This window comes from Stenotrophomonas sp. 364, assembly GCF_009832905.1.
In the GTDB taxonomy this organism is placed as follows: domain Bacteria; phylum Pseudomonadota; class Gammaproteobacteria; order Xanthomonadales; family Xanthomonadaceae; genus Stenotrophomonas; species Stenotrophomonas maltophilia_AP.
In genome coordinates, this window is sequence record NZ_CP047135.1 from 1113551 (window position 1) to 1563730 (window position 450180).

Here is a 450180-nt window from a genome sequence, read left to right on the forward strand (position 1 = left end):
AAGCCGGGCGCGGAACTGGCGCTGGGCAAGGCCCGCGAGCTGCTGGCGGGGGTCGCGGACTGGACCGCCGAGGGCGTGTCGGTGGCGCTGCACGAGGTGGCCACGGCGCTCGAGATCGGCATGGGCAAGGTGGCCCAGCCGCTGCGCGTGGCCATCACCGGCACCCAGGTGAGCCCGGACATTTCGCAGACGGTGTTCCTGGCCGGGCGTGAAGAGGCCTTGAAACGCATCGACGTCGCACTCACTAAAGTACCGACGGCCTGACCACAGGAGACCGCGCATGCCTGCCAAAACCGCTTGTACCGCCCCGCACCACCACGTCCACGACGCATCCGACTTCGTGAAGGTGGTGGAGCGCGTGTGCTCGGAACGCGGGCTGCGCCTGACCCCGATCCGCGCCAACGTGCTGCGCCTCATCGCCGAGGCCGGCAAGCCGGTCAAGGCTTACGAACTGCTGGAGTGGGTGCGCAGCGGCAAGGGCGTCGGTGCCGACGCCCCGCCCACGGTGTACCGCGCGCTGGATTTCCTGATGGCCAACGGTTTCGTGCACAAGCTCGAATCGGTCAATGCATTCGTGGCCTGCCACCATCCCAGCAGCGCGCAGCATTCGGTGCCGTTCCTGATATGCAACAGCTGCCACAGTGCGGTGGAACTGGAAGACAAGGACATCGTGAGCCAGCTGGAAAAGCGCGCCAAAGAGCTGGGCTTCCAGCCCCAGGCGCAGACCCTGGAAGTGCATGGCCTCTGCGCGCGGTGTGCCGGGTAAACACCGGGGTAGGTACCGACCGTTGGTCGGTACGCAACGCTCCCCGCAAAGAAACGCCGCGCACTGCGCGGCTTTTTTTTGCCCGATGTCCCGGATCGACCCTGCCCCCGGTAGAGCCACGCCATGCGTGGCTGCCCCTGTGCGTCAGGTGGCCCTGCTGCGGACCTTCGCGATCTCACGCCTCTTCTGGGCATCCGGGGCTGCGTAGCTTGCATCGAGACGGCGTTTGAGGCTTTTCAGGACGACCCGGCGGGCGGATACCAGCGCGGGATCGGCCACGACCAGTGCATCGAGCCACGCCAGCGATGCGGCCACGGGCGCGCCGCGGAGGGCGTAAAGCGCGACCGCCTTCAGATGTGCGATGGAGGTTGCACCCCATGCCTTCACGGCCGTTTCGTACAGCGCATGCTGGAGCGTCGCATCGATCGGCACACTGTCCTCGAACGACAGCTGCATGTTCAACGCACCCAGCGCACTCCACGGCGCTGCGTCCGCGTTGCTCGTGTGCCAGTCGGCACGCTCGCAGTAGGCAAGCAGTTCAGTGATGGCGTCGCGCGTGCGTACTGCTTCAAGCATCCCGATGGCGAAGCTGGCCATCGCCGGATCCGCCAACAGGGGGCGCAGTCCGGCAACGCCGTCGCGCGCGTATGCCGCACAGGCGGTCGCCCATCGACCGAACGGCACCACGCGACGGCCATCCGGCAGCAGACCGTCGTCCAGCCACCCGTGCAGCACGCTCAAGCGCTCGATCTCCGCCGCACCCTCGGTGCCGTGGACCCGGGCGAAGGCAATCAAGTGCTCCACCTCCAGCGCACCGCCGTAAGCGGCTGGCGCGCTGCCCTTGGCCGCCTTCTGCGCCAGTACGTTGAACTTCACCGGCGCTCGGCCGCGGCGGTGTCGCTGCCGTCTGCCGCCGTATCCACCTTCACCACCACCGACATGCCCGGGCGCAGCCGCTTGGCCAGCGGCTGGTCCGGGTCGATGGAGATGCGGATGGGAAGGCGCTGCACCACCTTGGTGAAGTTGCCGCTGGCGTTGTCCGGGCGCAGCACGCTGAACTCCGAGCCCGTCGCAGGGGCGATCTGCTCGATGTGCCCGTGCAGCTTTTCACCGTCGAAGGCGTCCACCTTGAACGAGGCGGGCTGGCCGATGCGCATCTTCCAGGTCTGTCCTTCCTTGAAGTTGGCCACCACCCACAGCGTGTCCGGCACCAGGAACAGCAGCTGCGAGCCGGCCGTGACGTATTGGCCCAGTCGCACCGAGGCTTCGCTGATCTGGCCGTCGCGCGGGGCGTGGATGATGGTGTTGGCCAGGTCGATCCGGGTCAGTTCCAGCTGTGCCTGCGCGGTTTCCACGCGGGCCTCCAGACTCTTGCGTGCCACCTGGGTGGAGGTCAGTGTTTCCTCGGCGATGCGGATCTGCGCCTGCGACTGCAGCACGGCCGCCTGCGCCGATTGCGCTCCAGTGCGCAGCTTGTCGCGGTCGCTGAGCGCCACCAGCTGCTGCGCGGCGAGTGCTTCATAGCGCTTGAGCTCGGTGCGCGACCGCGCCAGTTCCGATTGGCCGGCGACAAGGTTGGCCTGTGCCGCACCGATCTGCGCACGGTTCTGCGCCTGTGCCTGGTCGGAGTTGGCCAGCGCAGCCTTGGCACTGTCCAGGTCGGCCTGGGCCTGGGCCACCTTTTCTTTGTAGATGCGGTCGTCGATGCGGACCAGCGGATCGCCCTGTTTGACGTGCTGGAAGTCCTTGACCAGCACCTCGGTGACATAGCCATTGACCTGCGGCGCCAGCACGGTGATCTGGCCGCGCACGTAGGCGTTGTCGGTGCTCACCCGGGTGCTGTCGAACGGCCACAGCGACCATGCGCGCAGGATCAGCGCGATGCCCAGCAGCGCAATCACAATCATGATCACCACGCTGCGGGTGCTGGGCTTGAGGTACTTGGGCGCGCTCGGCGGCGGCACCGTGCCTGCTGCGGCCGCGCTGCCGGCGGGCGCGGCATCGGTCGGCGGCGCCGGGTTGACGTTCTCGGGTGCGCTGTCGTCGCGGGGCGGGGGTGTGGGCATGGGGGGACTCATCGGGGCGGTGCGGGCAGCGGCGCCGCGACTGGAGGGGAGGGGTGGCGTTTGCGCCACTGCTTGAGGACGGCGGTACGCACCGACAGCAGCAGCAACCAGCCCAGGAAGCCCAGCGCGACCATGCCGCTGAGCCGGAACACATCATTGAAGGCGCGCACGTTGGCTTCGCGGCGGGCGGTCAACGCCAGCTGCGCCATGCCCTGCGCGCTGCGCTGCACCGGGTCGGTGATCACCCCGGCATAGAGCTGCTGTTGTTGTTTCAGGCGCTGCGCGACCACGCCATCGGCCGGGTCGAGCTGGCTGACCAGTGCCGTGGAATACAGCTGCTCGCGGTGCAGCTGGTAGGTGCCCAGCACCGCCGAACCGGCCAGCCCACCCAGGGTCTGGGTGATCGACAGGGTGACCAGGAAGGTGATCATGTGGTCCACGCCCTGCTTCAATGCCTGGGTGATGCCGAGCATGATCAACGGCCCCATGAACATGCCGGCGCCGACCGACGCCAGGAACTGGCTGGCGAAGAAATCGTGCGGGCGGTCCAGGCTGGTGCGGCCCTGGTCGAGCAGGGCGGCGCTGCCCAGAAGCAGAATGGCCATCAGCAGCTGGGCGATGATGCGCTTGGGGCCGAAGGTGAGCGATGCCGCTGCGATGCCGGTGATCACGCCGGCCAGGATCACCCCGAACAGCGGGCGCATCTGGTCCGGCCCCATGCCCAGCTGGCGCATCAACCCGACCACGCCATACGACTGTTCGGTGGTGAGGAAGCGGATCAGGAACGCGCCGACGATGAAGTGCAGCACCGGCAGGCTGGCCAGCCACCGCGTCTGCAGCAGCGGGTTGCGCCGGTAGTGTTCGAGAATGAAGCCGGCGGTGGCCAGCGTGATGGAAGCCACCAGCGCCCAGCCCAGCCACGGCGTATCCAGCCACCAGCGCACGTAGCCCTGGGCCAGCACCACCACCAGCAGGCCCACTGCCGGGGCGAGCAGGGCGAAGGTGAGGAAGTCCAACGGCTCGAACGCCTTGATCTGCACGCCCGGCGGCAGCTTCAGCACCACCACCGCCGCGAACGCGCACAGGGCCAGGCCGGCCTCGAACAGGTACAGAGTGTGCCACTGGCCGGTGTCCACCAGCCCCGGCGACACCAGCCAGGCGATCGGCACGGCCAGCTGCGAGATGCCCACCCCGATCACCAGCAGGTTGCCGGTGTATTTGCGCGGCAGCGACTGCAGCATGTACAGCGTGCCCAGGGTGCTGCAGGCGGCGCCGGCGAAGCCGCTGGCCGCGCGGGTCAGCACGGTGGTTTCATAGCTGCCCACGAACAGATGCAGCACCGCCAGCGCGGCATACAGGCCCAGGCCGATTTCGGCGAACAGGCGGATGCCGTACTGCTGGCGGAACTTGAAGGCGAGGAGGTTGGCGGTGACATTGACCATCGCATAGGCGGCCACCAGCCAGCTGCCCTGCGCCGGGGTCAGGCCGAGCTGGCCCTGCATGAAGGGCAGGTTGGCGGTGACCAGCGCATTGCCCAGGCCGCCGGTGATGCCCACCAGCAGCGCTACGGCGGCATAGGCCACGCGCCGGTGCCAGGGATGCCACGGCATCGACGCCGAGCCGGGCAGGGTCGGCTTCTCGTGGTCTTCCCAGTCCGGGATCGGTTTGAGGTACTGCGCCATCAGCCCTCCGCGTCGACGGGTCCCTGCAGTCCGGTACGCAGCAACTGCAGGGCGCGCGCCACCAGCCTGGCCCGCTCTTCGCGGGATTTGCCACGCAGCGCGGCTCCCAGCATGCCTGAGATCAGTGAAATGTCTGTCACCTGCAGGTCGGCACGGCACAGGCCGGCGGCGATCGCGCGCTGGATCGGCGCTTCCAGCAAGCCCCAGATGGTGTGCCGGGCGGCCTTGATGGCCGGGTCATCGGGGTCCACCGCGCGCCAGTAGTCCGACAGCGCAGGCGACTGCACGATGCGCGCGGCCATGCCTTCGAGCACTTCGAACAACGCATCATCGCGCTCGCCCAGGCTCTGCACCTGGCGGTTGATGCGGGCAACCGTCCGCTGCAGCAGTGCCTCCACCAGTGCGGTGCGGTCGGGGAAATTGCGGTACAGGGTGGCGCGGCCGACCTGCGCGCGTTCGACCACCAGGTCGAGCGGGGCAGTGACGCCATGCTGCCCGAACACCGCATCGGCGGCATCCAGGATGAGGGCGCGGCGGGCAGCCGCATCGGCACGTTGGGAGGTCATGGGACATTTTCGGACGGAAATGTCCGCAACGGAAGGGGCCGCCGCAACGGAAGTGGGACAGCGTGTGGAAAGGTCTGCGCCGCGTGAAGCCGCCGGTGCAGGCGAACGTGCACGCGATGGCGGTATCAGGTCACAGCACGACCGGGCGGTACTGCAGGATCCGGTCGGCGATCTCCGTCGCGGACAGGTCGTCGTGGAAGATGTAGTTCACCGCATTCGGATCGAGCACGGTCTCGACCAGCTGCTGGATGTCGGCATCGGTGTCCTGTTCGGTGCCCGGGGCGGCCTGGATGCGCGCGATGAGGGCAACCAGCGCGTCGCGGTGCAGGCGTGAAGCGGCAGGGAAGGCGTTGGTCATCGGTTCAATGGCATCAGCGGGAGGCGGGGGCACCGTGGCAACCATAGCGTGCTTCGCGGATCGGCAGGTTGACCACCGCGGCGATGGCGGCCAGCGCGATGTCGGCGTACCACATCCACAGGTAGTTGCCGGAATGGGCCAGAGCCACGCCACCCAGCCAGGCGCCGAAGAAGCCGCCGAGCTGGTGCGAGAGCAGGGTCAGGCCGAACAGGGTGCCCAGGTAGCGTGGCCCGAACAGCTTGCCGACCAGGCCGGCGGTGGGCGGGACGGTGGCCAGCCAGGTGAAGCCGAGCGCGGCGGAAAACACGTAGAAGGTGGTCGGGGTGGGCGGGGCGACCAGGTACACGCCGATCATCACCGCGCGGCTGGCGTACATCCAGAACAGCAGGTACTTCATGCGGTAGCGCTGGCCGAGCGCGCCGACGATGAGGCTGCCGGCGATGTTGAACAGGCCGATCAGCGCGATGGAGGCGGAGGCGACGGTGGGCGACAGTCCGCACAGGGCGATTTCGCCGGGCAGGTGGGTGACCAGGAAGGCGATGTGCAGGCCGCAGGTGAAGAAGCCCAGGTGCAGGCACCAGTAGCTGCGGTCGCGCACGGCCAGGCGCAGTTGTGCGCGCAGGCCGCCGTCGTCATCGATGCCGGCGCCGGCGGCATGGTCGCCGGGACGGCGGCGCAGGGGCCAGGCCAGGGGCAGGGAGAGCAGGGTGATGGCGGCCATGGTGAACATGGCGCGGGCCCAGCCGGCGCTGCTGATGATCCACTGTACGAGCGGGGCGAACACGAACTGGCCCAGTGAGCCGCCCGCGTTGATGAGGCCGGCGGCGAAGGAGCGTTTTTCAGCGGGCAGGCGGTGCGCGGTGGCGCCGATCAGTACCGAGAAGCTGCCGGCGCCGGCACCGGCGGCCATGAGCAGGCCGAGGCTGAAGCTGAGGCCGAGCGGGCTGGTGAGGTAGGGGGCCAGCAGGAGGCCGATGGCGAGCAGGACGCAGCCGAACAGGAGTACGGGGAGCGCGCCACGCTGGTCGGCCACGGCGCCGAACACGGGTTGTACGGCGCCCCAGACGAACTGGCCGATGGCGAGGGCGAAGCTTATTTCAACAATGCTGACGCCGGTGCTGCGGTGGATGGGGTCGAGGTAGAGGCCGCTGGTCTGGCGCACGCCCATGGTGACCATGAGGATGGCGGAGGCGGCGACGAGCAGGCCCCAGTGAATGGTCGGTGCGCGCGGGGCGGCGGTCGGGGCGGTCATGCGGGGGTTCCCTCCGTCAGGGCATGGTCGAGCTGGTCGAGGAGGGTGTTGAGCTGCGCGGTGGGGCGCGTGCCGAAGGTGTTTTCGATGTGCGTCTGGGCACGCTGCCAGAGCGGGCGGGCGCGGCGCAGGATGGCTTTGCCGGTGGGGGTGATGGCGATGAGGCGTTGGCGTGCGTCGTGGCCGCGGTATTCCTGGAGCCAGCCGGCGAGGAGGAGGGGTTTGAGGTTGCGGGTGAGGGTGGTGCGGTCCATGCCGAGGGCGTCGGCGAGGTCGCCAAGCTGTCGGGGGGTGGGGGCGCGGCGCAGGATGGAGTAGGCGTTGAGGCTGAGTCCGGCGGGCGCGAGGTGGCTGTCGTAGATCTGCGAGAGCTGGCGCGAGGCGCGGCGCAGGCGAAAGCAGGTGCACGGGCTGGCGGTGGTGGGGTCCATTAGGGCGCGCCGGGTAGTCTGGCTGGATCATACGTGCATATGCACGTAAAAGGTCAAGTGGCAGGGCCAGGGCAGGAGCCGAAGCCGAAGCCGAAGCGGTTTGCTGGGGGCCTGTGGTTGGCGTGAATGGGTGGCGGGTACGCGGTTCCAGGACACGCCGTGAACCCATCCATGGGGGCTCGTGGGCGCCATCCATGGCGCCCAACGGTCCTGGAACCGCGTACCCGCCACCCATCTCACAGAACGCGCGCGTGCTGGCAAACAGCTGGGTATCGCGGCCTTTGTTTGCTGCGACGCTCGCATTGGTTATCGGAGCGGCCGTTGCTCTAGTAGTTGCTCTCGCTGTTGATCTTGTTGTTGTTGATCTTGTTGTTGTTGCAGTTGATGTTGCCGTTGGTTTTTCCACGGGCACCAACCAACTGTCGAGGGTGGGGGTCTGTGGGTTCACGGGACCCTGAGCGCCATGGATGGCGCGACGGAGCTTACAGGGGTGAGGGCGCATTGCTTGCGAGGCACTGTCTCGCATGCGTCCGAACGCACAGCCGCCAGCGGCTGGGCCGGGCCGCGGAGCGGGACTTGCAGCGTGTCCCGTGAACCCACACACCCCCGCCCAGCTTGGTAGTAAACGGAAATGGCGCTGTTGGCTTGGAGAAAAAAAGGGGGCCTTTCGGCCCCCTCAGGGTGATCAAACGACCCCAGTCGCAAAGCGTGTTTTAGAAGAAGGCGCGGATGCCGAAGGCGACGCCGCGGCCCGGCAGGGGGGAGTAGTCGCGCAGCAGCGAGGTGTGCGGGCGTACTTCCTGGTTGGTCAGGTTGCTGCCGTCCAGGAAGACCTCGTAACTGTTGCTGTCGTTGCGGTCCCAGCGGTAGGCCAGGTGTGCGTCCACCAGCGTGTAGCCCTTGCTCGGATCCTCGTTCTGCGCCACATCCTTCTGGCTGCTGTAGCGCACCGCGCCCACCGATGCCCGCCAGCCGTCACGCGACCAACGCAGGTCCGCGCCCACGCGGCCCGGGGCGATCCGCGGCAGGTAACCGGTGTTGGCCAGGGCCACGCTGTAATTGTGGTTGTGGTCGCCGTGCGGCACGGCGATGTCCACGTTGCGGCTGCCACTGCCGTCCAGCTCCGCCTTCACATAGTCGCCGAACACCCGCAGATCCCAGTCGCCTGCGTTGCCCTCGAACAGATGGAACAGGGCTTCGGCCTCGGCTCCCTTGAAGGTTGCGTCCTGCTGGGTCCATAGGCGGACCGGCAGCGATTCGACCACGCCGGTGTCGGCCAGGTAGATGAAGTCCTTGAACTTGGTCTGGTAGATCGAGGCGGAGAAGTCGACGCGGTCGCTGTGGGTGTGGATGCCCAGCTCGACGCGCTGGCCGCGTTCGGTTTTCAGGTTTGCATCACCGATTTCCAGCGAGCGGGTGGCGATGTGCGCGCCGGCCGCGTAGAGCTCTTCGTTGGTCGGGGCGCGCTCGGAGCTGTCGATGCCGAAGCGCAGATCCACGGCGTCGTTGAGGGTCCAGATGCCGGCCGCGGAGAGATTGGTGGCGTCGAACTTGCGGGCGCGGTAATCACCGGTCGGGTCCAGCTTGACCTGGTCATGGCGACCGCCGAGTTCGAGCTTGAACGGACCGAACTGCTTCTCCTGCAGCACGAACAGGCCGATGTTCTTCGTCCCGGTATCGGGCACGAAGGCTTCCTCGCCCTTGGCACCGAAGTCGCTGTTGCCGAACTGCAGGCCGAAGGCGCCGTCCCAGCCGCCGATCTGTTCCTGCACGGCTTCCAGGCGACCTTCGATGCCACGGTTGGTGAAGCGCGTGGCCGGCGTGCCGGCTTCCAGTTCGGTGTGCTCGTAGTCGGTGTAGGCCGTACGCAGGTTGATGTTCTTCAGGAACGAGGTCGGCTGGTAAATGCCGCCCTTGGCTTCGAAGCGGTTCTGCACCATGTCGATGCGGACGTCGTGCTCGTCGCCTTCTTCTTCGTCGCCATGGTCGTGATCGTGGTCATGATCATGGTCGTCGTCGGCGTGCACGTGCGCGCCGTTGGGAATGCCGTAGTTGGTGCGGTAGGTGCTGGCGGACACGCCGAAGTAGCCGTCATCGCCCAGCCAGGTGGCGCCGACGCCGCCGGCGCGGGTGCGGATCGAACTGTTGTCCAGGCGGCCGCGGCGCGGTTCGTCTGTGTCGCCTTCGGCGTGGTCGTGGCCGCTGTGGTCTTCCAGGCCATCGATCACCGCGTAGCCGGGAATGCGGTAGTCATCGCCGTTGCGGACCAGGCCGTCGACATGCAGCACGACGTTGCCGCTGACACCGTCCAGGCGGAACATGCCGCTGCGTTCGTCGTTCACCGAATTGCCGCGCAGTTCGGCGCGACCACTCAGCGGACGATCCGGCAGTTCGCGGGCGATGCGGCCGTCGACCACATTGACCGCGCCGCCGATAGCGCCGCTGCCGAACAGCAGCGTGGCCGGGCCCTTCAGCACTTCGATCTGGTCGGCCAGGAACGGCTCGATGCTGGTGGCATGGTCGGCGCTGACCGTGGAGGCATCCATGTTGCCCATGCCATTGGACAGCACCGCCACGCGCGGGCCTTCCTGGCCGCGGATGATCGGGCGGCCTACGCCGGGGCCGAAGAAGGTGCTCTGCACGCCGGGCAGCTTGGCCACGGTGTCGCCGAGGGTGCCGGCCTTCTGCTCGTCCAGGCGCTCACCGGCCAGTACGTCCACCGGGCGGGCCAGCGATTCAGCATCGCCCTGCAGCGGCGAGGCGGTGACCTTCACGGTGGACAGCTCGGTCAGGTGGCCGTCGCGGTGGCTGTCGGGGGCGTCCGCCGCCAGTGCCAGCGACGGCAGCAACGCGGCGGCAAGTGCCAGGGACAGGGCGTGGGGTGTGAGCAGGAGGGAGCTGGAGCGCATAGGGCAAGGGCCTTCGGTCAATTGTTACAATATATCAATGGTGGGGCGCGCGAATCCCGTCAATGGGACGGGGTAGGGCAAGTCAGGGGGAGGCAAGGGTGCGCGTCAGGATTGATGTTATATTATTCCATAACGCTTCGCCGACCCTGCTGGAAGTCATGCCCCTGTTCGCTCGTGTTCGCCATCTGCTGGATCGTTTCGGTGCCACCGGCTCGTTGCTGTGCGCCGTGCATTGCGCTGTGTTGCCGGTGCTGCTGGCGGCTGCGCCGTCGTTGGGGCTGTCGGTCTGGATGGGCGACGGCGTGGAGCTGGCACTGGTGAGCTTTGTCACCCTGCTGGGCCTGTTCAGCCTGGTCTGGGGCTGGCGCCGGCACGGCGCGCTGCGCGCGCTGGCCTTTCTGATCCCGGGCCTGACCGCGCTGTGGGCGGGGTTGCTGTACGACCCGCTGCACCATTCAGCCGTGCCGCATGCGGTGGTGATGACCCTGGGTGGCGTGCTGGTGGGCGTTGCGCACCTGGTCAACCTGCGGCTGAACCACGGCCACGTCCACGACGCCAGCTGTGCTCATTGAGAGCGCGCATGGTAGGCTTCCAGATCGTGCGCGGGGGCGCCTGAGAGGGCGGCCCCGCCGAACCCGTGTCAGTGCGGGGTAATCAGAATCAGGTTTCAGACTAAGGAGTTGACGACATGGGTAAGGGTGACCGCAAGACCGCCAAGGGCAAGCGTTTCAACGCCAGCTACGGCAATTCGCGCTCGCACGTGGTGAGCAAGGTGGCCGTGGGTGCAGCTGCGCCGGTCGCCAAGAAGACCGTTGCCAAGGCACCGGCGAAGAAGGCCGTTGCCAAGAAGGCTGTCGCCAAGACCGGTTGATCCCGCCTGGCGGGTCGAAGAAAACGCGGCGCTTGCGCCGCGTTTTTTTTATGCGTCAACCAAACACCTCGCCTCACGCGCGGTGTCCGGATCAGCGCAGTGCCGGCAACAACCGCTCGGGATCCCCATCGTTGGGCGCCGCTGGAACGCCCAGCAGGCGCGCCAGCAGCGGGTACACGTCGACGTTGTCGAAGCCTTCGATGGTCTGGCCCTGCTTGAACGACGGGCCGCGGGCGATGAACACCGCGCGCATCGACGGCAGGGCGTTGTCGTACCCATGCGAACCGCGGGTGCCGGGCGCGCGCGCGGCCACGCTGGCGCGGCTGAGCGCGTTCCAGCCCTCGTGCATCTGGCACACGATCGGGGGAATGCGCGGGTTGGAGCCGTAGTGCCAGCGCGCCGGCAGCGTCTGCCGGGTCCAGCAGTCGTACTGCGCGTGTGCACCCAACAGCACCTTTTCGGCCTCACGGCGCTTGCCCGGCAAGGGCGCAAACCCCACCGACTGCCCCATCGAGACATCGGTGGCAATGGTCGGGTCGACCATGTCTTCAATCGCGATGGTCTGGCCGTCGGGCACGGTGGCCATGCCATGGTCGGACACCACGATCACGTTGGTGCTGGCGTCCAGCCCGCGCGATTGCAGGCCGTCCAGCAGCCGGCCGATGGCAGCGTCGACCTCGCCGATCGCAGCGGCATACTCGGGCGAATCGGGGCCATGGTCGTGGCCGGCGTGGTCGACCTGTTCCATGTACAACGTGACCAACCGCGGCGCATCGGCGTCGGTCTGGCCGACCCAGCCCAGCACCTGGTCCACCCGGGCGGGCAACGGCACGCTCGCATCGTAGGTGCGCCACTGGCTCGGGCGTACGCCCTGGATGGCGGCTTCGCTGCCGGGCCAGGACAACGTGGCGGTGCGCACCCCGGCATTCTCCGCGCCCACCCAGATCGGCTCGCCGCCCCACCAGCGGGCATCGGTCACTGCCTCGCGCTTGCTCAGACGGAAACTGCCCAGCGCGTCCTCGTGCATGCTGTTGTGGATGATGCCGTGGTGGTCCGGACGCAGCCCGGTGACCAGGGTGTAGTGGTTGGGGAAGGTCAGTGACGGATACGACGGGGTCATCCAGCGCGCACGCACGCCCCCGTCGACAAGGCGCGACAGGTTGGGGGTGATGCCGCGGTCGAGCATGTCCGCACGCAGGCCGTCGATGGACACCAGCAGCAGCTTCGGCGCGGCGGGCGTGGCGACCGGCGCGCTGCCGGCCGTCGGGGAGTCGGAAGGAACGCTGGCACAGCTGGTCAACGCGAGGGTGGCGGCAAGCGCCAACGAAAGGCGGACGGAAGTCATCCGGTCATGATAGTCCGGCGGGGTGACGCGGCGAAGACAGCCGATGGCACGGTCAGGGCGCGTGCGCGGTGTGCGCCGCGTGCGGGATCAGGCGAACAGCGCGCCGGTATGCGCTTCCAGTTGCAGCAGTGCGGCCTTGGTCGGCAGCCCGCCGCCGAAGCCGGTGAGTGCGCCGCTGCTGCCGATCACCCGGTGGCAGGGCAGTACGATCGGCAGCGGGTTACGGCCGTTGGCGGCACCGACCGCGCGGCTGGCGGTCGGGTGGCCGATGTGGCGGGCCAGTTCCACGTAGCTCCAGGTCTGGCCAAACGGAATGTCGGCCAGCGCCTTCCACACGCGCAGCTGGAATTCGGTGCCCTGCGGTGCCAACGGCAATTCGAAACGCTGGCGGTCACCGTGCAGGTATTGCAGCAATTGGGTGCGCGCATCGCGCAGCGCATCGGCGTCGTGCTGCCAGTGCGCGCGGCCCTTCGCGTCGTAGCGGTTGTTCTCGAACAGGATGTGGTGGATGCCCAGGCTGTCACCGGCCACGGTCAGGGCCCCGATCGGGCTGTCGAAAGTGTCGTACAAGAGGGTCATGGGCTCACTCCAGAGGTGGGGCGGACAGGTGCCACAGATGCAGCACGGCATAGGCGCGCCACGGTCGCCAGGCCTGCGAGCGCGCTTCGGTGGCGCGTTCGGTCAGGCGTATCCCGTCGCCCAGAACCTGCTGCAGGACCAGGTCACCGGCGGGGAAGGCATCGGGAAGCGCCAGTGCGCGCAATGCCATGTAATGCGCGGTCCACGGCCCGATCCCGGGCAAGGCCACGCAGCGTTCAACGAAGCTCTCCAAGCGTTGGCCGGCGCTGAAATCCAGGCGGCCTTCGGCCACGGCGAGGGCCACGGCGCGCACGGTGGCGGCGCGCGTTTTCGGCAGCCCGATGCTCTCCAACGGCGCCTCGGCCAGCGCCTGCGGGGTCGGGAACTGGCGGTCCAGGCCGGCGGGCATGCCGTCCAGCTCTTGCCCGAACCGATCCACCACGCGGCGCGCCAGAGTCGTGGCCGCGGCCACGCTGACCTGCTGGCCGAGCACCGCGCGCACCGCCACTTCGAACCCATCCCAGCCACCGGGCACGCGCAGCCCCGGCCGCAGGGCGATGCCGCGCGCAAGCAGCGGGTCCTGCGCCAGGGTGGTGTGCACGATGCGCAGGTCGGCATCGAGATCGAAGATGCGGCGCACCCGGCGCACGATCCCGGGGATGGCGCGCGGGTCGACCTGGCCCAGTTGCAGGCGCAGTTCGGACCGCCTGGGGTCGGCGGTGACCCGCAGCATGCTGGGCCGCTCGGGCGGTCCGATGACGCGCTGGTAGCTGTCCGCGTCGATGCATTCGATGCCGGGAATCGAGCGTCGGCGCAGGAAGCCGAGCATCGCGTCGAAATCCAGCGGCGGCCGATAGCCCAGGCGCAGGGTCAGCGCGCCCTCATCGAGGGCCCCGCGCTGGCGGCGGATGGCGGTGGGCGGCATGCCACAGCCGTCCACGAACGCGGCGTTGAAGCGGCGCAGGCTGTTGTAACCGGCGGCCATCGCCACGTCGGTCACCGGCAGCGCGGTCTCGGTCAGCAACTGCTTGGCCAGCAGCAGGCGGCGGGTGGCATGGATCTGCGCCGGCGCCGCGCCCAGGCGCGCCACGAACAGGCGCTGCAGTTGTCGCGCGCTCAGGCCCAGCCGGGTGGCCAGCGCCGGTACTGCGGCGTCCTGCAGGTAGCCATCGTGGATCAGCGCCAACGCGCGCTGCAGTGTTTCGTTGCTGAGCGCGTCCTGGGCCTCCGGCGCCAGTTCCGGGCGGCAGCGCAGGCACGGGCGGAAGCCGGCAGCCGCAGCCGCGGCGGCAGTGGGGTAGTAGTCCACGTTACGCGGCTTCGGCGGGGGCGCCGGGCACACCGGCCGGCAGTAGATGCCGGTGCTGCGCACGGCGGTGAAGAACACCCCGTCAAAGCGCGCATCGCGGGCGAGGCGGGCGCTTTCGCAGGCGGCGTAGTCCAAGGGCAGGGCGGTGTCCATGGGGGCCAGTCTATGCTCGGCGGCCGCGCCCGGCTCGCCATTTTCGGACAGCAATGCGCACGCCGGCCGCTCTGGTTCAGGGCAGGTTCCCGCGCCGACGGTCGCGCGCACTAGACTGTGCGTTCACGCGCCGCTGCGCGCGCTCCTTCGTACGGATACCGGGTCGTTCATGTTGCTCAAGTCGTGGTGGTTGCCCCTGTTGTGCCTGGGTCTGGCCGGTTGCAGCCAGCTGGAGAATCCCGGCAACGTCACCGCCGCCGACAAGGCGGTGCGCGCGCAGACCGCCGATGGCGACCACATGGTGTCGTTCAATGCCGCCGATGCGCCCGCACCGGCACCGTTGCCACCCAAGCGCGGCGACCAGGGCTGGGGCGAGGCGGCGCTGGAGAACGGCAAGGCGTGGGTAAGCTGCGACACCGATTACGCCGGCGAAGGCGGCGATGGCCTGGCGCTGGAGAGCCTGGATCGCGCCAGCATCGACGCCGCGCTGGCACCGTGCGTGGAGCGCGGGCTGGTGCGGGTGCGCTACGTGGGCAAGATCAACCCCGGCTTCTCCGAGCTGGTGGCGCGGTTGGCGATGGTGGCCGACGCGCAACGCATCTCCAAGCGCGTGCTGGACCTGGATTCCAGCGGCGGCCAGGTGGAAGCGGCGATCGTGGCCGGCGACCGCATCGGCGAATCCAACTGGACCATCTGGATCCGCGAAGGCTCGGTCTGCCACAGCGCCTGCGTGTTCGTGCTGGCCGCCGGCGACAACCGCCTGGTGGCCGGCAAGGTTGGCATCCATCGGATGATGCGGATCAGTTCCAAGGCCACCTCGCGCGCCGAACTCAACCGCGAGCTCCATGAGGTCTACGACAACGTCAAGGATTACCTGCAGCGCAACGGCGTGGCGGTGGGCGTGGCCGACCTGATGATGACCGTGCCCAACCGCAGCCTGCGCCTGCTGACCAGCGACGAGCTGCGCCAGTTCGGGCTCGATGGCACCAACGCGGTGCAGGACGACCTGGAGCGGATCAAGCAGATGCGCAAGTGCGGCGATGATTTCGTGCGGCGCAAGGACGCGTTCCTGATCGCCTTCGACCAGACCTGCAAGCGCGAAGGCGCCGAATTGGAAACCGTCAACAGCTGCGGGCAGACGCTCAAGCAGCGCTACGGATTCCCCGATGCCACCTGCCCGGACGAGAGCCCGCTGTCGGAAATCGACGTGTCCACGTTGCTGCCGTCCAGCGTTGCACCCGGCCAGGACGCGCCGGCCGAGCGTACCGCCAGCGACGTCGGCCAGCCCTCGCCGGAAACCGCCGAGCGCAACTGACGAACCACTCACGGGGTTCCCGTAGACTGGCCTGGATTCTTCCAGCCAACGGTGTCCTGATGCGTGTTCCGCTGCTGCTGTCATCCTTCCTGCTTGCTGCTGTTGCCCAGGCCCAGACCCCGCCGCCGGCCACGCCCGCGCCGGCCCCTGCGCGCCCGGCACCCGCTGCCGCACCCGCTGCACGCCCGGCGCTGACCCCGGCGCAGCAGGCGCAGGTGCACAAGCAGGATGCGGAAATGAGTGCGGCCGCATTGCAGGTGGCGCAGCTGGTGGACACCAACCGTGCCGCCGAGGCATGGAAAGGGGCCTCGGCCGTGGCGAAGAAATCGGTCACCGAACAGGCCTTCGTCAGCCAGCTCAACGCCGACCGCAAGCGCCTCGGTGCGTTGGCGGCGCGCGGCCAGCCGGTGGTGACCCGGGTCAAGTACGCCGCCGGTGCAACCGTGCCCGAAGGGCTGTACATCAACGTCAGCTTCCCCACCCGGTTTGCCAACAGCGCCCAGCCGGTACGCGAGCTGGTGTCGTTCCGGCTGGACGAAGACCGGGTCTGGCGCCTGGCCGGTTACAGCGTGCGCGCCGCTACCCCCTGATCGACCCCGTCATTTCCTGAGGAGTGCAGCGTGAGTATCGAGATCCAGATGCTGGTGTGGTCGATGGTGCTGGGCATCGTGCACCTGTTTGCCGCCTCCACTGCCGTCACCCGCGAGCGCGGGCTGCAGTGGAATGCGTCGGCCCGCGATGGGCAGAATCCGCCGGTGCGGCCGCTCACCGGTCGCCTGCAGCGTGCGCAGTCCAATTTCATGGAGACCTTCCCGTTCTTCGCGGCGGCGATCCTGGCGGTGGTGCTGACCCAGCGCCAGGACGGGCTGACCGCGCTCGCCGCGCAGCTGTATTTCTGGGCACGGGTGGTGTATCTGCCGCTGTACGCTGCCGGTGTGCCGTACGTGCGCAGCCTGGTGTGGCTGGCCTCGCTGGTGGGCATCGTGCTGTTGCTGTGGGCGCTGCTGTAACGGGCCAGTGAACGGCGGCTGCGGCCGCTGATCCAGATCAAGGCGGGGCGCGCGCGATCGGCGCTAAGCTGGCATGGACCCGTTACCGCAGGATCGGACATGTCGGACCAACCCACCCAGAAGCAGTGCATGCCGGAGCAGCCGGTGGACGTGGTGGTGGTGGGCGCCGGCCCGGCCGGGCTGTGTTTCGCCCGCGCGCTGGGCGGCAGCGGGCTGCAGGTGGCGCTGGTGGAACAGCAGCCGCGCGCGGCACTGGCGGAGGCCGCCTTTGATGGCCGCGAGATTGCGCTGACCCATGCTTCGCGGCAGATCCTGGAGACGCTGGGCATCTGGCAGCTGCTGGACCCGGCCGAGATCTCCCCGTTGCGCGACGCCAAGGTGATGGACGGCCGCTCGCCGTTCGCCCTGACCTTTGCCGCCACCCAGCGCGATACGCAGGATCTGGGCTGGCTGGTACCCAACCATCTGATCCGCCGTGCCGCCTGGGCCAGCGTGCAGGACCAGCCGGGCCTGCAGATACTGGATGAAGCGCGCGTGGCCGGCATCGTGCCGGGGGCGGGGCGCAGCGTGGTCACCCTGGCCGATGGACGCCGCCTGACCGCGCGCCTGGTGGTGGCCGCCGACAGCCGCTTCTCCAGTACCCGGCGCATGCTTGGGATCGGGGCGCGCATGCGCGACTTCGGCAAGTCGATGCTGGTCTGCCGGATGCAGATCGAGGTGCCGCACCAGCACACCGCGTGGGAGTGGTTCGGGTACGGTCGCACGATGGCGCTGCTGCCGCTCAATGGCGACCAGGCCTCGGCGGTGATCACCCTGCCGCCGCGCCAGATCGAGGCCTTGATGGCGCAGGACCCGGCCCGCTTCGGGCACAGCATCAGTGGCTTGTTCGAGCAGCGGCTGGGGGCGATGGTGCCTAGCGCGGCCCCGGTGGCCTATCCGCTGGTGGGGGTGTATGCCCATGCGTTCGTGGGCGATCGCTGCGCGTTGATCGGCGATGCGGCCGTGGGCATGCACCCGGTCACCGCGCATGGGTTCAACCTGGGCCTGGCCGGCGCACACCGGCTGGCCAACGTGCTCAACCAGGCGGCGGCGCGCGGCGGCGATATCGGCGCCGCGGCCGGGCTGGCGAGCTTTGAACGCGGCCACCGGCTGGCGTCCCGCCCACTGTACGAAGCCACCAATGCCATTGCCGCGCTCTACACCGATGACCGGCTGCCAGCGCGGGTGCTGCGCAGGGCGGGGTTGCGGCTGGCGCAGGGGGTCACCCCGTTCCGCCAGCTGATCGCCGCCCACCTGACCCAGCGCGAGGCACGGGTCTGAGGCGGCTCAGGGGGCGTCGCTGTCGGCCAGTACGTTGATCGTGGTGTCGCCGAACTGCACCACCTGGCCGCCGCGGATCTTGCAGGCCTTGCGCAGTTCGACCTCGCCATCGACCAGAACCCGGCCGTCGCCGATCACGGTCTTGGCCTCGCCGCCGCTGGTGACCAGGTCGGCCAGCTTGAGCAGCTGCTTGAGCTCGACGTAGTCGCGGTCCAGTTCAAATTCGAGGGTCTGCATGGAGCGGGTATCCTGGGAAAGGGCGCGGCCATGTGGCCGGGCCGGGAAAGGGCGCGTATTGTGCGCCAGCGGGCGGCAGAACGGCATGCAGATGGGAAGCTGTACACGTTGTTCAGGTGCGATGCGGTATCATCGCCCCCTGAGTGAGTGAATTCTCCTCCGACCGAGCAGCGCCAGGGCACGCGATAAGAAAGGGCGCCCAAAGCGCGGACCATCCCCTTTTTTATCTCACTGCCTCCTCAACGGCAGTGCTTTGGAGTTCCCCATGTCCCAAGAATCCTCCGCGCCGCTGCTGTTCGCAGACCTCGGCCTGTCCGACGCTGTGATGCAGGCCGTCGCCACCGTCGGCTACGAAACCCCGTCGCCCATCCAGGCTGCCACCATCCCGGCGATGCTGGAAGGCCGCGACGTGCTCGGCCAGGCCCAGACCGGTACCGGCAAGACCGCCGCCTTCGCACTGCCGGTGCTGTCCAACCTCGATTTCAACCAGACCAAGCCGCAGGTGCTGGTGCTGGCGCCGACCCGCGAACTGGCCATCCAGGTCGCCGAGGCGTTCCAGACCTATTCCTCGGGCATCCCCGGCTTCCGCGTGCTGCCAGTGTACGGCGGCCAGCCGTATGGCCAGCAGCTCCAGGCCCTGCGCCGTGGCGTGCACGTCATCGTCGGTACCCCGGGCCGTGTGATCGATCACCTCGAGCGCGGCACCCTGGACCTGTCCGAGCTGAAGACGCTGGTGCTGGACGAAGCCGATGAAATGCTGCGCATGGGCTTCATCGACGACGTCGAAGCGGTGCTGAAGAAGCTGCCGGAGACCCGCCAGGTCGCCCTGTTCTCGGCCACCATGCCTTCGCAGATCCGCCGCATCGCGCAGACCTACCTGAAGAACCCGGCCGAAGTCACCATCGTCAGCAAGACGACGACCTCGGCCAACATCCGCCAGCGTTACTGGTGGGTGAGCGGCATGCACAAGCTGGACGCGCTGACCCGCATCCTGGAAGTGGAACCCTTCGACGCGATGATCATCTTCTCGCGTACCAAGGCCGCCACTGAAGAGCTGGCCGAGAAGCTGCAGGCACGTGGCCTGGCCGCGGCCGCCATCAACGGCGACATGCAGCAGGCCCAGCGCGAGCGCACCATCGGCATGCTGAAGGAAGGCAAGCTGGACATCCTGGTCGCTACCGACGTGGCCGCCCGTGGCCTGGACGTGGAGCGCATCAGCCACGTGCTGAACTACGACATCCCGTACGACACCGAAAGCTACGTGCACCGTATTGGCCGTACCGGCCGTGCCGGCCGCACCGGCGACGCGATCCTGTTCGCCACCCCGCGTGAAAAGGGCATGCTGCGTGCCATCGAGCGCGCCACCCGCCAGCCCATCGAAGAGATGCAGCTGCCGAGCGTGGACGCCGTCAACGACACCCGCATCAGCAAGTTCATGAGCCGCATCAGCGATGCGCTCGATGCCGGCGGAACCGAGTTCTACCGCGACCTGCTGCAGCGCCTGGAAGGCGAGAAGAATGTACCGGCCATCGAGATCGCCGCCGCGCTGGCCAAGCTGCTGCAGGGCGATTCGCCGTTCCTGCTGACCCCGCCGGTGCGTGGTGCCCATCAGGAGCGTGCTCCGCACCAGCGCAACGAGCGCAGCAACGACCGTGGCGAGCGTCCGGCCCGTTTCGAGCCGCGCTTCGAACGTGGTCCGCGTCGTGAAGACGACCGTGGCCCGCGTCCGCCGCGTGCCGAGGGCGACTTCGGCAGCAACGACGCTGGCTTCGAACGCGCCCCGCGCCGTGACATCGCCCCGCGCGGTGCCGCCGAGCCGGGTATGGAAACCTTCCGCATCGAAGTGGGCCACGTGCACGGCGTAAAGCCGGGCAACATCGTCGGCGCGATCGCCAACGAAGCCGGTCTGGAAAGCCGCTTCATCGGCCGCATCGACATCCACGACGACTTCTCGGTGCTGGACCTGCCGGCCGAAATGCCGCAGGACCTGCTGACCCACCTCAAGAAGGTGTGGGTGTCGGGCCAGCAGCTTCAGATGCGCAAGGTCGAGCCGGGTGAAGACCTGACCCCGTCGCCGCGTCCGGCGTTCAAGCCGAAGTTCGGTGGCAAGCCGCGCGGTCCGGGCGGTCCGGGTGGCCATCGTGGCGGTCCGGGCGGTCCGGGTGGCAACGATCGCCCGCCGCGCCGTGACGGCTTCAAGCCGCGCGGTCCGCGCAACGGCTGATCGCCCACGCGATCCAGACAACGCCAGCCTTCGGGCTGGCGTTGTCGTTTCCGGGGTGTGGAAAGGCCACCGCGCGGCTGTCGGCGGGTTTCGCACGGTCACAACATCTGCCGAACTAGCCTGCAGGTTGATGGATTTGGTACACCACCCGCTTCACGGCTCCGGGGGGATCGGCGATGCTGGCAGCTGGCAGGGATGTTGGTGCGACAGCGGTACCGTATCTCACGCGGGGCTTGACCCTGCGCTTTGTCCTGCTGACCGGCATGGCCATCGGCCTGGTGGGTATTTCCGCGCTGATCCAGGAACTGCAGGCCGCGTCCACCGCGTGGATCGTCGGCCAGAGCCACTGGTCGCGCAGCCAGCAGCAGGCCAGCTTCGCGCTCAGCCGCTACATCACCCATGGCCGGCCGGGGGATCTGGCCGAGGCGCGCCAGGCGCTGACCGTGCCGTTGGGCGACCTGGACGCGCGGCGCGCGCTGGAGCAGGACGACGCCGACCTGGCCCGGGCCCGGCGCGGGTTCCTGGCCGGCGGCAATGCACCCGGTGATATCAACCGCCTGATCCTGTCGTTCCGTTACCTGGGCCACCTGGGCTACTTCAAGGATGCGGTGCGGCTGTGGCGGCAGACCGACGCGCCGCTGCTGCAGCTGGCCGGTCTGGTCGGCGCGGCGCAGGCCCTGCATGCCCGCCGCGACATTGAACCGGTGACCCAGGCGCTGCTGCTGGATCAGGTGCAGGCACTGGACCGTCACCTGCAGGCGCGGGCCAAGGCATTTTCGATGTCGCTGCAACGTACGGCCTCCATCGTGCGCATCACCACCTTGCTGGTGGGCGGATTGTCGGTGCTGTTGATCACCGTCGTCGCCGTGATGCTGTCGCGACGCGTGCGGCGCGATCTTCTGGAGCAGGAAAGCCGCTTCCGTGCGGCGTTCTACCAGGCCACGGTGGGCATGCTCAAGTTCGACCATACCGGCGGCATTCTGGAGGTCAACCAGGCCATGGCCGACATCCTGGGGTACGCGCGCAATGCGCTGCTCGGGCTGTCCCTGCAGGACCTGGTCGCCGAAGGAGAACTGGTGCTCGACGACGCGGGCCGCATCGACTGGGGCCGCCAGCTGCGCCCGGCCGAACTGCGCTTCCGGCGCGCCGACGGCGGGCTGATGTGGGGGCGCTGGAGCGGCACGCTGGTACGCACGGCCAGCCGCGAGGTGTCGGTGTTCGCCATCGTGGAAGACGTGTCGCAGAACCATGCGCTGGCCCGCGAGGTGGAGCACCACGCCAGCCACGATCCGCTGACCGGGCTGATCAACCGGCGCGAGATCGAACGCCTGCTGGAGCAGGCCCTGCTCGACGTGCGCAACCACGGCGGCGTGCACAGCCTGTGCTACATCGACCTGGATTACTTCAAGCTGGTCAACGACGGGCTGGGCCACGCGGCAGGCGACCAGTTGCTGCGCAACTTCGCCGACTATTTGGTGGGCGCGTTGCGCGAGGGTGACTGGGTAGGGCGGCTGGGCGGCGACGAGTTCGCGCTGTTCCTGGCCAATGCGGCCCAGGACGAGGCCAAGCAGGTGCTGCAGCGGATCGTGCGTTCGCTGGGGCAGGCCAACTTCCAGCATGGCGACGGCAGCCTGCGGGTGAGCTGCAGCATCGGCGTGGTGGAGGTGACCCGCGAGGCGGTCGATGTGAACTGGCTGATGAGTGCGGCCGACAGCGCCTGCTATGCCGCCAAGGAAGCCGGACGCAACCGCGTGCACTGCTACAACGAAAGCCGCATGGCGCTGGACGAGCGCCGGCAGGAAGCCGAACGCCTGGCGCGGGTGACCAGTGCCATCGCCGAGAACCGCATGCTGTTGTATGCGCAGCGCATCGAGCGCGTGGGCGATCCGGGCTTCCTGCATTACGAGGTGCTGGTCCGCATGCGCAACCCCGATGGCGTGCTGCAGGGCCCCGGTGAATTCATGCCTGCCGTGGAGCGCTACGGCATGGGCATGGCACTGGACCGGCATGTGCTGGGGCTGCTGTTCCGCCACCTGCAGGTGTGCCCGGCGCACGTGCAGCGGTTGGGCTTGTGCAACGTCAACGTGTCGGCGCAGTCGATTGCCGAGCCGAGTTTCCTGGCCTTCGTCTGCGACCTGCTGGAGCGCAACCGCGGGCTGGCGCGCAAGCTGTGCTTCGAGGTCACCGAGACCGCGGCGATCAGCAGCCTGGCCCAGGCGCGCAGCTTCATCGAAGCGGTCAAGGCGCGGGGCTGCCAGGTGGCGCTGGACGACTTCGGTTCGGGGCTGTCCTCGTTCGGCTACCTGCGCCAGCTGCCGGCGGACATGCTCAAGATCGACGGCGTGTTCGTGCGCGACATGGACATCGATCCGGTCAGCCGCGCGGCGGTGCGCGCGATCACCGAAATCGGCCGCGAGCTGCACATGACCGTGATTGCCGAATGGGTGGAATCGACCGAGGTGGCCGAACAGCTGCAGGTGCTCGGGGTGGATGGGCTGCAGGGGTATGCGATCGAGCGCCCGATGGCGCTGGAGCGGATGACCCAGCCGGCGCTGTGGCCGGGGCGCAGTGCGCTGCCCTCGGAAGGCCGGCCGAGCCTGCCATGAGACCCGTGGCCCGCCGGGCCCATGGCGACGCGCCGCGTGAAAGCGCCGGGTTCGGGCGATAATCCCGGCCAGGGGCGACACGCGACCTGCGTGGCGGCATCGAGGGTGGGGCAGGGTGTGAGGGGATGGCGCGGCAGGTGGATGGAATGGGGCGCAGTGCAGCTGCTGCTGGCCCTGCTGTTGCTGCCCGCCTGGGCGGCCGCCGACACCGTGCTCGCCGCCACCAGCCGGGTAGGCACCGACGTGCTGCTGCTGGGCGCAGCTACCGCCGAACGTACGCCCCAGCGCGCCTGCACTGCCGAAGTGCTGGCCCGCCACCAGCAGGTGCTGCACGTGCCCGCGCCTGCGGGCGGCTGGTCCGGCGAGCCGCAGGCGGTGGACGTGTTCGGGGTCCTGGCCGGCGAGGTACGGATCAGCCACGGTGACCGCCAGATCTGCGGCAGCATGCATGACGCGCGCACCCGCGATTCCCGCTTCCGGGCCGGGGTGGGCATGGTGGTGGTCCCTGCGGCCGGCGACCACGAACCGATCGTGGTGTCCTGGGCCGCGCCGATCAAGCCGCGCTGGATTCCCACCGTGCAGCTGGGCGCGCCCAGCCCGGTGCAGCAGGACGACACCGCCCGGCTGCTGGTGCGCGCGGCCTGTGTGGCGGTGGCCATCGCCCTGGCGCTGTCGGCGCTGATGGGCTATGTGACCACCAAGGACCGATCGTTCCTGATCTACGTGGCCATCTGCCTGCTGCTGGTGCTGTGGCAGGCCGTGCTGGGCGGGCTGAGCGGGTACCCCGAGCCGTGGTTGCCGGTCGAGAACCGCGCGTCGTGGTGGCTGGTGTCATTGTCCGCGTTCACCGAAGCGGTGCTGCTGCCGGTGCTGTGGCGGCTGTCCGGCGGCGACCGTCGCTGGCCACGTTCGCGGCCGGCCCAGCACGTGCTGCTGTGGGGCTTGTTCGCGCTGGGCCTGGGCGTGCCCTGGATGCACTTTGCGATGTTGCCGGGCGTGGCCGCCGGGCTGGAAGGGCTGTTTGTGCTGGGCTGCGTCGCCTGCCTGGCGGCCGGCAGCTGGGGCCTCCTGCACCGCGACCGCGACCGCTACGCGCTGGCCGGGCTGAGCGCGCTGGCGCCCTGGTGGATCATGATCATGGCCGATGCGCTGCGCGCGCAGTGGCTGGTGGCCTACCGGATCGAGTCCCTGCAACTGGCGACCACCTGGTTCCTGATGATGTCTGCCTACGCGCTCAATCTGCGCCTGGGCCGGCTGCGGCAGCAGCGCGACGAACTGCGTCAGCTGGCCGACACCGATGCCCTGACCGGCCTGCCGAACCGGCGCGCCGGCCTGCGCAGGCTGGCCCAGTACCTGGAACGTGCGGTCCAGGACGAACAACCGCTGGCGATCGGGTTCCTGGACATCGACCTGTTCAAGGACATCAACGACCAGTTCGGGCATGCCGTGGGCGACCAGGTGCTGGTGGCCGTGGCCCGCCAGCTGCGTGACTCGGTGCGCAACCACGATGATGTGATCCGCATGGGCGGTGAAGAGTTCCTGGTGCTGCTGCCGGGCGCCAACCGCGCCAGCGCCTTCGCCCGCCTGGAAAGCGTGCGCCAGCAGGTGCAGGCGGTGACCCGGGTGCTGGCCATCCCGGGGCTGGAGGTGTCGGGCAGCATCGGCCTGGCCGTGCTGCGCGGGGACGGCGACGACCTGGCCGCGCTGCTGCGCCGCGCCGACCACGCGATGTACTGCGCCAAGCGGGCCGGCCGCAACCAGGTATTCGACGCTGACCAGGCCGTTCCGGCCGACGAGGCACTGCGTGTGTGAACACCCGGCGCCCTGCGCGGGCCGGGTTTGCCGGATAATGGGCCGATGACAATCCGACTCAACAAACACATCGCCGAAACCGGCTTCTGTTCCCGGCGCGAAGCCGACCGCCTGATCGGCGAACGCCGCGTCACCGTCAACGGCCACCCGGCCGGCACCGGCGCGGTGGTTGGCGAGGGTGACGTGGTGCTGGTCGACGGCCAGCCGCTGCGTGCCCGTGAAGCCAAGAAGGCCGGTGGCCGCAAACACGTCTACATCGCGCTGAACAAGCCGGTCGGCATCACCTGCACCACCGAAAGCACGGTCAAGGGCAACATCGTCGAGTTCGTCGGCCACGAGCAGCGGATCTTCCCGATCGGCCGCCTGGACAAGGATTCCGAAGGCCTGATCCTGCTGACCAGCAACGGCAACATCGTCAACCAGATCCTGCGCGCCGAGAACGGGCACCAGAAGGAATACATGGTGGCGGTCAACAAGCCGGTCACCGACGAGTTCCTGCGCGGCATGGCCCGCGGCGTCCGCATCCACGATGAAACCACGCTGCCGTGCCGCACCAGCAAGCTGGCCAAGTTCGGCTTCCGGATCACCCTGCAGCAGGGCCTGAACCGGCAGATCCGCCTGATGGCCGCCGCGTTCGGCTTCCGCGTCACCCAGCTGCGCCGCGTGCGCATCGACAACATCAAGCTGGGCGCGCTCAAGCCGGGCCAGTGGCGCAACCTGACCGACGCCGAGCTCAAGGGCCTGCTGCCCAAACAGCTGGAATGGTAAGGGCGCGTCACGCGGTGAGCCTGCCGTCCGGCTAGACTGCGCAGGCACAACGAGCCTGCCTGCCGCCGATGATCAAGCCGTCCCTGCCGGACAACGAAGAGCAGCGCCTGCAGGCGCTGCAGCGCTACCAGATCCTGGATACCGCCAAGGAGCGATCCTTCGAGGATCTGGTGACCATTGCCACGGCATTGTGCGGCACCCGCATGGGAGCGGTGACCCTGGTCGACCGCGACCGCCAGTGGTTCAAGGCGCGCCAGGCGCTGGACGCCACCGAAACCTCGCGCGACATCTCCTTCTGCGGGCACGCCATCCTGCAGCCCGACCAGGTCATGGTGGTGGAAGACGCGCGCCAGGACCCGCGGTTCTTCGACAACCCGGTGGTGGTCGACGACCCTCATATCCGCTTCTATGCCGGCGCGCCGCTGCTCAGTTTCGATGGCCTGCCGCTGGGCACGCTGTGCGTGTTCGACGCCAACCCCGGGCACCTGCGGCCCGACCAGGCCCAGGCGCTGGCAGCGTTGTCGCGGCAGGTGTCGCTGGTGATGGAGCTGCGCCGCTACGCGTTTGAGATCCAGCAGCACATGCGCGACCGCGCCTGGTACGAACAGCGCCTGTCCGAATACAACGCCCTGCTTGAACAGCAGAACGCCGATCTGGCCGAGCAGAGCCGCACCGATCCACTGACCGGGCTGCCCAACCGGCGGGCGATGAGCCTGGCGCTTGAAGCCGCGGTCATCGATGCCGACGGGCAACCACGGCAGACCGCCGTGGCCCTGCTGGACATCGACCATTTCAAGAACGTCAACGACCTGTACGGCCACGCCACCGGCGACCATGTGCTGGCCGAGCTGTCGCGCCTGCTGCGCGCGCATTTCGCCGGGCAGGGGCTGGCGGCACGGTACGGCGGCGAAGAGTTCGTGGTGCTGATGCCTGACACCACGCTGGGCACTGCCGAGCTGCAGTGCGACTTCCTGCGCATGGCCGTGGCCGACCTGCCGCTGGGCATTCCGTTGACGATCAGCATCGGGGTGGCCGCCCATCGTCATGGCGACGCGGTGGAACAGACCCTGGCGCGGGCCGACGCGGCGCTGTACCGGGCCAAGCATGAAGGCCGCAACCGGGTGGTGCGCGCGGACTGAGCCGCGTCGCACCCCCTGCGAATGCGCTGCCGCAGACTGCCGGGCCTTCCACGCCGAGCCTTGCGCATGCTGCAGACCCTTGCCATTGCCAACTACCGCTCACTGCACCATCTGGTGGTGCCGATGGAGCGCCTGAACCTGGTCACCGGCGACAACGGCAGCGGCAAGTCCAGCCTTTACCGCGCGCTGCGGCTGTTGGCCGAAACCGCGCACGGCGGCGTCGCAGCTGCCCTGGCCGGCGAGGGCGGCCTGGGCTCGGCGCTATGGGCCGGCCCCGAGCAGATCGACCGGCGCATGCGCCAGGGCGAGATTCCGGTGCAGGGCACGGCGCGCACGCAGCCGGTGTCGCTGCGGCTGGGCTTCGCCGCCGAGACGTTCGGGTATGCCATCGACCTGGGGCTGCCCGTGCCCAGCCAGTCGATGTTCGATCTGGAGCCGCAGATCAAGTCCGAGTGCATCTGGGCCGGGCCGTTCCTGCGCAGCAGCACGCTGCTGGTGGAGCGCCGTGGCGCGCGCGTGCGGCGCCGCAGCGGGCAGGGCTGGGAAGGCCTGGACGAATCGCTGTCGGCCTTCGACAGCGTGTTCACCCAGCTGGCCGATCCCCAGCGCATGCCCGAAGTGATGCAGTTGCGCGAGTACATCCGGCGGTGGCGCTTCCACGACCATTTCCGCACCGACAGTGGCGCGCCGGCACGGCAGCCCACGCTGGCGATCCGCACCCCGGTGCTCAGCCACGATGGCCACGACCTGGCGGCGGCCTGGCAGACGATCCTGGAAATCGGCGATGCGCCTGCGCTGGTCCGCGCGGTGGACGATGCCTTTCCGGGCGCACAGGTGCACATCGACGCACACGAGGGACGCCTGGCGCTGAAGTTCTCGCAACCGGGCCTGCTGCGGCCACTGGCGGCGACGGAACTGTCCGATGGCACGCTGCGCTACCTGCTGCTGGTCGCCGCGCTGCATACACCGCGACCGCCGCCGCTGATGGTGCTCAACGAACCAGAAACCAGCCTGCACCCGGACCTGTTGCCTGCGCTGGCGCGGCTGATCATCGCGACCAGTGCACGCAGCCAGCTGTGGGTGGTGTCGCACGCCAGCCGGCTGATCGCGGCGCTGCAGGCGGCACCGGCCTGTCACACCATCGGGCTGCACAAGCCGTTCAGCCGAACCGAGGTGATGGGGCAGGGGTTACTGGACGCACCTGCCTGGCACTGGCCGTCGCGCTAGGTGCCCACCGTCGATCGGTACGGCGCGGCGTTCAATCGGCGACGTTGTGCGCCTCGGAGGTGCCCAGGATCTCCGGGTGCTGCACCGGCTTGCGCCGGTTCAACAACGGGTGCAGGAACACCGCGCCGACGATGATGGCCACGCCGACGTAGAACACCGGGGTCAGTTCACGCTGCTCGCTGAGCAGCACCATCGCCAGCAGGATCGCGTACACCGGTTCCAGGTTGGTCACCAACTGCGAGGTGTAGGCACTGATATGGCGCAGCGCGACCAGGGCCAGCGCAAACGGCAGCAGGGTGCAGACCCCGGCCAGCACCAGCAGCAGCACGCCGTCGTGCAGGCTGGGCACGACCCACAAGGGGCCGGCCAGCGGCGGCAGCAGGAACGGCAGCAGCGGTGCCAGCACGGTCAGGGTGACGGTACCTGCACCCAGTTCCAGCGCCGTCACCGTGAGCGGGTCGGCATGGCTCACCAGGCGCTTGTTGAGCGACCCGAACACCGCCACCAGCAGCGCCGACAGCGCCCCGATCAGCACCCCCAGGCGCATGCCATGCGGCACGCCACCCACCACCAGCGCCACGCCCGGCAACACCGCGATGCCGAAGGCCAGTTCGCGCAGCTGGAACGGTCGCTTGGCCACCCACGGTTCAATCACCGCGGTGAACACCGGGGCCAGCGCGATACAGGTGGCGGCTACCGACGCATTGGCCAGTTTGACCGCGCCATAGAAGGTAAGCCAGTGCAGCGCGACCAGCGCGCCGACGCCGCAGTAACCGGCAAACAGCGCCGGCGACAACTGGCGCAGGCCGCGCCAGACCCGCGGCAGCACCGCCAGCATCGCCACCACCAGCAGCATGCGCCACCACACCAGGGGCAGTGCGGGCAGGGTGATCAGCTTGCCGAGGATGGCGGTAATGCCCCACAGCAGCACACAGAAATGGATTTGCAGCAGCGCGCGGCGGGTATCGGTCATCGGCATCGCGATATTGTGCGGCAAGCGGCGGTCGACCGCGACAACGCCGCCGCGCCTGTCATGGCATCCTGCGCACATGCAGCCCCGTCCCCACTCGCCGCGTCCATCCGCCGCCCCTGCCGTGCCCTCCGCCCAGGCGCGCGCCTGGGCCGGCCTGACCGCCATCATCGCCGTCGCCGCGATCACGCTGCAATACGCGGTGCTGCTGGCCTCGGAGGGGGACACTGGCGGCACCGGGCAGGTGCTGCTGCGGCTGCTGGGCTACTTCACCATCCTCAGCAACATCGGCGTGGCCGCCGTCTGTCTGGCGCGCCTGCGGGGACGCACCGGCGGCATGGCCGCCCCTGCACCCAGCGCCGCGGTTGCGGTGTATATCGGCATCACCGGCCTGGTCTACGTGCTGGTGCTGCGCACGCTGTGGCACCCGCAGGGTCTGCACTGGTGGGCCGACACCGGCCTGCACTACGTGGTGCCCGTGCTGTACCTGCTGGGCTGGCTGGCCGGCCCGCACGGGCAGCTGCGCTGGCGCCAGCTGGGCGGCGTGCTGCTGTTCCCGGCGCTGTACCTGGGCTGGGCACTGCTGGTGGGGCGATGGAGCGGGCAATACCCGTATCCGTTCCTTGACCTGGCGGCGCTGGGCGGCATGGGCGTGGCACGCAACGCGGCTGTGGTGGGACTGGCCTTCGTGGCACTGGCCGCGCTGCTGTGGCGGATCGACATGCGGATGGGCGGGCGATCGCGCACCGTGGGGTAGGCATCGACCGTTGGTCGATACGATTTTGACGCAGGCCGCGACGGCAGCCGACCAACGGTCGGCTCTACGTGGGCAAGCCAAGGCAGCCGGGCAGAGCCCGGCTCTACGTGGCGCCTACGCGCGCCAACTGGTCGCGCAACGCCATCGCTGCGCCGGGGTTGCGCTGCTTGGCCGCACCAATGAACAGCAGGTACACCTCGCGTGGGCCCGACGTCGGTGCTTCGGCAGCCACATGCGGCAGGTCCGGATTGTCTTCGCCACGGGCCCAGCGCATCGCACGTAGGCACCATTGTTCGAGTGCGCGCTCGGGGTAGCCGGCGCGCAGGTTGGCGCGGGCGTGCATCAGCCGTGCGTAGACGAAGTCCGCGGTGGGGTCGGCAAAGCTGGGGTAGTCGTTGGACCCGCTGAAGACCAGCGCGACGTTGTGCGCCCGTGCCACCGCCACCAGTTCCGCGCTCCAGGCGGCCGGGTTGCGCACCTCCAGCGCGTGCTGCAACGCACGCCCGTCGGCCTTGCGCGGTAGTTGATCCAGGAACCGGTCGAACTCCTGCGCGCCGGCCGGGTGGGTGTCGCCGAACTGCCACACCAGCGGTCCCAGGCGATCGCCGAGTGCGACGATGCCATCGATGAAGGCGTCCGCACGCGCGCCCACCGTGGTCAGGTCGTGGGTCTGGGTGATGGTGCGCGGGGCCTTGGCCGAGAAGCGGAACCCGGGCGGGGTCTGCTCGCGCCACTGCGCGTAGACGGCTGGCTTCTGCGCGCGGTAGAACGTGCTGTTGATTTCGATGCAGCCCAGCGCCGCGCTGGCGTGGGACAGCTCTTCGCGCTGCGGCAGCCCGGCCGGATAGAAGGTTCCGCCACGCCACCCCGGGAATACCCAGCCGCCGATGCCGGTACGGATGCGTCCTGCTGTGGTCATGCGCCGTCCGCGTGGGCGCGCCACGGGTCGTAACTGCCGAACCACCACAGGTAGCCTTCCAGGTCGCGGCACGCGTAGCCGCGGCCGCCGTAGCCCTGGTCGGCGATGTCCATCACCACCTGCGCGCCGGCAGCCACGGCGCGCGCGTAGTGCGCATCCGGATCGGCCACGATCACGCATGCGCTCTGGGTCTGGCGGCCGTCCACCTCGTCCGGGTGCACGCTGTAGCGGCCCCATTCGCTGGCGTTGTCGACCGAGCCGAGCATGATCATGCCGTGGCCGTAGACCAGCTGCGCATGGTGAACGACCTCGCCGTCGGCATACACCGCCTGCGGCTCGAAGCCGAACGCGCGCTGCAGCCACGCAATGGCCGCATGCGCATCGCGGTAGCGCAGGCAGGGGATGACGGTGGATACGGTATCGGCAGGCGCGGTCATACAGGGCTCCGGGGCGGTCCGCCTTCTGGCACAGGCGAGCCTGAGCGCCCGCGCGTTACCATCGTGCGAAACCCGGCGCAGGCGCGCCTGCGCGCCTCAACGCCCCCGCGACACGCAACTGGAGACACTGCTTGAACACATCCTGGATCGGAGGCGTCGTGCTGCTGGCATGCGCACCTTTGGCATCGGCGGCGGTGCCGGCCGAACTGCAGCGGCTGGACGCCACGGTGGAGCGTGCGCGCAGCACATTCGACGTCCCCGGCATCGCGGTGGCGGTGGTCAAGGACGGCCAGGTGGTGTTCGAACGCGGCTACGGCGTGCGCGAGCTGGGCAAGCCGGCGCCGGTACAGGCCGATACCCTGTTCGCCATCGCCTCCAACACCAAGGCCTTCACCGCCACGGCGCTGAACCTGCTGGCCGAGCAGGGCAAGCTGAAGATGGACGACCGGGTGATCGACCACCTGCCCGGGTTCCGCATGTCCGACGCCTACGTCACCGGCGAGATGCGCATCCGCGACCTGCTCTCGCACCGCAGCGGCCTCAGCCTGGGCGCCGGCGACCTGCTGTTCTGGCCGACCACGACGTACAGCAACCAGGAGGTGGTCGCGCGGCTGGCCAAGGTGCCGCTGAAGGCCGGTTTCCGTGACCGCTACGCGTACGACAACATCCTGTATGCGGTGGCCCAGCAGGTGATCGAGCAGGTGTCCGGGCAGTCCTACGCCGACTTCCTGCAGCAGCACATTTTCACCCCGGTTGGCATGGCCGGCACCCGCTACAACGCCGACCACCTGCAGCCGGGCGACAACGCCGCCGTTGGCCATGCCAAGTACGACTTCAAGGCGCTGCGCACGGTGGCGCCGCTGACCTGGTCCAACAACGCCGGTGCGGGCGGCATTTATTCCAGCGTTCATGACATGGCGCGCTGGATGAACGTGCAGCTGGCCCACGGCACGCTGGAGAACGGCACCGCGTTGTTCAGCGCCAAGAGCCAGCAGGGCATGTGGCAGATGATCACCCCCCAGGTGGTGCCCGAGCCGAGCGTGCCGCAGCTGGCGGCCGCGCGCCCGAACTTCGCCGGCTATGGCGAAGGCTGGAGCCTGAGCGACTACCGCGGCCAGAAGCTGGTCTGGCATACCGGCGGCTGGCCGGGCATGGTGTCGCGCGTAACGCTGGTGCCCGAACAGAAGCTGGGCATCGTGGTGCTGACCAACCAGGAAGTGGGCGCGGCCTTCAACGCGATCACCATGGATGTGCTGGACGCCTACCTGAAAGCGCCGCAGACCGATTGGGTGGCGGCCTATGCCGCCGCGGTGGCCAAGGCGCAGGACAAGGCCGATGAGGGCTGGGCCAACCACCAGGCCGCACGCGACGCAAAGTCCACGCCGTCGCTGCCGCTGGGGCAGTATGTGGGCGGTTATCGCGACGCGTGGTACGGCGACGTCTTCGTCGAGCAGAGCGCCGGCAAACTGCGGCTGCGCTTCGGCAAGACCGCGCAGCTGGTGGGCAAACTGGAGCACTGGCAGCACGACACCTTCATCGTGCGCTGGGACGACCGCTCGCTCAACGCCGATGCCTTCGTCACCTTCAGCCTGGACCCGGATGGCAAGGTCCGCGATGTGCGCATGCAGGCCATTTCGTCGTTGACCGATTTCAGCTTCGATTTCCAGGATCTGCTGCTGGTGCCGATCAAGGCCGACGCCAAGGGCTGAACCGCACGCGCGGCGTGAGCCGCAGGTAAAGGCATGCAGCAGGCCGCGGTGGGATAATCGCGGCCTGCTTTGCTTCGGGGTAAGGGAATGTTCCGCTGGTTCGAGTCGCTGATTCCGGTTTTTCCGCCCAACGACGGGCGCATGCCACCGCGCAAGGTCGTGCCGTTCTACATCCACTACCTGCGCCCGGTGTGGCCGGTGCTGCTGGCCACGCTGATCGCCGGGCTGCTGCTGGCGCTGGTGGAAGTGGCGATGTTCGACTTCCTCGGCCGCATCGTGGACATGGTGGCCGAACAGCCCGGTGCGGGCTTCTTCCAGCGCCATGCCAATGACCTGCTGTGGATGGTGGTCATCACCGTGCTGCTGCGCCCGGTGCTGGTGGGGCTGCACAACCTGCTGGTCAACCAGGCCATCGTGCCGGGGCTGAGCAACCGCTCGCGCTGGCTGATGCACAACTACGTGGTGCGGCAAAGCCTGAGCTTCTTCCAGAACGATTTCGCCGGCAGCATGGCCAACCGGGTGATGCAGACCGGGACCTCGCTGCGCGAATCGGCCGTGCAGATGGTCGATTCGCTCTGGTACATCGTGGTCTACACCGGCACCGCGCTGTACCTGTTCGCGCAGGCCGACTGGCGGTTGATGATTCCGCTGGTGCTGTGGATGGCCGCCTACGTGGTGATCATGTGGTACTTCGTGCCACGTGCGAAGGAACGTGCCTGGATCGCCTCCGAAGCGCGCTCCAAGGCGATGGGCCGGATCGTGGACGGCTACACCAACATTCCCACGTTGAAGCTGTTCGCCCACGGCGGGCGCGAGCAGGCCTATGTGGCCGAGGCGATCGACGAGCTGGCGGCCAAGCACCGCCGGCAGACCCGGGTGACCACCGGCATGGACCTGACCATCGCCATCGTCAACGGCTTCCTGATCGCCGGCACCTGCGGCCTGGCGCTGTGGCTGTGGAACGGCGGGCACATCAGCGTGGGCGCCATCACCCTGGCCACGGGGCTGGTGATCCGCATCCACAACATGTCCGGCTGGATCATGTGGACCATCAACGGGATCTTCGAGGACATCGGCACGGTGCAGGACGGCATCACCACCATTTCCCAGCCGTTGACCGTGCAGGATCGCGAGGATGCGACCGCGCTGCAGGTGACGCAGGGCGGGGTGCATTTCGACCACATCCACTTCCACTACGGCAAGACCGGCGGGGTGATCGCCGGGCTCAACCTGGACGTGAAGCCGGGCGAGAAGATCGGCCTGGTCGGGCCGTCGGGTGCGGGCAAGTCCACGTTGGTGAACGTGCTGCTGCGTCTGTACGACCTGGAAAGCGGGCAGATCCGCATCGACGGCCAGGACATCGCCAGCGTCACCCAGGAAAGCCTGCGCCGGCAGATCGGCGTGGTGACCCAGGACACCTCGCTGCTGCATCGCTCGATCCGCGACAACCTGCTGTACGGCCGCCCCGACGCCACCGACGCGCAGTTGCGCGCGGCCGTGGCCAAGGCGCGCGCGGAAGCCTTCATCGACACCCTGCGTGATGGCGAAGGCCGCCAAGGCTACGATGCGCACGTGGGCGAGCGCGGGGTGAAGTTGTCGGGCGGCCAGCGCCAGCGCATCGCCATTGCGCGGGTGCTGCTCAAGGACGCACCGATCCTGGTGCTGGACGAAGCGACCTCGGCGCTGGACTCGGAAGTGGAAGCGGCCATCCAGGACAATCTGGACGAGCTGATGGCCGGCAAGACGGTGATTGCCATCGCGCACCGGCTGTCCACCATCGCGCGCATGGATCGGCTGGTGGTGATGGACCAGGGGCGGATCGTGGAAACCGGCACCCATGCCGAGCTGATCGCTGCCGGCGGGTTGTACGCCCGGTTGTGGGCGCGGCAGACCGGCGGCTTCGTCGCCGCCGACGCGTGACCGATGCCGACGGTGCCGGTCGGCTGCCTTTGCGCGTAGCGCCGGGTTCAACCCGGCTGCTCCTGCTGTTGCGTGGCGCAGGCAGCCGGGTAGAACCCGGCTCTACGCAACACCACAAAAAACGGCCCGGTTCGCACCGGGCCGTTTGCCTGTCCGACGAGGAACCCGGCAGTGCTTACTCGATCGGCTGATCCAGCATCAGCTGGCGCGCGAAGCGCACCGGCGGAGCGCCGTAGGACAGCATCTGGTCGTGGTAGGCCTTCAGGTTGAACTTCGCGCCCTGCTTGTCCTGCACGGCCTTGCGGGTGTCGAAGTGTTCCTGCGCACCGACGAAGTAGGTCGGCAGCTGGGCAGAGGTCAGCTGCGCGCGCACCCACTTGCCCGACGCTTCGCTTTCCTGCTGGAAGGCGTCGTGGGTCATCAGGTGCATCGCCTGCTCACGCGTCCAGTTGTCCACGTGCACGCCCTGGTCCAGGATCGCGTTGGAAATGGTGCGCAGGTAGAACTTCAGCTGCACCAGGTGGAACAGCGGATCGTTGTCCAGGTAGCCCTGCTCCTGCATCATCCGCTCGGTGTACACCGCCCAGCCTTCGGCGAACAGGCCCGAACGCAGCACCGCGCGCAGCGTCGACGGGAACTTGCCCGAATGCCAGCCTTCCAGGTAATGGCCCGGCGTGCCTTCATGGATGCTCAGCAGGTGGATCATGCGGCTGTTGTATTCGCGCAGGAACGAGTCGACCTGCTTGTCGGTCCAGTCGTCGGGGATCGGCGAGACCGCGTAGAAGGTCTTCAGGTTCTTGTCCAGCGGGCCCGGCGAATCGCAGTAGGCCACGGCCACGCCGCGCTGGAATTCGGGCATCAGGATAATGTCCACCGGCGAATCGGGCAGGGTCATCAGGTCATGCTTGCGCACGAACTCGGTGGACTGCGCCAGCGCGGCCTTGGCATCGTCGACCACCTTGTCGCGGGCCGGCTTGTCGGCGTAGGCCAGCTCCAGCGCCGCTTCGATCGCCGCCTGCTGCTGTTCGTCGCTCGGGTTGGCCGGCAGTGCCGGGGCACCGGGCTTGTCCTTGAGCACGGTCTGCGCGATACCGTACATGTCCTGGCGCACGCGCTTGAGTTCGGCGCGTGCACGCTCGCCGATTTCGGCGCGCGACAGCGAGGAGTTCAAGGCAAACTTCAGCTTCTGGTCGTACAGCTCCGCACCGATGCGGAAGTCGCCCTTGGCGTTGGGCACCAGGGTCTTGTCCAGCCAGGTCTGCTGCTCTTCGACGGCCTTTTTCAGGCCATCGATGGCGGCCTGCAGGCGCTTGCCGTCTTCGGCCGGCAGCTCGCCGATATGCGGGGTGATGAAGGTATCGACGATGCTCAGGATGCCGCGGTTCTGCTTGGCCACGGTCTCGGCATGGATCTTCGGCACGCGGGCCGGGTCCAGGTTCTCGCGGGCCTGGGCGAAGATCTGCGGCAGCTTCTCCATGCGCGCGGTGGCCGACTTCAGGCGCTCGGGCAGCGGTGCGAACTCGCGTGCCATCAGGCCGTAGATCGCGCTGCCGGCAACGCCGTTGTAGATCTGCGGATCCCACTTGGACGACTGCAGCACCTCGGCGCTCCAGATTTCCGACTGCAGCTGGTTGCGCAGGATCGCCGCGTCCACCTGGTTCTCGCGCGAGAGCTTGCTGACGTCGATGCGGTCCAGGTCGGCGACAAGGCCCTTGTAGGCCGTCAACATCTTCTGCTGGCCGGCGGCGCTGAGGTCGTCGATCTCCGCATCGTAGCGGTGGTCGCCGATCTGGGTGGCGCTGATCGGCGACAGCTGCATCCAGGTATCCAGCGCGCGCTTGGACAGGTCGGCGAAGGCGGCGTCCACGGCGGCATCGCCGGCGGGGGCAGCGGCGGCCGGCGTGCCGGAGGCGGCGGTCGGGGCGTCGGCCTGCTGGCAGCCGCCGAGGGCGGCGATCAGGGCGAGGGCGAGAAGATGCTGGCGCATCGGCGATCCTGTGCTGTGGTCAATCGCCGAGCATAGGCCCCCGCGCCCGGCCGCGCCCGTGCCATTGGATTACCATGGCCCTTTCCCAGCCGGAGGGTGCGCCATGCAGTACGAAGGGAGCTGCCATTGCGGGCAGATCGCGTTCGTGGTCGAGGCGGCCGAGCCGATCACCGATGCCCTGGACTGCAACTGTTCGCTGTGCCGTCGCCGTGGTGGCCTGCTCTGGTTCGGTCCGCGCGAGGCGCTGCGGCTGACGACCGATCCGGCCGACGTGGCCACCTACCAGTTCAACCAGCACCACCTGGAACACCACCATTGCCGCACCTGTGGCATCGCCCCGTTCAGCGAGGGCGTGGACCCCCGCAGTGGCAGCAGGATGGTGGCGGTCAACGTGCGGTGCCTGCCCGGGGTGGACCTGGACGGGCTCACGATCAATCGCTACGACGGAGCAGGCAAATAAATGAAAGGGACGCTGTGGCACCGCAAGGGTGCGTGGGCAGGGATGCTGGTGCTTGGGCTGGCCGGGTGTGCGGCCCGGAATCACGGCGAAGCGGCAGACGCTGCGGGCAGCGCCGGTGCACTGGCCTCGCCGGAAGGCGCCATGTTGGCCTACGAGCACGATCTGGACATCACCTTGGACGCCGCCGGCATCGCACCGCGCGTGAAGCAGATCGCCGAGGCGTGCCAGTCCGCGCGCTTCGGTGACTGCGCGGTGCTGCAGGTGGGCCAGCAGGGCGGCGAATACCCCAGCGGGTCGGTCAAGGTACGGATCGCGCCCAAGGGCGTTGAGCCGCTGATCGGCTTGGCCGGGCAGGGCGGTGAGGTGGCCTCGCGCAACACCCACGCCGAAGACCTCGCCCAGCAGGTGGCCGATACCGCGCTGACCAAGGCGCGCCTGCAGAAGGAACACGAGCGGCTGCTGGCCTACCAGGACAGCAAGGACATCAAGCTGGCCGACCTGCTCACCATCACCCAGCGCCTGTCGGAAATCGAGGCCGGGGTGGAGCAGGCCAACAAGGACGCGGCGCAGCAGCACCGCCGCATCGACACCCAGTTGGTGACGATGCAGTTCCATACGCCGTCGGGGCAGCGCAGCCGCAGCGAGATCGGCCAAGCGCTGAGCGAGTCCGGCGCCGTGCTGACTACCAGCGTGGCCTTCCTCATCCGTGCGCTGTCGGCACTGCTGCCGTGGGCGGTGGTGGCCTGGGTGTTCGCCTGGATCGGCAGCATGCTGTGGCGCCGCCGCAAGCGCCGCCTGGCCGCACGGGCCGGCTGACGCGGCAAGGCGCGGTGCCGGTCAAGGCCGGCACCGCGCAGCCATCAGCCTTCGTCGTGCTCGTATTCCACGAACACGTCCAGCTCCAGCGCCAGTTCCTGCACGGCATCACGCACGCGCTGCGCGCCCAGTGCATTGCCGACCTCCACTTCCAGCTCATGGATGCCTGGACCGATATCGTCGGACAGGCCGGCGGAGCTGGAATCGTCGTCATCCATGTGGGGCATGAGGTCGTCGGTTTCCTCGACATGCTCGATGCCTTCGATGCTCTGCAGCAGGTCGGTGATGGCACGCGCGTCGTCTTCGCTGCCGGTGATTCTGAGTCGCAACAGGGCCATGGACCGTGCCTTGTGGGAAAGGAACTCCAGCCTAGCCAGCGCGTGGACAAGGCCGAGTGAGGACGGCCTGAACCTTTCGTTGCGTGCTCAGGGGCGGCCCAGCAGCTCGTCGGGCAGCGCCGGGATCGGCGTGCGCTCATCCAGCGCTTCGCGTTTGAGCCAGTCCATGAACGCCACGGCGGTAGGGCTGAGCGGACGGTGCTCGGCGTGCACCACGTAATAGGCATAGCGCGCCTTCAGTGCCGGGCCGGGCAGGCGTACCAGTTCATAGCGTTGCAGATACGGCTGGGCGATGTGCTTGCGTGCCAGCACCGCGCCGATGCCATATACCGCCGCGCGCATCGCGTCGGTGCTGTCGCTGAAGGAATGCACCGACGGCAGTTCCAGACCGCGCACCCCGGCGGCGCGGAACCAGTCGCGCCAGCCCTGCGGTGACATGTCGCTGATCAGGGGCAACGCCGCGATCTGCGCCGGTTCGCGCAGGGCCGCCACGCCGGCCAGCGCGGGCGACGCGACAGGGCACAGCGCGTCGTCCATCAGGTGATGTGCGCGCAGGCCAGGCCATTGGCCCAGCCCATAGCGGATGCCCAGTTCCGGTCCGGCCTCGTCGAAACGCACCAGCTCGGTACTGGTCTGCAGTTCGATGCGCACCTGCGGGTACTGGGCGGTGAAGCGGGCCAACCGGGGCACCAGCCAGCAGTACGACAGCGAACGGATGGTGGTCACCCGCAGCGGCACGATGTCGGCCTGGGGGTGCAGGTTGCCGGCCACCGCGTTGAGATCGCTCAATGCCGCCGCCGCGGCGTCGGCCAGCTGGCGCCCCTCGGCGGTCAACCGCACCCCACGCGCGTGGCGCTGGAACAGCACCGTGCCCAGCAGCACTTCCAGCTTGCGCACATGGTGGCTGACCGCACTGGCGGTGAGGTGCAGCTCCTCGGCGGCATGGGCGAAATTCTGGTGGCGCGCGGCAACCGCGAACACCCCCAGCGCGGGCAGCAGGGCGGGGCGCAGGATCATGGATGAGACCCAAATGAAATTTGTGGCTTGCCCGGATACTACGCGCTTGTGGGCCCTTGCCGGTAGGCGGATGCTGTGTCCCTGTCCCTTGGAGCCGCCCCCATGTTGCCGTCCGCGACCGCCATTCAGCCACGCATCTGCCTGTTGTCCGGGGGGCGGCCATGAGCGGCGCACCGCTGGCCAGTGCGGTGGTCGAACGCGACTGGCGCACCCCGCTTGAACTCACCGTGCTGGGCGCGATCTGGGGCTGCTCGTTCCTGTTCATGCGCGTGGCGGTGCCCAGCTTCGGTCCGTACGCGCTGGTGGAAGTACGCCTGCTGCTGGGCGCGTTGGTGCTGCTGCCGTTCCTGTGGCAGGCCCGCGCGCAGTTCCCGGCGCGGCGCTGGCTGTGGCTGGCGCCCATCGGCGTGATCAACTCCGCGATCCCGTTCGTGCTGTTCGCCTGGGCCGCGCAACGTGCCCCGGCGGCGATCGGTGCGATCTGCAACGCCATGACCGTGCTGTTCGCCGCGCTGATTGCCTTCCTGTTCTTCGGCGAGAAGATCGGCATGCGCCGCGCCAGCGCGCTGCTGGTCGGCTTCGCTGGCGTGGTGGTGCTGGCCACCGCCAAGGTGTCGGGGCTGAGCATCGGCGCGGCGGTCATCGCCGGCGCATTGGCCGCGCTGCTGTACGGTCTGGGGGTGAACCTGGTGAAGCGGCACATGACCGGCTTGCCGCCCGCCGCCTCGGCCGGTGCCACGCTCGGGTGCGCCGCCATCGCGCTGCTGCCGATGGCGCTTACCCACTGGCCCACCGGCCCGATCCCGACCGTGTCCTGGGCCTGCGCCATTGCCCTGGGCGTGGTCTGCACCGGCCTGGCGTTCCTGATGTTCTACCGCCTCATCGCCCGCATCGGCCCGGCCCGCGCCTCCACCGTCACCTACCTGGTCCCGATGTTCGGCGCGCTGTTTGCGTGGTTGTTCCTGGGGGAAGCGGTGACCTGCGCGATGGTGGTCGCCGGTGCGTTGATCCTGGGCAGCGTCGCAGCGTCTCAGAAGCGGTAGGTTGTGCGGTGGCGGCCAGGAGCAGCCGACCAACGGTCGGCTCTACCAACGCCTCTTACCCAACCGCACGCGCAATCTGTCCAGAGACAGTCCGGTATCCCTGCGCAGGGCTACCGGACTGCCTCAAGCGCAGAAGAACAAGACGCCGTAGCGTCTGTTGTCTCACCCTTACCGCACCGGCACCGCGATGTTGCACAGGTCGATGTGCCCCGCCGGGCGCTTGTAGAAATCATCGACCCGGTTGCGCCGTGCCTCCACCACATCGGCGAACGTCTTCGACTCGGTGCGCAGCACCTCCAGCTTCGGACGCTGCGCCGCCGGCACGTCGCTGGCGCGCTGGATCGACTGGATCGCCGTGCGCTGCGCGGCGTCGGCATAGAAGCCCATCGGCGCCGGACCACGCGGCAGCGCACTCAGCAGCTCCATGCCCTGCAGCACCCGCCCCACTACCGTGATGTTGCGGTCCAGCTGCCGCGGCGACTGCCCCGTCACCACGTACAGCTCCGCCCCGATGCTGCTGTCTTCCTCGTTGCTGCGGCCGGCACCCAGCGTGCCGTAGCAGTGCGCCAGCCAGGTCTTCCCGTCCTGCCGGTCCTGGCCCACCGGGAAACCATCGACGAAGCCGGTCTGGTCGGCCCAGCCGTCCCGGTCGGGCAGCACGCTCACCTTCAACCCCTTACTGTCGCGCTGGAACTCGGCCGGGAGCTTGCGCTTGGCACTGCCCAGCGGCTTGGCCTTGGCCGCATCGTCGGCATCGGCGTCGCCGAACTGCACCACGAAATTGTCCTGGGCCCGGTAGATGCTCTCGCCATCCCAGAAATGTTCGTGCGCCAGCGTCTGGATGTTGGCCACGTGCTGGGGCGCGAACGCCGGGGCGAGCTCGATCGTGACGCGCCCGGCCGGCAGGTTCATGTACAGCACGTTGGCCGGGTCCGGCGTGCGCCAATCGCTGGCCGGGGAGGCGTCCAGGATCTGCTGCGGGCTGCGGTAGGGCGTGGCCGCGCTGGCCACTGCGGGCAGCAGGCAGGCGAGGGCGAGGGCGGTCAGGGCAACGCGGCGATGCTGTGGCATGGGATCCCCGGAACATGAACGAGGTCCTGATTCTGCGCGAGAGTGCGCGCCTGCGCCACGGTGGCGTGCTGGCCCGATCGATGCGTGTGCGGCACGATGGTCATCCTCCCCATGGAAGCACGCGATGGTGATGTCGCACCTAGAAGCGCCCGAAGCCGCACTGCGCGTGATGATCGACCCGATCCTGAAGGGGGGCGTCGATGAAGGTGTGGACCGCGTGTGCTGGCTGCAGGCGTTGCCGCCACGGGGTCTGTTCGATCTTGATGAGCGTCGACGCAGTTGGTGGGCCCCCAACGATGATGGACTGCTCGCTTGCCTGCAGGCTTGTCCGGATGCCCCGGTTGAAGTACAGGCAGTGGCACTGTTCCTGGCGGGCTCCGATGGCAATGGTCACACGCGCGAGGCTGCGCTCCGGAAGATGCGTTCGGTGCCCGGCCACCTGACCCTGTCCTGTGCCTTGCTCCGCTGCAATGACTGGGTGGTCGAGGTGCGTGTCGTGGCACAGGAGGTGGTGATGACTCTCCTCGGGAAGTGCTCGGTGCAGCACGTGCTGGCGGCCTGGCCGATTGCAGTCCGCTTGCGGGATGCGCAGCGCGTGCAGCGGGACTGGCTTGAGGGAACCCTGTTCGCCTGGCTGTCATCGCCCTCTGCTCAGGTCGTACTGGAAGGGCTCTTGGGCCATACCGATGCACGAACCCGGCTGGCGGCCTACGCCATCGCTCTGCAGATCCATCCGGACCAGGCGGAACTGCGCGCACACGCGCTGCTGGACAGTGATCCACATGTCTCGCATCTGGCGCTTGACCATCTTCTGGAACACGGCGAGCCCGCACAGGTCGAAGCGCAATGCGTCCTCGCATTGTCCGCCCCCTCGAGCAGGGTACGTGGCGCGGCACTGCGTGCGCTGGTCCAACGCGAAGCGCCTGGCCTCGACGTGTACATCGACGCTGCTGCGTTCGACCGTTCGCGCAGCGTGCGCAGGTTGGCGGCGTGGTTGCTTCAACAGCGTCAGGCTACCCCTGCAATCCAATTGTGGCGCGACGAGCTCAAGCACCGTACACGCGGGCGCTGGCGCGAGGCATTGGAGGCTCTTGGCGATCATGCCGAGGCTGGCGATGTGCATGGATTGCGCACCCTGCTGCCCCAAGTATCGGCGCGTCATCAACGCAACTGTCTGCGCGGCTGGCTACGGGCCGAGGGTGGCGCCAGTCTGGCGTTCTTGCGTGTGGCGCTGGAAGCGCCAGGACGGACCGTGAACCAGCTGTTGGCGGGCGCGACAGCACTGTGGGCCACCGAACTGGATCCGGCGCGGCTCCTGGCGTTCTGTCACGACGGTCCGTCGCCCGTGGCGCAGTCTGGCCTGCTCGGACAGTTGCCGATGCTGCCCTTGTGGCAGCACCTCGATCTGCTGCTGGACGCAGTACCGCAGCGCCCCGATGAGCGTGCCTGGCACCTGCAACTGGTGGAAAACTGGCTTCGGGTGAGTCGGCGCTACTCGCCGTTGGGGGTCGCCCGTCGGCAGGCGTTGGTCAGCCGCCTTGAAGAGGGCAGGCACGCCCTGGCGGATCCGGCCGCTGCGCAGGTGCTCGCTGCAATACGACAGGCTTGAAGCCCGCTCGCTGTTACCTGACGAAGGCAGCGCCGAACTCCCGGAGCAACAGCGAGGTGGGCGAGAGCAGACAGGAGAGGGAATCCGCTTTCCAGAGAGGCGAGCCGGTTGGCGGGGCTTTTGGGCAGGCAGCCGGCCGACGGGCTCCCAACCGGCACGGTGACTAAGGGCACATTCGCTATACCGGACTTCACACTAGTGTTGACTCCACGCTAGTTGGAGAACGCGATGAGCGACTACGACGCCCACCTGAAGAAGTTCCAGAAAGAGCTCAGCGCCGGCACGGTCTCGCTGGCCCTGCTGGCGGTGCTGGCCAAGGCCGGCGAGCCGCTGTACGGCTACCTGATCGCCAAGGAGCTGGAGCGGGTCGGCGAAGGCGTGCTGAGCGGCAAGCAGAGCGCGCTGTACCCGGTGCTGCGCAACCTGGAAGGGGCCGGGTTGCTGGAAAGCCATGTTGAACCGTCGATGGCCGGTCCGCCGCGACGCTACTACCGCATCAATGACACGGGCCGTGAGGTGCTCCGGCAATGGATCGCCGCGTGGCGCGCTACCCGTGATTCCGTCGATTCCGTCCTGAAAGGGGTAAGTGAATGAACATCGCGTCCGTGGCCGGTCGGGCCTTGCCGACCACCATTCCCGAGTACCTGGCGCAGCTGCGCGCCGCCCTGCACGACGCCGATCCGGCGATGGTGCAGGACGCGCTGTACGACGCCGAGGAGTACCTGCGCTCCGAACTGGCGGCCCAGCCCGGCCGCAGCGAGGCCGAGGTGATCGCCGACGTCGCCAGCAGCTACGGCGCGCCGGAAGAAGTGGCCGATATCTACCGCGAAACCGAAATCACGGTGAACCGCGCGCTGCGTACGCCCAGCGCGGGGGCAGCGCCGCTGCGCCGGCCCGTGGTGGCCGCTGGCACGGCGGGTGGGGCGGCCGCGGCAAGCATCGGCACCCCGCCGCCGGCCACGCCAAAGCCGCGTTCGGCGCTGGTCCGGTTCTTCGGCGTGGCGCTGGAAGCCCGCACCTACGGGGCGCTGTTCTACATGCTGCTGTCGCTGGCCACCGGCACGTTCTTCTTCACCTGGGTGGTAACCGGGCTGTCGCTGTCGCTGGGGTTGATGGTGCTGATCATCGGTATCCCGATCACCGTGCTGTTCTTCGGGTCGGTCCGCGGTCTGTCGCTGCTGGAAGGGCGGCTGGTGGAAGCGCTGCTGGGCGAACGCATGCCGCGCCGGCCGACCTATTCCGACCGCAGCCGCAGCTGGCTGCAGCGGGTGGGCGACATGTTCACCGATGGCCGCACCTGGCTGACGCTGCTGTATTTCGTGCTGATGCTGCCGCTGGGCGTTGTGTACTTCACTATCGCGGTGACCCTGCTCTCGATCTCGCTGACCTTCATCTGGGCGCCGGTGGCGGCCTTGTTCACCGGCGAGATCCCGGGCATCTACATCGAAGGCGAGCAGATGCTGTCGATGTGGGCCACGCCGCTGCTGGCGGTGGCCGGGGTGCTGCTGCTGTTCGCCACCCTGCACCTGGCACGCGGCATCGGCCACCTGCACGGGATGATGGCCAAGCACCTGCTGGTGCGGCTGTAGATCCCGACCGCAGCCCGGTGAACGAAACCCGGTAGTGCCGGCCGCTGGCCGGCTCCAGGCAATGCAGGATGTACGAGGAGCCGGCCAGCGGCCGGCACTACCGGATGCGATGCGGCTGCGCCGCACGCATGGCAAGGCGGTCTTAGCCCGCCTTGCGCCGCAACGGTGTGACGTTGCTGGTGATCTTGGCGGCCTTCTTCGGCTTGGCCGTCGCGGTGTACGCATGGGCCGCAAAGAAATCACGCACCTTCGGGTACACCGTTTCGCGCCAGCGGCGGCCGCTGAAGATGCCGTAATGACCGGCGCCTTCCACGATGAAATGCTCGCGGTGTTCGGCCGGAATGCCACTGCACAACGCCTGCGCCGCTTCGGTCTGGCCGAGCCCGGCGATGTCGTCCAGCTCGCCCTCGATGCTGAGCAGGGCGGTCCCGGTGATCGCCGCCGGGTTCACGTGCTCGCCGTTGACGTACCACTCGCCACGCGGCAGCAGGAACTGCTGGAACACCACCTCGATGGTGTCCAGGTAGTACTTGGCCGGCATGTCCAGCACCGCGTTGTACTCGTCGTAGAAACGACGGTGCGCGTCGGCGTCTTCCATGTCGCCCTTGACCAGGTCGGCGTAGAAATCCCAGTGCGAACTGAAGTGCCGGCTCGGGTTCATCGACAGGAACCCGGCATGTTGCAGGAAGCCCGGGTACACGCGGCGACCGGCGCCGGGGTAGGTGCCCGGCACGGTATGGATGACGTTGTTCTCGAACCACGACAACGGGTTCTGCGTGGCCAGGTTGTTCACCGCGGTGGGGCTGCAGCGCGCATCGATCGGGCCACCCATCATCACCAGCGTGCGCGGCGTCGGTTCGCCACGGCTGGCCATCAGCGACACCGCCGCCAGCACCGGCACGGTCGGCTGGCACACGCTCACCACGTGCAGCTTGTCAGCGCCCAGGTGGCGGATGAACTCCTGCACGTAGGCGATGTAATCGTCCAGGCCGAACTCGCCTTCGCTGCCCGGCACCATGCGCGCGTCCACCCAGTCGGTGACATACACGCGGTGGTCGCGCAGCAGGGTGCGCACGGTGTCGCGCAGCAGCGTGGCGTGGTGGCCCGACAGCGGCGCCACCACCAGCACGAACGGCTGGTTGAGCATGGTGTGCAGCTGGTCGGCCTCGTTGCTGTGGCGCTTGAAGCGCAGCAGCTTGCAGAACGGCTTGCTGACTTCCTCGTGCACCACGATCGGCACGCGCTCGCCATCGACCTCGATTTCGTTGATGCCCCACTCGGGCTTCTCGTAATCCTTGCCGATGCGATGGAACAGCTCGTTGACCGCCGCCAGGCGATCGGCACCGGGCATCTGCGACCACCAGTGTCCCTGGTTGGCGAAGAATTTGGCATTGGCCTGGGCCTGGTGAACCCACGGGGCGAGCATGTTGCGGGTCAACTCATGCAGTTGATAAAGCATGGCGTCCGAATATGTATGGTCTTATGTTGCCGCGCAGCATAGCCTACCGGCAGGATCGGCGCGTTAATACGGGGTCTGTCTCAGTTGTTATCGAGATTCAGCGCCCGGCGCGTTCCAGCGCGGCGGCGTGTCCGGCCAAGGCCGGGGACAGCCAGCAGTGCGAGCCCAGGGCGGTGAAGCCCGCGTTCTTCAGGCCACTGCGGTACCAGCGCGCCGGACGCGCCTGGAAGCCTTCATGGTCGCCGTCGAACTCGTCCTCGGCACTGAACGCCTCCAGGAACGCCACACCGCCGGTGAGTTCGGCGAAGCCCTCCAGTGCCGGGTGCAGCTCGCGGCTGGGTACGTAGTGCATGACGTCCGAACACACCAGCAGGTCGACCGGCGCGCACGGGCGCAACCAGGCGAAGTCGCCCACCTTGGCCATGTGCAGGTTGCGGCTGCGGCCGTAGCGCTGGATGGCGTACGCGCTGCTGTCAAAGCCCAGGTACTGCACGCGCGGGCGCAGCTTGAGCAGCGGCGCGCGCCAGGCGCCTTCGCCGCAGCCGATGTCGAGCACGCTGCGGATGGGGCGTTCCAGGTAGTACTCGGCGCTGGCCACGGCCAGGGCCACCTTGCGCGCCAGGCGCGCGGCGCCACCGGCCTGGTCGGCCTGGTACCAGCGCTTGAAGTAGTCGGCGTCGTAGGTCTTGTCCATGGCGATCATGCGAAGTCGTGAAAACGGCGCCTATCGTACGGCGTCGCGCGACGGCCTGCGTGGCGGTGGTGTGGCGATTGGTCGCGCCAGCCACCCATGGGGCGGCTCCTCCCGGGCATGCGAGAATGCCCGACAACCTACGCCAGCCGCTGGAGCGAGCGCATGCAGAGCTATTACTGGGTCAAGACCTTCCATCTGCTGTTCGTGGTGGCCTGGATGGCGGCGGTGTTCTACCTGCCGCGGATCCTGGTGAACCTGAGCGAGACCGCCGGCCAGCTGCCGGTGACCGAGCGGCTGCAGCTGATGGGCCTGCGGTTGTACAAGTTCGGCCACATGATGTTCGGCTTCGCGCTGATCCTGGGGCTGGTGCTGTGGCTGGGTTACAAGGTGATCCCCGATTTCCCGACCATGGTGGCCCCGGGCGCGGCCGGCTGGCTGCACGCCAAGCTGGGCCTGGTGGTGCTGCTGCTGGTGTACTACTCCTGGACCGGCCGCTTGTTGAAGGGCAACGTGCGCGGCACGCCGCTGCCGTCCTCGCGCGCGCTGCGCTGGTTCAACGAACTGCCGCTGGTGCTGTTCATCGGCGTGGTGTGGCTGGTGCTGGCCAAGCCGTTCTGAGGGGCGCGATGGGGCGCTGACCGCACTGCTACGGCAGCCGACCAACGGTCGGCTCTACCGGGCTGTGCAACGGTAGTGCCGGTCGCTGGCCGGCTCTCGACCATGTCCGATGATCCCGGCAGCCGGAAGCCGCAAGAGACCGCCGCAACGGCAGCCGACCAACGGTCGGCTCTACCGGGCCGTGCGACGGTAGTGCCGGTCGCTAGCCGGCTCTCGACCATGTCCGGTGATCCCGGCAGCCGGCAGCCGCAAGAGACCGCCGCAACGGCAGCCGACCAACGGTCGGCTCTACCGCGCATGAAAAAAGCCGGGCGCTTTCGCGTCCGGCTTTTTTGGTTGCATCGCAACGGCAATCCGCTTAGATGGTCTCGTAGGTGCCGTAGCTGCGCAGGCGCTCGTAGCGGCGGGCGAGCAGGTCGTCCACCGACAGCTTCTGCAGTTCGTCCAGCTCGTTGAGCAGGACGGCCTTCAGGCGCTTGCCCATCTGGTTCGGATTGCGGTGGGCGCCGCCGGTCGGCTCGCGCACCATCTTGTCGATCAGGCCCAGGCTCTTCAGGCGCGGGGCGGTCATGCCCAGCTGCTCGGCCGCTTCCTTGGCCTTGCCGGCGTCCTTCCACAGGATCGAGGCGCAGCCTTCGGGGGTGATGGTCGAGTACACGCTGTACTCCAGCATCACGGTGCGGTCGCCCACGCCCAGCGCCAGCGCGCCGCCGGAACCGCCTTCGCCGATCACAGTGCAGATCACCGGCACCTTCAGTTCGGCCATTTCCATCAGGTTGCGCGCGATCGCCTCGGACTGGCCGCGCGATTCGGCGTCGATGCCCGGCCAGGCGCCCGCGGTGTCGATCAGGGTCAGCACCGGCAGGCCGAAGCGTTCGGCCATCTTCATCAGGCGCAGCGCCTTGCGGTAGCCCTCCGGCTTGGGCATGCCGAAGTTGCGCTTGATCTTTTCCTTGGTGTCGCGGCCTTTCTGGTGGCCGATCAGCATCACCGAGCGGCCACCGATGCGGGCCAGGCCGCCCATGATGGCCTTGTCGTCGGCAAAGGCGCGGTCGCCGGCCAGTTCCTGGAACTCATCGCAGAAGATGCGGATGTAGTCGGCGGTGTACGGGCGCGAGGGATGGCGGGCCAGCTGCAGGATCTGCCACGAGGTCAGGTTGCGGAAGATCTGCGCGGTGCGCACCCGCAGCTTGTCCTGCAGGGCATGCACCTCGGCCTCGACATTGACCGCAGGCCCGGCGCTGGCGCTGCGCAGGTCCTGGATCTTCGCCTCCAGATCAGCGATGGGTTGCTCGAAGTCGAGGTAGTTCGGATTCATCGGAAACCGTCGTGAAGAAAAGAGGGAAAGTGTAGCCGAATGCGCCGAAAAGCCCCGTACGCCGTCGTCTGGAAACCGACGGTAACGCAGCGGGGCAGGGGGCGCCAGTCAGGTCAGGGGACAACCAGGGCGGCGCTGCCCATCAGGCTGCCGCGGGTCTGCACGAAGGTGTTGTAGGCCTCGTTGGCCTCCACCGGCAGGCCCGCGCCCAGCGCGGCGGTGGCGGCGGTGAAGGCCATCTGCGCCTGGAAGGCCTCCTGCTGCAGCTGCAGCTGGGCGTCGGCGGTGGTGGCCTTGAGGTAGCGCGCATACAGCTCGCGCAGGGGGGCGGCATGCCGTTCGAAGGCCGGGTCCAGCGCGGGCAGGGCGGTGGGTGCGGGCTCCAGCGTGTAGGTTGGCGCCTGGTAACCGGCCGGCTGCTGGCGCCGGTAGGCGCCCGGTTCGCCGCCGCTGGCCTCGACGTAGGCGATGAAGTCCGGGGCAGTGAAGATCTTGGTGTTGATCCGGCCGCCGGTCTCGTCCACGTGGGCCACGGTCTGCTCGTCGGGGAACGGCTCGCGCACGCCGAAGGTCCAGGCGTGGTCGATGAACAGCGCGTGGGTGGTGCTGTACGGGCCGTCGAAGCCGACCCCACCCAGCTCGATGTGGTGGTCCACGCGGCCGAAATTGCCGAGCTTGTCTTCGCCGGTGACGTAGATCTCGCTGGCAATCACGTACTCGCCCAGCGTCGGGTTGATCAGGCCGCCTTTGCCGCGCGCGTAGACGATGAACCGCACCTCGCCCAGGGCCGGGGTCTGCAGGTGGTGCTCACCGGGCTTGAGCTTGACCGGCCGCGAGGCGTGCGCGGCGATCGGCAGTTCGTTGCCGTCGATGCGCAGGGTCAGCGGGGTGTCGCCCGGGTTGTCGATCTCGAAGGTCTGGGACGGGCTGGTGCAGCCGCTGAGGGCAAGGGCGGCAAGCAGCAGCCCGGCAAAACGTGTGATCAAAACCGGTTACCTGTTGTGGAGCGGAAGAACGGTGGAACGTGGAGCGGTGACGCCGATCAGTTCGCCCAGGGCGGGCTGTAGCGGACCTTCACGGTGCGCACGGCGGGATCGGCGCGCAATGCGTCGACCAGCTGGCTGTCCACCCGCACGGCGATGTCGCCGCCGACGTCGAGCATGCCGGCCACCGGGCCCTGTTCGGACCCCAGCAGCAGGTCCATGCGCAGCGGCGTGCGGCCCGGGCGGTGGCGGTCGAGCAGGGCGTTCACGCGGTCCCACACATTGCCGTCCTGGCGCAGGTCCAGGCGCAGCGACAGGCGGGTGGCGTAGTTGGCGCACACCTCTTCGTAATCCCAGCACTGGCGGATGCGCAGCGCGTAGCCGCCGTTGAACTCATCCTCGCGCAGGCCGCCCTTGACGATCAGGATGCGATCCTTGGTCATCAGGTGGCCGAACTCGGCCAGGCCGTCGGTGAAGGCGCTGCACTCCACGCGGCCCTTGCTGTCTTCCAGCTGCATGAACACCTGGCTTTCGCCCTTGCGCCGCACGCCGACCACCTGGCCGGCCAGGATCACCGGGGTTTCCTGGCGCCAGGCGCGCTTCTCGCCGTCCTTACTGGGACGGGCCGGGGGGATCAGGCGCTCGAGCATGCCCAGGTCGGTGCCGACCAGTTCCTTGACGTCATCGGCATACGGATCGAACGGATGCCCGCTCAGGTAGAAGCCCAGCGTGTCGCGCTCGCCGTCGAGCAGCTGGCCCAGCGCCCATTCCTTGGCTTCGGGCAGGTCCAGTTGCTGCGCGGTGGCCTGCGGGCTGGGGGCGCCGAACAGCGAGTTCTGCCCGGACGCCTTCTCGCGGGTGATCTGGTCGGTGGCCTTGAGCACTTCGGGCAACTGCAGCATCAACGAGGCGCGGTTCTTGCCCAGGCCATCCATCGCGCCGCAGTTGATCATCGCTTCCAGCGTCCGCCGGTTGAGCTTGCCCGACTCGGCGCGCATGCAGAAATCCAGCAGCGATTCGTAACGGCCGCCGCGTGCGCGCTCTTCCACGATCGCTTCGCAAGCGCCCTGGCCGACGCCCTTGATCGCGCCCAGGCCGTACACGATGGTGTCGGCACTGGAGGCTTCGAACATGTAGGCCGATTCGTTCACGCGCGGCGGCAGCACGGTCAGGCCGAGGTTGCGCACTTCGGCCAGGAAGCCCACCACCTTGTCGGTGTTGTCCATGTCCGAGGAGAGCGTGGCCGCCATGAACTCGGCCGGGTAGTGGCGCTTGAGCCAGGCGGTCTGGTAGCTGACCAGCGCGTAGGCGGCGGCGTGCGACTTGTTGAAGCCGTAGCCGGCGAACTTTTCCATCAGGTCGAAGATGGCGTCGGCCTTGGCCTCGCTCACCCCGTCCTTGGCCGCGCCTTCGCGGAAGATCTCGCGGTGCTTGGCCATTTCGGCCGGCACCTTCTTGCCCATCGCGCGGCGCAGCAGGTCGGCGCCGCCGAGCGAGTAACCGCCCACGATCTGCGCCATCTGCATCACCTGCTCCTGGTACACCATGATGCCGTAGGTGTCTTTCAGGATCGCTTCGGTGCGCGGATCGGGGTAGATGATTTCTTCCTGCCCGTGCTTACGCGCGTTGAAAGAGGGAATCAGGTCCATCGGGCCGGGGCGGTACAGCGACACCAGTGCGATGAGGTCTTCGAAGCGGTCGGGGCGCGCGTCCTTCAGCAGGCGGCGCATGCCCGAGGATTCGAACTGGAACACCGCGCCGGTGTTGCCGTTGGCGAAGATGTCCTTGTAGGTGGCCACGTCGTCCAGCGGCAGCGCGGTGATGTCCACCGGCGGAATACCAGCGCGTTCGTGGCGCTTGTTGATCGCCTTGACCGCCCAGTCGATGATCGTCAGCGTGCGCAGGCCGAGGAAGTCGAACTTCACCAGGCCGATTTCTTCGACGTCGTTCTTGTCGAACTGGGTGACCGGGTTGCGGCCGCGGCCGCCTTCGTCGTGTTCGGCGAACAGCGGGCAGAACTCGGCCAGCGGCTCGGGCGCGATCACCACGCCACCGGCGTGCTTGCCGGCGTTGCGGGTGAGGTCTTCGAGCTGGCGGGCCAGGTCGATCAGGTCGCGGACGTCGTCTTCGTTCTGGTAGCGCTGGATGAGCTCCGGCGACGCCATTTCCGAATCCTTGCCTTCGCCCATGGCGTCCTTGAGCGAGATGCCCAGGATGTTGGGGATCAGCTTGGACACGCCGTCGACCAGGCCATACGGGAAGCCGAGCACGCGCCCGGAGTCACGCACCACCGCCTTGGCGGCCATGGTGCCGTAGGTGATGATCTGGCTGACGCGTTCGCGGCCGTACTTGCGCGCCACGTAGTCGATGACTTCGTCGCGGCGGTCCATGCAGAAGTCGATGTCGAAGTCGGGCATCGACACGCGTTCGGGGTTGAGGAACCGCTCGAACAGCAGGTTGTACGGGATCGGGTCGAGGTCGGTGATCTGCAGCGCCCAGGCCACCAGCGAGCCGGCACCGGAACCACGGCCGGGGCCGATCGGGATGCCCTGGTTCTTCCCCCACTGGATGAAGTCGGCCACGATCAGGAAGTAGCCGGGGAAGCCCATCTTGATGATGGTGGCCAGCTCGAATTCCAGGCGCTCGAAGTAGTCGGCGCGGGTCTTGCCTTCGGCCAGCGGGTTCTTTTCCAGGCGCGCTTCCAGGCCCTTGCGCGATTCGCTGCAGATCCAGCTGTCGAGCGTTTCGTCTTCGGGCACCGGGTAGTTGGGCAGGAAGTAGGTGCCCAGGCGCATTTCGATGTTGCAGCGTTCGGCCAGCGCGAGGGTGTTGTCGATCGCGTCGGGAATATCGGCGAACAGCGCGCACATGTCGTCGGCCGACTTGAGGTACTGCTGGTCGCTGTAGTCGCGCGGGCGCTTGGGGTCGTCGAGCACGCGCCCGGAGGAGATGCACACGCGCGCTTCGTGGGCGGCGAAATCCTCCGGCTGCAGGAAGCGCACGTCGTTGCTGGCGACCACGGGCAGGCCACGCTGGCCCGCGGCGAGCAGGGCGAACTGGTTGAAGGCTTCTTCGCCGTCGCGCCCGGTGCGGGTGAGTTCCAGGTGCAGGCCATCGCCGAACACGCGCTGCCAGTCGGCGAGCTGCTGCTCGGCCAGGTCATGGCGGCCTTCGCCGGCGAGGCGGCCGGCCAGGCTGTCGCGGCCGGCCAGGGCAAACAGGTTGTGGCAGCCGGCCTTGAGCCAGTCCGGATGCACGGCGACGCCGCCTTCGGGGCGGTGGCCTTCCATCCAGGCGCGGGTGAGCAGGCGTGAGAGGCTGAGGTAGCCGTCACGATCGCGGCACAGCAAGGTCATGCGCCACGGGGTCATGCCCTCTTCGGCGATCATGATGTCTGCGCCGGCGATGGGCTTGATGCCCACGGTTTCGGCGGCCTTGTAGAACTTGACCAGGGCGAACAGGTTGTTCAGGTCGGTCACTGCCAGGGCAGGCAGCTTGAGTTCCACCGCGCGGCTGAGCAGGTTGGCCTGCTTGGCTTTCTTCGGGTCAGCCTGATCCGGCTTCGCCGGGACACGGATGGTCGAATCCGCCAGCGAAAATTCGGTGTGGACGTGGAGATGTACGAAACGGGAAGTGGACATGCCGGGCCAATGTAATGCCCGGTCAGGGTAGCGGCGCGGGCCTGACCGAACAAGGCTTGACAGGGGTGTAACAGGGGGCGGGGTGGGTTGTGGGGTTCAGGTTGGTTTTTGTTTTTTCGAAGCTGAGGTCAAGTTCAAGTTCAAGTTCAACGCAACGGCAACGGCAACGGCTAGAAGCCCGGTGTGCGGGTGCCGAAGGGCCGGGGCGGGGGAGGCAGGGTCGCGGGACACGCCGCAAGTCCCGCTCCGCGGCCCGGCCCAGCCGCTGGCGGCTGTGCGTTCGGGCGCATGCGAGGCAGTGCCTCGCAAGCAATGCGCCCTCACCCGTGTAGGCTCGTTCGCGCCATCCATGGCGCTCTACGGTCCCGCAACCCTACCTCCCCCACCCCCGATAGTGCAGCCGTGCTCATGGGAGAGCGGAGCAGGGGCAAGGCCAAGGCCAAGGCAAGAGCTAGGGCGTTTAGGTGGTCGATTGGGGAGGGGGCGGGCCGAGCAACGCTCGGCACCTACGACCAAGCCCCAATACCCACAATCCCCAATTTCCGAATTACCGAATTACCGAATTACCGAATCCGACGCCGACGCCGACGCCGAAGCCCCAATGCCTGGATTCACAGAGATCGTCCCCGAAACCAAAAAAGCCGCTGTTACTCGAGGCTACCGGTGGTCTGTCGAGGGGCGGTACGGTTGGGTTGGCGGGACCCTCCACCGCATGGATGCGGTGGCGGAGCCTACACGGACGTACTTGCGGCGTGTCCCGCCAGCCCAACCGTACCGCCCCAACAGTGAGCCACCGGGCCCCCGGCTGTGGCAGTTGCAGTTGCAGTTGCATTTGAAGTGGCTCCGGCTCCCGCCTCGGCCATGCGCAGCATAAAAAAAACCTACACCACCTCAAAACAAGCGCGAACCGGCGCAAAACTCCGCCGATGCTGCGGGCACGGCCCGTGACTGCGCAGTGCCGCCAGATGGGCCGGCGTCCCGTAGCCCTTGTGCTGATCGAACCCGTATTCCGGGTGCTCCTCGTGCAGCGCCAGCATGAACCGATCGCGCGTCACCTTGGCCAGAATCGACGCCGCCATGATTGCCCGGTCCAGCGCGTCCCCGCCCACCAGCGCCTGCGCCGGACAGGGCAGCCCCTTCGGCACCACGTTGCCGTCGATCCGCGCGAACTGCGCCACGTGCGACACCCCCTCCACCGCGCGCCGCATCCCCAGCATCGTCGCCTGGTAGATATTCAGCGCATCGATCTCGCCCACCTCCACCATCACCACGTGGAAGGCCAGCGCACGGTCCTGGATCTTGTCGAACAGCTGGTCACGACGCAGTGCCGTCAACTGCTTGGAATCGTCCAGCCCGTTCAACCGCGGCCGGTCCGGGCAGAACACCACCGCCGCCACCGCCACCGGCCCGGCCAACGGACCGCGACCGGCCTCGTCCACCCCGGCCACGTAACGCGGTGCCACCGTGGCCAGCGCCGCCCCGTCGAACAGCGCCATCGACGCGGCTGCTGCGTGCCGCCGGCTCATGCCGTCGCCTTGCGCGCCAGCAGCTCGGCCACCGCATCGGCCGCACGCGCCGACGCATCCTGGCGCAGTTGCAGGTGCAGCTGCTGGTAGGTGTCCTGCAGGTCGATCCCGCGCTGCGGATGATCGAACCACTGCAGGATGGCTGCGGCCAGTTTGTCCGGCACGCAGTCGTGCTGGATCAACTCCGGTGCCAGGTCCTTGCCCGCCAGAATGTTCGGCAGTGCGAACCGGTCCACCTTGATCAGCCCCAGCGCCTTCACGATCCGGTAGGTCAGCTCGGCCACCCGGTAGCCCACCACCATCGGCCGCTTCACCAGCATCGTTTCCAATGTCGCCGTGCCCGATGCCAACACCACCACGTCGGCGGCGATCATCGCGTTGCGTGCGTCACCATCGAGCAGGTGCGAGTACGCCATCGGCAACGCCGAGCGCGACAACTGCTCGCTGATCAACTGGCGGCAGGCCGGGTTGGCGGCCGGCACCACCACGTGCAGGCCCGGAATGCGTTCGGAGACCTGCCAGGCGGCTTCGAAGAAGACTTCGCCCAGCTTGCCGATCTCGCCCAGGCGGCTGCCCGGCAGCACGGCCAGCACCTTCGCATTCGATGGCAGGCCCAGCGCCATGCGCGCCTGGTCGCGGTCGCTGTGCAGCGGAATATCGTCGGCCATCGGGTGGCCCACGAAGCGTGCATCGATACCGTGCCTGGCGTAGATCGGCGGTTCCATCGGGAACAGGCACAGCACCAGGTCGGCGCTGGCCCCGATCTTCTCGGCGCGCTTCTCGCGCCAGGCCCACACCGACGGGCTCACGTAGTGCACCGTGGTGATGCCGCGTTCCTTCAGCCAGCGCTCCACGCCGAGGTTGAAGTCGGGCGCGTCGATGCCGATGAACACGTCCGGCTGCCACTCCAGTGCGCGGCGACGGAACTCGCCGCGCAGTTTCAGCAGCCGGGGCAGGTGGCGCAGGATTTCGGTCAGCCCCATCACGGCCAGTTCGCTGGCGTCGAACCAGGTCTGGCAGCCGGCGCTGCGCATCGCGTCACCGCCGATACCGGCGAACTCGGCCTGCGGAAAGCGCGCCTTCAGTTCGCGCACCAGACCGGCACCGAGCAGGTCGCCGGAGGCCTCGCCGGCCACCAGCGCGATCCGCACCGGCCGGTTCGACGTGATCGACGTGATCGACGCGGCCGCGTTGTCCAGCGCGCCGATCACCGCCGCCAGTTCAATGACCTGGGCGGTGGTGCCCGCTGGAGTGTGCCCGCCAGAGGCCGTCATCGCAGCAGCGGCCTCTCGGCGTGCTCGATGAAGTCCAGCAGGTCCTTGACGTCGGCGCTGTGCGCGGCCTGTTCGGCCAGCTGCACCTTGGCCTCGGCCAACGGCAGGCCGGCCACGTACAGGGTGCGGTAGGCGCGTTTGATGCTGGCGATGCGCTCGGCGTCGAAACCACGACGCTTGAGCCCTTCGCTGTTGATGCCGCGCGGGCGGCCCAGCGAGTCGCTGCCCACCATGGTGAACGGCGGCACGTCGCCATTGGTCAGCGCGCCCATGCCCAGGAAGGCATGCGCACCGATCCGGCAGAACTGGTGCGCGCCGGCGAAGCCGCTGATGATCACGTAGTCGCCCACGCTCACGTGGCCGGCCAGCGTGGTGTTGTTGGAAAACACGCAGTGGCTGCCGACGTGGCAGTCGTGGGCCACGTGGGTGTAGGCCAGCATCCAGTTGTCGTCGCCGACGGTGGTGATGCCACCGCCGCCTTCGGTGCCGCGGTTGATGGTGACGAACTCGCGGATGACGTTGCCGTCGCCGATCACCAGTTCGGTGCGTTCGGCGCGGTACTTCTTGTCCTGCGGTTCGCCGCCGATCGCGGCGTGGCCGATGAAGCGGTTGTTGCGGCCGATGCGGGTCGGGCCGTGGATCGAGCAGTGCGGACCGATCACGGTGCCGGCGCCGATCTCGACATCGGCACCGATCAGAGTGAAGGCGCCGACCTGCACGTCGTCGGCCAGGCGCGCGCCTTCCTCGATCACTGCCGTGGGATGGATCCGTGGTGCGTTGTCAGTCATTCCTGCCTCCGTGGTGGCTCAGCCCTTGGCGCCGGCGCACATGACTTCCGCGCTGGCCACGACTTCGCCGTTGACCCGGGCTTCGCCGTAGTACCAGCCCATGTTGCGGATCAGGCGCTTCATCTGCACATGCAGCATGAGCACGTCGCCGGGGACCACCTGCTTGTTGAAACGGGCGTTTTCGACCTTGACCATGTAGAACAGCTTGGACTGTGCGTCACGCCCCAGCGTCAGCTGGGTCATGACGCCGCCGGCCTGGGCCAGCGCTTCGATGATCAGCACGCCGGGCATGATCGGGCGACCCGGGAAGTGGCCCTGGAAGTACGGTTCGTTGTAGCTGACGTTCTTCTGGCACACGATCTGCTTGGTCTCGACGTCGAGTTCGACGACCCTGTCCACCAGCAGGAACGGGTAGCGGTGGGGGATCAGCTCCTGGATCTGGGTGATGTCGATCGGAAGCTGCAGCGTGTCGTTCATTCTTTCTCCTTGCCAGCAGCGAGGACCCGGCGTGCGAGCGCATCGAGCTGCTTGAAGCGCGCGGCGTTCTTGCGCCACGTGCGGTTGTCGGTCAATGGGGTGCCGGAGGAGTACTCACCCGGCTCGTGGATGGAGTTGCGCACCACCGACTTGCCGGTGATGACGACCTTGTCGCAGATTTCGAGGTGGCCGACCACGCCCACATGCCCGCCAAGCAGGCAGTAGCGGCCGATCTTGGCGCTGCCGGCAATGCCGGTGCAGCCGGCGATGGCCGAGTGGGCGCCGATCTGGACGTTGTGGGCGATCTGCACCAGGTTGTCCAGGCGCACGTCATCGTCGAGGATGGTGTCTTCCAGGGCGCCGCGGTCGACGCAGGTGTTGGCGCCGATTTCGCAGTCGTCTCCGATGCGCACGCCGCCCAGCTGCGGCACCTTGATCCACTTGCCGGCGTCCATGGCCAGGCCGAAGCCGTCGGCACCGAGGACGGCACCGGGATGGATGCGCACGCGCTTGCCGAGCTTGACGCGGGTGACCAGGGTGACGCGGGCGATCAGTTCGCAGCCGCTGTCCAGGGTGCAGTTCTCACCGATGATGCTGCCGGTGCCGATGATGCAGTTCTCGCCGACGACGCTGCCGGCGCCGATGCTGACGAACGGGCCGATGTGGGCGCTGGCGGCAACCTGGGCGCTGGGGTCGATGACAGCGCTGGGATGGATGCCGGCCGGTCGCGCGGGGGCGATGTCGAACAGCGCACCGATCTTGGCGAAGGTGGTGTACGGGTCTTTGGCGATCAGGGCGCTGCCGGGGGCGGCCTCGGCGTCCTCGGCGCGCAGCACCACGATGCCCGCCTGGCTGTCGGCCAGCTGGGCCCGGTAGCGCGGGTTGGCAAGGAAGGTGAGCTGGCCGGGGCCGGCATGGGCAAGCGTGGCCACGCCATGGATGGCGGTGCTGCCGTCGCCATGGACCTGCAGGCCGAACTGCTCGGCGAGTTGCTGGGCGGTGTAGGTAGGAGTATTCACGGCGGAAGTTTACCGTGTGGCGCAGGTTCGGTCATGGGGGCGGGGGCTTGCCTACCGGCGGACTATCGGCCTTTGCCCAGTGGCGGGTCGCAAGCGCGACGGTAGTGCCGGCCGCTGGCCGGCTCCGCGCGGTGGTTGAAGGGCCGCGCCGACCAACGGTCGGAAGCTACCGGCGTGCCGGATCGGGTTTCCGTGGAGCCGGCCAGCGGCCGGCACTACCCACGGCGTGGCCGATTCCCCAATGAACGAAAATGCCGACAATGCGCGGCATCGCGCGGTACGCCTGATGTCGCCCCGTTTTGTTGAAAGAGGTGAGCCGGTGGACGCTGGATCTAGAAACTGCACAGGATAGTTGTCCGCTTCGGCGGCATTATCCGCGCGTGGTGCTGCGTGAGATTTAATGGGGGATTTCGAGGGGTGTGTCTTCGTAGGCTGCATTCCACTTCGGGTGAGGATATGGCCGATTGGATAGATTTTCCTAATCAGCCGAGACTCTCAGTGTCTCCGAAACAAGTGGCGCGTCACTTTGTTGGCTTCTGCGCGTTGCTAGGATCGTAACTGCGAGTTAAGTGCTCGCTTTCAATGGAGTGATATATTGATGAAGTCATGCATTCTGGGGTTGTCGCTCTTCTTTGGAGTTGGCAGTGTATCTGCAGGTGATCAATTCGCACCCGGCCCACTTCCCGGTGCTGTCGTGCAGCGCGACGCCACATTGGCCGTTCCGCCGGGCGTTGAGCTTCGACACATATTCAGGGTCTATCGTCAAAGAACCAATACCCGTGTCACGATGCATTATTGGCCGGAAAGATGGGAGGACATTGGTTACGCGGTGGAGGGGACTATTGGATTCGTATCTGCAGTGCCATTCGAAAACAGTGTGCTTATTCGAAGCTGCTTTGGTCCGAGTGAATGGAATTACTTCACTTCCTCCGACCCTAAGTGCGAAGCAGAGAATGGCGGTGTATGGGGCCCCGGGGACTGGGATATAGGGTATATCTCTACGGTTCATTTGCCCGGCACTACACCCATGTACCGATGCGTCTTCCAGTGGCGGGGAAAATGGCGGCACTTTGATAGCCTTGATCTGAACTGTGAAGGCGTTGAAGGCGTCAGGAATGATGGCCCCCTCGGATACATTTTCTTGTGAGTTAGCCGCCGCCCGGTATCGCGCTGGGCGGTAGTGTTTTTCGTTGTGATCCCGAGATACTTGTTCCCTGGAGCCAGCGGTCGCGTGACCTTTTGAGGGGCGGCGGCGAGTGCTGTGCCGTGCGTAACATCTATCTTGTAGTTTCAGCTCGGGTGGTGTCTCCCGCGGTTGATGCCTACACAGGGAGTGAAGGGTTCTCGATGCGAGAGTGCGGCGGCTGAACTCTAACTTTCCCTTCGCTCAGTCAGGTCGAGAGCGGCGGGCGTTGCCAATCGTATTTTTCATCCACACGAAAGCGCCGGGCGAAGCCCGGCGTTTTCGTGGTTCTTCTGGTGGGCAGCCGGCTTCTGATGAAAGGGCTGAAGTCGTGGGGGGTGAGTGATTCACGGTCAGCGGCCTGCTTCGCAGGGAACTCGAATCCATGTTGAGCTACGTGCTGAACGAGGATCGGGACGGCGTATCAATCAACGCGCCAAGCCGGCTAGCGGTCGGGCCCAACCGATGGCAGGGTCCGACTTACGGGAAACGAAAACGCCGGGCAAAGCCCGGCGTCGCGTAGCGCATCTGGTGGAAAGGCCCCCTTCTGTTAAGGGGGCCGCGCCAACGGTGCGGGGGCTAGGAAGCATTGTGGGCTCCAAGGTTTGCTACGCAAACCTTGGGCAATTCAGCTTCGTCGGTCAGAACTGACCGCCGAACGTAAACTGCAGGCGCTCGATCTCGTCGCCGTCTTCCTTCTTCAGCGGGAACGCATAGCTGATCGAGATCGGGCCGACCGGGGCGCGCCACAGCAGGGCCACACCGGTGGACACGCGCAGTTCGTTGGCCTTGAAGTTCTTGCTGCCGTCGTACACGTTGCCGAAGTCCACGAAGGCCGAGATACGGGCCGACGGGCTATCGAACAGACGCGGGAAGTAGGCTTCGACCGAGCCAACGGTCTTCACCGAACCACCCAGCGGCTGGCCGTTGTAGTAGCTGTTGTTCGCCTCCGAGCGCGGACCGAGCGTGTTGTCCTCGAAGCCGCGCACCGAGTTGGTACCGCCGGCGTAGAAGTTCTCGTAGAACGGCAGGCCGGTGGCGGTGACGGTCTTCACGTAATCGGCCGAGGCGGAGTTGCAGTCCACCGTCTGGGTCGGATTCGGGTTGGCCGCCGTCGGTGCGGTGTAGCAGAGGTCGCGCGTGATGTCCTTGCCATAGCTGTCGCCGTAGCCGATTTCGGCACGGGTGTTGATGACCAGCGAGGGGAGGATCGGCCAGTACTTGGAGAACTGGTAGTTCAGCTTGTAGTACTCGATCGTCGAGCCCGGCAGGGTCGTTTCCAGGCCGATGCGCTGATAGGTACCGCGGGTCGGCATGAAGTAATCGTTGCGGGTATCGCGCGCCCAGCCCAGTTCGGTGCGCCAGGAGTGGAACGTCTTGGTGCCGATGGCATTGATGTAGTCGATGATCGACTGCGGCGTCGAGCCCTGGTAGGTGTTGATCTGGTTGCTGTCGATACCGACCATCAGCGAGACCGTGTCGTTCTCGGTGATCGGCACGCCGAACACCATCTGCGCCGAACGGTTGGTGCTGTTGTACTGGGCGGTGTTGAAGTCGGAGTAATCCAGTTCGCGCCAGGACAGGTTGTAGCCCAGCGACACGCCGTCATCGGTGAAGTACGGGTTGGTGTAGCTGAAGCCGTAACGCTGCAGGTAGCTGCTGCGCGAGGCTTCGACGGACACGCGGTTGCCGCCGCCGAGGAAGTTGTTCTGCGACAGCTGCACCGAGGTGGTCATGCCGTAGGACTGCGAATAGCCCAGGCCGAACACGAAGCTGCCCGACGTGGTTTCCTTGACGTTGTAGACCACGTCGACCTGGTCGTTGCTGCCGGTGACCGGCGGGGTCTCGACGTCGACCGATTCGAAGTAGCCCAGGCGCTGCAGGCGGATCTTGGAGCGATCGATCGCGGCCTGCGAGTACCAGCTGTTCTCGAACTGGCGCATTTCACGACGCAGCACTTCATCGGAGGTGCGGGTGTTGCCCTTGAAGGTGATGCGACGCACCTGCACGCGCGGGCCCGGCACGACCTGCATGTTGATCGCCACGGTACGGTCGGCGCGGTTGCTGGTCGGGATCGGGTTCACCTTGGCGAAGGCGTAACCGATGTTGGACAGCGAGTTGGTGATCGCGTCCGAGCTGAACTCCAGCAGCGCACGCGAGAACGTGTCGCCGGACTTCTGGATCACCATGCGCTCGACATCTTCCTGCGGCAGGATGGTGTCGCCGGTGACCTTGATCTCGGAGATCTTGTACTGCTCACCTTCGGTCACGCCGGCGGTGATGAACATGTCGCGCTTGTCGGGGCTGATCGAGACCTGGGTGGAATCGATGCTGAAGTCCACGTAGCCGCGGTCCAGGTACCAGGAATTGAGTTTTTCCAGGTCGCCGGACAGTTTTTCCTTGGAGTACTGGTCGTCGCGGCGGTACCACGAGGCCCAGTTGTGCTCCTTGGATTCCCAGGTTTCCAGGATGTCCTCGGACGCGAACTTCTCGGTGCCCACCAGGTTGACGTGCTGGATCTTGGCGGCCTTGCCTTCCTTGATCGCGATGGTGATGTCCACGCGGTTGCGGTCCAGCGGGCTCACCGTGGGGGTGATGTCCACGTTGTATTTGCCGCGGTCGTTGTACTGGCGGCGAAGTTCCTGGGTCACGCGGTCCAGGCTCAGGCGGTCGAAGGTGCCGCCCTCGGTCAGGCCGATGTCGCTCAGGCCCTTGAGCAGCTGGTCGCTCTTGATGTCCTTGTTGCCGGTGACGGTCAACTTGTTGATCGCCGGGCGCTCCTTGACCGTGACCACCAGGATGTCGCCCTGGCGATCCAGCTGCACGTCTTCGAAGAAGCCGGTCTTGTACAGCGCACGGATGCTCTCGCCGACCTTGTTGTCGGTCAGGGTTTCGCCACGTTCCACCGGCAGGTAGGTGAACACGGTACCGGAGGTGATGCGCTGCAGACCATCGACACGGATGTCGCTGACGGTGAAGGGCTCGGCTGCCTGGGCCAGGGCGGGCGCGCCGAAACCGGCGGCGAGTGCAAGGGCAAGCAGGCGGCGATTGGGGAGTCGCGTCATGTCACGTCCGGTTGGAGTCGAATGCAATGTTGCGGGATGCCGGCGCATAAGACGACGACAAAAGGGAAAAAGTTCATCGCGCGGCCAGGCCGAGGATGTCGTTGTAGAACGCCAACCCCATCAGCCCGGCCAGCAGCGCCAGCCCGACGTACTGGCCGGCAGCCATGGCGCGCTCGCTCAGCGGGCTGCCCTTGACCAACTCAATAAGGTAATACAGCAGGTGCCCGCCGTCCAAGATGGGGATGGGCAACAGGTTGATGATGCACAGGCTCAGCGACAGCAGGGCCAGGAAGAACAGGAACCAGTCCAGCCCCCGCTGGGCCGACACATTGGCCACGCGGGCAATGGTGACCGGGCCGGAGATGTTCTGCAGCGAGGCGCTGCCGGTGACGATCCGGCGCATCATGCCCAGCGAATCACCGGCCATGCGGGCGGTTTCACGCAGGGCCACCGGCAGGGCCGCAAGCGGCCCGTACTTGAGTTCGGCGTCGTAGGCCGGGGCGCTGGACTGGGCAAAGCCGATCCCGATCTGCCAGGTGGGCTGGCCACGGCCGTCCTTGCCCTGGCGCGGGGTGATTTCCAGGGCCAGGCGCTCGCCCCCGCGCAGCACTTCGATCATGCCCGGGCCGCCGCGCTTGCCCAGGGTGTGGATTTCGGTGAACACCTGGTCGATGGCGTCGATGCGCTGGCCGTCCACGGCCACGATCAGGTCGCCCGGCAGCAGTACGCCTTGGGCGGCCGAGTCGGGCACGACTTTTTCGACCAGTGCCGGCTGCAGCCAGAACTGCCAGGTCAGCCCGGCCAGCACCGGCACCCGGCGCTCGTCGAAGCCTTGCGGCAGCTGCGACAGCGGCAGCACCCGGGTCTGTACCCGGTCCTGCGCGTCGAGCACTTCCAGGCGCGCGTCGTGGCGGTCCATGGCGGCGGTGGTCAGCGCCATGCTGGCCTGGCCGGCGGTGACCACGCTGCGCGCGTCCACGCTGATCAGCCGGTCGCCCGACTGCAGCCCGGCGGCCTGGGCCATGCCACTGGTGCGGCCGATGGTGGGGGAGTAATCCTGCTTGCCGAGTACGAACATCGCCCACAGCAGGGCGATGCAGAGCAGCAGGTTGGCGGCCGGGCCGGCGGCGACGATCGCGATGCGCTGCCACACGCTCTTGTGGTTGAAGGCCTGGTCACGCTCGTGCGGGTGCACCTCGACTTCGCGCTCGTCGAGCATCTTCACGTAGCCGCCGAGCGGGATGGCCGCGATGGCGAACTCGGTACCGGCGCGGTTGCGCCGCATCCACAGCGGGCGGCCGAAGCCGACCGAGAACCGCAGCACCTTCACCCCACAGCGGCGCGCCACCCAGTAGTGGCCGAATTCATGGAACGTCACCAGCACGCCGAGGCTGACGATCATCCACCAGACAGATCCGATGAATTCACCCATGGTGGACAGCACTGGAGAGAGGTGGGAAGGGCATTCAGGCGTGGTCGATGGCGGCTTGGGTGATCAGGCGGGCGCGCTGGTCGGCAGCCAGCAGGACCGCCAGTGTATCGGCGGACTCGACCGACAATGTTGACAGAGCGTTAGCCACCAGCGCCGGAATGGCAAGGAAAGCGACTTTTCCCTGAAGAAATGCTGAAACAGCCACTTCATTGGCGGCATTCAGGATGGCCGGTGCGGTACCACCGGCCGCCATGGCCTGCCAGGCCAGGCCCAGGCAGGGAAAGGCGTCGTTGTCGGGCGCCTCGAAATCCAGACGTCCCTGGGTCAGCAGGTCCAGCCCGCCGACCCCGGATTCGATCCGCTGCGGCCAGCCCAGGCCCACCGCCAGGGTGGTGCGCATGTCCGGCAGGCCCATCTGGGCCAGAGTGGAGCCGTCGACGAATTCGACCAGCGAATGCACCAGGCTCTGCGGATGCACCAGCACCTCGATGCGCTCGCCCGGGATGCCGAACAGGTGGTGGGCCTCGATGACTTCCAGGCCCTTGTTCATCAACGTCGCCGAATCGACCGAGATCTTCGGTCCCATCGACCATTTCGGGTGCGCCACGGCCTGCGCCGGGGTGACCTGGCCCAGCTCGGCGCGGCTGCGCCCACGGAACGGGCCGCCCGAGGCGGTCAGCAGGATCCGGCGGACGCCGGCGCCTTCCAGGCTGGCATCGCGCGAGCGCAGGCACTGGAAGATCGCGCTGTGTTCGCTGTCGATCGGAATGATCTCGGCCCCGGCGGCGGCGGCCTGGCGCATCAGCAGCTCGCCGGCCAGCACCAGCGATTCCTTGTTGGCCAGCAGGATGCGCTTGCCCGCCGCAGCGGCGGCCAGGGTCGAGGACAGCCCGGCGGCGCCCACGATGGCAGCGACCAGGGTGTCGCATTCGGCACTGGCGGCGAGCTGGTCCAGCGCAGCGGCGCCGGCGTGCGCCTGGGTAGGCAGCCCGGCATCGCGCAGACCGTCACGCAGCGCGGCGAACAGGGTGTCGTCGGCGATCACGGCATGATCGGGCCGATGCTGCACGCACAGTGCCACCAGCGCCTCCACCTGGCGCCCGGCCGCCAGCACGCTGGCGCGGTAGCGGTCGGGGTGACGTGCAATCACGTCCAGCGCCGATGCGCCGATCGAGCCGGTGGCGCCGAACACGGCGACCCGGCGGGGAGCGGTAACGCTGACCATGTTCAGAATCCGAAGATTTCCTTGCCCAGTGCGAACACGGGCAGGGCGGCGAGCACGCCGTCGATGCGATCCAGCACGCCACCGTGGCCGGGAATGATGTGGCCCGAGTCCTTGGCGCCGGCGTGGCGCTTGATCAGGCTCTCGTACAGGTCGCCCAGTACCGAGGCGAACACGGTCACCACGGCGGTGATGACCAGGCCCAGAACGTGGGCAGTGTCGATGCCGGCCATGTAGCCAAAGCCCAGCGCGACCGCCAGCCCGGCCACCATGCCGCCACCCAGGCCTTCCCAGGTCTTGTTGGGGCTGATCCGGGGGGCCAGCTTGGTGCGGCCGAAGGTGCGGCCGGCGAAGTAGGCGCCCGAATCGGCCGCCCAGACCACGGCCAGTGCCGTCAGCAGCCACAGGTGGCCGTTGTCGCCGCTGGCATGGATCAGCACCAGCGAGGCCCACGCCGGCACGATGGCCAGGGTGCCGGCCAGCAGCTTCAGCGCACGCGCGGGGCTGCTCGGGCTGGCCCCGAAGGTGAAGAAGCGCAGCCACAGCAGCGCCATCAGCCACCAGCCGATGCCGACCAGTGCGGCAATCTGGTACAGCACCAGCGAGCCGTCGCCGGCCCACACCATCAACACCATCAGCAGCAGGTTCAGCACCAGCAGCACGGTGCGGGCGAGGGTGTCGTCCACGTCGGCCAGCTTCAGCCATTCCCACAGGCCGATCAGGAACACGGCGGCGGCGGCGGCGGCCAGCCATTGGGTGGGCAGCAGCAGGATCGCCGCGATGGCGACCGGCGCCATGATCAGCGCGGCGATGACTCGGGTCTTGGTCATGGGGTGGACGTCTCGGTGGCCAGGGCGGCGATCTGGGCGCTGGTCAGGCCGAAGCGGCGTTCACGGGCGGCATAGGCGTCGAGCGCCTGCTGCAGGACGGCGGCGTCGAACTCGGGCCACAGCACGTCGGTGAACCACAATTCGGTATACGCCAGCTGCCACAGCAGGAAATTGCTGATGCGGGTGTCGCCGCCGGTACGGATGAACAGGTCCGGCGGTGGCAGGTCGGCCAGGGCGACCCGGCTGGACAGCATCGCTTCGTCGATCTGTTCGGGCAGCAGGCGCCCGGCGGCCACCTCTGCGGCCAGCTCGCGCGCGGCGCGGGCGATGTCCTGGCGACCACCATAGCTGGCGGCGATGTTCAGGGTCATGGCGCGGTTGTCGGCGGTGCGCTGTTCGGCCAGCTGCATGCGGCTGACCAGCCCGGCGCCGAAGCGTTCGCGTTCGCCGATGAAGCGCACGCGCACGCCACGCCGATGCAGCTCGTCCACTTCACGGTCGAGCGCATTGAGGAACAGCTTCATCAGCGCGTCGACCTCGTCGGTTGGCCGGCCCCAGTTCTCACTGGAGAAGGCAAACAGGGTCAACGCGGCGATGCCGCGTTCCAGGCAGAAATCGATGGTGCGGTTGACCGCGCGCGCGCCGGCCCGATGGCCGATCAGGCGCGGGCGGCGCCGCTTCTGGGCCCACCGCCCGTTGCCATCCATGATGATGGCAACGTGGCGGGGGATGGCCGCAGGGGTGCTGGAGGTCGGGGCCTGGGACATGGGGCTCAGACCGCCATCAGTTCCTTTTCTTTTTCGGCCACGACACTATCGACGTCCTTGATCGACTTGTCGGTCAGCTTCTGGATGTCGTCTTCGCCGCGCTTCTTGTCGTCTTCGCTGATCGCCTTGTCCTTGATCAGGCTGGCGATGGCCTTGTTGGCGTCCTGGCGGATGTTGCGGATGGCGATCTTGGCGCCTTCGCCTTCCTTCTGCACCTGCTTGCCCAGCTCGCGGCGACGTTCTTCGGTCGGCGGCGGCAGGTTGAGGCGGATCACGGTGCCGGCCACGTTGGGGGTCAGGCCGAGGTCGGAGGCGTAGATGGCCTTCTCGACGTCCTTGATCATGCCCTTGTCGAACAGGGTGATGACCAGGGAATGGCCTTCGGACACGCTGATCGAGGCGACCTGGTTCAGCGGGGTGTCGGTGCCGTAAGCCTTGACCGTGATGCGGTCCAGCAGCGCCGGCGAGGCGCGGCCGGTGCGGATGGAGGTCAGGGTGTGCTTCAGAGCATCGATGCTCTTGGCCATGCGCGTCTGCGCGTCCTGCTTGATATCGTTGAGCATCGCCCGAATCCTGGATGTAACTGGTAATCGGACGATTATAGGCGAATATGGGGGTGGCCCGCCTTATCGGGGCCGGCCGTTGGCCGGCACCCTCAGCTCAGCGTGCCCGGCGGGGTCGGCCGCAGGCCGACAGCCGGGATGACTGCGTCGTTCAGGCAGCCTGGTCGCGACCGCGTACCAGGGTGCCGATGTTGTCGCCGTGCAGGATCTTCAGCAGTTCGCCCGGCTGGCCCATGTCGAACACGCGCAGCGGCAGGTCGCTGTCGCGTGCCAGGGCGAAGGCGGCGGTGTCCATTACTTCCAGGCCGCGGCGGATCACTTCGTCGTAGGTCAGGCTGTCGAAGCGGACCGCGTCGCTGTACTTGTTGGGGTCCTTGTCGTACACGCCGTCGACCTTGGTGGCCTTCAGCAGCAGGTCCGCGCCGATCTCGATGGCGCGCAGGGCAGCGCCCGAATCGGTGGTGAAGAACGGGCTGCCGACGCCGGCGGCGAAGATCACCAGGCGGCCCTTTTCCAGATGACGGATGGCGCGGCGGCGGATGTAATCCTCGCACACGTCGTTGATCTTGATGGCACTCATCACGCGGGCCTTGGCGCCGAGCTTCTCCAGCGCATCCTGCATGGCCAGCGCGTTGATCACGGTGGCCAGCATGCCCATCTGGTCGCCGGTGACGCGGTCCATGCCGCCGGCCGCCAGGCCGGCGCCGCGGAAGATGTTGCCGCCGCCGATGACCAGCGCCACTTCCGCGCCGGCCTGCTGGGCTTCGATGACTTCACGGGCCAGGCGGTTGATGACCTTGGGGTCGATGCCGTAGTCCTCGTCTCCCATCAGCGCCTCCCCGGAAACTTTCAGCAGGATGCGGCGATAGGCAAGACTGGACATGGTGACCTCTGGATGCGTGGAAAACGCGGGAATTCTACTGGAAGCCGGGTCTGCCCGTGCGTTTATTTTGCTGCGCTGCGGCGCAGGCCCCGGGCCCTTCCCCGCTGGGAAGGGGCATCCGGTTCACGCCGGTGCCGTCCCGGGGGAGCGTGCGATGACGCGGTTGCGGCCCAGGTTCTTGGAGCGGTAAAGCACGTCGTCGGCCGCCTTCAGCAGGTCCTGAACATCGGCGAAACGCTCGTAGCCGCCCTGCGTGGCGACCCCGGCCGAGAAGGTCACGAACAGGGGGCCGTCGGGCACCTCGGCCATCGGCGTATTGACGATGTTGGCCAGGACCCGGCGCACCACCTCCAGGGCAACCAGCTCGGTGGTGTTGGGCAGCAACGCGATGAACTCCTCCCCGCCGAAGCGGGCCACGGTATCGCTGTTGCGCAGCTGCTCCTGCAGCTTGCCGGCGAACACGCGCAGCACCTGGTCACCCATCAGGTGGCCGTGGGCGTCGTTGATCTTCTTGAAGTCATCCAGGTCGATGAATGCCACCGACAGCGGCCAGCCGTGGCGGGTGGCGCGCAGGAATTCCTGTTCCAGCACGGCCTCCAGCTGGCGCCGATTGAGCACGCCGGTCAGTGCGTCGCGGTGGGCCTGTTCGGCCAGCCGGTTGGCGCGTGCTTCGAACTCGTCGGCGCGCTGCCGGGCCTGGGCGGCGTCCTGCATTTCGCGCAGGTTGCGCAGGGTCGCCAGCTCCTGGGCGTGGTCGATCAGCTGCTGCACGCGCGACGGCGACAGCAGCGGCGTCTCGAACAGGGCGCTGATATCGGGCAGGGCGTCACTGATGCGGGCCAGCACCTGATCGAACTGGGCGCTGTCCAGCTGCAGTCTTTCGTGGACCAGGTGCAGGGCGTGCTCGCGCGCGGCGTCGGCGTCGGCGCTGAGCCAGATATCGGCCACGGCACCGGACAGGGCCACGCAGGTCTGGAAATTGTCTTCGGCCGTGGCGGGCGATTCGCTGCGGGCGATGCTGTCCACCAGGTAGCGTGGCAGGTCCCACTGCTCGGCCATCAAGGCGCCGACGTCGGCATGGGTGCACTGCAGGTGTTCGTGCTCAAGCGCGACCAGCGCGTCGTTGTCGACGGCCTGGCGCAGCAGGGGCAGGTAGGTGTCCGGCTGGGCCTGGGCCAGCACCAGGATGCCCAGGTCCTGCAGCAGGCCGGCCAGCATCAGTTCTTCGGCCTTGCGCAGGCCGCGGGCCTGGCCCAGCAGGCTGGCCGCCAGGGCGCTGAGAATGCTGCGCCGCCACGCACGTTCGCGCAGGTCCTGGCCGTCGCCGGGTGCGGTGAGGCCCTGGGTGACGGTGAAGCCGAGCGCGAGGCTGACGGTGGCATTCAAGCCCAGCATGGTCAGCGCCTGGCCGAGGTTTTCGATGCGGCGGCGGCTGGCATACAGCGGCGAGTTGGCGATGCGCAGCATGCGCGCGCTGAGCGCCATATCGATGGCGATGATGTCGGCGGCGGTGGTGATGTCCGCTTCCGGATCCTGGGCCAGCTCGATGATGCGCAGGGCAATACCGGGCGGCGAGGGCAGGTTGCGGCAGAGCGCCAGGGCGGCTGTCAGCTCGGGAGGCATGGCATGGCTATTGGTGTGTTGAGGCAAGAATACATGGAGTGCGTCACAGATTTGGGCGTTGATACTTGCGTTGGCGGATCGATTGGGCGTCGGCACTGCGTTTGCCGATGCGCCACGTGCTGCAGAACCAACGGGCAGATCGCGGCGGGCGGGTCATCGCGCCCTTGGTAACACATTCCCCGGCGCAGGGGGAGGGGCGCTACCATGCGCGCTTCCCTTGCATGGATGACGCACGACATGGCCGTAAAGACGTTGCAGGAGTTTTTGTCCACCACCCAGGAGAAGGATGTCAGCGCGGATGCATTCGAGCTGGAAAGTCCGCACATGCTGGAAGTCCGGGTGGACGGGATGGTCTGGGCGAAGGCCGGTTCGATGGTGGCGCGCAAGGGCGGGGTGAAGTTCACCCGGCAGGGGCTGCTGGAGCAGGGGCTGGGTACGCTGCTGAAGAAGATGGTGAGCGGCGAGGGGCTGCAGTTGATGAAGGTGGAGGGTCAGGGGCGGGTGTACCTGGCGGACGCGGGCAAGCAGGTGACGTTGCTGCGGCTGGCGGGGGAGTCGATTTTCGTGAACGGCAACGATGTGCTGGCGTTCGAGACGGGGATCGCTTCGAAGATCACGATGATGAAGAAGGTGGCGGGGATGCTGTCGGGCGGTCTGTTCAACATTCAGTTGAGCGGGCACGGGATCGTGGCGATGACGTCGCACTACGAGCCGATGACGCTGCCGGTGAACGCGCAGACGGGTCCGGTCTTCACCGATCCGAACGCGACGGTGGCCTGGTCGGGGTCGCTGGTGCCGGAGATCGTGGCGGACATTTCGCTGGGTACGCTGGTGGGCCGGGGCTCGGGCGAGAGTCTGCAGATGCGCTTTGCCGGCGAGGGCTGGGTGGTGGTGCAGCCGTACGAGGAGGTTTCGTTCCAGGCGAAGGGGTGAGGGTGGTTTGATGCGCTGGCGCGCGGCCTTTTACGGCAACGGCGTGAGCAACTGCAACTGCAACTGCAAAGTCAAAGTCAACGTCAACTGCAGCGCCGCGGTGCTGGCGGCTGGGTCGGTGCGGGTGGGTTGGCGGGACACGCCGTGAATCCATCCCTGGAGGCTCGTGGGCGCCATCCATGGCGCCCAACGGTCCCGCCAACCCACCCGCACCAACCCCCGACAGAGTGCGGGTGCGGTTGGGAGGGCAGTAGCCGGTGGCCAGTGGGCTATCGGTTTGCTATGGGGTGGTGGCTGGTTAATGGCCGGCAGTTGGCCGGCCGGCGGGTGGGTGGGGATATTGGGTGGTGGATTCACTGAGATATGGGGGTAGAGCCGACCGTTGGTCGGCTGCTCCAAACCACCCAATACCCACTCCAATTCACAACCCATCTCCCCATCCAAACAACCCAAACAAGCCAACCGCACCAACCAACCAAGTCCCAATCAACAGCAAAAACACAGCCCCGCTGTTACCCATCCATCCGTTAGCGAAACAACGTCGGGGCTGGCGGGCTTACCCCCTGCCGGGACCGTTGGGCGCCATGGATGGCGCCCACGAGCCCCCATGGATGGGTTTACGGCGTGTCCCGGCAGGGGGTAAGCCTGCCAGCCAGCACGTAAACGCAAACAGCAAGGAAACCAGCTTTACGCTCTGCGCTTCACGCTTCGAAAAAACAAACACCCACAAAAAAACCCGACCGAAGCCGGGTTTTTTCGTAGAAGCAGATCAATCCGCCATCACCGAAGCGACAGCGTGATGGATCAGGCCAGACCGGCCTGCTTCATCACTTCGGCGGCGTAGTCTTCCACCACCTTCTCGATGCCTTCGCCAACGGCCAGACGCTTGAAGCCCACCACGTCCGCGCCGGCAGCCTTCAGCACCTGCTCGACCGACTGGTTGGTGTCCAGCACGTAAGGCTGGCCGTACAGCGTCACTTCGTTCACGATCTTGGCGATCTTGCCGCTGATGATCTTTTCCAGGATGTCGGCCGGCTTGGCCTTGTCCTTGTCGGTCATCTTGGCCAGCTCGATTTCCTTCTCCTTCGCAACGAACTCGGCCGGCACATCGGCCGCCTTGTTGTGCGGCGGGTTCATCGCAGCCACGTGCATGGCCAGACCACGGGCCAGCTCGGCGTCGCCGCCGGCCAGCTCAACCAGCACGCCGATGCGGCCGCCGTGCACGTAGGCAGCGACGTTGTTGGTCGATTCCAGACGCACGATGCGACGCACGTCGACCTTCTCGCCAACCTTGGCAATCACCGCGGCGCGGGCTTCTTCGATCGTCTCGCCGGTCGGCAGCTTGGCCGCCTTCAGCGCGTCGATGTCGGCAGCACCCGAGCTCAGCGCGGTGGCGCCGACAGCCTTGGTGAAGTCCAGGAAGTTGCTGTCCTTGGCGACGAAGTCGGTTTCCGAGTTGACTTCCACCAGCACGGCCTTGTTGCCGTCCTGTGCAGCCACGATGATGCCTTCGGCAGCCACGCGGTCAGCCTTCTTGTCGGCCTTGGCCAGGCCGGACTTGCGCAGCCATTCGGCCGAGGCGTCGATGTTGCCGCCGTTTTCGACGAGTGCCTTCTTGCACTCCATCATGCCGGCGCCAGTGCGCTCGCGCAGTTCCTTGACCAGGGAAGCAGTGATTTCCACGGGATTTCCTCACGAAAGAAAGGGGTTGGGCCGGCATGGTGGCCGGCCCGTGTGACAGTGTCCTGTCGTCGCGCCATCGGCAGCGGACAGGAACGGTGGGCGCGTAACGCCCACCGTGGGCCTGGATCAGGCCTGGGCTTCGCCAGCAGCCGGCGCGTCGGCGGCCGGAGCGGCAGCCTTCTTGGCCGGAGCGCGGCGGGCCGGCTTGGCTTCTTCGCCAGCAGCGGCTTCGCTGAACTCTTCTTCACGGACGGTGGCGGCGTGCGGCGCGGCAGCCTTGCCTTCCAGCACGGCGTCGGCGGCGGCACGGGCGTACAGCTGCACGGCACGGATGGCGTCGTCGTTGCCCGGGATCGCGTAGTCGACCAGTTCCGGGTTGTAGTTGGTATCCACCACGGCGATCACCGGGATGCCGAGCTTCTTGGCTTCCTTGATGGCGATGTCTTCGTGGCCGATATCGATGACGAAGATCGCGTCCGGCAGACGGTTCATGTCCTTGATGCCGCCCAGCGAGGCTTCCAGCTTGTCGCGCTCGCGACGCAGGCCCAGCACTTCGTGCTTGACCAGCTTGTCGAAGCTGCCGTCGGTTTCGCCGGCTTCCAGTTCCTTCAGGCGGGCAACCGACTGCTTCACGGTACGGAAGTTGGTCAGGGTGCCGCCCAGCCAACGCTGGTTCATGAAGGGCATGCCGCAACGCTCGGCTTCTTCACGGATCGACTCGCGGGCGCTGCGCTTGGTGCCCAGGAACAGGATGGTGCCGCGCTTCTGCGCAACGCTGGAAATGAAGTTCATCGCGTCATTGAAGAGCGGAACGGTCTTTTCCAGGTTGATGATGTGGATCTTGCCGCGGGCGCCGAAGATGTACTGGCCCATCTTGGGGTTCCAGTAACGGGTCTGGTGGCCGAAGTGGACGCCGGCTTCCAGCATCTGACGCATGGTGACCTGAGGCATTGCAGTAACTCCTGATAGGGAACCGGCCGCCACGGGTGATAGAGGGCGGTCCGCCGCGAGGCGGATGGTTCCGGGGTTTGGCTTCCCTGTCGCTTCCGTGACCGAACTCCTTGCGGAGCACCCCGGCACGGATATGGGCGGCAGGTGTGAATTCACCGGTGACGTCCGGTGTTGACGTATTCCCGCGCCAGGGCAGCAGGGATCCGGTCGATTATAGCTCGGTGCCGGGGGCAGGCGCAATCACGGCGGGAAGCAGGGCCTCGGCCGCATCGTTGAGCCGGGCCCGGAACCGGCCGCCGGCGTAACCATCCGGTCGCGGTGGGAGTTCCCAGCGGCGGGCACTGCGCGGGAGCACATAGCCGGCCAGGCCGTCGATCAGCGGTTGACGCCGCCCCTGGGCATCCACGAACACCAGGTCGGCCAGGCCGGCATGGCCGTCGCCGTCATTATAGAGGTGCAGGCGTGGGGCCGACGGGCTGCCCTCGGTGCCGACCTGCAACCGCGGCACCGGCGGCACCGGCCGGTCCGGCTCCACGAACACCGGCAGCGAGTAACGTGCATCGCCGACGCCCGTGTCCGGGCTGATGACCAGTCGGTAGCCCTGCTGGACGGCGGCGGGCACGGCGCCGAGGCGGACCACGCGGACCCGCTGGCGCTGGCCCGGCGCGATCTCCAGCCGGGCAGGGCTTACCGCCAGGTCCGTAGCGGGCACCAGCTGTTCCTGGTCGCTCGCCTGTTCCCAGCGGTACAGCCGGGCCTGGCCGGACCAGGGCGCACCGTCCGGGTTGGTCAGCCACAGCTCGGCGTGGGCCGGACCGGCCGGGACCGACACGCGCACCGGGCGGATCTCCAGGGCGTGGACGGACCACGCCGCCAGCACGCCGAGCGCGAGTGCCGCGGGCCGTCGCATCAGTACGTGACCGTGACCAGGGCCGGCTGCCCGGGGCGTGCTGCCTCGATGGTCGGGCTGAGGGCGGTCACCTGGGCCGGCACCGGCTGGCGGCCGTCGCTGCGCTGCTATGCGGGTCGGCAGGCGGGTTCGCCGGGCGTGCCGGGGCGGCTGCAGTCGGCGACGATCCGCACCCCGATCCGCAGCCCGGCGCTGCCGCCGGTGGCGGGGCGGGCAGTGGCGGACGATGCGGCGGCACACAGGGCCAGCAGGCCGGCCAAAGCGAAGGAGGGCGATCGCGGGGGCATCGAACATCGCACGACGGGGGATGCGACCGTTAACGGCCGTGATTGCAGCCGCTTGAATAGATGTGTCGACTAGTTCAATAAGTGATAGTGACGGTGATCACGTCGTTGTAGCTGCCCTGGGCCGGAATCGCGCCACTGGTCGGCGGAGCCCGTCCGTACACCGTGAGCGTCTGCGCCGCGCCGTTGCCGGTGCCGGACTGGGTGTCGGTGTTGAGGGTGTTGCCCCAGCGCTGCGAGCGGGCCGGGTCGCGGTACAGCTCGTAGGGAATGTAGTAGACGCTGCTGTCCGGCGCGGTAAAGCGCATGCGCCGGGTGGTGCCCTGCGCGCTCTGCCCGTTGTCCAGGCCGATGCTGTAGGCGGTGCGGTTGATGCAGGTCAGGCCGATGGTGGAGGTGCGGTCCAGGTTGGCGGTGATCGCCCCGGCATTGCTGCCGAAATCCATGTCGGTGGTGACGTAGGTGCTGCACTGGGGCAGCACGTTGGCGCTGACGGTGAACGGGAAGGCGCTGTCGGCGGTCTTGTAGCCACTGACGCCACTGGCCGTGGTGCACAGCGCCGGCGGCTGCGCGGTGCCGATGATGCTCTCGTTGTAGGCGTATTCCAGGCTGACGTTGGCGGCGGTGAAGCTGCTGGCGAAGCTGCCGGCCGACAACACCTGCGCGGCCGGCACCTGCCCGTACACGGTGATGGTCTGGGCGCCGCTGCCGCCGGTAAGCAGGGGCACGCCGTAGCTGAGCGTGACCACCGCCGCGGGCGGCGTCCCGCCGGGCACCGCGCCCCATACGGTGGTGCGCCCCGCATTGGTGTACAGCTGGAAGGCCATCGGGTCGGCGCTGGCGTTGGTCATGCTGCGGGTCGGCAGCAGGGTGCTGCCGGTACTGCCGGTGCCGATCTTCAGGCAGGCGCGCACGCTGGCGCTGCCGAGGACGCTCAGTGCGGCGGTGGTGCAGGTGATGGTGAAGCTGGTCATGGCGTTGGTCGCGGTGGCGGCACCGTTGGTGATGGTGCCGAATGCCAGTGCGGTCGGCGCGGTGGCGGTGCAGGTGGTATCGGCGCGGGCCGGGGCGACAAGGCAGGCCAGTGCCAGTACCAGCGGCAGGGCGATCAACCGCACGGTGTTCATCGCGCCGGTACCGGCAGGCAGCGCAGCGGGCCGATCCGCGTGGTGCCGGGCGAGGTGGGGGCCACGGCCGGGGCCAGCCGCACGCTGCAGCGGCCGTCCGGCAGCTGCACCTGCAGGTCGGCCGGCAACGCCACGTCTTCCAGGTAGGTTTCGCCGTCGTAGCCCACGGTGGCGGTACGCCCGCCGGGCAGCAGCACGGTGCTGCCCACCGGCAGCGGCAGGCCGGCGGCATCCTGCAGCACCACGCTCCAGGCCAGGGTGCGGCGCAGGCCGAAGTCCACGCCCAGCCCGGCGCTCTGGCGCGGGGTGACCCAGGCGTCCACGCGGTCGGCGCGCATGTCCGCGGGCAGGTCCAGGGTGTCGATCGAGAGCCGGTTGCGCTGCCAGGACAGCAGCGAGGTCACCAGCAGCAGGCCGTTGCGGTCGGTGCTGCCGATCAGACGGTTTTCCAGCCGCACCGGGATGCCGGGATGGCCGTCGGTGGAGACCAGCGCGAATGCATCGGTCACCTCGCGCGCGGCGAACAGGTGCCCGCCCATCCACACCAGGCTGCCGCTGGCGTTGGCATAGCCGTAATCGAAATCGCCCTGCCGCGAATAGCCCAGCGCGTAGCGGCCTACCCGGTTGAGCCAGCCCAGTTCGGCCAGCCCGCCTGCGCCATCGTCGCCACCGCGTGCCTGCACGCGCCAGCCAACCCCGCCCTGGCTGCCATCGCCCGGCACCGGTTGGGACAGATCGGCCACGTAGGTCATGCGCTCGCCGTTGCGCTGCGCCGACACGCTGCTCTGTCGGTTGCGGCCGAGCGCGGCCGACACCGACAGGTAGGCGCTGCGGTCGTCGCTGTCGGACAAATTCTGGTTGAACGACAGGTAGGCCGACCAGCGCTCGCCGAAGCTGCGTGACCAGAACAGGCTGGCGTAACGGTTGTCATCGCCGTCGGGATAGCGCAGCCGCAGGTAGCTGGCGCTGAGCGAGCCGGCGCGCTCCAGGTTGATGCCGACGGTGGCCTGTTCGCTGATGTCCGGCGGCAACGCGTTCTGCAGCGCGCCCAGGTCGCGGTAGTCGCCATGGGTGCGCCGGGTGAGCAGGTTGAGGTTGAGGCGGCGGTTGTTCCAGCTGTATCCCAGCGAGTACTGGCCGCCCTGCAGGCCATCCATGCGGCTGTGCGCGTAGGCGGCGTTGAGTACGCCGGCGCCGCCCAGCAGCCACCAGCCACCGGCACCGCCATTGAACACTCCGCCGCCGCCTTCCAGATGCGCCTCGGCGGTGAAGCTGTCGCTGGCACCGTGGCGCCAGGTCGCGCTGCCGATCACCGGCGATTCGTAGCCGAACGAGCGTATGCCGTAGTCGCGGCGCATCCGCCCCACACCCGCCGACCAGTCCGACAACCCCTTGGCCAGCAGCTGCTGGGCGCCGTAGAACGCGAAGTCCAGTGTCTGCATGCGGCCGAACGCGTCGGTGATGACCACCTGGGCGTTACCGGTGCCGCTGATGCCCGGTTGCGCGGCCAGCTGGAACGGGCCGACCGGGACCTCGCCGTTGTACTGGCGCAGGCCGTCCACATACAGCTCCACATTGGAGGGCACCACCGCCTCGCCGAGGAAGGTCGGGGTGGGAGTCAGCACGCGATAGGGTTGCAGGCCGTAGTTGCGTCCGACCTGTACGCCGCCCATGCGCACCGGTCGGCTCCAGTCGACGAAGCCGCTGTAGAAGTCGCCGACGGTCAGGGTGACGGCCGTATCGGGGAAATCCAGTCGCCATGCGGTATCCAGGCGCACGCTTTCCCCCCGCCACTGGCGGTCCTCCGGATCCTGGTAGGTGCGCAGCAGCGCGCTGGATTCGAACACGCCGCGCCCGAGCCCGAACAGGCGCAGTTCGGTGGTCAGGGCGAGGTTGCCGCCGCCTTCGGTGTGGCTGCCGTACACGTCGTAGTTGAGCAGCGCGCCGGGGGATGCCGCGGCCGCCGGTGCGGTATCGGCCGGGCGCTCCAGCCGCGTGGTCGGTAGCGACAGCTGCTCCAGCGGCACGTCGAGCGACAGCGTCTGCAGCCCCGCGTCGTAGCGCACCACCACGCCGCTGAGCAGGTCCAGCGCCACCGGTTCCTCGCCCCGGGCCGAAAAACCCAGTTGGCGCAGTGTCGCGGGCGAGGCCATCAACCGGCCCTGCAGTTCGGTGAAGGGCAGCAACCCGCGCGGGGCCTGGTTGAGGGTCACCTCCAGATACAGCGTCTGCGCAGCGGTGAGCGGCGTGGGCGGCGGCAGCAGGGCCTCGCCGGACACGCCAATGTCCGCGTCGGCCGCGTTCGCCGCGCACGGTGCCAGCGTCGCGGTGAGCAGCATCCGCATGCAGGCCTCAGCGAGCCGCAGGCGCGACGGGCAGCGGCGTCTGGGCCGACTCGCCATTGATCTTCGCCGAGAACGTGGCGCCTGCCAGGCGGGCCGCCGGAACATCCAGCGGCCAGTGCATGGTTTGTCCGCCAAGCACATAGCCGAGCAGGCCGGGGTGCACGATCTGCGGGCGATCCGCACTGCCCAGGCCGACATCGGCCAGTTGCGCGTAGCTGTTGCCGCTGTTGTGCACCTCAAGCGCCGGGCGCCCGTCATCCAGCCGCAGCAGACGGGCCTGCAGCGCGTGCTTGAGCGGGGCGTCGCCGGCGGGCTGGATGAACACCGGCATCGAATAGCGCAGCACGAACTGCATGCCGGTGCCCTGCGGCACCGCGCTGGGCAGTTCGTCCACCACCACCCGGTAAGCGCGTTGCGCGGCGGGCGGGGCAGGGTCGCTGCGCACCACCCGGATCAGCTGTTGCTGGCCGGCGGCCAGCGATTGCATGGGTGGGCTGACCTGCAGTTCCGTGGTGGGCAGAAGCTGGTCCTGGCCGCTGTCCTGGCGCCACTCGAACACCCGCACCTGCACCTGGACCGGTGCGGTGCCGCTGTTGGTGAGCCACAGCGCGTCGGCGTTCTGGCGCGGCGTGAGCTGCAATGACGTAGGGGCGACCTGCAGGCTTGCGGCGGTGGCGCTCCCCATCAGCAGCCACCACCAGCCAAGGGCCGCGTACCCGAACCGCCACGGGCATCGCCCTGCGGAAATCGGCATGGCGCGGACCCTCAGTAGGTGATGGTGGCGGTGATGGTGTCCTGGTAGTTGCCCGCAGCGGCGTTGTTGACGCTGGGGTTGGCGATCTGCCCATAGACGTTCAGCGTCTGCGCCAGGCCGGTGCCGATGCCGATGCCGGCGGCCGTGTTGGTGCCGGTGGTGGCGCCCCACACGTTGGTGTGCGCGGCATCGCGGTAGAGCTGGTAGCCCACGAAATTGTTGGCGGTCACGCTGGCGTCGGTGTTCTTCATGCGCCGGGTGGTCACGTCATTGGCGGTGCCGGCGTTGGCGCCTGCATTCAGGGCAACCGTGTACGGGGTCAGGGCCGAGCACTGGGCGGTGATGGTGCCCTGTGCGTTGGACGGGGCGGTGGCGGTGGACAGGGCCGAGCCAAAGTCCACGTCGGTGGCCGCTGCGGCGGTGATCGTGCACGCCTTGGTGATGATGATCTTGACGTTGAAGGTGGTGGTATCGGCCGCCAGGGCGGGCGCGGCGAGGCTGGCAACGGCCAGGCTGAGTACGGTAGTGCGGAGAAATCGCATGGGCATGCTCCTTGGACAACGGTCCTTGCTGAACAACACGATGCTGCCGGACTGCTACTGCTTCCTGTCCCGGTTATAGGTTCTATCTTGTTTCCGGACCGTGCAGATATGGCCCAATCAATGGCCGTTTTCGGCACAAGGTCGCGTTCTGCGATATGCATCACGCTTGTTCAGTTACCTGACCAGGGGTGGCCCAATCCCGGCTGTCCAGCGTTCCACCCGATCCCGTTCAGATTGGTCCCGGATCGGCGATAATGGGCGCCATGAGCGTGAATCTGAAAACCCCCGAGGAAATCGAACTGATGCGCATCGCCGGCCGCCTGGCCAGCGAGGTGCTCGACATCGTCACCCCGTATGTAAAGCCCGGCGTGACGACCGAAGAGCTGGACCGCATCTGCCACGACCACATCATCAACGTGCAGAAGGCCACGCCGGCCAACGTCGGCTACCGTGGCTTCCCCAAGACGGTCTGCACGTCGGTCAACAACGTGATCTGCCACGGCATTCCGAGCGAAGCCAAGGTCCTCAAGGACGGCGACATCGTCAACATCGACGTCACCGTGATCAAGGACGGCTGGCACGGCGACACCAGCCGCATGTACTACGCCGGTACGCCGTCGACGATGGCCAAGCGCCTGGTGGACACCACCTACCAGGCCATGTGGGCCGGTATCCGTGCGGTGAAGCCGGGCGCCACCCTGGGCGACATCGGCCATGCCATCCAGACCTTGGCCGAAGGCGAGCGCTTCAGTGTCGTGCGCGAGTACTGCGGCCACGGTATCGGCAAGGTCTACCACGATGAGCCGCAGGTGGTGCATTACGGCCGTCCGGGCCAGGGCCTGGTGCTGCAGCCGGGCATGACCTTCACCATCGAACCGATGATCAACGAGGGCACCCGCTACAACAAGGTGCTGCCCGATGGCTGGACCGTGGTGACCAAGGACCGCAAGTTGTCGGCACAGTGGGAGCACATGATCGCGGTCACCGAGACCGGCGTGGACGTGCTGACCCTCTCGCCCGGCGAATCGCAGGTCTGAGCATGTTGCCGGCGAGCCCGATGCTGGACGCGCCGGCAGCGTCCGTCACCGACCTGGACTGGTCGGCGCTGGCGCGGCAATCGCTGCAGCAGACCGACGCTCGGCTGTACCGCCGCTTCGACCAGGGCGACAACATCGAGCGCCTGCTGGCGTTGCGCGCGCGTGCGGCCGACCACCTGATTCGGCTGGCGTGGCAGCGTTGCCTGCCTGCCGGCAGTGGCCTGGCGCTGTTTGCCGTGGGCGGGTACGGACGCGGTGAACTGTTCCCGCGCTCGGATATCGACCTGCTGGTGTTCGGCGAACCCGCCCACCAGCGCCAGCACGAATCCAGCCTGGCGCGCCTGTTTGCGCTGCTCTGGGATTGCGGGCTGCCGGTCAGCCACGCGGTGCGCTCGGCCGCCGAGTGCATCGATGCCAGCGCCGACCAGACCGTGATGACCGCGCTGATCGAGTCGCGGCCGCTGCTGGCCGATGAGGCGGCACGCCTCGCGCTGAAGGCCGCGGTCAACACCGACGGACTGTGGCCGCCGCGCGAATTCTTCCTGGCCAAGCGCGAGGAACTGCTGGCCCGCCACCAGCGCTTCGGCGACACCGCCGACAATCTGGAACCGGACATCAAGGACGGCCCGGGCGGGCTGCGTGACCTCAATACGCTGGGCTGGATGGCCCTGCGCGCGTTCGGCGTGCGCGACCTGGAAGCGCTGGTAGGGCTGGGCCACCTGGGCGCCGACGAAGCGGCCGCGCTGAAGCGCGAACGCTGCGCGCTGGCGCGGCTGCGCTTCGGCCTGCACCTGGTGGCCAACCGGCCCGAAGAACGCCTGCGCTTCGATTACCAGAAAACCCTGGCCACCGGCCTGGGCTTCGAGGACGACCTCGAAAGCCTGGCGGTTGAAAAAATGATGCAGGGCTTCTACCGCAGCGCCAGCGTGGTGCGGCGGATCAGCGACCGACTGCTGCAGCGCTTCGAGGAACAGTTCGACGGCGAAGCGGTGCCCGAGCCGGTCAGCGTGGGCTTCTCGCTGCGCCGCGGCTACCTGGCCGCCAACGATGCACGCTGGCCGCAGGGCGACATCGAACAGGTGTTCGCGCTGTTTTCCAGCTGGGCCTACAACCCCGACGTGCGCGGCCTGCATTCGCTGACCGCGCGTGCGTTGGCCGAAGCGCTGCCGGAGCTGCCGGCCTACACCGATGCCAGCGTCGCGGCCCGCGAGCAGTTCATGGCGCTGCTGCGCAGCCCGCGCGCGGTCGACACGCTGGCACGCATGGCACGCCTCGGCGTGCTGGGCCAGTGGGTACCGGCCTTCGCGCAGGTGTCCGGGCGGATGCAGTTCGACCTGTTCCATGTGTACACCGTGGACCAGCATACGCTGATGGTGCTGCGGAACATCGGCCTGTTCGCCAGCAGCCGCGCCGACGACCGCTTCTCGATCGCCCACGAAGTGTGGCCGCGCCTGCGCAAGCCCGAGCTGCTGCTGCTGGCCGGACTGTTCCATGACATTGCCAAGGGGCGCGGTGGCGACCACTCCGAACTGGGCGCGGTGGATGCGCGCGCGTTCTGCCAGGCGCATGCGCTGAGCAGTTCGGACACCGAGCTGGTGGCGTGGCTGGTGGAACAGCACCTGCGCATGTCGGTGACCGCGCAGAAGCAGGACATCTCCGACCCGGAGGTGATCCACCGCTTCGCCACGCTGGTGGGCAGCCGCGACCGCTTGGACTACCTGTACCTGCTGACCTGCGCTGATATCGCCGGCACCAGCCCCAAGCTGTGGAATGCGTGGAAGGACCGGCTGCTGGCGGACCTGTATTTCGCCGCACGGCGCGCGCTGCGCGACGGCCTGGAAAATCAGATGCCGGCCGCCGAGCGGGTTGCCGAAGCGCGTGATTCGGTGCGTGCGCTGGTGCGCGAGCGCGGCTACGACGACGCCACCATCGATCGCCAGTTCGCGGTGATGCCTGACGAAAGTTTCATCCGCCTGCGCCCGGAGCAGCTGGCCTGGCAGGCCGCCGCGCTGGTGCCGGTGAAGCCTGGCCAGACCCTGGTCAAGGTGCGCCGGATCACCCCGGACGACCACGCGCTGGAAGTGTTCGTGCAGTCGCCCGACCGGGATGGCCTGTTCGCCGCGATCGTGATGACGCTGGACCGCAAGGGCTACGGCATTCACCGTGCGCGCGTGCTGGATGGCCCGGTCGATACCATCTTCGATACCTTCGAAGTCACCCCGGCCGACAGCTTCGCCGACGGTGACGCGCCGCGCCTGGAGGCGGCGCTGCGCGATGCGCTGGCCGGTGACCTGACCCGCCTGCGACCCTCGCGCCGGGTGATTCCGCGCCAGTTGCGGCATTTCCGTTTTGCGCCGCGCATCGAGTTCCGCGACGGCAGCGATGGCAGCCCCGGCACCCGTTTCAGCCTGATCGCGCCCGACCGCCCCGGCCTGCTGGCCGACGTGGCGTTCGTACTGCGCAACCAGCGACTGCGCGTGCACGACGCGCGCATCGCCACCTTCGGCGAGCGCGCCGAAGACATGTTCGTGATCAGCGATGAGCACGACCACCCCCTTACCGAATCTGCCAGGCAGCAGCTGCACGACGCGATGCTCGCGTGCCTGGACCCCGATCGCAACGCCGGAGACCCCCACTGATGGCCACCAAGCCCGCCAAGAAGACTGCCGCCAAGACCGCGGCAGCCAAGAAGACTGCTGCCGCACCGGCCGCTGTGAAGAAGCCCGTTGCCGCCGCCAAGGTGCCGGCGGTGAAGAAGGCCGCTGCGAAGAAGACCCCGGCCAGCAAGGCCGCCACCCCGGCCGAGAGTGCGGCCAAGCGCAGCGCCAGCCGCGACGCCACCATTGCCCGCAAGTCGCTGCGCAAGCCGGCCACGCCGGGCGTGGAAGAGCTGAAGTTCGGCATCGAGAGCGCCTTCGAGCGCCGTGCCACGCTCACCCTGCATGAGCTGGAAGGCTCGACCAAGCCGCTGGTCGGGCGCGTCATCGACGGCCTGGAAACCGGTGAGTTCCGCGTTGCCGAGCCCGATGGCCACGGCGGCTGGAAGGTCAACGAGTGGCTGAAGAAGGCGGTGCTGCTGTACTTCCGCGTCAACGACATGGCCGTGGTCGATGCGCGTCCCGCACCGTTCTGGGACAAGGTGGAATCGCGCTTCGCCGGTTTCGACGAGGCCAAGTTCCGCCGCGCCGGCGTGCGCGTGGTGCCGGGTGCGATTGCCCGTCGCGGCACGTATTTCGGCAAGGACGTGGTGCTGATGCCAAGCTTCACCAACATCGGCGCCTACGTCGGCGAGGGCACCATGGTGGACACCTGGGCCACGGTGGGTTCGTGCGCGCAGATCGGCAAGCATTGCCACCTGTCCGGCGGCGCCGGCATTGGCGGCGTGCTCGAGCCGCTGCAGGCCAGCCCGACCATCATCGAAGACCATTGCTTCATCGGCGCCCGTTCGGAAGTGGTGGAAGGCTTCGTGGTCGGCCATCACAGCGTGATCGGCATGGGCGTGTTCCTGGGCCAGAGCACCCGCGTGTACAACCGCGCCACCGGCGAGATCAGCTACGGTTCGGTACCGCCGTACAGCGTGGTGGTGTCCGGCCAGCTGCCGTCCAAGGACGGCTCGCACTCGCTGTACTGCGCGGTGATCGTCAAGCAGGTGGACGCCAAGACCCGCAGCAAGACCAGCGTCAACGACCTGCTGCGCGGCCTGGCCGACTGAGTCCTGCCATGACCACCACCGTGTATGGGTTGAAGAACTGCGACACCTGCAAGAAGGCCACCAAGTGGCTGGACCGTTTCGCGGTGCCGTATGCGTTTGTCGACTACCGCGAAGCGAAGCCGACACCGGAAACGCTGGTCGACTGGGCCGGGCAGGCCGGCGGCTTCGCTGCCCTGGTCAACAAATCGTCGACCACCTGGCGGCAGCTGCCGGACAACCGCAAGGCGGCCGCGTCCGATGCCGAGTGGAAGCTGCTGTTGCGCGAGCACCCGCAGCTGATCAAGCGCCCGGTGGTGGTCACCGCCGATGGCGTCATGACCCAGGGGTTCACTGACAACGGCTTCAAGCAGCGGTTCGGGGTCGGCGCGTGAGCGATGTGCTTGCGCTGACCTGCGACCTGATCGCACGGAGGTCGGTCACCCCCGACGACGCCGGATGCCAGCGGTTGCTCGCTGCGCGGCTGGCGGCTGGCGGCTTCCACTGCGAACACCTGCGCCTGGGCGAGGTCGACAATCTGTGGGCCACGCACGGGCAGGGCGCGCCGGTGCTGGTGCTGCTCGGGCATACCGACGTGGTGCCCACCGGGCCGGTCGAGGCCTGGACGAATGATCCGTTCGATCCGCAGATTCGTGACGGCGTGCTGTACGGGCGCGGCGCGGCCGACATGAAAGGCAGCGTGGCCGCGTTCGTGGTCGCCGCCGAGCAGTTCGTGGCCGCCCATCCGGAGCATCCGGGCACGCTGGCCGTGCTGCTGACCAGCGACGAGGAAGGCGACGCCATCGACGGTGTGCGTCGCGTGGCCGACATCTTCCGCGAACGCGGCCAGGCTATCGACTGGTGCATCACCGGCGAGCCGTCCTCCACTGCGGTGCTGGGCGACCTGCTGCGCGTGGGTCGCCGCGGCAGCCTGTCAGCGACGCTGACGGTGAAGGGCGTGCAGGGTCATGTGGCCTATCCGGACAAGGCGCGCAATCCGATCCATCTGGCCGCTGCGGCACTGGCGGAACTCACCGCACGGCACTGGGACGATGGCTTCGAGAGCTTCCCGCCGACCAGCCTGCAGGTCTCCAACATCCACGCCGGCACCGGTGCCAACAACGTGATTCCGGGCGAGCTGCAGGTGCTGTTCAACCTGCGCTACAACCCGCACTGGAACGCGCCGATGCTGGAACAGGCCATTGGCGCGCTGCTGGATGCGCATGGCCTGGACTACGCGCTGAAATGGCACCGCAGCGGCGAGCCGTTCTACACCCCCGAAGGCACCCTGCGACGTGTGGCGCGTGAGGTGCTGGGCGCGTTCGCCGGCGCACCGCCGGAAGAAAGCACCGGCGGCGGCACCTCCGACGCGCGCTTCATCGCGCCGCTGGGCGCGCAGTGCATCGAAGTGGGGCCGGTCAATGCCAGCATCCACCAGGTGGACGAGAACGTGCGGGTGGCCGATCTGGAACAGCTGCCGGCGCTGTACCAGCGGCTGATCGAGCGCTTGCTGGCCTGAGGCCGGCGGGTGGAATCCACCGTCGGACGATGGCGGTCATGCCGGCCGGGGCGGCCGCGGGCAGGAACCGACCGTGGGTCGGTTCGTCCTAGGCCACGATCAAGCCGAACGCGGCCAGCGCTGCGGCGGCCTGCCGTTGCGAAATCACCGCCTTCTTGAACAGCTTGGCGTCCATCACGTTGAGTCCGCTGATGTCGGTACCGCGCAGGTCGGCGCCCTCGAACCGGGTCAGCCGGGTCTGTGCGTTGCGCAGGCTGCCGCCGGTGAACACCGCATCGCGGAAGTCACAGCCGGACAGTTCCGCATCCGAAAAATCCATGCCCTGCAGGTCGGCCTTGCGGAACGAAAGCCCGCGCAGGTCGGCACTGACCAGCAGGCAATCGCGGAACTCCAGCGCCCAGCCGGTTACTTCCTGCAGGTGTGCGCCGGTGAGCTTGCAGTCGTGGAACTGCACCGAGGACAGCGTGGCGCGACGCCAGTGACTGTTGTTGAGATCGCAATGCGAGAAGCGCGCATCGCTGAGCAGCGCGGAACTGAAATCGCACTGCCCGCCGCGGCATTTCAGCCACTGGCTTTCCTCCAGCGACGCGGCCAGCCAGTTCGCACCGGCGACCGAGCACTGGTTGAACTGGAAGCCGTCCATGTCCAGGCGCGAAAAGTCGCCGTGGTCGAAGATGCAGCCTTCGAAGACGGCCGCACGCGGATGCGCGGCAATGATCGTCTGCATGCGCGCGCGGGTGATGGTGTCGTCGCGGAAAAGGGCGGTGGTCATGCGGGCATTCTGGGTGATGGGCGGCGCAGGCGGCAGTCTTGAAGGCAGCGGCGGAGTGTGTACAGACCTTCCAGCGCGGAATACGCGGTAGAGCCGACCGTTGGTCGGCTGCCGTTGATGCCGGCACGTGCAGCCGACCAACGGTCGGCTCTACCGGTCTGGGCGGGCAGCCGACCAACGGTCGGCTCTACCGGGTCGGGGTCAGTCGAAGGTCCAGAACGGCGCTTTGATCCGCTCGCGCCAGTACGATTCGCCGGCCAGGTAGAACTGCTGGGCCTCGGCTTTGGCGAACCAGCCGGCGGCGGCGTCCAGGTCGCGGGTCACGCCCGCGCGGCCGCGGCCGAGCAGCAGCCCGCTGAAGTACTGCCCGTAGACATTGCCCTGGTCGCCCGCCTGCCGATACCAGCGCAGTGCCTGGTGGCCATCGCGGGGCAGGCCGCCCATCCCGGTTTCGTACAGCGTGCCCAGGTCCACCTGGGCATCGGCGTCGCCGCGCCGTGCGCGCCGCTGGATGTCGACCACCCGCGGGTGCAGCGCACCGTCCTGCGGCGCGATGGCCAGCGGCAGCCGCGACGATTCGGAGGGCATGTGGTTGTAGATCGTCGCGCGCAGGTCCCAGCGCAGCGCGCTGGCCGCTTCGCCCCGCTCGCGATGGAACCGGGCCAGCATCAGCATGGCCATCGGATTGCCGTGCCCGGCTGCGGTGCGGTACCAGCGCTCGGCCCGGCGCGGCGAGGGGCGCAGCGCGGTGCCCTGGACCACGTTGGGCCCGTCGGCATGCAGCAGCTCGCCGTTGGTCCAGATCCGGCCCAGCGCCTCTTCGGCCTGCGGGTTGTGGAACGTCCACGGCGTCGCTGCCGCGGCACGCTCGTACCAGCCCACGGCGCGCGGGTCGTTGAACCGTTCATAGGTGCGGGCGGCTTCCCAGGCGCTGTCGAAGCGTCCGTCGGCGGCCTTGGCCTCCACCTCGTGGACCAGGGGGGCAGGAGTGCGCGAGGGCGTGCTGGCGCAGGCGGCCAGGACAAGGGTGAGGGCGGTGCCGCCCAGGCGTGGGGCGATGCGTCCGATGCGAAGGGTCATTCCAGCCGGGTCGTGCACAGGGGGGCGTGATTATCGCCCCCGTCGGCTGTACCCGCGCGGTGCCGGGGCGCGCATGGTTGCCATCGCAACAGTTGCACGGCCGCTAAAACCCGGTTACGGTCGATCCATGTCCTCGTTCCTGGCCACCGCCGTCACCAATACCAACCGCAGCAATCTGCGCGCGAATAATCGTGCGCGGCCGATGCGGGACTGCGATCAGGGCTAGTACACGTACCACGCCCGGACTCCAGAAAACCCGCATCGTCCGATGCGGGTTTTTTTATGGCCGCTCGAACGCATGCACCCCGTGTATTCCCCCATCATCAGGAGCTGTTCCCATGTGTTCGATCTTCGGTATTTTCGGCCTGCAGGCCGGCGACGACCTTCCCACCCTGCGCCGCCATGCGCTGGACCTTTCCCAGCGCCAACGCCATCGCGGCCCGGACTGGAGCGGGGTGTACGTCGATGCCGGCACCATCCTGGTGCATGAGCGGCTGGCCATCGTCGACCCGGCCGGCGGCTCGCAGCCGCTGCTGTCGGCGGACGGCCAGCTGGCCCTGGCGGTCAACGGCGAGATCTACAACCACACCGAACTGAAGGCCGAGCTGGCCCAGCCCTACGCGTTCCAGACCGGTTCGGACTGCGAGGTGATCAACGCGCTGTACCGCGAGGACAGCCCGGCCTCGTTCCTCAACCGCCTCAACGGCATCTTCGCCTTCGCGCTGTGGGACCGCGACCAGCAGCGCGTGCTGATCGCGCGCGATCCGATCGGCGTGGTGCCGCTGTACTGGGGCCACGACAAGGACGGCCGCCTGGTGGTCGCCTCGGAGCTGAAGTCGCTGGTGGACATCTGCGCCGATGCCGCGCAGTTCCCGCCGGGCCACTGGTACGACAGCGCCACCGATACGCTCACCCGCTACTACGAGCGCCCGTGGCGTGACTACGACGCGGTGGAAGGCGTGGAGGCCGACCGGGTGGAACTGCGCGAAGCCTTCGAGCGCGCGGTGCACCGCCAGCTGATGACCGACGTGCCCTACGGCGTGCTGCTGTCCGGCGGCCTGGATTCCTCGCTGGTGGCGGCCGTGGCCGCGCGCTACGCACGGCACCGCATCGAGGATGGCGACCAGAGCGAAGCGTGGTGGCCGCGCTTGCATTCGTTCGCCATCGGCTTGAAGGGCTCGCCGGACCTGGCCGCCGCGGCCATCGCCGCCGAGGCGTTGGGCACCGTGCACCACGGCTTCGAGTACACCTTCGAAGAAGGCCTGGACGCACTGCCGGAGGTGATCCGCCACGTGGAAACCTACGACGTCACCACCATCCGCGCCTCCACGCCGATGTTCCTGCTGGCGCGGCGGATCAAGGCAATGGGGGTAAAGATGGTGCTGTCCGGCGAGGGCAGCGACGAGATCTTCGGCGGCTACCTGTACTTCCACAAGGCACCCAACGCACGCGAATTCCACGAAGAGCTGGTGCGCAAGCTCGATGCGCTCAACAACTACGATTGTCTGCGCGCCAACAAGTCGATGATGGCCTGGGGCGTGGAGCCGCGCGTGCCATTCCTGGACCGCGAATTCCTCGATGTGGCCATGCGCATCGACGCCAAACACAAGATGGTCGGGCAGGGACCGCAGGGCGCACGCCGGATCGAAAAGGCGGTGCTGCGCGAAGCGTTCGAAGGGTACCTGCCCGAGTCGATCCTGTGGCGGCAGAAGGAGCAGTTCAGCGATGGCGTCGGCTATGGCTGGATCGACGGGCTGAAGGCGCACGCCGAGGCGCAGATCAGCGACCGGGTGATGGCCGCGGCCGACAAGCGCTTCGTGCACAACCCGCCGCAGACCAAGGAGGCGTACTACTACCGCCACGTGTTCGAGCAGTACTTCCCGACCCAGGCCGCGGCGGAAACGGTGCCCGGTGGCAAGTCGATCGCGTGCTCCTCGCCGGCGGCGATCGCCTGGGACGCCAGCTTCGCCACGATGGCCGATCCGTCGGGGCGTGCAGTGGCCGGGGTGCACGAGCAGGCGCTGGCCTGATCGCACGCGGCAGGGCTGGCGGGAATGCCGCCAGCCCGTAGAATCGCTCCGTCAATCGATGGGGATCGGGAATGGAAGCAGATACCACCGGCGGCATGCGCCGCGGCGGGCTGGCCTGGCGGTACCTGGGCTGGGTGGGGTTGCCGTTGCTGGTAGGCCTGGGCCTGGCGCGGTACGCCGGCCCGACGGTGGCGGTGCAGGTAGAACGGGCGCAATCGTCGCTGGGCGCCGACTGGGCCGCGCACCTGCACGCCCCGCTGGGCCTGTTCCTGATGCAGCTGCTGGTGCTGCTGCTGGTGGCCAAGGGCGCCGGCTGGCTGTTCCGGCGTTTTGGCCAACCGGGCGTGATCGGCGAGATGGCCGCCGGGCTGATGATGGGCCCGCTGGTATTGGGGGCGCTGTTGCCGCAGGTGCACGGCGCGCTGTTTCCGGCCGCCTCGCTGGGGTCGCTGGGGCTGCTCAGCCAGCTGGGCGTGCTGATGTTCCTGCTGGTGGCCGGTGCCGAACTGGACCTGGGCGGGCTGCGCGGCCGCCGACGGTTTGCGTTCGTGGTCAGCCATGCCGGTATCGCGGTGCCGTTCTTACTGGGCGTGGCCCTGGCGATCTGGTTGTACGGCGCGCACGCACCCAGCGGGATCGGGTTTACCGGCTTCGCCCTGTTTGTGGGCATTTCACTGAGCATCACCGCGTTCCCGGTGCTGCTGCGGATCCTGGCCGACCGGGGCATGACCAGCACGCCGTTGGGCCAGACCGCCATCGCCTGCGCCGCGCTCGGCGATGCCACCGCGTGGTGCCTGCTGGCGCTGATCGTGGCGGCCGCGCAGGCACAGGGTTGGGTGCCGGCGGCGCTCAACCTGGTGTGTGTGGTGGTGTTCGTCGGTGTGATGCTGGGCCTGGTGCGGCCGTGGTTCTCGCGGCAGATGATTGCAGCCGGCCAGGAAGGCCGCTGGCTGCTGGTGATGCTGCTGATGGCGCTGGGCTGCGCGCTGGTCACTGAAATGCTGGGCATCCATGCGCTGTTTGGCGCGTTCGCCGCCGGCGTGGCGGTGTCGGGCAACGCCACCCTGCGGCATACGGTGGCCACCAAGGTCGAACCGTTCGCGGTCACGCTGCTGCTGCCGCTGTTCTTTGCCATGACCGGTCTGCGCATGCGTGCCGATGCGCTGCAGGCCAGCGACTTGCTGCTGTGCGTGGTGGTGATCGCGGTGGCCACGCTGGGCAAGCTGTTCGGTACCTGGAGCGCGGCGCGCAGCGCGGGCATGGGCACCCATGAGGCGTGGAAGCTGGGCGCGTTGATGAACACCCGCGGCCTGATGGAGCTGATCGTGCTGAACCTGGGGTACGAACTGGGTTTCCTCGGCGACCGCCTGTTCGCGGTGCTGGTCATCATGGCGCTGGTCACCACGGCGATGACCGGGCCGTTGTTGAGCCTGATCGAACGTTGCCGACGCTGAAGCCGGCGGTGGGCGGTGCCACCTCGCGGTAGAGCCGACCGTTGGTCGGCTACGCCGTCACCCTCCGGCGACCCCGTCATTCCCGCGTCGGCACCAACCTGAGCGTATGCACCGTCGCGCCGGGCAGGAACGGTGTGGGCGTGCCGTTGACCCAGTCCTCGTGCCCCGCGCCCCAGAACGGTGACAATGGGTGCCCGCTCTGGCCGCCGGGCATGTGGATGATGCCGTCGGCTTCGTGCCCGGGTGACACCACCATGCGCTGCGACGCGCCAAACGCAGGGCCCTGCACGCGGGGCATGTCGCGGTCGCCGGGCAGGCGGTCGGTCGGCATGCACAGCCACGGCCGGGCAACGGCGGGCAGGGCGCGGCTGACCGGGTGGCAGATCGCGGCGGTGTTGCGCTCGCCCCAGCTGCGCTCGGCCAGGTTTGGTCCCTGCGCGGCCAGGTCGGCCTCCAGGCGCCGGGCGGCGTCGGCCAGCAGTGCTTCCCAACTGGCATACGGCGGTGGCAGCAGGTGCGCCGGGCGTTCGTTGACCAGCGGCCAGAGCACGCCCTCGATCTGCGCCAGGCGCGGCTCCAGGTAGGCATCGCCCAGGCGCTGCTTCGCCGGTGCCAACAGGCCCGCCGACACGCTGTCCAGCACCATGCCGCGGAAGCCACGCGTCATCCGGTAGCTCACAGACTCGGCGGCGGCGTGCCCCTCCCAGTGCCGGCTGGCCTGTTCCAGCCGCTGCAGCGCCGGGTCGTCGCTGTGTTCCACCACTCGGCGCAGCAGCGTCCACCAGCGCTGCAGGAACACGGCGCGGTCGTCGAGTTGAATGGCCAGCAGGTCGCGTTCGTCGAAGCGCTCTTTCGCCGACAAACCGTCGCGGATCTGACGCCCGCGCGCCCCCAGGTCATAGCCGCCGTTGCCTGCCACTGCCAGCGCGCTGCCATCGAGCACGCGCCCGTTGGCGGTCCACAAGCGGTGGTTGGCCGGGTCCACCAGCGCCGGCGAGGCGTCGCTGCGGATCGGCCACGGTGCACAGTGTGCGGCCACCGGCGTGGCCGCGCCGGCCGGCGGGCAGTCCGCGCTGCGGTCCGGGCGGGCCCCGATCAATCGCCAAGCGATGCGGCCCTGGCGGTCGGCCAGCAGCAGGTTCTGGGTGGGGATGCCGGCACGGTCAGCGATCCGCAGTGCATCGTCCAGGTTGCCCGCGCGCGCCATGTCGGCGAAGTCCAGGCGCACCGCGCCGGGCAGTTGTGCGGTCCAGCGCAGTGCCTCGCCGCTGCCGTCGGGACGCTCGTGCAGGATCGGCCCCCAGGCCGTCTCGCGCACGCGCAGCACGGTGTCCGGCTGGCCGGCCACGCGGATGCGTTCGGTGTGGGTGGTGATGCCGTCGAGGGTGCCGGGCGCATGCGCTGGTACGTGCACGAAATCGGCGTTGTCGATGTAGCTGTTGGTGAACCCCCACGCCACGTGGCCGTTGCTGCCCACCACGATCGCCGGCAGCCCGGGCAGCGAGAAGCCGCTCACGTCGACCGTGCCGCCCGGCGCCTGCGCGTCGGGGTAGCGCAGCCGCACCCGGAACCACAGCGCTGGCGCACGCAGCCCGAGGTGCATGTCATCGGCCAGGATCGCGCGGCCATCGGCGGTGAGCGCACCGGCCACGGCGAAGTTGTTGCTGCCGTGCACGTCCGGGTCGGCGTGCCCGGCGGCGCTGGCCGACAGCGCGCTGGCGGGCGTGCGCAGGTCCACCGCATCCGGTCCCGGCAGCACCGCATTGCCGCGTGGCGCGCCGAACAGCGGTGCATCCCACTCGCTGCCGTCGCGGCTGAGCAGGGCGTAGAGCGCGGGCGGCACCACCGCGCGGATGCGCGCCAGGGCCAGTTCGGTCTGGTTGGTGGGGTCCTGCAGGTCGGCGTACATCGCCAACCCGGTCAGCACGCTGTCCTCGGCCAGCCAGGGGGTGGGCCGCTGGCGCAGCAGCAGGTAGGGCCAGGGCCGCACCCGAAGGTCGGTCAGGCCCTGGTTGACCCCGGCCACATAGGCCTGCAGGGGCAGGGGATCGGTGCCGGTGGCCTCGGCCAGGTGGGCGTGGGTACGTGCGCGCAGGCGATGAACGCGCATGCGCTGGTCGACCGGCACGGCGGCCGGGCCGAACAGCTCGGCCAGCTCCCCGGCGGCGCTGCGCCGCATCAGGTCCATCTCGAAGTAGCGTTCCTGCGCATGCACCAGCCCCAGCGCCCGCATCGCATCGGCCTGGCTGGCCGCGTCGATGGTGACCACCCCGCGTGCGTCGCGGCTGATGCTGGCCGGCGCCTGCAGGCCATCCACCGGCAGCGCGCCGTCCAGTTGCGCCAGGCTGCCGCGCAGCAGCCACCACAGCGTGGCGATGAGAACGACGCCGAGCAACAGCGACAGCCACAGCAACCGCGTAAGCCAACGACGCATGCAGCATCCCCCGATGGTGGTCTGCGTTGGATTGTAGGGGCTGTGAACGCCACATGGAGGCCGCTGCAAGCGCAACTGCAACTGATTCCGATTAGATCATTGGAATTCTGGATGGGGCACCATGCGCGCATTGATTGATCAGGAGCACCCCCACATGAAAGGCAACCCGGACGTGATCGCGTGCCTGAAGGAACTGCTGCGCGGCGAACTGGCGGCGCGTGACCAGTACTTCATCCATTCGCGCCGCTACGAAGACCAGGGCCTGATGGCGCTGTACGAGCGCCTTAACCACGAGATGGAAGAAGAGACCCAGCACGCCGACGCGTTGCTGCGCCGGATCCTGTTCCTCGGTGGCACCCCGGACATGCGTCCGCATGGCTTCGAGCCGGGCGTGACCGTGGAGGAGATGCTGCAGAAGGACCTGGACACCGAATACAGCGTGCGCAACAACCTGGCTGCCGGCATGAAGCTGTGCGAGCAGCACCAGGACTTCGTGAGCCGCGACATGCTGCTGGTGCAGTTGAAGGACACCGAAGAAGACCATGCGTGGTGGCTGGAACAGCAGCTGGGCCTGATCAAGCGGATCGGGCTGGCGCTGTACCAGACCAGCAAGATGGATGCGAAGGGTACGGCCGCGCACTGACGCGCATACGCGCATCAGCCCCACGATGTGCCACGCACCTCGCGGGCCGCGGCGTATCACCTTCCACATCCCTGCGCCTGTCTGCGCGCCCCCTTGGACTCCAAGGGGGCTGTTTCTCCAGACGGTGTCCTGGATGCGTGACGATCCACCGCCCCGTCATCGGGTTCTGCTCGCCAGCCAGCGTTCGCCAGCACGCTGCAGAAGCCATCGTCCGCCCGCCAGCATCGGCCAGCCAGCGACGAACGAAAAAGCCGGGGATTTCCCGGCTTTTTCGTTTTCCGGACACGTAGCGTAGTGCCGGGCTCTGCCCGGCAACCGCGCAACGCGCGGCAGATGCAGCCGGGCAGAGCCCGGCTCTACGCGGTAAACCGCAGCGTGCGGTTGCAGCCGGGCAGAGCCCGGCTCTACGCGGTAAACGCGCAACGTGCGGTTGCAGCCGGGCAGAGCCCGGCTCTACGCGGTAAACCGCAACGTGCGGATGCAGCCGGGCAGAGCCCGGCTCTACGGTCCTGTGCGGTTATTCGACCGCCAGCCCTTCCACCTTCTGCCAACCACGCGGCAGCAGGTGGCCACGGGTGGCACGGGAGCCCAGGTAGGTTTCCAGGTCCTTGAAGGACAGGTTCATGGTGCGCGTGCCGCTGCGTACCAGCAGGGTGTTGGCCGGGCCCACCGACACCACCGCGACCACGCGCTCGGTGGCGAGCTTGGCCTTGGGGATGTCGATGATCTTGTTGCCCTTGCCCTTGTCCAGTTCCGGCAGGTCGCTGGCGGCGATCGCCAGCAGGTTGCCCGAGCTGGTCACCGCCACGATGCGATCGGTTTCCGGGTTGGCCACCACGGCCGGGGTCAGCACCCGGGAGCCGGAGGTCAGGTTGAGCATCGCCTTGCCGGCCTTGTTGCGCCCGGTCAGGTTCTCGAAACGGGTCACGAAGCCGTAGCCGTGGGTCGAGGCCAACACGAAGCGGGTGTTGTTTTCCCCGCTGGCCAGGGTCAGGAACTGGCTGCCGGCGGCCGGCGAGAAGCGGCCGGTCAGCGGTTCGCCGTTGCCTCGCGCCGAGGGCAGGGTGTGGATCAGCGTGGAGTACGCACGGCCCTCGCTGTCCAGGAACGCCACCTGCTGGGTACTGCGCGCACGCACCGCGCCCAGCAGGGCATCGCCGTCGCGGTAGGACAGCGTGGACGGGTCCATGTCGTGGCCCTTGGCCGCACGGATCCAGCCCTTCTCCGAGAGCACCACGGTCATCGGTTCGCTCGGCACCAGCTCGGTTTCGTCGATGGCCTGGGCCGCACCGCGCTGCACCAGCGGCGAGCGGCGGTCATCACCGAACTTCTTGGCATCGGCGGTCAGTTCGTCGCGGATCAGCTTCTTCAGCTTGGCCTTGCTGTCCAGGATGCCCAGGATCTTGTCACGCTCCTTGGCCAGCTCGTCCTGCTCGCCGCGGATCTTCATTTCTTCCAGGCGGGCCAGCTGCTTCAGGCGCGTTTCGAGGATGTACTCGGCCTGTTCTTCGCTCAGGCTGAAGCGCGCGATCAGGGCCGGCTTGGCCTCGTCCTCGGTGCGGATGATGCGGATCACTTCATCCAGGTTGAGGAACGCCACCAGCAGGCCGTCCAACAGGTGCAGGCGGCGCTCGACCTTCTGCAGGCGGTGGTTGAGGCGGCGGGTGACGGTGGTGGCGCGGAACTGCAGCCATTCGGCGAGCAGCATCTTCAGGTTCTTCACCTGCGGACGCCCGTCCAGGCCGATCACGTTGAGGTTGACCCGGTAGCTGCGCTCCAGGTCGGTGGTGGCGAACAGGTGGCCCATCAGCTGGTCGGCATCGACGCGGTTGGAGCGCGGCACCAGCACCACCCGCACCGGGTTGGCGTGGTCGGACTCGTCGCGGATGTCTTCCAGCCACGGCAGCTTCTTGGCGCGCATCTGCGCGGCGATCTGCTCGATCACCTTCGACGGCGATACCTGGAAGGGCAGCGCGTTGATGACGATGTTGGTGGATTCCTTGAAGTACGTCGCGCGCGCACGCACGCTGCCGTAGCCGGTTTCGTACATGTTCCGCAGGTCGGCCGGCGCGGTGATGATCTCGGCGAAGCTGGGGTAGTCCGGGCCCTTCACGTGCTCGCACAGGTCGGCCGAGGTCGCGTCCGGGTCGTCCAGCAGGTGCAGCAGCGCGCTGACGATCTCGTTGAGGTTGTGCGGCGGCACGTCGGTGGCCATGCCCACGGCGATGCCGGTGGTGCCGTTGAGCAGCAGGTGCGGCAGACGGGCCGGCATCCAGGTGGGCTCTTCCAGGGTGCCGTCGAAGTTCGGGGTCCAGTCGGTGGTGCCCTGGTTGATTTCGCCCAGCAGCACCTCGGCGATCGGGGTCAGCTTGGATTCGGTGTAACGCATCGCCGCGAACGACTTGGGATCGTCGGTGGAACCGAAGTTGCCCTGGCCTTCGATCAGCGGGTAGCGGTAGGAGAACGGCTGGGCCATCAGCACCAGCGCCTCGTAGCACGCGCTGTCGCCGTGCGGATGGTACTTACCGATCACATCACCCACGGTGCGCGCGGACTTCTTCGGTTTGGAGGCGGCGTTCAGGCCCAGCTCGCTCATCGAATAGATGATGCGGCGCTGCACCGGCTTCAGGCCGTCGCCGATGAACGGCAGTGCGCGATCGAGCACCACGTACATCGAATAGTCCAGGTACGCCCGTTCGGCGTACTCGCGCAGGGGCAGCTGTTCAAAGCCGTGGAAGGCGGGGCGGGCAAGATCGGTCATGCGGGATTGTTACCTGTGGCAAGGGACGGCGACGGCTGTCGCCCTCGCAGGCGGTCGATTATCCGGATGCGGCCGGGGATGCCAAGCCGCGCGTTGGATTGAGGGGCTGGCCGCTGCGTGCCAGATAGCGCCCGGGCGGGCAGCCGAAGTGCCGGCGGAACACGGTGACGAACGCGCTGGGGCTGCTGAAGCCCAGTTCGTGGGCGATGTCGGACACGCTGCGGCCGTCGGACAGCCGGCGCAGGCCGTCGGCCAGGCGGGCCTGCTGGCGCCACTGCGCGAAGCTGAGCGTGGTTTCGTCGCGGAAGTGGCGGGTCAGGCTGCGCGGCGACAACCCGGCCCAGTGCGCCCACTGTTCCAGGCTGCGGCCGTCGGCCGGGTTGGCGATCAGCTGCGAGGCAATCCGCAGCAGCCGCCGGTCCTGCGGCATCGGCAGGTGCATGCGCTGGCGTGGCGCGTTGCGGATTTCATCCAGCAGCACCTCGATCATGTGCTGCTGGCGCAGGTCGGGTGCGGCGGCGGGCGCCCAGCGGATCACCCGCATGGCCAGCGCCTGCAGCAGGTCGGAGATGGCCACCACGCAGGGCTGGTCGGGCAGGTCATGTGCCATGTCGGCCGACACGATCAGGCCCCAGCCACGCAGCGGGCCGGAGATGCCCACGGTGTGGGGCTCGCCCGGCGGCATCCAGCCGGCACATCCGGGTGGCAACGACCAATTGCCATGCCGGGTGCGGATGTTGAGCAGCCCGGCTTCGACGCTGATCAGCTGGGCGCGACGGTGCTGGTGCCAGTCGATCTCGCGGTCGAGCCCGCGCGCACTCTCGATCTGGAATCCCAGCACGGCCAGGCCGTTGTCGCGTTCGAGCCAGTCCAGCACGTCGTGCCGCACCTTGGCGGGAGGGAGGGTGTTGGCGTCCTCTGGCCTGAAAACGTTATTCATTGTCCAGATTGTAATACCCGGCCACCTGAGCGGGCCATTAAGGTGACCACCCGTTTCGCCATACCGCTGCATTACCCGCTTTGCTGCAACACAGCATTTGGTTCCAGATTAAATATTTCCATTGAGAAATATATTTTCTGGAAGTAAAGTGCCGTCCCATGATGATCTGCCCTGAAACCACTCCTCCCAGCTTCGGGCTGCTGTTGCGCCAGGTGCGCGACGGCCTTGTCCGTCAGCTCGACACGTCGATGGCCGAGGAAAACCTCGGCATTGGTTTCACCCACTACCTCGGTTTGAAGGTGCTCGCGGTCAAGGCCCCGTGTACCGCCAACGAGTTGGCCCAGGCCCTGGACCAGGTGCCCAGCGCGGTCACCCGCCTGCTGGACAAGCTGGAAGCCATGGGCTGTGTGCGGCGCGAGCCGCATGCCCAGGACCGCCGGGCGCTGCAGATCGTACTGACCGATGAAGGCCGCCAGTTGTGGGCCCGGCTGAAGCAGCGCGGCGACCAGACCATCGATGACGCCATGCGCGATCTGTCCACCGACGAGCGCGCCCAGCTGCTTTCCCTCATGACCCGTGTACGTGACTCGTTGATTACGCCATGACCTCCTCCCTTGATCGCACTTCTTCGCTGCGGCCGCTGCGCCCGGTGCTGGTATCGGTGCTCGCGCTGGCGCTGGCTGCCTGTGCCAGCAGCCGCGGCCTGCAGCCGCAGGCCACGCTGCTGGATGCCGACAGCCTGCAGACCCAGCGCACCCTGTCTGCCGCCGGGCTGAGCCAGCCCGGCTGGCCGGCCACCGACTGGTGGCGCGCCTTGGGCGACCCGCAGCTGGACGCCCTGATCGCCGAAGGCCTGCAGCGCAACCCGGGCCTGGACGCGGCGGATGCACGCCTGCGCCAGGCCCGTGCCCAGATCGGTACCGCGCACGCCGAGCGCCTGCCCAGCGTGTCCGCCTCCGGCGGGTACACCGGCGTGCGCCTGCCCGAATCGATGGTCGGCGACGAACTCGGTGGCAGCTATGCCGGCAGCGGCCAGGCCTACCTGAGCTTCAGCTACGGCATCGACCTGTGGGGCGGCAAGCGCGCCGCCTGGGAAGCGGCCGTGGACAGCGGCCATGCCGCCGAAGTGGACGCGCAGGCCGCACGCCTGAACCTGTCGGCGGCCATCGCCGAGGCGTATGCGCAGCTGGGCTATGCCTACAAGTTGCATGACGTGGCCAGCGAAGAGCTGGCGCGCTCCCAGAAGACCCTGGACCTGACCGCCCAGCGCCGCCGCGCCGGGATCGACAGCGACCTGCAGACCCGCCAGGCCGAAGCGCGCATTCCGGCTGCGCAGCAGCAGCAACAGGCCGCCCAGCAGCAGATCGACGAGGCCCGCACCGCGCTGGCTGCGCTGGTCGGGCAGGGCCCGGACCGCGGCCTGCAGATCGCGCGCCCGCAGGTGCTCAATCCGCTGGCGCTGCAGTTGCCCGGCGTGCTGCCCAGCGCGTTGCTCGGCCGCCGCCCGGACATCGTCGCCGCGCGCTGGCGCGTGGAAGCGGCCAACCGCCAGATCCATGCGGCCAAGGCGCAGTTCTATCCCAGCCTCAACCTGACCGCGTTGGGCGGGGTGGTGTCCAGTGAAGTGGACCAGCTGCTCAAGAGCGGCTCCACCTTTGCCTTCCTCGGTCCGGCGCTGAGCCTGCCGATCTTCGATGGCGGCCGCCTGCGCGCCAACCTGGACAAGACCGACGCCCAGTACGACCTTGCCGTGGCCGACTACAACCAGTCGGTGGTGAACGCATTGCGCGACGTGGCCGACCAGGTCAACGCGGTGCGCTCGCTGGCCAGCCAGGCCGCGGCGCAGCAGCAGGCGGTGGACACCGCCCGCGCCGCCCATGACCTGGCCGAGCAGCGCTATCGCGCCGGCATCGGCAGCTACCTCGAGGTGCTGGTGGTCGAAGAGCAGTTGCTGGTGTCCCAGCAGCGGCTGGCCGAACTGCAGTCCCGGCAGATCCTTGTTTCGGTGCGGCTGAGCCAGTCGCTGGGCGGTGGGTTCACCCCGTCCAGTGATACCGCCACGCTCGCCACCGCCCCTGATTCCACGCATTCCTGAGACACATCCCATGAGCCAGACATCCGCTCCCGCTGCCGCCCCGGCAGCTCCGTCCCGTCGCGGCAAGCTGCTGCGCGGCCTGTTGGTCATCGTGGTGCTGCTGCTGGCGGCGCTGGCGCTGTGGTACTTCATGTTCGGCCGCTGGTTCGAAGACACCGACGACGCCTACGTACAGGGCAACCAGGTCCAGATCACCCCGCTGGTGAGCGGTACCGTGGTGGCGATCAATGCCGATGACGGCATGCGCGTGGAGCGTGGCCAGCTGCTGGTGCAGCTGGACCCGGCCGACACCGAAGTGGCGCTGCAGCAGGCCGAAGCCAACCTGGCCAAGACCGTGCGCCAGACCCGCGGCCTGTACCGCAGCGTGGAAGGCGCCCAGGCGGATTTGAATGCCCGCCAGGTGACCCTCAAGCGCGTCCGCGACGACTTCAACCGCCGCAAGGGCCTGGCCGCCAGCGGTGCGATCTCCAACGAAGAACTGGCCCACGCCCGCGATGAGCTGGCCGCCGCCGAAGCGGCCGTGGCCGGGTCGCGCGAGACCTTCGAGCGCAACAATGCGCTGGTCGATGACACCGTGATTGCCACCCAGCCGGACGTGCAGGCGGCTGCGGCGCAGCTGCGCCAGGCCTACCTCAACAATGCCCGCGCGGGCATCGTGGCACCGGTGTCGGGCTATGTCGCCCGTCGTTCGGTGCAGGTGGGCCAGCGCGTGCAGCCGGGCAACGCGCTGATGGCCGTTGTGCCGACCGAACAGATGTGGGTGGAAGCCAACTTCAAGGAAACCCAGCTGCGCCACATGCGCCTGGGCCAGGAAGTGGAGCTGCGTTCGGACCTGTACGGCGGTGATGTGACCTACAAGGGCCGCATCGACAGCCTGGGCCTGGGCACCGGTTCGGCGTTCTCGCTGCTGCCGGCACAGAACGCCAGCGGCAACTGGATCAAGATCGTGCAGCGCGTGCCGGTGCGCATCGCCATCGATGCCAAGCAGCTGGCCGAACACCCGCTGCGCATCGGCCTGTCGATCAAGGCCGAAGTGAGCCTGCGCGACCAGAAGGGCACGGTGCTGCCGACCCAGGCCGCCAAGGGCCAGGTGTTCGACACCGACGTCTACGCCAAGCAGCTGCACAGCGCCGATGACGCGATCCACGCGATCATCCAGCGCAACCTGCCGCAGCAGGCCAAGGCGAGCTGAGGTCACCATGTCCGCCCAAGCTCCAGCCGCGCCCGGCAATCCGGGCGCACCGGCGGCGCCCAGTGCGGCCGCCGGCTTCCTGCCACCGAGTGTGGCCCTGTGCACCGTGGGGCTGGCGATGGCCTCGTTCATGCAGGTGCTCGACACCACCATCGCCAACGTGTCGCTGCCCACCATCGCCGGTAACCTCGGCGCCAGTTCGCAGCAGGCCACCTGGGTGATCACCTCGTTCGCGGTGAGCACCGCGATCGCGCTGCCCCTGACCGGTTGGCTCAGCCGCCGCTTCGGCGAACGCAAGCTGTTCGTCTGGGCGACGCTGGCCTTCGTGATCACCTCGCTGCTGTGCGGTCTGGCCCAGAGCATGGGCATGCTGGTGCTGTCGCGCGCGCTGCAGGGCTTCGTCGCCGGTCCGATGTACCCGATCACGCAGTCGTTGCTGGTGTCGATCTACCCGCGCGAGAAACGCGGGCAGGCGCTGGCGCTGCTGGCCATGATCACGGTGGTGGCACCGATCTGCGGCCCGATCCTGGGCGGCTGGATCACCGACAACTACAGTTGGGAATGGATCTTCCTGATCAATGTGCCGTTGGGCATCTTCGCGGCGATGGTGGTGGGCAGCCAGTTGAAGGGCCGCCCGGAGCACATCGAGAAGCCCAAGATGGATTACGTCGGCCTGATCACGCTGGTGATCGGTGTGGGCGCGCTGCAGCTGGTGCTCGACCTGGGCAACGACGAAGACTGGTTCGCTTCGACCAAGATCGTGGTGCTGGCCTGCGTGGCGGTGGTGGCACTGGCGGTGTTCCTGATCTGGGAGTTGACCGACAAGGATCCGATCGTGGACCTGAAGCTGTTCCGGCACCGAAATTTCCGCGCCGGGACGTTGGCGATGGTGGTGGCGTATGCGGCCTTCTTCAGTGTGTCGCTGCTGATTCCGCAGTGGTTGCAGCGCGACATGGGCTACACGGCGATCTGGGCGGGCCTGGCGACGGCGCCGATCGGTATCCTGCCGGTGATCATGACGCCGTTCGTGGGCAAGTACGCCTCGCGCTTCGACATGCGCATGATCGCCTCGTTCGCGTTCGTGTTTCTGTCCTTCACCAGTTTCATGCGCTCGGACTTCAACCTGCAGGTGGACTATGCCCACGTGGCAGGCGTGCAGTTGATCATGGGTATTGGCGTGGCGCTGTTCTTCATGCCGGTGCTGCAGATTCTGCTGTCGGACCTGGACGGGCGCGAGATTGCGGCCGGCTCGGGCCTGGCGACGTTCCTGCGCACCTTGGGCGGCAGCTTCGCGGCCTCGCTGACGACGTGGCTGTGGGCGCGCCGGACGCAGGTGCACCACGCGGATCTGACCGAGCACATTTCGGCGTATCAGCCGGGCATGCAGGAGCAGGTGGCGGCGATGGGGCAGGGCAACCTGCAACAGGGGGCGGCAGCGCTGAACAACATGATCAACCACCAGGCATCGCAGATGGGCTTCAACGACATCTTCTTCCTGTTGGGCTGGATTTTCCTGGCGATCATCGCCTTCCTGTGGCTGGCCAAGCCGCCGTTTGGTGCAGGGGCGGGTGCGGCGTCGGCCGGCGGGCATTGATCGGCGTCTGATCTGGAAACGAAAAAACCCCGTCGAAAGACGGGGTTTTTTTGTGGGTGCTAGTTAAGAGCAAGGGCAGGGCAAGAGCAGGGCAACAGCAACAGCAACAGCAACTCATTTGCACTGCCACTGGCTTGGTCGGGTACGGGTGGATTGTCGGGACACGCCGCAAGTACGTCCTTGTAGGCTCGTTCGCGCCATCCATGGCGCTCTACGGTCCCGCCAACCCACCCGTACCCGCCATTGAAAGTGAGTCGGTGCGTGACGAAGAGCCGACAGCCGAAAAGCCGAAAAGCCGAGAAGCGAAGCATCAAAGGAGCAAGGCGCAAGGCAGCCGACCAACGGTCGGCTCTACCGCGAGGTTGTGTTGTTGTTCCGTGGTCACCGGCCCACTGTCTGGGGCGGGGGTGTGTGGGTTCGCGGGACCGTTGGGCGCCATGGATGGCGCTCACGAGCCTCCAGGGATGGATTCACGGCGTGTCCCGCGAACCCACACACCCCCGACCACCCCGTCGCACGCGCACAACCAACGCTCCGGCTCTGGCCCTGGCTCCAGCTCTTGCTTCAGCTTCTAAAAAAAAAGACCCCCAAACCCCAGACATGAAAAAACCCGCTTGCGCGGGTTTGATCATTGTCTGAGTCGTGGTGCCCAGGAGAGGACTCGAACCTCCACGAAGTTGCCCCCGCTAGCACCTGAAGCTAGTGCGTCTACCAATTCCGCCACCTGGGCGACTCAGGAGGGGAATTCTGCGGGAGAACCGAGAATGTGTCAACAGCATTTCGCAGGAAATGTTGATGGTCGCGTACGACCGCGTCACCGCTCTGCATGGTGCAGGCATCGCGCGTACAGCCCGTCGCGTGTCATCGAAACCCCGGATACGAAAAAACCCGCTTGCGCGGGTTTGATCATTTACTGAGTCATGGTGCCCAGGAGAGGACTCGAACCTCCACGAAGTTGCCCCCGCTAGCACCTGAAGCTAGTGCGTCTACCAATTCCGCCACCTGGGCGACTCAGGGGGCGAATTATGCGGAAGCACTGGAGGGCTGTCAATGCATGGCGACCCGGTTTCCGTGCAGGTCGCACTGGCGAGTGCGGGCGTGACTTGACCCCGGCAACACACGCTGAAAATACTCGTCCCACCTGGCAGCAAAGGCGGTCCCATGGCGAGCCCCATCCTGCATTTTCATCCGCTGTCCTCGTGCTGCCAGAAGGTGCTGATCGCCGCCAACGTGCTGGGCGTATCGCTGGACATGCGGCTGTTGAACCTGGGCGACCCGGTCGAGCGCGCAGCGTTCCGGGCGCTGTGGCCGCTGGGCAAGATGCCGCTGCTGGTCGAGCAGGGCGCCCCCATCGGCGAGACCAGCATCATCATCGAGCACCTGCAGCTCCACCATGCCGCCGAAGGGGCGCGGCTGATTCCGCAGGATCCTGCGCAGGCGCTGGCGGTGCGCTTCTGGGACCGGGTCTGCGACCTGTACGTGATGGCGCCGATGCAGGCGCTGACCGCTGCCTTGCTGCAGCCGGCCAGCGATGCTGGTGGCGCCGCGACCGCGGCCGCCCGCGCGACGCTGCTCAACAGCTATGCCCTCCTGGACCGGCAGGTGGACGGGCGGCGCTGGTTGGCGGGCGAAGCGTTCACCCTGGCCGACTGCGCTGCGGCACCGGCGCTGTTCTATGCAGTGGCTTACGTGCCAGTGCCGGAGGCGCACGTGGCACTGTCTGCCTACGTGGAGCGGCTGATGGCGCACGCGGCGGTGGCGGCGGTGATCGACGCGGCCCGGCCGTGGTTCAAGTATTTTCCGGGGCGGGCAGGGTTGGCGCGCCGTTACTACGATCCCGAGGCTTGACCCGCCCTATCCGGGAGGGCCGGAGGCCAGAAACGAAAAAACCCGCTTGCGCGGGTTTGATCATTTACTGAGTCATGGTGCCCAGGAGAGGACTCGAACCTCCACGAAGTTGCCCCCGCTAGCACCTGAAGCTAGTGCGTCTACCAATTCCGCCACCTGGGCGACTCAGGAGGCGAATTGTGAAGATGCCGCCGAGGCTTGTCAACGGTTTTGTTAAATTTCTTCACAAACCTGCATATGCCGCGCCCATGACCGGTTCTGCACACTGTCAGCGGTTACCATGGAGGCCAATGAAACCAAAGAAACCGACCCAGGGCGCGAAAGCCCCCAAGTCCCCGGCGCCCAAGCAGGCTGCCGGTCCGTCGGGCAAGCCCCGCGCTGCCGCCAAGAAGGCCGGCAAGCTGCCACCGTGGATGCCCGAATCAATGAACACCCCAGCGCCGCCGCGCGGTGGCAAGCGGTCCGGCCCCAAGCCGGATGCCGGCGCGCCGATCCCGACCCGTCGCCGCCCGCACCCGACTGCTGCCGACATGAACGTGATCGACCCCCATGCCGCGCGTGAGGCCGAGCGCTATGCGCAGCCCATCGCAAGCCGCGAAGCCATCCTGCAGCTGCTGGACCGCTGCGACGGCCCGCAGACCGCCGAGGAAATCGGCATCCATCTCGGCCTGACCGAACCCGACCGCGCCGACGCGCTGGGCAAGCGTCTGGGCGCGATGGTGCGCGATGGACAGCTGGTGCAGAACCGCCGCGGCGGTTTCGCCCCGGTGCAGGCCACCAACCTCATCACCGGCGTGGTCATCGCCAACCCGGAAGGCTTCGGCTTCCTGCGTCCGGTGGAGGGCGGGGATGACCTGTTCCTGCCGCCGTATGAAATGCGCAAGGTCATGCACGGCGACCGCGTGCTGGCCAACGTGACCGGCATCGATCGCCGCGGCCGTCGCGAGGGCAGCATCGCCCGCGTGCTTGAGCGCGGCATGACCCGCCTGATCGGCCGCTTCAGCGTCGAGTTCGGCATCAATTACGTGGTGCCCGACGACAAGCGCGTGCAGCGCAACGTGCAGATTCCGCCGGACCAGACCGGCGACGCCCGCGACGGCCAGCTGGTGGTCTGCGAGCTGACCCAGGCGCCGGATACCCGCCGCCCGCCGATCGGCCGCATCATCGCCGTGCTGGGCGACAAGCTCACCGCCTCGCTGATCGTGGAAACCGCCATCCACGGCCATGAACTGCCTTTCGAGTTCCCGCAGGACGTGCTCAACCAGGCCGCGTCGGTGCCGCTGGTTGTCGAACCGGCCATGCTGGGCAACCGCGTGGACCTGCGCAGCACGCCGCTGGTGACCATCGACGGTGAGGACGCCAAGGACTTCGATGACGCGGTGTTCTGCGAACCGAATGCCGAAGGTTTCCGCCTGGTGGTGGCCATCGCCGACGTGTCCAACTACGTCCGCCCCGGCACGCCGCTGGATGACGAAGCGCAGAAGCGCGCCACCTCGGTCTATTTCCCGGGTTTTGTGGTGCCGATGCTGCCCGAGACGCTGTCCAACGGCATCTGCTCATTGATGCCCAAGGTCGACCGCATGTGTTTCGTCTGCGACATGCAGGTGAACCGCGACGGCGAGGTGATCCATTCGCGCTTCTACGAAGCGGTGATGAATTCGCACGCCCGCCTGACCTACAACCAGGTCTGGCAGGCGGTCGGTGAAAACGACCCGGCAGTACGCAAGGAAATCGCTGCGGTGCTGCCGCAGGTCGAGCGCCTGCACCAGCTGTACAAGGTGCTGGCCAAGGCCCGTACCAAGCGCGGCGCGATCGAGTTCGAATCGTCTGAAGTGCGCTTCGTGCTCGACAACACCGGCGAAGTGACCCAGGCCGGCATGCTGGTGCGCAACGATGCGCACAAGCTGATCGAAGAATGCATGATTGCCGCCAACGTGCAGGCCGCGCGTTACCTGCTGCACAAGCAGGTGCCGGCGCCGTTCCGCGACCATGCCAAACCGCCGGAAGCCAAGTACGAGGACCTGCTGGAGTTCCTGAAGGAATTCAAGCTGAGCCTGCCGCCGTGGTCGAAGGTGCAGCCGGGTGATTACACCAAGCTGCTCAAGAAGGTGCGCGAGCGCCCGGATGCGGCGCTGCTGGAATCGGTGCTGCTGCGCAGCCAGAGCCTGGCCGTGTATTCGCCGGACAACCAGGGCCACTTCGGCCTGTCGCTGGACGCGTACGCGCACTTCACCTCGCCGATTCGCCGTTACCCGGATCTGCTGGTGCACCGTGCTATCAAGCATGCACTCAGTGGCGCGCCGGCGGAGAAGTACACCTATTCCCCGCGCGAAATGGCCGCGCTGGCGCTGCAGTGTTCCGAGCGCGAGCGCCGGGCCGATGAGGCCGAGCGCGAAGTGGACGAACGCTACCGCGCCGCGTGGATGGAAAAGCATGTGGGCGGCCAGTTCGACGGTGTGATCAGCGGCGTGACCAGTTTCGGCCTGTTCGTCGAACTGGACGAATCCAAGGTCAACGGCCTGGTCCACGTGACCCAGCTGCCGCACGACTATTACCAGTTCGATGCCACCCGCAAGACGCTCAGCGGCGAACGCCGTGGCAAGGCCTACCGGCTGGGCGACCGCGTGCGCATCCTGGTGCTCAAGGCCAGCATGGAAGAGCGCAAGATCGACTTCCGCCTCGTCGAAGAGCAGGGCGACGAGGTGGACGAACTGCCGCCGCGTGGCCAGCCAGCCAAGCGCAAGAAGCAGAAGTACTGAAAGACGGGCGTACCGGCTATCGGCCGGTACGCCAGGGCCGCCCTGCCGGTGCGGCCACACCAAAACGGTGGGTACCGACCGTTACCCGGTGGGTGCCGACCGTTGGTAGGTACGCCTCAACCGGACCCCGCACCCCGATTCGGAGCGCGCCAATGCCCGACCTCCCCGAATACAGCGGCGGCTGCCAGTGCGGCGCCATCCGCTTCCACGTCCGCGGCGAACTCACCGACAGTTCGATCTGCCATTGCCGGATGTGCCAGAAAGCCTTCGGTGCCTATTACGCACCGCTGGTGTCGGTGCGCACCGTCGAGTTCACCTGGACCCGGGGCGAGCCGCGCCGATTTGCCTCTTCCAACCTGGTCCAGCGGGGTTTCTGCCCCGACTGCGGCACGCCGCTGACCTACGAAGCGCCGAACGGGATGGCCGTTGCCGCCGGGGCCTTTGACGAACCTGCGCGCCTGCCGCCGACCGTGCAGTACGGCACCGAAGCCAAGCTGCCGTTCGTGGATACGTTGGGGTCGCTGCGCGTTATCCGCGACGAGGATGACCCCGAGATGGCGCTGCTGCAGGGCCTGGTCAGCCACCAGCACCCCGACCACGACACCCCCTGACGCCGCCGCGCCGCAGGGTCGGGCCCCCGTCGTGAACGCCCGGCGGGGCAGGCGGGGCCTTGATGCTCTACCATTACCACCCCCTGTACCGGTCGTGCCCCCGCAATGAGCAAGCAAAGCCAGTGGATCGTCGGCGTCAACGCTGTCGCCTCTTCGATCGAGAACGATGCCGAGAACGTCCGCGAGGTGCTGATCGAAGCCAGCGCGAAGAATCCGCGGCTGGTGGAAATCGAAGAGAACGCGCGCCGCAAGGGCATCGACGTGCGCAAGGTCAACACCCAGGCGCTCGATGGCGTGGGCGGCTCGGTACGCCACCAGGGCGTGGCCGCGCGCTACCAGGCGGCACGCACCTACGGTGAGAACGAACTGGAAGGCCTGGTCGAGGCCGCCGAGGGCAAGGCCCTGCTGCTGATCCTCGACGAGGTGCAGGACCCGCACAACCTCGGCGCCTGCCTGCGCAGCGCGGCGGCCGCCGGTGCCACCGCAGTGATCATTCCCAAGGACAAGTCGGCCACGGTCAACGCCACCGTGCGCAAGACCTCGGCCGGTGCGGCCGACCGCATCCCGGTGGTGGCGGTGACCAACCTGTCGCGCTGCCTGAAGGACCTGCAGAAGCTGGGGGTGTGGATCTACGGCCTGGCCGGTGAAGCCACCGCGTCGCTGTACTCGATCGACCTGAAGGGCAACGTGGCGCTGGTGCTGGGCGGCGAAGCCGACGGCCTGCGCCGCCTGACCCGTGAAAACTGCGATGGCCTGGTCAAGATTCCGATGCCGGGCGATATCGAGAGCCTGAACGTCTCCGTCGCCACCGGCGTGAGCCTGTTCGAGGCCGTCCGCCAGCGCGGCCTGTAACCCGCCCGCGCGCGGCGCCGAACGGCAGCCGACCAACGGTCGGCTCTACCCGGCGGGGGTTGCCGCGTGGTGCTGCATCGTCGCGATCCCGGAATGGGTAGAGCCGACCGTTGGTCGGCTAGCTTGCCAAGCGTGGTGCCGGAGGGCAGCCGACCAACGGTCGGCTCTACGCGGTGGGGTCACCGCGTGCTGCTGTGTCGTCGCAATCCCAGAATGGGTAGAGCCGACCGTTGGTCGGCTAGCGCGCGGCGCGCGGTGCCTGAGGGCAGCCGATCAACGGTCGGCTCTACGCGGTGGGGTCACCGCGTGCTGCTGTGTCATCGCGATCCCGGAATGGGTAGAGCCGACCGTTGGTCGGCTAGCGTGCGACGCGCGCTGCTTGAGGGCAGCCGACCAACGGTCGGCTCTACACGGTGGGGTACCCGCGTGCTGCTGCGTCGTCGCGATCCCTGAATGGGTGGACCCGACCAGGGATCAGCCTGCGCTGCCGCCCAATGCCTTGAACAACGTTACATCGTTGATCAACTGTCGCTGCCTCACCGAGGCCAGCGACAGCTCCGCATCGCGTCGGGTCTGCTGCGCTTCCAGCCAGGTGCGCAGGTCGGTGGCGCCTACCCGGTAGCGCACTTCGTACATCTTCTCGATCGCAACCGCTTCGTCGTAGGACGCCTGCGAGGCGGCCACCTGCGTGGCGAACTGCGTGCGCGCCGACAGGGCGTTGTCCACTTCCGACAGCGCGGTGTACAGCGTGCGGCGGAAGCCGTTGGCGGCGATCTGATAATCGGTACCGGCCAGCCGGGTGTTCAACTGGGCCTGGCGCACATTGAGGAACGGCAACGACAGCCCGGCACCGAGCGTGGCCACCGGGTTCTTCAGCACGTCCGACAGTGAGGTTGCGCCGGTGCCGACGCTGCCGGTGAGGCTGAGCGCCGGGTAGTACTGGGTGGCGGTCACCTTGATGGTTTTCAGGCTGTTGCGCAGGCGCAGTTCGGCCGCGCGCAGGTCCGGGCGTCGGCCGAGCAGATCAGCCGGCAGGCCTTCGGCCACCACCGGGCTACCCACGCGCGCCAACTGCTGCGGCTCGTCGGACAGTGCCAGCGGCTGGCCGTCCAGCAGCACGGTCAGCGCATTGCGCGCGGCGACACGCTGCTGCTCCAGCGCACTCTGCGCGGCGCGTTGGGCCTCCAGGCTCTGGGCTGCCTGGCGTACTTCCAGGCGCGACACCGCCCCGGCGTCGAAGCGGGCCTGGACCAGCTCGCGGGTGCGCTGCAGACGGTCCAGGTTGGCCTGGCCGGCGGCAATGGACTGGTTGAGGAACGCCAGCGTCCAGTACTGCGTGGCCACGTCGCTGATCACCAGCAGGGCGGTGTTCTGCAGATCTTCCTGGCTGGCCTGGGCTTCCCACTGGGCGATGTCACGCTGGGTGCGCAGACGGCCCCACAGGTCGATCTCCCATTGCAGGGATACGCCGGCCGAGCTGCCGCGGTTCCAGTCCGCGCTCTGGTCGATCGGGCGGTTGCCGCTGCTGCTGACGCTGCCCGAGGGCTGCGGCCACAGCGCGTTGTCGGCCAGCCCGGCCTGCAGGCGCGCGCGCTGCACGGCCAGCCCGGCCGAGACCAGATCCGTGTTGGCGGCCAGGGCGCGGTCGATCACACGGTCCAGGCCGGGGTCACCAAACTGGGTCCACCAGGCATCGCTGCGCACATCCGAGGTCACTGCATGCGGCTGCTCGGTGACGGGTTCAGTGGGGGTGTTCAAACGGGCATCGCCCCGGCCGTAGCTGGCCGGCACCGCCGGTGCATCGACCTGGTAGTGGCCGGTGCTGACACACGCCGACAGCGACACGGTGGCGGCGCAGGCCAGGGCCAGCGGACGCAGGTGGGCAAACAGGAAAGTTGGGGTCTTCATTCGCGCGCCAGCGCCTCCACGGGATCAAGTTGGGCGGCATTGCGCGCCGGCAGGAAGCCGAACGCCACGCCGATCAGGCTGGAGCAGGCGAACGCGGCCACGATGGATGCGGTCGAGAACAGCATCTGGAAGTCCGGGGCGAACTTGCCGAACAACCAGCCGACCACCAGCGACAGGCCGACGCCGAGCAGGCCGCCGAGCAGGCAGACCAGCACCGCCTCGATCAGGAACTGCTGACGGATGTCGCTCTGCCGCGCGCCGACGGCCATGCGCACGCCGATCTCGCGGGTGCGCTCGGTCACCGATACCAGCATGATGTTCATCACCCCGATGCCACCCACCAGCAGCGCGATCGCGGCGATGGCGCTGATCAGCAGCGTCATCGTGCGGGTGGTCTGCTCGATGGTCTGGCGGATCTCGGCGCTGTTGCTGAGGAAGAAGTCCTCGGTGCCATGCCGCATGATCAGCAGCTTGGAAATCGCCGACTGCGCGGCATCCATCGGAGTGGCGTCATCCACGCGCACGGTGATGCTGGACACATGGCTCTGGCCCAGCATGCGCGACATCACCGTGGTGTAGGGCACCCACACGCTCAGGCTGGTGCTGCCACCGAAGCCGAAACTCTGCCGCTGCGCCACGCCGACCACGCGTACCGGCACGTTGCCCAGCAGGATCACCTGGCCCACCGGGTCTTCGCCATTGGGGAAGAACTGGGTGCGGGTGTTCTCATCGATGATCGCCACCTGGGCCAGGCTGCGCACCGCATCGGTGTCGAAGAAGCTGCCGGCGATCAGGGTGACGCCCTTGACCCGGAAGAACTGCTCGCCCACGCCGTTGACCTGCGCGGTGGCCGACTGGTTGCGGTAGCGCGCGGTCACCGAAGAGGACACGCTGGGGGTGGCACTGTCGATGTAGCTCTGCCGGCCCAGCGCATCGGCGTCACTGGCCTTGAGCGTCTGCACCCGCGCCGAGCGCATGTCGCCGAAACCGCGCCCGGGATAGACATCGATCGTGTTGGTGCCCAGCGCGCTGATGTTCTGCAGGATCTGCTGCTGCGAGCCATTGCCCATCGCCACCACCGAGACCACCGAGGCGATGCCGATGATGATGCCGAGCATGGTCAGGAAGGTGCGCAGGCGGTGCGCGTTCATCGCCAGCAGCGCCATGCGGAACGCTTCGGTGAAGCGGTCGCGGGCGGCGCGCCAGCTGTGGCCCTTGCCGGCGGCCACGGTGGGCTGGCGCTGCGCGCGGTAGCTCGGTGCCTTGTCGTTGATACGGTCGGCGATGATCTCGCCGTCGCGGATCTCGATGATGCGCTGGGCATGTTCGGCCACGCTCATGTCGTGGGTGACGATGATGATGGTGTGGCCTTCGGCATGCAGCTCGCCGAGGATGCCCATCACTTCTTCGCCGGATTTCGTGTCCAGTGCACCGGTCGGCTCATCGGCCAGGATCACCTCGCCGCCGTTCATCAGCGCACGCGCGATCGACACGCGCTGCTGCTGGCCGCCGGAGAGCTGGCCGGGCTTGTGGTTCATGCGGTCGCCCAATCCGAGCCGCTGCAGCAGCTGTTCGGCGCGCGCGGTGCGCACCGGGCCGGGGCTGCCGGCATACACCGCCGGCACGGCCACGTTGCCGCGCGCGTCCAGGTCGCCCAGCAGGTGGTACCGCTGGAAGATGAAACCGAAATGCTCGCGGCGCAGCTCGGCCAGTTCGTCGGGCAGCATGCTGCCGGTTTCGCGGCCGGCCACCTGGTAGCTGCCGCGGGTCGGGCGGTCCAGGCAGCCGAGGATGTTCATCAGCGTGGATTTGCCCGACCCGGACTGGCCGACAATGGCGACGATCTCGCCGGCGGCGATGTCCAGGTTGACGTCGCGCAGCACCGCGATGGTTTCATCGCCCGCCGGAAACTCGCGGCGCAGGTCACGCAGGCGCAGCAGCGGCGTGCCGGTGGATGCCGGGGTCATCGACGCGGTCCGCCCATGCCCGGGCCACCGATCCGCATCTGCGCACCGCCGCGGCCACCACTGCCGCTGCCGCCGGCGGCAGCGCCACCTTCACCCACCACCACCTTCTCGCCTTCCTTCAACCCGGACAGCACTTCGGCCGTGGCGCCGTTGTTGATGCCGATCTTGACCTTGCGCGGCGTGGGCATGCCGTCGGCATCGGCCACGCGCACCATGTACTGGCCATCGCGGGTCTTCGGGCCCAGCGCCACGGCCGGAATGGTCAGCACGCCCTTGGCCTGCTTGAGCATCACCGACACCTGCGCGGTCATGTCGATGCGCAGCGTGCCGTCGGGGTTTTCCACGTCGAACAGCGCGTTGTAGTACACCGCGCTGCTGGCGCTGGAACTGGACGAACTGGAACTGGATGCGCTGTCGTTGGCGATCGACGACGGTGCCGGGTTCACCTGGCGCAGGGTGGCGTGGTACTTGCGATCCGGCTCGCCCAGCGTGGTGAAGTACACCGGCATGCCGGCCTTGATCTTCACCACGTCCGCCTCGGACACCTCGGCGTTGACCGTCACCAGGTCCAGCCGCGCCAGCATCACGATGGTCGGTGCGGTCTGGTTGGCGTTGACGGTGCGGCCTTCTTCGGCCACCACCGCCACCACGGTGCCGTCCATCGGCGCGGTGATGCGGGTATAGGCCAGGTTGGCGCGGGCGGTGCCCAGTTCGGTTTCGCGGCCCTTGATCTGTGCGTCGTAGGACTGGATCTGGGCACGCGCGGTTTTCAGCTTCGCATCGGCGGCGTCGTATTCGGCGCGCGAGGTGGCCTCGGCGGCGAGCATCTGCTGCTGGCGGGCGAATTCCAGCTCGGCTTCGCGCAGGCTGGCCTGCTGCACCGAGCGCTGGGCCTTGACCTGGTCCAGCGTGGCCTGCGCGTTGAGCACCTGGTTCTGCTGGGTAGTGGCGTCGATCTCGGCGATCAGGTCGCCCTGCTTGACGCCATCGCCCAGCTGGACCTTCAGCGACTTGATCTGGCCCGAGGCCTGCGCACCCACGCTGACCAGCTTGTAGGCGTCGATCACCCCGGTGGCTTCCACGGTCTGTTCGATGTCCCCGCGGCTGACCGGCGTGGTGGCCAGGGCCGGTGCGGCCGGCTTGCGCAGGGTCCATGCGACAATGGCACCCAGCACGGCAATCACGATGATCAACAGCAGCACGCGGCCGCGACGGGTGGTGGGCAGGCGGGGCTTCACGATGATCGTCTACTCGGCAGGCCGGCGTGCGGCGTTGTCAGCATTGTGAAGAGCGCTACGCGAAGGCTCAACACTCGCCATGTGTCGCCGCGTAACCAGACCGGGGCCGGTGTGTGTCGTTGTGTGTCTGGTGCTGCATTTGAAACATGCGTACGTAAACCACTGGATGCGGTTCAGCTCCCGACAGGGGATCATGGCCGCATGGAGACTCTCAATCCGATGCATCGACTGCTGATCGTCGACGACGACAACGACATCCGCCAGCTGCTGGCCGAACAGCTGGGCCGTGCCGGCTACCAGGTGAGCACGGCCAGCGATGGCCATGGCATGCGCCAGGTACTCGAACGCGAGCACGTGGACCTGATCGTGCTCGACCTCAACCTGCCGCGTGAAGACGGGCTTACCCTGTGCCGCGACCTGCGCGCGCGCTCCAATACGCCGGTGATCATGCTCACCGCACGCAGCGAGCCGATCGACCGCGTGCTGGGCCTGGAGATGGGCGCCGACGATTACCTGGGCAAGCCGTTCGAACCGCGCGAACTGCTGGCGCGCATCCGCAACGTGCTGCGTCGCACCGAAGCGCTGCCGGCCAACCTGGAGCCGCTGGCCATCCGCCGCGCCCGGTTCTCGCACTGGATCTTCGACCTGGAGCATCGCCACCTGCTCGATCCCGATGGCCGTGTGGTGGTGCTGTCCGGGGCGGAGTTCCGGCTGCTGCGGGTGTTTGTCGGGCATGCCAACAAGGTGTTGTCTCGCGAGCAGCTGGTGGCGCTGAGCAGCGGCCGCAGCTATGAATCGCAGGACCGCGCGATCGACCTGCAGGTGAGCCGGCTGCGCAACAAGCTGGCCGACGACGGCGGCAGCGACGGATTGATCAAGACCGTGCGCAACGAAGGGTATGTGCTGGCCACGGCAGTGACCCTGGAATGAATCGCCTGCGCCGCTTCTTCGCCTCGATGGTGGGGCGCCTGTTCGTGATCCTGCTGCTGGGCATGAGCGTGGCCGCGATCGGCGCGACCATGCTGGCCAGCTCAAAGCGCCAGCAGGAGTTCGAGCGGCAGAACCTCAACCGCATCGCCGACCGCCTGCAGGGTTACGTCAACCTGCTCGATGGCAACCCCGAGCTGCGCGACCGCCTGCTCGACAGCGGCGGCCCCAGCGTGCGGCGCTTGCCACCGGGCGCCCGGGTAGGGCGACCGGACGCGGCCTTGATGGAGGTGCTGGACGACCGCCCCGGGGCGGTGTCGAGCAGCCAGGTGGCCTTCACCTCGTTCCGTTCCTGCCTGCCGACATTGCCCGAACTGCCGCACCCGAAGAAGCCGCGCAACGGCCCGCCGCGTGAACGCGACCCGGCCTTCATTCCACCCCGCTGCCGCATGGTGTCGCTTCGCCTGAGCGACGGCACGCCGCTGCAGCTGGCGCTGGATTCACCGGCGGTCGCGCACAACGGCATCCTGGCGGTGGACCCGCTGTTCCTGACCCTGCTGGTGCTGGCCATCGCGGTGCTGGCCTATATCGTGGCGCGCATGGCCAGCGCGCCGCTGCAGCGCCTGGCCGCCGCCGCGGCTGCACTGGGCGATGACCTGCAGGGCGCGCCGATGCCGGTGACCGGGCCACTGGAAGTACGCCGCGCTGCGGAAGCCTTCAATGCCATGCAGAAGCGATTGCAGCGCCATCTGGGCGAGCGCACCCAGATGCTGGCCGCCATCACCCATGACCTGCAGACCCCGGTCACCCGGCTGCGCCTGCGCCTGGAGAACGTGGCCGATGAGACGCTGCGCGAACGTCTGGTGGGCGACCTGGCCGCGATGCAGGCCCTGATCCGCGAAGGCCTGGAGCTGGCGCGCAGTGCCGAGAGTGCCGAACAACGCGCGGCGCTGGACCTGGACTCGCTGCTGGAGAGCATCGTCGAGGATGCGGTGGAAGCCGGCGCCGACGTGCGTTTCGACAAGCCCAGTGGCGCGGTGCTGATGCTTCGTCCGCTGGCCATGCACCGGCTGTTCTCCAACCTGGTGGACAACGCGGTGACCTACGGCCAATCGGCCCGGGTCAGCGTGGAGCAGGATGCCGAGCGGGTGGTGGTGCGCATCCGCGACAGTGGACCCGGCCTGGACGGGGACGAACTGGAGGCGGTGTTCGACCCGTTCGTGCGACTGGAGACCTCGCGCTCGCGTGAAACCGGCGGCGCCGGCCTGGGCCTGACCATTGCCCGCGCGCTCGCCGAGAAGGACGGCGCGTGGCTGGTGCTGCGCAACCATCCGCAGGGCGGGCTGGAGGCGGTGGTGGAGTGGCCGGCCAGCCTGCGCGCAGCGGGCAGCCGCGGGGGCTGAGCGGTCTCGACACAAAGTGCTGCGGTTTTGCCTACTATGGGCAACCCCACCGCTTTCTCCCGCATGAGCGCGCCTTTGCCTGTCGGTTGCCATCCCGGTGCATCGCCGCCCGTCCCGCTGTTTCGTTCCCCTGGCCGGTCCTGACGGATGAGCCAAGGGGGGCGTGGTAGCCGGTGGCGGCCGGTACAACTGAACGTTATTCGACGCCTGGGCGCCGCCTTGCTGTGGCTGTGCCTGTGCGGGGTGTTGTCGTGGCCGCTGGCGGCCCAGGACGGACCACCGCCACTGCGCGACTACGCCATCGACGTATGGACTTCGCGCAATGGCCTGCCGCACAACTCGCTGCGCGACATCGCCCAGACCCCCGAAGGCCACCTGTGGTTCGCCACCTGGGAAGGGCTGGTGCGCTACAACGGGCTGGATTTCACTGTGTTCGACCGCAGTACCCGGCCGGGCCTGCGCGACAACGGCGTGGGTGCGCTGCTGGTCGACCGTAGTGGTGCGCTGTGGATCAGCGATTCGCGCGGGAACGTGACCCGGCGCGGCAGCGACGGGCGCTGGCAGGTCTACGAACACCAGGCCGGCACCCCGCAGGTGCTGATCCAGGCGATGCAGATGGACAGCCATGGCCGCCTGTGGCTGCTCTACGAAGGGCAGGGGATCGGCAGCCTGGTTCCGGACGGCGGCATCCAGTACCAGCCGCACCCGCCCGAGGTGCCGATGGCGATGAGCTTCACCAAGCTGGTGGTGGATGCGCAGGATCGGGTCTGGGTAGGCACCCTGGACGGGCTGGTGGTGCGCGACACCGACGGTGTACTGCGCCGCGCGCCGGACAGCTTCGGGCTGGGGCGCGGCCTGGTCTGGCCCTACCGCGGGCCGGACGGCGTGATGTGGATCGTGGCCTCCGAGCGCATCTACCGCATGCAGGACGGTGTGCCGCAGCTGCAGCACCGCCTGCCGGGCGTCATGCACATCACCGCGATGCTGCAGGACCGCCATGGCGACCTGTGGCTGGGCACCGAGAACCAGGGCCTGCTGCGCCTGTCGCGGCATGGCCTGGAGCGCCTGCCCACCGGGCTGTCGCTGCCCGGCGGGCGCGTTGTGAGCCTGCGCGAGGACGCCGAAGGCAGCATCTGGGTGGGCGCCAACGGCGGCCTGTACCGGCTGCGCGAAACCTTGTTCAGCAGCTTCACCGAACGCGACGGGCTCAGCGGCGACTACATCCGCACGGTGTTGGAGGACCAGCGGCGGCAGGTGTGGATCGGCAGTGCCAGCGGCCTGGACCGGCGCGATGCGCAGGGCCGGTTCTCACCGGTGACCCTGCGCAACAGCGGCGGCAAGACGCCGTCGGTGCTCAGCCTGGCCCAGGGCCACGATGGCGACCTGTGGGTCGGCACGTTTGGCGACGGGGTGTTCCGGCTGGATGCCCAAGGCCGCACGCTGCGCAACTACGGCACTGCCGACGGCCTGCCCGGCGGCAACATCCGCGCCATCAGCGTCGATCGCGCCGGGGTGGTGTGGGCCGGTACCCAGAAGGGCGTGGTGCGCATCGACGGCCACGGGGTGGAAGTGCCGCGCGTGCCGGGCATGCCGGGGGGGCTGATCACCGCCCTGGCGCACGATGCCGAGGGCGCGCTGTGGATCGGGACCATCGAAGGCATCCGCGTGCTGCGCGGCAACCGCGTGCAAAGCATCGATCTTGCCCCACTGGGTGGCGGCCGCAGCGTGTTCGGCTTCCAGCAGGTCGGCGACGCGATGTGGGTCAGCAGCGACCGTGGCCTGTACCGCTGGCAGGACGGCCGCCTGGCACGGGTCGGGCTGGAGCAGGGCATGCCGGTGGACACCGTGTTCCAGCTGGTGCCCGACCGCATCGGCAACGTGTGGATCAGCAGCAACCGCGGCGTGCTGCGCACCGACATGGCCATGCTCAACGACGTGGCCGATGGCCGCACCGCGCGAATCGAGGTGGAGCACTACAACGAGATCGACGGCATGGCCAACTCGCAGGCCAACGGCAGTTCCGGGCCGTCTGCGATCCTGCGCCAGGACGGCACGTTCTGGGTGGTGACCGCAGGGGGCCTGAGCACGGTCGACCCGCTGCGCCTGCAGCGCTTCCGCGAGCGGCTGGCGCCGCCGGCGGTGATCGAAAGCGTGCAGGTCGATGGCAAGCCGCTGCACTGGCAGGGCGCCAACCACAACAGTATTCCCGGTGGACGTCGGCTCAGCGTGAGCTATGTCGGCCTGAGCTATTTGATGTCCGAACGGATCCGCTACCGTACCCGGCTGACCGGCCTGGACAAGGGCTGGATCGAGCGCGGCCAACAGCGCAGCGTGGAGTTCATCGGTCTGCCGCCGGGTGATTACACCCTGCACGTGTCCGCCGCGCACCCCGGTGGCAGCTGGAGCGACAGCGAGGCGGTGTGGGACTTCACCGTTGAACCGTTCCTGTGGCAGCGCCGCAGCGTACAGGCGGTGGCCGCGCTGCTGCTGTTGGGCGGTCTGATCGCGCTGTACCTGTACCTGATCCACCGCTACAAGGCCAGCAACGTGCGCCTGGCGCAGAAGGTGGACGAAGCTACCCGCGACCTGCAGGCGCAGACGGTGAACCTGCAGGCGTTGAACCAGGAAAAGACCGAACTGGCCGACCGTCTGGCGGTGCAGGCCGAGCAGTTCGGCCGCCAGGCACGCGAGGATGCACTGACCGGGCTGCCCAACCGGCGCGCCTTCGATGAAGCACTGGCGCGCGACTTCGCCCGTTCCCAGCGCAGTGGCCATCCGTTGTGCCTGGTGGTGCTGGACATCGACCACTTCAAGGAAGTGAATGACCAGCACAGTCACAGCGTGGGCGACGTGGTGCTGGTGGAAGTGGCCCGCGTGATCGCCTCGGCCTGCCGCGATTCGGACATGCCCGCGCGTACCGGCGGCGAAGAGTTCACGCTGCTGCTCAACGACACCCGCCTGGCCGAAGCGGCGCAGGTATGCGCGCGCCTGCGCGGGCTGTTCCATGACCACCCGGACTGGGCCGGCGTGCCGGGCCTGAAGGTGACCTTCAGCGCGGGCCTGGTGGAACTGGATGCCGCCGACCGCACCCCGATGCTGCTCTACCAGCGCGCCGACCGCGCGCTGTACCGCGCCAAGAGCGAAGGCCGCGACCGCACCGCCATCGGGTAGAGCCGACCGTTGGTCAACCGCACGCACGCCACACCGCGTGCGGCCGACCAACGGTCGGCGCTACCTTCGGGGGGTGTCGGGTGCGGAAACGCAGCCGACCAACGGTCGGCTATACGGTTCCGGGGGTTACCGCGGCCAGGCGTTGGCGATGGTGCAGAACAGCTTGGCGGTCTGCTCGGTGTCGTACACCGCGCTGTGCGCTTCGTCGGCGTCCCAGCCCAGTCCCGCGGCGGCGGCGGCGCGGGCGAGGACGGTCTGGCCGTACGCGATGCCGGCCATGGTGACGGTGTCGAACACGCTGAAGGGATGGAACGGGTTGCGCTTGTGGCCCACCCGGTTCACCGCGGCGTTGACGAAGCCCAGGTCGAAGTGCGCGTTGTGCCCGACCAGGATCGCGCGCTGGCAGCCGTACTTCTTCACCGCCGCACGCACCGGCGCGAAGATATGGTCCAGCGCGTCCTTCTCGGACTTGGCCAGACGGAACGGGTGATCGAGGATGATGCCGGTGATTTCCAGCGACTTCGGGTCGATCTCCAGGCCTTCGGCCGGGATCACGTGCGCGCTGGCCGTCTGGCCGGGATACAGCAGCCCGTTCTCATCCATCTCGATCGGCACCGCGGCGATTTCGAGCAGCGCGTTGCGGTTGCAGTCGAAGCCACCGGTCTCCACGTCGATCACTACCGGCAGGAAGCCGCGGAAGCGCTGGGCCATGGCCAGGTTCACTGCCGGGGCAGCAGGCGCCGGAGCGGCGGTGGGGGGCAAGGCGGCATCTGTCATGCGGGGATTCTAGCAGAGGGGGCCTGTACGTCCCCCGCGCTCAGGCCAGTGCAGGCGTGCGCGCCAGGCAACGCTGGAGCAGGCGGTCCAGGCTCAATGGGCCGGCCCCCTGCAGGGCCAGCGGCAGCAGCATGGCCATGAACAGCACCGGCAGCTTGAAGTTGCCAAAGCCCTGGTCGGTGATGGCATAGCCCATCGCCAGCTCGCCCAGCCCGTCCCAGTGCATGGGCCAATGCACGGCGGCGGTGGCCACCACGGTCAACACCAGCAGGCTGCTGGCGGCCATGCGCGTGCCCAGGCCGACCAGCAGGCAGGCCGCGCCCACCAGCTCGAACCACGTGGCCAGCTGCCAGTTGACGCTGGCCGGCACCTGGTCGAAGGGAAACGGGAACGCCTGCTGCAGGTCGCCGAACCAGTTGCTGCCGTGCAGTTTCTCGCGGCCGGATTCGAAATACTCCCAGGCCATCAGCAGGCGCAGGCCCAGCGGGGCAATCCACGGGCCGAGCGGGTCCAGCCGGCTGCGCAGGGCGGCCAGGTACGGTGTCTTCATCGATGACGTCCTTTGTGGGGGGATCAGGAAGCGGGAGCGGCCAGGCCGATCACGCCGCTGCCGAGGAACTGGTGCAGCAACGCCGCGCCGGAGGTGAGCAGCGCATCAGCGTCCAGGCCGTGGGCCAGGGCAAGCTGCTGCAGGTGCCACGTGCCGGTATGGCCGGGCTGCTGGCCGATCTGCTCCAGCACCTGCGCGGCCATCGGGCTGATGGACGCAAACCGGACCTGCCCGTCCGGGTCACGCCGCACCAGCAGCCCGGTGGGGGCGTCGCCGGGCGCGGGGGGAGCGTCGTCGCTGCCCAGCCGGTGCACCGGCCAGTGGTACAGCAGCGGCCACGCCAGCGGCGAACGCTGCAATGGGGCGTGCATCGGGTCCAGCCCGGGCGTGGCCGGCAGCGGTCGGGCATCCAGCTGGTACAGCGCGGTTTCCACCCACTCGTAGTGGGCCAGTTCGGCCAGCGCGGGGTGCGGCAGCGTCGGCTGGACCTGCAGCCACTGCACGAACTCGGCGGCCAGTTCGGTGAACAACGGAGTCTGCGCGCGGTGTCCGGCCACGAAGCGGCGCACCAGTACGGTCCATTCGGGATCGCCAAGCAGCTGCACGCAGACCGGAAAACCGGTGCCTAGCAGGCCCAGGATGTTGTTGAACACCAGCCGGCGGTAGACCGCCAGCCGACGTGCATCCAGGCCGGCGGGCGAGGCAACGTGTGCCGGGTCGCGCAGGTGGCTGGTGAGTGCCCGCTGCTGGGCGTGCAGGCGGGCCGGGGCGTCAGTCACGGTCGGCTCCGGCGTGCGCGGCCATCAGCTGGCGGATGGTGCGCAGTTCGTCGCGCAGTTCGGGGTAGGGCGGGAAGTTGAAGTCGCGTTCGAGCAGGGTGGGGCGTGCACCGATGCGCGCGTAGGTGCGGGCCAGCAGGTCCCAGACCGGGTCGATCACGGCGCTGCCGTGGGTGTCGATTTTCAGGTCCTCGGCCTCGTCCAGGTGGCCGGCCACGTGCAGGCAGACGATGCGCTGGGCGGGCACTCCGGCGATGAATGCGTCGGCGTCGTAGCCGTGGTTGCAGGCGTTGACGTAGACGTTGTTGACGTCGAGCAGCAGGTCGCAATCGGCTTCGGCGAGCACGGCGTTGGTGAAGGCCAGTTCGTCCATGGCCGGTTCGGGGGCGAGGTAGTAGGAGACGTTTTCCACCGCGATGCGCCGGCCCAGGAGATCCTGTACGCGGGCGATGCGTGCGGCGGTGTGGTGCACGGCTTCGTCGGTGAAGGGGATGGGCAGCAGGTCGTAGAGGTGGCCATCGTCGCTGCAGTAGCTGAGGTGTTCGCTGTAGAGCGGTACCCGGTGCTGGTCGAGGAAGCGGCCGACCTGTTCAAGCAGGTGGGTATCCAGTGGCGCGGTGCTGCCCAGCGACAGGGACAGGCCGTGGCAGCTGAGCGGGTAGCGTTGGGCGAGGTCGGCCAGGGCGTCGGCGGCGGGGCCGCCCACGCCGATCCAGTTTTCCGGCGCGCATTCGAGGAAGTCGAGGTCGCCGGCCGGGGCATCGCGCAGGGTCTGCAGCAGTGCGCGGCGCAGGCCCAGTCCGGTCGCCGCCGCAGGCAGCGGCGACCGGTGGCTGCCCGGGGCGATGGGGTCAGTGCTTGGCACCGCACTTGCCTTCGCCGCACTTGCCTTCGGCGGTCTTCTTGTCGCCGGCGGTCTTGGTTTTGGCGTCGGTGGCCTTGCCTTTGTCGGCGCCGCACTTGCCTTCGCCACACTTGCCTTCTGCGGTCTTTGCACCGGTTGCGGTGGCCGTTTTGCCAGCGGCCTGGGTGCCGGCCTTGTCGCCGTGGGCGCCACACTTGCCTTCACCGCACTTGCCTTCGGCGGCCTTGGTCGCGGCCTGTCCTGCAACGAGGTAGCCCTGGGCCAGGTCGGTAATGCTCAAGGCAGACGCCGACGCGGTGACGCCGAGGCCGGCGGCGAGCGCGGTGGCAGCCAGCAGGGACAGCGAACGGGTGGGGTTGCTCATCGGGTGGTGCTCCTTGGTATGGGCCGGGGCCCGGGATGGCTGCGTGGGGGCAGCAGGTGCGGCCATGGTGGGCCGGCCCGGCTCAACGAATCCTCACACAGGATTCAATGTTTCGTGAAGTGTGGGGTGGGTGTTTTTCTTTTTTGAAGCGAAAAGCCAGAGCTGGAGCAACAGCAACTGCAACAGCAACAGCCGAGGGTGCGGGCGTGCCTGGCTTGGCGGGTACGGGTGGGTTGGCGGGACACGCCGCAAGTACGTCCGTGTAGGCTCGTGAGCGCCATCCATGGCGCCCAACGGTCCCGCCAACCCACCCGTACCCACCTATGACAGTGAGTCGGGTGGCCACGAAGGAGCAGAGCACTTAGTCCGTGCCGTTGTAGCTTTGCGGTGCTTCGCCTTGCCATGGCTGCCAGTCAAGTGTCGAGGGTGGGGGTGTGTGGGTTCGCGGGACCCTGAGCCGCATGGATGCGGCGACGGAGCCTACAAGGACGTACTTGCGGCGTGTCCTGCGAACCCACACAGCTCCACCCAGCTCAGGTCAAGCAGAAGACTGCAGCTGTTGAGCTCCATCTTTGGCAGTTACGGAGACCCGAAACGAAAAAAGCCGCCACCCGAAGGCAGCGGCGTTTTGCTTTTCTACAGCGAGGCGGATCAGACGTGATCGGTGCTGCTGGTTTCGTCGCGCTTTTCGCGCGGCGGAAGGACCTGCTCGCCGTGTACCAGGAACCAGACGTTCTCGGCGATGTTGGTGGCGTGGTCGCCCACCCGTTCCAGGTTCTTGGCCATGAACAACAGGTGCGTGCACGGGGTGATGTTGCGCGGGTCTTCCATCATGTACGTCAGCAGCTCGCGGAACAGCGCCGTGTACTGCGCGTCCAGCCGTGCGTCGTCGTCGCGCAGGGCCAGCGCGGCGGCCGCATCGTTGTCGCGGTAGGCCTCGATCGCGCGGCGTACCTGCTGGGCTGCCAGCCGGCCCAGCGAACGCAGGCCCTGGATCTGCGGCAGCGGCGGTACCTTGCTCAGGGCGATGGAACGCTTGGCCACGTTCGCGGCGTAATCGCCGATGCGCTCGATATCGGCCGGAATGCGCAGGCCCGCCAGGATCTCGCGCAGGTCGCGTGCCATCGGCCCGCGCAGTGCAAGACGCATCACGTCGTGGCTGATCTGCTGCTCCAGCCCGTCGATCGCCTCGTCGTTGGCGATGATGCGCTGGGCAGCGTTTTCGTCGCGCTTCTCGATCACGTCCATCGACGCCTCGAGCTGGGCGACCGCCATCTCGCCCATGCGCACGATCTCGGCCACCAGCCGCTGCTGCTCTTCGTCGTAGCTCTTGACGATATGGTCGTTGGGAATGCTCATGCGGGTGTAGTCCAAAGGTTCGTGGCCGGGATCAGCCGAAACGGCCGGTGATGTAGTCTTCGGTCTGCTGCTTGTTGGGCTGCGAGAAGATCACTTCGGTGCGGTCGTGTTCGATCAGGTCGCCCAGGTACATGAAGGCGGTGTAGTCCGACACGCGCGCGGCCTGCTGCATGTTGTGGGTCACAATCACGATGGTGTAATCGTGCTTGAGCTCTTCCACCAGCTGCTCGATGCGGCTGGTGGAAATCGGGTCCAGCGCCGAGGTCGGCTCGTCCAGCAGCAGCACGTCCGGACGCAGGGCCACGGCGCGGGCAATGCACAGACGCTGCTGCTGGCCACCGGACAGGCCCAGCGCGCTCTGGTTGAGCTTGTCCTTCACCTCGTCCCACAGCGCGCCCTGGCGCAGCGCCTGCTCGACGCGCACGGCCATGTCGGCCTTGGACAGCTTCTCGTGGTGGCGGATGCCGTAGGCCACGTTCTCGAAGATCGTCATCGGGAACGGCACCGGCTTCTGGAACACCATGCCTACCTTGCTGCGCAGGCGGTTCATCGGGTACTTCGGCGACAGGATGTTCTCGCCGTCCAGCAGTACCTCACCGCGCGCTTCCATCTTGGGGTACAGCGCGTAGATGCGGTTGAAGATGCGCAGCAGCGTGGACTTGCCGCAGCCGGACGGACCGATCAGGGCAGTGACGCGCTTTTCGGGGATCTCCAGCTCGATGTTCTTCAGCGCATGGAACTTGTCGTAGTAGAAATCCAGCCCACGCGCGGCCAGCTTGATCGGCGCCGGGGTCTGCAGGTTTTCATGCGAGGCCGGGACCACGATGCGCTGCATCGGCACGGCGTTGGAAAGATCGTTCATGGCGATATCCGCGGAAAGGTCAGTCATGGGAGATACGGTTGCGCAGCAGGATGCCGCGCGCGGAGAGGCTGACCAGCAGCACGAACACAGTCAGCACCAGCGCGCCGGCCCAGGCCAGCACCTGCCAGGATTCATACGGGCTGCCGGCGAACTGGTTCATCACCACCGGGACCGAAGCCATCGGCTGGAACACGTTGCTGTTCCAGTACTGGTTGCCGAAGGCAGTGAACAGCAGCGGCGCGGTTTCACCGGAGATGCGGGCCAGTGCCAGCAGGATGCCGGTGATGATGCCGGCGGCGGCACTGCGGTACAGCACCTGCACGGTCACCTTCCACTGCGGGATGCCCAGCGACAGCGCGGCTTCGCGCATCTGCGACGGCACCAGGCGCAGCATTTCATCGGTGGTGCGCACCACCACCGGCAGCACGATGAAGGCCAGCGACAGCGCACCGGCGAAGGCCGAGAACTGCCCGCCGGTCTGCATCACGTACAGCGTGTAGACGAACAGGCCCAACACGATGGACGGCGCCGAGAGCAGGATGTCGTTGACGAAGCGGACCACCGTGCCGGCCTTGCGGAAGTTGCCGTACTCGGCCAGCCAGGTACCGGCCAGCACACCCAGCGGGGTGCCGATGGCAATGGCCAGGCCGCACATCACCGCGCTGCCGAAGAACGCATTGGCCAGGCCGCCTTCCTGCATCGGCGGCGGCGTCATCTTGGTGAACAGGTCCAGGTTGATCCCGGCCAGGCCCTTGGAGGCCAGCGTCCACAGGATCCAGCCGAGGAAGAACAGGCCGAACAGCGCGGTCAGGCAGGACATCAGCAGCGCGACCACGTTGACGATGCGGCGGCGCAGGTACAGGGGCTGGGAAGAGTGCGTAGCGACGGTGGACATCAGTTGCCCTCCTTGCGGGACAGACGCATCAGCATCAGGCGGGCGATTGCCAGCACCACGAAGGTGACGATGAAGAGCACGAAGCCGAGCAGCAGCAGCGCGGAGCGGTAGGTTTCGGTGGCTTCACCGAAGTCGTTGGCGATCAGTGCGGCAATGGTGGTGCCCGGTTCCAGCAGCGACGGCGACAGGCGCACGCTGTTGCCGATCACGAAGGCCACCGCCATGGTTTCGCCGAGCGCGCGGCCCAGGCCCAGGAAGATGCCGCCGATCACCGCCGAGCGGGTGTAGGGCAGCACGATGTCCCAGCTGACTTCCCACTTGGTGGACCCCAGCGCATAGGCCGATTCCTTCAAGCGGGTCGGCACGGTGAGGAACACTTCGCGCATCACCGAGGAAATGAAGGGGATGACCATGATGGCCAGCACGAAGCCGGCGGTGAGCACGCCGATGCCCAGCGGCGGGCCCTGGAACAGCGGGCCGATGATCGGCATCGTGCCCAGGTGGTCGTTGAGGAACGGGGTGACGTACTCGGTCATCACCGGGACCAGCACGAACAGGCCCCACATGCCGTAGATGATCGAGGGGATGCCGGCCAGCAGTTCGATGGCGGTGCCGACCGGGCCACGCAGCCAGCGCGGCGCGACTTCGGTGAGGAAGAAGGCGATGCCGAAGCTCACCGGCACGGCGATGACCATCGCGATCAGCGCGGTGACCAGGGTGCCGTAGATGGGCGCGAGCGCGCCGAATTTGTTTTCGACCGGATTCCATTCGGACGAATAGAAGAAGCTCAGGCCCTGCTCCTGCAGGGCATGGCGGCCGCCCCACAGCATCGAGAGCGCGGCGCAGGCCAGGGCCACCAGTACCAGGATGACGGTGGCGATCAGGACCCAACGGAACAGTTTGTCGTTGCGGGCGTCGCGCAGGTCGCGGATGGACGGTGCGGGAACAGGCTGGGCAATGGCATTCATGGGAGAAGGCGGGGGCCGTAAGAAGAGGGGTAGTGCCGGGCCATGCCCGGCAACACAGGTGCAGCGTGGTGCTGCCGGGCAGTGCCCGGCACTACGACCGCTCAGGCCCGCGACGCGCGCGGGCCTGGCTGTTTCACTTGAACTCGGCCGTCCAGTAGGCCTCGATCTGGGTCACCAGCTCGGCCGGCAGCGGCACGTAATGCAGTTCGTTGGCCTGCTTCTGGCCGTTCTCGAAGGCCCACTTGAAGAACGCCAGGGTTTCCTTGCTGCGCTTGGCATCCTTGGGCTGCTTGTGCATCAGCATGAAGTTGGTGGCGGTGATCGGCCACGCCTGGTCGCCCGGGGCGTTGGTGATGACCAGGTTGAAGTCCTTGGCGCTGGCCCAGTCGGCGCTGGCAGCGGCCGCGGCGAAGGTTTCGGCGCTCGGCTGCACCCAGTTGCCGGCGGCGTTCTGCATCGAGGCATACGGCATCCCGTTCTGCAGCGCGTAGGCCAGTTCGACGTAGCCGATGGAGCCCTTGATCTGCTTCACGTACGAGGCGACGCCTTCGTTGCCCTTGCCACCCACGCCATCGGGCCACTGCACCGAGGTGCCTTCGCCGACCTTGCTCTTCCAGTCCGGGCTGACCTTGGACAGGTAGTTGGAGAAGTTGAAGGTGGTGCCCGAGCCGTCGGAGCGGTGGACGAGGGTGATCTTGCCGTCGGGCAGCTTGACGCCCGGGTTGGCGGCAACGATGGCCGGGTCGTTCCAGGTCTTGACCTTGCCGAGGAAGATGTCGGCCAGCAGCGCGCCGCTGAGGCGCAGCTTGCCGGCGTCGAGGCCGTCGATGTTGACCACCGGCACCACGCCGCCGATCGCCGACGGGAACTGGCCGAGTCCGGCCTGGGCCAGTTCTTCGCTGCTCAGCGGCTTGTCGGAGGAACCGAAGTCGACGGTACCGGCCTTGATCTGCGCGATGCCGCCGCCGGAGCCGATCGACTGGTAGTTGATTTTGGCGCCGGTGGCGGTGTTGTAGTCGGCCGACCACTTGGACACCAGCGGGAAGATGAAGGATGCGCCGGCACCGGAAATTTCAGCGGTCAGGCGGTCGCCGGCCGCCGGTGCAGCGGCGGGAGCGTCGGCAGCCGGCGCAGCGGCCTGGCCTTCGGCGCCCGGCTTGCAGGCGGAAAGACCCAGCGCGATGGCCAGGGAAAGGGCGGTCAAGCCAGCCGTGTGCAGTTTCATCGGTCACTCCATAGCGGGATAGGGGGCCGGTCTCTCCGGCGACGCTGCTATGAAATGATGTTTTTGTTACAACCGTATGACGGTGTGACCGGCGGCACGTGGAGGCCTTGTGGGGCTTGGGTTCTGGTCGAATTCTCAAGGGGAAAGCGTGAAGCCTGGCGGGCAACCTGCGCCCGGGCTGGGCGGGGAGGAGTGGGTTCGCGGGACACGCCGTGAACCCATCCATGGGGGCTCGTGTACGGCATCCATGCCGTACACGGTCCCGCGAACCCACTCCTCCCCGCCCCTGACAGTTGGCCGGAGGCCGTGGATAAGCCAAAGGAAAGACCCTCAACCTCCGACCTCCATCTCAGAATCCCAGCAACCAGATCCCAGACGTCAGGCCAGGGCAACCCAAATCCAACCGCACTCCCGCTTCATTGCGCAGACGCTTTCGCTGACGGGCCAGGAAACTGTCGGGGGCTGGTGGGGGTGGGTAGCCGGGGCCCTCCATCGCATGGATGCGATGGCGGAGCTTACAAGGGTGAGGGCGCATTGCTTGCGAGGCACTGCCTCGCATGCGTCCGAACGCACAGCCGCCGGCGGCTGGGCCGGGCCGCGGAGCGGGACTTGCAGCGTGCCCCGGCTACCCACCCCCACCAGCCCAGCCAGCAGAACCGACCCCGCACGTCGCCAGGCTCTGGCAATAGCTCCGGCTCCGGCCTTGGGCTTTTCAGCTTCTAAAAAAAACAAACCCCACAAACAAGAAAAGGCGCGGATCTTTCGATCCGCGCCCGGCGGCGGCAGGGGGAGAGAGGACCTGCCGCCGCCATTGCCTCGTTGCTGCCCGATCAGTACTTCAGGTTCTGCGACCAGTAGGTCTCGATCTGCTTCACCAGCGTGTCCGGCAGCGGCACATAGTCCAGCTGCTTGGCCTGCGCATCGCCGCTCTTGTAGATCCAGCGGAAGAACTCCTGGGTCGCCTTCGCGCTGGCCACGTTCTTCGGCTGCTTGCGCACCAGAATGAAGTTGGTCGCCGTGATCGGCCAGGCGTCCGCGCCCGGCGCGTTGGTCATCACCAGGTAGAAGTCCTTCGAGCTGGCCCAGTCGGCGCTGGCAGCAGCCGCGGCGAACGACGTGTCGCTCGGCAGCACCACCTTGCCCGACGCGTTCTTCATCGCCGCGTAGGACATCTTGTTCTGCAGCGCGTACGACAGCTCCACATAGCCGATGCCGCCCTTGATCTGCTTCACGTACGCAGCAACGCCTTCATTGCCCTTGCCGCCGATGCCCACCGGCCACTGCACCGAGGTGCCTTCGCCGACCTTGCTCTTCCACTCCGGGTTGACCTTGGACAGGTAGTTGACGAAGTTGAAGGTGGTGCCCGAACCATCCGAGCGGTGCACGACCGTGATCTTGCCGTCGGACAGCTTCACGCCCGGGTTCAGGGCCGCAATGGTCGGGTCGTTCCAGGTCTTGATCTTGCCCAGGAAGATGTTGGCCAGCGTCGGGCCATCCAGCTTCAGCGCACCCGGCGCGATGCCGGCCACGTTGATCACCGGCACCACGCCGCCGATCACCGACGGGAACTGGGCCAGGCCGGCCGCGGCCAGTTCTTCCGGCTTCAGCGGGGCATCGGACGAACCGAAATCGACCGTCGCCGCCTTGATCTGGGCGATACCGCCACCCGAACCGATCGACTGGTAATTGACCTTCTTGCCGGTCGCGGTGTTGTAGTCGGCCGACCACTTGGACATGACCGGGTAGATGAACGAGGCGCCCGCGCCGGTCACATCGGCGGCATTGGCGGCGAACACGGACGACGCGGCGAGGACGGCAACGGCGGCGCGCGACTTGAAGGCGTGGATCACGGGGTGGCTCCTGGGATGGATGACGGTGCGGGGTGTCCCGCCCGGTGCTCATTCCATAACGGTTCGATGACAGCGCAGCGTCTGTCATATGACCGCACCGTGACATGCGTCATGAGGTGCCCGTCACAACGGGCGCAGTGCCTCCGGAACCGCGTACTGGCGCCCGTCATGGCGCAGCACGTAGCGCCCGGTGTCCACCGGCGTGTCCTGGTCGCGGCACTGCGCGCCGTCCATCCAGCTGCGGCTGGTCACCCGGCGCTCGCTGACGATCAGCTCGGCCAGGCCCTGCCGCGGCGGCCGGCCCACCGCGAGCGTGCGTGTCATGTCGATGGACTCGCCCGCGCAGCGCGTGTCCCACTCGGCCTGGTAGCGGCGCGTCACCAGCGGCGGGCTGAGTTCGCGCAGGGCGGTGCCCTGTATCGCCAGCAGCCGCAGCTGTTCTTCGCTGAAGGGATTGGGGCCGGAGCCATTGCGCCGCTGCAGGCGCAGCCCGAACGCCAGCGTATCGGCAGACAGCGCGTAGCGCGCGGTGTCGAGGCGCATGCCGTCGAAGAACACCGCGTCGCTGTCCAGCGTGCCTGCCAGCACCGTCCAGGCGCGCGGTGCCAGCGTGTCGGTGTCGATCACCATCACCTCCACATCGCCATCGCGGGAATCGTTGTCGCCGCCATCGCGCCAGACCGGCGTGGCCAGCAGCGTCAGCCCGGGGCGGGCCGGCCAGCGCCGGCAGACGCTGCCGGTGGTGTCCCGGGTGTAGCCGGCGCGATCGGGCAGCACGTTGCCTGCCCGTTCCAGGTACGCCTGCTGCGCCGCCGCCTGGGCATCGTGGCAGTCCTGCGCATGCGCGGGCAGGGCGGCGCCGCACAGGGCCGCCAGCAACACCAACAGGGCACTTCGCATCGTCACATCCACAGGGCAGGGGGCGCCCAGCATACGCGCCAGGGGTGCCCGGCATGCGCGACAACGTGACGCAACCGGTAGAGCCACCCCCATGGGGGCTGCGCAGAAAAAGACCGGGGTGGCTACGCATAAAAAAAGGGCACAGCCCAAGCTGCGCCCTTTCCATCACACAGTTACCGCCACGCTTACCAGAAGAACTGCAGGCGCGCTTCGAGGATGTTCGGGTCGTCGTTGACGAACGCACGCGCGGTCGAGTTGTACTTTTTGCTGTCCACCATCACGTAGTTCAGCGCGAACTTGGTGTTGGAGCGCCAGTAGTAGTTCACGCCCACGGTCCAGATGTCCATCTTGCCGCCGAGCACGCCGTCGACGATCGGCGGACGGCCGGCCACCGGGTTGGCGTTGACGTTGCCGTCGTTCAGATCCATGTGGTCGTAACGCGCGCCCAGCTGCCACATGCCGCGGCCCGGCTCGTCCGGCAGGCCGGTGGTCGGGGTGCCGCCCTTGTAGCCCCAGGTCTCGCCGGTGATGTTCCACAGGCCGCTGACGTAGAAGCCGTCGCTGGTGTAATTGTCGCGGGTATAGCGCTTGGCCTTGCTGGTGTAGTACTCGGCCTGGGCCTTGAACGGGCCGCCGATGTACATCGCTTCGGCGCCGATCGTGCTGACGCGGTCGGTGTCCACCATGTTGCCGCTGTCGACCAGGCGCGCGGTGGCCAGGTCGGCGTTGGGACGGGCACGCACGCGCAGGGTGTCGGCGTCGGTGTCGTAGTCCACATAGCTCAGGCCGAAATGCAGCACCTGGCCCTTGTCGTTGATCGGCGCCCAGGTACCGCGCGCGCCGTAGCCGCTGCCGTGGGCCAGGTTGCGAGTCAACTCGCGGCCGAAGGCGCTGGCGGTCACCGACCAGTTGTTGTCGCCGATGCTGTAGGCACCGCCGAGGCGACGGGCCACGGCGTAGGTATTGGTGACTGCAGCCTTGGAAATGAAGTCGTTGTTCTTGGTGCTGGACAGTTCTTCCAGGCTGTTGGGCTGCTTGAACTGGCCGAACTGCACGAAGTGGTTGGCGTTGCCGGCCAGCTTGTACTTCAGGTTGGTGTCCAGGAACTTGTCGGCCTTGGCGTCGTAGCCGACCACCCATTCGATGTTGCCCGGGCCCTTGCCCTTGAGCACCAATTCGGCGCGGCGCAGTTCGAACTCGCTGTCCTTGCCGTTACCGGCATCACCGCCGTTGAGGTCGGTCAGGTCGTTGTCGAACCAGTTGCCGTCGGCCTGGACCAGGCCTTCGAAGGTGATCTCCGAGCCGCCGATCACATCGATGGCCACTTCGGCGTGGGCAGCCGGGACGAACAGCGCAGCCGCAACAGCCGCGGTCAGGAGTTGGCGATGCAGTTTCATGGAGAGGAGCCTTGCAGGCAGGTGGGAAGATGCTGCGCAGGCTAATTAGTGAAGATTGCGTAAATATGACAGTTTCAGGCAAACCGACGGCCGGCCCGGGTCAGGCCCTGTCAGGGGTTGCCATTGATGCCCGACGCAGATGACGGTCGGGTTGCGTGCAGATGGCAGTCGCGGTGCCGCGTCAGGCGGCGGTTTTCTGCTTGAACCGGCACAGGTCGCGGATGACGCATTGCGGGCAGTCCGGCTTGCGCGCCTTGCACACATAGCGGCCGTGCAGGATCAGCCAGTGGTGCGCATCGAGCAGGAACTCGGCCGGGATCACCTTCACCAGCAGGTCCTCCACTGCGCGGACGTCCTTGCCCGGGGCCAGCCCGGTGCGGTTGGACACGCGGAAGATGTGGGTATCCACCGCCATCACCGGTTCGCCGAAGGCGGTGTTGAGCACCACGTTGGCGGTCTTGCGGCCCACCCCGGGCAGCGCCTCCAGCGCGGCACGGTCGCGCGGGACCTCGCCGCCGTGCTGGTCGATCAGCATCGCGCAGGCGGCGATCACGTTCTTGGCCTTGGCGTTGAACAGGCCGATGGTGGCGATGTACTTCTTCAGGCCGTCTTCGCCCAGCGCAAGCATCGCCTGCGGCGTGTTGGCCACGGGAAACAGCTTGCGGGTGGCCTTGTTGACGCCCACGTCGGTGGCCTGCGCAGACAGCGCCACGGCCACCAGCAGTTCGAACGGCGAGCTGTACTCCAGTTCGGTCTTCGGGTGCGGATTGAGTTCGCGCAGGCGCGTGAACATCTCGATCACGTCGGCCTTCGGCATGCGCGCGCTGCGCGGCGCAGGTTTGGCCGTCGGGGTACTCTTCATCGTGCTCATCGGGAGGTCTTGCCGGCAGCCTTGGCCTTCGCGCGCGCCAGGATCGCGGCGGCGGCGGGCGGCAGGGCCGGCTTCAGTTCGGGGGTAGGGGCAGGCGGTGCGCGGCGCGCCTCGCGCTCGGCGGCGCGGCGGGCCAGCCGCTGCGCGCGCTGCTGGTAGCGCGCGCGCGCGGCCCAGGCGCGGCGCAGCTGCTGCTGGGCCTGCAGCAGGCGCGCGGCAAGATCCGGGTGGCCCGGCAGCAGTGCGGCATCACCCGGTGAGGGCACGTAGTCCATCAGGCCCGCTGCCAGCGCAGCGTCCAGATCGTCATCCAGCACCAACAGCAACAGGCGGGCGGGCAGGGCGGGTGCGGCGTGCATGGCTCAGCGGTTCTGGAACACCGGCGGGCGCCGGGCAAGGAAGGCGGCGGTGCCTTCGCGCATGTCCTCGGTGGCGAACATCAGCCCGAACTGCGCACTTTCGTATTCCAGGCCTTCGCCCAGTGCGCTTTCGCCGCCCACGTGGATCGCATCCAGGATGCCGCGCAGCGCCAGCGGCGCGGCCTTGGCCAGCTGCACTGCCAGTTCGGCCACGCGCGCGTCGAGCGCGTCGGCGGCTACCACCTCGTTGACGATGCCCAGCTGCAGGGCGCGCGACGCGGCGATCGGCGTGCCCAGCAGGCACAGCTCCAGCGCGGCGGCGCGGCCGCACAGGCGCAGCAGGCGCTGGCTGCCGCCGAAGCCGGGAATCAGCCCCAGGTTGATCTCCGGCTGGCCCACTTTGGCGGTGTCCGCGGCGATGCGCAGGTGGCAGGCCATGGCCAGTTCCAGCCCACCGCCCAGCGCAAATCCGTTGATCCGGGCCAGCACCGGCTTGGGCATGCGCTCGATGCGGCGCATCAATTTCTGGCCCAGGAGGGAGAAGTCACGTCCCTGAACCGGGGTCAATACGTTCATTTCCGCAATGTCCGCGCCGGCCACGAAGGCCTTCGGGCCGGCCCCGGTCAGCACTACCACGCGCACTGCCGGATCGGCTGCGGCCGCCGCAAACGCCGCATCCAGGGCCTCCAGCGTGGCGCGGTTGAGGGCATTGAGCTTGTCCGGCCGGTTCACGGTCACGGTGCGGATGGCACCGTCATCGGCAACGTCGATAGGGGCGGGGGCGATGGGGGCGTCGGCCACGGCGGGACTCCTGAAAAACGTTAAAAAAAAGTGATGTTGAACTCTTGAAACGAAGTCAGGTCAGAGCCTGCGTCGTTAGTGGCGGTTCAACGTTGCGGCGGCTATCCTAACCCGTCGCCTCAGGGCGGCCCAATGCGTCCTGAGTTACCACCCCTGGAGAAACGTTTGATGAAGTTGCGTTCTATCGCGGTCGCCGTCGCGGCCCTGGCCCTGACGGGCAATGCCTTCGCCCAGGACACCTCGTCCGAAAAGGGCAAGCTGAGCTATTACTTCGGTTACGACTACGGTAACAACCTGGCTGAACTCACCGCCCGCGGCGAGCAGCTGGACATCAACTCGGTGGTCAAGGGCCTGCAGGATGCCTACGCCAAGAAGCAGCCGTCGATCACGGCCGAGCAGTTGAAGCCGGCGGTCGAAGCCTTCCAGAAGCGTGAGCAGGGTCGTGCCCAGGCCGCCAAGGCCGAATACGACAAGGCCGCAGCCGACAACAAGACCAAGAGCACCCAGTTCCTGGCCGCCAACAAGGCCAAGGCCGGCGTGCAGGCGCTGCCGAGCGGCGTGCAGTACCGCGTGATTGAAGCCGGCAAGGGCGCCAAGCCGACCCAGGCCAGCACCGTGCAGCTGGAAGTCGCCGGTCCGTACCCGTACGGCACCCGTCCGGCTGAAGCGCGTCCGGCGCAGCAGATTCCGTCGATCAAGGTCAGCGAAGTCGAAATGAAGGCCATGCGCGAAGTGCTCGTGCAGATGCCGGCCGGCTCGAAGTGGGAAGTCACCCTGCCGCCGGAACAGGCCTACGGTGCCGACCCGCGTACCCCGTTCCCGCCGAACGTGGCGGTGCAGTTCGAGATCAAGCTGGTCAGCGTCAAGTAATACGCGTTGTACCTCGAACGCGCCGGTGAATCACCGGCGCGTTTTTTTGTGTCCGCCATGCCGCGCCAGGCGTCCGTGGATGGACCGAAGAGACGGCCCGACAGTGCCTGAAAACCGCGCAGATCCCGTGCATTCGCGCTACTGTTGCCCGGTGCATTCCCTGGCAGACCCCACGCATGCAATACCCACACCCTGCATCGGCATCTGTGCGCTGGATCGCGCCGGGCTGTGCACGGGCTGCCTGCGCAGCGTGGATGAAATCACCCGCTGGTCCACGATGACTCGACACCAACAGAACCATGTCATGCAGCACACGCTGCCGCTGCGCGAGCAGTTGCGGCAATCGCTGCGCGGCTCGCTGGCCGAACACGAGCGCCTGTTGCGCGCCCTGCACCCGCTGGACCAGCCGCCCACCGGCGATGGCTGGAACCGCAGCGAACTGATCGATCTGCTGCCGCCCGGTCCGCCGGTGGAAGCGGCGGTGCTGGCCGGCATCGTGCCGCGCGCCGAAGGCGCGCAGGTAATTCTCACCCGGCGCACCGAAACGCTGCGCCAGCACGGTGGGCAGGTGGGCTTTCCCGGTGGCCGCACCGAGCCGGACGATCGCGATGCGGTGGCTGCCGCGCTGCGCGAAAGCGAGGAAGAAATCGCGCTGCCCGCCGAGCAGGTCCAGGTGCTCGGCTATCTGGACCCGTTCGTGACCATCACCGGCTACCGGGTGATGCCGGTGGTGGCGGTGATCGACCCGGCCTTCGTGGCGGTGCCGCAGCCGGATGAAGTGGCCGAAGTGTTCGAAGTGCCGTTGGCCTACCTGATGGATCCGGACAACCTGCGCCACGTGGACATCGAGCACCGTGGCCGTGTGCGCCACGTGCTGGAGTACGGCTGGCCCGGCCAGCGCATCTGGGGCGCCACCGCCGCCATTCTCTACAACCTGCGTCGCCGCCTGGAGCAGACCGAATGACCCCCCGCCTCCCTACCTGGACCACCTTGGTCGATGCCGTCGATCTGGCCGCAACCCTGGGCCAGGCCGGCACCCGCGTGCTTGACGCGCGCGCCACGGCCAGTACCGCGGTGCGCGTGATGGACGCGCGTTTCGCGCTGGCCGATCCGCAGTCCGGTGCGCAGGCTTACGCGCAGGGGCATCTTCCCGGGGCGCTGCACGCCGATCTTGATCGTGACCTGGCCGACCTGAGCAAGACCGGCCACGGCCGCCATCCGCTGCCCGACAGTGACACGTTCGCGGCCACGCTGGGGCGTTGGGGCATCGCGCCCGATACCGAGGTGGTGGTTTACGACGCCGCGGATGGCAGCATGGCGGCCGCGCGCCTGTGGTGGCTGCTGCGGCTGATGGGCCATGCGCGGGTCGCGGTGCTCGACGGCGGCGTGGCGGCCTGGCAGGCCGCTGGCCTGGCGCTGACCACCGACCAACCGGTGGTGGAGCCTCTACCGCCCTATCCGGGCCGTTTCGATCGCGGCCAGGTCGCCACGGTCGACGAAGTCGCCGCACGGCTCAAGCATGCGCCGGGGTGGCTGCTGGATGCGCGCGCGGGCGAGCGGTTCCGCGGCGAAGTGGAGCCGCTCGACCCGGTGGCCGGCCACGTTCCCGGCGCGGTCAACCGACCGTTCGCGCTGAACGTGGCAGACGGCCGCCTGCGCCCGGCGCCTGATCTGCGCGCCGCATTGCAGCCGTTGATCGGCACCCATGCCCCCGAACAGGTAGTGCTGATGTGCGGCTCGGGCGTCACCGCCTGTCACCTGTTGCTGGCCATGGAAGTGGCCGGCCTGCACGGCGCAAAGGTCTATGCCGATTCGTGGAGCGGCTGGGTCAGCGACGCCTCGCGCCCGGTCGCCACCGGCTGATGCCCGGACCCGTAATGCCGGGCTGTGCCCGGCAAAAAAAACCGTAGTGCCGGGCTCTGCCCGGCAAGCAAACCCGCAGTGCCGGGCTCTGCCCGGCAACCCGATTCAACCCCGCAGTTCCTGCAGGGCTACCGCCGCCAACACCCGCGGCCACGGGAACAACGGACCGGGATCGCGCTTGCGCGGCACCCGCCGATCCGGATCGTCGCTGGCCACTTCCTCGCGCGTGTCCAGCCACTCGTGCCCGGCGATGTACTGCAGGCCCGGCAAGGTCTGGCACAGGTGCTGCAGCAGGTCGATCAGCGCGGCGATCTGGGCATCGGGGTAGGGCTCGTCCATGGCCTGGTGGCGCGAATCCAGCCAGTGCGGGTAGCGCCCGCGGTTGACCAGCTCGATCCCGATCGAACGCGGGTTGTAGCCGCTGACATGGTGCGCCACCCGGTCCACCGCCACGTACTGCACGATGCGGCCGTCACGGTCGATGTAGAAGTGCCCGCTGTTGCCACTGCCGCTGGCGTACAGCACACGCTCGCCGTACGCGCGCGCCATGGCCAGGTCGGGCAGTTCGGTGCAGTGGATCACCACCAGGTCGATCTGCGCCGGCACGCGCGCCTGCAGGCTGTCCTGGTAGGGCAGGGGCTGCGGATCGATCGGTGGCGGGGCGCGGCCGGGCATGGCGCGATGCTAGCATTCCGCCATGAACGCTCAAATCGATTCCTGCCCGGTGCGTGCATGAGCCGCGGCCACTGCATCCTTTCCCACGGCTTTGAAAGCGGCCCGGACGCCACCAAGGTGACCGCGCTGGCCGAGGTCGCCCAGCGCCTGGGCTGGACCCATGAACGCCCCGATTACACCGACCTGGACGCCATGCGCGCGGTCAGCAGCGTGGGCGATGTGCGCGCGCGCCTGCAGCGGCTGCTCGCCCTGGCCGCCGCGGCCGCCCCGCGCGGCCCGGTGGTGCTGGCGGGCTCCAGCCTGGGCGCCTACATCTCGGCCATCGCCTCGCTGCAGGTCCCCACCCGGGGCCTGTTCCTGATGGTGCCGCCCACCACCATGGGCCCGATGCCGGCCTTGGACGCGGCCGCAGTGCCCACCAGCGTGGTGCATGCCTGGCATGACGAGCTGATTCCGGCCGCGCAGGTGATCGCCTGGGCCCAGGCCCGCTCGGCGCGGCTGCTGCTGGTCGATGACGGGCACCGGCTGAACAACCACGTCGAGGTGTCGGCGCGGGCGTTCGAGGAATTGCTGCTGTCGCTGTGACGGCGGCCCGACCGGGACAGCGCACTGCCGTGCCGTAGCGGCGCAGCGATCGACGTTCGGTGCCTGCCCGTTCGCTGACGGCGCAGCGACCTGCCATCGGCTGTGCCCGGGATCCGGTGCCCTGTCCGCGCCGCCGGGGCGATCCTGCCCCGGTCACGTACAATGGCCCTCCTGGCGCCCGCGCCGGGCTGCTTGCCGTGCCCGAGGGCACCCCTTCTCCGCTGACCTGCGATACCGATCCTGTGAAATTCTTTGTTTCCTGCGCCAAGGGCCTGGAGTACCTGCTTGCCGACGAACTGTTGGCGCTCGGCCTGGACAAGGCCACCGCCACCATTTCCGGCGTCAACGCCGAGGGCGAACTGTCGCAGGCGCTGCGGGTGGTGCTCTGGTCGCGCCTGGCCAGCCGGGTGCTGTGGCCGCTGACCGAGTTCGACTGCCCCGATGAAGGCTCGCTCTACCAGGGCGTGTCGGCAATGGCGTGGGAGCAGCACATCAGCCCCGAGCTGACCCTGTCGGTGGACGCGCACGTGTCCGGGACCGAAATCACCCACGCGCGCTTTGCCGCGCAGCGGGTCAAGGACGGCGTGGTCGACAGCCTGCGTTCGCAGGGCCTGGAGCGGCCGTCGGTCAATACCGAATTCCCCGATGTGCGCATCAATCTGTCGCTGCGCAAGGGCCGGGCCACGATCTCGATCGACCTGGGCGGTGGCCCGATGCACCGCCGCGGCTGGCGCATGGCGCAGAACGATGCGCCGCTGAAGGAAAACCTGGCCGCCGCCGTGCTGCTGCGTGCCAACTGGCCGAAGATCCACCGCGAAGGTGGTGGCCTGCTCGACCCGATGTGCGGCAGCGGCACGCTGCTGATCGAAGGCGCCTTGATGGCCGCCGACGTGGCCCCGGGCCTGCAGCGCCACGGCAGCATTCCGCCGAGCCGCTGGCTGGGCTTCGACCGCGATGCCTGGAACAGCCTGATGGACGAAGCGCGCGCCCGCGAAACCGCCGGCCGCAGCGCTCTCAAGCAGGTCATCCATGGCAGCGACGTGGATCCGCACGCCATCCACGCAGCCAAGCAGAACGCCGAAACGGCCGGCGTGGCCCATGCGATCTGGTTCGGCGTGCGCGACATCACCGATGTGCAGGTGCCGCCGCAGGACACCGGCTGCGTGGTCTGCAACCCGCCCTATGACGAGCGCCTGGCCGCCGACGCGGTGCTGTACCGCCAGCTCGGCGATGCGCTCAAGCGCACGGTGCCGCAGTGGCGCGCCAGCCTGTTGTGCGGCAGCGCCGACCTGGCTTTCGCCACCGGCCTGCGCGCCAACAAGAAGTACCAGCTGTTCAACGGCGCCATCGAGTGCGCGCTGATCGTCTGCGACCCCATCGCGGTGCCGCAGCGCGAGAACGCCGGGCAGCCGCGTGAGCTCAGCGAAGGCGCGCAGATGGTGGCCAACCGCCTGCGCAAGAACATCAAGAAGTTCAAGAACTGGCGCGCCCGCGAAGCAATCACCTGCTACCGCGTCTACGATGCCGACCTGCCCGAGTACGCCGCGGCCATCGACGTGTACGAAGAAGACGGCGGCGCACGGCGTACCTTCCTGCACGTGCAGGAATACGCTGCACCGGCCACCATTCCCGACGTTGACGTACGCCGCCGCCGCAACGAGCTGCTGTCGGCTGCCCGCGACGTGTTCCAGGTGCCGGCCGAGCAGGTGGCGCTGAAGTCGCGCGAACGTGGCAAGGGCGGCAGCAAGTACGGTCGTTTCGAGCAGCGCGGCGAGTTCGTGCTGGTACGCGAGAACGACGCGCTGCTGCGCGTGAACCTGTTCGACTACCTCGACACCGGCCTGTTCCTGGACCACCGCCCGCTGCGCTGGCACATGGCCCAGGAGGCGATCGGCAAGCGCTTCCTCAACCTGTTCTGCTACACCGGCGTGGCCAGCGTGCAGGCGGCGGTGGCGGGTGCGGCGTCGACCACCAGCGTGGACCTGTCCGGCACCTACCTGCAGTGGTGTGCCGACAACCTGGCCCTCAACGGCAAGGGCGGCAGCCAGCACCAGCTGATCCAGGCCGATGCCCTGGCCTGGCTGGAGGCCGAGCGGCACCGCTTCGATGTGATCTTCTGCGATCCGCCGACCTTCTCCAACTCCGCGCGCGCCGAAGACTTCGACGTGCAGCGCGAGCACGTGCGCCTGCTGCGCGCGGCCGTGGCGCGGTTGAGCCCCGAGGGCGTGCTGTACTTCTCCAACAACTTCCGCCGCTTCAAGCTGGATGAGGAAGCGATCAAGGAATTTGCCGAGTGCAGGGAGATCTCCGCCGACACCATCGGCGACGACTTCGAGCGTAACCCGCGCATCCACCGCGCATGGGAACTGCGCCGTTACGGCGCCTGACGGGAAACGGCTGCATGGACGATCGTCACCTCCACGCCCACGGACTGCTGCTGCGTCCCTTCGAGGACACCGATGCCGCCGCGTTCGCCGCGGCGGTGCGCGAGTCGGCCGAGGGCATGCGGCGCTGGATGCCGTGGTCCTCGGTGGACTACACGAACGAACAGGCGTTGCAGTGGTTTCAGGCCTGCCGCGAGGGCTGGGCGGCGGGCACGGCGTACGAGTACGGCGTGTTCGATCCGGCCACCGGCGCGTTTCTGGGCGGCGCCGGATTGAACGCCATCCGGCACGATCACCGCTTCTGCAACCTGGGGTACTGGGTGCGGCAGGCGGGGCAGGGCCAGGGCGTTGCCACCCGCGTCGTGCAGGCGCTTGCGGCCCACGCGTTCGGGCCGCTGCAGCTGCAGCGGGTGGAGATCGTCGTAGCGGTGGGCAACCTGGCCAGCGAACGGGTCGCGGTGAAGTCCGGTGCGCTGCACGAGTGCGTGGCCCGCAACCGGCTGGTCATCGACGACCTGGCCGCACCGGCGCACGTGTTCTCACTGGTCCCCTGACCGGGTAACCCCGTCGCGCCTGCCGCTGCCCGGCTGCCGTCCGCGGAAATGTTGATTGCCGGGCAGCGCCCGGCACTACCCGCTCGCCGTTCGCGGGGTGACCCTTGCCGGGCAGAGCCCGGCACTACCCGCCCGCCGGTCGCCGGATGACCCGGTAGAGCCGACCGTTGGTCGGCTGCCTTTCGTTCGGGCATCGCGATAGCCGACCAACGGTCGGCTCTACCCGTTCGGGCATCGCGATAGCCGACCAACGGTCGGCGCTACCCTGTTCGGCCGCCCGTCAGCGTGCGAGCAGCGCCACCGCCATCCCGATCACCGGTAACGCCCACGCCAACGGCACGATCCAGCGTGGCCGGAACGGGTACAGGCCGAAGGCGATCAGTATGCCGCTGACCGTCATCGCGCCCAGCCACAGCACCGGACCGGCGGCCCAGCCGTGGTCCCACACGCACAGCGCGAATGACAGCGCCAGCAGCGCCCAGCCCAGCCAACGCCATCGCCGCATGCGTGCCGGGCTGGCCGGCGCCTTGCCGTGCAGGTCCAGCTGGTGCTTGTCCATGGCCAGCGACAGCGCGGTAAAGGCCGAGAAGCTTACGGTGAGGGCCAGCAGCATCATGCGTTGGCCTCCACAGGTGCGCTTTCCTGCGCCTTGGCGGCCGCCGCCGCGGCAACCTGCCGCTTCTTCTTCTCCGCCGCGCTCAACGCCGGCTGCCAACGCTGCATGCGCAGCGCGCAGTAGGCCAGCACCGCACCGAAGGCCAGCATCATCAGGTCGAACCCGGCCAGCACCCAGTCGCCGGTGCGCAGGGTCACGCCCAGGTGGGCGTGGGTGGTGAGGGCATTGATCACCGGGATCAACAGGAACATCGCCGCGCCCAGGTACAGCTGCCACGCCCACATCAGCCGCTTGGGCCAGAGGAAGGCCGCCAGCAGGGCCGCGCCCCAGGCGTAGAAGAACACGTTCACTTCCGCATCGGAACGTTCGGCCATCTGCACGGGCAGCAGCCGGTTGCCCCAGAAGTAGGCGGCGAAGGCGATCGGCAGGCCGGCGACCGCGCCGATGTTGAGCGCGTCCACCAAGCGCAGGCCGAAGCCGATCTTTCCGCTTTTGGCATGCTTGGGCCGTTCCTTGACCGCCCACAGCACCACGCCGCTGGCCACCATCAGGCAGCCGATCAGGCCGGACACGAAGAACAATGCCCGCAGGCCCCAGTCGGCAAACCGCGCCAGGTGCAGGCCGTACATCACCCCGCGGGTCTGGGTGGCGCCGCCCGAGCGCGGGCTGGCCTCCATCAGCGCACCGGTCACCGCGTTGAAGCGTAGCGACGGCGTATCTACCGACAGGCGCTTGCCATCGCGCTGCTGGATATCGATCACCGCGTTGGCCGCACCCGGGTGGTAGAGGGTGAAGCCGCCCACCTGCGCGCCCTTCCACTCGGCGCGCGCAGCGTCGAGCAGCTGCTGGATCGGCAGGGCGGCGGCGTGTCCTTCCGACGGCGTGTCGATGTCGGCCAGGCGCGCGAAGGCTTCGCTGAAGAACGCATCCTCATCCTTGGGGTAGGCCACGTTCACGCCCCACGGCAGGTACATGAACATCAGGGTGACGATGCCGGTGTAGGTGATCATCGCGTGGTACGGCAGGGCCATCACCGCGCTGACGTTGTGGAAATCCAGCCACGAGCGCAGGCCCTTGTCCTTGCGGAAGGTGAAGAAGTCCTTGAAGATTTTCTTGTGGGTGATCACCCCGGTGATGATTGCCACCAGCATGAACATCGCGCAGAACCCCACCAGGTAGCGCGCCCAGTACACGGGGATGTAGTGCAGGTCGAAGTGCAGGCGGTAGAAGAAGTCACCGCCGCGGGTTTCGCGCGCGGCCACTTCCTCGCCGGTGCCGGGGTCCACGGTGGCATCACCGAAACGGCCACCGCCACGCCGCCGGCGCTTCTCGCCTTCCGCAGGCGGTTTGACCATCGATTCGGGATTGCGCCAGAACATCCGCATGGCCGGGTTGCGTGGGTCGGGCAGGGTCACGTTCCAGCTTTCGGCCTGCGGCGCCTTGTGCTGCAGGAAGGCAATGGCCCGTTCGGCGGCGATCTCGTTGGACACCGTGTTGCGCGGCAGCTCCGGGCGCATCCAGCGGCTGATCTCTTCGCGGTAGTAGCTGGCCGTGCCGGCCATGAAAATCAGCAGCAGCAGCCAGCCGACCAGCAGGCCGGTCCAGGTGTGCAGCCACGCCATCGATTGGCGGAATCCGTTTTTCATGCGCCAGCCCTCAGCAGTTCGGTACCCACCCAGAACAGCGCGGTGGGGATCAGGATGCCGACCCACGCGCGCAGCGCGGTACGGGTGGCGAATGCCCACAGCGCCGCGCAGGCGCACAGCACGATCGCCACCAGCATCCCGGTCAACACGGCCTGTCCACGCGCGATCGGCAGGGCCACGGCGAAGAACATCGCGCAGGTGGCGGCCAGCGCGTAGCCGCCGAAGATGGCGGCCAGCGAGCGTGACAACACGCCCAGCCAGGGGCGGGCGAAGAAACTTCCGAAGCGGCTGAACCAGCTGGCGTCAGGCGTGCTGTCCACGGGGAACCTGCAATGTCATGTCGAACAACGGACATCACCGGCCGCGGCCGGTGATGCATGGAAAAGTGGCCGTCCGTGGCCGTGTCGCTGCACGAAGCAACGTTCCCTGGAGAACGGTTACAGCTTCCAGCGCAGGTTCAACATCACGTTGCGCGGCTCGCCCCAGTACACGCCGTTATAGAAACCAACGTTGCTGTAGTACTTCTTGTCGAGCAGGTTGTTGATGTTGAGCTGGGCCGAGAAATTGTCGTTGAAGCGGTAGCCGGCGAACACATTGACCAGGTAGAACGCGTCCTGGGTGATGCGTGCCGATTCGGTGCGGCCGCTGGTCAGGTAGTCGGCGCGCGGCTTGGTGCTGTTGCGGTAGATGCTGCTCTGCCAGGTCACCCCGCCGCCCAGCGACAACCGGTCCCAGGCACCGCTGGGCCGCCAGCTGGTGCTCAGGCGGAAGGTGTCGATCGGGTTGGTGGTGTTCTGCAGCACGCCCGCCTGGTTGCGGATGGTCGTGTGGGCAAAGCCGGCCGAGATGTTCCAGTTCTCGGTGATGCTGCCCTGGGTTTCCACTTCCCAGCCCCGCACCTTGTTGCCCTTGCCGGTGGAGCGGTAGGCATCGGTGCCATCGGGCAGGCTGCCTGGCTGCACCGTGTCGTCCAGTTCGGCCACGTTGTCCTTGACGCCCTTGAACACCGCCGCGGAGGCATTGAGGCGGCCGTTGAAGAATTCGCCCTTCAGGCCGGCTTCCCACATGTCCCCGACCACCGGCTCCAGGTAGTTGTTGTTGCGGTCGCGGTAGGACTGCGGCTGGAAGATGTCGGTGTAGCTCGCATAGGCGCTGAGCTGCCGGGTGAAATCGTAGATCAGGCCGAAATACGGGGTGAGGGAGTCGTCCGGCTTGTAGCCGCCGCGGGTGGTGCCGTTGCGGTTGCCGGCCGCGTCATAGCGGTAGGCCCAGGTACGGGTTTCCCAGCTGCCGTAGCGCGCGCCGAGCACCGCCAGCAATGGATCGGCCAGCTGCAGCCTGGCGGCCACGTAGGCGGCGCGCTGGCGCAGCTCGTTTTCCGAGGCGATGCGGCCCAGGCGCTGGATCGGCAGCTGCGCGACCTGGCCGGTCCAGTTGCGCCAGTCGGGCACCTGGGCGTAGCTGGCCGGGTAGTCGGGGATGTCGATGCCGGGCACCTCACTGTCGCGCACCGACTGGCCGATGCCGGCGACCAGCTCATGCTCCTGGCCGAACAGACGGAACGGGCCGCTGACGTTGAGGTCGAATACCTTCATTTCGCTGCGTTCGGCGAAGTGGCTGGTGTAGGCAGTGACGCCGGTGCCGTCCGCACGCGGGTAGCCGGCCGCGCCATACCAGACGCTGCCGTCGGTATCGCGCTTGGCCTGGGTGGCGGCGGCCTTGATCGCCCAGCCGTTGCCCAGCTGTTGCTCCAGGCGGGCGAAGGTGGTCTTTTCCACGATCGGCCAGCTGCTCCATTCGGCAGACAAGTTGGTGGAACGGGGCAGGTTGGCCGGCGTGCCATCGGCCCCCCAGTACGGCACCACGCCCCAGGTCACGCCGGTGGTCTTCGGCGACTGGTAGTCATAGCCGACCTCGAACAGGGTGCTGTCGCCCAGGTCGGCCTGCACGATGCCGTAGAACACATCCTTGTCGAGTTTGTAGATGTCGCGGAACGAATCGCTCTGCTGCTTGGCGGCCACGAACCGCGCGCGCACGCGGCCGTCCAGGGCGACCGGGCCGCCGATGTCCGCTTCCAGGCGCTGGTTGCCCCAGCGGCCCACGGTGAGCGCGGCGCTCATCGCCACGGCATCGGTGGGGCGCTTGCGCACCATGTTGATGGTGCCCGACGGATCGCCGGCACCGGTGGTCAGCCCGGTGGCGCCGCGAACCACTTCGATGCGCTCGTAGATCGCGCTGTCGGTGTTGGTCTTGAGCGACCCACCGAAGGTGTTGAGCATGCCGTCGATCTGGAAGTTGTTGATCGCATAGCCGCGCGAGATGTAGCTGATGCGCTCGCTGTCGGTGACCGACACATGCACGCCGGTGACCTGGCTCATCACGTCGGACAGGGCGAACAACCCCATGTCGTCCAGGCGTTGGCGAGTAACCACCGTGACCGACTGCGGGGTATGCCGCAACGAAAGATCCAGTTTGGTGGCGGTACGCGCCTGCTTGACCGTGTACGAAGTCGGGATGTCGCCGTCGGCGGTGACCTTGACCGTGTCCAGCGTGGTGGCATCGCCCGGATCGGTCTCGGCCAGCGTCACCGGTGCATGGCCGGCAAGGACAGCAAGCAGGGCCAGGCTCAGCAGGGAGGGGCGGATCAGCGGCGATGCGGTTGAAGCGGTCATGGCGGGTTTCCAGGGGGGTAAAGCGGCGTTGCAATCCATTGCGGGCCGCGCTGGGCGTGGCGCCACGTGACAACGTGGTGGGGCAGGGCAGCCTGCATCTCCGGCGGGATTGCTCCGGCGCACCGCTTCGCCGCCATCGGCGATTCGCGGGCACCAGAACGGGTCGTCGAGGGGCGTACACGGGGCGGGACCATGGCGCGACGCGCGCTGCCGGGGCCGGAGAGGCTGGGCGTACATCCGATGCGTGAATGATAGTCATTATCATTTCGTTCGGCAAGCGTTATCAAACTGTTCACTCCCTGCCATGGCGTGGCCATGCACGCCGGTGCACTGGCAGACTGCAACCTGCCAAGACCGATGCAGACACGTGATGATGGATGGGCTTGAACTGCCGATGATCCGCGACCGCACGCCAGCCCAGCTGGCCACCGACGACATCTGGTGGGCGCACATAAGCGCGCTGTACGACCTCGACAATGAGGTGGTGATGCTCGACAACGGGTACTGGGGGGCCATGGCACGCCCGGTACTGCAGGCCTACCAGCAGGCCACCGCGACGGTGAACGCCGGCAATGCGTGGTTCGGGCGGCGGGCGTTTCCACCGCTGCTGGAACAGGCGCGAACCCGTCTGGCCGAGGTGCTGGGCGTGCACGCCGACGAGATCGCGCTCACCCGCGGCGCCACCGAGGCGATGCAGGTCCTGATCGGCGGCTATCACCGGCTCGCCCCCGGTGACACCGTGCTGTACGCCGACACCGACTACGACAGCATGATCAGCGCGATGCGCTGGCTGCACGTGCGCCGCGGTGTGGCGGCACAGCGCATCGTGCTGCCCGAACCGTTCGACCACGACAGCATCATCGACACCTACCGGCAGGCGCTGCAGCGCCACCCGCGTACCCGCCTGCTGCTACTCACCCAGGTCAACCACCGCAACGGCATGCTGCTGCCCGTGGCCGAGATCGCGGCGCTGGCCCGTGCCGCCGGCGTGGACGTGGTGCTCGATGCCGCGCATGGCATCGGCCAGGTGGACACCCCGCTGCGCGCGCTGGGCGTGGACTTCGTCGGCATCAACCTGCACAAGTGGATCGGCGCGCCGGTCGGCATGGGGGCGATCTACGTGCGGCGCGGCCGCGTGCGCGATCTGGACCCGTACATGGGCGAGGCCGATGATGACAGCATCGACAGCCGCGTCCACACCGGCACGGTCAACTTCGCCGCGTGCATGGCGCTGCCGGTCGCGCTGGACCTGCACCAGCGCATCGGGGTGGCCAACAAGCGCGCCCGCCTGTTGTACCTGCGCAACCTGTGGCTCGATGCACTACGCGACGATGACCGCGTGCAACTGCTGGCCTCGTCCGATCCAGGCCTGTCCAGCGCGATCGCCGCCTTCCGTCTGCGCGGGCAGGCCACGCTGGCCGATACCACCGCCACCGCCGAACAGATGGTCCGGCACTCGGGCGTGTTCGTGGTGCCGCGCGACGGCCTGGCCTCAGGCGCCTGCCTGCGGGTGACGCCAGGCATTTTCAGCACGCCGGCGCAGATGGAGGCGTTGGTGGGCGCGGTACGCCGGGTCATCGCTTCGCGCAGGCCTTCTTGATCTCGTCTTCAACGCGCTGCGGCGCGGTGCGGCCGAAGGCCTCGCTGATGTCGCGACGCACGCGCAGGTCCTCGCACTTTTCCGGATCCATCGAGCCGTCGATGACCGTACCGCGCACCGCCGGCTGACCGCGGCCGGCATCGGCCTGCATGCGCCGGCGGGCGTCGTACAGCTCGCGCTGGGCGCGGGTGCGTTCTTCCCAGGTCAGGTTGGGGTCGCGGGTGATCGGCCGGGTCACGCCGGTGTCCTGCTCGGGCGGGCAGGGCACGGTCTGGTAGATGGTCTGCCCGCCGGCGGCGCATTTGTACACGCGCCCGGCATGGGCGCTGCTGGCCAGCGCGCACAGCGCCAGCGCAAGGATGGTCCTTTGCATCATTCCCCCTGTGGGCCACACCAGCCCGGAATGCGCGGCAGAATACGCGAACCAATTCACAAAAACACCCGGTCAATCCGTCAACCGGGCAGGGTGCCTACCAGTGCATCCACACCGTCAGGGCGTGCAGCAGCAGACCGATCAGGCCGCCCACCAGGGTGCCGTTGAAGCGGATGAACTGCAGGTCGCGGCCCACGCTGAGTTCCAGCTGTTCGACCAGGTGGCGCTCGTCCCAGCCCTTGACGGTCTGCGCGATGTGCTGGGTGACACCCTCGCGCAGGCGGCTGGTCAGGCGTTCGGCGCCGTCCATCAGGTGCTGGTTGAGCGCATCGCGCAGCGACGGGTCGTCCTGCAGCGCCTGCCCGACCGAGGCCAGGCTGCGGCGCAGGTGGCCGGCCAGTGCGGACTCCTCACTGGACAGGTCCGCGCGCAGGCTGGCGTGGATGCGCTCCCACAGGCCCTGCACATACTCCTGCACGGCGGGGTGGTCGATGATCTGCTGCTTGATCTGGTCGATCTTCCCGGCCAGCGCCGGGTCGGTGCGCAGGCGCTGGATGTAATCGGCGAGCCAGGTTTCGTAATCGCGCCGCAGCGGGTGCTCGGGCTGGGCCAGGATCTGCTGCAGCTCGGCCAGCACCGCGTGCGCCATGCGCTCGGCCAGGCTGTCACCGATCTCGTCGATCGGCTTGACCCAGTTCACGGTGCTGGCCAGCTTGGGCCACTCGCGCTGGATGTAGCGCACGATCAGCTCGGACGCGCGCTGCTTCACCGAGTCGTTGTCCAGCCACTCGCTGACCCGGGTCAGACCCTCGTCAAGCACGCGCTGATGGCGGTTGTCGGCGGTGAGCAGGCCCAGCAGCTCGCCGGCGGTGGCTGCGGCATTCCACTGCCGCAGTTGCTGGATCACAAAGCCCTGGATGCTGCGCCGTACCGCCGCCTCGTCCAGGAAGTCCAGCGCCTGCAATGCCCAGCCGCGGGCCATGTCGGCCAACAGCCGCGACCGCGCGGGGTCGGCCAGCCAGCTGCCCAGCCGGCTGGCCGGGTCGAACACCTGCAACCGCGCCAGCAGCGCCTGCGGCTCCAGGAACTGGTCGCGCACGAACACCGCCAGGCTGTCTGCGATGCGGTCCTTGCTGTGCGGGATGATTGCCGTGTGCGGAATGGGCAGGCCCAGTGGGCGGCGGAACAGCGCCACCACGGCGAACCAGTCGGCCAGCGCGCCCACGGCAGCGGCCTCGCAGAACGCCGACACCCAGGCCCAGACGCCGCGCTCGCCCTGCAGATGGCTGATGACAAAGCCGCCCAGCATGGCCAACAGCATCGCCAGCGCGATCAGTTTGAGACGGCGCAGCTGCGCGCGGCGGGGGTCGGGGGGAGCAATAGGTGTCATCCCCACAGTCTACCCACCCCCGTATGAGCACCCGGTAGTGCCGGGCTCTGCCCGGCACTACCGGGCGAACCCCGCGAACCCAAACAGAACGGTAATTCCGGGCTCTGCCCGGCAACCAGGCACATCGTCCGACAGGCCATGGCGATGCCCGCACCAAGAGCAGCCGGGCAGAGCCCGGCTCTACGCGGCGCACCGCTTCACATCACGCGTCTGCGTCTGCCAGCTGCTTGCGCAGCGCCGCCAGCTGCTGGCGCAGGGCGTCGTTTTCCAGCGTCAGCGCGATCACCCGCTGGCGCAGTTCCGCCGGGCCTTCGCCCAGGGCGTTGAGCGCGTCGGCAATCTCGGCTTCGCGGCTGGGGTCCACCTCGGCGTCACCGTCGGCGCTGTGCAGCACCTCCTGCACCGGCTTGCGCGGCTTGCGCTTGGCCTCGCGCACGCGCTTGGCCGCCTGCTTCAGCTCGTCCTTGCCGCCCACGGCCGCGGCGCGCTGCTCATCCTCGGGCAGGTCGGCCACCGCGGCGGCTGCGCTGATCGAGATCACCCCGGTCTTCACTGCTTCCACCAGCTCCGGCGCGGCCTGCTTGTGGATGCGCTCGATCATCGTGACCTGGCTGCTGCTCAGGCGCGCTTCGCGGGCCATGTCGGCGCGGCTGACCTTCGGTGCCGGCGCCCATGGCGGGCTGTCCTCGTCGCCTTCAGGGCTGGCATGGGCGATCTCACCGTCGCTCTCCTTCTGCAGCTGGGCCTGCTCGGCGCGGTGGCGCTCGGCCAGGATGTCGCGCTTGCGCAGGGCCAGCACGCCGCGCTGGAAGTCGGACACGCTGCGCCGCCCCAGGTGCTGCTCGATCATCCACAGGTGCACGTCGTCCATCGACTGGAAACGGGTGTTCTGCACGGTCTGGAACGGCAGGCCGTGCTTCTGGCAGATACCGAAGCGGTTATGTCCGTCCACCAGCACATCGCCCCACAGCACCAGCGCATCGCGGCAGCCTTCGGCCAGGATGCTGCGCTCCAGCGCGTCGTGCTCGTCGGTGGTCAGGGGATCGATGTAGGCCTTCAGTTCTTCTTTGACAACAATGTCCATGCAATCCGGTACGCGAGCCAACGTGACCGAACATTGTAATGGGGCGGGGTAGTTGCGTCCCGGTCGCCGGGTTCAGCCAGGCCCTGCGCCATGGCGTATCAGGCGGTGGCGTTGATCATGTCGCCCAGGATCTCCACGATGCGGTCGATCTGCGCCTTGTCGATGATCAACGGCGGCGACAGCGCGATCACGTCACCCGTGCAGCGCACCAGCAGGCCGCCCTCGCGGAAGCAGCGCGCGAACACCTCATAGCCACGCGCGCCGGGGGCATCCTTGCGCGGCATCAGCTCCACCGCGCCGATCAGCCCGAAATTGCGGATGTCGACCACGTGCGGCAGACCGCGCAGGCTGTGCAGCGCCGATTGCCAGTAGTCGCCCAGCTCGATGGCGCGCTCGAACAGGTGCTCCTCGGCATAGGTGTCCAGCGTGGCCAGCGCCGCGGCGCAGGCCAGCGGGTGGGCCGAATAGGTATAGCCATGGAACAGCTCGATCGCCGCCGGCGGGCCCTGCATGAAGGCCGCATGGACCGCATCGGACACCAGCGTGGCGCCCATCGGCACCGCGCCGTTGGTGAGCCCCTTGGCCAGCGTCATCAGGTCCGGGGTGACGCCAAAACGCTGCGCGGCAAACGCATTGCCCACCCGGCCGAAGCCGGTGATCACCTCATCGAACACCAGCAGGATGCCGTGCTGGTCGCAGATCTCGCGCAGCCGCTGCAGGTAGCCAGGCGCCGGCAGGATCACCCCGGCCGAGCCGGCGATCGGTTCGACGAATACCGCTGCAATGGTGGAGGCGTCGTGCAGCGCGATCAGCCGCTCCAGGTCCTCGGCGAGCTCGGCGCCATGCCGCGGCAGGCCGGCGCTGAAGGCGTTGCGCTCCAGGTCCAGGGTGTGGCGCAGGAAATCGCTGCCGGCCAGCAGCGAGCCGAACTGCTTGCGGTTGTTGGGCAGCCCGCCAATGGACATGCCGCCGAAACCGACCCCGTGGTAGGCCTTTTCACGGCCGATGAAGCGGGTGCGCTGCCCCTCGCCGCGCAGGCGGTGGTAGCCCAGCACGATCTTCATCGCGGTATCCACCGCTTCGGAACCGGAATTGCTGAAGAACACATGGTTCAACGGTGCCGGCGCCAGCGCGGCCAGGCGCTGGGCCAGCACGAACGGCAACGGCGTGCCCATCTGGAAGGGCGGGGCGAAATCCAGCGTGGCCGCCTGCTGCTGGATCGCCTGCACGATCCGCGGCCGTGCGTGGCCGGCGTTGCAGCACCACAACCCGGCCGCGGCATCCAGCACCGGGCGGTCGTCGACATCGTGGTAGTACATGCCTTCGGCCCGCACCAGCAGGCGCGGGGACGCCTTGAACTGGCGGTTGGCGCTGAACGGCATCCAGAACGCGTCCATCGCGTCGGGACGCTGCTGGGACAGGGACGACAACGGGTGTTCGGCACGGCGCATCGGCAACTCCGCAGGGAACCGGATGGTCACGACTCTATCGCAGATGCGTCACGGCGCGGGGTGAGGACGGTGGGTATAAAGGGGGCCGATATCCACTGCTGGAGACTCCGATGACCGCTGCCCGTACCCGCGAGGAATGGCAACGCCAGGCCGATGCGCTGGTGGTGAATGGCCAGGCCTTCATCGATGGCCGTTACGTGGACGCCGCCGACGGCGCGCGCTTTGCCTGTATCAGCCCGATCGACGGCCGTGCACTGGCCCAGGTGGCCGATTGCGGCAGCGCCGACGTGGAGCGCGCGGTGGCTGCCGCGCGGCGCGCCTTCGATGCCGGACACTGGTCGCGCGCCGCGCCGGTCCACCGCAAGAAGGTGCTGTTGCGGCTGGCCGACCTGGTCGAACAGCATGCCGACGAGCTGGCCCTGCTGGAAAGCCTGGACATGGGCAAGCCGGTCCGCGACGCGCGCCAGGGCGACCTGCCGGGCGCGGTGCGCTGCCTGCGCTGGACTGCCGAGGCCATCGACAAGCTATACGGCGAGATCGCCCCGACCGCACCGGACACGCTGGGCCTGGTCAGCCGCGAGCCGGTGGGCGTGGTGGCCGCCATCGTGCCGTGGAACTTCCCGCTGCTGATGGCCTGCTGGAAGATCGCCCCGGCCCTGGCAGCTGGCAATTCGCTGATCCTCAAGCCGTCCGAGCGCTCGCCGTTGAGTGCAATCCGACTGGCCGCACTGGTCGCCGAGGCCGGCGTTCCCGACGGTGTGTTCAACGTGTTGCCCGGCGACGGCACCCGCGCCGGCGAACCCCTGGCGCTGCACATGGAGGTGGACGCGCTGGCATTCACCGGGTCCACTGTCGTGGGCAAGCGGCTGCTGCAGTGCGCCGGGCGGTCCAACCTCAAGCGCACCTGGCTGGAGTGCGGCGGCAAGAGCCCGAACCTGGTGTTCGCCGATGCACCGGACCTGGACAAGGCCGCCGAAGCGGCCGCCACCGGCATTTTCTACAACCAGGGCGAGGTGTGCACGGCAGCATCGCGGCTGCTGGTGCAGCGCTCGATCCAGGACGAATTCGTGACCCGGGTGCTGGCGCACGCGCGGCGCATGCAGCCGGCCCACCCCTTCGACCCGGACGCGCCGATGGGCGCGCTGGTGGACGATCGGCACGCCGACCAGGTGCTGGACCACATCAACCGTGGCCAGGCCGAAGGCGCGCGCCTGCTGCTGGGCGGCAAGCGGGTGGAGGTGGTGGCCGGGGGCAGCTATGTGCAGCCCACCGTGTTCGACGAGGTGGATGCCGGCCACAGCATTGCCCGCGAGGAAATCTTCGGGCCGGTGCTGAGCGTGCTGGGCTTCGACCACGAAGCCGATGCGCTGCGGCTGGCCAACGATTCACGCTACGGCCTGGCCGCCGGTCTGTGGACCCGCGACCTGGGCCGTGCACACCGGGTAGCGCGCCAGCTGCGCGCAGGCAGCGTGTGGGTGAACCAGTGGGACGGCGGCGACATGACCGCCCCGTTTGGCGGCTACAAACAGTCCGGCATCGGTCGCGACAAATCGTTGCACGCGTTCGACAAATACACCGAGCTGAAGGCCACCTGGATCCACTTGGGCGATTGAGCGCGCTGGGCCGGCATGCCGGCGGCGACGGTCACGTCTGCAACCATCGGCCGCAGCGTCGCGCGGCCATGGCAGAATCGGGCAGCTGCCCTTTTGCGTGTGCCCGATGTCGACTCCTGCCGCACCTGCCGCCAATTCGCCCCGCCGCATCCTGCTGGCCAGCCTGATCGGCACCACCATCGAGTTCTTCGACTTCTACATCTACGCCACGGCGGCGGTGCTGGTGTTCCCGCATCTGTTCTTCCCCGACAGTAGCGATGGCGCGGCCCTGCTGCAGTCGCTGGCCACCTTCGCGGTGGCCTTCATCGCGCGGCCGGTGGGCTCGGCGGTGTTTGGTCACTACGGCGACCGGATCGGGCGCAAGGCCACGCTGGTGGCCGCCCTGTTGACCATGGGCGTGTCCACCGTGGCGATCGGCCTGCTGCCCACGCATGCCAGCATCGGCATCCTCGCCCCGGCCCTGCTGGCGTTGTGTCGGTTCGGCCAGGGCCTTGGGCTGGGCGGTGAGTGGGGCGGGGCGGTGCTGCTGGCCACCGAGAACGCGCCGCCGGGCAAGCGCGCCTGGTACGGCATGTTCCCGCAGTTGGGGGCGCCGCTGGGCTTCCTGTTGTCGGCCGGCATCTTCCTGTTGCTGGGCCGGGCGATGAGCGACGGCGACTTCCTGCAGTGGGGCTGGCGCGTCCCGTTCCTGGCCAGTTCGCTGCTGGTCGCCGTCGGCCTGTGGGTCCGCCTGAACATCCATGAGACCCCGCAGTTCCAGGCCGCGCTGGACCGCAACGAGCGGGTCAGGCTGCCCATGTGGACGGTCATGCGCGAGCACTTCCTGACCCTGGTGCTGGGCACGCTGGGCGCGTTCGCCACCTTCGTGCTTTTCTACCTGATGACGGTGTTTACCCTCGGCTACGGCACCACCGTGTTGCAGTACAGCCGCGAGCAGTTCCTGCTGCTGCAGATGGTGGGCATCCTGTTCTTCGCCGCCGGCATTCCGTTGTCGGCGCTGTACGGCGACCGCTGGGGCACGCGCCGCACCATGATCGTGGCCAGCGGCCTGATCCTCGCGTTCGGCATCGTGTTCGCCCCGCTGTTCCAGGCCGGCAGCCCGTGGCTGGTGCTGGGCTTCCTGTCGCTGGGCCTGTTCCTGATGGGCCTCACCTACGGCCCGTGCGGCACCTTCCTGGCTGAAATCTACCCGGTGCAGGTGCGCTATACCGGCGCGTCGCTGTCGTTCAACCTGGCCGGCATCCTCGGCGCGGCCCCGGCGCCGTACGTAGCCACCTGGTTGGCCGAGCGCTTCGGCCTGCTCGCGGTGGGCTTCTACCTGTGCGGCACCGCCCTGGTGACCATCCTGGCGCTGCTGGCCATGGGCCGGCGCGCGGCGCTCAGCGGAAGAAGCGCTTGAGCGTGCGCCCCAGCCAGTTGCCCTGCTGGTGCTCGCGGGCGAACTGGTTCAGGTGCTGCTTGACCTGCGGTGCATAGGCCTTGTCGTCGCCACGGATGTGGTTGAACAGCCAGCGCGACAGCATGGTGCGCAGTTCGTCACTGATGTCTTCGCCGGCCTGGAAACGCAGGCGGTACTCGGCCACGCGCTTGATGAAAATCTCGTGCACGCGCTTGTGCGCCGCGCAGAACGGGTAGCCGGCTTCCTCCATCAGCTCTTCCTCGAAGGCGAAGTGCGACATGGTGTAGTCCACCAGTTCGTCGATCACCTCGGCCACCGCCAGCCGCTGCAGGCTGGTCTGCGCCACGTGCAGGTGGTTGAGCATCTCCACGATCCGCATGTGCTGGTGGTCGATGACGTCGATGCCGATGTTCAGGTCGTCCTGCCAGACCAGAAGTGCCATGGTGCGTTCCCTGTGGTGTTCAACTGGGAACGACTCTAGGTTGATCGCGACACGCTCGCGTTGATCTCGATCAAGGCGTCAGGGCGGTTTCCCGGGCGGCACTGGCCACGCTGGTGCAGCTCACGCGGTTGCGCCCGCCGGCCTTGGCCAGGTACAGCTGGCGGTCGGCCTCGGAGATCAGGCGGTGCAGGGAATCGCGCTGCGGACGCAGGCAGCACAGCCCGATGCTCACGGTCATGCGCAGGGTGGTGTCGCCCAGCTTCACCTCCAGCGCCGCAATGCGCTCGCGCAGTATTTCGAAATAGCCGCGCGCCTCGTCTTCTTCCAGGCCCGGCACCAGCAGGCAGAATTCTTCGCCGCCGAAGCGTGCGATCAGGTCCTGGTCGCGGGCATGGCCAGCCACTGCGGCGGCCACCGCGCGCAGTGCGTCGTCGCCGGCCTCGTGGCCGTGGGTGTCATTGATGTGCTTGAAGTGGTCGATGTCGATCATCGCTACGGCCACCAGGTCGTCGTTGTGGTGCAGCTGCGGCAGCTGGCGCTGGCTCTGCTCCAAGAAGCTGCGCCGGTTCGGCAGCCCGGTCAGGAAGTCGCGCGTGGCCAGGTCCTGCAGGGTGCCGATCAGCTCCAGCTGGTCCACGTTCTGCGAGACCCGGCAGAAGAATTCCTCGCGGGAAAACGGCTTGCGCAGGAAATCGTTGGCCCCGTTCTTGAGGAAGCGCGGGATCAGCGAGGGGTCGGTGTTGCCGGAAATGCCGATCACCGCCAGCTTGTCGCGCGAGCGCATCGTGCGCAGCCGGCGGGTGAATTCCACGCCTTCCATCCCCGGCATTTCCTGGTCCACCACCGCCAGCCGGATCGCCGGGTGCGCCTCGATCGCCTTCAGGCCCTCGGCGCCGTCGGCCGCCTCGTAGACGGTATGGCCGTACATGCGCAGCAGCGAGGCGGCGTACATCCGCGCCGACATCGAATCATCCACCACCAGGGCCGCGATGCGCCGGTTGCGCTCCAGCCGCTGCACCAGCCACACCAGGTAGTCGATGCTGCCGGGGGTGTTCTTCAGGACGTAGTCGATGATCTGCTGCTGCAGCACGCGCTTGCGCAGGTCTTCGTCGTAGACGCCGCTGACCACCACCGTGGGCAGCCCGCGCGACAGGAAGAACTCTACCACGTGGTCGCGGTCGCCGTCGGCCAGCACCAGCCCGGTCAGCACCAGGAACCAGCCTTGTTCCTCGTCCAGCAGCCGTCCGGCCTCGGCCAGGCTTGTGGCGACGAACACCGGCAGCTCCAGCCGCTGCTCGATCGCCTCGCGCAGCATGCTGGTGAAGGTGCGCGAGTTTTCCACCAGCAGGATCCGCTGGGGTAAGGCATCACCGGGGTCGCTGTCGAAAGCGCCCTGCAACAGAGCCGGCATGTGGCGTACGCTCGATTTCGAGTGGGTCGGCAGATATAGCGGCGATTTCACATGCAACTTTAGGGTGGATGTGTGGCTGGCAGTGCGGCGGTGCCGGTCGGGACGGGCGGGGTAGGCCAGTCCTCTGCCGGGACTTTTGGCGCCAGATGGGGACCCGGAACACGCCTGCCGCGCGGTGCAAAAGACTGAGGACTCTGCTGGAGCTCATGCCGTCGCTGGCGGGGCGAGCCAAAAAGGGTCATTTCGCTTTAGGAATACTGTCAAAGAATATGTCCCCGCGGCAACGATAGAATCAACTGGCTGTTTCCATTACTTATACTCCGGAGGTGCTTGTGCGAATTTTCCGCGTTCGTGATGTGGTTTTGGTCGTGAGCCTGCTCTCGATGCCGTTCGTTGCGGCAGCCGCCTGCTGTCCGAGCGATGGCAACGGCATTGCGTTGGCGAAAAGCGGCATGGGGGAATCGCTTCCGCTGGCTGTGAACCTGAGTCAGGATCCCAACTGGCGCGTATACGGTTTTGAGCGCGATGGAATCTCGTATTACCAGGTAAATGATCTTGCGGGCCAGGTGCGCGTGATCGTGGGCAAGATCGACGATCAATTCTTCACCTTACCAGCCGGTAAGAGTCCCGCACGCACCTCGTTGCCGTCCCAGCGCCTGGTCGTGCCGGGCAACGCCGTGCGCCGCGAGGTGTACAGGCGTGCCGAGTTCGCGCTGGTGGTCTACGGCGAGGGCAATGACGCCATCTGGTCCGTCGAGGTTCCCGCCAACGGCGGTTGATGTCCCCGCGCGATGCAGCGCGGAACTGAAAACGTCTGCAGGTGGCTGAGGCCACCTGCAGATCCGTCCGCAGCGATCTGCAGGGCGCCTGGACCGACGCTAGAGTGCGTTCTCGCGCAGCACGAGCGGGGTCTGCACTGGCTGTCTGGAGGCAGGTGCGGGCGCATCTACCAGCAGCATTCGGACACGATTGCGGTGGCAGGTCACTGCTCCGCCATAGGCCAACGCACGCGCCGCCAGACGTTCGGAGACCAAGGCCATGGTTGCCGGGGAAAGGGTGCGGTTGACGTCCAACAGCCCCACGGTGACCAAAATGCCGCGATGCTGCTGGACCTGACCGCAACGCGCACGTACTTGAATCTGCCCGTACTCGTTCTTGAGGAGAATGGATACCGCGTCGGTCAATGTCCGGTACGTGGCCAACTGAAGTCCTACGCTCAACCTGCACGGGTCTCCACCCAGGCGAGGGCGCGACACCCTGTCGGTCGCATCCCAGGCTTCGCGGGCACCGCTTACCTGCAGGGCAAGATAAAGGCCCACCTGCTCAAGTGCTGTTGGGTACACCATGCTGGTCTGCTCACGGAATTGCCGCGAATGGGCCGCCGAGGCACGCAGCAGCCGCTCGGCAGGCTCGTGGTGGCCATGCCGCCTGAGCAGTTCAACTGTTTCCTGGATGGATACGTCCAAGCCATCGGCGATCTTTCTCAGGCCCAGCGCCCGTTCGCGCAGGTCCATCTCACTGGCGATGTGTGCGGTCCGGGAAAGGATGAGTGCCCGCTTGCCATCCTGGTCGCGGCGCGCGTACTGGTGGAAGTAGTGACTGATCTGTGCGCCCAAGGCGAGAAGCGCAGTACCGGCAAGCGCAATGATCTGCTGCGTGGCGAAGGTAGGCGCGTCGAACGAGCCGGGCAGGCCGGTGCTTGGTGTGGTCGCGCTGATGATCAGGTTCAGCAGCGGCACACCTACCGCGGCGCCACGCCAGCCGTGCATGCAGGTCAAGGCAACCACGGGCAACGCCATCATCAGTTGCAGGCTGGTTTTGGTCGCGTCACCATCGGCGGCGGCCAGCCGGGTCACAATGGCAAGCACCAGCAGCAAAGAGAGCGCAATGACCGTCGGTAGCCCTCGCCATGCCTGCCAGTCGTAGCGCGCTCCGCGTTTCGTCCAGAGCAGGGCCAAGGGGGCGAGCGTCAATATTCCGATGTAATCGCCCAGTGCGAATCGTGCTGCGCTGCTGAGAATGGGCAGGCTGGGCGGTATGGGCCACAACAGATGCGACAGTCCAAGCTTCAGAACGGTGGCTACCAGTGCGGCGGTCGCGGCAACCGAGAGAAGCCACACCTCCGCCTGCGCCGTCATCATCTTGCGATGCAGGCGCACCACCAGCGCCACCGCCGGCATCATGCATGCCGACGCGATCACCACCCAGGTCAGCCCGTACTTGTCGATCATGGGATACCGCATCTGGGCGAAGTACGCGTATTCGCCCAGGATCAGGTATGGCCAGAAGCGGGCAGGGCAGAGCAGCAGGGCGGCAACCCGGACGCCAGCGGGCAGATAGAACTGATCAAGCGATACCTGTCGTGCACCCCAACAGGCGAAGGCGTACACCAATGCAACGGCGAACCCGGCCGGCCGGATACGCAGGTTGAGTTGAAGTCCATTTCTCCACCAATCCAATCGTTGGTTCCTCCTGCTGTTCGTGCCCATACCCGCGCGGGTCGACATGGAAACTCATCAGCGCGACAGTATCGACTGATCCCTGCGCATGCAATCGTCGTGGGCGATTATCGGAATCCAATGAGACGCGGCGGGCGTGAAGTGCTGCGTATTATCTACACCTGAATGTGATGCATGTCGCTATTGCTATGGAATTGATTTCGTCATCGGTGTTCACCACAACGCATCCCGCAGTTTGTACCAGGACATCGCCGCCACCAGCAGCGGCGTGCGCAACAGCCGACCCCCTGGGAAGGGGCGGTGGGGAATGCGCTCGAATACATCCAGGCGTTCGTTCTGCCCGGCGATGGCCTCGGCCAGCACCGCCCCGGCCAGCCCGGTCGCGGCCACGCCATGGCCGGAAAACCCTTGCGCGAAGTACACGTTGGGCGTGAGCCGGCCCCAATGTGGCGCCCGGTTGCGGGTGATGTCCACGTAGCCGCCCCAGACCTGTTCCATGCCCACGTCGGCCAACTGGGGGAACACCTGGTGCATGCGCCGGGTCATCACCCCGCGCAGCCCGGGGGGAGGGAGCGCGGAGTAACTGGCCCGCCCGCCGAACAACAGCCGGTGATCGGCGCTGAGCCGGAAGTAGTCCAGCGCCCAGCTGACGTCGGCCACGGCCATACCGTTGCGGATCAGCGACCGGGCGCGTTCGGCCCCCAGTACCTGCGAGGCGCCGATGTAGGTGCCGACCGGCATGATCCGCGTTTCCAGCTCCGGGGCGATGCCCTGCAGCCAGGCGTTGCCGGCGATCACCACGTGGTCGGCGCGGATGCTGCCGTGGGCGGTGCGCAGTTGCGGACGCGGCCCCCGCACCAGCTGCACGACCGGCGATTGCTCGTGGATGACCACCCCCAGGCCTTCTGCCGCGCGCGCCAGGCCCTGGGCATAGGCCAGCGGCTGCAGGTGGCCACTGGCCGCATCGAACATGGCCCCGGTGTAGCGGGGGCTGTCCAGCTGCGCCTGCAGCTGGGTGCGGTCCCACCACTGCAGCGGATAGTCGTAGCGCTCTGCGAGGTCGAGCAGCCCGCCACGCAGCGCGCGCTCCTGGCGGGCCGTGATCGGCACGCTGGCGTGACCATCGTGCCAGTCGCAGTCGATCTGGTAGTGCTGCAGGCGGTGGCGCAGCAAGGCCATGCCGTCGCGCGAATAGTCGAACAGCACCCGTGCGTCTTCGGCGCCCACCAGCTGTTCCAGTGTATCCACTTCACACCCGTAGCCAACGATGGCCTGGCCGCCATTGCGCCCGGACGCGCCCCAGCCCACCCGATGCGCTTCCAGCACGCTGACCCGGTAGCCGCGCTCGGCCAGCGACAGCGCCGCCGACAGGCCGGTATAACCCGCGCCCAGCACGCACACATCGGTGGCGTGGTCGCCGGCCAGCGCCGGGCGCAGTCGTTGCGCGGGCAGGCTGTCGGCATACCAGCTGGACACATGGTCCTGGCCGGCGCGGCTCACGGTGTGCACCGGCAGGGGAGGGTGGGGACGTCAATCATGGTGACAGCATGCCAGCAACGATCCGCGGTGACAGCGCGCAGTCTGTCGCAGGTACTGCCGCCGGTATGTGAGGGCGCACGCCTCCGGCCGGGCGTGTTGCACCGCGCCCGGGCACGGCGCTACCGTGGCAGCAGGTCATCGGAGCATGCCGCATGGTCGCGCCCCCCTGGGTTGGCCTGCCCACTGACAGCACGCCACTGGGCCACCATCGCTTTGCGGTGGTCGGTGAGAAGTACATCCGCGCGCTGGCCGTGGCGGCCGGTGCCACGCCGGTCCTGTTGCCCAGCCTGCAGCCACCATTGCCGGCCAATCACTGGCTGGACCGGCTCGACGGTCTGTTGCTGACCGGTGCAGTAAGCAACATCGAGCCGCATCACTACGGCGGTGCACCTACCTGGCCGGGCAACCCGCACGACCCGGCGCGCGACGCCAATGCGCTGTCGTTGCTGCAGGCCGCGCTGGAACGCGACCTGCCGGTGCTCGCGATCTGCCGCGGCTTCCAGGAATTGAACGTGGCCCTCGGTGGCACCTTGCACGCGCGCGTGCACGGGGTGCCCGGGCTGGCCGATCACCGCGAGGACGCGGCCGCGCCGGTGGAGCAGCAGTACGCAGCGGCGCACGCCGTGCAGTTAACCGGCGGCGGCTGGCTCGCGGCATGGGCCGGCGCGGACCGTGTGAAGGTCAATTCGGTGCACGGGCAGGGCATTGATCGCCTCGCTGCCGGCCTGCGGGTGGAGGCGCGTGCCGACGATGGCCTGGTGGAAGCCGCGCGCAGCCACGCCCACAGCTTCGTGCTCGGGGTACAGTGGCACCCGGAATGGCGTGTTACCGACCATCCCTTCCATCACCGCATTTTCCAAGCCTTCGGCGATGCTTGTCGCCGTTACTCCTGCAAAGCAGACCGGTCATGACCACCCGAACGCGTTCGCGTAAAGCCACAGCCCCGCGCAAAGCGGCCTCTTCTTCGCGCAAGGCCGCTCCGCCGCCGGTGCCCGAAGAAAGCACGCTGCTGCGCTGGCTCAAGGACCGGCGCATCACCGAGGTGGAGTGCCTGGTGCCGGACATCACCGGCAACGCGCGCGGCAAGATCATTCCGGCCGACAAGTTCTCGCACGATTACGGCACGCGCCTGCCGGAAGGCATCTTCGCCACCACGGTCACCGGCGAGTTCCCAGACGATTACTACGAGCTGACCTCACCCTCGGACTCGGACATGATCCTGCGCCCGGATGCCGACACCGTGCGCATGGTGCCGTGGGCGACCGATCCCACCGCCCAGGTCATCCATGACTGTTTCACCAAGACCGGTGAGCCGCATGAACTGGCCCCGCGCAACGTGCTGCGGCGCGTCCTCAATGCCTATGCCGAACTGGGCCTCCGCCCGGTGGTGGCGCCGGAGCTGGAGTTCTTCCTGGTCCAGAAGAACACCGACCCGGACTTCCCGCTGCTGCCGCCGGCCGGCCGCTCCGGACGCCCTGAAACCGCGCGCCAGTCCTACTCCATCGATGCGGTCAACGAGTTCGATCCGATCCTCGATCTGATGTACGACTACTGCGATGCAATGAAGCTGGACGTGGACACGCTGATCCACGAATCCGGCGCGGCCCAGCTGGAGGTCAACTTCACCCACGCCAATGCGATGGATCTGGCCGACCAGGTGTTCCTGTTCAAGCGCACCATGCGTGAGTCGGCGATGCGCCACGGTATCTACGCCACCTTCCTGGCCAAGCCGATGGAGAACGAGCCGGGCAGTGCGATGCACATCCACCAGAGCCTGCTGCGGATCAGCGACGGCAGCAACGTGTTCACCGGCGAGCATGGCGGTGAGGATTTCAGCCCGCTGTTCGGGCACTACCTGGCCGGCCTGCAGAAGTACGTGCCGGCGGCGATGGCATTCTTCGCGCCGAACGTGAACTCCTACCGCCGGCTGATGTTCGGCGAGGTCTCCCCGAGCAATGTGCACTGGGGCTTCGACAACCGCACCTGCGGGCTGCGCGTGCCACTGGATACGCCGGAGAACATGCGGGTGGAAAGCCGGTTCGCCGGCTCGGATGCCAACCCCTACCTGGCCATCGCCGCCACCCTGGCCGCCGGCCTGCTCGGCATCCGCGAGCAGGGCTCCCCCACCGCGCCGATCGCTGGCAGTGCCAAGGAGCTGGGCTACGACCTGCCGCGCTCGCTGGGCGAGGCGCTGGACGGGCTGGAAGGCTGCCCGGAACTGCGCGAGATGCTGGGCGAGCGCTTCTGCCGGGCCTATGTGTCGGTCAAGCGCAAGGAATACGAGACCTTCTTCCGCGTGATCAGCTCGTGGGAGCGTGAATTCCTGCTGCTCAACGTCTGAGCGGCGGCCCGTCGCTAGATCCGGCATGGCCGTGAGGGCCATGTGCTGGGAAAATGGGGGCATGCCCGTTAGGCTGGCACCCGTTGTGCCGGTCTGGCCGGTTCCCCCATCTCGCACCTGACCTGTGGAGAGTCCGATGAAGCTGCGAATCCTCACCCTCGGCATTGCCGTATCCGTACTCAGCGCCTGTGGCGGCGGCAAGTCCGACGACGACAGCAAGGTGCTGAACGTCTACAACTACAGCGATTACATCGCCGAAGACACCATTCCCACCTTCGAGAAGGCCACCGGCATCAAGGTGACCTACGACGTGTTCGACAGCGACGAAATGGTGGAAACCAAGCTGCTGGCCGGCAACAGTGGCTACGACGTGGTGGTGCCGACGCTGAACTTCTTCGGCCGCCAGATCAAGGCCGGCGTGTTCCTGCCGCTGGACAAGAGCAAGATCCCGAACCTGGCCAACCTCGATCCGGAGGTGATGAAGCGCATCGCCCAGCAGGACCCGGACAACCAGTACGGCGTGCCGTACATGATCGGCACCACCGGCATCGGCTACAACGTGGAACTGCTCAAGCAGCGTTTCGGCGGCAGCACCGACATCGCAAACAGCTGGGACCTGATCTTCAAGCCCGAGAACATCGCCAAGATGAAGGACTGTGGGATCACCATCCTGGACACGCCGTCGGACATGATCCCGATCGCGCTGCACTACCTCGGCGAAGATCCGCACAGCCAGGACCCGGCCACGCTGGAAAAGGCCGCCGCGCTGCTCAAGGGCATCCGCCCGTACGTGCAGAACTTCCACTCCTCCCAGTACGTGGGCTCGCTGGCCAATGGCGGCACCTGTCTGGTGGTGGGCTGGTCCGGTGACATCATCCAGGCCCGCGACCGCGCCGCCGAAGCGGCCAACGGGGTGACGGTGGCCTATTCGATCCCGCGCGAAGGCGCCCCGCAGTGGTTCGACATGCTGGCCATCCCCAAGGACGCCAAGCACCCGGAGGCCGCCTATGCCTTCATCAACTACCTGCTGGAACCGAAGGTGGCTGCCGCCAACACCAACTTCATCCACTACGCCAACCCGGTGACCAAGGCCACCCCGCTGGTGGACGAGGCGATCCGCACCGACCCGACCATCTACCCGCCGGCCGACGTGGCCGCCAAGATGTTCACCTACTCGATCAACACCCCGGAGGTGGACAAGCTCTACACCCGGTTGTGGACCGAAGTGAAGACCGGTCGCTGACCGCTTCCACGACGCCGGCCGCAGGGCCGGCGTCGTCGTTTCAGGGGTCTGCACGGCGGCAGGCCGGGGGCCGGGTAGCCGGTCCGGGCACACCATGACGCCGCGACCACCGGTAAAATGGAATCCTCCCCCCGTCCGCTGCCGCTCCTGGAGCCGCCCCCCATGCCATTTGATGCCAAGCCGGAAGGCGAGGTCGTGCCGGTCCTCGAGCCGGGCTATCTGTCCATCCGCGCGCTGCGCAAGGAATTCGACGGCTTCGTCGCGCTCGACGATGTCAGCCTGGACGTGCGCAAGGGTGAGATCTTCGCCCTGCTCGGCGGCTCGGGCAGTGGCAAATCCACGCTGCTGCGCTGCCTGGGGGGGTTTGAAACGCCTACCAAGGGCAGCATCGAGCTGGATGGCCAGCGCATCAACGACCTGCCGCCCTACCAGCGGCCGATCAACATGATGTTCCAGTCCTACGCGCTGTTCCCGCACATGACGGTGGAACAGAACATCGCCTTCGGGCTGAAACAGGACGGCCTGGCCCGCGATGCGATCCGCACCCGCGTGGGCGAAATGCTGGAGCTGGTGCAGCTGGGCAGGCTGGCCAAGCGCAAGCCGCACCAGCTGTCGGGTGGCCAGCAGCAGCGCGTGGCGCTGGCGCGGTCGCTGGCCAAGGGGCCCAAGCTGCTGCTGCTGGACGAACCGATGGGCGCGCTGGACAAGAAGCTGCGCTCGCAGATGCAGCTGGAGCTGGTCAACATCATCGAAACCTCGGGCGTGACCTGCGTGATGGTCACCCACGACCAGGAAGAGGCGATGACCATGGCCACCCGCCTCGCGGTGATGGACGCCGGCTGGATCCAGCAGGTGGGTAAGCCCGATGAAATCTACGAGCAGCCGGCCAACCGCTTCGTGGCCGAGTTCATCGGCTCGGTGAACCTGTTCGACGGGGTCATCGACGAGGATCTGCCGGAGTACGTCACTGTGCGCACGCCGCTGTTTCCGGCGCCGATCTACGTGGCCCACGGTATCACCGGCTACGAAGGCCAGCCGGTGGCGTTCGCGCTGCGCCCGGAGAAGGTGATGATCGGCAAGGACGAGCCGGCCGGGGACACCAACAAGGCGCAGGGGGTGATCGAGGAGATCGCCTACTTCGGTAGCCATTCGGTGTACCACGTGCGCCTGCCCAGCGGGGCCAAGGTCCTGTCCAACTTCGCCAATTCGCAGCGCTGGGCCAGCGACGGGCTGACCTGGGGCGACAGCGTGTGGGTGTGCTGGCGCGACAACGACGGCGTGGTGCTCACCGCATGAACGCCGCCGTCTGGAAGCGCTGGCTCCCCGGCACCCGCGGTGGTGTGATCGCCGCGCCCTACCTGTGGCTGCTGCTGTTCTTCGCGGTGCCGTTCGTGATCATCCTGATGATCTCGTTCGCGCGCACGCAGGTGGGCTCGCCGCCCTACACATGGCTGCTGGAATACGTGGACGGGGCGTTTTCGCTGAAGCTCAACCTGGGCAACTACGCGGCGCTGGTGAAGGACAGCCAGTACGTGCTGGCCTACCTGAGTTCGATCAAGATCGCGGTGATCGCCACGCTGTTCACGCTGCTGATAGGCTACCCGATGGCCTACGTGATTTCGCGGATGTCACCGGCCGCGCGCAACGTGGCGATGATGCTGGTGGTGCTGCCGTCGTGGACCTCGTTCCTGATCCGCGTGTACGCGTGGATCGGCATCCTGGACCGCAACGGGCTGCTGAACCAGCTGCTGCTCAAGCTTGGCGTGATCGATGCGCCGCTGCAGATCCTGTACACGCCGACCGCCGCCTACATCGGCATCGTCTACTGCTACCTGCCGTTCATGGTGCTGCCGCTGTACGCGAACCTGGTCAAACTGGACAACCGGCTGCTGGAGGCGGCCTACGACCTGGGCGCCCGGCCGTGGCAGGCGTTCCTGCGGATCACCCTGCCGTTGTCGCGCACCGGCATCATCGCCGGCTGCATGCTGGTGATGATCCCGGCGGTGGGCGAGTTCGTGATTCCCGAGATGCTGGGCGGTCCGGACACGCTGATGATCGGGCGGGTGCTGTGGGGCGAGTTCTTCAACAACCGCGACTGGCCAACGGCCTCGGCGGTGGCGATCGTGATGCTGCTGTTGCTGCTGGTGCCGATCCTGCTGTTCAACCGTGTCCAGCAGCGTGAGCTGGAAGGAAAGCTGGCATGAGCATGGTGCGCGGCAACCGCTGGCTGGGCTGGTCGGTGCTGGGGCTGGGCTTCGGCTTCCTGTACCTGCCGATCCTGCTGTTGATGATCTACTCCTTCAACGAATCCAAGCTGGCCACGGTGTGGTCGGGCTTTTCCACGCGCTGGTATGGGGAGCTGTTCAACAACCGGCAGATTCTGGATGCGCTGTGGATCAGCCTGAAGGTGGCGTTCTGGACGGCCTGTGCGTCCACGGTGCTGGGCACGATGGCGGCGATGGTGATGACGCGCTTCAAGCGTTTCCCGGGCAAGACGATGTTCGGTGCGCTGATCACCGCGCCGCTGGTGATGCCGGAAGTGATCCTGGGCTTCTCGCTGATGACGCTGCTGGTGGCGATGGGCGGGATTCCCGGTTTTCCGGCACGCGGGGTAACCAGCATCTGGATCGCGCATGTAACGTTCACGCTGTCGTTCGTGACGGTGGTGGTGTCGTCGCGGCTGCAGGAGCTGGACCGGTCGCTGGAGGAGGCGGCGATGGATCTGGGGGCGGGGCGGTTGAAGGTGTTTCTGCAGATCACGCTGCCGATCATCGCGCCGGCGCTGGTGGCCGGCTGGCTGTTGGCGTTTACGCTGTCGCTGGACGATGTGGTGATCGCCAGTTTCGTGGCGGGTCCGAGTTCGACGACGCTGCCGATGAAGGTGTTCGCGTCGGTGCGGATGGGGATCAAGCCGGAGATCAATGCATTGGCGACGCTGATGGTGCTGGCGGTGTCGCTCGCGGCGGTGGTGGGGTGGTTCGTGACGGCCCGCGGCGAGAAGCGCCGCCAGCGCGACATGCAGATGGCGTTGCAGGACAAGGGTTGAGGCAACGGCAACAGCAACAGCAACAGAGGGGCAGGGTCTGGGGTGGCGTCGGCGTGGGTGGGTTGGCGGGACACGCCGCAAGTACATCCCTGTAGCTCGTGGGCGCCATCCATGGCGCCCAACGGTCCCGCCAACCCACCCACGCCGACGCCCGGCAGGTTGTTTGCCCTTTTGTTGAAGGCGCAGGGCAACGGCGCATGGCAGTTGCCGCGTTGCACCGCGTAGAGCCGGGCTCTGCCCGGCTGCTCTTCTCAATCAAAGCGGTCGGCCGGCTCTTGCTCTTGGTTCGGCAACCGACACACTGTCCAGGCATGGTGAGGGTGGGTTGACGGGGCCCTGAGCCGCATGGATGCGGCGACGGAGCTTACATGGGTGAAGGCGCATTGTTTGCGAGGCACTGCCTCGCATGCGACTGAACGCACAGCCGCCAGCGGCTGGGCTGGGCCGCGGAGCGGGACTTGCAGCGTGCCCCCGGCAACTCACCCTCACCGTGCCCGCCCGGAAGAAGCGACTGCTAACGCTTCGGCTCCAACCTGCGACGCCATGTCGCAACCCAACCCCCGGCTCCCCGCCAACCCCGGCAACATCCGGATCACACCCCCGGGCGCAGAATGATGCACTGTCTTCCGGAGTACCACGATGACCGTTGAAATCGTCAACCCCGCCACCGGCCAGGTCACCTACCGCCACGAACTGCTTGATGCCGCCCAGATCGAGCAGCGCCTGGCCGCTGCGGCAGGCGCGTTTCCCGCCTGGTCGGGCCAGTCGCTGCAGGCGCGCAGCGTCATCCTGCGTGGCATTGCCGCGCAGCTGCGGACCCGCAAGGATGAGATCCAGCGGGCCATGACCACGGAGATGGGCAAGCTCAAGGCCGAAGCCCTGGCCGAAGTGGAAAAGTGCGCGCAGGCCTGCGAGTTCTACGCCGACCATGCCGCCGACTACCTCAAGCCGCAGCTGATCGACACCGAGGCCCAGCGCAGCTACGTGCGCTACGAGCCCATCGGCTGCGTGTTCGCGGTGATGCCCTGGAACTTCCCGATCTGGCAGGTGTTCCGCTTCCTTGCGCCAGCCTTCATGGCCGGCAACGTCGCCCTGCTCAAGCATGCCAGCAACGTCCCGCAGTGCGCCGACCTGATCCTGGCCGTATGCCGCGACGGCGGCCTGCCCGTCGGCGTGTTCGACGTCCTGCACATCGACAACGACCAGGCCGCCGACGTGCTGCGCGACAAGCGGGTCAAGGCCGTCACCCTGACCGGCAGCGAACGGGCAGGGCGCTCCATTGCCGCCAATGCCGGTGACCAGCTCAAGAAGTGCGTCATGGAACTCGGCGGCAGCGACGCGTTCGTGGTGCTCGAAGACGCCGACCTCGACAAGACCGTTGCCGCCGCGGTGAAGTCGCGGTTCGACAACAGTGGCCAGACCTGCATCGCCGCCAAGCGCTTCATCGTGGTCGATGCCATCGCCGATGCCTTCGTGGAAAAGTTCGTGGCCGCCGCTGCCCAGCGCGTTTACGGTGACCCGCAGGACGAAGGCACCACGCTGGCCCCGATGGCCCGCGCCGACCTGCGTGATGAACTGCATGCGCAGGTGCAGGACAGCGTGGCCAAGGGCGCCAAGCTGCTGCTCGGCGGCGAGCCCGTGGCCGGCAGCCATGCCGGCTACCCGGCCACCATCCTGGACAACGTCGGCCCGGGCATGCCGGCCTACGACGAGGAGCTGTTCGGCCCGGCCGCGGCCATCCTGCGCGTGCGCGACGACGCCGACGCGCTGCGCGTGGCCAACGACACCACCTTCGGTCTGGGGGGAAGCGTCTGGACCGCCGATGCGGTGCGCGGCGAAGCGATCGCCAAGAAGCTCGAGTGCGGCGCGGCGTTCGTCAACGCCATCGTCAAAAGCGACCCCCGCCTGCCGTTCGGCGGCAGCAAGCGCTCCGGCTTCGGCCGCGAACTGGCCGACCACGGCATCCATGAGTTCATGAACATCAAAACGGTGTACGTGGCTTGATCAGAGGGGCGTAGCGACCGACGGTCGCTACCTACCCACATCACACTGGTAGAGCCGACCGTCGGTCGGATGCCTCAAACGGGGAGAGCCGACCGTTGGTGGGCTCACTCAACCGGGTAGAGCCGACCGTTGGTCGGCTCCCTCAAACGGCTAGAGCCGACCGTTGGTCGGCTCACTCAACCGGGTAGAGCCGACCGTTGGTCGGCTGCCAGGAATTCCAGCATCCAGTGCGTAAATCCAGCACCGCACCCCCCACGCGACCAACCCCCCGCGTCAGAGCCAGCGCACCCGCTTGAACAGCCGGTACAACCCCACGCAGATCGCGCCCACGCCGATGATCATCGCCGGGTACGCCCACGGCTGGTCCAGCTCGGGCATGTGGGTGAAGTTCATGCCATACCAGCTGGTGATCAGGGTCGGCGCGGCCAGCAATGCCGCCCACGCACCGAGTCGCTTCACTGTCTCGCCCTGCGCCAGCGTCACCAGCGACAGGTTCACGTTCAACGCCGTGCCCAGCATCTCGCGCAGGGTGTCGATCACATCGCTGATCCGCACCGCATGGTCATGCACGTCGCGCAGGTACAGCTTGACCTCGTCCGGTACCAGCTCGCCCTGGTAGCGCTTGATCTGCGCCAGCATGTCCTGCAGCGGCGCCACGGCCATGCGCATCTTGTTGAGCTCGCGCTTCAGTTCGTACAGCCGTACCACCGTCTGGCGCTTGTAGCTGTCCGAGAAAATGTCTTTCTCCAGCAGCTCCAGCGTGTCGCGGTAGCGCTGGGTGATGGGCAGGTAGTTGTCCACCACGAAGTCCAGTACCGCATACAGGCAGTACGACGGCCCCATCGTGCGCAGCAGCTCGGGCTCACGCTCCACCCGGGCGCGCGGGGCGGCATAGGACAGCGACGCCCCATGGCGGACCGTCACCAGGAAGCGGGGGCCGAGGAAGGCGTGGGTTTCGCCGTAGGCAATGCGCTCATCGACCATCTGCGCGGTGGTGACCACCACGAACAGAGAGTTGCCATACGCCTCCACCTTCGGCCGCTGGTGCGCGTTGCGGGCGTCTTCGATGGCCAGCGAGTGCAGGCAGAATTCTTCCTGCAGCTTCAGCAGCACGCTGTCGGCCGGCTCATACAGGCCGACCCAGACAAAGCCGTTGCCGCTTTCGATCACATCGCTGATCGCGTCCAGGCTGATGTCATGGCGCTTGCCCTGGTCATCGTAGTGCACGCAGTTGATGACGCAGGGCGGGTTCACGGGTGCGGTGCTTTCCATGGGCGGCATCGTGCGTCAGCGGACCGTGACAGGTACGTCACGACGGCCCAGCGCCCACGCCAGCGCCAGATGCACCGGCAGCAGCAGCACGATCCACTGCAGGTTGACCTGCGCCTGCAGGCTCAGCCAGTGCAGAACCAGACCCAGCGACGCCAGCAGCGCCACCGCCCACAGCATGCAGCGGAACCACGCGCGCGGGGTGCGTCCACGCAGCAGCGTGATCGCGCCGGGCAGCAACAGCAGGCACAGTGGTGACAGCACCAGCAGGTTGCGGTTGGCCCACGCGGCCTGGTGCGCGCTGAAGCCCCACAGATAGGTCAGCAACGCGCCGGCGATACCGCAGAACAGCCACAGCGGCAGCGCGATGCCGCCCAGCAGGCGTCGGCGGGTGCGCAGTGCACACACCCCGGCGGCGACCAGTAGGCCGCACAACAGCCAAGGCCACCAGCGGCGCGGAGATTCGGTGGGTTCCGGGGCGATGCGGTGCGGCAGCAGTTCCTGCTCGGCCTGTACCAGCGGGCGCCCGTCGCTGTTGCGCGACTGGCGCAGCGCATCGGCCAGACGCATCGGCACGAACGCCTCCTGCCAGCGCGACAGCGGCTGGTCGGCGAACGGGCCGAGCCCGATGTCGAAGCCCAGCCACATCCACGGCGAGGGCGAGGCCAGCCGCACCGATTCACTGCGGTAGGTGTTGCCGCGCGATCGCCCGGACAGCTGCGAATGCAGGCCGCCGCCGAGCGCCTGGTCCACCGCATCGCGGACCATGGTGGCGCAGTTGGCGGTGTAGTAATCGTAGTGGTAGCGCGCGTTCTCCGGCTTGGCGCGCTCGGCCAGCGAGGCGGCCAACGTGCGCGCCTGCTGCGGGTCCAGGTCCAGCCACTGGATGCTGGCCCCACGACCGCTCTGGCGGTAGTAGGACATGTCTTCGTCCAGCGGCAGCGCCACCAGGTAGTACATCATCTCGCCGCGCACGAAGCGGCCGATGAAGTCCGTCTCGCTTGGATCGAAGTAGCCGAAGTTATACGAGGTGGCCTGGCCCGTGACCGGGTCCACCACCACCAGCGCGTCGTGACCGAAGCGCTCGAAGAAGATCTCGCCGGGCTGCATGGTGACCACGCCGATGCGCGGTGCCGCCGGCGCGTTGGCGACGGCATCGGCCACGGCTGGGGAGACGGGTGTCGCCTCCTGGGCCAGCGCCGCGAACGGCAGGCTGGCCAGGGTCAGCATCCAGTACAGGAACAACAGGCGGCACGACGGCCACCGCTTCAGCAGGGGCCGCATGGCGTGGATCAATCCTCGTTGTTCGTGTCAGCCGGCAGCACGGTCACATGGAACGCCTGCACGCGGCGGGCATCGGCACGCGCCACCCGGAACACGAAGCGGTCCAGGCTGAGCTCGTCGCCGGTTTCGGGCAGGTGGCCGATCGCCTCGGTGACCAGGCCACCGATGGTGTCGTAGTCGTCGTCCGGGAAGCTGGCGCCGAAGCGCTCGTTGAAGTCCTCGATCGCGGTCAGGGCGTCCACCACATACTGGCCGTCGGCCTGGATGGCGATCTGCGCGGTGTGGTCCTCGGCCTCGTCGTGCTCGTCGTCGATTTCACCGACGATCTGCTCCAGCACGTCCTCGATGGTGACCAGCCCGGAAACACCGCCGTACTCGTCCACCACGATGGCCATGTGGTTGCGCGAGAGCCGGAACTCCTTCAGCAACACATTGAGCTTCTTGGCTTCGGGGATCAGCACCGCCGGGCGCAGCAGCTCGCGCACGTTGGCCGGGCCGTTGTCGGCAACAACGCCGCGCAGCAGGTCCTTGGCCAGCAGCACGCCAAGGATGTCGTCCTTGTTGTCGCCGTGCACCGGGAAGCGCGAGTGGCCCGATTCGACCACCTGCTTCATCAGTTCAAGGAAGGGCGCTTCGACCGGCAGGGACACCATCTGCGAACGCGAGATCATCACGTCGCCCACGGTGAGTTCGGCGACCGAAATCGCCCCCTCCATCATGCGCAGGGTATCGGCAGCGATCAGCCCATCGGCGTGTGCGGTGTGCAGCACCGCCACCAGCTCGTCGCGGGTGTGGGGTTCGCCGGAGAAGGCAGAGGTCAGGCGTTCGAGCCAGCTGCGCTTCTTTTCGTTCTGCTCCAGGGTGGAGCTACTACTGTCGTCTTCAGACATCTCTGGAAAAAAGGGCACCCGGCGAACCGGGCGTTGGATTCAGTCTAGCAGGATGCGGGCCGCTGTCAGCGCCCGCCTGCCGGGGCCGCGTTCACCGAGGCGGCCGGTGGGGTGGGGGCCGGCACCGGCGCCTCCTCCTCAGCGGGCAGGTCCAGGCTGTAGGTGCAGCCGGCCAGGGTCTTGCCCGGGTGGGTCTTGACCGTGGACAGGCTCAGGATGATCGATTCGATCATCGGTTCGCCGGTCTTGGGGTCGGTCACGTCGCGGCTGACAAGCTCCCGTCCGGCCATGAACTTGTCCGGGGTGTCCACCCCGTCCTCCAGCGCCAGCGTCTTCGCCAGGGGGCGCGGGTCGGCCAGGTCCAGGATGGCCATGATGCTCGCCCCGGCCACCGCCACGTACTCGGTACGCTGCCCGAACACCGTCAGGGGCGTGGCCAGCCGGTACTCGTTCATGAACTGGTTGCCCTGCGGCAGCGGCTGCAGGCCATTGGCCACCGCCTTGAGCGGGTCGGCCACCACCGGGGCGACGGCGGCGTAGTCGGCCACGCCCCGGCGGCATTCGATCAGCGCGGCCAGGTCCAGCGGGGCGGCCGATGCGGTGGCGGGCAGCAGGGCCAACAGGCCCAGGCAGAGGGTCTTGAAAGCGGTCATCTGGAATCCGTGGGGAGCCGGGCGGCGCGGCTTACTGCTCGTTGGCGTAGGGGTCGTCGATGCCCAGCTCAGCCAGGATGTCGCGCTCCAGCTGCTCCATGGCCTCGGCTTCCTTGTCGTCCTCATGGTCCCAGCCAAGCAGGTGCAGCACGCCGTGCACGGTCAGGTGCGCGTAGTGGGCATTGAGCGCCTTGTCCTGCTCGGCCGCTTCGCGGGCCACCACCGGCGCGCAGATCACAAGGTCGCCCAGCAGCGGGAACTTCACGCCCTTGGGCAGGCCCTCGGGCACGTCGGCCGGGAAGCTGAGCACGTTGGTGGCGTAGTCCTTGCCGCGGTAGTGCCGGTTCAGCGATTGACCTTCCTTGGCATCGACCAGGCGGATGGCCAGGTCGGCTTCACGGATGCGGCCCTTGAGCGCGGCAGCCACCCATTTGCGGAAGCTCACCGCAGAGGGCAGCCCGGCGCGGGGCAGGGCGTAGCTCACGGCTACATCGAGGCGGACGGGGCCCTTGGTCATGGCGATACCGGTAATTCAGATCAATCAGGAGGGCACAGTATCGCGCGTGTGGCCTTTCACTGCGACTTCCTGTCGTCGGCGTCATGGCCGATCTCCGCCTGCGCGGCATCCGCCGCGCCCGTATCGACGCCGGCGGCGTGGCCTCGGCGATTGCCGCGTCCGGATGGTGGCCAGCAGGAAGTCGGGCACCCGCAGCGACAGACGAACCATGGCACGTCCTTGTGTGCGATTCGGGCCCCGGCCCTGGACGTCTACTCCGCGCCGGGTTTGACCTGCTGCAGGTCGCGTCGGTCGTAGGCGCTGACGATGCGCGCCACCAGCGGGTGACGGACCACGTCGCGGGCCTCGAAGAAGGTGAAGCTGACCCCGTCCACCTCGCGCAGCACCTCGATGGCATCGCGCAGCCCGGACTTCACGTGCTTGGGCAGGTCGGTCTGGGTGAGGTCGCCGGTGACCACCGCGGTGGAGCCGAAGCCCAGCCGGGTCAGGAACATTTTCATCTGCTCCACGGTGGTGTTCTGCGCTTCGTCCAGAATCACATAGGCATCGTTGAGCGTGCGGCCGCGCATGTACGCAAGCGGCGCGATTTCGATGACATTCTTTTCCAGCAGTTTCAGCACTTTCTCCACACCCAGCATTTCATACAGCGCGTCGTACAGCGGGCGCAGGTACGGGTCGACTTTCTGGCTGAGATCACCCGGCAGGAAGCCGAGCTTCTCGCCCGCTTCCACCGCCGGTCGCACCAGAATCAGACGCTGCACGCGCGACTCGTTCAACGCGTCCACCGCGCTGGCCACGGCCAGGAAGGTCTTGCCGGTGCCGGCCGGGCCGATCCCGAAATTGATGTCGTGGGTGGTGATCTGGTGCAGGTAGCGCGCCTGGTTGGCGCCGCGGCCACGCACCGTGCCGCGCTTGACCTTGATGGTCACTTCCTGCGCTTCGTAGGCCCGTTCGACCACCTGGTCGACGTTGGCCTGGTTCAGGCGCAGGTGGATGGCGTGATTGTCGAAGGTCACCTCCGCCGCTTCGGCGTAGAGCGCCTCGATCAGCATCTGCGCTTCCTCGGCTACACGCCGGGGGCCGGTCACGCGGAACACGTGGCCGCGGTTGGCGATTTCCACGCCCAGTTTGAGTTCGATCTGGCGCAGGTGCTCATCGAACGGGCCGGCCAGATTGGCCAGGCGTTCGTTGTCTTCGGGGGCGAGGGTGAAATCGCGTTGCGAGAGTGCGGTCATTGCGTCTGGCAGCCTTCGATCCAGGGAACCGCGGCCGCAAGCAGGGAAAGGGTCTACAGGGTAGCGCGCAGCCCGTGCAGCCGCCATACCGGGGCCGTTTGTCCACACCGGGTGTGGGGGAGTCGTTGGCAAAGCTGTGGATATCCCGCGCCGCCCCTTGTGCGACAAGGTTGAACAAGGGCTGGTGAAAAAATGGCCGGTCGCTTCAGGAACCGGACACGGCGCCAGACCGACCTGTACGCGGCACGCCCTCGTGCACTGGCGCGCTGTACCCGGTGCCTGCCGTGGTGGGGGCCTTGGGAATGTGACGAAATCTGCGTGGCGGAATCGGCCGGAAGTATGTCGTTAGTTTATGTTGATGGGCCAAGGCAGACATCCGGAGGCGCTTCAGGTCCTTGCGTTCCGTGCGAGTAGGGGTTTTCCTACATTATCGTCAGAGTTGCCCCGGATATCGGGCCGCGACGATTCTCTATATTCTTCTTCCATGCAGATTGGTGCGTGCGTCTGTGTGGCGGGGAGAGCCTGCAGATAATGCGGCGGCGTGCGTTTCGACAGTAGCGACAGAGTGGGAGGTGCAGCGTGCTGCCGCCATGCCGGCGGGCCGGGTGCGCCATGGATGCTGGGCAGGTCACGCGGCCGGACGGCTGCAATGGATGGGCACGATGCAGGATGCAATCACACTGTTCGCCGGCATCGCCGGGCTGGACGGCGCCAGCCATCCGCACCGTCTGGCATTGGCCAACGGCCAGGCGCTGCTGGTCGAGCGCTGGTGCGGCCACGAACAGCTGTCCGACGGTTTCCAGTGGTGGGTGGACGTGCTGGCCAACGACGCCCAGCTCGACGTGGATGCGTGGCTGGGCATTGCCGCCACGTTGTCCTCGCGACAGACCGGCGGACAGGATGTGCTGCGCAGCGGCGTGGTATGCGAGGCGGCCTGCGTGGCGTCCGACGGCGGCCTGGCGCGCTACCGCCTGTGCCTGGTGCCGTGGACCTGGCTGCTGGGGCAGGCGCGGCAGAGCCGGGTGTTCCAGGAACGGGCGGTGCTGGACATCCTGCAGGCGCTTGCTCGCTTGGACGTGAAATGCCCCACGGAGCAAACATGAAAACCAGGCAGTCCCCGCTGTCCCTCTTGGTCATCGCAAGTGCCCTCTGCTCTGGCGGTCGCGCGCTTGCGTGCACCGACAGCCTGGACCCTCTGGCATCTCCTGCAACCGGGGTAAGCCTGCTATTCAGTAATGGGCAAGAGGGCGTCGTCGGTGTCGCCACTCCCCGCCTGTTGCCGGGTGGTCGACTGGCACCGCCTGCCATTTCTCCCGCGCTGAAAGAGCTCAAGGCCGGAAAATTCGATCAATGGGGAGGGGGTGTTGTATTCACTGAAGACGATGGGCGAGGCGGTAAGGGGGTCTGCCGGGTGGAAACCTGGAAGAGTAGAAACTTGAACGCTGTTGTAAGAGACAGCCTTGGTGGGAAGCCCGAACGTCTTCGGGATAGTGATGGAAGGGTGGCGGCCATTGCGTACATGCCTACGCCAGCACAGGAAAGACATCCCGTGCTGGTGAAGTTGCTGCCGCACTACTACATGAGCTCGGCAACCGCCTTCTACTACGATGGGTCCAATAATCTCATTGAGGTGGACAGGTATATGTCCCCTGAGGCCAACAGGCTCAACCCGAAGTACCCGTTGAAGATCATTGCACGATCCGTCCTGTATTGCTTCCGCTACGAAGATGGCAGGTTGGTGCAGTCTGCAGGCTTGCCGGGACCTAGTGTCAGCAAGGACCCGGCATTCTCGTGTGGCCAGCTCAAGGCAGGCGAGCATTCGCTTGAGCGGTATCGCTACAACACCGATGGAACCCTGCGCGCCATGCTGAACTACTACGGAGAGGACGATGCCGATTCCTCCGAAAGCCAGCGAAAGCCCGGCGGCGGTGGCTATGGGTCCATTTGGCTGCCCGAACGGCTTCCGTCCGGCGAGCAAGCGCGCGTGGAGGTTCATTTCAATTCGAAAGATGAGCTGACCGACCTCAGTACAACGTATCTGGAATTCGCGGCAGCAGACGCGCAGCCCTCGTACGCAGCGCGGGGCGATGCCGGCGGCTCGACGCTTGAGTACCGGTTCACTGTTTCACCTGTCCCCTTGTCGGTGACAGACAAGGGATTCGCTGCGATCGGGAGCTACCCCAGGGTCAGGATTTTCCCTCATCGAAGCGGAATGACGGTGTCAGAAGTCTTCGACGCTGGTTCCAGAAGGCCGCGCCAGCGGCAGTGGCGTAGCCTGGATCTGAATCGTCAGGAGATGTACGGTGGCAATGGCAAACTGATCCGCGTAGTTCAATACGGTGCCGCACCGCAGGACGCCTACGAGGCAGACCTGAAACGGTATGCAGAAAGTGGTGTGCTGAAGGTCACACCCACCACCGCCGGCTACGCCAGCTACCGCGTCTACGACTACGACACAGCGGGCAAGGAGCGCCTGGTTCTCGTCTGCTGGCAGCACGACGTCCCCAGTAATAAACCCCTCCGCCATTTTCCATGGTGGACGCCCGACCCAACGCCGAAGCGCAGCAAGGAAGAAGCGCTGATCTACGACATGAAGAACGTCGCCAATCGCTGTGGATCGCCCGACGGAAAGATGGTGATTCAGGGGCTGTCGCAGATCGACGCGTACATGGCCAAGCACTACGACTACGACGTAGAGAAGCTCAGCTACGGCGTAGCACAATGAGCCCGCTGCCGGAGGTGAGATCCATCCTGGACAGGGAGGAAGGCGCGGGCGCCGAGGTGCACAAAGCGGTCCTCCATACGCCTCTTTCACGCCTGACCATATGGTCGCTGGCGCTGTCTATTCTGGGTCTGTTGAGCCTGGTTGGGCTGGCGGCCGCGGCCTTTGCCGTTGAATGGGAATCCATCAGCGAACGGCTCGTGGTCAGCGTATTGGTCATACTGCTTTCACAGCTGATCGTATTCTTTACAGGCATGCTGCTCGCCACCATCAGCCTCTTCCGTCGGCGTCAGTTCTGGCGTTCTGCAACGCTTGCGCTGGCGGTGAACATACTGGGACTGGCCGCCATGTTCTTCGTCGGTTACGCGATTGTGGCCGCGATGGCCGCCCTTGCGGTGGGCGCTGCGCAGGCTGCCCTGGGTGGATTGATGGTGTTGCTGTTGATGATATTCGCCAAGTAGCTCGGCGTCGGTGCACGCATGCGGGGAGCTTCCGGCGCCCTGCACGGAAGGCAACTGCATAGCAACGGAGAAGCGTCATGGATGATGGTTGTTGGAGCAAAAGCGTGCCCGTACGCGCGAGTGCACTCGCTATCGCCGGCCTGCTGGCAGCACCGTTGGCCGCGGCCTGCACAGGTGAAGCGGGCGACACCCAGGCAGTGGCCACGTCGACAGTCGAATCCAGATTGTTTGTCACCGGCAACACAGAGGGATTCGCCACCCGCGTTTCCCCGTTCGATACGGACGCCCAGAATCGCGCGGTGCTGCCTGACGTCGAGGTGTCCCAAGCCCCGGAAGATCCGTCCAGCGAGAGGTTTGGCGCCGCAGGCGGCACCGCCATCCATGGTGAACACAGCGATGGACGATGGCGCGTCTGCAGGGAAGAGCGGTGGCAGCCGCGTACGAACAGCGGGGCGGCCAGACAGGCTGATGCGGCGGCACCTGGTGCGGAAGCCGCCAAGCGCTGGTCGAAAGACTTCTTCGTCGGCGCGGTGCGGACCTATCGCTACGATACGGCGGGGCGGCTCCTGGAGGCGCGGGATGTGGTCAGTCCGGATGTGCTGCCGCAGGCGGGCGTTGCCTGGCTGGTGCCCAAGAGCGGCCTGCTGTATTGCGCGCGATATGAGAGCCAGGGGCGCATGACCTGGTCGATCGACACGGCTGGCGTTGGGCGCTGGGACCCTGGCAAGGTGTGTGCGGACCTGAGCGAGGACACGGTGGATTCGCTGCGGGTGACCTACAACGAGGATGGTAGCGTGCTGGCCCTGCTGCGTACCCGCCCGTCTTCGCTGCCGGAAGGCGGCGGCGTGGCGCTGATGCATCCGGATGGATATTCCGACGCGGGGTGGACCGGTACGGCGACGTTTTTGCTGCCACCCCGACAGGGGATTGATGCCGCCGACAATACCGTCAGCGCGCGGATCGCCGAGGGCCGTGGTATCGCGTCGCTGTCCACGCGTCGGAAGGACTTCGCTGCCTACGATGCGCAGCCTCCCTACCATGAGCGGCCGCAGGTGGAGGCGCAATACAACGCCAAGGTCTACTACGACTTTCCTGACGCGGACATTCCGATGTCGGCAGCACGCGATGGCTTTGCCGACCTGGCCGACTATCCGCGGGTGCGCAGCTACGTGTACGACAAGGGCGTGCGGGTAGAGGAAGTGTTCGCGGCCGGCACGCATGCGCCCCGCCAACGCGTATGGCGCTCGCGTTTTGCGTTGCGCCAGGAAGACTACGATGCCGCGGGTAAGCTGCAGCAGGTAGTCCACTACGGTGACGAAATCCCCGGCGGGCACGCCGAGGATCTTGCGGGGGCCGGGCGGCGTGCGGGCTTCAAACATGTGCTGCTGACCAAGGGGGGCAGTGCGTATCGTGTTTATCGCTATGACCGTAACGGACGCGAGCGGCTTGAGCTGGCCTGTTGGTCGACGATGGGCGGTGCAGGGGGCGTCGCGGAGGAAGCGCAATGCGGCGGCGCAGATGGCAAGGTGCGTGCCGAGGGCGCGGCGATCGAGGGGCTGTTGCGCGATACCTACGGCGTGTCCCAGCGACGCCTTGCGTACACGCCAATGTGACACGCCGCGCTATCCACCGGTATCGGCGGACACGCATCAACGGTGGCGTAGGTGCCGACCGTTGGTCGGCACGCCTTCATCAGCCGGCACGCTGTTACGCCGTCACCATCCGCGCACGCAGCGAATTGCTGTACGCCTCGGTGATCACCACGTCGACGAACTGCCCCACCAGGCGCGGGTGGCCGGGGAAGTTCACCGAGCGCATGTTCTCCGTCTTGCCGGTCAGCTCGTTCGGATCGCGCTTGGACGGACCTTCCACCAGCACGGTCTGCACGGTGCCGACCATCTTCGCCGAGATGCCGGCGGCATGTTCGTTGATCCGCGCCTGCAGCCGCGACAGCCGGGCGTGCTTCTCGGCGTCGCTGATGGTGTCTTCCAGGTCGGCCGCGGGCGTGCCCGGGCGGCGCGAATAGATGAAGGAGAAGCTGTGGTCGAAGCCGATGTCCTCGATCAGCTTCATGGTTTTCTCGAAATCCTCGTCGGTCTCGCCGGGGAAACCGACGATGAAGTCCGAGCTGATCGAGATGTCCGGGCGCACCGCGCGCAGCTTGCGGATCTTGGCCTTGAACTCCAGCGCGGTGTAGCCGCGTTTCATCGCAGACAGCACCCGGTCGCTGCCGGCCTGCACCGGCAGGTGCAGGAAGTTGGCCAGTTGCGGCACGTCGCGGTAGGCATCCACCAGCGAGTCGCTGAACTCCAGCGGGTGCGAGGTGGTGAAGCGGATCCGGCCTACCCCGTCGATCTCGGCGATGGTGCGGATCAGCAGGCCGAGATCGGCGAACTCTCCTTCCCCGTATGGCCCGCGGTAGGCGTTGACGTTCTGGCCGAGCAGGTTGATCTCGCGCACGCCCTGGGCGGCCAGCTGGGCCACTTCCACCACCACGTCCTCGAACGGACGGCTCACTTCGGTGCCACGGGTGTAGGGCACCACGCAGAACGAGCAGTACTTGGAGCAGCCCTCCATGATCGACACGAACGCCGAGCCACCGTCGGCGCGCGGCTCGGGCAGGCGGTCGAACTTCTCGATCTCCGGGAAGCTGATGTCCACCTGCGACTTGCCCGATTCGCGCCGCTGCCGGATCAGTTCGGGCAGGCGGTGCAGGGTCTGCGGGCCGAACACCAGGTCCACGTGCGGGGCGCGCTTGATGATCGCCTCGCCTTCCTGCGAAGCCACGCAGCCGCCCACGCCGATGATCACGCCCCGGCCGTTGTTCTTCAGCGCCTTCCAGTAACCCAGCTGGCTGAACACCTTCTCCTGGGCCTTTTCGCGGATCGAGCAGGTGTTCATCAACAACACGTCGGCCTCGGCCGGGTCGTCGGTGAGCTCCAGGCCCTCGGCGGCGGCGAGCACGTCGGCCATCTTGGACGAGTCGTACTCGTTCATCTGGCACCCGTGGGTCTTGATATAGAGCTTGCCGCGCACCGGGCCGTCCACCTTCGGCCGGGTGCCGGGCAGGGGAATCAGGTCGGGGCGGGGCGAATCGGGCGAAACGGAGGCAGGCAAGGCGGAGCCGGCCGAAGTCGGCGCGGTCGAAGCTGGCGTCCCGGTCATGGCGCTTATTCCAGTCGGGTGGGCGGGCAGGCAGCCGGGAAGGCTGCTGGTAAGCCGCCCATTGTAGCGGGGAAGGGGGGAGGGCGCCGGGCGCCCGGGCCGGGCCGGGATGTGACGGTCGTCGGGGTTGGGAGCGACGGTCCGTCAGTGGAGCGTCAAAGACTTGGCAACGCTCCGTTAACTTGGGACACTCGCCGCCATGAAGGGGATCTTGGGGATCGCTGCGCTGGCCTTGGCTGCGCTGACCGCTTTGCCGGCCAGTGCGGGCACCCTGTACAAGTGCGTCGGGGCCGACAACATCCCCAGCTATGTCAGCAAGCGGGTCTCGGGCGCGTCCTGCAGCGTGGTCAGCAGTTACCGGCCCGACCGGGGCGCCGCCCGCCGGTATGTGCCGCCGGCCCCGGCCGCCCCGGCGGTCGTTGCGACACCTGCCCCCAGTCCGGCCGCCGCCGATCACGCCAGCACCGGCACCGCAGTGACGGCCAGCGCCCCGGCCCAGCCGGCCACCGTGCTGAGCGCCCCGGCGGCGCCCGCCGCGCGGCCCAACAAGGCCGGTCGCGTGGTCAACGGCCAGGTCTATTCCTATATGAAGGACGGGGTGCGCCATTACACCAGCGCCCGTCCCACCCAGCTGGCCAGCCTTGGCCAGGTGCGCACCATCCACTACAGCTTCATCGAACGCTGCTACGCCTGCGGCGCCAACCCGGGGGTCAACTTCGGTTCGGTCCGGCTCAACACCACGGCCTTCCAGGCCGAGATCGCCGCTGCTGCGCGCGAGTTCGGGGTCGAAGAGGCGGTGGTGCGGGCGATCATCCATGCCGAATCGGCCTACAACCCGACCGCGCTCAGCCGTGCCGGCGCCCAGGGCCTGATGCAGTTGATGCCGCCCACGGCGCGGCGTTTCGGCGTCACCGATTCCTACGACGCAGCGCAGAACATCCGCGGCGGCGTGCAGTACCTGTCGTGGCTGCTCAAGCGCTTCAATGGCAACCTCACCCTGGCTGCGGCCGGGTACAACGCCGGCGAAGGCGCGGTGGATCGCCATGGTGGCGTCCCGCCTTACAGCGAAACCCAGTACTACGTGAAGCGGGTGGCCCAGTTGGCCGATCGCTACCGCGGTGCGCAGGCCACCACCCAATGAAACACCGCGCCCATGGCGCTGGCGGCCCTTCATGGCGTAATGTCCTGCAGTAATGTCGTTCCGTAGTACCGCGTTGTGTGGCCGACTTCGGTTCAGCTACACTCGCGGCAGATTCAATGTGGACTGGCCCCCACCGGTCCACTGGCAGCCTCAAGCTACCTAAATCAATATCGGAGTGCCGGATGGCCAACGATGGGGTAAACGATCCAGTCAACACCGGACGTCGACGATTTCTTTCAGCAACCACCGCGGTGGTCGGAGCAGTCGGCGTCGGATTTGCAGCGGTACCGTTCATCAAGTCCTGGAATCCCAGTGCCCGCGCCAAATTGGCCGGTGCCCCTGTGATTGCCGATATCAGCGCCCTGCAGGAAGGCCAACGACTGGTCATGGAGTGGCGTGGACAGCCGATCTGGATCGTCAAGCGTTCCAAGGCCATCCTGGAGGCCCTGCATGGCTTGGATGATCGCCTGAAGGATCCAGCATCCGGCGAGAAGGACCAGCAGCCCGAGTACGTGCTCAAGCAGAACCCGGAGTTCCGGTCGATCAAATCCGACGTGTCGGTGCTGGTCGGGCTGTGCACCCACCTGGGCTGCTCGCCGGAAATGGTCGCCGAGATCCGCCCCGAGCCGTACGACCCGCAGTGGAAGGGCGGTTACTTCTGCCCATGCCACAAGTCGCGCTTCGACATGTCCGGTCGTGTGTTCAAGGATGTTCCGGCACCGATCAACCTGCTGGTGCCGCCGCACCATTACCAGGACGACAACACCATCATCATCGGCGTTGATCCGCAGGGGGCGGCTTGATCATGGCCAACATCCTTTCCCGCACCGCCACCGGCGTCGCCGATTGGGTCAATGCCCGCGCACCGGGCCTGATGCCGGTGTACCGCAAGCATGTGAGCGAGTACTACGCGCCGAAGAACTTCAACATCTGGTACTACTTCGGCTCGTTGGCACTGTTGATCCTGGTCAACCAGATCGTGACCGGTATCTTCCTCACGATGCATTACAAAACGAACGCCGCCGAAGCGTTCGCCTCCATCGAATACATCATGCGTGACGTGGAGTGGGGCTGGCTGATCCGCTACATGCACTCCACCGGGGCCTCGCTGTTCTTCATCGTGGTCTACCTGCACATGTTCCGCGGGCTGCTGTACGGCAGTTACCAGAAACCGCGCGAACTGGTGTGGATCCTGGGCATGCTGATCTACCTGGTGCTGATGGCCGAAGCCTTCATGGGCTACGTGCTGCCCTGGGGCCAGATGTCGTTCTGGGGCGCCAAGGTGATCATTTCGCTGTTCGGCGCGATCCCGGTGATCGGGACCGGGCTGACCGAGTGGATCATGGGCGACTACCTGCCCAGCGACGCCACCCTCAACCGCTTCTTCGCCCTGCACGTGATCGCCCTGCCGCTGGTGCTGTTGCTGCTGGTGGTGCTGCACCTGGGCGCGCTGCACGAGGTGGGCTCCAACAATCCCGACGGCGTGGAGATCAAGAAGGGCCCCAAGGGCAACCGCTGGTCGGCCACCGCGCCTACCGATGGCATCCCGTTCCATCCGTATTACACGCTCAAGGATGGGGTCGGCGCCGGGTTCCTGTTGATCATCGCCGCCTTCATCATCTTCTTCGCCCCGGCCTTCGGGGGTCTGTTCCTGGAACACGACAACTTCACCGAGGCCAACCGCCTGGTCACGCCGGAGCACATCAAGCCGGTCTGGTACTACACCCCTTACTACGCGATGTTGCGGGTGGTGCCCAACAAGCTGGGCGGCGTGCTGGTGATGTTCTCGGCCATCGCGATCCTGTTCCTGGTGCCGTGGCTGGACCGCGCGCGGGTCAAGTCCTACCGCTACCGCGGCTGGTTGTCGCGGGTGCTGCTGGGCGTGTTCGCGGTGTGCTTCGTGTGGCTGGGCGTGATCGGCTCGGGCCCTGGCACCGACGCCCACGAAACCTACGTGGGCCGCGTGCTGACCTTCCTGTACTTCGCCTTCTTCATCACCATGCCGCTATGGACCAGGCTGGACAGGACCAAACCGGTACCGGATCGGGTGACCACGCATGACTGACCACTGGATTGTCCGGCTGGCCTGCGCGGCCGCCCTGATGTTGAGCAGTGCCATCGCCGGTGCCGCCGAGGGCGGCAAGACCCTGCAGGCCGGCAACGACCTGAGCGATCGGGCCTCGCTGCAGCGTGGTGCGCAGCTGTACATGAACTACTGCTCGGGCTGCCACGCGCTGAAGTACCTGCGCTATTCGCGCATGGCCGCCGATCTCGGGCTGAGCGAGGACGAGGTGATGAACAACCTCAACTTCACCGGCACCCCGATCGGCGAGCCGATCCCGGTGAGCATGCCCAAGGCGCAGGCGGAAAAGTGGTTCGGCAAGATGCCGCCCGACCTGAGCCTGATTGCCCGGGTACGCGGCAGCGACTGGGTGTACACCTACCTCAAGTCGTTCTACGTGGATCCGTCGCGGCCCCTGGGCTGGAACAACAGCCTGTTCCCGAATGCGTCCATGCCCAACCCGCTGTGGGAGATGCAGGGCCTGCAGCACGCGGTGCACGGCAAGCCGGAAAGCCCGGGCGCCGACCCGCCGGTGACCGGTCTGAAGATTGCGCAGCCGGGCAACGTGGATGCACAGCAGTACGACCAGACAGTGCGCGACATCACCAACTTCCTGGAATACGCCGGTGAGCCGGCGGCGCTCAAGCGCCAGAAGCTGGGCGTCTGGGTGATCCTGTTCCTGGCGCTGCTGACGTTCCTTGCCTACCTGCTCAAGAAGGAATACTGGAAGGACGTGCACTGAGCCTCCAGGCGCCCCGAGCGTGGATCGGCCCCGGCAGGGGTCGATCGGCCTATTGGCTTTTGTGATGGGCAGTTGCACACTCGGGTACTGTGACGACCGCTGGCAGTGGGCTGGCGGCGCCGATACGACCGGCGGTTACCGGACGTTGGAGAGCCTTTGATGGCGGCGAGCGTACGCATGCGAAACACCTTGACGCTGTTTTCCTCGAACGACGATGTGCTGTGCCATCGCGTGCGCCTGGTACTGGCTGCCAAGGGCGTGAGCTACGACTTCGTCCCGGTCGACCCGCAGAATCCGCCCGAGGACCTGATCGACCTCAACCCGTACCACTCCGTGCCCACCCTGGTGGAGCGCGAACTGGTGCTGTATGCGGCATCGGTGGTCAGCGAGTACCTGGACGAGCGCTACCCGCACCCGCCGCTGATGCCGGTCGATCCGCTGTCGCGCGCACGCATCCGCTTGGCGATGCTGCGCATCGAACACGACTGGGTGCCGCAGGTTCAGGCCATCCAGCTGGGCAACAAGACCCAGGCCGAAGCCGGTCGCAAGCGGCTGAAGGAGCTGCTGACCAGCGCGGTGCCGCTGTTCAAGGCCAGCAAGTTCTTCCTCAATCCGGAGATGAGCCTGGCCGACTGTGCGATGGCCCCGATCATCTGGCGCCTGCAGTCGCTGGACGTGCCGTTGCCCAAGGACGGCAAGTCGATCGAAGACTACGGCAACCGCATTTTCCGCCATCCCGGTTTCATCCGCAGCCTGACCGACCAGGAAAAGAAGCTGCGCGATCTGCCGGGCTGACGGCGCGCACCGGCACGCTCAGGCGACCGGTGCACTGAATGAAAACGCAGGACGGGCGCGCGCGGAGGCTGACCTGCGGGTAGGCGGGCGCGTACACTTGCCACTACGCAATCGGATCCCCGCAGCCGAGCAAGGCTCGGCTCTACCCCATGACTGAAGACACTTTCCGCATGACCAGCCACCGTCCGTACCTGTTGCGGGCCTTGGTGGAATGGATCAATGACAACGACCTGACGCCGCACATCCTGGTCGACGCCGGGATGCCGGGCGTGCAGGTGCCGCAGAGCGCGGTCAAGGACGGCCGGGTGGTGTTGAACATCGCCGAACGCGCCGTGGTGCAGCTGCACATCGACAACGACGGCGTGAGCTTCTCGGCGCGTTTTTCGGGCACCAGCTACCCGGTGCATGTGCCGATTTCGGCCGTGCTGGCCGTGTACGCGCGCGAGACCGGGCAGGGCATGGCACTGCCGGATGACATCCCCGGCCACGAACCCGGCCCGGACGATGAGCTGCCGCCGGACGACAGCCCGACCCCGCCTGATGATCTGCCGCCCAAGCCCAGCGGCCGCCCACATCTGCGGGTGGTGAAATAAAACACGCATGGCCGCCGCAAGGCGGCCATTCCACGTAGAGCCGACCGTTGGTCGGCTGCTCTCTGCGGAAATCCATGGCAGCCGACTAACGGCAGCCGACCAACGGTCGGCTCTACCTCGGGATGCAACGGTCGGCTCTACGGCCGGAATGCGCAATGCGGGATGCGTCAGCCGACCAACGGTCGGCTCTACCGCCGGGGTCAGACGTCCTCGGCGCCGCTGGTATCCACGCTGCGCCGGATTTCGCTGATGCGGGCCGCGGAGGGGCCGACAAAGGACACCAGCTCATCCCCGCGCAGCACCATGCGGCCGCTGTGGCGGTCCACGCCATCGTGCGAATACTCGAACTTGAACGTGCGCTCCCAGCCCAGCCAGCCGTTGGGCTTGCGGCAGACGCGCAGCCCCGTGGAATGCACGCTCTGGTCCAGCCATTGCACATCGGCGGCCCGGCAGGCGTTGCGGCCCAGCTCGCCGGCCCGCTCGGCGGCGGCGCGTGCGGAGTTCCAGAACGCGTAGGCGAACGCACCGGCAATCATCAGCAGGATCAAACTGGGCATGGGTGACTCGGTACGTTCGGAGCGGCTGGAACCTCCAAGATGGCGGCGAACCTCGCCCGGATCAAGCCATTGAGGCGCCCGTCATCCCCCGCTGCGCGGCGCAGCCCCGGGCAACGGCACCGGAGGCTGGGCCGGCGTAGCCGGTGACGGCGGTGGGCGAGTTGGTGCCGGTGCCGACCCCGGCGCAGCGGGCGACACGGGCAGCGGGCGCGGCGGCGGCAACGGCTGTGCAGGGCCGGGCGGCATGCCGTCTGCAGCCGGTGGCGACGTGGTGGGCGAGGGCGGAAGCGCTGCAGGCGCGGTCGCCACCAGTTTCAGCAGCGCGGCCCAGTCCTGCCGGTTGAAGTTGCACTCCTCTTCGCGGCCCGGCGTGCAGCCCCGTTCCATGCCATCGCTGGCGGTGGCCTTGGCCGGCGGCAGTTCGATACGACCGCTGCGGTCCAGCGACAGCTTGCGCATCGCCACGGTGTTCATCACGTTGCCGCCGATCAGGTACAGGGTGCGGTCGCCGCCCATGTTGGCTGCGATCACCACCTCGCAATGCGACTTCCAATGCGTCACCGCGCCACTGCCCAGCGACTGTACCAGGCCGCTGTAGCTGAGCGCTTCCCGGCGATCGCGCAGGTAGCACAGCAGGTCGCCCGGCGCGGGTTTTTCCTGCGCCGGATCGGTCATCCGGTACGGGCCGCTGTTCTGGTACGCCGCGCGGAGGTAGTCGATATGCCGGGGCGAGCGGGTAAAGCCCGGCACGCTGGCGCGGGTCATGACCCAGGAAATGAAGGCGGCCGACCATGGGTTGTCGATCAGGAAGGCACGGCAGTCGGTGTCGGTGTAGCGCGTGCCTGGCGGCGCCATGCAGCTGGATGCGCCGGGCTGGCCGCCCATCGGCGACAGCGTGCCACTCTGGCGCCAGTACCCCACCACGCGTTGCCAGGCGACCATGCCGTTGTCGGCGAGGTGCACGTCCTCGGCTTCGGTCGCGCTGATGCTGGCCACGCGGCCGTCGCGGTCGATGAACGGGCGATACCAGAGCCGGTGTTCATTGCAGGCGGTCTGCACGATGTTCACCGCCAGCGGGCTCAGCCCGAACCGGGGCGGGATATCGCAGACCTCGGCCGCAGCCGCGGTGGCCGGCAGCAGCGTCGCCAGCGGCGACAGGCATGCAAGCAGGAACAAGGGGCGCATACGCGCTCTCCGGGTGGGGGCAGGGCAAGCCTCGCAGACCCGGTCTGCCGATCCCGTGAACGCCGCGCGCCGATGCCCCGCGACCAACGGTCGTGCGTTGCCTGCCGAGCAGGTGCCGACCGCTGGTCGGCACGCGTGCCTCAACCCGGCGGCGGGCCCAGCTTCAACGACAGGTCGATCGCCTGCACGTGCTTGGTCAGGCCGCCGATCGAGATGCAGTCCACGCCGTCCTCGGCGATCGCGCGCAGACCGTCCAGGCCCACGCTGCCGGAGACTTCCAGTGGAATCCGCCCGGCCGCAATGCGCACGGCCTCGCGCCGCAGGTCCGCGTCGAAATCGTCGATCAGGATGCGCTCGCAGCCCACTGCCAGTGCTTCGCGCAGCTGGTCCAGGTCCTCGACCTCGACCACCAGCGGCAGCTGCGGCCACTGCGCCCGCGCGGCCTGCACCGCCGCGGTGAGCGAGCCCGCGGCGCGGATGTGGTTTTCCTTGAGCATCACCGTGTCGAACAGGCCCAGGCGATGGTTGTCGCCGCCGCCACAGCGCACTGCGTACTTCTGCGCCACGCGCAGCCCGGGCAGGGTCTTGCGGGTGTCCAGGATGCGTGCGCCGGTGCCCGCCACGGCGGCCACATGGCGCGCCGTCGTGGTGGCCGTCCCTGACAGGGTCTGCAGGAAGTTCAGCGAGGTGCGCTCGGCGCTCACCAGGCTGCGGTTGCGCCCGTGCAGGATGGCCAGCACCGTACCGGCGGCAACGTGGTCGCCCTCGGCCACCCGCCAGTCGATCCGGACCTGCGGGTCCAGGGCGCGATGGGTGGCGTCGAACCACGGCCGGCCGGCGATCACCGCGTCCTGCTTGCACAGCAGGTAGGCACTGTCGGGGCAGTCGGGCAGCAGGGCCGCGGTGACGTCGCCGCTGCCGATATCCTCGGCCAGCGCCCGTGCCACGTCGGCTTCTACTGCGGCGGCATCGGGTGCCGCAAGCTCGGCCCGGCTCATTTTTCCGGGAAGCCGGCGATCTGCGCGGTGGCGATGGCCTCCTCGGCCAGCAGCACCGGAATGCCGTCGTCGACGCGGAACACCTGCTTGCGGTCGCGGGTCAGCAGCGCCTCGCGCAGGGCCAGCGCCTGGGTGCTGCCGTCGGCCTTGAGCACGGTGCCGGCGCCGATCGCGCGGTTGAGTGCCTCCAGGCCCTTGGCGTCCAGCAGGGACAGGGGCTGGCGGGTGTCGGGCGAGCACAGCAGGTCAAGCAGCTTGCGATCCATGGATTCTTCGTCTTGCGTGGAAGATGGCTAGAATACGTCTTTAAGGCAGGTGACGGCCAATGACCCCCAACCAATCCGCGCCGCTCGTCGGCATCGTCATGGGTTCCCGCTCCGACTGGGAAACCATGCAGCACGCCGCCCAGAAGCTTGATGCGCTCGGCGTTCCCTATGAAGTGAAAGTGGTCTCGGCGCACCGCACGCCAGACGTGCTGTTCACCTACGCCGAGCAGGCCGGCAGCCGCGGCCTGCGCGCGATCATCGCCGGTGCCGGTGGCGCGGCCCACCTGCCGGGCATGATCGCGGCCAAGACCGCCGTGCCGGTGCTGGGTGTGCCGGTGCAGTCCAAGGCCTTGAACGGCATGGATTCGCTGCTGTCGATCGTGCAGATGCCGGCCGGCATCCCGGTGGCCACCTTCGCCATCGGCAACGCCGGCGCGTCGAACGCGGCGCTGTTCGCGGCCGCGATGCTGGCCCCGGAGCAGCCGGCGATCGGCCAGGCGCTGGACGCGTTCCGCGCCCGCCAGACCGAAGACGTCATGGCCCACGACGATCCGCGTCAATGAGCACCCGGACCGTAGGCATTCTGGGCGGCGGCCAGCTGGCCCGCATGATGGTGCTGGCCGGCGCGCCGCTGGGGCTGCGCTTTGAACTGTTCGACCCGGCCGCCGATGCCTGTGGTGCCCAGGTGGCGCCGCTGCAGGTGGCCGCGTTCGACGACGAAGCCGCGCTGGCCGCATTCGCCGCCCGCGTGGACGTGGTCACCTTCGATTTCGAGAACGTGCCCGCGCACAGCGCCCGCTTCCTGGCCGAGCGCGTGCCGGTGTATCCCAACCCGGATGCGCTGGCCGTGGCCCAGGACCGCCTGAGCGAGAAGACCCTGTTCCAGCAGCTGGGCATTCCATTGCCGCCGTTCGCCGACATCCGCAGCCGCGATGAACTGGCCGCCCGGGTGGCCGAATTCGGCATGCCCTGCATCGTCAAGACCCGCCGCCTGGGGTACGACGGCAAGGGACAGTTCCGCATCCGCAGCGCGGCCGATATCGATGCGGCCTGGGCCACGCTTGGCGAGTACGTCGAGAAGACCGGCCTGATCCTGGAGGGCTTCGTCGCCTTCGATCGCGAGGTGAGCGTGGTGGCCGTGCGGGGGCGCGACGGTGAATTCCGTGCCTGGCCGGTGACCGGCAACTGGCATGTAGACGGCGTGCTGTCGGCCAGCCTGGCCCCGGCGCGCTTGAGCCCGGCCCAGCACGAGGCGGCCATCGGCCATGCCCGCGCGCTGGCCGAGCGCCTGGACTATGTGGGCGTGTTCGCGCTGGAGCTGTTCTGCCGCGGTGACGAGCTGCTGGTCAACGAGATGGCGCCGCGCGTGCACAACTCCGGCCACTGGACGATCGAAGGCAGCGAGACCTCGCAGTTCGAGAACCACCTGCGCGCGGTGCTCGGCCTGCCGCTGGGCGACACCCGCATGCTGGGGCAGGCCTGCATGCTCAACTGGCTGGGCGCGATGCCGGTCGCGGAGGCCGTGCTGGGCCAGCCCGGCGGGCATTGGCACGACTACGGCAAGCAGCCGCGCGACGGCCGCAAGGTGGGCCATGCCACGCTGCGCGATGACGACGCGGGCAGGTTGGCCGATGCGTTGGAAAACGTGGGCGGGCAGCTTGATCGCGGCGCCCAGGTCGCCCCGGTGGTCGCGGCGCTGCGCGGGTAGAGGTGGTGGCAGGAGGCCGGCGTCCCGGTCACGACCAGCCGTCGTGACCGGCCGGTCTATACCGACCGCCGGTCGGTACGCGCGGCTCAATCCCGCAACTGCGCCGCCACGAAATCCCAGTTCACCACCTTCCAGAAGGCCTCCAGATAGCGCGCGCGCTCGTTCTGGTAGTCCGTGTAATACGCGTGTTCCCACACATCACAGGCCAGCAGCGGGGTGCTGTGCCCGGTCAGTGGCGTGCCGGCGTTGCGCGTGCTCTGGATGGCCAGCGCGCCGGTCGGGTGCTGCACCAGCCAGACCCAGCCCGAGCCGAACAGCCCCAGCGCGGCGCGCTCGAACTCCTCGCGCAACCGGCGCACATCGCCGAAGTGGCGGGTCACCAGTTCGCCCAGCCGGTCCTTCGGGTCGCCGCCGCCGCGCGGGTGCAGGCACTGGAAGTAGAACGCGTGGTTCCAGGCCTGGGCGGCGGCATCGAACAGGCTGCCCTGGCTTTGCCGCACGATGTCCTCCAGCGGCAGGTCGGCCAGCTCGGTGCCTTCGATGCGCGCATTGACCGCATCGATGTAGGCGCGCTGGTGGCGGCCGTGGTGCAGGTCCAGCGTTTCGGCCGACAGGTGTGGCTGCAGGGCGGCGCGGTCGTAAGGCAGGCGGGGCAGGTCGAGGGGCATGGCTGGCATTGGATTGGGGACGGGGGCGCCGGAGGCAGGGCCGGAAGGCTTACAATGGCGCTGAGGGAAGTCTATCCGACCGGCCAGGCCGGGTTGTCCCACCCGCAGGGAGAGTCGTTGTGGCGGTGATGCAGCAGATCCAGACCGAAGTGGAGCGTTACCCCCTCGTGTTGTTCATGAAGGGCACCCCCCAGTACCCCATGTGCGGGTTCTCCAGCCGGGCGATCCAGGCCCTGATGGCCGCCGGCGCGGTCGCGCTGCGCACGGTCAACGTGCTTGAGGAACCGGAAGTCCGCGCCAACCTGCCGCGCTTCTCCAACCTGCCCACCTTCCCGCAGCTGTTCATCCACGGCGAACTGATCGGCGGCTGCGACATCGTGCTGGAGCTGTTCGAATCCGGCGAGCTCAAGCGCATCGTGGAAGAGGCATCGCTCCCATGAGTGCGGTCCCGTCCGTTGTGGTCGGGACTGGATCGCTTGCCGATCGCGTCATCCTCATCGCCGGTGCGGGCGGTGGCTTCGGCAGCGCCGCTGCCGTGGCCTGCGCCGAAGCCGGTGCCACGGTTGTCCTGCTGGGACGCAAGCCGCGCCGGCTCGACCGGGTATACGCGGCCGTCCAGGCCGCCGGCCCCGAGCCGCTGCTGTACCCGATGGACCTGGAAGGGGCGACCCCCGACGACTACGCCGCACTGGCCGAACGCCTGCAGAGCGAGCTGGGCCGCCTCGACGGCCTGCTGTACTGCGCCGCCGACTTCGCCGGCCTGACCCCGTTCGAGCTGGCCGACCCGGCCGCCTTCGCCCGGGCGGTGCACGTCAACCTGACCGCGCCGGCCTGGCTGGCCCAGGCCTGCCTGCCGCTGCTGCGGCAGCGTGACGATGCCGCACTCGTGTTCACCGTGGACGATCCAGCACGGGTAGGACAGGCCTACTGGGGTGGCTATGGCGCCGCCCAGCACGGCCTGCGCGGCCTGATCAGCAGCCTGCATGACGAGCTGGGCCGCAGCCCGGTCCGGGTCAGCGGCCTGCAGCCGGGCCCGATGCGCACCGCCCTGCGTGCCCGGGCCTTTTCGCTGGATGAAGACCGCAGCGCCCGCGATCCGGTCGACTGCGCCCAGGCCGCCGTGCTGCTGCTTTCGGCCGCCGGTGCGGCCCACCGCGGCCAGATCCACACGCCCGCGTAGAGCCGGGCTCTGCCCGGCTGCCTCCGACGATGTGGCGCCAGCCGGGCGGAGCCGGCTCAACGGGGCGCGGGCTGTCATCTCCCCGCCATTCAGCGAGTCCACACTGAATGTGAAGAAGGCGTCACGATACCGTTGTGATGGCGTGTGTTTTGTCGCCAAACCGTCACAATCCGACGCTACCGTGTTAATCTAGTGTTAACCGTTGCGGCTGAAACCAGCCTGCGGCTAGGGAACCCAGATCAAAAGTCCAGTCAGCCGCCAGCAAGGCTGCTTGGGCGCGTTTTTTTCTCCGCCATCCCCAATCTCGCATCGAGGCTATCCCCAAAATGACCCACCTCCGGATGTCCAAGCTCACTCTTGGTCTCGTGGCCGCACTTGCCGCCGCTCCCGCTTTCGCCCAGAGCACCTCTGCCGGTGTCGGCGGCCAGGTCACGTCCGCCGCAGGTTCGCCTGTCGTCGGTGCCGAAGTCACCATCACGCACACCGAGTCGGGCACTGTCAGCCGCGCCACCACGGATGCGTCGGGTCGTTACAACGCGCGCGGTCTGCGCGTGGGTGGTCCGTACACCATCACCATCAACAAGGCCGGTGAAGGCACCAAGACCGAAGAGGGCGTTTACCTGAACCTCAATCAGGTAAACACCGTCAACGCCAACCTGGCCGGCGACGTCGCAGCCACCAACCTCGATGCCGTGCAGGTCGTCGCCATTGCGGGCGGTCTGGACATCTTCAGCGCCACCAAGATGGGCACCGGCACCAACGTGACGCGCGAAACGATGGATGCGCTTCCGTCTGCCAACCGCAATATCCAGGACTACGTGCGTCTGGATCCGCGTATCTCGCAGGTCAGCAAGGCGGACGGCGCGATCTCGGCGGGCGGCCAGAACACCCGCTACAACGCCATCCGCATCGACGGCATCAGCGCCTCCGATCCGTTCGGCCTGGGCTCCAACAATCTGCCGACCGAGCGTCAGCCGGTGTCGATGGACGCCATCCAGGAAATCAACATCGACCTGGCCAACTACGACACGACCATCGCCGGCGGTACCGGTGCGGTGATCAATGCCGTGACCAAGTCGGGCACCAACGAATTCCATGGCACCGTCTACGGCTCCTACCGCGACAAGGACATGGTCCGTTCGCGTCTGGAAGGTGACAAGCAGGACTTCAACGGGTTCGAGGACGAGAAGACCTATGGCATGACCTTCGGCGGCCCGATCGTCAAGGACAAGCTGTTCTTCTTCAGCAACTACGAAAAGTATGAGCGTTCGGCCGCCGGCATCAGCCTGAGCGATACCCCGATCGGCAAGGGCACGATCAGCACCGCCGATGTGACCCGCGTGCAGGACTACCTGAAGGGTCTGGGCTACGATCCGGGTACCCTGTCGGCGCCCAACAGCAAGACCGAGATTGAGGAATACGCGGTCAAGCTGGACTGGAACATCAACGAGAACCACCGTGCCGCCCTGCGCTACAACAAGATGGAGCAGAACGTCGTTCGCTTCCCGCAGGTCTCCAGCAGCGCGATCTCGCTGAGCAACTTCTGGTACCAGCAGCCGACCGAGTATGAAACCTGGATGGGCGAGCTGTTCAGCGACTGGTCGGAGAACTTCTCGACCGAGTTCAAGATTTCGCACAAGGACTATTCGGCCAACCGTGTTCCGCTGGTCAACATGCCGCAGATCCGCATCCGCTCGGGCAACGACTCGCTGTACGTCGGTACTGAGCAGAACACCCACGTCAATATCGTGGAATCCAAGGAACTGAGCGCCTTCGGTGCCGGTACCTGGTATGTCGGCGATCACACCGTCAAGTTCGGCTTCGATTACTCGAAGAACGACCTGATGAACTTCTACGGCCGCAACCTCAACGGCGTGTATGAGTTCAACAGCGTCAACGATTTCCTCAACGGCACCGCCTCGCGCTACCAGCTGCGTGCGCCGCGCGCCGATGGCAGCCGCAGCGACATCCCGGCTGACTTCACCCTGAAGAACACCGGCGTGTTCGTGCAGGATACCTGGGCGATCAACTACAACCTGAGCCTGATGTTCGGCGTCCGCGTGGACATGCCGGACTTCAGTGACCAGCGTCTGTACAACCCGCGCATCGAGCAGCTGTACGGCTTCAACAACACCCAGCTGGTCGACAAGTCGCTGGTGCAGCCGCGTGTCGGCTTCAACTACACCTTCGACAGCGACCGTCCGACCCAGCTGCGCGGTGGCGTGGGCCTGTTCGGTGGCGCGGCGCCGAACGTGTGGCTGGCCGGTGCGTACCAGAACACGGGTCTGAACTACATCGAGTACGACCAGCGCAACCCGCCGGTGGGCACCTTCACCCCGGACGGCAACAACCCGTACGTGCCGGCCGGTGGCCCGGCGTCGGCGCGCCAGAACGTGGACATCATCGCCCCGGGCACCCGCCTGCCGTCGGTGTGGAAGGCCAACCTGGCGTTCGACCATGAGCTGCCGTGGTACGGCATCGTGGCCTCGGCCGAAGTACTGATGACCAAGGTCAAGGACGGTATCTACTTCGACCGTCTGGACGTGTCCGCGCCGACCACCTTCGGTCCGGACGGCCGTGCGATCTACTGGAATGCCGCGGGCCGCAACCCGGCCAACAGCCGCATCCAGAACGGCACCAACTTCGGCATCACCACCGGCACCAGCGGTGCCAATGACCGCGCCAACCGTCCGACCGACATGGGCGATGTGCTGGTCATGCGCAATACCGACAAGGGCCGTGGCAGCCAGGCGACCTTCTCGCTGGCCAAGCCGCTGACCGAGAACTGGGGCTGGTCGCTGGGCTACACCTACACCCAGTCCAAGGAAGTCAGCCCGCTGACCAGTTCGCAGAACACCTCGAACTGGAACAACACGCCGATCTTCAACGCCAACGAAGACGTGGCCTACAACTCGCGCTACGCGATCAAGGACCGCATCACCGGCACCCTGGAGTGGAAGCACAACTTCTTCGGTGACAATGCCACCCGCGTCGGCCTGTTCTATGAAGGCCGTTCGGGTCGTCCGTTCAGCTACATCTTCTACAACGATGCCAACGGCGACGGTGCCGCCACCAACGACCTGTTCTACGTGCCGACCGGTCCGGGTGACGTGCTGTTCACCGGTGGCGCGGCGATGGAGAAGCAGTTCTTCGATTGGCTGGCGCAGAATCCGGAGCTCGATGCCTTCCGCGGCGGCGTGGTCCCGGCCAACCAGCACCGCTCCAAGTGGACCAACTCCTTCGACGTGCGTATCAGCCAGGAGTTCCCGGGCTTCATGAAGGAGCACAAGGGTGAAATCGCCCTGGACATCATGAATGTCGGCAACCTGCTGAACAAGAAGTGGGGTCTGATCGACGACTATGGCTTCTACGCGACCCGCCGTGTAGCCAACTACGCCGGTATCGATCCGGCCACCGGCAAGTACGTGTACTCCTTCACCGGTGCGGACAGCTCTGCGATCCAGGAAAACAACAACGACAAGGGCAACACCGCCGTGTCGCGCTGGTCGATGCAGCTGACCCTGAAGTACAAGTTCTGATCCATCGAGCTTGATGCATGATTGAAAACGGCCGGGGCAACCCGGCCGTTTTTTTTGGTTCTTCGCCCCTCTGAGGGGAGCGTCGTGCTGCAAGGACAGTCGCAGTGTGAGCACCACGCTACCCGGGTGGAGTGTCTGACCCGCCGACCAGCGCCCGGAAAGCGTCAAAGCACGTTTCTGCTTGCCCCGCGGATGGGCGCAGGACCTGTTTTTGTGGCCGGCCGCCAGCGCTGGGTCGTCTCCTTGCCAGATGGCTCGCCTGCATGTATCTTCGATGGGTTGCGCGGAAATAAGCGCGCCGCAGCGGGGCCAGAGGCCGCGCTGGCGTCAGGATGTATCCAACGGTCGGGCTTCCCGGCCGTTTTGCTTTTTAAGGGGGCAGCAGTACAGTCGTCTACCTTGAGGAAGCGAAAAGAATGGAAATGAAGATCACCGAAACGCCGGCGCGGACGCTGCCGGTGCAGGACGCGCGGATCTACCCGCGCGGTGGACTGGATGTGTTGTCGCGCGCCGAGGTGGCACGCCTGCGCGATGCATCCGGCGGTGGCATGCACGAGCTGCTGCGCCGTTGCGCGCTGGCCGTGCTGACCAGCGGCAGTGCCTCCGACGATCCGCGCGCGGCGCGCGATCTGTACCCCGATTTCGACATCCAGGTGGCCCAGCAGGATCGCGGTGTGCGCATCGACCTGGTGAACGCACCGGCGATGGCCTTCGTCGACGGCGAGATCATCCGCGGTGTCGCCGAACTGCTGTTTGCCGTGGTCCGCGACCTGGCCTACATGGCCATCGAAATGGGCCCGGCCTACGCGGCCGAACTGGAGTCCTCCGAAGGCATCACCAACGCCGTGTTCGGGCTGCTGCGCAACGCGCGCATCCTCAACCCGGGTGACCCGAACCTGGTGGTGTGCTGGGGCGGCCACTCGATCGGCCGCGATGAGTACCTGTACACCAAGCAGGTCGGTTACGAGCTGGGCCTGCGCGGCCTGGACATCTGCACCGGCTGCGGCCCGGGCGCGATGAAGGGCCCGATGAAGGGCGCCACCATCGCCCACGCCAAGCAGCGCAAGCACGTTACCCGCTACATCGGCCTGACCGAGCCGGGCATCATCGCCGCCGAGTCGCCGAACCCGATCGTCAACCACCTGGTGATCATGCCGGACATCGAGAAGCGTCTCGAAGCGTTCGTGCGGATCGGCCACGGCATCATCGTGTTCGCCGGTGGCGTCGGTACCGCCGAGGAAATCCTGTACCTGCTCGGCATCCTGCTGCGCGAGGAAAACAAGGACCTGCCGTTCCCGCTGATCCTGACCGGCCCGACCGTGGCTGCGCCGTACTTCGAGCAGATCGACCGCTTCATCCGCCTGACCCTGGGCGATGCGGCCGCCGCGCGCTACGAGATCATCATCGGCGACCCGGTGGCGGTGGCCCGGCGCATGTCTGCCGGCATCAAGCGGGTGCGTGAGCACCGCCTGGAGCAGAAGGATTCGTTCTTCTTCAACTGGTCCATCGAGATTCCGTGGGAGTACCAGCAGCCGTTCGTGCCGACCCATGACGCCATGGCCGCGCTGGACCTTCACCACGGGCGCCCACCGCATGCCCTGGCGGCCGACCTGCGCCGCGCGTTCTCCGGCATCGTGGCCGGCAACGTCAAGGAAGACGGCATGCGCCGCATCGAGGAGTTCGGCCCGTTTGAAATCCACGGCGACGCCGACATGATGCAGGCCCTGGACGAGCTGCTGCGCGCCTTCGTCGAGCAGCGCCGGATGAAGATCTCCGGTGAGTACCAGCCCTGCTACAAAGTGCTGGCCTGAGTCTGCGGCCCCGGCCTGAGGGCCGGGGTACGAGGTGGGCGGGCAGGGCGCAGCCCGCCGCCCAAGCCCCCTGTGGCGTCAACGCCTTGACGCCTGTCGCCCCCGGATGACCGTTCATCCTGCCGCCCCTTGCCGGCGGGCGGCGCGGCGTCCATCGTCTGTCACATCACGCTGGGGAGCGTTCCATGTCCATGCGCCCATCCAAGGGTTTCACACTGGTCGAGTTGATGGTCACCGTCGCGGTGGTCGCCATCCTGTCGGCCATCGCCTATCCGAGTTTCCAGGGCACCATCCGCTCCAACCGTCTGGCCGCCGGCCACAACGAGTTGCTGGGCCTGGTCAACCTGGCGCGCAGTGAAGCCATCCGCAACAGCCGCGGTGGCGGCGTGTGCGGCAGCAGCGACGGCAATACCTGCGACGGCGCCTGGGGCGTCGGCATGATGGCCTTCTCCGACATCGACCATAACGGCCTGTACGGCACCGGCGACACGGTACTGCGGTTCAACAAGATCGGCAGCGGCCTGGTGGTACAGGGGCCCACCGCACCGATTGCCTTCGACGGGCGCGGCCGCCGCAAGCTGGCGGCCGACCAGACGCTGGTGATGCGGCCCGACAAGTGCGGCAGCCAGCTGCTCCAGCGTACCGTCACCATCAACGCCTCCGGCCAGATCAGCGCCGTGAAGGGAGCCTGTCCATGAAGCGTCGTCCCGCCTCCCGTCGCGCTGCCCAGGGCGGTTTCACCCTGCTGGAAGTGCTGATCGCCATTGTCATCCTGGCCTTCGGGCTGCTGGGGTTCGCGCTGCTGCAGACCGCCAACATCCGGTTCGTGCAGAGTGCCAACTACCGTACCCAGGCCACCAACCTGGCCTACGACCTGACCGAGCAGATGCGCAGCAACCGGCACCAGTCGGCGTGGTACACCAATGCCACCTTCGCCCCCGGAACCAAGGCGGCCACCGACACGGCCTGTACGCGTCCGGTGAGCAACGCGGTGACGATCGATCAGAACATTTCCCGCTGGCAGTGCCAGGTAGTCAAGGCCATGGGCGCCAATGCCGGCGCCACCGTGGTCATGGTCAATGGCGCCGCCACGGTCTCCATTACCTGGGCCGACGACCGGTGGGATGCAAGCAACCCTGACTCGCCCACCACCTTCGCCCTGACCACCCAGCTATGAGTTCCCTGTCCATGTCCAGAGCGCGCCAGACCGGCCTGTCGTTGGTGGAACTGATGATCGCCATGGCCATCGGCCTGGTGCTCATGCTGGGTGTCATCCAGATCTTCATCGCCTCGCAGTCGGCCTCCCGGCTGTCCGAGGGCGTGGCCCGCGTGCAGGAAAACGGCCGCTTCGCGCTGGACTTCCTGGAGCGCGATGTCCGCATGGCCGGGCACATGGGGTGCGTGAACGATCTGGCGCACATCGTGAAGGAGTTCGGTGACCCGCGGATCACCACCGGCGCGACGGCAGGCAGTGGCGCGCCTCTGGATTTCAACGTGGCCGTGCAGGGCTATGAAGCCCCGGGTACGGCGCCGAACGCCACCCTGGTGGCCGGCGGCGGCACGATCCCGGTCGGCATGCCGACCACCATCACCGGCCTGGTGCCTGCGCCGATGGCCGGCAGCGACGTACTGGTGCTGCGTTACATGGCCCCCGAGGGCGTGCCGGTAATCGGTGTCACTGCCACCACCTTGACCATGGATGCGGCCAAGGCGGCGCGGCTGAACCTCAACGGCGTCGCCGCACCCACCGTGTTCGGCGTGGCCGACTGCAACTCCGCGCAGGTGTTCCGCGGCTCCGTCAGCGGCGCCACGGTGACCGCCACCGGTGGCGTGGACCTGTCCCGGTTCGTGGCCGCGCCCCTGGCGCCGACCATGGTCTATCGCGCCGAATCGGTGGTGTATTACGTCGGTCGCAACGCCGCCACCGGCGAGCCCGGCCTGCGCCGCGCACGCGCAGGCTCCGCGGGCACCTACGTCATCAATGAGGAGCTGGTGGAAGGGGTGGAGAACATGCAGCTGCTGTTCGGCCTGGACACCACCGCAAACATCAGCAAGGCCACCCAGCCGACCGGCAACATCACCGCCCAGGCGACCGCATCGGGCGTGACCACGCAGGCCAACGCCACCGGTGTGGGGCAGTGGCGTCGCGTCGGCCTGGTGCAGGTGGGGCTGGTGCTGCGAAGCCCGGGCGCGGCCACCGTGGCGGCCTCGGATGTAGCCTCCGAGCTGGGTGTGCTGGGCACCAAGTACGACGCCAGCGGCCTCAAGGACGGGCGCTACCGCACCTCTTACGAAGTCAGCATCGCGCTGCGCAACCGTCTGTTCGGGAACTGACCATGGCGACCAGAAACGCTCCGTCCCTCTCCAGCCGCCGCCACCAGCAGGGTGCGGTGCTGTACGTGGCCTTGATCATGCTGATCCTGCTGGCGCTGCTCGGCATCGCCGGCATGCAGGTGGCCGGCATGCAGGAAAAAATGGCGTCCAATTACCGCGCGGTGAACCGCTCGTTCCAGAACACCGAGGGCGTGGTGCGCACCGCCGAAGCGACGGCGACGGCCGTCTTCAACCGCACCGCGCCGCCGGCCGGCGCGCTGTTCACCGAGAGTGCCATCACCCTGGACTGCAACGCGTTCGACGCGGTGGAGTGGGCCGAGCAACGCAGCACCGGTGCCGCGCCGGCCGTCAACGTGCGTCGCATCGACTCCTGCGGGGGGGACGTTTCAGGCAATTCCAACAGCATGGGGAAGTCCGGCGATACGCCGACGGCGACGTACCAGATCACCGGCTTCTCGGCCGACACCCCGGCCAGCCCGACGTCTGCGTCGGTCGTCGACACCATTTTCAAGCTCTGAGGACGCGGCCATGGCCACGCGCACGTTCAAATGGATTACCGCTGCCTCGGCCGTTGCCCTCGCGGGCATGGGGCTGCTGGGCTACAACCTGATCGCCGCGCAGGCGCAGGGGGCGCTGGCACAGGCGCCGCTGAACAACCAGGTGCAGACGCCCCCGGCGTTCATCATGGCGGTGGATGACTCCGGCTCGATGACCTTCCAGACCCAGTTCCCGGGCATGGACGGCGAGGGCTGCTGGGACACCGGCCGCAAGAGCTTCTTCGATTCCAACGGCAACCTGAATACCTCCGGCAACTGCGATTACTTCTACCTGCTGCCGGGTACGCGCATCAACAATTACTACGGTATCCCGCCGATCGATCAGCTCGGGTTCTCGCGCTCGTCCGACTTCAACCCGACCTACTTCAACCCCGCGGTGAAGTACGAGCCCTGGGTGGCAGGCACCGGCGTGTCCTACGGTGACGCCGGCCTGCAGGCCACCCGCATCGACCCGCGCAACACCGCCACCGTGGCGCTGGCGTCGCTGTACTACAGTACGTCGGCCTCCGATTCTTTCCGTATGCAGGACGGCATGGTGATCCCGGCCGGCACGTTCTACCGGTACGGCAATACCAACTACCAGCGCAACAGCGACTACACCTGGAACAACGGGGTAGCGACGGTTTACATGGAGTACACGCCGGCCACCTTCTTCACCCGCTGGACCTCGGCCAACGACCCGTACCCGCAGATTCCGGGGGTGAACAACGCCTACAACGGCGTCACCCGCGTCCGCGTGACCAATGCCTGCGGTACCAACTGCTCGATGTGGAAGTACACCATCGGCGCGGGCAATACCGCAGCGCTGCAGAACTTCGCCAACTGGTACTCGTACTACGGCAACCGCAACCGCGCGATGATCGCCGGCATGACCCGTTCGCTGGCGGACGTCAACAACCTGCGCGTGGGTTACTTCCGCATCAATCAGAACGGCAGCTACGACAGCGGCTCGGACCAGAGCAAGCGGCTGACCATGCGTGACATGGCGGTCAATGCCGACAAGCTGGCGCTGTACACCGACATGATCTCCCTGACCGCCAGCGGCGGTACGCCCAATCGGCAGGCGGTGAATGCGGCCGCGCTGCAGTTCACCCGTACCGACGCCGGTGCGCCGGTACAGCTGTCGTGCCAGAAGAACGCGGTGATGCTGTTCACCGACGGCTTCAGCAATGGCGGCGGTCCAACCGTGGGCAACAACGACGGCGGCATGGGCAGCCCGTTCCAGGACGGCAACAGCAACACGATGGCCGACATTGTGAGCAAGTATTACAACAGCGTGGGCGGCGCCTCGCCGTTGCGCACCGACCTGACCGCCGGCCAGGTACCGGTGCCGCAGGCCTGCAAGACCGGCAATCCGGACAAGAGCCTGGACTGCCAGACCAACCTGCACCTCAACTTCTACGGCGTCACCCTGGGCGCGCGAGGCAACCTGTTCAACCCGGACCTCGACCAGAACCCATACACCGACGCGTCGATCTACGGCAACTGGCCGCCGCGCCAGGACGACCAGCGCAGCACGGTGGACGACATCTGGCATGCCACGGTCAATACCCGCGGTGAGTACATCAATGCGCGCACCCCGGAAGAAATCACCACCGCCATGCGTCGCGTGCTGTCGTCGGTGACCTCGGGCGCCTCGCCGTCCGGTGGCTCCGGTTCCAGCGGCGCCCGCGTCGGCGCCGGTTCGATCACGGTGGGCCCCAGCTACGAAATCGCCAACGAAGGAACCGACTGGTTCGGTCGCCTGTCGGCCAGTGCGCTGTCGGTCAATTCGCAGCGGCAGGTAGTGTCCACCCCGATCTGGGAGGCGGCCGCGCTGCTGCCCAGCAGTGGGCGCAAGGTGTTCTACACCAAGGACGGCACCACCCGTGAGTTCAACGATGGCAGCGTGACGCTGGCCGACCTGTGCACCAAGTCGACCGCGCTGTACCCGGGCATGTCCCGCTGCAGCGCCGCCGAGCTGACCGCGCTGGGGGCCACGGCCACCACGGCGGTGGCCTACCTCAAGGGTGATCAGAGCGGCGAAGTGAAGAGTGGCGGCAAGCTGCGCGATCGCACCACGCGGCTGGGTGACATCGTCAACTCCAGCCCGGTGGTGAGCGCGCCGGGCGATGACTTCGGTTACCGCCGTCTTGGCGGCGACCTGGCCACGTCGTACCAGACCTACGTGACCAACAAGCGGGCCAACGCCAACTACATGGTCTATGTAGGCGCCAATGACGGCATGCTGCATGCCTTCAATGGCGGCATGAACGGCGCCGGCACCCAGATCGCAGGGGGCGGCACCGAGGCATTCGCCTATATCCCGTCCACGGCGTTGGGCCACATGGGCAACCTGCTGTTCCCGTACAACGCCAAGAATCTGAACGACCAGAAGTTCGATCACCGGTACTACGTCGACGGCAAGATCACCGTGGTCGATACCCGTTACGGCAACAACTGGCATACCACGCTGGTGGGCGCCTCCGGTGCGGGTGGCCGCAGCGTGTTCGGGCTGGACGTGACCCCGGGCACCACCTTTGGTGCCAGCAGCAAGCTGTGGGAGATCAGCGACCTGGATACCGCGCTGTCGGCCGACGTGCGCAACAACATCGGCCACGTGCTGGCGCGCCCGGTGATCGTACCCATGCTCGACAGCAGCGGTACGCCGGTCTGGCGGGCGGTGTTTGGCAATGGCTACAACAGTGCCAATGGCAAGGCCGTGCTGTTCCTGGTCGACATCAAGACCGGCACGCCGACCATTTCGATGATCGAAGCGGTGGAATCCGGTGCCGGGGTGCCGACCGGCAGCAACGGCCTGGGCAGCGTGGTGGTGGTTGACCGGTACGGCGGCACCAGCCAGCAGACCCGCGGCAGCGACGGCTACGCCGACACCGCCTACGGTACCGACCAGAAGGGCGCGGTGTGGAAGTTCGACCTGCGCAGCCGCGCCAACGTGACGGTGCCGCTGTTTACTACGCGCAGCTACACCGAAGGCGGCCGCACGCTGCGCCAGCCGTTCACCGGCGGCATCGAGTCGATGTCCGGTCAGCTGGGTGGCAACATGCTGTTCTTTGGTACCGGCAGCTTCTCCTTCGTGGGCGATCCGTCCGACGTGTCGGTGCAGTCGCTGTATGGCGTCAACGACACCACGGACGGTGCGGTCACCACGACGCTCACCCGCGCCAACCTGGGCGGCAGCAGCGTGATCACCAGCGGCGGCCAGCGTACGCTCAGCACCGGTACACCGCCGAGCGACAGTCGCGGCTGGTACGTCGATCTGCCAGCCGGCGAGCGCTTCGTGGGCAACCCGACGATTTCCGAGGGTGTTGTCTACCTGCCCACCTATGTGCCCACGCCTGGCAACGCCGGCTGCGCTTCGTCGGGTACCAACTGGCTGTTCGGCCTGCAGTCGGGCACCGGCGGCGGTGCGTTCGGTCAGTCGCGTCTTGACTCGACCACCGGCACGGTGATCTCCGATGGCGTGGCAGGGCTCAGGACCGATTCGACCGGCAGCGCCGCCGTGACGGACGTCGGTATCAATTCGCTGCCGGGGACTGGTCTGGCTGCAGGCGGTACCGGCGGCAGTGGCACCTCGCCGCCGTCGGGTGTGCCGCCGACACCGCCGAACGAGTGCTGGAACTACGTCAACAACGGCAATCAGCGGATCTTTGTGCCGTATCCTTGTGGTCGTCAATCGTGGAGGCAGATCCAGTGACCCGTTATCGTTGTCATGCACGCGGCAGGTCGCGAGTGGTGGGCTTCACCCTGATCGAGCTGATGGTGGTGGTGGCCGTGATCGCCATCCTGAGCGCGGTGGCGTACCCGAACTACACCCAGTACGTACTGCGCTCCAAGCGCGCGCAGGCCAAGGCCGAGATGGTCGAGTACATGCAGCGCGCCGAACGCATGCATACGCTCAACAACAGCTACGCGGCGTTCAAATTCAGCGAGACCGGTACGCAGACGATCAACTCGCCGCGCACCGGCACCGCCGCCTACCAGCTGACCATCAACCCGGGTGCCCAGACGTACACCATCACGGCCGTTCCCCAGGGCGGCCAGGCCAAAGACAAGTGCGGCACGATGACCGTCAACCAAGCCGGCCAGAAGACGCCTGCCACGGCGTCCGGGGTGACCTGCTGGTAAGTGCGCGGAGTGTTGCAAGGTCGGGTGTGAGCGTCTAGAATGCGCCTCCCCGCCCGAATAGCTCAGCCGGTTAGAGCACTTGACTGTTAATCAGGGGGTCGTTGGTTCGAGTCCAACTTCGGGCGCCAGATCCTGAAAAGGCTGCGAGAAATCGCAGCCTTTTCTTTATGTTGCGCATGGCCGACACGCGAGTCGCCCGCGCGCAATCCGATCAGGGTGGACACCCCCCTGGACGCCGCACGCTCTCCGAGCGCACCCGCCCGCTGTTGTTCACCACGACTTCTGCCATCAAGTCACCCCGGACGCAGATCTGCAGGGTGAGATTGGTACCCCAGGCGCGGCCATCGGGCAGGAAGCGCAGATGCCGTCGCCCATCGCTGGAGCGGATCGTCCAGCCGGGCGGGTAGCCCGGCGTGTGATGCCGCAGCGCTGGACCCTCCGCGGTGGCCGGGCCCCCCTCCGGTCCCGCGCGGTGGACGATCCAGCCCGTCGCCCAGCCGTTCGCATCCCCGCTGCAGGTTGTGCCATCGATGCTGGCGCACACCCGGATGGCCTGGCGCTGCTGGATGGCGGCCAGCCGCGCGAAGGCCAGGTGGCTGCTCAGCACCTGCCGCGCGCTGGCGGCCCGCTGCCGGTCCAGCAGCGGCTGCAGGCCGGGCAGGGCGATGGCGCACAGCACGGCTGCGACGGCGAGGGTCACGGTCAGTTCAAACAAGGTCAACCCTGCAGCAGGGCGGAGCGGTATCCAACGGCGGTTCGTGGCGGTCACGGCGCGTCCATCCATCACAGGAGCAGGTGACCAGCCTGGGTCGCAGGGGGTGCGGTTCCCATCGGCGGAACGCAGTCGCCAGGCTCAGGCTTCCCCTCAGCCGGCCGTCACCATTGCCCCCGGTATACTGGTAGGCCCCGGATATGGCGGCACCATGAGCGATCGCTTCGAACTTGTCTCCCCGTATTCGCCGGCCGGCGACCAGCCCGCGGCGATCGAGAAGCTGACGGCCAACTTCGAGGCGGGCATCGCCAAGCAGACCCTGCTCGGCGTGACCGGCTCGGGCAAGACCTACACCATTGCCAACGTGATCCAGAACGTGCAGAAGCCGACGCTGATCATGGCGCCGAACAAAACGCTGGCCGCGCAGTTGTACGGTGAGTTCAAGTCGTTCTTCCCCAACAACGCGGTCGAGTATTTCGTCAGCTACTACGACTACTACCAGCCCGAAGCCTACGTGGCCGCGTCGGACACCTTCATCGAGAAGGACAGCTCGATCAACGAGCACATCGAGCAGATGCGCCTGGCCGCCACCAAGACCCTGCTGTCACGCCCGGACGCGATCGTGGTGGCCACGGTCTCGGCGATCTACGGCCTGGGCGCGCCGGAAGACTACCTGTCGCTGCGCCTGATCCTGTCCACCGGCGAGCGCATCGAGCAGCGCGACCTGATCAACCACCTGACCTCGCTGCAGTTCACCCGCAACGAGTACGAGCTGCAGCGCGGCACGTTCCGCGTGCGCGGTGAAGTCATCGACGTGTTCCCGGCCGAGTCGGACAGCGAAGCGGTGCGCATCGAGCTGTTCGACGGCGTGGTCGAGCAGATCAGCATGTTCGACCCGCTCACCGGCGAAAGCCTGCGCAAGCTGATGCGCTACACGCTGTATCCCAAGACCCACTACGCGACCACCCGCGAGCGCGTGCTGGCAGCGGTGGAAACCATCAAGGCCGAACTCAAGCCGCGCCTGGAGCAGCTCTACGAACAGAACAAGCTGGTGGAAGCCCAACGCCTGGCGCAGCGCACTCAGTTCGACCTGGAAATGATGGCCGAGGTCGGGTTCTGCAACGGCATCGAAAACTACTCGCGCCACCTCACCGGCAAGGCGCCGGGCGAGCCGCCGCCGACCCTGTTCGATTACCTGCCGCCCGATGCGCTGCTGGTGATCGACGAGTCGCACGTGACCATTCCGCAGATCGGCGCGATGTTCAAGGGCGACCGCTCGCGCAAGGAAACCCTGGTGGAGTTCGGCTTCCGCCTGCCGTCGGCGCTGGATAACCGCCCCTTGCGTTTCGAGGAGTGGGAGGCCCGCTGCCCGCGCAGCATCTATGTGTCGGCCACGCCCGGCCCGTACGAACTGCGCGAAGCCGGCGATGAGATCACCGAGCTGGTGGTGCGCCCGACCGGCCTGATCGATCCGGTGGTGGAGATCCGCCCCGTGGGCACCCAGGTCGACGACCTGATGAGCGAAGTCAACGAGCGGATCAAGCTCGGCGACCGCGTGCTGGTCACCACGCTGACCAAGCGCATGGCCGAGAACCTCACCGACTACCTCACCGAGCACGGCATCCGCGTGCGCTACCTGCATTCGGACATCGACACGGTGGAGCGGGTGGAGATCATCCGCGACCTGCGCCTGGGCAAGTTCGACGTGCTGGTGGGCATCAACCTGCTGCGCGAAGGCCTGGACATGCCCGAGGTGTCGCTGGTGGCGATTCTGGACGCGGACAAGGAAGGTTTCCTGCGTTCCACTGGCTCGCTGATCCAGACCATCGGCCGGGCCGCACGCAACCTGCGTGGCAAGGCGATCCTGTACGCCGACAAGATCACGCGCTCGATGCAGGCGGCGATCGACGAAACCGACCGTCGTCGCGCCAAGCAGGTCGAATACAACGAACTGCATGGCATCACACCCACGTCGGTGCTGCGGCCGATCACCGATGTGCTCGAAGGCGCGCGCTCGGATGCGGCCGAGAAAGAGTCGCGTGGCAAGGGCAAGGGGCGCGGTGGCAAAGTGGCCGAAGAGGCGGTGGATTACCGCACGCTCGGTCCGGCCCAGATCGCCAAGCGGCTGCAGGCACTGGAGCAGAAGATGTACCAGCACGCCCGCGACCTGGAGTTTGAAGACGCCGCGCAGGTACGCGACCAGATCCGGCAGCTGAAGGAGGCCAGCCTGGGCTGAACAGCGCGTTGTGAAATATCTTCACAAAAGTGTTGCGCTTGCCGGGGGACGTCCGTAATATACGCGGCCTGCCCCGACGCATTCGCAACGGCGCAGACGCAGGAAACGGGCGGTTAGCTCAGCGGTAGAGCACTACCTTGACATGGTAGGGGTCACAGGTTCGAACCCTGTACCGCCCACCACTCCAGTCGCAAAGACTGCAGTGGCACCCACAGAAAAGCCGGCCATCAGGTCGGCTTTTTCGTTTGGGTCGACGTTGACCTGCTGGCATGACGACGCCCCGACATTCACCCACATCCGGATGGCGAGCTGCCTGATGGTGCGCATGTCCGCGCCGGCCCAGCATCGGGTTTTGTGCCCGGAGCGTTGCATGGTTATCGCGGCAGCCCGAGAGGATGCGCCAGCGGCGGTTCCACTTCCCCTGTTCGGCAAGGCCTGCGCCGCGACGCTGCTGCTTGGCGTATGCATCACCGTGTTCGCACCGCAGTTGCTGCCGCGTGCGCTGGGGATGGTGGCGGTCTGTGCGGGCATGATCGTGTGGGGGTGGCCTTCGCGATGGCGATGCCTGGGCGCTGCGCTGCTGGGCATGGGCTGCGCGGCCCTGCATGCGCACGCGTCGCTTGCTGGGCAGTTGCCGGCCGGAGCAGCGGCCATCGATCACATGCTGCAGGGCAGGGTGGTGAGCCTGCCCGATCACGGCGCACGCAGCACCCGTTTCCTGTTCCGCGTTGACGACGATGCCGCGCTGCCACCCTATGTGCGTGGCCGCCTGTTTGCGATGGGCTGGCCTGCCCGCCCCGATGGCAGCGAGGATGCGCGTCGACACGTGCAGGCCGGCGCACGCTGGGTGCTGCATGCACGTCTGCGGCCGCCACGGGGGCTGCGCAATCCCGGTGGTTTCGACGCGGAGCGCCACGTCCTGGTGCAGGGGCTGGCGGGGTCCGGGCAGGTTCGTGAACCGGCACGCGCGCGCATGCTGGCGCCTGCCAGTGGCGTTCCGGCCTGGCGTGAGCGCATGGCGGCGTCCATTGCCTCGCAGGTGCATGGCGAAGAGGCGCGTTTCGTGCAGGCGCTTGCACTGGGCGATACCCGCGCGCTCACCCAGGCCGACTGGGACGACCTGCGCGCGCTCGGGCTCACCCATCTCATCGCGATTTCCGGCTTCCATGTAGGGCTCGTCGCAGGCTTCGCGGCCTGGCTGGCGGCGTGGGTCTGGCGCGCATGGCCACCGCTGGGCCGCTACTGGCCACGACCGCTGGGGGTGGCGGTTGCCGCCGTGTCCGGGGCCGCGCTGTACGCCGCCGTGGCCGGCTTCGCGCTGCCCACCGTGCGCACCGTGCTGATGATTGCGGTGCTGGCCGCCGCACGCTGCAGCCGGCGCCGGGTGACCGTCGGCCAGTCACTTGCGCTGGCCGCCCTGGCGGTGTTGCTGGTGGATCCGCTGGCGGTGCTGGCGCCCGGCTTCTGGCTCAGCTTCGCCGGGGTGCTGTGGCTGGTCTGGTGCCTGCCGGGGCGCGACCCGCGTTGGCTGCGCACCTTCCTGGTGGCGCAGGGCGTGGCCACGCTGGCGCTGCTGCCGCTCACCGTGGCGCTGTTCGGCCAGGCCTCGCGTGCCGGGCCGCTGGTCAACCTGCTGGCGATTCCCTGGTGGAGCCTGGTGGTGGTGCCGCTGGCGCTGCTGGGCACGGCGCTGGAGGCAGTGGTCGCGGGTGCGGGGCGCTGGCCCTGGCAGCTGGCCGCAGGGTGTTTCGAGGGCAGCTGGTGGCTGCTCGGCTATGCGGCCCGCAGCCCGCTGGCGCTGTGGTGGCTGCCGCAGGCCCGCGACGCGGCGCTGCTGGTGGCGTTGCTCGGGGTTGGCTGGCTGCTGCTGCCACGCGGCAGCGGTGGTCGGCTGCCGGCGGTCCTGCTGTGCCTGCCATTGCTGTGGCCGGCCCAGTCCCGGCCCGGCGAGGGGGAGGTGGAACTGCTGGTCATGGACGTGGGGCAGGGCATGGCGATATGGGTGCGCACCCGCACCCACCGGTTGCTGTACGACACTGGCCCCGCGGCGGCGGGCGGGTTCGATGCCGGCGAGCGGATCGTGGTGCCGACCCTGCACGCGCTGGGCGAGGGGCGGCTGGATCGACTCGTGCTCAGCCATGGCGATCGCGACCACGCGGGCGGGGTTGCGGCGGTCAGGCGCGGGTTCGCGGGTACGCCGCTGCTGGCGCCGCAGGGCGCGCTGCCGGGCATCGACGCCCCCTGTCATGCCGGGCAATCCTGGCGCTGGGACGGGGTCGGCTTCCAGGTTCTGCACCCCCGGCCACGCACGCCCTACCAGGGCAACGAAAGCAGCTGCGTGCTGCGTATCGTGACCGCGCATGGCGCGATTCTGCTGGCAGGCGACATTGGCGCGCGCAGCGAAGCGCAGCTGCTGCAGGCATCCTCCGCGCTGCGGGCCGAGCTGGTGGTGGTGCCGCATCATGGCAGCGACGGCTCTTCCAGTGCCGCCTGGGTGGCCGCGGTGGCGCCCAGGCTCGCGATTGTCTCGGCCGGGCATGGCAACCGCTTCCGGCACCCGCGCCCGGCCGTGGTGGCGCGCTGGCGGGGCGAGGGGGCCGAAGTACTGACCACTGCCGACAGTGGCGCGTTGCGCGCCTGGCTCGGGCGTGAAGGCCTGCACGTGCGTGAACAGCGGGTTTTTCAGCCGCGTTGGTGGGATGCCGCGGAGCGGGCGCGGTCGGCTGCTATCCTATCGGCGGTCAAACAAGCGGCTGATGGGCCGGAGGGTTGAAACGTGTGGGAACTGGTCAAGGCCGGTGGCTGGCCGATGGTGCCGCTGCTGCTGTTGGGCGTACTGGCTTTGGCAATTGTCCTGGAGCGTTTCTGGACCTTGCGGCGTAACGAGGTCCTGCCCCCGGGGCTGGGCCAGGAAGTGCGCAACTGGGCCGCGCGCGGCAAACTCGATCCCAGCCACATCCAGTCGCTGCGCGCCAACTCGCCCCTGGGTGCGCTGCTGGCCGTGGCACTGGAAGCACGCAACCGCCCGCGCGACCAGATCCGCGAACGCATCGAGGATGCCGGTCGCCACCTGGTGCACCGCATGGAGCGTTTCCTGAATGCCCTGGGCACGATCGCCTCGGCCGGCCCGCTGCTGGGCCTGCTGGGCACCGTGGTGGGCATGATCCAGATGTTCCTGGGCATCCTCGACCACGGCGTGGGCGACGTGAACCAGCTGGCCGGCGGTATCGGCAAGGCGCTGGTGTGCACCGCCACCGGCATGATCGTGGCGATTCCGGCGCTGATGTTCCATCGCTACTTCAAGGGCCGCATCGGCGGCTACGTGATCGAGATGGAGCAGGAAGCCAGCGCGCTGCTGGATGCGCTGGACGGTCGCCCCGGGGTGATGAACACCGGCGCACGTGCGCCGACAGCGGCGCCGGCCGCACCCGTCACGGCCAAGGGCTGACGGATGCGCATCCGCAATGACCGGGTCCAGGACGAGCCGCACATCGATCTGGTACCGCTGATCGACGTGATCCTCGTGCTGATCATCTTCTTCGTGGTCACCACGACCTTCGACGCGCGCTCGACCCTGCAGCTGCAGTTGCCGACCGCCAGCCAGCAGGACAACAGCGAGCCGCCGCGTTCGCTCAGCGTGCTGGTCAACGCCGAAGGGCGCTATTTCATCAATGACCAGGAAGTGCTGCGCACCGACGTGGAGTCGGTCAAGCAGACCATCGCCGCCGTGGCCGGCAGCGACCGCGAACAGACGGTGCTGCTGCGTGCCGATGCCCGCACGCCGTACCAGGCCGTTGTCACCGCCCAGGATGCCCTGGGCCAGCTCGGCTTCCGCCGCATCGCCATCGCAACCGCGCCGGAGGTGCGTCCATGAGTAACAAACACGCGCCGATCTGGCCGATCTACAAACGTCTGCTCGGTTACACCCGCGCCTACTGGACTTTCATGGTGGCGGCAGTGATCGCCATGGTCGTCGAGGCGCTGGCCGGCTACCACTTCACCAAGCTGATGGAACCGCTGGTCAACCGCGGCTTCGTCAATCCCGAGCCGCGCATGGCGGTGATCCTGCCGTTGACCATCCTCGGCCTGTTCATGATGCGCAGTCTGGCCACCCTGGTCAGCGATTACGCGCTGGCCCGGACCGGCCGCAGCGTGGTGCGCGACCTGCGCGAACAGGTGCTGGAAAAATACCTGCATCTGCCGTCGGCGCATTTCGACAGCGAGGCGACGCCGGTGATGGTCAGCCGCCTCAACTACGACACCGAGCAGGTCACCCAGGCCAGTGCCGACGCGCTCAAGACCCTGGTGGCAGACACCCTCACCATCATCGCGATGCTGGTGGTGATGCTGCAGATGAGCGTCAAGGTCACCGTGGCCATGCTGGTGGTGGTGCCGCTGATCGGCGTGATCGTGTCGTTCGTGGGCAAGCGCTACCGCCGCATCAGCCGGGGCATCCAGGACGGCATGGGCAGCATGGCGCAGACGGCCGAGCAGTCACTGGCCGCGCAGCAGGAAGTGAAGGTGCACGGTACCCAGGCGCACGAGATCTCGCGCTACTCGCGCCTGGCCAACCGCATGCTGGGCCTGAACATGAAGGTGGAAACCACGCGTGCACTGGCCTCCAGCACCGTCCAGTTCCTGGCGGCGTTGGCACTGGCGGTGATCGTGTGGGTGTCCACCCGCGAAGCCCTGGCGGGCAAGCTCAATGCAGGCCAGTTCATGGGCCTGATGACCTCGATGATGGCCATCATCCCCTCGCTGCGTCGGTTGACCAGCGTGCAGACCTCGATTTCGCGCGGCGTGGCCGCCGCCGAGCGCCTGTTCGGCATCCTCGACCTGCCGGTCGAGCGCGACGAGGGCATCAAGAAGATCGGCCGAGCGCGCGGCGAGCTCGCCTTCGAGCACGTGATGCTGCGTTACCGTGAAGATACCGGCATTGCCCTGGACGACATCAGTTTCGTCGCCAAGCCGGGCACGGTCACCGCCATCGTCGGGCGCTCCGGCAGTGGCAAGACCAGCCTGATCCGTCTGGTGCCGCGTTTCTACGAACCCAACGGTGGCCGCATCACCCTGGACGGCGTTCCGCTGGAGGACTACCCGCTGGCCGACCTGCGCCGCCAGGTGGCCATGGTCGGGCAGAAGGTGATGCTGTTCGACGACAGCGTGGGCGCCAACATCGCCTACGGCATGGATGCCAGCGAAGACCAGATCCGCGCCGCCGCCGAAGCGGCCAACGCCTGGGAGTTCATCGAGCGGATGCCGCAGCAGTTGCAGACGCCGGTGGGCGAGAACGGCGCGCTGCTGTCCGGCGGCCAGCGCCAGCGCCTGGCGATCGCACGCGCGATCCTGCGCGATGCACCGGTGCTGATCCTGGATGAAGCCACCGCCGCGCTCGACAACGAATCCGAACGCCTGGTCCAGGACGCGTTGCAGCGCCTGATGCCCGAGCGCACCACGCTGGTGATCGCACACCGCCTGTCCACCATCGAACACGCCGACCAGGTGCTGGTCATGGACCACGGCCGCATCGTCGAGCGGGGCACGCACCACGAGCTGTTGGCCCTCGGCGGGCTGTACGAGCACCTGCACAAGATGCAGTTCCGCGAAAGGCAGGCGTGATGGCGGCCAAGGGCACCCCGACGCCGTCGTACTGGTACGACGGCAGCGCCATCCCGTTGCCGGCGCGGTTGCTTGCCCCGGTATATGGCGGGGCCATCGCGCTGCGCAGGATGCTGTATCGGCGGGGCTGGCTGAAGCGCCATGCGCTGCCGGTGCCGGTGGTGGTGGTGGGCAATGTCACCGCCGGTGGCACCGGCAAGACCCCGCTGACCATCGCGCTGGTCAAGCGCCTGCGTGACGCCGGCTGGAAGCCTGGCGTGGCCAGTCGCGGTTACGGTCGCGACGAGCCCGGCACGGCGCGTTGGGTGGAGGCCACCACGTCCACCGTCATCGGCGGCGACGAACCGGTGCTGATCGCGTGGAAGGCCGGCGTGCCGGTCCGCGTGGATGCCGACCGCGTGGCGGCAGCCAAGGCGCTGGTCGAGGCGGGCTGCGACATCATCGTCTGCGATGACGGCCTGCAGCATTACCGGCTGGCCCGCGATATCGAGATTGAAGTGGTCGACGCGCAGCGTCGCTACGGCAACGGGCGGCTGATCCCCGCCGGGCCATTGCGCGAACCGGTCAGCCGCGCCAACGACTGCGATTTCCGCGTGGTCAACATGGGCCAGGCCAGTGATGGCGTCGGCGCGCAACCGGCGTGCGGCTTCGGCGAATGGCCGATGCAGCTGCACATTGACAGCGCCCAGCCGCTCAGCGGCGGCCGCCCGCGCACGCTGGCGCATTTCCGTGGCCAGCGCGTGCATGCGGTGGCTGGCATTGCCCACCCGCAGCGCTTCTTCGACATGCTGCGCGCGCAGGGTATCGGCGTGGTGCCGCACGCGTTTCCCGATCATCACGCGTACCAGGCCGCCGACTTGCGATTTGGCAGCGAACTGCCCGTATTGATGACCGAGAAGGACGCAGTGAAGTGCAAGGTGTTCGCCAACGAATGGCACTTCGCCGTGCCGTTGGCGGCCGACCTGCCCGCCGCGTTCTGGGTGAACCTGCTCGACCGCGTCGACAAGCTGGGCAAGCACTGAGCGTTTCGCCCGCCGCATCGACTCCCCTGACATTTTCGTGAGTCCCACATGAGCCAGCCCCTCGATTTCGTTGTCGCCATTCCGGCCCGTTACGCGGCCTCGCGCCTGCCGGGCAAGCCGTTGCGCCTGCTCGGTGGCCAGCCGCTGGTGCTGCGCGTGGCCGAGCGTGCGCTGCTGGCCGGCGCACGCGAGGTGTGGGTGGCCACCGACGACGCGCGCATTGCCGATGCGCTGCAGGGTCTGTCCAGCGTGCGCGTGGCGATGACCTCGGCCGATCACGCCTCCGGCACCGACCGCCTGGCCGAATGTGCCGCACAGGCCGGCTGGAGCGACGACACCGTGGTGGTGAACCTGCAGGGAGACGAGCCGTTCGCGCCGGCCGAAGGCATCCGCGCGGTGGCCGAGGCGCTGGTCTACAGCGGGGCGGAGATGTCCACCCTGGCCACCCCGGTGGAAGACGCGGAGACCCTGTTCGACCCCAATGCGGTCAAGGTGGTGCGCCGGCAGAACCTGGATGCGCTGTACTTCAGCCGCGCCCCGATTCCGTGGCACCGCGACGCCTTCGCGCGCTCGCGCGACACCCTGGCGGGACCGCACTGGCTGCGTCACATCGGCATCTACGGCTATCGTGCCGGCTTCATGCGCCAATTCGCGGCGTTGCCGCCGGGCACGCTGGAGCAGCTGGAGTCGCTGGAGCAGCTGCGCGCGCTGGAAGCGGGGCATCGGATCAGCGTGGCGCTGACCCCGGCCGAGTTCCCGCCGGGCATCGACACCCCCGAAGACCTCGCCCGGGCCGAAGCCTGGCTGGCGGCGCAGGGCTGACCGGGCGGCGCGCGCAGGCCGCCGTCGGATTGACGCGGCACGACGATTGCATGACGCCGACTCCGGCATAATCGGGGCATGAACGTACAGCCCGTCCAGGACCTGCCCGAATTCGCCACGTGGCTCAACGCCACGCCGACCACCCTCACCGAACTGCGGGGGCGGCCGGTGGTGCTGGCCTTCGTCAACGCCGCCTCGGTGTGGTGCGCGCAACGGCTGGCCGAGTTGGCGCAATGGCAGTCGCGCAACCCGGGCAAGCTGCAGTTGCTGATTCTGCAGGTGCCCCGCTTCGACTGCGAGCGCGATCCCGCGCAGGCGCTCAAACTGCTGCGTCGCCAAGGCCTGATCGGCCCCGCGCTGCTGGATGCGGACTGGGACGGCTGGCGCCGCTTCGGCGTGACCGCCTGGCCGACCCTGGTGCTGCTGGACGCGCAGGGGCGCGAGCGCGACCGCCTGGTCGGGTTCGGCGGCGAGCTGGAACGCGCGCTCAATGCGCTGTGCGAAGGCGGCGCCCGACCGGTCGACGGCGACATGGCGCTGGTCCGCGAACTCAACCCCGAGCCGCGCCTGCCGCTGTCCTTCCCGACCGGCCTGGTGGCCACCACCGAGCGCCTGTACATCGCCGACAGCGGCCACCACCGCGTGCTCGAATGCAGCCACGGCGGGCGCGTGCTGCGCCAGTTCGGGCTGGGCACCGCCGATTTCATGGACGGCGGGCCGGCCGAGGCGGCCTTCAACCGTCCCCAGGGCCTGGCCCTGGAGCGCGAGTCGCTGTACGTAGCCGACACCGGCAACCATGCCCTGCGCCGCATCCACCTGCTGACCGGCCAGGTCGACACGCTGTGCGGCACCGGCCGCCCGGGCGAGCCGATCGAGGGGCCGGTGGCGCAGCCGCGCCAGACCGCGCTGAACCATCCGCAGGGACTGGCGGTGGCCGACAACCAGATCCACATCGCCATGGCCGGCGACAACCGCATCTGGACCTACCACCTGGGCCAGCGCAGCCTGCACTGGCGCGCCGGCTCGGGCGCGATCGACGAACGCGACGGCAGTGGCCACCTGGCCGCATTCGCGCAGCCGACGTCGCTGGCGGCGGTGCAGCAGGTGCTGTACGTCTGCGATGCGCTGGGGTCCTCGATCCGCGCCATGCAGCTGCGCGGCGATCTGGTGCAGACGCTGGTCGGGCAGGGCCTGTGGGCGTTCGGCGAGCAGGACGGCCCGCGTACGATCGCCCAGCTGCAGCACCCGCAGGCCATCGCGCTCAGCCCGGATGCGCCGTTGCTGTGGATCGCCGATGCTGGCAATGGCCGCCTGCGGACGCTGCGCCTGGGCGGCGGTGAGTTGAGCACGCTGGAACTGCCGCGCCGCCTCCACGGCCCGGCCGGGCTGGCCCTGGGCGGTGGAGCGGTGTGGATCGCCGAGACCGACGCCCATGCCGTGCTGCGTTTCGACCCTGTCAGTGGCGTATTGAGCGAAGTCCCGATCAGCGAATGACTGTTTCTACCGCACCCGCCTTCGATGGCAAGGCATTCGCGGCCCACCTGAGTACCGCGCCCGGCGTTTACCGCATGTACGCCGCCGACGACAGCCTGCTGTATGTCGGCAAGGCGCGTGCGCTGCGCAACCGGGTGGGCAGCTACTTCAACGGCACGCCCAAGACCACGCGGATCATGTCGATGCTGTCGCAGGTGGCGCGCATGGACGTGACCGTGACCCGCTCGGAGGGCGAGGCACTGCTGCTGGAAAACCAGCTGATCAAGTCGCTGTCGCCGCGCTACAACGTGTCCCTGCGCGACGACAAGACCTATCCGCACGTGCTGCTTACCCGCGAAGACTGGCCGCGCATCGCGCTGCACCGCGGGCCGCGCGCGGTGCCGGGCCGGTATTACGGCCCCTATCCGGGCGTGACCGCCGTGCGCGACACGCTCAACCTCATGCACAAGCTGTTCAAGCTGCGCAGCTGCGAGGACAGCGTGTTCCGCAACCGCTCGCGGCCCTGCCTGCAGTACCAGATCGGCCGCTGCAGCGCGCCATGCGTGGATCTGGTAAGTGCGACGGACTATGCCGAATCGGTGCGCCGCGCCTCGATGTTCCTGGAAGGGAAAAGCGACCTGCTCGCGCGCGAACTGGGCACCCAGATGCAGGCGGCCAGCGACGCGCTGGAGTTCGAGCAGGCCGCACGGCTGCGCGACCTGGTCACCGCGCTGCGCAGCATGCAGACCCGCCAGTACGTGGACGGCCGCGCCGCCGACCTGGACGTGCTCGCCTGTGCCACCCGCGGCGCCAATGCCTGCGTGATGCTGCTGGCCTTCCGTGACGGCCGCAACCTGGGCACCCGGCCGTTCTACCCGCGGACCAACGGCGAAGAGAGCGCCGAGGAGATCCTGGCGGCGTTCGTGTCGCAGTATTACGCCGAACACTCGCCGCCCCGCGAAATCCTGCTGGACCGCGAAATTCCGGATGCCAGCCTGATCGAATCCGCGCTCTCGGCCTCGGCCGAGGTCAAGGTGCAGCTGAAGTGGAACGTGCGCGGCGAGCGCGCCGGGTATGTCGAACTGGCCAGCCGCAACGCGCAGATCACCCTGGTCAGCGAGCTCACCAGCCGCAGCGCCCAGCATGCGCGCAGCGAAGACCTGCGGCAGATGCTCGGCCTGGCCGAGCAGGTCAAGCGGGTGGAGTGCTTCGATATCAGCCACACCATGGGCGAGGCAACCGTGGCCTCCTGCGTGGTGTTCGATGCCGCCGGCCCGGTACGCAGCCAGTACCGCCGCTTCAACATCAGCGGCATCGAGCCGGGCGATGACTACGCGGCGATGCGGCAGGCGATCGACCGCCGCTTCCGTCGTGCGGTGGAAGAAGACGGCGTGCTGCCCGACCTGCTGCTGATCGACGGTGGCGCCGGCCAGCTCGGCCAGGCCCAGGCGGCACTGGCCGACCTGGGCGTGGACGGTGTGATGCTGGTGGGCGTGGCCAAGGGCGTGGAGCGCCGGGCAGGGCACGAGGCGCTGGTGCTGCCCGATGGCCGCGAACTGCGCCCCGGCGCGGCCTCGCCGGCCCTGCAGTTCATCCAACAGGTACGCGACGAGGCTCATCGTTTCGCCATCACCGGCCACCGTGGGCGCCGCCAAAAGGCGCGCATGACCAGCAAGCTGGAGGATATCGCTGGCATCGGCCCGCGCCGCCGCGCCAGCCTGCTCAAGCATTTCGGGGGGCTGGTCGGCCTGAAGGCGGCCGGGGAGGCAGAAATCGCGAAAGTCGAGGGCATCAATGACGCCCTCGCTGCGCGCATCTACGCTAACCTTCATGGACTGCCCACGCCCGACGCGGCGGGCGAGTAGAGAGATGCGATGAAGTTGACCCTCCCCACCTGGCTCACCCTGCTGCGGATCCTGATGATCCCGGTGCTGGTGCTGGTGTTCTACCTCCCCTACAAGTGGACCAATTTCGCCTCCGCGGCGATCTTCGGCCTGGCTGCCATCACCGATTGGCTGGATGGCTGGATCGCCCGCCGCTATAACCTGGCGTCCGCGTTCGGCGCGTTCCTCGACCCGGTCGCCGACAAGCTGATGGTGGCCGTGGCGCTGTTCCTGATCGTTCAGGGCCATCCGACCGCGTGGATGGCGGTGTGGGCGGCGGTGATCGTCGGTCGTGAAATCGCCGTGTCGGCACTGCGCGAGTGGATGGCCGAGATCGGCCAGCGCGCCAAGGTGCGCGTGGCCCTGATCGGCAAGATCAAGACCACCGCGCAGATGGTGGCGCTGCTGTGCCTGCTGTACTCGGTGGCGCCGCATACGCCGATACAGGACATTTGGATGGGCGTGCAGGTGTTCCACATCGGTGACTGGACGCTGGCCATCGCTTCGATTCTCACGTTGTTCTCGGGCCTGCAGTACCTGCATGCCGCGTGGCCGAGCCTGCGTGAGGACGAACGCCTGGCCCGCGAAACCGCGCGTGCGAAAAAGAATGCGTAAGGGCTGTTGACACCTGCGCATTTGGTTGTAGAATTTCGCCTCCCAAGCGGGAATAGCTCAGTTGGTAGAGCGCAACCTTGCCAAGGTTGAGGTCGCGAGTTCGAGTCTCGTTTCCCGCTCCAGACACAGCATCCACCGGCACTTCGCTGCGGTGTGAGGCGACGAAAAAAGCGACCTTCGGGTCGCTTTTTTCGTATCTACGGCGTGCGTCGTCAGCGGCGTTGTCCGATGCGCACATTGCACCAGGTGCCGATGTCGTCGCGCTGGAAGCCGGGGCAGGCGTTGTCGATGGGCAGATACACGTAGGCGGCGTCGTCGCGGTGGACGAAGTGGTAGTAGTTCCGGCCGTCCTTGCCATACAACCAGTAGTTCGATGACCCCTGGTTGATCACGTAGGGCTCGAACGAGAAGATCGACGACTCGGTCGGAAGCGTGTTGCTTCGGTCCGTCAACAACATCCAGGCGTTGGAACCCAGCTGGGTCGCCACGCAGGCGATGAGCAGGGCCGACACCACTGTGGCCATGCCGAAAAAGATGGTGCGCGAGATGCGGCTGGTCATGGCGCTCGATGAGGGACGGCGTGGTCCGCCGGCGTAACGCGGATTCTCCCATGCACACTGCGATGGCGGTGGGGAAAGGCGGCGCTTCATATTCGCTTCACCGACACTTCATTGCCTCCCCCTCCATGCATTCGATCCTGTGCACCTCTACCGCACAGGACACCCCGTTGATGGATACGTCTTCTACCGCCTACGACTGGGACCTTGTCGTTGTCGGCGCCAGCTTCGCCGGCGCGGCCTGCGCGCTCGCTGCCGTCCAGTACGGCCTGCGGGTGTGCGTGCTGGAGAGAAAGGCCGATCCCGGTGCGCGACTGCACACCACCGGCATCATCGTCAAAGAGGCCATCGAACAGACCTGGCTGGGCCGGGCGCCGGCCGAACTGCTGCAGCGGGTAGAGCGGGTGCGGCTGTATGCCCCCAGCCTGCGTAGCGTGCTGCTGGCCGCGCCGGGCTACTACTTCATGACCACCGACACGCCGAACCTGCTGCGCTGGCTGGCGGTCGAACTGCGCGCCAATGGAGTGGACCTGCGCCTGCAGCAGTCGTTCACCCAGGCCCGGCGCGACGGTGACGGCTGGCGGGTGGAGGGGGCAGGGCGCACGCGCTACCTGATCGGTGCCGACGGTGCCACCTCACGCGTTGCGCAGCGCACCGGGCTGGGCCGCGTGCAGGACAATCTGTACGGGGTGGAGCAGGAGTTTGCTGGCGTCCAGCTGGCCGAGGCCGGGGCGCTGCACTGCTTTGCCAGCAAGCGCTTCGCCCCGGGTTACATCGGTTGGGCGGCGCAGAATCCGACCGGCGTGCAGATAGGGCTGGCGCTGCGCCATGATCCGACCCATGCACGGCAGCCCGATATGGAGGGATTCCTGCAGCATGTACGCGACGTGGTCGGCCTGTCGGCGGCAGCGGTTGCGACCGCGACGCGCGCCGGGCTGGTGCCGTGCGGCCTGCCGGATGGCCCGATCACCGCGCCCGGGGTGATCCTGACCGGCGATGCGGCCGGTATCGTGTCGCCGCTGTCCGCCGGCGGCATCCACTCGTCCTGGCGGCACGGTTGGGCGATCGGCGACGCCGCTGGCCTGCGACTGCGTGGCAATGGGCCGCCACCGGAAACCGTGGCACGCAAGGCAGCCCCCACCTTTCGCCGCAAGCGGCTGATGCGCTGGGCGATGGACCACCTGCAGATGGACTGGCCGCTGGATCTGGTGCTGCACTCCGGCGCGATGCGGCGGGTGGCCGAGCAGATGTATTTCCATCGGCGCGGGATGCGGGTGTAGCGGCCCCGCTTTCCGATGAACAAGCATGTTGACGGCGTGAAGGAATCCCGACACAATAGCGCTCCTTCGACGCAGGTCGATGGGCCGGCAGCCTCCAGCACTTCACGGTGCGGTGCAGCCGGGGCAAGCGAAAGTCTGCGGGAATAGCTCAGTTGGTAGAGCGCAACCTTGCCAAGGTTGAGGTCGCGAGTTCGAGTCTCGTTTCCCGCTCCATATTTCGACAGGGCCCCCTTGGGGCCTTGTTTTTCTCCGCGGTGGCACGCGGGCATCCTGATCGGCAGCGCCGACGGGGATGTGAAATAAAGTGTAAAAAGGCTGGTGTGTTACCTGCGGTTTCGGTAAGATACGCGCCTGATTTTGCGGGAATAGCTCAGTTGGTAGAGCGCAACCTTGCCAAGGTTGAGGTCGCGAGTTCGAGTCTCGTTTCCCGCTCCAAATCCTGACCAGGCCCCGTTCTCGGGGTCTTGTTTTATCGGGGTATCATCTCCCGGTAAGCTGTAGGGTCACCGGCCTGGTGGCAGAGTGGTTATGCACCGGACTGCAAATCCGTTGAGATGGGTTCGATTCCCGTCCAGGCCTCCAAATTGATGACGCATAAAGCCCGCGAAAGCGGGCTTTATCGTTTGTCGGGTCCCCTCACATCTGAACGCTTCAGCGACGTGGTTTATCTGCCCGGCTGAAGGTGACAGCATCTTCCTTCCATCCAAGGACACGCCCATGCCCCTTCGCGCGATTGCCTACGTCAGTGAGGCGCCCGCCGGCTTGTCCAGCACCGCCCTGGATGCGTTGGTCGACGATGCTGCCCGCTTCAACACCGTAGCCGGCGTCACCGGCGTGCTGTTGTTTGATGGTGGCCGGTTCCTGCAGTACTTCGAAGGCCCGGAGGACGGCATGGCCGCCGTGCACGAGCGCATCCTCCAGGCACGCAGTCACCATGCCATCGTGGAGCTGTGCCGAGGCCGCGTGCCCCAGCGCTGTTTCCCGTTCTGGGGCATGCGCTGGCTGGGTGTCGAGCCGGCCTTGATCCGCCAGTTGTCGGCGGGCGACTGGGCCGGGTTTGCACGCCGGGTGAATGACGGGGCGGCGGTAAGCACCGGTCTGGACCGGTTGCTTGAACTGCTGGCGCACACCATGCCCGCGCGCCCTGCCATGCCGACGGCGGCGGGATAAACCAGGCGCCTGCGGCGGCCCGGTCTTCACCGCATCGGCACGATCGGTTGACCACCATGCAGGCTGGTTTACTTCCCAGGTTCGCCCATGACATTGACCCAACTGTTTGCCGCCACCGGGGCGCCCGGTTCGTTCTGGGCGTCACCCAGCAACGTGCACGGCGTGCTCTGGCTTGCGATCGGTCTGGCAGGCATCGGGTTCTCGCTGGTGCTGGCCAAGGCGCTCAAGCGCTTCAACGGCCTGGTGTGGGCGCTGCTTGGCGTGGGGATCGCCATCTGCGCCTACGGGGTCTGGCGGCTGGCGTCCTAGCCCGGCCGCGTCGGCGGTTTTGACATCACGCTGTCAACATTTCCTGCCCATCCTGCCTGGGCGGAACGGGTGACGCGCATCTGAACCATTCAGCGATGTCCTCGCCAACGTGCCTCCTGCCGATTGACTTGGTGCGAGGACCGTGCAAATTTTGGGTGAAGCGCAAGTGAACCTGTACCACGCAGGGTGGTAGCTCGTCTCCGATGCAAGGCAAGTCCAAGGGAGGTCGTATGCACTACGACGTACATGACTTGGCAAATGGCGTGCGCACCGAGCTGGAAGCCAGTTACAGCAAACATGGCTGCGGCCCGGAATTCTGGACCACCTACCAGCAGGTGCTTGAGCGGTTGGTGCCCAAAGGGCGCAGCCGTACCCAGGTCACCAACGAACTGGCGTTGATCATCGAGCAGTTGGGGATCGTGCGGCGCGCGCAGATGGTGCCGCCACGCAGTACCCGCCTGCGCTGAGTTTCCGGTCGGGGGGCCGGTGCCATTCGGGGAATGGCGCTTGTGGGGCGGGGCAGTGATCTACAGCCGATGCACGCCAACACCCAGCAGAACCAGCAGGGTGATCAAGGCGGTGAGCGTGCGTGTCCGCAGCCAGCGTACGCGACGCTGGTGCATGCGCGTCTCGCTGGCATGGCGAAGCAGGCCGGTCGGGAACTGCCATTGGCGCATCTGCGCGTTGCAGGCGTCCACGCAATCGCCACAGGCGATGCAGTCCGCGTGCGGCCCACTGCGCACGTCCAACCCCATCGGACACACGTCCACGCAGGCGCGGCAATCCACGCAGTCGCCCAGCCGGTCGGCGGGAAAGCGCGGCATCGGCCCGGCCAGGGCCGGATGCGCGGCACGAAAGACGTAGTCGCTGGCGCTGACCGCATCGAGCAGGCCGCGGCCGCGCTGCATCACCGCACCCAGCCCGGGCGCACGTGGCCCGCGCGGCTCGCCACGGCGTGCGTCGTACTGCACCTGCGGGGTGTCCTCATCACACAGGCTCGGGCAGATCCGCGCGAACGGGCACAGGTCGATGCACACCTGCTGACGCAGGAAGCCGGCGTTGCCCCAGGTGGCCAGCGCGTAGAACGCCACCCAGAAGGTTCCCCAGCCGCTCCAGGCCGGCGGCCACAGGCTGTTCACCAGTGCCTGGATCGGGCTGAACAGGCCCACGAAGGTGACCCCGGTCCACAGCGCCACCACCGCCCATAGCAGGTGTTTGGCCGCGCGGGCCAGCGCGGGATGGTGCAGGTGGCGCGCGGTGGCCTGCTCGATCCAGCGGAACAGGCGACTCCACAGTGTCTGTGGGCAGCCGTGGCCGCACCAGATCCGCCCGCCCAGGGTGGTCAACAGCACCAGGCTGGTAGCCATCACCGCAAGCAGCCCCAGCAGCACCCCCAGGTCCTGCGGCCACAGCGTCAGCCCGAACAGGTCGAAGCGGCGCCCGGGCAGGTCGAACAGCAGCGCCTGGCGACCGTTCCAGCGCAACCACGGCAGTGCGTAAAAGGCGGCCAGCAGGCTCGCCGACAGCCATGTACGCCAGCGTGGCAGGCGCCGCCTGCGGGGCGGAGGCGAGGGCGGGGCAGGGTCGACCAGATGCAGGTGAAGGCGGTCTGGCATGGTCATCCCAGCTGCTCGTCGTCATCGTCCCGGCGCGGTGGCCGGGACAGGTACCAGGTCACGCCGCTGGCGGCCGCAGTTACCGCCCAGAACATGAAGAAGCCCAGCGTGTAGCCCAGTTCACGGCTCAGTGCGTGGTGCGGAAAGCTGATGTCGCGCAGCCGCAGCGGGTCCACAACGGCGAAGAACACCATGCTGGCCAGGCCAGCGGCGACGAAGCTGGGCCACAGGATGGCGCCCCATTGCTGGATCAACAGCCGGCGGCGGCGGGCCCCGGGTGGGTCGTGCAGGTCGGTCATTGCAGCCACGGTCAGTGTTTGACTCACAGACTAGGGCGCACCCACTGCGCCGACATTGATCCTGATCAAGACGCCGCACCTCCTGCGCGCGCATGCTCTTCATCACGCGCAGCACCCCTCCGGCCGTAGAGAAACCGCATGCAGCATCCGCCCGCCACCCCGTTGCCCACGCCATCGCTGGACCTGTGCAGCGAGCAGGAGGTCACCCGGCTGGTGCACGATTTCTACGCGCGTGTGCGCGACGAGCCGCGCCTGGCCCCGGTGTTCACCGCACGCGTGCATGACTGGGATGCGCACCTGGCGCAGCTGGTCGATTTCTGGTCGGCCATGCTGCGCGGTACGCGCCGCTTCAGCGGTACCCCGATGCCCAAGCACATGGCCATGGACGAGCTGGACCGCGACCTGTTCGACCGCTGGCTGCAGCTGTTCCGCCAGACCACCGCCGAATGCGCCAACCCGCCGATGCAGCGCTTGGCCGATGACGTGGCTACCCGGATTGCCGATACCTTCTGGCGCCGCTTCCAGATGCTGCGCTGGCCGCAGTTGCCGATTGCCGGTGCCGCGCGCCTGGATTGATCTGGCTCAATGCGCGCGGCGCCGCCTGCGCGCACGCTGGCGGCATGGATATCCTCTCGCCTGCTGCCGCCGGGCTCGCCTGGCACTTCGACCCGGACCTGCTGCGTCGCCACGACCGGCCCGGCCCGCGGTACACCTCCTATCCGGCCGCACCGCATTTTCACGACGGCTTCGGCGCCCACCAGCTGCGTGCGGCCATCGACGCCAGCAATGCCAGCTCCCGGCCGCTGTCGCTGTATGTGCACGTGCCGTACTGCAGTAGCCCGTGCTTCTACTGCGGCTGCAACCGGGTCATTACCCGCGATCACAGCAAGGGTGTGGCTTACGTGGCGCGGGTGCTGAGCGAAGCGGACCAGATCGCGCCGTTGTTCGATGACACGCGCGAGGTGATCCAGCTGCACCTCGGCGGCGGCACCCCCAACTTCCTCGCCGCCGCGCAGCTGCGCGAACTGGTGGATGGCCTGCGCGAGCGGTTCCGCTTCAGCACCGCGACGCACCGTGATTTCTCCATTGAACTGGACCCGCGTTTCGTCAGCCCTGCCGACATCGCCACGCTGGCCGCGCTCGGCTTCAACCGGGCCAGCCTGGGCATCCAGGACTTCGACCCGGCGGTGCAGCGGGCGATCAACCGCGAGCAGGGCGTCGAGCAGACCCTGGACATCCTCCGCGCCTGTCGTGCGCACGGGCTGCGCTCGGTCAACGTGGACCTGATCTACGGCTTGCCGCACCAGACCCCGGCCGGCTTCGCGCAGACCCTGGAAACCGTGCTGCGCGAGCGGCCGGACCGGCTGGCTGTGTATGGCTATGCGCACCTGCCGCACCTGTTCAAGGCGCAGCGGCAGATTCCGGATGCGGCGCTGCCCAGCCCTGAGCAGAAGCTGGCCCTGTTGGGGCTGGCGGTGCGGCGCCTGTCGCTGGCCGGGTACCAGTACGTGGGCATGGACCATTTCGCGCTGCCCGACGAAGACCTGTCGCAGGCGCAGCGTGCGGGCCAGCTGCACCGCAACTTCATGGGCTACACCACCCATGCCGACACCGACCTGGTCGGACTCGGCGCCAGCGCCATCAGCCATATCGGCGACAGCTACAGCCAGAATCCGCGCGACCTGCCGGGCTGGGAAGCGGCGGTGGACGCAGGGCGGTTGCCGGTATGGCGCGGCCTGCAGCTGGATGCAGATGATGTGGTGCGCGCCGAACTGATTGGCCAGCTGATGTGCCAGGGCGAGGTGGATGGTCGCGCGCTGGCCATGCGCCACGGGCTGGATTTCGACCGCTATTTCGCCGATGCGCTGGTGGCGTTGCAGGCCTTGCAGCACGACGGTCTGGCTGAGTATGTCGACGGCGTGGTGCGCGCCACCGAACGCGGCCGCCCGCTGCTGCGTCTGCTGGCGATGTGCTTCGACCGCTACCTGGCACGGCCGGACCAACCGGTACGCTACTCGCGCGCCATCTGAGGGCGGTGTCACCGGCGCGGTGATGCGCGTGTAGTACGCTCCGCTGGCCTTGGCCAGTGGAGTGCTGCATGAAGAAGATGCTGTATTTCTGGGCGGCGTACCTGCTGTTTTTCGCTCTTCCGTTCCCGTGCATCCTGTACTACAGCATCGGCTACCCGGTCGATGCGGTCGACCGCACGTCGCCTGCCGTTGCCCTCGTGTGGTTGGGGCTGTCGATCCTGCTGTGGGGGCTGCTGGCGGCGGCCTACGTGCATACGCTGCTGCGGGCGCCGTTCCGCGCACAGGCGCGCACCCGGGCGATCCAGCGTGCGGCGATCCGCCGCCGCGCACGCGTGGTGCAGGCGCAGGATACCGGGCGGATGCTGCGGGGGTGGCGCGTGTGGAACCTGACCTTGGCCTTCGACAATCTGTCCGGTACGCCCATCCAGGACCAGCTGCTGGCGGTGGACAGCCAACCGCAGCTGCAGCGCTTTGTGACCGACAATCAACTCGATGCGCTGCTCAGCGCCGATCCGGGCGGGTATCCCAATGTGGTGCTGGAAGGGGCCATGCCGGAGGTCGACCGGGGCCGACTGCTGCGCCGCGCGCTGATCGGGGTGCTGCTGCTGGGCGCGCTTGCCGCCTACTACGCCTGGTGCTGGAACGACCCGGGACAGGGAAACGGGCAGGGCTGGACCTTCCTGGCTCCGTGGCATCCGCTGCTGGTCATGCCGGCCTGCCTGTGCGGCTATCTGGTGCTGGGCCGCGTGTTCACCCGCATGGTGGGCATCGACCGGCGCGCCGACGCCCTGAACTACCGCGGCATCGGGGTCGAGGCCCGGGTGCTGCACGTGCGCCAGACGGGGACCGAGGTCAACGCCCAGCCGGAGCTGGAGTTCCAGCTGGCCTTCGAGGACCGGCTGGGCAGCACCCACATGGCCACCGTGCGCAAGGTGGTGAGCCTGCTGGACCTGCCCCGGGTATCCCATGAGCGCGCGCGCATCCTGTACCACCCCGATGACCCGTCTCAGGTGCTGATGCCGGACCTCTGAAATGCCCTGCGCATTCCCAAACCGGGCCCGATCAGGCACCCTATGCCCCGCGTTGCCCGGATGGCGAAACTGGTAGACGCATCGGACTTAAAATCCGCCGGAGGCAACTCCATGCCGGTTCGATTCCGGCTCCGGGCACCAACGCTGGACAGGCGGCGCAACGCCGCCGGGTCCACGCCGAATACCGTTAGCATGGGCGCTCCCTTGCCAGCCTGCGCCGCCGCCATGCTTACGCTCCATATCGGCAACAAGAACTACTCGTCCTGGTCGATGCGTCCGTGGGTACTGATGACCCAGGCGGATATTCCGTTCGATGAAGTGCTGCTGCGGTTCGACAGCTTCGAGCCCGGCTCGCAGTTCAAGCGGCAGGCCATGGCGCTGTCGCCGTCGGGTACGGTGCCGGTGCTGGTGGATGGCGACCTGGTGGTGTGGGACACGCTGGCGATTGCCGAGTACCTGGCCGAACGTTTCCCCGAGCGCGCGCTGTGGCCGCAGGCGGTGGAGGCGCGTGCCCTGGCGCGCAGCGTGTGCGCGCACATGCACAGCGGATTCGGCGCGCTGCGCCAGCATTTCCCGATGAACATCGAGGCGTCGCTGCCGGAGGTGGGTGCACGCGTGCTGCGCGAGCAGCCGGCCGTGGTGGAAGACCTGCAACGCCTGCAGGCACTGTGGGAAAACCTGCTGGCGCGCCACGACGGCCCGTTGTTGTTCGACCGGTTCAGCATCGCCGATGCCTTCTTCGCGCCCGTGGTGATGCGCCTGACGACCTATGCGGTGCCGGTCAGCCCACGCGTGCAGCGCTACATGGACGCAGTGTTGGCGCTGCAGGGCGTGCAGCAGTGGGTGGCGGGCGCGCTGGCCGAACACGACTTCCGCCCGTTCGAAGAGCCGTACCGGCAGGCGCCGGACGCGCGCGACGTCGGTGAATGACCTTCGCCGGTGTTTGACCGGGCGCGCCACGCAGTGATGCGCCTGGACGCTCTGTTCAACCAGCGCATCGCCGCGTTCGTGCAGGGGGTGCCGCCTGCACGCGGACCGGGGCCGCTGTTCCATGTCGAGGATGATGGGCAGCCCGGGCGTTGGCACCTGTCGGCCCGGGACCACCGTGGCCGGGCGATCGCACTGGTGCGCTGGCACGACGTGATCCGGGTGCCCGCGTTGGCGCGTCGCATGCGCGACCGTGGCTACACCGAGGCCGATATGCATGCGCTGCTGCTCATGCTGACGCGGGCGGCGAACCTGTTTGCCGTCGACGCCGGGCAGCGCAGCAACAAGGACTACGCTCTGTTCGGCCACGTGCTGCACCTGTTGACGCTGACGCAGCAGACAGACGAGCACCTGGCGCTGCGCCAGAACGCGCTGTACTTCCTGCTGTTCGAGCTGGACATCGATGATGAAACGCGGGACCGCCTCCAGTTCGGCGAAGGACACCTGCTGTTCCATGCCGAGCGGCTGGGCCCGCACCCGCTGTCGGTTGCCGTCGGTGCGATGCATGACTGCCTGGTACGCCCAGGCCGGCGTTTCGCACCGTTCCTGCAGGTGGTCCGCGCGTTCCACCTGGGCTGGGTGCGCTGGCTGGAAACGCCAGCGCCGCAGCCCTGGCGCCTGGCCCTGGACGAACCGCATGCCGCCTTGGCGCATCCGGATGTCTTCCTGGCGACCCTGCGGGGCGACGAAACGCGGATTTTCGACGTGCTGATCGATGCCACCTCACCCCAGGCGAATCCGGCGGCGGGGTTGGTGTCTCGCCTTGTGCTGATGCACTACGGCCAGCATGTGCTGCGCCACACGCCCGAGGCGGTGCTGCGGCTGCGCGACTACGTGGGCGACGCGACGCACTTTTCGCAGGTGCTGTGCGTGCTGGTCACGCAGGGCGCGGTGCCGGATCGCGGCCGGTTCGACGCGCTGGGGCTGGGCGGCTGCCTAAAAGGCGTGCCTGCGGATCGCGTCGCGAGCGGTTGACCGGACCGGTCAGCGCGAGGCGGGTAGCGGCCCCGCGCCCAGGGCCAGCAGGGCGTGCGCGTACTTCTGCGTCAACCGCTGCACCACCTCCACCGGCAGGTACTGAAGCCGCGCCGGGTCGCTGTTGTCGGCAATGTCGGCAAGCTTGACCTTCCGCGCCAGCGGGTTGCGCGCAATGGCGGCGTAGTAGTCGTCTGCGGGTACCTCCTTGCGCCGGGTAAGGCAGGCGACCGCCGCACGGATATGGGCGGGGAACAGGTCCACCTCGGCCGCGAAGTCCGGGCAGTCTTCCACCACGTCGTGCAGCCAGGCCACCGCTTCGGCGTCAGCGTCGCCACGCACGCGCGCGGCCACACGCGCGACATGACCGATGTACGGGTGGCCGGCCTTGTCGATCTGGCTGGCATGGGCGCGGCGCGCGAGCGCCTCGGCACTGCGAAGGGTATCGATGGCGCATTCTCCTGGGGACCGATGGCTGCATTATGCGGGCAGCGGCCAAACGCAAACTTTACGCAGACGCGCCGCTGTCCCCGTAGGCTGCGTTCGACCCCAACACAGGCAAGGCAGCATGGCGAGCGCGGCACGGGCAGGGAAGGCGGTGGCGGTACTGGCGATGGCGGTGTGGTGCGCGGCCGGCGCGCAGGCCCAGGCCCCTACGGGTGGGCCGACGGTGGTCGATCTGGCGCCGGTGGTGGTATCCGGTGTGCAGCCCGGTCCCGGCATGTGGAAGGTGACCGGCAGCGATGGCCATGCACTCTGGATTCTGGGCACGGTGTCACCGTTGCCGGCCAAGCTGGATTGGCGCGCGGATGAAGTGCAGGCGGTGATCGCCAGCGCCGATGAGGTGCTGGGGCCGCCCGGCTGGAAGGTCGATGCCGATATCGGCGTGTTCAAGGGACTGACCCTGCTGCCCTCGGCGATGAAGGCCGCGCACGATCCGCAGGGCCGGCGCCTGGACGAGATCCTGCCGGCGGCGCTGTATGCGCGTTGGCTGCCGCTCAAGCAGCGCTACATGGGGCGCGACCGCGGCGTGGAAAAGGACCGGCCGCTGGTGGCGGCTGCACGCCTGTATGGCGATGCGTTGAAGTCGGTGGGGCTCGGGGGCGGCACGCCGGTGACCCGCGTGCTGGAGAAGGCCTACAAGGCACGAGGCCTGAAGCCGGTGCCGACCCGGGTGGCGATCCGGGTGGAGGACCCGCGCGCGGCGCTGAAGGAAATGCGGGGCAGCACGCTGGCCGATGTCGCCTGCTTCCAGCGCACCCTGGATGTGGTGGAACACCAGCTGCCGCTGCTCGTGGAGCGGGCCAATGCCTGGGCCGTAGGCGACACCGAGGCGCTGCAGCAACTGGCGGTGCAGAGCCAGTACGACGCCTGCGTGGGGGCGATTGCCGACAGCGAGGTCGGGCGGCGTCGTGGCCTGGCCGGGGTGGACAAGCAGGCGGCGGACAAATGGGTGCAGATGGCGCGGGCCGCGCTGCGGCGCAACGCAACCACCTTCGCGGTGGTGCCGGTGGCGTTGCTGGTGCAGCCCGGTGGCTATCTGGCGCGCCTGGAGCAGGCCGGGTTCGAGGTCCAGGCGCCCTGAGCCTGCGACACACGGACGCACGCCTGCCGGTGCCGTGGCGCCCCGTCATCATCTATCTACACATGCAGGTTCGTGGCATAGTCCAAGCAGTTCTCAGGGGAGTTCTGACTGCATGCCGTTGCGTGCGATCGCCTACACCAGCGTCGCCTTCGAAGGGATTCAAGCGTCGGATATCGATCGTATCCTTGCCGCGGCGACAAGCTTCAACAAGGTGGCCGGGGTCACTGGCGTGCTGATGTTCGATGGCACCCGTTTCCTGCAGTATTTCGAGGGTCCCGAAGACGGCGTCGATTCGGTGTACCAGCGTGTGCTCAATGCGCGCAGCCATCTTTTCCTGCGCGAACTGGCGCGTGGGGCGGTACTGACCCGCTACTTCCCCCGCTGGACGATGGCGTCGGCGGCCATCGAGCCGCAGGTGCTCACCGGCATGATCGAGACCGCGTGGGAGGGCTTCATTCCCGCAGCGCCGATCGCTGGCCAGGGCCGGGTAGGGTTCGCCCGCCTGCTTGAATTGTGGACCGGGGTATCGGGTGAACTGGAACCGGCCGCCGTGATGCTGGGCTCGTAACGCAACTGTTCGTTTGCCGTAACAAGAACATCACGGGTCCGCGCCTACTATCTTCCTACCAGCTGTGACCGGTCCTGCGGAAACTCCGCCAGGCTGTCTGAAAGGGTAGTAACCGCAGCTGGACCATTTTGTTGGCCGTCGTCCGTACTCTCCGCGGACGGCGGCTTTGTTCTTTGTGGCATGCGGCTTCCCGCGTTAGGCTGTGCCATTCGTTTCCCGGCGCCGCCCCCATGAGTCCTTCCGCCCCATTGCCGCCCCCCACCTGCACCTGCTGCCTACCTCAGGGGCGCGGCTGATGGTCGTTGGGGCAGGCGCTGCGGATGCGCCACGTATCGCGGTGATCGGTCTTGGCTACGTCGGTCTGCCGCTGGCGGTCGCGTTCGGCGCCCGCCAGCCAACACTGGGTTTCGACATCGACCACGCGCGCGTCGAGGAGCTCCAGCGCGGCCACGACCACACGCTGGAAATGGAACCGCACGAGCTTGCCGCCGCCCGGCACGCCCGTTACACCGCTGATCCCGCCGCGCTGGCCGCGTGCACCATCTACATCGTGACGGTGCCCACGCCGATCGATGCACTGGAGCAGCCGGACCTGGGGCCGTTGCGCAGCGCCTCGTCGCTGATCGCCGCCGTGCTCAAGCCGGGCGACCTGGTGATCTACGAATCCACCGTCTACCCGGGGACCACCGAGGAAGTGTGCGTGCCGCTGCTGGAAGCCGGTTCCGGGCTGCGCTTCAACCACGATTTCCATTGCGGCTACAGTCCCGAGCGGATCAACCCCGGTGACCGCCAGCGCCGCCTGCCCGACATCCGCAAGATCACGTCCGGTTCGACCCCCGAGATCGCCGCGCAGGTCGATGCGCTGTACGCGACCATCATCACGGCCGGCACGTGGCCGGCGCCGTCGATCCGCGTGGCCGAGGCCGCCAAGGTCATCGAGAACATCCAGCGCGACGTCAACATCGCGCTGGTGAACGAGCTGGCGCTGATCTTCGACCGGCTCGGCATCGATACCCAGGACGTACTGGATGCAGCGGGCAGCAAGTGGAACTTCCTGCCGTTCCGGCCGGGCCTGGTCGGCGGCCATTGCATTGGCGTGGATCCCTATTACCTGTTGCACAAGTCCGAAAGCGTAGGCTACCACCCGGACCTGATCCACACCGCGCGGCAGGTCAACAACCGGGTCGGCGCACATGTGGCCCAGCGCGTGCTGGCGCTGCTGGCGGGGCGTGGCACGTCGCCGGACGCTGCGCGCATCCTGGTGCTTGGCGTGACCTTCAAGGAAAACTGCCCGGACCTGCGCAACAGCCGCGCGCTGGAGTTGGCGCAGTCGCTGCAGGCGGCCGGTGCGCGGGTGGACGTGCAGGACCCGTGGGTGGGGCCGGCGGTATTGGCAGGCAGCGGCGTGCACTGGGTGGAGCGGGCCGATCCCGGCGCGTTCGATGCCGTGGTGCTGGCCGTGGCCCACGACGAGTTCCGTGCGTTCGATGCGGCCACCATCCGCGCGCTGCTCACCCCCAACGGAGTGGTGTACGACGTCAAATCGGTCTGGCCACGGGACGTTGTCGACGACCGGTTGTAGACTCGAATGCGTTATTGATCGAGGAAAGCCATGCATCGTTACCTGGTCTACGTGCTCGCCATCCTGTTGTTGCCGGTCTGCCTGTGGCTGGCCACGATATGGCCCGCCTGGTACTGGGGCGTCGGCACCACCCTCGCGCTGGTGGTGCTCGGCACCTGGGACCTGTTGCAGAAGCGCAGCACGCTGCGCCGCAACTACCCGGTGATGGCGCATTTCCGCTACGGGCTCGAGTCGATCGGCCCGGAAATCCGCCAGTATTTCGTGCAGAGCGACCTGGAGGACGTGCCGTTCTCGCGGCAGCAGCGCGCGCTGATCTACCAGCGCTCCAAGAATGAAATGGACGTGGTGCCGTTCGGCACGCTGCGCAGCACCTATGCGGTGGACTACGAGTGGATCAACCACTCGCTGGCGCCCACCGAGATCGCGCACAGCGATTTCCGCGTGTTGATCGGCCCCAATTGCGCCAAGCCGTATTCGGCCAGCGTGTTCAACATTTCGGCGATGAGCTTCGGCTCGCTGTCGGCCAACGCGATCCGCGCCCTCAACGAAGGCGCGCGCCGCGGCAGTTTCTACCACGACACCGGCGAGGGCTCGATCTCGCCCTATCACCGCGAGATGGGGGGCGACCTGGTGTGGGAGATCGGGTCGGGCTACTTCGGCTGCCGCGATGACGCGGGTGGTTTCAGTGAAGAGAAGTTCGTGGCCAATGCCAACACCGACCAGGTGAAGATGATCGAGATCAAGCTGTCCCAGGGCGCCAAGCCCGGCCATGGCGGCGTCCTGCCGGCGGCCAAGGTCAGCGCGGAAATCTCGGTCACCCGTGGCGTACCGATGGGCGTGGATTGCGTGTCGCCGTCCAAGCACTCGGCGTTCAGCACGCCGGTGGAGCTTCTGCAGTTCGTGGCGCGGCTGCGCGAGCTGAGCGGTGGCAAGCCGGTCGGCTTCAAGCTGGCCATCGGCCATCCGTGGGAGTGGTTCGGCATTGCCAAGGCGATGCACGAGACCCAGCTGCTGCCGGACTTCATCGTGGTCGACGGTGCCGAAGGCGGCACCGGCGCGGCACCGGCCGAGTTCATCGACCACGTGGGCGTGCCGATGCACGAGGCGCTGCTGCTGGTCCACAACACGCTGGTCGGCCTGGACCTGCGCGACCGGATCAAGGTGGGCGCGGCCGGCAAGGTCACCAGTGCCTTCGAGATTGCGCGCACCATCGCGCTGGGCGCGGACTGGTGCAATGCCGGGCGCGGTTTCATGTTTGCGCTGGGCTGCATCCAGTCCCTGAGTTGCCACAGCGACAAATGCCCCACCGGTATCGCCACCCAGGACCCGCACCGCTGGCGGCATCTGGACGCGGCCGACAAGGCCACCCGCGTGCACAGCTACCACGACAACACCGTGCGCGCGCTGCGCGACCTGCTGTGCGCGGCTGGCTTGAACCACCCGTCCGAACTGGGCCCGGAGCACATCCTGCGCCGGGTATCGCCGGTGGAGATCCGCTCGCTGGCGTCGTTGTACCGGTACCTGGCGCCGGGTGAACTGCTGCGGCAGGTGCCCGACCACGCGGTGTTCCATGATTACTGGAGCGACGCGCGCAGCGATTCGTTCCAGCCGCCGGCGCGGATCCAGGCGCTGCGCACGAGCAAGTCGCGATGATGGCCGGGCAGAGCCCTGCGCTACGGGTGGGGAAGGCCGAGGAGGCCGAGCGGCTGTGGGCGCTGCGCACCCGCTGCGTGCGTGAGCTGTGCAGCACGGCGTACCCGCCCGAGGTGATCGCGCCGTGGGCGGCCTCGCCGCCGCCGGCGCAGTACGCTGGGCTGATCGCACGGGGCGGCTGCCTGGTGGCCGAGGACGGGGCAGGGCAGCTACTGGGGTACGGCATCCTCGACACGGCAGGCAATGAAATCGATGCGCTGTTCGTCGACCCCGACTGTGGCGGGCGCGGCATCGGCCAGGTGCTGATGCAGGCTCTGCAGGCCATGGCCGACCCGGCGCGTCCGCTGCTGCTGTCGGCCTCGCTCAACGCCGTCCCGTTCTACCAGCGCTGCGGTTTCCGGGCGCTACGTGAGGAAAGCTACCCGCATCCCAGCGGCATCCCGCTCGCTTCGGTGCGCATGCAACGCCCCTGACCCGGTAGTGCCGGCGGCTGGCCGGCTCTTCGTGGTGTCCATGGATATGCGTGGAGCCGGCCAGCGGCCGGCACTACCGGGTCCACGGCGCCCGTTACCGGCGTTTCAACGCGTCCCGCTTACCGGGTCTGCAGGTACGTGATCACGCCGCGCCCGGCGCGCAGCCCGCTGGCAAAGCAGGCGGTCAGCAGGTAGCCGCCGGTGGGTGCTTCCCAATCCAGCATCTCGCCGGCGCAGAACGTGCCCGGCAGGTCGCGCAGCATCAGCTGCGCGTCCAGCGCCTCCAGGCGGACGCCGCCGGCGGTGCTGATCACTTCGGCGATGGGGCGCGGGCGCAGCAGCGACAGTGGCAGCCGCTTCAGCGCGGCGGCGATGCGTTCGGCAGGCAATTGGCCGGCGTCCTTGCCCTGCACTTCAAACAGCAGCGCCGACTTGACCCCGCCCAGGCCCAGCTGGCGGCGCAGGTGTTCACCGAAGCTGCGGCCCTGGCGGGGGCGCTGCAGCTTGTCCAGCAGCTGCGCCTCGGTCTGCCCGGGCAGCAGGTCCAGATGCAGCGTCACCGCGCCATCGCGGGCGAGGGTGTCGCGCAGGTCGGCGGCCATCGCATAGACCAGGCTGCCTTCGATGCCGTCGGCGCTGATCACGCACTCGCCCTGCAGCGTGCGCGGTTGTCCATCCAGCCCGACCCAGTGGGCCACCAGCGGCTTCAACGGTGCACCTGCCTGGCGCTCACGGAAGTACGCGGTCCAGTCGACGTCGAACCCGCAGTTGGCCGGTTGCAGCGGCGCCATCTCAATCCCGCGTGCGGCCAGCGGTGCCACCCAGGCCGCATCCGAACCGAGCTGTGGCCAGCTGCCTCCGCCCATCGCCAGCACCACGGCATCGGCCTGCACGGTCACCTCGCCGTCGGGCGTCTCCAAGCGCAGGGCGCCGTCGTCGGCCCAGCCGGTCCAGCGATGCTGCACATGCAGCCGCACGCCCTGTTCCTTCAGGCGGCGCACCCAGCCACGCAGCAGCGGGGCGGCCTTGCGGTCCACTGGGAACACCCGGCCGGAACTGCCCACGTAGGTCGCCACGCCGAAACCCAGCGCCCAGTCGCGCAGCGCCGGGCCATCGAAATCGGCCAGCCATGCGCCCACCTCGTCGGCCCGCTCGCGGTAGCGCGCCACGAACACGTCGTGCGCATCGGAGTGGGTCAGGTTCAACCCGCCCTTGCCGGCGATCAGGAACTTGCGCCCGGGCGAGCCCTTGGCCTCATACACATCGACCTGGTGGCCGGCGGCGCGCACGGTTTCGGCCGCCATCAGCCCGGCCGGGCCACCGCCAATGATCGCCACGCGTCGCGCTGCAGTGCTGGAAACGGTCATGCGGGACAATCAGCGCGGGGTGACGTCGAGCAGTTCGACATCGAACACCAGCGACGAACCGGGCCGGATCGGGCCGGCACCGCGGTCGCCGTAGCCGTACTCGGCGGGAATCATCAACGTGCGCTTGCCGCCCACTTTCATCCCGGCGAAGCCTTCATCCCAGCCCTTGATGACCTGGCCCTGGCCGAGGTCGAAGCTGAAAGGTTCGCCACGGTCGACCGAGCTGTCGAACTTGTCGCCGTGCTTGTCGGCGGTGCGTTCGTCGTAGATCCAGCCGGTGTAATGCACGGTCACCTTGCTGCCGGGCGTGGCCTCGGCGCCGGTGCCCGGCTGGGTGTCGATCTTCTCGAACCGGGCGATGCTGCCGCCCGGCGGCGGGCCGGGCGGGGTGCAGCCGGCAAGCGCCAGCAGCATCAGGGGGGCAAGCAGATAGGAGGGCAGGCGGCGCATGGCGGCTCCGGATCGCAAAAACGGGACGCAAGGGTAGCGCATCGCCGGGCGCTATCATGGGCGCATGTCGAAACTGCTGCTCAACCTGCGCAATGTCGCGGACGATGAAATCCAGGACGTGATCGCCCTGCTGGACAAGGCGGGCATCGCCCATTACCGCACCGAACCCAGCCCGTGGGGCATCTCCTGGGGCGGAATCTGGATCCGTGACAATGAGGACCTGCCGCGCGCCAAGGCCCTGATGGCGCCCTACCAGGAGGCCCGCGGGGCGCGCGTGCGGGCCGAGCGCGAGGCGGCGCTGCGTGATGGCACCGCCGAAACCTTCGGCAGCCTGCTGCAGCGCCGACCGCTGTTCGTGGTCGCCGTGCTGCTGGGCATGGTTGCCGCGGCGGCGCTGGTGTTCCTGCCGTTCGTGCTGCTGCGCGGCTGAACCGCGGCGTCCACGGCCCCGGCATCGGGGCGGTCGGCATTTATAATGGGCCGATGATCGCCAATACCGCCGCCTACCATTTCACCCCCATCGCCGACCCCGCCGCGCTGTGCGCCACGCTGCTGGAGCGCGCCACCGCGGGCGGCCTGCGCGGCACCATTCTGGTGGCGGGCGAGGGCATCAACCTGTTCCTGGCCGGCACCGAAACCGGCATTGCCGATTTCTACGCTGCCCTCCACGCCGACCCGCGCTTTGCCGGGCTGCGGGTGAAAACCAGCTACAGCCAGATGCAGCCCTTCGCGCGGCTCAAGGCCAAGGTCAAGCCGGAGATCATCAGCTTCCGCATCGACGACGGCCAGCCGCTCGCGTATCCGCGCGCGCCGTCGGTGGACCCGGCCACGGTGCAGCGCTGGTTGCGCCAGGGCCATGACGATGCCGGCAAGCCGGTGGTGATGCTGGACACCCGCAACACCCAGGAAATCGAGTACGGCACCTTCCAGGATGCGCTGGTGCTGCCGATCACCAAGTTCACCGACCTGCCCGACGCACTGGCGCCGCACCGCGAGGCGCTGCGCGACAGCACCGTGGTCAGCTTCTGCACCGGCGGCATCCGCTGTGAAAAGGCCGCGCTGTGGATGCGCAACGATGGCATGGACAACGTGCTGCAGCTGGACGGCGGCATCCTGGGGTACTTCGAGGCCGTCGGCGGCGAAGGCTACCAGGGCCGGTGCTTCGTGTTCGACGAGCGCGTGGCGCTGGATGCACGGTTGCAGCCGCTGGTGGATCAACCCGGTACTGAAGCCGCCTGAGCGCCGCTCGGCGGGCAGGGCGCGGCGCTACCGGCGGCCGGGTAGCGCCCTCACGAACCCGAACCGCAGGAATCAGCATCCCGCCACCGGCACTGGCGGCGGGCGGTGGCCAGCCCCATCTGGAAGGGATGACTCCTGGACGGAACCCCTCCATGCAACTGTCGATTCTTGATCTGGCCCCCGTCTGCGAGGGCAGTGACACCACCCAGGCCTTCGCCAACATGCTGGACCTGGCCCAGCATGCCGAAGGCTGGGGGTACCACCGCTACTGGCTGGCCGAACACCACAACATGCCCGGTATCGCCAGCGCCGCCACCGCCGTGTTGATCGGCCACGTGGCCGGCGGCACCACGCGTATCCGCGTAGGCGCCGGCGGCATCATGCTGCCCAACCATTCGCCGCTGCAGGTGGCCGAGCAGTTCGGCACGCTGGCCTCGCTCTACCCCGATCGCATCGACCTGGGGCTGGGCCGCGCGCCCGGCACCGACCAGCCCACCGCGCGCGCCCTGCGCCGCTACTTCGACAGCGCCGACCAGTTCCCGCAGGACGTGCGCGAACTGCTGCATTACTTCGAACCGGCCCAGACCGGCCAGGCGGTGCGTGCGGTGCCTGGTGCCGGCATCCCGGTGCCGGTGTGGCTGCTGGGCTCCAGCTTGTTCAGCGCGCGCCTGGCCGCCGCGATGGGCCTGCCGTTCGCGTTCGCGTCGCACTTCGCGCCCGATGCGATGGACGAGGCGCTGGCGGTGTACCGCCGCGAGTTCCGCCGCTCGCAGTACCTGGAGGCACCATACGCGGTGCTGGGCATCAACGTGGTGGCGGCCGAGTCCGAGGCGGAGGCCAAGCGTCTGTTCACGACCCAGCAGCAGAGCTTCGTCAACCTGCGGCGCGGCAAGCCGGGGCTGATTCCGCCGCCGATCGACGACATCGAAGACTTCTGGCAGCCGCATGAGAAGCTGGGCGTTCAGAACGCGCTGGCGTGTGCGGTGGTCGGTGACGTGCGCCAGGTGGGCGAGGGCATGGCCGCGTTCGCGGCGCGCCACAAGCCCGACGAACTGCTGCTCACCGCCAACATCTTCGATCATGGCGCGCGCAAGCGCTCGTTCGGGCTGGCGATGCAGGCGTGGAAGGCCAACGCGTAGGGACAGCGTTGCGAGTGCGCGCGAAGGTTGCGTGACCGCGCGGTTCACGCTGCCGTGGCTGCCGATCGGCTGTGATGGGGGCTCCCGTTTCAGGAGTCACCCCATGGCAGAACACGACCGACAACAGCACATCAAACAACTGGCGGGCATGATCCGCGATGTCGACATCGCCATGTTCACTACCGTCGGTGTCGACGGCCGGCTTTACAGCCGTCCGCTCGGCACGCAGGAAGTCGAGTTCGATGGCGACCTCTGGTTCGCCACCGAAGCCGACAGCCCCAAGGTGGCTGAGATCGCGCTCAACCCGCGCGTCAACGTGTCCTATTCCTCGCCCTCGGGCAACACCTACGTGTCGGTCGCCGGCACCGCGCGCATCGTCGATGACCGCGCGAAGATCGAGGAACTGTGGTCGCCGGCGATGAAGCTGTTCTTCCCCGGTGGCAAGGACGACCCGAACCTGCGCCTGATCCATGTCAGCGCCGAATCGGCCGAGTACTGGGACGGCCCCGGCGGCCTGCTTGGCAGCGCGTTGTATTTCGTATTGTCGGCCGTCACCGATGACCCGGGCGCGTTGTCCGACACCGGTACGGTGGATCTCAAGCCCGGGGCGTGAGTGCCGGGCGATTTCCGGGCAGCCGACCAACGGTCGGCTCTACCCGGAGTTAGCCCTGAGCGTTGGCCGGCGCAGTAGGCGCACCCCGCAACGCAGGTAGGCCCCGACCGTGGGTCGGCGCGCAGCAGGCGCACCCCTAATCACAGGCAGGCCCCAACCGTGGGTCGGCGCGCAGCAGGCGCACCCCGAAACACAGGCAGGCCCCGACCGTTGGTCGGCGCCTGTCGGCGCGCCCCTCAGAACCAGCGCTGGACCTGCTCCACCGTATAGCTCACCAGCTGTCCGGAACTGAAGCCGAAGAACAGCACCGCCGCCAGCGCGCCGATCCAGTTCAACAGCATCAGCATGCCGTCCCGCTCCAGCAACGCCAGCGCGAACAGCAGCAGCTGGAAGCCGAACAGGTAGTTGGTGAACGGGATCGGCAGCGACAGCAGCAGCGCCACCAGGATCAACAGCAGGCCGGTCAGCGCGTGCGCCGGTCGCGGCACCAGCAGGGCGGGCAGGCGCGGCTTCAGCAGCTTGTCCAGCCGCCGCAGGGCGCCGTCGATACGGGCCAGGAAACGGTGCATGGTGCCGCGCTTCGGGCCGCGGTTGGCGATGAACTTCGGCAGCCACGGCCGGCGCAGGCCGAACAGCATCTGGCCGCCGATCAGCAGGATCAGCGGGCCACTCACCGCGCCGCCGACGCCCGGGATCGGAATGAAGGCTGGCAGGATCGCCACGAACAGGAACACACCGAACGCGCTCTGCTGCAGGTCCTGCAGGATGTTGCCCAGCAGCAGCCGCTCCTCCGGGTCGCCGTGGTCGAACATCGCCAGCAACGTGCGGATGCCTTCGTTGCGGTACGCCGGCCGCCCCGCGTCCGGCGGGGTCGGATCAGCCGGTGAGTTCATCGGTCTCTTCTTCGGACAGTGTGCGCAGCAGCAGCTTGTCCACCCGCGCACCGTCCAGGTCGACGATCTCGATGCGCCAGCCGGCCCAGTCGAAATACTCGCCCGCGTGCGGAATGCGCCCGAAGAAGTGGATGCACATGCCGGCCAGCGTGTAGTAATCGCCGTCTTCGGCATCGGGCAGTTCGGCATTGCCCATCAGTTCGCGCAGGTCTTCGATCGACAGCGAACCGTCCACCAGGTAGGAGCCGTCCTCGCGGGTCACCACCAGGGCGTCCTCGTCCACGTTCTCCACCGATTGCAGGCGGCCGACCACCGCGCCCATCAGGTCGCTGATGGTGACCAGGCCCTGGATCTCGCCGTATTCGTCCACTACCAGCGCCATCGACTGCTGTTCCTCGCGGAAGATCTCCAGCAGCTTCATCGCATGGGTGGATTCGGACACATACAGCGGCTCGCGCAGCTGCTGGAACAGCGAATGGTCGTCGCGCACCAGGCGTGTCACCAGGCTCTTCACCTCCAGCACGCCCACGATGTCCTGGTCGTTGTCGCGGTACACCGGGTATCGGGAGAACTCGTTCTCGCGCATCGTGGCGATGTTCTTCTCCGGGTCGGCCACGGTGTCCAGCCAGGCGATCCGGTTGCGTGGGGTCATCAGGCTGTCGGCAGTGCGGTCGCCCAGGCGCATCACCCGGTTCATCATGTCGCGCTCGTGCGCGTCGATGACGCCGGCCTCGTGGCTTTCAGCCACCAGCATGCGGATCTCTTCTTCCGTCACCGATGCGGCCTCGTCCTTGCCCAGGCCCAGCACCCGCAGCACCAGCCGGGTGCTGTGCGACAGCAGCCACACCGCCGGGAAGGCGATCCGGGACAGCCAGCCCATCGGCCAGGCGACCAGCCCAGCGATGTCCTCCGAGCGGGTGATCGCCAGCCGCTTGGGCACCAGTTCGCCGAAGATCAGCGTCAGGAAGGTGATCAGCGCCACGGCCAGTGCCTTGCCTACTTCACTGGCATAGGCAAAGGCGGGGAAAACGCTGTGCAGCCACTCGGCGATGGCCAGGCCGATCGCCTCGCCGCCGAACACACCGGTCAGGATGCCGATCAGGGTGATCCCGATCTGCACCGTGGACAGGAAGCTCTCGGGCTTTTCAGACAATTCCAGCGCGCGTGCGGCGCGCTTGCTGGTGCCGGCCATCTGCTTGAGGCGGCTCTTGCGCGAGGTCATGACCGACATCTCGGACATGGCGAAGAAGCCGTTGAGCAGGATCAGGGCCAGGACAATAATCAGTTCAAACACGGGCGTCGTCCCCGGTTGGTGGCAGGGAGGGCGTGTTCAAGCGATGGCGGCTACCGTAGGGCGCGTGAGCGCGGCGGTGCGGCGGGGGGTAAGGGTCGTCGTCCATAGAGTGCGCCCGAAGGCGCCCGCGCATCTTAACAAAAGGCCGGGGCAGGGAAGCAAACAGAGTCGTTCAGGCAGGCCCTCGGCGGTGTGAAGACGGGGGGGAGTACCCGGAATGGACATCAAACCGTCATAATTCCGCCCGGTGCCGTCCTTCCTCGACGGCGAATAGGTTTCTCAATGTTCTCTCTGCAGACCATTTTCGGCTCCGGCAAACAGTTCTACACCCTGCTGGACGAGGCTGCCCAGGCCGCCCAGGACAGCGCAAAGGCGCTGCACGCCATGCTGCGCGATTCCGACCGCCAGCCGGCGCTGGACGCCTTCAAGCTGGCCCGCCTGCGCGAACGTGCCGCCTCGGACAAGATCAGCCAGGCCCTGGTGGACAGCTTCATGACCCCGATCGAGCGCGAGGACATCGAAGCGCTGGGCTCGGCCCTGTACAAGATTCCCAAGCAGGTCGAGAAGTTCGCCGACCGCTACTCGCTGGCCACCGCCCACCTGGAGCACATCGATTTCGCGCCGCGCGCGGCGATGCTCGAGCAGGCCGCCAGCGTGGTGGTGGAGATGGTCAACGACCTGCGCCACATGAACCTGGACCGGATGACCGCGCTCAACGAGAAGCTGCGCTCGCTGGAGAATGAAGCCGACCGCCTGATGCTCGAGCTGTACCGCGACATCTACTCCGGCCGCCTGGACAACCTGCAGATGTTCCTGCTCAAGGAGTTCTTCGAGATCTTGGAAAAAGCCATCGACCGTTGCCGCGAGGCCGGTGTGGTGGCGTACCAGATCGTGCTGAAGAACAGCTGACGGACGCCACAGCATGCTGACCCTTGTCCTGGTGGTGATCCTGGCCGCGCTCGTCTTCGAGTTCATCAACGGCTTCCACGACACCGCCAACTCCATCGCCACCGTGGTGGCGACCAAAGTGCTCTCGCCCGGTTGGGCGGTGATGCTCGCGGCCTTCATGAACCTCATCGGCGCCCTGACCGGCACCGCCGTGGCGCTGACCATCGCCTCGGGCCTGCTCAACACCAACGTGGTCGACGTGACCCCGCAGGTGATCCTGTGCGCGCTGCTGGGCGGCATCATCTGGAACCTGATCACCTGGTGGAAGGGCCTGCCCTCGTCGTCCTCGCACGCCCTGATCGGCGGCCTGTGCGGCGCGGGCCTGGCCGCGGCCCACAACAACTGGGACGCGTTGATCTGGTCCGAGCGGATCGGCACCTGGGCCCAGAACAAGGGCCTGCTGTGGAAGGTGTTCCTGCCGATGATCACCTCGCCGGTGGCCGGCTTCCTGCTGGGCATCGTGGTGATGCTGCTGCTCTGGGCGATCATCGCCGGCATGGCCAAGGCTGGTGGCTGGCTCGGGCGCCTGGCGCGTCCGCGCATCGTCAATGCGTTCTTCGGCAAGGCCCAGATCGTGTCGGCCGCCTACATGGGCTTTGCCCACGGCCACAACGACGCCCAGAAGACCATGGGCATCATCGCCATGACCCTGATCGGCGCCGAAGCGACCGGTGCGCTGAACGACCTGCCGTCGTGGCTGGCCTTCATGCATCCGCAGGCCAGTGCCGGTGACGGCATCGCCATGTGGATCGTGTTGACCTGCGCGGTGGTGATGGCGGCCGGTACGGCGTCGGGTGGCTGGAAGATCATCAAGACCCTCGGGCACAAGATGGTCAAGCTGCACCCGATCCACGGCTTCGCCGCCGAGACCAGTTCGGCCACGATCCTGACCCTGGCGGCGCATTTCGGCATGCCGGTGTCGACCACGCACAGCATCTCCACGGCGATCATGGGCGTGGGCTACGCCAAGAACCCGCGTTCGCTGCGCTTCGGCGTGATCGAGCGCATCGTCTGGGCCTGGATCCTCACGATCCCGGCGGCAGGCGGCTGCGCGTACCTGATCCTGCGCCTGTTCGAGCTGTTCGGCTGGGCGTAAGCCCCCCGTAGAGACGGGCTCTGCCCGGCTGCCAAGCTGCCCGGCTGCCACGAAAAACCCGCCGAAAGGCGGGTTTTTTAATAGGACGCAGGCAGGGTCGCGCCCGCGCAGCGCAGGGGTCAGGCGCTACGGTCCCGTGCCAGCAACCCGTACAACGCCGAGTCGGACAGCTCTCCGCCCACGCACCAGCGCTCGCGCAGCAGTCCTTCGCGCTGGAACCCGATCCGCTCCAGCACGCGGGCCGAGGGCACGTTGCGCGGGTCGATCTCGGCTTCCAGCCGGCGCAGGCCACGGTCGTCCAGCAGGTGGTCGATGAAGCACTGCAGCGCTTCGCGCATGTAGCCCTTGCCCTGTGCATCCGGCGCCAGGTGGTAGCCGATCTCGGCGCGGCGTGACTCGGCATCGATCGCAAACACCACGCAAATGCCGAGCAAAGGCGCGTCGGCGTGCTCGCGGATGCCCAGCTTGAGCTGGGTGCCGGCCCGCATCGCGGCCAGGTCGTCCAGGATCTGCGCGTAGGCCTGCTTGATGTCGGTCCAGGCGGGGTGGTTCCAGTAGCGCATCACCGCCGGATCGGACTGGATGGCGAACAGGGCGGCGCCGTCGCTGGCGCGGATCGGGCTCAGTACCAGGCGCGCGCTTTTGAGCTGCAGGGTCGGGTCGAAATACATGGGAACACTCGATCAGGAAGAGGGGCGCGCCGCGTCGGGCAGCGCCATGTGCAGCAAGGGATATGGCTGACCCTGGCCATCCAGCGGCGAGCGCCCGGTGACGACGAAGCCCTGATGCTGGTAGAAGCCGACCGCCTGCGGGTTCTGTTCGTTGACGTCCAGTGCGGTGGCACCGAGCGTCTGGATGGCATGGTGCAGCAGGTGTTTGCCGATGCCGCCGCCGCGCCGCTGCGGGTGGATGAACAGCATTTCGATGCGGCCGTCGGCGACCCCGACAAAGCCGTCGATCGCGCCGTGCGCATCGCAAGACACCCACAGGTCCACCGCCGCCAGGTAGACCTCGCGGATCAGCGGTCGCAGCGTCTGGATGGCGTGTTCGGGCAGGAAGTCGTGCGTGGCCCGCACCGACGCTTCCCATACGTCGGTGATGGCGTCGTAGTCGGCGGGCAGGGCGGTGCGGATACCGGTCATCGGCGGGTCTTCAGGTGAACGTGGTTCGATTATCGCCCTTTCCCGGACCCGTTCGCGGCCGGCGATGTCTTCCATACCCACCCGCGATGGGTACCTGCGTCACTCGGAGCACAACAAGAAAAGCCCGCCGGTAGGCGGGCTTTTCCATCAGGCTGCGGCGGGCGGCGCGATCAGACTTCCAGCGAGGCCAGGTCGCCCTTGTTCTCCAGCCACTGCTTTCGGTCGCCCGCGCGCTTCTTGGCCAGCAGCATGTCCATCAGCGAATGCGTCTGTTCGCCATCGTCGATGGTCAGCTGCACCAGGCGGCGCGTGTCGGGGTGGATGGTCGACTCGCGCAGCTGCGGCGGATTCATCTCGCCCAGGCCCTTGAAGCGGGTCACGCTGACCGTGCCCTTGATCTTCTCGCGCTCGATCTTGTCCAGCATCGTGCGCTTCTCTTCTTCATCCAGCGCGTAGAACACCTGCTTGCCCACGTCGATACGGAACAGTGGCGGCATTGCCACGAACACGTGGCCGGCATCGACCAACGCCGGGAAGTGCTTCAGGAACAGGGCGGTCAGCAGCGTGGCGATGTGCAGGCCGTCGGAGTCGGCGTCGGCCAGGATCACCACCTTGCCGTAGCGCAGCCCGCTGATGTCGTCCTTGCCCGGGTCGCAGCCGATCGCGATGGCCAGGTTGTGCACTTCTTCGGAGGCCAGCACGCTACCCGAGGACACTTCCCAGGTGTTCAGGATCTTGCCGCGCAGCGGCATGATCGCCTGGAAGTCCTTGTCGCGCGCCTGCTTGGCACTGCCGCCGGCCGAGTCGCCTTCCACCAGGAACAGCTCGGTACGCGACAGGTCCTGGCTGATGCAGTCGGCCAGCTTGCCGGGCAGGGCAGGGCCCTGGGTGACCTTCTTGCGGGTCACCAGCTTTTCGGTCTTCAGGCGCGCACTGGCGCGCTCGATGGCCAGCTGGGCGATCTTCTCGCCCATGTCCACGTTCTGGTTCAGCAGCAGGCTGAAGGCGTCGTGCGCGGCACCCTCGACGAACCCGGCGGCCTGGCGCGAGGAAAGTCGCTCCTTGGTCTGGCCGCTGAACTGCGGGTCGGTCATCTTCAACGACAGCACGAACGACACCCGGTCCCACACGTCTTCCGGGGCCAGCTTGACCCCGCGCGGCAGCAGGTTGCGGAAGTCGCAGAACTCGCGCAGCGCCTCGGTCAGGCCGGTGCGCAGGCCATTGGCATGGGTGCCGTGCTGGGCGGTCGGAATCAGGTTGACGTAGCTTTCCTGGACCAGCTCGCCTTCCGGAATCCAGGCCAGGGCCCAGTCCACGATCTCGTTTTCCTTCTTCAGGTGGCCCACGAACAGGTCCGCCGGCAGCATCTCGCGCTCGCCCAGCTCGGCCTTGAGGTAATCGCTCAGGCCATCTTCGTAGTACCAGGTGTCCTGCTCGTCGGTGGCTTCATCGCGCAGCTTCACGGTCAGGCCGGGGCACAGCACCGCCTTGGCGCGCAGCAGGTGGCGCAGGGCGCGCAGGTTGTACTTGGGCGTATCGAAGTACTTCGGGTCGGCCCAGAAGCGCACGCGGGTGCCGGTGTTCTTCTTGCCGACGCTGCCGACCACTTCCAGCGGGGTGGCGCGGTCGCCATTGCGGAAGGTGATGCGGTGCTCGCTGCCATCGCGCTTGATGTGCACCTCGACCAGGGTCGACAGCGCATTGACCACGCTGACGCCCACGCCATGCAGGCCGCCGGAGAAGGTGTAGTTCTTGTTGTTGAACTTGCCGCCCGCATGCAGGCGGGTCAGGATCAGTTCGACGCCGGGGATCTTTTCCTCGGGGTGGATGTCCACCGGCATGCCGCGACCGTCATCGCTGACCTCGCAGCTGCCGTCCTTGTACAGGGTGACCTCGACCGTACGGGCATGCCCGGCCAGGGCCTCATCGACGGCGTTGTCGATGACTTCCTGCGCCAGGTGGTTCGGGCGCGCGGTGTCGGTGTACATGCCGGGGCGGCGCTTGACCGGGTCCAGGCCGGACAGGACTTCAATATCGGCGGCGTTATAACGGGCGTTCATCTGTTTTCATATAGCGCAAAGCGACGGCGAAGTTTGCGGTCTGGACGGTTTTTTTGCACGCCGCACGTTCAGGGGGCGGCCGACCAGGGTTGGATACACTGTGCGTGGTGGAAACCGTACCCCGGCGACCCCATCCCAAGCCGATACCGCGAGGAGTGACCCATGAAGAAGTTGCTGACCATCGTTGCCATTGCCGCCGCCGTCGTGGCCGTGCCGCTGGCCATGGCCCAGAACGCCGGACAGGGCCAGCCCACGCCGCAGCAGGGCGAACAGGCCGACAAGGCCCAGTCCGAGGCGGACGCCAAGGCCAAGCGCCGGGCCCAGGCCTCGGCCGAGATGAAGGCCAGGGGCGCGCAGGCCCCGCAGAAGGAAGAAGAGGAAGAGGCCAAAAAGAAGCGCTGAGCCTTCTTCTGCTGCCATGGGCGCCCCGGCCTTGCCGGGGCGCCTTTTTTGTGGGGACCGCAATCCAGTGCTTGGGCTTGCGGCCTTCAATCTGTAAACTAGCGCTTTCCGGGAGCAGTGCGTGTCATCCATCAGCGAATGGACTGGCCTGATCGTGCGCGATCGCCAGCAGGGTAGGCAGGAGGTGACGGTCCCAACGGCGACCGGCACGGCCACCCCGACCTCGCCGACTGGTCCCCGCGCTGCTTCCCCGATCCCGTCCCCGGCGCGTGTGTCCACCGCCCCCGCCGACCGGATCCGCCCCCCTTTCCCCTTCACGTCGTCCGCCGCCCTGCGCGCCGGCGCCGTCTTCCCCTTCCTGACAGGACACCCCCAGCCATGACTCCCTTGATCTTCGTAACCGGCGGCGTAGTGTCCTCGCTCGGCAAAGGCATTGCCGCCGCGTCACTCGCCTCCATCCTTGAAGCCCGTGGCCTCAGCGTCACGATGATGAAGCTCGACCCGTACATCAACGTCGACCCGGGCACCATGAGCCCGTTCCAGCACGGCGAGGTCTACGTCACCGACGACGGCGCCGAGACCGACCTGGATCTGGGCCATTACGAGCGCTTCGTGCGTACCCGCCTGAGCCGCAAGAATTCGGTCACCACCGGCCGCATCTACGAGAACGTGATCCGCAAGGAGCGCCGCGGCGACTACCTGGGCGCCACCGTGCAGGTCATCCCGCACATCACCGACGAGATCCGCCGCTGCATGGACGAGGCCACCGAAGGCTTCGACGTGGCCCTGGTCGAGATCGGCGGCACCGTGGGCGATATCGAGTCGCTGCCGTTCCTGGAGGCAATCCGCCAGGTGCGCACCGAGCGTGGCCCGGAGAAGGCGCTGTTCATGCACCTGACCCTGGTGCCGTACATCGCCGCCGCCGGCGAGCTGAAGACCAAGCCGACCCAGCACTCGGTCAAGGAACTGCGCTCGATCGGCATCCAGCCGGACGTGCTGCTGTGCCGGTCCGAGCAGGTGGTGCCGGATTCGGAACGCCGCAAGATCGCCCAGTTCACCAACGTTTCCGAGCGCGCGGTGATCAGCGTGCCCGACGTGGACGTGCTGTACCGCATCCCGATGGGCCTGCACGCCCAGGGCCTGGATGACATCGTCATCAACCAGTTCAAGCTCGGTGACAAGGCCGGCCCGGCCGACCTGCACGAGTGGGAAGCGGCGGTGGACGCCACCCTGCACCCGCTGGACCAGGTCACCATCGCGGTGGTCGGCAAGTACGTCGACCACCAGGACGCCTACAAGTCGGTCGGTGAAGCGCTCAAGCACGGCGGCCTGCGCCAGCGCACCAAGGTCAACCTGAAGTGGCTGGAAGCCCAGGACCTGGAAGGTAGCGACATGGGCGCGCTGAAGGACGTCGACGGCATCCTGGTGCCCGGCGGCTTCGGCGACCGTGGCTTCGAAGGCAAGGTGCTGACCTCGCAGTTCGCCCGCGAGCAGCAGGTGCCGTACTTCGGCATCTGCTACGGCATGCAGGCGGCCGTGGTCGATTTCGCCCGCCACGTGGCCGGCCTGGAAGGGGCCAACAGCACCGAGAACGACCGCCAGTCGCCGAACCCGGTGATCGGCCTGATCACCGAATGGCGCACCGCCACCGGCGATGTGGAAAAGCGTGACGACAAGAGCGACCTTGGCGGCACCATGCGCCTGGGCCTGCAGGAGCAGCGCCTGAAGCCGGGCACGCTGGCCCGCGAGCTGTACGGCAAGGACGTGGTGTCCGAGCGCCACCGCCACCGCTACGAGTTCAACAACCGCTACCGCACCCAGCTGGAAGATGCGGGCCTGGTGATCGCCGGCAAGTCGATGGACGACACCCTGGTGGAAGTGGTGGAGCTGTCGCGCGACCAGCATCCGTGGTTCCTGGCGTGCCAGGCCCACCCGGAGTTCCTGTCCACCCCGCGCGATGGCCACCCGCTGTTCATCGGTTTCATACGCGCCGCGCGTGAGCGCAAGGCCGGTACCAAGCTGGACGCAGGCGCCTGATCGCGCCGTGCACCGGTCGCCCTGCCGGGCGGCCGGCATGAGCCGGGACCCGAAGGCGGTGCAGGACGTGCGCCGCCGCTGGCGCACCTGGCCCTGGGGCTGGGCCGCGCTGCTGATGTCGATCGGCGCCTGGGCCTGCGCCTTCATGCTGGTGGTGCTGGTGATGAGCAGCATGGGCATGCCCGGCGATGGCAGCCACGCCCTGCAGGCCACCGCCCCGTACCTGTATTTCACCCTGGCGCTGGGCGTCGGCCTGCTGCTGGGCGGCGGGGTCGCCAGCGTTCTGGCCCTGCGCCTGCGCCGGCAACCGGCCGGGGGCGTGTGTGCGCTGATGTTGATGGCGCTGCTGCTGGTAGCGCTGCTGGTACCGGCGCTGTTCTAGGCCGTTGCCGCCGCTGCCTGCCCGCACGCCGATTTGGCAAGCGGCAGGTGGATGGCGATAATCACGCGGCAGCTTTTTCAGCGCTCCTTTTTTGGCGTTTCCCCTTCCTGACTGGTAACCGGCCCACCATGACCACGATCCGCAGCATCCACGCCCGTGAAATCCTCGACAGCCGTGGCAACCCCACGCTGGAAGCCGATGTCATCCTCGAGGACGGTTCGTTCGGCCGCGCCGCGGTTCCGTCGGGCGCCTCGACCGGCAGCAAGGAAGCAGTGGAGCTGCGTGACGGCGACAAGACCCGTTACCTGGGCAAGGGCGTGCGCAACGCCGTGGCCAACGTCAACACCACCATCGCCAACGCGCTGAAGGGCTATGACGCCGCCGACCAGGAAGGCCTGGACCGTCGCCTGATCGACCTCGACGGCACCGAGAACAAGGGCCGCCTGGGCGCCAACGCGCTGCTGGCTGTGTCCATGGCCACCGCGCACGCCGCCGCCGCTGCCAACAAGCAGGCGCTGTGGCAGTACCTGGCCGGCAAGACCGGCGTGACTCCGTCGCTGCCGGTGCCGATGATGAACATCATCAACGGCGGCGCGCATGCCGACAACAACGTCGACTTCCAGGAATTCATGGTGCTGCCCGTCGGCTTCACCTCGTTCTCCGAGGCGCTGCGCGCCGGTACCGAAATCTTCCATTCGCTCAAGTCCGTGCTCAAGGGCCATGGCCTGAGCACCGCCGTGGGCGACGAAGGCGGCTTCGCGCCGGACTTCCGCAGCAACGTCGAAGCGCTGGACACCATCCTGGAAGCGATCGGCAAGGCCGGCTACACCGCCGGTGAAGACGTGATGCTGGGCCTGGACGTGGCGTCCACCGAGTTCTACGAAAACGGCAAGTACAACCTGGTGGGCGAGAACAAGCGCCTGACCTCCGAGCAGTTCGTCGACTTCCTGGCCGACTGGGCCGCGCAGTACCCGATCATCACCATCGAAGACGGCCTGGCCGAGAACGACTGGGCGGGCTGGAAGCTGCTTACCGACCGCATCGGCGGCAAGGTGCAGCTGGTCGGCGACGACCTGTTCGTGACCAACCCGAAGATCTTCAAGGAAGGCATCGCCTCGGGCACCGCCAACGCCATCCTGATCAAGGTCAACCAGATCGGGACCCTGACCGAGACCCTGGAAGCGATCGCCATGGCCGACGCCGCCAACTACGCGGCCGTCGTGTCGCACCGTTCGGGCGAAACCGAAGACACCACCATCGCCGACATCGCCGTGGCCACCACCGCCACCCAGATCAAGACCGGCTCGCTGTGCCGCAGCGACCGCGTGGCCAAGTACAACCAGCTGCTGCGCATCGAAGAAGCGCTGGGTGCCGGTGCGCGCTACGCCGGCCGTGATGCGTTCGTGTCGCTGAAGCGCTGATCCCATGCGCAACTGGCGCTGGATGTTGCTGCTGCTGGCGCTGTTGCTGGCGTGGCTGCAGTACCGTTTCTGGTTCGGCCCGGGCAATTCAGGTGAAGTGATGACCCTGGAAGCCCAGGTCGAAAACCAGAAGCGCGACAACGCCGGTCTGCAACAGCGCAACGACGCGCTGGCCGCCGAGGTCAAGGACCTCAAGGAAGGCCAGGCGGCCATCGAAGAACGGGCGCGCAGCGAGCTGGGCATGATCAAGCCGGGCGAGAAGTTCTACCGCGTGGTGGAAGATGCCCCGGTTGCGCCCGCGCGCGCGCCGGTGGCGATCGACCCCGACGCACCGCACCAGGACGTGCCCTGATGGGCACGGTCTGGGCCGTGGTGCCGGCGGCCGGCCGCGGCACCCGCTTCGGCGGGGAGACCCCCAAGCAGTACCTGGTCGCGGGCGACCGGGTGCTGCTGGCCCATACGCTGGAGGCTCTGCTGTCGCACCCGGTCGTGGCCGGGGTGATGGTGGTGGTCGCCGACGGCGACACCGACTGGCCGGGCTGGCAGTCGCTGGCCGACAAGCCGATCCTGACCTGCATCGGTGGCGCCACCCGCGCCGCCTCGGTGCTGGCCGGCCTGCAGGCCTTGCCCGACAGCGTGCGGGCCGATGATTTCGTGCTGGTGCATGACGCCGCACGGCCCAACCTGGCTGCCGCCGACCTTGGCCGGCTGCTGGAAGTGGGGCGCAATGATCCGGTCGGGGCGATCCTGGCCGCACCGGTGCGCGACACCCTCAAGCGTGCCGGCGACGACGGCGGCATCGACGCCACCGAGCCGCGTGCCCGCCTGTGGCGCGCGCTGACCCCGCAGCTGTTCCGCCGCCACCAGCTGGCACGGGCCCTGCAGGAGGCGGCCGACGCCGGCGTGGAGGTCACCGACGATGCCATGGCGATGGAGCGGCAGGGACTGCGCCCGTTGCTGGTGGAAGGCAGCGAGGACAACTTCAAGGTCACCACCCCGGCCGATCTGTCCCGATTCGAATTCGAGCTGGCGCGTCGCGGGTATTGAGCCCGCGCGCGTCGCCACAACTGCAGGTTTTTGCCATGAATACCGCACCCTTCCCGCCGGTCCGCATCGGACAGGGCTACGACGTCCACGCCTTCGGCGAGGGCGACCACGTGATGCTGGGCGGCATCCGCGTGCCGCACAGCTGCGGCGTGCTGGCCCACAGCGATGGCGATGTGATCCTGCATGCGCTGTGCGATGCGATGCTCGGCGCGCTGTCGCTGGGCGACATCGGCGTGCACTTCCCGCCGACGGACATGCGCTGGAAGGGGGCCGACAGCGCGCACCTGCTCGCGCACTGCAACAGCCTGCTGCGCGAACGCGGCTGGCAGGTCGGCAACACCGACATCACCGTGATCTGCGAGCGGCCCAAGGTGGGCCCGCACGCGGCCGCCATGCGCGAGCGCATCGCCAGCGTGCTCGGCGTGGCGCTGGACTGCGTGAGCGTGAAGGCCACCACCTCGGAGAAGCTGGGCTTCACCGGGCGCGGTGAAGGCATTGCCGCCCAGGCCGTCGTGCTGCTGGTGGCGCTGTGATCGCGCTGCCGCTGGCGTTCGGTGCGCCGCTGTTGACCGCGAAGATCCGCACCACGCCGGATGATTTCCAGGTGGACGAGCTGCCCGCGTTCGAGCCGAGCGGGGAGGGCGAGCACCTGCTGCTTACGATCCGCAAGCGCGGCGCCAACACCGTGCACGTGGCCAAAGTGCTCGCGCGCTGGGCCGGGCTGCCTGACATGGCGGTCAGCTACGCCGGCATGAAGGATCGCCATGCGGTCACCACCCAGCGTTTCAGCGTGCACCTGCCGAAGCGGGTCGCACCGGATCCGGCGCTGTTGGCCTCCGATGAGATCGAGGTGGTCCATTCCACCTGGCACAACCGCAAGCTGCAGCGCGGTGCGCTGGCCGGCAACCGCTTCAAGCTGGTGTTGCGCGACGTGCAGGGCGACGCAGCCGCGATCGACGAGCGGTTGTCATTGATCGCCGCGCGCGGCCTGCCGAACTGGTTCGGCGAGCAGCGCTTCGGTCGCGACGGCGGCAACGTGCCGGCCGCCCTGGCGATGTTCGGCGGGCGTCGGATGCGCCCGGACCAGCGCTCGCTGTTGCTCTCGGCCGCCCGCTCGGCGCTGTTCAACCAGGTGCTCGCCGAACGCGTGGCGCAGGGCAACTGGGACGCGCCGCTGGACGGTGAGGTGTGGATGCTGGACGGAAGCCGCAGCGTGTTCGGCCCCGAGCCGTTCACCGACCTGCTGGCCGACCGCCTGGCACGGTTCGACATCCACCCCAGCGGCCCGTTGTGGGGCGAGGGTGAACTGCGCAGCAGCGATGCGGCGGCGGCGCTGGAAATGGACGCGATCGGCGACGAGCAGTCGCTGGCATTGCGTGCTGGACTGGAAGGGGCCCGTCTGAAGCAGGAACGCCGCGCGCTGCGCCTGCGCCCGGCGATGCTGCAGCACCAGTGGCTGCAGCCGGACGTGCTGGAACTCAGCTTCGCGCTGCCGCCCGGCTGCTATGCCACGGCGGTGCTGCACGAGCTTGGGCCGGTGCAAGACGCCAGCCAACCCGACGCCTGAACCACGCGCCGGAACGGAACGCAGCCGACCAACGGTCCGCCAGATTCCCGCCCGGTAGAGCCGACCGTTGGTCGGCTTGGCGCGGTACGTGGCTTCCCGGCGCCGGAACGGAATGCAGCCGACCAACGGTCGGCTCTACGCGCCAGATCCACGCGCCGGACCGAAATGCAGCCGAACAACGGTCGGCCAGATCCACGTCCGGTAGAGCCGACCGTTGGTCGGCTTGGCCCGGTACGTGGTTTCCCGGCGCCGGAACGGAATGCAGCCGACCAACGGTCGGCTCTACGCGCCAGATCCACGCGCCGGACCGAAATGCAGCCGAACAACGGTCGGCCAGATCCACGTCCGGTAGAGCCGACCGTTGGTCGGCTTGGCGCGGTACGTGGTTTCCCGGCGCCGGAACGGAATGCAGCCGACCAACGGTCGGCTCTACGCGCCAGATCCACGCGCCGGACCGAAATGCAGCCGACCAACGGTCCGCCAGATCCACGTCCGGTAGAGCCGACCGTTGGTCGGCTTGGCGCGGTGCGTGGTTTCCCGGCGCCGGAACGGAATGCAGCCAACCAACGGTCGGCTCTACGCGCCAGATCCACGCGCCGGACCGAAATGCAGCCGACCAACGGTCCGCCAGATCCACGTCCGGTAGAGCCGACCGTTGGTTGGCTTGGCGCGGTACGTGGTTTCCCGGCGCCGGAACGGAATGCGGCCAACCAACGGTCGGCTCTACGCGCCAGATCCACGCGTCGGACCGAAATGCAGCCGACCAACGGTCGGCTCTACCGCTGTGGCGGGCGCTACCGGTTGCTCAACAGCACCAGCACTGCGCCTGTACCGCCTTGCCCGGCCGGTGCCGAATGGAAGGCCAGCACGTCGTTGCGCTGGCGCAGCAGGCGGTCGACCAGGTTCTTCAGCACCGGCGCGCCACCGTCGGACTGCAGGCCCTTGCCGTGGATGATGCGCACGCAGCCATGCTCGTGCGCATGCGCTTCCAGCAGGAACTGGCGCAACAGCGTTTCGGCCTGCGCCACCGTGGCGCCGTGCAGGTCCAGCTCGTCCTGCACTGAATACTGGCCGCGCTTGAGCCGCTGGAACATGCGGGCGGGCAGGGTGTCGCGGCGGTAGCTGGCGGTGTCGCCGGCTTCCAGCGGGCTGCTGTCGCGCAGCAGCCGCGCGAATTCGCCGCGGGCCTCCTGGTCATCGCGTTCGGCCATGCGTGCGCGCGGCTTCGGCTTGGGCGTGGGCGGCGGCGCAGCGGCGGGCTTGCGCAGCGGTTTGACCTCGCCGATGGCCGAACGGAACAGCGCGGCGGGGTCTTCGTCTTCAGGATGTGACATGCGTACAGCGTAATGCCAGCCGAGGGCAGCTGCCTACCGTTTCCGGGGTAGGACGATCTGCCCGCTTGCGGCACAATAGCTGACGCACTTGCGCGGTCGACCCGCCCCATCTGGGGACGCGCCGGCCCCGCCAACGCTGGAAAGTGATGGAATCGAAGTCTTGAAAAATCAAGCGGTTAAATCGCAGATGCGGATCCTGGTCAGCAACGACGACGGTGTCGACGCCCCCGGCATCAAAATGCTCGCGTCGGTATTGCGTGACGCCGGTCATGAAGTGACCGTGTTCGCCCCGGACCGCGACCGCTCCGGCGCCAGCAATTCGCTCACCCTGGACCTGCCGATCCGGCTCAAGCGCATCGACCACTACACCTGTTCCGTCGCGGGCACCCCCACCGACTGCGTGCACCTGGCGCTGACCGGCGTGCTCGAATACGAGCCGGACATCGTGGTGTCGGGCATCAACAATGCCGCCAACCTGGGCGATGACGTCATCTATTCCGGCACCGTCTCGGCCGCCATGGAAGGTCGTTTCCTTGGCCTGCCGGCGGTGGCCATGTCGCTGGTGACGCGCAACCACGAGCCGCGCAACTTCGAGACCGCCGCGCGCGCCGCGGTGGAGATCGTGACCCGCCTCAAGGCCGACCCGCTGCCCGCCGACACCATCCTCAACGTCAACGTACCGGACCTGCCGTGGAGCGAGATCCGCGGCTTCGAGGTCACCCGCCTGGGCAACCGGCACCGTGCCGAGGGCTGCATCGCCCAGCGCGATCCGCGCGGCAACGAGGTGTTCTGGATCGGCCCGGCCGGGCGCGAACAGGACTCCGGCCCCGGCACCGATTTCCACGCGGTGCGCAACGGCTTCATTTCGATCACTCCGATCCAGGTCGACCTCACCCGCTACCAGGCACTGGAGAAGGTGGCCAGCTGGGTGGGTGGGCTGACCGCCGCCCTGGACCAGCCAGCATGAGCCCGCGCCTGCGCCTGCAGCCCGAAGCGGTCGGCATCGGCATGACCTCCCAGCGCGTGCGCGACCGGCTGGTCGAGCGCCTGCGCGAAGCCGGCATCGCCGACGAAGACACGCTCAATGCCATCCGCGTGGTGCCCCGGCATCTGTTCATCGACGAAGCGCTGGCCTCGCGTGCCTACGAAGACACCGCGCTGCCGATCGGCCACGGCCAGACCATCTCCCAGCCGTGGGTGGTGGCGCGCATGACCGAGGCGGTGCTGCAGTGCGCACCGAAGACCGTGCTGGAAGTGGGCACCGGTTCGGGCTACCAGGCCGCGGTGCTCGGCGCGGTAGGGCTGGAGGTCTATACCGTGGAGCGCATCGGCGACCTGCTGCGGCAGGCGCGCAAGCGGTTCCGGGCGCTGGGCATGAACATCCGCACCAAGCACGACGATGGCCGCGCCGGCTGGGCCGAGCATGGTCCCTTCGATGCGATCGTGGTGACCGCCGCGGCACCGGCACTGGTCGATGCACTGGTTGAACAGCTGGCCGTGGGCGGCCGCCTGGTGGCCCCGGTGGGCGGTCCCGGCGCGCAGTCGCTGGTGCAGTTGACCCGTCGCGACGACGGCAGCATTGAACAGCAGGTACTGGCGCCGGTCACGTTCGTGCCGCTGCTGTCTGGCATGCTGGATTGATTCCCAGGAGCGTTACGTCATGAAGATCTTTGGTCCGCTGTACGAGCGGGCGATGAAGTGGGCCGCGCACGAGCGCGCCCCGACCTATCTCACCGTGCTCAGCTTCATCGAGGCCATCATCTTCCCGGTGATGCCCGAGGTGATGCTGGCGCCGATGTGCGTGGCCCAGCCCAAGCGCGGCTGGTGGTTCGCTACCCTGAGTCTGTCCGGCTCGATGGCCGGTGCACTGGTCGGCTATGCGCTGGGGCATTACGCCTTTGAAGTGCTCAAGCCGGTGTTCGCCGCGCTGGGCATGCTGGGCAGCATCGAGAGCGGCATCGCGGTGGTGCAGGCCAAGATGGCCGAGTCGCCCTGGGCGGTGTTCACCTTCCTGGTGCTGGGCGGCTTCATGCCAATCCCGATGAAGGTCTTCACATGGGCATCGGGTATCGTCGGCGTGCCGTTGCCGCAGTACTTCCTGAGCATGTTGATCGGCCGGGGCAAGCGCGTGTTCGTGCTGGCCGCGGTGATCCGTATTGGTGGACCGCGCGCGGAAGCTGCGCTGCGGCGTTGGATTGAACCGCTGGGCTGGATCGCGACCGTGCTGGTCGTGGCGCTGGTCGCCTGGCTTGTCTGGAGGTCGAAGTTAGCATGAGTGCTGATCGGTTGAACAAGGGAATGCGCGCCACGGCGCTGCTGCTGGCGGTGGCCACGCTGGGCGCGTGCGGCACCGCGACGGTGGTGAAGCCGGCCGGCGGCCGCGGCGGCAGCACGGTGCACACCACGCCGCAGGCGTCGGTGGCCAAGCCGGGCCAGACCGCGGTGATCCGCAAGGGCGACACGCTGTATGCGCTGGCGCGCATCCACAACATCACCCCGCGTGACCTGGCCGCCTGGAACGGGCTGTCCGAGCCGTACACGATCTACCCGGGGCAGACCCTCAAGCTGTATCCGGGCGGTGGCGCACCGGGTCGGGCACCGACCACCGTAGTGACCGCACCGCGTCCCGGTACGACCACCCCGGTGGCCACGCCGACGCCGTCGCCGACCACCGCCATCAAGAGCAACATCAGCTGGCGCTGGCCGGCCGATGGCGCGCTGGTGGGCAGGTTCGTGGGTGCCGACGTCACCAAGCAGGGCGTGGATATCGCCGGCAGCAGCGGCCAGCCGGTCCGCGCCACCGCACAGGGCGTGGTGGTGTACTCCGGTGCCGGTCTGGTCGGCTTCGGTGAGCTGATCATCATCAAGCACAGCGACCAGTGGCTGTCGGCCTATGGCCACAACCGCAAGCGCCTGGTCAACGAGGGCCAGAGCGTGAAGGCCGGTGAGCAGATCGCCGAGATGGGCCGTACCGGCACCACCCGCGACATGCTCCACTTCGAGATCCGCTACAACGGCAAGCCGGTCGACCCGCTGCTCTACCTGCCGCCGCGGTAATCAATGCAGCCGACCAACGGTCGGCTCTACCCCGCACAGCCCGTAACCGGGTGGTAAAGCGGCGCCATGCGTCGCTGTCGGGAGCCGGGCGCAGGCACAAAAAAGGCCGCTCGCGGCGGCCTTTTCTGAACGAAAATCGCCGGTTTCAGCCGGCCAGGATGAACGCCGCCGCCACCTTGCGGCCTTCGCCGGCCAGGATGTTGAAGGTGCGGGCAGCCGCCGGGTTGTTCATCACTTCCAGGCCGATCCCACGGGTCAGGCAGGCAGCCATCACGGCTGCCGGCGGAAACACCTGGGTATCGCCGGTGCCAAGCACCACCAGCGCCGGGTTCAGCGCCAGCACCGGCTGCAGGTGCTCCGGGGTCAGTGCGCTGATGTCGGCCACCGGCCACGCCTCGATCAGCGTGTCCGGGGTCAGCACGAAGCTGCTGGCCAGGGTGCGGTCATTCACCTTTGCGGTGCGGCCATCGGCGGCGCGCAGGGCGTAGGCGTAGTCGGGCAGTTCGTGGCTCAGTTGCATCGTGGGGTCCGGGATCAGCCGCGCGGCAGCACGATCTGGCGCATTTCCTTGCTCGGGCGGTACAGCACGGCCACGTGGCCGATGCGCTGCACGAGCGCGCTGCCGGAGGCGGTGGTCAGTTCGGCGATCATGGCGTCACGGGCGTCGCGGTCCTCGGCGGCCACCTTCACCTTGATCAGTTCATGGCGTTCCAGAACTTCCTCCAGTTCGGCCAGGAAGGCCGGCGTGACCCCCTTGCCGCCGATCTGCAGCAGGGCTTTCAGATCATGGGCATGGCCGCGGAGGAAGCGGGTCTGGGCAGAGGTCAGGGCAATAGACATTCAGGAACAAGCGGTTATCTGGGGCGATCAGGGTATCATGACCACCCGTTCCGGCCCTATTACCAATGGTATCGCGCAGCAAGAGCAGTCAACGCTGGTTGAAAGAACACTTTTCCGACCCCTTCGTGAAGAAGGCCCAGGCAGAGGGCATGCGCTCGCGCGCGGCTTACAAGCTGGAGGAGCTGCTTGAGCGTGACCGGCTGCTGAAGCCGCACATGGTGGTGGTCGACCTTGGCGCGGCCCCGGGCGGCTGGTCCCAGCAGGTGCGCCGGCAGATCGGCGACACCGGGCGGGTCCTGGCCCTGGACATCCTGGAGATGCCACCGCTGGCCGGGGTGGAGTTCCTTCACGGAGACTTCAGGGAGCAAGCGGTCCTATCGGAGTTCGAAGCGATGCTGGGGAATCAGCCGGTGGACCTTGTTCTGTCGGATATGGCCCCCAATAAAAGTGGCATGGACGCGGTCGACCAGCCGCGGATGATGCACCTGGCGGAGTTGGCGATGGAATTTGCCGACAACCATCTCAAGCCGGGTGGCGCGTTCCTGATCAAGCTGTTCCAGGGCGTGGGCTTTGACGACTACGTGCGCGAGATGCGCCGCCGGTACGACAAGGTCGCCATCCGCAAGCCGGAAGCGTCCCGCAAGCGCTCTCCCGAGGTGTATGCCTTGGGGCAGGGCAAACGCACGCAGATCAAGTAAGCTCAACCATACGAATCGCGTCAGGAATTAGAGGAACACCGGAGCCAATGAGGATGAACGACTTGACCAAGAACCTCCTGCTATGGGTGGTCGTCGCCGTGGTGCTGATGGTGGTCTTCCAGAGCTTCTCGCCCAAGAGCAGCGGCGCGGGAGCCCAGGGCGCGACCTATTCGCAGTTCCTGGACCAGGTGGACAGCGGCAACGTACAGAAGGTCACCTTTGCCGGTGACGTGCGCGGCGGCACCAGCCAGCTGTCCTACACCACCCGTGGCGGCCAGTCGGCCACCATCACCGCGCCCTACGATCGTGACCTGATCAACGTGCTGCGCGGCAAGAACGTGGAAATCGTCCAGGAAGAGCCGTCCAGCGGTATCTCGCTGGGCGCCATTCTGATGAACTTCCTCCCGGTGATCCTGATCATCGGCTTCTGGTTGTTCATCATGCGCCAGATGCAGGGCGGCGGTGGCGGCTCCAAGGGCGCCATGTCCTTCGGCAAGTCGCGCGCCAAGCTGCAGGGCGAAGACCAGATCAAGGTCACCTTCGCCGACGTTGCCGGCTGCGACGAAGCCAAGGAAGAGGTCGGCGAGCTGGTCGACTTCCTGCGCGACCCGACCAAGTTCACCAAGCTGGGCGGCAAGATCCCGCGCGGCGTGCTGATGGTCGGTCCGCCCGGCACCGGCAAGACCCTGCTGGCCCGCGCCATTGCCGGCGAGGCCAAGGTCCCGTTCTTCTCGATCTCCGGCTCGGACTTCGTGGAAATGTTCGTCGGCGTCGGCGCCAGCCGCGTCCGCGACATGTTCGAGCAGGCCAAGAAGCAGGCGCCGTGCATCATCTTCATCGACGAAATCGACGCCGTCGGCCGCCACCGTGGTGCCGGCCTGGGCGGCGGTCATGACGAACGCGAGCAGACCCTGAACCAGCTGCTGGTCGAAATGGACGGCTTCGAGGGAGGCGAGGGCGTGATCGTCATCGCCGCCACCAACCGTCCCGACGTGCTGGATCCGGCGCTGTTGCGCCCGGGCCGTTTCGACCGCCAGGTCGTGGTGGGCCTGGCCGACGTGCGCGGCCGCGAGCAGATCCTGAAGGTGCACATGCGCAAGCTGCCGCTGGCCGACGACGTCGAGCCGATGGTGATCGCGCGCGGTACCCCGGGCTTCTCCGGCGCGGACCTGGCCAACCTCTGCAACGAGGCGGCGCTGTTCGCCGCGCGTGGTGGCGAGAAGGAAGTCCGCATGGACCACTTCGACCGTGCCCGCGACAAGATCCTGATGGGTGCCGAACGCCGTTCGATGGCGATGAGCGAAGAAGAAAAGACGCTCACCGCCTACCACGAAGCCGGCCACGCCATCGTCGGCCGCCTGGTGCCCGAGCATGATCCGGTCTACAAGGTCACCATCATCCCGCGCGGTCGCGCGCTGGGCGTGACCATGTACCTGCCGGAAGGCGACAAGTACTCGATGAACCGCGTGGCGATCGAATCGCAGCTGTGCTCGCTGTACGGTGGTCGTGTGGCCGAAGAGCTGATCTTCGGCACCGACAAGGTCACCACCGGTGCGTCCAACGACATCGAGCGCGCCACCAAGATGGCCCGCAACATGGTCACCAAGTGGGGCCTGTCCGATGAGCTGGGTCCGATCGCCTACGGCGAGGAAGACGATGAAGTGTTCCTGGGCCGTTCGGTCACCCAGCACAAGAGCGTCTCCGACGATACCGCGCGCCGCATCGACGAAGTGGTGCGCAGCATCCTGGACAAGGCCTACGCCCGCACCACCGAGCTGCTGACCGCCAACCTGGACAAGCTGCACACCATGTCGCAGCTGCTGCTGCAGTACGAGACCATCGATGTGCCGCAGATCGATGCGGTCATGGAAGGTCGCGATCCGCCGCCGCCGATGGGCTGGGAAAAGTCCAACAAGGACGGCGGCAACGGCAACAACAACGACAAGGGCGGCGACGCCCGTCCGGTGCCGCCGATTGCCGGTCCTGCCGAGCAGCTGTAAGCGGGCAGTGAAGTGAATGACGAAGGCCGGGGCAACCCGGCCTTCGTCGTTTCCGCGCCATAATGGACACCTCGTTTCGTCGTCCGTTCCGGAGTTGCCATGTCCATCCCGCCCCCGACCCCGGTGTCGCACACTGCCGAAATGGTGATCGCCACGGTGGTGGGCGTGGGCATCGGCCTGTTCCGTGACAACTTCCTGCTGGGCGCCGGCATCGGCATTGCGGTGGGCATCCTGCTGAGCATTGCCAAGACGCTGTACGTGGATCGCAAGCGCCGCCAGCAACGCTGAGCGAGGCTTGCGCTGCGGTCAGGGTGGCGGCAGGATGACGCTGCCGCGCGGCACACTCGGTGATCGCGCGCCTACATTCCAGGGGGAATCCATGCGTCATTCGTTGCGCGCCGCTGTTGCGGCGCTGTCGTGCTGTGCCACGCCGGTACTGGCTGCCGAGATCCACGTGCAGGACCCGGTGCCCTATGCGGCGTCTTCCTACATTGCCGAGAACATCAAGACCGAATGCCGCATCGGCGCGCAGCTGGCAAGCGCGTTGGGCAAGGATGCCCCCAGGCATGGCAATACCATCGTCTTCGACACCGCGCTGCCCACCGACCACGGTCGGGTACTGCAGCTGGAGCTGGTCGAGGCGCAGAGCGCCGGCAATGCGTTCTCCGGCCACTTCAAGTCGGCCACCGCGCGGGGTGTGTTGTTCCAGGAGGGGAAGCAGATCGCCTCGGTCACGGCGCGGCGCACGTCGCGTGGCGGAGCGTTCGCCGGCTTCAAGGGCTCTTGCGACGTGCTGGAGCGCACCGTGAATGCGATCGGCAGCGATCTGGCGCAATGGCTGGCCAATCCAGTGGACGGCGCCAAGCTCGGCGATCTCTGACGGTCGCAGCGGTACGCCGGCGTAAACTACGCGCTGGCGTATTCCGTGGACCTGCCCATGTTCGACATTTCCCCCCAGCTCGATTGCGGCGGCCGCGTGCTGCGGCTGGATCGCCCGCGCGTGATGGGTATCGTCAACGTCACCCCGGACTCGTTCTCCGACGGCGGCGCGCACGACACCGTGGAGGCCGCGGTCGCGCATGGCCTGCAGCTGGTCGCCGAGGGCGCTGACCTGCTGGACATCGGCGGCGAGTCCACCCGTCCCGGCAGCGCGCCGGTGCCGGAGGACGAAGAGCTGCGCCGGGTGATTCCGGTCATTCAGCGGCTGGCGGCGGAAACCACGGTGCCGATCAGCATCGACACCTTCAAGCCGGCCGTGATGCGTGCTGCCGTGGCGGCCGGCGCCGGCATGATCAACGACATCCATGCGTTGCGTCAGCCCGGTGCGCTCGAGGCAGCCGCCGACCTCGGCGTGCCCGTGGTGCTGATGCACATGCAGGGCGAGCCGGGCAGCATGCAGGACACCCCGCATTACCACGACGTAGTGGCCGAGGTGCATCGTTTCCTGACCGAGCGCATGTTCCAGGCGGAGATGGCCGGCGTGGCCAAAAAGCACCTGGTCATCGACCTGGGCTTCGGCTTCGGCAAGACCACCGAACACAACATGACCTTGCTGGCGCGCTCGGCGCGCTTTCTTGACCTCGGCGTGCCGATGCTGGCGGGCCTGTCGCGCAAGCGCAGCATCGGCGAGCTGACCGGCCGCGAGCAGCCGCGCGACCGCGTCGCCGGCTCGGTCGCCGCGCACCTGATCGCCGCCCAGCGCGGCGCGATGCTGCTGCGCGTGCACGACGTGGCCGCCACGGTCGACGCCCTCAAGGTGTGGGCGGCGGTGGATGCGGTGCCGATGCCGCGCGTGGACGCAGCGCCGACGATGCCGCGCTGGCCGGACGACGTCTGATGGCCGTGGACCAGCGCCCGCTGGCGATCGCGGTGATGGGCCCGACCGCGTCGGGCAAGACCGCCACCGCGATCGCGCTGGCGCAGCAGCTGGGCGGGGAGATCGTCAGCGTCGATTCGGCGCTGGTCTACCGCGGCCTGGAGATCGGCTCGGCCAAGCCGGATGCGGTCGAACGCGCGCAGGCACCGCACCACCTGCTGGACCTTCGCGATCCGTGGCAGACCTATTCAGCCGCCGAGTTCGCCGCCGATGCCGCGCGCGCGGTCGCCGACATCGTGGCCCGTGGCCGCATGCCGATCCTGGCCGGCGGCACCGGGCTGTATTTCCGTGCGCTGCTGCAGGGGCTGTCGCCGATGCCGCCGGCCGATCCCGACACCCGTGCGCGGATTGCCGAACAGGCGGCCGCCGAGGGCTGGGTGGCGCTGCACGCCGAACTGGCCGGCATCGACCCGGTGGCCGCAGCACGCATTCATGCGACCGACCCGCAGCGCATCCAGCGTGCGCTGGAGGTGTACCGGCTGAGCGGCACCCCGATCAGCGAATGGCAGAAACTGCCCGGCGTGGATCGCCTGCCGGTGCGCACCCTCAAGCTGGTGCTGGCCCCGCGCGAGCGCAGCGTGCTGCACCAGCGCATCGAGACCCGTTTCGACGCCATGCTGGCCCACGGCTTCCTGGACGAGGTCCGCGCCCTGCGCGCGCTGCCGGACATGGCGCGGGTGGCGGCACCGCTGGACCTTCCGGCCATCCGCGCGGTCGGCTACCGCCAGGCGTGGGAGTTTCTGGACGGGCAGGGCAGTGCCAGCCAGTTCCGCGAGCGGGGCATCCAGGCCACCCGCCAACTGGCCAAGCGCCAGCTGACCTGGCTGCGGGGCGAGCTTGATGTGCGCTGGTTCGACCCCCATCTGGATAAGGCTTCCCTGGCGGACGCGGTGTCGACCTTCGTCGCACGCTGACTCCACGCCTTCTCCCCTCCGGCCCGTGTACCATCAAGGATTCCGGTGGGCGGCGGGGGCCGTGGAACTGCCGGAAGACCATAAAAACAATAATCAGGAGTTGGCAATGTCCAAGGGGCAATCGCTGCAGGATCCGTTTCTCAATGCACTTCGGCGCGAGCGCGTGCCGGTTTCGGTGTATCTGGTCAATGGCATCAAGCTTCAGGGGACGATTGAATCGTTCGACCAGTTCGTGGTGCTGCTGCGTAATACGGTGAGCCAGATGGTGTACAAGCACGCCATTTCGACCGTGGTGCCGGCGCGCAACGTGCGGGTCGGTCCGGGCGGCGGCTATGTACAGTCCAATGAAGGTGGCGCCGAAGGCGTCCAAGGTGAAGACGACGTTGAGTAATACGTTCGGTATTTCCGGAGAATTGCGTGTTTGACCGTTCCAAGCGAGGCGAACACGCACTCCTGATCCAGCCGCATTCCGGCCGGCTCGAAGAGGATGTGCTTGAAGAGTTCACCGATCTGGCCCGCTCCGCCGGGGCCAGCATCGCCGCGACGCTGACCGCGCGCATCGATCGGCCCAACCCGTCGATCCTGATCGGCACCGGCAAGCTGGACGAGGTGAAAGCCGCGGCCGACGCCACCGGTGCCGACCTGATACTGGTCAACCATTCGCTGTCGCCGGTGCAGGAGCGCAACCTGGAACGGTTCCTGGAGCGCCGGGTGATCGACCGTGCCGGCCTGATCCTGGACATCTTCGCCCAGCGTGCGCACAGCCACGAAGGCAAGCTGCAGGTCGAGCTGGCGCAGCTGCGCCACATGGCCACGCGGCTGGTCCGCGGCTGGACCCATCTGGAGCGTCAGCGCGGCGGTGCCATCGGCCTGCGTGGCCCGGGTGAAACCCAGCTGGAAACCGATCGCCGGCTGCTGCAGAAGCGGGTCGAGCAGCTGCAGAAGAAGCTGGAAAAAGTGGAAGTGCAGCGCACCCAGATGCGCCGCGCACGCGTGCGCAGCGAGTTGCCGCGCGTGGCCCTGGTGGGCTACACCAACGCCGGCAAGTCGACGCTGTTCAACGCGCTGACCGGTGCCGAGGCGTATGCCGCCGACAAGTTGTTTGCCACCCTGGACCCGACCGTGCGCCGCATCATCGTGCCCGGCGGCAGCGTCGTGCTGGCCGACACCGTCGGGTTCGTGCGCGATCTGCCGCATGAGCTGGTGGCCGCGTTCCGCTCGACCCTGAGCGAAGCGCGCGAGGCCGATTTCCTGCTGCACATCGTTGATGCGGCCGATCCGCACCGCGAAGAGCGCATCGCCCAGGTCGACGAAGTACTGGCCGAGGTCGGTGCCGGTGATCTGCCGCAGCTGCTGGTCTTCAACAAGATCGACCGCATCGATGGTGCCGAAGTGCGTCACGACGCGCAGGACGGCATCCCCGATGAGGCGCGCCGCGAGCGCGTATGGATTTCCGCACGCGACGGGCTTGGCCTGCCGCTGCTGCAGTCCGTACTGGGCAAGCGGTTGGGCCTGCAGCATGTCACCGGCGAACTTCGCCTGCCACCCAGTGCCGGCCGGCTGCGCTCGCGCCTGCACCAGCTGGAAGTGGTGCGCAGCGAACAGGCCGACGAAGACGGCTGGTTGCTCGATGTCGACCTGCCCATCGCCGAAGCCGAGAAACTGGCGGCGGGCGAGGGCGGCGAACCGATCCGCGCCCTGCTCCCGGAAAAACTGCCGGAGTGGTAACCCCGGCCGACGCCCACGCCCCGTAGAGCCGGGCTCTGCCCGGCTGCCAGCACACCCGTAGAGCCGGGCTCTGCCCGGCTGCCAGCGCACCCGTAGAGCCGGGCTCTGCCCGGCTGTTCGCGATCCGGCGCGCCGGGCTCTGCCCGGCTGTTTGGCACCTTCAAGCCGGGCAGAGCCCGGCTCTACGTGCGTCAGGGCATCAGCCGGGCAGAGCCCGGCTCTACGTGCATCCGCCGACCACCGGCACCGGTCGCGACACTACGTCGCACGCCCCGCACACGACACCGCCGTCGATTTCGGCTAAAACGGGGCAGTCGCTCCCCTGTTCCAGGATCCCCATGCACGTCCCCACCGATGCCGAACTCGGCGTCCTCGCCCGTGATGTCGGCCAGCGCCTGCAGCAGGCCGCCCTGCAACTGGTCAGCGCCGAAAGCTGCAGCGGCGGCTGGATCGCCAAGGCGATGACCGACGTGGCCGGCTCGTCGGCCTTCTTCGATTGCGGCATGGTGGTCTACAGCTACGAGGCCAAGCAGCGCCTGCTCGGCGTGCGCGCGCACACGCTGGAACAGTTCGGTGCGGTCAGCCGCGAAACCGTGCTGGAAATGGTGTCCGGCGCGTTGATCAATTCCGGCGCCGGCATGGCCGTGGCCGTGACCGGCATCGCCGGTCCGGGCGGTGGCAGCCCGGATAAACCGGTCGGCAGCGTCTGGATCGGCTGGAAGCAGCGCGGCGGTTACGCCCGGGCGCAGCTGTTCCAGTTCGATGGCGACCGCGATGCCATCCGCCGCCAGACCGTGCAGCAGGCACTGACGGGAATTTTCGCCCCGGTGTGACATCCTGAGCGCGTGCGTCGACAGGAGCTGTACCGATGTGGGAAACGCTGGGCACCGTGCGCGACCTGGGGCGATTGCAGGAAATCGCCTCGGTCCTGATCCGCTATGGCTTTGGCGACCTGGTGCGCCGGATCGGCCTGGCCGACGTGCTGGAACGGGCCGGTCGCCTGCTGCACTGGAACGACACGCAGATGCTGCGCATGACCGCCCCGGTGCGGGTGCGGCGGGCGATGGAGGACCTGGGCCCCACCTTCGTCAAACTCGGGCAGGTGCTGGCCACCCGCGTGGACCTGTTCCCGCCGGACTGGATCGCCGAGTTCTCCGAACTGCAGAACGCGGTGCCCGCGCTGCCCTATGCGCAGGTCCGCGAGCAGCTGGAAGCCGACCTGGGGGCACCGGCCACCGAGGTGTTCGCGTGGCTGGATGAAACCCCGATGGCGGCCGCTTCGCTGGCCCAGGCGCACCGCGCCACCCTGCACGACGGCACGGCGGTGGTACTGAAAATCCGCCGACCCGGCATCCGCGACGTGATCGAAGCCGACCTGCGCCTGCTGGCGCGGCTGGCCGAGATCGTCGAGGCGCGCCTGCCGGACCTGCAGCGCTACCGCCCGGCCGAAGTGGTGCAGCAGTTCCAGGTATCGCTGCGACGTGAGCTGGATTTCGCCGCCGAATGCCGCAACGCCGAGCGCATCGCCCGCAACTTCCAGGGGCGCCAGGACATCCTGATACCCAACGTGCATTGGCAGTGGACCTGCGAGAGCCTCAACGTGCAGGCCTTCGTGGATGGCATTCCCGGCCGCGACCTCGCCGGCGTCGACGCGGCGGGACTGGATCGGGTGCAGCTGGCGCGTCGGGGCGGCAACATCGTGCTCAAGATGGTGTTGGAGGACGGCTGCTTCCACGCCGATCCGCATCCGGGCAACATCATCTACCTGCGCGACGGGCGGATCGGCGTGATCGATTTCGGCATGGTCGGGGCCATCTCCGAACAGCGTCGCTTCCAGGTGGCGCAGCTGCTGCACGGCCTGGTCAGCCAGGAGCCCGAAGCGGTGGCCGATGTGCTGCTGGATTGGGCCGGCGGCGTGGATGTGGACGAATCGCGGCTGCAGCAGGACATCAGCACCTTTGTCGACCAGTACCGGGGCGTGCCGCTGAAGGACCTGCACATGGGCCTGATGCTGGGCAACATCACCACGCTGCTGCGCCAGTACTCGCTGACCCTGCCGGCCGACCTGGCGTTGATGATCAAGACCTTCCTGACCCTGGAAGGCATGGGCCGCCAGCTCGACCCGCAGTTCGACATGGCCAGTGCCGCGCGCCCCTACCTGGAACGGGTAATGTGGCAACGCTATGCCCCCGGCGCGGTGCTCAAACGCGGCAAGCGCAGCCTGGTCGGGGTAATGGACCTGCTCGGCGACCTGCCGCGCGACGTGCGCCGCCTGCTGCAGATGGCGCGCCGGGGGCGTCTGCAGCTGAAAGTGGAAACCACCGCACTGCAGGGCTTCGGCGACCAGGTCAACCGCGCCGCCAACCGGCTGGTCATGGGCATCGTGACCGCCGCACTCATCATCGGCTCGTCCATCGTCATGCACAGCGTAGGCGGCGTCTCCAGCCGCTGGCTGCTGGCGCTGGGCGTGGCTGGCTTCATCGGCGCGGGCTTCTGCGGCGTGTGGATACTGTTTTCGATCTGGCGCAGCGGCAAGAACCCGTAGGGTTCCTGCCGCTGGGATCCGAAGGATCCCGCAATCTGCCGCCAACGCGGCAGATGGCACGTAGAGCCGACCGTTGGTCGGCTGCTCTACCTGGCCGCCCTCATGACCCACCAGCTACGTCGCCGACCTTCCTTCGCCGGCCATGAACGCCTGGTCAGTGGCTACCGGCTCAGCCAACACAGATCTGGTTCGCCCACACGCGCTTGCCGAAGGATCACACACCGCCCGGTAGAGGGTGGCTGCTCTCCCTTTCGGCGTCATGGACCCCTGACCGAAGGGATTGCACACCCTAAACCCCGGAAACACAGCCGAAGCCGACAAGAATCCGCGCCGGCATGCAGGGCCGCGCGTTCGCGCGGTCACCGACCAACGGTCGGTGGCTACGGAGTGCTGAGGGCTTCGGTGAGGGTGGGATGGTCCTGCCGCTTCGTGCTCTTCTTCTGTGGGCACTTGCGTGCCCACATCGTTAGTAGTAATACTACTAACCATGGACCTAACCGATACCCAGCAGGCGATCCTGCAGTTGATCGCCGAGCGTATAGAGACCGATGGCGCACCGCCGTCGCAGACGGAAATCGCCCGCGCGTTCGGCTTCAAGGGCGTGCGCGCTGCCCAGTACCATCTGGAAGCGCTGGAGCAGGCCGGGGCGATCCGTCGCATTCCCGGGCAGGCCCGCGGCATCCGGCTTGTGCAGGCGCCGCCGCTGCAGGACGGCCTGCCGGCCTCGCTGTCGGTGCCCGCATTGCCCGACCACGTATTGCGCCTGCCGGTGCTGGGCCGGGTGGCCGCCGGCCTCCCGATCGGCGCCGACATCGGGTCCGACGATTTCGTGGTGCTCGACCGGGTGTTCTTCTCGCCCGCGCCGGATTACCTGCTCAAGGTGCAGGGCGATTCGATGATCGACGAAGGCATCTTCGATGGCGACCTGATCGGCGTGCACCGCACCCGCGACGCCCGCTCGGGCCAGATCGTGGTGGCCCGCATCGATGACGAAATCACGGTCAAGCTGCTCAAGATGGGCAAGGACCGCATCCGCTTGCTGCCGCGCAACCCCGATTACAAGCCGATCGAAGTGCTGCCCGACCAGGACTTCGCTATTGAAGGCCTCTATTGCGGCCTGCTGCGGCCCAACCGCTGACCCTTTTCCTACGCAATAACAGCACGGTCTTTTGTGGCGATTCTCTGGTTCCGCTGAGGTTGGTACGGATGTCCGATAATTTTTTTCCGAACGCCGGGCAGAATCTCAGCCTGTGCGATACGCCAGCCTTAAAGTGAACCCATGGCCAAGAAGACTTCCAAAGACAGCACCTCCACCGACACGACCTCTGCAAGGACCACTCCGATGGACGAAAACAAAAAGCGTGCCCTCACCGCCGCCCTGAGCCAGATCGAAAAGCAGTTCGGCAAGGGCGCCGTGATGCGCATGGGCGACCGCGTCGTCGAAGCGGTCGAGGTCATCCCGACCGGCTCGCTGATGCTGGATATCGCACTCGGCATTGGTGGCCTGCCCAAGGGGCGCGTCGTTGAAATCTACGGTCCGGAATCCTCGGGCAAGACCACCCTGACCCTGCAGGCCATTGCCGAATGCCAGAAGAAGGGCGGCACCGCGGCCTTCATCGACGCCGAGCATGCGCTGGATCCGATCTATGCCGCCAAGCTGGGCGTGAACGTGGACGACCTGCTGCTCTCGCAGCCCGATACCGGTGAGCAGGCGCTGGAAATCGCCGACATGCTGGTGCGGTCCAGCTCGGTGGACATCGTGGTGGTCGACTCGGTTGCCGCGCTGACCCCGAAGGCCGAAATCGAAGGCGAAATGGGCGACCAGCTGCCGGGCCTGCAGGCCCGTCTGATGAGCCAGGCGCTGCGCAAGCTGACCGGCAACATCAAGCGCTCCAACACCCTCGTGGTCTTCATCAACCAGCTGCGCATGAAGATCGGCGTGATGATGCCGGGCCAGAGCCCGGAAGTGACCACCGGCGGCAACGCACTGAAGTTCTACGCCTCGGTCCGCCTGGACATCCGCCGTATCGGCGCGATCAAGAAGGGCGACGAGATCATCGGCAACCAGACCAAGATCAAGGTGGTCAAGAACAAGCTGGCGCCGCCGTTCAAGCAGGTGATCACTGAAATTCTGTACGGCGAAGGCATCAGCCGCGAAGGCGAACTGATCGACATGGGCGTGGAAGCCAAGCTGGTCGAGAAGGCAGGCGCCTGGTACAGCTACGGCGAAGAGCGTATCGGTCAGGGCAAGGACAACGCCCGCGGCTATCTGCGCGACAACCCGCAGGTTGCCCAGCGTCTGGAAGCCGAACTGCGCGAGAAGTTCCAGCCGGAAGAAGCCGTGCGTGAAGGCGGCGACGACGCCGAAGACGACGCCGAGTGAGTTTCCTGCGGGGCAGGGCAGCGCCGTCAGTGACGCTCGCCCTGCACCGCGGTTTCCGTATTCCCCGACGGGGGAGCGCCAGGGACGGCGCATTTGATTGAGTAAATGTGGCCATGCAGGATTCCGACAGCCCGGCACCCCGCCGTAAACGCCGTGTCAGTGAACAGACCCCGGTCCAACGGGCGCTGGGCCTGCTGGTGCGCCGGGAGCACTCACGCAAGGAATTGACCCGCAAGCTGCAGGCCCGGGGCATAGAGACCGAGGCCGCCGTGGCAGCGGTCGACACGCTCAGCGAGGCCGGCTGGCAGGACGACACCCGGTTCGCCGAGAACCTGGTCCGGATCCGGGCCAACACCGGGTACGGTCCGATCCATATCCGGGCCGAACTGGGCACCCATGGGCTGGACAGCGAGCAGATCGCCCTGGCCATGGACACCTTCGAGGGCGATTGGGCTGAAAATGCCCGGGATCTGGTCTGCCGCCGTTTTGGCGAGGCCGGCCCCCAGGAGCTGCCGCAACGCCGTAAAGCGGCTGATCTGCTGGCCCGGCGCGGGTTCGACGGCGATACCATTCGGCGCGCCACCCGCTACGACCCTGACGACTGAGCGGCCCGGGCCTGATACCCTTTATGGTTTCGGCGGTCCAGCAGCGACACCCGGCCATTGGGGCTGAGTGCCATGGACCGGCCGGCCCGCATAAAGCCAGCCCCCATGAACGCATCCGTCACATTCACTACCTCCCAGATCCGCAGCGATTTCCTTGAGTTCTTCAAGGGAAAGGGCCACACCATCGTGCCGTCGGCGCCCCTGGTGCCGGGCAATGATCCGACCCTGCTGTTCACCAACTCCGGCATGGTGCAGTTCAAGGACGTGTTCCTTGGCGCGGAGAAGCGCAGCTATGTGCGCGCCGCGGACGTCCAGCGTTGCCTGCGCGCCGGCGGCAAGCACAACGACCTGGATCAGGTCGGCTACACCGCGCGCCACCACACCTTCTTCGAAATGCTGGGCAACTGGTCCTTCGGCGACTACTTCAAGAAGGACGCCATTGCCTGGGCCTGGGAGCTGCTGACCCAGGTCTGGAAGCTGCCGGCCGACCGCCTGCTGGTCACGGTCTACCAGACCGATGACGAGGCCTACGCGCTGTGGCGCGACATGATCGGCATCCCGGAAGCGCGCATCGTGCGCATCGGCGACAACAAGGGTGCACCGTTCGCCTCGGACAACTTCTGGCAGATGGCTGAAACCGGCCCGTGCGGCCCGTGCACCGAGATCTTCTATGACCACGGCGACCACATCGCCGGCGGCCCCCCGGGCTCGCCGGACGAAGACGGCGACCGCTTCATCGAGATCTGGAATCTGGTGTTCATGCAGTTCGATCGCCAGCCCGACGGCACCCTGGTGCCGCTGCCGGCGCCGTGCGTGGACACCGGCATGGGCCTGGAGCGCCTCGCCGCGATCCTGCAGCACGTGCACACCAACTATGAAATCGACCTGTTCCAGGCGCTGATCCGCAAGGCCAGCGAACTTACCGGCATGGCCGACCTGGAGAACAAGTCGCTGCGTGTCATCGCCGACCATATCCGGGCCTGTTCGTTCCTGATCGTCGATGGCGTGCTGCCGTCCAATGAAGGTCGTGGCTACGTGCTGCGCCGGATCATCCGCCGCGCGCTGCGCCATGGCTGGATGCTGGGCGTGCGCCAGCCGTTCTTCAGCAAGCTGGTGCCGACCCTGGTCGAGCAGATGGGCGTGGCCTATCCGGAACTGCCGGCCCAGGCCGACACCGTGGTGCGCGCACTGCAGGCCGAGGAAGAGCGTTTCGCTGAAACTCTCGATTCGGGCATGAAGATCTTCGACGACGTGGCGGCCAAGGTCAGCGACGGCGTGATCCCGGGCGTCGATGCCTTCCGCCTGTACGACACCTATGGCTTCCCGGTCGACCTGACCGCCGACATCGCCCGCGAGCGCGACATGACGGTGGACATGGACGGCTTCAACGCCGCGATGGAAAACCAGCGCGAAACCGCGCGCGCGGCAGGCAAGTTCGGTGGCGGCGTGACGCTGTCCGCAGACCTGGTGGCCACGCTCAAGCCGACCGTGTTCCTGGGCTACGACCGCCTGCAGGCCGACGGCCTGACGGTGCTGGCCGTGCTCAAGGACGGTCGCCCGGTCGAGGCGGCGCAGGCCGGTGACGAGGTGATCGTGATCACCGACCAGACCCCGTTCTATGCCGAATCCGGCGGCCAGGTCGGCGACACCGGTGAACTTGCCGGTGCGGGCGGGCAGGTACAGGTCAGCGACACCCAGAAGTTCGCGGGCCAGTTCCATGGTCACGTCGGCACGATCACCCAGGGCAGCCTGAAGGTGGGCGATGTGCTGCGTGGCCAGGTCGATGGCGAGCGCCGCGGCGCCACCATCCTCAACCACTCCGCCACCCACCTGCTGCACGCCGCCCTGCGCGAAGTGCTGGGCACCCACGTGCAGCAGAAGGGCTCGCTGGTGGCGCCGGACCGTCTGCGCTTCGACTTCGCGCACTTCGCGCCGATCAGCGCCGAGGACCTGGCGGTCGTCGAGCGCAAGGTCAATGCGCAGGTGCGGGCCAACAACGCCGTCGAAGTACACAACATGGCCATGCAGGAAGCGCTGGACTTCGGCGCGATGGCGCTGTTTGGCGAGAAGTATGGCGAGAACGTGCGCGTGCTGAAGATGGGCGACTACTCCACCGAACTGTGCGGTGGCACCCATGTGGGCCGCACCGGTGACATCGGCCTGTTCAAGATCACCTCCGAAGGGGGTGTGTCCTCGGGCGTGCGCCGCATTGAAGCGGTGACCGGGCAGGGCGCGCTGGATTACGTGGCCCACGAAGAGGCCGTGCTGGGCGAAGCGGCGACGCTGCTCGGCGGCAATGCCGGCGACGTGGTGGAGAAGATCCGCCAGCTTGGCGAGCGCCAGAAGAAGCTGGAACGCGAACTGGACGCATTGAAGGCCAAGCAGGCCGCAGGCGCCACCGCCGACCTCGGCGCGTCGGCGGTCGAGGTCAGCGGCATCAAGATCCTGGCTGCGCGCCTGGAGGGCTTCGATGCCAAGGCGCTTCGTGACGCAATCGACCGCCTCAAGCAGCAACTGGGCAACGCGGTGATCGTGCTGGCCGGTACCCAGGACGGCAAGGCAGTCCTGGTCGCGGGCGTGAACGGCAGTGCAATGGGCAAGGTCAAGGCCGGGGAACTGTTGTCCCATATCGCCAGTCAGATCGGGGGCAAGGGCGGCGGCCGCCCGGATCTCGCCCAGGGTGGTGGCGAGGACGGGCCCGCCCTTGCTTCTGCACTCGCCGCCGTTGTCGACTGGGTTACCCCCCGTATCTGAACACCTGAAGCCTCCTGCTCCTTGAAGGGGCGGGAGGCCTGACGGTACTATGGCTAATCCTTTCCCTTTGTCGTGTGGCGTTCCTTGGCTGGGCGCCGAGCCGGTGGGGAAGATCCACCGGTTCCCTGGAGACTTGCAAAAATGTTGATCCTGACTCGCCGCGTAGGCGAAACCTTGATGATCGGTGATTCGGTCAGCGTGACCGTGCTCGGTGTCAAGGGCAACCAGGTGCGTATCGGTATCACTGCTCCAAAGGATGTGGCCGTGCACCGCGAAGAGATTTACCAGCGGATCCAGCGCGGCGATGAGCCCAATGCATCCGGAAGTGAAAATTCTTCGGATTAAGGCTTTACCTTCGGGCGCGGAAAACGTTATTATTCGCGCCCCCGCTGAGATGATTCAACGCAGCGGCGGAACCAGAACACTGGAGCGGTGCCCGAGTGGCTGAAGGGGCTCCCCTGCTAAGGGAGTATAGGGCTTAAAACTCTATCGAGGGTTCGAATCCCTCCCGCTCCGCCAGTTGTAGAAAAGCCCCTGAGCGCACGCTCAGGGGCTTTTTTTTGCCTTCCAATCCGTCCCGCTGCTGTCCCGCCTCATGCGCAGCAAGCAGGGCGGTGAGGGCCGGGGAGCGCATCACGGGTCCTCGTCGTATTCGCTGGGCAAATGGAGCCGATCACGATTCTTCATTGGTGCCTGTCCGCCGGCTCGGCTACGGTCGTTGTCCAATGCGTCCTGCGGGACGCGGCCGTATCAGGAGCAGGAAAATTCCGATGGGACCGATGGCGCTGCGATGCTGGATGGTCATGAGCATGTTCACGGGCGTGGTCCCGCCGATCAGTGCCGCCTCGCTGGATGAGCGGCTGCATCGCGCCGCGGAAAAGGGGGATGCCGCGACGGTGCGTACGCTGCTGGGCCAAGGGGCTTCGGTGGATGCACGCAACGCGGCAAAGGCCACGCCGTTGCTGGTCGCCACCCACCACAACCACGTGGAGGCTGCGCGAGCCCTGATCCAGGCCGGTGCCGACGTGAACGCCAAGGATGCCATCCAGGACAGCCCGTACCTGTACGCCGGCGCCCGCGGGCATCTGGACATCCTGCGCGCAACGCTGGCCGCGGGTGCGGACCTGGAAAGTACCAACCGTTACGGTGGCACCGCGCTCATTCCCGCCGCGGAGCGTGGTCATGTGGAGGCGGTGGCGACGCTGATCGCGGCGGGCGTCGACGTCGATCACGTCAACAACCTGCAGTGGACGGCGTTGTTGGAGGCGATCACCCTGAGCGATGGCGGGCCTCGACATGTGCAGATCGTCCGCCAGCTCATTGCGGCCAAGGCCGACGTGAACCTGCCCGATGGCGAGGGCACGACTCCGCTGCAGCATGCGCGCCAGCGCGGCTACCGCCAGATCGAGGCGCTGCTTCTTGCCGCAGGCGCGCGTCCGCGCTGAGGTGCCGGAGGTACTGGGCATCGGTCGCCGGCTGGCGGCGAACGCCGGCCAGCCGCGGCGTGCAGGATGAACGCAGGGGCGCTGCGCTGACCCGTTTTTCACGGGTGGGCCTCTATGGTCTTCACCCGCCCCGCCGATTGCCTCCCCTGTGCTGCACGAACACGACACTGCCAAGTGGCGCATCTACGAGGCCCTCCTGCAGGCCACGCCCGACCTGTCGTATGTCTTCGACCTGCAGCACCGTTTCATCTATGCCAACAAGGCATTGCTGGACATGTGGGGCATGCGATGGGAGGAAGCGGCCGGCAAGACCTGCCTGGAGCTGGGCTATGCGCCCTGGCATGCGGCCATGCATGACGACGAGATCGAGCAGGTGATCGCCACCCGGCGGCCGGTGCGTGGCGAGGTGCCGTTCCCGCACACCACCGAAGGCACCCGGGTCTACGACTACATCTTTACCCCGGTGTTCGGGCCGGACGGCCAGGTCGAAGCCATTGCCGGGAGCACCCGCGACATCACCGACCGCACCCGTCATGCGGAGCACCTGCAGTTGCTGGTCAACGAATTGAACCACCGGGTCAAGAACACGCTGGCCACGGTACAGTCGATCGCGCGGCAGACCTTCGCCAATGCCGATGGCATGGACGACGCCTGCGGCAAGATCGAAGAGCGCCTGCTGGCGCTGGCCAGCGCGCACGACATGCTGACCCGTGAGAACTGGCACAGTGCCGACGTCGCCGAGTTGGCCCGCGGACTTGCCGCCCAGGGCCGGTTCGATGCACGTCAGTTCGACGTGCAGGGCGAACCGTGCCGCATCGACCCGCGCCGTGCGATGGCCCTGGCCATGGCGCTGCACGAGTTGTGTACCAACGCGGCGCGGCATGGCGCGTTGTCCACGCCACACGGGGCGGTGCATATTGCGTGGCAGCGTCACCACAGCGGCGAGGGTGAGGTGCTGGAGCTGGTGTGGCGAGAGCGGGGCGGCCCGCAGGTACAGCCGCCGGCCCAGCGCGGCTTTGGTTCGCGGTTGCTCGAACGCGGGCTCCAACATGACATGGGGGGAGCCGTGGACCTGGCCTTTGACCCCGAGGGTGTCACGTTCCGCGTTACGATCCCCTTGCCTGATGATGCACACGAGGTTTACCCATGAAGGCGCGTGTCTTGTTGGTCGAAGACGAATCGCTGGTGGCGATGATGGTCGAAGACTCCCTGATCGAACTCGGGTATGAGGTAGCGGCGGTGGTCGCCAGCGTCGATGCTGCGCTGGCCGCCCTGCAGCGGGGCGGCATCGATTGCGCCATGTTGGACGTGAACCTCGGCGGTACCCCGTCGTTCCCGATCGCCGAAGCGCTGGAGGCGCGCGGCATCCCCTACATGTTCGTCACCGGCTATGACGGCACCGCGATCCCGCCGAACCTGCGGGCACGGCATGGGTTGCAGAAACCGTTCCGGATGCGCGAACTGCAGCAGGCCCTGGCCGGGCTGCAGGATGCGCCGGCCGCGCCGGCCGCGCCGGGTGGCCTGATCGCCTGACGCGGGGCGCGCCATGCGCGCCGCCCGGTGATTACGCGGCGCGTGCCTGCGCCAGCGCCAGCCGCACTACGCCTTCAAAGCGCTCCAGTTCGGCGCTGTCGGTGCTGGCGCGCTGGTACTGCGCCGCATCGTCCAGCACATCCAGGACCACGGCGGTACCGCTGCCGTCGTCGGCCATGACGATCAGGCTTTCGTAGATGCAGCCGCTGGTCACCGCGCGCCAGCACCGCAACGTGCTGCCGTCCAGCCACACCGCCCAGCGGTCGTCGCTTGCGCGGGGCCACAGGCCGTCGCGCAGCTGCGCCAGTTCTTCGGCGGAAAAGCCATGGCCGCACCGGATCGGCCAGCGGGTGCCGGTCAAGGGCGGAAGGCCGCCGCGCTGGGCGGGAGAAAAATCGATCATGTGCGTGCCTCGTCGGCCGTTGTGAGTGCATGCGCAGCGGAGACGCATGCCGGCACACAGTCTACCGGTGAGTTAGTAGTTTTGCTAATTTCCTGCCCCGCCACGCACTGCGGCCGGTGAAGGCCCTGTAATACGCGGCGCCACCGGGGCCCGCGACAGCGACCGGTAGCGCGAGTAGAATCGCGCCGCACTGAAGGCGTTGCAGCCTTCGATCTCCCTTTCCCTCCAGCCGCCGCCAGAGGACTTCTTTCCTTGCTGGAGGCGTTGTCGTGTCCGTCGCTTCGTTCCGTGTTGTCCCTACCCGCGCCGGCCGCACTGCGCCGTCGCCGTCGATGTCCCCGCTGAGCCTGGCGCTGGCCAGTGCACTTGGCCTTGCCGTGTTCGCCACGACCGCACAGGCAGACGATGCGCCTGCGCCGCCGAAGGATGACGCGGCCCAGACCCTGCAGACCGTGCAGGTCACCGCCAATCAGCTGGGCACCGTCACCGAAGGCAGTGATTCGTACACCCCGGGCACGATCGCCACCGCGACCCGGCTGGTGCTGAGCCCGCGGCAGACGCCGCAGTCGATCAGCGTGATCACCCGGCGGGAGATGAACGACTTCGCGCTCAACGGCATCGACGATGTCATGAAGGTCACCCCGGGCATCAGCATCGTCACCTACGACAGCGAACGCACCGAGTACTACGCGCGCGGCTTCGCGGTGCAGAACTTCCAGTACGACGGCATTCCGATGGCGCGTGATTCGGCCTATTCGGCCGGCAACACACTCAGCGACATGGCCATCTACGACCGCGTGGAAGTGCTCAAGGGCGCCACCGGCCTGCTCACCGGCATGGGCGACCCCGGCGCGACCATCAACCTGGTGCGCAAGAAGCCGACCCGCGCACTGGCCGGCAGTGCCACGCTGGGTGTGGGGTCGTGGGACACCTACCGCGCCGAGGTGGATGTGGGCGGGCCGCTGACCGAAAGTGGCCGCGTGCGTGGCCGCGTGGTCGGTGCCTACCAGGACAAGCATTCCAACGTTGACCATTACCAGCGCAGCAACCAGGTGTTCTACGGCATCCTGGAAGCCGATCTCGACGACAGCACGCTGCTCACCGTCGGCGCCGACTACCAGGACAGCGATCCGCGCGGTTCCAGCTGGGGCGGCATTCCGCTGCTGGACAGCACCGGCACCTTCAACGACATGCCGCGTTCGTTCAACAACGGGGCGCGCTGGAGCCGCTGGGGCCAGTACAGCCGCACGGCCTTCGCTACGCTGGAGCACACCTTCGGCAACGACTGGGTGGCCAAGCTGCAGCTCAACCACCAGGTCAACGGGTACGACGCCTCGCTCGGCGCGGCCGCCGGTGGCAACCCGGACCCGGTGACGGGGGAGGGCGTGAGCATGTGGCTGGGCCAATACATCGGCAAGACCACCAGCAACGCCGCCGACCTGTATGTCAGCGGCACGTTCGACTGGTTCGGTCGCCAGCACGAACTGGTGGTGGGCGGCAGCGTGTCGCGCAAGCGCTGGGTCAACAATGGTTACTCGCCGCAGCCCGGTTACATCAGCGGCGTTGCCGACTACTACAGCTGGACCGGTGACGTGCCCGAGCCGGACTGGCAGTGGGGCTACGGCGACAACCAGGTGACCCGCGAGAGCGGTGCCTACGTGGTGGGCCGCTTCGACCTGGCCGATCCGCTGAAGCTGATCGTCGGCAGCCGCATCGCCAACTACACATCGCCGGACACCGACGAGAGCGGCGTGATCGTGCCCTACGCCGGCGTGGTCTACGACCTCAACCGCAACTTCTCGGTCTTCGCCAGCTACAGCACCATCTTCAAGCCGCAGGGCAACCAGGACGAGCAGGGCAAGACGCTCGACCCGATGGAGGGGCGCAGCTACGAAGCGGGCCTGAAGGCGGAGTTCCTGGAGGGCCGCTTCAACGCCAGTGCGGCGGTGTTCCAGCTCGACCAGGACAACTACGCCGAACCCACCGGGGGGCGCACCCCCAGCGGTGGCATCGCCTACCGCGGGCTGATGGGCGTGCGCACCAAGGGCTACGAGCTGGAGATGTCCGGCCAGGTGGCGCCGGGCTGGCAGGTCCAGGGCGGCTACGCGCACAAGATCGCGCGGCAGCAGTCGGTCAAGGTCTCCACGTTGGAGCCGGAAGACCAGTTCAGCCTGCACACCAGCTACCGCCTGCAGGGCGGCGCGCTGCAGGGCTGGAGCGTGGGTGGCGGTGCGCGCTGGCAGGGCAGCACCTTCGGCACCATCACCAACCCGGCCGACGGTGCCAGCCTGGTGCATCGCACCGAGCCGTACTGGCTGCTGGACGCGATGGCGCGGTATGAGTTCAACGACCAGCTGTCGGCCACGCTCAACGTCAACAACCTGTTGGACAAGCATTACTACACGATCTTCAGCTGGTACAGCACCTACACCTGGGGCGAACCGCGCAACGTGCGGCTGACCCTCAAGTACACGTTCTGATCCTGCGCAGCACCCCGGCCCGTGCGCCGGGGTGCTGCAGGCGGTCCAGGCCGCCATTGCCGTCGCGTTGACGCCGTCCACGCATGGCGTGCACCGCGCGAATGCGAGGGTGGGCACTGGCCCGCCCTGCAGGAGTCGTCGTGAACGCACGTCGCCAGTTTCTTTCCGCCGCCGCTGTCGGCACTGCCGCATTGGCGGCGTCCCCGTTGCTCGCCCAGGCCGCCGGTCCCGGCAGCGTACTGCCGACACGCGGGCGGGTCAGTGCGCGCACACTGGCCACCAATGCGGCGGGGCAGGCGGGGCGCTACCGGCCGCACACCCGGTTGGGGCTGGGCGGGGTGGCGATCGGCAATGGCTTTGCGGCCACCACCGATGCCATCAGTGAGGCCACGCTGGCAGCGGCCTATGCGGCCGGCGTGCGCTGTTTCGATACCTCGCCCTGGTACGGGCTGGGCCTCAGTGAGCGTCGTTACGGCCATCACCTGCACAACCACCCGGCACGCGAGTACACCCTGTCGACCAAGGTCGGCCGCCTGCTGACGGCCACGACGGGCGCACTGCAGAAAACGATGTGGCAGGAACCGTCACCGTTCCACTACCGCTACGACTATTCGGCCGATGGCACCCGGCGCTCGGTGGAGGACAGCCTCAACCGGCTTGGCGTGTCGCAGCTGGACGTGGTGTTCATCCACGACCTGTCCCCGGACAACGAGAAAGACCTCGGCATGCCGTGGGAGCAGCGCTTTGCCGAGGCCGCCAAGGGCGCGATGCCGGCGCTGACCCGCATGCGCGAGGAGGGGCTGATCAAGGCCTGGGGATTCGGCGTGAACCGCCCCGAACCTGCGCTCCGTGCAATCGACGAAGCCGACCCGGACATCTTCCTGCTAGCCTGCCAGTACTCGCTGCTGGACCACGACCAGGCCCTGCACGACACCTTCCCGAAGATCGCCGCGCACGGCGCGTCGGTGGTGGTGGGGTCGCCGCTGCTGGCCGGTTACTTGGCCGGGCGCGAGCGGTATCTGTACGACGGCACGGTGCCTGCCTGGGCGCCGGGCAAGCGCGCCAAGGTGCAGGCCATCTGCGATAGTCACGGGGTGGATCTGCGCACCGCGGCGCTGCAGTTCGCCGATGCGCCGGCAGTGGTGTCGGCGGTGATCCCCGGGGCGCGCACGCCCGAACAGGTGCTGGCCAACGTGGCGTCGATGTCGGTGGCCATCCCGGCCGCGTTCTGGGCCGAGCTGAAGCAGCAGCAGTTGATCGCCGCGGACGCGCCGGTGCCTGCGGCCTGATGCGCAGCAGGCGGCCCCGATCGGTTCAGGGCCGCCTGCGTGCATCGCATCGCCTTACAGCGGCAGGTCGAACACCAGTACTTCGGCATCGCTGGCGTTTTCCAGCGTCACCTGGGCCTCGTCGCTGATCTGCAGCGCGTCGCCGGTGTCCAGGGTGATGCCGTTGACCTGCACCTGGCCCCGCGCCACCTGCACATAGGCACCGCGACGCGGGGCCAGCGGCAGCTGCACGCGATCGTTGCCGTCCAGGATGGTGGCGTAGATGTTGGCGTCCTGGTGGATCAGCAGGGCACCGTCACGCCCATCCTTGGCGGCGATCAGGCGCAGCTGGCCGCGCTTGGCCTCGGGGGCGAAATGGGTTTCCTGGTAGCTCGGGGCGATGTTCTCCTGGTCGGGGAACAGCCAGATCTGCAGGAAGTGCACGGTCTCGTCGGCCGAATGGTTGAACTCGCTGTGGCTGACCCCGCTGCCGGCGCTCATGCGCTGCACGTCGCCATAGCGCAGCACCGAGCCGGTGCCCATCGAGTCCTTGTGCTCCAGGGCGCCGCCGAGCACGTAGGAGATGATCTCCATGTTGGCGTGGCTGTGGGTGCCGAAGCCCTGGCCGCCCTGCACGCGGTCTTCGTTGATCACCCGCAGCGGGCCGAAGCTGGTGTAGCGCGGGTCGTAGTAGTTGGCGAACGAGAAGGTGTGCATGGAGTTCAGCCAGCCATGGTCGGCCTTGCCACGGGTAGTGCTCTTGCGGATCTGCAGCATGGTGGATCTCCTAGGGTATTCGATCGTTTCGATGGTGGGCGGGGAAGCGTTTGCAGCGTCCCTTTCCTGTTGGCGCCAGTATCCGCTTGCACCTGGGGTTTGAAAAACGGATAGTTTCGCAAGCCATCATCGAAAAATTCGAATGCTCAAGCTCAGCCTGGATGCCCTGCAGATCCTCGATGCCATCGACCGTCGTGGCTCCTTCGCCGCCGCGGGCAAGGCGCTGCACAAGGTGCCGTCAACCATTTCCTACACGGTGTCCAAGCTGGAACATGACCTGGGCGTGCAGCTGTTCGACCGGGTGGGTCCGCGCGCGCAGCTGACCCAGGCCGGGCAGGCGCTGCTGGAAGAGGGGCGGCACCTGCTGCGGGCCGCACGCGAGCTGGAGGTGCGGGTGCGCCGGGTGGCCTCGGGCTGGGAGGCGGAGCTGACCGTCGCGGTGGATTCGATGTTCCAGCCGGCGTTGCTGGCCGACGACGTGCGTGCCTTCAGCGCGGTGGCCGAACAGACCCGCGTGCGGCTGATCAGCGAGTCGCTGTCGGGCACCTGGGAGGCCCTGCTGGACCGGCGCGCGGACCTGCTGGTGGGCGCGGCTGGCGAAGGGCCGAGCGGCGGCGGCTACGTCGTGGAGCCGATGGGTGTAGTGGAATTCGTGTTCGCGGTGTCACCTTCGCATCCGCTGGCGGCCGCGCGGGGCCCCCTGGGGCGCGAGCAGCTGGCCGCGCACTGCGCGATCGCGGTGGCCGATTCGGCGCGGCGGTTGCTGCCGCGGACAGTGGGCCTGCTGATGGGGCAGGAGACGGTGACGGTGCCCGATACCGTCAGCAAGTTCCGCCTGCAATGCGCCGGGCTGGGTTTCGGCTTCCTGCCAGCGCCGTATGTGCAGCAGGCAGTGGAGCAGGGCCGGCTGGTGATCAAGCAGGTGGAGGAGCCCAAGCCCGATGAGACCTTCTGGCTCGCCTGGCGGCCGGGCGAGGAGGGCGCTGCGTTGCGCTGGTGGCGGGCGCGGATGCAGGGCGCGCGGGTGATGGCCGGCTGGTGGCCGACGATGCAGGCCTGGCTGGGGTGAGGTGTGGCGCCGGGCGGGGTCAAGCTGGATCGCCGCTGCGCTGTCATCGCACGGTCATCTGGATGCGATAGAGCGGCCGGTCGGCGGCCGGTAACCTGCGCGGCTCACTCTGGTTTTCCCTGTGTCCCCTATGAAGCGCCTGCTGCTGTTGTTGCTGGCCGGGGCCGGCCTGTGGCTGGCTGCCTGCTCCTCGCTCACCTCCACCGCTGCCTCGACGTCGCTCAGCGATCGGCTGGTCGCGCCCGGTGGCGTGTCCACGTTGCTGGACACCGCGCGCATTGCTGCCGCGGTGGACGGCGTGCCCAACCGGCACGGCAGGGTCACCAGCCGTGCGGGCGTACCGATCTTCTGGCGGGCGTTCGACCCGGGCCAGTACGGCCTGCATTACCAGTACCTGGCCCAGCCGCACGAGAACGGGGAGCCACTGCAGACCGGACTTGCGCTGGCGCTGCCCACGCCATTTCGGGCGCAGCCGCCGCGCGGCACCGTGGTGCTGCTGCACGGCTGGATGATGAATGGTGATGCGATGTTGCCGTGGTCGCTGCAGCTGGCCCAGGCCGGCTACCGCGTGGTCACCGTCGACCTGCGCAACCATGGCCAGTCCGGTGCGGGTCCGTCGGGCTACGGCACGTTCGAGTCGGACGATGTGATCGACGTGATCGATGCATTGCAGGCGCGTGGCGAAGTGGTTGGGCCGCTGTACCTGTTCGGGGTGTCCTACGGCGCGGCCACGGCGCTGTTTGCCGCCGACAAGCTCGGCGACCGGGTCAGTGGCGTGGTGGCGATGGAGTCCTTCGCCAATGCCGGCGATGCCATCCGTAGCATGATCCCGCACCTGATGGCGCTGCAGCCGACCGCCTGGAAGGCGCAGGCGATGGCGGCCTATGGGCGCTGGCGCTACGGCGGGCAGGATATCGACGCGGTGATCGCCGCGGCCAGTCAACGCCTGGACCTCGACCTGGACCGTGTCGATGTGGCACGCGCGCTGGCCGATACGCGGGCCTGCGTGCTGCTGGTACACGGGCAGAACGACCAGCACGTGCGCGTCGACCAAGGGCGCCGGCTGGCAGTGGCCAGCCCGCGCGTGCACTACATAGAAATGCAGGGCGAAGACCACATCACGCTGCCGTTGCGGCTGGACCTGCTGGGGGGCGTGGTGGACGACTGGCTCGCGCAGGAAGGGCGTGCCGGCGCGCAGTGCGCCGCGCCGCAGATGCCGCGTGAGGCCGACCGCATGGTGATGGCGCGGCTGCAGGCGCAAGCGCCGCGCGGATGATCCCGCGATAGACGTCGCGGCCCGACGCGCTGGTGCCGGCCGCTGGCCGGCTGCAGGCAGATATTCGACCGTTCGGTAGAGCCGGGCTCTGCCGGCTCCAGGCAGATCTTCCAACGTTCATGGCGAGCCGGTCGGCGCGCGCACTCACTGCAGCACGCAAAAAAAAACAGCAGCCCAAGGCTGCCGTTTTTTCATCGATGCAATGGTGCGCCCGGAGAGATTCGAACTCCCGACCGCCTGGTTCGTAGCCAGGTACTCTATCCAACTGAGCTACGGGCGCATTTGCATTGTCTGGTTTTGCGTCCTGCCACACGTGTTGCCACGTTCGACGGGAGGGCAGGCAAGCCTGCTGCGATGTAATGGTGCGCCCGGAGAGATTCGAACTCCCGACCGCCTGGTTCGTAGCCAGGTACTCTATCCAACTGAGCTACGGGCGCATTTACATCACGTTGTACTGCTGATGCCAACGGCGGAGTTGGCAACCTGTTGATGGTGCGCCCGGAGAGATTCGAACTCCCGACCGCCTGGTTCGTAGCCAGGTACTCTATCCAACTGAGCTACGGGCGCGTCAACAGGAGCGGAATTATGCGGATGTGAGCCGCATTCGTCAACGCCTTTGTGAAGAACTTCATTGAACTGAATGAAAAAGCAGCGCGGCCACGGCCTGCGGCGATTTCATCCATGCGAAGTGATCCGCACGCGTTTCCAGCGTCGTGGCATCCAGCACGTGCAGCGAGGCCTGCACCTGCGGCAGCTTGGCCAGCAGGCCCTGCATCGAAGGCACCGGCGCCAGCCAGTCCTGCGCCATCACCACGGCCGTGGCATGGCCGCGCACGTGGCGCAGGCCGGCCTCCAGGTCGTCGGTGATGCCGACACCCGCGTAATGATTGTTCAGCCCGACCCGGGCCCAGTCGCGGATCAGGCCGCGCGCCTCGGTGCCACCGAACCCCAGGCGGCGCCCGTGCAGCACGCCCTGGCGCTGCGCCAGCCAGGGCAGGAACCGGTAGATCAGCGGCAGCGTCCAGCCGCGTGGCGCCGGGAAAGTGCGCCAGTACGGCGTGCCGCTGGCGACCAGCCACAGTTGCTGGAACACCGTGGGATGCCGCCCGGCAAAGCAGCAGGCCAACTGCCCGCCCAGACTGTGCCCGCCAATGATGGCCTGATTGCCGGTGCCGCCATCGAGTGCGGCCAGGCTGGCCGGCAGGTCGTGGTAGAGGATCTCGCGGTAGCCCCAGTCCTGCCCGCGCGCGGGGCGCAGGCTGCTGCTGCCGTTGCCGCGCCACTCGTGCAGGTACACGGCAATGCCGCGCGCGGCCAGCGCATCGGCCAAGGGCAGGTAGTGACGCGCGGCCACGCCCAGTGCCGGCAACCACAGCAGCCGCGCACGTGGTTGCGCCGGCACGCGGGCCAGAACGTCGAAGCGGTGGCCGTCGGCGGCCACGACCGGCAACGTCAGCGTCTCGATCATGCCGGGCGCGCCGCGCCGACGTGGTCGATCACCAGCACCTCGCTGCGCCCCGGGTAGTACCCGCCTTGCAGGCCGCGGGCGACGTAGTCGATGGCCGCTTCACAGGCGTTGGGCAACGACAGGCCCTGGCACAGCTGCGCGGTGATCGCCGAGGCCAGCGTGCAGCCGGTGCCATGCGCGTCCACCGGTAGGCGCGCGTGGATGAACTCGTCGCGGGTGACGCCGTCGAAGAAGCGGTCAACCACGCGGGCACCCTCGTGCAGGTGTCCGCCTTTCAGCAGCACCGCACCGGTGCCCAGGTCGAGCAGGGCCGCAGCGGCATCTTCGGCTTCGTCGGCGGTGGTGATGGTGCGGCCGAGCAGCAGCTCCGCTTCGGGGATGTTCGGGGTCAGCAGCGTGGCCAGCGGCAACAGGCGCGTGCGCATCGCATGCAGCGCGCTGTCTTCGAGCAGCTTGGCACCGCTGGTGGCCACCATCACCGGGTCCAGCACAACGTGCGTGGGACGGTACTTCTCCAGCGCGTCGGCCACCAGCCCGATCACCTCGGCATTGGCCAGCATGCCCAGCTTCACGGCATGGATGTCGAAGTCGGCAAAGCAGGCGTCGATCTGCGCCTGCAGGAACGCCAGCGGCGGCACGTGGACCGCCGTGACGCCCCGGGTGTTCTGCGCGGTCAGCGCGGCGATCGCCGACAGGCCATGCACGCGGTGCGCGGCAAACGCCTTGAGGTCGGCCTGGATGCCGGCGCCACCGCCGGAGTCGGAACCGGCGATGGTGAGGGCGGAAACGGGAGAAGAGGGAGTCATGCGGCGATTGTGCAGTGTTTGCCGCGGGCGTGCTGCTCAGTGCGGGCGCCAGTGCCGCCATTGCTGGAACAGCATGTAGCCCAGGCCGGTGCAGCCGGTCAGCAGGGCAGGGGCCAGCAGCGCGTCGTACCCCCAGCGCAGGAACAGCCAGGCGCCCACGATGCCGCCGGCGAGGAAGCCGCTGACGATCAAGCCACTCAGGGTCAGGCGCCGGATCGGCAACGGCAGTCCGCGCAGCAGGTGGCCCAGGCCGATGCCCAGGTCGGTGAACATGCCGCTGAGGTGGGTGGTGCGCACCACAGCGCCGCTGAAGGTGGTGGCCATGGCGTTCTGCAGCCCGCAGGCCATCGCCGCGGCCAGTGCGCCCCAGATCTGCTGTTGCTTGAACAGTGGAATGGCGGCCAGCAGCAACAGCGATTCCAGCGTAAGCACCACGCCATAGCGGCGGCCCAGCTGCAGGGTGTTGTCCTGCACGATCATGCCGCTGAGCATCGCGCCCAGGCAGAACGCGATCAGCAGGCCCCACAGGTGGCCCACCACGCGCCAGTCGCCCTGTGCCAGCGCCATGCCCAGCTGGCTGGTGGTGCCGGTCATGTGGCTTACCGCCTGGTGCTCGAATCCCAGGAAGCCGACCACGTTGACCATGCCGGCCACGCAGGACAGCGCGATCGCACCGATCCATACCCATGTCGGAAGCCGGATGCTCATCCGGCGTGCGGGCGGCTCATCACGGCACGGTCAGCGCCATGGTCACCGGCCCTTCGGCGGGCCGTTGAACTGCACGTCGGAGAAGGTGCCGGTCGCCGGGTCGAACACCGCGCCCCAGAACTGTGCGCCGCCGTCACACACCCGGATGGCGTCGCGGGAGGGGTCGATATCGGCACCGTCCGGCAGATGGAAGGCGTTGAGGTAGATCACCTGCCTGCCACCCATCTCGATGCCGACGTACTGCCGGTCGAAATCGCCGGCGTTGGGCACCTGGGCCTCCAGCCGGGGCAGCTGGGCTTCCAGCTGTTCCACCTGCTGGCGGCTGGGCGCCCAGTAGCCAGTGACTGCCCCGGCCTCGCGGCCGGGACTGGAACGTGAGCAGGTGTCGAGCACCTGGGCGGCGATCACCGGGCGGGTGACCACCCAGGACTGGCCGGTCTTGACCGCGGTGGGCACGCTGGCGCCCGGACGGACGTTGGCGGGCGTGCAGGCCGCCGCCAGCGCAGCAAGCGCCAGCGGCAGGACGGCACGGGACAGGGGACGATTCACAACACCTCCGAGGCGTAGTCGGCCAGGCGCGAACGCTCGCCACGACGCAGCGTGACGTGGGCGCTGTGCGGCCAGTTCTTGAAGCGGTCCACCGCGTAGGTCAGGCCCGAGGTGGTTTCGGTCAGGTATGGGGTGTCGATCTGTTCGACGTTGCCCAGGCAGACGATCTTGGTGCCGGGGCCGGCACGGGTGATCAGGGTCTTCATCTGCTTGGGGGTGAGATTCTGCGCTTCGTCCAGGATCAGGTAGCGCGACAGGAAGGTACGCCCGCGCATGAAGTTCAGCGAGCGGATCTTGATCCGGCTGGCGATCAGGTCGTTGGTGGCCGCGCGGCCCCACGCGCCGCCTTCCTGGGTGTGGGTGAGCACTTCCAGGTTGTCGGTGAGCGCGCCCATCCACGGCGTCATCTTCTCTTCCTCGGTGCCGGGCAGGAAGCCGATGTCCTCGCCGACGCTGACCGTGGCGCGGGTCATGATGATCTCGCGGTAGCGCTGCTGGTCCATGGTCTGGGCCAGGCCGGCGGCCAGCGCCAGCAGGGTCTTGCCGGTACCGGCGGTGCCGAGCAGGGTGACGAAATCGATCTCCGGGTCCATCAGCGCGTTGAGGGCGAAGTTCTGCTCGCGGTTGCGCGCGCTGATGCCCCACACCGCGTGGCTGCCGTGGCGGAAGTCGTTGACCAGCGACAGGGTGATCTTGTCGCCATCCACCTTGGCCACGCGCAGTTCGACTTCATCGTCCCCGGGCAGGTACGCATACTGGTTGGGGTGCCAGTTCTCGTCTTCGCTGGCGATGATTTCGTAACTGGTGCGGCCCTTGTCGCTCCAGCTGCGCAGGTTGTCGGTGTGCTTCTTCCAGAAATCTTCCGGCAGTTCGGTGGCGCCGGTGTAGAGCAGGCTGAAATCATCCAGCGCGCGGTCGTTTTCGTAGTCTTCGGACACGATGCCGGCGATGGCCGCCTTGATCCGCAGGTTGATGTCCTTGGAGACGAACACCACCGGGATCTCGGGGATCTGTTCCTTCAGTGCCAGGATCGCGCCGAGGATGGCGTTGTCCGGGATGACCGCGCCAAAGCTCTTGCCCGCATCGAAGTGACTGGTCTGGAACCGCAGCAGGCCCACGCTCTGCTTGCCGCGCAGCTGCAGCCCGTTGGGCCGTTGCAGCGGAATGCCGTCGGCCAGGTTGTCCAGGCCCGACGCCTGCACCAGCTCGTTGAGGAAGCGGCTGACCTGGCGCGCGTTGCGGCTGGCCTCGGTGGTGCCCTTCTTGCCGTTGTCCAGCTCTTCGATCACCTGCATCGGCAGGTAGACATCATGCTCCTCGAACTTGAACAGCGCGGTCGGATCGTGCATGAGCACGTTGGTATCCAGAACGTAGATGCGCTTGCCTCGGGTCATCGTCATTTCCTGGTGGCAGAACAGGGACAAGCCATCACAGCCTGCAGGGCAGGGTGATGGCCATTGGGGGGTGCAGGTTGGTCACTGGGTTTTCGCGGCCTTCAGGGCTTCAAGGACGGTGTCTGCGTGGCCGGCCACCTTGACCTTGCGCCACGCCTGCACGATACGACTGTCGGGCGAAATCAGGAAGGTGCTGCGCTCGATGCCGCGCACCTGCTTGCCGTACATGTTCTTGAGCTTGATCACGTCGAAGGCGGTGCACAGCGCTTCGTCGCCGTCGCTGATCAGCGGGAAGGCGAAGCCCTGCTTGGCGCAGAAGTTGTCGTGGGATTTGACCGAATCGCGGGAAACACCGAACACGCGCGCATCGAGGCGGGTGAATTCGGGCAGCAGCGCGTTGAAGTCGATGCCTTCGGTGGTGCAGCCCGGCGTGCTGTCCTTCGGGTAGAAATACAGCACCAGCCACTGGCCGGCGAGTGCGCCGAGGGAGGTGTGCTCGCCGCCGGACAACGCCAGCGGCAGTGCGAGGGTGGTGCTGTCCAGGGTGTCGCCGTCGTTCATGGGTTCCTTTCCGGATCCTGGGGTCGTGCCATTACACCTGCATGAAACGCCGCGCGCCCGTGACGAACGCGCGAACAATCAGAACTTCATCGGATCCATGATGGCATCCAGGTTCAGGTGGTCGCAGAATTCGAGGAAATCGTCGCGCAGCGCGGCGATGTGCATGTTGGCCGGCACCCCGATGGTGACCTGCGCCGAGAACATCTCCGCGCCGGTCTGCATCGCCCGGTAGCGGGTGCTCTGCAGGTTTTCGATGGTGATGCCCTGGCGGTCGAAGAAATCGGCCAGCTGGAACAGGATGCCCGGCTTGTCGGCGGCAATCACTTCCACGATGTACGGCAGCAGGTTGGATTGCGCCTGCTTGGCACCGGTGCGGTACCACACCAGCTTCAGGCCTTCTTCGCGCTCGAGCCGGGTCAGCATGGCTTCCAGCTTGGCCACCGCGTCCCACGAGCCGGTGGCCAGCGCGGTCACCGAGACATCGCGGCCGACCGTGGCCAGGCGTGCATCAACCAGGTTGCAACCGCTGTCGGAGATACGCCGTGTGACAGGCAGCAGGGGGGACTCCGGATGCGTCGTGTAGGCGTTGATCAGGAGATGGTTTTCGGTCGGCGCAGGCCGCGGCGTGGTGTCGGTCAAGAGGGTTCCGGGTGATGCAAGGTGAGTCTGAACGGCCGGCGACGGCACGTTCGCCGGAGTCCAGCATACTTGCCCGTGCTTTCGACCCGCAAGTAACATGCAACCTACATCCGGCCGGCGTTTAGGCCCGCTGGGTTCCCCCTTTCTTCCGAGCAACGTTTCCTTGTCCCTTTCCGGTCTCATCACCGCGCTGGCCACGCCTTTCAAGGCCGATGGCGCATTGGATCCCGACGGTTGGCAGCGCCTGCTGCACCTGCAACTGGAGGGTGGCGTTCACGGGGTGGTGGTGGCCGGTTCGACCGGCGAGGCCGCGACCCTGTCCGACGACGAGTACGACCAGCTGCTGCGCAGCGCGGTCAAAACCGTGGCCGGGCGCATCCCGGTGCTGGCCGGGACCGGCCTGTCGGGCACGGCGAAAACCATCGAACAGACCCGCCGGGCCGCCGCCAGCGGCGCCACCCATGCGCTGGTGGTGACCCCGCCGTACGTGCGGCCCACCCAGGAAGGGCTCATTGCCCACTACCGCGCCGTCGCCGACCAGGGCGGGCTGCCGGTGATCCTGTACAACGTGCCCGGGCGCACCGGCTGCGACATGCGGCCCGAAACCGTGGCCGTGCTGGCCGCGCACCCGAACATCGTGGGTATCAAGGAAGCCGTGGGCGATGTGGGCCGCGTGCAGGCCCTGATGGCGCTGCGTTCGGCCGATTTTGCCGTGCTCAGTGGCGATGACGGGACTGCGGCGCGCTCGATCCTGTCCGGCGTGGATGGCCTGATCTCGGTGGGCTCCAACGCGCTGCCGGGCGCCTACCGACGCATGTGCGACCTGGCCGCGGCCGGCGAGCGCGAGGCGACCGAGGCGTGGGATGCCCGCCTGGAGCCGTTCCATGAATTCTGCGGCGTGGAGTCCAATCCGATCCCGGTGAAGGACCTGCTGCGCCGGATCGGCATCGGCCACGGGCTTCGCCTGCCGCTGCTGTCCCTGTCCGCGGCGCATCACGCCGCTGCCGAACACCTGGCCACCGACATCGGTGCGCTGGAAGCACTATCCAACCACTGACCACCCGTGGTCACCCAGGAGATTCCCATGCGTCAATCCGTTTCCGCCATCCGCGTGCTGTCCTTCGCGATCCTGGCCACTGCCACCCTCGTGGGTACCACTGGTTGCTTCAAGCGCGGGGCCAAGGGCGACTACGCGCTGGCGCCGGAAATGCGTCCGCTGGAAGTGCCGCCGGACCTGAACGCCCCGGGCGGCAGCCCGGCCGCCCAGGTGCCGGTGCTGGCCTCGCAGGCGGCCAGGCCGGCGCCGGCGGCAGCGTCCACCCAGGCCCCGACCAACGCGGCCGGCTTCACCGTGCCGGGCAGCAAGGACGAGGTATTCGGCAAGGTCGGCACCGCGCTGGAATCGGTGGCCGGCGTGAAGATCGCCAGCAAGGCACAGCTGCTGGGTTCCTATGACGTGGCCTACGAAGGCAGCGACTTCCTGGTTCGTGTGGTCGGCGTGGAAGCCGGCGCCTACGTGTCGGCCGTCGACCCGCGCGGTCTGCCGGCCACCGGTGCCGCCCCGACCAAGCTGCTGGGCGAGCTGAAGGCGAAGCTGGCTCCGTAAGGGACGCCGGCGGCAGGTCCGGACCGGCTCGGCGCTGAAGGCGTTGGGCCCGGGAGCAGCCAGCCAGTGGCCGGCACTACCCGTCATCTGTCAGCGATACGAAAAAGGGCGCCCATGGCGCCCTTTTTCGTTGCCGCCGCTTTGGGGGCTCAGCGTTCCAGCAGTGGCAGCTTGTCCGGCTTGCCGTCCCATTCGCCGGCGTCGGCGGGCGGGTCCTTGCGCACGGTCAGCACCGGCCAGGCCTTGGCCAGCTCGGCATTGAGGCCCACGAACACTTCCTGCCCGGCGGGCACGTCGTCTTCGGGGAAAATCGCGTTGACCGGGCATTCCGGTTCGCACAGGGTGCAGTCGATGCACTCGTCCGGGTCGATCACCAGGAAGTTCGGGCCTTCATGGAAGCAATCCACGGGGCACACTTCCACGCAATCGGTGTGTTTGCACTTGATGCAGTTTTCGGTGACAACGAAAGGCATGGGGAAATCCGGCGTTAAGCCGCGTAATTCTAGAACAGGTTGTGACTGAATGCTGGCGCGGCGTACTCGACCGGCCCGCCCCGAGGACTGCGCAGGCACGCGCAGCCCTTGTGCAGCAAGGCGTTGCGGGGTCTGCTTCGCCCTGCAACCGGTCAGTTCACGCGGACCCGGCTCTCCGGGAGGCCGGGATGCGCCTGGGGCGCGCTGAACAGGCTGCCGGCCTGCGGGCTGGCCGCCAACTGTTCGGGCGTGTGGTCCAGCTGCGAACTGATCACGTACAAGGTGCGCAGGTCGGGGCCGCCGAAGGCAACGCAGGTGGGGTTCTTGACCGGCACCGGCTGCACCTCCAGCAGTGCGCCGTCGGCGCCATAGCAGCTCACCTGGCTGGCCCGCCATTGCGCGTTCCAGACCCGCCCGTCGGCGTCCACCGCTGACCCGTCGGGCTCGGCAGCGCGGTTGGCCAGCGTGGTGAACACACGCACGTTGGCGGTGCTGGCGCGCTCGGGGTCGTAATCGCAGGCCATGATCTGCGGCGTCACCGAGTCGCACCAGTACAGCGTGCGGCCATCCAGGCTGAAGCTGATCGCGTTGGGAATCACGATGCCCGGCAGCGGCAGTGTGCGCAGGCCGTGGCGGCTGGAGTACTGATAGAAGCGGCCATCGGCAGCCCGCGCCGGGTGTTCGTTCATCGTGCCGAACACGAAGTTGCCGTGGCGGTCGGCGCGGCCATCATTGCTGCGCGTGTATGCGTTGTGTGGGTCCACATCGGCCAGCCACTGCAGCGGCAGCGCATCGTCGGTAGCGGCGGCCAGGTCGGCGCGGTGCAGCGAACTGACCAATGCGACCAGCAGCGTGCCATCGTCGAACAACCCGATGCAGCCGGGCCGGTCCGGCAACACCCAGTGGCGCGTGCTGCCGCTGGCCGGGGTGTGCTGCCACAGCCGACGTTCGGCGATGTCCATCCAGAGCAGGCTTTGCCGCCGGTCGCACCAGAGAACGCCCTCGCCGTGGGTGCAGCGGCTGTCCACCGCCAGCGTGGCCGTCGCGCGTTCGAGGCTCATTGCGACGCACCGGTGGGCATCCGCACCATCGGCGTGGCGCCACAGCGGGATGGGGCACTCAGGCGGACGTTCATGGGCATGGACAGGCGCTCCTCGACAATGCTGCGCCACGCCCGGGAGTGGGCAGGGCGGCCAGGCGGGCATGGTCGCAGTGGAGGGCGTCGGTGTTCAACCGGTCGTCGCCGTGCCCCGGTCCACCCGCCGCCGCCCAGCCGGCACGAAAGGTATGAGAACCTGCGCCATCCGTCCCTGCTGCGGTCGTGCGCAGCGTCCCTTCAACCCAGGGTTTCCCATGACCAGTGCTTCGCTCAGCAGTACACGTGCCGGCAGCGGCGAGAACACCGGCTTCATCGTCCTGATCAGCTGCGTGGCCACCATCGGTGGCTTCCTGTTCGGGTTCGACAGCGGCGTGATCAACGGCACCGTCGATGGCCTCAAGGACACGTTCCAGTCCAGCTCGGCCGGGATCGGCTTCGAGGTCGCCTCGATGCTGCTCGGCTGCGCGATCGGTGCGTTCTTCGCCGGCCGCCTGGGCGACCGGCTCGGCCGCCGCGGCGTGCTGATCATCGCGGCCGTGATGTTCCTGTTCTCGGCCCTGGGGGCCGGTGCGGCGTACAGCTCCACGGTGTTCATCATTGCCCGGGTGATCGGCGGGTTCGCGGTCGGCGCGGCCAGCGTGATGTCGCCGGCCTACATTGCGGAGGTGGCCTCGGCCCGGTACCGCGGCCGGTTGGCCACGGTGCAGCAGATCGCGATCATCAGCGGGTTGTTCTGTGCCTTCCTCAGCAACTATCTATTGGCCAAGGCGGCCGGCGCCTCCACCGAGTCCCTGTGGCTGGGCCAGGCGGCATGGCGCTGGATGTTCTGGATGCAGGCCATTCCCTCGCTGCTGTTCTTGTGCCTGTTGCTGGTGATCCCGGAAAGCCCGCGCTTCCTGGTGGTCAAAGGGCGGCATGACCAGGCCCTGGCGGTGCTGACCCGTCTGTATGGGCCGGCCGAGGCCCAGGCCAAGATCACCGAGATCGAAGGCTCGCTATCCCAGGACCAGCACCGCCCGACCTTCTCGGACCTGATCAGCAAGGCCACCGGCAAGCTGCGCCCGATCGTCTGGATCGGCATCGGTCTGGCCGTGTTCCAGCAGCTGGTGGGCATCAACGTCGTCTTCTACTACGGCGCGGTGCTGTGGCAGGCGGTGGGCTTCTCGGAGAACGACGCGCTGCTGATCAACGTACTCTCCGGTGCGCTCAGCATCGGCGCCTGCCTGGTCACCGTGGTGCTGATCGACCGCATCGGCCGCAAGCCGCTGCTGTGGATCGGCTCGGTGGGCATGGCGATCTCGCTGGCGCTGGTCACCATCGCCTTCGCCAGCGGGTCGCTGGATGCCGGCGGCACGCTGCAGCTGTCTGACAGCATGGGCGTGCTGGCGCTGGTCGCGGCCAACGTCTACGTGATCTTCTTCAACATGTCCTGGGGCCCGGTGATGTGGGTGATGCTGGGCGAGATGTTCCCCAACCAGATCCGCGGCTCGGGGCTGGCGGTGGCCGGTGCGGCGCAGTGGACGGCCAACTTCGCCATCACCGTGTCCTTCCCGGTGCTGCTGGGCAGTATCGGTCTGGCCGGGGCCTATGGCATCTATACGGTCGCCGCGGTGCTGTCGGTGTTCTTCGTGCTGCGCTTCGTCAACGAGACCAAGGGCAAGGAGCTGGAGCAGATGGAGGGCTGAGCGCCCGCCCGACCGGGGCGACCCGGTCGGGCGGTGCAGCGGGCAGCGCGTGCTCCCCGCTGCGCGCCTGGCAGGGCAGGGGCCGGCGGGCCTGGGCCTGGAACGCAAAAAACCCCGCCATGGCGGGGTTTTTGGCTGCCGTGCAGCGCGACTGGTGCTCCCTAGGGGACTCGAACCCCTGTTTTAGCCTTGAGAGGGCCACGTCCTAACCATTAGACGAAGGGAGCAGACTTTGTCGCGAACTGCGCAGCGCGCTAGTATATGGACCTAGATGCCATTGGGCAATCCCGAAAACTCAACCGGAAGCGCCAACATCAATTCTTCTGCTACATCACCGTTCAGCCTGCGCGTGATTCCGCGCGACCAGCACACCATCTCCCGCAAGGACATCAGCCCCAACGCGTTGCGCGTGTTGTACCGGCTGCGTGATTCCGGGTTCGCTGGCTACCTTGTCGGGGGCGCCGTGCGCGACCTGCTGGTCGGAGGCAACCCCAAGGACTTCGACGTGGCCACCGATGCCACCCCGGAACAGGTCAAGGCGCTGTTCCGCAACTGCCGCCTGATTGGCCGCCGCTTCCGGCTGGCCCATGTGGTGTTCGGTCGCGAAATCATCGAAGTGGCCACCTTCCGCGCCAACATCGACGATGGCAGCGGCGACCGCGAGATGGAAAACGGCATGCTGGTCCGCGACAACGTCTACGGCAGCATCGAAGACGACGCGATCCGCCGTGACTTCACCTGCAATGCCTTGTATTACGCCATCGAGGATTTCTCGGTGCGCGACTACACCGGCGGCTTCGAGGATGTCCAGGCGCGCCTGATGAAGCTCATCGGCGACCCGGAAAAGCGCTACCAGGAAGACCCGGTGCGGATGCTGCGCGCGGTGCGCCTGGCCGCCAAGCTCGGCTTCCAGATCGACGACGCCAGCGCCGAGCCGCTGCCGCGGCTTGCCGGCCTGCTGGCCGAAGCCGCGCCGGCGCGCCTGTTCGAGGAAGTGCTCAAGCTGTTCCTGTCCGGGCACGGCGTGGCCAGCTTCGAAGGCCTGGAGCGCTACGGCCTGCTCGATGTGATGTTCCCCGAGAGTGCCGCCGCACTGCGCAGCAACCGCAGCGGTGCGTTGCGCCGCATGGTCATCGAAGGCCTGCACAACACCGACCTGCGCGTGGCCAACGATGAGCCGGTGTCGCCGTCGTTCCTGTTCGCGTTGCTGCTGTGGCCGGCGTTCTGCCGCGCCCTGGCCAGCCTGCAGAAGCAGGGCGTGGCGCTGGAAGAGGCGCAGCGTCGCGCCGCCGACCGGGTCACCCTGCACCAGCTGACCACGATCGCGCTGCCGCGCCGCTTCTCGCTGCCGATGCAGGAGATCTGGCTGCTGCAGGGGCGCTTCGGCTCGCGCCAGCGCAAGCGCGTGATCCGCACCCTGACCCATCCGCGCTTCCGCGCCGCCTACGACTTCCTGGTGTTGCGCCAGGTGGCCTCCAGCGAGCACAGCGCCGATGTCGAGTTCTGGCGCGAAGCCCAGCTGCAGTCCGGCCCGGAGCTGGATTCGGCACTGGATGCGGCGCATGTCGAGGGTGACGTCGACGAAGACGGTGCGCCGCGCAAGCGTCGGCGTCGGCGCCGTCGTCCGGGCGGGGCCGCCACGGGCGAGTAAGACGTGACCGCTGCCTGCATTGGATTGGGCGCCAACCTGGGAGACGCCGCGCAGACCCTGCGCGATGCGTTCCAGGCCCTGGCGGGGTTACCGCGGACCACGCTGCGCGCGCGCTCGCCGCTGTACAGCACGCCGGCCTGGGGCAATGAAGACCAGCCGGCGTTCGTCAACGCCGCCGCGCTGCTCGACACCGCGCTGGACGGTCCGGAACTGCTGGAGGCGCTGCTCGGCATCGAGCGTGATTTCGGCCGGGTCCGCGCGCCGGGCGTGCACTGGGGGCCGCGGACGCTGGACCTGGACCTGCTGCTGTTCGGCGAGGACATCATCGACCTGCCGCAGCTGAAGGTCCCGCATCCCCACCTGCACGAGCGCGCGTTCGCGCTGCTGCCGCTGGCCGACATCGCCGCCGATGCGGTGATTCCCGGTCACGGCCGTGTGCGGGATGCTGTGATGCGGGTCGAGGCCTGCGGGATCGCGCCAATAGGGGGATAATGCGGGGCTTATCGCCACCGGTTATCAGCTCATGAGTACCCACGCAGACAGCAAGCCCTGGACCGTTCCCGCCCTGGCCGAGGCCAAGCGCAACGGCCAGAAGCTGGTGATGTTGACCGCCTACGACGCCGGGTTCGCGCGTGCGTTCGACGCCAACGGCGTGGACCTGATCCTGATCGGCGACTCGCTGGGCATGGTGGTGCAGGGGCATGATTCGACCCTGCCGGTCACCACCGACGACATGGTCTACCACACCCGTGCCGTGGCCCGCGTGCTGCAGCGTGCACTGCTGGTGGCCGACCTGCCGTTCGGCGCCGACGCCACCCCCGAGCGCGCGCTGGATGCCTCGCTGCGCCTGCTGCGAGCGGGCGCGGAGATGGTCAAGATCGAAGGCGCCGGCTTCAAGCTGGACATCATCCGCTATCTGGTCGAGCGTGAGATCCCGGTCTGTTCGCACCTGGGCCTGACCCCGCAGTCGGTGCTGCGCCTGGGCGGCTACCGCGTGCAGGGCCGGGGCGATGCCGCCCAGCAGCTGCGCGACGACGCCAAGGCCGCGGTCGAGGCCGGTGCCACCCTGATCGTGCTGGAGTGCGTGCCCACCCCGGTGGCCACCCAGGTCACCGCCGACGTGTCCGTGCCCACCATCGGTATCGGCGCCGGCCCCGGCTGCGATGGCCAGGTGCTGGTGCTGCATGATTTCCTCGGCCTGGACAGCGGCCATCGCCGACCCAAGTTCGTCAAGGATTTCCTTGCCGACGGCGGGTCGGTCGCCGGTGCTGTCCGTGCCTACGCCGACGCCGTGCGCGACGGCTCCTTCCCCGACGCAGAACACGCCTACGCCTCATGATCGAAACCGTCACCGAACTGTCCCGCCTGCGCGCCGTCGTCAACGGCTGGAAGCGCGAGGGCCTGCGCGTCGCGCTGGTCCCCACCATGGGCAACCTGCATGCGGGCCACTACTCGCTGGTCACGCTGGCGCGGCAGTACGCCGACCGCGTGGTCTCCAGTGTCTTCGTCAATCCGACCCAGTTCGGCCCCAACGAGGACTTCACCCGCTACCCGCGCACCCCGGAAGCCGACACCTCCGGGCTGGAGCAGGCCGGTTGTGATGTGCTGTGGCTGCCCACGGTCGAATCGATGTACCCGTTCGGCATTGAACTGGCGGCCAGCGTCAACGTGCCCGGCATCAGCGGCCTGCTGGAAGGCGCCCACCGCCCGGGCCATTTCGATGGCGTGTGCACGGTGGTCTCGCGCCTGTTCAACCAGGTGCAGCCGGACGTGGCCGCCTTCGGCAAGAAGGACTACCAGCAGCTGGCGGTGATCCGCCAGATGGTGGAAGACCTGGCCTTCCCGATCCAGATCGTGGGCGGGGACATCGTGCGTGAAAGCGATGGCCTGGCCATGAGCTCGCGCAACCAGTACCTCAACGCCGACCAGCGCCCGGTCTCGACCACCATCCACCAGGTGCTGCTGGGCATGCGCGAGGGCTTCATCGCCGGCAAGACCCGCAGCCTGATCGAAGCCGACGCCACCGCCGCCCTTCAGGCGGCCGGGTTCCAGGTGGACTACGCCGTGGTGCGCAAGCCGGACCTGTCCGAGCCGGCCGACGCCAATGACGGTACCCGCGTGGCTTTGATCGCCGCGCGCATCGGTACCACCCGGTTGATCGACAACCTGGAGTTCTGAGGGCGCCCCCGCACAGCCGATGAACGAACGCCCCATACCCCCGGCCGCGCTCGCCGACGACCATGCCGTGGAGATGCTGCGGGTGTGGGTCGCCGCGCGCGGCCTGCACTGTTCGATGAAGATCGGCATGCACGAACCGTCGCTGGGCATTGCCGAGGAGCGGGCCTGGGGGATGATTCTGGCCGACACCGCCCGCCACCTGGCCGAGGGCATCGCCGGCCTGCGCGGCAGCGCCGACGCGGCCGCGCCGCTGGAGGCGATCATCGGCCACTTCCTGGCCGAGGTCGGCCAGCCGGCGGGCCCGGTCAGCGGCGGTGGGGCCGACGGCGACGCCTGAGGCGGCAGGCGGACCGGCTTCCCGGGCCAGACCGCACAGGGGCTGGGAGGGCCGGGACTGGCTGAACGGAGGGCAGCGTCCTCGCCGGGCGGGGCGTTCAGGACCTGCCGCTGATCCGGCGGGTGCTAGAATTTCCCTTTCCTTTACCGTTGTCCCGTTGCCATGCATCTGTCCCTGCTCAAGACCAAGATCCACCGCGCCACCGTCACCCACTCCGAGCTGAACTACGAAGGTTCCATCGCCATCGATGACAACCTGCTGCAGGCCACCGGCATCCGTGAGTTCGAACAGGTGCACATCTGGGACGTCACCAACGGTGCGCGTTTCTCCACCTATGCCATCCGTGCCGAGGCCGGCAGCGGCGTGGTGTCGCTCAACGGCGGCGCGGCGCGCCACGTGCAGGTCGGCGACATCATCATCATCGCGGCGTTCGCCAGCATGAGCGAAGAAGAAGCTGACAGCTTCAAGCCGAAGTTGGTATATGTGGACGGCAAGAACCAGATCTCCCACACCAACGACAGCATCCCGACCCAGGCCGCATGACACAGCACAACGGATTCGACCCGCTCCACTCCCATGCCCAGCGCCTGCGTGGCGCAAGCATCCCTTCGTTGATCGCTGCCGAACCGGGCCGCGCGCAATCGCTGGGGCTGCGGGTCGGCCCGTTGTACGTCAATTTCGCGCGGCAGAAGTACGACCGCGCGGCCTTGGACGCACTGCTGCAGCTGGCCGCCGAGCGCGATGTCGCCGGCGGCTTCCAGCGCCTGTTCCGCGGTGAAACGGTCAACCTGACCGAAGGCCGCGCGGCGCTGCATACCGCGTTGCGGGGCGACCTCAGTGGCGCACCGGTGGCCGGCGAAGCCTTCGCCACCGCCGCCCAGGTCCGCGCGCAGATGGGCGAACTGATCGCCGCGCTGGAAAAGACCAACGTCACCGACATCGTCAGTGTCGGCATCGGTGGCTCGGACCTCGGTCCGCGCCTGGTGGCCGACGCGCTGCGTCCGGTCAGTGGCGCGCGCTTCCGCGTGCATTTCGTGTCCAACGTGGACGGCGCCGCCATGCAGCGCACGCTTGCCACGCTCGACCCGGCCACGACCGCCGGCGTGCTGATTTCCAAGACCTTCGGTACCCAGGAGACCCTGCTCAACGGGCAGATCCTGCACGACTGGCTGGGCGGCAGCGAGCGCCTGTATGCGGTCAGCGCCAACCCGGAGCGGGCGGCCAAGGCCTTCTCGATCGCCGCCGGCCGCGTGTTGCCGATGTGGGACTGGGTGGGCGGGCGCTACTCGCTGTGGTCGGCGGTCGGGTTCCCGATCGCGCTGGCGATCGGCTTCGAGCGTTTCGAGCAGCTGCTGGCCGGTGCCGCGCAGATGGACGAACACGCGCTTACTTCGCCGCTCGCACAGAACCTGCCGGTCCTGCATGCCCTGACCGATATCTGGAACCGCAACCTGCTGGGCCATGCCACCCATGCGGTGATGACCTACGACCAGCGCCTGGCGCTGCTGCCGGCCTACCTGCAGCAGCTGGTGATGGAAAGCCTGGGCAAGCGCGTGCAGCTGGACGGCAGCCCGGTGGCCAGCGACACCGTGCCGGTGTGGTGGGGCGGGGCAGGCACCGATGTGCAGCACAGCTTCTTCCAGGCACTGCACCAGGGGACCAGTGTGATCCCGGCCGATTTCATCGGCTGCGTGCGCAACGATGACCCGTACGAGGTCAACCACCAGGCGCTGATGGCCAACCTGCTGGCGCAGACCGAAGCGCTGGCCAACGGCCAGGGCAGCGATGATCCGCACCGTGCGTATCCCGGCGGCCGCCCGAGCACGCTGATCCTGCTCGACGCGCTCACCCCGCAGGCGCTTGGCGCGCTGATCGCCATGTACGAACACGCCGTGTATGTGCAGTCGATCATTTGGAACATCAACGCCTTCGACCAGTTCGGCGTGGAGCTGGGCAAGCAGTTGGCAAGCCAGTTGCTGCCCGCGTTGCAGGGTGAAGCCCATGCCATCACCGATCCGGTGACGCTGGAACTGCTGGGCCGGCTGACGGCCTGACCACCGCGTAGAGCCGACCGTTGGTCGGCTAAAAGGCCGGGTAGAGCGCACCGTTGGTCGGCTATCGCGTGCAACGCGCGGGGTTGATCGTTGTGGCGAAGAGCAGCCGACCAACGGTCGGCTCTACCGGTTGATGCGCCCGTGTTTGAGCAGCCGACCAACGGTCGGCTCTACCGGTTGATGCGCCCGTGTTTGCGCAGCTGACCAACGGTCGGCTCTACCGGTTGATGCGCCCGTGTTTGAGCAGCCGACCAACGGTCGGCTCTACCGACTCGTGCGGCCGGTGTTTGCGCGGTCGATTCGCGCCCGGCCTTACCGGCTCGGGTCGCGCTCCGGACTCGGCCGCTTGGCCAGCTTGCGCTGCAGCGAGCGGCGGTGCATGCCGAGCAGGCGCGCGGCGGCCGACACGTTGCCGCCGGTTTCGTGCATGGCCTGCTGGATGTGTTCCCACTGCAGCCGGCTGATCGGGGTCATCGCGTCCGGCGGCTCCAGGTCGCCATCGTCGGCCGGGCCATCGTCTTCTTCGCCCAGCGCACGCAGGATCATCGGCACCGTGGCCGGCTTGGGCAGGTAATCGTCGGCCCCCAGCTTGATCGCCTCCACCGCGGTGGCGATGCTGGCATAGCCGGTGACCAGCAGGATCCGCATGTCTTCGCGCAGGGCGCGCAGCGGCTGGATCAGCGACAGGCCGGATTCGGCGCCCAGCTTCAGGTCGATCAGCGCATACGCCGGCGGGTTCTGCCGGGCCAGCAACAGCGCCGAGGCGATGTCGCTGGCGGTCACCGTTTCCAGGCCCTTGCGGCCCAGGCTGCGCTGCAGGGTGCGCAGGTACAGCTCGTCGTCGTCGACCAGCAGGCCATGGCTGGCAGCGGGCAGGGCGGGAATGTTCATGCGGAAGTCTCCGAAGACGTCAAAGGCAGGCGGAAGCCGACGCGGGTGCCGGCGCCGGTGGCCGGGCGCATCCACAGTTCGCCGTCCAGGCGTTCAATGGTGGCATGCGACAGGGCCAGGCCCACGCCCATGCCCTGCGCCTTGCCGCTGTTGAACAGGGTGCCGGGCAGAACCGCCTGGCGGGCATCGAAGCCGTGGCCGTAGTCGCGCACTTCGCCGATCAGGGTGTCCCCTTCGATGCGCAGCGTCAGGTCCACCTGCGGGCGCTCGGCTTTCTCGCCGGCGTCGGCAGCGTTGTTGAGCAGCACCATCAGCAGGTGGCCGATGCCCGGGTCCAGCGGCAACTTCAACGGTGCGTCCTCGTTGCGCTTGAGGGTGATGGTCGGGCGCACCAGCCGCCACTGTTCCAGCACCTGCGGCAGCGTCACCACGTCGCGCCCGGGGGCATCCCCGGCCGCCGGGCGGGCCAGCGCCAGGACCCGCTCGCGGCACTGCACCAGCAACTCGCGCAGCGTGTCCACGTCATCGCGCACTTCGCTGCTGTTGGTCTGGTCGGCGATGTCGTCGGCCAGCAGGGTCATGGTGGCCAGGGGGGTGTTGAGCTCATGGGCCACCGACGCGGCGTGGGTGGCCAGGGCCACGATGCCTTCGTTGCGCACGAAGCGTTCGCGCAGCAGGGCCAGCTCATGCTCGCGGTGGCGCAGGGCGATCGCCAGCCGGGTGGCGAACACCAGCACCACGGTGGCCGAGAGCAGGAAGTTGCAGACCACGCCCCACTGGTGCATCTGCATGGCGGTGAAGTAGCCGGCCGGCAGGGGCAGCCCGAAGATGCCGCTGACCGCATAGCCGATCAGGCAGGTCGCGGCCACCGCCAGGGTCCAGCGCAGGGGCAGGGCGAGTGCGGCCAGGGCGATCAGGATAAGGAACAGGGAGCCGAACGGATTGCCGATGCCGCCGCTCCAGCCCACCATCCAGGTGAGCACGCAGACGTCCACCAGGATGTGGCCGAAGGCGGTCACCGGCGCGGTGTCGGCGTCGTTCACCCGCAGCTGCGCGTACAGGTTGAACAGGGTCAGCGCGGCCACGCCGGCCCACAGCGGCAGCTGCGGCAGTTCCAGCCCCAGCACCGAGGTGGCCACCAGGATCGTGGCGGCCTGGCCGGCCACGGCCAGCCAGCGCAGGCTGCACAGGGTTCGGAGGAAGGGGGCGTCGGTGCCGGTCATTGCGCACATCCTATGCGGTCGGGGGCTGGCCTGCCTGCGACAATCGGCCGCATCGGTTGAATGAGCACCGACCAACGGTCGGTAACCACCCCGCGCGCGTGAACACGCTCGGCGCGCTAAAATGGGGAATGCATGACGCCGTGACCCAACCGACCCAACCGTCCGACACCACCGTGTGGGCCCGCCGCCAGACCCAGGCCGTCCGCATCGGCGGCGTGGTGGTGGGCGGGGGCAGCCCCGTGGTGGTGCAGTCGATGACCAACACCGACACCGCCGACATCGCCGCCAGCGTCAAGCAGGTGGCCGAACTGTGGCGGGCCGGGTCGGAGATGGTGCGGCTGACGGTCAACAACCCCGAGTCGGCCGCGGCCATCCCGCGGATCGTGGAAAAGCTGCAGATGATGGGCATCGACGTGCCCCTGATCGGCGATTTCCACTACAACGGCCACCAGCTGCTGACCCAGGAGCCTGCCTGCGCCGAAGCCCTGGCCAAGTACCGGATCAACCCCGGCAACGTGGGGTTCGGCAAGAAGAAGGACACCCAGTTCGCGCAGCTGATCGAGTTCGCGATCCGCTACGGCAAGCCGGTTCGCATCGGCGCCAACTGGGGCTCGCTGGACCAGTCGCTGGCGGCCCGACTGATGGATGAGAACAGCCAGCGCGCCCAGCCTTGGGACGCCGGCCGCGTGCTGCGCGAGGCGCTGATCCGTTCGGCGCTGGATTCGGCGCATACCGCGGTCGAGCTGGGCCTGCCGCGCGATCGCATCGTGCTGTCGGCCAAGGTCAGCGGCGTGCAGGAACTGATCGCGGTCTACCGCGACCTGGCGCAGCGCTCGGATTTCGCCTTGCACCTGGGCCTCACCGAGGCAGGTATCGGCAGCAAGGGCATCGTGGCCTCGTCGGCGGCGCTGGCCGTGCTGCTGCAGGAAGGCATCGGCGACACCATCCGCATTTCGCTCACCCCCGAGCCGGGCCAGTCGCGCACCGCCGAGGTGATCGTGGCCCAGGAACTGCTGCAGACCACCGGCCAGCGCGCCTTCACTCCGCTGGTCACCGCCTGCCCGGGCTGCGGCCGAACCACCTCCGAGTTCTTCCAGGAGCTGGCCAAGGTGGTGCAGAACCATGTGCGCGAGAAGATGCCGGTCTGGAAGGTCAGCCACCCCGGTGCCGAGAACATGACCCTGGCGGTGATGGGCTGCATCGTGAACGGCCCGGGCGAGTCGCGCCACGCCAACATCGGCATTTCGTTGCCCGGTACGGGTGAAACCCCGGCTGCGCCGGTGTTCGTGGATGGCGAGAAGGCCGTTACCCTGCGCGGCGACAACATCGCCCAGGATTTCGTGGCGTTGATCGACGAGTATGTCGAGCGAAAGTATGTCCGCAGCGTCGGATAAGCCCGACGTTCTGGCCGGCCAGGAGCCGGTCGCCGGGTTCCGCCATTGGATGGCGCACAACGCGTGGCGGTTCGTCCTGCTGTTCGCCGGCGTGCTGCTGCCGCTGGCCGGTTTCGTGGCATTGGCCGATGAAGTGCACGAATTTGAATCGTTCCACTTCGACGCGCCGCTGCTGTGGAAGATGCATGGCCTGCATTCGCCGGGGCTGGACCAGTTCTTCACGCTGCTCTCCAAGCTCGGATATGAGTGGTTCCTGATCCCGGCCGACGTGCTGATCGTGCTGGCGCTGCTGTGGCGCAAACGGTGGCGCGAGGCGAGTTTCGTGGCCATCAGCTTCGTGGGCTCGGCGCTGTTGAACCTGGGCAGCAAGCAGTTCTTCCAGCGCGACCGGCCCAGTCTGTGGGAATCGATCGCCCCGGAAAGCACGTTCAGCTTTCCCAGCGGCCACGCGATGGGCTCGATGACCCTGGCGGTCACGGTGGCCCTGCTGGCCTGGAACACCCGCTGGCGCTGGCCGGTGCTGGTGCTGGCGCCCGGGTTCAGCGTGCTGGTCAGCGTGTCCCGGGTGTACCTGGGGGTGCACTATCCCTCCGACATTCTGGCCGGTTGGTGTGCCGCCCTGGTTTGGGTGGTAGGGTGCTTCCTGGTCATGTTCCGGCGCCGGCATCCCTGGCGCCACCGACCCCGCGCCGGGGTATCGGCAGCACAGGCCGATCGCGACGGGGTATAGGCGTACAGTAATAGGCGTAGTAAACCGATATGGCCTGGGGTGAAAGGCGTAGGGGGAGGGGCAATCCGGCGTGGTTGTGATGCGGGCACCAGAATGCGCCGACGGGGAGGTTTCTTCCTTGTTATCGCAACATCCCGCCGCTAGGCTTGCCCCCGTTCGCAGCGTTTGAAGAGGTGCGTGGATGACGATTCGAGTGTATCTGGTGGACGATCATGCGCTGGTGCGAACCGGCATGAAGATGATCCTGTCCAACGAGACCGATATCGAGGTAGTCGGTGAAGCGGACTCCGGCGAAGATGCGTTGCCTGACATCCGTCAGCTGCGACCGGACGTGGTGCTGTGCGACCTGCACCTGCCGGGCGTCAGTGGTATGGAAGTCACCGAACGGGTGGTGCGTGGCGACCACGGCACCCGCGTGGTGATCGTCTCGGTGCTCGAAGACGGCCCGATGCCCAAGCGCCTGCTCGAAGCGGGCGCCTCCGGCTACATCGGTAAGGGCTGCGATGCACAGGAACTGCTGCGTGCCGTGCGCGACGCCGCGCTGGGCCGGCGCTACCTGGGCAGCAGCATCGCGCAGAACCTGGCGCTGTCCAACGTGGAAGGCACCCAGTCGCCGTTCGACGCGCTGTCCCCGCGCGAACTGGAAGTGGCGTTGCTGCTCACCCAGGGCCTGCGCCAGGAAGACATCGCCAAGCGCTTGAGCCTGAGCGCCAAGACCGTCAACACGCACAAGGCGCGCCTGTTCGAGAAGATGGGCATCCACGACAACATCGCGCTGGCCCGCATGGCCAGCCAGTACGGTCTGGTGGATCCGGCGCGGCCGATGTAGCCGCCTGCAACGATGGCGCGAACAAAAACGCCCGGGCATGCCCGGGCGTTTTGTTTCCGGCCCATCACCGGTAGAGCCACGCCATGCGTGGCTGCTCCGCCGCCAGTACCTCAGTGCGCGCGCACCCGCGCCACGATCTTCGCCGCCTGCGCCGCGCTGTCGCGCACCTTGTCCCACTGCCCGTGTTCGATCCAACTGCCCGGCACCATCCACGAGCCGCCGATGCAGACCACGTTCTTCTGCTCCAGGTACTCGGCCGCCGTATCCTCGGTGATGCCACCGGTCGGGCACAGCTTCAGGTCCGGAATCGGCCCGGCCAGGCCCTTGATCATCGCCAGCCCGCCCACCGCCGAGGCCGGGAACAGCTTGCACACCCGGAAGCCGCGCGCATACAGCGCCAGCATCTCGGTCGGCGACGCCGCACCCGGCACCACCGGCAGTGCCGCCTGCGCCAACGCATCGGCCATGTGCGCCGGCGTACCCGGCGTCACCAGGAAATCCGCGCCCGCATCGATCGACTGCTGCATCTGCGCCACGGTCAGCACCGTACCGGCACCCACCACCACATCGGGCAGCTCACGCTTCAGCATCGCCAGCGCGTCCATCGCCACCGGCGTACGCAGGGTCAACTCGATCGCCGGCAACCCACCTTCCAGCAACGCCGCACTGACCGCACGGGCCTGGTCGAGCGTATGCACGGTCACCACCGGCAGGATGCCGGCTGCATGCAGCAGCTCGGCTGCGCGCTTCTGATGTTGCTCGATGCTCATTGTTGTCGTTCCCTTTGCTGATTCGAGCGACGCCCTCAAGGCGCCGCGATATGTCGGGAGGGAGCGGTTGGCCCCCTTCGGGACCGTCCAAAACATGGATGTTCTGGACGAGCCCCCATGGATGGGTTCACGGCGTGTCCCGAAGGGGACCAACCGCTCCCTCGGCACGGGACAGCCGCCGCTGCGTCGGGCGTCGCCTCAGGCGTCCTTGGCTTCATGCGGCGCTTCGGCCGCCGCCGCATCACGCCCCAGGTCGTATTCCGCGTCGTAATTCCAGATATCGCCGTCGGCCGTTGCCGGCCCGCACGAAATCGAAATCGCGCCCTGGTCGGCCGGACCGACCACGCGCCGGTTCAGCGCGAACAGATTGCGCCCCATGTCGTGCGCCGCCGGTGCCGTGTTCGGTGCCGGCGCGCGCGCCGCGAACTCCGCCGCGTCCACCAGCAGCTCCAGCGTGCCCGCCTCGCCATCCAGACGGATCATGTCGCCCTCGCGCACCCGTGCCAGCGGCCCGCCGCGCGACGCTTCCGGCGTCATGTGGATCGCCGCCGGGAACTTGCCCGACGCCCCCGACAGACGACCATCGGTCACCAGCGCCACACGCCGCCCCTGGTTCTGCAGCAGCCCCAGCAACGGCGCCAGCGAATGCAGCTCCGGCATCCCGTTCGCGCGCGGTCCCTGGAAACGCACCACCGCCACGAAATCGTGCGGCAGCACACCGGCGGCATGCAGCTTGTTCAACACCTGCGGCGCATCCACCACCACCGCCGGTGCCTCGATCGTACGGAACTGCGGCTTCACCGCCGACAGCTTGATCAACGAACGCCCCATATTGCCACGCAGCAGCCGCAGCCCACCTTGGGCCTCGAACGGATCGGCCACACCGCGGACCACATCCGCATCCGCGCTCTCGCGCAGCCCGTCGACGTACGTCAGCGTGCCATCACGCAGCGCCGGCTCCTGCCCGTACTGCGCCATCCCGCCTTCAGCCACCGTCTGCAGGTCGGCATGCATCAGCCCGGCCTCCATCAGCTCGCGGAACACGAACGCCGTACCGCCGGCGGCCGCGAAGCGGTTCACGTCGGCCTCGCCGTTCGGATACACCCGCGCCAGCAGCGGAATCAGCTGCGACAGCTCGTCCATGTCGTCCCAGGTCAGCACGATACCGGCCGCCCGTGCCACTGCGATCCAGTGGATGGTGTGGTTGGTCGAGCCGCCCGTGGCCATCAACGTCACCACCGCATTGACGATTGCACGCTCGTCGATCAGCCGGCCGAGCGGACGGAAATCGTCCCCCAGCGCGCAGATCTCCAGCGCACGCTCGCCGGCGCGGCGGGTCAACGCATCGCGCAGCGGCGTATCGGGATTGACGAACGACGCGCCCGGCAACTGCACGCCCATCGCTTCCAGCAACGTCTGGTTGGAGTTGGCGGTGCCGTAGAACGTGCAGGTGCCTGCACCGTGGTACGACGCCGATTCGGCTTCCAGCAGCTCCTCGCGGCTGGCCAGACCGGCCGCGTAGCGCTCGCGCACTTCGGCCTTCTGCTTGTTCGGAATGCCCGGCGTCATCGGACCGGCCGGCAGGAAGATCGCCGGCAGGTGGCCGAACGCCAGCGCGCCGATCAGCAGGCCCGGCACGATCTTGTCGCACACCCCGAGGTACACGGTGGCGTCGAACATGTCGTGGCTCAAGCCGATCGCCGTGGACTGCGCGATCACATCGCGCGAGAACAGCGACAGCTCCATGCCGCCCCGGCCCTGGGTGACGCCGTCGCACATCGCCGGCACGCCGCCGGCCACCTGCGCGGTGGCGCCCATGTCGCGCGCAACGGCGCGCAGGATCTCCGGATACGACTCGAACGGCTGGTGCGCCGACAGCATGTCGTTGTAGGCGGTGATGATGCCCAGGTTCGGGGTGACCCCGCCGCGCAGGCGCGACTTGTCGGTCGGGCCGCACGCGGCGAACCCGTGGGCGAGGTTGCCGCAGCTCAGGCGCGAACGGAACGGCCCATCGCGCAGCGACGCATCGATCCCGGCCAGGTAGGCCGCGCGCGAGGCGACGCTGCGCTGGATGATGCGCTGGGTGATGGCATGAAGTTGGGGATGCAGGCTCATTGGCTACCGGCTATGAGAGGGCGGACGAACAACACCGGGGACAGGTCAGTCACACCAGTGGACGCGCAGTTTCGCGCCGTCGAGGTCGATCGCGTTGAGGATGGGATACAGCTGCGGGTTGTTGCTTTCCAGTGCCTGTTTCAGCACTTCCAGCTTCTGCTTGCCACGCAGCAGCAGCAGGCGCTGGCCGCTCTGCCTGAGCCCGTGCGGGGTCAGCGTGATGCGCAGCGGCCACTGGTTCGCGCCCGGGCAACCGGTGGCGTCCAGGGCGGCGTAGGGCAGGGTGCTTTCCAGCGCCCGGGCCAGGTCCTTGGAGCCGGGGAACAGCGACGCGGTGTGGCCGTCGTTGCCCATGCCCAGCACGCTCAAACACGGCGCCTGGCTGTGCTGGGCCTGCAGGTTGGCGGTGTACACGCACTCCGGCAGCGGCTTGCCGACCCGCACCAGCGGGTCGAAATGCGCACCGTCGGCGCGGCCGAGGAAACTCTCGCGCACCAGCCACGCGTTGCTGTCGCGATCCTGCGGCGACAGCCAGCGCTCATCGACCAGGCTGACTTCCACCCGGTCCCAGTGCACATCCAGTTCGGCCAGCGCCTGGTACACCGGTGCCGGCGTGGTACCACCGGACAGCAGCATGCGCGCGCGCCCGAAGGTGGCGATATCGTTGTTCAACGCCTGCGCCATTTCGGCGGCGATGGCTTCGATCCAGGCATCGGCGTCGCCGTGGCGGATCAGGGTGAAGCGATCGGATGTATCCAGGCTGTTCATGCGTTGGTTCCTTGCAGGTCGCGTTCAACATCGGCGGCATAGGCAGCCGAACCCAGCAGGCCGGCATGCGGGTGCATCACCGCCAGCGACGGCACGCGGGCCATGATCGAAGAGAAGCGCCCCTTGTGCTCGAAGCGCTGGCGGAAACCGGAGTGCTGCAGCGAATCGAGCATCTTCGGGGTCAGCCCGCCGGTCAGGAACACGCCGTCCCAGGCGCCCTGCATCAGCACCAGGTCGCCGGCGATGGCGCCGAACACCGCGCAGAACACATCCACCGCGCGCATGGCCTGCGGGTCGCCGTGCAGCGCACGGGCGGTGACATCCACCGGCTGCAGCTGGCCCGGATCGATGTCGGCCATCTCGCACACGGCGCGATGGATGTTGACCAGGCCCGGGCCGCAGATCAGGCGCTCGTTGGAGACCCGACCGAACTGCTCGGAGAGGATTTCCAGGATGCGGATTTCTTCCGGCGTGCCCGGCGGGAAGCTGACATGGCCGCCCTCGGTTTCCAGCGGATAGCAGCGGCCGTGGCGCAGGATCAGGCCACCCACGCCGAGCCCGGTGCCCGGGCCGATCACCGCGTAGTTGCGCGGCTGGCCCGGCTTGCCTGGCACCCACGCTGCACCGCCAACCTGCACCACGTCCTGCGGCTGCAGCAGTGAAATGGCCATCGCCTGCGCGGCGAAATCGTTGATCAGGTGCAGCTCGTCGAAGCCGAGCATGTGCGCGGTGCGGCTGCGCGAGATCACCCACGGGTGATTGGTGATGCGCGCTTCATCGCCGTCCACGCGGCCCGCCACGGCGAACACGCCGCGCTTGGCCTGCGCACCCACCTGTTCCAGGTAGTGGCGCGCGGCATCGCCGAGCGAGGGGAAATCGGCCACCGCGAATTCGCGGATGCTGTCCTGCTGCAGCGGAGCCTCGAGGCTGGTGTCGGCGAGGGCGAAGCGGGCGTTGGTGCCACCGATGTCGGCAACCAGGACCGGTTGGTTCTGCAGCGTCATGCGTCGCTGTCCTTGCGGCTTGCGTCGGCATCCACTTCGGCAGGCAGGAAGCCGGCCGCTTCGGCCGGACCCCATTCGCCGGCCGGGTAGGGCTGCAGCGGCAGGTTCGCGGCCTTCCAGGCATCGCTGACGCTGTCGATCCAGGCCCAAGCGGCGCGGACTTCGTCGTCACGCACGAACAGCGCGTGGTTGCCGTTGAACGCATCCAGGAACAGGCGTTCGTAGGCGATGCGGCGGTGCAGGCCGGTCGGCACGGACAGTTCCAGTTCCAGGGGATGCAGTTCCAGCGCGCCCCATTCCGGGCCGGCCAGCGAACTCATCAGGCCCAGCTCGATGTTCTCCTGCGGCTGCAGCTGGAACACGATGCGATTGGGCGTGGCGTTGCGACGATGCGGCCGCTCGAACAGCCAGTGGGTGACCGGCTTGAGCGTGACCACCACGCGGGTGGTGCGCTCGGCCAGGCGCTTGCCGGTGACCAGGTGGAACGGCACCCCGGACCAGCGCCAGTTGTCGATGTGCGCGGTGACCCCGGCGAAGGTTTCCACGTCGCTGCCTTCCGGCGGCTGGTAGGCCTGCGCAGGCTGGCCGTTGATGGTGCCGGCGGTGTAGCGGCCGCGCACGCTGTCGCGGGCGGCGTGCTTGGCGTCCAGCGGGCGCAGGGCGCGCAGCACCTTGACCTTCTCGTCGCGGATGCGGTCGGCTTCCAGCGAGGCCGGCGGCTCCATCGCCACCAGGCACAGCAGCTGCAGGATGTGGCTCTGCACCATGTCGCGCAGCGCGCCGGAGCGGGCGTAGTAGGCGTCGCGGCCGTCGACGCCTTCGCTTTCGGCCACCAGGATGTGCACCGACTCGATGTAGTTGCGGTTCCACACCGCTTCCAGCAGCGTGTTGCCGAAGCGCAGCGCGATCAGGTTCTGTACCGCGGCCTTGCCCAGGTAGTGGTCCAGGCGGAACACCCGGTCTTCGTCGATCCACTGGCCGATGGTGGAGATGATCTCCTCGGCGCTGGCACTATCGCTGCCGATCGGCTTTTCCAGCATCAGGCGGTGCGGTGCGGCCAGGGCGCCGCCCTTGGCCAGGCCTTCGCAGGTGGAGATGTACAGGCCCGGCGGGATGGCCAGGTAGCTCACGCAATGGCGGTCGACCAGGTCGCTGACCGATTCGGCCACCGAGTCCGGATTGCGCAGGTCCACCGAGCGGTAGTCGATGCGCGACAGCAGCGACTGGATGTCGTCCTGGCTGGCCATCGGCATGGCCTGCTGCAGGCGCGGGCGCAGGATGTCGCGGAAACCCTCGGTGTCGTGCGGGCTCAGGGCCAGCGCGCGGACCTTGAAGTCTTCCGGCAGCAGGCCGTCGCCCAGCAGGCGCAACAACGAGGGGAACAGGTAGCGCTGGGCAAGGTCGCCGGTGGCGCCGAACAGGAAGAGGGTGTCGTGCATCGCTCGAGTTTCAGATCCGGGTGACATCGTTGTCAATCGCTTCTCGTCTATGTTCTCGGGGGTCCAGCTGGGCATGGTGTCCAGTGCTGCAGGTGCAACATGAACAGGCACCGGGCCAGCGCATCATGGGGCATGCACGGGGCGAATCGGGAGACTGTGCAGCTTCCGATGCGTCGCGGTCATGACCGACCAACGGATACTGCCACGTGAAAACGTTTACATGGCAGAATGAGCAGACTGTATTCGATTGCAGTGGTCGCCGTCATGCGGCACCACGCCATCGACCTGCCATCGGGAGGGCCGAAGGCAGTTCCGCATCAACAGCCCGGCAGCGGGCGGACTGGAATGGGTGATATGGCAAAAGTGCAGTTGCAGGGCGTTCGCAAGGTCTACGACAACGGCCAGGTGGCCGTCCAGGGCGCGACCTTCGAAGTGGCCGATGGCGAATTGATGGTGCTGGTGGGGCCGTCGGGGTGTGGCAAGTCGACCTTGCTGCGCATGGTGGCCGGCCTGGAAGAGATCAGCGGGGGCACGCTGACCATCGGCGACCGGGTGGTCAACGACGTGGCGCCGAAAGACCGCGACATCGCCATGGTGTTCCAGAGCTATGCGCTGTACCCGCACATGACCGTGGCCGAGAACCTGGCCTTTGGCCTGAAGCTGCGCGGCCACGACAAGGCCACGATCAGCAAGCGGGTGACCGAGGCGGCCGAGACGCTGGGCCTGACCGACATGCTCGACAAGCTGCCCAAGGCGATGTCCGGCGGCCAGCGTCAGCGCGTGGCACTGGGCCGTGCGCTGGTGCGCGAGCCGGCGGTGTTCCTGCTCGACGAGCCGCTGTCCAACCTGGACGCCAAGCTGCGCCACAGCGTGCGCACGGAAATCGCGCAGCTGCACCGCAAGCTGGGCACCACCATGATCTACGTCACCCACGACCAGGTCGAGGCGATGACCCTGGGCCAGCGCATCGTGGTGCTCAAGGACGGCGTGATCCAGCAGATCGACACGCCCATGGCGCTGTACGACCGCCCGGCCAATCTGTTCGTGGCCGGCTTCCTGGGCAGCCCGGCGATGAACGTACTGCGCGGCACCCTGCAGCGCACCGACAGTGGCGTGGTGGTGCAGGACGCCCAGCTGACCGCGCCGCTGGGCCAGGTTGCGATCGATCCGGCCTGGATTGGCCGCACCGTGGCCGTGGGCGTGCGCCCGGAGCACCTGCAGCCGGCCGCCGCCGACGATGCCACCGCGTTCGTGGCGACCATCGATGGCATCGAGCCGGTAGGCAACGAGATCTTCGTCAACATGACCGGTGGCGGCCAGCCGCTGGTGATGCGCGTGGCCCCGCAGGCGCTGCCGGCAGTGGGCGAAACCATCCGCGTGGCGATCCACCCGCAGGGCCTGCATTTCTTCGATGCGGAGAGCGGCGAGCGGTTGAACGCGGCCGGGTAGGTCACGACCGTTGGTCGTGACCGCGATGTCGGTGACGGTGACGGCGATACGGGTGTGGCCCGCGTGCATTGACCAACGGTCGATGCCTACCGGGCCAGCCCATCCAGCAGCGGCAGGTGCACGGCGTCCACGCCGTCCACCGACAGCGGATCGCTGGCAATCTCCAACGGCAGCACCGCCAGCGCCAGGTCACCGGCCACGCTGGCCACGGTGCCGATTGCCGCGCCGTTCTGCTGCACCTGTGCACCGCTGGGCGTGCCGTCGCCCACCCGCAGCAACTGCAAGGCACGCTTGGCCTTGCCCAGGAAATGGGTGCGCGCCACGATTTCCTGGCCGGGATAGCAGCCCTTCTTGACGCTGTACCCGTTCAACCGGTCCAGCCCGAGCTGCTGCGGCGTCCATTGCTCGCGCTGGTCGGCGGCCAGGCGCGGCACGCCGAAGCGCAGGTCCGATTGACGCCAGGCCAGCGCGAAGCCGGGATCGTCGCTGGCCGGGTGGCCGTCCAGCGGCGCGATCCGCAGCGTCCGCGGCAGGGCATCGCTACCCACATCCAGCTCCAGCGTCTCACCATGCACCGCGATTGCGGCACCTGATGCCGCTTCCGGCGCAGTGAAGCTGCCGGCCACGATCCGGTCCTCGCGCACCGCGATCTTGACCTTCCGGCGGAACACAAAACGCTGCAACTGCGACGCAATCGCATCGGCGTCGCCATCGGCCAGCACCAGCAGGATCCGTTCTTGCTCCACCCGGATCAGCTGGAACACAGCAATGGTGCGGCCTTTGGCGGTCAGCCAGGCGCTCCACTGCCAATGCCGGACGGGCAGGGCGGTGACGTCGCTGGAAAATTGGGCGTGGGCGAACGCGGCCGCATCGGGACCATCCAGACTGAGCAGCTGGTGACCGGAGAGGCGCGGAAAACCGTTGAAATCCATGGGCAGGTTGTCAGGCACGTGAACGGGGTCTAAAATTTGTGCGTTGCGAGACCACCCATGATAGGCCAAACAACCCCCACTCCAGATTCCGACTCCGAAGCCCCGCAGGTCGATGAGAAGCAGCCGCTTCCGCAGACCCCTGTGGTGCCCGTGGAGATTGGTGGCCGCGGCGGACTCGATCCGGTGCGGTATGGAGATTGGGAGAAAAACGGACGCTGCATCGATTTTTGATCAGCATTGAGCCAACGCGGCATTGCGCCGCCCAGCCGAGACAACGAGCCCAGCGAATGGCCGCCAGAGAACGTCCCCTTTCCCCGCACCTTCAGGTGTATCGCTGGCAGATTCAGATGGCCACCTCGATCCTGCATCGAGCATCCGGCATCTTTCTGTCTGTTGGAGCCCTGATCATCGCCGGCGGCCTGCTCGCCCTGATGATGGGTCCTGAATCCTGGAACTGCTTCACCGGCCACGCCGGTAGCTGGTACGGCAAGTTGTTCCTGTTTGCATGGACGTGGGCCTTCGCCTACCACCTGTGCAACGGCATCCGCCACATCGTGCAGGACTTCGCGATCGGCTTCTCCATTCCTGCCTTCGTGCGCAGCAGCTGGATCTCGGTCTTCGCCAGCCTGGTGATCACCGCCCTGGTCTGGGCCTACGTCTTCGCCGGAGCCGCCGCATGAACAAGTACCGTACCCCGCTGAAGAACGTGCGTGGCCTTGGCGCCGCCAAGACCGGTACCGAGCACTTCGTGATGCAGCGCCTGACCGCCACCGCGCTGGTCGGCCTGACCGTGTGGTTCCTGGTGTTCGTGCTGAGCCTGATCGGCGCCGATTACGTGACCGCCACCGACGCGGTGTCCAAGCCGTGGAACGCGGTGCTGCTGGTCGGCTTCCTGGTCGCGATGTTCTGGCACGCCCAGCTCGGCCTGCAGGTCGTGCTGGAAGACTACATCCACAACTCGCTGCTGGCCCTGGCGCTGCAGACCACGGTGAAGTTCATCGCCGTGCTCGGCGCGATCGTCAGTGTGTTTGCGGTCGCCCGCATTGCGCTCGGCGTTGCCTGAGTCCAGGCACCAAGACAGGAATCCAGATTAGATGTCCGCTTACAAGATTACGGAACACAAGTACGACATGGTCGTGGTCGGCGCCGGTGGCGCTGGTCTGCGCGCTACGTTCGGTCTTGCCGCCAAGGGCCTGCAGACCGTCTGCCTGACCAAGGTCTTCCCGACCCGTTCGCACACCGTGGCCGCACAGGGCGGTATTTCCGCCGCGCTCGGCAACATGGGCGAAGACGACTGGCGTTACCACTTCTTCGACACCATCAAGGGCTCGGATTGGCTGGGTGACCAGGACGCCATCGAGTACATGTGCCGCGAAGCGATTCCGGCCATCATCGAACTGGAACACTACGGCGTGCCGTTCAGCCGTACCGAAGAGGGCAAGATCTACCAGCGCCCGTTCGGTGGCATGACCACCAAGTACGGCGAAGGCCCGTCCGCGCAGCGCACCTGCGCCGCGGCCGACCGTACCGGCCACGCCATGCTGCATACGCTGTACCAGCAGTCGCTGGCGCACAACGCGTGCTTCATGATCGAGTACTTCGCGCTCGACCTGATCTTCGATGACGAAGGCGTCTGCCGCGGCGTGCTCGCCCTGGACATGGCCGACGGCTCGCTGCACCTGTTCCGCGCCCACGGCGTGGTGCTGGCCACCGGCGGTTACGGCCGCGCCTACTTCAGCGCCACCTCGGCCCACACCTGCACCGGCGACGGCGGCGGTCTGGTCATGCGTGCCGGCCTGCCGATGCAGGACATGGAGTTCGTGCAGTTCCACCCGACCGGTATCTACGGCGCGGGCTGCCTGATCACCGAAGGCGTGCGTGGCGAAGGCGGCATCCTGCGCAACAGCAACGGCGAGCGCTTCATGGAGCGCTATGCACCGCACTACAAGGATCTCGCCTCGCGCGACGTGGTGTCGCGTTCGATGACCATCGAGATCCGCGAAGGCCGCGGCGTCGGCGAGCACAAGGATCATATCCTGCTCGACCTGACCCACCTCGGCCCGGGCGTCATCGACGACAAGCTGCCGGGTATCGCCGAAAGCGCCCGCATCTTCGCCGGCGTGGACGTGCACAAGCAGCCGATCCCGGTCATCCCGACCGTGCACTACAACATGGGTGGCATCCCGACCAACTACCACGGCGAAGTCGTGCGCAAGGTCGGCGACAACCCCGATGCCGTCGTGCCGGGCCTGTACGCCATCGGCGAAGCGGCCTGCGTATCGGTGCACGGCGCCAACCGCCTGGGCTCCAACTCGCTGCTGGATCTGGTGGTGTTCGGCCGTGCGGTGGCCAACCGCTGTGCCGAGACCATCAAGTCCGGCGCACCGCACAAGACCCTGCCGTCCGATGCGTGCGACAAGGCGCTGGGCCTGCTGGACAAGCTGCGCTACGCCAACGGCGACACCCCGACCTCGGTCATCCGCGATCGCATGCAGCGCACCATGCAGAACGACGCGGCGGTGTTCCGGACCAGCAAGACGCTGGAAGAGGGCTGCGCCAAGATGGCCGAGATCTTCGACTCCTTCCAGGACGTCAAGGTCACCGACCGTTCGCTGGTGTGGAACTCGGACCTGATCGAAACCTACGAGTTGAACAACCTGCTGCTCAACGCGGTGGCGACCATCAACTCGGCCGAACAGCGCAAGGAAAGCCGCGGCGCGCATGCGCATGAGGACTTCCCGGACCGCGACGACGTGAACTGGCAGAAGCACACGCTGGTCAACGTCGACGAGAACGGCAAGTGCGAGTTCGACTACCGCCCGGTCCACATGTACACGCTGAGCAAGGACGTGGACGTCGTCCCGCCCAAGCCGCGCGTTTACTAAGAGATCTGCGGCATGACCTCCGTCCACGCAGCGCACGCGACCGCCACCACCCGCATGGGTGGGGTGGCGCGTGTGCCGCTGGCCGGTGGTGTCGACTTCCTCATCTTCCGTGCTACCCGCGCCTGCACCGCAGCGCGAGCCGCCTGAGCCAACGAGAACAGCCATGGCCGAGTTTTCCCTCCCCAAGAATTCCAAGATCGGAAAGGGCAAGCACTTCCCCGCCAAGAGCGGTGCGAAGAACACCCGTACGTTCAAGATCTACCGCTGGAGTCCCGACGACGACAGCAACCCGCGCACCGATACCTATGAGATCGATCTGGACGCCTGTGGCCCGATGGTCCTGGACGCGCTGATCAAGATCAAGAACGAGATCGACCCGACCCTGACCTTCCGTCGTTCGTGCCGCGAAGGCATCTGCGGTTCGTGCGCGATGAACATCGACGGCACCAACACGCTGGCCTGCACCCGCGCCATTGCCGACTGCGGCAAGGCCGAAGTGCCGATCTACCCGCTGCCGCACATGAGCGTGGTCAAGGATCTGGTGCCGGACCTGACCCACTTCTACGCGCAGTACGCCTCGATCAAGCCGTGGATCCGTACCCAGACCCCGCCGCCGCCGGATCGCGAGCGTCTGCAGTCGCCGGAAGACCGCAAGAAGCTGGACGGCCTGTACGAGTGCATCCTGTGCGCGTGCTGCTCGACCAGCTGCCCGAGCTACTGGTGGAACGGCGAGCGTTACCTGGGCCCGGCCATCCTGCTGCAGGCCTACCGCTGGATCGTCGACTCGCGCGATGAAGACACCGGTGCGCGCCTGGACGAGCTGGAAGACCCGTTCAAGCTGTACCGCTGCCACACCATCATGAACTGCTCGCGGACCTGTCCGAAGGGCCTGAACCCGGCGCTGGCCATTGCCGAGATCAAGAAGCTGATGATGGCGCGTCGCGCCTGATCCAGCGGTTCATGTCATCGCTGCCCGTGCGGCGGCGATCGCGGCGGCACCGACCGGAAGGTCCGGTGCCGCTGCTGTTTCCGGCCCTGGTTGGCCGGCACCTTGAGGAATGCGATGTCGATGGATGAAGCCACTGAACTGAAGAAGCTGCGCTGGCGCTGCCGCCGCGGCATGCGCGAGCTGGACCAGCTGTTCGGCCGTTACCTGGACCGTTGCTGGCTGCAGGCACCGACCGAAGAGCGCGAGGTTTTCCTGTTCCTGCTGGAGAGCGAAGACGATAAGTTGTGGCGCTGGTTCATGGGTTACGAGGAGTGCCCGCATGCCCAGCCTGCCGCGCTCATCGCCCGGATCCGTGCCCTGCCGGCTTGAGTGGCGGCCCTCCCGCTGGCAGTGCGGTGCGCACTGGCTGATCACCGCACTGCTGCCGTGGGCGGTGTGCAGTACGGACCTGGCCGACCGCTGGCACTGGCCGGCCGCCCTGCTGGCCGTGGCCCTGGGCGCAACCGGGGCGTGGCGCTACGGGCGCATGCCCGCCCAGGCCATCGTGATACCGCCCGGTGAGGCCCCGGTGCAGGTGGATGGCCAGCCGGTCGACGACCTGCAGCTGTCCGATCGTGGCGTGTTGCTGCAACTGGCCTGGCGCCGCCAGGGACGCCGCTGCTGGCGGCTGTTCTGGCCCGATACGCTGAGTGCGGCGCAACGACGTGAACTGCGACTGGCCGTGCGCGCACGCTGCATTTCCCGTTCACGTCCAGCAGTGGCACCATAGCCTGAATTGTCCGGCGCACCTGCATGTTCAAACCCATACCTGTTTCGATCGGTCTGCGCTATCTGCGCGCCAAGCGCCGCAACGGCTTCATCTCCTTCATTTCGATGGCCTCCATCCTCGGCATCGCGCTGGGCGTCACCGTGCTGATCACCACGCTGGCGGTGATGAGCGGCTTCCAGAAGGAAATCCGCGACCGCCTGCTGCAGATGACCGCGCATACCACCATCACCAGCGATGGCGCGCCGATGTCGGACTGGCAGCGTGCGGTGGATGCGGCCAAAAAGGATCCGCGCGTGGCCGGCGCCGCGCCCTACATCGAGATCCAGGCCATGCTCAGCGGTCCGCGCGTGCAGGGCGCGATCGTGCAGGGCATCGACCCGGCGCTGGAGCCGGGCGTGTCGGTGATCAACCAGAAGCTGGTCAAGGGCAGTTTCGACAGCCTCACCCCGGGCAGCTACAACCTGCTGGTGGGCAAGGAACTGGCGCTCTGGCTGGGCGTGGATGTCGGTGACACCGTGCTGGTCACGCTGGCCGAAGTGCAGGGCACCCCGGTGGGCGCGATGCCACGGCTGAAGCGCTTCACCGTCAGCGGTATCTTCGAGGCCGGGTACAACGAGATCGACAAGGGCGTGGCCTTCGCCAACATGACCGACATGGAGCGCGTGCTGCGCATGGACGGTGTCACCGGCGTGCGGCTCAAGCTGCATGACATGGACAAGGCCCTGGACGTCGGCGTGGACCTGGCCCATGGGCTGGGCGGCGCATACCGGGTCAGTGACTGGACCCAGCAGAACGCCAACCTGTACCACTCGCTGCGCATGGAAAAAGTGGTGATGGGCATTCTGCTCTCGCTGATCATCGCCATGGGCGCGTTCAACCTGGTGTCGTCGCAGGTGATGCTGGTCACCGACAAGCAGGCCGATATCGCCATCCTGCGCACGCTGGGCCTTACCCCGGCCGGGGTGATGCAGGTGTTCATGGTGCAGGGCTCGCTGATCGGCATCATCGGCACGGTTGCCGGCGTGATCGGCGGCATCACCCTCACCTTGAACCTGGAACGCATCCTTGGCGCGATCGAGACGGTGTTCAACGTCAAGCTGCTTCCCGAAGACGTCTACTACATCACCGGCCTGCCCACCGACATGCAGGCACCGGACATTGTCATCATCACCATCACCGCGCTTGTCATGAGCTTCCTGGCGACGCTGTACCCTGCGTGGCGTGCCGCCCGCACCCAGCCGGCGGAGGCCCTGCGTTATGAATAAGGTCATCAACCGCGGCGACGAAGTGATCCGCGCCCAATCGCTGGCCAAGGTGTATGCCGAAGGGCGCATGCAGACCCACGTGTTCAACGGCCTGGACCTGAGCGTCAGCGCCGGTGAGACGGTGGCGATCATCGGCGCCTCCGGCGCGGGCAAAAGTACCCTGCTGCACCTGCTGGGCGGGTTGGACACGCCCACCGCCGGCGAGGTGTATGTGGGCGGCCATCGCATGTCCGGCCTTTCCGACGGCCAGCGTGGTGAACTGCGTAACCGCGCGCTGGGATTCGTGTACCAGTTCCATCACCTGTTGCCGGAGTTCACCGCGCTGGAAAACGTGATGATGCCGATCCTGCTCACGCCGATGCGCTCGCCGTTGTCGCAGCGCTTGATGTACGCCGGCTTCGGCGTGATCGGTACGGCGCTGGCCAGCGTCGTCAATGGTGCCACCGCCTTCGTGCGCGGCGGACCGCAGGTGGCCGAGGCGCGCGCGCGGGCGACTGCGCTGCTGGAGTCGGTTGGCCTGGGCCATCGGCTTGATCACAAGCCGGGCGAGCTTTCCGGCGGGGAGCGTCAGCGTGCCGCCGTGGCGCGCGCACTGGTCAACAAGCCGGCCTGCGTGCTGGGCGACGAGCCCACTGGCAACCTGGATGACAAGACGGCTGCGACGGTGTTCGAGCTGATGCTCGAACTGAACCGCGCGCACCACACCAGCCTGGTGCTGGTGACCCACGACCGCAGCCTGGCGCGCAAGCTCGACCGTGTGTTGGAGCTGCGCGAGGGGCGCCTGCACGAACTGGCCAACAGCGAGGTCTGAGCTGGCCGCTGAATGGCCGGCGCGGACGTCTCGCCGGCCTCACCCGACAGGTGCATCATCGGCATGTTCATCCTTGAAGGTGGTGCCATGAAGACTCTGATCGGCGCAGCGGCGTTGAGCCTTGCCCTGGTGGCGTGCGCCACCACCGGGCGCCTGTCCAGCCAGCAGCGGCTGGAGCTGTACCGGGCCCATGCCGGCCCGCCGCAGGACAGCCTGCAGTACTTCGGAGCGTTGAATGGCTGGACCGAGCTGGGCGACAGTGCGCTCGCGGTCTGGACCCGGCCCAGCGAGGCGTACCTGCTTGAACTGCGCGGTCCGTGCCAGGGCCTGGACTACGCCACGGCCATCGGCCTGACCAGCCAGATGGGACGGGTGTCAGCGCGGTTCGACAAGGTGCTGGTGCGTGACCCGACGCCCGGGCCAGCCCTGCCGTGCTTCATCGGCAGCATCCGCAAGCTGGATGTCCAGGCCCTGCGTTCGACCGAGAAGGAACTGCGCCAGGCACAGGTGCAGGAACGCCAGGACGTACCGGCGAGATGATGGCGTAGGGGAACTGCCGACCACCCCGGTAGCTGCCGACCGTTGGTCGGCAGGCTGCAATCACGCTTCGGGAATGAAACCGGCCGGCTTTTCGGCATCCTTCTCGAACAGGTATTTCACCAGTTCGGTTTCCAGGAAGGCGCGGTGCTTCGGGTCGCGCGGCGACAGCCGGTTTTCGTTGATCAGCATGGTCTGGTGCGCCAGCCAGGCGCTCCAGGCGCTCTTGCCGATGCCGTTGAAGATGCGCTGGCCCAGCTCGCCGGGGTAGGGCACGAAGTCCAGGCCTTCGGTGTCGCGTTGTTCGTACTGGCAGAAAACGGTGCGGGGCATGGCTTACTCGGACTCGGGTGAAAGTGGTGCGCCCCGCATTGTACGGCGCTTGGGCCGGGCGGGCGGCGCGCCGGTCTCCAGCAGCTTGCGGATCGGCGCGGGCAGGCCGAGGCTGGGCAGGTCCGCCGCGGCCACCCAGCGCAGCCTGGGGTCATCCCGCAGCAGGCCGTCCACGCGCTGCACCAGCACCTGCAGGTGCAGCCGGTAGTGGCTGAAGGTGTGTTCCAGCACCGGCAATGCAGTGGCGTCATCCAGCGCGCCCTGCACGTGGGCATCGAACCAGTCCTGCAGGTCACTGCCGGTGTCGGCCTGCGGCAGCGTCCACAGCTGCGCCCAGATGCCGGTGTCCGGGCGCTTCTGCAGCAGCACGCGGCCCTGGCTGTCGCGCAGCAGCAGCGCGGTGGCCTCGCGTTCGGGCAGGGTCTTGGACGGCTTGGGCGTGGGCAGCTGGTCGGTGCGGCCCTCGCGGCGCGCCACGCAGTCCGTCTGCAGCGGGCAGATCACGCAGGCCGGCCGGCTGCGGGTGCAGACCATGGCGCCCAGGTCCATCTGCGCCTGGGTGTAGTCGGCCAGGCGCCCGTCGGGCACGTGCGCTACGTGCGCGTCGGCCAGGGTCCACAGCGCCTTCTCCACCTTGGGCAGGCCGGGGAACCCGTCGATGCCGTGGTAACGCGTCAGCACGCGCTTGACGTTGCCGTCGAGGATCGCAAAACGGTCGTTCCAGGCCTGGCTGAGGATCGCTGCGGCGGTGCTGCGGCCGATACCGGGCAGCGCGTTCAATGCCTCGACATCGCGGGGCAGCGCGCCGTCGTGCCGTTCAACGCAGCGCTGCGCGGCGGCGTGCAGGTTGCGGGCGCGGGCGTAGTAGCCCAGCCCGGCCCACTGTGCCATTACCGCATCGTTGCTGGCCGCGGCGAGGTCGGGCAGGGTGGGGAACACGCGCAGGAACGCCAGGAAGTACGGAATGACCGTGCCGACCTGGGTCTGCTGCAGCATGATTTCCGACAGCCACACCCGATACGGCGAGCGCGGATGCTGCCACGGCAGATCGTGCCGGCCATGGCCGTCGAACCACGGCAGCAGCCGCGCGACGAAGGCATCGTCGGCGGGGACAGGGGCGCTGGCGATGGGCTGGCGTGGCATGGGAGTTCCGGAAAGGGGGTAGGGCCACCCCATGGGTGGCTGCGCGATCCGGGCGGGGCGGGGCAAACTGCCGGTACTGCATCCCGTGCGATACAGCACCGTCCGATACAGCCCCCCATGGGGGGCTCTACCCATCCGGGTGCGGCGATGCATTCACCGGCGGCGTGCGGCGGGATGCCCCCCGCGCCATTCGATCAGCTGCCCAGTGCTTCCGGCAGCAATGCGTCGACGAAGGCTTCCGGGTCGAACACGCGCAGGTCTTCCGGGCGCTCGCCGATGCCGGCGAAGCGGATCGGAATGCCGAATTCGCGGGCCAGGGCGAATACCACGCCCCCCTTGGCGGTGCCGTCCAGCTTGGTCACCACCAGCCCGGTCACGTTGACCGCGGCATGGAACTGACGCAGCTGCGACAGCGCGTTCTGCCCGGTGGTGCCGTCGATCACCATCAGCACCTCATGCGGTGCCGCCGGGTCGATCTTGCCCAGCACGCGGCGGATCTTGCCCAGTTCGTTCATCAGGCCGCCCTGGGTGTGCAGGCGGCCAGCGGTGTCGGCGATCAGTACTTCGGTGCCGCGGGCCTTGCCAGCCTGCAGGGCGTCGAATGCCACCGAGGCGGCATCGGCGTTCTGGCCCTGGGCAACCACGGTGACACCGTTGCGTTCGCCCCAGATCTGCAGCTGGGCCACGGCGGCGGCACGGAACGTATCGCCGGCGGCCAGCATCAGGCTGTGGCCATCGTCCTTGAAGCGCTTGGCCAGCTTGCCGATGGTGGTGGTCTTGCCGACGCCGTTGACGCCGACGGTGAGGACCACGAACGGCTTGGCGCTGCGGTCGATGACCAGCGGCTTGGAGACCGGCTGCAGGATGGCGATCAGGTCGCTGCGCAGCGCCGCCAGCAGCGCATTGGCGTCGGCGAACTCACGGGCCTTCATGCGCTTGCGCAGGCCTTCGACCAGCGCGGTGGTGGCGCCCACGCCGACATCGGCGGTGATCAGCGCGGTTTCCAGTTCGTCCAGCAGGTCGTCGTCGAGTTTGGGGTTGCGCGAGAACAGGCCGCCGAAGCTGCGCGCGATGACGCTGTTGCGCAGGCGGTCACGCCAGCCCAGCTTGCCCGGCGCCGCGGCCGCGGTGCCTTCACCGGGGTCGGTGGCCACCGGCTGCGCGGCTTCCTGGGTGATCTGGTTGGCCACCAGTACCGGCGGCGGCAAGGGCGCGGCGATGGGTTCGGCCACCACCAGCGGGGCCGGAACGGTCGGTTCGGCAATAGCGAGCGCCACGGCGGCGACCGGGTCGGGCACGGGGGCCGGGACCACGGCGGGTGCGGCTACAGGGGAGGCGACCGGTGCTTCGGGCGTGACCGGTGCTGGCGCGACGGTGGCAGCAGGCACAACCGGCACAACCGGCGGAAGCGGCGCGGCGGGTGGCGCAACGGGTGCCTCGGCAGACGGCACGAGAGCGGCGGGCGCCTCAACAGCAGGCACCTCGGCAGCAGGTGCCTCGATCGGCGCCGGCGCCGACGGGCCATCCTGGCTGGCCTGCGGGAACGCCGCGGCCAGTTCTTCGGCCGAATAGTGCTGGGTCTTGGGCGCGTCCTGCGGAGCGTCCTGGGGCTTTTTGCGACGGAAGAAACTGAGCATTGGATTCGGCGCTGAAATCAGGGGGATATGCTACCACTGCACCCTTGGAAGGCAGTGCGAACGTGGGTGGTGCAGCATTGCTGCGGGCAGCCGACCAACGGTCGGCTCTACCGGCCACCACCCACCACCAGGTAGAGCCAACCGGGGTAGAGCCGACCGTTGGTCGGCTACCGCAGAGCCAACCGGTAGAGCCGACCGTTGGTCGGCTACCGCAGAGCCAACCGGTAGAGCCGACCGTTGGTCGGCTGCCGTAGCTCGGCTCCTCAAGCCCGCCGCACGGCAGCCGCTAACGGCTGTGAAGCACTGCGTCATGCGGACGCAGCTGTGCATCGTGGAGTGTCGAACCGTGAACAATATGTCCATTGCCAGCGCGGGCCTGCGCGCCGCCACCCTCGGGGTGCAGGCGGCCGCGTCGAACGTGGCGCGCCTGCCGGTAGCCGAGGCCACCCGGATCGGCGTGGCCCAGACCGCAGTGGCCGGCGGCGGGGTGGACGCCAGCCTGGTCGAAGCGGGGGCCGATCCGGCTGCGCCGGTGTCGGACCTGCTCGCCGCGAAAGAGGCGGTGCTGGCGTTTGCGGCCAACGCCACGTTGATTCGCCGCAGCGACCAGATGCTCGGCGCATTGCTGGACGAGCGCGCCTGACCCCGGACCACCACAGCCGGTAGTGCCGGCCGCTGGCCGGCTCCTCGCACCCGAGTGGTTTCCCATGAGCCGGCCAGCGGCCGGCACTACCGGTTATGCGACTGCAGCCATCTGCCGGCCGCTGGCCGGCTCCTCGCACCCGAGTGGTTTCCCATGAGCCGGCCAGCGGCCGGCACTACCGGTGCGACGACTACGTTCGTGCCGGCCGACGGGCCGGTTGCGTCCAGGCAATGCCGACCGTTGGTCGGCACGCCCCACCCACCATCGATCGCCTTACGCCGACAATTCCAGCAGCAGCTTGTTGAGCCGGCGCACGTAGGCGGCCGGGTCCTTCAGCGTGTCACCGGCAGCCAGTGCGGCCTGTTCGAACAGTACGCGGCTCAGATCGTCGAAGCGTGCGGCGTCGGCTTCCTGGTCCAGCTTGCCGATCAGCGGGTGGCCGGGGTTGAACTCGAACACCGGCTTGCTGTCGGGCACCTTCTGGCCGCTGGCTTCCAGGATCTGGCGCATCTGCAGGCCCAGGTCCTGTTCGCCGATGGCCAGGATCGCCGGGGAGTCGGTGAGGCGGTGCGACACGCGCACGTCGGCGACATCCTCGCCCAGTGCGGCCTTGATGCGGTCGACCAGGCCCTGCTTGTCCTTGGCGGCCTCTTCCTGGGCCTGCTTGTCTTCGGCGCTTTCCAGTGCGCCCAGGTCCAGGTCGCCACGGGCGACGTCGACGAACGACTTGCCGTCGAACTCGGTCAGATACCCCATCAACCATTCGTCGATGCGGTCGGTGAACAACAGCACTTCGATGCCCTTCTTGCGGAACACTTCCAGGTGCGGGCTGTCCTTGACCTGGGTGTAGCTGTCGCCGGTCAGGTAGTAGATCTTGTCCTGGCCCTCGATCATGCGGCCCACGTAGTCGGCCAGCGACACGCTCTGCTCGCCGCTGGCGTCATGGGTGGAGGCGAAGCGCAGCAGGCTGGCGATCTTTTCGCGGTTGTTGAAGTCTTCGGCCGGGCCTTCCTTGAGCACCTGGCCGAACTGCTTCCAGAAGCCGGCGTAGACCTCGGGCTTGTCGGTGGCCAGCTTGTCCAGCGAACGCTTGGTCAGCGCCGACTTCATGGAGTCGATGACCGGGCCGGACTGCAGGATTTCGCGCGAGACATTCAGCGACAGGTCGTTGGAATCGACCACGCCCTTGATGAAACGCAGGTACATCGGCAGGAACTGTTCGGCCTGGTCCATGACGAACACGCGCTGCACGTAGAGCTTCAGGCCCTTGGGGGCGTCGCGGTGGTACAGGTCGAACGGGGCGTGGCCGGGCACGTACAGCAGCGAGGTGTACTCGAGCTTGCCTTCGACCTTGTTGTGGCTCCACGCCAGGGCATCCTGGTGGTCGTGGGCGGCGTGCTTGTAGAACTCCTGGTACTCGGTGTCGCTGATCTCGGTGCGCGGGCGGGTCCATAGCGCGCTGGCGCGGTTGACGGTTTCCCATTCAACTTCGGCCGGGGCGTCGTCGCCGTGGTGTTCCTTGACCATCTGGATCGGCAGGCCGATGTGGTCGGAGTACTTCTTGATGATGCCGCGCAGGCGCCAGCCATCGGCAAAATCGTGCTGGTCGTCCTTGAGGTGCAGGACGATGCGGGTGCCGCGCTCCGGCTTGTCGATGGCTTCGACGTCGAACTCGCCTTCACCGCGCGAGGACCAGTGCACGCCCTCGCTGGCGGGCAGGCCGGCGCGGCGCGAGTAGACGTCGACCTGGTCGGCGACGATGAAGGCGCTGTAGAAGCCGACGCCGAACTGGCCGATGAGCTGGGAGTCTTTCTTCTGGTCGCCGGAGAGCTGGCGCAGGAAGTCACCGGTGCCGGACTTGGCGATGGTGCCGAGGTGCGCGATGGCATCCTCGCGGCTCATGCCGATGCCGTTGTCGTCGATGGTGAGGGTGTGGGCGTCGGCATCGAAGCTGACGCGGATGCGCAGGTCGCCGTCGTTTTCGAGCAGGGCCGGCTGGGTCAGCGCTTCGAAGCGCAGTTTGTCGGAGGCATCGGCGGCGTTGGAGATGAGCTCGCGAAGGAAGATTTCCTTGTTGGAGTACAGCGAGTGGATCATCAGCTGCAGCAGCTGTTTGACTTCGGTCTGGAAGCCCAGGGTTTGTTTTTGGGTCTGCTCGGTCACGGTGACGATGCTCCTTGGACGATGCCGCGCCCGGCGCGGCGGCTGGCTCAAGGGGTAGGGGTGGTGGGGGTGGTTTTCAAGAGCGGGGCAGGAGCGTGAGCCGGAGCCGAAGCCGGAGCATGAGGCATGAAGCGTGGATCGCGGCGCCTGCCTGTCTGCGTGGGAGGTTGGCGGGGGCGCGGTCCCGGGACACGGCGTAAATCCATCCCTGGAGCCTCGTGGGCAACATCCATGTTGCCCAACGGTCCCGGGACCGCGCCCCCGCCAACCTCTGGCAGACGTTCCGGGGGGCGCGGATGATGTCTGCGACGCCTCCGACGCCTCCGACGCCTCCGACGCCTCCGACGCCTCCGACGCCTCCGACGCCTCCGACGCCTCCGACGCCTGCGATGCCTGCGATGCCTGCGATGCCGGTAGTGCCACGCCGTGCGTGGCTGCTTTTCGTTCCGCCATTGGCATGTGTGTGGTGAGGGTGGCTGGACGGCCTAGAATGGCGACCTGAATCGCCTGATCTTCGTGCCCATGACCTGCTCCCGCCCGTTCGACCTGTCCGCTCTTTCCTTCCGGAGCCGCGCATGAAGCCGCGCCCGCCGGTGGCGGCGGCCGTGGGCCAGGTGCGGATCATTGGCGGCAAATGGCGCGGGACGAAGTTGCCGGTGCCGCTGTCGCCGGGGCTGCGGCCCAGTAGCGACCGGGTCCGGGAGACGCTGTTCAACTGGCTGATGCCGCGGATTGGCGGGGCACGGGTGCTGGACCTGTTTGCCGGGAGCGGGGCGCTGGGGCTGGAGGCCGTGTCGCGTGGAGCCGGGCAGGCCACGTTGGTGGAGCGCGATGCCGCATTGGCCCGCCAGCTGCGCGAATCGGTGGCCAAGCTGGGCGCGCAGGGGCAGGTGGCGGTGGTGCAGACCGATGCGCTGCAGTGGCTGGCGCAGCCGCCGGCCGGGCAGGCCGATATCGTGTTCGTGGACCCGCCGTTCGCCGCCGGGCTGTGGGAGCAGGTGCTGGCCGGGCTGGGGCCGCACCTGGCCGCCGATGCCTGGCTGTACCTGGAGGCACCGGCCGAGCAGGCGCCGCGGGTGCCCGCGCCGTGGCTGCTGCACCGCGAGGGCGGTACCCGGGAGGTGCGTTTTGCCCTGTACCGCCGCGCCACTGCTACACTTTCACCAGATCACAACGTGTAGCTGACGTATGACCGTGGCCAACCGCCGCATTGCCGTTTATCCGGGCACCTTCGATCCGATCACCAACGGTCACATCGACCTGGTGAACCGGGCCGCGCCGCTGTTCGAGAAGGTCGTGGTCGGCGTGGCGCAGAGCCCGTCCAAGGGCCCGACGCTGCCGCTGGAGCTGCGCGTGCAGCTGGCGCGCGATGCATTGGGCCACAACCGCAACGTCGAGGTGATCGGCTTCGATACCCTGCTGGCGCATTTCGTGCGCTCGGTGCAGGGCGGGGTGCTGCTGCGCGGGCTGCGCGCGGTCTCCGATTTCGAGTACGAGTTCCAGATGGCGAGCATGAACCGCCACCTGATCCCGGAGGTCGAGACCCTGTTCCTGACCCCGGCCGAGCAGCACAGCTTCATTTCGTCTTCGCTGGTCCGCGAGATCGCCCGCCTGGGCGGCGACGTGTCCGGCTTCGTGCCCGCCTCGGTTCTCGAGGCGCTGCGCAAGGTCCGTGAAGCGAAGTCGGGCCAGTCGTAACCACCTGTCAGATCCACACATACCAAGAATCACCAAGGGAGGAATTCCATGAACAACACCATGCGTGCCATGTTGATCGCGTCGTTCGCGCTGGCCTTCACCGCCTGCAAGAAGGAAGAGGCTGCTCCGGTCGTCGAAGCCCAGCAGGCGCTGGTCGCCCCGGACGCCAATGACGACGCCGGCTGGAAGAAGTACCTGCAGGCCGTGGCCGTGCAGAACATGGGCAACATCACCAACAGCCCGTTCCTGTACTACCTGTCCCCGGAATCGGACCCGGAGTTCGCGGCCAAGTACGAGCGTCAGGTCGAGAGCGCCACCCAGGCCGTCGCGCGCGGCATCCAGCCGGGCAACATGCTGGCCTTCGGTTCCTCGGCGTCCTCGAAGATGGCCGACATGATCCAGGCCGTGTTCAAGGACGTGCCGGCGGACTCGATGAAGAACGTGCGCGTGGTGTTCATCGGCAAGGCCGCTGACAACGCCCGCGTGCAGTCGATCATCCAGCCGACCGGCGCCGAGTACATCTTCGTAGAAGCCAAGTAACCCGTGCAGTGGCGGCCGCGCGTTCCGCGTGGCCCGGGCGGCTTCTGCGAGGAAGCTGCCGATGACCGGCCGGCGCCCGTGCGCTGGCCGGTCTTCATCCGCCGGCGCGGGCGTGGAGTAACGCCATGTCGCTGAAAATCAATGAGCTCTGCGTCAACTGTGACGTGTGTGAGCCGGCCTGTCCCAACCAGGCCATCTCGATGGGTGAAACCATCTACGTGATCGATCCGGCCCGCTGCACCGAGTGCGTGGGACATTTCGACGAACCCCAGTGCGTGGTCGTCTGCCCGGTCGAATGCATTGATCCCGATCCGGACATCCCGGAAACCCAGGACGCCCTGCTGGCCAAGTTGTTCGGGCTGCAGCGCGACCATCCCGAACTTTATGCGGAGCCCCCATCCGAATGAACATGTTGTCGCGTCGTTGGTTGCTGCTCGTCCTGTTGTGGTCCCCGGCGGTAGGGTCCGCCGCACCCGCGCAGGGTTCCCTGGCCAGCCATCCGGACGGCGCGGCCATTGCCAGCGGCCACCACCTGGCCACCGAGGCCGGCATGGAGATCCTGGCCAAGGGCGGCAATGCGTTCGATGCGGCGGTGGCGGTGTCGTCCACCCTGGCGGTGGTCGAGCCGATCAGCTCGGGGCTGGGCGGCGGCGGGTTCTTCCTGCTGCATGACGCCCGCACCGGCAAAGACGTGATGCTGGACGCGCGCGAAACCGCGCCGCAGGCCGGCACCGAGGCCGCCTTCCTGGACAGCAAGGGCGAACTGGACCGCGACCGCTCGGTCAACGGCCCGTGGTCGGCCGGCATCCCCGGCCTGCCGGCGGCGCTGGTGGAGCTGTCGTCCAAGCACGGCAAGCTGCCGCTCCGCACTTCGCTGGGCCCGGCGATGCGGATCGCCAGCGAAGGCTTCCCGGTGTATGCGCGCATGGCCAAGGGTTATGCATCGCGCCGCGAAGTGATGGAGCGCTACCCCGGTACGCGCGAGGTCTACCTGCGCAACGGCAAGCCGATCGCCGAAGGCGACCTGTTCCGCCAGCCCGAACTGGCCGCCACGCTGGAACGGCTGGCGGACAAGGGCTTCGATGGCTTCTACCGCGGCCAGACCGGCAAGGCGCTGCTGGCGGGCGTGAAGCAGGCGGGTGGCACGTGGACTGCCGACGAACTGGCCGGCTACCGGGTCAAGCTGCGCGAGCCGATCGTGTTCAAGTACCGCGACTGGACCATCACCACCGCCTCGCCGCCGTCGTCCGGCGGCATCGCGCTGGCGTCGATGCTGCAGATCCTGGAGGGCTGGGATCTCAAATCGATGGACCAGGCCCACCGCACTCACCTGGTGGTGGAAGCGATGCGCCGCGCCTACCGTGACCGCACGTTCTTCCTGGGCGACCCGGACTTCGTGCAGATTCCGCAGAAGGTGTTGACCAGCAAGGATTACGCCCAGGGCCTGCGCGCCACCATCCACCCGGAGAAGGCCACCCCGAGCGACCTGCTGTCGGGCAACCCGACCCCGCTGGAAGACGACGAAACCACGCACTTCTCGATCATCGACCGCGACGGCAACCGCGTGGGCGCCACCCAGACGGTGAACCTGCTGTACGGCTCGGGCCTGATTCCCAAGGGCACCGGCGTGCTGCTCAACAATGAAATGGACGATTTCGCGCTGAAGCCGGGCACGCCCAATGCGTTCGGAGTGATGGGCTATGCGGCCAACGCGCCCAAGCCGGGCAAGCGCATGCTCAGCTCGATGACCCCCACCTTCATGGAATCGTCCGACAAGGTGGTGGTGCTGGGCACCCCGGGCGGCAGCCGCATCATCACGATGGTGCTGCTGGGCATCTTGGGCTACGACGACGGCCTGAGTGCACAGCAGGTCGCCGCGTTGCCGCGTTACCACCACCAGTGGCTGCCCGACGAGATCTCGGCCGAAACCGGCGCGCTGTCGGTGGACACGATCAAGCAGCTGCAGGCGATGGGCCACAAGATCGAGCTGCCCGGCGACAGCGCCGAGGGCGGCCGTGGCTCCAGCCATGTGTGGGGCAACCTGCAGACCGTGGAGTGGGACCGCAAGGCCAACGTGCTCAGTGGCGGCAGCGACCCGCGCAACCCGGTGGGCAGTGCGGCGGTAACGCCTGCCGCCGCGCGCTGAGCCGGCGTTCGCAGGTCCCGCGAAAACCCCGCCGGCCGGCGGGGTTTTTCGTTGTCTGAACCGATGCGCCTAGCGAATATTTAACGTGTCGCGCCGGATAATTTGCGCATGAAACTATGGTCGATACGCGGTAACTCACAGAAGCTCGACGGCGGTGCGATGTTCGGCAATGCGCCGCGCGCGGTCTGGGAAAAATGGGCGGCACCGGATGATCTGAACCGGATCGAGCTGGCTTGCCGCGCGCTGCTGGCCAGCCCGCTTGCTGGCAAGACGGTGTTGTTTGAAACGGGTATCGGCGCGTTTTTCGAGCCGAAGCTGCGCGACCGCTATGGCGTGCAGGAACCCAGCCACGTGCTGATGGAATCGCTGCGCGAGGCCGGCTTCGAGCATGAGGATATCGACGTGGTGGTGCTCAGCCACCTGCACTTCGATCATGCCGGTGGGCTGCTGGCGCAGTGGAGCGAAGGGCGCGAGCTGGAGCTGCTGTTTCCCAATGCCACCTTCCTGGTGGGCGCCGAGCACTGGCAGCGGGCGCTGCACCCGCACCCACGCGACCGCGCCAGCTTCATTCCAGAGCTGCCCGGCCTGCTGCAGGCCAGCGGGCGGCTGGAGATCGTGGAAGGGCCGTATTCCAAGGCGCTGGGCAACAGCGTGCGCTTCAGCTTCAGCGACGGGCATACCCCGGGCCTGATGCTAGCCGAGATCGTCGGCCCCGAGCAGGTCGATGGCCAGCCGCGCGGCGGCGTGGTGTTCTGCGCCGACCTGATCCCCGGGCGGTCGTGGGTGCACGTGCCGATCACCATGGGCTACGACCGCAACGCCGAGCTGCTGATCGACGAGAAGCGCAGCTTCCTGGAAGACAAACTGGCGCGCAACGTGCACCTGTTCTTTACCCACGACCCGCAGTGCGCGCTGGCGCAGGTGGTACGCGACGACAAGGGCCGCTACGGCACCGTCCACGAGCAGGGCGAACTGAAGGCCCGCGCGCTGGCGTGACACACCCCGCAACGCGGTAGGTGCCGACCGTTGGTCGGCACGTCATGGTAGTGCCGGCCGCTGGCCGGCTCCTCATGAACCTCGGACGCATAACGTGGAGCCGGCCAGCGGCCGGCACCACCGTGGGAGCGTCCGTCCAAGAACACGGGTAGGTGCCGACCGTTGGTCGGCACGCCCCCAAATCGCGACCGGCCAACCCGGCGCGGCCCTCAATGCGCCTTAAGACACCCGCTCATGAAGGTCTTGCGTGCATCGCCGGCCAGCTTCTTCGCGGCGGCATCGGCATTGCAGGTTTTCATGCGTTCCTGCGGCGTGGTCGCCGTCGGTGCTGGCCCGCTCAGGCAGGCCTTCTGCGCGGACTTGTAGTCCTCGCCGGTCTTGCCCTTGTTCTTGGCCGAACAGTCGGCCATGCGCTGCTGCTGCGGGGTAGCCGCTTGGGCCAGCACGGGGCTGCCGATCAGCAGCAGGCAGGCCAGCAGGGACACAGTCTTCATGGCAACACTCCACGCATGGGTAGGGTTGCGCGCAGCTTCTGCCCACCGATGAGCAGGCCGCGTGAAGGGGCTGGCGGCCGCGCAGGGCCGCCGGCGAACGCGTGGATCAGCCGACGACGCGGGTACCGAAGATGCGATCACCCGCATCGCCCAGGCCCGGCAGGATGTAGCCCTTTTCGTTGAGCTGGGCGTCGATGGCGGCGGTGAAGATCTCCACGTCCGGGTGCACGGCCTGCACGGCGGCGATGCCTTCGGGCGCAGCCACCAGGAAAATGCCCTTGATGCGGCGCGCGCCGGCACGCTTGAGCATGTCGATGGTGGCGATCAGGGTGCCGCCGGTGGCCAGCATCGGGTCCAGGATCAACGCATCGCGCTCTTCCAGGCGACCGGTCAGGCGCTCGAAGTAGGGCACCGGCTGCAGGGTCTCCTCGTCACGCTGCAGGCCCACCACGCTGACCCGCGCGGCCGGGATCAGCGACAGCACGCCGCTGAGCATGCCCAGCCCGGCACGCAGGATCGGCACCACCGTGATCTTGGCCCCGGCGATGCGCTGCACCGTCACCGGACCGGCCCAGCCGGCCATGGTGTGGGCTTCGGTGTCCAGGTCGGCGGTGGCCTCGTAGGCCAGCAGGCCGCCGAGCTCGTTGGCCAGTTCGCGGAAATCCTTGGTGCTCAGGGACGCATCGCGCATCAGGCCGATCTTGTGCTGCACCAGCGGATGGCGCACTTCGACGATTTTCATGGGGAAAGGCAAGGGAAGCAGGAAGGCCGCTAGTGTGCCGCAACCCCACCCGAAGCCAAAGCCCGACCGCGGCCAGCGGCGCTCCCGGCCGCCCGCGTGTCACGCCCATGCAACCTCCCGGACATACCGTGCTGACCCAATCTTTACGCCGTTGGGGAATGCCGTGCAGAACAAGAGCGTGTTGGGCCGGGCGATCAGCCTGTCGTTGCTGGTGATGGCCAGTCCGTCGGTATTCGCCGCCGAAACCGCGGCAGGCGCCGGGGCCAGCGGAGCCGGGGCCGTCGACCTGGACCGGGTCGAAGTGCGCCCGCAGCTGGAGTCGCAGACCCGCGCGGTCGACCTCAAGCGCAGCAGCGACGCCATCGAAGACGCCGTATCGTCCGACGCCATGGGCGTGTACCCGGACAAGAACGTGGCCGAGTCGTTGCAGCGCCTGCCCGGCGTCAGCGTCACCCGTGACCAGGGCGAGGGCCGGTTTGTGGTGATCCGTGGCCTGGACGCCAACCTCAACAGCGTCAGCGTCGACGGCATCGCCATCGGCACTCCGGAAGACTCCAGCCGCGCCGCGCCGCTGGACGTGATCCCCTCCGATTCGACCGAGCGCCTGCGCGTGGTCAAGTCGCCCACCCCGGACATGCCCGGCGACGCCATCGGCGGCGCGATCCTGGTGGAGTCGGCCTCGGCCTTCGACCGCGACGGGCGCAGCCTGCGCGGCAAGATCGAAGCCAGCCACCAGCAGCTGTCCGGCGAGACCAGCCCCAAGGCGGCCTTCAACTACAGCGAGGTGTTCGCCGATACCTTCGGCGTGGCGGTGGGCGTGAACTACCAGAAGCGCACCTTCGAATCGGACAATACCGAGGTGGAGTACGGCAATTTCGAGGGCGGTGCCGACGACGACCTGTTCGCCACCAGTCTGCAGCGCCGCAAGTACGAGATCGAACGCAAGCGCATCGGCGCCAACCTCAACCTGGACTGGCATCCCGACGAGGACAACCGCTACTACCTGCGCACGCTGTACAGCCAGTTCGACGACGCCGAAACGCGTCAGCGCACCATTTTCGATTTCGGTGACGAAGGCATCACCGCGCTGGGCGGCAACCAGTACCGCGTGGATGACCTGGCCGCCGACAGCATCCAGAAGCGCATGCGCTACCGCACCAAGAAGGAAAACACCTTCGCCGCCAGCATGGGCGGTGAGAACCGCCTGAGCGGTGCGGTGGTCGACTACAAGGTGGGCTATACGCGCACCGAAGAGCGCGTGAACGACGAGATGGAAGCGCGGTTCGAGTACGCCGGCGACGACCTGTCCGCCACCGTCGACCAGAACAGCCGGGTGCCGCGCATCGCGCTCAGCGATGCGGGCTGGCTGGACAACGACAACTACGACTTCGACCGCGTGGTGCTGTCACCCAAGCGGGTGGACGACAAGGAACACAGCGCGCAGGTCAACCTGCGCTTCGATGGCGACAACGCCAGCTACAAGGTCGGCCTGCTCGGCCGCTGGCGCGACCGCGACGTGGACAGCAACGAGCGCGAGCTGCGGGTTGGCCCGGACATCGCCCTGTCCGACTGGACCACCGGCACGCCCGAGCACCGCGGCGGCACGCTGGGGCAGGGCATGAGCTCGGACGCGATGCGCCGGTACTGGGCGCAGTTCGGCGGCCAGTACAGTGCGCGCCCGCAGGATGCCGGCGGCAATGCGCTGGCCTCGCTGGAAGAGGATTACACCGCCCGCGAGGACATCTTCGCCAGCTACGCGATGGGCACCTGGGACATCGGTGCGCTGCGCATCATCGGCGGCGTGCGCGTGGAGAACACTCAGTTCAGCGCCACCGGCAACAGCGTGGACGTGGCCAGCAACGGCCGCAGCTACACCGTGACCCCGCTCACCGTCAGCCGCAGCTACACCAACGTGCTGCCGGGCCTGCACCTGCGCTACGACGCCGGTGATGCCTGGGTGCTGCGCGCGGCCGCCAACAAGACCGTCTCGCGCCCGTCGTTCGGCGACATCGCCCCGCGCGTCGGCCTGAGCCGGGGCGACGAGGAAGTGCGCATCGGCAACCCGCAGCTGGACCCGTACGAATCGAAGAACGTCGACCTGTCGATCGAGAAGTACATCGGCACCACCGGCATCCTGTCGCTGGGCCTGTTCCACAAGGCGATCGACGGCTACATCGTCAATACGGTGAGCACGACCGACCCGGCCTACCCGGACTTCAAGGTCACCCGGGTGATCAACGGCAACAAGGCCACCGTCAAGGGTGCCGAGTTCAACTGGCAGCAGCAGCTGGCGTTCCTGCCGGCCGGCTGGGACGGCCTGCTGGTGGGCGCCAGCGGCACCTGGCTGGATACCGATTTCGATCCTGGCGTGGCCGGGCGCGAGCGCGACGACTTCATGCTGCCGCGCGCCTCCAAGCACGTCTACACCGCGCATATCGGCTATGAGAAGGCCGGCTTCAGCACCCGCCTGGCGGCGGTGTACCGCAGCGAGTACCTGGACACGCTGGGTGACAGCGCTGCCTACGACATCTACGTGGCGCCCAACACCCAGCTGGATTTCAGCCTAGGCTACAAGATCACCGCCAACGTGAGCGTATACCTGGAAGCGCAGAACCTGCTCGACAAGCCGCTGGAGCTGTACCAGGGCACGCGCTCGCGCACGCTGCAGATGGAAGAATACGGCCGCACCTATGCGCTGGGCCTGAAGGTGGCGCTGTGATGCGCGCACGTCATGCCGTGGCGGTGGTGAGCCTGGCCCTGTTGGCGGCGTGCAAACCCGCGTCCGCCCCGACGGCCGATACGCCCGCCAGCGCCGCCGCGCCCCGTTCGGTAGCCACCGTGGCCGAAGCCTTCCTCACCCCGATGACCCCGGCCGACAACATCGACTCCCCGGCCAGCTGGACCGCGCCTGACGGCAAGCAGTGGCTGATCGCCACTGCCAAGACCACCCACAAGCTGGTGGTCTATGACGGCCAGACCGGCGCGCACCTGCGTGACGTGGGCAGCCAGGGCACCGCGCCGGGCCAGTTCGACCGCCCCAACGGCATCGCCGTGATCGACGACTTGGTGCTGGTGGTGGAGCGTGACAACCACCGCGTGCAGGTGCTGCACCTGCCCGATTTCGCCCCGCTGGGGGTGTTCGCCGCCGCCGATCTGCGCAAGCCCTATGGGCTCTGGGTGAACAAACAGCGCGAAGGCTACGACGTGTACGTCACCGACTCCTACGATGCCGGCGAAGACGCGCAGGGCAATGACGTGCTGCCGCCCCTGGCCGAACTGGACAAGCGCGTGCGCCGCTACGCACTCACGCTGAAGGGGAGCGCGCTGGACGCCACGCTGGTGGGCAGCATCGGCGACACCAGCGAGGCCGGCGCCCTGCGCGTGGTCGAATCGATCTGGGGCGACCCGGCCAACGACCGCCTGTTGATTGCCGAGGAAGACGAGACCTACGCCAGCGAAATCAAGGTGTACACGCTGGAAGGCCGCTTCACTGGTACGACGTTTGGCCGCGATGCCTTCCAGGCGCAGGCCGAAGGCGTGATGCTGAAAACCTGCGGCAAGGACGGCTGGTGGATCACCACCGAGCAGGGCAAGCAGCGCAGCGTGTTCCACCTGTTCGACCGTCACACCTTGAAGCATGTCGGTGCGTTTCAGGGCAACACGGTGGCCAACACCGACGGCATCTGGCTGGATCAATCGGCGTCTGCGCGGTTCCCGCACGGCGTGCTGTATGCCGTGCATGACGACCAGGGCGTGGTGGCGTTCGACTGGGCCAACGTCGCCCGGCAGTTGTCGCTGCCGCTGGAGTGCACGCCATGACCCGCGCCACGATCAACACCACGGCACTGCTGTTGGCGCTGCTGCTGGGCAACGGCCTGGCCGCCGCAAAGGCACCGGACAGCGCTGCCGAACCCAACACCCAGGTGCCGGCGGGCAACCGCCACTATGCGGCCACGGGCTTCCCGGACCGCATGGTGGCCTCGCCGGCGCAGGACGCTGCGCGCGGCTTCGGGGTGTCCTGGCGCACCGATGCGTCGGTCAGTGCGCCCACGCTGGAGTGGGTGGTGGCGGGCGATTCGCCGGACGTGGGCACGCCCACCCGCATCACGGCGGCCACGCGCGCGCTGGAGACCGAGAACGGCACGGCGCATTACCATCGCGCCGACGTGGCCGGGCTGCAGCCGGACACGCTGTATCTCTGGCGGGTGCAGGGCAACAGCACCTGGAGCGCGTGGCACCAGCTGCGCACCGCAGGCACCGCACGGCAGCCGCTGACGTTGCTGTACTTCGGCGACACCCAGAACAAGAACCTCAGCCACGTCTCGCGCGTGCTGCGTGCGGGCATCAAGGCCGCACCGGACGCGCGCCTGAGCCTGTTCGCCGGCGATCTGGTCAGCGGCGGCGACGGCCAGGACGACAGCGAGTGGGGCGAGTGGTTCGCCGCCGCGGGCTGGCTGCCGCAGGAAACCGCCGTGGCCCCGGCCATCGGCAACCACGAGTATTTCGAGGAATTCGAAGACACCCCGCAGGAGCGTCGCGTGCTGGGCCGGCACTGGCCGGTGACCTTCGCGCTGCCGCGCAATGGCGTGGACGCGGCCGACACCAGCACCTACTGGTTCGACTACCAGGGCGTGCGTATCGCCGTGCTCGACGGCACCTCGGCACTGGACCTGGGCACCGCGCAGGCGCAGGCCGCGTGGCTGGACACGGTGCTGGCCGACAACCCGCACCCGTGGAGCATCGTGCTACTGCACCAGCCGTTCTACTCGCCGCGCGAGGGCCGTGAGAACGCCGAACTGCGCGACGTGCTGCTGCCAGTGGTGCGCCGCCATCAGGTAGACCTGGTGCTCCAAGGCCACGACCACACCTATGGCCGTCGTGGCGAGGGGCAGGGCGCCACCCCGCAGTTCGTGGTCACCGTGGCCGGTCCCAAGCAATACCGCCTTTCTGAGCAGGCGCGCGCGACGATGGCGCCGGTGGGCGAAGACACCCAGCTCTACCAAGTGCTGAAGATCGACCCGAAACACCTGCGCTACGAAGCACGCACGGTCACCGGCCAGCTGTATGACGGCTTCGAACTGACCCGTGACGCCAATGGACGCAAGCGCAAGACCGAACTGACGCAGGGACGCATCGCCCCCCGTGACTGCACGCGCGCGCAGACCCTCAAGGGCCGCGCCGACCGTTGCTGGGAATGACCGCCGGGCCGGGCCGCTGCGACGCGCCCGGCCGATGCTGGAGAAGAAGATGACCCCCCGACGCGTTCTGCCCCTGGCGGCCATCGCCGCCGCCTTGCTGCTGCTGGCCGGTGCCGGTGGCGCCACCAACGCCGTGCTGCACCCGTTCCTGGCCGCTCAGCCCAGGCAGGCCCCGGACGAGGTCAACCTGGCCGTGGAAATACCGGCCGGCAGTTTCACCAAGTACGAGATCAAGGAAGACGGCCTGGTCCATGTGGACCGCTTCCAGTCGATGCCGGTGGCATACCCGGCCAACTACGGGTCGATGCCGCGCACGCTGGCCGGCGACAACGACCCGCTCGACGCGCTGGTGCTGACCCGCGAGCCGCTGCATCCCGGCGTCATCGTGCGGTTCCGCCCGATCGGATTCCTGAAGATGCTGGACAACGGCGAACATGACGAAAAGGTCATCGGCGTACCCACCGACAAGCTCGACCCCACCTACGCCGGCATCCGCGACCTGCAGGACCTGCCACTGATCGAACGCCAGCGCATCGAAGCGTTTTTCCGCGTGTACAAAGAACTGCCCGAAGGGCGCAATCCGGTGCAGCTCGATGGCTGGGGCAACGCCGCCGAGGCCAAGGCGCTGATCCGTGCCTCGATGCAGCGCTTCGACCTGCAGCAGCAGCGCCGCAAGGGCGATTGAGGCGCTCGGCGCCGATGTATCCTCTGCCCACATGGACGAGGGCATCGCGATGGAGAAGGCGGGACGGGCAACGCAGCTGAGTGCGGTGCTGCTGGCATGGGAACTGCAGCTGCTGGCCATGCCGATGACGGCGCTGAGCGTCTTTGCGCTGGCGTGGTTGTGGGGACCTGCGTTTCACCCTGACCACGTGCCGATGCGGGCGGCGGTGGTGGTCGCCCTGATCGCCCTGGTGGGCTTTTGGCGGCTGGTGGTGGGGTTCTATCGCGCCGGCCTGCGCCTGGACGGGACACCGCTTTGGGCACGCGTGTGCACCGCTGCCGGCGCGACGCTATGCGCGGCTGGGCTGGCGGTGGGCATGGTCCAACGTCCCACCGGTTGGGCCTACGTCGGGGTCATGGGCGTGCCAATGCTGCTGCCACTGGGGCACATGCTGGCCCTGTCGTGGCGTACCACCCGGCAACGACGGGTGCGCTGAGAAAGCGCGCCGCGCCGCCTGGCCGCCACGTACATGGGCTGGCCCGCCCGTTGTATGCTCGGCGCACTACAGCCGGGGGTCGGATGATGGGCAAGTCGCAGTGGGCCAACGGGGTTGGCGTGGCCTTGCTGGTGCTGGAGCTGCTGGTGTTTGCATTGCCCGTCACCCTGCTCGATGGCTTCGGCCTGTTGATGCTGTCGCGCCCCACCGGCCACCCGGATTACGCACCGATGCTGGTTGGCGTGCTGCTGGCCAGCGTGGCATTGGTCGGCTTCTGGCGGCTTGCGTTCGGCTTCCTGCTCGATGGTCTGACCCTGCATGGTGCGCCGCGCTGGGCGCGCTGGTGTACCGGCACCGGTGCCGTGCTGTGCCTGGGGGCGTTGCTGATTGCCGGCCTGTTCAACCGGCTCAACGCACTGGCCTTTGTCGGCGTGCTGGGGCTGCCGGTGATGGTGCCGCTGGGCCACATGCTGGTGGTATCCCAGCGCGTGCCCACGCCACCGCCGCTGCCGTAGGCGCGGTCAACCGCGCGCGGCGACCGCCTTGTCCGCGCGGCGTTTGAACACCGCCATTTCCTTCTCGGCCTGCTTGTCGCCGTTGCGCTGCGCCACTGCGATGCCTTCCTGCCATGCCCGTGCCGCCGCATCGGCATCGCCGGCGGCGAGCCACGCCTTGCCCAGCAGTTTCCAGCCCGCCGAATAGGCCGGGTCCTGGGCCACGCAGCGCTGCAGGTGCGCGGCCGCCTCGGCAGGCTCGCCCGCGTCCAGCAGGCCCTTGCCCAGGCTGAAGCGCAGCAGCGCACTGTCGCGACCGGCGTCGAGCATGCGCTGCAGGGCGGTCATGTCCATGGCGACGCATCCACGTCGGCGCAGCCATCGATGCGCGTGTAGCGGCTGCGGTGGTAGGCCAGCGCAGCGCCCGGTGATGCTTCGAAACCCGCAACCCGGCCCACGATCAACACGTGGTCGCCCAGTGGCAGGCTGCGCTCCACCGTGCACAGCAGCCAGCCGACCGCATTGCGCACCCGCGGTGCGGCGCCCCCCAGGTCGAGCACGTCCGCATCGACCGGTGTGCGACGCCGTAGCGGGTCGGCGAAGTGGCGCGCCACGGCTTCCTGGCCGGACGACAACAGGCTGATGCCGAAGTACGCCGCGTCGCGGAACATGGGCAGGTCGGCGGCGCGCTCGCCGATGCTCCACGCCACCAGCGGTGGCTGCAACGACAGCGTGGTGAACGAGTTGATGGTCATGCCCACCGGCATGCCCGCCGCGCCGTACACGGCGACCACCGCCACGCCGGTCGGGTACTGCCCGAACACATGCCGCAATGCAGCCGTGTCGGGCCCGGCACCGGACGCGTCGGCGGCCACGACCGGTGCCGCAGCAGGTGCCGGACCCGCGCGCATCAGCGTCCGCCCGCCGCCTCGAAGCGACGTGCCACTTCGGTCCAGTCGATCAGTTGGAAGAACGCGCCGATATAGTCGGGGCGGCGGTTCTGGTAGTGCAGGTAGTAGGCGTGCTCCCACACGTCCAGGCACAGGATCGGGGTGCCGCCGGACAGGTTGGCGTAGGCGCCCATCAACGGGCTGTCCTGGTTGGGGCTGCTTTCCACCAGCAGGCGACCGTCGCGGCCCAGCGTCAACCAGGCCCAGCCGCTGCCGAAGCGCGTCTGCGCAGCCTTGGTGAACGCATCCTTGAAGGCGTCGTAGCCGCCCAGATCACGCTCGATCGCTGCGGCCAGCGCGCCGCTGGGCGTGCCGCCGTCGGCACTGAGCACGGTCCAGAACAGGCTGTGGTTGGCATGCCCGCCGCCGTTGTTGCGCACGGCGGTGCGGACGCTTTCCGGCAGCGCGTCGATATCGGCGATCAGCTGTTCCACCGGCATCGCCTCGATGCCGGCGTCGGCCAGCGCGGCGTTGAGGTTGTTGACGTAGGTCTGGTGGTGGCGCGCATGGTGGATCTCCATCGTCTGCGCGTCGAAGTGCGGTTCCAGGGCGTCGTAGGCGTAGGGCAAGGCGGGCAGGGTGTAGGTCATCGAAGACAACTCCATCAGGGGAGGAGACATCTTCGGACCTCAAGCATGGTTGAGGTCAAGCGTGCCGGTACAGCGCGTCAGCCATCGTTGGGGCAGGCCGGCGCAACCAACGCCGGCACAGCCGCGAGGCGAGCATGCAGGCAGCCAGGGCGACGGCCCAGCGGATGCCATCGTGGCCCACATGGAGCTGCACCAGCTGCCACCAGTACCGGCCGAACAGCAGCACCATGGCCGCGGTCACCACCACAAGCACGGCGATCAGCACAGGCACCAGCCGCTTCTCGACGCCGGCCTCGTGCACGGCGACCTGTCGCAGTACCGCGGCGGTGAAGTCCGGCGGCGGCGCGCCGCGCGGCAACGATCGCAGTGCCATCGCGATCTGCCGGTAGTCGGCCGACACCGCGCTGGTACGGGCGTCTGCCGCGTCGCCTGCATGCCGCCGGCCTTGCTCCTGTGCCGCCCATTCAACGGCATCGATAGGGGAGATGCGATCACGGTTCATGCGGTAACTCCCATGCGGGCGTGCAGAATCTGCCGCAGTTGCCGGCGGCTTCGAAACAGATGACTCTTGATGGTGCCTTCGGCAATCGCAGTCACACTGGCAATCTCCGCAATGGGCATCTCTTCCAGATGATAGAGCGTGAGCAATGTGCGCTGAAGCGGCGGCAGTGCCTCGATGGCGGCATGCAGCAGGGCGTGGCCCTCCTGCGTGCTGGTGTGGGTCTCCAGGTCGAACCCGTCGCTGACCTGTTCTGCCGCGGCATGCATCTGCCCATCCGGGCCATTGTCGGCGATGGGAATGCGACGGCGTTCGAGGTGCCGCTTGGCCACGGAGTAGGCGACCTGGGCGATCCATGCTTTCAGGGGGCGTTCGCCACGGTACTGGTGCAGTGACTGATGCACGCGCAGGAAGGTCTCCTGGCACAGCTCACGGGTGTCGTCGGGATGGCGGACCATGCGGTCCACGATGTGCCAGCACAGGCCCTGGTAGCTTCGCACCAGCTGTTCGAACGCACCCGGTGTGCCGGCAAGGACAGCGGTGACCAGCACGTGGTCGGCGTGCAGCGTGGCGTCGTCGGGAGCGATGGGGTCGGGCATTCCCATAGGGATACGGCCTGCGGCCGATCGGTTGCAAGTGCGCCTGGTGCAACCGCCGCCGCCCGCACCGTATCTCCTTCTGCACACACCCCAACCACAGCGAGGCATTCCATGGATTTCAACCTCATCCTGCCGATCATCCTGATTCTCGGCGTCGTCTACACCATCAAGAGCGTGGTCGACGCCGGTACGCGGCGCCGGATCATCGCCGCACACGGGTCCGAGGCGTTGGTGCGCTCGCTGCTTGATGGCGACGCCAGCAAGCGCCGGCAGTCGGCGCTGCACTGGGGCAACGTGCTGGTGGCGGTGGCGCTGGGCTTTGGACTGATCGACCTGCTCGGCATCAACGAGGTGACCCCGGGCGCGATCGCGCTGTTGCTGGGTGCTACCGGGCTGGGCAACCTGGCCTATTACCTGCTGGAACGACGCGTCCGCTGAGGGCGGTCACGGTTCGTGGATCGGACAGCGGTTGAACTGGGAACGGAACTGCCGCGATGCCGCCATCACCACCCGGCGTGCACGGTTGAGGCTGCCCAGCGGGCGGTGCGCAGCAAGTGCGTGCCAGGGTGCGAAAGCCAGGGCATCTTCGCGGGCTTCCGCATCGGTGCTCCATGCCGGCTGCGCGCCGATCGACAGATGTCCCACCGGCACGAATGGACTGATGCTCTCCGGCCAGACCACGGAGGCATCCTCGATAGGCATCTGCGCCAGGTCGCGGCACAACTGCACCCGCAGCTCCCACATCACCGGGGCGGCCAGATCGGCGAAGAACGCGGCAATGGCATCGCGCTGTGCGTCCTCGCCGGACGGCAGCGACTGCCCGGTCAGCGCCAGCAGGGCGGGCGACACCGGTACCCAGGAGAACTTGGCCATGTACGGGCCGTACAGGAACGGGACCTGGGTAAAGAAGGTTTCGCCCAGCGGATGATGCTGTGGCTCGCCGCCCAACGCCTTCAAGGTGGCACTTTGCCCGCCCACTGCTTCCAGCGCCGCTTCGGCACCGCGCAACGTGGCCGACAGCACCTGCTTGGTGCGCGGCATGCGCTCGGTGGTGGCGGCCAGCAGTTTCGCCGAGCGCAGGAAGCCCTGCACGCCCGGTGTGGTGAACGCCGGGCCGTTGACCATCAGGAAGTCCTGGCTGTGCTGCTCGTCGCCACCCTCCACGCGCTCGCCCTGCACGCCCAGGATCTTCACTGCCATCGCGCGCGGCGTGGACACGCTGTCGGGCAGCTGCTCGGCCGGCGGCGATGACAGCCGCACCAGGGCGTCATACGCGCCGGGGCGGGCGAACAGCCCGTGAGCAAGTTCAGCGGGCAGGTCGTGCGCCACCTGGAACCGGGCGCGCAGCAGTGCATGGCCCTTGGCGTGAACCGCCCGATGCGCATGGCCTTCATGCTCGGCGACCGTGCTGGCCATGTCGGTGAAGAGCCTGGCCAGGGCAGCGATGGTCTCTTCTTCGTCCGGTGCGCGGTGTTCAACGTCGGGCGAGTAGGCAACGGCGGGCGCGAACGGGGTCATGGGGCGGCATCCTGGCAACGGGAGGAGGTGCCGGCTGGCGTGACCGTGGATGAGGCCCTGGCAGCAGCCGGCTGTGGCATTGGATGCCGCCACCTTGAACGCCGCCGCGTGCAAGGGCGGTGCACGGCGCATGGCTGCCGTGCGAAGGACGCGGCACGTTACCCGCCGGGGTCTGCCGGAATTACCACTCCAGCGTGTCGAAGAAGGCGTCGGCCGCTTCGTCGTTGCCCAGGACGGCCGCCGCTGCCTGCAGGGCTGCGTCCCGGTGCTCGGGGCGAAGCTCGCCGTCGTCGTCTTCCAGCTCCTCTCCGGCCGCCTGGTACACGGTTCCCACTGCGGCGAGGACGGCCAGGAAAGTGGGAAGGTCATCGGCCAGCACCGCGGCGTCCCATGTCCCTGCGCCGTGGAAGGCGAAGAGGACCTGGCCGGTCTGGAGGTCGAGGATGAAGGGATCGGCGTTCTGGTCGGCGATCACCAGCCAGTGTTCGGGCCAGTCCGCGCTGCGCGCGTCGGCGTCGCCTTCCCAGCGATAGCCTGCCTGCAACGCCCACAAGCGATGCAGCGGCGGGAATTCGACGTTCACACCTGGCACGCTGATGCCCACCGGTCCGACGCTCGCATGCACGGTCTCGCCCCACGGACCGACCTGCGCATAGAACGCGGCCAGCGCCGGCGGCAGCGCGACGTCGCCTTGCCACAGGTCGGGCGATTGCGCCTTGAGTGGGCCGAAGCCGGCAAACGAAGCGTGCAGTGCGTGCATGGTGCGGGTCCATCCGGAGCGGGACTGCGAAGACTAGCCAGCATCGATGCGGCACACAAACCCTGCGTGGCGCCGGGCCAGTGCGTGTTCTTCACCGCTGCTGGCTATCATGGGCACGGTTTTTTCGCCTGGGTGGTGGTTGTGACGGTAGCGCTGGTGTGGTTTCGCCGTGATCTGCGGCTGCAGGACAACCCGGCCCTGCAGGCCGCGCTGGATGCTGGCCATGTGCCGGTACCGGTGTATATCCATGCGCCGCACGAAGAGGGTGACTGGGCCCCGGGGGGCGCATCCAATGCCTGGCTGCACCGGTCGCTGGCGGCGCTGGACGCCGACCTGCGCGCGCGCGGCTCGGCGCTGGTGCTGTGCCAGGGTGACAGCCATGCCGAGCTCGAGCGTCTGATCGCGCAGACCGGGGCGGTGGCCGTGTACTGGAACCGCAAGTACGAACCGGCCACCCAGCCGCGGGATGCGGCCATCAAGCGCGCGCTGCGCGAGCAGGGCATCAACGCCGAAAGCCACAACGGCACCCTGCTGCTGGAGCCGTGGGATATCGCCACGCTGCAGGGCAACCCGTACAAGGTATTCACCCCGTTCTGGCGCAACGCACTGACCCGCCTGCAGGTGCCGGCTCCCATGCCGCTGCCGGCAACCTTGCCGGCGCACGCGGTGCAGGGCGTTGCACTGGACGCGCTGAAGCTGGCCGCGGCGCTGCCTTGGGACGCGCAATTCTGGGACCACTGGCAGCCCGGTGAAGCCGGCGCGCACGAGGCGCTGACGGTGTTCATCGACGGCGCGCTCAACGGGTACCGCCAGCAGCGTGACCTGCCCGACCGGGTGGGTACCTCGCTGCTGTCACCACACCTGCATTTCGGCGAGATCGCGCCGTGGCAGATCGTGCGCCGGCTGCAGGACGAGCGAAGTGCCAGCCGTGATGCGGACATCGACGGTTACATCCGCGAGCTGGGCTGGCGCGAGTTCTCCTACCACCTGCTGCACCACTTTCCGCAGACCCCGGACCACAACCTCAACCCGCGTTTCGACGGGTTCGGTTGGGCGCCGCCCAACGCCGCACAGCTGCAGGCCTGGCAGCAGGGCCGTACCGGCATTCCGATCATCGATGCGGGCATGCGTGAACTGTGGGCCACCGGCTACATGCACAACCGGGTGCGCATGCTGGTGGCCAGCTTCCTGTGCAAGCACCTTCGCCAGCATTGGCGCGACGGCGCGCGCTGGTTCTGGGACACCCTGGTGGATGCCGACCTGGCCAACAACACCATGGGCTGGCAATGGGTGGCCGGCACCGGTGCCGACGCCGCGCCGTACTTCCGCATCTTCAACCCGGTCACCCAGTCGGAGAAGTTCGATCCGCAGGCGCGCTACATCACCCGCTGGGTGCCCGAGCTGGCCTCCCTGCCGCTGAAGGCCCGCTTTGCGCCGTGGCAGCACCCGCACCTGCTGGCCGAGCACGCGCCGACCTATCCCACGCTGCCGCTGGTCGACCTGGCCGCGGGACGCGATGCCGCGTTGGCCGCCTACCGTCACACCGGCAGCGTGTAAACCCGGTTGCGCGGGCCGCGCTCAGAAAGCTGAACGGGGAGGCGGCAGGCGTTCGCATCGTCATGCCGGCATCGCGTCCGCGTGTTTATCCTTTGGGCGCTCGCAAGCCGGTAGACCGGTAACCAAGGAGAACACCATGATTCGACCCGCAACCCGTAACGTGGCCCTGGCCCTGATGACCGCCGCTGCCTTGACGGCCTGCGCCACCGGCGGCTCGTATACCCAGTCCGATCCGTACGGCAACCCCACCCAGCAGCAGAACAAGACCGGCCGCAACGCGCTGATCGGTACTGCCGTGGGCGTGGCCGCCGGCCTGCTCAGTGGCAACAGCGCCACCGAGCGCCGCCAGCACGCGATGATCGGTGCCGGTATCGGCGCGCTCAGTGGTGCGGCCATCGGCCAGTACCAGGACCGTCAGGAACGCGCCCTGCGCGAACGTACCGCCAACACCGGTATCGACGTGTCCCGCGACGGCGACAACCTGACCCTGAACCTGCCGGACGGCATCACCTTCGACTTCGGCAAGTCCACGCTGAAGCCGCAGTTCTACAGCTCGCTCAATGGCGTGGCCAGCACCCTGGCCGAGTACAACCAGACCATGATCGAAGTGGTGGGCCATACCGACAGCATCGGCAGCGATGCGGTCAACAACCGCCTGTCCAAGGAGCGTGCCGATTCGGTGGCCGCCTACCTGACCGCCCAGGGTGTGCAGGGTGCCCGCATCGAAACGTTGGGTGCCGGCAAGGCCTACCCGATCGCCGACAACAGCACCGACGCCGGCCGCGCGCAGAACCGCCGTGTGGAAATCCGTGTGATTCCGCTTCGGCAATAACGCGCAGCGTTATTGACGGGTCCGGCTAACGGCCGGAGCAAAATGCCGCCATTTCAGGCGGCATTTTTGTGGGTACCGGCCGTTGGCCGGTAAGCCATGAACACGTCCGCCCGTGCGCGGACCCGTGCCGACCAACGGTCGGCACCTACCGGCGGTGGGTGGGTACCGGCCGTTGGCCGGTACGCCCTGAACCCATCCGTCTGCGCGGCGCTTACCAGTCGTACTGCACCTGCAGCCGGGCGTAACGCGGGGTGGTGTTGTAGCGCGCCTTGCCGTAGTTGAAGTAATCGGTGATCGTCCCGGCGGCATTGACGTCGTAGCGCTGCTCGTACACCTGCACCGGCTTGACCGAATTGAACAGGTTGATCACCGACAGCTGCACGCTCAGCCCGGCCAGCGCGGCCGGCGAATACACCACGTTCGGGTTGAAGGTCGCCGTCCACGGCGTACGGCCACTGCTGCCCAGCTTGGCGATGTCGTCCTCACCCACGTTGCAGGTGTGGAATACCCCGCGGTAGCCGAATTCCGTGCCGAAGGTGCCGTTGCCGCCGCCCAGGCAGCTGATCGGCGTGCCGGACTGCACCAGCAGGTTGGCGCCCACCTGCCATTCCGGGTTCAACTGGTAGCTGCCAAACAGCTTGATGCTGTGCCGGCGGTCATTGAACAGGTAGCCATCTGCACCGTAAGACAGCTCCTTGAAATCGAAGTCCGAGGTGGTGCCGGTGTCATCCTGCCCGTTGGTGCTCTTTACCAACCCTTCGTAGTTGCCGTGCAGCTTGGCCCACGTGTAGCTGGCACTGGCATACCAGCGCTCGGTGCGCTTCTCGGCGGACAGGGTCAAGGAGGTGTAGCGGCGCTTGGCCTTCGGTCCCAGGTCCTCGCCAGGGACGCGGATGCTGTCGGGGGTACCGTCGCCATCCACGTCGATGTCCAGCACCAGATCGCTACCCGGGTTGTACAGCCAACAGCCGGGCAGGCCGCCGGGCACTTCCCACTCACTGTCCCAATGCGAGACGTCGTAGCCGGCCGCCTTGGCGGCGGTGTAGAGCGCACGGGAATCGCAGGTGTCATCGATCACCTGGTTGATGCGGCGCAGGGTGAGCTTGGCGCCCAGGGTCCAGCCATCGACCCAGTCGTTCCCCGAGTGCAGCTGCCGCTGGTAGCCGAGGATGAACTCGTCCTGGGTATACGGCTTGAGCCCCTGTGAGGCGACCGCCCGCGGGTTGGGCGTGCTGCCATCGGCCCCGTTGACCACACCGTCGGCACTGCCATCGCGGTAGGAGCCGGTGATGTTCGGCTTGCCCGTTACCGGGTCGTACCCGTCGTAGGTGAAGTAGTCCATCGTGTAGTAAGAAGCTGTGGCCGCGCGTAGCGCCACGTTGGCCGCGATCGGCAACGAGTAGCGGCCGAGCGAGGCGTACAGCTTGCTGTAGCCGTCACCGATGGGATCCCAAGACAGCCCCAGCCGTGGCTGCCAGATGTTGTCCTGTTTGACGAACGTGGCGCCGCTGCCGTTGCGGTTGTCGAACGAGTCGTTGCGCAGCCCGGCGTACAGCATCAGCCGGTCGTTGACCTGCCAGTGGTCTTCCAGGTACCACGACGCCTGTTTGACGCCGATCGTCCCGCCGGTGCGGAAATTGATGCGCTGGGCGTAGTTCGCGTAGAGGTTCCAGTAGGCACCGCTGGAGTACGCCGTGCCTTGCACCGAGGTCCAGTCTTCCGTGCTGTAGCCGGCGCCGAGCTGGTGATTGCCGAGTTGCCAGACCAGGTCGGCCTGGGTGGTGCGGCGTTCGTTGCTGCCGCCGCGCAGGCCCAGCTGGCTGTCGACAGCGCACCCGACCTGTTTGCCGAGCACGCGGTCCACCACGTACGGGCATTCACCATCGGGAGCGTTGATGTCGCCCTCGTAGTCGCCGCGCTTTCCGTCCGGGCTGAGCGTGTACTCACCCGTGTGGTTGCGCATGCGGCCATGCTGCACGCTGGCGGTGAGGTCATCAGTGAGTTGGCTGGTCCACTTGAACACATGGGTGGTGCCACCGGCGCGACCTTCCTTACGCCCGCGATAGTCGCGCTTGCCGGGCTCGGCATCGGGCTGGTCGCTGCTGTAGTCGGCGTCGTAGTAGTCGTAGCGGTAGCGTTGGCGGTTGTCGAAGCCGGTGTATTCCAGGTGGTTGCGGTCATTGAGGTACCAGTCCAGCTTCAACAGCCAGTACGGGTCGCGCGAGCGGTAGTCCTGTGCCGATGCCGACAGCGAGGCGGGCGGTGCTGGCGTGTCGGGGTCGCTGGCGCGACGCGGGCCGCTGGCCGTGCGGCCACCGAAGGCGGTGCTGTCCGAGCGGCTCAGGCTGCCCAGCGCGAACACGAACAGTGTGTCCTCGATGAGCGGGCCACCGGCCCAGGCGCTGGCCACGTCGCTGGACCTGCTGTTGTTGTCGTACGAGCGCAGGATGCTGCCATCGCTGCGCAGGGTGTCCGGCGCATTCTCCCGTAGCGCGGAAGGTTCGGTGGTCCAGCTGAACCCGCCCTTCCAGGTGTTGGTGCCGCGCTTGACGTTGACGCTGGTCACCCCGCCGGTGGAGAACCCGTAGCGTGCGCCATAGCCGCCGGTCTGCACGTCCAGCTGGTCGATGGCCTGGAACGGCACCTCGGAGAAGGACAGGCTGTCGAACAGGTTGGTGACGTTGAAGCCGTTGACGTAGTAACTGTTTTCCGCCGCCGAGGCGCCACCGAACGAGGCCGGGCCAAAGAAGCTGCTGCTGGCCACGGTGCCCGGTGTCAGCAGCGAAATGCTGGTGATGTCGCGTGCCACCGGCAAGGTGTTGAGCTGCTCGGCGGTGAACGTGGTGCGCGTTTCCACGCTGCCCAGGTCGATCGGGGCGGCGGCAATGGCGCGCACCTTGACCGTCTCCAGCGTGGCTGCCCGGGCGAAGTCCGCCTGCGTGGTCTGGCCTGCCACCACGGTTACCTGGCGTTGCTCGCTGCTGCCGTCGGCACGGGTGATGCGGACCTCGTACTGGCCGGCGGACAGTGCCGGCAGGCGGAAGCGGCCTTCAGGGTTGATCCGGGTTTCACGCGTGGTGCCAGCGTCCAGGTGCCGGATCTGCACCGTGCCCTGGGTGGCGCCGGGGACGTGGCCGAGGATGTCGCCGACGGTGCTCTGCGCCAGCGCGGGCAGCGGCGACAGCAGGGCCACCAGCAACAGGGAAAGACGGGTCTTGCGCGGTTGCATACGTGCGCGGAACGGGTGGTGCATGTGTCGCCTCCAGTGCATCCGGCCGGGCTGGCCAGGTCGCGTGGGGCGGAACCTAACGCCGCGTAGACAGTTGAAGTGCGCAGTGGTTCGCGGGACCGGCGTTCAATGTGACGCGGGTCGGATAAACAGGGATGGGCATGATCAAAGGCGTGATGCAGTTCGCGTTGAACGCCTCCGCAGGAGTGCGATGGATGCAGTGCGCAAGGGCGCCAATCACGACAATTTGCGCAGGCCGGGACAGATGCGACAAGGCCGCCCGGAGGCGGCCTTGTGCGGCAGTGGATCGACACTCCACCGCAGGAAAAAAACTCGCGATCAGGTCGCGGTGACCGTCTCCAGGATCCGCTTGCCAGTGGCCTGCAACTCCTCTTCGGCCTGCGCGCTCTGCTGTTTGGCGAACTTGGCGTTCGGGCACTGCGCCAGCATGTAGTTGGCGTCGAAGTCGAGCTTGGCCACCAGGAAGTCGACGAACGCCCGCACCTTCGGCGAGACCAGCCGGCCGCCGGCGAACACCGCGTTGAAGTCCACTTCCGGGCCGGTCCAGCCGGCCAGCACGCGGCGCACCATGCCCGATTCGACGAACGGCTTGGCCATCACGTCACCGGTGAGCAGCAAGCCTTCGCCACAGACCAGCGCGCCATTGAGCGCGGACGGATCGTTGGCCACAAGCAGTGGATTGACCGGGAAGTCGCGCAGGTCGCCCCCGTTTTCGCCCAGCTGCCAGAAGAACCGGTTGTTGTTGAGGTTGCGTGCCTTGCGCATCGCCAGGATGCGATGGAACTGCAGTTCGTCCGGGTGCAGCGGCTCGCCGTAGCGCTCGATGTAGGCCGGGCTGGCGAACACCTGGGTGCGCAGGCTGCCCAGCTTGCGCGCCACCAGGTTGGAGTCGGGCAGGGTGCCCACGCGCAACGCCAGATCGGCTTCACCTGCAATCAGGTCCAGCTTCTCGTTGCCCAGGTGCATGTCCAGCTGGATTTCCGGGTACTGCGCATGGAACTCGCCCAGCAGCGGAGCGATCCAGGTGATGCCGATGGAGTAGGGCACGGTGAAGCGTAGCCAGCCGCGCGGGCCGGACTGCAACTGGTTGACCGCACCTTCGGCTTCTTCCAGTTCGCGCGCGATGCGCTGGCAATGTTCGTGGTACACCGACCCGGCCTCGGTCAGGCCCAGCCGGCGCGTGGTCCGGTGCAGAAGGCGCGCGCCCAGGCGCGTCTCCAGTTCCTGCACCTTGCGGCTGACCGTGGTCTTGGGCAGGCCAAGCGCAGTGGCGGCGGCAATGAAGCTGCCTTGCTCGACCACCTTGACGAAGATCAGCGTGTCGTTGAGATCGTGGGCCATGACGGGTCCGAAGTCGGGGGAGGGGATAGGGTGCCCGAAAGATTGTGCCGGGTACGGGACGATTATTCCCCTTAATCCGGACTAATCAAGTGGGAGTTTGAGGACTAATCTGGCGCCATTCCCGAATTGAAGGACCTCCGCCATGTGGTTGCGGAACATTCTTGGCCGCGTACTGACCGGCCGCACAGCCCCGCTGGACTTGGCGATGACCGTTGAGAAACGGCCCTCGTCGTTGTCCTACAAGGCTTTCCGAGAGTTCACCCCGCCCGCCAAGATGCAGCGCGGCGGCAGCCTGCGCCTGGGCAATCGTGATCTGGGCCGACTGGGCCGGATTGGGATTATCCCGGCGGCGGGAGTGAAAGTCCCATGAGTGGGACGCTGGCCCCCGAGGTCCTTGTCCTGGGCGGCACCGGTAGTGTCGGCCAGGGCATCGTGGCTGCGCTTCTGGAGGCCGGCAGCCCGGTCCTGGTGGTCGGTCGCGACCCCGGTCGGCTGGCGGCCCTGCAGGAACAGTTCGCCGATGAGCCCGGTCTGGAGACGCTGCTGGGCTCCTTCGGCGACGACGCCTCGGCGCAGACGGTGGCCGAGCGCATCGCGCCACGCCGGCGCCCGTTGTCGGCGGTGGTCGATGCGATGGGCGGCCCGTACCACCGCGGTCGGGTGACCGATCGCAGTGGCGACGCGCTGCTGCAGGCGCTGCAGGCCGACGTGATGCCGCACGTGCATGCCGGCCGCCACCTGTTGCCGCTGCTGCGCGGTGGCAGCCATCCACGCCGCTACGTGTTGATCGGCGGCCCAGCCGGCTTCAAGCCGTGGGCCGGGCACGGCGAATCCTCCATCACCATGTCCACCACGCGCATGTACGCGCAGGTGCTGCACCAGGAAGCGCAGGCGCTGGGCGTACGCGCGCAGATGCTGGAAGTGTGCAACCCGGTCTGCACTCCGGCCAATGCGGCCAACGCCTGCATCGAATGGCCCAGCGCATTGCTGGTGGGTCGCCGCCTGGTCTCGCTGCTGGACACCTGTACCGACAACCGCGCCATCGTCCGATGTGACGCGCGCGATGGCGAACTGCCGCGCGGCCTGCTGCACAGGGATTGGCCTCCCCCGATGTCGCGCGACACCGCTGGCGCTGCTTGACCTCTACCAAGGTTGAGGTCGCAGGATGCGCCACCCACGTTCTGCACTACCCCCGATTTTCGAATACCACCCCTCCGTACGGATGCATGTCATGACCTCCCTTACCTCCACTCCGCATCGTCTTACCCGACGGCTGGCCATGGCCGGCGTCTCGATCCTCGCCGCCGCCGTGCTGGCTGCCTGCAGCGGTGGCCACGCAGAAGAAGCCGGCATGCCGCCGCCGCCGCAGGTGAGCGCCGCGCCGGTGCTGATCAAGCCCGTCAGCCAGTGGGACGACTTCAGTGGCCGCGTTGAAGCGGTGCAGAGCGTCGAGCTGCGCCCGCGCGTGTCCGGCTACATCGACAAGGTCAACTACGTCGAAGGCGAGGAAGTGAAGAAGGGCGACGTGCTGTTCACCATCGACGCCCGCAGCTACCAGGCCGAGTACGACCGCGCCCGTGCCGAACTGGCGCGCGCCCGCACCCAGGCCACCCTGGCCCGCAGCGAATCCGAGCGCGCCAAGAAGCTGTCCGACCAGCAGGCGATCTCCACCGAGACCTGGGAGCAGCGGCGTGCCGCGGCCGACCAGGCCGGTGCCAGCGTGCAGGCCGCGCAGGCCGCGCTGGATGCCGCCGCGTTGAACCTGGAGTTCACCAAGGTGCGTGCCCCGATCAACGGCCGCGCCGGCCGCGCGATGGTGACTGCCGGCAACCTGGTCACCGCCGGCGACAGCGCCAGCGTGCTGACCACGCTGGTGTCGCTGGACACGGTGTTCGTGTACTTCGATGCCGACGAAGCCACCTTCCTGCGGTACGCACAGATGGCACGCAAGGGCGAGCGCCCGAGCGAGCGTGACAGCGACCTGCCGGTGAAGGTGGGCCTGTCGGGCGAGGACGGCTTCCCGCACGAAGGCAAGGTCGACTTCCTCGACAACCAGGTCACCCGCAGCACCGGCACCATCCGCGTCCGTGCGCTGCTGGACAACGCCGACCGCACCTTCACCCCGGGCCTGTTCGCCCGCGTGCAGCTGCTCGGCAGCGGCCAGTTCCAGGCCATGCTGATCGACGAGAAGGCCGTGCTGACCGACCAGGACCGCAAGTATGTGTACGTGGTCGACAAGGACGGCAAGGCACAGCGCCAGGACATCACGCTGGGCCGCAATGCCGACGGCCTGCGCATCGTGCAGCAGGGTCTGAAGGCCGGCGACCGGGTGATCATCGACGGCGTGCAGAAGGTCTTCATGCCCGGCATGCCGGTGCAGGCCAAGGCCGTTGCCATGCAGCCGGTTGCCGCACCGGCTGCGCCTGCGACGGCACCCGTTGCATTGAATTAAAGGCAGCCGACTGACAGTCGGCTCTACCGTCATGTAGCAGCCGACCCCACCGTCGGCTCTACCGTGTCTGCCATCGCCCCGTGCAGGGGAGCCCGCCACCGCTGTCACCTGTGACAGCGGCCGGGGTCGTGCACGCCGGCGCTGGTGAAACCCCAGGAATCCACCCATGGACTTTTCCCGTTTCTTCATCGACAGGCCGATTTTCGCGGCGGTGTTGTCGATCGTGATCTTCGCCGCCGGCCTGATCTCCATTCCGATGCTGCCCATTGGCGAGTACCCGGAAGTGGTGCCGCCGTCGGTGGTGGTGCGTACCGTGTACCCGGGTGCCAACCCGAAGGTGATCGCCGAAACCGTGGCCACCCCGCTGGAAGAGGCCATCAACGGCGTCGAAGGCATGATCTACCTCAAGTCGGTGGCCGGCTCCGACGGCGTGCTGCAGATGACCATCACCTTCCGCCCGGGTACCGATCCGGACGAGGCCGCGGTGAAGGTGCAGAACCGCGTCGCCCAGGCCCAGGCGCGCCTGCCCGAGGACGTCCGCCGCCAGGGCGTGACCACCCAGAAGCAGTCGCCCACCTTCCTGATGGTGGTGCACCTGACCTCGCCCAAGGGCAAGTACGACACCCTGTACCTGCGCAACTACGCCCGCCTGCACGTCAAGGACGCGCTGGCACGTATCCAGGGCGTGGGCGATGCACAGATCTTCGGCGGCGGCGACTACGCCATGCGCGCCTGGCTGGACCCGGACAAGGTGGCCGCGCGCGGCCTGACCGCCAGCGACGTGGTCGGTGCCATGCGCGAGCAGAACGTGCAGGTCTCGGCCGGCCAGCTCGGTGCCGAGCCGATGCCCAACAGCCAGTTCCTGACGCTGATCAATGCCCAGGGCCGCCTGCGCAGCGAAAAGGAGTTCGGCGACATCGTGCTCAAGAGCGGTACCGACGGTGAAGTGGTGCGGTTGTCGGACGTGGCCCGGGTGGAACTGGGCGCTGGCGACTACACCCTGCGCTCGCAGCTGGACGGCAAGAACGCGGTCGGCATCGGTATCTTCCAGGCCCCCGGCGCCAACGCGCTGGAGATCCGCGATGCGGTGATGGCCAGCATGGACGAAATGCAGAAGACCATGCCCGCCGATGTGAAGTACGAAGCGGTGTATGACACCACCATCTTCGTGCGCGACTCGATCAAGGCGGTGGTCTCCACGCTGCTGGAAGCGATCGCGCTGGTGGTGCTGGTGGTGATCCTGTTCCTGCAGACCTGGCGCGCCTCGATCATTCCGTTGATCGCCGTGCCGGTGTCCATCGTGGGCACGTTCGGTGCGCTGTACCTGCTGGGCTTCTCGATCAATACGCTGAGCCTGTTCGGCCTGGTGCTGGCCATCGGCATCGTGGTCGATGACGCGATCGTGGTGGTGGAAAACGTTGAGCGCAACATCGAAGAAGGCCTGACTCCGCTGGCCGCTGCGCATCAGGCGATGCGCGAAGTGTCCGGCCCGATCATCGCCATCGCGCTGGTGCTGTGTGCCGTGTTCGTGCCGATGGCGTTCCTGTCGGGCGTCACCGGCCAGTTCTACAAGCAGTTCGCGGTCACCATCGCCATCTCCACGGTGATCTCGGCGATCAACTCGCTGACCCTGTCGCCGGCCCTGGCCGCCCGCCTGCTCAAGCCGCACGGCGCGCCGAAGGATGCCCCGACCCGCATCATCGACCGTCTGTTCGGCTGGGTGTTCCGTCCGTTCAACCGCTTCTTCAAGTCCAGCTCGGAAAAGTACGAGCGCGGCGTGTCGAAGATCCTCGGTCGCCGCGGTGCAGTGTTCGTGGTGTATGCGGTGCTGCTGGTGGGCACCGGTTTCATCTTCAAGCTGGTCCCGCCGGGCTTCATCCCGACCCAGGACAAGCTGTACCTGATCGCCGGTGTGAAGCTGCCGGAAGGCTCGTCGATCGCGCGTACCGATGAAATGCTGCGCAAGGTGGCCAAGATCGCCCAGGAAACCGATGGCGTGGCCCACACCATCTCGTTCCCCGGCCTCAACGCGCTGCAGTTCACCAATACGCCCAACACCGGCGTGGCGTTCATTCCGCTCAAGCCGTTCAACGAGCGTCATGGCCGCACCGCTGCGCAGATCAATGCCGAGATCAACCAGAAGATCGCCGGGCTGCAGGAAGGCTTTGCCTTCGCGATGATGCCGCCGCCGATCCTGGGCCTGGGTAACGGCAACGGCTACCAGATGTTCATCCAGGACCGGGGCAACCTCGGCTACGGCGCGCTGCAGAACGCGGTGCAGTCGATGCAGGGCGCGGTCGCGCAGACGCCGGGCATGGCGTTCCCGATCACCAGCTACCAGGCCAACGTGCCGCAGCTGGATGCCGAAGTGGACCGGGTCAAGGCCAAGGCGCAGGGCGTGCAGCTCACCGAGCTGTTCGACACCCTGCAGACCTACCTGGGCTCGTCGTACGTCAACGACTTCAACCAGTTCGGGCGTACCTGGCAGGTCATCGCCCAGGCCGACGGGCAGTTCCGTGACAGCGTCGAGGACATCGGCAAGCTGCGTACCCGCAACGACCGTGGCGAGATGGTGCCGATCGGCTCGATGGTCACCGTCAAGGAAACCTTCGGCCCGGACCCGGTACTGCGCTTCAATGGCTACCCGGCCGCCGACCTGGCCGGTGAAGCCGATCCGCGCATGCTGTCGTCGGCTGAAGCGATGACCAACCTCACCGCCATCGCTGCCAAGGTGCTGCCGGTCGGTATGGCCACCGAATGGACCGACCTGAGCTACCAGCAGGCCACCCAGGGCAAGGCCGCCTTCATCGTGTTCCCGGTGGCCATCCTGCTGGCGTTCCTGGTGCTGGCTGCGCTGTATGAAAGCTGGTCGCTGCCGCTGGCGGTGATCCTGATCGTGCCGATGACCCTGCTGTCGGCGTTGTTCGGCGTGTGGATGACCGGTGGCGACAACAACGTGTTCGTGCAGGTCGGCCTGGTGGTGCTGATGGGCCTGGCGTGCAAGAACGCGATCCTGATCGTCGAGTTCGCCCGGGAGCTGGAGATGGGCGGCAAGGGCATCGTCGAGGCCGCGCTGGAAGCCTGCCGCCTGCGTCTGCGCCCGATCGTGATGACCTCCATCGCCTTCATTGCCGGCACCATCCCGCTGGTGCTCTCGCACGGCGCTGGCGCCGAGGTGCGCTCTGTCACCGGCATCACGGTGTTCGCCGGCATGCTGGGCGTGACCTTGTTCGGCCTGTTCCTGACCCCGGTGTTCTACGTGGCCCTGCGCAAGTTCGTCAGCCGTAACGGCGGCGGGCAGCTGGTGACCCACGGCGAACCCACCATCCACCATTGATCCCATCCCCCGCGAGGTTTCATACATGAATACCGCTACCCAAACGATCGCCCTGGTCACCGGTGCCACCCGCGGCATCGGCCTGGAAACCGTCCGCCAGCTGGCCCAGGCCGGCGTGCATACGCTGCTGGCCGGGCGCAAGCGCGACGTCGCCGTGGCCGAGGCGCTGAAGCTGCAGGCCGAAGGCCTGCCGGTCGAGGCGATCCAGCTGGACGTGGGTGATGCCGCCAGCATCGCCGCCGCGGTGCAGACCGTGACCGAACGTCACGGTCGCCTGGACATCCTGGTCAACAACGCCGGCATCCTGCTTGATGACATCAAGCTGGCCCCGTCGGCGCAGACCCTGCAGACCTGGCGCGATACCTTCGACACCAACGTGTTCGCGGTGATCGCCGTGACCCAGGCGTTCCTGCCGCTGATCACCGCCTCGCCGGCGGGTCGTATCGTCAACGTGTCCAGCATCCTGGGCTCGCTGACCCTGCACAGCCAGCCGGGTTCGCCGATCTATGGCTTCGCCGTGCCGGCCTACAACGCCTCCAAGAGCGCGGTGAACGCCTGGACCGTGCAGCTGGCCTACGAGCTGCGCGACGGCACCACCAAGGTCAACACCGTGCACCCCGGCTACGTCAAAACCGACATGAACGGTGGCGAAGGCGAGATCGAGATCAGCGAAGGCGCGCGCTCCAGCGTGGGCATGGCGCTGATCGGCGCCGACGGCCCGAACGGCAGCTTCACCTACCTGGGCGAGGTGCTGCCATGGTGATCCGCCTGTTGACCGTGGCCGTGACCAGCGCGCTGCTGGCCGGCTGCGTCAGCGTCGGCCCCAACTACCAGGCGCCACCGGCTACGCCGGTGACCCTGCAGGGCGCCGCCGCGCCGGTGTTCACCTCCGCCTCGCCGGTGGCCAGCTGGTGGGCGCAGTTCGATGACCCGGTGCTGGAACAGCTGGTGCACGACGCACTGGGCACCAACCTGGACCTGCGCATTGCGATGGCCCGCGTGCGTGAAGCGCGCGCGGTGTTCGTTGAACAGCGCCTGGACCAGCTGCCGCACGTCACCGCCGGCGGCAGCTACGACCGCCGCAAGCAGCCCGATGCCACCGTGGGCGGCGAGCGTGTCTTCAGCGAAACCTACCAGCTCGGCTTCGACGCCGGCTGGGAGCTGGACCTGTTCGGTCGGCAGCGCCGTGCCGCCGAAGCGGCGCGCGCGGACCTGGGGGCCGAGCAGGACAACCTGGCCGATGCCCAGGTCACCGTGGCCGCCGAAGTGGCGCGCAACTACTTCGAACTGCGTGGCTCGCAGAAGCGCATCGACGTGGCCAAGCGCACCCTGGTCAACCTGCGCGATACCCAGCGCCTGACCGAGGCACGCTGGGAACTGGGTGCCGGCAGTGAGCTGGACGTGCAGAGCAGCCGCGCACGCCTGAAGGCGATCGAGGCCGATATCCCGCTGCTGGAAGTGGCCGAAGTGCAGTCGCGGCACCGCCTGGCGGTATTGCTGGCTCAGCGTCCGGATGCGCTGGACGCACTGCTGCAGCCGCGCGAAGTGCCGGCCTACGCCAAGCAGCTGCCGCTGGGTGACACCACCGACCTGCTGCGCCAGCGTGCCGACGTGCGCAGTGCCGAACGCCGCCTGGCCGCCGCCACTGCCCGCGTGGGCGTGGCCACGGCCGACCTGTTCCCGCGGATCAGCCTGACCGGCTTCGTCGGCTTCCTGTCCGGCGATGCCAGCGGCCTGGTCAACGGTGCCAACAAGGCGTGGTCGGTGACCCCGTCGATCAGCTGGGCCGCGTTCGATTTCGGCACCGTGCGGGCGCGCCTGCGTGCCAGCAAGGCGCAGGCCGACGGCGTGGCGGCCGAGTATGAGAAGACGGTGCTGCTGGCGCTGGAAGACACCGAGAACGCGCTGACCCGGTATGCCAAGCAGCAGTCGCGGCTGGGCATCGTCGCCGAGCAGGCGCAGGCCGCACGGCGTGCCGAGCAGCTGGCGCAGATCCGCTACCGCGAAGGCTCGGAAGACTTCCTGACCCTGCTGGATGCGCAACGCACCCAGCTGGCGGCGGATGACGCATTGGCGGCGGCCGAATCCACGGTCAACGTCAGCGTGGTGGGGGTATACAAGGCCCTGGGGGGCTGGGGGCAGCAGCAGGACGCAGCACCGCCGGCGGTGGCCGGCACACTGCGCTGACCCGGCAGGTGAGGGCGGCCTGGCCGCCCTCACATGTGAGCAGCGTCGGAGTTTGCCGCGATGGCGAGCCGGAAAAGCGGCCATTGGCGGCTTTGCCACTGCCGCTGACATCAATCCGGATGATACAAAACGTCCCTTTTTACCGGGGGGACGTTTCCATGATCACACCCAACCCATGGCGGGGCGACGCCACGCCCGCGCATACCGGGCAGGCGGCACTGTCGCCCGGCGCGATCACGCTGCTGGTGCTGGCCGCATTGATGGTGGCGCTTGGCTTTGCCAGGCTTCCCGATACGCTGCTGGACATCGGCGTACTCGTGATCGGCGTCTTCATCGCCGTGGTGGCCAGGATCTGCCAGGCGCGTGACCAGCATCTGGCGGTGTGCCGGCTGTTGCGGGAGTACGCCAGCCAGCGCAGGCGCTGACTCAGTCCCAGTGGTTGGCCTCAGCGCGCTCCTGCCCATCACGCATGCGCACGATGCAGAACCGATGGCCGGTAGGCGCTTCCATCACCCACCAGCGTTTGACGAAGCCGATCCGCCGTGCACCCAGTGCTTCCAGGCGCGAGGCCTCGGCATCGATGTCGTCGCTTTCGATATCCAGGTGCACGCGTGAGGCGTGCTCCACCCGTTGCACTTCCACATTCAGTCCGGCCGGTGCGCCCGCCAGGTCCGCGTACTCGGCCCCCTCTTCGCTGTAGGCCGGTTGGGCGCGGTAGCCCAAGGCCGCCGACCAGAAGGCGGCGGCCTCGTCGGCGGGGGTGTTATGGCAATCGATGATGAATCCGGCAAGGCGGCTGCGGTGGGCCATGGTCGGCACCTCCAGAGTGGGAGGGTGCCGGTATCGCACCGCCGGCATCGACGTGGCGTGAGGTAGCCCGGTCGGCGTCGTCTCACGTCGCTGCCGCGACGTCCTGGCCGCGTCGCGTCGTGCGTCGTGGCCGGAGGCAGGGCGGCTCAGCGCGCCGTCGTTGCCGGGAAGACCAGCTCGGCCTGCACCGGGTAGTGGTCCGACGGCAGCACGCCGCCGGGCGCATCGTCGAGCGTCTGGAAACGGTCGACCTTGAAGCCCCGCACCAGGATCCAGTCCAGTTCCACGGTCGGCTTGCCGGTGAAGTCGTGGAACGTCAGGCGCGGGCCATCGACCTTGGCAGCCAGTTTGCGGGCATCGCCCAGTGCCGCGGTGAATGTCTGGTAGGTGGTGCTGCCCGGTTCGCTGTTGAAGTCGCCGGTGACCACCACCGGGATGTCCTCGGGCAGCGTGGCCAGGCGCGTGGCGATCAGCTTGGCGCCCAGCACGCGGCGCGGCTCGTCCTCCTCGCGGTAGGGCAGGTGGGTGTTGAGCAGGTAGAACTGCTTGCCGTCGGCCTGGCGCTGGAACAAGGCCCAGGTGACCATGCGCGGCATGAGATTGCCCCAGGTGATGCTGCCTGGGACATCGGGCGTGTCGGACAGCCAGAAATCGCCCTGTTCCACCACCGTCAGCTGCGCGCTGTCGTAGAACACGCCCATGTGTTCGTCGCCGCTGCCGCCGCGACGGTCCTTGCCGAACCAGCGGTAGCCGGGCAGGTGGGCAACCAGATAGTCGGCCTGCTTCTGCACCAGTTCCTGGGTGCCGAACACCGCCGGGTGCTGCTCACGCAACAGACTGACCATCGCATCGCGACGGTCGTCCCAGCGGCGGCCGGGTTCGGTATCCACGGGGGTGCGCACATTGAATGACATCACCCGCAGCGGGGCAGCCGGTTCGGCCAGTGCGTGGCCGACGGGCAATGACAAGGCCATCAGGGCCAGCAGCGCGGTACGACGAAAACGAGACAACATTGGAATCCCTCCATCCCATGAAAACGTTTTCCCGAAGGGTCGCATGGAACGGGGCCGCGGGGGAATTGCCGGCGTTGGCGGCTGGAGGGGCAGGCAGCGTGCGCCTGCCCCGTGCGGCTCAACGCCGCAGTGTCACTCGTTGGGCACGTACCATTGCCCATCCTGGTCGATGTGATACACGCTGACCACCTGGCGATTGCCATTTTCATCCAGGTAATAGGTGGTGCAACGCTGGTGGTACACGTACTTGGCCACCATGAACGGAACGCACTCGGTGAACTGGCCGTCCTGTGCGGAGGCCTCGGCCATGCCCACGGTGCCGCTGGCGGCCAACGTGATTACCAGTGTGGCCATCGCGGCCAAATGCAGTTTCATAAGCATCATCCTTGCTTCTGCAGTGGAAATGTCACGGCATGGGTAATCCATGCCCACGTAATCCGTTCAGTCTGCCGGGAGATACCAGACGCCATTCTGGTCGATGTAATACACCGATACCCAGACCGATCCGTCCGCCGCTGTATGGGTGACGGTGCAGCGTTGATGGATGGTATGGCGGTCTACTTTGAACGGGACACATTCGGTGGTGGAGGTGCCGGGCAGGCCGGCATTGGCCGGTGTCGCCGTCGCTACGCTACCTGCGAGCAATACCATGCTGGCCATCGCGGCCAAGTGCAGTTTCATCAGCATTATCCTTGCTTCTCTGCAGCGCACATGCGCCCGCGTTATTTAGCATGGACGTACGTACCGGGCAATATGCCGTTACCCTCGCGCTGGCGCCCGCTCAGTTCGCCAGCAGTACCCAGCCGATCAGGCTGTTGATCACGATGCCCAGCATCAGTACCCAGACGGTCGACAGCACCGTGTTTGGCCACGACCGCTGCAGGGCCACCTTGAGCCAGCCAGCCTGCACCACCGCATACCAGACCAGAGACAGCACCGACACCGCGATGCCGATCTGGGTGGACAACGCGCCGGGCAGCCGCACGAACACCATGCTGGTCGACAGCGCCACCGCGAACGGGGCCGTCAGGTAGCACTGCATGAAGAACGGGCGGCGCAGCGATTCACGGGTCATCGGCACTTTCTTGCGCCGCAGCAGATGCACGCTGCTGATCAGCGGCCACACCGCAAAGGTGATGGAGCGGTACAGCAGCAGGCTTTCCTCATTGCCGAACACCGTGCGCGACAGTTGCCCGGTACCGGTGACCTGCTGGTGCATCAGCAGCTCCACCCCGTGCGCGACCAGCACCGCCAGCATCAGGAACATCGGCGGGCTGATCGCATCGTCGAACTGCTTGTCCAGCTTCTGGGTCAGCTCGGTGTTGACGTACTGCGCCATGCGCCGCGGATGCACGATTACCCGGTACAAGGTGCGCGGAAAGAACAGAAACCAGGTGCAGAGTTCGTACAGAAACTCTTCCAGCGACCGGAGCAGTTTGAGGAAATCCATGGTCAGTGGATGGCGACGGTCAACGTATGCGGTGCCTTCTCGCCGCGACGTGCCTGCGCACGCATCTGATAGACCTGGACCACATAGGTGCCGGAGGCGGGCAGGGTGCCGGTCCAGCGCCGCGTCTCATCGGTGCTGCCCAGTGCTTCGCCCTGGCCGGGCACCACGCCCGGCGCGTACACGTTGAGATTGGCGTTGGCGCTGCCACCCAGCGTGACGGTCATGGTCTGGCCGGCGCGTGCGGCCACCGTGTAACGGACGGTGTCGTAGCCGGCAACAGTGCCGCGCAGCGTGGCGCTGCTGGTGCCCTTGGCGAACTGCACCGGCGTGGTGGTGACCTTGTCGGCCGCGCCGGCCAGGGTCGGGACCAGTGCGAGCAGGGCGGTCAACAGGATCGAACGGAAGGGGGCCATGGCAATCTTCGCAGTCCGGGAGGGGATGACCGGAGCATGATCGCCCGCACATCAAGGTGTTGTCGATGACGCCAGGGAGGGTAACCTTGGCGGTTCCCTTCTAGAACGGCAGGCCCCCGATGGATTACCAGCTTGTGATCAAGTTCTGGAGAAAGTCGCTGGACGACGAGGCCTTCCTGGCCACCCTGGAGGCCGAGCTCAGCCAGGTCCTGGGCGCGACCGCGGCGCTGGACGGCCACGACCTCAGCGCCAAGGAGATCAACCTGTTCATCTTCACCGACGACCCGCGCTCGGTCTTCCGGCGGGCCAAGGACGTGCTGGACCGGCTTGGGGTGCTGCACAGCGTCTCGGCGGCCTACCGGCTGGTGGGCGGCGCGCAGTTCACCTCGGTGTGGCCGCTGCGAATGGCCCGGAAGTTCACCCTGCCGTGAGCGAGCGTCGGCACCGTCACAAGGAGCGTAACGCGTGACCCAGGCTACCCAGTCAATGCTGAAGACGCTTACCGATGCCGTCGCCGCCGATTTCGCGGCCGCGGGATTCGTGCTTAAGCGCGGGCGCCATTTCGAGCGCGTCAGTGCATCTGGTCGGACCCACCGCTACACGGTGGGGTTGTCCAAACAGAAAGGGTGGTACTCACTCCACCTCACCCTCGGCCTGCTTGATCGCGGGCTGATGGCGGGGGTGAACGCCGTGCTGGAACAGGCGCTGCGCGACGAGGCATTCGACTACCCGGAAACCTGGCCGCCCGCTGTGGTTGAATCCACGATCAAGGCGCGCGTGTCCAAACAGGTGGTGGCGGAGCTGACCGATTGGCGGAGCCTCAGGGATGAGGCGGAGACGCTGGAGGCCTTCAACGCACGTTTCGGGATCTGGTTGCGTACGTTCGACAGCCTCGAGGAGGTGCCGGAATGGCAGGCGCAGCTGACGGCGAGTGTCACGCTGTCGCTGGAATGGTTTCGCAGCGTCGACGCAGTGGACTGGATTGAGGCCAATACCGATTATCCCGCGCTGTATCTGTTGCGCCGGCGCGCGGCGCACGACGCGCTGCAGTCGCGCTATCAGGCGCTGCTGGAGCGCGCGCCGCACGCGCAAGAAGTGCGGCTGTTCCACAAGCACCTGAGCGGCTTTGCGGGTTGACCCATCGGGTGTGTCGAGGGCAGATTGAGGGACACCGCACCGACACCCCGCATCATGTGTAACCGCATTCCACCTTCCGGGCACCCCGAGGTCAACCTGCGTCCCCTGGTGCGGGGCGACGCCGGCCACTGGTATGCCTGCCTGATGCAACCGGGCGTACGGGAACACACCAGCTGGCAGCTCTCCTCCGTGGACGATCTGGCGCCGCTGTTCGACGCGCTGGAAACACCCCGCGCGCCCACCCAGATCCGCATGGCCGTCGTGGACCGCGCCGGTGCCTTGGTGGGCAGCATCGGCTTCCACAGCATCCAGTGGCCGCATGGCACCGCAGAAATCGCCTATGAACTCTGCCCTGCGTATTGGGGGCGCGGGATCGCCAGCGCACTGTGCCAGTCGGTCAGCCGGTGGGCGTTGGCGGCCTTCGGCTGGCATCGCATCCAGGCGTGCGTGCTGGACACGAACGTGGCCTCCGCTGCCGTGCTGCGCCACTGTGGTTTCCAGCACGAAGGCCGACTACGCCACTTCCGTCAGGTGCGGGGTGTTGCCCGTGACTTCGACGTTTATGGGTTGATCGTGGCCGACGTTGGCACCGCGTCGGGCTGATCCCCGGTATCGCTGCGTTCGGCGCGGCAGGAAAAGCAGCCGCGCCCGGCGTTGTGCAGATGGACCTGATGCACGTGGGGATCCTCGAACAGCTGGTCCAGCGCTGCGGCTACTTCGCCGCCTTCGCAGATCTGCCCGCTGAGCATGAACGCACGTGCGTCGTAGGCGCGTACCGACATCTGCCGGCGGTGCACGTAGGGCGGCACCACGCCGGGTGGCAATATGCAGCGTACTGCCTGCCGCCGGATGAACACCGGTCCGGATGCGCGGTACGGCGAGCTGGATGCCAGATGCGTGTAGGGAAGCAGCAACAGCTCTTCGCCAACGCGCGCGTCCATCAGGCTGATGCGGCAGGGGAATCCGTGGTCCTGCGTGGCCACGCAGCGCACGATCCCGCGCGCTGCGAGGTCGCTGTCATCCGTCTCAAAGAGGGGTTCGAATTGGCGGTGGTCAAGGCCGCTCAGATGCCAACGGTGCATGGGGGTCTCCTGGTGTGCGCCCATCCTGATGCGATGTGGTGGGCGCTGCTCGCCATCTTTGGACACCACACCATCAGGCTGCACGGCAAGTTACTTTCGGCGCCGGCGGAGCCGACGCGTTTCCTGCCTTCGTCGGCAGCGTGCACACTACGACGTATCACCCGTCTTTTTCTCATGCAGGGACCGCCATGTTCTACCAGACCGATATCCGCGAGCTTCAGCCGGGCCTCACCCCATTTCCTGCCGACGTATTCGTTCCGGGGCAGGCCTGGTTGGCGGCGCATTTACTGCCACTGATCTCCGTGGACCTGGGCATTCTGCGTCCGGAACTGGCGGGTACCGTGGCCACGATGCTGTGCCCGGTCGAACCCTATGAAGGATGCCTCGGCGAAGAGACCGAGGCGCATCACAACGCGTGCATCGGCACCAACTGGATCGCGTTCGAACTGACGACCGACAATCGCATGCGCTTCCTCGGGGAAGAAGGCTACTTCCTGGGGAGCAACGTGCAGGACCCGGAGCTGGTGGAGCACATCGGCGAAATGCGGGACAGCTACGAAAGGGCGAAGGCCTATTTCCAGGACCATGGACGGTTGGCCAGCTATTCGCACTTTGGCGAAGGCGGCCCCAACGAGCAGGCCTACCTGGACACGCTGGGTGGACAGATCTCCGACGGGAACTGGACCGAGACGGCGCCCATCCCCTCTGCGTTCGAGCTGTGGCTGGATCCGCTGATGTATGAGCGCGATCAAGCGGCCGATGCAGAGAATGTGCGGATCACCCGAGCGGGCAGGCCGTTCTTCGCGGTCGCCACGGTTGCCGGCTACAACTGGTGTGCCACCGGCCCCGATGCCATCGTGATGATGTACGAGCCGGACAGCCGCACTGTGTTGTTCTCGTTTGATTGGACCTGATGGAGAGCGTGCGCGGTGTTGAGGCTGCGGGCGAAAGGGTGGGCTGCACATTGAGTGGATAAAGCAACAGACCTGCATCGCGGGTGGCGCTGTTGTCCTAGAATCGCTCTATGGACCTACAGAATCGATACCGAGGCGCTCTGCTCGGCTTGGCCGCAGGCGACGCCGTTGGCACCACGCTGGAGTTCAAGCCACGCGGCAGCTTCGAACCGTTGACCGACATGGTGGGCGGCGGGCCCTTCGATCTGGAGCCAGGGCAGTGGACGGACGACACGTCCATGGCCTTGTGCCTGGCCGAGAGCCTGATCCGTTGCGACGCGTTCGATCCACGGGATCAGATGAACCGCTACGCCAATTGGTATCAGCATGGCTACTGGAGCTCAACGGGCACCTGCTTCGATATCGGCGTGGCAACACGCGGCGCGATCCACACCTACCTCGTGACCGGGGAGCCTCTGGCGGGAAACATCGACCCCGATAGCGCCGGCAATGGATCGATCATGCGTTTGGCGCCCGTGGCCCTTCGGTTTGCCAGGAAGCCGGAGCTTCAAGCAATGGCCGTGCTGAGTTCCCGTACGACGCACGCGGCGGAGGAGTGTCTGGACGCGTGTCGCCTGCTGGTCGTGGCGCTTGAGCGCGCGCTGGCGGGGTGCGACAAGACGGAGGTGTTGGACCTGGCCGCCATCGAGGTGTCCAGCCAGCGTCTGCGCGACATCGCCGCCGGCGGATACCGGAGCGCCAAGCGCGACCAAGTACGTGGCACAGGCTACGTCGTGGACAGCCTGGAAGCCGCGTTGTGGTGCTTCCACCAGCACGACACCTTCGCTGGTGCGGTGCTGGAGGCTGCGAACCTCGGTGATGATGCGGATACCACCGCTGCGGTTGTCGGTCAGCTGGCGGGTGCCTTCTACGGCGTGGCCGGCATCCCAGCGGCTTGGCTCGCCCGGGTGCACCGGGGAGACGAGATCGCGGCATTGGCGGACGGCCTGCTGCAGCGCAATCTTGCCGAGGCATAGGCTGGCTGCGCACAGCCCATGCCGGAAATTAAAAAGCCCGGGAACCCTTATTGTGTAAGGATTCCCGGGCTTCTTCGGATTCTTTCGAACCCGTCATTGGTGGAGGTGGGCGGAATTGAACCGCCGTCCGAAGGCACTCCATCCCCGGTACTACATGCTTAGCTCGCCGTTGAATCTCGCCCTGTGGCAGCACGGCGTGCAAAGCGCACCCCAGGACCAGCCTGCTTTAGTTAAGTCGTGACTGACAGGCAGCCATCACAACCGGTTCCGTGATAATGACCCTACATCTACGAGCACGGGCACAAGTAGGTTCGGGGGTTCGCCTTAGGCGGCTGTAGAACTAAAGCAACTGCTGCTGTTTAGGCGGCGATTGCGAAGTCCGAACCGTAGTTGTCGTCGTTGGCAACTAAAAGTTTGCTGCTGGATTAACGAGGAAAGCTGCCCCCTCGGCATGCACCAAGTAACTTCACAACCCCCGTCGAAACCAATGCACCCCCGGTTTCTTCAAGAACCGCAAGACATCTGGCGACCCAGACGCTACTTGACGGGGCCAATGCTACTCCACTCCAGCTGAACAGTCACGCGAGCGCGTCGGTGCGCGGGGCGGTGGTCTTACAGGTAGGTCCCGTCGCTGTGCAGCAGTTGGCGGATGCTGCGGAACAGCTGCAGCGCTTCGGCCTGCTGGGCTTCGGTCATGCGGGCCTGGAACGTGGCCACCTGGTTGGCGAACTGGTGGTCGTCGATCGGAAGCCCCTCGTCGTGCGCCGCCAGCGCGTAGGCGTAGGCCTTCACGTCGTCCTGCTCGACGCCCGTGCCGTACTCGTGCAGCGCGCCGAGCTGGGCCAGACCCGGCGGGTGACCCAGTTCGGCGGCGATCAAGGTGTAATGCGCGCCCTTGGCCAGGTCCCGTGGCACGACGTCGCCGCGGCCATACAGGTACTGGTCGGCCAGGTAGAACACCGCATGGGCGCGGCGCTCCTTGCCGATCGCCTCCAGCCAGCGTTCGGCCTGCACCAGATCGGGCTCGACGCCGAGCCCGGCGAGGTAGGCGATGGCCAGCTGCTCCTGTGCGAACGCGTCGCCGGCCTCGGCCGCCTTCACGTACCACCGGGCCGCCTCGGGCAGGTCGACCGCGATGCACTGGGCGCCAGCGGGGTAGCGGTTGTAGCGGTTGATCGGGCCACCGATGGCGTAGATGTCACCCAGCCGGCGCATCGCTTCCGCATTGCCCTGCGCCGCGGCCTGGCGGTACAGGGTGATCGCGCGGGGCAGGTCGGGCGGCGTACCCAGTCCGAACAGATGGGCCTCTGCCAGGCTGGACTGGGCGGCGGGAAGTCCCTGGTGCGCCGAACGCTGGTACCAGCGCAGGGCCTCATCCGGATCCCGGAGGACGCCGTTTCCGGCGGCGTAGGCGTGGCCCACCCGGTTCTGAGCAGGCGCATCACCGGCCTGGGCCCGCACCAGATCCGCCGCGAAAGTGCCGTCGGGTTCCTGCAGGGCCGTGCCTCTCATGCTGGCGGCGTCATCGGGGGTTTCCATGCGGTCGTCCGCGATACGTCGGCGGTCCGCTTCGTCGGCCGTGCAGGCGTGCATCGCGGGGATGGCGGCTGGCCTGGCGGCCGTCGCCGCGGTCGCCGTGGCGGCCAACGCACCGAACAACAGCAGTGGGGTCAACGTGCGCATCGTGAATGTCCTTTGCGGAATGTGGGTGCATCCCGAACGGGCGACCGGTAATTCGTAGAGGGTCTCCCGTTGCTGGGGGGGATGGCTCAGGCCGACGCGGTGCGCCGGCTGCGCCACCCGAGCCATAAGCCGGCCAGCAGGCAGGCGGCGATGATCGCGACGGACAGGGGCAGGTGGAAACTGCGCTCGCCGGCCGCGGCGAAGCCGCCATGGATAAGGAAGGTGGCGATCCCGAGTGCCGCGCAGATCCGTGCGTAGATCCGCGCCTGCGGGCTGCCCAGCACGACGTGCCGATACCCGAGCAGCAGCACCGGCAGGGCCAGCAGGTTGAACAGCAGGTAGCCCTGCACGCCGCCCGGCAGGTGGAACAGGTCCCACTCATGCCAGTAGGCGGCGTCGATCTGGTGCGTGATCAGGGCCAGCAACGTGGCGAAGTAACTCTTTTCCATGGGGTACCGGCAGGGGTCCGTTCCTGTCTTGCCTGCTTGCCGCGCTGGTTCAGCGCTTGCCTTCGCGCTGGCGCTTGCTGTCGGCCTGGTGCTTGGCCTTCAGCTTGCGCTGGTGGTTCTGCTCGTTGCGCTGGGAAATGGCCTGCTTGCGGGCTTCCGGCTGGACCTGCGCCATCAGCGCGTCCACGCGCGCGATCAGGCGGCGATGTTCCAGGGTGTCGAAGGTCTGCTTTTCCGACGCGTCACGCTTGGCATTGCGACCCAGGTAGGTCAGCACCTTGAGCAGGGCGGCCGGATCCATCGCGCGGGTCAGCTCGGCGAAGATCGATTCATAGGCGGCGATATCGGCCTTGATTTCGTCGATCGGGTCCGCGCTCGCGGTGGTTTCCTGGGGGATTTCCTGTGTCACGCAACGCTCCAGCCTGGGTAATAAGCGGGGATTCTGACACTTGTGGGTGCGCTGCGGGAGAATGCCGTGCGCGTTGCCCGGCCGTGTGCGCTCAGGCGCCGATCAACCGCTTGCGCAGGTAGGTTCGGTGATGCCCGGGCGGAAAGTCCTCCAGCCGCCCGAAGACCTCATAGCCCTGCTTGAGGTAGAAGCCCTCGGCCTGCCAAGAGAACGTATCGAGCATGGCCGAATGGGCTCCCATCGCCGCCGCCTGCTGCTCGGCATCGGCGAGCAGGGTCTGGCCCAGCCGACGGCCGCGTTGGCTGGCGTCCACCCACAGGGCGTGCACCGTCAGCCAGCCGCCGTAGACATCGGCAAGCACGCCGGCACAGGGCTGCCCGTCCGCGTCGCGGATCACTCGATGCAAGGGCCGGTCGTCCAGTGCACTGCCGCAGGCGGCGTCGTTGAACGCACGCAGCCCCGCAAACACCGCCGCCACGTCGTCGGCCGTGGCCGCTTCGATACGGGGGGGCGGGGCAGGGGCGGTCACGCGTCGCGGTTGTGCCGGCGCATGGTCCGCGACTTCTCGCGGGCCCAGTCGCGGTCCTTTTCGGCATCGCGCTTGTCGTGGGTCTGCTTGCCTTTGGCCAGGGCGACCTCGAGCTTGATCTTGTTCTTGCTCCAGTACATGGCCGTCGGCACGATCGTGTACCCGTCGCGCTGGACTCGGCCGATCAGCTTGTCGATCTCGCTGCGATGCAGGAGCAGCTTGCGCTCGCGGCGGTCGTTGGCCACCACGTGGGTGGAGGCCTGGATCAACGGGGTGATCTGCGCCCCGATCAGGAAGATCTCGCCGTCACGCACGTAAGCGTAGGCATCGACGATGTTGCCGCGACCGGCGCGGATCGACTTGACCTCCCAGCCCTGCAGGGCCAGGCCGGCCTCGAAGCGATCTTCGATGTGGTACTCGTGGCGGGCACGCTTGTTGAGCGCGATGGTTTTGTTGGCCGTCGCGTTCTTTGCTTTATCCTTGCCGCTGTTCTTGCTCATGTCCGTATTGTCTCCGATTCGGGCCTCCCCGGTCGATTCATCAGCAATCAGTAATCGAAATGCCAACTATCCGCCGTAGTGCCCTGGTCGAACATTCGGCTGCCCGCATGTTTGACCTGGTCAATGATATCGATGCCTATCCGCGCCGCTTCCGCTGGTGTTCGGCTGCGCAGATCCTGGAATCCGGACCGGACCGCCTGGTGGCGCGCCTGGACCTGGGGTTGGGCGCGTTCTCGACCTGGTTCATGACCGAAAACACCCTGCAGCGCCCGAGCAGCATTGATATGCAGCTGCGCGACGGGCCGTTCAAGCGCCTGCACGGGCGCTGGGAATTCCACGCGCTGGCCGAGGATGCCTGCAGGGTCAGCCTGACCCTGGAGTTCGAACCCACCTCGCGCCTGCTGGGGCCGGCGCTGGCGCTGGGCTTTCAGGGCCTGGCCGACCGCATGGTCAATGACTTCGTCAGCGTCGCCGATGCGCAGGACTGAGCCGTGATTGCGGTGGAGGTGGTGCTGGCCTGGCCAGACCGGGTGCTGTCGCGGCCGCTGCAATTGCCCGCGACGGCCACGGTGGGCGAGGCTATCGCTGCCGCTGCGCTTGAGGGAAGTGCGCTGTGCCCGGCGGTGGCCGTGCACGGGGTGCTGGCGCAACCGACCCAGCTGCTCCGCGATGGAGACCGGGTCGAGCTGCTGCGCCCGCTGCTGGCCGATCCCAAGGACAACCGCCGCCGGCGCGCCCGCGCCAGCAGCTGACGCCGGGTCAGGTTGGCTCAGCGGCCGCGCTTCTTCTTGTCCTTGGCCAGGTTGCGGCCGAACTGGCGAACGCTGGACTTGGCAAGCTCGGCATCCCGGTTGGGGAAGTACTCGCCGTCCCAGCGGGTGACCTGGTCATTCTCGAAGTAGACCGTGAAGTTCTTCACTTCGGTCTGGCCGAGGCGGTTGACCCGCTCGCTGGCGGTGTAGTCCCAGCGCTGGGCGTGGAACGGGTCCGGGATCGAGGGGGTGCCGAGCAGAGCGTTGACCTGCTGCTTGCTCTGGCCCACCTGCAGCTGACCGACGGCCTGCTCCCGGATCAGGTTGCCCTGATAGATGGGTTGCTTATAGATGATGCCGCAGCCCGTGGTGGACAGGGCAACGGCGGCGACCAGCAGGAGATTGCGCATCGGGAATGGCGTTTGGGGAAATCCAGTCGATGATACACTCACGACGCGTCGCCGCGACCCAATCCGAGGCAGCTGGCGCTAAATCGCCAATGAACGGAGAACTATGGAAACCCACGACCTGCGCAAAGTCGGCCTGAAGGTGACCCACCCGCGGATGCGGATCCTGGCGTTGCTTGAGCAGCGCAATGCCCAGAATCATCAGCACCACATGACCGCCGAAGACATCTACCGCCAGCTCCTGGAGCACGGTGACGAGATCGGCCTGGCCACGGTCTACCGGGTGCTGACCCAGTTCGAGGCCGCCGGGCTGGTGCTGAAGCACAACTTCGAGGGCGGCCAGGCCGTCTACGAACTGGACCGCGGCGGCCACCACGACCACATGGTGGACGTGGACAGCGGCAAGATCATCGAATTTGAAAGCCACGAAATCGAGGAGCTGCAGCGCAAGATCGCGGCTGACCACGGTTACGAGCTGGAAGAGCACTCGCTGGTGCTGTACGTGCGCAAGAAGCGCAAGTAACGGCCCGTTGGGCGGCCGTTAGGCCACCCTTGCCAGGCACAGTGCGTGATCGAACCCCGGGCCCTGGCCCGGGGTTTTTCGTTGTCAGCGCGGTGCCACCGGATGCGCCCCGGGAAGCAGTACCTGCAGATCCACCGCCTCGGCCATCGCCTGATTGCCCGCGTCGCCCGGGTGCAGGTGGTCGCCGGAGTCGTAGGCCGCCGCGATCCGTGAAGGAGTGGCCGGATCACGCAGGGCCGCGTCCAGGTCGATCACCGCATCGAACGGGCTGTCCGTGCGCAGCCAGCGGTTGAGCTGCTGGCGCAGGGCGTCCTTGTCCGGCTGGTAGTAGTCGTCCAACGGCGTGCCGGGCAGGGCGCCGACGAAGGGCGGCAGTGTGGCGCTCAGGATGCGCAGCCCCCGGCGGTGGGCCTGTTCGACCAGCGTGCGGTAGCCCGCCTGCAGCTCGCTCAGGCGGGGCCGGGCCTGATCGCGGGCAAACGCGGTACCCGGCCAGGCGATGTCGTTGATGCCGATCAGCACGATCACGCTGGCGATGCCGGGCTGGTCGAGCACGTCGCGCTGGAAGCGCTCAAGGGCCGATTCGCCCATGCCATCGCGCAGCAGGCGTCCGCCGGAAATGCCGGCGTTGACCACCGCCACGCCGCGCGGGGCCAGCCGTTCGGCCAGGTGGTCGGTCCAGCGCTGATCGCGGTCCAGGCTGGCGGTGGCGCCATCGGTGATGGAATCGCCGATCACCACGACGCTGCGGGCGCCGGCGGCGGCCTGCACCTCGATTCCGGTCAGGAACAGGCGGGCAGTGGTGGTGGACGCCGTGTCCATCCGCGGCGCCAGGGTCTGGTCGCCGGCCCCGATCGACGCGGTCTGGCGGCCATCCCAGTGGAAGGTGCGCAGCGGCGTGTGCGCGGGAACGTAGACACTGACCTGCACGGCTTGCAGATTGCGGGTGGACAGCATCACCGGGTCGCTCAGGCGCGCCTGGCCCGGAGCGATCTGCGTGCCGGCGTGGCCGTCGAAGGTCAGCGCAAGCGGTGCCTGGCCATCGGCACCGGCCACGCTGGCCGCGCCGATCCGCAGCGGCGTGGTGCCGTAGGCGTTGCTCAGGCGAACCCGCAGCTGTTCGCCGCCGAGGCTGAGGCGGGCGGTCTGGCGGAAGGTCTGCCCTTCCAGGGCGGCTGGGATCAGGGTGGGAAACAGGAACGACGCGTCCCAGACCGGCTGCGGGCTGGCCTGCCAGCTGGCCACCCATGGGGCGGGCGCCTGGGCGAACGCCGGGGTCGATGCGGCGAGCAGGGCGGCGGCGGCGAGGCGGGTAAGGGCGTTCATTGGCGATCCGTTGGAGGGGGACGGCCATCGTGATCTTCGCTGCATCTGTGAACTAGACTGCTCGCGGACAATCATCTGTGAACTGGATTCACCCCATGGCAGGCACCGACATCAACCGTTCGGGCGAACTGGAAGTGTTCGTCCGGGTCATCGAAACCGGCGGCTTCTCGGCTGCGGCGCGCTCGCTGGAACTGAGCCCTTCGGCGGTCAGCAAGCTGGTGTCCCGGCTGGAACAGCGGCTGGGCACGCGGTTGCTGCAGCGATCCACCCGGCAGCTGCAGCTGACCCCCGAGGGCTGTGCCTTCTACGAGCGCGGGCTGCGGGTGCTGGCCGACCTGGACGAGGCCGAACGCTGCGCCAGTGCCCATGCCGCGCCGCGCGGGCGCCTGCGGGTGAATGCCAACGTGCCGTTCGGGCACCACTTTCTGTTGCCGCTGTTACCCGGCTTCCTGGCCGCGCATCCGCAGGTGGGCGTGGACGTGGTGCTGACCGACGAGGTCATCGACCTGCTCGAGCAGCGCACCGATGTGGCGGTGCGGGCGGGGCCATTGAAGAGCTCCAGCCTGGTGGCGCGGCGGCTGGGCGCGACCCGGATGATGATCGTGGCGGCGCCCGCCTACGTGGCGCGGCACGGGATGCCGCAGGACGTGGAGGCCCTGCTGACACACAACCGGTTGGATATCGCCCACCCGCGTGCGCAGTCCGGCTGGCCGCTGGTGGTCGACGGCGAGCGGCGGGTGGTGCAGACCGGCGGCAGTGCGCGCGCCAGCGATGGCGAGGCGTTGCGCCGGCTGGTGCTGGGGGGCGTGGGGCTGGCGCGGCTGGCGGCGTTCCAGGTGCAGGCCGACGTCGCGGCCGGGCGGTTGGTGCCGGTGCTGGAGCCAGCCAATCCGGGTGATCTGGAAGAGGTGCACGCGGTGTTCCAGGGGCAGGGCGGGTACCTGCCGCTGCGGGTACGTGCGCTGCTGGATTACCTGGTGGAACGGGTGGATCTGGCCAAGCCGTTGGGATGAGCGGCGTGCGGGTGGATGCATCGGGCGGAGGTACGCCAGGCGGGTAGGTACCGACCGTCGGTCGGTACCCCGCCTCACACCTGCAGCAGCTTGCGGGCTGCCGCGCGGGCTTCCTTGCTGACTTCCACGCCGCCCAGCATCCGCGCCAGTTCTTCCTCGCGGGCCTTGGGGTCCAGTTTTTCCACTGCGCTCTGGGTCATGCCGTCCACCGGGGCCTTGCTGACCCGGTAATGGGCGTGGCCCTTGGAAGCGACCTGCGGCAGGTGGGTGACGCACAGCACCTGACGCTTCTCGCCCAGGGCGCGCAGCTTGTGCCCGACGATGTCGGCCACCGCGCCGCCGATACCCGAATCCACTTCGTCGAAGACCATCGTCGGTACCGCGTCCAGGCCAAGCGCCGCCACCTCGATGGCCAGCGAAATACGCGACAGCTCACCGCCCGAGGCGACCTTGCGCAGGGCGCGCGGTGGCTGGCCGGCGTTGGCCGCCACCAGGAACTCCACGCGCTCGGCGCCGTTCGGGTCGGGCTTGGCCACGGCCTGCGGCTCGATATCGATCAGGAACTGGCCGCCGCCCATGCCGAGCTCGCCGATCAGGGTGGTGGTGGTGTCCGACAGCGCCTTGGCCGCCTTGCGCCGGCTTGCGCTGAGTGTGTCGGCCACGGTCTGCCACTGGCCGGCGGCGCGCTCGATCTGCCCGGCCAGCGCCTGCAGGCGGGTGTCGGCACCGCGCAGCTGCTCGACCTCGGCTTCCATCGCGTCGCGGTGCTCGCCCAGCGTCTCCATCGGCACCCGGTGCTTGCGCGCCAGGTCGTGCAGGCGGCCGAGCCGGCGTTCGATGTCCTCGAACTGCTCGGGGTCGGCATCCAGGTCGTCATGCACCCGGTCCAGCAGCGCCAGGGCCTCGTCCAGCTGGATGGCCGCGCTGTCGAGCAGGGCGTCCACCTCGCCCAGGCGCGGGTCGTGTTCGGCCACGCGGGCCAGTTCGTGGCGGGTCTGCTGCAGCAGCTGCAGTGCCGAGGTGTCCTCGTCGCCATTGAGCCGGGCCACGGCGACATCGCAGGCGGCGATCAGGGCGCTGGCGTGGGCCTGGCGGCGATGGCTGCTGCCCAGCTGGGCGATCGAGGCCGGCTCCAGGTCTTCGCGCTGCAGCTCGCCCAGCTGGTGTTCCAGGTAGCCGATGCGGTCGCTGACGTCGCCCTGGCGCGAAAGCGCTTCGGCCTCGTCCACCAGCGCCTGCCAGCGGGCGGCGGCTTGGCGGACCTGGCCGCGCTCGGCGTCGTTGCGCGCGAACGCATCCAGCAGCGCCAGCTGCGAGGGCCGCGCCAGCAGGGCCTGCTGTTCGTGCTGGCCGTGGATTTCGACCAGGGTCGAGGCCAGTTCGGTCAGCTGGGTGAGGGTGACCGGGCGCCCGTTGATCCAGGCGCGGGAGCCGCCATCGGCGCGGATGATCCGGCGCAGCTGGCACTGGTCTTCGTCGTCCAGTTCGTTCTCGCGCAGCCAGCGCCGCGCCGGGGCGTCCTCGCCGGGGGCGAATTCGGCCGACAGTTCGGCGCGGGCGGCGCCGTGGCGGACCACGCCGCTGTCGGCGCGCAGCCCGGACAGGAAGCCGAGGGCGTCCACCATCAGCGACTTGCCGGCGCCGGTCTCGCCGGACACCACGGTCATGCCCGGTCCGAATTCGAGTTCGGTAGCACGGACGACGGCAAAATCCTTGATCGATAGATGTTTGAGCATGGTTGTCTGTTCTTGAGCCGCGCAACGCTAGCATGGGGCGGGGACAGCTCCAATAACTTGCCTTCGGCCCCCGGAGCCATTATCTAGGATGGCGTCTCACAGGCTGATTCCATGCACCCCACTGCGTCACATCTTGCGCCCCGCGCCCGCCACCTGCTGCGGACGCTGATCGCCCGCCACATCCAGGACGGCGAACCGGTAGGCTCGCAGACACTGGCACGGCTGGCTGGGCTGGATGTCAGCCCGGCCACCATCCGCAACATTCTGGGTGACCTGGAAGACCTGGGCCTGCTCAGTTCCCCGCATACCTCGGCCGGGCGGGTGCCTACCGCGCACGGCTACCGGGTGTTCGTGGACAGCCTGGTCAAGATGCAGCCGCCCGGCGAGGGCGAGCTGAGCCGGCTGCGCACCGAACTGGCCAGCGGCAGCGGCACCCAGGCCTTGCTGGGCAGTGCCTCGGAGCTGCTGTCGGCGATGAGCCACTTCGTCGGCGTGGTCAGCGCGCCGCGGCGCGAACAGTTCGCCTTCCGGCATATCGATTTCGTGGCGCTGGACGCGCGCCGGGTGCTGGCCATCCTGGTGTTTGCCGACAACGAAGTGCAGAACCGGGTGATCGAGCCTCGCCGCAGCTTCGGCCCCGGCGAGCTGGAACAGGTGGCCAACTATCTCAATGCCAACTGCGCCGGGCGGCCCTTGTCGGAGATCCGCCAGCGTCTGCTGCTGGAACTGCGCGACGCGCAGTCGGAAATGGAACAGCTGCTGGCCCACGGCATCGAGCTGGCCGAACAGGCGCTGGTACCGCCGGCCGACGACATGGTGCTGGCCGGCGCGACCCGGCTGATGGGGGTGCAGGACCTGTCCGACCTGGAGCGGCTGCGCGAGCTGTTCGAGGTGTTCGCCAGCAAGCGCGAGATCCTGCAGCTGCTCGAGCGCACCATCCAGGCGCCGGGGGTACGCATCTTCATTGGCGAGGAGACCGGGGTGATGCCGCTGGAAGGGGTGTCGCTGGTCACCGCGCCGTACTCGGCCGGTGGCCAGGTGCTGGGCGTGCTGGGGGTGATCGGGCCCAAGCGCATGGCGTACGACCGCATGATTCCGCTGGTGGAGGCCACCGCCCAGGTGCTGGGCGCGGCGCTGGCCGACCCGGCCGGCGGTGGATTGTCCCGCGATCGCGCATAAAACCCGCGGCTGGACTCTTGAAACGGCACCCCGCGCCCACATAGGGGTGGGTGGAGGCGGAGAGTCACCGCCAAGGATCCGGAAATGAACCAAGATCAGCCTGATATCGCATCCCAGAATCCCGCCGGTGAACCGGCTGCCGAGCCGTCCCTGCAGCAGCAGCTGGACAGCCTGCACAATGAAGTGGCGCTGCTGCGCGCCGAATCGCTGCGCGAGCGTGCCGACCTGGACAACCAGCGCAAGCGCGTGGCCCGCGACGTCGAACAGGCGCGCCGCTTCGCCAACGAAAAACTGCTGGGCGAGCTGCTGCCGGTGTTCGACAGCCTGGATGCCGGCCTCAACAGCGCCGGTGCCGAGCCCAGCCCGCTGCGCGAAGGCCTGGAGCTGACCTACAAGCAGCTGCTCAAGGTCGCCGCCGACAACGGCCTGACCCTGCTGGACCCGACCGGCCAGGCATTCAACCCCGATCACCACCAGGCCATCAGCCAGGTCGACGCGCCCGGCGCGGCGCCCGGCAGCGTGGTCCAAGTGTTCCAGAAGGGCTACCTGCTCAACGATCGTCTGCTGCGCCCGGCCCTGGTGGTTGTGGCCCGCGACTGATCTGGGCGATGGCCAGCCGGTCGTCGGCCAGCCGGTCATCGGCCAGCCGGGCAGAGCCCGGCTCTACTGGACGCTGAACACGTTGGGCCGCCATCGGACACTGTGTTTGGTGGATGGCTTGAAAGTTCTCCCGGCGTCCCACACATCCCATTCATAACCCGGCAACTGCCGGATGTTCCCCGACATTTCAGGAGTCTCCCTCATGGGCAAGATCATTGGTATCGACCTCGGCACCACCAACTCGTGTGTGGCGATCATGGACGGCGGCAAGGCCCGCGTCATCGAAAACGCCGAGGGTGACCGCACCACCCCGTCCATCGTCGCCTACACCAAGGACGGCGAAGTGCTGGTCGGCGCCTCGGCCAAGCGCCAGGCCGTGACCAACCCGAAGAACACCTTCTACGCCGTCAAGCGCCTGATCGGCCGCAAGTTCACCGACGCTGAAGTCCAGAAGGACATCGCGCACGTGCCTTACGGCATCCTGGCCCACGACAACGGCGACGCCTGGGTGCAGACCAGCGACGCCAAGAAGATGGCCCCGCAGGAAATCTCCGCCCGCGTGCTGGAGAAGATGAAGAAGACCGCCGAAGCCTTCCTGGGTGAGACCGTCACCGAGGCAGTGATCACCGTGCCGGCCTACTTCAACGACAGCCAGCGCCAGGCCACCAAGGACGCCGGCCGCATCGCGGGCCTGGACGTCAAGCGCATCATCAACGAGCCGACCGCCGCAGCGCTTGCCTATGGCCTGGACAAGGGCGACAACAAGGATCGCAAGATCGTGGTGTACGACCTGGGCGGCGGCACCTTCGACGTGTCGGTGATCGAAATCGCCAACGTCGACGGTGAGAAGCAGTTCGAAGTGCTGGCCACCAACGGCGACACCTTCCTGGGCGGCGAAGACTTCGACAACCGCGTCATCGAGTACCTGGTCGACGAATTCAACAAGGACCAGGGCATCGACCTGCGCAAGGATCCGTTGGCCCTGCAGCGCCTGAAGGACGCCGCCGAGCGCGCCAAGATCGAGCTGTCCAGCGCCCAGCAGACCGAAGTGAACCTGCCGTACGTCACCGCGGACGCGACGGGCCCGAAGCACCTGAACATCAAGCTGACCCGCGCCAAGCTGGAAGCGCTGGTGGAAGAGCTGATCAAGAAGTCGATCGAGCCGTGCCGCGTGGCGCTGAACGACGCCGGCCTGCGCTCGAGCGACATCAGCGAAGTGATCCTGGTCGGCGGCCAGACCCGCATGCCGAAGGTGCAGCAGGCCGTCACCGAGTTCTTCGGCAAGGAACCGCGCAAGGACGTCAACCCGGACGAGGCCGTGGCACTGGGTGCGGCGATCCAGGGCGGCGTGCTGGGCGGCGACGTCAAGGACGTGCTGCTGCTGGACGTGACCCCGCTGTCGCTGGGTATCGAAACCATGGGCGGTGTGTTCACCAAGATCATCGAAAAGAACACCACCATCCCGACCAAGGCCTCGCAGGTGTTCTCCACCGCCGAGGACAACCAGTCGGCCGTGACCGTGCACGTGCTGCAGGGTGAGCGCGAGCAGGCCCGCTTCAACAAGTCGCTGGCCAAGTTCGACCTGTCCGGCATCGAGCCGGCGCCGCGCGGCATGCCGCAGGTGGAAGTGTCCTTCGACATCGACGCCAACGGCATCCTGCACGTGTCGGCCAAGGACAAGAAGACCAACAAGGAACAGAAGGTCGAGATCAAGGCCGGTTCGGGTCTGTCCGAGGACGAGATCGCGCGCATGGTCGCCGATGCCGAAGCCAACCGCGAAGAAGACAAGAAGTTCCATGAGCTGGTCCAGGCCCGCAACCAGGCTGACGCGCTGATCCACGGTACCCGTACCGCGATCACCGAGCACGGCAGCAAGGTGGGCGGCGATGTGATCGGCAAGGTCGAGTCGGCCCTGGCCGATCTGGAAACCGCCATGAAGGGCGACGACAAGGCGCAGATCGAAGCCAAGTCGAAGGTGCTGGAAGAGGCCGGCCAGGCGCTGTTCGCTGCCTCGGCCGCGGCCGACCAGGGCGGTGCCGCCCCGGGCCCGGACGCCGCTGCCAACAACGGCGCGCACGACGATGTGGTCGACGCCGAGTTCACCGAAGTCAAGGACGACAAGAAGTCCTGATCCGGCCCAGACACGGGGCGTTGCGCAGGCAACGTCCCGTTGTCGTCTCCCCTGGGTCCTGGCAGCCGTAACACGGTTTGTCGGGGCGCCCGACGAAAGAGCGGACGTGGTTCCGCTCTTCCGCTTTGACGAATCCCGACCTCCGGATACCGATTCAAGTTATGAGCAAGCGCGACTATTACGAAGTGCTGGGCGTGTCCCGCACCGCCAGCGAAGAAGAGCTGAAGAAGTCCTATCGCCGCTGTGCGATGAAGTACCACCCCGACCGCAATCCGGGCGATGCGGCGGCCGAAGCCTCCTTCAAGGAGTGCAAGGAAGCCTACGAAACCCTGTCTGACACCAACAAGCGCCGCATGTACGACGCCCACGGCCACGCTGCGTTCGAGCACGGCATGGGCGGCGGCGGTGGCCCGGGTGGTCCGGACATGGGCGATATCTTCGGTGACATCTTCGGCAACATCTTCGGCGGTGCCGCCGGCGGTGGCCAGCGCCAGGCCCGTCGCGGTGCCGATGTCGGCTACGTGATGGAGCTGGACCTGGAAGAAGCGGTGATGGGCGTGGAGCGCCGCATCGAGATTCCGACCCTGGCCGAGTGCGACGACTGCGATGGCAGTGGGTCCGAAGACGGCAAGGTCGATACCTGCAGCGTGTGCCATGGCCACGGCCAGGTGCGCATCCAGCGTGGCATCTTCGCCATGCAGCAGGCGTGCCACAACTGCAACGGGCGCGGCAAGATCATCCAGACCCCGTGCAAGACCTGCCACGGCAATGGCCGTGTGGAGGAAGACAAGGTGTTGTCGGTGAAGGTGCCTGCGGGCGTCGATACCGGCGACCGCATCCGCCTGTCGGGCGAGGGCGAGGCCGGTCCGGCCGGCACGCCGCCGGGCGACCTGTACGTGGAAGTGCGGGTGCGCGAGCACGCGATCTTCCAGCGCGATGGCGACGACCTGCATTGCGAAGTGCCGATCCGGATTTCGCAGGCCGCGCTGGGCGATACCGTACGCGTGGCCACCCTGGGCGGGTATGCGGAGATCCGCATCCCGGCCGAAACCCAGACCGGCAAGCTGTTCCGCCTGCGTGGCAAGGGTGTGCGTTCAGTGCGCAGCCGCAGCGAAGGCGATCTCTACTGCCGGGTGGTGGTGGAAACGCCGGTCAACCTGACCACCGAGCAGCGCAAGCTGCTGGAACAGTTTGAAACCACCTTCACCGGGGAAGAAGCGCGCAAGCACTCGCCGAAGTCGGCGACGTTCATCGACGGCGTTAAGGGCTTCTGGGACCGGATGACCTCGTAAGCGAGACCGGTTGCTGCGATGTACCGAAGGCCCGCTGGCAACAGCGGGCCTTTTTCGTGTGCGCAGGCCGGGGTAGAGCCACCCTTGCGGTAACGCTACGCGGGGGGCGGCGGGCGTAAAATGGTGGCATGAACGAATCCCTCGAAAGCCATCTGGTCCATGGACGCCGCCAGCGCCCGGACGGTCCGTCGCCGGTCGACGTCATCTCGGTGCAGTCGCAGCTGGTGTACGGCTACGCCGGCAACAGCGCGGCGGTACCGCCGCTGCGCGCGCTGGGCGTGCGGGTGGCCGAAGTGCCCACCACGCTGCTCAGCAATGCGCCGTTCTATCCGACCACGCGCGGTCGCGTGCTGCCGGCCGACTGGTTTGCCGAGCTGCTGCTGGGGGCCAGCGAACGCGGCCTGCCGCAGCGCGCCCGCATGCTGGTGTCCGGCTACTTCGGCAGCGTCGGCAATGGCGCGGCGTTCGCCGACTGGCTCGACCAGGTGCTGCCCACCGCGCCGCAGCTGCGCTACTGCCTGGACCCGGTGATCGGCGACACCCACACCGGCCCCTATGTCGAACCCGGGCTGGAAACCATCTTCGCCGAGCGGCTGCTGCCGCATGCGTGGCTGGTGACCCCCAATGCGTTCGAGCTGGGCCGCCTGACCGGCATGCCCAGCCTGGCCGAAGACGATGCCATCGCCGCCGCGCAGGCCCTGCTGGCGCGTGGCCCACAGTGGGTACTTGCGCACAGCGTGGGCGGTGAGCCCGGCCAGCTCGTCACGCTGGCGGTCAGCCGCGATGCGATCTGGCGCTGGTCCTCGCCGCACCTGCCGGTGGACGTAGCCGGCACCGGTGACGTGCTGATGTCGCTGCTGGTAGCGTTCCTGCTGCGCGGCGAATCCTTCGAACAGGCGATTTCGCGTGCCATCGCCGGCGTGCACGTCGCGCTGGAAACCACGCTGGCCAATGGCCACGAGGAGTTCGACGTGCTGGCCGCCGCACCGGCCGCGTTGGCGCTGCCGCAGCGCTTCGTGCCCGAGCGCATCGCGTGAGCGCACGGGTAGTGGGCATCGTCGGCAGTGCCGGCGCGTATGGCCGTTGGCTGCGGAGTTTCCTGCAGCAGCGCATGGGCGTGGAGGTGATCGGCCACGATCCGGCCGACCCGCAGTCGCACACGCCCGACCAACTGCTGGAGCAGGCCGATGTGCTGGTCTTCTCCGCGCCGATCCGGCACACCCCGGCGCTGATCGCCGACTACGTCGCGCGGTCGGCCGGACGCGAAGCCGGCCGTCTGTGGTTGGACGTGACCTCGGTGAAAAGCGCGCCGGTAGCGGCGATGCTGGCCTCCCAGGCCGAGGTGGTGGGCCTGCATCCGATGACCGCACCGCCCAAGGCGCCTACGCTGAAAGGCCGGGTGATGGTGGTCTGCGAGGCGCGCCTGGCACGCTGGCAGCCGTGGGTGCAGCAGCTCTGCGACGCCCTTGAAGCCGAATGCGTACGCGCCACGCCCGAGCACCACGACCAGGTAATGGCGCTGGTGCAGGCGATGGTACATGCCACCCACCTGGCCCAGGCCGGCGTGCTGCGCGAGTACGCGCCGCTGCTGGGCGCGCTGCCCGCGTTGATGCCGTACCGGTCGGCATCCTTCGAACTGGACACGGCGATCATCGCGCGGATCCTGTCGCTGAACCCGGCGATCTATGAGGACATACAGTTCGGCAACCCGCACGTGGCGCCCATGCTGGACCGGCTGCTGGCCCAGCTGCAGCAGCTGCGCGCGCAGGTCGGGCAGGGCGATGATGCCGCGCGGGCGGCGTTCCGCCAGCAGCTGCTGCTGGACAACCGTGACAGCCAGGGCGAGACGGTGTTGGCCGAAGGCAACTACACCTTCGAACGGGTGGGCTATCTGCTGGCCGACCTGACCGAGCGCAACGCGATCAGCGTGCACCTGCCCGAAGACCGGCCCGGTTCGCTGCGCGAACTGCTGCACGTCTTCGAGCGGCATGCGGTGAGCCTGGCCTCCATCCACTCCTCGCGCACGCCGGGTGGGGAAGTGCATTTCCGTGTCGGCTTCGTGGCCGGCAGCGATGTGCGGGCGCTGCAGCGCGCCGCGGTGGAAATCGATGCCACAGGGATCGGCCGGGTTCTGCCGCGCTGACGTGCTGCAACGCCGCATTCATCCACAGGGGGTGTGGATGAGTTGCGCACAAACATGTGGATAACCGCGTGCAGCCGTTGCGGGCAAAGGCTGTCAAGATGGCTGGTCATAAAATGACCAGCCTGCCGCAAACTTTTTTCGGTCGCGCAGATCGGCCGCGTCGCGCGCTCAGGTGGTCAGGGTCAACTCACCGCCAGCGGTGCGGAACTGACGGCCATCGCGGACCAGGTGGCGGCCATCGGCCAGCTCGTAACGCACGTTCGCGTCCGCTGGCGCAGCCGACGCGTCGGCGGGCGCCGGGTCCTGCTTGAATTCGATGATGACGTAGCTTTCGCCCGTGGCGTCGGTCGCGGGAAACTGTCGAAACGACATGAAGCACCTCCTGCAGTGGCATGGACCTGTGACCTGCGCACCATGCAACCGGCAGCGTTAGCGGTGCGTCATCAATCGATGAACTGCAAGCGTGCCAGCTCCGCGTACAGCCCGCCTTCGGCCAGCAGCTGTTCGTGGGTACCCTGGGCGATGATGCGGCCGTGGTCCATCACCACGATGCGGTCGGCCTTGAGAACCGTGGCCAGGCGATGGGCGATCACCAGCGTGGTTCGCCCCGCCATCAAACGCTCCAGCGCCTGCTGCACCGCGCGCTCGCTCTGCGCGTCGAGCGCGCTGGTGGCCTCGTCGAGGAGCAGGATCGGCGCATCCTTCAGCAGCGCCCGTGCGATCGCGATGCGCTGCTGCTGGCCACCGGACAGGCGCGCACCGCGCTCGCCCAGTTCGCTCAGGTAGCCGTCGGGCAGGGCCTGCAGGAACTCGTCGGCTTCGGCGGCCTCGGCGGCGCGCTGCACTTCCTCATCGCTGGCGTCCAGGCGGCCGTAGCGGATGTTGTCCAGCGCGGTGGCGGCAAACAGCGTGGGTTGCTGCGGCACCAGCGCCATCTGCGCGCGCAGGTGGGCCGGGTCGACCTGGCGCACATCCACGCCGTCGACCAGGATGCTGCCGGTGGCCGGGTCGTGGAAGCGCAGCAGCATCGACAGCACCGTGCTCTTGCCGGCGCCGGACGGACCGACCAGGGCCACGGTCTCGCCGGGCCGTACATGCAGGTCGAACCCTTCCAGTGCCGCGGTGTCCGGGCGCTGCGGGTAGTGGAACACGACGTTGTCGAAGCGGATCTCGCCCCGCAGCGGCAGCGGCATTGCCACCGGGTTGGCCGGCGCGGTGATCTCGATGTCTTCCTGCAGCAGTTCTGCGATCCGTCCCATGCCGCCGGACGCGCGTTGCAGTTCATTCCAGACCTCTGCCAGCGCACCGACCGAACCACCGCCGATCATGGCGTACAGCACGAACTGGCCGAGCGTGCCGGCCGTCATGCGGCCGTCGCTGACATCGTGCGCGCCCAGCCACAGCACCCCGACGATGGCGCCGAACACCAGCACGATGGCGGTGGCAGTGACGATCGACTGCGCGCCGATGCGCCGACGCGCGGCCTTGATCGACTCGGCCAGCGCAACGTTGAAGCGGCCGCGTTCATAGGGCTCGCGTGCATGCGCCTGGACGGTACGCACCGCGCCCAGGGTTTCGGCGGCTAGGCTGTTGGCGTCGGCGACGCGGTCCTGGCTGGCACGGGAGATGTTGCGCAGGCGGCGCGCACCGATGATCACCGGCAGCACGGCCAGCGGGATGCCGAGCAGCGACCACACGGCCAGCCGCGGGCTGGTGACGAACAGCATCACCAGGCTGCCCACCACGGTGACGCTGCTTCGCAGCGCCACCGACATCGTCGAACCGATCACGCTGCGCAGCAACTCGCTGTCGGCGGTGAGCCGGGACACCAGTTCGCCACTGCGGCTGCGGTCGTGGAAACCGGCGCCGAGGGTGATCAGGTGGGTGTAGAGCTGGCTGCGCAGATCGGCCACGACCTTTTCGCCCAGCAACGACACGAAGAAGAAGCGCGCCGCGGTGGCCAGCCCCATCACCACCGCGACCAGGAACAGCAGGCCGAACGCGCGATTGATCTGGCCGTTGTTGTTGAAGCCATGGTCGATCATCACCTTGACCGCCGGCGGCAGGCTCAGCGTGGCCGCCGACGAGATCGCCAGGGCGATCAGCCAGGCAGTGAACAGCCCCGAATGGCGACGTACGAACGGCCACAGCGTGCCCAGACTGCCCAGGCGGCGCAGCGCGGGGGGCGGGGCGGGGGTGGTCTCAGTCATCAAGGGGGCCTGGTTCGGTGCATCGTTGGATGCGGATACGATCACGGGTGGCGTCGCGGAGGCGGTTTTTCAACGGCTCGGCCTGGTCGGCCGGCAATTCAACCCGCATTTCCACTCCGGACGGCGTAAAGGACTCATCGCGTTTTTCGGCGGCGTGGCTGGCCAGCGCGGCATGCAACGCGCCCAGGTCCTCGAACGCGGCCTGCACGTGCAACTGCGTCAGCGCCACCAGCGGCACGCGGGGCGCGGTGCGCAGGCATTCGGCGGCCGTGCCGCCATAGGCCCGGACCAGGCCGCCGGCGCCCAGCTTGATGCCGCCGTACCAGCGGATCACCACCACCATCACCCGGTCGAAGCCCTGGCCGTCGATGGCGGCCAGGATCGGCCGGCCAGCGGTGCCGGCGGGCTCGCCATCATCACTGGAGCGGTAGTCGCTGCCGTGCCGGTAGGCCCAGCAGTTGTGGGTGGCATCGGGGATCGCCACCTGCTGCAGGAACGCCAGCGCGGCCGCCGCCGTATCGATCGGCGCCGCATGCGCGATGAAGCGACTGTGCTTGATCTCCAGGCTGTGGCTGACGACGGTGGCGAGCGTATCGAGCATTCCCACCATTGTAGGTGACGACCGTTGGTCGTCACGTGCCCTCAGTTGTCCAGCAGCTGACGTACGTCGCGCGGCACGCGCGCTTCCGGGTACTGCTGCAGGTAACGCTCCAGGCTGGCCCGTGCGGTATCGCGGTCGCCGGCATCGCGACGCTCGCGGATGCGTTTGAGCCACTGCTTGCGCGGCAGCAGGGCATCGGCTGCAACGGCCGCATCGACGGCGCTGGCCGACAACGCGCCGCCCACGGCCGGCGATGCCGCGCGCCGCATCACTCCGGGGGCGCCTTTCATCGTGCGCGCCGCTTCGTTGGCCATCGGTGCCGGTGCGGCGGTGAGCGCCTCGTCGCGCGCCCGCCCGCCGGTCACGGTGACGGTGTCGTTGGGGCGCGCCTCTGCGCTGTCCATCACGTACGCGTCTGCACGCGGGGCAGCGGGGGCCTGCATCGGGGCGGCCGCGGGTGCCGGCGGGGCCGGCGGCATCGGCGGAGTCACTACCGAGGGCGCGGGCTGTGCCGCCATCGGGCGCGGCACGTCGTTGGGTGGTGGAGGCGGCGCGGCGGCGGCCGAGCGTTGTCTGGCCTGCGGCTGGGCCACCGGTGCAGCGGCGGCATCCGCTACCTCAGCGGCGGCCATCGCGGGGGCGGCAACGTCGGCGGCTGGTGCCTGCACGGCATCCTCGGCGGGTGCGGGTGCGACCTCTGCCAGCTCGGGCGGGGTCGGGGCGTCGGGCTTGAGCTGCCAGGCGATGCCGACCGCGAACACCACCGACGCGGCCAAGCCCAGCGCGGCGGGCAGCCGCGACCGCGGCCGGCGCGTGATGGGGGCGGCAGCCTTGGGCGGTGGCGATGCAACGTCCGGGTCGCCTGCAGGGACCGCCGTGGCCACCGGTGCAGGCTGCACGGCCGCCCGTGCGGCCGCCAGCACCGCCTCGTCCAACGCGGCCGACGGTGCGCTGGGCGCGGCACGGCCGAGCAGGCGGGCCAGCGTGCGTTCTTCGGGGGTCAGCGGATCGGAGCGGTTCATTCCGACAGCCCCGCGCGCAGTTTGTCCATCGCATAGCGCAGCCGCGACTTGACCGTCTCGCGGCCAACCCCGGTGATCTGTGCGATCTCTTCCAGGCTCAGTTCCTGCTCCAGCCGCAACTGCAGTACCTCACGCTGTTCATCCGGCAGCTGTTCCATCGCCAGCTGCAGGCGCCGCCGCTCTTCAAACTCGGACAGCTGGCTTTCGGGGGTGCGCGTGTCGCTCATCCGTGCCACCCGCTCGTCGGCGTCGCCGGGCGCTGGCGGACGGTGACGCGCGGCGCGCCAGTGATCGTTGAGCCGATTGTGGGCGATCCGGAACAGCCACGTGGTGAAGGCGGCATCGGGCTGCCAGCCGGCGCGCGCGGCGATCACCCGCTGCCAGACGTCCTGGAACATCTCGTCGGCCAGCGCCGCGTCGCGCAGCTGGCGCAGCAGGAAGCTGTACAGGCGGCTGCGGTGACGCGCATACAGGGTTTCAAACGCGCGCAGCTCCCCGCCGGCCCAGGCCAGCATCAGCGATTCGTCGGTTGGCAGGGCAGCGGCATCCACGGCGCACAGGGTAAGCGCTGGGCGGGATTCCGCATAGCTGGGCGTGGCGGCGATGGCAGGCGACAACAGGGGCGCGGGCACGGGGGACATGGCCTGTTCAACGTCCGAAGGCGCTGAACGGGGTTGTGGGCTTCCATTGCCCCCCGCCCGCCGCGTTATGCTCAGGGCACAGGGGAGGTGCCGGGCATCCGGCGCCAGAAGAGATCAGCATCGTGTCCAGCCAGATAGCGACATCCGTGCGGCATTCCGATCATGACGCAGTGGTTTCCGCTGCGCTTGCGCAGGCGTTGGGCGCGCTGTTGCCCGGCGATGCGCAGGTGGCGCTGGCCTGGTCCGATCCAGGCCTGGGGGAAGGCTGCCAGGCCGATCCTGTCCCCGCTCAGGACCCCGCCGCGCTGCTGGAGGCCCTGCTGGGCGGTGCCACCGGGGCCGAGGCCGCGCTGCGTCGCTGGCAGGACCACGGCAGCGAACTGGCCGTGCAGGCGCTGACCGCCGACGGTGGCGTGCCCGACCAGGCCTGGTGGGACATCGCCCGGCGGGCGTTGCAGGACGCGGTAGCCCTGGCCCGGCAGCGGGCACAGATCCGCTCACTGGAAACGTCCAAACGGCTGCAGCAGGCGCTGTACGAGATTGCCGACCTGGCCGGCGCGGACCTGGAAATGGCCGACATGCTGCGCCACTTCCACCGCGTGCTCAATTCGTTGATGTACGCGCAGAACTGCTACATCGTCGAGTACGACGACGTGCGCCGACGGGTGCGCTTCCTGTACTTCGCCGACCAGCGCGACAGCTTCGTGGCCGACCCCGACCGCAGCTACGAAGAACACGAAATGCCGCGCAGCCTGACGTTCGCGCTGCTGCGCCACGGGCAGCCGCTGAGCGGGCCGTCCAACGAGCTGCTGGCGGCGATGAACGACGAATACGACCCCAGCCGCGGGCCGGAAAGCCTGGACTGGCTCGGCGTTCCGATGCTGCGCGAGGGCCGCGTGTGCGGAGCCATCGTGGTGCAGAGCTACGAGCAGCGGGTGCGCTACAACGAGGCCGATCGCACCCTGCTGGGCTACGTGGCCCAGCACATCCTCACCGCGATGGACCGCCGCCAGGCCCAGGTGCAGCTGGAACGCCAGGTGGAGCGGCGCACGCTGGAACTGCAGCGCGCCAACCGCAGCCTGCAGGACGAGGTAGTAGAACGCCGCCGCGCCGAGAAGCTGCAGCTGGCGTTGTTCAACATCGCTGAAATGGCGATGAGCGCCGAGAGCCTGGCGCAGTTCTACGTGCAGGTGCATGGCGTGGTGGGCACGCTGCTGGATGCACGCAATTTCTACATCGCCCTGGTCAACGAAGGCGGTGACGGGCTGGATTTCGTGTACTCGGTGGATGAGTACAACGCGTCGCGCGCGCCGCGTCCGTTCAGCCAGGGCCTGACCGAGTTCATCGTGCGCAACCGGCAGCCGCTGCTGGCCTCGCGCGAGCACATCGACGCCCTGCGTGACGCCGGGCGGGTACGCGAGTTCGGTGCGCGCTCGCATTGCTGGCTGGGCGTGCCGCTGTTGAGCGACGACGACGTGGTCGGGGTGATCGTGGTGCAGAGCTACTCGCCGGAGGTGAGCTTCACCGCGCACGACCAGCGCCTGCTTACCTTCGTGGCGCAGAACATCGGCAACGGCCTGGCCCGCCAGCGCGACCAGGAGCGCCTGCGCAACGCGCACGCCGAGCTGGAAAAACGCGTGGACGAGCGCACCCGCGAGTTGGCCGAGGTGAACGACAAGCTGCTCGGGCAGATCGGCGAGCGCCTGCGCGCCGAGCAGCGCCTGACCCACCAGGCCATGCACGACGCGCTGACCGGGTTGCCCAACCGGCTGCATCTGCTGGACCGGCTGGAAGATGCCATCGCGCGCGCGCGGGTGCCCGACGGGCCGCGCTTTGCGGTGCTGTTCCTGGACCTGGACCGCTTCAAGCTGGTCAACGACAGCATCGGCCATGCGGCCGGTGACCAGATGCTGGTCGAGGTGGCCAAGCGGATCGTGTCGATGATCGGCCCCGGCGACGTGGTGGCGCGGTTGGGCGGCGATGAGTTCGCCATCGTGCTGCAGTGCGACCACGGCCTGGATTCGGCGCGCGAATTCGCGCAGCGGATGCTGGTGGCGCTGGAAGAGTCGATGTGGGTGAAGGGGCGTGAACTGTTTCCGTCCGGCAGCCTGGGCATCGCGATGTGGAACCCGCGCTACCGCAATGGCGAGGAACTGGTTCGTGATGCCGACGCGGCGATGTACCGGGCCAAGGCTCAGGGCAAGGACCGCTGTGCGGTGTTCGACGAGGCCATGCGCGAAGAAGCCCTGCGCAGCCTGGATCTGGAAGCGGATCTGCGCCGGGCGATCATCAACCGCGACTTCCTGCCGTATTACCAGCCGATCGTGCGGTTGTCCGACGGCGCGGTGGTGGGCTACGAAGCGCTGCTGCGCTGGCGCCACGAACGCCGTGGGCTGCTGCTGCCGAGTGCGTTCCTCGACCTTGGCGAGGAAAGCGGTCTGATCGAGCAGGTGGACTGGCTGCTGTACGAAGACGTGATTGGGCAGCTCGCGAAGGGGGGCGAGGGCTATCTGTCGGTGAACGTGTCGCCGCGGCATTTCCGTTCGGCCGATTTCAGCGCCCGCCTGTTCGGGCTGATCGAGGCGGCTGGGGCCGACCCACACCGGCTGCGCCTGGAGATTACCGAAGTGGCGCTGCTCGACGACGGCCCGCGCACGCTGCGCATCCTGCAGGCGCTGCGTGAGCGCGGCGTGCTGGTGCAGCTGGATGATTTCGGTACGGGCTTCTCGGCGCTGTCCTACCTGCACCGGTTCCCGATTTCGACGTTGAAGATCGACCAGAGTTTCATCGCCGGCCTGCACGGCCAAGACATGCAGAGCACCTACGCGCTGGTGCAGGGCGTGCTGTCGCTGGCCCGCACGCTGGGCATCGAGACGGTGGGGGAGGGCATCGAAAACGATGCCCAGCGCCAGACCCTGCTGCAGCTGGGCTGCGACTACGGCCAGGGCTATCTGCTGGGTCGCCCCGCGCCCATGGACACCTTCGCAGGGTAGTGCCGGCCGCTGGCCGACACCCCCACATCACCGCATCACACCAATGCGGCGCGACGCTTCTCGTCGATCCACTTGGATGCCTGCGCCGGCTCATACGCGCGCATCCAGTCCAGCATGGCGTCGATGTCCGCGCCGTACCAGAGGTCCGCACGCTGTTCCGGGTGCAGGAAGCGCTCTTCGACCATGCGGTCGATCATGCCGATCAGCGGTGCGTAGAAACCGTCGACGTCCAGGAACGCGCACGGCTTGTTGCCGATGCCGAGCTGGCGCCAGGTGAGCATCTCAAAGATCTCTTCCATGGTGCCGAAGCCACCGGGCAGGGCCACGAACGCGTCGGACAGCTCGAACATGCGCGACTTGCGCTCGTGCATCGAGCCGACGATCTCCAGCTCGGTCAGGCCGCGGTGGGCCACTTCCCAGTCGGCCAGCTGCTGCGGGATCACGCCGGTCACTTCGCCGCCGCCGGCCAGCACAGCATTGGCTACGGTGCCCATCAGGCCGACGTTGCCGCCGCCATAGACCAGGCGCAGGCCGTCGCGGGCGATGCGGTCGCCCAGCGCGATGGCGCGTTCGGTGTAGATCGGCTTGCTGCCGGGGTTGGAGCCACAGTAAACGCAAATCGACTTCATTGGATCTTCCTGTGTTCGGAACGGGTGCGGCGGAAACGAAAAAGCCCCGCCGATGACCGATGTTCCGGCCTCGTGACGGGGTTCGTTCCGCGAATGCGGGAGGGGATTATCGCGCGTTCCCGGCGCGGAGGCCAATCGGGGTGTGGGCGACGGGCGCCGGCCAACGGTCGGCTCTACCGGGCGATGGCGGCCGACCGTGCGGGTTCACGCCCGCACGGCCACGGGCCTCACGCCGCCTGCGACTGCTCCCGGCGCGGGCCTTCTTTCAACGCCCGGCCCACCAGCCCCACCAGCAGGTCCAGCTCTTCGCTGTCCATGCCGAAATGCGGGGTGAAGCGCAGCGAGTTCTCGCCGCCGTGGATGACGTTGATGCCGTGGTTGCGCAGCCATTCCTCGGTGGAACCGGCGCCGTAGCACTTGAACTGCGGGGCCAGCTCGCACGAGAACAGCAGGCCGGTGCCCTGCACCTTGGTGATCAGCCCGCCGAGGTCGGCCTTGAGCTGTTCCAGCTTGCGCACCGCCTCCTCACCCCGCACACGGATGTTCTCGCGCACCTGCGGGGTCAGCAGCGACAGGGTGGCACAGGCCACGTCCAGCGCCCGCGGGTTGGAGGTCATGGTGTTGCCGTAAATGCCCTTGCGGTACAACTGCGCGGCATGTTCGGTGACGGCCAGGACCGACAGCGGGAACTGCGCCGCGTTCAGTGCCTTGGAATAGGTTTCCATGTCCGGCGCCTCCAGGCCCTCGAACCCGGGGTAGTCCACCAGCGACAGCACGCCATGCGCACGCAGGCCGGCCTGGATCGAGTCGATCAGCAGCAGGCTGCCGTGCTGGCGGGTCAGCTCGCGGGCCAGCGCATAGAACGACGGCGGCACCGAGCGGCCCGGGTCGCCTTCGCCCATCACCGGCTCCAGGAACACCGCCTCGATGAACCAGTGGTTCTGTTCGGCCTCGGCGAATACGCGCTTGAGCGCTTCCTCGTCGTACGGCGCCAGCGCAATGACGCTGTCTTCGCCGCGGTAGCTGGCCAGGTGCTGGGTGTAGGTCTTGCGGCTGGAATCGGAGTAGAGGCCGGGGCGGTCGGTGCGACCGTGGAAGCTGCCCTTGATCACCACCCGCTTGATCTTCGCGCCGGCATGGCGGGCGCCCGGGTCGGTCTGCAGCTTGGCGTTGACGTCGGCGATGCGCGCGGCCAAGCCGACGGCCTCGGAGCCCGAGTTCAGGCACATGAAGTGGCTGAACGGGCAACCGCCGCGACGGTGGCCGATTTCCTTGCGCAGGGCCTGGATGAAGCGCTGCTGCGACAGGCTGGGGGTCATCACGTTGGCCATCACCTGCGGGGCGGCCATCGCCTCCATCACCGCCTCGGGGGTATGTCCGAAACCGAGCATCCCGTAGCCGCCGGCGTCATACAGCACCGCCCCCTTCAGGGTGACCACCCAGGAACCGCGGGCGGCGAGGGCGACATACGGGGTCACCGCATCGTCGGCATAGAAGTTGACGAAACCGTCCTGCATCGCATCGATCTGGGCGCGTTCGTCGGCGGCCAGCAGCGCGCCCAGGTCGGCGCGCACGCGCTCGAATTCGGCGGCGGCAGCGTCGATCGCGGCAACCAGGTGCGGGTGGCCAGCGGCCAGGCGTTCCAGCGTGGCGTCATCCAGGCCGGCGGTGAGGCGGGTGCCGGGCTGGGCGCGAAGGGGGGCGAGGCGTTCGATGAAGCTCATTGCAGATCTCCTGAAACAATTGGCGGCACGGCGCAAAACGCAAAACGCGCGTCTATTCGCGCGCGCTCGGGGTATTCCTGCTCGTGCATCTGACTTCCAGCCCGATGCTATCACGCGGTTTTTCGCGCGATAACCCCGTCAAAAACTGTTGCATAGCAGCATTTTGCGCGACGTTCGGTAAAAGCTGCGTTGCCACCGAGGGCCAGTCGTACAATGGCCGACATTGCCTACACGTTGCCGTGCGCTGCCTTGAAGAAGTCCGATTTCAACTACGAACTGCCGCCCGAGCTGATTGCCCAGGCGCCCCTGGCCGAACGCTCCGCCAGCCGCCTGATGCTGGTACCGCAGGCGCCGGCCGCCTTCGACCACCGCCATGTGCGCGACCTGCCGGACCTGCTCAACGCGGGCGACCTGCTGGTGTTCAACGACACCCGGGTGATCCCGGCGCGCCTGTTCGGGCAGAAGGCCAGTGGTGGCCGCGTCGAGATCCTGATCGAGCGCCTGCTCGGTGCGCAGCAGGCCCGTGCCCAGGTGGGCGCCAGCAAGTCGCCCAAGCCCGGCAGCCGGATCGCGCTGGACGCGGGCGGTGAGACCGAAGTGCTGGGGCGCGACGGCGAGTTCTATGTGCTGCAGTTCCACGTGCCCGAGGCGCTGGAGCAGTGGCTGCTGCATGCCGGCCGGTTGCCGTTGCCGCCGTACATCCAGCGTGAGCCGGGGCTGGACGACCGCGAGCGCTACCAGACCGTGTTCGCCCGTGAAGTGGGCGCGGTGGCCGCGCCGACTGCCGGCCTGCATTTCGACGAAGCGCTGCTGGCGGCCTTGAGGGACAAGGGGGTCGACTTCGGCCATGTGACCCTGCACGTGGGCGCCGGCACCTTCCAGCCGGTGCGGGTGGATGACCTGACCGACCATGTGATGCACCGCGAATGGTTGAACGTGGGCGCCGAGCTGGTCCAGCAGGTGCGCCGCACACGCGCTGCCGGTGGGCGGGTGATCGGGGTGGGCACCACGGTGGTGCGCGCGCTGGAAAGCGCGATGCGCGACGGCGAACTGCTGCCGTATGCCGGCGAGACCCAGATTTTCATCACCCCGGGTTACCGGATCCGCAGCGTGGACGCGATGGTGACCAATTTCCATCTGCCGGAAAGCACGTTGTTGATGATGATTTCGGCGTTTGCCGGGCAGGCGCGGGTGTTCGAGGCCTACCGGGCCGCCATCGCCGAGAAGTACCGCTTCTTCAGCTATGGCGACGCGATGTTGTTGTTCCCGCAGGCGTGAGCTGAGGGCAGCCGACCGACCGGCAGCCGACCAACGGTCGGCTCTACGTCGGTGGGCGCGCGACCCACCAACGGCCAGGTGCGCGTGCGTGGGCGCGCGACCGACCAACGGCCGGGTCCAGGCAGGACGGGGAGGTACCGGCCGTTGGCCGGTACGGTTGGCGGGTCGATCCGTCCTCGTCGGGTTCCCACCGGCCATGTCGGCCGCTTTTCGGCGATAATCGGCAATTATTTGCCCGAATCCCGCTCCATGTCCCGACTCCAGTTCCAACTCCAGACCACCGACGGCCGTGCCCGCCGGGGCCGCCTGACCTTCCCCCGTGGCACCGTGGAAACCCCGGCCTTCATGCCGGTGGGCACCTATGGCTCGGTCAAGGGCATCCTGCCGGAGCAGATCCGGGCGCTGGGCGCGGAAATCATCCTGGGCAACACCTTCCACCTGTACCTGCGGCCGGGCCTGGACGTCATCGCCGACCACGGCGGCCTGCATGGTTTCGCGCGCTGGGATGGCCCGATCCTGACCGACTCGGGCGGTTTCCAGGTGTTCTCGCTGGCCCATCGCCGCAAGATCACCGAACAGGGCGTCACCTTCTCCTCGCCGAACGACGGCGCACGCGTCTTCCTCGGGCCGGAAGAAAGCATGCGCATCCAGAAGGTGCTCGACTCGGACGTGGTGATGATCTTCGACGAGTGCACCCCGTACCCGGCCACCGAGCCGGTGGCGCGCACCTCGATGGAGCTCAGCCTGCGCTGGGCCCAGCGCAGCCGCAACGCGCATGACGAACTGGGCAACGACGCGGCGCTGTTCGGCATCGTCCAGGGCGGGGTCCACCACGACCTGCGCAGCCGCTCGGCAGAGGGCCTGCAGAAGATCGGCTTCGACGGCTACGCCATCGGCGGTCTGGCCGTGGGCGAGCCCGAGCACGAACGCAATGCCATGCTCGACCATATGCACCCGATCCTGCCGGCCGACCGCCCGCGCTACCTGATGGGGGTGGGCCGCCCGGAGGATCTGGTCGAAGGCGTCGCACGTGGCGTGGACATGTTCGATTGTGTGATGCCCACCCGCAATGCCCGCAACGGCCACTATTTCACCTCGGCCGGCACCATCCGCATCCGCAACGCGCGCTACCAGCGCGACATGGACACCATCGAGCCGGGCTGCGGCTGCCACGCCTGCACCAGTGGCTATACGCGTTCCTATCTGCGCCACCTCGACCGCTGCAACGAAATGCTGGCCCCGATGCTGGGCACCATCCACAACCTGTATTACTACGAGAAACTGATGGCCGACATGCGCGCGGCTATCGAGGCGGGAACCTTTGCCGCCTTCCGTGAGTCCTTCTACGCGGCCCGTGGCATGGCCACGCCGGCGCTGTAAGGGCCCGGCGCAGTTCAAATCGGCGCGCAAACCCTGCCAAACGGCCCAAGGACGAACTCCCGGGGCCATGGCATACTTCGTGGCTGACCCCCGTTTCGCGGCGACTCCCCGGCCCACCTGGGCGGGGCGCCTCCCAACCCAAGGACACAAGATGAACCTGATCGCTTTCCTGATTCCCGCCGCCCACGCCCAAGCTGCCGGCGGCCAGCCGCAGGGCGGCATGGGTCTGACCACGCTGCTGTTCCCGATCATCCTGATCGCGATCATGTACTTCCTGATGATCCGCCCTCAGATGAAGCGCCAGAAGGAACACAAGGCGATGCTGGAGAAGATCAAGCGCGGCGACGAAGTGCTGACCAACGGCGGCATCGCCGGCACGGTCACCGACATCGGCGACAACTTCATCACCCTGGAAGTGGCCGACAACGTGCGCATCCGCGTACAGAAGGGCGCCGTCGGCAACGTGCTGCCCACCGGCACGCTGAAGTCGGCCAACTAAGCCACTCCTTTCCGAAGCACAACCGCGGCGCCGGGATGGGCGCCGCGCGGGACCCAAGCAATGCTCGAATTTCCACGCTGGAAGTATTTCCTCATCCTGATCGTGCTGGCGCTCAGTACCCTGTATGCGCTGCCCAACGTCTATCAGAAGGACCCGGCCGTCCAGATCACCGCCAACCGTGGCGGCCAGATCGACGACGCGCTGCGTGACCAGGTGCTGGCCGACCTCAAGAAGGCCGGTATCGCCACCATCGGCGCGGAAAAGGAAGGCGACAGCCTGATCGTCCGCCTGCCGGACCTGCAGGCGCAGGCCGCCGCCAGCGACATGCTGCGCGACAGCGTGGGTGAGAACTACGTGGTGGCCCTGAACCTGGCCTCGACCGTGCCCGAGTGGCTGGCCAAGCTGGGCGGTCGCCCGATGGTGCTGGGCCTGGATCTGCAGGGCGGTGTGCACTTCGTGCTGCAGGTCGACCAGAAGGCTGCCCTGGACAAGCGCCTGGATGCCTACGCCGAAGACGTGCGGACCAGCCTGCGTGATGCCCGCGTGGCCTACCAGTCGGTGGAGCGCCGCCCGGACAACAGCATCGTGGCCACCATCAGCCCGTCGGCCGGCGAAGAAGCGGTCACCAAGGCGCGTGATGTGATGGCCAAGGCCCAGCCCACCTTGGGCTACAACGTCACTGGCAACCGTATCGCCATCACCGTGCCGGAGACCGAGCTGAGCCAGATCGCCAACGGGGCGATCGAGCAGAACATCAATACGCTGCGTAATCGCGTCAACCAGCTGGGTGTGGCCGAGCCGATCATCCAGCGCCAAGGTGCCGACCGCGTGGTCGTGCAGCTGCCGGGTGTGCAGGACACCGCCGAAGCCAAGCGCATGATCGGTGCCACCGCGACGCTGGAATACCGCGCCGTGGTCGACGGCAACGCGCAGGACGCCATCACCAGTGGCCGCATCCCGCCGGAAGCCAAGGTCTACCAGCGCCGTGACAACGGCGGCCCGGTGCTGCTCAACAAGCGCGTGATCGTCACCGGTGACCAGATGGTCGCCGCGCAGGCCACCACCGACCAGAACGGCTCGGCCGCGGTCAGCGTGACGTTGAACAACGTCGGCGGCCAGCGCATGTTCGACTTCACCAGCGCCAACGTGAACAAGCCGATGGCGGTGGTCTACACCGAGCGCATCCCGACCGTGACCATGGTCGATGGCAAGGAAGTGCGCAGCTTCCGGGTCAAGGAAGAAGTCATCTCGGTGGCCAACATCAACGGCGTGTTCGGCAAGAACTTCCAGACCACCGGTCTGGAGAAGAAGGAAGCCGAGGACCTGGCCAAGCTGCTGAAGTCCGGCTCGCTCGCCGCGCCGATGGACTTCGTGGAAGAGCGCGTGGTCGGCCCGAGCCTGGGTGCCGAGAACGTGCAGAACGGTATTACCGCCGTGGTCTACGCGTTCCTGTTCACCCTGGTGTTCTTCAGCGTGTACTACCGCATGTTCGGCGTGATCACCTCGCTGGCCATGCTGTTCAACCTGCTGATCGTGGTGGCGGTGATGTCGATGTTCGGTGCCACCATGACCCTGCCGGGCTTCGCCGGCCTGGCGTTGTCGGTGGGCCTGTCGGTCGACGCCAACGTGCTGATCAACGAGCGTATCCGTGAAGAGCTGCGGGCCGGCATGCCGGGCAAGACCGCGATCGTGACCGGTTACGACCGTGCCAGCGGCACCATCCTCGACGCCAACCTGACCGGCCTGATCGTCGGCGTGGCCCTGTACGCATTCGGTACCGGTCCGCTGAAGGGCTTCGCGTTGACAATGATCATCGGTATTTTCGCCTCGATGTTCACTGCGATCACCGTATCGCGCGCCCTGGCGACGCTGATCTACGGCCGTCGCAAGAAGCTCCAGAACGTGGCCATCTGACGGGACGACTCGCACAATGAAACTGTTTCCGCTGCATATCCTCCCGAACGACACCAAGATCGACTTCATGCGCTGGCGTCATGCCGCCATGGTGGTCACCCTGCTGCTGTTCATCGGTTCGATCGCATTGATCGCCACCAAGGGCTTCAACTACGCGCTGGATTTCACCGGCGGCACCCTGATCGAGGCCCGCTTCGAGCGCAAGGTGGACGTCGAAGACGTCCGCGCCAAGCTCGAAGCCAACGGCTTCGAAGGGGCCCAGGTGCAGAGCTTCGGTGGCAACACCGACCTGCTGATCCGTCTGGCGCCGCAGGGCGAGCACGCACCGGGCACCGGCAATTCGGCCAGTGACCAGCGCACCGCCGCTGCGGTGGTCAAGGCCATCTCGCTGAGCGACAACCAGGCCACCATCCAGCGCAACGAGTTCGTTGGCCCGCAGGTTGGCAAGGACCTGGCGATGAACGGGCTGTACGCCACGCTGTTCATGCTGGTGGGCTTCCTGATCTACATCGCGTTCCGCTTCGAGTGGAAGTTCGCGATCACCGCCAGCATCGTGGCCCTGTTCGACCTGCTGGTGACGGTGGCCTACATCTCGGCCACCGGCCGCGAGTTCGACCTCACCGTGCTGGCCGGCCTGCTGTCGGTGATGGGGTTTGCCATCAACGACATCATCGTGGTGTTCGACCGCGTCCGCGAAAACTTCCGCAGCCTGCGCGTGGAGCCGCTGGAAGTGCTGAACCGGTCGATCAACCAGACGCTGTCGCGTACGGTGATCACCGCGGTGATGTTCTTCCTGTCGGCGCTGGCGCTGTACATGTACGGCGGCACCTCGATGGAAGGGCTGGCCGAAACCCACATGGTGGGCGCGGTGATCGTGGTGCTGTCCTCGATCCTGGTGGCCGTGCCGATGCTGACCATCGGCGCCCTGCGCGTGACCAAGCAGGACCTGCTGCCCAAGGCCAAGGACATCGAGGCGCTCGAGCGTCGCCCGTAAGCCACCGGCTGCATGAAGTACCTGAAAAGCCGCGCCCTGCGCGGCTTTTCTTTTGCGCGGCGGTAAAGCCCAGCCGGGCAGAGCCCGGCTCTACGGGGCGTAACAGCACGTAGAGCCGGGCTCTGCCCGGCTGCTCTTCTCTCCGCGCGCAGCCCACTGTCGGGCGAGGGACGGGATGGGCGTGGCGGGACCGTTGGGCCGCATGGATGCGGACCACGAGCCCCCAAGGATGGGTTTACGGCGTGTCCCGCCATGCCCATCCCGTCCCTCGCAACACCGGGGCAAGCAACCCGCCATACACCCCCGTCGGTTGTGAAACACCGCCCCGCACACTACGATCCCATGCGTTCCGCGCAGCCGCCCCGGTGGCGCGCACTGCCCCTTTTCATCGCGCAGGCCCGGCCTGCGCCAGTCCAAACGAGGTTTCCATGGTCATCAAACCGCGTGTGCGCGGCTTCATCTGCGTCACCACCCATCCCGTCGGCTGCGATGCGGCCGTCAAGCAGCAGATCGAGTACATCCAGTCCAAGCCGAAGATCGCCAACGGCCCCAAGAAGGTGCTGGTGCTGGGCGCCTCCACCGGATACGGCCTGGCCGCGCGCATCACCGCCGCCTTCGGCAGCGATGCCGCCACGCTGGGCGTGTTCTTCGAGCGCCCGGGCACCGAAACCAAGCCCGGCACCGCCGGCTGGTACAACACCGCCGCCTTCCACAAGTACGCCGAGCAGGCCGGCCTGTACGCCAAGAGCGTCAACGGCGATGCCTTCTCCGATGAAGTGAAGGCCAAGGTCATCGAACTGATCAAGCAGGACCTGGGCCAGGTCGACCAGGTGGTGTACAGCCTGGCCGCGCCGCGCCGCAAGCATCCCAGGACCGGCGAGATCATCAGCTCCACCCTCAAGCCGATCGGCGCGCCGATCACCCTGCGCGGCCTGGACACCGACAAGGAAGTGATCACCCAGACCACCATTGAACCGGCGACCCCGGAAGAAGTGGCCGGCACGGTGGCGGTGATGGGCGGCGAAGACTGGCAGATGTGGATCGACGCGCTGCTGGAGGCGGGCGTGCTGGCCGACGGCGCCACCACCACCGCCTTCACCTATGTGGGCGAAGAGATCACCCAGGCCATCTACTGGAACGGCTCGATCGGCGCGGCCAAGAAGGACCTGGACAACAAGGTGCTGGGCCTGCGCGAGAAGCTGCAGGCGATCGGCGGCGATGCGCGCGTGTCGGTGCTCAAGGCCGTGGTCACCCAGGCCAGCTCGGCCATCCCGACCATGCCGCTGTATCTGTCGCTGCTGTTCAAGGTGATGAAGGCCAAGGGCACGCACGAAGGCTGCATCGAACAGCTCGATACGCTGTACGACATCGTCTACGGCGGCAAGGCCACCGGCACCGCAACCGAGCGCCTGCGCCATGAACTCACCGATGGCGACCGCCAGGTGGAACTGATCGACGACGCCGGCCGCCTGCGCGCGGACTACAAGGAAATGGCGCCGGACGTGCAGGGCGAAGTGGTGGCCCTGTGGCCGCAGGTGACCAACGAGAATCTGTACGAGATCAGCGACCTGGCCGGCTACAAGGCCGACTTCCTGCGCCTGTTCGGGTTCGGCGTGGACGGCGTGGATTACGACGCCGACGTGGCCACCGACGTGCAGATCCCGAACCTGGTCGACATGGCCTGAGCCAAGATGCCCCGCCAGGGGCACGCCTGAGGTGTACTGCAAACGCCGGGATTACCCGGCGTTTGTCGTTCCTGTCTGCGGCGGTTACCCGCGTGCCGTCAGCACCAGGGCCAAGGCCAGCGCGGCGCCGGCACAGCCCGCCGACGACCACAGCATGGCGGTCAGCCCCGGCCCGTCCATCAGCTGGCCGCCGCTCCATGAGCCCAGCGCGATGCCCACGTTGAACACGCCGACATACAGCGCGCTCGCCATTTCAACCGCGTGTGGCGCGGCCCGCATCACCCAGGTCATCAGCGCCACCGACACCCCGCCATAGGCCAGCCCCCAGAGCAGCAGCACGGCGGTACCGGCAGCCGGGCTATCGCCGACGGTAACGAACAGTACCGGCGTGAGCAGCAGGCCCAGCGCAATGGCAGCAACCGTCGGTGCAGTGCGACGGGCGGCCGCGGTGCCCGCGAGGAAATTGCCGCCGATGCCCGCGATGCCGTAGCCGAACAGCACGGCACCCATCCAGCGCGGATCGATGCCGGCCACGCTGACCAGCAGCGGCCGCACGAAGGTGAACGTCATGGAGTGAGCACCGACCAGCAGCAGCGTCAGCAGCAGCCCCGCCTGCAGCGCCCGGTTGCCCAACTGCCCGCGCAACTGGCGCAGCGTGGGCGAAGACGCCACCGGCAGCGCGGGCATTGCCAGAAGATGCAGCGCCAGTACCGCTGCGCTGAACAACGCCATGCCGGCAAAGGCCCAGCGCCAGCCGGCCAGGTCGCCGACCCAGGTGCCCAGCGGTACGCCCAGCACTGACGCCGCCGCGACACCGCCGAAGATGATCGACGTGGCCAGGCCCACGCCCCCGGCCGGCACCAGTCGCGCCGCCAAGCCACCGGCGATGGCCCAGATGCCGCCCATGCAGAACCCCACCAGCACGCGGGCGGCGAGCAGCCAGTAAATGTCCACTGCCAACGCGGAGGCCAGGTTGGCGACCACCAGCAGGCCCAGCAAGCCTGCCAGGATCCAGCGGCGGTCAATGCCACCGGCGCCGATCACCGCGATCGGCGCGAACAACGCGGCCAGCAGCGCCGGTAGCGAGAGCGTTAGACCCACGGTGCCGGTGCGCGTGCCCAACTGTTCGGCGATGCTCGACAGCAGGCCGACCGGCAGCATTTCGGTGGTGACCACCGAGAACGTGGCCAGGCCGGCGGCCACCACCGCCAGCCATGGACGCGGTGCGAAGGAAGGTGCAACGGAAACGCGGGTCATCGGTCGGATCCTGCAGCAAGGGCGGCGGGCGATTCGGCCGCATCGGGTGCGGCGCCCGTCGTGGCGGGCAGACGCTGATGCACCCACAGCGTGGTGATCACCACCAACGCAGCACCGGTCACGGCCACCCCGAATCCCGCGCGTGCACCGGCGATATCCACGATCTGGCCAGCACCGGCCGCACCCATCGCCACGCCCACGTTGAGCCCGGCCAGCAGCCAGGTCATGCCTTCAGTCAGCCGATGCGCAGGCACCAGCCGCTCCACGATCGACATCGCCACGATCATGGTCGGGGCGAAGAACATCCCGGCCACCAGCACGGCCACCGCAAGCGCGGCGGCGCCGTCCACCTGCAGCAGGGGCAGGGTGGACAGCGCGGTTGCCATGCCGCCCAGCAACAGCAGCCGCCGCAGCGGCCACCGCAGCGACACCGCACCGAATACCAGCCCGGCCACGCATGAGCCCAGTGCATAGGCGGACAGCACCACGCTGGCGGCACCAGGCACGCCGCGCTGCGCGGCGAAGGCGACGCTGGTGATGTCCACGGTGCCCACAATCACGCCCATTGCCACCATCAGCAGTGCCAGCAGACGCACGTTCGCCACGCCGATCGCCGATCCTTGGCGGTCGCCCGCATCGATGGGCTGCAGGGGCGGTTCGCTGCTGCGTTGCAGGACCAGCGCGGTGACGCCCAGCGCCAGCAGCGCGGCGGCGGCGAACAGGCCGGCCAGCGGATCGACCATCACCGCCAGCCCCACCGCCAGCGGCGGACCCGCAATGAAGGTCACTTCGTCCAGCACGGTTTCCAGTGCGTAGGCGGTCTGCAGGCGCGGTTGCCCCCGGTACAGCGCGGCCCAGCGCGCACGCACCATCGCCGACATGCTCGGCATGCACCCGGCCAGCACCGCCCCGGCAAACAGCGTCCCTGTCGGCGCCTGCCATGCGGCGGCGGCGAGCAGGAGCGCCATGCCGAACACACTGACCGCCGTCGCGACCGGCAGCACGCGCGATTGCCCATGGCGGTCCACCAGGCATGAGATCTGCGGCGACAGCAGCGCGTAGGTGAGCACGAACGTTGCGGCCACGGCACCGGCCAGGGCGTAGCTGCCGCGCAGCTGCGCGAGCAGCGTGATGATGCCGATGCCGGTCATCGGCAGGGGCAGGCGCGCCAGCAGCCCGGCCAGGGCGAAGCGTCGGTTTTCGGGGGCGGCAAACAGGGTTCGGTACGGGGTGAGCATCAGGTTTCTCCAGACGTCGGCCGTCGGCCCGCACGGGTTGGCGAGCATACATACGGCACGTATGAATAAAATCCTATATACATACGAAGTGAATGTAAATAATCATACGTACCGTATGTAAGGAGCTGACCGGATGGCCCGCCGTACCCGTGCCGAGATGGAAGAAACCCGCGCCGCCCTTCTGGCCACGGCGCATGCGGTGTTCACCGCACAGGGCTATGCGGACGCCTCGATGGATGATCTGACCGCGCAGGCGGGGCTCACCCGTGGCGCGCTGTATCACCATTTCGGCGACAAGAAGGGATTGCTGCAGGCCCTGGTGGCGCAGCTGGACGCCGCCATGGATGCCCGGCTGCAGACGATATCGGCGACGGCCGCCGATCCCTGGGACGGGTTCCGCAGCCGCTGCCATGCCTATCTGCAGATGGCCCTGGAGCCGGACATCCAGCGCATCGTGCTGCGTGATGCGCGCGCGGTGCTGGGCGGGGCGTCACCGGAGGCGCAGCGCCATTGCGTCGCCTCGATGCAGGGCCTGATCGAGAACCTCATGCGCCTTGGCGTGGTAGCCGACGCCAACCCGCAGGCGCTGGCCTCGTTGATATACGGCAGCCTGGCCGAAGCGGCGTTCTGGATCGCCGAAGCGCCCGAGGCGACGGAGCGCCTGGGCCAGGCACAGGCCGCGCTGGATCTGCTGCTGCGCGGCCTGCTGGCCGCCCGATAACGGGCGGCGCTGGCAGGTCCGGTGGGTCGGGTAGGTCACGACCGTTGGTCGTGACGCCCCTTACGCGAAATCAAAGTTCATCACCGGCCCGGCAGGGCCGACGAAGTCGCCCTGCACGTAGTCCACGCCGGCACTGAACAACAGGCTCATCGAGTTGGCATCGGCGACGAACTCGGCGATGGTGCGGATGTTGGCCGACTGCGCGCGTGCGGTGATTTCGCTGATCTTCTCGCTGTGCTCGCGGGTACTGGCCACATCGCGGGTGAAGTCGCGGTCCAGTTTGAGGAACTGCGGCTGGAAGTGCGCCAGCAGCTGGAACGAATCCAGCCCCGAGCCGAACTGCTCCAGGCCGATCCGGCAGCCCAGCGGTGCCACCTCGGCCAGGAACTGCTGGGCATTGCGCAGGTGGGTGAATACCTTCGCTTCCGGCGCATGCAGCCACAGCCGTTCGCCCGGGACGCCCTGGGCCTGCAGCTCGCGGCGCAGCGTGGCCACCATCTGCGGATCGTTGAACGACTCCGGGGTGATCTTGACCATCATGTGGGTGGCATGGCCGGCGCGCGCGCGCTCGCCCAGCACGCCGATGGCGTGTGCCACCACCCAGCGGTTGATGTCGGCCAGCAGCCCATGTTCCTCGGCAATACCCAGGAACGCGGTAGGGCTGAGCAGTTCGCCGTTGTTGTCCAGGCGCAGGTAGGCCTCGTACAGCTCCAGCGGCTCGCCCTGCAGGCTCAGCACCGGCTGGTAGTGCAACTGGAAGCCGTCGCCGCCCAGCGCCTCGCGGATGCGGGTGACCCAGCGCTGGATGCGCTCTTCTTCCACCCGGTCGATGGCGGCCGGATCGAAGATGCGCGTGGTGTTGCCCAGTTCCGACGCAGCCTGCTGGCATTCGGTGGCGCGCGCCAGAACCTGGCCGATGCTGGCGATCTTCTCGCCCACCTGCACGCCGCCGATGCTGACGGTGACCGTGGCCGAGCGCTCGCCGATGCTGAACACCTGGCCGGCGAACGCATCACGGATCTGGTCGGCCAGGGCCACCGTCTGCGCGTAGGCGCCTTCGGTCAGGACCGCGAAGCTGTGCTCGCCAAAGCGGGCCACCTGGGCTGCATCGCCGACACTGGCGGCCAGCACCTGGCCGAGCGCACCGATCAGGGCGTCGGCCGAATCCAGCCCGATGTCCGGCAACAGGCGCGCGTAGTGGTCCGGCTCGATCAGCAGCAGGCCGAACTGGCCTTCGCTGCGGCCGGCCTGGGCCACCGCGTTTTCCACGTGCAGCATGAAGGTGGGGCGGTTGAGCAGGCCGGTGACCTGGTCGCGCTGGCGCAGGTCTTCGACCTCGCGGGCCAGTTCCGGGTCGAACTCCATGCGCCGCCGGCGGAACACCACCTGCAGGCAGGATTCGCCTTCGTAGCTGGCCTGGGTGAATTCCATCGTGGCCGGGAACACCGCGCCCTCCTGGTTGCGCGCATCCACCTGGTACTGCGGCGGCGGCGCCTCACCCTTGCTCATCGACTTGAGCAGCTGCTTGAAGCCGTCCACGTGCTGCGGGGCCACCATGTCCAGCAGCGAGATGCCTTCGACGTCGTCGAAGGATTCGTAGCCGAACATCTCCAGGTACGCCTCGTTGGCGCGGATGTGCATGCCTTCGTGGACGTAGGCGATGGGGTCGCGCGAGGAGGAGATCAGGGCATCGCAGCGGCGTTCGGTTTCGCGCATCTGGGCTTCGATGCGGCGCAGCCCGCGGCGTGCGTGCAGGTCGGTCCACTCGTTGCGCACCACCGCCAGCAGATGCTCGGGGCGGTTGCGCAGGGCGATGGCGCGGATGCCGTTGGCCCCGGCCTCGACCCACTCGTTCTCGTCGATCGATTCGGCCAGCAGGATCATCGGGATGTCCTTGCCGCTGGCCGCGATCTGCTGGGTGACCAGCAGCAGCGGAATGCTCTGCGCAGGCGCGGCCAGCACCAGGTCGATCGGCTGGGCGCCCAGGATCTGGGCCAGCTCCTCGGCGTGCTGCGGGCGCGCCGGGCGCACCGCGATGCCGCTGTTGCGCAGCGTGCTGACGATGGTTTCAGCGTTTTCACCGCTGTCATCCACGATCAGCAGGCGCACGGTCATGTCATTCGTGTTCTGCATTCACTACTCCCCGGACTGCAAACTTGATACACGATGGCTGTGGATACGTCCATGCGGCAAACGGTAGCCGGTCACGAATCCGCCGCCGGCTTACACCACCTGGCCTGCCGCATGGCCGCTGGCCCAGGCCCACTGGAAGTTGTACCCGCCCAACCAGCCGGTCACGTCCAGTACTTCCCCCACGAAGTGCAGGCCGGGGACCAACTGCGATTCAAACGTACTGGACGACACCTTGCGGGTGTCCACGCCGCCCAGGGTGACCTCGGCGGTACGGTACCCCTCGGTGCCGCTGGCCACCAGCGGAAAGCCCTGCAGCAACGCCGCGGCCTCGCGCAGCTGCGGTTCGTCGATCTGCTTGACCGGGCGGTCGGGCAGCCAGTGCTCGCACAGGCGCAGCGCCAGCCGCCGCGGCAGCACCTCGGACAACACCGTGCGCAGTTCGGCCGCGCCGCGGTCGCGCTTCATCGCGCGCAGCCAGCCTTCCGCGTCCTGGCCCGGCAGCAGGTCCAGCCGCAGGTCGTCGCCGGGTTGCCAGAACGAGGAGATCTGCAGGATCGCCGGGCCGCTGATGCCGCGGTGGGTGATCAGCATCGAGTTGCTGAAGGCCACGTCGTTGCAGCGCGCCGTCACCGGCAGGGCCACCCCGCTGAGGTCGTTGAAGCGTTCCTGGTGCTTGCCGCTCAGGGTCAGCGGGACCAGCCCGGCGCGGGTTGGCAGCACCTCATGCCCGAACTGGCGGGCCAGCTCGTAGCCGAAGCCGCTGGCGCCCAGGCTGGGAATGGACAGGCCGCCGGTGGCCACCACCAGCGAGGCGGCATGGAACTGCCCCTGTGCGGTGGTGACATGGAAACCGTCGCTGCCGCGTTCGACCTTGGTGACCCCGCAGTCGGTGCGCACCTGCACGCCGGCGGCCTGGCACTCGTCCATCAGCATGCGCACGATCTGCTTGGAGGAGACGTCGCAGAACAGCTGGCCCAGTTCCTTCTCGTGGTAGGCGATGCCGTGGCGTTCGACCATCTCGATGAAGTGCCAGGGGGTGTACCGGGCCAGCGCCGACTTGCAGAAGTGCGGGTTGGCCGAGAGAAAATTGGCCGACGTGGTGCCGGTGTTGGTGAAGTTGCACCGCCCGCCGCCGGACATCAGGATCTTCTTGCCAACCTTGTTGGCATGGTCGATCACCTGCACCATGCGGCCACGTTGGCCGGCGGTGAGCGCACACATCAGCCCGGCCGCGCCGGCGCCGATCACCAGCACGTCGCATGCAATGGGCTTCATCGCCTGGCTCATTCCTTGATGCGCTTGCGCCAGGTCGGGATCACGTCCAGCTGCATCTGGTCGTTGATCAGCTGCACTTCGCCATCCTGGATCAGCACATTCCAGCGCATGGCGCGCTGGATCTGCTCGGCCCAGCGTTCCACGAAGGTGCTGTCCAGATCCAGCACCGAGAGGTTGTCGAAGCGCTCCAGGCCCTTGGCCTGCTTGCTCCACCAGATATCGGCGCCGTGCCCGGCGAAGGTGATCACCTGAACCTGGCGGCTGCGGTTGCAGGCCTTGCGGATGCGCGATTCGTCGGGCTGGCCCAGGTCGATCCACTGCAGGATGTCGCCGGTGTAGTCGCGGTGCCACAGGTCCGGTTCGTCGTCGGTGCTCAGGCCGCGGCCAAACTCCAGGCGGTCCTCTGCATTCAGCGCGAAGGCCAGCAGGCGCACCATCAGGCGCTCATCGTTTTCCGACGGGTGCTGGGCCAGGGTCAGGTTATGGGTCGCGTAGTAGCCGCGATCCATGTCGCTGATCTGCAGTTCGGCCTTGCGGATGGTGGCGGTGAGAGCCATGGGGATACCGGGAGCAAAGAGGACCATGATAGTGGTTTGCCCCGGGGGTGTCCGGGGCGATGCTTCTGGAGGAGGGCGTTTGGTGGCACGCTGGGCACTTCGCGGTCCGGTTGCACGCCCTGCATGTCACGTCCCCAGCCACGCCGTCTGGTCATCGACGGTGCCTCTTTCATCTGCAGCATCCGGCGCGGGCCGGTCAGCGCCGACCCGGCCTGGACGGTGCTGGCGGCCTACGGTGCCGGGCGCCGCCTGCGTATCCGCTTCGCTGCCGATCCGGCCAGCGGTCGCCTGTCGGGCGACGCGGGGCTGGCCACGGGCAGCGTGCAGACTGCCGGCGGTCAGTGGGTCAACCTGCACCGGCCGGCGGTGATGCGTGCGCTGATCGACGCCGGGCTGGCGGCAGCCGATGGGCGGGGCGATGAGCGCGATGGCTGGGCATTGCTGGCGGTGGCCACGCTGCCAGCCGACGCCGACGCTGGCAGCGGAGCTTCGGTATGACCCCGCCCAGTCGCCTGCAGCTGCCGCCGGGCACGTGGGCAACGCTGCTCGACGGCCTGTGCGCGCGCTTCCCGCGGATCGACCGGGCGCAATGGGAAAGCCGCTTTGCACGCGGGCGGGTGCTGGACGCGCAGGGCAGGGCGCTGGCGCCGGACCGGGCGTGGCAGGTGGGGTTGGAGATCCAGTATTTTCGTGAGGTGGCCGAGGAGCCGGTGATTCCGTTCCTCGAAACCGTGGTGCATCAGGATGCGCATCTGTTGGTGGCTGACAAGCCGCACTTCCTGCCCGTCACCCCGGCCGGGGCGCATGTGCGCGAAACCCTGCTGGCGCGGCTGGTGGCGCGCACCGGCAATGCGGACTTGGTGCCGCTGCACCGGCTGGACCGCCTCACCGCCGGGCTGGTGCTGTTCTCGACCCGCCCCGATTCCCGTGACGCCTACCAGCGGCTGTTCCGCGAACGACGCATCGACAAGACCTACGAGGCGTTGGCGCCAGCGCTGCCCGGACGAAGCTTTCCGTTGGAACGGCATACCCGGCTGGCAGCGGGCGAACCGTTCTTCCGCATGGCCGAAGTGCCCGGGGAGCCCAATGCCCGCACCCGCATCGAAGTCATCGACGCCGACGGCCCGATCTGGCGCTACCGGCTGCACCCCGAGTCCGGCCGCAAACACCAGCTGCGCGTGCACATGGCCGCGCTGGGCGCGCCGATCGAGGGCGACGACCTGTACCCGGTGCTGCGCACGGCGGGCGAGGGCGCAGCCGCGGCACCGCTGCAGCTGCTGGCCCAGGCCCTGTCATTCATCGACCCGCTGACCGGCGAACCGCGTCATTTCAGCAGCGACCGGCAGCTCACAGCCAACGTGACGGCCCCCCCGTAGCGCCGGGCTCTGCCCGGCTCCCCCGCAATGCCGTAGCGCCGGCCTCTGGCCGGCTCCCCGTAATGCCAGATTTCATGAGGAGCCGGCCAGCGGCCGGCACTACCGGGTGCCCGGATTTCATAAGGAGTCAGCCAGCGGTCGACAGCCGCCGTGGTGCCCGGATTTCATGAGGCGCCGTCCAGCGGCCGCCTCCGGTTCAGCGCCCTGAACGCTTCGCCAGCCAGCGATCCAGTTCGGCCGCGAATGCCTGCCGTTCACGCGGGCCGAGCGGCGGTGGCCCGCCGGTCTGCACGCCGGCGCCGCGCAGCTCCTCCATGAAATTGCGCATCGACAGGCGCTCGGCCATGTTGTCGGGGGTATACAGCTGCCCGCGCGGGTTCAGCGCCACGGCCTGCTTGGCAATCACCAGCGCCGCCAGCGGGATGTCCTGGGTGACCACCAGGTCGCCGGCGGCCACCCGCTCGACGATGGCGCTGTCGGCCACGTCCAGCCCGGCCGGCACCTGAAGAAAGTCGATCACCCGCGAAGGCGGGGTGCGCAGCCAGTGGTTGGCCACCAGGGTCAGCGGCACCTGCACGCGCTCGGCGGCCCGGAACAGGATCTCCTTGATCACCCCGGGGCAGGCGTCCGCATCAACCCAGATGCGGCAATTGGCGGAACTTGAATCGGGCATTTGGCTGATCTTAAGGTAGGAAAAGTCTGAATGGGGCGCGCGAAATCGTGTAGGATGCGCCAATCCCTTGTCCCGTCAGGCGTGACGGGGGGATGGCTGAATAAACCAGCTATCGCTTTTTAGGTAAAACACGAGTATCGTCACCCACACTGTGTTTGCTAGGGTCACCGTGAATCGTGGCCTGGTGCAGTTGATCTCACGATCTGCTCATCGATCCGCTTTACCAACGCCTGCAACTCAGTCTCGGCTCCGATAAGCGGCGGCCGCGATTATTTCAACTATTGTTTCAGGAGTTAGTACATGTCTGATCGTCAGCAGGGCACCGTGAAGTGGTTCAACGACGCCAAGGGCTTCGGCTTCATCACCCCGGAAAGCGGCCCGGACCTTTTCGTGCACTTCCGTGCCATCCAGGGCACCGGCTTCAAGTCGCTGCAGGAAGGCCAGAAGGTGACCTTCGTCGCCGTGCAGGGCCAGAAGGGTATGCAGGCTGATCAGGTGCAGGCGGTCTAATCGACCCCCCGCTACCGTCAGGTTGCAATGAAACGCCGGGAGCGAAAGCTCCCGGCGTTTTTTATGCGGGGTGTTTTTTCATCCGTGGGCGCCCGATGACATCGGCAGGGCGCGTACCTCGTTACGATGTCGCTTTGAACCTGCGGACCCGTCAATGATCAAGGTGCACCATCTGGACCACTCGCGCTCGCAGCGCGTGTTGTGGATGCTCGAAGAGCTGGGCCTGCCGTACCAGCTGGTCAACTACCAGCGCGACCCCACCACCTGGCTTGCGCCGCCGGCGCTGCGCGAGATCCACCCGCTGGGCAAATCGCCGGTGCTGCAGGACGACACCCTGGTGCTGGCCGAGTCCGGGGCCATCCTGGAATACCTGGCCGACCGCTACGACAGCGCCCGCCAACTGTCGCCCGAACTGCTGCCGGCTCAATCCGCCGAGCGCCTGCGCTACCGCTACTGGATGCACTACGCCGAAGGCTCGGCGATGCCGCCGTTGCTGATGAGCCTGGTGTTCGCACGCGTGCGCAAGGCCCCCATGCCGTTCTTCGCCAAGCCGATTGCCCGTGGCATCGCCGACAAGGTGATGAAGGGGTTCGTGGGCCCGCAGCTGAAGCTGCACCTGCAGTGGATGGAGCGTGAGCTGGGCCAGTCGCCGTGGTTTGCCGGCGAACGCTTCACCGCCGCCGACATCCAGATGAGCTTCCCGATCCAGGCGGCCGCCTCGCGCGCAGGCAGCATGGACGCGTACCCGAAACTGCAGGCCTTCCTGCAGCGCATCGAACAGCGCCCGGCCTACCAGCGCGCCACCGAGCGCGGCGGGGCGCTGGACCTGGGCGCGGGCGCGGCATGAACTTGCGGGGGCGTGGCGGCGCCCCCATCTGGTGAGCATGGATACCCAGCCCCTGCGCTTCGACAACCGATTCATCGGCGACCTTCCCGGCGACGAGGAAACCGGCCCGCGCGTGCGCGAGGTGCGCGGTGCCGCGTGGTCGTCGGTGATGCCCACGCCGGTGGCCGCACCACAGTTGCTGGCGCTTTCCGCCGACGTTGCCGACCTGCTGGGCCTTGGCCCGGACCTTACCGACAGCCCGGATTTCGCGCGGGTGTTCGGCGGCAACGCGCTGTATGCCGGCATGCAGCCGTGGGCGGCCAACTACGGGGGCCACCAGTTCGGGCATTGGGCGGGGCAGCTTGGCGATGGCCGCGCCATTTCGCTGGGCGAGCTGCTGGCCCCGGACGGGGCGCGCTGGGAACTGCAGTTGAAAGGGGCCGGGCGCACCCCGTACTCGCGCGGGGCCGACGGCCGCGCGGTCCTGCGCTCGTCCATCCGCGAATTCCTGTGCAGCGAAGCCATGCACCACCTGGGCGTGCCGACCACGCGCGCGTTGAGCCTGGTGGGCACCGGCGATGCGGTGGTGCGCGACATGTTCTACGACGGCCACCCGAAGGCGGAACCCGGTGCCGTGGTGTGCCGGGTGGCGCCGTCGTTCATCCGCTTCGGCACCTTCGAACTGCCGGCCTCGCGCGGCGACGTGGCCCTGCTGCGGCAGCTGGCCGATGCCTGCATCGCGCGTGATTTCCCGGCGCTGGCCGATGCCGGCGCGCAGCGCTATGCGCAGTGGTTCGCGCAGATCTGCGAGCGCACCGCGATCCTGGTGGCGCACTGGATGCGGGTCGGCTTCGTGCATGGGGTGATGAATACCGACAACATGTCCATTCTGGGCCTGACCATCGACTACGGACCGTATGGCTGGGTGGACGACTACGACCCCGACTGGACCCCGAACACCACCGACGCGCAGGGCCGTCGCTACCGCTTCGGTACCCAGCCGCAGGTGGCGTACTGGAACCTGACCCGGCTGGCGCAGGCACTTTCGCCGCTGTTTGACGATGTCGCGCCGCTGCACGACGGGCTGGCCCGTTTCCAGGCCGTGCATGCCGAGCGCGAGCGCGCGGACATCGCCGCCAAGTTCGGCCTGGCCGACTGCAGCGACGACGACGTGGCGATGATGGCGGCCTGGCGGCAGATCCTGCAGGACGGCGAGATGGACATGACGCTCGCCTTCCGCGGCTTGATGGCGCTCGATCCGCAGGCACCGTCGGTACAGGTGCTCGCCGAGGCCTTCTACAGCGACGCGCGGCGCGAGGCCGTGCTGCCCGCGTTGCAGGTCTGGCTGCAGCAGTACGCCGCGCGTCTGCGCGCCGATCCGCTGGATGCGGCCACCCGCCAGCAGCGGATGGCCGGTGCCAATCCGGTGTATGTGTTGCGCAACTGGCTGGCGCAGGACGCCATCGAACAGGCCGAGCAGGGCGACATGAGCGGTGTGCACACCCTGCTGGAGGTGCTGCGCACCCCCTACGAGGTGCAACCGGGCCGCGCGCACTTCGCCGGCAAGCGCCCCGACTGGGCGCGCGACAAGGCCGGATGTTCGATGCTGTCCTGCAGCTCCTGAGCCCGGGTGCGCGGCATGCCGCGCCTGAACCGCGAATCTCCTGACGGACACACCATCGCACGCCGCAGCGCCTGCGTTTGCCGTTGTCGTGCCTGCGCCTACGACAATGGTCGTAGCGACGAAATCCGATAATCGCACACGTAGTCGATAAACGCACTTGAATGGTGCAGTGCGATAAACCTACTTTCAATCCCGTTCCAAGCGATCCACCTCTGGCGGGCGAGGGCAGTGCCACTACGGTACTGAAGCCAGGTACAGGGGAAAGACCGCCGGAGTCCCTTTCCCTGTGCGGAGCCTGCGCATGCGTTGCCGTTTGTCTGTTGTTTCCCTGACCCTGCTCGCCCTGCTGCCGTCGTTGGCGCTGGCTTACCAGGCCGAGCCGCCGCGCGAGGCGCTGCAGGTCCTGCACGTGGACCGCTACGCCGACGACGCCGCGCCCTGGTCGCTGCGCTGGGCGATCATCACCGCCAACCAGGCCCCGGGCCGCTACCGCATCGAGATCGACGCGGTGGGCAGCGCGCCGTATGTGATCCGCCCGGCCTCGCCGCTGCCGGAGATCGTCGGCCCGGTGCAGATCGTCGGCACGCCGTGGGCGAGCGCCGGCCAGTATGTGGCCATCGACGGCGCCGGCTACGTCACCGGCACCGGCACCGATGCCTGCCCGGGTGCCGAGCCGGGCCAGTCCGGCACCAACGTGCGCACCACCACGCTGCCGGGGCTGGTCCTGCGCGACACCACGGGCGTTGAGCTCAGCGGCCTTGAGATCCGCAACTTCTGCATCGGCGTGCTGATCAACCGCAGCAGCCACAGCGACATCCACGACAACCGCATCGTGGCCAACAAGGGTGGCGCCGGCATCATGCTGACCGGCGACGACGGCGAGGGCCAGTCCACCGCCACCACCACCGTGCACAACCGCATCGTGCGCAACCAGTTCGTCGACAACGGCGACGGGCTGGAGCTGACCCGCGGCGCGGCCTGGAACCTGGTGGCCGACAACCTGTTCCAGTCCACCGCCGCAAACCCGGAGCCGTCGCAGGGCATCGAAATTCTGTGGGGCAACGACAACACGGTGGTGCGCAACCGCTTCGTCGACTACTCCGACGGCCTGCAGATCAACTGGGGCAACCGCAACTACATCGCAGCCAACACCTTCACCGGCAACTCGATCGGGGTCAGCGTCACGGGCAGCGACAACGTGCTGGATGGCAACACGATCACCGGCAACGGGATCGGCATCGCGGTGCGTCCACAGCCGGTAAGTGCACCGAACCGCTTCAGCGCCAACCAGATGGTCGGCAACGGGCTGAAGATCGCGCGCTGCGAAGCCGGTGGCGCTTGTGCCACGGGCCAGCCGCGCGGGGCGATCGTGTTCGGCGTACCGGGGCTGGAACACGCGAACTTCGTGGGCTCGCGCGGGCGCGGCGTCGATACCGACCCGTCCAAGCGCGCGCGCATCTGCAGCGGCACCGACACGACAGGGTGCCAGCCGGCGCCCAACCTGGGCCAGGCCGCGCCGGTGTTGCAGGCGGTGCAGGGCACCGGCACCGCGCGCACCGTGCACGGGGTGTTCCAGGGCGTGCCGGGGCAGCGCTACCAGCTGGAAGTGTTCGGCAACCGCACCGCGAACAGCAGCGACGCCGAACGCCTGCTCGGCACCGTAGACGCCGTCACCGATGCGCAGGGGCAGGGCCGCTTCACGCTGGCGCTGCCGACCACGGGCGAGGCTGCCGGTATCGCCACGCTCACCGCCACCGCGACCTCCGCGCTGGGTGCCACCTCCCCGTTGAGCGCGCCGCTGTCGCTGCGCTGACCCGTCGACCCCGAGAGATTCCGATGCGATTTCCGAACCCCACTCCGCTTGCCGTCCTGTTGTCCGCTGCCGTGCTGACGCCCGCGCTGGCCCACGCACAGGACAGCAACCGTTACGACGGCAAGACGCTCACCGGCGACTGGGGCGGCACCCGTACCGCGCTGGACGAACGCGGCATCCGCTTCCGTGGCGACTACGTGGGCGAGGCGATGGGCGTGGTCGACGGCGGCTACGGCCGCACCGGCGCGCGCTATGCGCAGCAGGTGCGGGTCGGCGTCGACCTGGACATGGGCCGCCTGGCCGGCTGGGACGGCGGCGCCTTCCACGTCACCCTCAACGACCGCCGCGGCAACAGCACCTCGGCCGACCTGGTCGGCAACCGCTTCCCGATCCAGGAAGCCTACGGCGGGCAGTACACCCGGCTCACCGAGGCCAGCTATGACCAGACCTTCAACGGTGGGCAGTCGTATTTCAAGCTGGGCTACTACGCGATGGGCAACCAGTTCGGCCTGCACAGCCTGCTGACCCACTTCGTCAACGCCGCTTTCTGCGCCCATCCGCTGGCGATGTCCGGCAACAGCGGCTGGTACAACTACCCCACGGCACGCTGGGGCGGTGAAGTGGCCCAGCAGGTGAGCCCGGCGCTGAACGTGCGCACCGGCTGGTTCCAGGTCAACCCGAACCTGGGCGGCAACATCGAACGCAATGCGTTTCGTCCGTTCGTGTCGGGCACCACCGGCTCGCTGATTCCGCTGGAAGTGACCTGGACCCCGGACAAGGGCGGGGCGTATCCGGGCGTGTACAAGTTCGGCGGCTACTACGACACCTCGCGGGTGGACCAGCGCGGGCTCGATACCTCGCCCACCACCGGCCGCCACGGTGCGTATGTGCTGGCCGAGCAGCGGCTTACCCGCGAAGCCGGCGACCCGCAGCGCGGGCTGACCGCCTTCGCGCAGTACATGGTGTCGGACACCGACACCGCGCAGATCCGCCGCTGGTATGCACTGGGCGGCGTCTACCAGGGCATCGGCACGCGTGCGCAGGACAGCATCGCGCTCGGCTACGTGGGCGCGGACATCAACCGCCGCCTGGTGGACGCGCGCCGCGCCACCCTGGCCGACATGGGGGTGGCGACGGACTCGCCGCTGTACCAGCTCAGCCAGGCCGAGGAACTGTTCGAACTGTCCTACAGCATCCAGGTGAACCCCTGGCTGATGATCCGCCCCGACGTGCAGTACATCGTCAACCCCGGCACGTTCGCCTACACCCGCACCGACAACGCGTGGGCCGTGGGCGTGCAGGCCAAGGTGACTTTCTGATGCGCGCCTTCCTTCCCTCGTTCCTGGTGAACCGCATGCGTCCGCTCACTCCCTTCATGCTGGCCGCCGTACTCGGCGGCGCCGCGGCCGTTGCCCACGCCGCACCGGTACCGGTCACGCCCTTGCAGGTAGGCACACTGCGCATCGGCGAAGGCGCGCCACGCACCATCGTGCCGATCACCGGCGCCACCGCCGAACAGGCGCTCCAGCAGGCCGCCGTGATCGCCGCCAGCCCGGCCACCGACCTGGCCGAATGGCGCATCGATTATCTGGACATCGCCACCGACGGCAAGGCGCTGGTGACCCTCGGCAAGCGCATCGCGCGCACGCTGGATGGCAAGCCGATGATCCTCACCTTCCGCACCCAGGCCGAAGGCGGCAGCAAGCCGATCAGCGACGCCGACTACGCCGCGCTGTACGCCACGCTGCTGCGCGGCGGCTTCACCCAGCTGATCGACGTGGAGATGTTCCGCGATCCGGAGCGGGTGGCGGCACTGGTCGCGCAGGCACACACGGCCGGGGTGAAGGTGGTGATGTCCAGCCACGACTTCCATGCCACCCCCGCGCGCGAGGAGATCGTGGCGCGGCTGCTGCGCCAGGAGGCGATGGGCGCGGACGTGTTGAAGATCGCGGTGATGCCGCGCGACGCCGGCGACGTGCTTGCCCTGCTGGATGCCACCTGGCAGGTGCGCCAGCGCAGCCGCAAGCCACTGCTGACCATGTCCATGGGCGGCACCGGCGTGGTCTCGCGGCTGGCCGGGGAAACCTTCGGCCAGGCGCTGACCTTCGGCATGATCGGCACCCCGTCGGCGCCAGGCCAGGTCGAGGTCGAGCAGCTGCAGCAGGTGCTCCAGGTCATCCATGCCTCCAGCCAGGCCGGTCGTTGAGACCTCCCCGCCGGACGCTCCCCGCACTACGTCGTCGCAGGATCCCCGTATGAGCCATGCCACCGCCACCGCGTCCCCGCTCGTGCTCGAGCGGATGACTCCCTTCCAATGGACGGCGATCGCCATCTGCGTGCTGTTGAACATGCTCGATGGCTTCGACGTGATGGTCATGGCGTTCACCGCGCCGCACGTGTCGGCCGACTGGGCGCTGTCGGGCAAGCTGCTGGGCATCATGCTCAGCGCCGGTCTGGTCGGCATGGCGCTGGGCTCGTTCCTGCTGGCGCCGCTGGCCGACCGCTGGGGCCGGCGGCCGATGATCATGCTGTGCCTGGTGATCCTCACCGTGGGCATGGCGTTGTCGGCGCTGGCCAGCAACGCGTGGCAACTGGGCGCGCTGCGCGTGTTCACCGGCGTGGGCATCGGCGGCATGCTGGCCGGCGTGGGCGTGATCACCGCCGAGTACGCCAACCCCAAATGGCGCAGCACCGCGGTGGCGCTGCAGGCCACCGGCTACCCCATCGGCGCCACCCTGGGCGGGGTGCTGGCGGCCTGGATGCTGCAGCATTTCAGCTGGCACAGCGTGTTCCTGATTGGTGCTGGCGCGTCGTTGCTGTGCATCCCGCTGGTGCTCAAGTGCCTGCCCGAATCGCTGGATTTCCTGGTGGCGCGGCGTCCGCCGGATGCCTTGCCGCGGCTCAACGCGCTGCTGGCGCGCATGCACATGCCCGCGCTGCAGGCGCTGCCGCCGGCACCGGTGCGGGCCGATGGACGCAAGGGCTACGCCGCGCTGTTCGTCGGTGACCTGCGCCGGGTGGCGGTGCTGATCGCGATGGCGTTTTTCCTGCACATGTTCGCGTTCTATTTCGTGCTGAGCTGGACGCCGAAGCTGCTGGTCTCGGCCGGCGTATCGGCCCAGCAGGGCATCACCGGGGGCGTGCTGCTCAACCTGGGCGGGATTGTCGGTGGCAGCCTGTTCGGCTGGCTGGCGTCGCGCTGGGCGTTGTCGCGGCTCACCGCGGCCAGCCTGCTGCTGGCGATGGTGGCGATGCTGGCCTTCGCCGGTTTCAACACCCAACTCGGTATCGCCTTCCCGGTGGCGTTCGTGATCGGTGCGGCCCTGTTCGGCGCCATGGCCGGGCTGTATGCCGCCGCGCCGGTGGTATTTGCCGCCGACGTGCGCACCACCGGGCTGGGCTGGGCGATCGGCATCGGCCGGGTCGGCGCCATTCTGTCGCCGCTCACCGTGGGCCTTCTGGTCGATGCGGGTTGGTCGCCCACCGCGCTCTACGTGCTGTGTGCGCTGCCGTTGGCACTGGCGGCGTGGGCCTGCCTGGGCCTGCGCGTCGGCGTTGGCCAGACGCGCAAGTGAGCCGCCGGGCATGGACAGTCGCGTGTGCGATTATCGCATCATGAGTCCGATTATCGGATTGACCGCATGGTCGCCGCTGCGCACCATGTCCGCGTCCCGTTTTCCCCCGTATGTCGCCGCCGCCTGCAGGGCACGGCAAGGAGCAACGCAGTGATCGACAAGACCGTGGCCAACGCTGACGCAGCGGTGGCCGACATCCACGACGGGGCGACGGTGATGATCGGCGGGTTCGGTACCGCCGGCATGCCCGACGCCCTGATCGACGCCCTGATCGCGCAGGGCGCGCGCGGGCTGACCATCATCAACAACAACGCCGGCAACGGCGACACCGGGCTGGCCGCGCTGATCCGGCACAAGCGCGTGCGCCGCGTCGTGTGCTCGTTCCCGCGCCAGGCCGACTCGCAGCATTTCGATGCGGCCTACCGCGCCGGCGAGATCGAACTGGAGCTGGTGCCGCAGGGCAACCTGGCCGCGCGCATCCATGCCGCCGGCTCGGGCCTGGGTGCGATCTTCACCCCTACCGGTTACGGCACCGAACTGGCACGCGGCAAGGAAACCCGCGAGATCGACGGGCGCCACTACGTGCTGGAGTACCCGCTGCACGCCGACTTCGCGCTGATCAAGGCCCACCACGGCGACCGCTGGGGCAACCTGGTGTACCGCAAGACCGCGCGCAACTTCGGCCCGCTGATGGCGATGGCCGCGCGCTGTGCGATCGTGCAGGTGGATGCCGTGGTGCCGCTGGGCGACCTGGACCCGGAGGCCGTGGTGACGCCCGGCATCTTCGTGCAGCGCGTGGTTGCCCTGGATGCCACCGCTACCGCCACCGTTGGAGCCCGCGCATGAACCGCCTGAGCCGCGAACAGATGGCCGCGCGCGTGGCGCGCGATATTCCCGAAGGTGCCTACGTCAATCTGGGCATCGGCCTGCCGACCACGGTGGCCAACTTCCTGCCGGCCGACAAGGAGATCTTCCTGCAGTCGGAGAACGGCCTGCTCGGCATGGGGCCAGCACCGGCAGCGGGCGAAGAGGACCCAGACCTGATCAATGCCGGCAAACAGCCGGTGACCCTGCTCACCGGCGGCTGCTATTTCCACCATGCCGATTCGTTCGCGATGATGCGCGGCGGTCACCTGGACATCTGCGTGCTGGGTGCATTCCAGGTGTCGGCACAGGGCGACCTGGCCAACTGGAGCACCGGTGCGGCCGATGCCATCCCCGCCGTCGGTGGGGCGATGGACCTGGCCATCGGCGCCAAGCAGGTGTTCGTGATGATGGACCTGCTGACCAAGCAGGGGCAGAGCAAGCTGGTGGACACCTGCAGCTATCCGCTCACCGGGCTGCGCTGCGTGTCGCGCGTGTATACCGACGTGGCCGTGTTCGACCTGGGCGAGGCGGGCGCGCGCGTGCTGGAAATGGTGGACGGGGTGAGCCTGGAGCAGTTGCGTGAACTCACCGGCCTGCCGCTGCAGATGAGCGAAGGAGCCTGACATGACCCTGCACGACACCTACATCATCGATGGCATCCGTACCCCGATCGGCCGCTACGGCGGTGCGTTGGCCGGCGTGCGCGCCGATGACCTCGGCGCGATCCCGTTGAAGGCGCTGCTGGCGCGCCATCCGCAGCTGGACCCGGCGTTGATCGACGAGGTCTACCTGGGCTGCGCCAACCAGGCCGGCGAAGACAACCGCAACGTGGCCCGCATGAGCCTGCTGCTGGCCGGCCTGCCGGTGAGCGTGCCGGGCAGCACCGTCAACCGGCTGTGCGGCTCGGGGCTGGATGCGATCGGTACGGTGGCACGCGGCATCGCCGCCGGTGAACTCGGGCTGGCCATTGCCGGCGGCGTGGAGTCGATGTCGCGGGCGCCGTACGTGATGGGCAAGGCAGGCACGCCCTTCGCGCGCGACCAGGTGATGGAAGACACCACCATGGGCTGGCGTTTCATCAACCCGCAGCTGCGCGCGCTGTATGGCGTGGAGACCATGGGCCAGACCGCCGAGAACGTGGCCGAGCGGTACGCGGTATCGCGCGCCGACCAGGACGCGTTCGCGCTGCGCAGCCAGCAGCGCGCCGCCGCCGCCCAGCAACGCGGGTTCTTCGACGGCGAGATCGTGGCGGTGGACGCACCCGGGCGCAAGCGCGGTGAAACCGTGCGCGTGGCGCGCGATGAACACCCGCGCGCGGACACCACGCTGGACGCGTTGGCCGCGCTCAAGCCGTTGTTCCGCCAGCCCGGCACGGTGACCGCCGGCAATGCGTCGGGCATCAACGATGGCGCCGCCGCGTTGCTGCTGGCGTCGGGCGCACAGGCACGCACACTGGGCCTGACCCCGCGCGCGCGCATCCTGGGCTTTGCCAGTGCCGGGGTCGAACCGGCGGTGATGGGCATGGGCCCGGTACCGGCCACGCAGCGCCTGTTGGCGCGGCTCGGGCTGTCCATCGCCGATTTCGATGCGATCGAGCTCAACGAAGCGTTTGCTTCGCAGGGGCTGGCGTGCCTGCGCCAGTTCGGTGTCGCCGACGATGCCGCGCACGTCAACGCCAATGGCGGTGCTATCGCGCTGGGCCATCCGCTGGGCATGAGCGGGGCGCGCCTGGCGCTGACCCTGCTGCGCCAGCTGGAAGCCAGCGGGGGGCGGCGTGGTCTGGCCACCATGTGCATCGGCGTGGGCCAGGGGGTCGCGCTGGCCATCGAGCGCGTGTGACCGCCCCTGTTTTTTCCTGCTTCACGGCCGCTGCCGCCTTCGCATGGCAGCGTGCCACTGCCTTTCAGCTGCGGCCCCACCGGCCGCCCGCCAACCGGAGTACGCCATGAGCGATCCCACTGACCTGCGCGGCTACCGCAGGCCCTATCCCGGCACCCAGCCGGACCGCATCCACCTGCCGTATGCGTCCACCCGCCTGCGCGGCCCCGGACGTGACCCGATCCAGATCCCGGCCACGCTGTCCGAAGTGACCGGGCCTACCTTGGACCGCATCACCCTGGGCGAACACGCCGCCGACCTGACCGCCGGTTTCAAGGGTCAGCCGCTGGGCGAGCGTATCGTGGTCAGTGGCCGGGTGCTGGACGAGAACGGTCGCCCGGTGCGCAACAGCGTGGTCGAGGTATGGCAGTGCAACGCCGCCGGTCGCTACCTGCACAAGGGCGACCAGCACGATGCACCGCTGGACCCCAATTTCACCGGCACCGGCCAGGTGCTCACCGACGACCACGGCCGTTACCGCTTCACCACCATCAAGCCCGGCGCCTACCCGTGGCGCAACCACTACAACGCGTGGCGACCGGCACACATCCACTTTTCGCTGCACGGCGAAGGCATCGGCCAGCGCCTGGTCACGCAGATGTACTTCCCCGGCGATCCGTTGCTGGCGTACGACCCGATCTACAACTGCGTGGACGACGCCAAGGCCCGCGAGCGCATGGTGTCCTCGTTCGACTGGGAAAACACCGCCAACGAATTCGCCCTCGGCTACCGCTTCGACATCGTGTTGCGCGGTCGCAAGATGACCGTGTGGGAGTAAGCAGATGAGTTTCCAATCCACTCCGTGGCAGACCGTGGGCCCGTACTACCGGCTGGGCCTGGAACCGCTGTACCGCACCGACATCGCGCCGGCCCAGGCGCAGGGGGAGCGCGTACAGGTGCAGGGCCAGGTGTTCGATGGCCTGGGCGTGCCGGTGTCCGATGCCGTGCTGGAAATCTGGCAGGCCGACGCGCAGGGCATCTACGCCCATCCGGAAGACCCGCGCCACGCCGCGCATGACCCGGGCTTCGATGGCTGGGGCAGGGTGCCCACCGACGCGCAGGGCCGCTTCGCCTTCACCACCGTGCGCCCGGGCAGTGTGGCCGGTCCCAAGGGGCAGCCGCAGGCACCGCACCTGATGGTGCTGGTGTTCATGCGCGGTCTGCTGCGCGCGGCCAGTGCGCGGATGTATTTCAGCGACGCGCCGGGCAATGCCGACGATCCGATCCTGGCCCTGGTGCCGGCCGAACGCCGCGCCACGCTCATCGCCCAGGCGCAGGGCAACGGCCTGTACCACTGGGACGTGCGCATGCAGGGCGAGCTGGAAACCGTGTTCTTCGACTACTGATGCCGGCCTGCACGCGCGGCCTGACGGCGCGCGGGTAAGCTGGGTCCACCTTTGACTGGATGGCGTTTGATGAGCGATTTCCCCTCGCTGCTTGGCGGCCTGTTCGGTGCGCCGGAGGTGGACGCAGTGTTCACCGACACCGCACGTCTGCAGGCAATGCTCGACGTGGAAGCCGCGCTGGCACGTGCGCAGGTGCGCTGTGCGGTGATTCCACCGGCCGCGCTCGGCGCGATCGAAGCGGCCTGCCGGGCCGACCTGTATGCCGTGCCCGCACTGGGCCAGGCCACGTTGCTGGCGGGCAATCCCGCCATTCCGCTGGTCAAGGCGCTGACTGCGCAGGTGCGCCACGCCGATGCCGACGCCGCGCGCTGGGTGCACTGGGGCGCCACCAGCCAGGACATCATCGATACCGGCGCAGTGCTGCAGCTGCGCGAGGCAGTAGGCCTGGTGCAGGAGCGGCTGCATGTGTTGTGCACCGCGCTGGCGGTGCTGGCCGATGCCGAGCGCGATACCGGCCTGCCCGGGCGCACGCTGCTGCAACAGGCGGTGCCGGTGACCTTCGGGCTGAAGGCTGCCGGTTGGCTCGACGCATTGCACCGCAGCCAACGGCGCCTGCAGGCGTTGTACGACGACACGCTGGTGCTGCAGTTCGGCGGTGCGGCCGGGACCCTGGCCTCGCTGCAGGCGCGCGGCCTGGACGTGGCCCAGGCCCTGGGCGACGAACTGCAGTTGCCGGTGCCGGCGCTGCCGTGGCATACCGCCCGCGACCGGGTGGCCGAGCTCGGCAGCACGTTCGCGCTGCTCACCGGCACACTGGGCAAGATCGCCACCGACATCGTGCTGCTGATGCAGTCCGAAGTAGCCGAAGCATTCGAGCCGGTCGGCGAGGGCAGGGGCGGGTCGTCGGCGATGCCGCACAAGCGCAATCCGGTGGGCTGCGTGGCGGCCATTGCCTCGGCCACGCGGGTGCCGGGCCTGGTGTCCACCTTGTTCGTGGCGATGCCGCAACCGCATGAGCGCGCGGCCGGGCAGTGGCATGCCGAGTGGGAAACCGTGCCGGAGATCGTGCGCCTGTGCGCCGGCAGCCTGGCCCAGGTGACCGTGGTGGTGCAGGGCCTGCAGTTGGACCGGGCGCGCATGCGCGACCACCTGGACAGCCACGGGGGGCTGCTTTACGCCGAAGCGGTGGCGGTGACGCTGGCTGAAACGCTGGGCAAGGCCACCGCGCATGCGCTGGTGGAACAGGCCGCGCGCCAGGCGCTGGCACAGTCACGTCACCTGCGCGATGTGCTGCAGGACATGCCGACGGTGAGCGCGCAGCTGTCGCCGACGCAGCTGGCGGCGTTGTTCGCGCCCGACAGCTGGCGCGGCATGGCCGACACCTGGATCAACCGCGTGCTGGCGCAGCGCTGAACCCTATTTGGAGTGTTGCAATGCAATTTCTTGAGCTGGATACGCATCGCCTGCATTACCGCATTGACGGGCCGGACGATGCGCCGTTGCTGACCTTCTGCAACTCGCTGGGCACCGACCTGCACATGTGGGACCCGCAGGTGGCGGCCTTGTCGAAGCGGTTCCGGATCCTGCGCTATGACCGCCGTGGGCATGGCCACTCCAGCGCGCCGCCGGGCCTGTACGGCGTGGCCGATCTGGGCGCGGACGTACTGGCCCTGTGGGACCACCTGAGGGTAGCGCGCAGCCATTTCTGCGGGCTGTCGATCGGTGGCCTGACCGGGCAGTGGCTGGGCGTGCATGCCGGCACGCGCCTGCATAGCCTGACGGTGGCGGCTACCGCCGCGAAGATCGGCACGGCCGAGAGCTGGGACGCGCGCATCGCGCAGGTGCGTGCGCACGGACTGGTGCCGCTGCGCGAGGGCACCGCCGAACGTTGGTTCACCCCGGCCTTCACTGCAGCGGAACCGGCGCGGGTTGAGGACATTCTGCAGCGCTTCGTCGCCACCACCGTTGCAGGCTACGTGGGCTGCTGCCACGCCGTGGCCACCGCGGACTTCCGTGACTCGCTGGCGCAGATCCGCGTGCCGACCCTGGCCATCGCCGGCGACGACGACCCTGTCTGCCCGCCCGCAGACCTGCACGCCATCGCACGCGGGGTCGCCCACGGCCACGCCGTCACGGTGCCCGGCCGCCACATCTGCAACATCGAATCTGCCGACGCATTCACCGCCGCCCTCACTGCCCACCTGACCTAGATACCGACCGTTGGTCGGTACATCCCATCCAAAACGAGGCATCCCCAATGGACGAACAGGAACGCTACGAAGCCGGCCTGACCGTGCGCCGCGCCGTACTCGGCGAGGCCCACGTCGAGCGCTCGCTGCAGGCGCGCACCGACTTCACCCACGAATTCCAGGATTTCATCACCCGTACCGCATGGGGCACGGTGTGGACCCGCGACGGCCTGCCGCGTCACACCCGCTCGCTGCTGACCATCGTGATGATGGTGGCGCTGGGGCACGACGAAGAGTTCAAGCTGCACATCCGCGCCGCGCGCAACAACGGCGTCACCCCGGACGAGATCAAAGAGGTGCTGTTGCAGGCCGCCATCTACTGCGGCGTGCCGGCCGCCAACCACGCCTTCGCCCTGGCCAAGCCGATCCTCGAAGAACAAGCCAACGACCCACCGCGGTGAGCCCAGCACCGGTAGTGCCGGCCGCTGGCCGGCAACCCGAACGACGCGAACGAAACCGGATATCGCCGGCCAACACCCCGCCTCAATGCAGCAACGTACCCAGCCGCTGCGCCGCTTCCCGCAGCCGCGGCAGCAGCTGCGACTGCATCACCCCCAGGCTGACGCGCCCGGCCTGGGTCCCAATGTTCAGTGCGCCCACCACCGCACCACTGCGCGCGTGCACCGGCACGGCGATCGAGCGCAGCCCGATCTCCAGCTCCTGGTCCACCAGCGCCACGCCGTCGCGACGCACGCGGTCCAGCGTGTCCAGGAATTCGTCCATGCGCGTCACGGTGCGCTCGGTGCGCGGCCGCAGCGGATTGCGTTCCAGGTAGCTTTCCAGCGTGTCGTGCGGCAACGCGGCCAGCAGCACGCGGCCCATCGAGGTGCAGTACGCCGGCAGACGGCTGCCGGCGCGCAGCCCGATCGACATGATCCGCACGGTTTCAGCGCGGGCCACGTACAGCACGTCATCGCCATCCAGCACGCCCAGCGAGCATGACTCGTGCACGTCGTCGCGCAGGGCGTCCAGCACCGGCTGCGCAGCCGCGGTCATCGACGACGACGCGACATAGGCCCCGCCCATGCCCAGCACGCGCGGCAGCAGCACGAAGCCACGGCCCTGTTCGCCCACGTAGCCGAGCTTTTCCAGTGTGTACAACACACGGCGCACCGCCGCGCGCGAGATGCCGGTTTCGGTGCTGATCTGCGACATGGTCACTTCGCGCGGGTGTTGCGAAAATACGCTCAGCACCACCAGCCCGCGGCCGAGGGAGGTCATGAAATCCGGATCGCCCTGGTTGTCCTGGATCAGCTGCATCAGCTCATGGCTGAGCCCGCGATCCTGCGGCGGGGCAGGGGCGCGCTTGGGGCGACGGCTGGGAGGTACGGCAGACATGGCGGTGGTTCGTGCTCGGTGATCGTGCATGGTAAGGGCTGCACGCGACGAAGCGAAGCTGCGCGCCACGGTGGGAAGACCGTGGCGCGCGGGGCTCAGCGCCTGGCCGGCAACGCGTAGGCGATCACGTAGTCGCCACGATCCGGCGACTGGCGTGCACCGCCGGCGGAAATCACCACGTACTGGCGACCGGTTTTCGGCGACACATAGGTGATCGGCGTGCCCTGGCTGCCCACCGGCATGCGCGCCTTCCATACTTCCTTGCCTGTGCGGCTGTCATAGGCGCGCAGGTAATAATCCTGGGTGCCGGCGAAGAACAGCAGGCCCGACTGGGTCGCCAGCGAGCCGCCCAGGGTGGGCATGCCGATCGGAATCGGCAGGCGCATTTTGATGCCCATCGGTCCGGTGTCTTTCACCGTACCGACCGGCACCTGCCAGACCAGTTCGTGGGTGGCCAGGTTGATCGCCGACATCGTGCCGAACGGCGGCTTCTGGCACGGGATGCCCAGTTTGGACAGGAAGCGATCCCGCAGCGAGCCATACGGTGTGCCGGTCTGCGAGGCCGCGCCCATTTCCACGCCGCCCGCACCGGTGGTCATTTCCGCGCGCGGAATGAGCTTGGTCCACAGGCCCAGGCGCATGTCGTTGACGAACAGGTAGCCGGTGGTGGGATCCACCGACGCGCTGCCCCAGTTCATGCCGCCCAGCGAGCCGGGCCATTGCAGGGCCAGGTCCTCGCCCGGCGGGGTGAACATGCCGTCGTAGCGGAAGCCCTTGAACTGGATGCGGCACAGCATCTGGTCGATCGGCGTGGCGCCCCACATGTCCGATTCGGTCAGCGTCTGCGCACCGATCTGCGGCAGCCCCACCGACAGGCGCTGGGTGGGCGAATAGCGCTCGCCCGCGGCGTTGCCCTGCGGTGCCGCGATGTCGCGCACCTCGGTGATCGGCTGGCCGGTGGCGCGGTTGAGCATGAATACCTGGCCGGCCTTGGTGATCTGCAGCAGCGCGGGCAGGGTGCCGCCCTTGCCGTCCGGTACGTCGGTCAGAGTGGGCTGCGCAGGCAGGTCGTAATCCCACAGGTCGTGGTGCACGGTCTGGTAGACCCAGCGCTCCTTGCCGGTGGCCACATCCAGTGCCACCACCGCCGAGCTGTACTTGTCGTCCTGCGGAGTGCGCTCGCCGGCCCACTGGTCCGGCGTGGTGTTGCCGGTGGGCAGGTAGACCAGGCCCAGCTGCGGGTCATAGGCCATCGAGGTCCACACGTTCGGGGTGGCGCGGGTGTAGTGGATGGACGGATCCAGCGGCACGTCCGGGGTTTCCCGGGACAGGTCCCAGACCCAGGCCAGCGCGCCGCTGCGCACGTTGTAGGCACGCACCACGCCGGACGGTTCGTTGACCTCGATATTGTCGGCCACCCGGCCGCCCACGATCACCAGTTCACCGGCCACCAGGGGCGCGGCGGTCAGCGTGTAGAAGCCGGGCTTGATCTCGCCCATGCCCCGTTTGAGGTCCACCACGCCGGCCTCGCCGAAGTCCGGGCAGGGCGCGCCGGTGGTGGCATCCAGCGCGAACAGGCGCGCGTCGATCGAGGTCATCAGAATGCGCTTCTCGCACAGCGCCGGGGCCGGTGCCGCGGCGACGGTAGCCGGTACGGCAGGGCTCGGTGCGGCGGCGACGGTGGGCGCGCCGACCAGCGGCTGGCCTGCGTCGAAATAGCCCAGGCCACGGCAGCGCTGCCAGTTCGGCGCGCTCGCCTTGGGGTCGAACGCCCAGCGCTGTTTGCCGCTGTCCACGTCCAGCGCCACCACCTGGTTGTGCGGCGTGCACAGGTACAGCGTGTCCCCGATCTGCAGCGGGGTGTTCTGGTCTTCGGCGCCGAAGCCATCGCTCTGCGGCACGTCGCCGGTATGCGCGGTCCAGGCGACCTGGAGCTGGGTGATGTTGGCCGGGGTGATCTGGTCCAGCGCGGCAAAACGGGTGCCGGCCGTGGTGTTGCCCCAGTGCTGCCAGTCGCGCTGCTCGCTACCCTTGGCCACCGGCACCACGGCCGGGGCCGCGCCCTTCGCGGTGACCACCGGGCGCGGCTGGAACGCCGACACTGCGGTACCCAGCAGGCCCACCAGCAGCAGCGCGGCCACGCCGTAGGCCGCGCGCCCGGGGCGCTGGCCACGGCTGCGCCGGAGCACCGGCCAGGTCAGTGCGACCAGCGTCGCCAGCACGGCGGGCATCACCAGCCGCGACACCAGCGGCCAGAATTCCAGCCCGGCATCGGCCAGCGCCCAGGCCACGGTGGCGACGAACGCCACGCCATACAGCAGCGCGCCCAGCGGGCGACGCAGGGCCAGCAGCCCGCCGGCCACCAGCGAGGCGGCGCCCATCAGCAGGAAGTACCAGCTGCCGCCCAGCTGGGCCAGCCGCACGCCGCCTACCAGCAGAACCAGGCCGAACAGCATCACCACGATGCCAATCAGGACCACCAAGGTGCGGCACAGGGCCGACGGTTTCGTGTTCTCGTCCACGTTGCATGAACCTCTACAGGAAACCCGGTACCGACCGGCACCGGGCAGGCCCGCGCGCGCCATGCGTGGCGGGGACCGTTGGCCATCACACCCCGGCATTGCCTTGCCCGACAGGGGCGCGGGAATGCTTCGCTGCTTATCGCGGAAAGGGAGTGAACGACCGGTTAGGGCGATTATCGCACCGTTGTGCGATTTACGCGTGAACCCGTGGTGCCACCTGTGGAACGCAGCAACGCAGCAGCCCGGCCGCGCAGGCAGTGCCGCGCCGAAGCGTTTACCCTATGCCACCCCGTTCGTTGCCCGCCCCATGACCGAGTCTTCCGCCACGCCCGCCTGGGCCGGCCGCCTGCGCGATATCGCCGATTTCCCCAAGCCGGGCATCCTGTTCAAGGACATCATGCCGCTGCTGGCCAATGGCGATGATTTCGCCGCGGCCATCGACGCGATGGTGCAGCCGTGGCGCACGGCGAACCTGCAGGCGGTGATGGGCATCGAATCGCGCGGCTTCATCCTGGGCGCGGCCATGGCGCGCGTGTTGGGCGTCGGCTTCGTGCCGGTGCGCAAGCCGGGCAAGCTGCCGGGCCGCACGCTGAAGCAGGAATACACGCTGGAGTACCGCACCGATACCATCGAAGTGCACGCCGACGCCTTGCCGGCCGGTGCGCGCGTGCTGGTGGTCGATGATGTACTGGCCACCGGCGGCACGTTGCTGGCGGCGTTGTCGCTGGCGCGCCAGTTGCAGGTGGAGGTGGTGGGCGCGGCGGTGCTGGTGGAACTGGCCGGGCTGGGCGGGCGCGAGCGCTGGGACGGCGACGTGCCGCTGCTGGCCAACCTGGTGTATTGAGGCGGAACCGTCGTCGGGTCTCTGCGTAGAGCCGGGCTGTGCCCGGCTGTTCGACATGGTCGAAGCCGACCAACGGGGTGGGGCACGTAGAGCTGGGCTCTGCCCGGCTGCTCGACATGGCGTAAGCCGACCAACGGTCGGCTCTACCCGGGTGGTGCGCAAGCCGACCAACGGTCGGCTCTACCCGGGTGGTGCGCAAGCCGACCAACGGTCGGCTCTACCCGTTACATGCGGCGGACGCGGAAGCGGCGGCCCTTGATCTTGCCTGCTTCCAGCCGGTCGATCGCGCGGCCTACCTGCTCGCGCGCGATCGCCACGTACGAGCGCGTGGCGTAGATGTCGATCTTGCCGATCACCTTGGCCGACAGCCCGGCTTCACCGGTCAACGCCCCCAGGATGTCGCCCGGGCGCAGCTTGTCGGTCTTGCCGCCATCGATGCGCAGGGTTTCCATCGCCGCCTGCGGCAGCACAGCGGGGCGGGCCGTCGCCAGCGGCGTCTTCTGCCAGTCCAGCGGCTTGCCCTGCGCGGCTTCCAGCGCATCGGCACGGTTGCGCTCGCGGCCGGTCACCAGGCTCACCGCCAGGCCCGACGCACCGGCGCGGCCGGTACGGCCCACGCGGTGTTCATAGGTTTCGATGTCGGTAGGCAACTCGTAGTTGATCACCGCCGCCAGGTCCTGCACGTCCAGCCCGCGCGCGGCCACGTCGCTGGCCACCAGCACGTTGCAGCTGCGGTTGGCGAAGCGCACCAGCACTTCATCGCGGTCGCGTTGTTCCATTTCGCCGTGCAACGGCAGTGCCGAGAAGCCGAACTGCTGCAGCGAATTGGCTACGTCGTCCACGTCACGGCGGGTGTTGCAGAACACCACCGTCGATTCCGGGGTGTACTTCAGCAGTAGACCGGCCAGCGCCTTCTGCTTGCTGGCCAGGTCCACTTCGCAGAACAGATGGCGAATCGCCGGTGCGTTGTCGGCACCCTGGACGGTCACTTCCACCGGATCGCGCAGCAGCACGCGGGCGATCTCGCGGATCTCGTCGGGATAGGTGGCCGAGAACAGCAGCGTCTGGCGGTCTTTGCTGGTGCGCCCGGCGATCTCGCGGATGGGCTCTTCAAAGCCCATGTCCAGCATGCGGTCGGCCTCGTCCAGCACCAGTGTGGTGACCCCGCCCAGCTTCAGGACGCGCTTGCGGCCCAGCTCCTGGATACGGCCGGGCGTGCCCACCACCACGTGGGGGTCATGTGCTTCCAGCGAGGCCAACTGCGGGCCCAGCGGCATGCCGCCGGTGAGCACCACCAGCTTCAGGTTGGGGATGCCGGTGGCGAGCTTGCGGATCTGCTTGCCCACCTGATCGGCCAGTTCGCGGGTGGGGCACAGCACCAGTGCCTGGGCGCGGATCACCGACGGGTCCAGGGCCTGCAGCAGGCCCAGCCCGAAGGCGGCGGTCTTACCGCTGCCGGTGGGCGCCTGGGCGATCAGGTCGCGGCGCTCAAGGATCGCCGGCAGGCTCTGCGCCTGCACGGGGGTCATCTGGGTATAGCCCAGCGCGTCGATGCCCGCCGCCAGCGAGGCCGACAGGGGCAGTTCGGAGAATTCATTCATGGCGCATTCTACCCGCTGGGCCGCCTGTCGGGCGCGTGCCGCCGCTGCTCAGGCCAGATCCAGCGCCCGCAGCCCCGCCATCAACGCGGTGTGCTGGGCATGGCTGAACTCGCCCGGGCCGTCGCTGACATCCAGAATCAGCGTGTGGAACCAGGGATTGGGGTGGCTGACGTCCTGCTCCCAGCGGACCACGACCTCCGGGCCCAGCACCCGCTGCAGCAGGTCGAGCAGGTCGTCTTCGGCGTCATCGATCGCCCCGTAGCGCTCCAGCACCTGACGGTACGGGATGTGCAGACGACGGCGATCGACGGGGGGAACGCGCTCACGCTTCATCGCACCAGTGTGGCATGCGGCACGCGCTCACCCCAGCAGCGCGTGCACGCCCACGTTGATGCCCAGGCCCCCGGCCAGCAACCAGCCAAACAGCAGCAGGGCCAGCAGCAGCGGCTTCATGCCGGCCTGGCGCAGCGCCGACGCATGTGTGGTCAAGCCAAGCGCCGCCATGGCCATGGCCAGCAGCACCGTGTCCACATCGATGGCGAGGGCGACCCATGCGGCAGGCAGCAGGTGCAGCGAATTGAACCCGGCCACCGCGACGAAGCCGAACGCAAACCACGGCACCACGATCTTCACGCGCGTCGCCCCGGCCTGGGCGCGGCCACCGCGGGCCAGCAGCAACGACAGCGCCACCAGGAACGGGGCCAGCATCATCACCCGCACCATCTTGGCGATCACTGCGGTGTCGGCCGCTCCTTCGCTGACCGCGCGTCCGGCCGCAACCACCTGCGCCACTTCGTGCACGGTGGAGCCGGTGAACACACCGTAGGCCTGCTCGCTCATCGGCATCACGCCATGCGCCAGGGTGAGCTGGTACAGCGCCGGATACAGGAACATCGCCAGCGTGCCGAACACCACCACGGTGGAGACCGCCACGGTGACCTGTTCCGCGCGCCCGCGCACCACCGGTTCGGCGGCCATCACCGCCGCCGCGCCGCAGATCGCGCTGCCGGCGCCGATCAGCAGGGCGCTCTCCCTGTCGATGCCGAACCAGCGCGTGCCGGCCCACCAGGCCAGCGCGAAGGTGCTGGTCAGCACCAGCGCATCGATCAGCACGCCGCCAACGCCAACCTGGCCGATGTCCTGGAAGGTCAGACGCAGGCCGTACAGCACGATGCCGGCGCGCAGCAGCCACTGCTTGGAGAAGCCCACGCCCGCCGCCGCCTGCGGTGCCATGCGCGGGTACACACTGTTGCCGAGCGCAATGCCAAGCACGATGGCCAGGGTGAGGGCGCTGATGCCGTGCGCCTGCAGCCAGGGCAGGGTGGCCAGCGCCATCGCCGCCAGCGCGACGCCGCCCGCCAGCAGCAGGCCAGGCAGGCGCCCGCGCCAACGCTGGGCGAGGGTGGGCAGGTACAGCGTGGGACGGGACGCGTTCACGGTGCGGCTCCTTTCAGATGGCCTCCAGCCTGCGCCCGCGCGATAAACCTGTAAAACGCATTGATTATGTGATTTCAACCGGGTTTATGAGTTAATGGAGCCATGCGCATCAGCCTTCGCCAATGGCAGGTATTTGTGGCCGTCGCCGACATCGGCACCACTGCCGCCGCCGGCGAGCGCCTGGCGTTGTCGCAGTCGGCCACCAGTGCAGCGCTCAACGAACTGGAGGCGCGGTTGCCGTCGCCGCTGTTCGACCGCATCGGCCGCCGCTTGATCCTCAATGCGCAGGGCAGGGCCCTGCTGGACCCGGCGCGCGGGCTGTTGGCCGCGGCCACGGACCTGGAGGCGATGGCCGGGGCAGGGCGGCCGGCATCGGCCACCGGGGTACCGCTGCAGCTGCGGATCGGGGCCAGCACCACCATCGGCAACTACCTGCTGCCCGCCCGGGTCGCTGCCCTGTTGGCCGACCAGCCGAACGTGGACGTGGACCTGCGTATCGGCAACAGCGCCGAGGTGGTCGCGGCGGTGCAGCGGCTGGAGGTCGACCTGGGCCTCATCGAAGGCCCGTGCCACGAGAGCGGGCTGAACGTGCTGCCGTGGCAGCAGGACGCCCTGGTGATCGTGGCCGCCGCTGCGTCCCCGCTGGGCGCCCGCCCCGACCTTGCCGAATTGTCTGCCGCGCGCTGGCTGCTGCGTGAGCCCGGCTCGGGTACCCGCGAGGCGGTGGAACAGGCGTTGCTGCCGCACCTGCACCACTTCGCCCGCGCCATGCAGCTGGGCAGCACCGAAGCCATCAAGCAGGCCGCCGCGGCGGGGCTGGGCGTGGCCTGCCTGTCGCGGCATGCGGTGGCCGACCTGGTGGCGCTGGGCAGCCTGCGCATCCTGGACGCCGCGCTGCCGCCGCTGTCGCGCCAGTTGTGGGTGGTCCACCACCCCGGCAAGCACGTGCCGCCGCCGTTGCGCGCCCTGCTGGGGCTGGCTGCGGACGCTTTCGCATCCGGTTGAGCGACGCCGCGCACCGCCACACCGTACAATGGTCGGATGCCTCTGATTACTCTGCAAAACGTCGACTTCAGCGTCGGCGGCCCCCTGTTGCTGGAAAAAGCCGAACTGTCGATCGAACCGGGCGAGCGTATCGCCCTGATCGGCCGCAACGGCGCCGGCAAATCGACCCTGCTCAAGCTGCTGTCCGGCGACCACAAGCCCGACGACGGAGAAGTCCGCGTGCAACAGGGGGTGCGCATCACCCGCCTGGAACAGGAAGTCCCGCACGGTGCCGCCGGCAGCGTGTTCGACGTGGTGGCCGATGGCCTGGGCGAGCTGGGCCAGTGGCTGGCCGAGTTCCATCACCTGAGCATGGCTGAAGAATTCGACGGCGATGCCCTGTCGGCCGTGCAGGCCAAGATCGACGCCGCCAACGGCTGGGGCCTGGACCAGCGCGTCAGCGAAACCCTGACCAAGCTTGACCTGGATGGCGATGCCGAATTCGCGCGCCTGTCCGGCGGCATGAAGCGCCGCGTGCTGCTCGGCCGCGCGCTGGTGTCCTCGCCGGATCTGCTGCTGCTCGACGAACCGACCAACCACCTGGACATCGAAGCCATCGACTGGCTCGAAATGTTCCTCAAGAACTGGAACGGCAGCGTGGTGTTCGTCACCCATGACCGCCGCTTCCTGCGTGCACTGGCCACCCGCATCGTCGAGATCGACCGTGGCCAGGTCACCAGCTGGCCGGGCGACTGGGCCAACTACGAACGCCGCCGCGAAGAGCGACTCAATGCGCAGGCGCAGGAAAACGCGCGCTTTGACAAGCTGCTGGCGCAGGAAGAAATCTGGATCCGCCAGGGCATCAAGGCCCGCCGCACCCGCGATGAAGGCCGTGTGCGTCGCCTCAAGGCGATGCGCAATGATCGGTCGCAGCGCCGCGAACTGGGCGGCAACGTGCGCATGGAAGCGGCGCAGGCGGAGAACTCCGGCAAGAAGGTCATCGACGTCAAGGACATCTCCTTCGCCTTTGGCGAGCGCGTGATGGTCAAGGATTTCAGCACCGTCATCCTGCGCGGCGACCGGATCGGCCTGATCGGCCCCAACGGCAGCGGCAAGACCACGCTGCTGAAGCTGTTGCTGGGCGACCTGCAGCCGCAGAGCGGCGAAGTCCGCGCCGGCACCAACCTGCAGATCGCCTATTTCGACCAGTACCGTGCGGTGCTGCGCGAAGACTGGACCGCGATCGAGAACGTCGCCGAAGGCCGCGACTTCATCGAGTTCAACGGCAAGCGCAAGCATGTGCACGCCTACCTGCAGGACTTCCTGTTCTCGCCCGAGCGCGCCCGCGCGCCGATCACCCGCCTGTCCGGTGGCGAGCGCAACCGCCTGCTGCTGGCCAAGCTGTTCGCGCAGCCGTCCAACCTGCTGGTGATGGACGAACCGACCAACGACCTGGACGTGGAAACGCTGGAACTGCTGGAAGAGCTGCTCAGCGATTACAGCGGCACCTTGCTGCTGGTCAGCCATGACCGTGACTTCCTCGACAACGTGGTGACCTCCACGATGGTGATGGAAGGCGACGGCGTGGTGGGCGAATACATCGGTGGCTACAGCGACTGGCAGCGCCAGGCCGAGCGCGTGGCGGCAGCTGCCGCGGCACCGGTGGGGGCGGGCAAGCCGGCCGCCCCGGTTGCGGCAGCACCGGCCGAGCCGGCCGCTGCCAAGCGCAAGCTCAGCTACAAGGACGCGCGCGAACTGGAACAGCTGCCGCTGAAGATCGAAACCCTGGAGAAGGACGTCGAAGGCCTCACCGCCGCGATGAACGACCCGGCGTTCTACCAGCGCAGCGCGCCAGACATGGCCGCCCACAACGCGAAGCTTGCCAAGGTGCAGGCCGAGCTGGATGCGGCATACGCGCGCTGGGAAGAACTGGACGCGTAACGCGCCCGTAGAGCCGGGCTCTGCCCGGCTTGTGTCGGGCGTTCATCGCCCCGGACGGAGGGCAGCCGACCAACGGTCGGCTCTACCCGGTGGGGGTCATGGCCCCGGATGGAGACAGCCGACCAACGGTCGGCTCTACCGGGGTCACTTCAACCCGTGCAGGTCCCGCAATTGCGTGGGCCGTGAGCCGAAGTACGCGGCCAGGTCGGCGATGTCCTGATCGCTCAGGTCGGTCGCCTGCGGCGTCATCAATGCGTGCTGGCGGTCGCCGGCGCGGTAGGCCTGCAATGCGTGGGCCAGGTAGTCACCGTACTGCCCACCCAGCTTCGGGTAGGTCGCGTCGATCGGCTTGTTGCCGTCGGCGCCGTGGCAGTCGATGCAGCTCTGGCCGGTGGCCTTGCCCTTGACCTGGGCACGGGCCTCGCCGGCGGCGATGCGTCCGGTGGGTAGACCGGCCGATGAGCCGGACCCGTGCTCGCCACTGGCGTGGCCCGGGTCGGCGGCGGAATCTGCGCTGTTTTCCACCTGCGACTGCGAACACGCAGCCAGCAGCAGGGCAACGGACAGGGCGATGGCATAACGCTTGAAGGGCGCGGCTTTCGTCATGGGCGGTGCTTACTTGACGGTGGACAGGTAAACAGCGAGATCGGCGATCTCCTGTTCGCTGAAACTCATGGACTGCGCCTGCATCGTCGGATGCTTGCGCTTGCCCTGGCGGTACTCGCTCAGCGCCTGGCTGAGGTACTGCTGGGTCTGCCCACCAATCTTGGGCACCCGGTAGCTGGGGTAGGCGTTCTTGTAGCCGGTGATGCCGTGGCACCCCTGGCAGGTGTAGGCCAGGACCCGACCATTGTCGAAACTGCCCGTCAGCCCAGCCGGAGCGGCGGGGGCGGGCGGGGCGGCGGCAGGGGCGGGTACGGCAGGTGCGGCGGGTACTGCTGGAGCAGTTGCGGCCTGTGCGGCGGCCCCGAGGGGCAGGAGGACGGCCAGAAGACAAGCGGCGAGCGGCTGCGGGCGCATGATGTCCTTTCCGGTGTACGGGTCTGGTCGTTCCGGCGTGGGGTACGGAACTGGCCCGAGTATAGCCTGCGTTTTCATCTAGCTGAAACCGGGGTGGGCACGGGCGTTGCCGCAGGTCACCATGACCTTTGGGATATGGTGTGATCGTGACGTGGTGAATTACTTTGCTACCACACCTGCCCACGCATCCCTCAGGGACACGACGATGTCGCGAAATTCCTTCCTGCACGGCCGCACCGGAACCTGCGCCGCTGCACTGCTGATCACCACCTCGCTGCTGCTCAGCGGCTGCGGCGCCGGCGCCGGCAGCGCCGATGCGCAAGCCGCGGAAAAAGATCCCAAGGCTGAAAAAGCCGTCGACGCCGTGCCGGTGGAGGCGGTCGCCGCCAGCCGTCGCGCCGTTGCCGCCAGCTACACCGGCACCGCCGCGCTGGAAGCGCGCGCCGAATCGCAGGTGGTGGCCAAGACGTCCGGCGTGGCCTTGGCGGTGCTGGTTGAAGAGGGCCAGGCCGTGCGTGCCGGGCAGCCGCTGGTGCGGCTGGACCCGGACCGCGCCCGCCTGGCCGTGGCGCAGAGCGAAGCGGTGATGCGCAAGCTGGAGAACAACTACCAGCGGGCGCAGAAACTGATCGGCCAGCAGATGGTCAGCGCCGCCGATGTGGACCAGATCAAGTACGACGTGGAAAACGCCCGGGCGCAGTACCGCCTGGCCACGCTGGAACTGTCCTACACCACCGTGGTCGCACCGATCTCCGGCGTGATCGCCTCGCGTTCGATCAAGACCGGCAACTTCGTGCAGATCAACACGCCGATCTTCCGCATCATCGACAACTCGCGCCTGGAGGCCACCCTCAACGTGCCCGAACGCGAACTGGCCACGCTCCGCGCCGGCCAGCCAGTGACGCTGGTGGCCGATGCGTTGCCGGGCAAGTCGTTCCCCGGCGTGGTCGACCGCATCTCGCCGGTGGTCGACGCGGGCAGCGGCACCTTCCGCGTGGTCAGTGGCTTCGGTGAAGACGCGCAGGGCCTGCAGCCGGGCATGTTCGGCCGCATCCGCATCGACTACGACCAGCGCGCCGACGCGCTGGTGGTGCCGCGCCTGGCGCTGCTCGACGATGGCGCACCGGCGGTGTTCCGGGTGCGCGCCGGCAAGGTGGCGCGGGTGCCGGTGAAGCTGGGCTATGCCGAAGGCCCGTGGGTGGAAATCCGCGAGGGCCTGGCCGAAGGCGACCAGGTGGTGACCGCCGGCAAGGTGGCCCTGCGTGACGGCACGGCGGTGCAGGTGATCGGCGCCAAGCCGGCCACCGCCACCGCATCGGCGCAACCGGCGAAGAAGGCGGAGAGCCGTCAATGACTTCGGCCGGCAACGACCACGGCAACGATCCGCACCACGGCGACCGCCCGGGTGCACAGGGCGGGGGGCTGGTGGAATTCGCCACCCGCCGCCGCGTCACCATCGCCATGTGCACGGTGACGCTGATGCTCTTCGGCGTCATCGCGCTGGGCAACCTCAAGGTCAACCTGCTGCCCGACCTGAGCTATCCCACCCTGACCGTGCGCACCGAATACACCGGCGCGGCCCCCACCGAAATTGAAACCCTGATCAGCGAACCGGTCGAAGAGGCCGTGGGCGTGGTCAAGAACCTGCGCAAGCTCAAGTCGGTCTCGCGTACCGGGCAGAGCGATGTGGTGCTCGAATTCGCCTGGGGCACCAACATGGACCAGGCCAGCCTGGAGGTGCGCGACAAGATGGAAGCGCTGAACCTGCCGCTGGAGGCCAAGGCCCCGGTGCTGCTGCGCTTCAATCCGTCCACCGAACCGATCATGCGCCTGGTGATCTCGGCCAAGGCCGACGCCGCCACCGATGCCGATGCGGTCCGCCAGCTCACCGAGCTGCGCCGCTATGCCGATGAAGACCTGAAGAAGAAGCTCGAACCGGTGGCCGGCGTGGCTGCGGTCAAGGTGGGCGGCGGCCTGGAAGACGAGATCCAGGTCGACATCGACCAGCAGAAGCTGGCCCAGCTCAACCTGCCGATCGACAACGTGATCAAGCGGCTCAAGGAAGAGAACATCAACATCTCCGGCGGTCGCCTGGAGGAAGGCTCGCAGCGCTTCCTGGTGCGTACCGTCAACCAGTTCGCCGACCTGGAGGACATCCGCAACCTGCTGGTGACCACGCAGGGAAGCAATGGCAACGCCGCCGACGCGGCCATGCAGCAGATGTTCGCCATTGCCGCCTCGACCGGCTCCGATGCGGCCGTGGCCGCCGCGTCGGCCGCGCAGAGTGCGTCCAGCAGCAGTTCCTCGACCATCGCCAATGGCGTGCCGGTGCGGCTGAAGGACGTGGCCAGCGTGCGCCAGGGCTACAAGGAACGCGAGGCGATCATCCGCCTGGGCGGCAAGGAAGCGGTGGAACTGGCGATCTACAAGGAAGGCGACGCCAATACCGTGGCCACCGCCGAGGCGCTGCGCGCGAAGCTGGAGCAGATCAAGGCGCAGATTCCCGGCGACGCCCAGCTGACCACCATCGAAGACCAGTCGCGCTTCATCGAACACGCCATCAGCGACGTCAAGAAAGACGCGGTGATCGGCGGCCTGCTGGCCATCCTGATCATCTTCCTGTTCCTGCGCGATGGCTGGAGCACGTTCGTGATCAGCCTGTCGCTGCCGGTCTCGATCATCACCACGTTCTTCTTCATGGGCCAGATGGGCCTGAGCCTCAACGTGATGTCGCTGGGCGGCCTGGCGTTGGCCACCGGCCTGGTGGTGGACGATTCGATCGTGGTGCTGGAGAGCATCGCCAAGGCGCGCGAGCGCGGCCTGGGCATCCTGCAGGCGGCCATTGCCGGTACCCGCGAAGTGAGCATGGCGGTGGTCGCCTCGACCCTGACCACCATTGCGGTGTTCCTGCCGCTGGTGTTCGTCGATGGCATCGCCGGGCAGCTGTTCCGCGACCAGGCGCTGACCGTGGCGATCGCCATTGCGATTTCGCTGCTGGTGTCGATGACCCTGATTCCGATGCTGAGCTCGCTCAAGGGCCGTCCGCCGCTGGCGTTCCCGGAAGAAGCGGCGCACGCGGCATGGCAGCCCGAAAAGCGCTGGCTCAAGCCGGTGGCCAGTGGCCGCCGCGGTATCGGTGCGCTGGTCCGCTGGGCCTGCTTCGGCGTGGCCTGGGCGATCATCCGCGTGTGGCGCGGTGTGGTGGCCGTGGTCGGGCCGGTGATGCGCAAGGCCAGCGACGTGGCGATGAAGCCCTATGCGGGCGCCGAACGCGGCTATCTCAAGCTGCTGCCCGGCGCGCTGCATCATCCGGGCAAGGTGCTGGGCTGTGCCGCGCTGGCCTTTGTGGCCACCATGGCGCTGGTACCGATGCTGGGTGCCGACCTGATCCCGCAGCTGGCCCAGGACCGCTTTGAAATGACCGCCAAGCTGCCGGCCGGCACGCCGCTGAAGCAGACCGATGCGCTGGTCCGCGAACTGCAGCTGGCCCATGCCAAGGATGACCAGATCGCCTCGCTGTATGGCGTCAGCGGCAGCGGCACGCGGCTGGATGCGAGCCCGACCGAAAGCGGCGAGAACATCGGCAAGTTGACCGTGGTGATGGCCGGTGGCGGCGATGCGCGCACCGAAGCGGCCATCACCGAGCGCCTGCGCGATTCGATGCAGCAGCACCCCGGCGTGCAGGTCGACTTCGCACGGCCGGCGCTGTTCAGCTTCTCCACGCCGCTGGAAGTGGAGCTGCGCGGCCAGGACATGGCCACGCTGGAGCGCGCCGGGCAGGCGCTCGCTGCGATGCTGCGCAACAACCCGCACTACGCCGACGTCAAATCCACGGTGGAAGAGGGCTTCCCGGAGATCCAGATCCGCTTCGACCAGGAACGCGCCGGTGCGCTGGGCCTGACCACCCGGCAGATCGCCGACGTGGTGGTGAAGAAGGTGCGCGGCGACGTGGCCACCCGCTACAGCTTCCGCGACCGCAAGATCGACGTGCTGGTGCGCGCGCAGGAAGGCGACCGCGCCAGCGTGGAGAGCATCCGCCGCCTGATCGTCAACCCGGGCAGCAGCCGTCCGGTCACGCTGGATGCGGTGGCCGAAGTGGTCGCCACCAACGGGCCTAGCGAGATCCATCGCGCCGACCAGACCCGCGTGGCGGTGGTCTCGGCCAACCTGCGCGACATCGACCTGGGCGGCGCAGTGCGCGAGGTGCACGACATGGTGGCAAAGGAGCCGCTGGGCGCCGGTGTAGGCATGCACATCGGCGGGCAGGGTGAGGAACTGGCGGAATCCGCGCGCTCGCTGATCTTCGCGTTCGGCCTGGCGATCTTCCTGGTGTACCTGGTGATGGCCTCGCAGTTCGAGTCCTTGCTGCACCCGTTCGTCATCCTGTTCACCATTCCGCTGGCGCTGGTCGGGGCGATCCTGGCGCTGATGCTCACCGGCAAGCCGATCTCGGTGGTGGTGTTCATCGGCCTGATCCTGCTGGTGGGCTTGGTGACCAAGAACGCGATCATCCTGATCGACAAGGTCAACCAGCTGCGCGAAGCCGGCGTGCCCAAGCAGGAGGCACTGGTGGAAGGCGCCCGCTCGCGCCTGCGTCCGATCATCATGACCACCCTGTGCACGCTGTTCGGCTTCCTGCCGCTGGCGGTGGCCATGGGCGAGGGTGCCGAAGTGCGCGCGCCGATGGCCATCACCGTGATCGGTGGCCTGCTGGTGTCCACGCTGCTCACCCTGCTGGTCATTCCGGTGGTGTACGACCTGCTCGACCGCCGCGGTGATGCCTACTACCGCGAGCGCGGCCGCAAGCACGCCGGCCACGTGGAGCCCGCCGGCAGCGGCGCTGCGCAGGAGCCGGCATGAGCATCGCCGAGTTCTCCATCCGCCGCCCCATCACCACCATCATGTGTTTCGTGTCGCTGGTGGTGGTGGGCCTGATCGCCTCGTTCCGGCTGCCGCTGGAAGCGCTGCCGGACATCTCCGCGCCGTTCCTGTTCGTGCAGGTGCCCTACACCGGCTCCACCCCCGAGGAGGTGGAGCGCAACATCATCCGCCCCACCGAAGAAGCGCTGGCCACCATGACCGGGATCAAGCGCATGCGCTCCTCGGCCACCTCCGAAGGCGCCAGCATCTTCATCGAGTTCACCGACTGGGATCGCGACATCGCCATCGCCGCCTCCGATGCGCGTGAGCGCATCGATGCGATCCGCAGCGACCTGCCCGACGACCTGCAGCGCTACAACGTGTTCAAGTGGTCCAGCAGCGACGAACCGGTGTTGAAGGTGCGGCTGGCCAGCAGCACCGACCTGACCGGCGCGTACGACATGCTCGACCGTGAGTTCAAGCGGCGCATCGAACGCATCCCCGGCGTGGCCCGGGTCAACATCTCCGGCGCACCGCCGAACGAGGTGGAAATCGCGATCAGCCCGGACCGGCTCACCGCGCACAACCTGAGCATCAACGAGCTCAGCGACCGCCTGCGCACGCTGAATTTCTCGATCTCGGCCGGGCAGATCGACGACAACGGCCAGCGCGTGCGGATCCAGCCGGTGGGTGAAATCACCGACCTGCAGGAGCTGCGCGACTTGGTGATCGACACCAAGGGCCTGCGCCTGGGCGACATCGCCGAGATCCGGCTCAAGCCCACCCGCATGAACTACGGTCGCCGCCTGGACGGCAATCCCGCCGTGGGCCTGGACATCTACAAGGAACGCAGCGCCAACCTGGTGGAAGTGTCGCGCGCCGCGTTGGCGGAGGTGGAGGCGATCCGCACCCAGCCGTCGATGCGCGACGTGCAGATCAAGGTCATCAACAACCAGGGCAAGACCGTGACCTCCTCGCTGCTGGAACTGGCCGAGGCCGGCGCGGTCGGCCTGCTGCTGTCGGTGACGGTGCTGTTCTTCTTCCTGCGCCATTGGCCGTCCACGCTGATGGTGACGCTGGCCATCCCGATCTGTTTCGTGATCACGCTGGGCTTCATGTACTTCGCCGGGGTCACCCTCAACATCCTGACCATGATGGGCCTGCTGCTGGCGGTCGGCATGCTGGTGGACAACGCGGTGGTGGTGGTGGAGAGCATCTACCAGGAACGCGAGCGCATGCCGGACCAGCCGCGGCTGGCCTCGATCATCGGCACCCGCAACGTGGCCATCGCGCTGAGCGCCGGCACCCTGTGCCACTGCATCGTGTTCGTGCCCAACCTGTTCGGCGAAACCAACAACATCAGCATCTTCATGGCGCAGATCGCGATCACCATCTCGGTGTCGCTGCTGGCCTCGTGGCTGGTCGCGGTCAGCCTGATCCCGATGCTGTCCGCCCGCATGCAGACCCCCAAGCTGGTGCATTCGGAAACCGGCGTGATCGCCCGCCTGCAGCGTCGCTACGCCAAGGTGCTGCAGTGGACGCTGGAACACCGCGGCTGGAGTGTGTTCGGCATCCTCATGGTGGTGCTGATCAGCCTGGTGCCGATGAAGCTGACCAAGATCGACATGTTCGGCGGCGAAGGCGGCAAGGACATCTTCATCGGCTACAACTGGAAGGGCGCCTACACCTACAGCCAGATGTCCGAGGAGGTCGCCCGCGTCGAACGCTACCTGGACGAGAACCGCGAAAAGCTGCACATCACCCAGGTCTATTCCTGGTACAGCGAGCAGGAAGGCAGCAGCACCACCGTGACCCTCGACGAGAAGCACGCCGACAACCTGCCCGCCGTGCAGGAGGCACTGCGCAAGGGCCTGCCGCGTTCGGCGCGCACCGATTACATCGTGGGCAACCAGGGCGGCGATGGCGGCGGTGGCGGTGGGAACCAGTCGGTGCAGGTGCAGCTGGTGGGCGACTCGACCAAGATGCTGCAGGAGATCGGCGAGGACGTGGTACCGCTGCTGGCGCGGCGCAAGGAACTGCGCGACGTGCGCATCGACAACGGCGAGAAGGGCAGCGAGCTGTCCATCCACGTCGACCGGGAGCGGGCGGCCGCGTTCGGCTTCAATGCCGAACAGGTGGCCAGTTTCGTCGGCCTGGCCCTGCGTGGCGCGCCGATGCGCGAGTTCCGCCGCGGTGACAGTGAAGTGCCGGTCTGGGTGCGTTTCGCCGGGGCCGAGCAGAGCAGCCCGGAAGACCTGGCCAGCTTCACCGTGCGCACCGGCGACGGTCGCTCGGTGCCGCTGCTGAGCCTGGTCGATGTCTCGATCAAGCCGTCGGCCACGCAGGTCGGCCGCACCAATCGGCAGACCACGCTGACCATCAAGGCCAACCTGGCCGAGAAGGTCACCGCGCCCGAAGCCCGCAAGGCGATGGAGGAAACCCTCACGCCGATGAGCTTCCCGGCCGGCTACACCTTCACCTTCGATGGAGGTGACTACGGTGACGACAACGAGGCCATGCAGCAGATGCTGTTCAACCTGATCATCGCGCTGGTGATGATCTACGTGGTGATGGCCGCGGTGTTCGAATCGCTGCTGTTCCCGGCGGCGATCATGAGCGGCGTGCTGTTCTCGATCTTCGGCGTGTTCTGGCTGTTCTGGATCACCGGCACGTCGTTCGGGATCATGTCCTTCATCGGCATCCTGGTGCTGATGGGCGTGGTGGTGAACAACGGCATCGTGATGATCGAGCACATCAACAACCTGCGTCGGCGCGGCATGGGCCGCACCCAGGCGCTGGTGGAGGGCTCCCGCGAGCGCCTGCGCCCGATCATGATGACCATGGGCACGGCCATCCTGGCGATGGTGCCGATCTCGCTGACCGACACCCAGCTGCTCGGCGACGGCCCGCCGTACTACCCGATGGCCCGCGCCATCGCCGGCGGCCTGGCGTTCTCCACCGTGGTCAGCCTGCTGTTCCTGCCGACCATCTACGCCATGCTCGACGACATGAGCAGCGCGGTATCGCGCATCATCCGCCGCGCCCGCGGCCTCCCGGCCAAGGGCGAAGCAACAACGCCCGCGTAACGCACAGAACCCGGTAGAGCCGACCGTTGGTCGGCTCCAAGGAATGCATAGGTACCGGCCGTTGGCCGGATCCGGTAGTGCCGGCCGCTGGCCGGCTCCAGGGACTGCGTAGGTACCGGCCGTTGGCCGGTACACGAACGAACCGCAGCCGACCAACGGTCGGCTCTACCGAGGTATCCGCGTGCATCCGCGTTCGCCCGCGATGCGTAGGTACCGGCCGTTGCCCGGATCCGGTAGTGCCGGCCGCTGGCCGGCTCCACGGAATGCGTAGGTACCGGCGGTTGGCCGGTATGCACACGAACGGCAGCCGACCAACGGTCGGCTCTACCGAGGTATCCGCGTGCATCCGCGTTCACCCGCGATGCGTAGGTACCGGCCGTTGCCCGGATCCGGTAGTGCCGGCCGCTGGCCGGCTCCACGGAATGCGTAGGTACCGGCCGTTGGCCGGTACGCGAACGAACGGCAGCCGACCAACGGTCGACACCCCAACACCCGGTCCGACAACAAAAAAGGCCACGCAGTGCGTGGCCTCTTGATTGTGCAGGCGCGCGCAGCGCTTACCCCGCCACCTTGCCCCACACCTGCAGCCCGGTCAGCCACAACCCCAGCATGCTGCCCAGGTTGGTCAGCATGAAGGTCAGCACCACCCGGGTCACCCGGTTGCGGTACCAGCCCTTCACGCTCTGCGCGTCGTCGCGCAGCTTGAGGAAATCCTCATACGCCGGCTTGCGCAGGCGCGTTTCCACCAGCGCGGCGAACGCGCCGGTCGGAATGCTCAACCGGAACGGCTTGAACGGCGC

The 450180-nt window shown here is 67.6% G+C and carries 419 protein-coding genes, 15 tRNA genes and 1 other RNA gene (2 of these 435 only partly in view); 249 read left to right on the top strand and 186 right to left on the bottom strand.

Annotated features, from left to right (window positions below; genetic code table 11):
• Positions 1-264: the end of a glutamate--tRNA ligase gene (gene gltX, locus GQ674_RS05185; RefSeq protein ID WP_159496238.1), read on the top strand. Its footprint begins 1140 nt before the window's first position; 264 of the gene's 1404 nt are visible here — the last part of the coding sequence; its start codon lies off the left edge, out of view; its stop codon occupies positions 262-264.
• 16 nt (positions 265-280) lie between these two features.
• Positions 281-766, top strand: coding sequence for a Fur family transcriptional regulator (locus GQ674_RS05190; protein ID WP_128095265.1), 486 nt, complete (start codon positions 281-283; stop codon positions 764-766).
• A gap of 144 nt (positions 767-910) precedes the next feature.
• Here GQ674_RS05190 and GQ674_RS05195 read toward each other — a convergent pair whose 3' ends face one another.
• The 8 genes from GQ674_RS05195 to GQ674_RS05230 form a co-directional block, all read right to left on the bottom strand.
• A complete protein-coding gene (locus GQ674_RS05195; protein WP_159496239.1) occupies positions 911-1642 on the bottom strand; it encodes a hypothetical protein in 732 nt (243 codons plus the stop codon).
• A complete protein-coding gene (locus GQ674_RS05200; protein ID WP_159496240.1) occupies positions 1639-2832 on the bottom strand; it encodes an HlyD family secretion protein in 1194 nt (397 codons plus the stop codon). The genes GQ674_RS05195 and GQ674_RS05200 overlap by 4 nt, the downstream gene beginning before the upstream one ends.
• 8 nt (positions 2833-2840) lie before the next feature.
• Positions 2841-4517 (bottom strand): MFS transporter, encoded by a 1677-nt coding sequence (locus GQ674_RS05205; RefSeq protein ID WP_159499244.1) that lies wholly within the window; start codon positions 4515-4517, stop codon positions 2841-2843.
• Positions 4514-5080, bottom strand: a complete 567-nt coding sequence (locus tag GQ674_RS05210; RefSeq protein ID WP_159496241.1) for a TetR/AcrR family transcriptional regulator — start codon at positions 5078-5080, stop codon at positions 4514-4516. Before GQ674_RS05210 ends, GQ674_RS05205 begins: the two co-directional genes overlap by 4 nt.
• A gap of 130 nt (positions 5081-5210) precedes the next feature.
• Positions 5211-5438 (bottom strand): hypothetical protein, encoded by a 228-nt coding sequence (locus GQ674_RS05215; protein WP_201290220.1) that lies wholly within the window; start codon positions 5436-5438, stop codon positions 5211-5213.
• Between the two features lie 13 nt (positions 5439-5451).
• Complete coding sequence (locus GQ674_RS05220) at positions 5452-6690, bottom strand: MFS transporter (RefSeq protein WP_159496242.1); 1239 nt, start codon at positions 6688-6690, stop codon at positions 5452-5454.
• On the bottom strand, positions 6687-7121 hold the full coding sequence (locus tag GQ674_RS05225) for a MarR family winged helix-turn-helix transcriptional regulator (protein ID WP_159496243.1): 435 nt from the start codon (positions 7119-7121) through the stop codon (positions 6687-6689). Before GQ674_RS05225 ends, GQ674_RS05220 begins: the two co-directional genes overlap by 4 nt.
• A 713-nt stretch (positions 7122-7834) precedes the next feature.
• The gene (locus GQ674_RS05230) at positions 7835-10030 is read right to left on the bottom strand and encodes a TonB-dependent receptor (RefSeq protein WP_159496244.1); all 2196 of its coding nucleotides are present in this window, start codon (positions 10028-10030) and stop codon (positions 7835-7837) included.
• Positions 10031-10188: 158 nt separating this feature from the next.
• On the opposite strand from GQ674_RS05230, the gene GQ674_RS05235 reads away from it, so the two are divergent.
• A complete protein-coding gene (locus GQ674_RS05235) occupies positions 10189-10602 on the top strand; it encodes a MerC domain-containing protein (RefSeq protein WP_038689545.1) in 414 nt (137 codons plus the stop codon).
• 116 nt (positions 10603-10718) lie between these two features.
• The gene (locus GQ674_RS05240; RefSeq protein WP_159496245.1) at positions 10719-10901 is read left to right on the top strand and encodes a 30S ribosomal protein THX; all 183 of its coding nucleotides are present in this window, start codon (positions 10719-10721) and stop codon (positions 10899-10901) included.
• A gap of 91 nt (positions 10902-10992) precedes the next feature.
• Here the strand turns inward: GQ674_RS05240 and GQ674_RS05245 are convergent, their stop codons facing one another.
• The 3 genes from GQ674_RS05245 to GQ674_RS05255 form a co-directional block, all read right to left on the bottom strand.
• Positions 10993-12246, bottom strand: coding sequence for an ectonucleotide pyrophosphatase/phosphodiesterase (locus GQ674_RS05245; RefSeq protein WP_159496246.1), 1254 nt, complete (start codon positions 12244-12246; stop codon positions 10993-10995).
• Positions 12247-12333: 87 nt separating this feature from the next.
• Entirely contained in the window at positions 12334-12825 is a 492-nt protein-coding gene (locus GQ674_RS05250) for a methylated-DNA--[protein]-cysteine S-methyltransferase (protein WP_159496247.1), read from the bottom strand.
• Between the two features lie 4 nt (positions 12826-12829).
• Positions 12830-14287 (bottom strand): DNA-3-methyladenine glycosylase 2, encoded by a 1458-nt coding sequence (locus GQ674_RS05255; protein ID WP_159496248.1) that lies wholly within the window; start codon positions 14285-14287, stop codon positions 12830-12832.
• Between the two features lie 172 nt (positions 14288-14459).
• On the opposite strand from GQ674_RS05255, the gene GQ674_RS05260 reads away from it, so the two are divergent.
• The 4 genes from GQ674_RS05260 (at position 14460) to ubiM (ending at position 17932) form a co-directional block, all read left to right on the top strand.
• Positions 14460-15602, top strand: coding sequence for a hypothetical protein (locus tag GQ674_RS05260; RefSeq protein ID WP_201290259.1), 1143 nt, complete (start codon positions 14460-14462; stop codon positions 15600-15602).
• A 56-nt stretch (positions 15603-15658) separates the two neighbouring features.
• The gene (locus GQ674_RS05265) at positions 15659-16192 is read left to right on the top strand and encodes a DUF4019 domain-containing protein (RefSeq protein WP_159499248.1); all 534 of its coding nucleotides are present in this window, start codon (positions 15659-15661) and stop codon (positions 16190-16192) included.
• Positions 16193-16222: 30 nt separating this feature from the next.
• Positions 16223-16612 (top strand): MAPEG family protein, encoded by a 390-nt coding sequence (locus GQ674_RS05270; RefSeq protein WP_038689533.1) that lies wholly within the window; start codon positions 16223-16225, stop codon positions 16610-16612.
• Between the two features lie 99 nt (positions 16613-16711).
• The gene (gene ubiM, locus GQ674_RS05275; protein WP_236546197.1) at positions 16712-17932 is read left to right on the top strand and encodes a 5-demethoxyubiquinol-8 5-hydroxylase UbiM; all 1221 of its coding nucleotides are present in this window, start codon (positions 16712-16714) and stop codon (positions 17930-17932) included.
• A 6-nt stretch (positions 17933-17938) separates the two neighbouring features.
• Here the strand turns inward: ubiM and GQ674_RS05280 are convergent, their stop codons facing one another.
• Positions 17939-18169 carry an RNA-binding S4 domain-containing protein gene (locus GQ674_RS05280; protein WP_159496250.1) on the bottom strand — a complete coding sequence of 77 codons (231 nt, stop codon included), beginning with the start codon at positions 18167-18169 and terminating at the stop codon, positions 17939-17941.
• Positions 18170-18434: 265 nt separating this feature from the next.
• Between GQ674_RS05280 and GQ674_RS05285 the strand changes: the two genes are divergently transcribed.
• The 6 genes from GQ674_RS05285 to GQ674_RS05310 all read left to right on the top strand — a co-directional run bounded on the left by GQ674_RS05285 (position 18435) and on the right by GQ674_RS05310 (position 27945).
• On the top strand, positions 18435-20393 hold the full coding sequence (locus GQ674_RS05285; protein ID WP_159496251.1) for a DEAD/DEAH box helicase: 1959 nt from the start codon (positions 18435-18437) through the stop codon (positions 20391-20393).
• Positions 20394-20569: 176 nt separating this feature from the next.
• Positions 20570-22999, top strand: coding sequence for an EAL domain-containing protein (locus GQ674_RS05290; protein ID WP_236546198.1), 2430 nt, complete (start codon positions 20570-20572; stop codon positions 22997-22999).
• Between the two features lie 141 nt (positions 23000-23140).
• A complete protein-coding gene (locus GQ674_RS05295) occupies positions 23141-24811 on the top strand; it encodes a diguanylate cyclase (RefSeq protein WP_159496252.1) in 1671 nt (556 codons plus the stop codon).
• A gap of 45 nt (positions 24812-24856) precedes the next feature.
• The gene (locus GQ674_RS05300; RefSeq protein WP_038689523.1) at positions 24857-25579 is read left to right on the top strand and encodes a pseudouridine synthase; all 723 of its coding nucleotides are present in this window, start codon (positions 24857-24859) and stop codon (positions 25577-25579) included.
• A gap of 68 nt (positions 25580-25647) precedes the next feature.
• Positions 25648-26718, top strand: coding sequence for a sensor domain-containing diguanylate cyclase (locus tag GQ674_RS05305; RefSeq protein WP_159496253.1), 1071 nt, complete (start codon positions 25648-25650; stop codon positions 26716-26718).
• 66 nt (positions 26719-26784) lie between these two features.
• Entirely contained in the window at positions 26785-27945 is a 1161-nt protein-coding gene (locus GQ674_RS05310; RefSeq protein ID WP_159496254.1) for an AAA family ATPase, read from the top strand.
• A gap of 31 nt (positions 27946-27976) precedes the next feature.
• On the opposite strand, the gene GQ674_RS05315 is transcribed toward GQ674_RS05310, so the two are convergent.
• Positions 27977-28924 carry a DMT family transporter gene (locus tag GQ674_RS05315; protein WP_159499254.1) on the bottom strand — a complete coding sequence of 316 codons (948 nt, stop codon included), beginning with the start codon at positions 28922-28924 and terminating at the stop codon, positions 27977-27979.
• A gap of 70 nt (positions 28925-28994) precedes the next feature.
• On the opposite strand from GQ674_RS05315, the gene GQ674_RS05320 reads away from it, so the two are divergent.
• Positions 28995-29672, top strand: a complete 678-nt coding sequence (locus tag GQ674_RS05320) for a Pr6Pr family membrane protein (protein WP_159496255.1) — start codon at positions 28995-28997, stop codon at positions 29670-29672.
• 103 nt (positions 29673-29775) lie between these two features.
• Here GQ674_RS05320 and GQ674_RS05325 read toward each other — a convergent pair whose 3' ends face one another.
• Both GQ674_RS05325 and GQ674_RS05330 read right to left on the bottom strand, forming a co-directional pair.
• The gene (locus tag GQ674_RS05325) at positions 29776-30591 is read right to left on the bottom strand and encodes a DUF72 domain-containing protein (protein WP_159496256.1); all 816 of its coding nucleotides are present in this window, start codon (positions 30589-30591) and stop codon (positions 29776-29778) included.
• Positions 30588-31028: a VOC family protein gene (locus tag GQ674_RS05330; RefSeq protein ID WP_159496257.1), complete on the bottom strand. Its 441-nt coding sequence runs from the start codon at positions 31026-31028 to the stop codon at positions 30588-30590. The genes GQ674_RS05325 and GQ674_RS05330 overlap by 4 nt, the downstream gene beginning before the upstream one ends.
• A gap of 131 nt (positions 31029-31159) precedes the next feature.
• On the opposite strand from GQ674_RS05330, the gene GQ674_RS05335 reads away from it, so the two are divergent.
• Both GQ674_RS05335 and smrA read left to right on the top strand, forming a co-directional pair.
• The gene (locus GQ674_RS05335) at positions 31160-32737 is read left to right on the top strand and encodes a serine hydrolase (protein ID WP_159496258.1); all 1578 of its coding nucleotides are present in this window, start codon (positions 31160-31162) and stop codon (positions 32735-32737) included.
• Between the two features lie 87 nt (positions 32738-32824).
• Positions 32825-34657 (top strand): multidrug efflux ABC transporter SmrA, encoded by a 1833-nt coding sequence (smrA, locus tag GQ674_RS05340; RefSeq protein ID WP_159496259.1) that lies wholly within the window; start codon positions 32825-32827, stop codon positions 34655-34657.
• Positions 34658-34832: 175 nt separating this feature from the next.
• Here the strand turns inward: smrA and GQ674_RS05345 are convergent, their stop codons facing one another.
• A complete protein-coding gene (locus GQ674_RS05345; protein ID WP_159496260.1) occupies positions 34833-36644 on the bottom strand; it encodes a DUF885 domain-containing protein in 1812 nt (603 codons plus the stop codon).
• A gap of 103 nt (positions 36645-36747) precedes the next feature.
• Between GQ674_RS05345 and GQ674_RS05350 the strand changes: the two genes are divergently transcribed.
• Together GQ674_RS05350 and GQ674_RS05355 are read left to right on the top strand one after the other, a co-directional pair.
• Entirely contained in the window at positions 36748-37104 is a 357-nt protein-coding gene (locus GQ674_RS05350) for a GFA family protein (protein WP_159496261.1), read from the top strand.
• Positions 37105-37920 carry a DUF4349 domain-containing protein gene (locus tag GQ674_RS05355; protein ID WP_236546199.1) on the top strand — a complete coding sequence of 272 codons (816 nt, stop codon included), beginning with the start codon at positions 37105-37107 and terminating at the stop codon, positions 37918-37920.
• A gap of 44 nt (positions 37921-37964) precedes the next feature.
• On the opposite strand, the gene GQ674_RS05360 is transcribed toward GQ674_RS05355, so the two are convergent.
• Both GQ674_RS05360 and GQ674_RS05365 read right to left on the bottom strand, forming a co-directional pair.
• Positions 37965-38258, bottom strand: coding sequence for a hypothetical protein (locus tag GQ674_RS05360; RefSeq protein WP_128096839.1), 294 nt, complete (start codon positions 38256-38258; stop codon positions 37965-37967).
• 87 nt (positions 38259-38345) lie between these two features.
• Positions 38346-39275, bottom strand: a complete 930-nt coding sequence (locus tag GQ674_RS05365) for a LysR substrate-binding domain-containing protein (protein WP_159496262.1) — start codon at positions 39273-39275, stop codon at positions 38346-38348.
• 161 nt (positions 39276-39436) lie between these two features.
• Between GQ674_RS05365 and GQ674_RS05370 the strand changes: the two genes are divergently transcribed.
• The gene (locus tag GQ674_RS05370) at positions 39437-40318 is read left to right on the top strand and encodes a DMT family transporter (protein WP_159496263.1); all 882 of its coding nucleotides are present in this window, start codon (positions 39437-39439) and stop codon (positions 40316-40318) included.
• Positions 40319-40486: 168 nt separating this feature from the next.
• Here GQ674_RS05370 and GQ674_RS05375 read toward each other — a convergent pair whose 3' ends face one another.
• Complete coding sequence (locus GQ674_RS05375; RefSeq protein WP_159496264.1) at positions 40487-41389, bottom strand: peptidylprolyl isomerase; 903 nt, start codon at positions 41387-41389, stop codon at positions 40487-40489.
• 124 nt (positions 41390-41513) lie between these two features.
• Between GQ674_RS05375 and GQ674_RS05380 the strand changes: the two genes are divergently transcribed.
• The 3 genes from GQ674_RS05380 (at position 41514) to GQ674_RS05390 (ending at position 44587) form a co-directional block, all read left to right on the top strand.
• Positions 41514-42998: a HEAT repeat domain-containing protein gene (locus GQ674_RS05380; RefSeq protein ID WP_159496265.1), complete on the top strand. Its 1485-nt coding sequence runs from the start codon at positions 41514-41516 to the stop codon at positions 42996-42998.
• Positions 42999-43226: 228 nt separating this feature from the next.
• On the top strand, positions 43227-43592 hold the full coding sequence (locus GQ674_RS05385; protein ID WP_159496266.1) for a PadR family transcriptional regulator: 366 nt from the start codon (positions 43227-43229) through the stop codon (positions 43590-43592).
• Positions 43589-44587 (top strand): sensor domain-containing protein, encoded by a 999-nt coding sequence (locus GQ674_RS05390; RefSeq protein WP_159496267.1) that lies wholly within the window; start codon positions 43589-43591, stop codon positions 44585-44587. The genes GQ674_RS05385 and GQ674_RS05390 overlap by 4 nt, the downstream gene beginning before the upstream one ends.
• A gap of 142 nt (positions 44588-44729) precedes the next feature.
• Here GQ674_RS05390 and phaZ read toward each other — a convergent pair whose 3' ends face one another.
• The gene (gene phaZ / locus GQ674_RS05395; RefSeq protein ID WP_159496268.1) at positions 44730-46046 is read right to left on the bottom strand and encodes a polyhydroxyalkanoate depolymerase; all 1317 of its coding nucleotides are present in this window, start codon (positions 46044-46046) and stop codon (positions 44730-44732) included.
• A 97-nt stretch (positions 46047-46143) separates the two neighbouring features.
• The gene (locus GQ674_RS05400) at positions 46144-46740 is read right to left on the bottom strand and encodes a class I SAM-dependent methyltransferase (RefSeq protein WP_159499258.1); all 597 of its coding nucleotides are present in this window, start codon (positions 46738-46740) and stop codon (positions 46144-46146) included.
• Positions 46741-46902: 162 nt separating this feature from the next.
• Here GQ674_RS05400 and GQ674_RS05405 point away from each other — a divergent pair, with 162 nt between their 5' ends.
• The gene (locus GQ674_RS05405; RefSeq protein ID WP_159496269.1) at positions 46903-47358 is read left to right on the top strand and encodes a CopD family protein; all 456 of its coding nucleotides are present in this window, start codon (positions 46903-46905) and stop codon (positions 47356-47358) included.
• Positions 47359-47716: 358 nt separating this feature from the next.
• On the opposite strand, the gene GQ674_RS05410 is transcribed toward GQ674_RS05405, so the two are convergent.
• The 16 genes from GQ674_RS05410 to GQ674_RS05485 form a co-directional block, all read right to left on the bottom strand.
• Entirely contained in the window at positions 47717-48676 is a 960-nt protein-coding gene (locus GQ674_RS05410; protein WP_128096831.1) for an acetyl-CoA carboxylase carboxyltransferase subunit alpha, read from the bottom strand.
• Positions 48677-48789: 113 nt separating this feature from the next.
• Positions 48790-49662 (bottom strand): hypothetical protein, encoded by an 873-nt coding sequence (locus GQ674_RS05415; RefSeq protein WP_159496270.1) that lies wholly within the window; start codon positions 49660-49662, stop codon positions 48790-48792.
• 56 nt (positions 49663-49718) lie between these two features.
• Positions 49719-53300: a DNA polymerase III subunit alpha gene (gene dnaE / locus GQ674_RS05420; protein ID WP_159496271.1), complete on the bottom strand. Its 3582-nt coding sequence runs from the start codon at positions 53298-53300 to the stop codon at positions 49719-49721.
• Positions 53301-54181: 881 nt separating this feature from the next.
• On the bottom strand, positions 54182-54826 hold the full coding sequence (locus tag GQ674_RS05425; protein WP_038689479.1) for a ribonuclease HII: 645 nt from the start codon (positions 54824-54826) through the stop codon (positions 54182-54184).
• On the bottom strand, positions 54823-56100 hold the full coding sequence (lpxB, locus tag GQ674_RS05430; protein WP_159496272.1) for a lipid-A-disaccharide synthase: 1278 nt from the start codon (positions 56098-56100) through the stop codon (positions 54823-54825). The genes GQ674_RS05425 and lpxB overlap by 4 nt, the downstream gene beginning before the upstream one ends.
• Positions 56097-56888, bottom strand: a complete 792-nt coding sequence (lpxA, locus tag GQ674_RS05435) for an acyl-ACP--UDP-N-acetylglucosamine O-acyltransferase (protein ID WP_038689477.1) — start codon at positions 56886-56888, stop codon at positions 56097-56099. Before lpxA ends, lpxB begins: the two co-directional genes overlap by 4 nt.
• An 18-nt stretch (positions 56889-56906) precedes the next feature.
• Complete coding sequence (gene fabZ, locus GQ674_RS05440) at positions 56907-57365, bottom strand: 3-hydroxyacyl-ACP dehydratase FabZ (protein ID WP_038689474.1); 459 nt, start codon at positions 57363-57365, stop codon at positions 56907-56909.
• A complete protein-coding gene (gene lpxD, locus GQ674_RS05445) occupies positions 57362-58384 on the bottom strand; it encodes a UDP-3-O-(3-hydroxymyristoyl)glucosamine N-acyltransferase (protein WP_159496273.1) in 1023 nt (340 codons plus the stop codon). Before lpxD ends, fabZ begins: the two co-directional genes overlap by 4 nt.
• A gap of 1824 nt (positions 58385-60208) precedes the next feature.
• On the bottom strand, positions 60209-62632 hold the full coding sequence (gene bamA, locus GQ674_RS05450; protein WP_159496274.1) for an outer membrane protein assembly factor BamA: 2424 nt from the start codon (positions 62630-62632) through the stop codon (positions 60209-60211).
• Between the two features lie 73 nt (positions 62633-62705).
• Entirely contained in the window at positions 62706-64064 is a 1359-nt protein-coding gene (gene rseP / locus GQ674_RS05455) for an RIP metalloprotease RseP (protein ID WP_159496275.1), read from the bottom strand.
• Positions 64065-64098: 34 nt separating this feature from the next.
• Positions 64099-65289 (bottom strand): 1-deoxy-D-xylulose-5-phosphate reductoisomerase, encoded by a 1191-nt coding sequence (gene dxr / locus GQ674_RS05460; protein WP_159496276.1) that lies wholly within the window; start codon positions 65287-65289, stop codon positions 64099-64101.
• A 2-nt stretch (positions 65290-65291) separates the two neighbouring features.
• Entirely contained in the window at positions 65292-66116 is an 825-nt protein-coding gene (locus tag GQ674_RS05465; RefSeq protein ID WP_159496277.1) for a phosphatidate cytidylyltransferase, read from the bottom strand.
• On the bottom strand, positions 66113-66883 hold the full coding sequence (gene uppS / locus GQ674_RS05470) for a polyprenyl diphosphate synthase (protein WP_038689463.1): 771 nt from the start codon (positions 66881-66883) through the stop codon (positions 66113-66115). The genes GQ674_RS05465 and uppS overlap by 4 nt, the downstream gene beginning before the upstream one ends.
• Before the next feature lie 5 nt (positions 66884-66888).
• The gene (gene frr, locus GQ674_RS05475) at positions 66889-67446 is read right to left on the bottom strand and encodes a ribosome recycling factor (RefSeq protein WP_128095742.1); all 558 of its coding nucleotides are present in this window, start codon (positions 67444-67446) and stop codon (positions 66889-66891) included.
• A 151-nt stretch (positions 67447-67597) separates the two neighbouring features.
• Complete coding sequence (gene pyrH, locus GQ674_RS05480; RefSeq protein WP_038689459.1) at positions 67598-68329, bottom strand: UMP kinase; 732 nt, start codon at positions 68327-68329, stop codon at positions 67598-67600.
• Between the two features lie 123 nt (positions 68330-68452).
• A complete protein-coding gene (locus GQ674_RS05485; RefSeq protein WP_159496278.1) occupies positions 68453-69952 on the bottom strand; it encodes a GGDEF domain-containing protein in 1500 nt (499 codons plus the stop codon).
• 237 nt (positions 69953-70189) lie between these two features.
• On the opposite strand from GQ674_RS05485, the gene GQ674_RS05490 reads away from it, so the two are divergent.
• Positions 70190-70885, top strand: coding sequence for an AIM24 family protein (locus GQ674_RS05490; protein WP_159499260.1), 696 nt, complete (start codon positions 70190-70192; stop codon positions 70883-70885).
• Between the two features lie 804 nt (positions 70886-71689).
• On the opposite strand, the gene tsf is transcribed toward GQ674_RS05490, so the two are convergent.
• The 7 genes from tsf to GQ674_RS05525 form a co-directional block, all read right to left on the bottom strand.
• Positions 71690-72568: a translation elongation factor Ts gene (gene tsf / locus GQ674_RS05495; protein WP_159496279.1), complete on the bottom strand. Its 879-nt coding sequence runs from the start codon at positions 72566-72568 to the stop codon at positions 71690-71692.
• Positions 72569-72694: 126 nt separating this feature from the next.
• The gene (gene rpsB / locus GQ674_RS05500) at positions 72695-73519 is read right to left on the bottom strand and encodes a 30S ribosomal protein S2 (protein WP_019184395.1); all 825 of its coding nucleotides are present in this window, start codon (positions 73517-73519) and stop codon (positions 72695-72697) included.
• Positions 73520-73730: 211 nt separating this feature from the next.
• Positions 73731-74429, bottom strand: a complete 699-nt coding sequence (locus GQ674_RS05505) for a fimbria/pilus periplasmic chaperone (RefSeq protein WP_159496280.1) — start codon at positions 74427-74429, stop codon at positions 73731-73733.
• 361 nt (positions 74430-74790) lie between these two features.
• Entirely contained in the window at positions 74791-75840 is a 1050-nt protein-coding gene (locus GQ674_RS05510; protein ID WP_159496281.1) for a spore coat U domain-containing protein, read from the bottom strand.
• Positions 75837-78185 (bottom strand): fimbria/pilus outer membrane usher protein, encoded by a 2349-nt coding sequence (locus GQ674_RS05515; RefSeq protein WP_159496282.1) that lies wholly within the window; start codon positions 78183-78185, stop codon positions 75837-75839. The genes GQ674_RS05510 and GQ674_RS05515 overlap by 4 nt, the downstream gene beginning before the upstream one ends.
• A gap of 7 nt (positions 78186-78192) precedes the next feature.
• Entirely contained in the window at positions 78193-78870 is a 678-nt protein-coding gene (locus GQ674_RS05520; protein ID WP_236546277.1) for a molecular chaperone, read from the bottom strand.
• Positions 78871-78950: 80 nt separating this feature from the next.
• Entirely contained in the window at positions 78951-79481 is a 531-nt protein-coding gene (locus GQ674_RS05525) for a spore coat U domain-containing protein (RefSeq protein WP_159496284.1), read from the bottom strand.
• Positions 79482-79744: 263 nt separating this feature from the next.
• Here GQ674_RS05525 and map point away from each other — a divergent pair, with 263 nt between their 5' ends.
• From map to dapE, 5 genes are read left to right on the top strand one after another with little or no spacing between them, the layout of a single operon-like run.
• Entirely contained in the window at positions 79745-80518 is a 774-nt protein-coding gene (map, locus tag GQ674_RS05530) for a type I methionyl aminopeptidase (protein ID WP_128098041.1), read from the top strand.
• 2 nt (positions 80519-80520) lie between these two features.
• Positions 80521-83157, top strand: coding sequence for a [protein-PII] uridylyltransferase (locus GQ674_RS05535; RefSeq protein WP_159496286.1), 2637 nt, complete (start codon positions 80521-80523; stop codon positions 83155-83157).
• Positions 83157-84230 carry a 2,3,4,5-tetrahydropyridine-2,6-dicarboxylate N-succinyltransferase gene (gene dapD / locus GQ674_RS05540; protein ID WP_159496287.1) on the top strand — a complete coding sequence of 358 codons (1074 nt, stop codon included), beginning with the start codon at positions 83157-83159 and terminating at the stop codon, positions 84228-84230. The genes GQ674_RS05535 and dapD overlap by 1 nt, the downstream gene beginning before the upstream one ends.
• An 8-nt stretch (positions 84231-84238) precedes the next feature.
• On the top strand, positions 84239-84601 hold the full coding sequence (locus GQ674_RS05545) for a Spx/MgsR family RNA polymerase-binding regulatory protein (RefSeq protein ID WP_038689439.1): 363 nt from the start codon (positions 84239-84241) through the stop codon (positions 84599-84601).
• Complete coding sequence (gene dapE, locus GQ674_RS05550) at positions 84598-85725, top strand: succinyl-diaminopimelate desuccinylase (protein ID WP_159496288.1); 1128 nt, start codon at positions 84598-84600, stop codon at positions 85723-85725. Before GQ674_RS05545 ends, dapE begins: the two co-directional genes overlap by 4 nt.
• 88 nt (positions 85726-85813) lie before the next feature.
• On the opposite strand, the gene GQ674_RS05555 is transcribed toward dapE, so the two are convergent.
• Together GQ674_RS05555 and GQ674_RS05560 are read right to left on the bottom strand one after the other, a co-directional pair.
• Positions 85814-86497, bottom strand: a complete 684-nt coding sequence (locus GQ674_RS05555; protein WP_159496289.1) for a pentapeptide repeat-containing protein — start codon at positions 86495-86497, stop codon at positions 85814-85816.
• A gap of 201 nt (positions 86498-86698) precedes the next feature.
• Positions 86699-87577, bottom strand: a complete 879-nt coding sequence (locus tag GQ674_RS05560) for a tetratricopeptide repeat protein (protein WP_159496290.1) — start codon at positions 87575-87577, stop codon at positions 86699-86701.
• Positions 87578-87915: 338 nt separating this feature from the next.
• Here GQ674_RS05560 and asnB point away from each other — a divergent pair, with 338 nt between their 5' ends.
• Together asnB and GQ674_RS05570 are read left to right on the top strand one after the other, a co-directional pair.
• Entirely contained in the window at positions 87916-89607 is a 1692-nt protein-coding gene (gene asnB / locus GQ674_RS05565; RefSeq protein WP_159496291.1) for an asparagine synthase B, read from the top strand.
• A gap of 71 nt (positions 89608-89678) precedes the next feature.
• Positions 89679-91061 carry a cation:proton antiporter gene (locus GQ674_RS05570; protein WP_159496292.1) on the top strand — a complete coding sequence of 461 codons (1383 nt, stop codon included), beginning with the start codon at positions 89679-89681 and terminating at the stop codon, positions 91059-91061.
• A gap of 76 nt (positions 91062-91137) precedes the next feature.
• Here GQ674_RS05570 and GQ674_RS05575 read toward each other — a convergent pair whose 3' ends face one another.
• Positions 91138-93495 carry a penicillin acylase family protein gene (locus tag GQ674_RS05575; RefSeq protein ID WP_159496293.1) on the bottom strand — a complete coding sequence of 786 codons (2358 nt, stop codon included), beginning with the start codon at positions 93493-93495 and terminating at the stop codon, positions 91138-91140.
• A gap of 154 nt (positions 93496-93649) precedes the next feature.
• On the opposite strand from GQ674_RS05575, the gene bfr reads away from it, so the two are divergent.
• A complete protein-coding gene (bfr, locus tag GQ674_RS05580; protein WP_159496294.1) occupies positions 93650-94138 on the top strand; it encodes a bacterioferritin in 489 nt (162 codons plus the stop codon).
• Positions 94139-94655: 517 nt separating this feature from the next.
• On the opposite strand, the gene parC is transcribed toward bfr, so the two are convergent.
• Both parC and GQ674_RS05590 read right to left on the bottom strand, forming a co-directional pair.
• On the bottom strand, positions 94656-96899 hold the full coding sequence (gene parC / locus GQ674_RS05585; protein ID WP_159496295.1) for a DNA topoisomerase IV subunit A: 2244 nt from the start codon (positions 96897-96899) through the stop codon (positions 94656-94658).
• 58 nt (positions 96900-96957) lie between these two features.
• A complete protein-coding gene (locus GQ674_RS05590; protein WP_159496296.1) occupies positions 96958-97839 on the bottom strand; it encodes a helix-turn-helix transcriptional regulator in 882 nt (293 codons plus the stop codon).
• Positions 97840-98000: 161 nt separating this feature from the next.
• Here GQ674_RS05590 and GQ674_RS05595 point away from each other — a divergent pair, with 161 nt between their 5' ends.
• From GQ674_RS05595 to emrB, 4 genes are read left to right on the top strand one after another with little or no spacing between them, the layout of a single operon-like run.
• Positions 98001-98444, top strand: a complete 444-nt coding sequence (locus GQ674_RS05595; protein ID WP_128095543.1) for a MarR family transcriptional regulator — start codon at positions 98001-98003, stop codon at positions 98442-98444.
• A complete protein-coding gene (locus tag GQ674_RS05600) occupies positions 98441-99934 on the top strand; it encodes an efflux transporter outer membrane subunit (protein ID WP_159496297.1) in 1494 nt (497 codons plus the stop codon). Before GQ674_RS05595 ends, GQ674_RS05600 begins: the two co-directional genes overlap by 4 nt.
• Positions 99935-99944: 10 nt before the next feature.
• On the top strand, positions 99945-101126 hold the full coding sequence (gene emrA / locus GQ674_RS05605) for a multidrug efflux MFS transporter periplasmic adaptor subunit EmrA (protein ID WP_128095538.1): 1182 nt from the start codon (positions 99945-99947) through the stop codon (positions 101124-101126).
• Positions 101127-101133: 7 nt separating this feature from the next.
• Positions 101134-102720 (top strand): multidrug efflux MFS transporter permease subunit EmrB, encoded by a 1587-nt coding sequence (gene emrB, locus GQ674_RS05610; protein ID WP_159496298.1) that lies wholly within the window; start codon positions 101134-101136, stop codon positions 102718-102720.
• 643 nt (positions 102721-103363) lie between these two features.
• On the opposite strand, the gene GQ674_RS05615 is transcribed toward emrB, so the two are convergent.
• A tRNA-Leu gene (locus GQ674_RS05615) sits at positions 103364-103450 on the bottom strand.
• Between the two features lie 191 nt (positions 103451-103641).
• Positions 103642-103728, bottom strand: a tRNA-Leu gene (locus GQ674_RS05620).
• A gap of 153 nt (positions 103729-103881) precedes the next feature.
• Here GQ674_RS05620 and GQ674_RS05625 point away from each other — a divergent pair.
• Positions 103882-104568 (top strand): glutathione S-transferase family protein, encoded by a 687-nt coding sequence (locus GQ674_RS05625; RefSeq protein WP_159496299.1) that lies wholly within the window; start codon positions 103882-103884, stop codon positions 104566-104568.
• Positions 104569-104643: 75 nt separating this feature from the next.
• Here GQ674_RS05625 and GQ674_RS05630 read toward each other — a convergent pair.
• Positions 104644-104730: transfer RNA gene (locus tag GQ674_RS05630), tRNA-Leu, on the bottom strand.
• 263 nt (positions 104731-104993) lie between these two features.
• Here GQ674_RS05630 and rnr point away from each other — a divergent pair.
• From rnr to rlmB, 3 genes are all read left to right on the top strand, one after another.
• A complete protein-coding gene (rnr, locus tag GQ674_RS05635; RefSeq protein ID WP_328803882.1) occupies positions 104994-107327 on the top strand; it encodes a ribonuclease R in 2334 nt (777 codons plus the stop codon).
• Positions 107328-107479: 152 nt separating this feature from the next.
• Positions 107480-107938 carry a GFA family protein gene (locus tag GQ674_RS05640; RefSeq protein ID WP_159496300.1) on the top strand — a complete coding sequence of 153 codons (459 nt, stop codon included), beginning with the start codon at positions 107480-107482 and terminating at the stop codon, positions 107936-107938.
• Between the two features lie 105 nt (positions 107939-108043).
• Complete coding sequence (gene rlmB / locus GQ674_RS05645; RefSeq protein WP_038689409.1) at positions 108044-108790, top strand: 23S rRNA (guanosine(2251)-2'-O)-methyltransferase RlmB; 747 nt, start codon at positions 108044-108046, stop codon at positions 108788-108790.
• 474 nt (positions 108791-109264) lie between these two features.
• Here rlmB and GQ674_RS05650 read toward each other — a convergent pair whose 3' ends face one another.
• The 3 genes from GQ674_RS05650 to GQ674_RS05660 are packed head-to-tail and all read right to left on the bottom strand — an operon-like array spanning position 109265 to position 113903.
• Complete coding sequence (locus tag GQ674_RS05650; RefSeq protein WP_159496301.1) at positions 109265-110698, bottom strand: TolC family protein; 1434 nt, start codon at positions 110696-110698, stop codon at positions 109265-109267.
• Complete coding sequence (locus tag GQ674_RS05655) at positions 110695-112665, bottom strand: MacB family efflux pump subunit (protein WP_128096814.1); 1971 nt, start codon at positions 112663-112665, stop codon at positions 110695-110697. Before GQ674_RS05655 ends, GQ674_RS05650 begins: the two co-directional genes overlap by 4 nt.
• Entirely contained in the window at positions 112662-113903 is a 1242-nt protein-coding gene (locus GQ674_RS05660) for an efflux RND transporter periplasmic adaptor subunit (RefSeq protein ID WP_159496302.1), read from the bottom strand. Before GQ674_RS05660 ends, GQ674_RS05655 begins: the two co-directional genes overlap by 4 nt.
• A 201-nt stretch (positions 113904-114104) precedes the next feature.
• Between GQ674_RS05660 and GQ674_RS05665 the strand changes: the two genes are divergently transcribed.
• The 3 genes from GQ674_RS05665 (at position 114105) to GQ674_RS05675 (ending at position 119404) form a co-directional block, all read left to right on the top strand.
• Entirely contained in the window at positions 114105-114833 is a 729-nt protein-coding gene (locus GQ674_RS05665) for a response regulator (protein WP_128096816.1), read from the top strand.
• On the top strand, positions 114830-116233 hold the full coding sequence (locus tag GQ674_RS05670) for an ATP-binding protein (protein ID WP_159496303.1): 1404 nt from the start codon (positions 114830-114832) through the stop codon (positions 116231-116233). Before GQ674_RS05665 ends, GQ674_RS05670 begins: the two co-directional genes overlap by 4 nt.
• 147 nt (positions 116234-116380) lie before the next feature.
• Complete coding sequence (locus GQ674_RS05675) at positions 116381-119404, top strand: ligand-binding sensor domain-containing diguanylate cyclase (protein ID WP_159496304.1); 3024 nt, start codon at positions 116381-116383, stop codon at positions 119402-119404.
• A 126-nt stretch (positions 119405-119530) separates the two neighbouring features.
• Here the strand turns inward: GQ674_RS05675 and rnt are convergent, their stop codons facing one another.
• The 16 genes from rnt to GQ674_RS05755 form a co-directional block, all read right to left on the bottom strand.
• On the bottom strand, positions 119531-120115 hold the full coding sequence (rnt, locus tag GQ674_RS05680; protein ID WP_128096821.1) for a ribonuclease T: 585 nt from the start codon (positions 120113-120115) through the stop codon (positions 119531-119533).
• A 106-nt stretch (positions 120116-120221) separates the two neighbouring features.
• Positions 120222-120731 (bottom strand): DoxX family protein, encoded by a 510-nt coding sequence (locus GQ674_RS05685; RefSeq protein WP_159496305.1) that lies wholly within the window; start codon positions 120729-120731, stop codon positions 120222-120224.
• A 23-nt stretch (positions 120732-120754) separates the two neighbouring features.
• Positions 120755-121510 carry a putative DNA-binding domain-containing protein gene (locus tag GQ674_RS05690; protein ID WP_159496306.1) on the bottom strand — a complete coding sequence of 252 codons (756 nt, stop codon included), beginning with the start codon at positions 121508-121510 and terminating at the stop codon, positions 120755-120757.
• Positions 121503-122375 carry a DUF692 domain-containing protein gene (locus GQ674_RS05695; protein ID WP_159496307.1) on the bottom strand — a complete coding sequence of 291 codons (873 nt, stop codon included), beginning with the start codon at positions 122373-122375 and terminating at the stop codon, positions 121503-121505. The genes GQ674_RS05690 and GQ674_RS05695 overlap by 8 nt, the downstream gene beginning before the upstream one ends.
• Complete coding sequence (locus GQ674_RS05700; protein ID WP_159496308.1) at positions 122362-122739, bottom strand: hypothetical protein; 378 nt, start codon at positions 122737-122739, stop codon at positions 122362-122364. Before GQ674_RS05700 ends, GQ674_RS05695 begins: the two co-directional genes overlap by 14 nt.
• A 651-nt stretch (positions 122740-123390) precedes the next feature.
• Positions 123391-124098, bottom strand: coding sequence for a phosphate signaling complex protein PhoU (gene phoU / locus GQ674_RS05705; RefSeq protein ID WP_038689389.1), 708 nt, complete (start codon positions 124096-124098; stop codon positions 123391-123393).
• 31 nt (positions 124099-124129) lie between these two features.
• A complete protein-coding gene (gene pstB / locus GQ674_RS05710) occupies positions 124130-124960 on the bottom strand; it encodes a phosphate ABC transporter ATP-binding protein PstB (RefSeq protein WP_128095441.1) in 831 nt (276 codons plus the stop codon).
• Between the two features lie 19 nt (positions 124961-124979).
• Positions 124980-125855, bottom strand: a complete 876-nt coding sequence (gene pstA, locus GQ674_RS05715; RefSeq protein WP_128095442.1) for a phosphate ABC transporter permease PstA — start codon at positions 125853-125855, stop codon at positions 124980-124982.
• Positions 125855-126823, bottom strand: coding sequence for a phosphate ABC transporter permease subunit PstC (pstC, locus tag GQ674_RS05720; protein ID WP_128095443.1), 969 nt, complete (start codon positions 126821-126823; stop codon positions 125855-125857). Before pstC ends, pstA begins: the two co-directional genes overlap by 1 nt.
• Before the next feature lie 133 nt (positions 126824-126956).
• Positions 126957-128048 (bottom strand): phosphate ABC transporter substrate-binding protein PstS, encoded by a 1092-nt coding sequence (gene pstS / locus GQ674_RS05725; RefSeq protein WP_159496309.1) that lies wholly within the window; start codon positions 128046-128048, stop codon positions 126957-126959.
• Positions 128049-128878: 830 nt separating this feature from the next.
• Positions 128879-129898, bottom strand: a complete 1020-nt coding sequence (gene pstS / locus GQ674_RS05730) for a phosphate ABC transporter substrate-binding protein PstS (RefSeq protein ID WP_159496310.1) — start codon at positions 129896-129898, stop codon at positions 128879-128881.
• Between the two features lie 123 nt (positions 129899-130021).
• Positions 130022-130798 (bottom strand): hypothetical protein, encoded by a 777-nt coding sequence (locus GQ674_RS05735; RefSeq protein WP_159496311.1) that lies wholly within the window; start codon positions 130796-130798, stop codon positions 130022-130024.
• A 185-nt stretch (positions 130799-130983) separates the two neighbouring features.
• Positions 130984-132195 (bottom strand): OprO/OprP family phosphate-selective porin, encoded by a 1212-nt coding sequence (locus GQ674_RS05740; RefSeq protein WP_137189031.1) that lies wholly within the window; start codon positions 132193-132195, stop codon positions 130984-130986.
• Between the two features lie 181 nt (positions 132196-132376).
• The gene (gene nth, locus GQ674_RS05745) at positions 132377-133066 is read right to left on the bottom strand and encodes an endonuclease III (RefSeq protein ID WP_159496312.1); all 690 of its coding nucleotides are present in this window, start codon (positions 133064-133066) and stop codon (positions 132377-132379) included.
• On the bottom strand, positions 133063-133425 hold the full coding sequence (locus GQ674_RS05750) for a hypothetical protein (RefSeq protein WP_159496313.1): 363 nt from the start codon (positions 133423-133425) through the stop codon (positions 133063-133065). Before GQ674_RS05750 ends, nth begins: the two co-directional genes overlap by 4 nt.
• A gap of 3 nt (positions 133426-133428) precedes the next feature.
• Positions 133429-134211, bottom strand: a complete 783-nt coding sequence (locus GQ674_RS05755) for an enoyl-CoA hydratase-related protein (protein ID WP_159499264.1) — start codon at positions 134209-134211, stop codon at positions 133429-133431.
• 183 nt (positions 134212-134394) lie between these two features.
• On the opposite strand from GQ674_RS05755, the gene GQ674_RS05760 reads away from it, so the two are divergent.
• The 3 genes from GQ674_RS05760 (at position 134395) to GQ674_RS05770 (ending at position 136959) form a co-directional block, all read left to right on the top strand.
• Positions 134395-135096: an FKBP-type peptidyl-prolyl cis-trans isomerase gene (locus GQ674_RS05760; protein WP_159496314.1), complete on the top strand. Its 702-nt coding sequence runs from the start codon at positions 134395-134397 to the stop codon at positions 135094-135096.
• A gap of 151 nt (positions 135097-135247) precedes the next feature.
• Positions 135248-136060, top strand: coding sequence for a CoA pyrophosphatase (locus GQ674_RS05765; RefSeq protein WP_236546200.1), 813 nt, complete (start codon positions 135248-135250; stop codon positions 136058-136060).
• Positions 136057-136959: a sulfurtransferase gene (locus tag GQ674_RS05770; protein ID WP_159496316.1), complete on the top strand. Its 903-nt coding sequence runs from the start codon at positions 136057-136059 to the stop codon at positions 136957-136959. The genes GQ674_RS05765 and GQ674_RS05770 overlap by 4 nt, the downstream gene beginning before the upstream one ends.
• Positions 136960-137064: 105 nt before the next feature.
• Here GQ674_RS05770 and GQ674_RS05775 read toward each other — a convergent pair whose 3' ends face one another.
• The gene (locus GQ674_RS05775) at positions 137065-137634 is read right to left on the bottom strand and encodes an N-acetylmuramoyl-L-alanine amidase (RefSeq protein WP_159496317.1); all 570 of its coding nucleotides are present in this window, start codon (positions 137632-137634) and stop codon (positions 137065-137067) included.
• 57 nt (positions 137635-137691) lie between these two features.
• Between GQ674_RS05775 and GQ674_RS05780 the strand changes: the two genes are divergently transcribed.
• From GQ674_RS05780 to GQ674_RS05790, 3 genes are all read left to right on the top strand, one after another.
• Positions 137692-138219: a hypothetical protein gene (locus GQ674_RS05780; RefSeq protein ID WP_159496318.1), complete on the top strand. Its 528-nt coding sequence runs from the start codon at positions 137692-137694 to the stop codon at positions 138217-138219.
• 242 nt (positions 138220-138461) lie between these two features.
• The gene (gene rlmKL, locus GQ674_RS05785) at positions 138462-140606 is read left to right on the top strand and encodes a bifunctional 23S rRNA (guanine(2069)-N(7))-methyltransferase RlmK/23S rRNA (guanine(2445)-N(2))-methyltransferase RlmL (protein WP_159496319.1); all 2145 of its coding nucleotides are present in this window, start codon (positions 138462-138464) and stop codon (positions 140604-140606) included.
• Between the two features lie 14 nt (positions 140607-140620).
• Positions 140621-141157, top strand: a complete 537-nt coding sequence (locus GQ674_RS05790) for a GNAT family N-acetyltransferase (protein ID WP_159496320.1) — start codon at positions 140621-140623, stop codon at positions 141155-141157.
• Between the two features lie 280 nt (positions 141158-141437).
• Here the strand turns inward: GQ674_RS05790 and GQ674_RS05795 are convergent, their stop codons facing one another.
• From GQ674_RS05795 to GQ674_RS05810, 4 genes are all read right to left on the bottom strand, one after another.
• A complete protein-coding gene (locus tag GQ674_RS05795; protein ID WP_159496321.1) occupies positions 141438-141773 on the bottom strand; it encodes a DUF3325 domain-containing protein in 336 nt (111 codons plus the stop codon).
• A complete protein-coding gene (locus GQ674_RS05800; protein ID WP_159496322.1) occupies positions 141770-143419 on the bottom strand; it encodes a PepSY-associated TM helix domain-containing protein in 1650 nt (549 codons plus the stop codon). The genes GQ674_RS05795 and GQ674_RS05800 overlap by 4 nt, the downstream gene beginning before the upstream one ends.
• Entirely contained in the window at positions 143416-143739 is a 324-nt protein-coding gene (locus tag GQ674_RS05805) for a DUF3649 domain-containing protein (RefSeq protein WP_128098148.1), read from the bottom strand. Before GQ674_RS05805 ends, GQ674_RS05800 begins: the two co-directional genes overlap by 4 nt.
• Before the next feature lie 117 nt (positions 143740-143856).
• Positions 143857-146091 (bottom strand): TonB-dependent siderophore receptor, encoded by a 2235-nt coding sequence (locus GQ674_RS05810; protein WP_159496323.1) that lies wholly within the window; start codon positions 146089-146091, stop codon positions 143857-143859.
• A gap of 370 nt (positions 146092-146461) precedes the next feature.
• On the opposite strand from GQ674_RS05810, the gene GQ674_RS05815 reads away from it, so the two are divergent.
• On the top strand, positions 146462-147691 hold the full coding sequence (locus GQ674_RS05815; protein ID WP_236546201.1) for an aminotransferase class V-fold PLP-dependent enzyme: 1230 nt from the start codon (positions 146462-146464) through the stop codon (positions 147689-147691).
• On the opposite strand, the gene GQ674_RS05820 is transcribed toward GQ674_RS05815, so the two are convergent.
• The 4 genes from GQ674_RS05820 to GQ674_RS05835 all read right to left on the bottom strand — a co-directional run bounded on the left by GQ674_RS05820 (position 147666) and on the right by GQ674_RS05835 (position 151989).
• On the bottom strand, positions 147666-148064 hold the full coding sequence (locus tag GQ674_RS05820) for a DUF4124 domain-containing protein (protein WP_159496325.1): 399 nt from the start codon (positions 148062-148064) through the stop codon (positions 147666-147668). The two genes, GQ674_RS05815 and GQ674_RS05820, sit on opposite strands and share 26 nt — an antisense overlap.
• Before the next feature lie 97 nt (positions 148065-148161).
• Positions 148162-149454, bottom strand: coding sequence for a DUF445 family protein (locus tag GQ674_RS05825; RefSeq protein WP_159496326.1), 1293 nt, complete (start codon positions 149452-149454; stop codon positions 148162-148164).
• Positions 149455-149656: 202 nt separating this feature from the next.
• Positions 149657-150538 (bottom strand): plasmid replication/partition related protein, encoded by an 882-nt coding sequence (locus GQ674_RS05830; protein ID WP_159496327.1) that lies wholly within the window; start codon positions 150536-150538, stop codon positions 149657-149659.
• A gap of 98 nt (positions 150539-150636) precedes the next feature.
• A complete protein-coding gene (locus GQ674_RS05835; RefSeq protein WP_159496328.1) occupies positions 150637-151989 on the bottom strand; it encodes an aspartate aminotransferase family protein in 1353 nt (450 codons plus the stop codon).
• A 110-nt stretch (positions 151990-152099) separates the two neighbouring features.
• Between GQ674_RS05835 and GQ674_RS05840 the strand changes: the two genes are divergently transcribed.
• Positions 152100-153602 carry an aldehyde dehydrogenase gene (locus GQ674_RS05840; protein WP_159496329.1) on the top strand — a complete coding sequence of 501 codons (1503 nt, stop codon included), beginning with the start codon at positions 152100-152102 and terminating at the stop codon, positions 153600-153602.
• 106 nt (positions 153603-153708) lie between these two features.
• Positions 153709-155001, top strand: coding sequence for an MFS transporter (locus GQ674_RS05845; RefSeq protein WP_159496330.1), 1293 nt, complete (start codon positions 153709-153711; stop codon positions 154999-155001).
• Here GQ674_RS05845 and GQ674_RS05850 read toward each other — a convergent pair.
• Together GQ674_RS05850 and GQ674_RS05855 are read right to left on the bottom strand one after the other, a co-directional pair.
• Positions 154982-155443, bottom strand: a complete 462-nt coding sequence (locus GQ674_RS05850; protein ID WP_159496331.1) for a bacteriohemerythrin — start codon at positions 155441-155443, stop codon at positions 154982-154984. The two genes, GQ674_RS05845 and GQ674_RS05850, sit on opposite strands and share 20 nt — an antisense overlap.
• Positions 155444-155513: 70 nt before the next feature.
• Positions 155514-156854, bottom strand: coding sequence for a diguanylate cyclase (locus GQ674_RS05855; RefSeq protein WP_201290222.1), 1341 nt, complete (start codon positions 156852-156854; stop codon positions 155514-155516).
• A 368-nt stretch (positions 156855-157222) separates the two neighbouring features.
• Between GQ674_RS05855 and GQ674_RS05860 the strand changes: the two genes are divergently transcribed.
• Entirely contained in the window at positions 157223-157633 is a 411-nt protein-coding gene (locus GQ674_RS05860) for a hypothetical protein (RefSeq protein ID WP_236546202.1), read from the top strand.
• A 99-nt stretch (positions 157634-157732) separates the two neighbouring features.
• Here GQ674_RS05860 and GQ674_RS05865 read toward each other — a convergent pair whose 3' ends face one another.
• Both GQ674_RS05865 and GQ674_RS05870 read right to left on the bottom strand, forming a co-directional pair.
• A complete protein-coding gene (locus GQ674_RS05865) occupies positions 157733-159361 on the bottom strand; it encodes an MASE1 domain-containing protein (protein ID WP_236546203.1) in 1629 nt (542 codons plus the stop codon).
• Positions 159362-159526: 165 nt separating this feature from the next.
• Positions 159527-160813, bottom strand: a complete 1287-nt coding sequence (locus GQ674_RS05870) for an FAD-binding oxidoreductase (protein ID WP_159496333.1) — start codon at positions 160811-160813, stop codon at positions 159527-159529.
• 191 nt (positions 160814-161004) lie between these two features.
• Between GQ674_RS05870 and GQ674_RS05875 the strand changes: the two genes are divergently transcribed.
• The 7 genes from GQ674_RS05875 to GQ674_RS05905 all read left to right on the top strand — a co-directional run bounded on the left by GQ674_RS05875 (position 161005) and on the right by GQ674_RS05905 (position 169486).
• Complete coding sequence (locus tag GQ674_RS05875) at positions 161005-161763, top strand: gamma-glutamyl-gamma-aminobutyrate hydrolase family protein (RefSeq protein ID WP_159496334.1); 759 nt, start codon at positions 161005-161007, stop codon at positions 161761-161763.
• Positions 161760-163193, top strand: a complete 1434-nt coding sequence (locus GQ674_RS05880; RefSeq protein ID WP_159496335.1) for a glutamine synthetase family protein — start codon at positions 161760-161762, stop codon at positions 163191-163193. Before GQ674_RS05875 ends, GQ674_RS05880 begins: the two co-directional genes overlap by 4 nt.
• Positions 163194-163329: 136 nt before the next feature.
• Positions 163330-164436, top strand: a complete 1107-nt coding sequence (locus tag GQ674_RS05885) for a polyamine ABC transporter substrate-binding protein (RefSeq protein ID WP_128095968.1) — start codon at positions 163330-163332, stop codon at positions 164434-164436.
• 162 nt (positions 164437-164598) lie between these two features.
• Entirely contained in the window at positions 164599-165732 is a 1134-nt protein-coding gene (potA, locus tag GQ674_RS05890) for a polyamine ABC transporter ATP-binding protein (protein ID WP_159496336.1), read from the top strand.
• The gene (locus GQ674_RS05895; RefSeq protein WP_159496337.1) at positions 165729-166640 is read left to right on the top strand and encodes an ABC transporter permease subunit; all 912 of its coding nucleotides are present in this window, start codon (positions 165729-165731) and stop codon (positions 166638-166640) included. The genes potA and GQ674_RS05895 overlap by 4 nt, the downstream gene beginning before the upstream one ends.
• Positions 166637-167482 (top strand): ABC transporter permease subunit, encoded by an 846-nt coding sequence (locus GQ674_RS05900; RefSeq protein ID WP_159496338.1) that lies wholly within the window; start codon positions 166637-166639, stop codon positions 167480-167482. The genes GQ674_RS05895 and GQ674_RS05900 overlap by 4 nt, the downstream gene beginning before the upstream one ends.
• A gap of 639 nt (positions 167483-168121) precedes the next feature.
• Complete coding sequence (locus GQ674_RS05905; RefSeq protein ID WP_159496339.1) at positions 168122-169486, top strand: NAD-dependent succinate-semialdehyde dehydrogenase; 1365 nt, start codon at positions 168122-168124, stop codon at positions 169484-169486.
• A gap of 273 nt (positions 169487-169759) precedes the next feature.
• Here the strand turns inward: GQ674_RS05905 and GQ674_RS05910 are convergent, their stop codons facing one another.
• The 6 genes from GQ674_RS05910 to GQ674_RS05935 all read right to left on the bottom strand — a co-directional run bounded on the left by GQ674_RS05910 (position 169760) and on the right by GQ674_RS05935 (position 175334).
• Positions 169760-170758 carry a magnesium and cobalt transport protein CorA gene (locus GQ674_RS05910; RefSeq protein ID WP_128096023.1) on the bottom strand — a complete coding sequence of 333 codons (999 nt, stop codon included), beginning with the start codon at positions 170756-170758 and terminating at the stop codon, positions 169760-169762.
• 15 nt (positions 170759-170773) lie between these two features.
• Positions 170774-172039 (bottom strand): DUF4105 domain-containing protein, encoded by a 1266-nt coding sequence (locus GQ674_RS05915; protein ID WP_159496340.1) that lies wholly within the window; start codon positions 172037-172039, stop codon positions 170774-170776.
• Positions 172040-172047: 8 nt separating this feature from the next.
• Positions 172048-172929: a transporter associated domain-containing protein gene (locus tag GQ674_RS05920; RefSeq protein WP_159496341.1), complete on the bottom strand. Its 882-nt coding sequence runs from the start codon at positions 172927-172929 to the stop codon at positions 172048-172050.
• A gap of 65 nt (positions 172930-172994) precedes the next feature.
• Positions 172995-173582 (bottom strand): hypothetical protein, encoded by a 588-nt coding sequence (locus tag GQ674_RS05925; RefSeq protein WP_159496342.1) that lies wholly within the window; start codon positions 173580-173582, stop codon positions 172995-172997.
• 31 nt (positions 173583-173613) lie between these two features.
• Positions 173614-174099 (bottom strand): rRNA maturation RNase YbeY, encoded by a 486-nt coding sequence (gene ybeY, locus GQ674_RS05930; RefSeq protein WP_159496343.1) that lies wholly within the window; start codon positions 174097-174099, stop codon positions 173614-173616.
• A 251-nt stretch (positions 174100-174350) separates the two neighbouring features.
• Positions 174351-175334, bottom strand: a complete 984-nt coding sequence (locus GQ674_RS05935; protein ID WP_128095418.1) for a PhoH family protein — start codon at positions 175332-175334, stop codon at positions 174351-174353.
• A 662-nt stretch (positions 175335-175996) separates the two neighbouring features.
• On the opposite strand from GQ674_RS05935, the gene GQ674_RS05940 reads away from it, so the two are divergent.
• The 4 genes from GQ674_RS05940 (at position 175997) to GQ674_RS05955 (ending at position 180130) form a co-directional block, all read left to right on the top strand.
• Positions 175997-176437, top strand: a complete 441-nt coding sequence (locus tag GQ674_RS05940; protein ID WP_159496344.1) for a contractile injection system protein, VgrG/Pvc8 family — start codon at positions 175997-175999, stop codon at positions 176435-176437.
• On the top strand, positions 176434-178059 hold the full coding sequence (locus GQ674_RS05945; protein ID WP_236546204.1) for a hypothetical protein: 1626 nt from the start codon (positions 176434-176436) through the stop codon (positions 178057-178059). The genes GQ674_RS05940 and GQ674_RS05945 overlap by 4 nt, the downstream gene beginning before the upstream one ends.
• A complete protein-coding gene (locus tag GQ674_RS05950; protein WP_159496345.1) occupies positions 178056-178517 on the top strand; it encodes a hypothetical protein in 462 nt (153 codons plus the stop codon). Before GQ674_RS05945 ends, GQ674_RS05950 begins: the two co-directional genes overlap by 4 nt.
• Before the next feature lie 77 nt (positions 178518-178594).
• Positions 178595-180130 carry a hypothetical protein gene (locus GQ674_RS05955; protein ID WP_159496346.1) on the top strand — a complete coding sequence of 512 codons (1536 nt, stop codon included), beginning with the start codon at positions 178595-178597 and terminating at the stop codon, positions 180128-180130.
• 94 nt (positions 180131-180224) lie between these two features.
• Here the strand turns inward: GQ674_RS05955 and miaB are convergent, their stop codons facing one another.
• On the bottom strand, positions 180225-181682 hold the full coding sequence (gene miaB / locus GQ674_RS05960) for a tRNA (N6-isopentenyl adenosine(37)-C2)-methylthiotransferase MiaB (RefSeq protein ID WP_159496347.1): 1458 nt from the start codon (positions 181680-181682) through the stop codon (positions 180225-180227).
• Between the two features lie 199 nt (positions 181683-181881).
• Between miaB and GQ674_RS05965 the strand changes: the two genes are divergently transcribed.
• The 6 genes from GQ674_RS05965 to GQ674_RS05990 all read left to right on the top strand — a co-directional run bounded on the left by GQ674_RS05965 (position 181882) and on the right by GQ674_RS05990 (position 187015).
• Positions 181882-182823 carry a lytic transglycosylase domain-containing protein gene (locus GQ674_RS05965; protein ID WP_159496348.1) on the top strand — a complete coding sequence of 314 codons (942 nt, stop codon included), beginning with the start codon at positions 181882-181884 and terminating at the stop codon, positions 182821-182823.
• Between the two features lie 182 nt (positions 182824-183005).
• Positions 183006-183626, top strand: a complete 621-nt coding sequence (petA, locus tag GQ674_RS05970) for a ubiquinol-cytochrome c reductase iron-sulfur subunit (protein ID WP_159496349.1) — start codon at positions 183006-183008, stop codon at positions 183624-183626.
• Between the two features lie 2 nt (positions 183627-183628).
• Positions 183629-184888, top strand: a complete 1260-nt coding sequence (locus GQ674_RS05975; protein ID WP_038689279.1) for a cytochrome bc complex cytochrome b subunit — start codon at positions 183629-183631, stop codon at positions 184886-184888.
• Positions 184889-184925: 37 nt separating this feature from the next.
• Complete coding sequence (locus GQ674_RS05980) at positions 184926-185627, top strand: cytochrome c1 (protein ID WP_236546278.1); 702 nt, start codon at positions 184926-184928, stop codon at positions 185625-185627.
• A 159-nt stretch (positions 185628-185786) separates the two neighbouring features.
• Positions 185787-186422 carry a glutathione S-transferase N-terminal domain-containing protein gene (locus tag GQ674_RS05985; protein WP_038689276.1) on the top strand — a complete coding sequence of 212 codons (636 nt, stop codon included), beginning with the start codon at positions 185787-185789 and terminating at the stop codon, positions 186420-186422.
• A gap of 149 nt (positions 186423-186571) precedes the next feature.
• The gene (locus GQ674_RS05990) at positions 186572-187015 is read left to right on the top strand and encodes a ClpXP protease specificity-enhancing factor (protein ID WP_141058627.1); all 444 of its coding nucleotides are present in this window, start codon (positions 186572-186574) and stop codon (positions 187013-187015) included.
• Positions 187016-187215: 200 nt separating this feature from the next.
• Here GQ674_RS05990 and GQ674_RS05995 read toward each other — a convergent pair whose 3' ends face one another.
• The 4 genes from GQ674_RS05995 to GQ674_RS06010 form a co-directional block, all read right to left on the bottom strand.
• Positions 187216-187572 (bottom strand): DUF3301 domain-containing protein, encoded by a 357-nt coding sequence (locus GQ674_RS05995; RefSeq protein ID WP_038689272.1) that lies wholly within the window; start codon positions 187570-187572, stop codon positions 187216-187218.
• 81 nt (positions 187573-187653) lie between these two features.
• Positions 187654-188757: a DUF2272 domain-containing protein gene (locus tag GQ674_RS06000; protein WP_159496351.1), complete on the bottom strand. Its 1104-nt coding sequence runs from the start codon at positions 188755-188757 to the stop codon at positions 187654-187656.
• A 140-nt stretch (positions 188758-188897) separates the two neighbouring features.
• The gene (gene nadC / locus GQ674_RS06005; RefSeq protein ID WP_159496352.1) at positions 188898-189755 is read right to left on the bottom strand and encodes a carboxylating nicotinate-nucleotide diphosphorylase; all 858 of its coding nucleotides are present in this window, start codon (positions 189753-189755) and stop codon (positions 188898-188900) included.
• Positions 189752-190021 (bottom strand): Trm112 family protein, encoded by a 270-nt coding sequence (locus GQ674_RS06010; protein WP_159496353.1) that lies wholly within the window; start codon positions 190019-190021, stop codon positions 189752-189754. The genes nadC and GQ674_RS06010 overlap by 4 nt, the downstream gene beginning before the upstream one ends.
• A gap of 59 nt (positions 190022-190080) precedes the next feature.
• On the opposite strand from GQ674_RS06010, the gene purE reads away from it, so the two are divergent.
• Positions 190081-190584, top strand: a complete 504-nt coding sequence (gene purE, locus GQ674_RS06015) for a 5-(carboxyamino)imidazole ribonucleotide mutase (protein ID WP_038689267.1) — start codon at positions 190081-190083, stop codon at positions 190582-190584.
• The gene (locus GQ674_RS06020; protein WP_159496354.1) at positions 190581-191729 is read left to right on the top strand and encodes a 5-(carboxyamino)imidazole ribonucleotide synthase; all 1149 of its coding nucleotides are present in this window, start codon (positions 190581-190583) and stop codon (positions 191727-191729) included. Before purE ends, GQ674_RS06020 begins: the two co-directional genes overlap by 4 nt.
• Before the next feature lie 86 nt (positions 191730-191815).
• On the opposite strand, the gene GQ674_RS06025 is transcribed toward GQ674_RS06020, so the two are convergent.
• On the bottom strand, positions 191816-192397 hold the full coding sequence (locus GQ674_RS06025) for a superoxide dismutase (RefSeq protein WP_159496355.1): 582 nt from the start codon (positions 192395-192397) through the stop codon (positions 191816-191818).
• 119 nt (positions 192398-192516) lie between these two features.
• On the opposite strand from GQ674_RS06025, the gene grxD reads away from it, so the two are divergent.
• From grxD to GQ674_RS06080, 11 genes are all read left to right on the top strand, one after another.
• Positions 192517-192837, top strand: a complete 321-nt coding sequence (gene grxD / locus GQ674_RS06030; protein WP_038689261.1) for a Grx4 family monothiol glutaredoxin — start codon at positions 192517-192519, stop codon at positions 192835-192837.
• Positions 192834-193577 (top strand): SDR family NAD(P)-dependent oxidoreductase, encoded by a 744-nt coding sequence (locus GQ674_RS06035; protein ID WP_159496356.1) that lies wholly within the window; start codon positions 192834-192836, stop codon positions 193575-193577. The genes grxD and GQ674_RS06035 overlap by 4 nt, the downstream gene beginning before the upstream one ends.
• A gap of 326 nt (positions 193578-193903) precedes the next feature.
• Positions 193904-197116 (top strand): TonB-dependent receptor, encoded by a 3213-nt coding sequence (locus GQ674_RS06040; protein ID WP_159496357.1) that lies wholly within the window; start codon positions 193904-193906, stop codon positions 197114-197116.
• A 422-nt stretch (positions 197117-197538) separates the two neighbouring features.
• Positions 197539-198927 carry a nucleotide 5'-monophosphate nucleosidase PpnN gene (ppnN, locus tag GQ674_RS06045; RefSeq protein ID WP_159496358.1) on the top strand — a complete coding sequence of 463 codons (1389 nt, stop codon included), beginning with the start codon at positions 197539-197541 and terminating at the stop codon, positions 198925-198927.
• Positions 198928-199112: 185 nt separating this feature from the next.
• The gene (locus tag GQ674_RS06050) at positions 199113-199625 is read left to right on the top strand and encodes a GspH/FimT family pseudopilin (RefSeq protein ID WP_328803874.1); all 513 of its coding nucleotides are present in this window, start codon (positions 199113-199115) and stop codon (positions 199623-199625) included.
• Positions 199622-200104: a type IV pilus modification protein PilV gene (gene pilV, locus GQ674_RS06055; protein WP_159496359.1), complete on the top strand. Its 483-nt coding sequence runs from the start codon at positions 199622-199624 to the stop codon at positions 200102-200104. The genes GQ674_RS06050 and pilV overlap by 4 nt, the downstream gene beginning before the upstream one ends.
• Positions 200105-200115: 11 nt before the next feature.
• Positions 200116-201261, top strand: a complete 1146-nt coding sequence (locus GQ674_RS06060) for a PilW family protein (RefSeq protein WP_236546205.1) — start codon at positions 200116-200118, stop codon at positions 201259-201261.
• A gap of 2 nt (positions 201262-201263) precedes the next feature.
• Positions 201264-201779, top strand: coding sequence for a PilX N-terminal domain-containing pilus assembly protein (locus GQ674_RS06065; RefSeq protein WP_159496361.1), 516 nt, complete (start codon positions 201264-201266; stop codon positions 201777-201779).
• A 10-nt stretch (positions 201780-201789) separates the two neighbouring features.
• Complete coding sequence (locus GQ674_RS06070) at positions 201790-205515, top strand: PilC/PilY family type IV pilus protein (RefSeq protein WP_159496362.1); 3726 nt, start codon at positions 201790-201792, stop codon at positions 205513-205515.
• A 62-nt stretch (positions 205516-205577) separates the two neighbouring features.
• Positions 205578-205946: a type IV pilin protein gene (locus GQ674_RS06075; protein ID WP_201290260.1), complete on the top strand. Its 369-nt coding sequence runs from the start codon at positions 205578-205580 to the stop codon at positions 205944-205946.
• Positions 205947-205997: 51 nt separating this feature from the next.
• Positions 205998-206074 (top strand) — tRNA-Asn (locus GQ674_RS06080).
• Between the two features lie 83 nt (positions 206075-206157).
• On the opposite strand, the gene GQ674_RS06085 is transcribed toward GQ674_RS06080, so the two are convergent.
• Entirely contained in the window at positions 206158-206661 is a 504-nt protein-coding gene (locus GQ674_RS06085) for a GspH/FimT family pseudopilin (RefSeq protein ID WP_159496363.1), read from the bottom strand.
• 208 nt (positions 206662-206869) lie between these two features.
• On the opposite strand from GQ674_RS06085, the gene uvrB reads away from it, so the two are divergent.
• From uvrB to GQ674_RS06145, 12 genes are all read left to right on the top strand, one after another.
• Entirely contained in the window at positions 206870-208894 is a 2025-nt protein-coding gene (gene uvrB / locus GQ674_RS06090) for an excinuclease ABC subunit UvrB (RefSeq protein ID WP_128097146.1), read from the top strand.
• A 107-nt stretch (positions 208895-209001) separates the two neighbouring features.
• Positions 209002-209076: transfer RNA gene (locus tag GQ674_RS06095), tRNA-Val, on the top strand.
• A gap of 188 nt (positions 209077-209264) precedes the next feature.
• Positions 209265-211667, top strand: a complete 2403-nt coding sequence (locus GQ674_RS06100; RefSeq protein WP_159496364.1) for a DNA internalization-related competence protein ComEC/Rec2 — start codon at positions 209265-209267, stop codon at positions 211665-211667.
• Between the two features lie 3 nt (positions 211668-211670).
• Positions 211671-212342, top strand: a complete 672-nt coding sequence (locus tag GQ674_RS06105) for a MotA/TolQ/ExbB proton channel family protein (protein ID WP_128097145.1) — start codon at positions 211671-211673, stop codon at positions 212340-212342.
• A gap of 3 nt (positions 212343-212345) precedes the next feature.
• Positions 212346-212768, top strand: a complete 423-nt coding sequence (locus tag GQ674_RS06110) for a biopolymer transporter ExbD (RefSeq protein WP_128097144.1) — start codon at positions 212346-212348, stop codon at positions 212766-212768.
• Positions 212765-214513 (top strand): lipid A export permease/ATP-binding protein MsbA, encoded by a 1749-nt coding sequence (gene msbA / locus GQ674_RS06115; protein WP_159496365.1) that lies wholly within the window; start codon positions 212765-212767, stop codon positions 214511-214513. The genes GQ674_RS06110 and msbA overlap by 4 nt, the downstream gene beginning before the upstream one ends.
• Complete coding sequence (gene lpxK / locus GQ674_RS06120; protein WP_159496366.1) at positions 214513-215535, top strand: tetraacyldisaccharide 4'-kinase; 1023 nt, start codon at positions 214513-214515, stop codon at positions 215533-215535. The genes msbA and lpxK overlap by 1 nt, the downstream gene beginning before the upstream one ends.
• Positions 215536-215583: 48 nt before the next feature.
• Positions 215584-216357: a 3-deoxy-manno-octulosonate cytidylyltransferase gene (gene kdsB, locus GQ674_RS06125; RefSeq protein ID WP_159496367.1), complete on the top strand. Its 774-nt coding sequence runs from the start codon at positions 215584-215586 to the stop codon at positions 216355-216357.
• A 78-nt stretch (positions 216358-216435) separates the two neighbouring features.
• Positions 216436-217851: a hypothetical protein gene (locus GQ674_RS06130; protein WP_159496368.1), complete on the top strand. Its 1416-nt coding sequence runs from the start codon at positions 216436-216438 to the stop codon at positions 217849-217851.
• The gene (gene uvrC / locus GQ674_RS06135) at positions 217848-219695 is read left to right on the top strand and encodes an excinuclease ABC subunit UvrC (RefSeq protein WP_159496369.1); all 1848 of its coding nucleotides are present in this window, start codon (positions 217848-217850) and stop codon (positions 219693-219695) included. The genes GQ674_RS06130 and uvrC overlap by 4 nt, the downstream gene beginning before the upstream one ends.
• Before the next feature lie 9 nt (positions 219696-219704).
• Positions 219705-220328, top strand: coding sequence for a CDP-diacylglycerol--glycerol-3-phosphate 3-phosphatidyltransferase (gene pgsA / locus GQ674_RS06140; RefSeq protein WP_159496370.1), 624 nt, complete (start codon positions 219705-219707; stop codon positions 220326-220328).
• A gap of 46 nt (positions 220329-220374) precedes the next feature.
• Positions 220375-220450, top strand: a tRNA-Gly gene (locus GQ674_RS06145).
• Positions 220451-220540: 90 nt separating this feature from the next.
• Here GQ674_RS06145 and GQ674_RS06150 read toward each other — a convergent pair.
• Complete coding sequence (locus tag GQ674_RS06150) at positions 220541-220888, bottom strand: hypothetical protein (RefSeq protein ID WP_236546206.1); 348 nt, start codon at positions 220886-220888, stop codon at positions 220541-220543.
• A gap of 170 nt (positions 220889-221058) precedes the next feature.
• Here GQ674_RS06150 and GQ674_RS06155 point away from each other — a divergent pair, with 170 nt between their 5' ends.
• The 7 genes from GQ674_RS06155 (at position 221059) to GQ674_RS06185 (ending at position 224111) form a co-directional block, all read left to right on the top strand.
• Positions 221059-222165, top strand: a complete 1107-nt coding sequence (locus tag GQ674_RS06155) for an NAD(P)/FAD-dependent oxidoreductase (RefSeq protein ID WP_159496371.1) — start codon at positions 221059-221061, stop codon at positions 222163-222165.
• 137 nt (positions 222166-222302) lie between these two features.
• Positions 222303-222378, top strand: a tRNA-Gly gene (locus tag GQ674_RS06160).
• Between the two features lie 146 nt (positions 222379-222524).
• Positions 222525-222600 (top strand) — tRNA-Gly (locus GQ674_RS06165).
• Between the two features lie 73 nt (positions 222601-222673).
• A tRNA-Cys gene (locus GQ674_RS06170) sits at positions 222674-222747 on the top strand.
• A gap of 135 nt (positions 222748-222882) precedes the next feature.
• Positions 222883-223335, top strand: coding sequence for a BLUF domain-containing protein (locus GQ674_RS06175; RefSeq protein ID WP_159496372.1), 453 nt, complete (start codon positions 222883-222885; stop codon positions 223333-223335).
• 87 nt (positions 223336-223422) lie between these two features.
• Entirely contained in the window at positions 223423-223644 is a 222-nt protein-coding gene (locus GQ674_RS06180) for a hypothetical protein (protein WP_159496373.1), read from the top strand.
• A 230-nt stretch (positions 223645-223874) separates the two neighbouring features.
• Positions 223875-224111, top strand: coding sequence for a hypothetical protein (locus GQ674_RS06185; protein WP_128095908.1), 237 nt, complete (start codon positions 223875-223877; stop codon positions 224109-224111).
• Positions 224112-224171: 60 nt separating this feature from the next.
• Here the strand turns inward: GQ674_RS06185 and GQ674_RS06190 are convergent, their stop codons facing one another.
• Entirely contained in the window at positions 224172-225260 is a 1089-nt protein-coding gene (locus GQ674_RS06190) for a 4Fe-4S dicluster domain-containing protein (RefSeq protein ID WP_159496374.1), read from the bottom strand.
• Between the two features lie 2 nt (positions 225261-225262).
• Positions 225263-225559: a hypothetical protein gene (locus tag GQ674_RS06195; RefSeq protein WP_159496375.1), complete on the bottom strand. Its 297-nt coding sequence runs from the start codon at positions 225557-225559 to the stop codon at positions 225263-225265.
• Between the two features lie 138 nt (positions 225560-225697).
• On the opposite strand from GQ674_RS06195, the gene GQ674_RS06200 reads away from it, so the two are divergent.
• From GQ674_RS06200 to GQ674_RS06225, 6 genes are all read left to right on the top strand, one after another.
• On the top strand, positions 225698-226135 hold the full coding sequence (locus GQ674_RS06200) for a group III truncated hemoglobin (RefSeq protein WP_159496376.1): 438 nt from the start codon (positions 225698-225700) through the stop codon (positions 226133-226135).
• 44 nt (positions 226136-226179) lie between these two features.
• Positions 226180-227589: an oxygen-independent coproporphyrinogen III oxidase gene (gene hemN / locus GQ674_RS06205; RefSeq protein ID WP_159496377.1), complete on the top strand. Its 1410-nt coding sequence runs from the start codon at positions 226180-226182 to the stop codon at positions 227587-227589.
• 68 nt (positions 227590-227657) lie between these two features.
• On the top strand, positions 227658-228620 hold the full coding sequence (locus tag GQ674_RS06210; protein ID WP_159496378.1) for a hypothetical protein: 963 nt from the start codon (positions 227658-227660) through the stop codon (positions 228618-228620).
• A 54-nt stretch (positions 228621-228674) separates the two neighbouring features.
• Positions 228675-228761 (top strand) — tRNA-Leu (locus GQ674_RS06215).
• Positions 228762-228845: 84 nt separating this feature from the next.
• On the top strand, positions 228846-229550 hold the full coding sequence (locus GQ674_RS06220) for a glutathione S-transferase family protein (protein WP_159496379.1): 705 nt from the start codon (positions 228846-228848) through the stop codon (positions 229548-229550).
• A 240-nt stretch (positions 229551-229790) separates the two neighbouring features.
• Positions 229791-230582, top strand: coding sequence for a hypothetical protein (locus tag GQ674_RS06225; RefSeq protein ID WP_159496380.1), 792 nt, complete (start codon positions 229791-229793; stop codon positions 230580-230582).
• Positions 230583-230591: 9 nt separating this feature from the next.
• On the opposite strand, the gene GQ674_RS06230 is transcribed toward GQ674_RS06225, so the two are convergent.
• Complete coding sequence (locus tag GQ674_RS06230; RefSeq protein WP_236546207.1) at positions 230592-230924, bottom strand: phosphohydrolase; 333 nt, start codon at positions 230922-230924, stop codon at positions 230592-230594.
• Between the two features lie 226 nt (positions 230925-231150).
• Here GQ674_RS06230 and GQ674_RS06235 point away from each other — a divergent pair, with 226 nt between their 5' ends.
• From GQ674_RS06235 to GQ674_RS06255, 5 genes are all read left to right on the top strand, one after another.
• Positions 231151-232167, top strand: a complete 1017-nt coding sequence (locus GQ674_RS06235; RefSeq protein ID WP_236546208.1) for a TraB/GumN family protein — start codon at positions 231151-231153, stop codon at positions 232165-232167.
• Between the two features lie 112 nt (positions 232168-232279).
• Positions 232280-232735, top strand: coding sequence for a BLUF domain-containing protein (locus GQ674_RS06240; RefSeq protein ID WP_159496381.1), 456 nt, complete (start codon positions 232280-232282; stop codon positions 232733-232735).
• Between the two features lie 295 nt (positions 232736-233030).
• Positions 233031-234317, top strand: a complete 1287-nt coding sequence (locus tag GQ674_RS06245) for a nucleotide sugar dehydrogenase (protein WP_159496382.1) — start codon at positions 233031-233033, stop codon at positions 234315-234317.
• Positions 234318-234347: 30 nt separating this feature from the next.
• A complete protein-coding gene (locus GQ674_RS06250; RefSeq protein ID WP_159496383.1) occupies positions 234348-235970 on the top strand; it encodes an FMN-binding glutamate synthase family protein in 1623 nt (540 codons plus the stop codon).
• Complete coding sequence (locus GQ674_RS06255) at positions 235970-236443, top strand: GNAT family N-acetyltransferase (RefSeq protein WP_159496384.1); 474 nt, start codon at positions 235970-235972, stop codon at positions 236441-236443. The genes GQ674_RS06250 and GQ674_RS06255 overlap by 1 nt, the downstream gene beginning before the upstream one ends.
• Positions 236444-236562: 119 nt before the next feature.
• On the opposite strand, the gene GQ674_RS06260 is transcribed toward GQ674_RS06255, so the two are convergent.
• On the bottom strand, positions 236563-237810 hold the full coding sequence (locus GQ674_RS06260; protein WP_159496385.1) for a TIGR03862 family flavoprotein: 1248 nt from the start codon (positions 237808-237810) through the stop codon (positions 236563-236565).
• Between the two features lie 9 nt (positions 237811-237819).
• Positions 237820-238260, bottom strand: coding sequence for an FKBP-type peptidyl-prolyl cis-trans isomerase (locus tag GQ674_RS06265; RefSeq protein ID WP_128096698.1), 441 nt, complete (start codon positions 238258-238260; stop codon positions 237820-237822).
• Positions 238261-238324: 64 nt separating this feature from the next.
• Here GQ674_RS06265 and GQ674_RS06270 point away from each other — a divergent pair, with 64 nt between their 5' ends.
• The 4 genes from GQ674_RS06270 (at position 238325) to GQ674_RS06285 (ending at position 241251) form a co-directional block, all read left to right on the top strand.
• On the top strand, positions 238325-238690 hold the full coding sequence (locus tag GQ674_RS06270) for a DUF6164 family protein (protein ID WP_159496386.1): 366 nt from the start codon (positions 238325-238327) through the stop codon (positions 238688-238690).
• A 53-nt stretch (positions 238691-238743) separates the two neighbouring features.
• The gene (locus GQ674_RS06275) at positions 238744-239499 is read left to right on the top strand and encodes a sulfurtransferase (RefSeq protein WP_159496387.1); all 756 of its coding nucleotides are present in this window, start codon (positions 238744-238746) and stop codon (positions 239497-239499) included.
• Between the two features lie 152 nt (positions 239500-239651).
• On the top strand, positions 239652-240638 hold the full coding sequence (locus GQ674_RS06280; RefSeq protein ID WP_159496388.1) for an LLM class flavin-dependent oxidoreductase: 987 nt from the start codon (positions 239652-239654) through the stop codon (positions 240636-240638).
• 103 nt (positions 240639-240741) lie between these two features.
• Positions 240742-241251 (top strand): pyridoxamine 5'-phosphate oxidase family protein, encoded by a 510-nt coding sequence (locus tag GQ674_RS06285; RefSeq protein WP_128096695.1) that lies wholly within the window; start codon positions 240742-240744, stop codon positions 241249-241251.
• Positions 241252-241487: 236 nt separating this feature from the next.
• Here the strand turns inward: GQ674_RS06285 and GQ674_RS06290 are convergent, their stop codons facing one another.
• Together GQ674_RS06290 and GQ674_RS06295 are read right to left on the bottom strand one after the other, a co-directional pair.
• Positions 241488-242144 carry an exopolysaccharide biosynthesis protein gene (locus GQ674_RS06290; protein WP_159496389.1) on the bottom strand — a complete coding sequence of 219 codons (657 nt, stop codon included), beginning with the start codon at positions 242142-242144 and terminating at the stop codon, positions 241488-241490.
• Positions 242128-243438, bottom strand: coding sequence for a hemolysin family protein (locus tag GQ674_RS06295; protein WP_128096694.1), 1311 nt, complete (start codon positions 243436-243438; stop codon positions 242128-242130). Before GQ674_RS06295 ends, GQ674_RS06290 begins: the two co-directional genes overlap by 17 nt.
• A gap of 282 nt (positions 243439-243720) precedes the next feature.
• On the opposite strand from GQ674_RS06295, the gene GQ674_RS06300 reads away from it, so the two are divergent.
• Positions 243721-244347 (top strand): DUF47 family protein, encoded by a 627-nt coding sequence (locus GQ674_RS06300; RefSeq protein WP_038689176.1) that lies wholly within the window; start codon positions 243721-243723, stop codon positions 244345-244347.
• A 13-nt stretch (positions 244348-244360) separates the two neighbouring features.
• Positions 244361-245482 carry an inorganic phosphate transporter gene (locus GQ674_RS06305; RefSeq protein WP_038689173.1) on the top strand — a complete coding sequence of 374 codons (1122 nt, stop codon included), beginning with the start codon at positions 244361-244363 and terminating at the stop codon, positions 245480-245482.
• A gap of 119 nt (positions 245483-245601) precedes the next feature.
• On the opposite strand, the gene GQ674_RS06310 is transcribed toward GQ674_RS06305, so the two are convergent.
• The 3 genes from GQ674_RS06310 to parE form a co-directional block, all read right to left on the bottom strand.
• A complete protein-coding gene (locus GQ674_RS06310; RefSeq protein ID WP_159496390.1) occupies positions 245602-246153 on the bottom strand; it encodes a GNAT family protein in 552 nt (183 codons plus the stop codon).
• A 12-nt stretch (positions 246154-246165) separates the two neighbouring features.
• Positions 246166-246624, bottom strand: a complete 459-nt coding sequence (locus tag GQ674_RS06315; protein ID WP_159496391.1) for an acetyltransferase — start codon at positions 246622-246624, stop codon at positions 246166-246168.
• 170 nt (positions 246625-246794) lie between these two features.
• On the bottom strand, positions 246795-248684 hold the full coding sequence (gene parE / locus GQ674_RS06320; protein WP_159496392.1) for a DNA topoisomerase IV subunit B: 1890 nt from the start codon (positions 248682-248684) through the stop codon (positions 246795-246797).
• Positions 248685-248846: 162 nt separating this feature from the next.
• Here parE and GQ674_RS06325 point away from each other — a divergent pair, with 162 nt between their 5' ends.
• The 8 genes from GQ674_RS06325 to truD all read left to right on the top strand — a co-directional run bounded on the left by GQ674_RS06325 (position 248847) and on the right by truD (position 255540).
• Positions 248847-249086: a hypothetical protein gene (locus GQ674_RS06325; RefSeq protein WP_159496393.1), complete on the top strand. Its 240-nt coding sequence runs from the start codon at positions 248847-248849 to the stop codon at positions 249084-249086.
• Positions 249087-249464: 378 nt separating this feature from the next.
• Positions 249465-251123 (top strand): CTP synthase, encoded by a 1659-nt coding sequence (locus GQ674_RS06330; protein ID WP_159496394.1) that lies wholly within the window; start codon positions 249465-249467, stop codon positions 251121-251123.
• 37 nt (positions 251124-251160) lie between these two features.
• Positions 251161-251505 (top strand): hypothetical protein, encoded by a 345-nt coding sequence (locus tag GQ674_RS06335; RefSeq protein WP_159496395.1) that lies wholly within the window; start codon positions 251161-251163, stop codon positions 251503-251505.
• Positions 251506-251633: 128 nt separating this feature from the next.
• The gene (eno, locus tag GQ674_RS06340; RefSeq protein ID WP_159496396.1) at positions 251634-252926 is read left to right on the top strand and encodes a phosphopyruvate hydratase; all 1293 of its coding nucleotides are present in this window, start codon (positions 251634-251636) and stop codon (positions 252924-252926) included.
• Between the two features lie 4 nt (positions 252927-252930).
• On the top strand, positions 252931-253278 hold the full coding sequence (gene ftsB / locus GQ674_RS06345; protein WP_128098116.1) for a cell division protein FtsB: 348 nt from the start codon (positions 252931-252933) through the stop codon (positions 253276-253278).
• Positions 253275-253973 (top strand): 2-C-methyl-D-erythritol 4-phosphate cytidylyltransferase, encoded by a 699-nt coding sequence (gene ispD, locus GQ674_RS06350; protein WP_038689158.1) that lies wholly within the window; start codon positions 253275-253277, stop codon positions 253971-253973. Before ftsB ends, ispD begins: the two co-directional genes overlap by 4 nt.
• Before the next feature lie 35 nt (positions 253974-254008).
• Positions 254009-254506, top strand: coding sequence for a 2-C-methyl-D-erythritol 2,4-cyclodiphosphate synthase (ispF, locus tag GQ674_RS06355; RefSeq protein ID WP_159496397.1), 498 nt, complete (start codon positions 254009-254011; stop codon positions 254504-254506).
• The gene (truD, locus tag GQ674_RS06360) at positions 254503-255540 is read left to right on the top strand and encodes a tRNA pseudouridine(13) synthase TruD (RefSeq protein ID WP_159496398.1); all 1038 of its coding nucleotides are present in this window, start codon (positions 254503-254505) and stop codon (positions 255538-255540) included. Before ispF ends, truD begins: the two co-directional genes overlap by 4 nt.
• Positions 255541-256334: 794 nt before the next feature.
• On the opposite strand, the gene GQ674_RS06365 is transcribed toward truD, so the two are convergent.
• On the bottom strand, positions 256335-256874 hold the full coding sequence (locus GQ674_RS06365) for a Smr/MutS family protein (RefSeq protein WP_128098114.1): 540 nt from the start codon (positions 256872-256874) through the stop codon (positions 256335-256337).
• 187 nt (positions 256875-257061) lie between these two features.
• Here GQ674_RS06365 and surE point away from each other — a divergent pair, with 187 nt between their 5' ends.
• The 4 genes from surE to GQ674_RS06385 are packed head-to-tail and all read left to right on the top strand — an operon-like array spanning position 257062 to position 259931.
• Positions 257062-257841, top strand: a complete 780-nt coding sequence (gene surE, locus GQ674_RS06370) for a 5'/3'-nucleotidase SurE (RefSeq protein ID WP_038689150.1) — start codon at positions 257062-257064, stop codon at positions 257839-257841.
• On the top strand, positions 257838-258515 hold the full coding sequence (locus GQ674_RS06375; protein WP_159496399.1) for a protein-L-isoaspartate(D-aspartate) O-methyltransferase: 678 nt from the start codon (positions 257838-257840) through the stop codon (positions 258513-258515). The genes surE and GQ674_RS06375 overlap by 4 nt, the downstream gene beginning before the upstream one ends.
• Before the next feature lie 19 nt (positions 258516-258534).
• Complete coding sequence (locus tag GQ674_RS06380) at positions 258535-259149, top strand: DedA family protein (protein WP_159496400.1); 615 nt, start codon at positions 258535-258537, stop codon at positions 259147-259149.
• Positions 259146-259931 carry a peptidoglycan DD-metalloendopeptidase family protein gene (locus GQ674_RS06385; RefSeq protein WP_128098112.1) on the top strand — a complete coding sequence of 262 codons (786 nt, stop codon included), beginning with the start codon at positions 259146-259148 and terminating at the stop codon, positions 259929-259931. The genes GQ674_RS06380 and GQ674_RS06385 overlap by 4 nt, the downstream gene beginning before the upstream one ends.
• A gap of 145 nt (positions 259932-260076) precedes the next feature.
• Here the strand turns inward: GQ674_RS06385 and GQ674_RS06390 are convergent, their stop codons facing one another.
• A complete protein-coding gene (locus GQ674_RS06390) occupies positions 260077-260451 on the bottom strand; it encodes an Mth938-like domain-containing protein (protein WP_159496401.1) in 375 nt (124 codons plus the stop codon).
• Between the two features lie 14 nt (positions 260452-260465).
• Positions 260466-260771: a ribosome assembly RNA-binding protein YhbY gene (yhbY, locus tag GQ674_RS06395; protein WP_128098110.1), complete on the bottom strand. Its 306-nt coding sequence runs from the start codon at positions 260769-260771 to the stop codon at positions 260466-260468.
• 65 nt (positions 260772-260836) lie between these two features.
• Between yhbY and rlmE the strand changes: the two genes are divergently transcribed.
• The 19 genes from rlmE to GQ674_RS06490 all read left to right on the top strand — a co-directional run bounded on the left by rlmE (position 260837) and on the right by GQ674_RS06490 (position 279252).
• Entirely contained in the window at positions 260837-261469 is a 633-nt protein-coding gene (rlmE, locus tag GQ674_RS06400; protein ID WP_159496402.1) for a 23S rRNA (uridine(2552)-2'-O)-methyltransferase RlmE, read from the top strand.
• Positions 261470-261522: 53 nt separating this feature from the next.
• Positions 261523-263469 carry an ATP-dependent zinc metalloprotease FtsH gene (ftsH, locus tag GQ674_RS06405; protein ID WP_201290223.1) on the top strand — a complete coding sequence of 649 codons (1947 nt, stop codon included), beginning with the start codon at positions 261523-261525 and terminating at the stop codon, positions 263467-263469.
• Positions 263470-263568: 99 nt separating this feature from the next.
• On the top strand, positions 263569-263757 hold the full coding sequence (locus tag GQ674_RS06410) for a hypothetical protein (protein WP_128098108.1): 189 nt from the start codon (positions 263569-263571) through the stop codon (positions 263755-263757).
• A gap of 34 nt (positions 263758-263791) precedes the next feature.
• Positions 263792-264349 carry a hypothetical protein gene (locus GQ674_RS06415; RefSeq protein WP_159496404.1) on the top strand — a complete coding sequence of 186 codons (558 nt, stop codon included), beginning with the start codon at positions 263792-263794 and terminating at the stop codon, positions 264347-264349.
• 57 nt (positions 264350-264406) lie between these two features.
• The gene (gene folP, locus GQ674_RS06420; RefSeq protein ID WP_159496405.1) at positions 264407-265306 is read left to right on the top strand and encodes a dihydropteroate synthase; all 900 of its coding nucleotides are present in this window, start codon (positions 264407-264409) and stop codon (positions 265304-265306) included.
• Complete coding sequence (gene miaA, locus GQ674_RS06425) at positions 265306-266259, top strand: tRNA (adenosine(37)-N6)-dimethylallyltransferase MiaA (RefSeq protein WP_159496406.1); 954 nt, start codon at positions 265306-265308, stop codon at positions 266257-266259. Before folP ends, miaA begins: the two co-directional genes overlap by 1 nt.
• Positions 266260-266365: 106 nt before the next feature.
• The gene (gene hfq / locus GQ674_RS06430) at positions 266366-266650 is read left to right on the top strand and encodes an RNA chaperone Hfq (RefSeq protein ID WP_137190031.1); all 285 of its coding nucleotides are present in this window, start codon (positions 266366-266368) and stop codon (positions 266648-266650) included.
• A 26-nt stretch (positions 266651-266676) separates the two neighbouring features.
• Positions 266677-267987: a ribosome rescue GTPase HflX gene (hflX, locus tag GQ674_RS06435; RefSeq protein WP_159496407.1), complete on the top strand. Its 1311-nt coding sequence runs from the start codon at positions 266677-266679 to the stop codon at positions 267985-267987.
• A 338-nt stretch (positions 267988-268325) separates the two neighbouring features.
• The gene (locus GQ674_RS06440) at positions 268326-268820 is read left to right on the top strand and encodes a CinA family protein (RefSeq protein ID WP_137189137.1); all 495 of its coding nucleotides are present in this window, start codon (positions 268326-268328) and stop codon (positions 268818-268820) included.
• A 35-nt stretch (positions 268821-268855) separates the two neighbouring features.
• A complete protein-coding gene (gene ubiB / locus GQ674_RS06445) occupies positions 268856-270532 on the top strand; it encodes a 2-polyprenylphenol 6-hydroxylase (RefSeq protein WP_159496408.1) in 1677 nt (558 codons plus the stop codon).
• A 487-nt stretch (positions 270533-271019) separates the two neighbouring features.
• On the top strand, positions 271020-271670 hold the full coding sequence (gene lexA / locus GQ674_RS06450; RefSeq protein ID WP_128096926.1) for a transcriptional repressor LexA: 651 nt from the start codon (positions 271020-271022) through the stop codon (positions 271668-271670).
• 204 nt (positions 271671-271874) lie between these two features.
• Entirely contained in the window at positions 271875-272915 is a 1041-nt protein-coding gene (recA, locus tag GQ674_RS06455; RefSeq protein ID WP_026069798.1) for a recombinase RecA, read from the top strand.
• 113 nt (positions 272916-273028) lie between these two features.
• The gene (recX, locus tag GQ674_RS06460; RefSeq protein WP_038689119.1) at positions 273029-273520 is read left to right on the top strand and encodes a recombination regulator RecX; all 492 of its coding nucleotides are present in this window, start codon (positions 273029-273031) and stop codon (positions 273518-273520) included.
• Positions 273521-273625: 105 nt separating this feature from the next.
• Entirely contained in the window at positions 273626-276274 is a 2649-nt protein-coding gene (alaS, locus tag GQ674_RS06465) for an alanine--tRNA ligase (protein WP_159496409.1), read from the top strand.
• Positions 276275-276415: 141 nt separating this feature from the next.
• A complete protein-coding gene (gene csrA / locus GQ674_RS06470; protein ID WP_019183311.1) occupies positions 276416-276619 on the top strand; it encodes a carbon storage regulator CsrA in 204 nt (67 codons plus the stop codon).
• Between the two features lie 81 nt (positions 276620-276700).
• Positions 276701-276793: transfer RNA gene (locus GQ674_RS06475), tRNA-Ser, on the top strand.
• A gap of 284 nt (positions 276794-277077) precedes the next feature.
• Positions 277078-277719 (top strand): ankyrin repeat domain-containing protein, encoded by a 642-nt coding sequence (locus GQ674_RS06480; RefSeq protein ID WP_159496410.1) that lies wholly within the window; start codon positions 277078-277080, stop codon positions 277717-277719.
• A 148-nt stretch (positions 277720-277867) separates the two neighbouring features.
• Positions 277868-278869 carry an HWE histidine kinase domain-containing protein gene (locus GQ674_RS06485; protein WP_159496411.1) on the top strand — a complete coding sequence of 334 codons (1002 nt, stop codon included), beginning with the start codon at positions 277868-277870 and terminating at the stop codon, positions 278867-278869.
• Positions 278866-279252: a response regulator gene (locus tag GQ674_RS06490; RefSeq protein WP_159496412.1), complete on the top strand. Its 387-nt coding sequence runs from the start codon at positions 278866-278868 to the stop codon at positions 279250-279252. Before GQ674_RS06485 ends, GQ674_RS06490 begins: the two co-directional genes overlap by 4 nt.
• A gap of 31 nt (positions 279253-279283) precedes the next feature.
• Here the strand turns inward: GQ674_RS06490 and GQ674_RS06495 are convergent, their stop codons facing one another.
• The gene (locus GQ674_RS06495; RefSeq protein ID WP_159496413.1) at positions 279284-279655 is read right to left on the bottom strand and encodes a hypothetical protein; all 372 of its coding nucleotides are present in this window, start codon (positions 279653-279655) and stop codon (positions 279284-279286) included.
• A 332-nt stretch (positions 279656-279987) separates the two neighbouring features.
• Here GQ674_RS06495 and GQ674_RS06500 point away from each other — a divergent pair, with 332 nt between their 5' ends.
• Both GQ674_RS06500 and GQ674_RS06505 read left to right on the top strand, forming a co-directional pair.
• Positions 279988-282135 (top strand): TonB-dependent siderophore receptor, encoded by a 2148-nt coding sequence (locus tag GQ674_RS06500; protein WP_159499282.1) that lies wholly within the window; start codon positions 279988-279990, stop codon positions 282133-282135.
• 140 nt (positions 282136-282275) lie between these two features.
• On the top strand, positions 282276-283424 hold the full coding sequence (locus GQ674_RS06505) for an aldo/keto reductase (protein ID WP_201290224.1): 1149 nt from the start codon (positions 282276-282278) through the stop codon (positions 283422-283424).
• A gap of 54 nt (positions 283425-283478) precedes the next feature.
• Here the strand turns inward: GQ674_RS06505 and GQ674_RS06510 are convergent, their stop codons facing one another.
• Positions 283479-284180, bottom strand: a complete 702-nt coding sequence (locus GQ674_RS06510; RefSeq protein ID WP_128095451.1) for a pirin family protein — start codon at positions 284178-284180, stop codon at positions 283479-283481.
• Positions 284181-284322: 142 nt separating this feature from the next.
• On the opposite strand from GQ674_RS06510, the gene GQ674_RS06515 reads away from it, so the two are divergent.
• Positions 284323-285249 (top strand): LysR family transcriptional regulator, encoded by a 927-nt coding sequence (locus GQ674_RS06515; protein ID WP_159496414.1) that lies wholly within the window; start codon positions 284323-284325, stop codon positions 285247-285249.
• A 130-nt stretch (positions 285250-285379) separates the two neighbouring features.
• Entirely contained in the window at positions 285380-286525 is a 1146-nt protein-coding gene (locus GQ674_RS06520) for an alpha/beta fold hydrolase (RefSeq protein ID WP_159496415.1), read from the top strand.
• A gap of 203 nt (positions 286526-286728) precedes the next feature.
• Here the strand turns inward: GQ674_RS06520 and GQ674_RS06525 are convergent.
• From GQ674_RS06525 to GQ674_RS06570, 10 genes are all read right to left on the bottom strand, one after another.
• Positions 286729-286805 (bottom strand) — tRNA-Arg (locus tag GQ674_RS06525).
• 80 nt (positions 286806-286885) lie between these two features.
• A tRNA-Arg gene (locus GQ674_RS06530) sits at positions 286886-286962 on the bottom strand.
• 53 nt (positions 286963-287015) lie between these two features.
• Positions 287016-287092 (bottom strand) — tRNA-Arg (locus GQ674_RS06535).
• A 61-nt stretch (positions 287093-287153) separates the two neighbouring features.
• Complete coding sequence (locus GQ674_RS06540; RefSeq protein WP_159496416.1) at positions 287154-287993, bottom strand: alpha/beta fold hydrolase; 840 nt, start codon at positions 287991-287993, stop codon at positions 287154-287156.
• Entirely contained in the window at positions 287990-288799 is an 810-nt protein-coding gene (gene thiD, locus GQ674_RS06545; protein ID WP_159496417.1) for a bifunctional hydroxymethylpyrimidine kinase/phosphomethylpyrimidine kinase, read from the bottom strand. The genes GQ674_RS06540 and thiD overlap by 4 nt, the downstream gene beginning before the upstream one ends.
• 36 nt (positions 288800-288835) lie before the next feature.
• Positions 288836-289507, bottom strand: a complete 672-nt coding sequence (locus GQ674_RS06550; protein ID WP_159496418.1) for a YoaK family protein — start codon at positions 289505-289507, stop codon at positions 288836-288838.
• A gap of 42 nt (positions 289508-289549) precedes the next feature.
• Positions 289550-290056 carry a hypothetical protein gene (locus GQ674_RS06555; protein WP_159496419.1) on the bottom strand — a complete coding sequence of 169 codons (507 nt, stop codon included), beginning with the start codon at positions 290054-290056 and terminating at the stop codon, positions 289550-289552.
• Positions 290053-291450 (bottom strand): PhoH family protein, encoded by a 1398-nt coding sequence (locus tag GQ674_RS06560; RefSeq protein WP_128095536.1) that lies wholly within the window; start codon positions 291448-291450, stop codon positions 290053-290055. The genes GQ674_RS06555 and GQ674_RS06560 overlap by 4 nt, the downstream gene beginning before the upstream one ends.
• An 81-nt stretch (positions 291451-291531) precedes the next feature.
• Positions 291532-292011: a peroxiredoxin gene (locus GQ674_RS06565; RefSeq protein ID WP_038689098.1), complete on the bottom strand. Its 480-nt coding sequence runs from the start codon at positions 292009-292011 to the stop codon at positions 291532-291534.
• A 78-nt stretch (positions 292012-292089) separates the two neighbouring features.
• A complete protein-coding gene (locus tag GQ674_RS06570) occupies positions 292090-292650 on the bottom strand; it encodes a glycine cleavage system protein R (RefSeq protein WP_038689096.1) in 561 nt (186 codons plus the stop codon).
• A 163-nt stretch (positions 292651-292813) separates the two neighbouring features.
• Between GQ674_RS06570 and dapA the strand changes: the two genes are divergently transcribed.
• Both dapA and GQ674_RS06580 read left to right on the top strand, forming a co-directional pair.
• Positions 292814-293707 (top strand): 4-hydroxy-tetrahydrodipicolinate synthase, encoded by an 894-nt coding sequence (dapA, locus tag GQ674_RS06575; RefSeq protein ID WP_159496420.1) that lies wholly within the window; start codon positions 292814-292816, stop codon positions 293705-293707.
• A 27-nt stretch (positions 293708-293734) separates the two neighbouring features.
• Positions 293735-294256, top strand: a complete 522-nt coding sequence (locus GQ674_RS06580; RefSeq protein ID WP_159496421.1) for a hypothetical protein — start codon at positions 293735-293737, stop codon at positions 294254-294256.
• Positions 294257-294405: 149 nt separating this feature from the next.
• Here GQ674_RS06580 and fdxA read toward each other — a convergent pair whose 3' ends face one another.
• Entirely contained in the window at positions 294406-294729 is a 324-nt protein-coding gene (gene fdxA / locus GQ674_RS06585; protein ID WP_108764771.1) for a ferredoxin FdxA, read from the bottom strand.
• A 152-nt stretch (positions 294730-294881) separates the two neighbouring features.
• A complete protein-coding gene (locus GQ674_RS06590) occupies positions 294882-295790 on the bottom strand; it encodes an SMP-30/gluconolactonase/LRE family protein (RefSeq protein WP_159496422.1) in 909 nt (302 codons plus the stop codon).
• A 292-nt stretch (positions 295791-296082) separates the two neighbouring features.
• On the opposite strand from GQ674_RS06590, the gene GQ674_RS06595 reads away from it, so the two are divergent.
• Positions 296083-297513, top strand: a complete 1431-nt coding sequence (locus GQ674_RS06595; protein WP_159496423.1) for a sugar porter family MFS transporter — start codon at positions 296083-296085, stop codon at positions 297511-297513.
• A 152-nt stretch (positions 297514-297665) separates the two neighbouring features.
• Here GQ674_RS06595 and GQ674_RS06600 read toward each other — a convergent pair.
• Positions 297666-297740: transfer RNA gene (locus GQ674_RS06600), tRNA-Glu, on the bottom strand.
• A 44-nt stretch (positions 297741-297784) separates the two neighbouring features.
• On the opposite strand from GQ674_RS06600, the gene pcnB reads away from it, so the two are divergent.
• The 7 genes from pcnB (at position 297785) to pgi (ending at position 303733) form a co-directional block, all read left to right on the top strand.
• Complete coding sequence (gene pcnB, locus GQ674_RS06605; protein WP_201290225.1) at positions 297785-299164, top strand: polynucleotide adenylyltransferase PcnB; 1380 nt, start codon at positions 297785-297787, stop codon at positions 299162-299164.
• 3 nt (positions 299165-299167) lie between these two features.
• Positions 299168-299656, top strand: a complete 489-nt coding sequence (gene folK / locus GQ674_RS06610; protein WP_128095888.1) for a 2-amino-4-hydroxy-6-hydroxymethyldihydropteridine diphosphokinase — start codon at positions 299168-299170, stop codon at positions 299654-299656.
• A gap of 31 nt (positions 299657-299687) precedes the next feature.
• Positions 299688-300503 (top strand): 3-methyl-2-oxobutanoate hydroxymethyltransferase, encoded by an 816-nt coding sequence (panB, locus tag GQ674_RS06615; RefSeq protein ID WP_159496424.1) that lies wholly within the window; start codon positions 299688-299690, stop codon positions 300501-300503.
• Entirely contained in the window at positions 300500-301342 is an 843-nt protein-coding gene (panC, locus tag GQ674_RS06620; RefSeq protein ID WP_128095890.1) for a pantoate--beta-alanine ligase, read from the top strand. Before panB ends, panC begins: the two co-directional genes overlap by 4 nt.
• 19 nt (positions 301343-301361) lie before the next feature.
• Entirely contained in the window at positions 301362-301679 is a 318-nt protein-coding gene (locus tag GQ674_RS06625) for a DUF5076 domain-containing protein (RefSeq protein ID WP_159496425.1), read from the top strand.
• 162 nt (positions 301680-301841) lie between these two features.
• Positions 301842-302222, top strand: coding sequence for an aspartate 1-decarboxylase (gene panD / locus GQ674_RS06630; protein ID WP_038689075.1), 381 nt, complete (start codon positions 301842-301844; stop codon positions 302220-302222).
• Positions 302219-303733: a glucose-6-phosphate isomerase gene (gene pgi, locus GQ674_RS06635; protein WP_159496426.1), complete on the top strand. Its 1515-nt coding sequence runs from the start codon at positions 302219-302221 to the stop codon at positions 303731-303733. The genes panD and pgi overlap by 4 nt, the downstream gene beginning before the upstream one ends.
• 312 nt (positions 303734-304045) lie before the next feature.
• On the opposite strand, the gene GQ674_RS06640 is transcribed toward pgi, so the two are convergent.
• Together GQ674_RS06640 and GQ674_RS06645 are read right to left on the bottom strand one after the other, a co-directional pair.
• Positions 304046-304624: a response regulator transcription factor gene (locus tag GQ674_RS06640; RefSeq protein ID WP_128097693.1), complete on the bottom strand. Its 579-nt coding sequence runs from the start codon at positions 304622-304624 to the stop codon at positions 304046-304048.
• Positions 304621-305847, bottom strand: coding sequence for an ATP-binding protein (locus GQ674_RS06645; protein WP_159496427.1), 1227 nt, complete (start codon positions 305845-305847; stop codon positions 304621-304623). The genes GQ674_RS06640 and GQ674_RS06645 overlap by 4 nt, the downstream gene beginning before the upstream one ends.
• A gap of 128 nt (positions 305848-305975) precedes the next feature.
• On the opposite strand from GQ674_RS06645, the gene ispG reads away from it, so the two are divergent.
• The 3 genes from ispG to GQ674_RS06660 all read left to right on the top strand — a co-directional run bounded on the left by ispG (position 305976) and on the right by GQ674_RS06660 (position 308800).
• Complete coding sequence (gene ispG, locus GQ674_RS06650; protein ID WP_159496428.1) at positions 305976-307241, top strand: flavodoxin-dependent (E)-4-hydroxy-3-methylbut-2-enyl-diphosphate synthase; 1266 nt, start codon at positions 305976-305978, stop codon at positions 307239-307241.
• Complete coding sequence (locus GQ674_RS06655) at positions 307222-307971, top strand: phosphatase PAP2 family protein (RefSeq protein ID WP_159496429.1); 750 nt, start codon at positions 307222-307224, stop codon at positions 307969-307971. The genes ispG and GQ674_RS06655 overlap by 20 nt, the downstream gene beginning before the upstream one ends.
• Positions 307972-308152: 181 nt before the next feature.
• The gene (locus GQ674_RS06660) at positions 308153-308800 is read left to right on the top strand and encodes a response regulator (protein WP_038689063.1); all 648 of its coding nucleotides are present in this window, start codon (positions 308153-308155) and stop codon (positions 308798-308800) included.
• A gap of 110 nt (positions 308801-308910) precedes the next feature.
• Here GQ674_RS06660 and GQ674_RS06665 read toward each other — a convergent pair whose 3' ends face one another.
• The 5 genes from GQ674_RS06665 to zwf form a co-directional block, all read right to left on the bottom strand.
• Positions 308911-309570 (bottom strand): bifunctional 4-hydroxy-2-oxoglutarate aldolase/2-dehydro-3-deoxy-phosphogluconate aldolase, encoded by a 660-nt coding sequence (locus GQ674_RS06665; RefSeq protein WP_159496430.1) that lies wholly within the window; start codon positions 309568-309570, stop codon positions 308911-308913.
• 198 nt (positions 309571-309768) lie between these two features.
• The gene (gene edd / locus GQ674_RS06670) at positions 309769-311685 is read right to left on the bottom strand and encodes a phosphogluconate dehydratase (protein WP_159496431.1); all 1917 of its coding nucleotides are present in this window, start codon (positions 311683-311685) and stop codon (positions 309769-309771) included.
• Positions 311686-311730: 45 nt separating this feature from the next.
• Positions 311731-312453: a 6-phosphogluconolactonase gene (gene pgl, locus GQ674_RS06675; RefSeq protein ID WP_159496432.1), complete on the bottom strand. Its 723-nt coding sequence runs from the start codon at positions 312451-312453 to the stop codon at positions 311731-311733.
• Positions 312450-313457 carry a glucokinase gene (gene glk / locus GQ674_RS06680; RefSeq protein WP_159496433.1) on the bottom strand — a complete coding sequence of 336 codons (1008 nt, stop codon included), beginning with the start codon at positions 313455-313457 and terminating at the stop codon, positions 312450-312452. Before glk ends, pgl begins: the two co-directional genes overlap by 4 nt.
• Positions 313454-314896: a glucose-6-phosphate dehydrogenase gene (zwf, locus tag GQ674_RS06685; protein WP_159496434.1), complete on the bottom strand. Its 1443-nt coding sequence runs from the start codon at positions 314894-314896 to the stop codon at positions 313454-313456. The genes glk and zwf overlap by 4 nt, the downstream gene beginning before the upstream one ends.
• 354 nt (positions 314897-315250) lie before the next feature.
• On the opposite strand from zwf, the gene ugpC reads away from it, so the two are divergent.
• Positions 315251-316345, top strand: a complete 1095-nt coding sequence (ugpC, locus tag GQ674_RS06690) for a sn-glycerol-3-phosphate ABC transporter ATP-binding protein UgpC (protein WP_159496435.1) — start codon at positions 315251-315253, stop codon at positions 316343-316345.
• An 86-nt stretch (positions 316346-316431) separates the two neighbouring features.
• Here ugpC and GQ674_RS06695 read toward each other — a convergent pair whose 3' ends face one another.
• Positions 316432-317295, bottom strand: a complete 864-nt coding sequence (locus GQ674_RS06695) for a folate-binding protein (RefSeq protein ID WP_159496436.1) — start codon at positions 317293-317295, stop codon at positions 316432-316434.
• A gap of 39 nt (positions 317296-317334) precedes the next feature.
• Here GQ674_RS06695 and GQ674_RS06700 point away from each other — a divergent pair, with 39 nt between their 5' ends.
• The 11 genes from GQ674_RS06700 to GQ674_RS06745 all read left to right on the top strand — a co-directional run bounded on the left by GQ674_RS06700 (position 317335) and on the right by GQ674_RS06745 (position 324496).
• Positions 317335-317508 (top strand): DUF1674 domain-containing protein, encoded by a 174-nt coding sequence (locus tag GQ674_RS06700; protein ID WP_081797234.1) that lies wholly within the window; start codon positions 317335-317337, stop codon positions 317506-317508.
• Between the two features lie 56 nt (positions 317509-317564).
• Positions 317565-317957 carry a succinate dehydrogenase, cytochrome b556 subunit gene (gene sdhC, locus GQ674_RS06705; RefSeq protein ID WP_038689047.1) on the top strand — a complete coding sequence of 131 codons (393 nt, stop codon included), beginning with the start codon at positions 317565-317567 and terminating at the stop codon, positions 317955-317957.
• Positions 317954-318340 carry a succinate dehydrogenase, hydrophobic membrane anchor protein gene (gene sdhD / locus GQ674_RS06710; protein ID WP_159496437.1) on the top strand — a complete coding sequence of 129 codons (387 nt, stop codon included), beginning with the start codon at positions 317954-317956 and terminating at the stop codon, positions 318338-318340. Before sdhC ends, sdhD begins: the two co-directional genes overlap by 4 nt.
• Positions 318341-318371: 31 nt before the next feature.
• Positions 318372-320162, top strand: a complete 1791-nt coding sequence (gene sdhA / locus GQ674_RS06715; RefSeq protein ID WP_159496438.1) for a succinate dehydrogenase flavoprotein subunit — start codon at positions 318372-318374, stop codon at positions 320160-320162.
• A gap of 12 nt (positions 320163-320174) precedes the next feature.
• Positions 320175-320309, top strand: coding sequence for a hypothetical protein (locus GQ674_RS21715; RefSeq protein WP_268893856.1), 135 nt, complete (start codon positions 320175-320177; stop codon positions 320307-320309).
• 16 nt (positions 320310-320325) lie between these two features.
• On the top strand, positions 320326-321111 hold the full coding sequence (locus GQ674_RS06720; protein ID WP_019183253.1) for a succinate dehydrogenase iron-sulfur subunit: 786 nt from the start codon (positions 320326-320328) through the stop codon (positions 321109-321111).
• Between the two features lie 120 nt (positions 321112-321231).
• Positions 321232-321480 (top strand): succinate dehydrogenase assembly factor 2, encoded by a 249-nt coding sequence (locus GQ674_RS06725; RefSeq protein WP_128095617.1) that lies wholly within the window; start codon positions 321232-321234, stop codon positions 321478-321480.
• Complete coding sequence (locus GQ674_RS06730) at positions 321464-321880, top strand: hypothetical protein (RefSeq protein WP_236546211.1); 417 nt, start codon at positions 321464-321466, stop codon at positions 321878-321880. Before GQ674_RS06725 ends, GQ674_RS06730 begins: the two co-directional genes overlap by 17 nt.
• Positions 321881-321903: 23 nt before the next feature.
• Positions 321904-323145 carry a lipoprotein-releasing ABC transporter permease subunit gene (locus GQ674_RS06735; protein ID WP_159496440.1) on the top strand — a complete coding sequence of 414 codons (1242 nt, stop codon included), beginning with the start codon at positions 321904-321906 and terminating at the stop codon, positions 323143-323145.
• Positions 323138-323956, top strand: a complete 819-nt coding sequence (locus GQ674_RS06740) for an ATP-binding cassette domain-containing protein (RefSeq protein WP_159496441.1) — start codon at positions 323138-323140, stop codon at positions 323954-323956. The genes GQ674_RS06735 and GQ674_RS06740 overlap by 8 nt, the downstream gene beginning before the upstream one ends.
• Positions 323957-324043: 87 nt before the next feature.
• On the top strand, positions 324044-324496 hold the full coding sequence (locus GQ674_RS06745) for a DUF6491 family protein (protein ID WP_159496442.1): 453 nt from the start codon (positions 324044-324046) through the stop codon (positions 324494-324496).
• A gap of 60 nt (positions 324497-324556) precedes the next feature.
• On the opposite strand, the gene GQ674_RS06750 is transcribed toward GQ674_RS06745, so the two are convergent.
• The 3 genes from GQ674_RS06750 to ftsY all read right to left on the bottom strand — a co-directional run bounded on the left by GQ674_RS06750 (position 324557) and on the right by ftsY (position 327606).
• Entirely contained in the window at positions 324557-324826 is a 270-nt protein-coding gene (locus GQ674_RS06750; RefSeq protein ID WP_128095612.1) for an oxidative damage protection protein, read from the bottom strand.
• A 3-nt stretch (positions 324827-324829) separates the two neighbouring features.
• Positions 324830-325969 (bottom strand): A/G-specific adenine glycosylase, encoded by a 1140-nt coding sequence (gene mutY, locus GQ674_RS06755; protein ID WP_159496443.1) that lies wholly within the window; start codon positions 325967-325969, stop codon positions 324830-324832.
• Positions 325970-326163: 194 nt separating this feature from the next.
• Positions 326164-327606 (bottom strand): signal recognition particle-docking protein FtsY, encoded by a 1443-nt coding sequence (gene ftsY / locus GQ674_RS06760; RefSeq protein WP_159496444.1) that lies wholly within the window; start codon positions 327604-327606, stop codon positions 326164-326166.
• A 346-nt stretch (positions 327607-327952) separates the two neighbouring features.
• Here ftsY and GQ674_RS06765 point away from each other — a divergent pair, with 346 nt between their 5' ends.
• Complete coding sequence (locus GQ674_RS06765; protein ID WP_159496445.1) at positions 327953-328249, top strand: hypothetical protein; 297 nt, start codon at positions 327953-327955, stop codon at positions 328247-328249.
• A gap of 273 nt (positions 328250-328522) precedes the next feature.
• On the opposite strand, the gene htpG is transcribed toward GQ674_RS06765, so the two are convergent.
• Complete coding sequence (gene htpG / locus GQ674_RS06770) at positions 328523-330412, bottom strand: molecular chaperone HtpG (RefSeq protein ID WP_159496446.1); 1890 nt, start codon at positions 330410-330412, stop codon at positions 328523-328525.
• Between the two features lie 575 nt (positions 330413-330987).
• Here htpG and rsmD point away from each other — a divergent pair.
• From rsmD to GQ674_RS06805, 6 genes are all read left to right on the top strand, one after another.
• The gene (gene rsmD, locus GQ674_RS06780) at positions 330988-331593 is read left to right on the top strand and encodes a 16S rRNA (guanine(966)-N(2))-methyltransferase RsmD (protein WP_159496447.1); all 606 of its coding nucleotides are present in this window, start codon (positions 330988-330990) and stop codon (positions 331591-331593) included.
• Between the two features lie 7 nt (positions 331594-331600).
• Positions 331601-332110, top strand: coding sequence for a pantetheine-phosphate adenylyltransferase (gene coaD, locus GQ674_RS06785; protein ID WP_159496448.1), 510 nt, complete (start codon positions 331601-331603; stop codon positions 332108-332110).
• A gap of 48 nt (positions 332111-332158) precedes the next feature.
• Positions 332159-332650 carry a hypothetical protein gene (locus GQ674_RS06790; protein WP_128096528.1) on the top strand — a complete coding sequence of 164 codons (492 nt, stop codon included), beginning with the start codon at positions 332159-332161 and terminating at the stop codon, positions 332648-332650.
• Between the two features lie 125 nt (positions 332651-332775).
• A complete protein-coding gene (locus GQ674_RS06795) occupies positions 332776-333057 on the top strand; it encodes a YfhL family 4Fe-4S dicluster ferredoxin (protein ID WP_038689019.1) in 282 nt (93 codons plus the stop codon).
• Positions 333054-334796: a gamma-glutamyltransferase gene (ggt, locus tag GQ674_RS06800; protein ID WP_159496449.1), complete on the top strand. Its 1743-nt coding sequence runs from the start codon at positions 333054-333056 to the stop codon at positions 334794-334796. The genes GQ674_RS06795 and ggt overlap by 4 nt, the downstream gene beginning before the upstream one ends.
• Positions 334797-334904: 108 nt before the next feature.
• Positions 334905-335792, top strand: a complete 888-nt coding sequence (locus GQ674_RS06805) for an MBL fold metallo-hydrolase (protein WP_159496450.1) — start codon at positions 334905-334907, stop codon at positions 335790-335792.
• A gap of 209 nt (positions 335793-336001) precedes the next feature.
• On the opposite strand, the gene GQ674_RS06810 is transcribed toward GQ674_RS06805, so the two are convergent.
• Together GQ674_RS06810 and upp are read right to left on the bottom strand one after the other, a co-directional pair.
• Positions 336002-336286, bottom strand: coding sequence for a PsiF family protein (locus tag GQ674_RS06810; protein WP_159496451.1), 285 nt, complete (start codon positions 336284-336286; stop codon positions 336002-336004).
• Positions 336287-336392: 106 nt separating this feature from the next.
• Positions 336393-337028 (bottom strand): uracil phosphoribosyltransferase, encoded by a 636-nt coding sequence (upp, locus tag GQ674_RS06815; RefSeq protein ID WP_019183235.1) that lies wholly within the window; start codon positions 337026-337028, stop codon positions 336393-336395.
• 163 nt (positions 337029-337191) lie between these two features.
• Between upp and GQ674_RS06820 the strand changes: the two genes are divergently transcribed.
• The 6 genes from GQ674_RS06820 (at position 337192) to GQ674_RS06845 (ending at position 343901) form a co-directional block, all read left to right on the top strand.
• Positions 337192-339747 carry a TonB-dependent receptor gene (locus tag GQ674_RS06820; RefSeq protein WP_159496452.1) on the top strand — a complete coding sequence of 852 codons (2556 nt, stop codon included), beginning with the start codon at positions 337192-337194 and terminating at the stop codon, positions 339745-339747.
• A complete protein-coding gene (locus GQ674_RS06825; RefSeq protein WP_159496453.1) occupies positions 339747-340847 on the top strand; it encodes a phytase in 1101 nt (366 codons plus the stop codon). The genes GQ674_RS06820 and GQ674_RS06825 overlap by 1 nt, the downstream gene beginning before the upstream one ends.
• Entirely contained in the window at positions 340844-342226 is a 1383-nt protein-coding gene (locus GQ674_RS06830) for a metallophosphoesterase family protein (protein ID WP_159496454.1), read from the top strand. The genes GQ674_RS06825 and GQ674_RS06830 overlap by 4 nt, the downstream gene beginning before the upstream one ends.
• A 49-nt stretch (positions 342227-342275) precedes the next feature.
• The gene (locus tag GQ674_RS06835; RefSeq protein ID WP_159496455.1) at positions 342276-342911 is read left to right on the top strand and encodes an inorganic diphosphatase; all 636 of its coding nucleotides are present in this window, start codon (positions 342276-342278) and stop codon (positions 342909-342911) included.
• 31 nt (positions 342912-342942) lie between these two features.
• Positions 342943-343386 carry a hypothetical protein gene (locus GQ674_RS06840; protein WP_159496456.1) on the top strand — a complete coding sequence of 148 codons (444 nt, stop codon included), beginning with the start codon at positions 342943-342945 and terminating at the stop codon, positions 343384-343386.
• Positions 343387-343472: 86 nt separating this feature from the next.
• On the top strand, positions 343473-343901 hold the full coding sequence (locus tag GQ674_RS06845; protein ID WP_159496457.1) for a hypothetical protein: 429 nt from the start codon (positions 343473-343475) through the stop codon (positions 343899-343901).
• 6 nt (positions 343902-343907) lie between these two features.
• Here GQ674_RS06845 and GQ674_RS06850 read toward each other — a convergent pair whose 3' ends face one another.
• Genes GQ674_RS06850 through GQ674_RS06870 form a run of 5 tightly spaced genes read right to left on the bottom strand, consistent with a single transcriptional unit; the run spans position 343908 to position 346518 of the window.
• The gene (locus GQ674_RS06850) at positions 343908-344234 is read right to left on the bottom strand and encodes a tetratricopeptide repeat protein (protein WP_159496458.1); all 327 of its coding nucleotides are present in this window, start codon (positions 344232-344234) and stop codon (positions 343908-343910) included.
• Complete coding sequence (locus GQ674_RS06855; protein ID WP_159496459.1) at positions 344225-344791, bottom strand: flavin reductase family protein; 567 nt, start codon at positions 344789-344791, stop codon at positions 344225-344227. The genes GQ674_RS06850 and GQ674_RS06855 overlap by 10 nt, the downstream gene beginning before the upstream one ends.
• Positions 344791-345420 (bottom strand): superoxide dismutase, encoded by a 630-nt coding sequence (locus tag GQ674_RS06860; protein ID WP_159499288.1) that lies wholly within the window; start codon positions 345418-345420, stop codon positions 344791-344793. The genes GQ674_RS06855 and GQ674_RS06860 overlap by 1 nt, the downstream gene beginning before the upstream one ends.
• A 55-nt stretch (positions 345421-345475) precedes the next feature.
• Positions 345476-345922 carry a hypothetical protein gene (locus GQ674_RS06865; RefSeq protein WP_159496460.1) on the bottom strand — a complete coding sequence of 149 codons (447 nt, stop codon included), beginning with the start codon at positions 345920-345922 and terminating at the stop codon, positions 345476-345478.
• Positions 345919-346518: a sigma-70 family RNA polymerase sigma factor gene (locus GQ674_RS06870; RefSeq protein ID WP_159496461.1), complete on the bottom strand. Its 600-nt coding sequence runs from the start codon at positions 346516-346518 to the stop codon at positions 345919-345921. Before GQ674_RS06870 ends, GQ674_RS06865 begins: the two co-directional genes overlap by 4 nt.
• 111 nt (positions 346519-346629) lie before the next feature.
• Between GQ674_RS06870 and GQ674_RS06875 the strand changes: the two genes are divergently transcribed.
• A complete protein-coding gene (locus GQ674_RS06875) occupies positions 346630-346956 on the top strand; it encodes a hypothetical protein (RefSeq protein WP_159496462.1) in 327 nt (108 codons plus the stop codon).
• A 6-nt stretch (positions 346957-346962) separates the two neighbouring features.
• Here GQ674_RS06875 and GQ674_RS06880 read toward each other — a convergent pair whose 3' ends face one another.
• On the bottom strand, positions 346963-348036 hold the full coding sequence (locus GQ674_RS06880; protein ID WP_159496463.1) for a catalase family protein: 1074 nt from the start codon (positions 348034-348036) through the stop codon (positions 346963-346965).
• Positions 348037-348217: 181 nt separating this feature from the next.
• Complete coding sequence (locus GQ674_RS06885) at positions 348218-348796, bottom strand: SMI1/KNR4 family protein (protein WP_159496464.1); 579 nt, start codon at positions 348794-348796, stop codon at positions 348218-348220.
• Positions 348797-348937: 141 nt separating this feature from the next.
• Between GQ674_RS06885 and GQ674_RS06890 the strand changes: the two genes are divergently transcribed.
• Both GQ674_RS06890 and GQ674_RS06895 read left to right on the top strand, forming a co-directional pair.
• Positions 348938-350353, top strand: coding sequence for a deoxyribodipyrimidine photo-lyase (locus tag GQ674_RS06890; protein WP_159496465.1), 1416 nt, complete (start codon positions 348938-348940; stop codon positions 350351-350353).
• A gap of 136 nt (positions 350354-350489) precedes the next feature.
• Entirely contained in the window at positions 350490-351185 is a 696-nt protein-coding gene (locus GQ674_RS06895; RefSeq protein WP_159496466.1) for an OmpA family protein, read from the top strand.
• A 211-nt stretch (positions 351186-351396) separates the two neighbouring features.
• Here GQ674_RS06895 and GQ674_RS06900 read toward each other — a convergent pair whose 3' ends face one another.
• Together GQ674_RS06900 and GQ674_RS06905 are read right to left on the bottom strand one after the other, a co-directional pair.
• Positions 351397-354438 (bottom strand): TonB-dependent receptor, encoded by a 3042-nt coding sequence (locus GQ674_RS06900; RefSeq protein WP_236546212.1) that lies wholly within the window; start codon positions 354436-354438, stop codon positions 351397-351399.
• Between the two features lie 315 nt (positions 354439-354753).
• Positions 354754-355776: a LysR family transcriptional regulator gene (locus GQ674_RS06905; protein WP_159496468.1), complete on the bottom strand. Its 1023-nt coding sequence runs from the start codon at positions 355774-355776 to the stop codon at positions 354754-354756.
• 205 nt (positions 355777-355981) lie between these two features.
• On the opposite strand from GQ674_RS06905, the gene GQ674_RS06910 reads away from it, so the two are divergent.
• The 7 genes from GQ674_RS06910 to GQ674_RS06940 all read left to right on the top strand — a co-directional run bounded on the left by GQ674_RS06910 (position 355982) and on the right by GQ674_RS06940 (position 364177).
• Positions 355982-356146 carry a hypothetical protein gene (locus GQ674_RS06910; protein WP_236546213.1) on the top strand — a complete coding sequence of 55 codons (165 nt, stop codon included), beginning with the start codon at positions 355982-355984 and terminating at the stop codon, positions 356144-356146.
• Positions 356143-356916, top strand: a complete 774-nt coding sequence (locus tag GQ674_RS06915) for an SDR family NAD(P)-dependent oxidoreductase (protein ID WP_159496469.1) — start codon at positions 356143-356145, stop codon at positions 356914-356916. The genes GQ674_RS06910 and GQ674_RS06915 overlap by 4 nt, the downstream gene beginning before the upstream one ends.
• 91 nt (positions 356917-357007) lie before the next feature.
• Positions 357008-358228 (top strand): efflux RND transporter periplasmic adaptor subunit, encoded by a 1221-nt coding sequence (locus tag GQ674_RS06920; protein WP_201290226.1) that lies wholly within the window; start codon positions 357008-357010, stop codon positions 358226-358228.
• A 166-nt stretch (positions 358229-358394) separates the two neighbouring features.
• Positions 358395-361565: a multidrug efflux RND transporter permease subunit gene (locus GQ674_RS06925; protein WP_159496470.1), complete on the top strand. Its 3171-nt coding sequence runs from the start codon at positions 358395-358397 to the stop codon at positions 361563-361565.
• Positions 361566-361590: 25 nt separating this feature from the next.
• Positions 361591-362328, top strand: a complete 738-nt coding sequence (locus tag GQ674_RS06930) for an SDR family oxidoreductase (protein WP_128096148.1) — start codon at positions 361591-361593, stop codon at positions 362326-362328.
• Complete coding sequence (locus GQ674_RS06935) at positions 362322-363752, top strand: efflux transporter outer membrane subunit (RefSeq protein WP_159496471.1); 1431 nt, start codon at positions 362322-362324, stop codon at positions 363750-363752. Before GQ674_RS06930 ends, GQ674_RS06935 begins: the two co-directional genes overlap by 7 nt.
• Positions 363753-363910: 158 nt before the next feature.
• The gene (locus GQ674_RS06940; RefSeq protein WP_159496472.1) at positions 363911-364177 is read left to right on the top strand and encodes a hypothetical protein; all 267 of its coding nucleotides are present in this window, start codon (positions 363911-363913) and stop codon (positions 364175-364177) included.
• 1 nt (position 364178) lies between these two features.
• Here GQ674_RS06940 and GQ674_RS06945 read toward each other — a convergent pair whose 3' ends face one another.
• The 6 genes from GQ674_RS06945 to GQ674_RS06970 all read right to left on the bottom strand — a co-directional run bounded on the left by GQ674_RS06945 (position 364179) and on the right by GQ674_RS06970 (position 367438).
• Entirely contained in the window at positions 364179-364562 is a 384-nt protein-coding gene (locus GQ674_RS06945) for a VOC family protein (RefSeq protein WP_159496473.1), read from the bottom strand.
• A 146-nt stretch (positions 364563-364708) separates the two neighbouring features.
• Entirely contained in the window at positions 364709-365575 is an 867-nt protein-coding gene (locus GQ674_RS06950) for an endonuclease/exonuclease/phosphatase family protein (protein WP_159496474.1), read from the bottom strand.
• A gap of 132 nt (positions 365576-365707) precedes the next feature.
• Positions 365708-365950, bottom strand: coding sequence for a hypothetical protein (locus tag GQ674_RS06955; RefSeq protein ID WP_159496475.1), 243 nt, complete (start codon positions 365948-365950; stop codon positions 365708-365710).
• Positions 365951-366016: 66 nt separating this feature from the next.
• Positions 366017-366256, bottom strand: coding sequence for a hypothetical protein (locus tag GQ674_RS06960; protein ID WP_236546215.1), 240 nt, complete (start codon positions 366254-366256; stop codon positions 366017-366019).
• A gap of 100 nt (positions 366257-366356) precedes the next feature.
• Entirely contained in the window at positions 366357-367025 is a 669-nt protein-coding gene (locus tag GQ674_RS06965; protein ID WP_159496476.1) for a hypothetical protein, read from the bottom strand.
• Positions 367026-367027: 2 nt separating this feature from the next.
• Positions 367028-367438, bottom strand: coding sequence for a g-type lysozyme inhibitor (locus tag GQ674_RS06970; RefSeq protein ID WP_159496477.1), 411 nt, complete (start codon positions 367436-367438; stop codon positions 367028-367030).
• A gap of 119 nt (positions 367439-367557) precedes the next feature.
• On the opposite strand from GQ674_RS06970, the gene GQ674_RS06975 reads away from it, so the two are divergent.
• The 3 genes from GQ674_RS06975 to GQ674_RS06985 are packed head-to-tail and all read left to right on the top strand — an operon-like array spanning position 367558 to position 369178.
• A complete protein-coding gene (locus GQ674_RS06975) occupies positions 367558-367869 on the top strand; it encodes a hypothetical protein (protein WP_159496478.1) in 312 nt (103 codons plus the stop codon).
• A 34-nt stretch (positions 367870-367903) separates the two neighbouring features.
• A complete protein-coding gene (locus tag GQ674_RS06980; protein WP_159496479.1) occupies positions 367904-368575 on the top strand; it encodes a hypothetical protein in 672 nt (223 codons plus the stop codon).
• Positions 368576-368629: 54 nt separating this feature from the next.
• Complete coding sequence (locus GQ674_RS06985) at positions 368630-369178, top strand: GNAT family N-acetyltransferase (protein WP_159496480.1); 549 nt, start codon at positions 368630-368632, stop codon at positions 369176-369178.
• On the opposite strand, the gene GQ674_RS06990 is transcribed toward GQ674_RS06985, so the two are convergent.
• Positions 369136-369741 carry a DUF1203 domain-containing protein gene (locus GQ674_RS06990; RefSeq protein ID WP_328803875.1) on the bottom strand — a complete coding sequence of 202 codons (606 nt, stop codon included), beginning with the start codon at positions 369739-369741 and terminating at the stop codon, positions 369136-369138. The two genes, GQ674_RS06985 and GQ674_RS06990, sit on opposite strands and share 43 nt — an antisense overlap.
• 104 nt (positions 369742-369845) lie before the next feature.
• Between GQ674_RS06990 and GQ674_RS06995 the strand changes: the two genes are divergently transcribed.
• Both GQ674_RS06995 and GQ674_RS07000 read left to right on the top strand, forming a co-directional pair.
• On the top strand, positions 369846-370571 hold the full coding sequence (locus GQ674_RS06995) for an enolase (protein WP_159496481.1): 726 nt from the start codon (positions 369846-369848) through the stop codon (positions 370569-370571).
• Positions 370572-370681: 110 nt separating this feature from the next.
• Positions 370682-371587: an ADP-ribosylglycohydrolase family protein gene (locus GQ674_RS07000; protein ID WP_159496482.1), complete on the top strand. Its 906-nt coding sequence runs from the start codon at positions 370682-370684 to the stop codon at positions 371585-371587.
• A gap of 97 nt (positions 371588-371684) precedes the next feature.
• On the opposite strand, the gene ssrA is transcribed toward GQ674_RS07000, so the two are convergent.
• The 6 genes from ssrA to smpB all read right to left on the bottom strand — a co-directional run bounded on the left by ssrA (position 371685) and on the right by smpB (position 375157).
• Positions 371685-372084, bottom strand: a transfer-messenger RNA (tmRNA) gene (ssrA, locus tag GQ674_RS07005).
• Positions 372085-372199: 115 nt separating this feature from the next.
• Positions 372200-373270 carry a tetratricopeptide repeat protein gene (locus GQ674_RS07010; protein ID WP_159496483.1) on the bottom strand — a complete coding sequence of 357 codons (1071 nt, stop codon included), beginning with the start codon at positions 373268-373270 and terminating at the stop codon, positions 372200-372202.
• A gap of 86 nt (positions 373271-373356) precedes the next feature.
• Complete coding sequence (locus tag GQ674_RS07015) at positions 373357-373719, bottom strand: DUF6713 family protein (RefSeq protein ID WP_159496484.1); 363 nt, start codon at positions 373717-373719, stop codon at positions 373357-373359.
• 49 nt (positions 373720-373768) lie between these two features.
• Positions 373769-374128, bottom strand: coding sequence for a hypothetical protein (locus GQ674_RS07020; protein ID WP_159496485.1), 360 nt, complete (start codon positions 374126-374128; stop codon positions 373769-373771).
• Positions 374129-374219: 91 nt separating this feature from the next.
• Positions 374220-374657, bottom strand: a complete 438-nt coding sequence (locus GQ674_RS07025; RefSeq protein WP_159496486.1) for a GNAT family N-acetyltransferase — start codon at positions 374655-374657, stop codon at positions 374220-374222.
• On the bottom strand, positions 374654-375157 hold the full coding sequence (gene smpB, locus GQ674_RS07030; RefSeq protein WP_159496487.1) for an SsrA-binding protein SmpB: 504 nt from the start codon (positions 375155-375157) through the stop codon (positions 374654-374656). The genes GQ674_RS07025 and smpB overlap by 4 nt, the downstream gene beginning before the upstream one ends.
• 59 nt (positions 375158-375216) lie before the next feature.
• Here smpB and GQ674_RS07035 point away from each other — a divergent pair, with 59 nt between their 5' ends.
• Positions 375217-375645 (top strand): type II toxin-antitoxin system RatA family toxin, encoded by a 429-nt coding sequence (locus tag GQ674_RS07035; RefSeq protein WP_159496488.1) that lies wholly within the window; start codon positions 375217-375219, stop codon positions 375643-375645.
• Between the two features lie 3 nt (positions 375646-375648).
• Positions 375649-375909 (top strand): RnfH family protein, encoded by a 261-nt coding sequence (locus tag GQ674_RS07040; RefSeq protein WP_128096164.1) that lies wholly within the window; start codon positions 375649-375651, stop codon positions 375907-375909.
• 17 nt (positions 375910-375926) lie between these two features.
• Here GQ674_RS07040 and bamE read toward each other — a convergent pair whose 3' ends face one another.
• The gene (gene bamE, locus GQ674_RS07045; protein ID WP_128096165.1) at positions 375927-376319 is read right to left on the bottom strand and encodes an outer membrane protein assembly factor BamE; all 393 of its coding nucleotides are present in this window, start codon (positions 376317-376319) and stop codon (positions 375927-375929) included.
• Between the two features lie 103 nt (positions 376320-376422).
• Between bamE and fur the strand changes: the two genes are divergently transcribed.
• Positions 376423-376839: a ferric iron uptake transcriptional regulator gene (gene fur, locus GQ674_RS07050; protein WP_038688936.1), complete on the top strand. Its 417-nt coding sequence runs from the start codon at positions 376423-376425 to the stop codon at positions 376837-376839.
• 84 nt (positions 376840-376923) lie between these two features.
• Here the strand turns inward: fur and GQ674_RS07055 are convergent, their stop codons facing one another.
• Positions 376924-378165 (bottom strand): SGNH/GDSL hydrolase family protein, encoded by a 1242-nt coding sequence (locus GQ674_RS07055; protein ID WP_159496489.1) that lies wholly within the window; start codon positions 378163-378165, stop codon positions 376924-376926.
• A 95-nt stretch (positions 378166-378260) separates the two neighbouring features.
• On the opposite strand from GQ674_RS07055, the gene GQ674_RS07060 reads away from it, so the two are divergent.
• Positions 378261-379178: a LysR family transcriptional regulator gene (locus tag GQ674_RS07060; protein WP_159496490.1), complete on the top strand. Its 918-nt coding sequence runs from the start codon at positions 378261-378263 to the stop codon at positions 379176-379178.
• Positions 379179-379252: 74 nt separating this feature from the next.
• On the opposite strand, the gene recN is transcribed toward GQ674_RS07060, so the two are convergent.
• Positions 379253-380914 (bottom strand): DNA repair protein RecN, encoded by a 1662-nt coding sequence (gene recN, locus GQ674_RS07065; protein ID WP_159496491.1) that lies wholly within the window; start codon positions 380912-380914, stop codon positions 379253-379255.
• A gap of 111 nt (positions 380915-381025) precedes the next feature.
• Here recN and hrcA point away from each other — a divergent pair, with 111 nt between their 5' ends.
• From hrcA to GQ674_RS07095, 6 genes are all read left to right on the top strand, one after another.
• Positions 381026-382093 carry a heat-inducible transcriptional repressor HrcA gene (hrcA, locus tag GQ674_RS07070; protein WP_159496492.1) on the top strand — a complete coding sequence of 356 codons (1068 nt, stop codon included), beginning with the start codon at positions 381026-381028 and terminating at the stop codon, positions 382091-382093.
• An 84-nt stretch (positions 382094-382177) separates the two neighbouring features.
• Complete coding sequence (grpE, locus tag GQ674_RS07075; protein ID WP_038688923.1) at positions 382178-382693, top strand: nucleotide exchange factor GrpE; 516 nt, start codon at positions 382178-382180, stop codon at positions 382691-382693.
• A gap of 202 nt (positions 382694-382895) precedes the next feature.
• Positions 382896-384824: a molecular chaperone DnaK gene (dnaK, locus tag GQ674_RS07080; RefSeq protein WP_159496493.1), complete on the top strand. Its 1929-nt coding sequence runs from the start codon at positions 382896-382898 to the stop codon at positions 384822-384824.
• A gap of 161 nt (positions 384825-384985) precedes the next feature.
• Positions 384986-386116, top strand: coding sequence for a molecular chaperone DnaJ (gene dnaJ, locus GQ674_RS07085; RefSeq protein WP_159496494.1), 1131 nt, complete (start codon positions 384986-384988; stop codon positions 386114-386116).
• Between the two features lie 128 nt (positions 386117-386244).
• Positions 386245-387153: a pyridoxal kinase gene (gene pdxY, locus GQ674_RS07090; protein WP_159496495.1), complete on the top strand. Its 909-nt coding sequence runs from the start codon at positions 386245-386247 to the stop codon at positions 387151-387153.
• Entirely contained in the window at positions 387150-388259 is a 1110-nt protein-coding gene (locus tag GQ674_RS07095; RefSeq protein WP_159496496.1) for a prephenate dehydrogenase, read from the top strand. Before pdxY ends, GQ674_RS07095 begins: the two co-directional genes overlap by 4 nt.
• A gap of 168 nt (positions 388260-388427) precedes the next feature.
• Here GQ674_RS07095 and GQ674_RS07100 read toward each other — a convergent pair whose 3' ends face one another.
• From GQ674_RS07100 to GQ674_RS07120, 5 genes are all read right to left on the bottom strand, one after another.
• Positions 388428-388631 (bottom strand): hypothetical protein, encoded by a 204-nt coding sequence (locus GQ674_RS07100; RefSeq protein ID WP_128096591.1) that lies wholly within the window; start codon positions 388629-388631, stop codon positions 388428-388430.
• 71 nt (positions 388632-388702) lie between these two features.
• Positions 388703-390469 carry an ABC transporter transmembrane domain-containing protein gene (locus GQ674_RS07105; RefSeq protein WP_159496497.1) on the bottom strand — a complete coding sequence of 589 codons (1767 nt, stop codon included), beginning with the start codon at positions 390467-390469 and terminating at the stop codon, positions 388703-388705.
• On the bottom strand, positions 390462-391070 hold the full coding sequence (locus tag GQ674_RS07110) for a YigZ family protein (protein WP_159496498.1): 609 nt from the start codon (positions 391068-391070) through the stop codon (positions 390462-390464). Before GQ674_RS07110 ends, GQ674_RS07105 begins: the two co-directional genes overlap by 8 nt.
• Positions 391071-391111: 41 nt before the next feature.
• Positions 391112-392092, bottom strand: a complete 981-nt coding sequence (locus tag GQ674_RS07115) for a hypothetical protein (protein WP_159496499.1) — start codon at positions 392090-392092, stop codon at positions 391112-391114.
• Positions 392089-392607 carry an RNA polymerase sigma factor gene (locus GQ674_RS07120; protein ID WP_236546279.1) on the bottom strand — a complete coding sequence of 173 codons (519 nt, stop codon included), beginning with the start codon at positions 392605-392607 and terminating at the stop codon, positions 392089-392091. Before GQ674_RS07120 ends, GQ674_RS07115 begins: the two co-directional genes overlap by 4 nt.
• Before the next feature lie 296 nt (positions 392608-392903).
• On the opposite strand from GQ674_RS07120, the gene GQ674_RS07125 reads away from it, so the two are divergent.
• On the top strand, positions 392904-395726 hold the full coding sequence (locus GQ674_RS07125) for an EAL domain-containing protein (RefSeq protein ID WP_159499296.1): 2823 nt from the start codon (positions 392904-392906) through the stop codon (positions 395724-395726).
• Positions 395727-395761: 35 nt separating this feature from the next.
• Here GQ674_RS07125 and GQ674_RS07130 read toward each other — a convergent pair whose 3' ends face one another.
• Both GQ674_RS07130 and GQ674_RS07135 read right to left on the bottom strand, forming a co-directional pair.
• Positions 395762-396355: a TIGR00730 family Rossman fold protein gene (locus GQ674_RS07130; RefSeq protein WP_159496501.1), complete on the bottom strand. Its 594-nt coding sequence runs from the start codon at positions 396353-396355 to the stop codon at positions 395762-395764.
• Positions 396356-396582: 227 nt separating this feature from the next.
• The gene (locus GQ674_RS07135) at positions 396583-398079 is read right to left on the bottom strand and encodes an aminotransferase class III-fold pyridoxal phosphate-dependent enzyme (protein WP_159496502.1); all 1497 of its coding nucleotides are present in this window, start codon (positions 398077-398079) and stop codon (positions 396583-396585) included.
• Between the two features lie 213 nt (positions 398080-398292).
• Here GQ674_RS07135 and queA point away from each other — a divergent pair, with 213 nt between their 5' ends.
• The 6 genes from queA (at position 398293) to fabV (ending at position 405829) form a co-directional block, all read left to right on the top strand.
• Positions 398293-399357, top strand: coding sequence for a tRNA preQ1(34) S-adenosylmethionine ribosyltransferase-isomerase QueA (gene queA, locus GQ674_RS07140; RefSeq protein ID WP_159496503.1), 1065 nt, complete (start codon positions 398293-398295; stop codon positions 399355-399357).
• A gap of 249 nt (positions 399358-399606) precedes the next feature.
• Positions 399607-400737 carry a tRNA guanosine(34) transglycosylase Tgt gene (tgt, locus tag GQ674_RS07145; RefSeq protein WP_128096752.1) on the top strand — a complete coding sequence of 377 codons (1131 nt, stop codon included), beginning with the start codon at positions 399607-399609 and terminating at the stop codon, positions 400735-400737.
• 151 nt (positions 400738-400888) lie between these two features.
• Complete coding sequence (yajC, locus tag GQ674_RS07150) at positions 400889-401236, top strand: preprotein translocase subunit YajC (protein ID WP_128096753.1); 348 nt, start codon at positions 400889-400891, stop codon at positions 401234-401236.
• Between the two features lie 60 nt (positions 401237-401296).
• Positions 401297-403150, top strand: coding sequence for a protein translocase subunit SecD (gene secD, locus GQ674_RS07155; protein ID WP_159496504.1), 1854 nt, complete (start codon positions 401297-401299; stop codon positions 403148-403150).
• Between the two features lie 16 nt (positions 403151-403166).
• Complete coding sequence (gene secF, locus GQ674_RS07160; RefSeq protein WP_038688893.1) at positions 403167-404144, top strand: protein translocase subunit SecF; 978 nt, start codon at positions 403167-403169, stop codon at positions 404142-404144.
• 428 nt (positions 404145-404572) lie between these two features.
• Positions 404573-405829 (top strand): enoyl-ACP reductase FabV, encoded by a 1257-nt coding sequence (gene fabV / locus GQ674_RS07165; RefSeq protein WP_159496505.1) that lies wholly within the window; start codon positions 404573-404575, stop codon positions 405827-405829.
• An 84-nt stretch (positions 405830-405913) separates the two neighbouring features.
• Here fabV and GQ674_RS07170 read toward each other — a convergent pair whose 3' ends face one another.
• Both GQ674_RS07170 and GQ674_RS07175 read right to left on the bottom strand, forming a co-directional pair.
• Positions 405914-407086, bottom strand: coding sequence for an MFS transporter (locus GQ674_RS07170; protein ID WP_159496506.1), 1173 nt, complete (start codon positions 407084-407086; stop codon positions 405914-405916).
• A complete protein-coding gene (locus GQ674_RS07175; RefSeq protein WP_159496507.1) occupies positions 407083-408324 on the bottom strand; it encodes an MFS transporter in 1242 nt (413 codons plus the stop codon). The genes GQ674_RS07170 and GQ674_RS07175 overlap by 4 nt, the downstream gene beginning before the upstream one ends.
• 133 nt (positions 408325-408457) lie before the next feature.
• Here GQ674_RS07175 and GQ674_RS07180 point away from each other — a divergent pair, with 133 nt between their 5' ends.
• Positions 408458-409045, top strand: a complete 588-nt coding sequence (locus GQ674_RS07180) for a TetR family transcriptional regulator (protein WP_159496508.1) — start codon at positions 408458-408460, stop codon at positions 409043-409045.
• A gap of 60 nt (positions 409046-409105) precedes the next feature.
• Here the strand turns inward: GQ674_RS07180 and GQ674_RS07185 are convergent, their stop codons facing one another.
• From GQ674_RS07185 to GQ674_RS07195, 3 genes are all read right to left on the bottom strand, one after another.
• Complete coding sequence (locus GQ674_RS07185) at positions 409106-411178, bottom strand: EAL domain-containing protein (RefSeq protein ID WP_159496509.1); 2073 nt, start codon at positions 411176-411178, stop codon at positions 409106-409108.
• A 90-nt stretch (positions 411179-411268) separates the two neighbouring features.
• Positions 411269-412453, bottom strand: a complete 1185-nt coding sequence (locus GQ674_RS07190) for an NAD(P)/FAD-dependent oxidoreductase (RefSeq protein ID WP_159496510.1) — start codon at positions 412451-412453, stop codon at positions 411269-411271.
• Between the two features lie 8 nt (positions 412454-412461).
• Positions 412462-413010 carry a YaeQ family protein gene (locus GQ674_RS07195; RefSeq protein WP_038688875.1) on the bottom strand — a complete coding sequence of 183 codons (549 nt, stop codon included), beginning with the start codon at positions 413008-413010 and terminating at the stop codon, positions 412462-412464.
• Between the two features lie 123 nt (positions 413011-413133).
• On the opposite strand from GQ674_RS07195, the gene GQ674_RS07200 reads away from it, so the two are divergent.
• Entirely contained in the window at positions 413134-413508 is a 375-nt protein-coding gene (locus tag GQ674_RS07200; RefSeq protein WP_159496511.1) for a hypothetical protein, read from the top strand.
• Positions 413505-414386: a pseudouridine synthase gene (locus GQ674_RS07205; protein WP_159496512.1), complete on the top strand. Its 882-nt coding sequence runs from the start codon at positions 413505-413507 to the stop codon at positions 414384-414386. The genes GQ674_RS07200 and GQ674_RS07205 overlap by 4 nt, the downstream gene beginning before the upstream one ends.
• A 196-nt stretch (positions 414387-414582) precedes the next feature.
• Here the strand turns inward: GQ674_RS07205 and GQ674_RS07210 are convergent, their stop codons facing one another.
• Positions 414583-415059, bottom strand: a complete 477-nt coding sequence (locus tag GQ674_RS07210; RefSeq protein ID WP_159496513.1) for a YaiI/YqxD family protein — start codon at positions 415057-415059, stop codon at positions 414583-414585.
• A 300-nt stretch (positions 415060-415359) separates the two neighbouring features.
• Here GQ674_RS07210 and GQ674_RS07215 point away from each other — a divergent pair, with 300 nt between their 5' ends.
• The 15 genes from GQ674_RS07215 (at position 415360) to pcaC (ending at position 430148) form a co-directional block, all read left to right on the top strand.
• Positions 415360-415569: a cold-shock protein gene (locus GQ674_RS07215; RefSeq protein WP_017356920.1), complete on the top strand. Its 210-nt coding sequence runs from the start codon at positions 415360-415362 to the stop codon at positions 415567-415569.
• A 154-nt stretch (positions 415570-415723) separates the two neighbouring features.
• On the top strand, positions 415724-416416 hold the full coding sequence (locus GQ674_RS07220) for a glutathione S-transferase (protein ID WP_159496514.1): 693 nt from the start codon (positions 415724-415726) through the stop codon (positions 416414-416416).
• 37 nt (positions 416417-416453) lie between these two features.
• A complete protein-coding gene (locus tag GQ674_RS07225) occupies positions 416454-418019 on the top strand; it encodes a YdiU family protein (protein WP_159496515.1) in 1566 nt (521 codons plus the stop codon).
• A 301-nt stretch (positions 418020-418320) separates the two neighbouring features.
• Positions 418321-419832, top strand: coding sequence for a right-handed parallel beta-helix repeat-containing protein (locus GQ674_RS07230; protein ID WP_159496516.1), 1512 nt, complete (start codon positions 418321-418323; stop codon positions 419830-419832).
• A 23-nt stretch (positions 419833-419855) separates the two neighbouring features.
• On the top strand, positions 419856-421151 hold the full coding sequence (locus tag GQ674_RS07235) for a carbohydrate porin (RefSeq protein WP_159496517.1): 1296 nt from the start codon (positions 419856-419858) through the stop codon (positions 421149-421151).
• Positions 421151-422038, top strand: a complete 888-nt coding sequence (gene aroD, locus GQ674_RS07240) for a type I 3-dehydroquinate dehydratase (protein ID WP_236546216.1) — start codon at positions 421151-421153, stop codon at positions 422036-422038. Before GQ674_RS07235 ends, aroD begins: the two co-directional genes overlap by 1 nt.
• Positions 422039-422087: 49 nt before the next feature.
• Positions 422088-423407 carry an MFS transporter gene (locus GQ674_RS07245; protein ID WP_159496518.1) on the top strand — a complete coding sequence of 440 codons (1320 nt, stop codon included), beginning with the start codon at positions 422088-422090 and terminating at the stop codon, positions 423405-423407.
• A 150-nt stretch (positions 423408-423557) separates the two neighbouring features.
• Positions 423558-424253, top strand: coding sequence for a 3-oxoacid CoA-transferase subunit A (locus GQ674_RS07250; RefSeq protein WP_159496519.1), 696 nt, complete (start codon positions 423558-423560; stop codon positions 424251-424253).
• Positions 424250-424897, top strand: a complete 648-nt coding sequence (locus GQ674_RS07255) for a 3-oxoacid CoA-transferase subunit B (protein ID WP_159496520.1) — start codon at positions 424250-424252, stop codon at positions 424895-424897. The genes GQ674_RS07250 and GQ674_RS07255 overlap by 4 nt, the downstream gene beginning before the upstream one ends.
• 7 nt (positions 424898-424904) lie before the next feature.
• Complete coding sequence (gene pcaF / locus GQ674_RS07260; RefSeq protein WP_159499300.1) at positions 424905-426113, top strand: 3-oxoadipyl-CoA thiolase; 1209 nt, start codon at positions 424905-424907, stop codon at positions 426111-426113.
• 106 nt (positions 426114-426219) lie between these two features.
• Positions 426220-426930: a protocatechuate 3,4-dioxygenase subunit beta gene (gene pcaH, locus GQ674_RS07265; protein WP_038688855.1), complete on the top strand. Its 711-nt coding sequence runs from the start codon at positions 426220-426222 to the stop codon at positions 426928-426930.
• Positions 426931-426934: 4 nt separating this feature from the next.
• Positions 426935-427498, top strand: coding sequence for a protocatechuate 3,4-dioxygenase subunit alpha (pcaG, locus tag GQ674_RS07270; RefSeq protein ID WP_159496521.1), 564 nt, complete (start codon positions 426935-426937; stop codon positions 427496-427498).
• A gap of 69 nt (positions 427499-427567) precedes the next feature.
• Entirely contained in the window at positions 427568-428911 is a 1344-nt protein-coding gene (locus GQ674_RS07275; RefSeq protein ID WP_159496522.1) for a 3-carboxy-cis,cis-muconate cycloisomerase, read from the top strand.
• A gap of 20 nt (positions 428912-428931) precedes the next feature.
• The gene (gene pcaD, locus GQ674_RS07280) at positions 428932-429708 is read left to right on the top strand and encodes a 3-oxoadipate enol-lactonase (RefSeq protein ID WP_159496523.1); all 777 of its coding nucleotides are present in this window, start codon (positions 428932-428934) and stop codon (positions 429706-429708) included.
• A 47-nt stretch (positions 429709-429755) separates the two neighbouring features.
• Positions 429756-430148, top strand: a complete 393-nt coding sequence (pcaC, locus tag GQ674_RS07285; protein WP_159496524.1) for a 4-carboxymuconolactone decarboxylase — start codon at positions 429756-429758, stop codon at positions 430146-430148.
• Positions 430149-430230: 82 nt separating this feature from the next.
• Here pcaC and GQ674_RS07290 read toward each other — a convergent pair whose 3' ends face one another.
• Positions 430231-431085, bottom strand: a complete 855-nt coding sequence (locus tag GQ674_RS07290) for an IclR family transcriptional regulator C-terminal domain-containing protein (RefSeq protein ID WP_159496525.1) — start codon at positions 431083-431085, stop codon at positions 430231-430233.
• Positions 431086-431180: 95 nt separating this feature from the next.
• Positions 431181-433607: a membrane-bound PQQ-dependent dehydrogenase, glucose/quinate/shikimate family gene (locus tag GQ674_RS07295; RefSeq protein ID WP_159496526.1), complete on the bottom strand. Its 2427-nt coding sequence runs from the start codon at positions 433605-433607 to the stop codon at positions 431181-431183.
• Between the two features lie 307 nt (positions 433608-433914).
• On the opposite strand from GQ674_RS07295, the gene GQ674_RS07300 reads away from it, so the two are divergent.
• Positions 433915-434451 carry an adenine phosphoribosyltransferase gene (locus GQ674_RS07300; protein ID WP_128097386.1) on the top strand — a complete coding sequence of 179 codons (537 nt, stop codon included), beginning with the start codon at positions 433915-433917 and terminating at the stop codon, positions 434449-434451.
• A 224-nt stretch (positions 434452-434675) separates the two neighbouring features.
• Here GQ674_RS07300 and dbpA read toward each other — a convergent pair whose 3' ends face one another.
• Genes dbpA through GQ674_RS07315 form a run of 3 tightly spaced genes read right to left on the bottom strand, consistent with a single transcriptional unit; the run spans position 434676 to position 437489 of the window.
• The gene (gene dbpA, locus GQ674_RS07305; RefSeq protein WP_128097387.1) at positions 434676-436052 is read right to left on the bottom strand and encodes an ATP-dependent RNA helicase DbpA; all 1377 of its coding nucleotides are present in this window, start codon (positions 436050-436052) and stop codon (positions 434676-434678) included.
• A gap of 48 nt (positions 436053-436100) precedes the next feature.
• A complete protein-coding gene (locus GQ674_RS07310) occupies positions 436101-436385 on the bottom strand; it encodes a hypothetical protein (protein ID WP_159496527.1) in 285 nt (94 codons plus the stop codon).
• A gap of 27 nt (positions 436386-436412) precedes the next feature.
• Complete coding sequence (locus GQ674_RS07315; protein ID WP_159496528.1) at positions 436413-437489, bottom strand: YeiH family protein; 1077 nt, start codon at positions 437487-437489, stop codon at positions 436413-436415.
• A gap of 102 nt (positions 437490-437591) precedes the next feature.
• Here GQ674_RS07315 and GQ674_RS07320 point away from each other — a divergent pair, with 102 nt between their 5' ends.
• Both GQ674_RS07320 and GQ674_RS07325 read left to right on the top strand, forming a co-directional pair.
• Positions 437592-438494, top strand: coding sequence for a LysR family transcriptional regulator (locus tag GQ674_RS07320; protein WP_159496529.1), 903 nt, complete (start codon positions 437592-437594; stop codon positions 438492-438494).
• A 36-nt stretch (positions 438495-438530) separates the two neighbouring features.
• The gene (locus tag GQ674_RS07325) at positions 438531-440414 is read left to right on the top strand and encodes an ATP-binding cassette domain-containing protein (protein ID WP_159496530.1); all 1884 of its coding nucleotides are present in this window, start codon (positions 438531-438533) and stop codon (positions 440412-440414) included.
• A 144-nt stretch (positions 440415-440558) separates the two neighbouring features.
• Here GQ674_RS07325 and GQ674_RS07330 read toward each other — a convergent pair whose 3' ends face one another.
• Both GQ674_RS07330 and GQ674_RS07335 read right to left on the bottom strand, forming a co-directional pair.
• Positions 440559-441020 (bottom strand): cytochrome c, encoded by a 462-nt coding sequence (locus GQ674_RS07330; RefSeq protein WP_128097390.1) that lies wholly within the window; start codon positions 441018-441020, stop codon positions 440559-440561.
• Positions 441021-441029: 9 nt separating this feature from the next.
• Positions 441030-441434, bottom strand: coding sequence for a c-type cytochrome (locus GQ674_RS07335; RefSeq protein WP_159496531.1), 405 nt, complete (start codon positions 441432-441434; stop codon positions 441030-441032).
• Between the two features lie 205 nt (positions 441435-441639).
• Between GQ674_RS07335 and GQ674_RS07340 the strand changes: the two genes are divergently transcribed.
• Genes GQ674_RS07340 through GQ674_RS07350 form a run of 3 tightly spaced genes read left to right on the top strand, consistent with a single transcriptional unit; the run spans position 441640 to position 449380 of the window.
• Positions 441640-442788, top strand: coding sequence for an efflux RND transporter periplasmic adaptor subunit (locus GQ674_RS07340; protein ID WP_159496532.1), 1149 nt, complete (start codon positions 441640-441642; stop codon positions 442786-442788).
• Positions 442785-446294 carry an efflux RND transporter permease subunit gene (locus GQ674_RS07345; RefSeq protein WP_159496533.1) on the top strand — a complete coding sequence of 1170 codons (3510 nt, stop codon included), beginning with the start codon at positions 442785-442787 and terminating at the stop codon, positions 446292-446294. Before GQ674_RS07340 ends, GQ674_RS07345 begins: the two co-directional genes overlap by 4 nt.
• Positions 446291-449380 (top strand): efflux RND transporter permease subunit, encoded by a 3090-nt coding sequence (locus GQ674_RS07350; RefSeq protein WP_159496534.1) that lies wholly within the window; start codon positions 446291-446293, stop codon positions 449378-449380. The genes GQ674_RS07345 and GQ674_RS07350 overlap by 4 nt, the downstream gene beginning before the upstream one ends.
• 557 nt (positions 449381-449937) lie before the next feature.
• On the opposite strand, the gene GQ674_RS07355 is transcribed toward GQ674_RS07350, so the two are convergent.
• A protein-coding gene (locus GQ674_RS07355) for a TraB/GumN family protein (protein WP_201290227.1) crosses the window boundary here: on the bottom strand, positions 449938-450180 show its end. It continues 981 nt past the right edge of the window; the window shows 243 of its 1224 coding nt (coding positions 982-1224); its start codon lies beyond the right edge, outside the window — the gene reads right to left on this strand; it ends in the stop codon at positions 449938-449940.

What these genes read in the sequence shown, in the direction of transcription:
- GQ674_RS05855 (WP_201290222.1), bottom strand. Translation starts at nt 156,854, where the DNA reads ATGCCGGCTCTGTTGCAGGGCGCTTTCGACAGCGACCCCGGTGATGCC.
- GQ674_RS06660 (WP_038689063.1), top strand. Translation starts at nt 308,153, where the DNA reads ATGACGATTCGAGTGTATCTGGTGGACGATCATGCGCTGGTGCGAACC.
- GQ674_RS06735 (WP_159496440.1), top strand. Translation starts at nt 321,904, where the DNA reads ATGTTCAAACCCATACCTGTTTCGATCGGTCTGCGCTATCTGCGCGCC.
- GQ674_RS06275 (WP_159496387.1), top strand. Translation starts at nt 238,744, where the DNA reads ATGATCGCCAATACCGCCGCCTACCATTTCACCCCCATCGCCGACCCC.
- hemN (WP_159496377.1), top strand. Translation starts at nt 226,180, where the DNA reads ATGGATATCCTCTCGCCTGCTGCCGCCGGGCTCGCCTGGCACTTCGAC.
- GQ674_RS05760 (WP_159496314.1), top strand. Translation starts at nt 134,395, where the DNA reads ATGAAGTTGCGTTCTATCGCGGTCGCCGTCGCGGCCCTGGCCCTGACG.
- fur (WP_038688936.1), top strand. Translation starts at nt 376,423, where the DNA reads ATGGAAACCCACGACCTGCGCAAAGTCGGCCTGAAGGTGACCCACCCG.
- queA (WP_159496503.1), top strand. Translation starts at nt 398,293, where the DNA reads ATGGCCGACATTGCCTACACGTTGCCGTGCGCTGCCTTGAAGAAGTCC.
- GQ674_RS05405 (WP_159496269.1), top strand. Translation starts at nt 46,903, where the DNA reads ATGCAGAGCTATTACTGGGTCAAGACCTTCCATCTGCTGTTCGTGGTG.
- miaA (WP_159496406.1), top strand. Translation starts at nt 265,306, where the DNA reads ATGGCCGTGGACCAGCGCCCGCTGGCGATCGCGGTGATGGGCCCGACC.
- GQ674_RS06385 (WP_128098112.1), top strand. Translation starts at nt 259,146, where the DNA reads ATGAGTGCTGATCGGTTGAACAAGGGAATGCGCGCCACGGCGCTGCTG.
- GQ674_RS05600 (WP_159496297.1), top strand. Translation starts at nt 98,441, where the DNA reads ATGACCTCCTCCCTTGATCGCACTTCTTCGCTGCGGCCGCTGCGCCCG.
- panD (WP_038689075.1), top strand. Translation starts at nt 301,842, where the DNA reads ATGCATCTGTCCCTGCTCAAGACCAAGATCCACCGCGCCACCGTCACC.
- bfr (WP_159496294.1), top strand. Translation starts at nt 93,650, where the DNA reads ATGAAAGGCAACCCGGACGTGATCGCGTGCCTGAAGGAACTGCTGCGC.
- GQ674_RS06900 (WP_236546212.1), bottom strand. Translation starts at nt 354,438, where the DNA reads ATGCACCACCCGTTCCGCGCACGTATGCAACCGCGCAAGACCCGTCTT.
- GQ674_RS05255 (WP_159496248.1), bottom strand. Translation starts at nt 14,287, where the DNA reads ATGGACACCGCCCTGCCCTTGGACTACGCCGCCTGCGAAAGCGCCCGC.
- GQ674_RS06225 (WP_159496380.1), top strand. Translation starts at nt 229,791, where the DNA reads ATGCGCGACCGTGGCTACACCGAGGCCGATATGCATGCGCTGCTGCTC.
- GQ674_RS05230 (WP_159496244.1), bottom strand. Translation starts at nt 10,030, where the DNA reads ATGCGCTCCAGCTCCCTCCTGCTCACACCCCACGCCCTGTCCCTGGCA.
- GQ674_RS05830 (WP_159496327.1), bottom strand. Translation starts at nt 150,538, where the DNA reads ATGGACATTGTTGTCAAAGAAGAACTGAAGGCCTACATCGATCCCCTG.
- GQ674_RS05295 (WP_159496252.1), top strand. Translation starts at nt 23,141, where the DNA reads ATGGAATGGGGCGCAGTGCAGCTGCTGCTGGCCCTGCTGTTGCTGCCC.
- GQ674_RS06285 (WP_128096695.1), top strand. Translation starts at nt 240,742, where the DNA reads ATGGCAGAACACGACCGACAACAGCACATCAAACAACTGGCGGGCATG.
- GQ674_RS06865 (WP_159496460.1), bottom strand. Translation starts at nt 345,922, where the DNA reads ATGAACCGTGATCGCATCTCCCCTATCGATGCCGTTGAATGGGCGGCA.
- pstA (WP_128095442.1), bottom strand. Translation starts at nt 125,855, where the DNA reads ATGTCCACCGTCGCTACGCACTCTTCCCAGCCCCTGTACCTGCGCCGC.
- rpsB (WP_019184395.1), bottom strand. Translation starts at nt 73,519, where the DNA reads ATGCCTCAGGTCACCATGCGTCAGATGCTGGAAGCCGGCGTCCACTTC.
- GQ674_RS05675 (WP_159496304.1), top strand. Translation starts at nt 116,381, where the DNA reads ATGAGCCAAGGGGGGCGTGGTAGCCGGTGGCGGCCGGTACAACTGAAC.
- GQ674_RS06150 (WP_236546206.1), bottom strand. Translation starts at nt 220,888, where the DNA reads ATGACCAGCCGCATCTCGCGCACCATCTTTTTCGGCATGGCCACAGTG.
- GQ674_RS06260 (WP_159496385.1), bottom strand. Translation starts at nt 237,810, where the DNA reads ATGACCGTTTCCAGCACTGCAGCGCGACGCGTGGCGATCATTGGCGGT.
- GQ674_RS06480 (WP_159496410.1), top strand. Translation starts at nt 277,078, where the DNA reads ATGAGCATGTTCACGGGCGTGGTCCCGCCGATCAGTGCCGCCTCGCTG.
- GQ674_RS07130 (WP_159496501.1), bottom strand. Translation starts at nt 396,355, where the DNA reads ATGAAGTCGATTTGCGTTTACTGTGGCTCCAACCCCGGCAGCAAGCCG.
- GQ674_RS06280 (WP_159496388.1), top strand. Translation starts at nt 239,652, where the DNA reads ATGCAACTGTCGATTCTTGATCTGGCCCCCGTCTGCGAGGGCAGTGAC.
- pilV (WP_159496359.1), top strand. Translation starts at nt 199,622, where the DNA reads ATGAAGCGTCGTCCCGCCTCCCGTCGCGCTGCCCAGGGCGGTTTCACC.
- GQ674_RS05750 (WP_159496313.1), bottom strand. Translation starts at nt 133,425, where the DNA reads ATGCACGCCGCACCCGCCCTGCCCGCCCGCCTGTTGCTGTTGGTGCTG.
- GQ674_RS06175 (WP_159496372.1), top strand. Translation starts at nt 222,883, where the DNA reads ATGCCCCTTCGCGCGATTGCCTACGTCAGTGAGGCGCCCGCCGGCTTG.
- GQ674_RS05220 (WP_159496242.1), bottom strand. Translation starts at nt 6,690, where the DNA reads ATGACCGCCCCGACCGCCGCCCCGCGCGCACCGACCATTCACTGGGGC.
- smpB (WP_159496487.1), bottom strand. Translation starts at nt 375,157, where the DNA reads ATGAGCAAGAACAGCGGCAAGGATAAAGCAAAGAACGCGACGGCCAAC.
- surE (WP_038689150.1), top strand. Translation starts at nt 257,062, where the DNA reads ATGCGGATCCTGGTCAGCAACGACGACGGTGTCGACGCCCCCGGCATC.
- GQ674_RS07275 (WP_159496522.1), top strand. Translation starts at nt 427,568, where the DNA reads ATGAGCGATTTCCCCTCGCTGCTTGGCGGCCTGTTCGGTGCGCCGGAG.
- GQ674_RS06965 (WP_159496476.1), bottom strand. Translation starts at nt 367,025, where the DNA reads ATGGATTTCCTCAAACTGCTCCGGTCGCTGGAAGAGTTTCTGTACGAA.
- GQ674_RS06495 (WP_159496413.1), bottom strand. Translation starts at nt 279,655, where the DNA reads ATGATCGATTTTTCTCCCGCCCAGCGCGGCGGCCTTCCGCCCTTGACC.
- sdhA (WP_159496438.1), top strand. Translation starts at nt 318,372, where the DNA reads ATGTCCGCTTACAAGATTACGGAACACAAGTACGACATGGTCGTGGTC.
- GQ674_RS06790 (WP_128096528.1), top strand. Translation starts at nt 332,159, where the DNA reads ATGAACAACACCATGCGTGCCATGTTGATCGCGTCGTTCGCGCTGGCC.
- GQ674_RS05560 (WP_159496290.1), bottom strand. Translation starts at nt 87,577, where the DNA reads ATGACCCTTCGCATCGGACGCATCGCCCCACGCCTGGGCGGCACCGCC.
- GQ674_RS05400 (WP_159499258.1), bottom strand. Translation starts at nt 46,740, where the DNA reads ATGGACAAGACCTACGACGCCGACTACTTCAAGCGCTGGTACCAGGCC.
- ubiB (WP_159496408.1), top strand. Translation starts at nt 268,856, where the DNA reads ATGTGGGAAACGCTGGGCACCGTGCGCGACCTGGGGCGATTGCAGGAA.
- pcaH (WP_038688855.1), top strand. Translation starts at nt 426,220, where the DNA reads ATGAGCGATCCCACTGACCTGCGCGGCTACCGCAGGCCCTATCCCGGC.
- upp (WP_019183235.1), bottom strand. Translation starts at nt 337,028, where the DNA reads ATGAAAATCGTCGAAGTGCGCCATCCGCTGGTGCAGCACAAGATCGGC.
- GQ674_RS05355 (WP_236546199.1), top strand. Translation starts at nt 37,105, where the DNA reads ATGAAAGGGACGCTGTGGCACCGCAAGGGTGCGTGGGCAGGGATGCTG.
- pcaD (WP_159496523.1), top strand. Translation starts at nt 428,932, where the DNA reads ATGCAATTTCTTGAGCTGGATACGCATCGCCTGCATTACCGCATTGAC.
- GQ674_RS06245 (WP_159496382.1), top strand. Translation starts at nt 233,031, where the DNA reads ATGGTCGTTGGGGCAGGCGCTGCGGATGCGCCACGTATCGCGGTGATC.
- GQ674_RS06750 (WP_128095612.1), bottom strand. Translation starts at nt 324,826, where the DNA reads ATGCCCCGCACCGTTTTCTGCCAGTACGAACAACGCGACACCGAAGGC.
- GQ674_RS06655 (WP_159496429.1), top strand. Translation starts at nt 307,222, where the DNA reads ATGTCCGCAGCGTCGGATAAGCCCGACGTTCTGGCCGGCCAGGAGCCG.
- GQ674_RS07100 (WP_128096591.1), bottom strand. Translation starts at nt 388,631, where the DNA reads ATGTCGTTTCGACAGTTTCCCGCGACCGACGCCACGGGCGAAAGCTAC.
- GQ674_RS06895 (WP_159496466.1), top strand. Translation starts at nt 350,490, where the DNA reads ATGATTCGACCCGCAACCCGTAACGTGGCCCTGGCCCTGATGACCGCC.
- pstB (WP_128095441.1), bottom strand. Translation starts at nt 124,960, where the DNA reads ATGAACGATCTTTCCAACGCCGTGCCGATGCAGCGCATCGTGGTCCCG.
- GQ674_RS06040 (WP_159496357.1), top strand. Translation starts at nt 193,904, where the DNA reads ATGACCCACCTCCGGATGTCCAAGCTCACTCTTGGTCTCGTGGCCGCA.
- GQ674_RS05935 (WP_128095418.1), bottom strand. Translation starts at nt 175,334, where the DNA reads ATGACCGCACTCTCGCAACGCGATTTCACCCTCGCCCCCGAAGACAAC.
- dbpA (WP_128097387.1), bottom strand. Translation starts at nt 436,052, where the DNA reads ATGAATGAATTCTCCGAACTGCCCCTGTCGGCCTCGCTGGCGGCGGGC.
- GQ674_RS06945 (WP_159496473.1), bottom strand. Translation starts at nt 364,562, where the DNA reads ATGGCCCACCGCAGCCGCCTTGCCGGATTCATCATCGATTGCCATAAC.
- GQ674_RS06060 (WP_236546205.1), top strand. Translation starts at nt 200,116, where the DNA reads ATGTCCAGAGCGCGCCAGACCGGCCTGTCGTTGGTGGAACTGATGATC.
- lpxB (WP_159496272.1), bottom strand. Translation starts at nt 56,100, where the DNA reads ATGACGGCCTCTGGCGGGCACACTCCAGCGGGCACCACCGCCCAGGTC.
- GQ674_RS06250 (WP_159496383.1), top strand. Translation starts at nt 234,348, where the DNA reads ATGCATCGTTACCTGGTCTACGTGCTCGCCATCCTGTTGTTGCCGGTC.
- csrA (WP_019183311.1), top strand. Translation starts at nt 276,416, where the DNA reads ATGTTGATCCTGACTCGCCGCGTAGGCGAAACCTTGATGATCGGTGAT.
- GQ674_RS07035 (WP_159496488.1), top strand. Translation starts at nt 375,217, where the DNA reads ATGCCAACTATCCGCCGTAGTGCCCTGGTCGAACATTCGGCTGCCCGC.
- GQ674_RS05360 (WP_128096839.1), bottom strand. Translation starts at nt 38,258, where the DNA reads ATGGCCCTGTTGCGACTCAGAATCACCGGCAGCGAAGACGACGCGCGT.
- GQ674_RS05650 (WP_159496301.1), bottom strand. Translation starts at nt 110,698, where the DNA reads ATGAAGACCCCAACTTTCCTGTTTGCCCACCTGCGTCCGCTGGCCCTG.
- GQ674_RS05915 (WP_159496340.1), bottom strand. Translation starts at nt 172,039, where the DNA reads ATGCGGCCCCTGCTGAAGCGGTGGCCGTCGTGCCGCCTGTTGTTCCTG.
- GQ674_RS05925 (WP_159496342.1), bottom strand. Translation starts at nt 173,582, where the DNA reads ATGACCGCTTTCAAGACCCTCTGCCTGGGCCTGTTGGCCCTGCTGCCC.
- GQ674_RS06880 (WP_159496463.1), bottom strand. Translation starts at nt 348,036, where the DNA reads ATGACCCCGTTCGCGCCCGCCGTTGCCTACTCGCCCGACGTTGAACAC.
- GQ674_RS06550 (WP_159496418.1), bottom strand. Translation starts at nt 289,507, where the DNA reads ATGAGCATCCGGCTTCCGACATGGGTATGGATCGGTGCGATCGCGCTG.
- GQ674_RS06075 (WP_201290260.1), top strand. Translation starts at nt 205,578, where the DNA reads ATGGTGGTGGTGGCCGTGATCGCCATCCTGAGCGCGGTGGCGTACCCG.
- GQ674_RS06410 (WP_128098108.1), top strand. Translation starts at nt 263,569, where the DNA reads ATGTCCATCCCGCCCCCGACCCCGGTGTCGCACACTGCCGAAATGGTG.
- GQ674_RS05780 (WP_159496318.1), top strand. Translation starts at nt 137,692, where the DNA reads ATGAGCCGCGGCCACTGCATCCTTTCCCACGGCTTTGAAAGCGGCCCG.
- GQ674_RS05770 (WP_159496316.1), top strand. Translation starts at nt 136,057, where the DNA reads ATGACCCCCCGCCTCCCTACCTGGACCACCTTGGTCGATGCCGTCGAT.
- GQ674_RS05505 (WP_159496280.1), bottom strand. Translation starts at nt 74,429, where the DNA reads ATGCGACGGCCCGCGGCACTCGCGCTCGGCGTGCTGGCGGCGTGGTCC.
- GQ674_RS06825 (WP_159496453.1), top strand. Translation starts at nt 339,747, where the DNA reads ATGCGCGCACGTCATGCCGTGGCGGTGGTGAGCCTGGCCCTGTTGGCG.
- GQ674_RS05885 (WP_128095968.1), top strand. Translation starts at nt 163,330, where the DNA reads ATGAAGCTGCGAATCCTCACCCTCGGCATTGCCGTATCCGTACTCAGC.
- GQ674_RS06325 (WP_159496393.1), top strand. Translation starts at nt 248,847, where the DNA reads ATGAAGAAGTTGCTGACCATCGTTGCCATTGCCGCCGCCGTCGTGGCC.
- rsmD (WP_159496447.1), top strand. Translation starts at nt 330,988, where the DNA reads ATGAAGCCGCGCCCGCCGGTGGCGGCGGCCGTGGGCCAGGTGCGGATC.
- dnaK (WP_159496493.1), top strand. Translation starts at nt 382,896, where the DNA reads ATGGGCAAGATCATTGGTATCGACCTCGGCACCACCAACTCGTGTGTG.
- parE (WP_159496392.1), bottom strand. Translation starts at nt 248,684, where the DNA reads ATGAACGCCCGTTATAACGCCGCCGATATTGAAGTCCTGTCCGGCCTG.
- pyrH (WP_038689459.1), bottom strand. Translation starts at nt 68,329, where the DNA reads ATGTCCAGTCTTGCCTATCGCCGCATCCTGCTGAAAGTTTCCGGGGAG.
- GQ674_RS06380 (WP_159496400.1), top strand. Translation starts at nt 258,535, where the DNA reads ATGAAGATCTTTGGTCCGCTGTACGAGCGGGCGATGAAGTGGGCCGCG.
- GQ674_RS06500 (WP_159499282.1), top strand. Translation starts at nt 279,988, where the DNA reads ATGTCCCCGCTGAGCCTGGCGCTGGCCAGTGCACTTGGCCTTGCCGTG.
- GQ674_RS06375 (WP_159496399.1), top strand. Translation starts at nt 257,838, where the DNA reads ATGAGCCCGCGCCTGCGCCTGCAGCCCGAAGCGGTCGGCATCGGCATG.
- GQ674_RS05525 (WP_159496284.1), bottom strand. Translation starts at nt 79,481, where the DNA reads ATGCGATTTCTCCGCACTACCGTACTCAGCCTGGCCGTTGCCAGCCTC.
- GQ674_RS05980 (WP_236546278.1), top strand. Translation starts at nt 184,926, where the DNA reads ATGTTGAGCAGTGCCATCGCCGGTGCCGCCGAGGGCGGCAAGACCCTG.
- GQ674_RS05320 (WP_159496255.1), top strand. Translation starts at nt 28,995, where the DNA reads ATGCAGCCCCGTCCCCACTCGCCGCGTCCATCCGCCGCCCCTGCCGTG.
- GQ674_RS06745 (WP_159496442.1), top strand. Translation starts at nt 324,044, where the DNA reads ATGAAGACTCTGATCGGCGCAGCGGCGTTGAGCCTTGCCCTGGTGGCG.
- GQ674_RS05350 (WP_159496261.1), top strand. Translation starts at nt 36,748, where the DNA reads ATGCAGTACGAAGGGAGCTGCCATTGCGGGCAGATCGCGTTCGTGGTC.
- hrcA (WP_159496492.1), top strand. Translation starts at nt 381,026, where the DNA reads ATGCACCCCACTGCGTCACATCTTGCGCCCCGCGCCCGCCACCTGCTG.
- GQ674_RS06935 (WP_159496471.1), top strand. Translation starts at nt 362,322, where the DNA reads ATGGTGATCCGCCTGTTGACCGTGGCCGTGACCAGCGCGCTGCTGGCC.
- GQ674_RS06870 (WP_159496461.1), bottom strand. Translation starts at nt 346,518, where the DNA reads ATGCCCGACCCCATCGCTCCCGACGACGCCACGCTGCACGCCGACCAC.
- GQ674_RS07345 (WP_159496533.1), top strand. Translation starts at nt 442,785, where the DNA reads ATGACTTCGGCCGGCAACGACCACGGCAACGATCCGCACCACGGCGAC.
- GQ674_RS06305 (WP_038689173.1), top strand. Translation starts at nt 244,361, where the DNA reads ATGCTGACCCTTGTCCTGGTGGTGATCCTGGCCGCGCTCGTCTTCGAG.
- GQ674_RS07230 (WP_159496516.1), top strand. Translation starts at nt 418,321, where the DNA reads ATGCGTTGCCGTTTGTCTGTTGTTTCCCTGACCCTGCTCGCCCTGCTG.
- GQ674_RS06625 (WP_159496425.1), top strand. Translation starts at nt 301,362, where the DNA reads ATGAACGAACGCCCCATACCCCCGGCCGCGCTCGCCGACGACCATGCC.
- edd (WP_159496431.1), bottom strand. Translation starts at nt 311,685, where the DNA reads ATGAGCCTGCATCCCCAACTTCATGCCATCACCCAGCGCATCATCCAG.
- GQ674_RS06520 (WP_159496415.1), top strand. Translation starts at nt 285,380, where the DNA reads ATGAAGCGCCTGCTGCTGTTGTTGCTGGCCGGGGCCGGCCTGTGGCTG.
- GQ674_RS07190 (WP_159496510.1), bottom strand. Translation starts at nt 412,453, where the DNA reads ATGAAGCCCATTGCATGCGACGTGCTGGTGATCGGCGCCGGCGCGGCC.
- emrB (WP_159496298.1), top strand. Translation starts at nt 101,134, where the DNA reads ATGTCCGCCCAAGCTCCAGCCGCGCCCGGCAATCCGGGCGCACCGGCG.
- GQ674_RS06805 (WP_159496450.1), top strand. Translation starts at nt 334,905, where the DNA reads ATGAAACTATGGTCGATACGCGGTAACTCACAGAAGCTCGACGGCGGT.
- GQ674_RS05955 (WP_159496346.1), top strand. Translation starts at nt 178,595, where the DNA reads ATGGATGATGGTTGTTGGAGCAAAAGCGTGCCCGTACGCGCGAGTGCA.
- potA (WP_159496336.1), top strand. Translation starts at nt 164,599, where the DNA reads ATGCCATTTGATGCCAAGCCGGAAGGCGAGGTCGTGCCGGTCCTCGAG.
- aroD (WP_236546216.1), top strand. Translation starts at nt 421,151, where the DNA reads ATGCGCGCCTTCCTTCCCTCGTTCCTGGTGAACCGCATGCGTCCGCTC.
- GQ674_RS05485 (WP_159496278.1), bottom strand. Translation starts at nt 69,952, where the DNA reads ATGCCTCCCGAGCTGACAGCCGCCCTGGCGCTCTGCCGCAACCTGCCC.
- GQ674_RS05325 (WP_159496256.1), bottom strand. Translation starts at nt 30,591, where the DNA reads ATGACCACAGCAGGACGCATCCGTACCGGCATCGGCGGCTGGGTATTC.
- GQ674_RS06930 (WP_128096148.1), top strand. Translation starts at nt 361,591, where the DNA reads ATGAATACCGCTACCCAAACGATCGCCCTGGTCACCGGTGCCACCCGC.
- GQ674_RS06845 (WP_159496457.1), top strand. Translation starts at nt 343,473, where the DNA reads ATGGGCAAGTCGCAGTGGGCCAACGGGGTTGGCGTGGCCTTGCTGGTG.
- GQ674_RS05410 (WP_128096831.1), bottom strand. Translation starts at nt 48,676, where the DNA reads ATGAATCCGAACTACCTCGACTTCGAGCAACCCATCGCTGATCTGGAG.
- GQ674_RS05840 (WP_159496329.1), top strand. Translation starts at nt 152,100, where the DNA reads ATGACCGCTGCCCGTACCCGCGAGGAATGGCAACGCCAGGCCGATGCG.
- eno (WP_159496396.1), top strand. Translation starts at nt 251,634, where the DNA reads ATGACCACGATCCGCAGCATCCACGCCCGTGAAATCCTCGACAGCCGT.
- GQ674_RS06955 (WP_159496475.1), bottom strand. Translation starts at nt 365,950, where the DNA reads ATGAAACTGCATTTGGCCGCGATGGCCACACTGGTAATCACGTTGGCC.
- smrA (WP_159496259.1), top strand. Translation starts at nt 32,825, where the DNA reads ATGTTCCGCTGGTTCGAGTCGCTGATTCCGGTTTTTCCGCCCAACGAC.
- dnaJ (WP_159496494.1), top strand. Translation starts at nt 384,986, where the DNA reads ATGAGCAAGCGCGACTATTACGAAGTGCTGGGCGTGTCCCGCACCGCC.
- ppnN (WP_159496358.1), top strand. Translation starts at nt 197,539, where the DNA reads ATGAAGATCACCGAAACGCCGGCGCGGACGCTGCCGGTGCAGGACGCG.
- GQ674_RS05375 (WP_159496264.1), bottom strand. Translation starts at nt 41,389, where the DNA reads ATGCCACAGCATCGCCGCGTTGCCCTGACCGCCCTCGCCCTCGCCTGC.
- GQ674_RS06960 (WP_236546215.1), bottom strand. Translation starts at nt 366,256, where the DNA reads ATGAAACTGCACTTGGCCGCGATGGCCAGCATGGTATTGCTCGCAGGT.
- lpxK (WP_159496366.1), top strand. Translation starts at nt 214,513, where the DNA reads ATGGCGGCCAAGGGCACCCCGACGCCGTCGTACTGGTACGACGGCAGC.
- GQ674_RS06155 (WP_159496371.1), top strand. Translation starts at nt 221,059, where the DNA reads ATGGATACGTCTTCTACCGCCTACGACTGGGACCTTGTCGTTGTCGGC.
- petA (WP_159496349.1), top strand. Translation starts at nt 183,006, where the DNA reads ATGGCCAACGATGGGGTAAACGATCCAGTCAACACCGGACGTCGACGA.
- GQ674_RS05655 (WP_128096814.1), bottom strand. Translation starts at nt 112,665, where the DNA reads ATGACCCCGGCATCCACCGGCACGCCGCTGCTGCGCCTGCGTGACCTG.
- GQ674_RS05520 (WP_236546277.1), bottom strand. Translation starts at nt 78,870, where the DNA reads ATGGGGAGCGCCACCGCCGCAAGCCTGCAGGTCGCCCCTACGTCATTG.
- rnr (WP_328803882.1), top strand. Translation starts at nt 104,994, where the DNA reads ATGAACACCCCAGCGCCGCCGCGCGGTGGCAAGCGGTCCGGCCCCAAG.
- GQ674_RS05390 (WP_159496267.1), top strand. Translation starts at nt 43,589, where the DNA reads ATGAACATCGCGTCCGTGGCCGGTCGGGCCTTGCCGACCACCATTCCC.
- GQ674_RS06590 (WP_159496422.1), bottom strand. Translation starts at nt 295,790, where the DNA reads ATGAGCCTCGAACGCGCGACGGCCACGCTGGCGGTGGACAGCCGCTGC.
- rlmB (WP_038689409.1), top strand. Translation starts at nt 108,044, where the DNA reads ATGAGCAAGCAAAGCCAGTGGATCGTCGGCGTCAACGCTGTCGCCTCT.
- ybeY (WP_159496343.1), bottom strand. Translation starts at nt 174,099, where the DNA reads ATGACCAAGGGCCCCGTCCGCCTCGATGTAGCCGTGAGCTACGCCCTG.
- GQ674_RS05380 (WP_159496265.1), top strand. Translation starts at nt 41,514, where the DNA reads ATGGTGATGTCGCACCTAGAAGCGCCCGAAGCCGCACTGCGCGTGATG.
- bamE (WP_128096165.1), bottom strand. Translation starts at nt 376,319, where the DNA reads ATGCGCAATCTCCTGCTGGTCGCCGCCGTTGCCCTGTCCACCACGGGC.
- GQ674_RS05290 (WP_236546198.1), top strand. Translation starts at nt 20,570, where the DNA reads ATGCTGGCAGCTGGCAGGGATGTTGGTGCGACAGCGGTACCGTATCTC.
- GQ674_RS07215 (WP_017356920.1), top strand. Translation starts at nt 415,360, where the DNA reads ATGTCTGATCGTCAGCAGGGCACCGTGAAGTGGTTCAACGACGCCAAG.
- GQ674_RS07200 (WP_159496511.1), top strand. Translation starts at nt 413,134, where the DNA reads ATGTCACGTCCCCAGCCACGCCGTCTGGTCATCGACGGTGCCTCTTTC.
- GQ674_RS06720 (WP_019183253.1), top strand. Translation starts at nt 320,326, where the DNA reads ATGGCCGAGTTTTCCCTCCCCAAGAATTCCAAGATCGGAAAGGGCAAG.
- dapD (WP_159496287.1), top strand. Translation starts at nt 83,157, where the DNA reads ATGGCCACCAAGCCCGCCAAGAAGACTGCCGCCAAGACCGCGGCAGCC.
- GQ674_RS05850 (WP_159496331.1), bottom strand. Translation starts at nt 155,443, where the DNA reads ATGGCACTTCTGGTCTGGCAGGACGACCTGAACATCGGCATCGACGTC.
- GQ674_RS07010 (WP_159496483.1), bottom strand. Translation starts at nt 373,270, where the DNA reads ATGCGCACGTTGACCCCACTGCTGTTGTTCGGTGCGTTGGCCGCCACG.
- GQ674_RS07220 (WP_159496514.1), top strand. Translation starts at nt 415,724, where the DNA reads ATGATCAAGGTGCACCATCTGGACCACTCGCGCTCGCAGCGCGTGTTG.
- GQ674_RS06515 (WP_159496414.1), top strand. Translation starts at nt 284,323, where the DNA reads ATGCTCAAGCTCAGCCTGGATGCCCTGCAGATCCTCGATGCCATCGAC.
- GQ674_RS07255 (WP_159496520.1), top strand. Translation starts at nt 424,250, where the DNA reads ATGAACCGCCTGAGCCGCGAACAGATGGCCGCGCGCGTGGCGCGCGAT.
- GQ674_RS06110 (WP_128097144.1), top strand. Translation starts at nt 212,346, where the DNA reads ATGCGCATCCGCAATGACCGGGTCCAGGACGAGCCGCACATCGATCTG.
- GQ674_RS06255 (WP_159496384.1), top strand. Translation starts at nt 235,970, where the DNA reads ATGGCCGGGCAGAGCCCTGCGCTACGGGTGGGGAAGGCCGAGGAGGCC.
- GQ674_RS05515 (WP_159496282.1), bottom strand. Translation starts at nt 78,185, where the DNA reads ATGCGGATGCTGCTCACCGCGACGCTGGCACCGTGCGCGGCGAACGCG.
- GQ674_RS05835 (WP_159496328.1), bottom strand. Translation starts at nt 151,989, where the DNA reads ATGCGCCGTGCCGAACACCCGTTGTCGTCCCTGTCCCAGCAGCGTCCC.
- rseP (WP_159496275.1), bottom strand. Translation starts at nt 64,064, where the DNA reads ATGGGTGAATTCATCGGATCTGTCTGGTGGATGATCGTCAGCCTCGGC.
- lpxA (WP_038689477.1), bottom strand. Translation starts at nt 56,888, where the DNA reads ATGACTGACAACGCACCACGGATCCATCCCACGGCAGTGATCGAGGAA.
- GQ674_RS06440 (WP_137189137.1), top strand. Translation starts at nt 268,326, where the DNA reads ATGCACGTCCCCACCGATGCCGAACTCGGCGTCCTCGCCCGTGATGTC.
- GQ674_RS05310 (WP_159496254.1), top strand. Translation starts at nt 26,785, where the DNA reads ATGCTGCAGACCCTTGCCATTGCCAACTACCGCTCACTGCACCATCTG.
- pdxY (WP_159496495.1), top strand. Translation starts at nt 386,245, where the DNA reads ATGAACGAATCCCTCGAAAGCCATCTGGTCCATGGACGCCGCCAGCGC.
- GQ674_RS05385 (WP_159496266.1), top strand. Translation starts at nt 43,227, where the DNA reads ATGAGCGACTACGACGCCCACCTGAAGAAGTTCCAGAAAGAGCTCAGC.
- GQ674_RS06645 (WP_159496427.1), bottom strand. Translation starts at nt 305,847, where the DNA reads ATGACCGGCACCGACGCCCCCTTCCTCCGAACCCTGTGCAGCCTGCGC.
- GQ674_RS05905 (WP_159496339.1), top strand. Translation starts at nt 168,122, where the DNA reads ATGACCGTTGAAATCGTCAACCCCGCCACCGGCCAGGTCACCTACCGC.
- GQ674_RS05640 (WP_159496300.1), top strand. Translation starts at nt 107,480, where the DNA reads ATGCCCGACCTCCCCGAATACAGCGGCGGCTGCCAGTGCGGCGCCATC.
- GQ674_RS05810 (WP_159496323.1), bottom strand. Translation starts at nt 146,091, where the DNA reads ATGACCGCTTCAACCGCATCGCCGCTGATCCGCCCCTCCCTGCTGAGC.
- GQ674_RS06300 (WP_038689176.1), top strand. Translation starts at nt 243,721, where the DNA reads ATGTTCTCTCTGCAGACCATTTTCGGCTCCGGCAAACAGTTCTACACC.
- pgi (WP_159496426.1), top strand. Translation starts at nt 302,219, where the DNA reads ATGACACAGCACAACGGATTCGACCCGCTCCACTCCCATGCCCAGCGC.
- GQ674_RS06700 (WP_081797234.1), top strand. Translation starts at nt 317,335, where the DNA reads ATGATAGGCCAAACAACCCCCACTCCAGATTCCGACTCCGAAGCCCCG.
- fabV (WP_159496505.1), top strand. Translation starts at nt 404,573, where the DNA reads ATGGTCATCAAACCGCGTGTGCGCGGCTTCATCTGCGTCACCACCCAT.
- pstS (WP_159496309.1), bottom strand. Translation starts at nt 128,048, where the DNA reads ATGAAACTGCACACGGCTGGCTTGACCGCCCTTTCCCTGGCCATCGCG.
- GQ674_RS07060 (WP_159496490.1), top strand. Translation starts at nt 378,261, where the DNA reads ATGGCAGGCACCGACATCAACCGTTCGGGCGAACTGGAAGTGTTCGTC.
- GQ674_RS06415 (WP_159496404.1), top strand. Translation starts at nt 263,792, where the DNA reads ATGACGCTGCCGCGCGGCACACTCGGTGATCGCGCGCCTACATTCCAG.
- GQ674_RS06855 (WP_159496459.1), bottom strand. Translation starts at nt 344,791, where the DNA reads ATGCGCGCGGGTCCGGCACCTGCTGCGGCACCGGTCGTGGCCGCCGAC.
- GQ674_RS06240 (WP_159496381.1), top strand. Translation starts at nt 232,280, where the DNA reads ATGCCGTTGCGTGCGATCGCCTACACCAGCGTCGCCTTCGAAGGGATT.
- GQ674_RS06970 (WP_159496477.1), bottom strand. Translation starts at nt 367,438, where the DNA reads ATGGCCCCCTTCCGTTCGATCCTGTTGACCGCCCTGCTCGCACTGGTC.
- GQ674_RS06560 (WP_128095536.1), bottom strand. Translation starts at nt 291,450, where the DNA reads ATGACCCGAGGCAAGCGCATCTACGTTCTGGATACCAACGTGCTCATG.
- GQ674_RS05775 (WP_159496317.1), bottom strand. Translation starts at nt 137,634, where the DNA reads ATGCCCGGCCGCGCCCCGCCACCGATCGATCCGCAGCCCCTGCCCTAC.
- GQ674_RS05975 (WP_038689279.1), top strand. Translation starts at nt 183,629, where the DNA reads ATGGCCAACATCCTTTCCCGCACCGCCACCGGCGTCGCCGATTGGGTC.
- GQ674_RS05940 (WP_159496344.1), top strand. Translation starts at nt 175,997, where the DNA reads ATGCAGGATGCAATCACACTGTTCGCCGGCATCGCCGGGCTGGACGGC.
- panC (WP_128095890.1), top strand. Translation starts at nt 300,500, where the DNA reads ATGATCGAAACCGTCACCGAACTGTCCCGCCTGCGCGCCGTCGTCAAC.
- ftsB (WP_128098116.1), top strand. Translation starts at nt 252,931, where the DNA reads ATGCGCAACTGGCGCTGGATGTTGCTGCTGCTGGCGCTGTTGCTGGCG.
- map (WP_128098041.1), top strand. Translation starts at nt 79,745, where the DNA reads ATGAGCGTGAATCTGAAAACCCCCGAGGAAATCGAACTGATGCGCATC.
- GQ674_RS06540 (WP_159496416.1), bottom strand. Translation starts at nt 287,993, where the DNA reads ATGATCGAGACGCTGACGTTGCCGGTCGTGGCCGCCGACGGCCACCGC.
- GQ674_RS06335 (WP_159496395.1), top strand. Translation starts at nt 251,161, where the DNA reads ATGAGCCGGGACCCGAAGGCGGTGCAGGACGTGCGCCGCCGCTGGCGC.
- GQ674_RS05990 (WP_141058627.1), top strand. Translation starts at nt 186,572, where the DNA reads ATGACTGAAGACACTTTCCGCATGACCAGCCACCGTCCGTACCTGTTG.
- GQ674_RS06995 (WP_159496481.1), top strand. Translation starts at nt 369,846, where the DNA reads ATGTTCTACCAGACCGATATCCGCGAGCTTCAGCCGGGCCTCACCCCA.
- GQ674_RS06580 (WP_159496421.1), top strand. Translation starts at nt 293,735, where the DNA reads ATGCGTCAATCCGTTTCCGCCATCCGCGTGCTGTCCTTCGCGATCCTG.
- GQ674_RS06795 (WP_038689019.1), top strand. Translation starts at nt 332,776, where the DNA reads ATGTCGCTGAAAATCAATGAGCTCTGCGTCAACTGTGACGTGTGTGAG.
- GQ674_RS05895 (WP_159496337.1), top strand. Translation starts at nt 165,729, where the DNA reads ATGAACGCCGCCGTCTGGAAGCGCTGGCTCCCCGGCACCCGCGGTGGT.
- GQ674_RS06210 (WP_159496378.1), top strand. Translation starts at nt 227,658, where the DNA reads ATGAAGAAGATGCTGTATTTCTGGGCGGCGTACCTGCTGTTTTTCGCT.
- GQ674_RS05305 (WP_159496253.1), top strand. Translation starts at nt 25,648, where the DNA reads ATGATCAAGCCGTCCCTGCCGGACAACGAAGAGCAGCGCCTGCAGGCG.
- GQ674_RS05920 (WP_159496341.1), bottom strand. Translation starts at nt 172,929, where the DNA reads ATGTCTGAAGACGACAGTAGTAGCTCCACCCTGGAGCAGAACGAAAAG.
- ubiM (WP_236546197.1), top strand. Translation starts at nt 16,712, where the DNA reads ATGTCGGACCAACCCACCCAGAAGCAGTGCATGCCGGAGCAGCCGGTG.
- asnB (WP_159496291.1), top strand. Translation starts at nt 87,916, where the DNA reads ATGTGTTCGATCTTCGGTATTTTCGGCCTGCAGGCCGGCGACGACCTT.
- GQ674_RS06565 (WP_038689098.1), bottom strand. Translation starts at nt 292,011, where the DNA reads ATGAACGACGGCGACACCCTGGACAGCACCACCCTCGCACTGCCGCTG.
- GQ674_RS05865 (WP_236546203.1), bottom strand. Translation starts at nt 159,361, where the DNA reads ATGTCGACCCGCGCGGGTATGGGCACGAACAGCAGGAGGAACCAACGA.
- ggt (WP_159496449.1), top strand. Translation starts at nt 333,054, where the DNA reads ATGAACATGTTGTCGCGTCGTTGGTTGCTGCTCGTCCTGTTGTGGTCC.
- GQ674_RS05800 (WP_159496322.1), bottom strand. Translation starts at nt 143,419, where the DNA reads ATGAAAAACGGATTCCGCCAATCGATGGCGTGGCTGCACACCTGGACC.
- GQ674_RS05315 (WP_159499254.1), bottom strand. Translation starts at nt 28,924, where the DNA reads ATGCCGATGACCGATACCCGCCGCGCGCTGCTGCAAATCCATTTCTGT.
- GQ674_RS07320 (WP_159496529.1), top strand. Translation starts at nt 437,592, where the DNA reads ATGCGCATCAGCCTTCGCCAATGGCAGGTATTTGTGGCCGTCGCCGAC.
- tgt (WP_128096752.1), top strand. Translation starts at nt 399,607, where the DNA reads ATGTCCCGACTCCAGTTCCAACTCCAGACCACCGACGGCCGTGCCCGC.
- GQ674_RS06180 (WP_159496373.1), top strand. Translation starts at nt 223,423, where the DNA reads ATGACATTGACCCAACTGTTTGCCGCCACCGGGGCGCCCGGTTCGTTC.
- GQ674_RS05910 (WP_128096023.1), bottom strand. Translation starts at nt 170,758, where the DNA reads ATGGAAAGCACCGCACCCGTGAACCCGCCCTGCGTCATCAACTGCGTG.
- GQ674_RS05570 (WP_159496292.1), top strand. Translation starts at nt 89,679, where the DNA reads ATGGAAGCAGATACCACCGGCGGCATGCGCCGCGGCGGGCTGGCCTGG.
- GQ674_RS07300 (WP_128097386.1), top strand. Translation starts at nt 433,915, where the DNA reads ATGACCGAGTCTTCCGCCACGCCCGCCTGGGCCGGCCGCCTGCGCGAT.
- zwf (WP_159496434.1), bottom strand. Translation starts at nt 314,896, where the DNA reads ATGCACGACACCCTCTTCCTGTTCGGCGCCACCGGCGACCTTGCCCAG.
- GQ674_RS05875 (WP_159496334.1), top strand. Translation starts at nt 161,005, where the DNA reads ATGGTCGCGCCCCCCTGGGTTGGCCTGCCCACTGACAGCACGCCACTG.
- ftsH (WP_201290223.1), top strand. Translation starts at nt 261,523, where the DNA reads ATGAACGACTTGACCAAGAACCTCCTGCTATGGGTGGTCGTCGCCGTG.
- GQ674_RS07245 (WP_159496518.1), top strand. Translation starts at nt 422,088, where the DNA reads ATGAGCCATGCCACCGCCACCGCGTCCCCGCTCGTGCTCGAGCGGATG.
- GQ674_RS06910 (WP_236546213.1), top strand. Translation starts at nt 355,982, where the DNA reads ATGACCGTTGAGAAACGGCCCTCGTCGTTGTCCTACAAGGCTTTCCGA.
- GQ674_RS05950 (WP_159496345.1), top strand. Translation starts at nt 178,056, where the DNA reads ATGAGCCCGCTGCCGGAGGTGAGATCCATCCTGGACAGGGAGGAAGGC.
- recX (WP_038689119.1), top strand. Translation starts at nt 273,029, where the DNA reads ATGCAGGATTCCGACAGCCCGGCACCCCGCCGTAAACGCCGTGTCAGT.
- frr (WP_128095742.1), bottom strand. Translation starts at nt 67,446, where the DNA reads ATGCTCAACGATATCAAGCAGGACGCGCAGACGCGCATGGCCAAGAGC.
- nth (WP_159496312.1), bottom strand. Translation starts at nt 133,066, where the DNA reads ATGAGCACGATGAAGAGTACCCCGACGGCCAAACCTGCGCCGCGCAGC.
- GQ674_RS05735 (WP_159496311.1), bottom strand. Translation starts at nt 130,798, where the DNA reads ATGCGAAGTGCCCTGTTGGTGTTGCTGGCGGCCCTGTGCGGCGCCGCC.
- hfq (WP_137190031.1), top strand. Translation starts at nt 266,366, where the DNA reads ATGTCCAAGGGGCAATCGCTGCAGGATCCGTTTCTCAATGCACTTCGG.
- pcaC (WP_159496524.1), top strand. Translation starts at nt 429,756, where the DNA reads ATGGACGAACAGGAACGCTACGAAGCCGGCCTGACCGTGCGCCGCGCC.
- dnaE (WP_159496271.1), bottom strand. Translation starts at nt 53,300, where the DNA reads ATGTCCACTTCCCGTTTCGTACATCTCCACGTCCACACCGAATTTTCG.
- GQ674_RS06070 (WP_159496362.1), top strand. Translation starts at nt 201,790, where the DNA reads ATGGCCACGCGCACGTTCAAATGGATTACCGCTGCCTCGGCCGTTGCC.
- bamA (WP_159496274.1), bottom strand. Translation starts at nt 62,632, where the DNA reads ATGACGCGACTCCCCAATCGCCGCCTGCTTGCCCTTGCACTCGCCGCC.
- GQ674_RS06270 (WP_159496386.1), top strand. Translation starts at nt 238,325, where the DNA reads ATGTCGAAACTGCTGCTCAACCTGCGCAATGTCGCGGACGATGAAATC.
- GQ674_RS05685 (WP_159496305.1), bottom strand. Translation starts at nt 120,731, where the DNA reads ATGAAGACACCGTACCTGGCCGCCCTGCGCAGCCGGCTGGACCCGCTC.
- GQ674_RS07000 (WP_159496482.1), top strand. Translation starts at nt 370,682, where the DNA reads ATGGACCTACAGAATCGATACCGAGGCGCTCTGCTCGGCTTGGCCGCA.
- GQ674_RS07120 (WP_236546279.1), bottom strand. Translation starts at nt 392,607, where the DNA reads ATGCTGGCCTGGGCCGGCGGGGAGCTGCGCGCGTTTGAAACCCTGTAT.
- pcaG (WP_159496521.1), top strand. Translation starts at nt 426,935, where the DNA reads ATGAGTTTCCAATCCACTCCGTGGCAGACCGTGGGCCCGTACTACCGG.
- kdsB (WP_159496367.1), top strand. Translation starts at nt 215,584, where the DNA reads ATGAGCCAGCCCCTCGATTTCGTTGTCGCCATTCCGGCCCGTTACGCG.
- GQ674_RS07135 (WP_159496502.1), bottom strand. Translation starts at nt 398,079, where the DNA reads ATGAGCTTCATCGAACGCCTCGCCCCCCTTCGCGCCCAGCCCGGCACC.
- GQ674_RS07335 (WP_159496531.1), bottom strand. Translation starts at nt 441,434, where the DNA reads ATGCGCCCGCAGCCGCTCGCCGCTTGTCTTCTGGCCGTCCTCCTGCCC.
- GQ674_RS06200 (WP_159496376.1), top strand. Translation starts at nt 225,698, where the DNA reads ATGCAGCATCCGCCCGCCACCCCGTTGCCCACGCCATCGCTGGACCTG.
- GQ674_RS05240 (WP_159496245.1), top strand. Translation starts at nt 10,719, where the DNA reads ATGGGTAAGGGTGACCGCAAGACCGCCAAGGGCAAGCGTTTCAACGCC.
- GQ674_RS06035 (WP_159496356.1), top strand. Translation starts at nt 192,834, where the DNA reads ATGAGTGCGGTCCCGTCCGTTGTGGTCGGGACTGGATCGCTTGCCGAT.
- GQ674_RS07195 (WP_038688875.1), bottom strand. Translation starts at nt 413,010, where the DNA reads ATGGCTCTCACCGCCACCATCCGCAAGGCCGAACTGCAGATCAGCGAC.
- GQ674_RS05210 (WP_159496241.1), bottom strand. Translation starts at nt 5,080, where the DNA reads ATGACCTCCCAACGTGCCGATGCGGCTGCCCGCCGCGCCCTCATCCTG.
- GQ674_RS06025 (WP_159496355.1), bottom strand. Translation starts at nt 192,397, where the DNA reads ATGCCCCTCGACCTGCCCCGCCTGCCTTACGACCGCGCCGCCCTGCAG.
- GQ674_RS05490 (WP_159499260.1), top strand. Translation starts at nt 70,190, where the DNA reads ATGGCCGTAAAGACGTTGCAGGAGTTTTTGTCCACCACCCAGGAGAAG.
- GQ674_RS05190 (WP_128095265.1), top strand. Translation starts at nt 281, where the DNA reads ATGCCTGCCAAAACCGCTTGTACCGCCCCGCACCACCACGTCCACGAC.
- GQ674_RS07110 (WP_159496498.1), bottom strand. Translation starts at nt 391,070, where the DNA reads ATGCTCGATACGCTCGCCACCGTCGTCAGCCACAGCCTGGAGATCAAG.
- GQ674_RS06020 (WP_159496354.1), top strand. Translation starts at nt 190,581, where the DNA reads ATGAGCACCCGGACCGTAGGCATTCTGGGCGGCGGCCAGCTGGCCCGC.
- GQ674_RS06640 (WP_128097693.1), bottom strand. Translation starts at nt 304,624, where the DNA reads ATGAACATTCCCGCCCTGCCCGCTGCCAGCCATGGCCTGCTGGTCGAC.
- pstC (WP_128095443.1), bottom strand. Translation starts at nt 126,823, where the DNA reads ATGAATGCCATTGCCCAGCCTGTTCCCGCACCGTCCATCCGCGACCTG.
- GQ674_RS07210 (WP_159496513.1), bottom strand. Translation starts at nt 415,059, where the DNA reads ATGCCCGATTCAAGTTCCGCCAATTGCCGCATCTGGGTTGATGCGGAC.
- purE (WP_038689267.1), top strand. Translation starts at nt 190,081, where the DNA reads ATGACCCCCAACCAATCCGCGCCGCTCGTCGGCATCGTCATGGGTTCC.
- GQ674_RS06330 (WP_159496394.1), top strand. Translation starts at nt 249,465, where the DNA reads ATGACTCCCTTGATCTTCGTAACCGGCGGCGTAGTGTCCTCGCTCGGC.
- GQ674_RS06265 (WP_128096698.1), bottom strand. Translation starts at nt 238,260, where the DNA reads ATGCGCCGCCTGCCCTCCTATCTGCTTGCCCCCCTGATGCTGCTGGCG.
- ugpC (WP_159496435.1), top strand. Translation starts at nt 315,251, where the DNA reads ATGGCAAAAGTGCAGTTGCAGGGCGTTCGCAAGGTCTACGACAACGGC.
- GQ674_RS06050 (WP_328803874.1), top strand. Translation starts at nt 199,113, where the DNA reads ATGTCCATGCGCCCATCCAAGGGTTTCACACTGGTCGAGTTGATGGTC.
- secF (WP_038688893.1), top strand. Translation starts at nt 403,167, where the DNA reads ATGAAACTGTTTCCGCTGCATATCCTCCCGAACGACACCAAGATCGAC.
- GQ674_RS05280 (WP_159496250.1), bottom strand. Translation starts at nt 18,169, where the DNA reads ATGCAGACCCTCGAATTTGAACTGGACCGCGACTACGTCGAGCTCAAG.
- GQ674_RS05200 (WP_159496240.1), bottom strand. Translation starts at nt 2,832, where the DNA reads ATGCCCACACCCCCGCCCCGCGACGACAGCGCACCCGAGAACGTCAAC.
- GQ674_RS05880 (WP_159496335.1), top strand. Translation starts at nt 161,760, where the DNA reads ATGACCACCCGAACGCGTTCGCGTAAAGCCACAGCCCCGCGCAAAGCG.
- GQ674_RS06885 (WP_159496464.1), bottom strand. Translation starts at nt 348,796, where the DNA reads ATGCACGCACTGCACGCTTCGTTTGCCGGCTTCGGCCCACTCAAGGCG.
- GQ674_RS06725 (WP_128095617.1), top strand. Translation starts at nt 321,232, where the DNA reads ATGGATGAAGCCACTGAACTGAAGAAGCTGCGCTGGCGCTGCCGCCGC.
- GQ674_RS05365 (WP_159496262.1), bottom strand. Translation starts at nt 39,275, where the DNA reads ATGATCCTGCGCCCCGCCCTGCTGCCCGCGCTGGGGGTGTTCGCGGTT.
- GQ674_RS06100 (WP_159496364.1), top strand. Translation starts at nt 209,265, where the DNA reads ATGGTTATCGCGGCAGCCCGAGAGGATGCGCCAGCGGCGGTTCCACTT.
- thiD (WP_159496417.1), bottom strand. Translation starts at nt 288,799, where the DNA reads ATGACTCCCTCTTCTCCCGTTTCCGCCCTCACCATCGCCGGTTCCGAC.
- GQ674_RS06365 (WP_128098114.1), bottom strand. Translation starts at nt 256,874, where the DNA reads ATGTCACATCCTGAAGACGAAGACCCCGCCGCGCTGTTCCGTTCGGCC.
- sdhD (WP_159496437.1), top strand. Translation starts at nt 317,954, where the DNA reads ATGAACAAGTACCGTACCCCGCTGAAGAACGTGCGTGGCCTTGGCGCC.
- emrA (WP_128095538.1), top strand. Translation starts at nt 99,945, where the DNA reads ATGAGCCAGACATCCGCTCCCGCTGCCGCCCCGGCAGCTCCGTCCCGT.
- parC (WP_159496295.1), bottom strand. Translation starts at nt 96,899, where the DNA reads ATGACCGATCTTGCCCGCCCCGCCTTCCACGGCTTTGAACAGCTGCCC.
- alaS (WP_159496409.1), top strand. Translation starts at nt 273,626, where the DNA reads ATGAACGCATCCGTCACATTCACTACCTCCCAGATCCGCAGCGATTTC.
- lexA (WP_128096926.1), top strand. Translation starts at nt 271,020, where the DNA reads ATGGACCTAACCGATACCCAGCAGGCGATCCTGCAGTTGATCGCCGAG.
- rlmE (WP_159496402.1), top strand. Translation starts at nt 260,837, where the DNA reads ATGGTATCGCGCAGCAAGAGCAGTCAACGCTGGTTGAAAGAACACTTT.
- GQ674_RS06905 (WP_159496468.1), bottom strand. Translation starts at nt 355,776, where the DNA reads ATGGCCCACGATCTCAACGACACGCTGATCTTCGTCAAGGTGGTCGAG.
- panB (WP_159496424.1), top strand. Translation starts at nt 299,688, where the DNA reads ATGAGTACCCACGCAGACAGCAAGCCCTGGACCGTTCCCGCCCTGGCC.
- GQ674_RS06940 (WP_159496472.1), top strand. Translation starts at nt 363,911, where the DNA reads ATGATCACACCCAACCCATGGCGGGGCGACGCCACGCCCGCGCATACC.
- GQ674_RS06220 (WP_159496379.1), top strand. Translation starts at nt 228,846, where the DNA reads ATGCTTACGCTCCATATCGGCAACAAGAACTACTCGTCCTGGTCGATG.
- GQ674_RS06290 (WP_159496389.1), bottom strand. Translation starts at nt 242,144, where the DNA reads ATGAACTCACCGGCTGATCCGACCCCGCCGGACGCGGGGCGGCCGGCG.
- uvrC (WP_159496369.1), top strand. Translation starts at nt 217,848, where the DNA reads ATGACTGTTTCTACCGCACCCGCCTTCGATGGCAAGGCATTCGCGGCC.
- GQ674_RS05820 (WP_159496325.1), bottom strand. Translation starts at nt 148,064, where the DNA reads ATGCAAAGGACCATCCTTGCGCTGGCGCTGTGCGCGCTGGCCAGCAGC.
- GQ674_RS07290 (WP_159496525.1), bottom strand. Translation starts at nt 431,085, where the DNA reads ATGTCTGCCGTACCTCCCAGCCGTCGCCCCAAGCGCGCCCCTGCCCCG.
- GQ674_RS06310 (WP_159496390.1), bottom strand. Translation starts at nt 246,153, where the DNA reads ATGTATTTCGACCCGACCCTGCAGCTCAAAAGCGCGCGCCTGGTACTG.
- GQ674_RS07310 (WP_159496527.1), bottom strand. Translation starts at nt 436,385, where the DNA reads ATGAAGCGTGAGCGCGTTCCCCCCGTCGATCGCCGTCGTCTGCACATC.
- GQ674_RS05555 (WP_159496289.1), bottom strand. Translation starts at nt 86,497, where the DNA reads ATGACCACCGCCCTTTTCCGCGACGACACCATCACCCGCGCGCGCATG.
- GQ674_RS07325 (WP_159496530.1), top strand. Translation starts at nt 438,531, where the DNA reads ATGCCTCTGATTACTCTGCAAAACGTCGACTTCAGCGTCGGCGGCCCC.
- GQ674_RS06975 (WP_159496478.1), top strand. Translation starts at nt 367,558, where the DNA reads ATGGATTACCAGCTTGTGATCAAGTTCTGGAGAAAGTCGCTGGACGAC.
- GQ674_RS05740 (WP_137189031.1), bottom strand. Translation starts at nt 132,195, where the DNA reads ATGAAACTGCATCGCCAACTCCTGACCGCGGCTGTTGCGGCTGCGCTG.
- dxr (WP_159496276.1), bottom strand. Translation starts at nt 65,289, where the DNA reads ATGGTCAGCGTTACCGCTCCCCGCCGGGTCGCCGTGTTCGGCGCCACC.
- pcnB (WP_201290225.1), top strand. Translation starts at nt 297,785, where the DNA reads ATGCCATTGGGCAATCCCGAAAACTCAACCGGAAGCGCCAACATCAAT.
- GQ674_RS05235 (WP_038689545.1), top strand. Translation starts at nt 10,189, where the DNA reads ATGCCCCTGTTCGCTCGTGTTCGCCATCTGCTGGATCGTTTCGGTGCC.
- GQ674_RS06915 (WP_159496469.1), top strand. Translation starts at nt 356,143, where the DNA reads ATGAGTGGGACGCTGGCCCCCGAGGTCCTTGTCCTGGGCGGCACCGGT.
- GQ674_RS06190 (WP_159496374.1), bottom strand. Translation starts at nt 225,260, where the DNA reads ATGCCAGACCGCCTTCACCTGCATCTGGTCGACCCTGCCCCGCCCTCG.
- ispF (WP_159496397.1), top strand. Translation starts at nt 254,009, where the DNA reads ATGAATACCGCACCCTTCCCGCCGGTCCGCATCGGACAGGGCTACGAC.
- GQ674_RS07185 (WP_159496509.1), bottom strand. Translation starts at nt 411,178, where the DNA reads ATGCAGAACACGAATGACATGACCGTGCGCCTGCTGATCGTGGATGAC.
- GQ674_RS05790 (WP_159496320.1), top strand. Translation starts at nt 140,621, where the DNA reads ATGGACGATCGTCACCTCCACGCCCACGGACTGCTGCTGCGTCCCTTC.
- GQ674_RS05545 (WP_038689439.1), top strand. Translation starts at nt 84,239, where the DNA reads ATGACCACCACCGTGTATGGGTTGAAGAACTGCGACACCTGCAAGAAG.
- GQ674_RS07205 (WP_159496512.1), top strand. Translation starts at nt 413,505, where the DNA reads ATGACCCCGCCCAGTCGCCTGCAGCTGCCGCCGGGCACGTGGGCAACG.
- ispG (WP_159496428.1), top strand. Translation starts at nt 305,976, where the DNA reads ATGCATGACGCCGTGACCCAACCGACCCAACCGTCCGACACCACCGTG.
- GQ674_RS06950 (WP_159496474.1), bottom strand. Translation starts at nt 365,575, where the DNA reads ATGTTGTCTCGTTTTCGTCGTACCGCGCTGCTGGCCCTGATGGCCTTG.
- nadC (WP_159496352.1), bottom strand. Translation starts at nt 189,755, where the DNA reads ATGAGCCGGGCCGAGCTTGCGGCACCCGATGCCGCCGCAGTAGAAGCC.
- GQ674_RS06510 (WP_128095451.1), bottom strand. Translation starts at nt 284,180, where the DNA reads ATGCTGCAGATCCGCAAGAGCACTACCCGTGGCAAGGCCGACCATGGC.
- GQ674_RS05700 (WP_159496308.1), bottom strand. Translation starts at nt 122,739, where the DNA reads ATGAGCAACCCCACCCGTTCGCTGTCCCTGCTGGCTGCCACCGCGCTC.
- GQ674_RS06490 (WP_159496412.1), top strand. Translation starts at nt 278,866, where the DNA reads ATGAAGGCGCGTGTCTTGTTGGTCGAAGACGAATCGCTGGTGGCGATG.
- GQ674_RS05575 (WP_159496293.1), bottom strand. Translation starts at nt 93,495, where the DNA reads ATGCGTCGTTGGCTTACGCGGTTGCTGTGGCTGTCGCTGTTGCTCGGC.
- GQ674_RS05985 (WP_038689276.1), top strand. Translation starts at nt 185,787, where the DNA reads ATGGCGGCGAGCGTACGCATGCGAAACACCTTGACGCTGTTTTCCTCG.
- GQ674_RS05795 (WP_159496321.1), bottom strand. Translation starts at nt 141,773, where the DNA reads ATGATGCTGCTGGCCCTCACCGTAAGCTTCTCGGCCTTTACCGCGCTG.
- yhbY (WP_128098110.1), bottom strand. Translation starts at nt 260,771, where the DNA reads ATGTCTATTGCCCTGACCTCTGCCCAGACCCGCTTCCTCCGCGGCCAT.
- fabZ (WP_038689474.1), bottom strand. Translation starts at nt 57,365, where the DNA reads ATGAACGACACGCTGCAGCTTCCGATCGACATCACCCAGATCCAGGAG.
- phoU (WP_038689389.1), bottom strand. Translation starts at nt 124,098, where the DNA reads ATGAGCATTCCCAACGACCATATCGTCAAGAGCTACGACGAAGAGCAG.
- GQ674_RS05345 (WP_159496260.1), bottom strand. Translation starts at nt 36,644, where the DNA reads ATGCGCCAGCATCTTCTCGCCCTCGCCCTGATCGCCGCCCTCGGCGGC.
- coaD (WP_159496448.1), top strand. Translation starts at nt 331,601, where the DNA reads ATGACCGTGGCCAACCGCCGCATTGCCGTTTATCCGGGCACCTTCGAT.
- fdxA (WP_108764771.1), bottom strand. Translation starts at nt 294,729, where the DNA reads ATGCCTTTCGTTGTCACCGAAAACTGCATCAAGTGCAAACACACCGAT.
- GQ674_RS07340 (WP_159496532.1), top strand. Translation starts at nt 441,640, where the DNA reads ATGTCGCGAAATTCCTTCCTGCACGGCCGCACCGGAACCTGCGCCGCT.
- GQ674_RS07175 (WP_159496507.1), bottom strand. Translation starts at nt 408,324, where the DNA reads ATGCTCACCCCGTACCGAACCCTGTTTGCCGCCCCCGAAAACCGACGC.
- GQ674_RS06595 (WP_159496423.1), top strand. Translation starts at nt 296,083, where the DNA reads ATGACCAGTGCTTCGCTCAGCAGTACACGTGCCGGCAGCGGCGAGAAC.
- GQ674_RS05510 (WP_159496281.1), bottom strand. Translation starts at nt 75,840, where the DNA reads ATGAACACCGTGCGGTTGATCGCCCTGCCGCTGGTACTGGCACTGGCC.
- GQ674_RS06835 (WP_159496455.1), top strand. Translation starts at nt 342,276, where the DNA reads ATGACCCCCCGACGCGTTCTGCCCCTGGCGGCCATCGCCGCCGCCTTG.
- uppS (WP_038689463.1), bottom strand. Translation starts at nt 66,883, where the DNA reads ATGTCCCAGGCCCCGACCTCCAGCACCCCTGCGGCCATCCCCCGCCAC.
- mutY (WP_159496443.1), bottom strand. Translation starts at nt 325,969, where the DNA reads ATGCCACGCCAGCCCATCGCCAGCGCCCCTGTCCCCGCCGACGATGCC.
- GQ674_RS05625 (WP_159496299.1), top strand. Translation starts at nt 103,882, where the DNA reads ATGGCGAGCCCCATCCTGCATTTTCATCCGCTGTCCTCGTGCTGCCAG.
- GQ674_RS05900 (WP_159496338.1), top strand. Translation starts at nt 166,637, where the DNA reads ATGAGCATGGTGCGCGGCAACCGCTGGCTGGGCTGGTCGGTGCTGGGG.
- recN (WP_159496491.1), bottom strand. Translation starts at nt 380,914, where the DNA reads ATGCTCAAACATCTATCGATCAAGGATTTTGCCGTCGTCCGTGCTACC.
- miaB (WP_159496347.1), bottom strand. Translation starts at nt 181,682, where the DNA reads ATGACCGGGACGCCAGCTTCGACCGCGCCGACTTCGGCCGGCTCCGCC.
- recA (WP_026069798.1), top strand. Translation starts at nt 271,875, where the DNA reads ATGGACGAAAACAAAAAGCGTGCCCTCACCGCCGCCCTGAGCCAGATC.
- GQ674_RS05370 (WP_159496263.1), top strand. Translation starts at nt 39,437, where the DNA reads ATGAGCGGCGCACCGCTGGCCAGTGCGGTGGTCGAACGCGACTGGCGC.
- GQ674_RS06195 (WP_159496375.1), bottom strand. Translation starts at nt 225,559, where the DNA reads ATGACCGACCTGCACGACCCACCCGGGGCCCGCCGCCGCCGGCTGTTG.
- GQ674_RS07055 (WP_159496489.1), bottom strand. Translation starts at nt 378,165, where the DNA reads ATGAACGCCCTTACCCGCCTCGCCGCCGCCGCCCTGCTCGCCGCATCG.
- GQ674_RS05825 (WP_159496326.1), bottom strand. Translation starts at nt 149,454, where the DNA reads ATGACACCTATTGCTCCCCCCGACCCCCGCCGCGCGCAGCTGCGCCGT.
- GQ674_RS06875 (WP_159496462.1), top strand. Translation starts at nt 346,630, where the DNA reads ATGGATTTCAACCTCATCCTGCCGATCATCCTGATTCTCGGCGTCGTC.
- GQ674_RS06665 (WP_159496430.1), bottom strand. Translation starts at nt 309,570, where the DNA reads ATGAGCATCGAGCAACATCAGAAGCGCGCAGCCGAGCTGCTGCATGCA.
- GQ674_RS06850 (WP_159496458.1), bottom strand. Translation starts at nt 344,234, where the DNA reads ATGGACATGACCGCCCTGCAGCGCATGCTCGACGCCGGTCGCGACAGT.
- GQ674_RS06315 (WP_159496391.1), bottom strand. Translation starts at nt 246,624, where the DNA reads ATGACCGGTATCCGCACCGCCCTGCCCGCCGACTACGACGCCATCACC.
- GQ674_RS05965 (WP_159496348.1), top strand. Translation starts at nt 181,882, where the DNA reads ATGAAGGGGATCTTGGGGATCGCTGCGCTGGCCTTGGCTGCGCTGACC.
- GQ674_RS06925 (WP_159496470.1), top strand. Translation starts at nt 358,395, where the DNA reads ATGGACTTTTCCCGTTTCTTCATCGACAGGCCGATTTTCGCGGCGGTG.
- GQ674_RS07330 (WP_128097390.1), bottom strand. Translation starts at nt 441,020, where the DNA reads ATGACGAAAGCCGCGCCCTTCAAGCGTTATGCCATCGCCCTGTCCGTT.
- ftsY (WP_159496444.1), bottom strand. Translation starts at nt 327,606, where the DNA reads ATGCTCAGTTTCTTCCGTCGCAAAAAGCCCCAGGACGCTCCGCAGGAC.
- GQ674_RS05245 (WP_159496246.1), bottom strand. Translation starts at nt 12,246, where the DNA reads ATGACTTCCGTCCGCCTTTCGTTGGCGCTTGCCGCCACCCTCGCGTTG.
- GQ674_RS06810 (WP_159496451.1), bottom strand. Translation starts at nt 336,286, where the DNA reads ATGAAGACTGTGTCCCTGCTGGCCTGCCTGCTGCTGATCGGCAGCCCC.
- GQ674_RS07170 (WP_159496506.1), bottom strand. Translation starts at nt 407,086, where the DNA reads ATGACCCGCGTTTCCGTTGCACCTTCCTTCGCACCGCGTCCATGGCTG.
- GQ674_RS06830 (WP_159496454.1), top strand. Translation starts at nt 340,844, where the DNA reads ATGACCCGCGCCACGATCAACACCACGGCACTGCTGTTGGCGCTGCTG.
- folP (WP_159496405.1), top strand. Translation starts at nt 264,407, where the DNA reads ATGTTCGACATTTCCCCCCAGCTCGATTGCGGCGGCCGCGTGCTGCGG.
- GQ674_RS06740 (WP_159496441.1), top strand. Translation starts at nt 323,138, where the DNA reads ATGAATAAGGTCATCAACCGCGGCGACGAAGTGATCCGCGCCCAATCG.
- GQ674_RS06010 (WP_159496353.1), bottom strand. Translation starts at nt 190,021, where the DNA reads ATGGATCGCAAGCTGCTTGACCTGCTGTGCTCGCCCGACACCCGCCAG.
- uvrB (WP_128097146.1), top strand. Translation starts at nt 206,870, where the DNA reads ATGAGCGATCGCTTCGAACTTGTCTCCCCGTATTCGCCGGCCGGCGAC.
- GQ674_RS06860 (WP_159499288.1), bottom strand. Translation starts at nt 345,420, where the DNA reads ATGACCTACACCCTGCCCGCCTTGCCCTACGCCTACGACGCCCTGGAA.
- GQ674_RS07115 (WP_159496499.1), bottom strand. Translation starts at nt 392,092, where the DNA reads ATGAACCGCTCCGATCCGCTGACCCCCGAAGAACGCACGCTGGCCCGC.
- GQ674_RS05215 (WP_201290220.1), bottom strand. Translation starts at nt 5,438, where the DNA reads ATGACCAACGCCTTCCCTGCCGCTTCACGCCTGCACCGCGACGCGCTG.
- GQ674_RS05250 (WP_159496247.1), bottom strand. Translation starts at nt 12,825, where the DNA reads ATGACCCTCTTGTACGACACTTTCGACAGCCCGATCGGGGCCCTGACC.
- msbA (WP_159496365.1), top strand. Translation starts at nt 212,765, where the DNA reads ATGAGTAACAAACACGCGCCGATCTGGCCGATCTACAAACGTCTGCTC.
- phaZ (WP_159496268.1), bottom strand. Translation starts at nt 46,046, where the DNA reads ATGCTTTATCAACTGCATGAGTTGACCCGCAACATGCTCGCCCCGTGG.
- GQ674_RS06235 (WP_236546208.1), top strand. Translation starts at nt 231,151, where the DNA reads ATGGCGAGCGCGGCACGGGCAGGGAAGGCGGTGGCGGTACTGGCGATG.
- GQ674_RS06000 (WP_159496351.1), bottom strand. Translation starts at nt 188,757, where the DNA reads ATGCGCCCCTTGTTCCTGCTTGCATGCCTGTCGCCGCTGGCGACGCTG.
- GQ674_RS06985 (WP_159496480.1), top strand. Translation starts at nt 368,630, where the DNA reads ATGTGTAACCGCATTCCACCTTCCGGGCACCCCGAGGTCAACCTGCGT.
- pgsA (WP_159496370.1), top strand. Translation starts at nt 219,705, where the DNA reads ATGAAGTTGACCCTCCCCACCTGGCTCACCCTGCTGCGGATCCTGATG.
- GQ674_RS05945 (WP_236546204.1), top strand. Translation starts at nt 176,434, where the DNA reads ATGAAAACCAGGCAGTCCCCGCTGTCCCTCTTGGTCATCGCAAGTGCC.
- GQ674_RS05665 (WP_128096816.1), top strand. Translation starts at nt 114,105, where the DNA reads ATGGAGACTCTCAATCCGATGCATCGACTGCTGATCGTCGACGACGAC.
- GQ674_RS07105 (WP_159496497.1), bottom strand. Translation starts at nt 390,469, where the DNA reads ATGACTGAGACCACCCCCGCCCCGCCCCCCGCGCTGCGCCGCCTGGGC.
- GQ674_RS05330 (WP_159496257.1), bottom strand. Translation starts at nt 31,028, where the DNA reads ATGACCGCGCCTGCCGATACCGTATCCACCGTCATCCCCTGCCTGCGC.
- yajC (WP_128096753.1), top strand. Translation starts at nt 400,889, where the DNA reads ATGAACCTGATCGCTTTCCTGATTCCCGCCGCCCACGCCCAAGCTGCC.
- GQ674_RS07350 (WP_159496534.1), top strand. Translation starts at nt 446,291, where the DNA reads ATGAGCATCGCCGAGTTCTCCATCCGCCGCCCCATCACCACCATCATG.
- GQ674_RS21715 (WP_268893856.1), top strand. Translation starts at nt 320,175, where the DNA reads ATGACCTCCGTCCACGCAGCGCACGCGACCGCCACCACCCGCATGGGT.
- GQ674_RS07225 (WP_159496515.1), top strand. Translation starts at nt 416,454, where the DNA reads ATGGATACCCAGCCCCTGCGCTTCGACAACCGATTCATCGGCGACCTT.
- GQ674_RS07235 (WP_159496517.1), top strand. Translation starts at nt 419,856, where the DNA reads ATGCGATTTCCGAACCCCACTCCGCTTGCCGTCCTGTTGTCCGCTGCC.
- GQ674_RS05995 (WP_038689272.1), bottom strand. Translation starts at nt 187,572, where the DNA reads ATGCCCAGTTTGATCCTGCTGATGATTGCCGGTGCGTTCGCCTACGCG.
- GQ674_RS05815 (WP_236546201.1), top strand. Translation starts at nt 146,462, where the DNA reads ATGATGGATGGGCTTGAACTGCCGATGATCCGCGACCGCACGCCAGCC.
- GQ674_RS05670 (WP_159496303.1), top strand. Translation starts at nt 114,830, where the DNA reads ATGAATCGCCTGCGCCGCTTCTTCGCCTCGATGGTGGGGCGCCTGTTC.
- GQ674_RS05285 (WP_159496251.1), top strand. Translation starts at nt 18,435, where the DNA reads ATGTCCCAAGAATCCTCCGCGCCGCTGCTGTTCGCAGACCTCGGCCTG.
- rnt (WP_128096821.1), bottom strand. Translation starts at nt 120,115, where the DNA reads ATGGCCCAGCGCTTCCGCGGCTTCCTGCCGGTAGTGATCGACGTGGAG.
- glk (WP_159496433.1), bottom strand. Translation starts at nt 313,457, where the DNA reads ATGACGCTGCAGAACCAACCGGTCCTGGTTGCCGACATCGGTGGCACC.
- GQ674_RS05225 (WP_159496243.1), bottom strand. Translation starts at nt 7,121, where the DNA reads ATGGACCCCACCACCGCCAGCCCGTGCACCTGCTTTCGCCTGCGCCGC.
- grpE (WP_038688923.1), top strand. Translation starts at nt 382,178, where the DNA reads ATGAACCAAGATCAGCCTGATATCGCATCCCAGAATCCCGCCGGTGAA.
- pgl (WP_159496432.1), bottom strand. Translation starts at nt 312,453, where the DNA reads ATGAACAGCCTGGATACATCCGATCGCTTCACCCTGATCCGCCACGGC.
- sdhC (WP_038689047.1), top strand. Translation starts at nt 317,565, where the DNA reads ATGGCCGCCAGAGAACGTCCCCTTTCCCCGCACCTTCAGGTGTATCGC.
- GQ674_RS06840 (WP_159496456.1), top strand. Translation starts at nt 342,943, where the DNA reads ATGGACGAGGGCATCGCGATGGAGAAGGCGGGACGGGCAACGCAGCTG.
- GQ674_RS06390 (WP_159496401.1), bottom strand. Translation starts at nt 260,451, where the DNA reads ATGCAACTGAGCCACGAACTGCCCGACTACGCCTACGCCCTGCGCGCC.
- GQ674_RS06185 (WP_128095908.1), top strand. Translation starts at nt 223,875, where the DNA reads ATGCACTACGACGTACATGACTTGGCAAATGGCGTGCGCACCGAGCTG.
- secD (WP_159496504.1), top strand. Translation starts at nt 401,297, where the DNA reads ATGCTCGAATTTCCACGCTGGAAGTATTTCCTCATCCTGATCGTGCTG.
- GQ674_RS06130 (WP_159496368.1), top strand. Translation starts at nt 216,436, where the DNA reads ATGAACGTACAGCCCGTCCAGGACCTGCCCGAATTCGCCACGTGGCTC.
- GQ674_RS05535 (WP_159496286.1), top strand. Translation starts at nt 80,521, where the DNA reads ATGTTGCCGGCGAGCCCGATGCTGGACGCGCCGGCAGCGTCCGTCACC.
- GQ674_RS05845 (WP_159496330.1), top strand. Translation starts at nt 153,709, where the DNA reads ATGTCGACTCCTGCCGCACCTGCCGCCAATTCGCCCCGCCGCATCCTG.
- GQ674_RS05590 (WP_159496296.1), bottom strand. Translation starts at nt 97,839, where the DNA reads ATGAATAACGTTTTCAGGCCAGAGGACGCCAACACCCTCCCTCCCGCC.
- GQ674_RS05595 (WP_128095543.1), top strand. Translation starts at nt 98,001, where the DNA reads ATGATCTGCCCTGAAACCACTCCTCCCAGCTTCGGGCTGCTGTTGCGC.
- GQ674_RS07180 (WP_159496508.1), top strand. Translation starts at nt 408,458, where the DNA reads ATGGCCCGCCGTACCCGTGCCGAGATGGAAGAAACCCGCGCCGCCCTT.
- GQ674_RS05465 (WP_159496277.1), bottom strand. Translation starts at nt 66,116, where the DNA reads ATGACCAAGACCCGAGTCATCGCCGCGCTGATCATGGCGCCGGTCGCC.
- GQ674_RS05425 (WP_038689479.1), bottom strand. Translation starts at nt 54,826, where the DNA reads ATGAGCCGGCGGCACGCAGCAGCCGCGTCGATGGCGCTGTTCGACGGG.
- GQ674_RS06065 (WP_159496361.1), top strand. Translation starts at nt 201,264, where the DNA reads ATGGCGACCAGAAACGCTCCGTCCCTCTCCAGCCGCCGCCACCAGCAG.
- GQ674_RS07015 (WP_159496484.1), bottom strand. Translation starts at nt 373,719, where the DNA reads ATGGAAAAGAGTTACTTCGCCACGTTGCTGGCCCTGATCACGCACCAG.
- GQ674_RS06920 (WP_201290226.1), top strand. Translation starts at nt 357,008, where the DNA reads ATGACCTCCCTTACCTCCACTCCGCATCGTCTTACCCGACGGCTGGCC.
- GQ674_RS05300 (WP_038689523.1), top strand. Translation starts at nt 24,857, where the DNA reads ATGACAATCCGACTCAACAAACACATCGCCGAAACCGGCTTCTGTTCC.